Below are 455,224 nucleotides of genomic sequence, written 5' to 3'. Positions count from 1 at the left end.
ATGGACTCCTCTCCTGTAGCAACGACGCTACAGATCAGGTGTCCGGAGAACCGGGGCAAGCTCCGATCACTACGTCACAGTGACGTATATCGGTAGATTTCCTGGACCAATGAGCCGACGGATCACTACTGCGACAGCGCGTTCGGCGCGATCAGCTCATCGACATCGAACTCCGCACTGCCGGCCGCGACAGCCTCGGGCAGGGTGCGGCGGTCCCAGTCGAACACCGACCACGGTCGCTGCAACTGCTCCAGTGATTCGATCACCGCGGGGCGCAGCTCGTGCGCCGGAGGGAACTTCCGATGCTGCGAGTAGACCGCCTCCACGTACCGGTGTCCGGTGTCCGGGCCCAGGATCAGGGTGGTTCGCGCCTGCTGCTCGTACTCCCACTGCGCTGCGAGATACGCAGCGCCGGACGATAGCCCGGCGAAGATTCCGTGCTCACGCATCAGCGAAACGGTTCCCGACGCGGCCACCGAGAACTCGGTCCAGTGCATCCGGTCGTAATACTGGTGCCGCACGTTCTCGAAGTGGATCGCACTACCGATCCCGGCGATGATCGCCTCGGGATCGTCGATCTTCTCCGCACCGAAACTCACGCTCCCGAACGGTTGCACGCCCACCAGGTGCACGTCACGGCCGCGCTCACGCAACGTCCCCGCCAGTCCGCCGGTGGACGCGCCGGTGCCGACGCCGCCCACCACTCGCAGTCGCTGATCCGGAATCTGCCCCAGTACCGAGTCGGCCAGCTCGGTGTATCCGAGGTAGTGAATCGAGTTGTGGTACTGCTGGATCCAGTACAGGTCGGGATCCTCGGCGAGCAGCCGTCGAACCAGATCCACCCGTCGATTCTGATCGAGTTTGAGGTCGTCGGTCTGCGGCATTCGGTCCACCTGAACGCCCAGCAGCTCGAGCTGTGCGCGCAGGCCCTCGGTCACCGTCGTCGAGGCGACGATGCGGCAGCCCAGTCCGTACCGGTGGCACGCCGACGCCAGCGCCAGCGCGTAGATGCCGCTGGAACTGTCGATCAGCGTGTGCTTTCCCGGCACCACCTCGCCGGTGGCGATCAACCTGCGCACCGCCGCCAATGCGGCGTACAACTTGAGCGTCTCGAAGCGCAGAAAGTAGACGTCCTCCCGCAGCGCGATGATCGACGGGGCCTTCTGGGCGTCCGAGATGTGGTCGTAGATCACTGGACTCCCCCGTCCTGCTCCGTGCTCATCTCCAGGAAACCCGCTCCCGCCCAGCAGTACTGCAGTGCGAGCTCGGCCGTCTCGGCATGGGCCACCAGGATGCCGACGCAACCGCGACCGTCCACCAGGTGATCGCCCTCGATGGGCGTGCCCGGCGATTTGGTCGGGTAGTACCGCAACCGTCCCGGGAAGCCGCCGAGCCGATCGACGCCGGCGGTGCCGGTGAACCGGCCGGGCGCCGCCGGATAGCAGAGGATGAAGGCGCTCGCCGGCCCCTCTCGTCGCTTCAGGAAGCTCAGGTCGGGCTCGGTGCCCAGGGCCAGATCGATCATCGGGTCGTACACCTGGTCGCCGAACGCGACCGCCAGGGACTCGCCGACCAGCGCGCCGCCGATCCGGTTGTTGACTTCGATCAGATCAGGTCCGGCTGCGGTGAGCACGAACTCGATGTGCGCGTACTGATCGGTGATCCCGAGCGTGTCAACCACCTGCGTGATCCATTTCTCGACGGTGCTCTCCAGGTCCGCGGGCAGCTCGGTGGGGAACGCGGTGGCGGTCTCCCGCATCTGCGGCAGCGGTGACATCAGCCGGCTGGACACGCCGAGCAGGTGCGTCGTGCCGCGCACGGTCAGTGTCTCCGCGCTGTAGACCGGCCCGGCCAGATAACGCTCCACGATCACCGGCACCGACCGGTTGGCCGCAGTGATCGCCAGGAGATGATGGTCGAGGTCTGCGGCGGAGCGCAGCACCCAGACGTGCTTACTGGCCGTTCCCGAGCGATCCTTGACCACCACCGGGAAGTCCAGCCCCTCCCCCTGGCCGAGCTCCGACGGTGCCTGCCCGACCTCGATCACCCGGGCCCCCTCGGAACTCAGGCCGGCGCGGTGCAGCAGATTCCGTACGTGCGCCTTGTCGTTGAGCTCCCGGAAGCGCTGCGGTGTGGGACTGGCCAGCCCGAGACGCTGCGCCACCTCGCACGCGACGGCACCGAAGGTGTCGGTCATATTGATCACGCCGCGCAGATCCGCCACGTCTCGCAGCGCGCGCTCGACCGCATCGGGATCCGCGGTGTCGGCGCCGATCACCGAGAACGCCTCGGGGTTCGCGCTGATCTCGTGAACGTAGAGATCCGGGTGGGCGGTGACCAGGACCAGATCCTCCCCGCGCGTTCGGGCGGCCCGAGCGATCCGCCCGAGCCCGAAGGAGAGCATCTCGATGCATGCGACGGTCATGCGATCACCGTCCCGATCGACCGCTGCGCGATCGCGGACGGTTGATGGACGTGCGTCTTCTGGACCGTGCTCTGCACCGACTCCCCGTTCCTCGAATGATTATTGGTTCTATCTAATCAGTCGGGCCCGCGCTGACTTCGGTTCCCGACCAGTGGTACGAATCGTCTGGAACCGTCAGAAACCGGGCGTCCCGGCCCGGTGCGGAGTGAGTCTGAACAGGCGGGAGGCGACACGGTGCAAACCAGGCGTTGCAGGCGCAACATCCCCTCTTCTACCCTGCTAGGCAGGGCTGAGCCCGGCGGTGCCGGGATGCGGCGGACCAGGGGAAGACCTGGGGAAGACGAGGGGAACAATGGCTAAGCATCGTCGAGAATCGGTCGCACCGTCCGCGCGCCCCGATGATGATCCGGGCGAGTACGCCGCCCTCGGGCTGCCGGTGTTCGATGGAGTGCGACCGGATTCACCGCTCGCTCGATCGGATGCCAGGAGCCTGGCCATTCGATCGATATCGCGGATGATCGACCTGATCGATGAGATCGACCGCGCATCCGCGGGTGACCGACTCGAAGCACCGAGCCGCACTGCGGTTCACGGCGGCACGCAGGTGGAGTTCAGTCGGATCCCACCGGATGTGCCACGGGGTGGGCGGCATCGCCGTGACGACGATCCGCCGCCCGCCCCTGTGGCCGAGGCAACCAACGGTAACCACGGATGGGCCGATGACGCTATTGTGAAACCCATGACCAATGAAGACCTCACCGTCCTTCGTCGCGCACAAGAACTCGTCCGCAAGCACGACGAGGAACAGCGCGCTCAACGGCTCCAGCGAGAGGGCCGCGTCCGCCAGACCTCGTCACTCGTCGCCACCTACAGCGCCGACTGCTCACTGCGGTTGGCGGAGGTGCTCGAGTTCTCCGAGAAGGACGGTCCCGTCGACAAGCTCACCTGGAGGCTCTCGGCCGCCGGCGAGAAACTGATCTCGTTCAACCCCGAGGACAACGAGCTGATGGTCGACATGCACCGCATGCCGATGCTGGTCACCGACATCGAGGGCTACACCGTAGGGGCTCAGCATCTGCTCGGCACCGATGTGTACATGTTCGGACTGACCTGCGGTGAGGAGAACTGGAGCGGCTTCGACGATCTCGAAGGGTTCGGCCGCGCGACGATGACTCCGGGCAATCGCTACAAGTGGGCCGAAGTCTCGTTGTCCCAGTACAACGACAAGTAGAGGCCAGTTGAACAAGTAGGCCGGTCGATCGTCTGCACTACTCCTGGGGCCGTGAGCGGCGTAGCCTGGTCCGGTTGCCGCCGCCTCGCCTCCAGGAGTAGTGCACATGTCGCAGCCCGTTCCGCACCTCGCCGACACCCACGAGAAGATCCGCGTCCACGGCGCCCGGGAGAACAACCTCCGGAACGTCAGCATCGAACTGCCCAAGCGTCGGCTCACCGTGTTCACCGGCGTCTCCGGATCAGGCAAGAGCTCACTGGTCTTCGGCACCATCGCCGCTGAGTCGCAGCGGCTGATCAACGAGACCTACAGCGCCTTCGTGCAGGGGTTCATGCCGACGCTCGCCCGTCCCGACGTCGACGTTCTGGACGGACTCACCACCGCGATCATCGTCGGCCAGGAACGGATGGGGTCGGACCCCCGCTCGACGGTCGGAACCGCCACCGACGCGAACGCCATGTTGCGGATCCTGTTCTCCCGGCTGGGTACACCGCACATCGGATCGCCGCAGGCGTTCTCCTTCAACGTCGCCTCGCTCAGCGGGGCGGGCGCGGTCACCGTCGAGAAGGGCGGCCGCCAGGTCAAGGAGAAACGCACCTTCAACCTGGTCGGCGGGATGTGCCCGCGCTGCGAGGGCCGCGGATCGGTCAGCGACATCGACCTCACCGCTCTCTACGATTCCTCGAAATCTCTCGACGAGAACCCGTTCACCATCCCCGGGTACAGCATGGAGGGCTGGCAGGGCCGGATCTACCGGGGCAGCGGCTTCTTCGATCCGGCCAAGCCGATCGCGGAGTACACCCGGCGAGAACTCGACGACCTGCTCTACCGGGAGCCGACGAAGATCAAGGTCGAGGGGATCAACCTCACCTACGAGGGCATCATCCCCAAGATCCAGAAGTCGTTCCTGTCCAAGGACGTCGAAGCCATGCAGCCGCACGTCCGCGCGTTCGTCGAGCGGGCCGTCACGTTCGCCGTGTGCCCCGACTGCGCCGGCACCCGCCTGTCCGAACTGGCCCGCTCATCGGTGATCGACGGCGTCTCCATCGCCGACTGCTGCGCCTGGCAGATCGACGAGCTCGCGCAGTGGACCCGCAAGCTCGACGATCCCTCGGTGGCGCCGCTGGTCGAGAGTCTGCAGCAGACCCTGGACTCGTTCGTCGAGATCGGCCTGGGCTACCTGTCGCTGGACCGCCCCGCAGGGACCCTCTCCGGTGGCGAGGCGCAGCGGACCAAGATGATCCGCCACCTCAACAGCTCGCTCACCGACATCACCTACGTCTTCGACGAGCCGACGATCGGCCTGCACCCGCACGACATCCAGCGGATGAACGCATTGCTGCTGCGCCTGCGGGACAAGGGCAACACCGTGCTGGTGGTCGAACACAAGCCGGAGGCGATCGCCATCGCCGATCACATCGTCGACCTCGGCCCGCGCGCCGGAACCGCAGGCGGCGAGGTGGTCTACGAGGGAGACGTCGACGGCCTCCGCGGCGCCGATACCCTCACCGGGCGTCACCTCGGAGATCGCGCCCATCTCAAGGAAGCCGTGCGGGCACCGTCCGGTGTGCTCGAAGTGCGCGGCGCCGGCGACCACAACCTCCGCGACGTCGACGTCGACATCCCGCTCGGTGCACTGGTGGTGGTGACGGGCGTGGCCGGCTCCGGCAAGAGCTCACTCATCCACGGTTCGATCAGCCCCCGCGAGGGAGTGGTCACCGTCGACCAGACTCCGATCAAGGGCAGTAGGCGGAGCAACCCCGCCACGTACACCGGCCTGCTCGAACCCGTCCGTAAGGCGTTCGCCAAGCAGAACGGCGTCAAACCGGCGCTGTTCAGCGCCAACTCCGAGGGCGCCTGCCCCGCGTGCAACGGTGCCGGCGTGATCTACACCGATCTCGGGATCATGGCCGGTGTCTCGACGACCTGTGAGGAGTGCGAGGGGAAGCGATTCCAGGCCGCGGTCCTCGACTACCACCTCGGTGGCAAGAACATCAGTGAGGTCCTGGCGATGCCGGTGGACGAGGCCCTGGCCTTCTTCGGGGAGGGTGAATCCCGGATTCCCGCAGCGCACCGCATCCTCGGGCACCTCAGCGACGTCGGTCTCGGCTACATCAGCCTCGGTCAGCCGCTGACCACGCTCTCCGGCGGCGAACGGCAGCGACTCAAACTCGCCACCCACATGGGCGACAAGGGTGGCGTGCTGGTGCTCGACGAGCCCACCACGGGCCTGCACCTCGCCGACGTCGAGCAGTTGCTGGGCCTGCTCGACCGATTGGTGGACGCGGGGAAGTCGGTGATCGTGATCGAGCACCACCAGGCGGTCATGGCGCACGGCGACTGGATCATCGACCTCGGGCCCGGCGCCGGCAACAACGGCGGACGGGTCGTCTTCGAGGGCACTCCGGCGCAGCTCGTCGCTGCTCGCAGCACGCTCACCGGCGAGCATCTGGCGGACTACATCGAACCGTGACGTGCGGCGGAAGGGCCCGTGGCGGGTCTTCGAACCGGCATCGCCGCGAGTTCGCATACTATCGCTGTCGTGGATACCACAGAGACTCGACGGACGACCGGAATCCTGCTGATCATCACCGGCGCGTTGGGCCTGCTGGCCTCGTCGATGCTCACGATGGACAAGATCAAGCTGCTCGCCGATCCGAACTTCGTGCCCGGGTGCAGCCTCGATCCGACGATCTCCTGCGGCTCGGTGATCGAATCCTGGCAGGCCGGCGTGTTCGGATTCCCGAACCCGCTGATCGGGATCGCCTCGTTCTCCGTGGTGATCGTGGCCGGTGTGCTCGCGGCGGGCGGCGTCGCACTCCCCCGCTGGTTCTGGATCGGCCTGTCCATCGGTGCCACCCTGGGCATCGCGCTGATCGTCTTCCTGATCTACTCCAGCCTGTACAAGATCCACGCGCTGTGCCTGTGGTGCATGCTGGTCTGGTCGATCATGCCGATCGTGCTCGCCACCTCCGTCGCCGCCGCCCTCGGGCGTTCCGCCACGGTGAAGACCCGTCAGCTGCTCGCCGCGCTGGTGCTGCTCTGGTACATAGTGGTGATCACGCTGATCGCGGTCCAGTTCTGGTACTACTGGAGCAGCAAGTTCTAGCCCAGCGTGTCCTCCAGCATCCGCGGCTTGCAGGCCTGGTGGGCGCCGACGGCGAGCACGATCAGGCAGCAGAACAACATCGCGAAGGGTGCCCCCCAGCCGTTGGTGGCCTCGTGCAGCAACCCGAAGCCGAGCGGACCCGCGCACGCGGCGAGATAGCCCACACCCTGCATGAATCCGGAGAGCGAGGCCGATCCCGCACCCGTGCGGGTGCGTAGGTTCACCAGCGTCAGGGCCATCGGGAACGTGGTCGGTCCGAGGCCGGCGGCGATGATCCACACCCAGGTCAAGGTGGTCGGAGCCAGCAGCAATCCACCGAACCCCACGACGAAGCACGCCAGGAACACCACCACCAGCGGGAACGGATTCGTCATCCGGGCGCAGAGACCGGGGATCACCAGCGTCGCCACGAATCCGACACCGGAGAACAACGCCACCATGCTCCCGCCGAGGGCGGCACTGCCTCCGGAATCGGCCAGGATGGTCGGAATCCAGGTGAACATCGAGTACGTGGTCAGCGAGGTCATCCCGAACATGGCGGCCGCGCCCCAGGCCAGCGGGGAACGCCACACCGGAGCGGCGAGTGCGGTAGCCGGCTGCGAGGTCGCATCGTGGACGTCGTTGCCCCGGCGGGCCAAGACGATGCCCAACCAGGGAAGCAGCGCTGCGATCGGGATGATCGCCCAGATGCCGAGCGAGATCCGCCAGCCGTAGGCGTCCGAGAGCGGGACCGCGGTCAGTGCCGGAACCATGGTGCCGAGCTGCACACAGGTCAGGTACGCGGTGGAGAGCACCGCCACGTTGTCGGAGAAGTACCGCTTGACCAGTGGCGGAAGCACGACGTTACCGATGCCCATGCCGAGCAGTGCCAAGCAGGAGAAGGCCAGCAGGCCCGTGGTGCCGCCCATCAGCGACCGCACAGTGATGCCGAGCGCGGTGGCCGCGACGGCCAGCAGGGTCGTGCGTTCGAGCCCGATGCGGCGGGTCAGCACCGGCGAGACCACACCGGCCGCGGCGAACATGGCCGTGGGCAGCATGCCGAAGACGCCGATCACCGTGGCGCCGAAGTGCAACTGGTGACCGATCTCGGTCAGCAGCGGCGTCAGGGAGGTGACGGCGGTCCGCAGGGACAGGGCGAACAGGATGATCGCCGTCAGGACCAGCAATCGGCCCCGGCGCACGGAAAGGCCCGCGCTGTGTGCGCTCTCGGGCTGTGTCATCGTGGTCATTCCCCCTCCTCACGGTAGGCGGAAATCATAGGATGAATGGACCTAAGCGGGCAACCGTGATTCGGCCGGATAGGATCGCACCGATGCAACCCGTACGACGACAGACCCTGATTGCGCAGGTCACAGAACAGCTCCGCGATGAGATCGCCAGCGGTCGCTGGGCCGTCGGTACTCGAATCCCCACCGAGACCGAGCTGCGTGAGCTGACCGGGACCGCCCGTAACACGGTGCGCGAGGCGGTGCAGGCGCTGGTGCACGCCGGAATGCTGGAGCGGCGTCAGGGTTCGGGCACCTATGTGCTGTCGGCGTGTGCCACCTCGGCCCTGGGTGAGTACTTCGCCGCCGCCCGCGATACCGACCTCCTGGAGCTGCGCGAAGCGCTGGAGGTCACCGCGGCCTCCCTCGCCGCTCAGCGCCGTGACGACGACGACGTCGCCGAGCTGCGGCGCCTGCTGGAACGGCGTAACCGCCTGTGGTCGCCCGAGCGGGTCGCCGCGGACGATCAGCAGGAGGCGGTCGCCGCCGACCTCGCGATGCACCGCGGCGTGGTCGCCGCCAGTCACAACGCGATTTACCTGGAGTTCTACGACTCCCTGGTGCCCGTGCTCCAGGAGCAACTGGAGGAGTTCCCGGTCGGTGCGGCCACCTCGTACGAGTGTGCCCACGTCGCCCTCATCGAGGCCGTGATCGACGGTGACGCCCCCGGGGCCCGGGCGGCGTCGCGCGAACTGCTCGCAGAAGTCCGACTCCGCCGCCGCTGATACCCCTAAGGGGTATACTGGCCACCGTCATCGTGATCGACCTCGGGGCCACAGACGGGTGGAAAACCATGTCCAGCATCATCAGAATCCGAACTGCGACCGGCATGGCGGCGATCGCCGCCGGTCTGATCGCTCTGGCCGGTTGTTCTGCCGGCGACCAGTCCTCAGCCCCGGGTGACGGCCACGCCGCCCACGGCACGGCCGAGGCGTCGTCGAACGGATCGGCACCGAGTGCGAGCCCGACGAGCGCGGTACCGGGAGCCCGGTTCAACGATGCCGACGTCGAGTTCGCGACCATGATGTACCCGCATCACGCGCAGGCGATCGAGATGGCCGATGCCATCGCCGGACGGAATGCCGGTCCGGAGGTGGTACGACTCGGTGAGGAGATCAAGCGCGCCCAGCAGCCCGAGATGGACGCCTTCACCAGGCTGCTCGCGCAATGGGGACGGCCTGCGCCCAGCGCGAAACTCGCGCACACGATGGAGGGCATGGCCGACACCGCACAGATGGAGCAGCTCCGCTCCCTGCGCGGACCGGACTTCGACCGCCGATGGCTGACCATGATGATCGCGCACCACCGCGGCGCCATCACGATGGCGCAGACCGAACTCGCGCGCGGTATCGACGTGGAGAGCCGCCGCATCGCCGAGGCGGTCCGCACCGGCCAACAGGCCGAGATCGAGCGGATGCAGGCGCTTCTCCCACCGTCCTGATCGCAGCCCGGGCGACCGGGTCAGCTGTATGAGGCCAGGACGTTGTTGCCGCGTGATGGCGTCCCGGCAGCGGGCGGCTTGCCACCGTGTGCGCCGTGGGGCCGGTGGTCGTTGTAGTGCAGGTCCAAGTCTCCAGCGCTTCTTCTCGCTGGTGTTCTGAGGTTCAGGTTCTGACGTAGAGAAAATCACCGGTGAGGATGCGGTTGTAGCGTTCGACTCTCCCGTTGTACTTGGGCGTCTAGGGCCTGGTCCGCCGCTTAGCGCAAGGATGTGATGGTCTCGTCATGGATCGACATCCCTAGAACAGGCCCAGCACCAGGGTGATCGCGAGGAACAGCGCGAGCTGATAGCCGGTGTTGATGATCGTCAGCTTCAGTGGCTTCTGCTCGAAAGAGTTGTGCTGGAGAAGAGTCGATGCGGACAGCGTCAACCAGGCGACGAACCCGACCACCACGGCCAGCCACACGGAGTCGTTGCCTGTGGCCGCAAACGTGAGTCCGACGGCGAACGCCAGTCCTACAGTGGTCGCCGCGTTGGACACGGCAAGCAGGACCAGGTTCCGTGTTCGGACGGGCCTGTTCTTCTCCGGCGTGATGCCCGTCAGCCCTTCCCAGGCGTCCGCGATAACTCCCTTCGAGTACCAGGCCATCGCGACGGCCATCCCCGCAACGAACGCGACCAATACGCCAATCCAGCTGATCTCCATGCCTATACCTCCCTTACGGCCGGAGCGCTGACGGCCCCTGGCAACGATGACGGTAACTTGATACAATCAAGCATGGTTGAAAGAGTCAAGCGTGTATCACGTCGTTCCTACGGCCAGTTCTGCGGGCTGGCGCGCGCACTCGACGTCGTCGGTGACCGCTGGAACCTTCTGATCGTGCGCGAGCTGCTGCCTGGCCCCCTGCGATACGGCGAGCTGAAAGCATCCCTGCCGGGCGTGGCGAGCAACCTCCTCGCCGAGCGATTGCGGACGATGGAGGAGGCCGGCATCGTGGAGCGAACACTGGGAGACGCAGGCGTCGTCTACGGACTGACGCGATGGGGTGCGGAGCTCAAGGAGGCAATGGAGGCCCTGGGTCGGTGGGGCGTCCCTCTGCTGGCAGCCGGGCGCGGCGATGACGATTTCCGGCCGCGGTGGCTGACGCTCGCACTGCCCGCCATTCTCCACGGGAGGACGGCAGTGCCGCCCGTGGAGATCGGCTTCGAGGTTGAGGGTCTGCTCATCGTTCTCCGCATCGACGGGGATTGTCCGAGCGCGCGCATCGGTGACGAAAACCGACCGGACACGGTCCTGGCGGCCGAGGCCGACACCGTTGTCGGCCTAGTCGCCGGCGCTCTTACTGTCGACCAAGCGCTCGATGCAGGAGAACTCCGTGGAGACGCGACTCTCCTTCGACGAGCGTTCGTCTTTGACTCCACCTCAAACGCAGTGGATCGGCGGGATCCCTAGGTCGGTGCGATACCGTCAACAACCTCTTAGCCAGCAACATCTAGCCGTACACCTCGGCGTACAGGGTGACGATCTCCGCGGCCTCGGGGATCCTCGGGTTGTTCGCGGGTGAGCCCGAGGCCAGCGCCTGCTGTGCCATCAGCGGCCCCAACTCGTCCCACCGCTCCCGGTCGATGCCGTAGTCGCCGGGCGTGGGCACCGCCAGATCGGTGCAGAGCGTTTCGATCTCGGCGACGAAATCCTGCGCCAGGCGATCGTCGTCATCGCCGACCAGTCCGTAGGCCCGGGCGCAGTCCGCATAGCGCGCCGGTGCCGCACCGACCGAGTACCGCATCACGGCCGGCAACAGCATCGCATTCGACAGTCCGTGCGCCACATGGAAATGCGCACCGATCGGCCGGCTCATGCCGTGGACCAGCGCGACCGAGCTGTTGGAGAACGCGATACCGGCCTGGGTGGCCGCCAGCATCATGGCCTCACGGGCGGGCCGGTCGCCGCCGTCGGCGTAGACCCGCCGCAGGTTCGCCGAGATCGTGGATATCGCTGTGAGCGCGAAACCGTCCGCGAACGGATTGGCCTTCCGGCTGACGTACGCCTCGATGGCGTGGGTGAGGGCATCGACCCCGGTATCGGCGGTCAACCGAGCCGGCATGGACAACGTCAACTCGAAATCGATCACCGCCGCGACCGGCAGGAAGGCCGGTCCGGGGCACAACATCTTCTCGTCGGTCTCGCTGTCGGTGATGATGCTGAACTGCGTCGCCTCGCTCCCGCTACCGGCGGTCGTCGGGATCGCGATCACCGGCAGTGCCGGGCCCGCCGTCACCGTCGGCGCCTTGTAGTCGAGCATCTCACCGCCGCCCGCGGCCAGCACGGCCAGAGCCTTCGCGGTGTCCAGGGGGCTACCGCCACCGAGGCCGACCATGCAGTCCGCACGGTGCGCGGTCACCACGTCCAACCCCGGACGCAGTGAATGCGTCGTGGGATCGGGCACCGTCCGGTCGAAGACCGCGACCTCACACCCCGCCGCGGCCAGGGCCGATACCAGCCGGTCGACGGTGCCCTGCTCGCGGAGGAAGGCGTCGGTGACCACCACCGGCCGGGAGAATCCGAGCTCACGGACCAGAGCGCCGGCACCTTCGAGGGCGCCGCCCCCGGTGACCAGCCGACGGGGAAGTCCGATCTGTGCAGGCGTCATGCGATGAAGGTACCTAGACTCCGGATCATGACTGACCGGATCGGCGAAGGCACTCACGAATTCGAGCCGCACCACGATGCGGTCGGCGATCGGCTCAATTGGCTGCGCGCAGGTGTGCTCGGTGCCAACGACGGGCTGATCTCCACCGCCGGGATCGTGATCGGCGTGGCGGCGGCTACCGGAGAACCGTCGGCGATCCTCACCGCCGGTATCGCCGGCCTGACCGCCGGTGCCGTCTCCATGGCTCTCGGCGAGTACGTCTCGGTGAGCACTCAGCGCGATACCGAGATCGCGCTGATCGCCAAGGAGAAGGCCGAGCTCAAGGACATGCCCGATGACGAGTTCGCCGAGCTCGTGGGGATCTACCGGAACAAGGGCCTGTCCGAGGAGACGGCGCAGCAGGTCGCCGTGGAGCTGACCGCGCACGATCCGCTGCAGGCGCATCTGGATGCCGAACTCGGGATCGACGAACAGAACCTCACCAGTCCGATGGCGGCGGCGTTGTCCTCCGCGGTCTCGTTCGCTCTCGGTGCCGCGATCCCGATCCTCGCCTCGCTGGTGTCCGTGCAGCGGATCGCGACGATCGTGATCGCCGTGCTGATCGGACTCGCCCTCACCGGGTACGTCTCCGCCCGCCTGGGCGATGCCGATGCCCGCCGCGCCACCGCACGCGTGGTGGTCGGTGGCCTGATCGCGATGGCCGTCACCTACGCCGTCGGTAAGCTCCTCGGAACCGCTGGAATAGCTTGAACCGCTTCGAGGAGACGCCCGTGATCGCACGTTTCGGACAACTCACCCCCACGATCGCCGAGTCGGCCTGGGTGGCCGGCTCGGCGACCGTGATCGGCGATGTGCACCTCGCCGAGGGGGTCGGAGTCTTCTACAGCGCCGTCGTCCGCGGCGATATGGCGTCCATCCGTGTCGGCCGCGACTCCAACGTCCAGGACGGCGTGGTGATGCACGCGGATCCGGGCGTGCCGCTCACCGTCGGTGAACGGGTCTCGATCGGGCACAACGCCGTCCTGCACGGCTGCACCGTCGGGAACGACGTACTGGTCGGCATGGGCGCGACGGTGCTCAACGGAGCAGTGATCGGGGAGGGCAGTCTGATCGCGGCGAACGCCCTCGTTCCGCAGGGCATGCAGGTTCCACCCGGGTCAATGGTGGCCGGCGTCCCGGCGAAGGCGCGGCGGGACCTGTCCGACGCCGAACGTACCGCGATCAGCACGAACGCTGCGGCGTACTGCGAACTCACCACGGCGCACGCGACGCAGACCGGCGTGCTCTGACGATCAGATCCCGGACCAGACCATCGCCGCGCCGGAGTGACCGGCCGCGATCGCGCCCCAGACGCAGGCCACTGTCGTGAGCGTCGCCAGCACCGCGAGCACGATCGAACCGGCCCGGCCGGACAGTGCCGCCACCGGGGAGAATCTGCGGCGCACGGCCGGGGACGATCCCGCCCACACCAGCACGGAGAGCGCCAGCAGCGCCAGTGACCACCGGAAGGTCGCATCGCCCTGGGTTGCGTGATCCTCGATCTGCCGGCTCATCCCGGCCATCGACGGCCGCACAGCCAGCTGCTCCCCCGACTCCTTGGCCAGGTAGCAGGCGATCACAGCGACGATCGCGGCGACCGGTAGGCCGATCCCGAGCCGGGCACGTGCCGCCGGCCACCAGGCGGCCACGACCAGCGCCGCGGCGGCGAGCGGGAGCAGCACGACGGCGCCGTGGACGAGCAGTGGATGAGCCGGAATTCCCGCGATGTCGCTGAGCACGGGACAATGCTGGCAGAGTAGGTCCGGTGACGCAGAATACTCAGCCAACCTTCTGTCCCACACGACGTGCGGTGATCGCCGCCATCCCCGGAATCGCGGTCCTGCCCGCCGCGGTCGCCTGCGGGTCCACGCCCTCGAAGCAGGAGGGTTCGACCTCCGGTGGCGAGGCGGGGAAACGCAGCCGGGCCAGCGGAAAGGTACCGGTCAGTGACGTTCCGGTGGGCAGCGCCGTCGTCATCGCCGGTGCCACCCCACTGGTGGTGGCGCAGCCGACCGAGGGGAAGTTCGTCGCGTTCGACGCCGCGTGCACCCATAAGGGCACCGTGGTCGGCGCGGTGGACGGCCTGACCCTGGAATGCCCGGCGCACGGCAGCAAGTTCAACGGTGGTACCGGAGCTGTGGAGCAGGGGCCGGCCCAGTCGCCGCTCAAGTCGGTACCGGTGCGTGTCGAAGGGGGGACCCTGCTCGTAGGGTGATAGGTGTGTACGCCGCGACTATCACGGGGTAGCATGTTCGAGAAACAGTTATTGAGTCGGTCTCAGTAGTGGGTTCGTGGGACCGCAACTCACCAGCGAGGAGGGATCTCGTGTCCGAGACCACCATTTACCAGGACGTACTCATCGTCGGAGCCGGTCTGGCGGGTATCGATACCGCTTACCGGGTCTCCACCGAGGTGCCGGACCTGAGCTACACCATTCTTGAGCAGCGGGCCGAGATGGGCGGTACCTGGGATCTGTTCAAGTACCCGGGTATCCGCTCCGACTCGGACATCTTCAGCCTGAGCTACCCGTTCCTGCCCTGGAAGGGCACCAACCGGCTGGCCGGCGGACCCGAGATCAAGGCGTACATCGAGGAGGCCGCTGCCAAGTTCGGCATCGACCGCAACATCCGGTTCAACACCAAGGTGGGCACCGTCGACTTCGACACCCGCACCGACCTGTGGACCGTCACCGCCGACCACGAGGGCGAGAAGCTGGTCTACCAGGCGCGTTTCCTGATCGCCTGCACCGGCTACTACGACTACGACGCCGGATACGAGCCGCCGTTCCCGGGCATCGACGGCTACCAGGGCCAGGTGGTGCACCCGCAGCACTGGCCCGAGGATCTGGACTACCAGGGCAAGAAGGTCGTGGTGATCGGCTCCGGCGCCACCGCCATCACCCTGATCCCCGCGATGGCCGACGACGTCGAGCACATCACCATGCTGCAGCGCTCCCCCACCTACGTGCTGCCGGTCCCCAACGTCGATCCGCTCACCCGATACGGGTCCAAGGTGCTGCCCGCCTCGGTGGCGCACAACCTCACCCGCAACCTCAACGCGGTGATCAACGTCGGGCAGTTCGTCCTCGCCCGGTCCTTCCCGAAGACCTCGCGCAAGGCCCTGCGCGCGATCAACAAGAAGCTGCTGCCGCAGGACTACGACGTCGACACGCACTTCAAGCCGAAGTACGAGCCGTGGGATCAGCGTCTGTGCGTGGTCCCCAACGGTGATCTGTTCAAGACCATCAAGGACGGTCGCGCCGAGGTCGTCACCGACACCATCGAGACCTTCACCGACAAGGGCATCCGGCTGTCCTCGGGCCGCGAGCTCGAGGCCGACATCGTGGTCACCGCCACCGGCTTGCAGCTGCTGGCCTTCGGCGGCATCGCGCTGAGCGTCGACGGTGAGCAGGTCAAGCCGAGCGATCGATTCGCCTACAGCGGCTTCATGCTGGAGGGCATCCCCAACTTCGCCTTCCTGATCGGCTACACCAACAACTCGTGGACGCTGCGTGCCGACCTCTCCGCCCGTGCCATCGCGCGGCTGCTCGAGCACATGTCGGCCAAGGGCTACACGCACGTCACCCCCGAGGTCGGGGATCAGGCACTCACCGAGCACGCCGCGTTCGACCTCACCGCCGGGTACGTGCTGCGCTCACCCGACGCGATGCCCAAGGCCGCCGAGGAACGGCCGTGGATGATCCGGCACAACTTCGTGCTCGACTCCCTGGACTACCGGCGCTCCCGGGTGGACGCCCCGGAGCTCGCCTTCGGCACCGTCGACTCGACCAGCCCCGCTACCGTCTAGCGGTACAGACGCAGAAAGGCCGACCGGACGTTCTCCGGTCGGCCTTTCCCATGCGTTCACGAACCCGGCGTGTAATTCCCGCCGACGGTGCCGCGCACCACGATCGGAGTGCCGATCGGGAAGTTGTCGTAGATGTACTTGCCGTTGGCGGTGCTCACGTTCAGGCAGCCGTGGCTGACGTTCGACACACCCTGCTGGTTCACCGACCACGGGGCGGCGTGCACGAAGATTCCGCTCCACGACATCCGGGTCGCGTATTCGACGTAGGTGCGGTATCCGTCGGGCGAGTTCACCGGAACGCCGTACGTGGACGAGTCCATGTACATGTCGCGCTTCTTCTCCATGGTGTAGTACACACCGTTCGGAGTGGGGTGCTTGTTGCTGCCCATCGAGGTGGGCATGGTCCTGACGACCTCACCGTTGTGCCAGACGGTGATCTGCTTGGTGGCATCGTCGGCGAGCGCGACCCAACCGGTCTTGGTGGCGACCGGGGGCGCAGCGGCGACCGGCTTCTTCTCCGTGGTCGTGCTCTCGTCCGTGTCCGGCGCGGCGGTCGCGATCCCGGCGGTGGCGGTAGCGGCGACGAGAGCGACGGCGGTGCTCGCGCCCAGGCGCGCGAAGCCCCGGCGGCTGAGGGCGGCGCCGGTGTGGCGGTCAGTCATCGATTTCCTCCTGGGGTATCAGGCCTTGTGCATGAGTGTACGTGTCCGTACGCGAAGTGAAGAAAACACTGAACCGGAGCTGAGGATCGCCCCGCAGCCGTTGATCGCCCAATGCGCCACGAACGACGGCCACCACCTGCCGGTATACCGGCCGATCAGGTCGAAGACCCAGCCCGTCACAAAAGTGACCGTCATTGTCGGAATCACAGGGTGGCCGGACGCGCGCGCTGCGCCGACGTGCCACAGCGCGAACACCGCCGGACCCACGAGAGCTCCGGCAGGTGCCCCGAAGGACCGCTGCAGAGCGGGGGTCAACGCACCCCGGAACAGCAGTTCCTCACCGAGCGCGGTACCCAGCGGAATGTCCACCAGTACCCACCGGGCGAGCGGCGGCGGTGCGTCCCGGCGTACCGGCAGGGTCGCCGAGACTCCGCCCACCGCCAGCGCTGCACCGACCACGGCCGCGGGCACCGTCGGTACATCGGTCCGTGCGAGAGCGGCACCGGCGAGGCAGAACGTGGTGGTCGCCGCCGCGCGTGCGCCCGGCCCCCACCGGTATCCACGGACCAGCCGCGGCAGGACCGCGTTCGACCAGGCGATCGCAGCGCCGGCGGCCAACACCGGTCCGCCGCGCCCGGCCGCCCGATCCGCCGCGGTCACTGCATCGAGACCCAGGAACCCAGCGACCGGAACAGCGTCGCCGAGAAGGGCAGGTCGGTACCGTACCGAGCCGGATCGCGCGAATCGTCCTCCTGCAGTGCATGGCTCACGCCACGGAGCCGGATGAAGTTGACGTGGGTGCCGGTCATCACGTCCGCCAGGTTCTGCACGGAGCGGCAGTCCACCGCCACATCCGAATCGGAGCAGCTGAGCAGGTTGTGCTTGAGCCGCGGCAGCTTCATCGCCGTCTCCAGAACGTTCGGTGTCCCTGCGGGCAGGTCTGCGATCACCGGCTCGATCAGCGCCACCGGAACCGGTTGGCGACCGGTACCGCCGGTCCCGAGGGCCAGTGCCAGCGGCGCCGCGGAACCGTGCCCGATCGCCAGCAGGCGGGTGTCGTCGAGTCCGGAGCGCGCGGCGAGGGCGGCCATGCCGCGTCCGGCCCGATCCAACAGCCGCTGATGGTCGGGAGCGCCGGCGGGTGGGCCGTCGAAACGCAGGGAGGCCACCCCGAACTGGGCCAGCATCACCGACAGTTCACGTGCGGCGACCTCCCCCGACTTGTCCGGTGACCCCAGGATCAGGGCGGCCCGTAGACGCTGCGGGTCGCGCGGCGAGACGTACGTGGCGGCACCGTCACCGCCGGGCACCTGCTCGGACGACTCGTTCCAGCCCGCCGGCAGCGCGGCCGGGGCGGGCGGAGCGGGGGTATTGGAGATGACCGGGGTGGGCTGGTCCGACGAGCACGCGCCGATCGTGAGGAACACTGCGGCGAGTACCGCCACCAACCGGATCCGGGCCTGAGTCATCGACATCCTTCTCTCGAACCTGTGCGGGGTCAGCGCAGTCGTTCCGCAGCCCGGGCCAGTTGAACCAGGCGATCGGCGAGGCCGGTCAGTTCGGCGGGGTCGGCGCCCTCCGCGATCGCGGTGCGGACGTCCTCGGCTGCGCACCTCACCTCGAACATACGCTCTCCGACCGCGTCCGCCTCGACCGCGGTGAGCACCACCGAATCCGGCGCCAGAGAGGTACCGGCGAGCACGGATCGAGCCTCGTAGGCGCGTTGGCGGCAGGACCTGCGACAGTACTTGCGGGTCCGCCCGGGCCCCTCGGAGACCACCTCGCGGCCGCACCAGGCGCAGGAGGCGTACCTGCGGCGGCGAGCGGTGGGCATGCCGGACAGTCTAGTGAACGGGTAGACTGGGAATGTTCGGCGTACGGCGATCGTTGGGAGAAGCATGGCAGATCGAGTTCTACGGGGCAGCCGCCTTGGCGCGGTGAGCTATGAGACGGATCGGGACCACGACCTCGCTCCGCGCCGCGTCGCGCGGTACCGCACCGACAACGGCGAGGAGTTCGACGTCCCGTTCGCGGACGACGCCGAGCTTCCTGGTACCTGGCTGTGCAAGAACGGTCTCGAGGGCACTCTGATCGACGGCGTCGTCGCCGAGGAGAAGAAGGTCAAGCCCCCGCGCACCCACTGGGACATGCTGCTCGAGCGGCGCTCCGAGGGTGAGCTCGAGGAACTGCTCAAGGAACGGCTGGACCTGCTCAAGGCACGCCGCGGCAAGTAGCCGCCGCAGCCGGTAGCGAGACATCGAGGAAGGGCCCCGGATGAATCCGGGGCCCTTCCTCGTGTTCGCGCACGTGAGCGGGCGTTACTTCCCGAGCAGCTTCGCCAGCTTGCGCTTGCGGGCCCGCAGGCCCCACTTCGGGACCAGAGTCGCGGCCTCCTTGAAGATCGAGCCGCTCATCTTGGACTCGCCGATCACCCGCTCGGTGAAGGTGATCGGAACCTCGACCACGGAGAACCCGGCCTGCACCGCGCGCCAGGTCAGATCGATCTGGAAGCTGTAGCCGAGCGATTCCACCTCGTCGAGCCCCAGCCCCTGCAGGGTCTCGCGGCGGAAGGCCTTGTAGCCACCGGTGATGTCGCGGATGCGGGTGCCCAGCATCACCTGGCTGTAGATGTTGCCGCCCCGGGAGATCAGCTGGCGTGAGAGCGGCCAGTTCACCGTCTTGCCGCCGGCGACGTACCGGGAGCCGATCACCAGATCGGCGCCCGCGTCGATCGCGGCCAGGTGCCGTTCGAGCTGTTCCGGTGCGTGCGAGCCGTCCGCGTCCATCTCCACGATCACCCGGTAGTCGTGGTCGAAGGCCCATCGGAAGCCGGCGATGTAGGCACCGCCCAGACCGTTCTTCTCGGCGCGGTGCAGCACGTGGATCCGCGGATCCTCTGCGGCCATCGAATCGGCGAGGTCACCGGTGCCGTCGGGGCTGTTGTCGTCGACCACGAGGACGTCCACGCCCGGCTGGGCGCGGTGCAGCCGGCCCACGATGAGCGGGAGGTTCTCCAGCTCGTTGTAGGTGGGAATGATCACCAGCGTCTTCGACGAGGGAGACGACGGCAGCTCGGTCATGAAGGTTCCTCGGTCCGTTCTCGGGGCTGAATCAGACCTCCATCGTGCCTTATCGCCACCGCGATTCCGCACAGGGTGGCCAGCAGCAGCACCAGGTTGCCCCATTCCCCCAACCGGGCGGCGGGTGTCACCGCGTCCCGCAGGGAGATCGTCTCCACCAGGTGCCCGTTGGTCCACATGGACGTCTGCCTGGTGACCTCACCGTCCGGGCGCACCAGCGCACTGACGCCGGTGGTGGCCGCCACCACCACGTCCCGGTCCAGTTCCACAGCGCGCACCCGGGACATGCCGAGCTGCTGATAGGTCATCCCGGTGCGGCCGAAGGTGGCATTGTTGGTCGGCACCGTCAGCACCTGAGCACCGTTGCGCACCGACGCGCGGGCGGCCCGGTCGAAGGCCACCTCGTAACAGGTGGCCACACCCAGCGGGACCCCGCCGCCCTGGACCACGCCGTTCCCGGTTCCGGGGGTGAAGTTGTTCGCCAGGTCCACGTAATCGCTGAAGATCCGGAAGAACTCCCGCATCGGCATGGTCTCGCCGAAGGGCTGCAGGATCGCCTTGTCGTGCCGGCCGGCGGCACCCTCGGGACCGATCAGGATCATGCTGTTGTAGTAGCGGCCGGACTCGTCGTAATGCACGGTTCCCACCAGGATCGGGGCCCCCACGTCGGCGGACGCCGCTCGTAGCCGCGCGGCCACCTCCGGATCACGCTCGGGTGAGACGTCCGAGGAGTTCTCCGGCCAGATCACCACATCGGGCCGGCGCACCCTGCCCTCGCGGATCTCGGCCGCGAGGCGGTGTGTCTGCGACAGGTGGTTGCTCAGTACCGCCTCCCGCTGCGCGGCCTGGTCCCACCGCTGTTCGGGGACGTTGCCCTGGATCGCGGCGATGGTCACCGTGCGACCGTCCGACGGTGCGCCGACGAACGGCCACGCCGCGGCGGCACCGATCCCCACCAACGCGATCGACGCAGCGGGCACCAGGAGCGCCCGTACGCCCGTGCGCCGCCACAGCGCCACCGCCACCGCAGCCAGACTCGCCCCGGCCAGTGCCACCGCGAACGACAGCCCCGGAGCCCCGACGTACCGGGCCAGCGAGAGCAGCGGACCGTCGCCCTGGCTGAACGCGAGCCGTGCCCACGGGAAGCCGCCGAACGGGAAGCTGGACCGGGCCCACTCGGTCGCCGTGAACGCGGCGGCGATCCACACCGGTGCGCCCGGAGCGCGGGCCAGTCGTGCGGATATCAGTCCGAACGCGCCGACGTACAACGCGCAGGTGATCGCCAGCCCGATCCAGGGCAGTGCCCCGACCATGGAGTCGATCCATTTGAGGAGCGGGACGAAGACCCCGATGCCGGTGAGCAGCCCGTACAGGAACCCACCGCGCAGCGTCACCCGCTCACCGGCGGTGAGGACGGTGACCAGCACCGCGATCCCGAGCGGCGCCAGCCACCACAGGCCGGAGGGAGGAAAGGCGAAGAAGAGCGCGATACCGGCGATCAGGCTGGCGCCGGCGCGGAGCAGGACCGTCATGCCGCGAACACCGTCCGCCCGTCGACGACGGTGCGCAGGCACTGCGGCAGCGGGGCCGCCGGCGCCAGGTCCGGGAGCGGGGCGACGCCGGCGCGGGGATCGGTGGACCACCGCTGTACCGCGTCCGACGGTGCCCGCACCACGAGTTCGCCGGCGTCCCACACGGCGAACGTGGCGGGCGCACCGGGAACCAGGGTCCCCGCGACACCGTCGCGCCTGCCGCCGGCCCGCCAGGCGCCGCGGGTCGATGCCGCGAAGGCGGCCCGCGGTGAGACGGCGCTACCGGGGCTGCGGTGCGCCGCCGCGGCACGGACCGTGGCCCACGGGTCGAGCGGAGTCACCGGGGAGTCGGAGGAGAAGGCCAGCGGGACCGCGTTGCGGGCCAGCAGCGCGAAGTCGTTGAGCCGCGCCGCGCGGTCGGCGCCGAGACGCCGCGCGTACATGCCGTCCGGTCCGCCCCACCGGGCATCGAACTGCGGTTGCATGGACAGGTTCACCCCCCATGCCCCGAGCTGCTGCGCCTGCTCGGCGGTCACCATCTCGGCGTGCTCGATCCGGTGCCCGGCCGAGGCGATCCGCGGTGCCCCGAAGTGCTCGACCGCCGCGGCGAAGGCGGTCACCACGCGGGTCATCGCGGCGTCACCGATCGCGTGGAAACCAGCCTGGACGCCGGCCTCGGTGCAGGCCAGGATGTGCGCGGTGATGGAGTCCTGATCCAGGAACGCCGTGCCCCGCTCCTCAGCGGAGGGTGCATCGCAGTAGGGCGCGTGCAGCAGCGCGGTACGGCTACCCAGTGAGCCGTCCACGAACAGGTCACCGGCGAGGGCGTGCGCGCCGGTGCGGTCCAGGATGTCCCGGACCGCGGCGGCGTCGCGGGCGGCCTCACCCCAGTACCTGGTCACCTGCACTCCGTGCTCGACGGCGCCGAGGAGCGCGAAGTCCCGCTCCCCCGCGATCTGCGGGCCGCCGCACTCGTGCACCGCGGCGATCCCGGTGGCCGCTGCGGCGTCCAGGGCCGCGCGGTGCGCGGCGGTGATCTGTGCGTCGGTCAGCGCTGCGTGCGCGACTTCCCGGGCGGCGTGATGCGCGGCGCCGGTGAGCGGACCGTCGGGCGAGTACCCCGGCAGCTGTGCGAGGCCGGGGATCCGTTCGCGCAGCGCGGTGCTGGCCTGCGCGGAGTGTTCGTCGACCCGTGCCGCGTAGACGATGCGGCCCGCGTCGAGATCGGTGCGCTGCAGCGGCGCGTCCCAGGTGGTGTCGTCCCAGCCGCGAGCGACGACGGCCTGGCCGTCGGTGTCGCGCAGCGCCTCGATCACCTGCGATCGGGTTCCTGACAACTCCGGTGAGGTGAGTCCGAGACCGGTCGCACTCAGGTGCACGTGGGTGTCGACGAAAGCGGGTGCGAGAAAGGCGCCGGCCAGGTCCGTGACCGGCAGAGCAGGGTGCAGCGCGCGTGCCGCGTGGTCCTCCCCGATCCAGGTCACCACGCCGTTCTCGTGTGCGATCGCGGTCGCTGAAGTGGATGTGGGCGTGTAGATACGCCCGCCGACGAGGAGTTCTGCGGTCACCGTCTCAGTCTGCCAACTACTGCGCCGGCGGCAACTCGCGGTATCCGGGACGCGGGCCGGTCGGCTCCCCGGTGCCGCCGGTACCCGTGCCAGCCTGACCACCCCGTCCTCCCCCGGGCTGCTGGGCGCTCCGATCGTCGGCCACGACGCCGTCGACGACGGTGCCGTAGCCGCGCGGACGCCCGGACAGCACCGTCACCAGGCCGGACTCCTCCACGAAACCGGCGATCCGCTTCGCACCGACGTACGCGGCGACCGGCCGCACCACCGCCCGAACCGGTTTGACCAGCAGGACCATCCCCAGTGCCGTACTGACCACGCCGGGTACCGCGAGCAGGAGGACCGCGGCGGCGAGCAGGGCCGTGTCCATGAGTGCCGGACCGGCCGAGCGACGCCCGTCGAGCGCATCCGCCAGCCGGCCCAGCACGCCCGCGGCCGTGCGCCGCAGCATGAGCACACCGATGGCGGTGGCGGCGATCACGGCCAGCAGCGCCCATCCGAAACCCAGCCAGGCGACCAGGCCGGCGAACGCCGCGATCTCCACCACGAGGTAGATCAGGAACGCGAGGATCTTCATACCCCTCCAACGGACGATCCGGGCGGATCGTTCCCGGCTGCACCCGATCAGCGGTCCTCGAGATCGCCCTCGGTCTCCAGGTACACCTGCTGCAACTGCGCCAGCAGATCCGGATCCGGCTGCTTCCACAGTTCTCGCTGTGCCGCTTCCAGCAGGCGTTCGGCGATGCCGTGCAGCGCCCAGGGATTCGACTCCTCCATGAACGCGCGGTTCTCCGGATCGAGGACGTAGTTCTCGGTGAGTCGGTCGTACATCCAGTCCGCCATCACGCCGGCGGTCGCATCGAAACCGAACAGGTAGTCCACGGTGGCGGCCATCTCGAAGGCGCCCTTGTACCCGTGCCGGCGCATGGCCGCCATCCACCGCGGGTTCACCACCCGGGCGCGGAACACACGGGTGGTCTCCTCGTTGAGCGTGCGGGTGCGCACGCTGTCCGGGCGGGTCGAATCGCCGACGTAGGCCTGCGGGTCCGAACCGGTCAGGTGACGCACCGTGGCGACCATGCCGCCGTGGTACTGGAAGTAGTCGTCGGAATCGGCGATGTCGTGCTCGCGGGTGTCGATGTTCTTCGCCGCGACGGCGATCCGGCGGTACGCGTCGCGCATGTCGTCGGCGGCGGGCGCACCGTCGAGTCCGCGGCCGTAGGCGTAACCGCCCCACGCGGTGTACACCTCGGCGAGGTCGGCGTCACTGCGCCAGTTCTTCGAGTCGATCAGTTGCAGCAGGCCGGCCCCGTAGGTGCCGGGTTTGGATCCGAAGACGCGGGTGGTCGCGCGGCGGGCGTCGCCGTGCTCGGCGAGGGCGGCGCGGGTGTGCGCTGCCACGAAGTTCGTCTCATCGCTCTCGTCGAGATCGGCGACCAGTCGTACGGCGTCGTCCAGCATGGCCACCACGTGCGGGAAGGCGTCGCGGAAGAACCCGGAGATCCGGACCGTGACGTCGATCCGGGGACGGCCGAGCTCGGCGATGTCGATCACCTCCAGCCCGCTCACCCGCCGCGATTGCTCGTCCCACACCGGGGTCACACCGAGCAGTGCCAGCACCTCGGCGATGTCGTCGCCGGCGGTGCGCATCGCCGAGGTGCCCCACACCGACAGGCCCACCGACTCCGGGTAGCCGCCGTGCTCGGACAGGTACCGGGCGACCAGCGACTCGGCCAGTTCCTGCCCGGTGGACCAGGCCAGGCGGGACGGGACCGCCTTCGGGTCGACCGAGTAGAAGTTGCGGCCGGTGGGCAGCACGTTCACCAGTCCGCGCAGCGGCGAGCCGGACGGCCCGGCCGGGACGAATCCGCCCGCGAGGGCCCGCAGAACGTTGTCGATCTCGTCGCCGGTGCGGCGCAGCCGGGGCACGATCTCGGTGGCCGCGAAATCCAGGACCTTCGCCACCACGGGATCGTCGGTGAGCGCGGCGGTCCGTTCCGGCGACCAGTCGGTCGCGGCGCCCGCGAGCACCAGTTCACGGGCCCGGGCCTCGAACTCGTCGGTCCTGCCCCGGGAGTCCCCGGCGCCGACGGTGTCCTCGTCGAAGCCCAGCGCCTCCCGCAGACCGGGGGTGTGCACGGCACCGGCCCACATCTGCTTGGCCCGCAGCATCGCCAGCACCAGATCGGATTCGGCGTCGCCCGACGGGGCCGCTCCGAGCACGTGCAGGCCGTCGCGGATCTGCACGTCCTTGATCTCGCAGAGCCATCCGTCGACGTGCAGCAGCATGTCGTCGAAGGTGTCCTCATCGGGTTGATCGGTCAGCCCGAGGTCGTGGTCGAGTTTCGCGGCCTGCAGCAGTGTCCAGATCTGCTGGCGGATCATCGGCAGCTTCGCCGGATCCAGGCTGGCGACGTTGGCGTACTCGTCGAGGTGCTGCTCCAGCCGGGCGATGTCGCCGTAGCTCTCGGCGCGCGCCATCGGCGGGATGAGGTGATCGACCAGGACCGCGTGCGCGCGCCGCTTGGCCTGGGTCCCCTCGCCCGGATCGTTGACCAGGAACGGGTAGATCAGCGGGAGATCGCCGAGGGCGGCGTCGGTGCCGCACTCGGCGGACATGCCGAGGGTCTTCCCGGGCAGCCACTCCAGGTTGCCGTGCTTACCCAGATGGATCACCGCGTCGGCGCCGAAGCCGTTCTCCCGGTCCGCGAGCCAGCGGTAGCTGGCCAGGTAGTGATGGCTCGGCGGCAGGTCCGGATCGTGGTAGATCGCCACCGGGTTCTCCCCGAAGCCGCGAGGCGGTTGCACCATCACGGTCAGGTTCCCGAAGCGCAGCGCCGCGATCGCGATCTCGCCGGCCGCCGTGGTGAACAGCGATCCGGGTGCCTGTCCCCAGTGCTCGGTGACCGAATCCTGCAGCGCCTGCGGCAGTGTCGCGAACCAGGCGCGGTAGGTCTGCGGTGCCACGGTGACCTCGGTCGCGTCGAGCCGCTCGTCGGTGAGCCAGTCCGGGTCCTGTCCGCCGCGGGCGATCACCGCATGGATGAAGGCGTCGGAGTCGTCGGCGTCGAGGCCGGGGATGTTCGCGGTCTCGCCCAGGTCGTAGCCGGCGTCGATCATCCGGCGGATCAGTTCCAGGGCCGACTGCGGGGTGTCCAGGCCGACGGCGTTGCCGATCCGGGCGTGCTTGGTGGGGTACGCCGAGAGCATCAGGGCGATCCGCTTCTCGGCGTTCGGGATCGACCGCAGCCGGGCGTGCCGTACCGCCAGGCCCGCCACCCGGGTGGCCCGTTCGGCGTCCGGGACGTAGGCGGGCAGGCCGTCGTCGCCGATCTCCTTGAACGAGAACGGCACGGTGATGATCCGGCCGTCGAACTCGGGGATCGCCACCTGCGTCGCGACGTCCAGCGGGCTCAGCCCGTCGTCACTACCGACCCACTGCTCACGGGAGGTGGTCAGGGCCAGCGCCTGCAGGATCGGGATGTCGAGCGCGGCGAGGCGGCCCACGTCCCAGGATTCGTCGTCGCCACCGGCCGCGGCACCCGCGGCGTTCACGCCGCCGGCCGCCAGCACCGTCACCACCAGGGCGTCGAAGGTGGCGAGCAGGTCGAACAGCGCGTCGTCCGCGGCGCGCAGGGAGGCGCAGAAGACCGGTACCGCTGTGGCGCCGCGGTCGGCGATCGCCGCGGCGAGCGCATCGATGTAGGCGGTGTTCCCGGCGAGGTGCTGCGCCCGGTAGTACAGGACGCCGATCCGGGGGCCGGCGGTTCCGTGGGGCTCGGTGCTGCCCCACTGCGGCGCGGTCACCGGCGCTTCGAACCCTTCGCCGGTGAGCAGCACGGTATCGGAGAGGAACCGGTACAGCTGTTCCAGATTCTCCGGGCCGCCCTCGGCGAGGTACGCGTGCGCCTGCGTCGCGACGCCGGCGGTCACCGTCGAGGCCTCCATCAGATCGGCATCCGGGGCCTGCTCCCCGGAGACCACGACGACGGGTTTCCCGCATCCGGCGAGCGCATCCAGGCCGCTCTCCCAGTAGCGGCGTCCGCCCAGGATGCGGACCACCACGATGTCGGCGCCCTCGAGCAGCCCCGGCAGGTCCAGCTCCACGCTGATCCGCGAGGGATTGGCCCAGCGGTACGCGGCGCCACTGGCCTTCGCGCTCAACAGATCGGTGTCGGAGGTCGAGAGCAGCAGGATCATGTAGGCGACCCTATGTCACCGCTCGGCGGGGCTCCGGGACGGCCGGGTGACGGTGCCCGAGTGCAGTGCGGGCAGACGCTGGTACGCGCCGCGGATGTGCGCCTCGGCCAGCTCCGAGGCCCGTTCGGCCTCACCGGATTCGATCGCCGCCAGGATCTGCCGGTGCTCGCTCTGCAGCACGCAGGTCAGCTCCGTCCAGTCGTCGATGTCCTCGAAGGCGGCGAGGATCCCCGATCGCAGCGCATTGCGGATGGCGACGGTCACCGTGGTCACCAGTCGGTTGCCACAGGCCTCGGCGATCGCGGTGTGGAAGGCGGTGTCCGCGTCGTTGAACGCGGCACGGTCCTCCCCCGCGGCGTCCATCGCGGCGATCGCGGCCCGCACCGGAACCAGCTTCGCATCGTCGGCTCCCGAGGCGGCGAGTGCCACCGAGGACCGTTCGAGCAGGATGCGGGCCTCCACGATCTCCGGGAACTCGAAGTTGGTCAGCGCGATGTGCAGCCGCAGGAAGTGGGTCAGTGAGTCCGCAGGCATCGCACTGACGAAGGTCCCGGCCCGGGGTCCGCTCCCGGTACCGGCGGAGACCACCCCTTGCGCCTCCAGTACCCGCAGCGCCTCCCGCACCGCCGGCCGGCTCACCTGCAAGCGGGCCGCGAGATCGCGTTCGGCGGGCAGCGCATCGCCCACGTGCAGCGCGCCCGAGAGGATCTGCTCCTCGATGGCGCTGATGACCAGCTGGTACGTGCGGGTGCGGGACACCGGCTGCCAGTCGGGCGAGGTGCCCGCGGCGGGGCCGTCCGGGTCGTCATGCGGGTCGAGCGTCATAGGCACAGCTTCGCATGCGCGCCGATCGGGTGTTGACATGTGGCGCCCGTCACTTTACCGTCTCTTTCTGTGGTCGGACCACATGCCGGTCTGCCGAACTTCAGCCCTCCTCACCCCTCGGGAGAGACGTGTACGTACCTCAACTCGCGCCGGTCGCGGACAGCCTCATGTGGTCCGCACTGATCGGTACCCTGCCGCTGCTCACCGTCTTCATCACGCTCGGTGCGCTGAAATGGAAGGCCCACTACGCCGGGCTCGCCGGCCTGGTGGTGGCGCTGGCCGTGGCGGTCCTCGGCTACGGAATGCCGGTGGACCTGGCGGCACTGTCGGCCACTCAGGGACTGGCGTTCGGCCTGTTCCCGATCATGTGGATCGTGATCAGCGCGATCTGGCTCTACGAGCTCACCGTGACCAGCGGACGATTCGAGGATCTGCGCCGGGTGATCGACCGGATCTCCGACGATCCGCGGATCCAGGCGATCATCATCGCGTTCTGCTTCGGCGGACTGCTCGAGGCACTGGCCGGATTCGGCGCCCCGGTCGCGATCACCGGCGTCATGCTGATGGCGATCGGGTTCACACCGCTGCGCGCCGCCACCGTCGTCCTGCTGGCCAACACGGCGCCCGTCGCGTTCGGTGCGATCGCCACCCCGATCATCACCGCCGGCCGCCTGACCGGCATCGACTACCGCGAGATCGGCGCCCAGGTGGGACACCAGACCCCACTGCTGGCCCTCGTGGTGCCCGCCTTCCTGGTCCTGCTGGCCGACGGCAAGCGCGGCCTGCGTGAGGTGTGGCCGGTGGCCGCGGCCGTCGGCGTGGTCTTCGCCGTCACTCAGTGGCTCGCATCCACCTTCGTCTCGGTCGAGCTGACCGACATCGTCGCCTCGCTCGCCGGTCTCGCGATCACCGTCGTCATGCTGCGCTTCTGGCAGCCGTCCGGTACCGCCGAGGCCCGGGAACGACTCACCGCCGAACGCCGCCGCCAGCACGAACAGGACGCCGACGGTGCCGCGGCAGCATCGGTTCCGGACGGCGGCACCGGGAACACCGCGACCACCGGAGGCTCCGGCGTGTCGGGAGGCACACTCGGCACGGCCGTCCGAGACGACACCGATGCACGCACCCCGCTCGGCAGCACCCGGATCCTGCTGGCCCTGTTCCCGTACCTCCTGGTGGTGGCCGCGTTCTCGGTGACCAAGCTCGTCGCGCCGATCAACAAGGCGCTGCAGAGCACCGATCTCACCTTCGGCTGGCCGGGCCTGCACGGCCACATCGCCACCGCCTCCGGCAAGGTCGCCACCTCCACGAACTTCACCCTCGCGTGGCTGTCCTCACCGGGAACCGTCCTGCTGATCTGCGGCGCCGTCGTCGCTGCGGTCTACCGGATCTCGCCGCGTGTCGCGGTGGGCGTGTGGTGGTCGAACATCGTCCGGATGCGGTGGGCCATCGTCACCGTGATGCTGGTGCTCGGTCTGGCGTACGTGATGAACCAATCCGGCCAGACCCTCACCATCGGCACCTGGATCGCCGGGGTCGGCGCCGCGTTCGCCTTCTTCTCCCCGATCCTGGGGTGGCTCGGCACCGCTGTCACCGGTTCCGACACCAGCGCCAACGCCCTCTTCGCCACGCTGCAACAGGCCGCGGGCACCGAGGCCGGAATCTCGCCGACCCTACTGGTGGCCGCGAACACCTCCGGCGGCGTGGTGGGCAAGATGATCAGCCCGCAGAACCTGGCGATCGCCGCCGCAGCGGTGGGCATGCTCGGGCGCGAGGCCGAGATCTTCCGCAAGGTGATCTGGTGGAGCATCGGCCTCCTACTCGCCCTGTGCCTGCTCGTCGGCCTGCAGTCCCAGGTGCTCACCTGGATGGTGATCTGATGCGCGTCGCCCTGTTCGCCACCTGCTTCAACGACACCATGTGGCCGGAGACCCCGAAGGCGGTGGTGCGGCTGCTCGATCGCCTCGGCGTGGATGTCGAGTTCCCGCAGGCGCAGACGTGCTGCGGGCAGATGTTCACCAACACCGGCTACGCCGACGAGGCGATCGGCGGAGTCCGCCGGTTCGTGGACGTGTTCTCCGAGTACGACGCCGTGGTCGCTCCGTCCGGATCGTGCGTCGGTTCGGTCCGCCACCAGCACCCGGGGCTGGCCGACCGGGCCGGTGACCGCGGCCTGCGCACTGCGGTCGACGAAATGGTCCCCCGCGTACACGAACTCAGCGAGTTCCTGGTGGACGTCCTCGGCGTGACCGATGTGGGCGCCTACTTCCCGCACCGCGTCACCTACCACCCCACCTGCCACTCGCTGCGCATGCTGCGCGTGGGAGACCGGCCGCTGCAACTGCTGCGCGCCGTCCGCGGCATCGACCTCGTCGACCTGCCGGACGCCGACCAGTGCTGCGGTTTCGGCGGCACGTTCGCGCTGAAGAACTCCGACGTCTCGGTCGCGATGGGTACCGACAAGACCGCCCGCGTCGCCGGGACCGGTGCGGATGTGCTGGTGGCCGGAGACAATTCGTGCCTGGCGCACATCGGCGGGATGATGTCCCGGCAACGATCCGGAGTACGCACCATGCACCTGGCGGAGATCCTCGCGAGCACCGAGGGGGCGTCATGACCGCTCCTGCCGGACGGGCGGACCGTCGACCCGGCACCGCCGCGGCGACGGCCTCCGGACACCCGCACGTCGGGGTCACGGGCACCTTCGTCGGCATGCCGAAGTTCCCCACCGCTGCCCGGGCGGCGCTCGCCGACGCCACACTGCGGCGCAACCTCGGCCACGCCACCACCGTGATCCGCGGCAAACGTGCCGCGGTGGTCGGCGAACTCGACGACTGGGAGGACCTGCGGGACGCCGCCGCGGCGATCAAGACCCGCACCCTGCGTCACCTCGACCACTACCTGGAACAGTTCGAGGCGAACGCCGTGGCCGCCGGGGCGGTGGTGCACTGGGCCCGTGATGCCGAGGAGGCCAACCGGATCGTCGTCGACCTGGTCCGGCGGACCGGGGCCGACGAGGTGGTCAAGGTCAAATCCATGGCCACCCAGGAGATCGAACTCAACGAGGCGCTCGCCGACGCCGGCATCGACGCCTGGGAGACCGATCTCGCCGAGCTGATCGTGCAACTCGGTGAGGACTGGCCCAGTCACATCCTGGTCCCGGCCATCCACCGCAATCGCAGCGAGGTCCGCGAGATCTTCCTGCGCCGGATGAAGCAGGTCGGCCGCCCTGCACCGGAGGATCTGACCGACGAACCCGCCCGGCTCGCCGAAGCGGCGCGACTGCACCTGCGGGAGAAGTTCCTGCGAGCCGAGGTCGCCGTCAGCGGGGCCAATTTCGCCGTCGCTGACACCGGCAGCCTGGTCGTGGTCGAATCCGAGGGCAACGGCCGCATGTGCCTGTCGCTGCCGAAGACCCTCATCTCCGTGGTGGGCATCGAGAAGATCCTTCCCAGTTTCCGGGACCTGGAGGTGTTCCTGCAGGTGCTGCCCCGCTCCAGTACCGGTGAACGGGAGAACCCGTACACCTCGATCTGGACCGGGCCCGCCGGCCGTGGGGACGGGCCCGAGCAGATGCACATCGTGCTGCTGGACAACCATCGCACCGAGGTGCTCGGCGATGAGGTCGGGCGGTCCGCGCTGCGCTGCATCCGCTGTTCGGCCTGCCTGAACGTGTGCCCGGTGTACGAACGGGTGGGCGGACACAGCTACGGCTCGGTGTACCCCGGGCCGATCGGTGCCGTACTGACCCCGCAGCTGCGCGGAACCTCGTCCGAGGTCGACAAGTCGTTGCCGTACGCATCGAGCCTGTGCGGGGCGTGCTACGACGTGTGCCCGGTGAAGATCCCGATCCCCGACCTGCTGGTGCATCTGCGAACCCGGGTGGTGGACGAGCAGCGCGGCGGCTTGCCCAGCCCTGAGGCCGCCGCCATGAAGGCGGCCGCGTGGATGTTCGACTCGCCACGGCGATTGACCACGGCCCAACGAGCAGCGACCCTGAGCGGCAGGGTTTTCCGCAAGCGAGAGACTTTCGGACGGTTGCCCGGGCCGATGCGCGGATGGAGCGGTGAACGCGATACGCCGGTGCCGCCCACCGAGACCTTCCGGCAGTGGTGGAACCGCCGACATCAGGAGGAGGGCGAGCGATGAGCGCGCGTGAGGAGATCCTGCAACGGGTCCGTACCGCTCTGGCGGATGTGCCCGCAGGCGAGGATCAGCACCCGATCGACTGGGACTACGGCCGCACCGTCGGCACCGGCGATCTCGGACCGGTCGACCGGTTCGCCGAACGGGTGGCCGACTACCGGGCCCAGGTGTGGCGCTGCGCTCCCGCCGGCCTCGCAGAGGCCGTGCACGCTGCGCTCGGGCCGCACGCCGCCATGCCGGCCGGGTCCGGGCTCGACGCCGACGGGACGGCCGAACCGTCGGGAGTGCTCGGGGACGCCGTGGTCCGCGACCTGGTGGTCGGCCCGATCCCGTGGCTCGGTGACGACGCGCTCACCCCGTACGAGTTGGACGCCGCGGCGGCCGTGGTGACCACGGCGACGGTGGCGATCGCCAATACCGGCACCATCGTGCTCGACCACGGTCCCGGCCAGGGACGACGCGCAGTGACCCTGGTTCCGGACGTGCACGTGTGCATCGTCCGTGCGGATCAGATCGTCGACGACGTCCCCGCCGCGGTGGCGCGGCTGCGCGAGACCGGTGCGCACCTCCGCCCGCTGACCTGGATCAGTGGCCCCAGCGCCACCAGTGACATCGAACTGGACCGGGTGGAGGGCGTGCACGGACCGCGCACGCTGGAGGTGATCATCGTCGACTGACGGCGGCTCCGACCGAGTCCGGACGGGCCATGGTGACCTCGAGCAGCGCCATCATCGAGTGGTAGACGTCGGTGAGCGGGTAGATGTCGCGCGCGGCGCGCGCCCGGGCCACCGCGCCCTCGATCGAACTCATGAACACCGAGGCGAAGACCAGCGCTCCCTCCTCCTGCACGCCGTAATCCACCAGCGCGGCGGCGAAACGCCGCTCGCACTCGGTGTACGCGGCGGTGGCGGCGTCCTGGACCCGGGGCTCACCGTCGGCCAGGGCAGCGGCCAGCAGTGGGCATCCGACCTGGAACTCCGAACGCACCAACACCCGCTTCCACAACTCGATGAACCTGCCGATCCACTCGTTCGGCTGCCCCTTGGAGGTGGCGGCGTCGATGTACCGCAGGAGCCGGCGCCCGGCCAGCGAGGTGGACGCCTCCACCAGCTCGGCCTTCCCTCCCGGGAAGTACTGGTAGAGCGAGTTCTTCGAGGCGTGCGACTGTGCGGTGAGTTCGGCCAGGCCGGCATCCGCGAAGCCGTGTCGCCCGACCAGGTTCAACGCGGTGTTGACCAGGCGAACCCGCGGGCGCGGGCGCGGTTTCGGTGCGGCGGGCATCGGGGCGCATCCTCCTCGGGCGGGCAGTCAACGACGAATCTCTGCTGGCGAATGCTAGTAGATCACGGTGTGGCGGTTGTTTGAACCGCTCGGTTCATGTTACCAATAGAGGTCTGTGAACCGAACGGTTCACCTGTCCGCATCCTCGAAACGGAGTTACTCACGTATGACCGCCCCCGCCCGGATCGCTGCACCCGCCCCCGCTGAGCAGCCCAATGCCAGCTACCTCGGGGTCGGTGTCTACCGTCCGCGCCGCGTGGTCCCCAACTCCGAGATCGTGGACATGATCGATTCCAGCGACGAGTGGATCAAGACCCGCTCCGGCATCGAGTCGCGCCACTTCGCGGCCGAGGACGAGACGGTCCTGGGGATGTCGGTCAAGGCCGCCGAGCGGGCCATCAAGGCCTCCGGCATCGCCCCTGAGCAGATCGACTGCGTCATCTCCGCGACGAACACCCGTCTGGAGCTCGGTCCCTCCCTGGCGCCGCAGATCGCCAAGGCCCTCGGCCGGGTCGGCATCGCCTCGTTCGACATCACCGCAGGATGCTCCGGCTTCACCACCGCCGCCGCCGTCGGCACCGACCTGATCCGCGCCGGCACCGTCAAGTACGTCGTGGTCGTCGGGGTCGAGCGGCTGTCCGACCTGATCTCCCCCGAGGACCGCACCTGCGCGTTCATCTTCGCCGACGGTGCCGGCGCCGCGGTGCTCGGACCGACCGACGAGGTGGGCATCTCACAGGTGTCCTGGGGCGCCGACGGCGACTATTCCAGCGCCATCTACCAGGACAAGGACTTCGGCACCTACTTCAACGAGGTGCACGCCGACAACGGAGTCCCCCAGCGTCCCTACCTGCGGATGGAGGGCCGCAAGGTCTTCCGCTGGGCGGCGACGTCGCTGCTGCCCGCCTGTCAGGAGGCGCTCAAGCTGGCCGGCCTGACCTCGAAGGACATCGACGTCTTCGTCCCGCACCAGGCCAACCTGCGGATCACCCAGGTGCTGATCAAGGCTCTGGAGTTGCGCGATGACTGCGTGGTCGCCGAGGACATCGTGACCACCGGCAACACGTCCGCCGCGTCGATCCCCCTGGCCATCGAGGAACTGCTCCGCACCGGCAAGGCCAAGCCCGGACAGACCGCACTGGTCATGGCCTTCGGCTCGGGTCTGGCGTACGCCGGGCACGTGATCACCCTGCCGCCGGTCGCGGTCGAGGAGTCCTGATCACCGATCCGGCCGAGACGCCCGGGCGGGCCGCGGACGCCTGCCCGGGCGTTCTACGCCCGCACCGGGCCGCCGACGGTGACCTGATCCGGGTTCGGCTGCCCGGCGGGACCATCACCCCCGGGCAACTGAACACCCTCGCCGATCTCACCGGCGGGCAGCCACTGGAGCTGACCTCCCGCGGCAACCTCCAATTGCGTGGTACCGAGGATCTCGGCGCCGCCCGCGAACGGCTCGGTGCGGCCGGCCTGCTGCCGTCCGCCACCCACGAACGGGTCCGCAACATCGTGGCCTCACCGCGGGCCGATGAGCTGGTGACCGCAGCAGCCGACCTGGACCGCGCCCTGCAACAGCGGGCCGCACTGGCGGACCTGTCCGGACGGTTCCTGTTCGCCCTCGACGACGGCACCGCCGACGTCGCCTCCCTGGCGGCCGACGTGGAATCCCGGTGCGGACGCCTGCACCTGGACGGACATCCCACCGACCTGCCCGCCACCACCACGACCCTGCTCGACGCCGCCCAGGCCTTCCTGGACCTGCGCGTGGACCAGTGGCGCATCCGCGACCTCCGCCGGGGAGCGCCGCGGATCGCCGAGGCCCTCGGAGCGGTGATCACCGGCGCACGGGACGTCCCCGAGCCGCCCCCGGTTCCACCGGTCGGCTGGTTCGACCAGCCGGACGGCACCGTCGTCCTCGGCGCGGGAGTGCCGTTGGGGCGCCTCGACCCGCAGGTGGCGCGATTCGTGGCCGCGGTCGATCACCGGGTGAGCATCACCCCGTGGCGCAGCCTGCTGCTACACGGGCTCGACGAGGGAGCCGCCGAGACGGTGGTGCGGGTGCTGGCACCGATGGGACTGATCTTCGACGCCGCGTCACCGCTGCTGCGGGTCAGCTCCTGCGTGGGCGATCACGGCTGCGCCCGCGCCGAAGGCGATGCCCTGGCACTGGCCGCCGATCTCGTCGGCTCGATCGCCGACGGCGAACGGGTGCACGTGGTGGCCTGCGATCGCGGCTGCGGCGCGCCCGCCGGTGCGCACCGACTGGTGCTCGCCCGCGACGAGCCCGCCGAATAGACTTCCCCGGTGCACGACTACCTCACCGACGGCGCCGAGATCTACCGACGCTCGTTCGCCATGATCCGCGCGGAATCCGATCTCCGAGCCTTCACCGGTGACCAGCAGACGGTGGCGGTGCGCATGATCCACGCCGCCGGGCAGACCGACCTCGCGCGCGACATCCGGTTCTCCAGCGGCGCCGTCGCCGCCGCGCGCGCCGCTCTGCGCACCGGTGCGCCGATCCTGACCGATGTGAACATGGTCGCCCACGGCGTGACCCGCAAACGCCTTCCCGCAGGCAACGAGGTGCTGTGCCTGCTCAGCGACCCGCGGGTTCCCGGGCTCGCCGCCGATCTCGGCACCACCCGCAGCGCGGCTGCCGTCGACCTGTGGGGGGAGCGGCTCAGTGGGGCCGTGGTGGCCATCGGCAATGCGCCTACCGCGCTGTTCCACCTTCTGGACCGGGTTCGCTCCGGCGGTCCGAGGCCCGCTGTGATCGCAGGCATCCCGGTCGGATTCATCGGCGCTGCGGAATCGAAGGACGCGCTGATCGCCGACGCCGCGGAACTGGGAATCGAGTACATCACCGTGACCGGCCGGCGCGGCGGCAGCGCGATCACCGCCGCCGCGATCAATGCGCTGGCCCAGGAGGAGGAACTGTGACCGGCGTTCTGTACGGGCTGGGCGTGGGCCCCGGCGACCCGGACCTGGTCACCGTGAAAGCCGCGCGGATCATCGCCGATGCCGACGTGGTGGCGTACCACTGCGCCCGTCACGGTCGCTCGAACGCGCGCGCCTGCGCCGAGCCGTACCTGCGGGACGGGCAGATCGAGGTCCGCCTGATGTACCCGGTCACCACCGAGACCACCGATCATCCCGGCGGGTACCGCGGTGCGCTCGACGACTTCTACACCGAGGCCGCCGAAGAACTCGCCGAGCACCTGGCCGCCGGCCGCAGCGTCGCCCTGCTCGCCGAGGGCGATCCGATGTTCTACAGCTCCTACATGCACATGCACAAGCGCCTGTGCGGGCGCTTCGAGACCGTCGTGGTCCCGGGCGTGACCTCGGTCAGTGCCGCCGCGGCCGCGACCGGGGTCCCGCTGGTCGAGGCCGACGAGGTGCTCACCGTGCTGCCCGGCACCCTGCCCGAGGCGGAACTGCGTCGCCGGCTCGCGGACACCGACGCCGCCGCGATCATGAAGCTGGGCCGCACCTTCCCCGCCGTCGACGCGGCCCTGCGCTGCGCCGACCGCGCCGGGACCGCCCGGTACGTCGAACGCGCCAGCCGCGACGACCAACGGGTGCTGGCGCTCGACGAGGTGAACGCCGATGAGGTTCCGTACTTCTCGACGGTGCTCGTCCCCGGCCGGATCAACGCCCCCGATCACACCGCCGGCGCCGACCACCGAACCCGAGGTGAAGTGGTCGTCGTCGGACTCGGTCCGGGCGACGAGGCCTGGACCACCCCACAGGTGCAGCACGAACTCGCCGTGGCCACCGACATCGTGGGCTATGTGACCTACACCGACCGGGTGCGCCTTCGGCCCGGACAGCGGGTGCACGCCTCCGACAACCGCGTCGAAGCCCAACGCGCCGAACACGCACTTGCACTGGCCGCGGGCGGCGCCCGGGTCGCGGTGGTCAGTTCCGGCGACCCCGGGGTGTTCGCCATGGCCTCGGCAGTGGCGGAGGTCGCCGCCGACCGGCGGTTCCACGATGTGCCGGTGCGCGTGGTGCCGGGTATGACCGCGGCCAACGCGGTGGCCAGCCGGGTGGGTGCGCCACTGGGGCACGATTACGCGGTGATCTCCCTGTCGGACTACCTCAAACCGTGGGAGGTCATCGAGCAGCGCCTGCGGGCCGTCGCGGGCGCCGATCTGGCACTGGCGGTGTACAACCCGGCGTCGAGGACGCGGCGCGAGCAATTGGTCCGGATGCGCTCGGTGCTCCTCGACGTGCGCTCCGCGGAGACCGTGGTGATCATCGGACGCGCCGTCGGTTCGGATCAGGAGACCGTCACCGTGACCACCCTCGGTGAATTCGATCCGGAGCAGGTGGACATGCGCTCCCTGGTGATCGTCGGTTCCTCCCGGACCGAGGTCACCGAACGCACCGCCGGCCGTATCGTGCACACTCCCCGTAAGTACTGACGAGAAGGAGACCGACACATGGCGAAGGCCTACTGGATCGCGTTCTACCAGGAGATCAAGGACCCCGAGAAGATGGCCGCGTACGCCGCCCTCGGAGGGCCGGCGATCACCGAGGCCGGGGGCAGGTTCATCGTGCGCGGTCTACCCGCCATCACCTACGAGGCGGGTCTGGCCGAACGGACCACCGTCATCGAGTTCGACAGCCTCGAACAGGCCGTCGCCGCCCACGACTCCCCCGCCTATCAGGAGGCTCTCGCGGCCCTCGGCGACGGTGCGGTCCGCGAGATCCGCATCTGCGAGGGCTCCTGACCGGTTCCGCGGCTCAGCTCTGAGAAACCAGAGCGCGGTAGGCCTGCTCGGCAGTGGTTGCGGTGTCCACACCGCCCGGAGGGAGCGGGCGGTCGACCATGATCACCTGCACACCGAGTTCGCGGGCCGCGGCCAGTTTGGCGGCCACCAGGGCACTGCCGCTGTTCTTGGTCACCAGGACGTCGATCCGGTTGGCGAGCATCAGTTCCCGCTCGGATTCGATGGTGTACGGGCCGCGGTCGCGGAGCAGCTCGTGGTTTCGCGGCAGCGGTCCCGAGGGGGCGTCGACCACCCGGATCAGGAACCACCAGTCGTCGAGCTCGGTGAACCGGTGCGCGTCCTGCCTACCGGTGGTCAGCAGTGCACGCCCCCCTGCCGGTTCCCCTGCCCGCCGCCCCAGCTCCGCGGCGGCGGCGGGCACCGTCGGTACCCGGGTCCAGGTGTCTCCGGGCACCGGCGACCATTCCGGACGCACCACCGCGATCAGGGGAACCGAGGCCTGCGCGGCGGCGATCGCGGCATTGCGCGAGATGGTCGCGGCGAACGGGTGCGTCGCGTCCACCAGCACGTCGAAGCCGTCGCCGGACAGGAACGCCGCCAGTCCGGACGGACCTCCGAAACCGCCGATCCTGGTCTCGCCCACGGGCAGCCGTGGATCCGCCACCCGGCCGGCGAGCGAACTGACCACGTGGAAGCGTTCATCCCGCTCGAGCAACCGCGCCAGCTCCCGGGCCTCCGCGGTGCCGCCGAGGATCAGCACCCGCTGCATCAGTGACTCGCCCCGGGCCGGCGCAGGCGCCGCGCCGAGTACAGGTAGCTCTCCTCGAAGGTCTGTGCGTCCAGGACCTGCCCGACGAAGATCACCGCGGTCCTGGTGATCCCGGCCTCGGTGAGCTGCTGGGGCAGGTCCGCGAGACGGCAGCGGACGATCTGCTCCTGCGGCCGGCTGGCGTAAGCGACCACCGCCACGGGGCAGTCGGCTCCGTACCGCGGGATCAGGACCTCGGTCAGGGCCTGCGCCCGGTGCGCGGCCAGGTGCAGGGCCAGGGTGACCCCGGTGCGTGCGAGAGCTTCCAGATCCTCCCCCTCCGGCATGTCCGTCGACAGCGTGGAGACCCGGGTGATGAGCAGCGACTGCCCCACTCCGGGCACGGTCAGCTCCCGGCCGAGCGTGCCGGCAGCGGCTGCGAACGCCGGTACGCCCGGAACGATCTCGTACGGGACACCGGCCGCGTCGAGCCGGCGCGCCTGTTCGGTCAGCGCGGAGTACAGGGAGATGTCGCCCGAGTGCAGCCGTGCCACGTCCAGGCCCGACTCGTGTGCCGCGATCAGCTCGTCCACGATCTCCGGCAGTGGCATCCGGGCGGTGTCCACCAGCCGCGCCCCGTCCGGACACCGCTCGAGCATCTCCGGCGGCACCAGCGATCCCGCGTACAGGCACACCGGACAGCGGGCGAGCACGTCCGCGCCACGCAGGGTCAGCAGGTCGGGGGCGCCGGGCCCCGCGCCGATGAAGTAGACGGTCACGGCTGCTCCTTCCGGTACACCCACTGCACAATCGGCCGGCGCGGTTGCCAGGCCGTGCCCGCACCGAGCGGACGCAGATCGGCGACGGTGTAACTGCGCAGCTCTCCCCCGAATCCCCGGTGCAGCTCGGCGGCCAGCGACTGTCCTTCGACGGTGACCGTGTTCGCGACCAGCGCACCGCCGGCCGGGAGCCGATCGACGCAGGCGCGGGCGAGCGGTGCGGTGAGACCACCGCCGATGAACACCGCGTCCGGCGGCGGGAATCCAGCGCCGATGGCGTCCGGTTCGGCGCCGGAATCGCCGACCACCAGTTCCACGTGAACGCCGGCCCGGGCCGCGTTGCGGGCCACCCGCTCGGCTCGATCCGGTCGCCGCTCGACCGCGAGCACCCTGCCGCCTCCGGCCAGCGCCCAGGTGATTCCCACCGAACCGGAGCCGGCACCGAGGTCCCAGATCCATCCACGCGACGGTGCCAGTGCCGCCACGGTCAGCGCACGGATGTCGTCCTTGGTGATCTGCCCGTCGTGGTCGAACTCGACCTCCGCCGGGCGGGTGCCGCTGTCGCCGCCGCCGGCCGTGGCTGTGCTGAGGGGGGCCACGGCGACCACGTTCAGGTCGTCGACGTCCATGCCGGACTCGTAACGCCGCACCCGTTCCCGGGGACCGCCGAGCGTTTCGAGCACCGTGAGCTCGGCCGCCAGGCCGGCGTCGGTGATCAGGTTCCGGACCGCCGCGGGAGTGGCGCCGGATTCGCTGAGCACCAGCGCGCGGCCCCCGGCGCGGACCACACGTACCAGTGGGGCGGGGTCGCGCGCCACCGCGGAGACCACGGTGACCTCGTGTGCGGGCCACGTCATCCGGGCACAGGCCAGCGCGTAGCAGGACAGATGCGGGATCACCCGCAGCGGGAGGTCGGGCCGGCGCGCGGCGAGCGTGGCACCGATGCCGTAGAACATCGGATCGCCGCTGGCGAGGAGGTGCACACCGGAGCCGAGCCCGTCGAGCGCCGGGAGCAGCGGAGACGGCCACTGCCGCCGCTGCGCGGTCACCTCCGGCGGCAGCAGCGCCAATTGCCGTGCTGAGCCGTGGATCACGGTCGCTGCGATCAGTTCCGCACGGGCATCGTCGGACAGCCCGGACCAGCCGTCGGCGCCGATACCGACCACCGTCACCGTCATCGCGGCATCCGGCGCCAGAGCGCCTGGGGCAACAGTCTCAGGCCCGCGTACAACGGACGCAGCGCACCGGGGATCCAGACCACCGAGCGTCCGCGACGCAGTGCGTGCACCGTCGCCTCCGCGACCTGCGGTGCGGTCCGGCTGAACGGGGCGGGTTCCACCCCGCTCGCCATCAGCTCACGGGTCATCGCACCGACGATGAACCCCGGCCGGGCCAGCAGTACCCGGACACCACTGCCGTGCAGCGAGTCGATCAACCCGAGCACGAAGCCGTCGAGCCCGGCCTTGGTGCTGCCGTACACGAAGTTCGCCTTCCGTACCCGCATCCCCGCCACCGAGGAGAACGCCACCACCGCGCCCCGGGAACCGCCGCGCGGCTCCTGCGCCCGCAGCCGCTTGGCCAGGCCCAGCAGGATCGACACCTGCGCCACGTAATCGGTCTGCGCGATCTGCACCGCGTGCGCCGGATCGGCCTCGGCGCGGGCCTGATCGCCGAGGATCCCGAAGGCCACCACGGTCACACCGATCCGGCCGAACCGGTCGAAGACCTCGTCGAGGAAGCGCTCGTGCACGTCGGTGCGGTCGGCGTCGAACTCGACCGGGTAGACGCCGGTGGCTCCCACCGAACGCAGCATCTCGATCTGCGGCTGAAGATCGTCGGCGCGCCGGGCGGCCAGGATCACCTCGCGACCGGGTGCGAGACGGCGCGCCACCTCGGTACCGACCTCGCTCCGCCCGCCCAGCAGCAGGAGGGCACCGTCGTCGATGCTGCGTGCACTCACCGGAACAGACTAGTGCCCCGCTACCCTGGGCGGGTGCCCCACCTGAACCCCGCAGCGCTCGACTTCCTCACCGAGCGACACCTGGCGACCCTGAGCACACTGCGCGCGAACGGAACACCGCACACCGTGGCGATCGCGTTCACCTACGACCCGGAAACCGCCATCGCGCGGGTCATCACGTCCGGGGACAGCCAGAAGGCGCGGAACGCCGGGCGGCGCGGATACGCCGCGCTGACCCAGGTCGACGGTGCCCGCTGGATCACGCTGGAGGGCCCGGCGCGGGTGATCACCGATGCCGGGGCCGTCCGGGATGCGGAAGCGCGGTACGCGGTGCGGTACCGCCAGCCCCGGGAGAACCCGAAACGCGTGGTGATCGAGATCGCCGTGGACCGGGTGATGGGGTCGACCGGCCTGCGCGGTTAACGCGCCGGGATGTTGCCGTCCATGTCCTCGAGGCTGCGGCCCTTCGTCTCGGGGACCAGCCGGAACACGAACAGCAGCGACAGCAGAGCGAAGGTCGCGTACATGCCGTAGGCCACTGTCAGGTTGCCCTCCATCTTCGGGAAGGTCACAGTGATCGCCCAATTCGCGGCCCACTGCGCCGCTGCCGCGAGCGAGAGCGCCGCTCCGCGCATCCGGTTCGGGAACATCTCGCCGAGCAGCACCCACACCACCGGACCCCAGCTGACGCCGAAGAAGATCACGAACAGGTTCGCCGCGATCAACGCGATCACGCCGATCGAACCGTCCAGCGAGGGCTTGCCGTCCACGATCTCAGCGGTGCTGAAGCACGCCGCCATCGTCGCCAGGGTCACCGCCATGCCCAGTGAACCGGTCAGCAACAGCGGCCGCCGCCCGATCCGGTCGACCAGCATGATCGCGACGATGGTCACCAGCACGTTCACGATCGAGGTGAACACGCTGATCTGATTCGACTGCGACTCCTCGAAACCCACTGCCTGCCACAGCATGTTCGAGTAGTAGAAGATCACGTTGATGCCCACGGCCTGCTGGAACACCGACAGCAGCAGACCCACCCACACGATCGGGTACACGCCGCCGGGACCGCGCAGATCCCGCCACGACGGCTTCTCCTCACCGGCCAGGCTGTCCTGGATGCGGGTGACGGTGAAGTCCAGGTTCTTCTCCCCGAGCAGTTTCGCGAGCACCGTGCGGGCCTCGGAGATCCGATGCCGGGAGACCAGGTAACGCGGCGACTCCGGAATGGTGGTGGAAGCGATGCCGTAGACGACCGAGGGCACGGCCATCACCAGGAACATCCAGCGCCAGGCCTCCATACCGAGCCACAGCTCATTGGCGGCCCCGCCCGCCAGGGCGGCGAGCAGCCAGTCCACCAGCAGCGAGAGGAAGATCCCGAGCACGATCGCCATCTGCTGCAGGGAGCCGAGCCGGCCCCGGATCCGGGCCGGGGAGACCTCGGCGATGTACGCCGGGGCGATCACCGACGCGACGCCCAGACCGATCCCGCCGACCACGCGGAACAGGATCAGGATCCAGGCCTGCGTGGCGAAGGCGCAGCCGACCGCGCTGAGGAAGAACAGCACCGCCGCGATCTGCATGACCCGCAGGCGGCCGATGCGGTCCGCGATCCGGCCCGCGGTCATGGCACCCGCCGCCGCACCGAGCAGTGCCGACGCGACCGCAAAACCGAGCGCGTAGCCGTTGATGTCGAAGCGCGCCTCGATGGCCTTCGTGGCACCGTTGATGACGGCGCTGTCGTAGCCGAAGAGCAGTCCGCCCATCGCGGCCACCGTCGCGATCTGGACGACGCGACGGCTGTTGCCAGGCCCCTCGTCGTAGATCGAGGGGCCGTCTGTCGAAGTTACGCCGCCGTGCGCCATGGTGCCTTTCGAGTGAGAGTGACGAAGCTCGAAGACTAAACGATCACACTATGGTCAGACCATGGGGTCGGTTGTTCACCGATTCGCAGCCGTTCTCGGTGACGATCACGATGTCCTCGATCCGTGCGCCCCACCGGCCCTTCTCGTACACCCCGGGTTCGATCGAGAACGCCATTCCCACTTCGACCGGAATGTCGTTTCCGGCCACGATGTACGGCTCCTCGTGCACCGACAGGCCGATCCCGTGGCCGGTACGGTGCACGAAGTACTCACCGAGACCGGCGGATTCGAGCACCTCCCGGCCGGCGGCGTCGATCGACTGCGCGCTCACCCCGGGGCGGACCGCATCCACCGACGCCTGCTGCGCCCGTTCGAGTTCGGCGTACTTCGCGGCGACGTCCGGTGCCGGTTCCCCGATCGAGTAGGTACGGGTGCAGTCGGAGTTGTATCCGGACGGAAGCGGGCCGCCGATGTCCACCACCACCACGTCACCGCTCTCGATCATCCGGTCGGACACTTCGTGGTGCGGATCGGCGCCGTGCGGGCCGGAGCCGACGATCACGAAAGCCGCCTCGGTGTGCCCCTCCTCGACGATGGCGGCGGAGATCTCCTCTGCGACCTCCCGCTCGGTGCGCCCGGCACGCAGGATCTGCGGGACCCGCGCGTGCACCCGGTCGATCGCGGCGCCGGCCGCCCGCAACTGTGCGATCTCGGCCTCGTCCTTGATCATCCGGAGCCGGCGCAGCACGCCGGTCGCCAGCGCGACCCGAAGGCCACGGTCGAGCAGCGGCACCAGGTGCAGGGCGGGCATCGCATCGTCGATCGCCACCGTCGACGGTGCGGGCGTGCCGAGCAGATCCATCACCGAGGCGTAGGGATCGTCACCGTCGACCCAGTCGGCGATCGTCACCTCGACGCCGCCGGTGCCGAGATCGGGTACCGCGGAGTGGTTCAGGATCGCCAGTTCCAGTCGCGGTAGGACCAGTCCGAAGCCGTTCTCGCTCACCACCAGCGCGGTGAGCCGCTCGAACGACTGGCTGACGATCCCGGTGAGGTAGGCCAGATCGGGGCCGGGCGTGATGATCAACGGGGTACCCGCCGTTCGGGCGAGCGCACGGGCTTCGGTGAGACGGTTCGCGTACACCTGGGATGGGAACTGGGTCATCGCTCGATTGTGACACCATTCGGGGGTGACCAACGACGATCGCCCCCTGATGCTGCTCGACTCCGCAGGCCTGTGGTTCCGTGCCTTCTACGCGATCCCGGACAAGGTCCGGTCGGCCGACGGTCGCTCGGTGAACGCGCTGCGCGGCTTCCTGGACATGACCTCGCAGCTGATCACCGCGCACCGTCCGGACCGGCTGGTGGCATGTCTCGATCTGGACTGGCGGCCGGCGTTCCGGGTGGAGTTGCTGCCCACGTACAAGACGCACCGGGTGGCCGAGGACGGCGACGGCAGCGCCGAGGAAGTGCCCGACACCCTGTCGCCGCAGGTGGACATGATCCTGGAGGTACTCGACGCGGTGGGCATCGCCACTGCCGGCGCGGAGGGCCTCGAAGCCGACGACGTGCTCGGCACCCTCGCGGCCCGTGAGCGCCGGGACCGGGTGATCGTGGTGTCCGGTGATCGTGATCTGCTGCAGGTGGCCGACGACACCGCACCGGGAGTGCGCTGCCTGTACATCGGCCGGGGCCTGGCGAAGGCGGAGATGTTCGGACCGGTCGAGGTCGCGCAGAAGTACGGGCTGCCGCCGGGGCGGGCCGGGGCCGCGTACGCCGAACTCGCGCTGCTGCGCGGCGACCCGTCGGATGGGCTGCCGGGTGTTCCGGGGATCGGCGAGAAGACCGCGTCGAAGCTGCTCCTGCAGTACGGCGGGCTCGCCGCGATCCGCGAGGCGGCGGCGCAGCAGCCGTCACCGCTGCCGGCCCGCGCAGCCGCATCGATCAACGCCTCGTCGGACTACCTGGACGCCGCGTGGGATGTGGTGTGGGTGCGGCGTGACGCCGACGTGCAGCTCTCCGGCGACGACCGGATGCCGCGCGCTCCGCGGAACCCGCAGCGACTGGCCGAACTGGCCGAGGAGCTGCGGATCACCGCGCAGGTGGAGCGACTGCTCACCGCGCTGGCGGCCTGACCCGGATCAGGACGGGGCGCCGACGCGGTACTTGCCCTCGTCGTCGACAACCGTGACCTGCACCTTCTTCTGCTTGCCGCCGACGGTGGCATCACAGGTGAAGCTCTCCCCGGCCTTGACCTTCACGCCGTCGGTCTTGCACGAGACGTTGGTGGTGTCACCCTCGTTGTAGGTCTCCTTGAGCACCTTGGTGACGCCCTCGTTGACCTTGCCGTTGTCGAACTTCTTGCCGCCGATGAGGCCGGTGGCGAAGGCGATGATCAGCGCGATCACCACGATCGCGATGATCGCGGCCGCGGCGATACCGACGATCAGGCCGGTCTTGGACTTCTTCGGCGCACCCCCGGGAGCGGGCTGCTGGCCGAACTGCGGGCCGTAGGGCTGCGCGCCGAACTGCTGCTGACCACCGAACTGGTCCTGACCGTACTGTTGCTGCCCCGGCCACTGCCCCTGCTGGGCTCCGGGCCAAGGAGCCTGCGGGGATTGCCCCTGCGGCTGCTGCCCGGGCCACTGGCCCTGCTGCTGGCCGGGCCACTGCTGTGCTGCGCCCTGATTGGGGTCACCGCCGGGGGTGTAGGGCGGCTGTCCGCCGTACTGAGGTGCGATCTGCGTCTTATCGTGGGGTTGCTGCCAGCCCTGCTGGCTCCACTGGTTCGGATCCTGCGGGTTGCTCACGTGTGAAATCCTCCCCTGCCGACGCGCCCAGGCGGCCGTCTCCGTGCACCTGGCAGTCAAGATACCCGATTCTCAGCCGGATTCCGCGACGACGCCGCGCCGCACGGCCGCGATCGCCGCGGTGGCCACGGTCGCCAGGGCCGGTGCGGTCTCGAACGAGGTCTGTTTGATCTGATCCAGCAGGTCGATCACCTGACGGCACCATCGCACGAAGTCACCGGCGGGCAGGGGGCGGCCGCGCTCACCGGCGGCCAGCAGCACCGCGGCCAGAGTCCCGCCACCGGCCCACTGGTGCAGCGGAGCCACGAAACCGATATCGGGTTCCCGGCTCGGTTCGAGCCGGTGCGCGGCCTCGGCGGCGACGATGTCGGTCCACCGGTCGGCGACATCGCGGATCGCGGACCGCACCGCACCCGGCACCTTCTCTCCGGTGAGGATCGCGCCGCCCCGTTCACCACGGGATTCGAAGACCATGGTCGAGACGACCGCGGCCAGTCCCGCCGGGTCCAGGCCGTCGAAGACACCGTCTTCGATGCACTCGCACACCAGCAGGTCGGATTCGCTGTACACCCGCGCCAGACGATGCCCGGCCTCGGTGAGCACGAGTTCGGCGCTCGACGCCGAACCGGGGGCCGAAGCCAGGTACCCGCGGTCGCGTAGCAACGCCACGATCCGTTCGAAGGTCACCGCGAGTGACGAGGTAGTGGCGCGCACCGTCGCCGCCGAGGCCTGCACCTCGCGCTCGAGCCGGGCGTACCGCTCGGCCAGACGGTCGAGCTCGGGTGCGCGGCGGCCCGTGTGTGCCGGGTGCGCCCGCAGCTCGGCCCGCAGATCCGCCAGTCTGGTATCGGTGGCGGCCGGCCGAGGCGCCTTCACCTGCTGGCGAGGTGCGCAGATCTGACTGTTGCGCAGCGTCGACGCCAGATCACGCTTCCCTCGGCCGGATCGGTAGTCGGCGTTCTTGGGCACCCGGAGCGTTCCGAGAACGCTGACCTCACCGACGAAGTCGGAGGCGCCCACCCGGCCGGACCAGCCGCTCTCGGTGACCACCATCGGTTTCGGGTCCCGGCGGTCGCCGGACGGTTCCACCACCAGCGCCAACCCGCGGCGACGGCCGCCCGTGACCGCGATGACCTCGCCCCGGCGCAGCTCACCGAGCGCGGCCTGGACACCGTCGCGCCGATCCGCCAGGTGCTCTCGGCGCAGCGACCGTTCCCGGGATCGGATCTCCTCACGGACCCGCACGTATTCGAGGTAGTCGGTTCCGCCGGCGGCTTCGTCGATCTGGGTGCGCAGCGCCGCGAGATCCTTCTCACCGCGTTCGACCCGCTTCGCCAGTCCGACCACGGACTTGTCGGCCTGGAACTGCGCGAAGCTCGCCTCCAACAGCCGTTCGGCACCCTCCCGGCCGAGCCGGTCGAGGAGATTGATCGACATGTTGTATCCGGGCGAGAACGAACTGACCAGGGGGAAGGTGCGGGCACCTGCGAGCCCGGCCACCTCCTGCGGGCGCACGCCGCTCTGCCACAGCACCACCGCATGACCCTCGACATCGATACCGCGGCGGCCGGCACGGCCGGTGAGTTGGGTGTACTCCCCCGGTGTGAGTTCGACGTGCGACTCACCGTTGTACTTCACCAGCCGTTCCAGCACGACGGTGCGGGCGGGCATGTTGATCCCCAGCGCCAGCGTCTCGGTCGCGAACACCGCGCGGACGAGCCCCTTGACGAACAGTTCCTCCACCGCGTGCCGGAAGGCCGGGAGCATCCCGGCGTGGTGCGCCGCGAAACCCCGCTGCAACGCGGCACGCCACTCCTGATACCCCAGCAGGTCCAGATCCGCCGGTGAGAACTCGGCGACGTGCTTGTCGATGATCCGGTCGATCTCACCCGACTGCTCGTCGGTGGTGAGCACGACCGGAGAGCGCAGGCACTGCGACAGGGCCTGCTCACAGCCCGAGCGGGAGAAGACGAAGGTGATCGCGGGCAACAGGCCCTCGGCGTCGAGCAGGGCGATCACGTCCGGGCGCGGAATCGGGCGGCGGGTCACCTGAGGCCGGTTACCGCGGGCCCGGCGGCCGGTGCGGCTGACGATTCCGGGGTCGCGGCTGCGGTCGAGCGACTCGCGTTGTTTGACGTACCGCACCAGGTCGGCGTCGAGCACCAGGTTCTTCGCACCGTCGCCGGCGGTGCCGAGGGCCCTGGTGTCGAACAGGTCGAACAACCGCCGGCCCACCAGCATGTGCTGCCACAGCGGTACCGGGCGGTGCTCGTCGAGGACGACGGTGGTGTCACCGCGCACCTCCTCGATCCAGGCGCCGAACTCCTCGGCGTTGGAGACCGTCGCCGAGAGGCTGACCAGGCGTACCTCCTGTGGGAGGTGCAGAATCACCTCCTCCCACACCGCGCCGCGGAACCGATCGGCGAGGTAGTGCACCTCGTCCATCACCACGTGACTGAGACCGTCGAGGGCCGTCGAGTTCGCGTACAGCATGTTCCGCAGCACCTCGGTGGTCATCACCACTACCGGCGCGGACGAGTTGATCGAGGTGTCGCCGGTCAGCAGGCCCACGTTGTGCGCGCCGTACCGGGCCGTGAGCTCGGAGAACTTCTGGTTCGACAGCGCCTTGATCGGCGTGGTGTAGAAGCACTTGGTGCCGCCGGCCAGAGCCAGATGCACCGCGAACTCCCCGACCACGGTCTTACCGGCGCCGGTCGGGGCGCAGACCAGAACGCCTTTGCCCGCTTCGAGAGCGCGGCACCCGTCGACCTGGAACGGATCGAGGGTGAAGGAGAGGTCTGCGGTGAACCTCTCCAGTTCAGAGGACGTCATCGAACCCCGAACGCGGAATCGAGGTGCGCATCAGCTTGTCCGGCGCCCCGATCGGTGCGGGCACGCCTACACCGCCGTTCGACGATGCCGACGACGCTCCGACGGGCTGCGGCGCGGCCGGAGTCGGTGAGGCGGTCTGGTCGTCGAGGTCACCGTCGAAGACGTCGCCCTCGACCAGGCCCTTGCGTTTGGCCTTGATCCGGTCGTGGATGCGCGCGAACTGGATGGAGATCTCCAGCAGCACCGCCAGCGCTGCGCCCAGCGCGAGCATCGTGAACGGATCGCCCGACGGGGTGATCACCGCGGAGAAGATGAACATCGACAGCAACATGCCCCGGCGCCACTTGGTGAGCTTGGTGTACGGCAGGACCCCGACCAGGTTCAGCGCGACGATGAACAGGGGGAGCTCGAAACTTACGCCGAAGATCGCCATGACGGTGAGCACGAAACTGAAGTACTCGGGGCCCTGAAGGGCGGTGACCTGCGTTTCGTTACCCACGGTGAGGAAGAAGCTGAACGCGCTGGTGATCATGAAGTAGCCGAGCACCGCACCGCTGACGAACAGCAGGCCCGCCAGGGTCACGAAGGTCGCGGTGTAGCGCTTCTCGTTGCGGTGCAGGGCCGGGACGATGAACGCCCAGATGTGATAGAGCCACGCCGGACAGGCGAGCAGTACTCCGGTGGCGACGGCGACCTTCAGGCGCAGGTTGAACTGGTCGAAGACGCCCGTCGCGAGCAGGCGGCATTCGCCGTCGCGGGTGATCTCGGCGCGCGAGGTGGCCGGCAGATCACAGTACGGCCCGGTCAGCAGGTGGCCCGTCGACGGCAGGCCGAACGGACCGTGGCTGTACCACCAGAAGCCCACGACCGAGGTGATCGCGATCGCCAACAACGACCACAGGAGCCGCGAGCGGAGCTCGTACAGGTGCTCCACGATCGACATGGTGCCGTCGGGATTGACGACGGCCCGCCGGCGACGCGGATCGAACGGTATCTTCACTGAGGAGACGGGCTGCGATCAGGCCGTCTTGTGATCGGCGTCGGACGGCTGCACCGTCTGGACGTCGATCGGCTGGTCGGTGACCTGTGCCTGCGGCTTCTCGGCGGGCTTCTTCTCGCCCTCTGTCTTCATCTCGTCCATCTCACTCTTGAAGATCCGCATCGAGCGGCCGAGGCCACGAGCAGCGTCGGGCAGCTTCTTACCGCCGAACAGGATCAGCAGGACGACGGCGATGATGATCCACGCCCAGATGTTGTGGGTGAGCCCCATGGTGATGCCTCACTTACTCTGCGATTGCCTCTATCGAGCCTACCGGACTCGGGCTCCTGAACCACCCCGGTGACCAGTCCCCGGACATGACCGATTCATGAATAGTTCGCGAGGCCACCGGCGGCGCGCTGTGCGACCGCGTCGGCGAGCGCGGCCGGACCGAGCACCGTCAGGTCTCCGCCGAAGCTGAGCACGAACCGCACCATCCACGCCTCGCTGGCGTACTGCATCGTCGCGACCACCGCCCCGGGAGCCGGAACCGGCTCGTCGACCACCACGAACGGGTGGTATTCCAGCGCCCATGCCGCTCCCGGACCCACTTCCACGGTGGCCGTGGTCAGGTCTCCGGTCTCGGCACCGTCGAACAGGCCGGACGCCGGAGCCACGTTCTGCGGCACGGATGCGGGCTGGTCCAGTACCCGTGCCTCGTCGATCCGGTCCAGCCGGAACATCCGCAGCCCCTCACTGCGCCGGCACCACGCCTGCAGGTAGGTGTGCCCGTCGAAGGCGTCCACGGAGATCGGATCGACGTCCCGATCGGAGGCGGCGTCCCGGCTGGCCGAGTAGTAGCGCAGGTGCAACGCCCTGCCGTCGCGCACCGCCGCCCGGACGGTACCCGCGACCTCCGCGAGCTGCCCCTGGACCGGGGCGCCGTCGATGGACGCGACGGTATCGCGGCCGGCGCCGGCGACGGCGGCCTCGAGCTTCGCGATCGCGCGCAGCACCGCGGCCGGGTCGGCGACGCCCGGCGAGTCGGCCAGAGCCCGCAGCGCCAACAACAAGGAGGCGGCTTCCGGGCCGGTGAGTTTGAGTGGGCGGTCGATCTTGGCGCTGAAGCCGATGTCCACCCCGGCTTCGTCGTAATCGATCTCGATGAGGTCACCCGGGAACATGCCCGGCAGACCACACATGGTCAGTCCGGTGATGTCCTTACGCAGCTGCGCGACCGTGACGCCGAGGTCGGCGGCGGCGCGGTCGAGATCGGCGTCCGGGTGCGAGCGGAAGTACGGGATCACGTTGAGCCATCGGGCCAGGCGCTGCATCTGCCGGGTGGGCTGCTTGGACTGCGTGCTCATCCGGCCAGCGCCTTCAGCCGATCGATCACGGCCTCGCGCAATTGCGGCGGCTCGTACACCACGGCGTCCGGTCCGAGGCCGGTGATCTCCCGGGCCAGCCCGTCCACGGAGCGCACCTCCACCGTCAGTTCGGCGCCGTCCCGGTCCCGGAACCGGGCCTCGGTCTGCGCGGAGGCGAGCCGGCGCAGACCGTCTCCCCTGCCCCGGGCCACCCACAGCCGGGCGGTCCCCACCGGGTCGCGTTCGGCGACGGTGGCCACCACGTGCGCATGCAGGTCGAAGCCGTCGGGCGGCCGGACGGTGGCGGGCCGGGAGGTGACCGCGCCGCCGCGGACTCGACTGAGTTTGAACGTGCGAACCGCGTCACGGGCGACGTCGTGCCCCACGGCGTAGGTGCTGCCGCGGAAGGTGACCACACCCCACGGGTGCAGAGTGCGGGCCAGGTAGGGCTGCGCCGGGTTGGCGCGGTGCTCGAAACTGACCTGCCGCCGCCGGTCGATGCCCTCCAGTATCGCCAGCAGTGCCCCTTCGGCGCCGCGATCGGGCGCCATACCCGGCCCGGCACCGGCGCCGGGACCGTCGACGTCGAGGCCGCCGGCACGGAGTTTCTGCACCGCGGCCTGGGCCGCTGCGGACAGCTCCGGCGATTGCCACATCGCACCCGCGACGGCGACCGCGGTGGCCTCCTCCGGGTCGAGATCGATATCGCCGAGGGCGTACTCGTCGAAGGCGATCCGGTAGCCGGTGGCGGAGTTGATCCGGGAGATCGGCGCCACCTCGATCGGCACGCCGAGGTCCCGCAGGTCCGCCTTATCGCGCTCGAACATCCGCTCGAAGGCGTCGTCGTCGGAGTCCTTGTCGTAGCCCGCCACGTTCGCCCGGATGTAGTCCCGGTCCACCGGGAATCGGGTGGACAGCAGGCAGATCACCAGGTTGGTGAGCCGTTCGATTCGGGAAGTCGCCACGCGTCGATCTTACGTTCTATCCGCACGAATCGCTCACATCGACGCGATCAGACGCTCCACTCGTTCGTCGACATTGCGGAACGGGTCCTTGCACAGCACCGTCCGCTGCGCCTGATCGTTGAGCTTGAGGTGCACCCAGTCGACGGTGAAGTCCCGCCCGGCGGCCTGTGCGGCGGTGATGAAGTCGCCCCGGAGTTTGGCGCGGGTGGTCTGCGGGGGCGTCTTGACCGCCTCGTCGATCTCCTCGTCCGTGGTGATCCGGGCGGCGAGACCGCGGCGCTGCAGCAGGTCGAACACCCCGCGTCCGCGTTTGATGTCGTGGTACGCGAGATCGAGCTGAGCGATCTTCGGATCCGACAGTTCCATCGAGTACTTGTCCAGGTACCGCTGGAACAGTTTGCGCTTGATCACCCAGTCGATCTCGGTGTCCACGCCGCTGAAGTCCTGCGATTCGACCGCGTCCAGCGTGCGACCCCACAGGTCGACGACCCGCGTGAGCTGATCGTCGGGTTCCCGCGTGGCCAGATACTCGACGGCCTTCGCGTAGTACTCGCGCTGGATGTCCAGCGCCCCCGCCTGCCTCCCGCCGGCCAGGCGCACCTCGTGCCGGCCGGTGGTGTCGTGGCTGACCTCCCGGATCGCACGGATCGGGTTGTCCAGCGAGAAGTCCCGGAACTGCACTCCGGCCTCGATCATCTCCAGGACCAGGGTCGCGGTGCCGGTCTTGAGCATCGTGGTGGTCTCGGACATGTTGGAATCGCCCACGATCACGTGCAACCGGCGGTACTTCTCGGCGTCGGCGTGCGGCTCGTCGCGGGTGTTGATGATCGGCCGGCTGCGGGTGGTGGCGCTGGAGACGCCCTCCCAGATGTGTTCGGCGCGCTGGCTCAGGCAGTAGGTGGCGTGCTTGGGCGTGAGCAGCACCTTGCCCGCGCCGCAGATCAACTGCCGGGTCACCAGGAAGGGCAGGAGGACGTCCGAGATCCGGGAGAACTCCCCCACCCGGCCGACCAGGTAGTTCTCGTGGCAGCCGTAGGAGTTCCCGGCTGAGTCGGTGTTGTTCTTGAACAGGTAGATGTCGCCACCGATGCCCTCGTCCTGCAGGCGCTGCTCGGCGTCGAGCAGGAGGTCTTCGAGGACCCGTTCCCCGGCCTTGTCGTGTGCCAGCAGCTGGAGTACGGAATCGCATTCGGCAGTGGCGTACTCGGGGTGGCTGCCGACGTCGAGGTACAGGCGCGCGCCGTTCTGCAGGAAGACGTTCGAGCTGCGCCCCCACGACACCACACGACGGAACAGGTACCGGGCGATCTCATCGGGGCTCAGGCGACGGTGTCCGTGGAAGGTACACGTGACCCCGAACTCGGTCTCGATGCCCATGATTCGGCGCTGCACGTTTCGAACATACCCTCAGAGCGCGCCGGTCAGTCGTCGCCGTCGAGTTCCGGGTGTCGGCGGAAGTTGATCACCGCGGCCGCCAGGCCGCCCCAGACGACCACGATCGTGACGATCATCATCGTGATGGCTGCACCGCTCATGCTGTTACCTCCTGAGAGTTCGGTTCTGCGTCGGGGCCGGGCGAGTCCGGGCCGGCCTCATCACGGCCGCGGCGACCCGGGATCAAGGACATCCCCACACCGAACAGCAGCGCCGCACCCGCGACGCCCCAGCCGGCGGCCAGGAGGAAGTCCGTGGAGTAGCCGCTGTAGTTCTCCTTGAACTCGGAGAGCAGGCTGTCGACGCTCATCCAGATGAGCATGGCCGGCGTGACGACGCCGAGCAGCACCAGCCAGAGCTTGCCGATCCGGAAGCTGGACACCGCGTCAACGTGCCCCTGCAGCAGCGGCAGGATGCGCAGCACGTAGGTGGCGATCACGAGCGCGGCGAGCGCGGCCAGCACGATGCCGTAGGCGTTGATGAAGTGATCGACCGCGTCGAGGATGTACAGACCGTTCTCGGTCGGGAAGAAGGCGATCGAGACCGCCGCGGTCGCTCCGCCGACGGCCAGCACCGCAGGGACCCGGCCGAGGCCGGTGCGGTCCTGCACCGCGGCGACGATCACCTCGACGATGCTGATCAGCGAGGTGACACCGGCCAACAGGAGGGAGCCGAAGAACAGGACGCCGAACAGCGAGGATCCGCCGCTGAGCTCGGAGATGATCTGCGGGAAGGCGATGAACGCCAGCCCGGTACCGCCCTTGACGACTTCATCGATCGGCACCTGGGCCTGCAGCGCCATGAACCCGAGGGTGGCGAACACGCCGATACCGGCGAGGATCTCGAAGGCACTGTTGGCGAAGCCGGCGACCAGGGCGGATCCGGTGAGGTCGGCCTTGCGCTTGAGGTACGACGAATAGGTCACCATGATGCCGAAGCCCACGGACAAGGAGAAGAAGATCTGGCCGTAGGCCGAGCGCCACACCTTGCCGTCGGTGATGGCGGACCAGTCCGGCGTGAACAGGGCGTTGAGGCCCTCAGCGGCGCCGGGCAACAGCAGTGCGCGCACCACCAGGATCCCGAACAGGATGAGCAGCAGCGGGATGAAGACCTTGTTCGCCAATTCGATTCCGCGTTTGACGCCCAGCGCCAGCACCACTAGGGCCACTACCCAGATGCCGACCAGTGGCCACAGCACACCGGGCACGAAGGCGCCCAGGATGGCCGGGGCGTCGGCGACCTGGAGGAAGTCCTTCTGGAAGAACGAGGCTGGGTCGCTGCCCCACGACTTGTCCAGGGAGAAGCCGACGTACCGCACCGCCCAGGCCAGGATCACCGCGTAGTAGGTGGCGATGAAGAAACAGATGCCGACCTGCCACCAGCCGACGAAGGCGGCCGGACGCCCCAGGCGGCGCATCGCTCGCGGCGCCGAGGCGCGGGCCCGGTGTCCCACCGCGTACTCGAAGATCAGCAGGGGAATGCCCGCGGACAGCAGGGCGATCAGGTAGGGCACCATGAAGGCGCCGCCGCCGTTGTCGTAGGCCTCCTTGGGGAACCGCCAGATGTTGCCGAGTCCCACCGCCGAGCCGATCGCGGCGAGCAGGAAACCCGCTCGCGTTCCCCATTGCTCTCGCGGGCGATCGATCGTCGCCTCGGTCACTTGAACCTCCCTGTGTCACTCGGTCAACTGCTGCTGGTGTCGACCGTAGCGTTCGCCGGGCTCGAATCGGACGGAACGGCGGCAATCGGGCTTCTCGCCGGCGTGCTATGGAACCGTGTGCAGACTCAGCCGAGGAGTTCGGTGACCCTCGCGTCGGACAGTCGCTGGAAGGCGCGACGGGGACGGGTGTGGTCCAGGATCGCGACCTCGAGTTCGCCGGCCGTGAACGACTTCCGCTCCGGGGCCGTCGACGAGGCCGCCGCCGACGTGGTCTTCGACGAGGCCGACGAGCCCGTCGAGGAGCCGTTCGACGGTGCCTCCGCCCCGAGTGCCCGCACCGCGAGTCCCAGTGCCGCAACGAGATCCAGGCCCTCCCGGTAGCCGTCGGTGAGTTCCGGGGTGATCGACTCGGTCTGCCCGCCCATGACCACGAACTGCTTCTCATCACCCACCGAGCCGTCGTAACCGACCCGGTACAGCCGCGACGCGGTGACCTCGGGAGTACCGACCTCGGCGACGCACAGCTCGACCTCGTAGGGCTTGGCCTGCTCGGTGAACACGGTTCCCAGAGTGGACGCGTAGGCATTGGTCAGCGACCAGCCGGTCACATCACGCCGGGAGTACTGGTAGCCGCGGGTATCGGCGAACTGGATCCCGGCCCGGCGCAACGACTCGAACTCGTTGTACTTGCCGACCGCGGCGAAACCGATCCGGTCGTAGATCTCACTGATCTTGTTCAGCGAGCTCGGGTTGTCCGCGACGAACAGCACGCCGTCGGCGTACTTGAGCACCACGACACTGCGTCCCCGCGCGATCCCCTTGCGCGCCAATTCGGAACGGTCGCGCATGACCTGCTCGGCCGACGCGTAGTACGGAAAGGTCACGGCAGTTCCTCTCCCGCGGTGCGACGGGCGACCACCCGCTCGGTGGCGGCCGCCACCTCGGTCTCGGCGAGTTCGACGGCGCCGTCGGCGGTGATCGCGATCGCCGTCGGGTAGAGCCCGCGAAGCACGTCCGGTCCGCCGGTCGCGGTGTCGTCGTCGGCGGCGTCGAACAGGGCCTCGGCGGCGACGTCGAGCGCACCGTCGGCATCGAGACCGGCCCGGAACCGCTTCTTGATCGACGACTTGGCCCAGGCCGAGCCGGAACCGATGGCGTGGAAGCCGGTCTCGTCGTGCCAGTCACCGGTCACGTCGTAGGAGACGATGCGTCCGTGGGAGGTGAGCTCGTCGAAACCGACCAGCAGCGGTACCGCTACCAGACCCTGCAGGGCCGCACCGAAATTGCTGCGGACCATGCCGCCCAGTCGGTTCGCCTTGCCCTCGAAGGTGAGTGGGATCCCTTCGATCTTCTCGTAGTGTTCGAGCTCCACCGTGAACAGTTTGACGATCTGCTTCGCGATCCCGGCGGTACCGGCGATACCGACCGCGGTCAGGTCGTCGGCGACGAAGGTCTTGACGATGTCGCGTTGGGCGATCAGGTTGCCCATGGTGGCGCGCCGGTCACCGGCGATCAGCACACCGCCGGCGAACGCCACTGCGACGATGGTGGTGCCGTGCGGGATCTCCCCCGCACCGTCGGACCCGGCGGCGCGACCGGGCAGCGCATCGGGCGCCACCGCAGCGAGGTGTTCGACGAACGACGAACCGCCGGGCAGGCGCGTCACTGGCCGCCCTTCTGCACGTACGCGCGGACGAAGTCCTCGGCGTTCTCCTCGAGCACGTCGTCGATCTCGTCGAGCAGATCGTCCGTCTCGTCGGTCAGCTTGTCGATGCGTTCCTGGCCCGCTCCCGAGGGCGCGCCCGCAAGATCGTCGTCGTCCGAACCGCCACCGCGCTTGACCTGATCCTGAGCCATCTCGCTGCCTCCTTAGCGACCGTGCCCGGGGTATTCGCCCGGTGATTCAACACTACCGGCCTAGACTGCTGACGTGGATCCGTACACGCCGCCTGGAATGCCCGAACCCGTCCTCGTGAGCATCGGCGACATTCACTGCACGCGCACCGAGGTGATCACTCCGGCCGGACGCTTCCCGATCACGGGAGCGCAGTGGACGGTGGCCGATCACACCACGAGCACCCGGGCCATTCCGACCTGGGCGATCGTGCTGGCGATCGTCGGCGCGTTCGTGGTCTGCCTGTTCTCCCTGTTCTTCCTCCTGGTGAAGGAGGACCGGACCCAGGGATTCCTGCAGGTGACCGTGTTCGGGCCGGAGGGACGCTCGTTCACCACCAGCATCCCGGTCACCACCCCGCACGCGGCGGGGGACGTCTTCGGACGAGTCGCCTACGCCCGCAACCTCAGCATCGGGATGTAGTCGAGTTCCGCGGGCGCAGGCGCACCACCGGGATGGGCCGACGGGTCTTGCGCTGATAGGCGCTGTACCGACCGCCGTTGTTGGCGTCCGCGAGGTCCCAGAGCCGCTGGTAGTCGCCGTCGCCCGGACGGAGCGCTTCGACGGTGGCGGTGAACCGGTCCGTTCCGACCTGCACGTCCACGGTTCCCGCAGCCACCATGTTGTGCAACCACGCCGGATTGCGCGGTGCGCCGCCCTTCGACGCCACCAGGATGTAGTCGGCACCGTCCCGGGCGTAGGTGAGCACCGTGGTACGCGGCTGCCCGGACCTGGCACCGACGGTACGCACGATCAGGCTCGGGACGCCGAACAGCAGCTTGTGACCGATCCGCCCGCCGGAACGCACGTACAGCTCTCCGTGCGCCTTCAGTACCTCCGGGAACGCCTTCGTGTACATCCTGCCGAGAGCACCTGCGATGTCCATGGTTCTAGCCTCGCAGGGAGTCGACGAGTTCGCGGGCGGATGCGGCACCGTCGAGCAGTGCACCGACGTGCTCCTTGGTGCCGCGCAGGGGTTCGAGGGTGGGGATCCGCACCAGGGAATCGGCTCCGATGTCGAAGATCACCGAGTCCCAGCTGGCAGCCGCGACGTCGCCGCCGAAGCGGCGCATGCACTCGCCGCGGAAGTACGCCCGGGTCGATTCCGGCGGGGACGTGACCGCGTCAAGCACCTGCTGTTCGGTGATCAGACGCTTCATCGAACCGCGGGCGACCAGTCGGTTGTACAGGCCCTTGTCCAGGCGGACGTCCGAGTACTGCAGGTCGACCAGCTGCAGTTTCGACGCACCCCAGCCCAGGCCCTCCCGCTGTCGGATGCCTTCGAGCAGCCGGAGTTTGGCGGGCCAGTCCAGTTCATCGGCGAGCCGCATCGGATCGTCGGCGAGGGTGTCGAGCACCCGCACCCAGGTGGCGTGCACATCCAGCGCCCGGGCGTCACCGGAGCCGTCGAGGAACCTGCCGACCCGGTCCGCGTACTCGCGCTGGATCTGTAACGCGGTCAGGGAGCGGCCGTCCGCCAATTCCAACCGCTGCTGCAGGCTCAGGTCCCGGGAGACCTGGTGCACGGCCGAGACCGGCGCCGCGAGTTGCAGATCGGACAGGTCGACGCCGGCTTCGATCAGATCCAGGACCAGTGCAGACGCACCGACCTTGAGGTAGGTCGCGGTTTCGGCGAGGTTCGCATCCCCGATGATGACGTGCAGCCGCCGGTACTTGTCGGGATCGGCGTGCGGCTCGTCCCGGGTGTTGATGATCCCCCGCTTGAGGGTGGTCTCGAGTCCCACTTCGACCTCGATGTAGTCGGCGCGCTGTGAGAGCTGGAAGCCAGGCTCGTCGCCGCTGACGCCGATCCCGACCCGGCCACTGCCGCAGAACACCTGCCGGGTCACGAAGAACGGGGTCAGGCCGGTCACGATCGCCGCGAACGGGGTGTCCCGGCGGCACAGGTAGTTCTCGTGCGTGCCGTAGGAGGCGCCCTTACCGTCGATGTTGTTCTTGTACAACTGCAGGGCCGGAGCACCGGGCACCGTCGAGGCCGACCTGGCCGCCGCGTCCATCACCCGCTCTCCGGCCTTGTCCCAGATCACCGCATCGAGCGGGTCGGTGACCTCGGGTGCCGAGTACTCCGGGTGGGCGTGGTCGACGTACAGCCGTGCTCCGTTGGTGAGGATCATGTTCGCCGCGCCGATCTCGTCGGCGTCGATGATCGGCGCCGGACCACCGCGACCCAGGTCGAATCCCCGGGCGTCCCGCAACGGCGATTCGAGGTCGTAGTCCCAGCGGGTGCGCTTGGTGCGGGCCACCGCCGCCGCGGCGGCGTAGGCGAGCACCGCCTGCGTCGAGGTCAGGATCGGATTCGCGGAGGGGTCCTTCGGCGCGGAGATCCCGTACTCCACCTCGGTGCCGATGATGCGCTGCATGTCGACCACCCTATCGGCATCCGGTCGGCCCGCTCAGCGGGCAGTACGGGAGATCCTGGCGCGAGTCACCAGCCACAGCACGACCGCCATCGCGGCGAGCACGCCCATCGAAACACCCCATTGCAGCGGGGTCGCATCCCACAGCGGATCGACGGTCGACGGTTCCAGGTCCCCGGTCTTCGGGTTCGGTACCGAGGTGACGCGCTGCAGGTCGACGGTCGACGATGCGGCGGCGAACCCCCACCGGGACGGGAACAGCCACGCCACCTGCTCCAGGCCGGGACGGTTGTTCAGTTCGAACAGGCCGCCACTCATCACCAGCTGCACCATGACCACCACCACCAGCAGCGGCATCACCTGCTCGCTGGAGCGTGCCAGTGCCGAGATGAGCAGTCCCACCAGCGTCGAGACGCAGGCCAGAAGGATGATGTCGATCACCAGCTCCGGCGACGGATTCGCCAGCACAGCGCCCTGCGCGGCGTCTCCGGTCTGCCCCGCCCCGGGACGCTTGATCCCCAGCAGCACGATCGTCATCATGATCGAGACCTGCACCGTCGCCGCGAAGAAGAAGACGACGGTCTTGGCCAGCAGGTACGCCCCCGGGCCGAGCCCCACGGCGTGCTCCCGCTGGAAGATCGCCCGCTCACCGACCAGGTCCCGGGCCGTCAGCGCGGCGCCCATGAAACAGGCTCCCACCACGAGCAGCACCAGGATCATCGTCGGCCCGGTCGGGGCCTCCCCCTTGGCGAGGCCCGACAGCCCCTCCTTGGCCGGCACCAGCAGAGTGATCCCGCCCAGCACTATCGGCATGAGCAGCAGGAACACCAAGTAGCCCCGGTCGGCCAGGATCAGACGCAGCTGTCGCCGCGCCACCACCGACAACTGCCTGCCCACCGACGTCTCCGGGGCCTTCGTCGGTGTCGGCCACGACCCGCCAGGACCACTCGGACCGGGCGGAGGCGGTGCGGGGTTGCCGGCCCGGTACCGCTGCCAGGCGACGTCCGGCTGGCGAGCGACGAAATCGAAGATCTCGGCCCAGTCGCCGGTCCCCATCGCCGCGTGGACCCGCTTCGGCGGGCCGCAGTAGGCGGTCTTCCCGCCGGGCGCGAGCAACAGGACCTGATCGCACATGTCGATGTGGGTCAGCGAGTGGGTCACCACGATCACCACTCGGCCGGCGTCGGCGAGCCGCCTCAGCGTCTGCATCACCTGCCGGTCCAACGCCGGGTCCAGGCCGGAGGTGGGCTCGTCGAGGATCAGCAGAGACGGCCCGGTGAGCAGTTCCATCGCCACCGAGGCCCGCTTGCGCTGGCCACCGGAGAGCTTGTCCACCCGGGTCTTCTTGTGCTCGGTCAGCTGAAGCTCGGCGAGCACACCGTCGATCACCTGGTCTCGATCGGATTTCGACATGTCCGGCGGCAGGCGAAGTTCGGCGGCGAACCGCAGCGCCTGCTGGACGGTGAGCTGCCGGTGCAGGACGTCGTCCTGCGGGACCATCCCGATGCGCGAGCGCAGCGCGTCGAAGTCGCGGTGCACCTCTCGGCCCTCGAACTCGACCCGCCCCACCGTCGGGGTCACCGCCCCGGAGACCACCCGCGAGACCGTCGACTTACCGGCACCCGACGGCCCGATCACCGCGGTCAGGGTTCCCGGTGCGGCGCGGAAGTCCACCCCGTGCAGCAGGGTCTTGTTCCCGTCCACGGTGAGGGTGATGCCCTGCGCCACCAGTCCGGCGCCGGCGAACTGCTGCGCCTTCGGGCGTTGCAGGCGACCGTTCTCCACGATCAGATCGGAATTGCCGACCGTGACCAGATCACCGTCCGCGAGGCTGGTCGGAGACTGGATCCGCCGGCCGTTGACCTGAGTGCCGTTGGCCGAGCCGAGGTCCTCGATCACCAGGCCGCGGCCACCGGTGAGCAGCCGGGCGTGCCGGCGCGAGACCAGCATGTCGCCGAGCGCGATGTCGTTGTCCGGCGTGCGGCCGATCGTCACCTCACCGGTACCGGTGGGCGGCGGCGGCAACTTCTGCACCTGGTAGAGGCCGGTGTTGCCGGCCATCGCCCGCAGATGGGGCGGGAGTTCCGGGCCGCGCCCGGTGGGCGGCGGGCCGATCCGCCCGGTCAGACCGGTGAGCGGCGGGATCTGCGGGCCGGACCCGGTCGGGACCGGGGGCACCCCGGCCGGGGCGGACGCCGGCTGCGGCATCCGGACCGACGGTGGCGCACTGTGCGCGCCGGGAGCGGCTGCGAGGGTGACCGGCGCACCGGTCCGCGGATCGCCGAACATCAACAGCTGGGTACCGCCGACGGGTGTCGCGGGCCGGGCGACTCCCCCTGCGAACACACCGTTGGTACTGCGATCGGTGAGCACCCACCCGGACGGGCCGCTGGTCGCGACCGCATGGATCCGCGAGACCAGCGGGTGGCTGATCGTCACATCCGCCTCGAGGGCGCGCCCGAAGGTGACCGTCGCACCCGCGGGGAATGTCAGTGTCTGTCCGTTCACCGTGACGGTGAGGCCGGAATGCTGCGTGCTCATCACGTACGACTATATTCAGGCGCCGCTTGCGCTGCGCTGATGCCGCGGTTGCACGGCACCGTCACGATGATGAAGCCGCTGCTACAGGTACTGGCCGGTGTTGTTCTCGGTGTCGATCGCCCGCGACGCACTGGAGTTCTTGCCGGTCACCAGGGTGCGGATGTACACGATCCGCTCGCCCTTCTTGCCGGAGATGCGTGCCCAGTCGTCGGGGTTCGTCGTGTTCGGCAGGTCCTCGTTCTCGGCGAACTCCTCGACGATCGAATCGAGCAGGTGGGTGATCCGCAGCCCCGGGGCCCCGGTTTCCAAGAACCCCTTGATGGCGTGCTTCTTCGCCCGGTCCACGACGTTCTGGATCATCGCACCCGAGTTGAAGTCCTTGAAGTACATGACCTCCTTGTCGCCGTTGGCGTAGGTCACCTCCAGGAACCGGTTGTCGTCGGTCTCCGCGTACATCCGCTCGACGACCCGCTCGATCATCGCCTTCACGCAGGCCTCGCGGTCACCGCTGAACTCCGCCAGATCCTCCTCGTGGATCGGCAGTTCCGCGGTGAGGTACTTGGAGAAGATGTCGATCGCACCCTCGGCGTCGGGTCGCTCGATCTTGATCTTCACGTCCAGGCGGCCGGGGCGCAGGATCGCCGGGTCGATCATGTCCTCGCGGTTCGAGGCGCCGATCACGATGACGTTCTCCAGACCCTCGACACCATCGATCTCGCTGAGCAACTGCGGGACCACGGTGGTCTCGACGTCGGAGCTGACTCCGGAGCCGCGGGTGCGGAAGATCGAGTCCATCTCGTCGAAGAAGACGATCACCGGGGTGCCCTCGGAGGCCTTCTCCCGGGCGCGCTGGAAGATCAGCCGGATGTGCCGCTCGGTCTCGCCGACGAACTTGTTCAGCAGCTCCGGACCCTTGATGTTGAGGAAGTACGACTTGACCTCGCGCGAGTCGTCACCGCGGACCTCGGCGATCTTCTTCGCCAGCGAGTTCGCGACGGCCTTCGCGATGAGCGTCTTGCCGTTACCGGGCGGGCCGTACAGCAACACCCCCTTCGGCGGCCGTAGCGAGTAGTCCTTGAACAGGTCCTTGTGCAGGAACGGTAGTTCCACCGCATCCCGGATCAGCTCGATCTGCCGGCCCAGGCCACCGATGTCGGAGTAGTCGACGTCCGGCACCTCCTCCAGCACCAGGTCCTCGACCTCCGCCTTGGGGATCCGCTCGAAGGCGTAGCCGGCCTTGGTGTCCACCAGCAGCGAATCCCCGACCCGCAGCTTGCGGACGGGCGTTCCGAACTCGTCGAGCCCCGGATCGTCGGTGGCCTGCACCGACAACGGAGCGGCCAGCCGCACCACGCGCTCCTCGTCGGCGTGGCCGACGACCAGAGCACGGACACCGTCGTCGAGGATCTCCCGGAGTGTGCAGATCTCGCCGACGGACTCGAACTCACCGGCCTCGACCACGGTCAGCGCCTCGTTCAAGCGCACCGTCTGGCCGGTGGCGAAGGTGCTGACGTCGACGTTCGGTGAGCAGGTCAACCGCATCTTGCGTCCGGAGGTGAAGACGTCCACGGTGTCGTCCTCGTAGGTGCCAAGCAGCACCCCGTAGCCCGACGGTGGCTGCCCCAGCCGTTCGACCTCCTCACGGAGGGTGAGCAACTGGCTGCGGGCGTCACGCAGGGTCTCGAGCAGCTTCGCGTTGCGGGCGTTGAGCGCGTCGACCCGCTCGCGCAGCGCGGCGGCGGACGTGGCCTGCGAGTTCCCCGGCGACGGGGTCGCCGGCCGGTTCTGATCCGGTTCAGTCACGAGAACTCCCTTCCAGTGGGACTCCTAACGCTACCCCTTGTTGGACCGGCGCTGCGGGCGCGGCGCGACCGTGCCGTCCGCCAGGCGCCGGCAGGTGACCAGGAAGGCGGTGTGTCCCTGCATCCGGTGCGAGGGCCGAACCGCCAAGCCGACGACGTGCCATTCGCGGACCAGCGCCTCCCAGGAGCGAGGTTCGGTCCACAGCGCCTGTTCGCGGATCGCCTCGACCACCTTCGACAGCTGCGTGGTGGTCGCCACGTACACCGTCAGCACACCACCGGGCACCAGCGCCCTGCCGACCGCGTCGAGGACGTCCCACGGTGCCAGCATGTCCAGGACCACCCGGTCGACCTGCGGGCCGTCGTAATCCTTGAGATCTCCGAGCTGCAGGTTCCAATTGTCGGGACGGCCGCCGAAGAACTCCTCGACGTTCTGCGCGGCGTAATCGGCGTGGTCCTCGCGGACCTCCCACGACGTGACCGACCCTTGCGGACCCACGGCGCGCAGCAGCGAACAGGTGAGCGCACCGGACCCGGCTCCGGCCTCCAGCACCCGCGCACCCGGGAAGACGTCGCCCTCGGCCACGATCTGGGCAGCGTCCTTGGGGTAGATCACCTGGGCTCCGCGCGGCATGGACAGCACGTAGTCGGTCAGCAGCGGCCGCAGCGCCAGATACGGGGTGCCGTTGACGGCCTTGACCACCGAACCCTCGGGAGCGCCGATCAGTTCGTCGTGCCGGATGCCGCCCTTGTGGGTGTGGAACTCCTTGCCGGCCTCGAGATGGACGGTGAACTTCCGGCCCTTCGCGTCCGTCAGTTGTACTCGGTCGCCCACTACGAAGGGGCCGCTGTTCGCCATAGCGGAACATCCTCCCAGCCACCCCGGCCGGCTGGCGAATCCGGCCTGCGGTAGGACTGGAGACCATGGACAGCGAAGCGTTCTTCCGTCCCGCCGGTGTGCTCGTCGACAGTGGGAACGGCGACGGTCAGGCGTACGAGGTCTTCGATCCGACTCCCGCCACCGCGAGCGTCTGGGCCACGACCATGCAGCACGGTGCTCCGCCGGCCGCCCTCCTGGTGCGCGCGATGGAGGCACTGGTGAGTGAGGGCTCGCGGATCTCCCGGGTCACCGTCGACCTGCTGGGCGTGGTGCCGATCACCCGGACCCGGGTGCGGGCGCGGGTGGTGCGTCCGGGACGGACGATCTGCCTGGTCGCCGCCGAGATGGACTGCCAGGGCGAAGACGGTTCCTATCGCACCGTGGCGAAGGCGCAGGCGTGGGCGTTGGCGACGTCGGACACCACGGAGTTCGCCCGCGATCTGTCCCATGCGCTGCCGCCGGCAGCCGATGCCCAGGGATCCGTGCCGGACTTCTTCGCCCACCTCAAGGATCAGGGCTTCCTCGGCGCCTGCGAGTGGCGCTTCGTCGATCGCCCGGACCTGCCCGACGGTGCGGACGGGCCCCGGCAGTGCTGGATCCGGGCGCGGATTCCGCTGGTCGACGGGGAGCGGCCGTCGCCGCTGGTACAGGTCTTCTCAGTGATCGACGCCGCCAACGGGGTCGCGGCGTACCTCGACCCCACCCGGGTCACCTGGATGAACCTGGACATGACGGTGCATCTGCACCGCTCACCGCAGCCGGTGGACGGGTGGGTCGGTGTGATCGCCGATCAGCTGGTGGGTGGTGAGGGCATCGGCACCACCGCCTCGCGCATCCACGACGCATCCGGCGCCTTCGCGGTGGGTGCGCAGACACTCCTGGTGGCCGCGCGGTAGGCGGACGTTACTCGAACGCGATCAGGGCGGCCTGACCACTCTCGGCCGCGGCGGTGTAGAACTCCGCCAGTTCGGAGTAGGCCGATCGCAGGTAGTCGATCGTGTCCGGTGTACTCCAGTCCTGCACCGGGCCGATTCCCGCCGCCGACCGAACAGACTCGGCGGTGATGACGGCCTGCACGGGGTGAGCCGCGACTGCGGCTGCTGCGGCGCGCACATCAGCCGCCGGAACGCCGCGCATGGGTCCGTATCCGTTGTCCGAGTCCGCGATCGGCGTGCCCGCGAACACCAGCGGCGCGGGAAATCCCTGCGCAGTCAGGACGGCGTCAAGGGCGTCATGGGCCTTGTCGATATCGGTGACACGCCCCTTGTCGTCCCACTCCTCACGTGTCTCGTAGAACGCGTCCAGATCGAAGGACGATCCGCTCAGCAAGGAGAGTTCGGATTCGGTGACCCGGATGTAGGTGGCGACGGCCGACATGGCCACCACAGTAGATCCTGCACCGGGCCGACGCCCGGCCTCAGAAGCGGCAGCTGCGGATATCGGTCATCAGGATCGCCTTGGCGCCGAGCTCGGCGAGATCGTCCATGACGTCGTTGGCGTCCTTGCGTGGCACCATCGCGCGGACCGCGACCCAGGCGTCGTCGGTCATCGGTGCCACGGTCGGTGATTCCAGCCCGGGGGTGACCGCGACGGCGCGGTCGAGCAGCGGACGCGGGCAGTCGTAGTCGAGCATCACGTACCGCCGGCCGTAGACGACACCCTTGAGCCGAGCGGTGAGCTGGTCACGCGAACGGTCGGTTCCGCCGCCGACCCGCTCGATCAGCACTCCCTCGGAGTCGCACAGCGATTCGCCGAAAGCGACCAGGTTGTTCTGACGCAGCGAGCGGCCCGACTCGACGACGTCGGCGATCAGGTCGGCGACGCCGAGCTGGATCGAGATCTCCACGGCACCGTCGAGCCGGATGACCTCGGCGGAGATGCCCCGCGCCGCGAGGTCCCGGCGCACCAGCGTCGGGTACGAGGTGGCGACCCGCTTGCCCCGCAGGTCCTCGACGGTCCAGTCGGTACCGGCCGGTCCTGCGTACCGGAAGCTCGACCGGCCGAAACCCAGGGCGAGTCGCTCGGTGAACTCGGCGCCGGAGTCCAGTGCGAGGTCGCGGCCGGTGATACCCATGTCGAGGTCACCGGACCCGACGTACAGAGCGATGTCCTTGGGGCGGAGGAAGAAGAACTCGACGTCGTTGGCGTTGTCGAGAACGGTGAGGTCCTTGGCATCCGAGCGGCGGCGGTATCCGGCCTCGCTGAGGATGGCGGCGGCGGCCTCGGAGAGCGCGCCCTTGTTCGGTACGGCGACCCGCAACATGGGTATGTGTGTCCTTCTCAGGTCAGAGGTAGGAGTAGACGTCGTCGAGCGTCAGCCCGCGCTTGACCAGCAGCACCTGCAGCCAGTACAGCAGCTGCGAGGCCTCCTCGGCGAGCTCGGCGTCGCCCTGGTGCTCGGCGGCGATCCACACCTCACCGGCTTCTTCGAGCACCTTCTTGCCCAGGAAATGGATACCGCGGTCCAATGCCTCGACGGTCCCGCTCCCTGCGGGCCGTGCCTCGGCCTTCTCGGACAACTCCGCGAACAGCGTCTCCATGGTCTTCACGGCGGCCATTGTCCCACGCGTTACATCGTGGCCCGGCGAGCAGGGTTGCGCCGGGGCACCGGCGCTGCGGTGGCCCGGTGGTGGCCCCCGCCACATTCACCGCTGCTGGGCCTGCGTTCCGACCCGTTGACGATTAGCGTGTGTAACCATGAACCTTCGTTGGTTTGCGCTCGGCGCACTCGTGGTCGTACCGCTCGCCGGGTGTTCCTCGGCCTCCGATGAGACCGCGAGCGGTCCGGTCAGCTTCTCCCCGGTCGCCGTCGGCGCGGTCCCGCCGTCGGCCCCGGCGACCGGCGCGGAGGTTCCCCGGGCCGCCGCGGGCACCGTCTGCGGTTCGGTCTCGGCGGCTTCGGGCGGCGCCGCGGTGGTGATCCGGGAGGGCCGGGCCAATTGCGCCGAAGCGCTACGGGTGGCCCGCGCCTACTCCGCCGCTGCGGTCAACGCCGACGGACAGGCCGTGACGGTGGAGACCTCCGGCTGGCGCTGTTCGGCGCGCCTGACGGATTCGGCGGCACTGTGCCGCAGCGAGGCCGCGGCGTTCAGCGTCGGCTGACTCCCAGCACCGCCGCGCTGGACAGCGTGCCGACGTGCACCGCGCCGTCGGCGACGGGGGCCGGGCCCACCGTCAGTACCGCACAGCCCGCGTCCAGCGCCGCCCGTGCGCCGGTCGGTGAATCCTCGACCGCCACGCAGTCGACCGCTGGAGCTCCCGCCAGCGATGCGCCGAGCAGATACGGATCGGGCGCCGGTTTCGGGTTGTTCACCTCGTCCCCGCAGACCGTCGCCACGAATCGCTCCCGGCCCAGGGTGTGCAGCGCGTGTTCGGTGATCTCACGGATCGTGTTGGTCACCAGGACCAGCGGGATGCCGGACTCGGCGAGCCGGTCGAGCGTCTGCCGCGCGCCGGGTTGCCACGGGATGCCACCGTCGAACAACTCCACCACCCGGTTCGACACCCACCGCTGCGCACCGGCGTAGTCGCGGTCGGCCTCCGGGACCTGCGCGAAATCGTAGAGTTTGCGCAGCGCATCACCGGTCGCGTTGCCGAGGGTGGCCGCGCGCGCCTCGGCGGTGATGTCCAGGCCCAGGCCGCGGGTGAACTCGGCGACGGCGATGTCCCACAGCTTCTCCGAATCGAGCAGGGTGCCGTCCATGTCGAACAGGACCGCCGCGGGGGAACTGGGGACACTCATGCCGCACACCCTAGGTGGCTACCGGTACGGGGTGTTAATTCGCTCGTCACCACGGCTTCGGTTATCTGTGCTTGGCTTCGCCCCATGCGCAATCGCAGGCTGCTGACCGCCCTCGCCGTCACCACGTCCGTCTCGCTGCTCGCCGCGTGCGGCACCAGCTCCGACGGTGCCTCCGCACCGTCCTCGTCGCTCTCGGCATCGGCGGGCGCATCCGGTTCGTCGGCACCCAAGCCCACGTTCACCGTGCCCGGCCTCGATGACCTGCCCGCCGCGAACCCGAACCAGGTGCACCTGCTGGCGTTCAACGACTTCCACGGCAACCTGCAGCCGCCCACCGGCTCCACCGGCAAGATCGGTGGCAGGGAAGCAGGCGGCGCCGCGTACTTCGCCACCGCTCTGGCGCGACTCAAGCAGCAGTACCCGAACAACATCACCGTCGGCGCGGGCGATCTGGTCAGCGCCAGCCCGCTGGTGTCGGCGCTGTTCCGGGACGAGCCGACGGTGAAGTTCCTGAGCAGCGTCGGTCTGCAGGCTTCGGCGGTGGGCAACCACGAGTTCGATCACGGCACCATCGAACTCGAGCGGCTGCAGAAGGGCGGGTGCTCACCGCAGGGCTGTGAGCCCGGGGAGCCGTTCACCGGCGCCGGGTATCAGTACCTGGCCGCGAACGTGACCAACGCACAGGGACAGCTCCCGCCCGGCACCGTGCCGTGGAAGATGTTCGAGGCCGGGGGGCGCAAGATCGCCGTGGTGGGCACCGTCACCCCGGAGACCGCCACGATCGTCGCGCCCGAGGGGGTGCGCGGCTACACCTTCGGCGACGAGGCCGCCGCGATCAACAAGTACATCCCGGAGATGCAGGCCGCCGGTGCCCAGGCGATCGTCGCCACCATGCACGACGGCGGCTCGCAGAAGGGTGCCGGTGAGGCGGACCCGAACGCCTGCAAGGACGTCTCGGCACCGACCACCGATCTGGCCGCGAAGATCGACCCGGCGGTGACCGCCATCGTGACCGGCCACTCGCACCAGGCCTACAACTGCACCATCGGGGGCCGCACCGTCACCCAGGCCGCGTCCTACGGGCGGCTGATCACCGACGTCACCCTGGACTTCAGCGGCCCTACGGCGAAGTCGACGTCCGCGGTGAACCGTGTGGTCAGCCGGGACCTCCCCGCCGATGCCGCCACGCAGAAGCTGATCGACTTCTATCAGAAGGAGTCGAAGCCGCGCGCGGACCGGGTGATCGGCAAGATCCCCACCGACCTCAAGCGTGAGGCCTTCCCGGGTGGTGATTCGCCGCTCGGCGACGTGATCGCCGACGCGATGCTGTTCAGCACTCGACCGCCGAACCAGGCGGGCGGCCAGATCGCCCTGATGAACCCGGGCGGTGTCCGCTCCGACCTCAAGGGTGGCGATGTCAGCTACGGTGCCGCGTACACCGTGCAACCCTTCGGCAACCAGGTGGTCACCGTCTCGCTGACCGGGCAGGAGATCATCGATCTGCTGGAGCAGCAGTGGAAGAACCCGGACAAGACCACGATCCTGGCACCGTCGGGCATGACCTACAGCTACGACCCGAACGGTGCCCCGAACCGTAAGGTGATCCGCGACAGCGTCAAGGTCGGCGATCAGCCGATCAACACCGTCGCCAAGTATCGGGTGACCACGAACAACTTCCTCGCGGCCGGCGGTGACGGATTCAGCGTGTTCACCCGCTCGACGGACCTGACCGTCGGTGGCGTGGATCTGGATGCCTTGGAGAAGTACCTGCAGGCGAACCCGGCCCTGCAGGTGCCCACCAGCCGGATCACGAAGCAGTAGGGACCGCATCTTGAGTGTTCACTCAACGAATCACTTTCCAGGACGAGCGCTTGATTTCGCTGTGACAACCACCAAACGCATCTGTGCTGGAGGAGTCGCTACATGCCTACTCCTGATTGCTGGATGCTCCGAGAACGGGGCCACGTCCGCAGATGGACCGACAACAGCCACGGCTTCAGCTCCGCATACCAGCTCAGCGGCATCGTCCTCCGATTCGCGTACGTCACAGGCTTCCACCAGCCCGAACAGCATTTCAGAGTCCCCACACAGCAAGGCACCTAAGCCTTCCGGTGTCGATCTGGACAGCCTGGTAGAGGTGCCCATGGGCTCGTCATATTTCACAGGGCAGGGTTCCGGTTACAGGGGTACCCACTTCCAGACTCCTGACGGATCAGTGAAGTGCAATATCAAGGGGCTCACCACTGGTTCTGCAGCGATCTGCTATTCGCCCACCGCAGACTTCACGAGAATCAAGATCTCCTCTCGCAGTAGCGATCCCAGGAGTGCGAATTCCGTCGGCTGGTCCAGCGGCGAGCAGGAAACCTACGCCCGTTACAGCGATGCCCCACTCGCCGCACTCTTCCAGGGTGATCTGTTCAACGGGAGCAGCGCCGCTCTGGATCCTGGCCAGAAGGTCACCGTCCCGGTGAACCTATTGTCCGAAACCGTGATCTGCGGGAATCGTGGCAACAACATCACCTGCGTCGTCAAGCGGACTTCGCACGGTTTCACCATCTCCAAGACCTCCGTAACCGTCTGGTAGGCCTCGCCGCGTCTCCGCCGACGCTGCTTCAGATCTGCAGTCAGACGGTTGAGCAGTTCAGGTGTTGAAGTACTTGGCCTCGGGGTGCGTGAGTACGAAGGCATCGGTCGACTGCTCCGGATGCAGCTGCAGTTCCTCGGACAACTCCACGCCGATCCGGCCGGGTTGCAGCAGGTCGACCATCTTCGCGCGGTCCTCCAGGTCCGGGCAGGCACCGTAACCGAAGCTGTACCGCGCACCCAGGTACTTGAGGTCGAAGAAGTCGGTCACCGCCGACGGATCGGTGTCGGCCACCTTCCGGCCACCGGGCAGGATCAGCTCCTGCCGCACCCGCTGATGCCAGCGCTCGGCGAGCGCCTCGGTGAGTTGCACACCGATGCCGTGCAATTCCAGGTACTCGCGGTAACTGTTCGCGGCGAACAGCTCATTGGCCGCGTCGGCGATCGGTTGGCCCATGGTGACCAATTGGAAGGGCAGCACATCGACCTCACCGCGGGCACGCGCGGTCGGCCGATCGCGGACGAAATCGGCGATGCACAGGAATCGTCCACGCTGCTGCCGCGGGAACTCGAAGCTGTACCGCACCGGGGCGTCCGGGTCGGGTGATTCGAGCACGTCGATCCGCGAACCCTCGCTGACCGCCGGGAAGTAGCCGTAGACCACGGCGGCGTGGTCGAGGATCTTGTCGGCCTTGAGCTTGTCGAGCCAGTACCGCAGCCGGGGCCGGCCCTCGGTCTCCACCAGTTCCTCGTACGACGGTCCCTCACCCTTACGAGCGCCGCGCAGGCCCCACTGCCCGAAGAACAGGGCACGTTCGTCGAGCAACGACGCGTACTCACCGATCGCGATGCCCTTCACCACACGGGTGCCCCAGAACGGCGGGGTCGCGACCTCGAAATCGGAAGCCACATCGGACCGGTCCGGAACCACCACGGGGGCGGCCTCGGCTTTGCGCTTCTCCGCGATCCGCTTACTGCGGGCGTGACGCTCCTTGCGTTCGCGTGCCTTCTCCGCGGCGGCGATCGCTTCGGGACTGTCCGGGTCGGGGCCCTCCCCGCGTCGCTGCGCCATGATGTCGTCCATCAGGCGCAATCCCTCGAAGGCGTCTCGGGCGTAGCAGACCTCACCGGAGTACACCTCGGCCAGATCGGTCTCGACGTAGGCGCGGGTCAGCGCGGCTCCGCCGAGCAGCACGGGGTACTTCTCCCCCAACCCGCGGGAGTTCAGCTCCTCCAGGTTCTCCTTCATCACCACGGTCGACTTCACCAACAGCCCGGACATGCCGATCACATCGGCGTGCTTGTCCTCCGCGGCCTCCACGATCGCGGCGATCGACTGCTTGATACCGATGTTCACCACCTCGTAGCCGTTGTTGCTCAAGATGATGTCGACGAGGTTCTTACCGATGTCGTGCACATCGCCCTTGACCGTGGCCAGCACGATCCTTCCCTTGCCCGCGCGGTCACCGCCGTCGGCATCGGCCTTCTCCATGTGCGGCTCCAGGTAGGCCACGGCCGCCTTCATCACCTCGGCGGACTGCAACACGAAGGGCAGCTGCATCTGGCCGGAGCCGAACAGCTCACCGACCGTCTTCATCCCCGACAGCAATGTGTCGTTGATGATCGCCAGCGCCGGCTTCTCCAGCAGAGCGGCGTCCAGGTCGGCGTCGAGTCCTTCGCGTTCGCCGTCGACGATCCGCCGCTCCAGTCGCTCGAACAACGGCAGCCGGGCGAGCTCCTCGGCGCGGGACTCGCGTGCCGAGGCCGCGGAGACGCCCTCGAACAGTTCCATCAACTTCGACAGCGGGTTGTAGTCGCCGTCGCCGCCGGACTGCAGTCCATCCGCGCCGCGCCGGTCGTACACCAGGTCCAGTGCGGTCTCGCGCTGCTCGGTCTCGATCTTGCTCATCGGCAGGATCTTCGAGGCGTGCAGGATGGCCGAGTCGAGTCCCGCCTCGCGCAGTTCGTTGAGGAAGACCGAGTTCAGCACCTGACGCGCGGCCGGGTTCAGGCCGAACGAGACGTTCGACAGGCCGACGGTGAAGTGCAGGCTCGGGTACTTCTCGTGCAGGATCCGCACGGCCTCGATGGTCTCCAGTGCGTCTCGCCGGACCTCCTCCTGACCGGTGGAGATGGGGAAGACCAGCGGGTCGATGATGATGTCGTCGAGTGCCAGTCCCCAGGTGCCGGTGAGGTCCGCGATGAGCCGCTCGGCGATGCGCACCTTCCACTCGGCGGTGCGGGCCTGGCCCTCCTCGTCGATGGTCAGCGCCACGACGGCGGCGCCGTGCGCAACCACCTGCTCCATGATCCTGGTGAATCGCGATTCGGGGCCGTCGCCGTCCTCGTAGTTCACCGAGTTGACCGCGCACCGGCCGCCGAGGTGTTCGAGACCCGCCTGGATCACCGCCGGTTCGGTGGAGTCGATCATCACCGGCAGCGTCGACGCCGTCGCCAGGCGCGCGGCCAGCGCGGCCATGTCCGCGGCACCGTCGCGTCCGACGTAGTCGACGTTGAGGTCGAGCATGTGCGCACCGTCGCGGATCTGGTCCTTGGCGATGTCGACGCACTTGTCGTGATCGCCGGCCAGCATCGCCTCCCGGAAGGCCTTGGAACCGTTGGAGTTGGTGCGCTCGGCGATCATCAGGATCGAGCTGTCCTGCGCGAACGGGACCGACGTGTACAGCGAACTGATGGAACTCTCGGTCTCCGGCGCGCGTCGCGCCCGCTCGGTCTCCCGCACGGCCTCGGCGACCTGTCGGATGTGTTCCGGGGTGGTCCCGCAGCAGCCGCCGACGAAGCTGAGCCCGAACTCGCGGACGAACCCGGACAGTGCCTCGGCGAGTTCCTCGGGGGTCAGCGGGTACTCGGCGCCGTTCTTCCCGAGCACCGGCAGGCCGGCGTTCGGCATCACCGACACCGGGACCGTCGAGTGCCGCGACAGGTGCCGCAGGTGTTCGCTCATCTCCGCCGGGCCGGTCGCGCAGTTCAGGCCGATCATGTCGATGCCCAGCGGCTCCAGCGCGGTCAGGGCGGCACCGATCTCCGACCCCAGCAGCATGGTCCCGGTGGTCTCCACGGTCACGTGCACGATGATCGGAATCCGCTGCTGCAACTCCTCCATCGCGAGCCGGCAACCCAGCACCGCCGCCTTGGCCTGCAGGATGTCCTGGCAGGTCTCGATCAGGAAGGCGTCCGCGCCACCGTCGAGCATGCCGCGTGCGGCCTCGGCGTAGGCGTCGCGGATCATGGCGAAGGACGTGTGCCCCAGGGTGGGCAGCTTGGTGCCCGGTCCGATCGACCCGAGCACGAAGCGGGGGGTTCCGTCGGCGGCGAACTCGTCGGCCACACCACGCGCGATCGCCACGCCCTTCTCCGAGAGCTCCCGGATCCGGTCCGCGATGTCGTAATCGCCCAGGTTGGAGAGGTTGCAGCCGAAGGTGTTGGTCTCCACCGCGTCGGCACCCGCCGCGAAGTACGCCCGGTGGATCTGCTCCAGCACGTCCGGCCGGGTGTGGTTGAGGATCTCGTTGCACCCTTCGAGGCCGAGGAAATCATCGAGCGTGAGATCCGCGGCCTGCAGCATGGTGCCCATCGCCCCGTCTCCGATCAGAACGCGGCTCGTGGCCGCCTCCAGGAAACTCGACTGCAGCGGCTGCTGATGGGTACGGGGCATGGTCCAAGGGTAGTGGGTGTTGACAAATCGGCCGGGTGCACCCGGCGTACGCTGTTGCGGTGACGTCCTTGCCCGAACTCGAGCGGCCGGTACTCATCGCAGCCTTCGAAGGCTGGAACGATGCCGGAGACGCCGCCTCGGGTGCCGTCGAGCACCTGGAACTGTCCTGGGACGCCCAGTTGATCACCGAGGTCGATTCCGACGACTTCTACGACTTCCAGGTCAATCGTCCCACCATCAAGCAGGTCGACGGAGTGACCCGCGCGGTGCAGTGGCCTTCGACCACGCTGTCGGTGTGTCGCCCGCCGAAGGCGGACCGGGACGTGGTCCTGTTGCGCGGTATCGAGCCGAACTTCCGGTGGCGCGTCTTCTGCGAGCAGCTCATCTCGGTGTTCACCGAACTGCGGATCGACACCGTGGTGATCCTGGGTTCGCTGTTGGTCGACACGCCGCACACGCGTCCGGTTCCGGTGACCGGCGCCGGCTACGACGCCGATTCCGCGAAGCGGTACGGACTGGAGCAGAACCGCTACGAGGGACCGACCGGGATCACCGGGGTGCTCCAGGACGCCTGCGTCCGGGCCGGAGTGCCGGCGATCTCGTTCTGGGCGGCGGTACCGCACTACGTCTCGCAGCCACCGAACCCGAAGGCCACCGTCGCTCTGCTGCAGCGCGTCGAGCAGGTGCTTGATCTGGCGGTACCGCTCGGCGACCTCCCGGTCCGCGCGGAGGAGTGGGAGTCCGCGGTCAGTGAGATGACCGAGGACGACGAGGACGTCGCGGCGTACGTACGCGGCCTGGAGGAACGCGGCGACGAAGAGGCCGAGCGCGAGAACGCGGAACAGAACATCGACGCCGAAGCGCTCGCAGCGGAGTTCGAGAAGTACCTGCGACGGCGGGATCCCGGTACCGGTCCTTGAGTGGCGCCGGCCGTCTCATCGAGGCCCGGTAGGCGCAAGCTCGGGACCGCGCAGGCGGCTCAGCCGATCCGCTCGATCGAGACCACCGGCGTGGTGATGCGCCAGGTGCGCACATCCGGGTCGTCGGCGGCGCGGACCCAGAACTGCGCGGATTCACCGACCCGGCAGCTCTTGATGCCGAGCAGGGGGATGTCCTCGGAGTCACGGCGGAGCGCACTGATGCTCCACTGCTCATCTGCTGCGTCTCCCCCGATACCCGGGGCCCGCATCAGGGTCATCTCTGCCAGGTCCACGACGTACGTGGACGTGCGGGTCTGTACGGTCCAGACGCCCTCGGTCAGATCCGGGGCCAGCTCGCTGACGGTCCTCACAGGCGCAATATAGCGTGTCCGGGTGTCAAGCGGCGGCAGGTACACCCAGCAGCGCGTCGACAGCGCAGGCCACGGTGGCGGGGGCACCGGCGTCCGGCCCCCCTCCAACGACCGCCTTCTCGGCCCAGGCGTCGATCGCCGCGAGCGCGTGCGGGGTGTCCAGATCGTCGGCGAGGTAGCGACGCACTCTGGCGATCAACTCGGCGCCGTCCGGTCCCGACGGTGCCGCGAACGCACGGCGCCACAGGTCCAGGCGCAACTCGGCACGGGCGAGCACGGCATCGGACCACGGACGGTCCTGGCGGTAGTGCCCTTCGAACAGGCCCAGCCGGATCGCCGCCGGATCCACGCCGGAGCGGCGCAACGTCGAGACGAAGACCAGATTGCCGCGGCTCTTGGACATCTTCTCCCCGTCCAGGGAGATCATCGCGGCGTGCACGTAGTGCCGGGCGAAGCGCCGCTCACCGGTGGCGGCCTCGACGTGCGCGGCCGAGTACTCGTGGTGCGGGAAGATGAGGTCACTGCCGCCGCCCTGGATGTCGAAGCCGGCACCGAGCCGGTTCGCGGCGATCGCCGCGCACTCGATGTGCCAGCCCGGGCGTCCGGGGCCGTGCGGTGAGGGCCAGGACGGTTCGCCCTCGCGTGCCGCCCGCCAGATGATCGGGTCGATCGGGTCGCGCTTGCCGGCCCGCTCCGGGTCACCGCCGCGTTCGGCGAAGAACCGCTCCATCGTGGCCCGGTCGTAGCCGGATTCGTAGCCGAACTGCTCGGTCGCGTCGGCGCGGTGGTAGACGTCGGGGAACTCGGCGTCGTCGACCACGTACGCCGAGCCGTTGTCCAGCAGCCTGCCCACGTACTCCACGACCTCGGGGATGGACTCGACGGCGCCGATGTAGTCCTGCGGCGCGATCACCCGCAGCGCCTGCATGTCCTCACGGAACAGGTCGGTCTCGCGGGCACCGAGGTCCCGCCAATCCACCCCGTCGCGGTCCGCCCGCTCGAACAGCGGATCGTCGACGTCGGTCACGTTCTGCACGTAGTGCACCTGATGTCCGTTGTCCCGCAGCATCCGGTTGACCAGGTCGAAGGCCAGGTAGGTGGCAGCGTGACCGAGGTGAGTGGCGTCGTACGGAGTGATCCCGCAGACGTACACGCCCGCGACCTCACCGGGATTGACCGGGCGGACCACACCGTCGGAGGTGTCGTGAAGGCGCAGCGGGACCGACGGTCCGGGCACGCTGGGGACGGTGGGGGTCGGCCAGGCACGCATGCCTCCACCCTATGCGCCCGCGGCCGCGGGGTCAGAACGGTGGCCAGGGAATCGGGCGGTCCGGGGTCGGTAGCGGCATGGTGCCCAGTTCGATCAGCGTGCGGGCACGCTCGGAGAGCGCCTCCCTCTCCCCCGCCGTGATGAGGCCAGTCAGGTCCGGCGGAGCGGCGAGGAGGCCGTCGACGTCGGCGAGCAGATCGTCGGGCACCGCCCGTCCGGACCATCCCCACAGCACGGTGCGCAACTTCGGTGCGGCGTGCAGGCAGATGCCGTGGTCGACGCCGAGGATCCGCCGGCCGGGGCCGGTGAGTACGTGCCCGCCCTTGCGGTCGGCGTTGTTGATGATCACGTCCAGCACCGCGAGCCGCCGCAACTGCGGGTCGTCGGCGTGCGCGAGCGCCACCTCGGCGAATCCGTCCGGTGCGCCGGCGTCCTCGACGTACCCGCTGAACACCTTCAGGTAGTCGTCGGGAACCTCGCCCAGCGGGAACAGGTCCACCGGGTCGGGACCACCGTCCTCGGAGCCACCGTCCTCGGAGTCCGGTTCGGAGATCCAGCGTTGCACCATGCCGTTGCCCAGCGGACCGTCGCGGAGCACGGTCTCGGGGATCAGGTCCCAGCCCAGTGCCTCGGAGATCCGATAGGCCGCCACCTCACGTCCGGCCAGCGTCCCGTCCGGGAAATCCCACAGAGGCACCTCACCGCGAACCGGCTTGTAGACGGCGCGCTGGTCGGTACCGGTGAGCTCGCACAGCAGGGTGGCGTTGGAGGCGGCGGGGATCCGGCCGAGAATCGTCAGGTCGGCGGTCGTGAGATCCGCCGCGCTGTCCAATGCTCAGTCCTCGGAGCCGAACGCCGCACCGCGCTGGTACCCGTTCAGGCGTACGCACATGTGACCGTCGGCGTCCAGGGGTTCGGAGCACAGCGGGCACGCGGGACGACCGGCGCCGAGCACCTTCTCCGACCGGTTGGCGAACTCCCGCGCGGCGTCCGGAGTGAGGAACACCCGGACCGCGTCGGGGCCGTCCTCGGCGTCGTCGGCGAGCACCACGGACTCGTCGAGTTCCTGTTCGGTGATGGCCAGGAGCTCGATCACCACCGAGTTGGCCTCACTGTCCCAGCCCAGGCCCATGGTGCCGACCCGGAACTCCGCGTCCACCGGCATCACCAGCGGCTGCAGATCGCTGACCGGCGTCTTCGACGACGGTACGGCGGCGCCGAAACGGCGCGCGACCTCGTCGAGCAGCGCGGCGATGCGTTCGGCCAGCACCTGCACCTGCTGCTTCTCCAGCAACACCGAGATGATCCGCGTTTCGTGCACCGCCTGCAGGTAGAAGGCACGGTCGCCGGGTTGTCCGACGGTGCCCACGACGAACCGGTCGGGGGTCCGGAATACGTGCACCGAACGGGTCATGCCTCGCCTCCCACCGTTGCCTCCTTCGCTGGACGTTTCGGCAGCGCGACGCTACCGGACGAGTTCACGCACTGCACCAGTGGGCGCGCGGCGCCGTAGGTGATCACCGAGACCGAGGCCGGTGCGACGAACAGGCGCTGGAACTGATCGAGGTGGGTACCGAGCGCATCCGCGAGGACCGCCTTGATCACGTCGCCGTGGCTGCACGCGACCCAGGTGGCGCCCGGGCCGTGCTGGTCGGTGACGCGCCTGTCGTGATCCCTGATCGCAGCGACCGCGCGCGCCTGGACCTCGGCCAGGGCCTCACCGTCGGGGAACCGGGCAGCGGAGGGCTGTTCCTGCACCACCCGCCACAACGGTTCCTCCAGCAGGTCCTTGATCGCCCGCCCGGTCCAGGAGCCGTAATCGACCTCGATCAGCCGCTCGTCGACCTCGGCGGTCACGTCGTGGGCGGCGATCAGCGGAGCGAGGGTCTGCTCGCACCGCAGCAACGGCGACCGGACCGCGGCGACGAGGTCGACGTCGGCGAGACGACCCACGAGGTCGGCCGCCTGAGCTCGCCCCGCCGCGTCGAGAGCGACGCCCTCGGAGCGGCCGGCGAGCACACCGGAGGTGTTGGCGCTCGAGCGGCCGTGGCGGAGCAGGATCACGGTCATGTCCCCGAGTGTATGCGCGGCGATCCCCGCCGCACCGGCATCAGCGCCGCCTCGGCTGGCCGGCCAGGGGCTTCACAGCTCGGCGGACCCGGCCAGATCCACCGCGGCGGCAACGGCGGCGCGCGAGGCGGGGAGCTGCGGCAGCCGGACCGTGGGACTCGCGATGCGTCCCTGCGCGGCGAGAACACCCTTCACCACGGTCGGGTTTGGTTCGGCGAACAGGGCCGTGGACAGGGCGGTCAGGGAGCGGCCCACCGTCCGGGCCTCGTCCACGCGGCCCTCGCGCCATGCGGCGATCAGATGCGCGAATCGTTCGGTCGCCACGTTCGCACACGCCGATATCGCACCGTGGCCGCCCAGCGCCAGCACGGCGCCGACCAGCGGGTCGTCGCCGGCGAGGACGCAGACGTCGGCCGGAGCGGCGGCGAGCAGTCCGGCCGTCGTCTCGGTCACGGCGCCGATCGAGTGTTTGAACCCGACGACAGCGTCGAGGCGGGAGAGCTCCAGCAGTGTGCCGAGCGACAGCGGCCGTCCGGTGCGGTGCGGGACGTCGTAGACGATCACCGGCAGCGTGCCTTCCTCCGATACTCGACGGAAGTGCTCAACGACCCCGGCCTCGGGCGGAGTCGTGAACAAGGGGACCGGCACGAGCGCGAAATCGGCGGTCCCCCTGAGCTCGCGGACGCACCGCACGCTGTCGTCGGTGCCGCTGCCGCCCGCGCCGACGGTGAACATCGCACCGCGGTCGCGGCAGACTCCGCCTGCGACCTCCACAACCGTTCGCTTCTCGTCGGTGGTGAGCGTCGCCGGTTCTCCGGTGGTACCGAGCGCGACCAGACCGTCGGCGCCGCGGTCGAGGAGATCACGGGCCAGGCGCTCGAGCGATACCAGATCGACGGCGCCGGCCGCGGTGAACGGGGTGACGATCGGGACGTGGAGACCAGTGGGCTGCATGAATACAGGTTGAGTCACTTCGACCGGAAGATCCAGCGCGCATTATCGACGCTCAGAATAAGCTGTTCTTATGCTCGACGTCCATCGTCTCCGACTGCTACGGGAACTGGCGCTCCGCGGAACCATCGTCGGCGTCGCCCGTGCCCTGGACTACACCCCCTCCGCCGTATCGCAACAGCTCGCGACCCTGGAGCGCGAAGCCGGGCGTCCACTGTTGAAGCGGACCGGACGCAGCGTCGAGCTCACGGAGGCCGGTCACCGGCTCGCCGGTCACGCCGAGGAGGTGCTCGCCCGGCTGGAGCAGGCCCGGGCCGAAATGCGGGCACTCGACGGCCAAGTCATCGGCGAACTGCGGATCGGTGCGTTCAGTTCGGCCATGGCCTCGGTCGTCGCCCCGGCATTGGTGCACCTGACGCGCAGTCACCCACTGCTACGGGTCGGAGTCACCGAGATCGACCCGGCCAGCGCCCCTCTGCGACTGCGGTCAGGCCAATTGGACGTGGCCCTGATCCAGCGCTACGACGTGCTTCCGATCGGGTACGACCGCGCACTGGACACCGAGGAACTCTTCGAGGAGACCGTCTACCTGGCAGGCGACGCCCACGCGCCGACCGCCCTGATCGAGTGCGCGAGTCAACGCTGGATCTCCGGCACCCCGGGCACCCTGTGCGACGATGCCACCGTCCGCGCCTGCGAGAACGCCGGCTTCACGCCGGACGTTCGACACCGCACCGACGACTTCGCCTCGGTGCTCGCCCTGGTCCGAGCCGGACAGGGCGTGGCGCTCATCCCGGAGCTGGCGGCAGCGGGCGTCCCGACCGGCGTGCGTCTGACCCCGGTCGGATCGACGCGGCGCACCGCGCTCGCCTACCGGCGTGGGGCCGGCACCGATCCGATGATCGCCGCCGCCCGCGACGCGCTAGGTCGCGCTGATCACTCCGCCCCACAGCAGGCCGAGGACCAGTAGACCGACGACGATCCGGTAGCCGACGAACCAGTTCAGCGAGTGCTTGGAGACGAAGGTCAGCAGCCAGGCGATCGCCGCGTACCCGACGACGAAGGCGACGACGGTCGCCACCAACAGTTGTGGCCCGGAGGCGTGCAGTCCCGGCCCTCCGGTCTGGAAGGCATCGGGCAGGCTGAACAGGCCCGACGCGGTCACCGCGGGGATCGCGAGCAGGAAGGACAGGCGCACCGCGGCCTCGCGGGACAGGCCCAGGAACAGACCGGCGCTGGATGTGGCTCCGGAGCGGGAGACGCCGGGAATCAGCGCCAGGCACTGCGCCAGCCCCATCAGGATGCCGTCGCGGGCTGTCACCTGCTCCAACGGGCGCTGCCGGTTCGCGAACACCTTGGAACTGACGTACTCCGCCGCGAAGATCACCACCGAGAACACGATGAGCATCGTCGCAACCAGGTACAGGTTGCGAGCCGCGGTCCGGATCTCGTCCTTGAACAGGTAGCCAAGCACACCGATCGGGATGGTCCCGATGATGACGTACCAGCCGATCCGGTAGTCCAGGCCCCGCTGCGCCCGGTCGAACAGGCCGCGGAACCAGGCGATCACGATCCGGTAGATGTCTTTGGCGAAGTAGATCAGCACCGCCAGTTCGGTGCCCAACTGGGTCACCGCGGTGAACGACGCACCGGCGTCGTCACCGAACCAGATCTCGGAGACGATCCGCAGGTGTCCGGACGACGAGACGGGTAGGAACTCCGTCAATCCCTGCACCAGACCGAGCACGATCGCCTGCAACCACGTCATCTCCACGCGAGCAGGCTACCGGCCGCACCGCCCACCGGGGCCGGGCGGTAGTTTCGTAAGAATCATGACCCGCACATTCGCCGCACTGGCCCTCGCCGTCTGCCTGGTGCTCGCCGGGTGCTCCTCGACCCCGGCTCGCGAGGACCGTCCGACCATCACACCGGCGCAGCCCGCGCTCGCCCCGGAGCCGGCCGCGCCGCCGGCCGGTTCGGTGACCGCCGCCGGGGCCGGGGAGGGACTGGCCTTCGACCCGGCCGGCCGACGGCTCGCCGCGATCACCGATGGTGCGGTGGTGCTGTACTCGGTCGACGGTGGCCTCCGGGAGGTTGCGAAGGTCTCCACCCCGGGCCGCGCCAACCAGGTGGTTCCGCAGGGCGCGGGGCCCGGGTTCCTGGTTGCGACCGGCGACGGCGTGCTCCGGATCGACGACGACCGGGCCGGTACGGTCCAGAAGATCGACGGTGGCGCGCTGACCGTGGCCCCGTACGACGCCGGCACGAAGGAGGCCGGGAAGGACGGTGCGGTCTGGGCGCTCGCCGGGACGGCCACCGGGCGGATCGTGCTCCTGCGCTCGGGTGCGGACAACACCTCGATCGACGGTCCGGTGGAGGCCAGCCGGATCCTGGTGCGCGGGCAGAACGCCGCCGTGGTGGACCGCCTGCAGGCCTCGATCACCGAGGTCGGTGTGGGCGGACCCGAGATCGGGCGGAGCCTGCGCGTGGGCCGCGGCATCACCAACGCGGCCATCGACTCCTTCGGCCGGATCTTCGCGGTGGACACCGGCAAGAACCAGGTGATCGGCTACACCGTCGAGCCGTTCATGGAGCGCTTCCTCTACCCGGTGCCGGATGCGCCGTGGGCCGTAGACTACGACGAATCGGCTGGTCTGATGTGGGTCACGAAGACCGCGACGAACCAGGTGGTGGGCTACTCGCTCGGCTCCGGGATGCCCGAACAGCGCATGCAGTTCCCGACGGTGCGTCAACCGAACGCGATCGCCGTCGACGCGAAGACCGCGACGCTGTACGTGCAGTCGGCGACCGGGGGCGGAATCCAGGCGATCCCGACCAAGTAGGAGGACCGATGACGGCTCGCGCCACCCACGGCCACACGTGGCATGCCGCGGCCGCCTACACCACCGAGGAGTACGATTTCCTGCCGCTGCGGTTGCCGCGGGAGGTTTCCCGGGTCACCGCGGCGATGCGCCTCGCCATCGAGGCGGAGTTCGGCGGTTGGGAACTGAGCCGCGTGCGGCTCTACACCGACGGATCGCGCCGGATCCTGCTCCGGCGCAAACGCACGAAAACGTCCGGCATGTTGCCGCCGGACGCCACGAGGGGGTTGTGACGACCATGCCGGCGATCGAGGCGATCTACCGTTCCGTTCTACGAGTGATGTTCCTGATCTCCCCGGAGCGCATCCATCACGTGGTCTTCGGGCTCATCCGGGCCACCACCGCGGTGCCGCCGGTCCGCGCTCTGATCCGCCGCACGCTCGCCTTCCGCGACCCGATCCTGGAACAGACCGTGTTCGGTGTCCGGTTCCCGGCGCCGGTGGGGCTCGCGGCGGGTTTCGACAAGAACGCCCGGGCGGTCAACGGCTGGGGCGCACTGGGCTTCGGTTTCGCCGAGATCGGCACCGTCACCGCGCATCCGCAGCCGGGCAATCCCACGCCGCGGCTGTTCCGGTTGCCCGCCGACCGGGCCCTGATCAACCGCATGGGTTTCAACAATTACGGCTCGGGTGCTGCGGCGAACGAGCTCCGCAAGCGGGAACCCGGCATCACCGCGGTCCCGATCGGCGCGAACATCGGCAAGACCAAGGTCACGCCGCTCGATCGCGCCGCTGACGACTACCGCACCAGCGCCATGCTGCTCGGCCCGCTCGCCGACTTCATCGTGGTCAACGTCTCCTCACCGAACACGCCGGGCCTACGTGACCTGCAGGCGACCGAATCTCTGCGGCCGGTGCTGCAGGCGGTGCTCGATACCGTCAGCGTGCCGGTGCTGGTGAAGATCGCCCCCGATCTCGCCGACGCGGACGTCGACGCAGTGGCCGATCTCGCGGTCGAGTTGGGCCTGGCCGGGATCGTCGCCACCAACACCACGATCGGCCGGGACGGCCTGGTGACCCCCGCCGCCGAGGTCACCGCGATCGGGGCGGGCGGGCTCTCCGGCGCTCCGGTCAAGGAGCGTTCGCTGCAGGTGCTCCGCCGGCTCTCCGCGCGGGTGGGTGATGACCTGGTACTGATCTCCGTCGGCGGGATCGAGACCGCCGACGACGTGTACCAGCGGATCCGCGCGGGAGCCTCGCTGGTGCAGGTGTACACCCAGTTCATCTACGGCGGACCGCTGTGGCCGCGGACGGTCCAGCGGGAACTGGCGGCCCGGCTGCGCGCCGACGGCTTCGCATCGATCTCCGAGGCCGTCGGCGCCGACCGCTGACCTACCTCTGCTCGTAGATCCCGGTGATCGAGCCGCGCGCGATCGCGTGACCGAACAGCAGGAACCCGAGGTACGACGGCGTCGCCGTGGCCGGGAGGTCGAGGTGCGCGACGCCGAGCGCGTGCACCACGAAGATGTAGCGGTGCGGACCGTGCCCTGCGGGCGGCGCGGCACCCACGTACTTCGGCATGCTCGCGTCGTTGTTGAGGGTGATGGCACCGTCGGGTAGGTTCGCCCCGTCCCCGGCCCCCTCGGGCAACGAGGTGACCGTCGCCGGGATGTTGGCGACCGCCCAGTGCCAGAACCCGGCCGCCGTGGGAGCGTCCGGGTCGTAGCAGGTCACCGCGTACGACAACGTGCCCTCGGGGGCACCGCTCCAGGACAGTTCCGGCGAGCGGTCCTCGCCGCCGGCACCCATCACACCGCTGCGCTGCGCGGTGGGCAGTTCCTGTCCGTCGGTGAACGTGGTGGAGGTGACGGTCAGGGCCGGCAGCGCCGGAAGGCCGGCGTAGGGATCGATCGGTGCGCTCATATCTGTTCCTCTCGCTCTGCGGTGTCGGTCATGAGTTCATCAGGAAGTGCTCGAAGACGCGCGTGCCGAACTCCAGTGCCGCCACGGGCACGCGTTCGTCGACGCCGTGGAACAGCGCCGCGAAGTCGAGGTCCTCGGGCAGTTGCAGCGGCGCGAAGCCGAAGCAGCGGATACCGAGTCTCGCGAAGGCCTTCGCGTCGGTACCGCCGGAGAGCATGTACGGCACCGTCCGCCCGGCCGGGTCGTACGCGAGGATCGCCTCGTTCATGGCGTCCACCAGCGCACCGTCGAACGGGGTCTCGTACGAGTCCAGCTTGGTGATCCACTCCCGCTCGATGTCCGGGCCCAGGATCTCGTCGAGTTCGCGTTCGAACGCCGCTTGACGGCCGGGGAGCACCCGGCAGTCCACCACGGCGTGCGCTGTCTGCGGGATCACGTTGGCCTTGTACCCGGCCTGCAGCATCGTCGGGTTGGCGGTGTCGCGGAGGGTGGCACCGACGATGCGGGCCAGTCCCCCGATCTTGGCGAGTTGTCCTTCCACGTCCGGACCGTCGACGTCGATGTCGATGGTCGATTCGCTGTTGAGGGCACGCAGGAACTCGACGACGGTGTCGGTCAGCACCAGGGGGAACCGGTGCCGGCCCAGCCGGGCGACGGCCTCCGCGAGCAGTGTGACCGCGTTGTCCTCGTGCACGAAGGAGCCGTGTCCGGCGCGGGCCTTGGCCGTCAGGCGCATCCAGCCGAGGCCCTTCTCCGCCGATTCGACGAGATACAGCCGCCGCTTGTCGCCCGACGGGGTATCCACCGTCAGCGAGAATCCACCGACCTCTCCGACGGCCTCGGTGACCGAGTCGAAGAGGTCCGGGCGGTTCGCCACCAGCCACTGCGAGCCCCAGGTGCCGCCCGCTTCCTCATCGGCGAGGAAGGCGAATCGGATGTCGCGGGGAGGAACGGTGCCGGTGGACTTGAGCTGACGGGCCAGCGCCAGCATGATCCCGCACATGTCCTTCATGTCGACGGCGCCGCGACCCCAGACGTAGCCGTCCTCCACCGCTCCGGAGAACGGGTGAACGCTCCAGTCCGCGGGTTCTGCGGGCACCACGTCGAGGTGTCCGTGCACGAGCAGGGTGCCGCGCCGCGGGTCCGCGCCTTCCAGGGTGGCGAAGACGTTGCCCCGCCCCGGCTGCCCGGATTCGACGTACTCGGTGGTGTAGCCGACCTCCTCGAGTTTGGCCTGCACCCACCGCGCGCAATCGGCCTCGCCCCGGGTGGTCTCGAGTTCCCCGGTGTTGGAGGTGTCGAACCGGATCAGGGCGCTCACGGTCTCGACCACCTCGTCGAGCGCGTTCACTGCAGTTGCGGCCACCTCATATACCTACCACGCCCGCCGGTGCCCGGGAGCGGCGCCGAGCGCGGACCACGGACGTGCCGATTTGGTCCGCGCGGGGGTGGTGGATTACTGTGACAGAGCTTCCCAGCGCGGGTGGCGGAATGGCAGACGCGCTAGCTTGAGGTGCTAGTGTCCTACTAATGGACGTGGGGGTTCAAGTCCCCCTCCGCGCACACTGAACGAGAACCCCGGCCCAGCCGGGGTTCTCGTGTTTCCGGGTCGGTTCCGCCGGCTCACGGTTCACTGCACCGGCTGCGGCGCCAGTTCGATCCGATGGGTGGGATCCCAGGCCACATCGTCGTGGAGCGAGAGGAAGCTGTACTCCACCGTCCGGCCCTCCGGCCCGACCAGGTGCAGCCCGGCCAGCCGGCCCACCGCCACCAGTCTTCCCTCGGCGTCGTAGATCCGAGCGTCGCGGTCGGTGATCGCGTCGTGATCCGCGTGGAAGGCCTCGTACAACTCGCGCCCGGAGAAGGTGTCCATGCCTCCATGGTGCGCTCGCCGGGTGCGGCGGGGCGGTTCCGGTGATCCGTCTCTCCGGTCCATCCGGACGGCGGACCGGGCCGGTCTCTGGCAGGGTGAGTGGCGTGCCAGGATCGATCGAGCAGCCGCGTCTGAGCAAGCTCCGGGACATCTCCCCCGTCACCCGGTTCGGGGTGGGCGGCACCGACCTCGGTGTGCCCTGCCGCGTCGGCGACGAGGTGCTCTACGTCTTCGGCGACACCTTCAAAGGACTGACCATCGGGGCCGGGGACTGGCGTTCGCCGGTCGGGCTGTTCGGTGATCGGAACGGGGTGATCAGCCGGCCGGCGGGCCCGGACCGCAAGCGCGCACGGCAGTTGCTCGACTACTCCCACAACACCGGCAGGTTCACCACCATCCTGCCCACGTCCTGCATCAATGTCGACGGGGCGCTCTACCTGCACACGATGACGATGAAGAGCCTGGACAAGGTGGTGCAGACCGGCCTGTGGCGCAGCGATGACGGCGCCCGGTCCTGGCGCGAGGTGGCGCAGTACCACGCCGGTCACGCCGACGGTTGTTGGTGCATGTGGGCGATGTGCCCGGCACCGGACGGCTACACCTACACCGTCTCCACCGGCGGCCTGAGCCGGAACAAGGGATTGCGGCTGCACCGCATGCGCACCGAGACACTGGGCACACTGCGGGACGGGATCAACGTCGAATGGGAGCCTTGGGGTTGGCGTGAGGACACCGGCTGGGCCTGGGGGAACCCGCCCACCGATCTGGCGCTGGGCGCGGGCTACGGCGAACTCTCGTTGTCTCTGGTCGAGGGCACCTGGGTGCTCACCTACTTCGATGCCGCCGGATACCGCATCGCGGCGCGCTTCGCGGACCGGATCGACGGTGCCTGGTCGGAGCCGGTGACGCTCCTTAAGGGCAGTTCCTGGGAGGACGAGGATCACGCCGACGGCCGGGTGGCGCAACTCTACGGCGGGTACCTGGTCCCCGGGTCGACGATGACCTCGGCCCGCCTGGTGGTCTCGCAGTGGAACACCGCGGTCAATCACCCGTACAAGTCGATGATGTTCACCGGGGCGCTGCGCCGGGACTAGCGTCCGCTCCGATCGACCACGCCCGGGAACCGGAACGTGTTCTACTGCATGGATGAAGGACGCCTTCGCCGCAGCCCGGCTCGGCTCGGTCGACCTGCGCAACCGGATCCTCAAGGCGGCCACCTTCGAGGGCCGCACCCCGGATGCGCTGGTCACCGATGACTTGATCGAGTTCCACACCGAGTTCGCCCGTGGCGGAGTCGCCATGACCACAGTCGCCTACTGCGCGGTGGCACCGGAGGGGCGCACCGAACGCCGCCAGCTGTGGATGCGTCCGGAGGCGCTTCCCGGCCTGATCCGCCTCACCGACGCGGTCCACGCCGAGGGCGCCAAGGTCTCGGCCCAACTGGGTCATGCGGGTCCGGTCGCAGACGGTGCCCAGCACCGCCGCCCGGTCACCCCCAGCCGGATGATCAGCCCGATCGCGCTTCGCCCGACACTGCGGCCGGACACCGCCCGGATCGCGGAGCTGGTCGCCGCGCACGAGCGGGCGGCGCTCCTCGCCGAACAAGCCGGGTTCGATGCGGTCGAACTGCACTTCGGCCACAACTACCTGATCAGCTCGTTCCTCAGTCCTCTCCTCAACCGTCGCCGGGACGGCTACGGCGGTGATCTGGCCGCTCGCGCCCGCCTCGCCCGGGAGGTCGCGGAGGCCGTGTACCGCTCCGTCGGCGGGCGACTCGCGGTGACGGCGAAGCTGAACATGACCGACGGGGTGCTCGGCGGATTGCAGCCCGACGACGCCCTGCGCGTCGCCCGGTGGCTGGAGGCCGACGGCACGCTCGACGCGCTGGAACTGACCGCCGGCAGCTCGTTGCTCAACCCGATGCGACTGTTCCACGGCACGCCACCGCGACGAGAGTTCGCCGAAGCCTTCCCGAGTCCGCCGCTGCGGGCGGGTCTGAGGATCGCCGGGCCGGCCTTCCTGCGGAACTATCCGTACCGCCCGATGTACCTCCTCGATCTGGCGCGCCGCTTCCGCGCCGGCCTGACGATGCCGCTGATCCTGCTCGGCGGCATCGCCGACCGTCCCGCGGTCGACTCGGCGATGGCGGAGGGTTTCGATCTCGTGGCCATCGGCCGCGGCCTGTTGCGCACCCCCGACCTGGTACATCGCATGGCGGACAACCCCGACCTACCGGACCTGTGCACACACTGCAACCTGTGCATGCCCACGATCTACACCCGCACGCGCTGCCCGGTTCGCGACGGTGATTGACCTCAGCCGGCCCCGGGGACCCGCGCCGCGGCGAAGGCACTGAGCGCAGCACCGACGACCGAGTGCAGCGGCCCGTCGACGGCGATCCGTGCCCCGAACTCGTCCTCGCCGAGTGGCTCGAGAGTGCGCAATTGTGAGGCGAGCAGTGTCGCCGGCATGAAGTGGCCGGTCCGGGCCTCGATCCGCCGGCGCAGCAGGTCCTCGTCACCGTCGAGCAGCACGAAGAAGACGCTCGCGCCGCCGGCCCGGATCCGGTCGCGGTAACAGCGTCGCAGCGCGGAGCAGGCCATCACGGTGGACCGGCCCGCGACCGTCTCCGCGCGCAGGTGGGCGCCGATCGCGGTGAGCCACGGCCGGCGGTCGTCGTCGGTCAGTGCCGTACCGGCGGCCATCTTCGCCCGCGCGGCCGCAGTGTGGAAATCGTCTCCGTCGGACATCGACCGGCCCAGGCGGGACGCCAGTCCGGCGCCCACCGTCGACTTCCCCGATCCGGAGACGCCCATCACGCAGATCTGGATCGGCACCCGAGGAGTACATCACGCGGCGGCGGTGACCGGCGAGGCCGTGCGGCGGGCGGGTCGGACTCATGGGGGACACTGGTCCCATGTCCGAGACCATCAGTCCGATCCCGCCGGAGGATCTCGCCGCGTTCCATCGCGTGCTGGAGACCGCCGCGCTGCTCGACGAGGGAGATCCCCAGTCGATCGAGGTTCAGCGCGCCGTGGGACACATGTTCAAGCTGCTCAAGCGAGAGCGCCGCAAGACCGCACGGGCGAAGGTCAAGGCCGCTGACCGGGATGTCCTGGAACGGACCGCCACCGGCAACGCGGAGCGGATCGACGACGAGACCGCCGGGATCCTGCTCACCACTCCCACCCTCGGCGACAGCGCCGGTGAGCTGCTGCGGCCGCAGAGCTGCTACATCTGCAAACAGCCGTACACCCGGATCGACGCCTTCTACCACCAGCTGTGCCCGGAGTGCGCGGCGTTCAGTCACTCCAAACGAGACGCCAGCACCGACCTCACCGGCCGTCGGGCACTCCTGACCGGGGGCCGCGCGAAGATCGGCATGTACATCGCGCTGCGCCTGCTGCGCGATGGTGCCGACCTGACCATCACCACCCGCTTCCCCACCGACGCCGCGCGGCGCTTCGCCGCGCTCGCCGACAGTGCCGAGTGGCTCGATCGACTGCACATCGTGGGCATCGACCTGCGCGATCCCTCGCAGGTCAGCGCGATGGCCGATGCGGTCGCAGCGCGCGGACCACTGGACATCATCATCAACAACGCGGCGCAGACGGTGCGCCGCTCCCCCGGCGCCTACTCCGCCCTGGTCGACGCCGAATCCGGTGACGTTCCGCCCGAGCTGGCGAGCCGGATCATCCGGTTCGGCCGGGCCAGCTCCGCGCATCCGGCGGCACTCACCGAAGCGCTCGACGGCCATACCGGTGGCGTCTCGGGCGATCTCGCGGCCCTCGACCCCGCGGCGCTCACCGCGCTGGCGTTGCGCGGCGGGTCGTCGTCCGCGGCCCGGATCGAGGACGGCACGGCCATCGACGCCGGCGGACTGCTGCCCGATCTCGTGCACACCAATTCCTGGGTGCAGACGGTCGACGAGGTGCAGCCGCTGGAGCTGCTCGAGGTGCAGCTGTGCAATTCGGTGGCGCCGTTCATCCTGATCTCGAAGCTGCGCCCCGCGCTGGCGGCCTCGCCCGCCCGGCGCAAGTACGTGGTGAACGTCTCGGCCATGGAGGGCCAGTTCGGCCGTGGCTACAAGGGGGCCGGACATCCGCACACGAACATGGCCAAGGCCGCGCTGAACATGCTCACCCGAACCTCCAGTGCGGAGATGCTCGAGCAGGACGGCATCCTGATGACCGCTGTCGACACCGGATGGATCACCGACGAGCGCCCGCACCACACCAAGATGAGGCTCGCCGAGGAGGGCTTCCGGGCGCCACTGGATCTGGTGGACGGGGCCGCTCGGGTCTATGACCCGATCGTGCAGGGCGAAGCCGGTGTGGATCTGTACGGTTGCTTCCTCAAGGACTACAAGCCCTCTCCCTGGTGAGCCGGGAAGGTCCGGACCGGGCGGTCCTTCGCCGGATAGGGTTGCACCGTGCAGGAGACGCAGCTTCTGATCGATTGTGACACCGGAGTCGACGATTCCCTGGCCCTGTTGTATCTGCTGAGCAAGCCGGCGGTGAATCTGCTCGGCATCGTCTCCACCGCCGGCAACGTCCCCACGGCACAGGTGGTCGAGAACAATCTCGGCTGGCTGGAATTGCTGGGACGCACCGATATCGACGTCTTCGCCGGTTCCGACTCCCCGTTGTCCACTCCGCTGCGGACCACTGAGGAGACGCACGGACCGCTCGGGGTCGGCTACGCCGAGCTCCCCACGCCCAGCCGCGGACCGTCGACCGTCTCCGGGGCGCAGGCCTGGTCCGATCTGACCCGCGCGCATCCGGGCGAGGTGGTGGGTCTGGTCACCGGACCGTGCACCAATCTGGCGCTGGCGCTGCGCGACGACCCCGGCATTCCGGCCCGCCTGCGCCGGTTGGTGATCATGGGTGGCACGTTCTGGCATCCCGGCAACACCACGCCCTCCTCGGAGTGGAACGTCGCGGTCGATCCGGAGTCGCTGTGGGAGGTGCTGCGCGCCTACGGCGAACTCGACGGTACCGGTACCCCGCTGCCGATCATCTGTCCACTCGATCTCACCGAGACGCTCGAACTGACCCCTGATCACCTGTTGCGGCTCGCCGAAGCCGCAGGGAGCCGTCCTGCGGAGTGCCTCGATCCACAGGACGACGACGGCCGCCGCTCGCAAGCCGGGAATCCGGTGATCCGGGCCGTCTCCGACGCTGTGCGCTTCTACTTCGAGTTCCACCGCGATTTCGACCTCGGCTACATCGCGCACATGCACGACCCGTTCGCCGCGGCGCTGGCGCTGAACCCGTCGATCGCGCAGATCCGCAGTTTTCCGGTGGATGTGGAACTGACCGGCGCACTCACCCGGGGCGCCACGATCGCGGACGTGCACGGCAGTTGGAACCGGCCGGACACCGCCCAGATCGCCGTCGGAACCGACCCGAGCGCCTTCTTCGACGAGCTCGTCGAATCGATCGCAGGACTCGCCCGTGGCCGCCAGTGACGCGCAGATCACCGCATTCCTCGCGGTGGCGATGGAGACCCTGGACACCGTCGAGGGGGTTCTCGACGACCTGGACGACCGGACGGTCAATGCGGCGCCGGGAGCGACGGGGACCAATTCAGTCTTCGTCCTGGTCACGCACGTCGCCGGAGCGTTGGGGTACTGGGGCGGGTCATTGATGGCCGGGGAGGACATCCCCCGCGACCGGGACTCCGAGTTCCGCGCCACCGGCACCGTCGGACAGGCGCGGCGGATCGTCGACGGTCTGCGTGCGAACCTACCGCGATGGGCTGCGGTCGCAGCCGTCGGAATCCGCGCGCCGGGCGCGCGCGGAACCACTCGGCGCGACAGCGCCATCGCCACGCCGGAGTGGGTACTGACCCATATGCTGCGCGAATTGACCCAGCACACCGGCCATATGGAGATGTGCCGCGACGTCCTGCTGCGGCGCGCACACTGATCTCATGATGATTCCGAAGGCGATCGCGGAAGGGGTACGTGCGGGCACCGTCACCACGCAGTACCGCCGGTGGGACGTCCCGCGGGTGAAGGCCGGCGGGACCCAGCTCACCGCCGCCGGCCTGCTCCGATTCACCCGCGTCACCAAGGTGTCGGACGTGGAGCGGATCACCGACCGTGCGGCCCGCGCCGCGGGCATGAAGGACGCCGCAGCGCTGCGGCGCGCACTGCGCCCGCGCGATCCGGACGCCCCGCGCCGGGAGCGATCGGGCCGCGGTGGCCGGTACGTCTACCGGGTCCACCTCGAATGGGCGGGAGAGGATCCGCGGCTGGCTTTGCGGGAGGAGATTCCCGACGACGGGGAACTGGCCGGTATCGCGGCGCGCCTCGCCCGCCTGGACGCCCGGCCCACCGGCGCTTGGACGGCGGAGATCCTGACCTGGATCGGCGAGAACCCTCGCACCGTCTCCACCGAACTGGCCGCACTCCGCGGGGTGGCGTTGCTGCCGATGAAGGCCGACATCCGCAAGCTCAAGGGCTTGGGCCTGACGATCAGTCACGATGTGGGGTACGAACTCTCACCGCGTGGGCGCGCCTACCTGGATTGGGTGAGTCGGCGGTAGGCGCGCCCGGGGTTGGGTGAGGGTGAGGTGGATCGGATCAGGCTGGCTGTTCGGTCTCGGCGGCGTCCTCGGCGGTCGACTTGGCCCAGCGGTAGTCGGCCTTCCCGGCCGGCGTGCGCTTGACCTGGTCGACGAAGACGATGGTGCGCGGCACCTTGTAGCCGGCGAGTTCGGTGCGGGCGAAGGCCTGGATGTCGTCGATCGACGGGCGCGGCTGGCCCTGCGTGACGGACACCACGGCGGCCACCCTCTGGCCGTACCGGGAATCCGGCACCGGCACCACCAGCGCATCGGAGATCGCCGGATGCCCGTGCAGAGTGGCCTCGACCTCCTCGGCGTACACCTTCTCCCCGCCCGAGTTGATGCACTGGCTGCCGCGACCGAGGAAGACGATGCCGCCGTCCTCAGCGAGGTGGCCCATGTCTCCGAGGACCGAGATCCGCCGGCCGTCGGCCAGCGTGGGAAAGGTGCGCGCCGTCTTCTCCGGGTCGTTGTAGTAACCGAGCGGCACGTTCCCGACGCGCGCGATGTAGCCGACCTCACCGGGAGTGGTGATCTGGGTGAAGGTCTCGTCGACCACGATCATCTTGTCCGTCGGCGGGGCCTTGAGGTTGCCGTTCTCGTCGAGCGCCATGACACCGTCGTTGCCGGATTCGGAGGCACCGAAGTTGTCGCGCAGAAGCAGTTCCGGTTTGATCGCCGACATCCGGTCCCGCACGTGCTTGGACCAGATCGCACCGCCGGATGCGATCGAGAACAGCGAGGAGAAGTCGGCGGTGTCCTTCTGCTTCTCCATCTCCTCGACCAGCGGGATGCCCATCGCGTCGCCCACGATGAGGATCGTCTGGGTCTGGTCCCGGGCGATGTTGCGGACGATCTGTTCGGGGTCGAAGTCGCGTTCGAGGATGATCCGCGAGCCCAGGACGAAGAACGTGAACAGCGAGTACGAGGCGGCCCCGTGCATGAGCGGAGCGGCGATCAGGAAGGCCAGCGGCGGGAACTGCTTGGCACCTTCCTTCACCTCCTCGAGGTTCTGGCGGGGTTCGCCGCCGTAGGGCACGCCGGCCGAGAGCGGTTTGCGGAAGAAGTCGTCGTGCTGCCAGACGACGCCCTTCGGGTAGCCGGTGGTGCCACCGGTGTAGATGATGTAGTGCTCCTCCCCGGTGCGGGCTTCGAAGTCGCGGTCGGTGGACATCGTGGAGGCGTCGGAGAACGAGACGAGCGCGACGCCCGGGGTGCTCTCGACGGCCGCGGCGAGATCCGGGTCGGTCTCCCCGACCACCACCACCACGCGCAGCTGTGGGAGCTTGGGCACGATCGCAGCGAGGGTGCGCTGGTGCTCGGGCAGTTCCACCAGGATTCCGCGGGAATCGGAGTTGGAGAAGATGTACTCGAGCTCGGGGCCGGTGTACCGGTAGTTCACGTTCACCGGAACGGCGCGGATCTTGATCAGGGCGAGCAACGCCTGCACGTGCTCGACGCTGTTCTTCAGGAACAGGGCGACGTGATCGAAGGCACCGATCCCGTTCGCGGCGAGCAGATGCGCCACCTGGTTGGCCTGCTGATCCATCTCTGCGTACGAGGTCTGCTGCCCCTCGTAGCTCAATACGACACGTTCCGGCACCGCGTCGACGACCGCCTCGAAGACATCGGCGAGGTTGAACTTCATGCGAACTCCTGTCCCTGACCTGCGGCGCGGGGCACACCAACAGAACGTGTTCTAGTTCTATCAGGTGTCGCCACCGACTGTCTGCGGAATCACCCGAAGTCGGACGGACCCGGCGGCTCGGCTCACGGCGCTACCCTGGGGAAGCATGAACGGCTCCGAGAACACCGCCCCCGGCTTCGAGCAGGTCACCGGGTACACCGAATCCGGCGTACCCACCTTCGAGCACGTACGGGAGAAGATCGATCGCCGCGCGGGCACCGCGATCGGTGCCGAGGAACTCGCCCACGGATCCACAGCCGGACAAGAGGCCGAGCGGGCGTTCACCGAACGGGAGAGGGCGGCGAAGGCCAAACTCGAGGAGATCCGCCGGTCCCTGGGGTCCTCAGCGCAGCCGGAGACCACGGACTGACTCGCCCCTCGGCCCCGCCGGACCGGCGCCACTCCGAGGTCAGCCCGGCATCAGTCCATCGTGCCGGAGAGATACTCCGCGTAGGCGGGCAGATCGAGCTGACCGTGACCGGACAGCCCGATCACCAGCACCTCGCCGGAGTGTTCCCGGGCGTAATCGGCGGCGGCTGCGATGGCGTGGGTCGATTCCGGGGCCGGCACGATGCCCTGGCTGCGGGCGAACAGCACTCCTGCGGCGAAGGCGTCGCGCTGCGCGATCGCGGCGCCCTCCACGAGACCGAGTTCGACGGTGTGGCTCAGCGCCGGCGACATGCCGTGATACCGCAGCCCACCCGCGTGGATCGGATCCGGCACGAAGTCCATCCCCAGGGTGTGCATCTTCAGCAGCGGCGTCAGGCCTGCGACGTCGCCGTGGTCGTAGCGGTACTCGCCCTGCGTGATCGACGGGCAGGCGGCCGGTTCGGCGGCGATGATCCGCGGGTCCTGCCGGCCGTGGATCTTCTCCCGCAGGAACGGGAACGCCAGGCCCGCCAGATTCGATCCGCCGCCGGCGCAGCCGAAGACCACATCTGCGCCCTTCTCGTGGTGGGACAGTTGCTCGACCGCTTCGAGTCCGATCACCGACTGGTGCAGTACCACGTGGTTGAGCACGCTTCCCAGGGCGTACCTGGCGTCCGGATCCTGCGCGGCGATCTCGACCGCCTCGGATACGGCCATACCGAGACTGCCGGTGGTGTTCGGATCCTTGGCGAGCATGGCGCGGCCGGCCTCGGTGAGATCGGACGGGCTCGGGTGCACGGTGCCGCCGTAGGTGCGCATCAGGTGACCGCGGTAGGGCTTGGAGTCGAAGGAGGCGCGCACCTGCCAGACTTCGACGTCGATGTCGAACTGGGCGCCCGCGAACGACAGCGCGCTGCCCCACTGGCCGGCACCGGTCTCGGTGGTCAGTCTCCGCACCCCGTCGAGATGGTTGTAGTACGCCTGCGCCACCGCCGAGTTGGTCTTGTGCGAGCCCACGGGGCTCACACCCTCGTACTTGACGTAGATCCGGCAATCCGTGCCGAGGACCTGTTCGAAACGCCGGGCTCGGATCAGGGGCGACGGCCGCCACATCGCGAGGATCTCCCGGACCGGTTCGGGGATCCGGTGGTACGCCTCGGTGGACGCCTCCTGTGCGATCAGGCCCGATGCGAACAGCGGCTCGAGGTCCTGCGGCTGCACCGGCTCGCCGGTGCCCGGGTGTAGGTGCGGCGGGATCGGCGTGTCGAGTTCAGCGGCCAGGTTGTACCAGTGCGTCGGTACGTCGACGGTATCGATGTCCTGGTGCGCGGCAGCGTCCGAGTGCGTCATGGGTCACAGACTAGATTCGGCGGGCCCCGGACCGCACGCCGACCCGGTGTCGATTCCGGTGGTCAGGTTCTCAGCAGCGCGGCCGCGGCGAAGTCCCCGGCGTGCGCGAACGCGGCGAGCACCACGTCCTCCCCGGCGCCGATCCGGCCGTCGGCGCGGGCGGTGGCGAGGGTGTGCGGGACCCCGACGGCGAACAGGTTGCCGCACTCGTCGAAGGTGTCCGGGTGCCGCTCGGGCGGCAGTTCCAGCGCCTCGCGCCAGTTCCGGAGGAACGTGCGGTTGGGCTGATTGGTCACCAGATGCGAGACCTGCGGCCCGGTCAGGCCACCGGCGGCGGCCGCGGCGAGCGCGACCTCGGGTACCAGCCGGTTCCCCCGGGCGAGCACCTTCGCGATCTTCGATTCGGTGAAGCCCACGTGCAACTGGCCCTCGCCGGGCTCCCAGTACTTGCGGGGCGGGTCGACCGCGGCGGTCATATCGCCCGCGTACTCACTGTGCTGCGCGAGCTGAACGTGCCGGACCTCGATACCGCCCGCGCCGGGATCGGCGACGACCAGCGCGGCGGCGGCACCGTCGCCGGGGATCGATGCCTGCGGGAGGGTCCGCACGTGCTCCTGGGTGAAGACGTTGCCCGCCGCGTTCGTCGCCGTCAGGAGCAGGGCACTGCGGGCCGTCCCGGCGCTGAACATGGTGTGCGCCAGGTGCAGCATCAGCAGGAACGCCGCACAGCCTCCGTTGTGCAGGTCCAGTACCAGCGACGGTGCGGTGCCCAACCGGCGGGCGACGTCACCGCCGCAGCCGACCACCGGCAGGTCGGGCAGCTGGGAGTGGGTGAGCACGACGTCGGCCCGCTCGATCTCGGATCCGCCGACCTGTTCGCGCAATCGGTCGACGGCGGTGCACATGAGGTCCACGTTGGACTCCCCGGCCCCGGCGTGATGGCGGAACGCCGGCGGGGCGAACATCGGGTCGAAGGTGAGAGTTCGGCTGTCGGCGTCGGCGAATGCACGGAAGTAGTCGGCCGGGACCCGGTTCTCGGGCAGGTGGGAGGCGAGCCCGACGATCTGCGCGGTCGGCGCCGCGGTCACGAGCTCATCCATTCGGGGCGGATCGACTCACCGTGGGCGTGGCGGTACTCGGCGATGGCCTTGAGGTTCTCCAGTTCCATCTGGTGACCGGCGGAGAAGGTGTCCCACAGGTCACCGACCCACACCGGCCGCTGCGGTGGGGCGGTCTCGGGATACGGATTGCTGTCGTAGAACGGATGGTGGCAGTTCGTCCACAGCACCACCGATCCGGACCGATTGAGCACCGTCTGCGCGTCGACGACCCGCAGCAGGTAGATCATCCAGAGATGTTCGCCCTGGTCCCACGCGCAGTGGTAGTCGACGGTGCGGGCCTGGGGCTGGGCGATCGTGCGGGTGTAGATCTCGGTGTCGGCGCCGAGCATGTCGCGGGCGACCCACAGCCCGGGTTCAGCGGTCTCGCGGAAGCCGCGCAGGCTGTACGTCCACTCCTCCAGGGAGCGCGTGTCGGAGAGCCAGTCGTACAGCTCGTCCGGCGGCGCGTCGACGTGCGCGTGCACGGTGCAGAAGTCGCCGTAGATCTGGTGGTGCGGGTACACCGACCGGAGGCGGTCGACGAGGATCGGCTGGGCCACCGGACGGGGATGACTCTCGATCCGGATCGTGCCCTCGATGTCGATCGTGGGGATCATGACAGCTCCTTCGCGGGGTCGGGTAGCAGGGCTGCGAACGGGGGGATCTCGGCGGCGTCGGTCAGGATCTCCAGGCACGACGGCCCGGGACCGGAGAGCAGGTCCGTGGCAGCGGAGCGGGCGACGTCGGGCGCGGCGGCCGAGCGGACGGTCATCGTCGGGAACATGGCGGCCAGACCCTCGGCGATCCGGCTGGGCCTGAACCGGTTGATGCTGGTCAGCTCGGGGAAGAACTTGTCCTCTCGGGCTACGCACATGCCGTGGGCGTCGTTGTTGAGCACCACGAGCAGAACGGGCGCGCCGGCCTCTATCGCGGTGTGGATCTCCATGCCGTGCATGAAGAAGGCGCCGTCGCCGGCCAGGATCACGGTGCGCCGCCGGGTGGCGATGGCGGCGCCGATCCCGGCGGCGATGCCGTGACCCATGCCGCCCATCCCCAGCGCGACGGCGAACCGGTCCCCGGTGCCGAACGGGAGTCGATGGACCGCGGCCGCGCCCGCATTGCCCGCGTCGGCGAAGACGAGGGCATCTCCGGGGATCACCGGTGCCAGCGCGTCGATCGCATCGGCGCAGGTCATCGTGTCGGAACCGGGGTGCGGGACGACGATGGGTTCGGGCGCGGCGGTGCTCCACGGTGCACGCGCCGCAGTGCCGACGGCGCCGGTGAGCGAGCGGGTGTACCCGGCGAGGTCCCGGCAGCTCTGGTGCACGTCGACCTCCCGTAGCGGCGGCTGCGCACCGACGTGAACTGTGCAGGTCACGTCCATCACCGGGTCGAGGCCGCCACGGTCCATGAGGTCGAGGTCGCTGCCGAGCACCAGGATCAGGTCGGCGTCGGCCGCCACGCGGACCACCGACGGATGTCCCATGACACCCGCGACCCCGACCACCCCCGTGGCCGGTGCCGCGTCCCGCCCGTTCGGTCCGGTGGCGACGACGGCGCCGGTCACCGCGGCGAGTTCGGACGCCGCGTCTGCGAGTCCGGCTCGCGACGCCGCCTCCCCCAGCAGGATCAACGGTCTGCGCGCCGCGCGGACGAGGTCGACCACCCGGTCCGACGGTGTCGTGGCGGACACCCGGGAGGGTGGGCGTCGGAGCAGGACCGGGCACGGCGCGGTCTGAACGTCCTTGGGCAGGACCAGCGCGGCGGGCAGTCCGCGTTCGAGAGCGTCGAGTGCGCCGATCAGTGCCGGTCCGACGCCGGTGGGGTGATCGATCTTCGCCGCGAAACCGGTGACGCCTTGCAGGGTGGCGAGCAGGTCGACGGTGCGCGGGGCGGCGCACATGTCCTGGAACGCACCGCGCCGCTCGCCGGTGGTGGCCGGACTGCCGATCAGCGCGAGGAGCGGAACCCGGGACTGGTAGGCCTCGGCGAGCGCCGGGATGCAGTTCATCGCGCCACCGCCGGAGGTCGCGACCAGGCAGGCGGGCCGTCCGGTCATCCGGGCCGAGCCGTCGGCCATGGCACCGGCCCCGAACTCGTGCTTGGTGATGGTGACCGTCAGCCGCTCGTGCTCCGGTGCCCGCAGCAGCGCCGCGAACAGGTCCTCGGAGTTCGCACCATGGATACCGTACGCGTTACGAATTTCGTACGCGTACAACAGATTTGCCAGCCTGTCGGCGACCGAGGAGGCCACGGACGCAACAGTAGGCCGCTGGTCACGGCAGTGACAAGCGAACTCGGATATATCAGGCGGAACCGTCGAAAGCGTCCAACAGCCGCCTCGCCGCCAGGGCCGGAGTGAGAGTGCCCGCCTCGACGGACGCCTCCACCTCCGCACGAACGGTGCGGACACCGTCGGACTGCTCGACCCGGCGCAGCACCGCCCCCCGCACCATGGTCCAGGTCCAGTCCACCTGCTGCTGCCTGCGACGGCGGTCGAACTCCCCCGCCTCCTGCAGTGTCGTCCGGTGCCGCAGGATCGCCGCCCAGAACTCCTCGATACCGGTGCCGTCGAGGGCGCTCTGAGTCAGTACCGGCGGTCGCCAGAGCGAACCCGCCGGGTGGATCAGGCGCAGGGCGCTGGTCAGCTCCCGGGCGGCGACCTTCGCCTCCACGATGTGGTCGCCGTCGGCCTTGTTGACCGCCACCACGTCCGCGAGTTCGAGCACCCCCTTCTTGATGCCCTGCAGCTGGTCACCGGTGCGGGCCAGGGTGAGGAAGGCGAAGGTGTCGACCATGTTGGCCACGGTGACCTCGGACTGGCCGACGCCGACCGTCTCGACCAGGACCACGTCGAAGCCGGCGGCCTCGAGCAGCACGATGGTCTCCCGGGTCGCTTTCGCGACTCCCCCGAGCGTGCCCGACGTGGGCGATGGGCGGATGTAGGCGCGCGGATTCACCGCGAGGGTGCCCATCCGGGTCTTATCGCCCAGGATCGAACCCCCGCCGCGGGTCGAGGAGGGGTCCACCGCGAGCACCGCGACCTTGTGTCCCAGCGAGATCAGGTGATTCCCCAGAGCCTCGATGGTGGTCGACTTCCCCACCCCGGGCACGCCGGTGATCCCCACGCGGATGGCGATCGGCGCGTCCGGGGCCGGCGTGAGTTCGAGTAACAACTCCTGCGCGAGCGCCTGGTGATCGGTACGGCGGGACTCCACCAGCGTGATGGCCCGCGCCAGGATGGCGCGCCGGTCCGCGCGGACGCCCTCGGCGAGTTCGGCGACGGTGTTCACGCCAGCTGGTACCCCAGCTTGCCGCCCAGTTCGTGCAGCAGGTTCACCGCGGCGTCCGCGATGACCGTGCCCGGTGGGTAGATCGCCGATGCGCCGGCGGCGTACAGCTCGTCGAAATCGCCGGGCGGGATGACCCCGCCCACCACGATCGTGATGTCCGGGCGACCGACCTCCGCGAGCGCCTCCCGCAGCGCCGGCACCAGGGTCAGGTGTCCGGCGGCGAGGCTGGACACCCCCACCACGTGCACGTCGTTGTCGGCGGCCTGCTGGGCGACCTCCTCCGGGGTGGAGAACAGCGGCCCCACGTCGACGTCGAATCCGAGATCGGCGAAGGCCGTCGCGATCACCTTCTGGCCGCGGTCGTGGCCGTCCTGGCCCATCTTGGCGATCAGCACACGCGGACGGCGCCCGTCGGCCTCCTCGAATCTGGCCACCAGCTCGGTGGCGGTGGCGATGTTCTCCGACGCCCCTGCTTCGTCGCGGTACACCCCACTGAGGGTACGGATCTCCGCCTGGTGGCGACCGTAGACCTGTTCCAGCGCGTCGGAGATCTCACCGACGGTGGCCTTCGCCCGCGCCGCGTCGATCGCCAGTGCCAACAGGTTGTTCTCCATGCCGCCGTCGGTCGAGCGAGCGGCCCGGGTGAGGTTCGCCAGTGCCGCCTCGACCGCCTGCGGGTCCCGCTCGGCCCGCAACTGTTCGAGTTTGGCGAGCTGCTCGGTCCGGACCTTGGAGTTGTCCACCTTGAGCAGTTCGATCACCGCGTCCTCGGCAACCTGGTACTTGTTCACGCCGATCACGGGCTGACGACCGGAATCGATGCGGGCCTGGGTGCGAGCGGCGGCCTCCTCGATGCGCAGCTTGGGGATGCCCTCGTTGATCGCCTTGGCCATGCCACCGGCCTCGGTCACCTCGCGGATGTGCGCCCTGGCCCGCTGCGCCAACTCGTGCGTGAGCGTCTCGACGTAGTACGAGCCGCCCCACGGATCGATCGGGCGCGTGGTGCCGGACTCCTGTTGCAGCAGCAACTGAGTGTTCCGCGCGATCCGGGCGGAGAAGTCGGTCGGGAGTGCGATCGCCTCGTCGAGGGCGTTGGTGTGCAGTGATTGGGTGTGCCCCTGGGTGGCGGCCATCGCCTCCACACAGGTGCGGCCGACGTTGTTGAACACGTCCTGCGCGGTCAGCGACCAGCCCGAGGTCTGCGAGTGGGTGCGCAGTGAGAGCGATTTGGGGTTCTTCGCGTCGAACTCGGCGACGAGTTCACTCCACAGCAGCCGGGCCGCCCGCAGCTTCGCCACCTCCATGAAGAAGTTCATTCCGATGCCCCAGAAGAACGACAGGCGCGGGGCGAAGGTGTCCACATCCAATCCGGCCTCGATACCGGCCTTGATGTACTCGACACCGTCGGCGAGCGTGTACGCGAGCTCCAGATCGGCCGTGGCTCCGGCCTCCTGGATGTGGTAGCCGGAGATCGAGATGGAGTTGAACTTCGGCATCATGGTGCTGGTGTAGCCGAAGATGTCGGAGATGATCCGCATCGACGGTGCCGGCGGGTAGATGTAGGTGTTGCGCACCATGAACTCTTTGAGGATGTCGTTCTGGATGGTGCCGGCCAGCTTCTCCGGACCCACGCCCTGCTCCTCGGCGGCCACCACGTACAGCGCGAGGATCGGCAGGACGGCGCCGTTCATCGTCATCGAGACCGAGACGCCGCCCAGGTCGATGCCGTCGAACAGCTGACGCATGTCCAGGATCGAGTCGATCGCCACCCCGGCCATGCCGACGTCACCGGTGACGCGTGGGTGGTCGGAGTCGTAGCCGCGGTGCGTGGCCAGGTCGAATGCCACCGACAGGCCCTTCTGGCCGGCGGCGAGGTTGCGCCGGTAGAAGGCGTTCGACTCGGCGGCGGTCGAGAAGCCGGCGTACTGGCGGATCGTCCACGGCTGGTTGACGTACATCGTGGGGTACGGACCGCGGATGAACGGGACCGCGCCGGGGTAGCTGTCCACCGGATATCCCGCCTCGGCGGCGGCGTCGCGATCGGCGCGGGTGTACACCGGCTTGACGTCGATGCCCTCCGGCGTCGACCAGGTCAGTTGATCTGGGGTGTAGGCGTGGGCCCGTGCGGCCGCCTCGACGAAGGCGTCGACCTCGTCGCCCGTCGGCGCCTGGGCTGCCGCGACCGCATCGTCGTCGAACGGGACGTCGGCGAAGCTGCCGATCGTGGTGTCGGTCATCTCAGGCCCCCAGCCGGGTCAACAGATCGTCGAGCGCGGCGGCCGCGTCGATCTTCGCGTGCAGGTAGATGTCGATCAGTCCGTCGTCGACGGTGCCGGGTGCGCCGGCCAGCAGCACCAGGTCGCCCTGCTCCCGCAGAGTGCGCGCAAGGGCCTCCCCCTGATCGCCGTATCCGGCGTCGGAGCCGGCCAGCGCGGTGATCCTGGTGCCGGGTGAGCCGTCGATCGAGGCCGACCCGGACGCCTGCTCGGTCGCGTCCTGCACGGTCTCGATTCCGCCGGAGGCGAGCAGGTTGGTCAGGAACGTGGACCGGCCGTTGTGCTGGGCGACGGTGCCGATGGTCACCATCCGGATCCGCGGTCGCACCCCGTGTTCACGCAGGAAGGCGTCCGATCGGGTGCGCAACGCCTCGAACGGGGCGGCGTACGAGCGCACCACCGGACCGTTGACCGCGGCGGTCGGCGCCACCGCGGGTTCGGCGAGGTTGGGGAACTCGTTGACCCCGGTGATCTTCCTGGCCCGCCGGGCGACGGCGCCGTCGCGGCGGTCCGCGGATTCACCGAGGCTCGCGGCGATCGACTCATCGGCGATGCCGCGGGTGAAACCCCCGGCCCGTTCGGTGACCTGCAGCACGCTCCACGCGGCCCGGGCCAGATCGTCGGTGAGAGCTTCCACGTGCCAGGATCCGGCACCCGGGTCCGCGACCCGGCCCAGGTTCGACTCCTCGAGCAGCAGCAGCTGGATGTTGCGGGCGATGCGCCGGGCGAACGCCGGTGAGTACCCTTCGACACCGCCCGGGAGCGCGGCGTCGAAGTCCAGAGTGCTCACGTAGTCGGCCCCACCGACCCCCGCCCCGAACGCGGCGACGGTGGTGCGCAGCATGTTCACCCACGGATCCCGCTGCGTGGTCGCGGCGCGTGAGGTCACCGCGTGTACCGGTGCGTTGCCGGCGTCGGGGGCGCCGAGGTGCCGCGCGACGCGGGCCCAGACGGTGCGCCAGGCCCGGATCTTGGCCAGGGTGAGGAACTGATCGTCGGTGGCCGCGAGCCGAATGGTCAGTTGCCGCAGCGCGGATCCGGTGGGGAGTCCCGCCGAGGTGAGTGCGCGAACCTGGTCCAGGGCCGCAGCGGCGGTGAGGCCGAGCTCCTGCGCGCAGGTGGCTCCGGCGTTGTGCAGGTCGGCGCCGTCCACGACGATCGCCCGAACGTCCTCGGCACGGGCGTCGGCCAACCGGGCCAGGTCGACGGCTTCGGTGAGCGGGACGTCGGCACGTCCGACCACCTGCGAGGTGAGCGGCGCCGCACCCAGACTCACCCGCACCAGGTCGGCGCGGTAGGCCTCGGATTCGGCGGCCACGTCGAGCGCGGCCAGCACCTGGGCGGCCGCGTGCGCCGCCTCGCCTCCCGCGGAGAGCAGGATGGGCGCCATATCCGGGTAGACGCCCCCGAGCAGCGGCGCCGGATCGGGGCGGACGATCCACAGCGCGCTGGCCCCCGATTCGAGCGCGCCCAGCACGTCGGAGGCGTCGCAGTGCTCGTCGAAGCGTTCGGCGACCCGCCATCCCAGGCGGACGTCCGGCGTGGGGTCACCGCCGCGGAGGAACGGGAAGACGCCGGGCAGCGGCGCCTCGGGGAGTTCATCGCGCTGGGAGTACAGCGGCGCGATCTCGACGCCGTCGTCCTCGGTGGCCGTGGTGAGCGCCGCGATCGGGTCCTCCGGCGGGGTGCCCCCACGCGACTTCGCGAGCACGGCACCGACGGATTCGCGCCATGACTCGTAGTGACTGTCCACCACGTGGGCCTCCTCACTGTGGCCCGGCACACGCGCGAGCCTTCGCTGCCGCGGGCGTCACAGCGGCGTTCGAGAATCCACGTTAACCGATGCCGGTGACGACTCCCCAGTAGGGTCGGACCACCCTCGTGAGCACCGCGTATGTTGGCTCTACGTGAGCGACAACGAATCCCGTCTGCGGCCCGGAGACAGGTCGCTGGTGCTGCGCGCGGCCCTCGGCTGCCTGCTGGTTCTGGGGGTGGTCGCGGGCGGGATGCTGCTTCCTCGTCCTGGGGTGGCCACGGTGCGCGGGTGGGCGGAATCGACCGGCCCGTGGTTCGTGGTGCTGTTCCTCGTGGCGCACATCGTGGTGACGGTCTTCCCGGTGCCGCGGACCATGTTCACCGTCTCGGCGGGACTGCTGTTCGGTCCGGCCGGGATCGTGCTGTGCATGGCGGCCTCGATCGCGGCCGCCGCTCTGGCCTTCCTCACGGTGCGGTGGGTCGATGCGCGGCACCCCTCGCAGGTGATCAACCGGGTGCGCGAGCACCCTGCGTACACACCGATCGCGGCCCGGCTGCGGGTGCGGGGCTGGTTGGCGGTCGGCTCGCTGCGACTGGTGGCCGCGGTGCCGTTCTCGATCCTCAATTACGCATCGGCGTTGTCGCCGGTGCGGTTCTGGCCGTACCTGGTCGCGACGGCTATCGGGCTGGCGCCGGGAACGACCGCTGTGGTGCTGCTCGGTGACGCGCTGGCCGGGGAGTCGTCACCGTGGCTGGTAGTGGTCAGCGGAGTACTGATGGCGGTCGGGATCACCGGCTTGGTTCTCGACGCTCGGATGCCCGCAAGGGTCAAACCTTGACTGATCCTCTAGCAAGGCTAATGCCTTGCCCTCGATCAGCGTGATGATCGCCGGTGGTCGGGCGACGCACCTGCGGCGCGCCCGCTGGCCACAGCCAGCAAGGTATCGACCACCTCGCGGGGTGCGGCGTCGTCGCGCCGTACCGCGCGCAGCCGGCGACGCAGGTCGATGCCCTCAGTGGGAACTTCGACGAGGCGGCCCTCGCGCAGTTCCGCGGCGACCGCGAGTTCGCTGAGCACCGCCGCCCGCCCGCCCGCGGCGACCATGATCTTGACCGCCGCGTTCGTGCCGAGCGCCACCGACTGCGGGTTCGGCTCGAACCCGGCCCGTCGTAGCGCGGCCTCCAGGGCCTCGCGGGTTCCCGCCCCCGGCTCTCGGGTCACCAGTGGCAGTTCCGCGAGCTCAGCGGGGGTGACGGGGCGGTCCGCGCGCCGCCGGGTGAGGCGGTCACCGGGCGCCGCCACGAGCACCATCCGGTCGGTGCGCACCGTCCGGGAGGCCAGATCGCCGGGCACCGTCGGCCCCTCGATGAAGCCCAGGTCGGCGACGTGCCCACGCACGTCGGCGATCACCGCCGCGGAATTGCCGACGGTCAGGTGCACGGGCTCGTCGGCGTGCTCACGCAGCCGGGCGAGCCACGCCGGCATGAGGTACTCGGCGATCGTCTGGCTACACGCGATCCGCACCGTGTGGTCGAAGCGGAGAGCCTCGGCGCCGGTCTGCAGGGCCGACATCGCGCTGACGACAGCCCGAGCCCATTCGGTGACCGCGGCGCCCTCGGTGGTGAGTTCCGCTCCCCGGGTGCGCCGGTCGAGCAGTTCCAGCCGGAGTTGGCGCTCCAGGTGACGCAGGCGCGCGCTCGCGCTGGGCTGGGAGATCGAGCACGCGCGGGCGGCCGCTGAGATGGATCCCAGATCGGCGACGGCCACCAGCAGTCGGAGGGATTCCGCGGACGGCATTTCCATAGAGTCATCGTATGGGTAGATAGCCACCCTGTGGGTTCCCGAACGATTCCGCCCGAGACACCGTGTTCACCATGCACACCAGGTCGACCGGCTCTGTTTCCCCCGGGCCCGCACGGAATCGGCTGCTGCGCGATCTGCGGACCCCACAGGAGGCCGTCTCCAACCTCACGCCGAACTGGTTCGCCTGCGTCATGGGAACGGGCATCGTCGCGAATGCGGCTGTGAGCCTGCCGATGCAGATCCCCGGCCTGCGTACGACGGCCGCAGCCGTGTGGATCCTGGCCGCGATCCTGCTGGCGTTGCTGACGGTCGGCACTGCGGCACACTGGATCCGCTACCCCGAGTTCGCCCGGCGCCATCACCGCGACCCGGTGATCGGCAATTTCTACGGCGCGATGGCCATGGCCTTCCTCACCGTGGGGATCGGCGCGGTCCTGGTGGGCCGGGACGTGCTCGGACTGCCGGCCGCCCTGACTCTGGGCGCCGCCCTGTGGGTGACCGGCACGGCACTCGGCCTGTTCTTCGCCCTGTTCATTCCGGTCATGATGATCCGCGGTGGCCACTACCGGGCGGACGCGGCGTTCGCCGGATGGCTGATGCCGGTGGTCTCCCCGATGGTCACCGCGGCCGGCGGCGCGGTGCTGATGCCCTACACACCGGAAGGAGCGACACGCAGCGCCCTGCTGTGGTTCAGCTACGGGTGCTTCGCCTTCACCCTGTTCGCCGCACTGCGGGTGCTGCCCGCGGTGATCCTGCGCCTGCTCCGCGGCCCGGCCTGGGCGCCGGCGATGATGCCGACGGCCTGGATCGTGCTCGGCCCGCTCGGGCAGTCGATCACCGCCGCGAACGGACTCGGCTCGGCCGCACACCTGGCGGTGAGTCCCGATCTCGCCGCCGTCCTGCAGCGGGCCGCCGCAGGCTTCGGCACGATCGTCACGGTGGCCGTGCTGCTGTGGACGGCGATCGCACTGACCCTCACCGCACGGACCGCCCTCGGCTCCACGGACGGGCTGCCGTACGCGCTGACCTGGTGGTCGTTCACCTTTCCGATCGGCACCTGCGCCACCGGGTTCAGTGCGATGGACGCGACCGGCGCCACAGGCTACGCCGCACTCGCCCTCGCCTACTTCCTCGGGCTGTCGGCCGGCTGGATCGTGGCCACCCGCGGGACTCTCCCGCGAGCCCTGGCGAGCGGAGGGCTGCTGCGGCATCCGGACCTGGCTTAGTCGATCCTCGCAAGTCCAACTCCTTGCGGTAGGCGAATGCAAGGCTGTACGCTTGCTTCATGATGGTCCTCACCGCTGATCAACGAGGCAGTCGCACCGACACCGACCGGGTCGAAGCCGCACGCGCATTCCTCGCCCCCCTCGGCTGGCTTCGCGCTCCTGAACGCACGGCGGGCGACGAACTCCAGGCCGTCACCGACGACGCCGCGGTCGCGGTGAACGCCGCCCTCGCACTGCTCACGGACGGGCGCTGGAGCATCGGGATCGGAGTGGGAACCGTCGAATCACCACTTCCGGAACAGACCCGTGCGGGACGGGGCCGAGCGTTCGAAGCGGCCCGCGATGCGGTCGAGGCGGCCAAGAACGTGCCCGTCCGCGTCCAGGTGCGGGCGGCCGACGGTGACGCCGCTCGCCGCGCAGAGGCGATTCTGTCGGTGCTCGGGCATATCGTGGGCCGCAGATCACGAGAGGGTCAGGAGGTGACCGCCTTGCTCAACGACGGTATGACCATCACCGCCGCCGCAGCACAGCTGGGGGTTTCGCGGCAGGCGGCCTCGCAGCGAGCGGCCGCAGCGGGCTGGTCGGTGGAGCCGGCGGGCCGCGCACTGGCGATCGAACTGCTCGATGCGGCCAACCCACCGCACGGCACCGGGACCGCCCGATGATCGGCATCGTCGTCGCGCTCCTACTCCTGACCGCTATCGCGGGTGCGGGCGCTGGCGCTCTCGCGCGGCGGCGCGGCCCCGATTGCGTCGCGATCGCCGCAGCGGAGGTTCCGGTGCTGCTGGTGGTCGCCGCGGCGCTGGTCGCACTGGCTGCGCCCGCCGCACAGGGCGCCGGCCTCGCCGCCGTGCGGGTCGCTGCTGTGATCGCCGCGATGGCCGGCGGTAGCGCTCTGGTGAAGGCGGTGTTCGTGCTGGCCGGGGCGTCCGGGCGTGACGATCCATCCTCCGGGACCGCTCAGTCCACCGATCCGGACGCCTCCGACGCAGACCAGGGAGCCCACAGCGGTAGTGAGGACGCTGCCGTCGGGGAAGCCGGAGACCTCCCCGACGACGCGACGCCGGCGTCGCCGCTACGCGGCGGCCTGGCGATCGGAGTCCTCGAACGCGCGGCCATCGTGGTCTGCGTCCTCGCGAACTTCGGTGCGGGCCTGGCGGTGATCGTGGCCGCCAAGGGGCTCGCCCGGTATCCCGAACTGCGTCATCCCGGTGCGGCGGAGCAGTTCATCATCGGCACCTTCGTCTCGGTGCTGTGGGCCTGCGGCTGCGCCGGAGTGGCGGTGGCAGTGGGACGCTGATCCCGCACCACCGCCCCCGGTCCAGCCGATGCCGGGCGGCGTCGGGCCTGTATCAGGCCTCGGTGCGCGGCGGGTAGCCGGGCTGCTGCACCTGATACGGTCCGGGCGCCGCGTGCCGGGAGCTCACCGGCAGCTGCGTCGTCTCACTCATCTCCGGCATCCCGGCCGTGATCTCCGGTGCGGCGTCCGCGGGCACCGCGGGGGGCAACCGGCACCGCCGGATCGGGCTCGGCGTGCAACCCCGTGCTCGGCGCCGGATCGGCGGGCGCGGTGCGGACAACCGGGGCGTCCGGAACCTGGTCGGGTGTCACCAGGACCGGTGAGACCGGTTCCGGGGTGTCGAACCAGCCCTCGGTATCGATCTCCGGCGCACTGGCCTGGCCGTCGTCGGACGGCTCGAACCGGAACACTCCGTCGCTGCCCGGACTGCCGAGATTGCGCATGAAGCCCTGCAGCGCACCGTTGAAATCGCTGGGCACCACCCACACCTTGTTGGCGTCTCCCTGTGCCATCTCGGGCAGGGTCTGCAAGTACTGGTAGGCCAGCAGCTCCGGAGTGGGACGGCCGGACTTGATCGCCGAGAACGTGGTCTCGATGGCCTTGGCCTCACCCTGGGCCTCCAGGTACGAGGCGGCGCGCCGGCCCTCGGCGCGCAGGATCTCGGCCTGCCGGTCCGCCTCGGCGGCGAGGATCGCCGCCTGCCGCTCCCCCTCGGCCAGCAGGATGCGGCTGGCCTTGTCGCCCTCGGCGGATTTGATCGCCGCCTCCCGATGTCCCTCGGCGGAGAGGATGGTGGCCCGCTTCTCGCGGTCGGCCTTCATCTGCTTCTCCATCGATTCCTGGATCGACGGGGGCGGGAAGATCGACTTGAGCTCGACCCGCGCCACGCGCAGCCCCCAGCGGGACGTGGCCTCGTCGAGCACACCCCGCAATTGGCCGTTGATCGCCTCACGCGAGGTGAGCGTCTCCTCCAGCGTCATGCCGCCGACCACGTTGCGCAGGGTGGTGGTGGTGATCTGCTCGACGCCGACCACGTAGTTGCTGATCTCGTAGACCGCGGCCTCCGGGCGCGTGACCTGGAAGTAGACAACGGTGTCGATGTTCACGGTCAGGTTGTCCTGCGTGATCACCGGTTGCGGCGGGAACGAGACGACCTGTTCGCGCAGGTCAACCCGGGCCCGGACGGTGTCGATGAACGGGATGAGCAGTGCCAGCTGGCCGGACACCGTCCGGGTGTAGCGCCCCAGTCTCTCGATCACCGCGGCCTGCGCCTGCGGCACCAGGACCAACGCCTTGACCAGTACCACCACCACTGCCACGATCAGCAGCACCAGCACGACCAGTCCGATTCCGATTCCCTCCATGCGGATCTCCCTTTCTCGATCAGTCAGTCATCGACGACCACGGCCACGGCACCGTCGATCTCGACGATGGTGACCTGCGCGCCGATCGGTATCGGAGCACCGTCGTACGGGGTGCGGGCGGTCCACTCCTCACCGCCGAGACGGATACGGCCACCGTCGGCGGTGACCTCTCCGGTCACCTCGGCGATGCTGCCCGGCAGCGATTCCAGGTACGACGGTGCCTGCCCGCGCTTGCTCTCGACGTACCGTCGCAGCGGAGGTCGCACCAGCGCGAGCAACAGGATCGACGACACGGCGAAGACCACCCCCTGGCCCCAGGTGGGTAGGTCGAACAGGCCGGTCGCACCGGCGGTGATCAGCGCGCCGCCACCGAGCATGAGCAGCGTGAACTCACCGACCGCGACCTCCGCCACGGTCAGCACGATCGCTCCGATCAACCACAGCGCAGCCGCCATACCTCGATCCTGCCAGAATTCGGACACCGAGGAGCGCTCACGCGTGGTTGCGTCCTACGGTTCGGTGACGAAGTCGACGAGGCGCTCCACCGCGCCGATCAGCGAGGCGTCCAGGTCGCGGAACGAATCGACCGCGGCCTGCACCCGGCGCCAGCCGTCCTGTGGGCTGCCCCAGCCCAGCCGCCGGCAGGTCCCGGTCTTCCAGTCCTCGCTCCGCGGCACATCCGGCCAGGCGTCGATCCCGACCGAGGCGGGCTTGACCGCCGCCCAGATGTCGATGAACGGGTGGCCGGTGACCATCACGTACTCCCCCAGTGACTGGGTCATCCGCGATTCCTTCGACCCCTGCACCAGGTGATCGGCGAGCACTCCCACCTTGCGTCCCGGTCCGGGTCCGAACTCGGCGAGCCGGGCACCGAGGTGATCGAGTCCTTCCAACTGTTCGACCACCACACCCTCGACCCGCAGGTCGTAACCCCACACCCGTTCCACCAGCGCCGCGTCGTGCACACCCTCGACCCAGATCCGGCTGGGCAGGGCCACCCGCGCCTTGACGCCCTCGACCCGGGTCGAACCGGATGCGCTGCGCTGAGGACCCGACGGGGTCTTCGCCACCGGCCGCACCAGGGTCACGGGGACACCGTCGATGAGGAACGCCGCCGGGCGCATCGCGAACAGCCGGACCCTGCCGCGCGCGTCCTCGAGTTTGACGAACTCGCCGTCGTAGCTGCGGTCGAAGCCGACCACCGCTCCGCAGAAGCCGGTCGCCGCGTCCTCGGCGACCAGACCGCGATCGGCGGGCACCTCGGCGACGGTCCGTGCCCGTTTGCTCGCGTGCCCGGCGTAGATGTCCCCGTACCTGTTCGCCACGGCGATCAACCGTAGCCGAGTGCGGGGGCGACTACCATCGGGGCTCATGACGACGGTCGCCACACTCGCCCGGCGCGCCACCGCGGGGCCCGCGCAGGGTTTCGCGGTGTGGTCCGCGGCGTGGCTGTCCGGCTCTGCCGGAACGGACGAACTACTGACCTCACTGGCGGAGTGGGCGCCGGTGCAGTCCGTCGTCGACGGTGACCTCCCCGGCCTGTTGGCCGAGATCCGGGCACTGGCCCCGCACACCGTCCGGCTGTTGTTGCCCGCGCCGGGTGATGCCCGTGGACTCCCGGCGGATACCGACCTCGAGGACGCGGCGATGGCACGCGGGGAGTCGGTGGTCTTCGACGCAGCTCACACCTCGATCGCGCTGGTTCCGACGCCGGAGGCGGGAGACGTGATGCGATGGCAGGCGTTCGCGCACGAGCCGGCGCTCACCGATCCCGATCAACTGCCGCTCGGCGCTGCCGAGCAGCAGTTGCGGGGCGCGGTGCGGGAGGCGCCGTCGGCGTTGGCGGGTCTGCCGCCGGCACCGGACGCCGGTGACGATCCGCGCCGGCTGGTGATGGAGTTGACGCGGTTCCTGGGAGCGCACCGGTTGCCGCGCAGCGCCTCCGAGCGGGCGCACCGGGTGCTCGACAGCGCCGGCATGGTCGAGGCGATTCTGCTGGTCGCGGGCGCACAGGCCCCGTATTCGGGGTTGACGCTGGCATCTGCGCAGGGCGGCGACGAGACGTACCGGGATCTGTGGCGCACGGTCCGGGCGGCGCGGGTGGCCGCGGTCAACGCGGTGTGCCGCGAGGAACTGCGCTAGTCGGTGCGGTGTGGGCGACGCACCGCCGGACAGCATCCTTCGACGCAGGCCGCTCCGTTGGTGCTCACGCCGAGCCCGGACGATCTTCCGGCGAAGGCGTCGTCGATCAGGTCCACCACCATTCGGGCGAACCGCGGGTCGGATCCGCAGGTGGACGCGCGGGCGAAGGGCATACCGAGCTCGGCTGCCACGTCCTTGGCCTCGGTGTCGAGGTCCCAGATCACTTCCAGGTGATCGGAGACGAAGCCGATGGGGACCACGGCCACGCCGGGCGCCCGCTGCTGGTGCAGGGCGCGGATGTGGTCGCAGATGTCGGGGTCGAGCCACGGGACCTGTGGGGGACCCGACCGGGACTGCCAGACCACGTCGTGTTCGGCCACGTCCAACCGGGCTGCGACGTTCGCCGCGGCCTCCCGGACCTGCCGGGAGTACAACCGCTCAACGTCGGGCGGGCCCGCCGCCAGGTCCGCTGCTTCGGGGATCGAATGCGCGGTGAACACCAGCCGGGAACCGGCCGGCAGCTGTGCCAGCGCCGCGGCCGCGGAGTCGGCGAAACTCTGCAGGAACCGCTCGTGCTCGCAGAACTGGGGCAGTTTGGTCAGCTCCGGTGCGTCCGGGACGGCCTCGCGGACCCGGGCGATGTCCTCGTCGTACTGCCGGCAGCCGGAGTAACCGCCCCACGCGGAGGTCGCGAAGACCAGGGCACGACGCACTCCGTCGGCCGCCATCCGCGCCGCGGTGTCCTCGGCCATCGGGTGCCAGTTGCGATTGCCGAAGTACACCGGCAGGTCGCGGCCCCGGGCCGACAGTTCGGTCTCGACGGCGTCGATGATCTCGCGGTTCTGGGCGTTGAGCGGCGAGACGCCGCCGAAGCGCAGGTAGTGCTCTTCGACGGCGTCCAAGCGCTCGGGCGGGATGCCCCGGCCACGGGTGACGTTCTCCAGGAACGGCCGCACGTGGTCAGGGTGTTCCGGGCCTCCGAAACTCAGGACGAGCAGCGCGTCCCAGGTGTGCTCGGTCACGACTACTGCGCGTTGATCATTTCGTCGGGGAACCAGGTGTTGTGGCTGGCGCCACCGTCGACGTAGACGATCGAGCCGGTGGTACCGGGCAGCCAGTCCGAGAGCAGCGCGCACACGCTCTTGCCCACGACCTCGGGGTCGTCGACGTTCCAGCCGATCGGCGAGGCGCCGTTCCAGTAGGTGTTGAGCATGTTGAGCTTCTTGGCGTCGTCGGTCGCCGTGCCCGAGATCGCCTTGGCGGCGAGCGTCTTGATCGGGCCCGCGGCCACCAGGTTCGAGCGGATCTTCTTGGCGTAGCCGACCTCGCGGGCGACGTACCGGTTCACCGACTCCAGGGCCGCCTTCTGCACGCCCATCCAGTTGTAGTCGGGCAGCGCGGTCCGCGGATCGAAGTCCATACCCACGATGGATCCGCCCTCGTTCATCGCGGGCAGCACGGCGCGCGCCAGGGAGGCGTAGCTCCACGCGGAGATCTCGAAGGACTTCGCGGCGTCCGGGCCCGGTCCCTCGAGGAAGGGCAGTGCCTCCGGTCCCATCAGGGTGCGCGGGGCGAAGGCGATCGAGTGCAGTACACCGTCGATGCCCTCGGGGGCGAGTTCACGGATCTTCTCGGCCAGGGTGCCGAGGTACTCCTCGTCGGTGACGTCGAGCGGGATCGCCGGCGGCACCTCCCTCGGCAGTCGCTTGGCGATCCGGTCGATCAGCCGGAGCCGGTCCGGGATGCCGGTGATGATCACCTTGGCGCCCTGCTCCTGGGCCACCTTGGCGGCCGAGAAGGCGATCGAGGCGTCGGTGATGATGCCGGTGATCAGGATGGTCTTACCTTCGAGCAGTCCGGTCACGGACGTGCCTCCTTCGGGTTCTGCGGTTGCACTGAGCTGGTTCGACGGTGCGCGGGCCTAGTGGCCCATACCGAGGCCACCGTCGACGTTGATGACGTTGCCGGAGACGTACGCGGAGTCGTCCGAGGCGAGGAAGGAGACCACCGCAGCAACCTCCTCGGGCTGACCCATCCGCTTCGCCGGGATGGCCTGCTTGACGGCGGTCTCGGTGTACTCCTTGGGCAGATCGCGCGTCATATCGGTGTCGATCAGACCGGGTGCGATGACGTTCGCGGTGACGTTGCGGGCGCCGAGCTCACGGGTGACCGAGCGGGCGAGGCCGATGACGCCGGCCTTGGACGAGGCGTAGTTGGCCTGGCCGGGGGTGCCCATCAGGCCCACGACCGAGCCGAGGTAGATGAACCGGCCCCAGCGGTTCTTGAGCATGTCACGGGTCGCGGCCTTGGTGACCCGGAAGGCCCCGGTCAGGTTGGCGTTGATGACCTTCTCGAAGCTCTCCACACTCATCCGCATGAGCAGGGTGTCCTCGGTGATACCGGCGTTGGCGACGACCACCTCGACCGGGCCCTGGTGCTCGGCAACGGTCTTGAACGCAGCATCCACGGATTCGGTGTCGGTGACATCGCACTGCACGCCGAACAGTCCCTCGGGTGCGCCGGAGCCGCGATGGGTGACCGCGACCTTGTGTCCGTCGGCGGCCAGGCGCTGCGCGATGGCCAGGCCGATGCCGCGGTTGCCGCCGGTGACGAGGACGGACCGGGGCGTGAATTCAGAAGTCGACATGCCAGCAAACCTATCAGGGCAGCCGACGGTTGAAGGCGACTGCGCCCGCCGCACCGGCCAGGAGCAGCAGGGTCCCCCACAGCAGCCAGATCCGTGAGTTGTCGCCCTTCTGCATCTCCCAGCCGATCTCGTCGCGAAGGGTGCCGTAGGCCTGGTTCAGGTCGGTCAGCGAGGAGGCCGAGAAGAACTGTCCGCCGGAGAGCTCTGCGATCTTCTTCAGCGAGGCGTCGTCGACCGGCACGCCGATGCTCTGCCCCTGGATGTCGACGGTGCCGTTCTGGGTCCCGAAGGAGATGGTGGAGATCGGGATGCCCTCCTCCTTGGCCTTGCGCGCGGCGGTGAACCCGCCCCGGGGATCGTCGAGATCGGTCGGCACGGTCTGCTTGCCGTCGGATTCGAGGATGATCCGGGCCGGCGGCGCGTTGTCCTTACCGCCGAGCACGTCGCGGATGTTCTTGATCGACTGGATCGCGGAGTAGATGCCCTCGCCGGTGGCGGTGCGCTGCGCGAGTTCGAGGTGGTCGATCGCGTTCGTCGCGAGTGACCGGTCCGGGGTGGGTGAGACCAACAGCTGCGCGGTACCGGCGAACGAGACGATGCCCAGGTTCATCCCCTGGGGCAGTTCGTTGACGAACTTCTTGGCCGCCTCCTTCGCGGCGTCGAGCCGGTTCGGACTCACGTCGGTGGCCTTCATCGACAACGAGACGTCGACCACCAGGACGACGGTGGCGCGGCTGCGCGGTACTTTGCGCATGGCCTGCGGTCCGGACAGGGCGACCATGAGCAGGATCAGCCCGATACTCAGGAGTGCGATCGGCACGTGTCGCCAACGGTTGCGGCCGGGCGGCGCGACCGAGTCGAGGACCGACATGTTCGCGAACTTCAGCGCGCGTTTGCTACGCCGCTTCTCGTTGTAGACGTACCCGGCCACGATGGCCAGCACCACCACGATGCCGAGCAGCCAGATCGGGGTGGCCAGTGAGGTCAGTCCGCCCATCTAGGAAGCACCCGCCAATCCGCGCCGGCGGGCGGCGACGAAGCGCACGATGTCTGCCAGCCAGTCCCGGTCGGTGCGCAGTTCGAGGACCGGTGCTCCGATGCCGCGCAGGGTGCGCGCGACCTCCCGGCGGTGCGCCTGCGCCGCGTCGGCGAACCGGTCCCGCAGATCCGCGGTGACCGTGAGCTCACGGACGGCGCCGGATTCGGCGTCGCGCAAGGCGATCTCCCCGACTTCGGGCAACTCCACGTCCCGCGGGTCGAGTACCTCGACGGCGAGCACCTCGTGCCGGGCGGCGAGTCCGCGCAGTTCCCGGACGTAGTCGACGTCGCCGAGGAAGTCGCTGATCACCACGACCAGGCCGCGCGGCTGCTCCGGGCGGCGGAGTGCGTCGAGTGCACCGCGCAGGTCGCCGCGGGTGCCCTCGTCCGCTCGCGGCGCGGTGGCTATCGCCTTGAGCACCTTCTGCCGCTGCGCCCGGCCGGATTTCGGTTGCACGCGGACCACGGTGGAGCCGTTGGTGACGAGGCATCCGACCCGGTTCGCGGCACCGCTCACCAGGTGCACGACCGCGGCCGATGCGGCGACTGCGAGATCGCGTTTGGTGCCGCCGGTGGAGCCGAAGTCCATCGAGACGGACAGGTCCACCACGATCCAGGTCTGGAGTTCCCGGTCGGCGATCATCTGCCGCACGTGCGGGTGGGTGGTGCGCGCGGTCACGGACCAGTCCATCAGGCGGACGTCGTCGCCCGGGGTGTAGGGCCGCGACTCCCCCGGTTCGGAACCGGGTCCGGGAAGCAGCCCCTGGTGGTCGCCTTTGAGGACACCGTCGAGCCGGCGGCGGACCAGCAGTTCGAGGGTCTTGAGCGAGGCCTGCATCCGGGCCTCGTCGACCTCGCCGCCGGCGAAGCTCGGGAGCGGGGTGCGGCGCATCGTCGTCAGCCCTGCGGCGAGGGTGCGGGCACGAACTGCTGGTGCGGTTGCTGCTGGGGCTGGGCCTGTCCGACGACCTGCGGCAGGGCGACGGTCTGCAGGACGCGGGTGATCGCCTGATCGGCGGTGATCTCGTCGGCCAGGGCGTCGTAGCTCATCACCAGGCGGTGGCGCAGTACGTCCGGGATGATCTCGACGACGTCCTGCGGGACCACGTAGTCGCGCCCGCGCAGCAGTGCCAGCGCCCGCGCCGCGGCGACGATGCCGAGGGTGGCGCGGGGAGAGGCGCCGTAGGTGATCCAGGAGGCGACGTCCTCGAGTCCGAACTCGCGGGGTGTGCGGGTCGCGGCGATCACCCGCACCACGTAGTCGACCAGGGCGTGATGGACGAAGACCTCACTGGCGGCGCGCTGCAGACGCTGGATCGACTCCGGGTCGAGCACCTGCGACGCGGTCGGCGGGATGGTGCCCATCCGGTAGACGATCTCGCGCTCCTCCTCGATGGAGGGGTAGCCGACGACCACCTTGAACAGGAAGCGATCCCGCTGCGCCTCGGGAAGCGGGTAGACACCCTCGTTCTCGATCGGGTTCTGGGTGGCGAGCACCAGGAAGGGATCGGGCATCGGATAGGTCTGGCCGCCGATGGACACCTTGCGCTCGGCCATCACCTCGAGCAGCGCCGATTGCACCTTGGCGGGTGCACGGTTGATCTCGTCGGCGAGGAGGAAGTTCGCCGAGACCGGGCCGATCTCGGTGTCGAACTGCTCCTTGCCCTGCCGGTAGATGCGAGTACCGATCAGGTCGGACGGGACCAGGTCGGGGGTGAACTGGATCCGGGAGAACGATCCGCCGACGACCGTCGCGAAGGTCTCGACGGCGAGCGTCTTGGCGACACCGGGCACACCTTCGAGCAGGACGTGCCCCTTGGCCAGCATGCCGACCAGGATCCGCTCGACCAGCTGGTCCTGGCCGACGATCACTCGCTTGACCTCGTAGACGGCCCGCTCCAGCAGTTTGACCTCGTCGCTGGTGGCGATCTCCGGCCCCTGAGAGTGCGTCACACAAGTCCCTTCGTCGTCTCGTCCCCCGGCCGATACCGGCCGTCGCGATGCGGCTCGCACCGATCGCTCACCCGAGGGTACGCAATCGCGGCGATCAGCTGTTGATGACTCGGACGGCCTGCGAGAGGAAGGTCGAAGCGTCGAAGGGCGCGATCCGCACCGCACCACCGGACTGCGGCGATTCGAGGATCTGATTGTTGCCCAGGTAGATCGCCACGTGCTGAGTTCCGCCGGGACCGCGGAAGACCATGTCGCCCCGCTTGAGCTGGCTCACCGGCACCTTGTTGCCGGTGGTGAACTGGTAGCCGGAGTACTTGGGTAGCGCGATGCCGACGGCCGCGTAGGCGTAGGCCATCAGGCCCGAGCAGTCGAATCCGATGCGGTTGAAGTCGCCGAAGCTGTCGGCCACGCCGCCGTCGCGCACACCCTTGGTGGCACCGAAGGCGTTGCCGCCGCCCCAGGCGTACTGGACGCCCAGGACCGACATGCCGCGCTGGATGACCGCCTCGATCATCTGTGCGCCGGACATGCCCGCGGTGCTGATCGCGGCCTGGGGCGCGGGTGCGGCGGGGCTCGCCGCTGCGGCCGCCGGTGCCGCCGGCGCGCCGATCCCGAACGGGTTGGTGAACAGCGACGAGGCCTGGCCGACCAGGCCCTGGGCGAAGGTGCGGGCAGCGGCCAGCGGGTCCGCCGACGATCCCTGTGCGGGTACGGCCGGTGCGGCCGCTGCGGGAGCGGCCGGCGCTGCGGCGGGAGCGCCCCCCGCCGCAGCCGGTGCGGCGGCGGGAGCGGCCGGCGTCAGCTGCTGGGTCTGTCGTTCGTCGACCACGTACTGGGCGTAGATGCGCTGCTGGGCGGCACGATTCTCGGCCCGCTTGGCATCGTCGAGAGCCCGCTGCGCGAGTTCGCGTTGGGCGCTGAGCTTGGTCTGCTCCTGCTCCTGCGTGTTCAGCGCGGCGACGGTGGTGGTGATCGAGTCCTCGGCCTGCTTCTTGCGGTCCTCGGCGGTCGCGGCTGCGGCGTCGGCCTGGACCTTCGCCGCGCGGGCGGCGGTCCGGGAGGCCTCGGCACGCTTCTTCGCGGCCTGCAGATCGGTGAGCGCTGCGCGCTGCTTCTCGGCGACGATGCGCAGAGTGGTCGCGCGGTCGACCGCGACGCCGGGGTCACCGCCGAGGGTGTCCACCAGTCCCCCGGCGCTGCTGCCCTGCTGGTACGCGGCACGGGCGACCGCGTCGAAGGCGTTCTGAGCGGTGTCGATCTTCGCTGCGGAGTCGGCGACGGCGTTGTCGGAGACCTTCACCGCACCGGAGGCGGCGGAGGCGGCGTTCTGCGCTGATTGCAGGTCGACGACGGCACGGTTCACGGACTGACGCTTCGCGGCGACTTCACCGCGCAGGTCCGCGATCCGCTGATCGGATTGTGCGAGTCGGTCCACGAGGGCGGCGACCACGTTGGCGGGGGTGGCGGAATCCCCGGGCTCGGCGAGCACGGGTCCGGCGGTCACGACGGTGCCCACCACCAGGGTTCCGGTGGCGGCCAGTGCCAGCAGCGACCGCGCTGCTCGATGGGTGGCGAGGTCTGCCGTACGCCTCAAGGTGTCTCCCTCACTCATGATCGCGTTCACGCCCTATGAGTACGCGGCTGCCCCACGTACAACATTGGCTCCAGAAGTACCGTACGGCACTTTCGCAACAATGGAAAACAGAGGTCACAAATTACACGTTTGTCACTTGCGTATCCACACTTCTGACCTGGTGCTTCCAGCCGTGATCGGATCAAACGAATTCGGACAGCGGAATCCGGATCACACAGCTGGAATTTCGAATGAATGTGCGTTATTGCGTGCGATGTGCAGCGATCACGCCATTCCCATCGGCGGTCGCCGAGCCATCGGGGCGCAGGCCGGCTGCGCGGCGCGCGGCGTCCACCGCACGGCTGCGCCGACGGGTGATCACTCGGACCGCCGCAGCGAGCGCGACGACGAGCAGCACCAGAGCGAGGGTGAACGCCGCCCACGGGAACGTGGCGCCGTGCGCGGTGTCGACGAAGTCCCCGGCCGCCTTGGGCGGGTTGCCGAGCGCCAGCTTGCCGGTAGGACCTTCCTGGCCCGACTCGATCTGGTACCGGCTCAGCTGCGTCGAGTAGCCGGCCACCTGGTTCGGGGACATCACCAGAACGGTGGCGGTTTCCTGCCCCTTCGCCTTGAGGTCTTTGCCGACCTGCGTGCCGAGGTCACGCAGCGAGGTGTCGGGCAGGTAGTCGTGCGCCAGGACGATCACCTTGAAGTTCTCGATCCCCTTCCCCTGCGCGTCTCGGACCACCTGCGCGAGTTGCGGAACCGCACCGGCGTGAGCGGGGTTGAGAACGGCCACACCGTCGTCGGCGAGGTCCACTTCGAGCGCGGCGAGATCCACGTCGGTGGGGACTTCGGTGACAAACGGCAGGCCCATGCCGCTCACAGTACGACACCGCCACGCCGAGCCCGGGAAGGAGGCACAATGAGCAGCGTCCGCGGGTGTCGACCCGGCGGACGTTCACAGGACAAGCGTACTGTATTATGGATTTCAGGCACCGGCACAGCCCGTCGGTGCACACCACAAACGTTGAGTGGAGCTGACGTGAGCAAGAGCATCGATTCCTTCTCGTCGCGCGGCACGCTCGAGGTGGGCGATCAGTCATACGAGATCTTCCGCCTCAGCGCCGTGCCCGGCACCGAGAAGCTGCCCTACGCGTTGAAGGTCCTCGCAGAGAACCTGCTGCGGACCGAGGACGGCGCGAACATCACCACCGATCACATCAACGCCCTGGCGAACTGGGACCCGTCGGCCGAGCCGAGCGTCGAGATCCAGTTCACCCCGGCGCGCGTGATCATGCAGGACTTCACGGGCGTGCCCTGCATCGTGGACCTCGCCACCATGCGTGAGGCCGTCACCACCCTCGGCGGTGACCCGAACAAGGTCAACCCGCTCTCCCCCGCGGACATGGTCATCGACCACTCGGTGATCCTCGACGTCTTCGGCACGGCGGATGCCCTCGAGCGCAACGTCGACCTGGAGTACCAGCGCAACGGCGAGCGCTACCAGTTCCTGCGCTGGGGCCAGGGTGCGTTCGACGACTTCAAGGTCGTCCCCCCGGGCATGGGCATCGTGCACCAGGTGAACATCGAGTACCTGGCACCGGTCGTGATGACGCGCGGCGGCCAGGCCTACCCCGACACCTGTGTCGGCACCGACTCGCACACCACGATGGAGAACGGCCTGGGCGTCCTGGGCTGGGGCGTGGGCGGCATCGAGGCCGAGGCCGCCATGCTGGGCCAGCCGGTCTCCATGCTCATCCCCCGCGTCGTCGGCTTCAAGCTCACCGGTGAGATCCAGCCCGGCGTCACCGCCACCGACGTGGTGCTCACCGTGACCGACATGCTGCGGCAGCACGGGGTCGTCGGGAAGTTCGTCGAGTTCTACGGCAAGGGCGTCGCCGAGGTGCCGCTCGCCAACCGCGCGACCCTGGGCAACATGAGCCCCGAGTTCGGCTCCACCGCGGCGATCTTCCCGATCGACGGCGAGACCATCAACTACCTGCGTCTGACCGGCCGCACCGACGAGCAGCTCGCGCTCGTCGAGGCGTACGCCAAGGAGCAGGGCATGTGGCACGATCCGGACCGCGAGCCCGCCTACTCGGAGTACCTGGAACTGGACCTGGGCACCGTCGTCCCGTCGATCGCCGGCCCGAAGCGCCCGCAGGACCGCATCCTGCTGTCGGAGTCGAAGGTCGCCTTCCGCAAGGACATCCACAACTACGTGGAGGAGCAGCACCCCGCCGCGCACACGCAGCTCGACGAGGCCGTCGAGGAGTCGTTCCCGGCCTCCGATCCGGCCGCGCTGTCGTTCGCGGACGACGGTGCCGTCGATGTGCAGTCGGCCGCCAACGGTGCGGAGGGCCGCCCGAGCAAGCCGGTGCGCGTCAAGGGCGAGCGCGGCGAGTTCATTCTCGACCACGGCGCCGTCGCGGTCGCGGGTATCACCTCGTGCACCAACACCTCGAACCCGTCGGTGATGCTCGGCGCGGCTCTGCTCGCCCGCAACGCCGTGGAGAAGGGCCTGACCACGAAGCCGTGGGTCAAGACCAACATGGCTCCCGGTTCGCAGGTCGTCAACGACTACTACGAGAAGGCCGGGCTGTGGCCCTACCTCGAGAAGCTCGGGTACTACCTGGGCGGTTACGGCTGCACCACCTGCATCGGCAACACCGGCCCGCTGCCCGACGAGATCAGCAAGGCCGTCAACGACGAGGACCTCACCGTGGTCGCGGTGCTCTCGGGTAACCGTAACTTCGAGGGTCGCATCTCCCCCGACGTGAAGATGAACTACCTGGCCTCGCCGCCGCTGGTCATCGCCTACGGCCTGGCGGGCACCATGGACTTCGACTTCGAGACCGACTCGCTGGGCAAGGACCACGACGGCAACGACGTCTTCCTCAAGGACATCTGGCCGTCCGCGCAGGAGATCGACGACACCATCAAGAACGCGATCAACCAGGACATGTTCCGCAAGTCCTACTCGACCGTGTTCGAGGGCGATCACCGCTGGCAGAACCTCGCCACCCCGGAGGGCGACACCTTCGCCTGGGACGAGAACTCGACGTACGTCCGCAAGGCGCCGTACTTCGACGGTATGACGATGGAGCCCGCTCCCGTCTCCGACATCTCGGGCGCTCGTGTCATGGCGCTGCTGGGCGACTCGGTCACCACCGACCACATCAGCCCGGCGGGCCCGATCAAGCCCGGCACCCCGGCCGCGCAGTACCTCGACTCGCACGGTGTGGCCCGCAAGGACTACAACTCGCTGGGCTCGCGGCGCGGTAACCACGAGGTGATGATCCGCGGCACGTTCGCGAACATCCGCCTGCAGAACCGGGTTCTGGACACCATCGGCCTGGAGGGGACGCAGGGCGGGTACACCCGTGACTTCACGCAGGAGGGCGGCCCGCAGTCGTTCATCTACGACGCGTGCATGAACTACCAGGCCGCCGGCACCCCGCTGGTGGTCCTGGGCGGCAAGGAGTACGGTTCGGGCAGCTCGCGCGACTGGGCGGCCAAGGGCACCAGCCTGCTGGGTGTCAAGGCCGTCATCGTCGAGTCCTTCGAGCGCATCCACCGGTCGAACCTGATCGGCATGGGCGTGGTCCCGCTGCAGTTCCCGAAGGGCGAGTCGTGGAAGTCCCTGGGGCTCGACGGCACCGAGACCTTCGACATCGCGGGCATCACGGAGCTGAACAACGGCGTCACCCCGAAGACGGTGCACGTGACCGCCAAGAAGATCGCGGACGACGGCACCGTGACTTCCACGGTCGAGTTCGACGCGGACGTCCGCATCGACACGCCCGGTGAGGCGGACTACTACCGCAACGGCGGCATTCTGCAGTACGTGCTGCGGAACATGGTCAAGAGCTGATCGCCCGAGTTCCGACCAGTGACGGCGGGTCCGGCCCCTGCGGCCGGGCCCGCCGTTCGCGTAGCGCACAACGAGACCTGTTCCCCATTCGGTCAGGAGCGTCCACATGCCCAAGGTGAGCGACGACCATCTCGCCGCACGACGGCGGCAGATCCTCGACGGTGCTCGGACCTGTTTCGCCGAGTACGGCTACGACGGGGCCACGGTCCGCCGCCTGGAAGCGGCGACCGGGCTCTCGCGTGGCGCGATCTTCCACCACTTCCGGGACAAGGACGCGCTGTTCCTGGCGCTGGCACGCGAGGACGCCGAGCGGATGGCCGATATCGCGGCAGATCAGGGCCTGGTGCAGGTCATGCGGGACATGCTCGCCCATCCCGAGCGGTTCGACTGGCTGGGCACCCGGCTGGAGATCGCCCGGCGCCTGAAGAACGACGCCGATTTCCGTGCGGAGTGGACTGAGCGCAGCGCCGAGCTGACCGATGCCACATTGCGCCGGTTGGAGCGGCAGAAGCAGCGTGGCCGTCTGCGCGACGACCTCCCGACCGACGTGATCCTGGCCTATCTGGATCTGGTTCTCGACGGTCTGGTCACGCACCTGGCCTCCGGCCGGCGAACATCGGGTCTGGAGGCGGTGCTGGACCTGGTCGAGGAGAGTGTGCGCCGCCGCGATTGACGGCGCACACCTCTCACATGTCGGCCGGAGGCGTCGCGTAGCAGAAGTACGCGCCGTTGACGTCCTGCGCCGCGGCGAGGGTGCCCCACGGGGTGACCTCGCCCGGTTGGACGACGGTGCCGCCCGCCGCGGTGATCCGCTCCCCGGCAGCGGCCACATCGTCGACGGTGAGATAGACCTGCCAGAACGACGGCGCCTCCGCGGGGAGGGCGCCGGAGGTGAACAACGGCGCAGCGTCCATGATCCCGGCGACACCGTCCTTACCGCCGTCCGGGCCGGCGAGCACCACGCTGTACTTGTACGGGCCGATCGCGGCAGGTTCACCGCCGGTACCGGCCTCCTCGTACTCCCAGCCGAAGGCGGTGCGGTAGAACTCGAGCGAACGCTCGTAGTCCCGGCTCATGCAGTCGAACCAGTACGGGGTTCCCGGAGTGCCCTGCTCGACGAAGCCCGGGTGGGTGCCGGGCTGCCAGACACCGATCGCCGCTCCCGCGGGGTCCATGAAGAAGCCGAAACTGCCGATCTCGCCCACGGCCATCGCGGGCACCACCACCGTGGCACCCGCCTCCGTTGCCGCGGCCAGCGCCGCTTCGGCATCGTCGGTGCGCAGGTACACCGACCAGACATCGGCCGGCCCGTCATCGGCGTCCGAGGCCGCCATCACTCCGGCGACCATGTGTCCGTTGATCCGGAAGTTCCGGTAGCCGCCGTGTTCCGGGCTACCCGGGTCCGCGGTCCAGCCGAACACCGCTGCGTAGAACTCCACCGCCGCGTCAACGTCGGAGGACATCAGATCGATCCAGACGGGTGCGCCCTGCGGCGCCGTGTACTCGGTCATGGTGGTAACGCTTCCACACCCGACCGACAAGTTCTAGAGCTTGGCGACCCCTCGTGCGTCCCGGTACACCGCTGCGACTCCACTCGCGGACATCGGTGCCGACTGGATCTTGGCATCGGAGGCGACCACGGCCTGCAGGGTGATTCCGGCGACCAGGAAATCGGCGACCGAGCGACGCGTGTGGTCGGCGGAGGTCACCAGCACGGCGCCGTTCCCGAAGCCGTTCTGCCGCATGAGTGATGCGGTGTTGATCGCGTTGCCCTGGGTGGAGCCCGCCCGGTCCTCGGTGTAGATCCGGGTGGCGGATACGCCCTGAGCGAGCAACCACTCCTTCATCGCGGCGGCCTCGGTCTTGCCCGCCTTCGGCGCTCCGCCGGTCACGACGATCGGGAACGCGGGGTAGGCCTGCGCCACAGCGAGCCCCTTGGTGAGTCGTTCGACGAGCACCGGGCGCAGGCCGCCGTTGTCCTCCAGTCCGTAGCCGAGGATCACGATCGCCGTCCCTGGCGCGACGCCGCCGGGCACCTGATCGGTGAGCGGGAAGGTCAGTGCCTTGTTCACGTTCGTCATCAGGGCGACCACCTTCTGCGCCTGATCGATCGGCATCTGGTTGATGGCGGCCTGGGCGGCCGCGGTGTCGCCCGCCGCCTGCGCGTCGATCGCCCGGTTCGTCAGAGACGTGGTCGACGCCGTCGACGCCGGGGTCGACGGTGCCGCTCCCGCGGTCCCGGGGGTCGCGGTCACGATCGCGGCGACCGCCACCGTCGCCGACAGAACCGAGCGGATGAAACCAGAGACACGCATGTTGACCTCCGTGACAAGTGTGACTTCAGGTGGAAAACTACACCACCGAGGTCTGTGTTGCACACGTGAAGGTTGATTCGTTGCCGGGGCACGGCGCTCGGACGCTCGATCAGTCCGACTTCACATACGTCACGGTCGTCGATCGCGTCCGCCGGTACTCCTGGAATCGGTACCTCAGGTCGTACCTACCGGACCCACTGAACGGTTGGAAGATATCGAGCCCACGCCCGAGCAGAATCCGCCAACCCGTATCGGTAGTGATCTGCCGGTCGTGGATGTCCGTCCGGAATTCGACGTCCAGGATCACTCCGCCGTCCGCGACGGCGTTCTTGAGTTCCAGAAGCCCGATCAGTTGCGCCTTGGTCCAGTCCTCGCGTGACGTCTCCTCGCCGGTGACGAGCTTCACTGCCACTGTCTCCTCGGCGGCCTTCGCTCCGATGAGCTCGAGCAGCAAGTCATGCAAGTTGCGCAGCTGATGCGGTTTCCGGATGTATGGATCGATTATCTCGATCTCCCTCGCACCGGCCAGATGGGGCAGAAGCAGATTCGCGTACGAGTACCCGATCGAATCGTCCGGGATATCGATCACCCCGGCGAAGAGTTCCTCGACGTACGGCGAGTCGTCAGCGACCACGGTGGTCCCATCGAGCGGCACTCCACCTCCCGCAACGCCCGTCGGTGCCGCAGAGTCGGCCGGCTCGTGGTCCGCTGGCTCCACAGGGTCGCGGTGGTACAGGCGCGGATAGTCCAGCTCCTCGCGGGTGGCCACGTCGTGCCAATCGCCCGCGGCGTCCGAGTACCCGAATGTCACGGCGTCCATCGTCGAGTCGATCCGCAGGATCTGATCCTTGACGCGCTTGCGCCCCTCGATGGCGAACCGCAGCAGAACTTCAACCTCATCCGCCGTGGCCGAACCGCCCGGGTGCAGCAGCTTCATCAGCCCGGAGAAGGTCTTACGCACTCCGTCTCGGTCGCGCTGCGAGATCTGCTCGCTCAGTGTGAATTCCGCCGCATAGCGGTCGGAGAAATCAAGCCCGCGAAGATGCCGCAGCGCCTCAGCGAGGTAGTCCACCACGAACCCGTAGCCGTTGGTGAACAGCTCACGCCGGATGATCTCCACCTCCCAGCCGGGCAGGTAGTAATGTATCCGGTCGAGGTACGCGGCGTCGTGGTACGACTCGGGTAGCGCCTCGAACAGGTCGGAATGTGCGAGCATCGTCGGGACGGGACGAGAGGTGTTGCCGATGAACACCATCGACGCTTCGGCGGTCTGCGTCTGCGTTCCGCGCGAGAACGACTTGTTCGCCATGTAGTTCTTCATGATGTCGACCAGCGTCTTGTCGACGCGCTTCTGGCCGGCGAACTCGTCGAACGCCACCACGTCCCAGTAGCCGACGAGGCCGATCCCGCCACTCGCGTTGTTGACGAACAGCTTGGCCGCAGTCACTTCACCACCCGAGATCAACGTCCCGTGCGGTGAGAATTCGGAGTAGACGTGCGACTTGCCCGTCCCCTTCGGTCCCAGTTCGACGAGGTTGTAGTTGCGCTCGACGAACGGGACGAGCCGCACCAATTGCAGCAGCTTCGCCCGCGGAGACAACTTGTTCGGATCGAAGCCGATCGTGCTGACGAGCAGGTCGATCCACTCCTCAGTGGAGAACTCCTGACGTGCGGCGGTGTAGTGCGCGGAGTCGAACTGCCCCAGTTGAATCGGCCGGAGCGCGGAGATGATCCACGGGTCCTCGCTGACATCACCCGCCGAGTACTCGACGTCGACCATGCACCAGACCCCGCCGGTGAGCAGCTTCTCGTTCGCCTTCACCGTGCGGTCGTCGATCGGGACGTGCTTGAGCCCGAGATTGGAGAACGACGCAGTGTGCATATCCCGTTTCACGTCCAGCACGACCGAGATCTTGTCGATCACGCGGTGCTTGCCGCGGTCACGAATGGTCGACTTGATCAGCTCCGCCTCACCGCGATGCACGTAGTGCTTGGCGAGGATGTCGCGGACGGACTCTATGCCCGCTTCGATCGTCGCGGGATCGTCAGTGGCGCAGTACTGAGCGAGAAGGAATTCGAGAACGTAGCCCGGTACAACGGCGTTTCCCTTGATCCGCCCGACGAGATCCTTCCGCACCACAAAGCCGGGGAACTGCGCGTTTGCTTTCGCATCCAACGCACTCGAATCAGTCTTATCGACAACAGGTTCCGCCATCGAACCGTCCTCGATCAGGTCGTCGCTCACGGATCCGAGTTCACCCTCAGAATGCGTCATTGAATCCTCCGAATCCGCGCTGCAGTGTTGCCGTCGTGCTTTGATACGGGGTCAACTGACCGTTGACCCGTTCCGCCGCCCGAATCGTGATCACCTGGCCGTTATAGCGCTCGGCCTCCTCGTTCAGTACGAGTTCGACGGTGCGCCCCCGGTCACGGATGTCCTCCGCCTCGCTCGCCACCTCCACGGTGCGCTCCCCCGACAGCAGAACTCCGTCGGGGGCATACGCGCCGATCACGAGTTCGCGTCCCCGCTTCTTTCCCAGCACCGGATCCCGCTGCAGCAGCGTCACCATGACGGTGCTCGTCGTGATCGTGGGTGTGCTGACGTTGACGTCGACCGAGACCTTGCTCACTGCGGTACTGCGCCCGCGCGTGAGCGTCACCAGTGGCACCACGACCTCTTGCAACGAAGCTCCGCCGTGCACGTACTGATATCCCCCGCCCTGCTTGCGGAGCCGGTGCAGCCCGCGCGGGATCTGGACCTCGTCACCGCTGTCGTACCCGAGCGCCTGCGGAGTCCACGTCGTGAATGCGGACTGGTCCTTCAGTCCGTCACCGATCACGTGCCGGCGGCCGAACGCGACTGCGTCGCCCTGGGGTGCCTCGCTGAGGTAGTCCGCTGGCTCGAGGTCGGACCGCTGATAGAGAAACCCGTGGTCTGCCGTGACAAGCACCCTGCTCGCGCGCATCTTCCCGCTGCCGAAGGTCTTGATGATCCGAAGCAGATCTCGCACCGCGCGGTAGGCGGCCTCGGGCACTTGGTGCGGCGCCTCGTGACCGGCCGTGTCGATGGTGTCGTGGTACACGACGAGCACTTCGTTGCCCTGCCACAACGCATACCTGTCGGCCGGACCCATTGACATGACCTCGTCGAATTTGATGGCAGTGGCGTGTGCCTTGGCCCACAGCGCGTTCCTGGCTGTGAGCCCGGAGGTCGAGGCACCGTCGGCCCGGACCGACTCGCCGTGCAGGCTCAGTCGGGTGTGCGGGAGCATCGCCGCCATGCCGGCAAAGGTCAAGGAGGGCAGCGGTGACAGGCGCGGTTCGACGGTCGCATCGAACCAGTAGTCCTCCCGGTTGACGCGCTGTGCGAGTTCGAGGCCGACTTCGTAGCGGAAGGCGTCCGAGATGATGACGAGGGTCTTGGCTTTGGCAGGTAGATCGTGCGCGGCGAATCCGCGCAACAGCTCGATTCCGGGCACTCGCCATTCGTCAAGGCTGTCCACTTGGGCCTGCCACGCAGCGGCGAGCGGACGCTGGTACACCTGGAGGTACTGCTTCTCGACCTTGTCGGCGAGTTCGGTGGGCAGCTCGGTCTCCGCCGTGGCGAAGCAGCGCCGGAACCGGCGGTAGGCGCCGTCGATGGGCGCCCACGAGGACGCGTAGCTGCGGATGCCGTCGGTGGCATCCGCCATCACCGGGAGGAATGCCTCGATCCGAGTGAGGCACTCGGCTGCAGCCTCAAGGGCGGTGTAGGCATTCTCCTGGTCTAAGAACCAGGTGGTGCTGCGCCGCAGGGCGAGAATCTCGCGGGCCGCGTCGGGAGCCAGCTCACGCCGGTACACGGCTGCGGCCAGCTTGCTGATGATGGCGTGATCGACGACGGGGAACACATCGGTGACGGCCAGCTCCGCGACCGGTTGGTCGCCTGCGCGCAGCTGGTCCGCGATGTTGAGGTCCCGCTCCGCGGTCTCCGCAAGACGCTTGAACAGGGGCCCGTAACGCCGGCCGTCACGCAGCCGTTCGAAGTCGATCCGGGCAGGATTTCGGGCGTCGGGCCACTGCTTCCACGCCTGGTCGAACATCCAGGTCACGAGCCCGGCGACGCTCGGATCCGGGGACTGAAAGCCGTAGATCCGCGCGCATCCCTGCCACAGGAAGTCCGCAAGGCCAGCGTCCACGAGGGACTGGTACCGCGCGTCATCCCCGTCGGCGTAGTCCTCGAAGAGCGCGGTGACGATCTCCTGCAACCGGTGACTGCCTTGACCGTCGAGTCCCAGGATCTCAGCCGACAGGTAGGCCAGGGCGGTCTCCGCGAGCTTGGCAGCCGGGAGCTGGGGATCGAGTGCGGCCAGTCGGAAGCGGATCTTTTCGGCGCGGCCGGGAGCGGCGAACGCAGGGGCGTGCGCCGCCACGACGTGATCGACGCCCCGGTCTGTGAGCCCGAGTTCGTGCACCAGGATCGCCGCGGTGTCTGCTGTGAAAAGGCCGTATCCGACCTCGAGATCGAGCAGCCAGTTCTCCCGCTTCGCCGGCCGCTCGCCGATGCGATACACCAGGTGGCAATGCTTCTGGTCGCGCGACGGGTCGTCGAGGTCCGCGTACACCCGGGTCTTGATGCCGAGTTCATTGTTCCCGACACGATGCACGGACACCTCATAGCCGTCGCATCCGAGTGCGCCGACGATCACGTCGAGACTCTCCGCGTACTCCCCCGGTACGTCGTTCCAGTTGACGACGGGGCTGCTGGCGTACCGTTCCGCCAGTAGCTCGGCGATCCGGTTCGACGGTGCCGCCGTCACGACAGTCCCTTCACGTTCTTCAGCACCGCGCCGAGCTTCGGATAGTTCTGCTTGACGCCGTCGTCGAGGTCGAGCGCAATCTCCGCGGTGGACAGCGGGAACAGTGTGGTCGTGAGCCAGTCCTGGATCTCGCGCTGCATCCGGGTCAGCTCGTCCTGTTCCTTGCGGAGCCTGGTCGCCTCAGCCTTGTCCGCAGTGTCGAGGGCGTGCGCGATCGTGGTGAGCCGGGCTTCCTGCTTGTCCAACATGTCGTTCGCGTAGTTCTCACGGACAATGCCGAGCGTTGCCGGGGTGTATCGGTGCAGGTAGATCAGCGCATTGAAGCCCTTGCTGGGCTGTTTCGAGTTCGACGACACCTGCCAGTAGATCGGCCGGTTCGAGTACATCTTGAGGTGATCGTTGTAGAAGTCCTTCAGGAAGTACTGCCGCAGGTCCTTCCGCTTGCCCGACCCGAGTGCATACTCGATCCAACTCACGTTCGCGGTGAGGTTCTCCTCGCCGAACGCGACGGCGAGGAATTCCCGTACCCGGGAGACGATGTCGTCTGGGAAGTACTCGTTCTCCGTGATCGGTACGATCCCGTCCTCATCCGGCCGGAACCGCGCATTCGGCACCTTCGCCTCGAAGTCCGCCAGCGTCGATCCGGCGTCCGCGAGGATCAGTCCGGGTTCATCGAGGCTGTATCGACCCATAATGCACCCGACCGCATACGACAACAGTTCCCGCGCCAGGTCAAGATTGAAGAAAGTGCGGTACTCCTCCTCCGTCCGCACTTCACCCTTCGTGGGCGCAAACCGGAAGTAAGGATTCTGCGACAAAGACACCTCACTAATCGCAACGGACCAGTCAACTTCGTCCAGAATCCCATACAATCTGAGAAAGAGTCGATTGTTCCGCTCCTCCAACGCCAATACGCGTGAGCTGTTTATCATCGCAGAGTCCCACTCGATCGCGCACAGGGCCTCCAGCAGCACCTCGGAACCTCGACACACCAGAGCATTACGGGAGAAATCCCAGGACGTCTCGGCAGCGTTCCAGTCGGATTGCGAGATCTCAACCAGTGAGTCCACATTCGCCAAGATCTCAGTCAGTTCGTCGTCCCCCATCTCCGGCATACGCAGAGGAATCTTCTTAATTTCACCCGCATTAAAATGCAGCCCCGAAGAAAGGGCTGCGAGAATTTCACGAGACACTGCAGAGTTCAGCAACCCCAGGACGAAGTGCATGTCAGAATCGGTAGCGAATATTCCCTGACCGACGCTACTCGAGATGTATCCAGGTGGATACATCCGAAACCCGGGAGCGCCGGACGTAATGTCCGACCACGAGATTACCGGCTCGAAGAAAAGCGTCCGACTGCGGACGCTCGCCCGCCCCCAATCATTAATCAACTCGCGGCCGGAGTCCTCAAAGTTCAGGCAGAACTGGGAGTTCCCAGACCATTTTCGATACCCTCCACCTTTAAGGAATGGAAACCACTTCTTTGCCGAATCCTCAGACTCCTTCTTCGACGCCGAGTGAGACTGAAATCGTCCGTACGAGATCTCGGTCCACAGACGGACGAACCGAGCATCATTAGAGGTATTTGTCCCCTTCTTTATCGGAACGCTATCGCCGAGCAATGGAACAGATCCAAACAACGACAAAAGTGTCCGCCCCAGCCATTGGTATACGATCGGGCTGTCGGGCACGATATCGAACACGGACAACGGCGCAGCGGCCACGGTTCCGCTGCCCGCCAAAGTGTCATCATCGATCAATTGCCGGAATTCTTGCTCCTGCTCCTCGTCCCCTTGGACAGCCGAGAGTCCGAAGAAGCGAGTCAACGACGTGCGCGATGGTGCGACATCCAGGACGAACGCCGTGGTGGACACCACCTCTCCGCTGATTCTGTCGAACGCTCCGGTACCGAGGTGCACATTGGATGAGAGGAGATACGACTCTCGCATCCGAGCCCGCTGACTCTTGTAGGTGCTCAGGAACATCCATCCGTCTCGCGTCACCATCGCCACCGAAGCACCGGTAACGCACAATTCACCGTTGCGCTCAATGAACATGGCATACAGGTCAAGTTTCGACACCGGGTACTCGTTGATCGAGAACTCGGCTAGGAGCGTCCCCAGCTTTGTGCTGCCGAGGTAAGGCGGATTGGCGACGACGACGTGGTACTGATCGTCCACCAGTGCACTCGCCTGCCGATACAGGCGTCGCGCTCGCGTGAGCACTTCCCGACGTGCCTCCACGGTGGTATCGGCGCCGTCGGACGCCTCGGCATCGGTGAGCATCCGGCCGAGAACCGCCATACCCGCAGCTTCCACGCGGATGAGCGAGCCGAAAGTATCGGCGTGGACGAACGAGTGCAGCAGGGCTTCCAGCGCCGCACGGTCGTCGCGGTCCAGGCCCCGCGCCAGTAGCTCGACGTCGTCTCCATCGAAGTCCAGCGGTTCGATCCGCACGATGTCCGGGCGGACCGGCGCACCGTTCTTGGGCTTGAAGAACCGTCGGTCGTTCTCCCGGGCCTTCATTGCCAACGCGAAGGAGGCGAGCTGTGCGGCGCGCAAGTCGATCTCGAGACCGCGCAGGTTGTGCGTGAGGATCTTCTGCGGGATCTCGCTTCGAGCGTGGCCGGCTTCCTCGTAGATGTGGAACAGCAGGTCGAAGGCGTAGGTGAGCATGTGGCCGGACCCGCAAGCGGGGTCGACCACGCGGATTTCCTCGGGTGAGTCGACGGTGACGCCCGTGTCCGGCTGCCCCTCGATCGGCTCCACGAAATACGGCATGTGCTCGCGCAAGCCGCTGGTCGGCCGGGATCGCAGCCAGAGTCGCCCCAGCGAGTTCTCCACCAGGTATCGCACGATCCAATGCGGGGTGAACAGCTGGGTGACGGCCGGGAGCTCCGCGGCGTCGATCGGCACCTTCGCCTTGTTGATCTCATCCTTGAGATCGGAGTTGTAGAACTGATACAGCCAGCCGACCACCTCGACGGTCTCGCAGGCGTCGTCGTCCATCACGGCGACGGCACGCTCCCGGACGGACGTGGGCGCGAGCAGATCGGCCGGCACCAGCAGGCGGATCCAGTCAGCAGGCCCGGTGAAGACCTCCGGCATCGACGGATACCAGGCCACGAACATCGCGCGCAGCAGCAACGCATATGCCTCGAGCTGCGGGTTCGCGGAGGTACGCCGACCGCCGAGAAGCGCGGACACCTCGGCCTGCGTGCGATCGGGAATCTCATCGCCGAACTCCCCGGACTGCGCGCGGAGCAGAATCTCCGGCAGGTTCGACGCGGCCCCCTCCGCCGGGGACACCACGCGGTACAGCCCGGAGAAGCCGCGCACATCCATGAAGCGTGCCGCCGTCAGGCGGTTGAACCAGGTGTGAGCGGCGGTGTCGGCGACCCAGGTCTCGCCGTGCTCTGCGACTGCCGCACGCAGCCCCGCGACATCGTTCGGGTACTCGGCTGCGATCTTCGGATCGTTCAGGGCCTGAGTCACCAGGCCCGCCATCTGATCGAGGAGGGTGACTCGCGCCGCCGTGGCGAACTTCTCGAGCTTCGAGGAATCCATTACAGGACCACCGTCTTCCCGGCGTCGATCGCCGCCACCAGGCTGGCGCGCAACTCCCCCAGGTACTCGTCCACATCAGTGATGGTCTGCAGCGTCGCCGGTACGTTCGGCACTCTGATCTTCGAGACATGCACAGTGACCGGCTGAGGCGGTGGCGTAGTGCCGGCCCGCTCGGTGCCGCCCTTCTTCGCATCCCCGTCACCGCCCGAGGTATCGACCGCCGCTCGAGCCGCCAGGAGCGAGTTCAGTGTTGCCTGGTAGGTGGCCTGGAAGGACTGTGAGGCCAACGCGATGGAGCCACGAGTCGCATACTTCGCTACGGCGTCGCGTGATTTCTGCAGCGCCGTCACGGCGCTCTCCCGGGCAGCCGGGTCCGCTTCGATGTACTCGCGCTTCGACCGAAGAGCGATGACCGTCGCGTCGATCTCCGCATCGAGCGCGTCGCGGTCTCGTGCCACGGCATCGTCGACATGCGTGAGCAAGCGCTCGTGCACGCGCTTGATCCGTGGCACGACGTCCCCACGAAGGAATCCCGGATCAGCGAGGTCTGCACGGAGCTGCGCGAGATCATCGGCATCGGCGTCGTGCAGGTCGGCATCCCTGTCCCGCAGGAAACTCCGTGCTGCAGCGATCACGGCGGGCTGCTGCCCCTTGAGGAACCCGCGGATCGGATCGAGCTCGTTTTCCTTGAGGTCGAGCAGGTCGTCAGAATCGTCGAGGAACTCACCCAGGTACCACTCCGGCGCCCGGCCGTCCACGACCGCGCGCAACCGCTTCGCCAGCGCCCCCACCTGATCCGTGAACGGGTACGGCTCCCCCACCCACCGAGCAACCTCGTCGGCGGTGCCGGCCAGCTCGGACCGGACCTTCTCGATGAGGTCGTCAGTGTTCGGGTAAGCGTCACTGATGTTGGCGAACTCCGCGAGGAACCGCTGCAGCTTCCGAACCTTGGCCGGGTCGTGCGCGCGCACCTCGTCCACGTGGATCTGGCGATGCTTGTGACGATTCGTCAGCTCTCCTGCGATCTCGGTACGCACGAGAATGCGCGAGTCGAGGCGGAGGCGCACCTGTCCGGCGACAACGGCGTGCGCGACGATGGCCAGCACCGTCGGGGTGGACCAGCCGAACGGCGGCTTCGCGAAGTGCTCCACGAGGTGGCCCACGGTGGCGTCCACCTGGCGCGACCTCGCGTATTGCACCTCGTTGACGACGGTGCGCGCCAGTTCATCCAGCGAGGAAGTCACGTCGAGGTCGAGCGTGTTTTCCTCGCGCAGAATGCGGCCGACGTCGCCGTCCGAGAGACTCGACGCCGCGCGGGCCTCGTTGATGCGCAGGTACAGCGATTCGATCGCCACCTGCAGGCCGGCGTTCACTCGATCCTTCGCGGTTCCACCGCCTACCTGCACGATCGTCCCGTTATGCACGAGGTCGGCGTTCGCGACCGCGCGCGCCACCTCCGCGCGCACGGCGCGACCTCGTTCGACATTGGCGCGCCCGTGTGAGGCCAGGATCCGCTGCTTCGACTCGGGCAGCGTCGACTTCATCTGCAGTTGCACGTAGCTCGCGGTACGGACGTGAAGCTCGATGTCGTCCCTGGTGCGGTCGGTGAGGTCCAACACGACGTACAACGCCCCGGCCGCACCGATCGACTGCTGCTTCACATCGTCGACGGTGCGATACCCGTACGGAGTGATGAACCGAACGCTCAGTGGTTCCGCGCGGCCCTGCCGCTCGTCATCGAGCCAACGCTCGAGCCCGAGGTCAACACTCGTGGCATCGTGGCGGATCTTGCCACCCACGCCGGTGGTCGCCACAATCTCATCGTTGAGCAGCTTCTTCACGTCGGCGTCGTTGCGGGCGTGGTTCTTGATCGCCTTCTCGACGTCCTGTTCCTCGTTCGTCAGATACGAGTACGTGTTACCCGAGCGCTGCACGTACGTCGCACGCTCGAGTTCCTTGAGCGCCCGCTCGACGTCGGTGTGCAGCGCCGACACATTCGCGCCGATCTCGTGGGTGAGAAGCACCGACAATGCCTGCGGAGTGGCCTCAAACCAGTCGACGTACTTCGTCATCAGCAGCGCCTTGAGCAACCGCAACTGCAGATCGCGATCGGTCCCGGTGATGTTGCGCCCCGCGCTGATCACGTTCGCCTTGATATCGGAGTTCAGCGACTTCTCGATGCCGTCGTAGAACATGTCGAACGTCGCGAGCGCGCCGATACCAGACGCCTTCATCGACGAGCCGATGTCCTTCGTGACCCCGAGCAACGAGCGCTCGCCGACCGAGGAGTGCTTACCGGTGAACGCGTTGAAGTCCGAGAGGCCGCGCATCGCGTCGTGGAACAGCTCGAACTGGTAGTCCACGAACGGGTAGGTGGCTACGAAGTCGCTCTCACTGGCGTAACTGCTGAGGGGGCGCTGATTCTGCAGCGCGAACAGTGACCGGAACCTCTCGTGCTTGGTCTCGTAGATACCCGACAGGAGCCCGACGCCGTCCGGCGTCTTCTCCAGCAAGCGCCGCGAGACCACGTCCTTGACGTTGCGTGAATCCAGCTTGAGCGCAACGGCGAAGCGCGCCTGGATCTTCGAGAAGTCCTGCTGCTGCTCCTTGGAGCGGTCGCCCAAGATCGACTCGAGCACCTCCTGCGAGGTCACGAAAACCCACGCGCGGCCGCGGCACCGGGTGTGCAGCGATTCGGTGATGGTCTGCAGGCTCAGCATGAGCTGGGTGTTCTGACCGATGAACTGGCCGATCTCGTCCACGAAAAATGCAAGACGGTGCCCGGCCGGTTGCGCGTCGAGCCACTGCGCTACTTCCTCCGTGAATGCCTCGATCGATGTGGCGCTGTGCGTCTGCCGGTACGTGGCGAGCGGCGCGGTGACGGACTGCCCGGTCACCTCTGCGTAGGCCTTCTCGGCAGCGGCGTCGGCGAAGATCGCGAGCTCCCGCCCCTGCTCCCAGGGCTTGCCGTAGTGCCTCTTAAACGCTACCTTGAACTGCTCGAGGACGCCCTGCGCAGCCAAATCACGCTCGAACCGGGCGATGTACGGGCTCTTACCAAACAACCCGGCCGCCTCGTAGAACACCTGGACGAACACGTCGAGCAGCGCACTCGGCTGATCCTTGTTGTTCTTGTCGACCTTCTCGTCGATGTTGAACAGCAGGGACGTGGCCGGTGTGGCGGCCGCGCGACCGAGAGCACCGCGGAGGATCGCGTCGTCGGCGGGCAGCTTCGCCGTGAACTCGGCCACGACGTCCGCGCGAGGGACTTCCGACCCAGGAACGTCGCCGAGTAGGTACGCCAGCATCTTGAGCAGGTGCGACTTGCCGGACCCGAAGAACCCGGCGATCCACACCCCGTTCGACGGCGGTTCGCCCGGGAACGTGTACGCGTCCAGAAGGTCCCGCAGGTGGTCGGCGACCTCTGCGGTGATCACGTACTCCTGCACCTCGGTGCGCAGCCGTCCCGAGCTGGACGCCTTGACCACACCGTCGAGCGGACGATCGATGTCCTTGGCGAGGATCTGTTCCAGGTTCGTCACGGGTTCCCCAGTTTCAGCAGGTCGAATGCGCGGTAGTAGTCGTCGTCGTGGAGTTGGCCGAACAGCACGAGAGAGGCCCCCTGCGTGGGCGATTGCCGGTACTCCCCGGGGAAGACCAGCACCACGGGCAGATCGGACAGCAGTGGCTGCAGGGTGTTCAGAACGGTGTGGGCACGAACCAGCGGGTACAGCCGGCCGACATGGGTCAGAATGACCAAGTGGGGCGAGGGTTCCTGAGCGCGGACGACGGACGCGATCCGCGGTGACAAGTACCGCTCCGGTGAGACCACATTGCCCACGTCCGCGAATGCGTCCTTGGGTAATGCGGACTCCTGTTCAAGGATCTGATTCCATTGGCCGGTCTCGTCCCACATCGCACGGGCGAGGGCCCAGAGGTCCACCTCGCAGACCTCGATGCCGTCTGCGCGCAGTCGACTCACGAGGCGCCGGATCTGGGTGCCGATCTCCGGCTCGTCCGCCGCGGGGTGGCCCAGGATGAAATAGGGCACCTCGCCGAGTTGCCCCCGCATGTGGAGAAAGTCGTCCGAACGCATCACCGAGTACGCCAGGTCGAACCGCTCGGCCGGCGACATGTTCTCCCGGTTCGGTTCCGTCATAGCCGCTGCCCCCCAGCATTCGCTCCGATGTCGGCGAACTGGGATTCGTACAGCGGCAGACTCAGCGCCACGGCGGCATCCATGTGGCTCAGCACGTCCGCGACTTCTGGGGACGGGGCCGCCGCGACCACGCGGCCACCGTCGGCCACGAATCCCGCCTCGCGGGCCATTCGGAACGTGCTCTGACGCAATTTCACCCGCGTCGACGGTGCCGCATCTCGTAGCTCGTCGATCCACGCGGCCTGCACATCCCAGAACGTCTCGAAATCGTCCGGTTGCACCAGCGGACGCTCGGTGACCAAGCGATCCCGGAGCACCTCGCTGCCGAAATCGCGCAGTAACCGGTAGCGCGCACATGCCGCCACCCAGAGCAGGATCCGCGACTGCGCGCCCGGGCCCGCCGCGAGCACGCGGAGGCCACGGGACGGTAGTAGCGCAAGGCGCTGAACAGCCTCGCTCGTGAGGCGCACTGTCGAACGGCGTGAGCGCTGCTGCACGACGTTACGTTCGACACCGAGCTTCCATGCGCGCGACGCATCGCCTTCGTCGAGCAACAACCTCGCGACCGCAGCGGACTCCTCCACCAGCAGCCCCCCGGCGGTGAACGACAGGCGATAGGGCTCGATCGTCACCACGGCCTCCCCGCTGATCTCGATCGGACATTTCCCCATGTATACATGGTGGCTCCGACTGGTCCGGGCCCAGACCCTTGTCAAATGCCCGAGTCCGATTTCGAAGCCGCGTTCGCCCAGCGGCTCGGCGTCGAGATCGGCCGCCTACGCGTCGATCGAGGGTTCAGTCAGGAAGCCCTCGCCGCGGAGGTCGGGATCAGCACCAATCACCTCCAGCTCCTGGAGAGCGGCCTGTCCGATCGCCGTAAGGGCACGCCGGCGAATCCACGTTTCACCACGCTCGTCGCGCTGAGCAGGGCACTCGAAGTCGATCTGTCCGATCTCGTCCGCCGCATCGCCGAGTAGCCGGTCCCCCAGGACGCGGCCCAACCCGAGCAGCGCGACGTCCTCGATACACTGGACCGTCGCATACGCAAGGGGAGGTACACGATGGCGCAGTCACGCCGCCCGCTCGCTTCGCTCCCGACGCGGATGTCGGCGGCGCAGTTGTACGCCGCGTTCACCGACAACACGGACAACGACGTCGCACTCCGCCTGCTCCGCTCCCCCAACGCCGTCGCCTACCTGGCCCTCATGGCGGCGCGGCTCGGCACGGGCCCCGTCGACGCCGAGGAACTGGGCGACGCGCTCACCGTCGACCTGCAATCCCTCGCGCACCACTTCACGGAGCGGGCGCGGCCCGTCCCCGCCGGTACTGACGTCCTCGACCAATGGGTCAAGCACGGTTTCGTCTCACGCACACTGGACGAGACCGACCGCGAGATCATCCAACTCACCCGCGGCGCGACCACGGCGCTCGGACAGGTGCAGGCCGTCTCACTGGACCGCAACGTCGCGACCGAGACCGCGCTGGAGCTGGTCACCGCTCGGCTCTCCGCGGTGGCGGTCACCGTGAGCGCCGACCCGGACGATCACCTACGCGCCCTGGACGAACAGATCGCCGAGCTCACCCGCCGCCGCGAGGCGCTGCGGGCCGGCCTGATCCCCGAGTACGACCACGACAAGGTGGTCGACGATCTCAAGATCGTCAGTTCGCTCGCCGAACGCATGCCCGCCGACATCCTCGGCTACGGCGAGAAACTGCGCGAGCACACCCGCGCGCTGCTCACCCACGGTCTCGACACCTCCGACACCGCCGCCGGCGAAACCGACACGGGGGCGAGCGCCTACGCGAAGACCCTGCAGCGTCTGTTCGACGGCCACGACGAACTCGCCAACACACCGGAGGGCAAGGCCTTCGACGCCTTCTACACCCTGCTCTCCGACCACCGCCTGCGCCGGCAGCTCGAGACCTCGGTGGCGTCGGTGGTGCAGGAGGTGGAGCTCCCCGACGATCTGCGCGACTCGCTCACCGGCTTCCTCGACCGCATGTGGATGCAGGTCCAGCGGGTCGACGAGATCCGCGGCCAGGTCTATCGCCGCATCAACACCTTCGTCAAGGACGGCGACTTCCTGCAGTACCAGTCGCTGCGCGCCCGCATCACCGAGGCGCAGCGCGCGGCCGTCGACGCCTTCGATGCGGTGTCAGCCGGACGTGACACCGGGCTCGCGGTACCGATGAGTGCCATCGACACCAACTCCGTCGGCGCGTTGCGCTTCCACGACGGCGTCGTCACCCTGCCGCCCGAGGTTCGTGAGACCTCCGGCGAGTTCACCATCGACCCCGCCCGCCTGGTCGGCCGGGAGGCGATCGACTGGGATGCGCTCGCCAGCGCGATCAACACAGCCGTCAACGAGGCCGTCAGCACATCCGACGGTGCGACCCTCACCGACGTTCTCGATGCCATCGACACGCCCCGCGCCGGCGACGTGGTCGGCGTCTGGTCGCTCGGCGCACGGTACGGCACCGTCGACGCGGAACGGCCCGTCACCGTCGTCGCGCACACCACACGCGGGCCCCGCGAGATGACGGTGCCGCACGTCGCCTTCGCCGCCGCGCTCCCGCCCCTGACCCCCGCCTCGGCCGCGCCCGAGCCCACCACGCTCTTCGAGCAGGAGGCCTGACATGACCGACGAGACGCAGCTCGACGACACGCTCGACGTCGCCGCCGACGAGGGCCTGCCCGAGATCGACCTCGACGACTTCAGCATCGCCGACGACGAGGCCGTGAAGTCGCTCCGCGGCGCCGACACCGCGCCCCGCTTCGACGGTGACACCTCCGCCCTGCCGAATACGGTCTGCTACGCCCTGCAGGAGCTGATCGCCGCTCCGCACGTCTCGTCCCGGTCGAAGAACTGGGCGGTGATCGAGGCCGAGGAGACGCTCCTGCGCAGCCGGCTCTCGGAGTTGAACCTGCAGTTGGAGATCAACCGGGAGACCAAGCACGCCTTCACCCGGCAGGTCACCGAGAACGACCCGCGGCAGCGGAATCTGCTACGCGCCCAAAGCCTGTCGCTGGCGGCGTCGGTGCTGGCACTGTTCCTGCGGCTCAAGCATCTATCCAGCCCGGACGAGACCGCCGTGGTGGACCGGCAGGAGATGATCGACCACCTGCTGACCTTCCGCCCCGCGCGCGACACCGACGAGGCCGGTTTCGTGAAGAAGGCCGATGCGGCGATCAATCAGCTCGAGACCCGTCGGCTGATCCGTCGGCTGGGCACCGCCGACCGGTACGCCGTGCACTCGGTGATCGCCTCGCTCCTCACCCCCGAACAGGTGGATCTGTACACCGCCGCGTACCGCGACCTGTCCACCGCCGACCATGATCTCGGCGAGGCGGCGGCCCCCGTCGACGGTGCTGACGAGCCGGACGATTCCGACAACGAGGAGCAGAAGTGATCGCGCGCAGCGCCCGCCGGCATCTGGGCCAGTTCCGCCTGACCCGTCTGCAGGTGGTCAATTGGGGCACCTTCGACGGCTACAAGGACTTCCCCATCGACGATCGAGGCGTGATCCTCACCGGCCCTTCGGGTTCCGGTAAGAGCTCGCTGATGGACGCGCATTCGGTGGTACTGCTGCCCACCTACGACCAGTCCTTCAACGCGTCGGCGGACATGAGCGCCAAGGGCGCCAAACGCGCGGCCCGCTCCATGGCCGACTACGTTCGCGGTGCCTGGGCGGTCAACGACGACGAGCACCAGCAGTCCAAAGTGCAGTACCTGCGCGGTGATTCGGCCACGTGGTCCGCCGTCGCCGCAACCTACGACAACGGTGCCGGCAGCAGCACCACCGCGGTCGCCGTGAAGTGGTTCCCCGGATCGGGCACCGACGGTGCCTCGCTCAAGTCCTGGTACCAGCTCCATTCCGGATCGTTCGATCTGCTTGAACTGCAGGATTGGGCGGGCGCCGGTTTCGACACCCGTGGCTGGCGCGCACGGCACAGCGGTGTGGAGTCCTTCGACACCCAGGCCGCCTACCAGGAGGCACTGCGCAGGCGGGTCGGGATCGGCACCTCCAGTGCGGCTCTGGCGCTCCTGGGCAAGGCCAAGGCGATGAAGAACGTCGGCGATCTCGACGCCTTCATCCGCACGTACATGCTGGACCGGCCGCAGACCTACGCCCGCGCAGAACGCCTGGTGGAGAACTTCACCCAACTCGATGAGGCCTACCGGGCCGCCGCCCGTGCCCAGGCGCAGGAGAAGGTGCTGCGCCCCATGCCGGAGGCCTACCAGAGTTACCGGTCGGCCACCGTCGGGACCACCCGCGCCGCCGATCTGCTCGGTGCTCCGGTCCGCTCCTACCTGCGCGGTCACCGGCTGCGCCTTCTGCAGGAGCAGATGGACCGGATCGAGGGCGAACGCGCGGGAATGGATGCGCAGATCGCCCGTTGGGAGGATCGCGCGGAGGAGCGCAAGCAGCGCTACAACGACCTGCTGCACCGGCTCCGGCAGGAGCAGGGTGAGGTCGGTGTGCTGGAGGCCGAGTTGCAGTCGCGCGAGCTGCAGACCCAGGCCCGTCAGCGTGCCTACGAGCGGTTCGCCGCGGCCGTCGAGCGACTCGGGGAACGCGCTCCGGAATCGGCGGAGGAGTTCGCGGCTCTGCGCGAGCAGGTTCCCGGGATCCGGGATCGCGCGACGGAGGCGGCGGAGGCCCTGGCCGGCCGGGTGCACAGCGCGTACACCGACGAATCCGATGCGCGCCGCGCCGTCGAGTCGGTCGACGATGAACTCTCGGTGCTGGATCGCCGCGCCTCGTTGCTCCCGCCGGCTCTGTTGGACAGCCGTGATGCGATCGCCCGTGCCACCGGGGTCCCCACGGAGGATCTGCCGTACGCCGCGGAGCTGATCGACGTCCGGCCACAGGAGCAGGAGCGGTGGGCCGGCGCCGCGGAACGCGTGCTGCGCCCACTGGCCACCACGCTGCTGGTTCCCGCTGAGCATCAACGGGCCGTCGCCGATCACGTGAACGCGACCCGGGTACAGGGCGTACTCACCTACCAGGTGGTCGACGGTGCCGACACCACTCGTCCGGATCCGGGTTCGCTCGCGACGAAGTTGACCGTCGACACCTCCTCGGTCGCCGGACGGTGGCTGTCCGGGGCGGTCGCGCGGGCGGCGCGACACATCTGCGTGGACTCCCCCGCCGAGCTGGAACGCTACGAGCAGGCGGTCACCCCGGAGGGGCTGGTCAAGAGCGCCGGAGGCCGCTTCCGCAAAGACGACCGCCGCTCCGTGGCGGACCGCTCGCAGTGGGTGCTGGGAACCAACACCGGCTCCAAGCGGGAGGCACTGCAGCGGCGTCGTGACGAGCTCGCGGCGGTGCACGCCAAGGCCGCGGAGGCGTCGGCGACGTTGCGGGACGATCTAGCAGAACACAAGTCGGTCGCCGACGGTGCGACCGGTGTGCTCGGCTACGGCTCCTGGGCCGAACTCGACCACTGGGCGGCGAAGGCGGAGGCGCAGGACCTGGCGGACCGGATCTCCGAAGCCCGGTCCGGCAACGCCGACCTGGGTGAGTTGGAGCTGCAGGCCGACAACGCCTACGGCGATCTGGCGGAAGCGCAGACCCGCATCGGTGCGCTCACGGAAACGATGAGCCGGGCGGGCAGTGAGTTCGATGAACTGCTCGCGGAGCTGGAGAAGATCGAGGGCGAGAGCGCCCCGAAGCTGACCGACGACGATCGCGAGTTCCTCGACACCGCACTGTGGTGCCTGCTCACCGCCGACGAAGCCCGTCCGCGCCGGTTGACCCTGGACACCTACGGTGAGGTCCGTGCGGATCTGCGGGCCGAGCTGGAGCGACAACAGGCTGCGGCGACCGCCGACCGCGACGCGGCGCAGGCGCGGATCGTGCGCACTGCGGAGCAGTTCCTGCGGGAGTGGCCGGACGCGTCCACCGAACTGTCAGCGGATGTGGCATCGGCCGCCGACTTCGTGAAGGTGCACGAGAACCTGGTGGCGCACGGTCTTGCGGCTGCCACCGAGAAGTTCCGGCGACTGATCACCACCGATGTCAGTCACTCGGTGTCGAACCTGTTCAAGGAGGTCGACGACACCCACCGGACGATCACCCGGGGAATCGCCGACGTCAACGAGGGACTGCGCCGGGTGGAGTTCAACGAGGGCACCTATCTGCAGATCGCGTACGCTGCGCGGCCCACTCCGGAGGCCACCGAGTTCGCGAAGCTGGTGGACGAGATGGTGCGTGACGCCCCTGCCGCCAAACGGGCCGATCCGGTCGCCATGGCCGCACAGTTCAAACGGATCCGCGGGCTGGTTCTGAGGCTGACCGGTGACGATCCGGAGTCGCGCCGATGGACCGAGAACGTTCTCGACGTGCGCACCGGCTACTCGTTCTACGGTCGTGAGAACGCCGTCGGCGCCGATCCGGATGCACCGGCGGTGGTGACCTACCGCAACACGGCGACCAATTCCGGAGGCGAACAGGAGAAGCTCGTCGCGTTCTGTCTCGCCGCCGCGCTCAGTTTCGCGCTCGGTAGCCATTCCGGCGGCGATGACACCGGCAATGCTCCGGCCTTCGCTCCGCTGATGCTCGACGAGGCGTTCAGCAAGTCCGACGAGCGGTTCTCGGCACAGTCGTTGCGCGCCTTCGAGCAGTTCGGCTTCCAGCTGATCATCGCCGCACCGATCCGGATGGTCGGCATCGTGGAGCCGTTCATCGGTCAGGTGATCCTGGTCGACAAGCAGTCCAGTCCCGACGGTGCCCGCTCCGACGCCCGGTACGCCACCTTCGGCGAGCTCACCTCCGCCCGCTGACTCGACCCGGGCCCCGGAGGATCGGGTGGAGAGGCGGACCCGGGTCGCGCGGTCAGTGTCCCGTCGCCGGCAGGATCGTTCCAGCACACTCGCCGAAGCTGATGCTCTCCCCGCCGGCGCCGGGAGCCAGCGCCCGCAAGGTCACCGTCTGGCCGTCCTGGAGGAAGGTCATCTCGGCGCCGTTGCGCAGGGTCAACGGCTCACGCCCTCCCCACGACAACTCCATGAAGGATCCGCGCGTGCTCGGCTGCGGGCCGGAGATGGTGCCCGATCCGAACATGTCACCGGGACGCAGCGAGGCGCCGTTGATGGTCATGTGGGAGAGCATCTGCGGCGGCGTCCAGTACATCGAGCGATACTCGGGCCGCGAGACGATCTCACCGTCCAGATCGACTTCGAGGGTGATGTCCAGACCCCACGGCCCTCCGGCTTGCGCACCGTCTGCGAGGTAGTCGGCGATCGGGAACTCCCTGCGCGGGGGATCCACCCGGGCCGAGTGGAGTGCTGCGAAGGGCACCACCCAGGCACCGACCGTGGAGGCGAAGGACTTCCCCAGGTTGGGTCCCAACGGCACGTATTCGAAGTTCTGGATGTCCCGGGCGGACCAGTCGTTGAACAGGAATGCGCCGAAGATGTACTGCGGTGCCTCGCTCACCGTCACTTCATGACGACGCGGAGCCCCACCGCAGACGAAGCCCATCTCGGCCTCGATGTCGAGCCGTTCGGAAGCACCGAACTCGGGGATCCCGCCGGGGCGGGGCAACAGTCCTTTGGGACGCACGATATCCGTGCCCGAGGCGACGACGGTACCTGATCGGCCGTGGTAGCCGACCGGCAGATGCTTCCAGTTCGGCTTCAGCGGTGCCTCATCCGGCCGGAACATCCTGCCGATGTTCGAGGCGTGGTCCTCGCTGGCGTAGTAGTCGACGTAGTCGGCCGGGGTGAAGGGCATGTTGTAGGCGACCGCCGCGACGGGCACACTCGCCGCCTCCACCGGGATCGCGCTCCACTGACCGGAGACCGACTCGATGAGCCAGCGGCGCAGCCGGTCCCAGTGCTCGACTCCGGCCGCGAGGAGTTCGTCCAGATTCGGTGATGACACGGCGCACGTGGTGACCTCGTCGAGCCCGGGGATCCGCTCCGCCAGTGCGGCGATGTCGATCACTCGATCACCGAGGCGCGTCGCGAGGTAGGTGCGGTCGTCGGCGGTCACCGAGGCGTACGGGAGGTTGGCGACTCCGAATCCGTGGGCGCTGTACTTGTCAGCGGCTGAGCTCATCGATTCGATTCCTTTCGGTCGGTGGTGTCGTCCGGCCGGGTGACGACCCCGGCGAGTACCTCGTCGGCGACGGCGCCGACATCGGCGAGGGTGGACAGCGGTTCGACGATGCTGCAGCATCCGAAGCTGATGAAATTGTTGCGCCAGTTGGGATCCTGACCGATTGCAGCGACGAGTTCGGCACCGTCGTCGGAGTGCAACACACCGATGGCGCCGGCGGCGTCTCCGGCACGCAGCGCAGCCACGGCGGCCGCGATGTTGAGGAAGCCGAAATGGTCGATCCGCCCGTGCTCGCCGGCCTCGGTGTACCTCAGCGCGCGGTGCAGCCCGGCGGTCAGTTTGAAGCGGATTCCGACACGCACTGCCGCCGACAGCACGGTCAACAGTTCCCCTGCTGTGGGATACACCTCCGGGGTGACGCCGCCCGTCCGGAATTTGAGGGCGACCCCGTTCTCACGCATCCGGATCAAGCGACCGTCGTTGACCATGTCTGCGTGCAATTCGGCCCAGACCACGATCCGGTGACGAGCCGCGAAGCGCGCAGCGTCCTCGATCTGGAGATCCGCATCAGCCGCGTCGATCTTCAACTCGACGGCGACGATGATGGTCGTCGGGGGCAGGTGCGGAAGCAGGCCGGCGACAGTGGGCAAGCATGCGGCCGGCACCACGACCGAGATCATGATCGGCCGGTCGGCGGCGATCTGCGACGCTGTCATCACCTGGTCCAGCGGAAGCACCAATGGACCGACGTAGGGCGCGGCCGACCCGGCGGAGTTCGCCAGGTGGTCGGTCACCGCATCTGTGAGCTCGGCCAGTCCGGGCGGGAACACGGCGGCGTCGTCGATGAACTTCTCGAACATCGCGACGTCACTCCCCTGCCCTGGGTCCGCCGGTCCACGACGAGCGGTAGGCGGGATCGTCGATCTCCCGGGCGGCTTCGCCCAGGCCGAGCGGTGCAAAGGTATCGACCATGACTGCGAGCTCATCGAAGTAGTCCTTGCCGATCGATGCCTCGGCTGCGCCGGGCTGCGGTCCGTGCGGATGACCGCCCGGGTGCAGGGTGACCGACCCGGGACCGATGCCGGAACCCTTGCGCGCCTCGTAGTCGCCTGCCACGTAGAACATGACCTCGTCGGAGTCGACGTTCGAGTGATAGTAGGGAACGGGGACCGCACCCTCGGCGTAGTCGACCTTACGGGGCACGAAGTTGCAGACCACGAAATTGTGACCCTCGAAGACCTGATGCGCAGGTGGGGGTTGGTGCACCTTGCCGGTGAGCGGCATGTAGTCGTCGATGTTGAGCGCCCAGGGGTACAGGCACCCGTCCCAGCCCAGAACGTCGAACGGATGCTGCGGGAGCACGTGGATCGATCCGGAGATCCCGGATGCTCCGCCGCCGCGATGTTTGATGTACACCTCGACGTCGGAACCGCGCTCGTGCTGCAGTTCCTGTGGGCCGCGCAGGTCACGCTCGCAATACGGAGCGTGTTCGAGGAGTTGCCCGCGGCTGGAGAGGAACCTGCGCGGTGGACCGATGTGACTGTTGGCCTCGATGAAGTACAGACGGGCCCGCTCGCCGTCCCGGAGGACCCAGCGGTGGATGGTGGCACGAGGAATGTTGATGTAATCGCCGGCGGCGACCTCGATCGGCCCGAACTGCGTCTCCACCAGAGCGGATCCGCTCTCCACGTAGACGAGTTCGTCGCCCAGGGCGCTCTTGTACAACGGAGACGTCGTATCGACGTGTGCGTACGCGAGCCGGACGTCCGCGTTGCCAAGGATCATCCTCCGCCCTCGAACCGCGTCCACCGCGCCGCCGCCGGCTTTCCCGAGTTCGTGCAGCTTGAGGTGGATCGGCAGCAGCGGGTCGTTCGGGGTCAGCCGCTGGTCGGGCAACTCCCAGCGGCGGACGTCGACGAGTGCCGACGGAATGCCGATGTGGTAGAGCAGGGACGAGTCCGATGAGAAGCCCTCCTCTCCCATCAACTCCTCATAGATCAGTCGGCCGGATTCATCGCGCAGCGCTGTGTGGCGGTGTCTGGGCAGGGTCCCGAGGCGTCGGTAGTGGGGCATGTCGCCTTCCCGGTCGGAGTGTTCGTCGAGCAGAAACCTAACAGATTCTAGTTCATATCTGAATTACTTTCGGAATTCTGCTCGGCTCCCGCGCACCACGACACCCGCACTACCGCGGTACGCCGGGGTCCTGCGCCTCCACGGAACACCCGCACCTGCGGGCTACTGTGATTCCATGGCTGACGATCGTGATGCGACCGAGGGCGCAGGTCATGCGCCGACCCGATGCGGTGCCGCAGAACGCCCGCGTTACGCGGGCGGCCTCGACTACTGGGAGTTCGTCGACCACGTGCGGGGGCGGTTGGCACACGAGTCGCCGACCGCCGACCACGACGCCACCTCGGTGCTCTTGGCGCTGGTGCGCGGCGCGACCGCTTTCACCCACTCCATGGAGTCGACCATTCACCGCCCTGCGGGCCGCAACTGGGCCACCTACCAGCTGCTTTACACGATATGGCTGGCGGGTGACATGTACCCGTCCGAAGCCGCCGCACTGACCGGAATGAGCCGTGCAGCAGTGTCCGGCCTCACCGCGAAGCTGACCGAAGAAGGGCTTCTGGAGAAGATTCCCGCACCGGAGGACGGGCGCAGTCACATTCTGCACCTGACCGAGAGCGGAGTCGCAGAGGCGCGCTCACTCTACGAACGACAGAACGACCAGGAAGCACGCTGGGCGGAAGCACTGACCGAGTCCGAGCGGTCGATCCTGTTGATCCTCCTGGACAAGCTACTCGCCGGACACGCGGCGACAGAGGGACGCCGGCTTCGCTGACGATGGCTCGACCTCCTCGGCCAACCTGAGCTCCCTACTCACTCGACGCCGCTAATCTAGTTCAGTTGTTGACTAGATAATGTGATCTGGGTAATACTTGCGCTCGCCGCCGGGCGTGCGCCCGTGACGAGCATTCACCCGATCTCCATTCAGGAGGAACCATCATGGTTCTCGCAGCCGCCGGCGTCGTCCTGGCCCTGCTCACGTTGATCGTGCTGGCCTACCGTGGCCACTCGGTCATCGTCGCCGCCCCGGTCGCCGCGCTGGTCGGTGCCTTGTTCTCCGGCGCGCCGCTGATGGCCTCGTACACCCAGATCTTCATGCCGGCCGCGGGCCGGTTCATCGCGAACTTCTTCCCGCTGTTCCTGTTCGGAGCGGTTTTCGGGGCGCTGATGTCGATCTCCGGATACGCCGACCACCTCGCGCGATGGATCTCGGGGATGGTCGGGGCCGAGCGGGCGATCTTCGCTACCGCGGTTGCGACTGCCCTGCTCACCTACGGCGGGATCTCCGCCTGGGTCATCGCTTTCACCATGGTCCCGATCGCTGATTCCCTGTTCCGCGAGGCGAACATCCCCCGCCGGCTGTTGCCGGCTGCGATCGCGCTCGGCATCTTCACCTTCGCCACCGCAGCGCTCCCGGGCAGCCCGCAGATCCACAACGCCATCCCGACCAAGTACTTCGGCACCACGACATACGCCGCTCCTGGATTGGGAATCATCGGCGCCGCAGTTACTTTCGGCCTCGGTATGGTCTGGTTGCAACGGCGCAACCGCACCCTGGCCGCACAAGGAGAAGGGTACGGCGCGCTCCCCGTCCCGAATGCCGACGAGGCTGTGTCCGCAACTGCGTCGCCCGGTCATGGATCCGCGGATCCATCGGGGGCCGCACCTGCTGATCCACCCCGCGCGGCTGGCCTGCCCGACCGCTCGACCACCATCCGCGGCCTGCAGGCACTGCTGCCCGTCATCGTGGTGGTCACGGTGAATCTGCTCTTCGTGTACGTCTTGTCCAGGAGGCTCGATTTCGGTTACCTGGATGAGAAGAAGTACGGCACCACCTCGATCAACGCCGTGCTGGGAGTGTGGTCGGTCACCATTGCAATGATCGCGGCGATCGTGGTCATCTTCGCCATGAAACCCTCGATGTTCTCGCGGTATGTCCGCGCGCTGTCGGAGGGTGCGCGGAACGCGGCGATCCCGGTACTGACCACCGCCTCCGAGGTCGGTTTCGGCGCCGTGGTGGCTTCACTCGCCGTCTTCACCGCCCTACAGAACTCGATCTTCGGGCTCAGCGACGAACCGCTCGTCGTGGGGGCGGCGACCACCGCGATCATCTCCGGCCTGACCGGATCATCGTCGGGTGGCTTGACGATCACCTTGGAGACCTTCGGCGCACAGCTCGCCCAACTCGCGGACGAGCACGGAATCAGCCCGGATCTCCTGCACCGGGTGATCGCGATGGCCTCGGTCAGCTTCGATTCACTACCGCATAACGGAGCGATAGTCACGCTCCTGATTGTGTGCGGCCTTACGCACCGGCAGTCGTACCGGGACATCGGTATGGTCACCATCATTCCGCCGCTGATCGGTGTTCTGGTGGTCCTGACTCTCGGCTCGTTCCTGCCCACCTTCTGACCGGGAGCCCGCTCGCGGCCCGCACGACGGCGACGCCAGTGATAGACAGGTGGCATGGCCACCGTCGTCGCGCTGCACGCACACCCCGACGACGAGTGCATCTTCACCGGTGGCACGCTGGCGAAACTCGCAGCTCAAGGGCACCGTGTCGTGTTGGTGGTGGCTACCGACGGCATGATGCACGGCGACGACGAGCCGCACCCCTCGGTCCGGCTGGACGAGCTCGCCGAGGCCGCCACGGCGCTCGGAGTCAGTGAGGTGCACTGGCTCGGATACGCCGACAGCGGTCACGGCCGGGATCTGCACCCGGACCCGTGCGGGCGCGTCCGGCTGGCTCAGGCGGGGGTGGACGAGCCTGCCGGCAAACTCGCGAAGATCCTCGACGAACAGGCCGCGGAACTGTTGATCGGCTACGACGCGGCAGGCGGCTACGGCCACCGCGATCACCTCGCAGTGCACGCCATCGCCCGCCGCGCCGCCGGAACCAGCGGTGTCCGGCTGGTCGAGGCCACCGCACCGCGGGAACGCGTGGTCCGGGCACTGGCTGCCGCGGCCCGGTTGCGCCTGATCGGCGACGGTGACGCAGCGGCGGCGCGAACCTGGTTCACCCCCGCCGATCAGGTCACCCACCGGATCGACGTGCGCCGGTTCGTCACCCTCAAGCAGCGGGCGCTGGCCGCGCATCGCACCGAGATCGCCAAGACGGGGCGCATGGCCCAGATGATGCGGTTGCTACTGCGTCTGCCGGCATGGGCCATCGCCCCCGTCGCCGGCACCGAGTACTTCCACGAGCCCGCCGCGCAGGTGCGTTCGGACCGGTTGCTGTAGTGGGACGACGGTCCGGGTTTCCACACTCGGCGAGCCGATACCTCCCGTTCTGGCGCCGCCGGGCATGCGGGCGCTCCGAACCGCACTGACCTGGCCGTTCACCGTCGCCGTCGATGCCCGCGGAGCCGCGGGACCGGCTGTGCCGCAATAACGATCGAGTAACACCGCTAACGAAGCCCGCGTGACGTCCCGATCTCCTCCACGTAGACACCGGTCACCAGCGAGGAGAACGCCATGCACACCGGGACCCGCAGTACCCGTATCCGTCGCGCGCTGGTGATTCCGGCCGCGATCGTGCCGATGCTCGGGCTGCTGCCCGCGGTGGCATCGGCGGAACCGACCACACCGGCGCCGACGCCGTCCACCCCGGCGACCACCACCACGACCACGCCCACACCACCACCGCCGCCGCCGTCCACTTCCGCGACGCAACCGCCCACGACCACCGTTCCCCGGCCTGTGACACCCAGTCCGTCTCCGACGATCACGATTCCCACCTCACCCGCCACGAGTACACCCCCGCAGGGGCACCCCGCGCGGCCGACCGTGGCGGAGGTCGCGATCATCGACGCGAAGACCCAGGGCATCGGCGTGCCCGGCGCGACCGTGCGGGTACAGGGCTGCTCCGGAGGCCCGGCCGCGACGCTCTCGCACGGCGGCGCCGCGGCGGTGACCGGGCCCTGCGTTCGCGCCACCGTGGAGAACGTGCCGACGAATTGGCACCTCGTCTCCCCCTCGGTGCAGACCAGAACGTCGGACTCGGGACGCGTGTTCTTCATCTTCAGCCTCGAACGCGGCGGCATCGTGCCGCCGACGTCGACCACGCCGCCGCCGAACCGCAACGTCCGCTTCACTCTGGCCGCCCGCGATCAGGACGGACGGGGTGTGCCCTCGGAGTACGCGGTCGCCGAATGCGGCAGCTGGCGGCCGGTGGGCGGTGCGCGCACCGACAGCGCCGGCGACGGCGGTGGAGCCTTCCCCCGCGACTGCGTGAGCGTGGTGCCCATCGCATGGCCCGAATCGTGCGTTCTGCTCGGACCCAATGCCTACTCCCGCGTGGAGGGTAACGGCGTCAACCGGCTCGCGTTCCGGTTCCGCTGCGGTGTCACGACTCCTCCCGACCAGGTGGAGACCGACGGCACCCTGGTCAAGACCGACCGCATCACCGGGGCACCGCTGGCGGGCGCATCCTTCGTCATCGCACGGTGCGGCTCCGACGAGGCGGTCAAGGCGGTCACCACCGGTGCGAACGGCATCGCGGCGTTCGCTCTGCCGTCTGGTTGCTACCGGGCGATCGAGACCGCCGCACCGGCCGGGTACATCCGAGACTCGGCAGCAGTGCCCTTCGAGGTGCAGCTGACCCCGCAGTTCCAGGTCCGGGTCACCAACTCGGCGATCACCGCCGGACCGGTGGTGCGCAACCTCAGCGTCCGCGTCCCGATCGCCTCCGTCCCGTCCGGGCGGACCCGGTGATGGGCACCGTCAACGGGCGGTGGCGGTCCACGGTCGCGGCATCGGCTCCGCTGGCCCTGGTCGGCCTGCTCGCCCTCGGGGGGTGCGCAGACACGGTCGCCGGGACGGCGTCGGCACCGTCGTCCAATCCCAGCGCCCAGAGTGATCTGCGGCCCCCCGTCACCGCGACCGCCTCGGACCCGACCACTCCGGTGACCGTCACCGCCGACGGTGCCGACGCCCCGGTGGACGCGGTGGCCACGGACTCCCAGGGGGCGCTGTATCCGCCCACCGATGTCGCCCGGGTCGGCTGGTGGGTCGACTCCGCACTACCGGGATCCGGGAAGGGCTCGGTGGTGATCACCGGGCACGTCGACGACGCCCGGCAGGGAACCGGCTTCGCCAAGAGGTTCTCCGCTCTCAAGCGCGGCGATCACGTGGCGCTCACCGGCAAGGACGGTGCCCGGATCGGCTACCGAGTCACCCGCACAGCATCGGTGAACAAGGGCGTGCTGCCCACCGACGACCTCAATCGCCTGGACGGCCCCGAGACGCTGATCCTGGTGACCTGCGGCGGGAGGTTCATCGGACCGCCGATGGGGTACGAGAACAACGACCTCATCTACGCCGAACGCGCCTGAATCGTCAGGCCAGTTCGATGAGCTCCTGGTATTCGGCGTTCCAGTGGTCCTCGGTGCCGTCCGGCAGCAGGATCACGCGCTCCGGGTTCAGGGCCTCGGCGGCGCCCGGGTCGTGGGTCACCAGGACCACCGCACCCTCGTAGGAGCGCAGCGCCTCCAGCACCTGTTCACGGCTGACCGGGTCCAGGTTGTTGGTCGGCTCGTCGAGCAACAGCACGTTCGCCGCCGAGGACACCAACCCCGCGAGCGCGAGGCGGGTCTTCTCACCACCGGAGAGCGTGCCGGCGGGCTGCTCCAGTTGGGGACCGGTGAACATGAACGCGCCGAGCAGACCGCGCAGGTCCTGCTCCCCCGCATCGGGTGAGGCGTGCCGGATGTTGTCCCACACCGAGGCCTCGTCGTCGAGGGTGTCGTGCTCCTGCGCGAAGTAGCCGATCTTGAGTCCGCGACCGGGTTCGAGACCGCCGGTGTCCGGGGTCTCGACGCCCGCGAGCAGTTTGAGCAGCGTGGTCTTACCCGCGCCGTTGAGTCCGAGCACCACCACCCGCGAGCCCTTGTCGATCGCGAAATCGACACCGGTGAAGATCTCCAGCGAACCGTAGGTCTTGGTGAGGTTCTTGACCATGAGCGGAGTCTTGCTGCACGCGGCCGGCGCGGGGAACTTGATCCGCGCGGTCCTGTCCTCCACCCGCACCTCGTCGAGTTCGTTCATCATCCGCTCGGCACGGCGCAGCATGTTCTGCGCGGCGACGGCCTTGGTGGCCTTGGCGCCCATCTTCGCGGCCTGTGCCCGAAGCGCCCCGGCCTTCTTCTCGGCGTTGGCGCGCTCACGGCGACGGCGCTGCTCATCGGTGGCGCGGGCATCGACGTACTTCTTCCAACCCATGTTGTAGACGTCCGCCTCACCGCGGACGGCGTCGAGGAACCACACCCGGTTCACCACATCGGCCAGCAGGTCGACATCGTGGCTGATCACGATCAACCCGCCGTCGTGGTTCTGCAGGAAGCCGCGCAGCCAGCCGATGGAATCGGCATCGAGGTGGTTGGTCGGCTCGTCCAGCAGCAGCGTCGTATCGGACTTGCCGCCGGAGCCGTCCGAAGCGGCGAACAGGATCCGGGCCAGCTCGACGCGACGGCGCTGACCGCCCGAGAGGGTGCGCAGCGGCTGCTCCAGCACCCGTTCCGGCAGCGCCAGGCTGTTGCAGATCCGTGCGGCTTCCGATTCCGCGGCGTAGCCGCCGAGTGCGGAGAAGCGTTCCTCCAGATTGCCGTACTTGCGCACCGCGGTGTCCAGTTCGTCGCCGACCAGCTCCGCCATCCGGACCTGCTGCTTGTGCATCTGCGCGACGATCTGATCCAGGCCGCGGGCGGAGAGCACTCGGTCTTTGGCGAGCACGTCGAGATCGCCCTCGCGCGGATCCTGCGGCAGGTACCCGACGTCACCGGTGGAGATGATGCGCCCGGCGTACGGTTCACCCTCACCGGCGAGGATGCGCATGGTCGTGGTCTTACCGGCACCGTTCCGCCCGACCAGGCCGATCCGATCGCCCGACTGCACGCGCAGCTGATCGCCGGGGGCGGTCAGCAGGGTGCGGACGCCGGCGCGTACTTCGAGGTCGGTCGCGGTAATCACAACGGGCCAGCCTACCGTAGGGCAGGTGCACTACCACAATCCGTTTCAGCGCCGAATGCGCTGATCGGACCGCCGATCAGGCCCGGGTCCGCACGCCTTCGGCGAGTTCGGAGGTGAGCCGGCGCACCGCGTCGAGGGATTCCCCCGCCGCGCTCACCAAGGCCGATCCGACGATCGCGGCGTCCGCATAGGCGGCGATCTCGGCGGCCTGCTCCCGCGATTTCACTCCCAGCCCGACCCCGACCGGGATGTCCGAGACCTCACGCACCCGCGCCACCAGCTCGGGTGCAACGTTGTCGACCGCGTCCCGGGCACCGGTGACCCCCATCGTGGAGGCGGCGTACAGGAAGCCCGACGAAGCCGCCGCCGTCATCGCCAACCGCTCCGGGGTGGACGACGGCGCCACCAGGAAGATCTTGTCCAGGCCGTACCGGTCCGCTGCCGCGATCCACTCGCCGGCCTCCTCCGGGATCAGGTTCGGGGTGATCAGTCCCTTGCCCCCGGCCGCGGCGAGGTCACGGGCGAAGGCATCCACGCCGTACTGGAGCACCGGGTTCCAATAGGTCATCACCACCGGGGCCCCGCCGGCACCGGCGACCGCTTCCGCGTAACCGAAGACGTCGCGCACGCGGATCCCGGCGCGCAGGGCGTCGTCGGCGGCACGCTGGATGACAGGACCGTCCATCACCGGGTCGCTGTAGGCGACGCCGAGTTCGACGATGTCCGCGCCCGATTCGACGATCGCGACCACGGTGTCGCGTCCGGCCTGCACGGACGGGTAGCCGCACGGCAGGTAGGTGACCAGCGCGGCGCGGTTCTGCGCCCGGCACTGCTCGAAGACCGGTGCCAACGCGCTCACTTGTTCTCCCCCTCAGCATTGCGGAACTCGGTGTTCAGGTCGGCGCCGATCACCTTCTGATCGACCACCGCTGCGTGCTCGTCGAGCAGACCGAACCACTTCCCGGCGGTGTCGACGTCCTTGTCGCCGCGTCCGGACAGGTTCACCACGACCACCGATCCCGGCCCGAGTTCGCGGCCCACCGCGAGCGCACCGGCCACCGCGTGTGCGGATTCGATCGCCGGGATGATCCCCTCGGTGCGGCACAGCAGCGCGAAGGCGTCCATCGCCTCGGCATCGGTGACCGGAACGTACTGGGCGCGGCCCGATTCCTTCAGCGACGCGTGCTCAGGTCCGACACCCGGGTAGTCCAGGCCGGCGGAGATCGAGTGCGATTCGATGGTCTGCCCGTCCTCGTCCTGCAGCAGGTAGGAGTAGGCGCCCTGGAAGGCGCCGGGGGTGCCGCCGGTGAAGGTCGCGGCGTGCCGCCCGGTCTCCACACCGTCGCCGGCGGCCTCGCAGCCCACCAGCCGCACACCGGGGTCGCCGATGAACGGGTGGAAGATACCGATCGCGTTCGAGCCGCCTCCCACACAGGCGACCACGGCGTCGGGCAGTCGCCCCTCGGCTTCGAGGATCTGCTCGCGAGCCTCCATACCGACGATGCGCTGCAGGTCGCGCACCATGAGCGGGAACGGGTGCGGGCCGGCGGCGGTACCGAAGCAGTAGTACGTGGTGTCGGCGTGGCTGACCCAGTCCCGCAGCGCCTCGTTGATCGCGTCCTTGAGCGAGGCGGAACCGGAGGCCACTGCGATCACTTCGGCTCCGAGCAGGCGCATCCGGGCGACGTTGAGTGCCTGCCGGTCGGTATCGACCTTGCCCATGTAGATCACGCACTCGATGCCGAGCAGGGCGCACGCGGTCGCCGTGGCAACGCCGTGCTGGCCGGCACCGGTCTCCGCGATCACCCGGGGCTTACCCATCCGCTTCGCCAGCAGCACCTGACCGAGCACGTTGTTGATCTTGTGGCTGCCGGTGTGGTTGAGGTCCTCGCGCTTGAGGTAGAGCTTCGCACCGCCGGCGTGCTCGCCCAGCCGCACACACGGGTACAGCGGCGAGGGGCGACCGGTGTACTGGCGCTGCAGGCGGTCCAGCTCCTCCAGGAAGGTGCGGTCGCTGCGGACCTTCTCGAACTCGGCGGCGACGTCCTCGATCACCGCCATCAGCGCCTCGGGCACGTGCCTGCCGCCCCAGACGCCCCAATGACCGGTCCCGTCCGGCTCGAAGGCCGATCGATCGGACAGTCCTGTGCTGGCTTCTGGGAGACTCACACGACGATTATCCCCATCGGGTCAAAGCTGTTTCACTCCGGAGCCGGGTTCCGTGCCGGAGCCGTGGCACGGGCGACGAACTTGAACCGGTCGCCCCGGTACACGCTGCGGGTCCATTCCACGGCCACACCGTCGGCGTCCCGGCCCAGGCGGTGCACCATCAGCAGTGGATGACCGGTGGCGATCCCCAGGAGATCCGCCTCGTCCGGGGAGGCGACCGCGGTCTCGACGGTGTCCTCCACCGAGGCGTTCTCACGCCCGTAGTGCACCCGCAGAGCGCGGTACAGCGAGGCCTCCTGGGAGAGCCGGGAGACCAGCCCGCGCAACGGTCCACGCAGATGAGCAACCTCGATGGCGAGCGGCTCGTCGTCGACGATGCGCAACCGCGCCACCCGGTACACGCTCGCACCCCGCCCCAGTTCCAGGACGGTCTGTATCGCACCGTCGGCAGGCACCCGCTCGCAGGAGAGCACCCGGGAATCGACCTTCTTCCCGTCCACCCCGAAGTCCTCGCTCAATGAGGTGAGCTGGCGGACCTTCACCACCTTGGGCGGCGCGATGTAGGTGCCGCTGCCGTGCTCGCGGCGCAGCACGCCCTCGGCGGACAGTTCCGCGAGTGCCTTGCGCAGGGTGGTGCGGGAGACGCCCAGCTCTTCGGCGAGGCGACGCTCCGCGGGGAGGGTGTCGCCGAGGCCGAGTTGCTCGATCCGGCGTTGCACCTCCACCTTGGCGCGGAAGTAGCGCGGCGGTTCGGCACCACGGGTGTCCGGAAGCGTCCCGTCCTTCATACCCACCACACTACCCTCGGCGAACCATGTGGTCTAAACCATTTGAAACACAAGAATCACCGTCCGTGCAGCGCACAGGGCTGCACCGGGTCAGCGAGCGGGGCGCGGGCAGCTCGGGTGTGAGCCCGCGGTCACCAGGTCCGCGACCGCCGAACGGGGATCGCGTGCGGTGACCAGGCCCTCGCCCACCAGCACCGCGTCCGCCCCCTGTCCGGCGTAGGTGAGCAGATCGTGACTGTCGCGCACACCCGACTCCGCGATCTTGACCACCGAGGACGGAAGTCCCGGAGCGATCCGCGCGAACGAGTCCCGGTCGACCTCGAGGGTCTTGAGATTGCGGGCGTTCACACCGATCACGCTGGCACCGGCTTCCAGTGCCCGATCGGCCTCGTCCTCGGTGTGCACCTCCACCAGGGCGGTCATACCGAGCGACTCGATCCGGTCGAGCAGCGAGACCAGCACCGCCTGTTCCAGCGCAGCGACGATCAGCAGCACCAGATCGGCACCGTGCGCCCGTGCCTCGTGGATCTGATACGGCGAGACGATGAAGTCCTTGCGCAGGATCGGTACCCGCACCCGAGCGCGGACGTCGTCCAGATCGGCCAGCGAGCCCTTGAACCGGCGCTGCTCGGTGAGCACGCTGATCGCCCGCGCTCCCCCGGCCTCGTACTCGGCGGCCAGTGCGGCGGGGTCGACGATGCCTGCGAGATCACCCTTGGACGGGCTGGCTCGCTTGACCTCGGCGATCACACCGATTCCGGGTTCACGCAGAGCAGCGGCCGCGTCGATCGCGGGTGGCGCGGCCTTGGCCGCGGCCTTGACGGCGGCGAGGTCCACAGCCGCCTCGCGGGCTGCCAGGTCCGTGCGCACACCCTCGATGATCGAGTCGAGAGCAGTGGTTGAAGTCACGGCGGCGCGCCTTTCGTGGAACGTGTGGCTCGGGGTAAACACTAGCCCTCCCGCTCGGGCCGCCTCGTCGTGGCCCCCTCACCGGGTCCGGCGGTCGGATCGTCGCCGACGTCGAGCGCGTCCCACAGGTCCCGCTCGGACGACTTCTCCACCTCCGCGTCGTCGAAGACCTTGCGTTCGAGGTCGGCCCGGCGAGCGGCCGGAGACTGGTACTTGTCCCCCATCCCGCCCTTGCGCAGGCCACGCATGAGCAGGGCCGCAGCAGCCACCGCGAGCAGCGCACCGAGGATCGCGACCAGTGGTCCGGTGACCACCTTGTCGGTCTCGGCGATGTAGTCCTTGTTCGCGAGGTCGAGGATCGTCTCGGTGTAGCGCACGTCGGGCTCCTGGGTGAGCACCTGCAGCGCCGGATAGCCGGTGCCGATCGCGGCGGCGGCCACCACCACAGCCACCGCTCCGCGGGCCCAGCCCTTGAGCGCCGGCCCGGCGAGGATCGCCCCGAGGAAGACCAGTGGAAGCGCGCTCAGCGCCGGTGCCCAGGTATGACCGGCGAGCGCCATCGCACGCTGGGGAGACAGACCATCGGCCACCTGCACGTTCATCCAGGTCATGCGGCTCGCACCCCACACCGCACCCGCTGCCAGTGCGAGCAGGGCCGCCACGATCGTCAGGTTCCGCTTGGCGTTCATCACTTCACCTCCGACGCGGCGCGCATGGTGTTCGCCGCGGCCACTGCCTTGAGCGCGGCGAGCGCCTTGTTCCGCGACTCGTTGTACTCGTACTCCCCCACGGAATCGGCCACCACACCGCCGCCGGCCTGCACGTACGCGGTGCCGTCCTTGAGCACCGCGGTGCGGATCGCGATGGCGGTGTCGGCGTCGCCGGCGAAATCCAGGTAGCCGACGATGCCGCCGTAGAGTCCGCGGCGGCTGATCTCCGCCTCGTCGATCAGTTCCATGGCACGGACCTTCGGGGCACCGGTCAAGGTGCCCGCGGGGAAGCAGGCGGTGACGGCGTCGAGCGCCTGCTTGCCTGCGGCGAGATCACCGGAGACGGTGGAGACCAGGTGCATCACATGGCTGTACCGCTCGATCCGACGGTAATCGGTGACCCGCACGGTTCCCGGGCTGCACACCCGTCCGAGGTCGTTGCGGCCCAGGTCCACGAGCATCAGGTGCTCGCTGTTCTCCTTCTCGTCGGCCTGCAGGTCCTTCTCCAGCAGCAGGTCCTCCTCCGCCGACGTCCCGCGCCAGCGGGTACCTGCGATCGGGTGCGTGGTGGCCGTGCCGTCGGAGACGGTGACCAGTGCCTCCGGGCTGGAACCGACGATGGAGAAGGCCAGGGATCCGTCCGGCGCGGGCACCTGCACCAAGTACATGTACGGGCTGGGGTTCGACGCTCGCAGTACCCGGTAGACATCGATCGGGTCGGCATCGGAGGGCATGGAGAACCGCTGGCTCGGCACCACCTGGAAGGCCTCACCGGCTTCGATGTCACCGACCAGCTTGTCGACGATCGCGCTGTACTCGTCGACGGTGCGCTGCGCGGTGTACTGCGGCTCGGGACGGGTGAACGAGGCCACCGAGGAGGCGAGCGGCGCGGCGAGCGCGGCCTCCATCGCGTCGAGCCGCTCGACGGCGTCCGCGTAGGCCTGCGGCGCGCGGTCGACGGTGCCGTCCCAGTTCACCGCGTTCGCGATGAGGGTGATGGTGCCCTCGTGGTGGTCGATCGCGGCGATGTCGGTGGCCAGCAGCCACACCATCTCCGGCAGACCGAGATCGTCGACGGTGGTCTCGGGCAGCCGTTCCAGGCGGCGCACCGCGTCGTAGGCCAGGTAGCCGACCATTCCGCCGTTCAGTGGGGGCAGGCCCTCGATCCGTTCCGAGCCGAGCAGCCGCAGCACCTCGCCGAGGACTTCGATCGGGTCCCCGTCGGCGGGCGCGCCCACCGGCCGTTCGCCGATCCAGGTGACGGCGCCGTCCACGACGGTCAGCGCCGAGGGCGCCGGTGCCCCGACGAACGACCACCGGCTCCAGGACTGCCCGGCGGCGGCCGATTCCAGGAGGAAGGTGCCCGGGCGCCCGCCGGCGAGCTTGCGGTAGGCCGACAGGGGCGTCTCCGCGTCCGCGAGCACGGTGCGGATCACCGGGACCACACGGTGCCGGTCCGCCAGGGACAGGAACTCGTCGAGGGTGGTGGTCGCACCGTCCGGCTGCAGGTTCGTCTGGTGTGCGGTAGTCATCGCGCTCCATTATCGCCATGCCGGTAGGTTCACCGGTATGCGCATCGGCCAGCGGGCCCCCGAGTTCGAACTCCCGGACCGCACGGGGACCGTCCGCACCCTCTCCGAGCTCCGCGGCGGCGGCCGTGCCGCGGTCTTCTTCTACCTCACCGCCGGCCTACCGGTGTGCGTGGCCGAGGTCGCCCGGTTCCGGGATTCGGCGGCGGACTTCGAGGGCCGTGACACCGCGCGGATCGGGATCAGCATGGACCCGCTGGGCCGCACGCAGGCCTTCGCCGATGTCATGAATCCGGGGTTCCCCCTGCTCACCGACGCCGACGGCGCGGTGGCCGCGGAATACCAGGTGCGTCGCGGCCGCTACGCGGTCGCCCCGGTCAAGCGCCAGACCTTCCTGATCGACACCGACGGGACGGTGCTGCACATCGTGGTCGGTGAGCTCCGGGCGGTGGCGCACGTGGAGGAGACGCTCTCGTTCCTGCGCACGCTCAGCGGGTAGCGCTCACGTCCGGTCGAGCAGCAGGTCACCGTCGAAGCAGGTGTGGGTACCGGTGTGGCACGCCGGTCCGGTCTGGCGGACCGTGAGCAGAACGGTGTCTCCGTCGCAGTCCAGCCGCACCGAGACCACCTCCTGCACGTGCCCGGAGGTCTCGCCCTTGACCCACAGCTGCTGCCGCGAGCGCGAGAAGTAGGTCCCCCTGCCGGTGGCGAGGGTCCGAGCGAGGGCGTCGTCGTCCATCCACGCCAACATCAGCACATCGCCGCTGCCCTCCTCCTGGGCGATCGCGGCGACCAGTCCGTCGGCATTGCGTTTGAGGCGGGCCGCGATCGCCGGATCCAGCTCCGGGGCCTGCGCGCAGCGGTCGCCGGTCATCGACGGACCACCACGGAGTGAGCGGCCATCTCGTCCTTGACCTGTCCGATGGTCATCTCCCCGAAGTGGAAGACACTGGCGGCCAGCACCGCATCGGCGCCCGCTTCGACGGCGGGCGCGAAGTGCTCGACCGCCCCCGCTCCGCCGGAGGCGATCACCGGGATGTGCACCGCCGCCCGCGCTGCGCTGATCATCGGCAGATCGAACCCGGCCTTGGTGCCGTCCGCGTCCATCGAGTTGAGCAGGATCTCGCCCACACCCAGTTCCTCACCGCGGCGGGCCCATTCGATGGCGTCGATCCCGGTGCCGCGACGGCCGCCGTGCGTGGTGACCTCCCAGCCCGACGGGGTCGGCGCGCCGGCGTCCGGCCCCTGGAGCGGCACGGTGCGCGCGTCCACCGACAGCACGATGCACTGACTGCCGAACCGGTTGGACAGCTCCCGCAACAGCTCGGGGCGGGTGATCGCCGCGGTGTTGACCGAGACCTTGTCGGCGCCGGCGCGCAGCAGGGTGTCGACGTCGTCGATCGAGCGCACGCCGCCGCCGACGGTCAACGGGATGAAGACCTGCTCAGCGGTGCGGCGGACCACATCGAGCATGGTGCCGCGACCCGAGCTCGACGCGGTCACGTCGAGGAAGGTCAGCTCGTCGGCGCCCTGTGCGTCATAGGCGGCGGCGAGCTCGACCGGATCGCCGGCGTCGCGCAGGTTCTGGAAGTTGACGCCCTTGACGACCCGGCCGTCGTCGACGTCCAGGCACGGGATCACACGTACGGCCACGGCCATGAGGATCCGCCTCCTTCATAGGTTGTTCCCAGCCCGTTCGGGCTGACACCGGTTCAGTAGCTGAGGATTCCGGGATGTCCCGGATCGCCGCGGTAGTCCGACGGTGCTCCCACCGAACGGACGATGCCGAGCAGTTCGTCGTAGACCGCGGGCGCCGCGGCCAGGACCGAGTCCGAACCGACGTGCCAGTCGTCGCCGGCCAGGTCGGTGACCCGCCCACCGCCGGCCAGCACCAGAGCCGCACCGGCGGCGTTGTCCCAGGGGTGGTGACCGAAGACCACGGCGCCACCGAGCACCCCGGCCGCGGTGTAGGCGAGGTCGACGCCGGTGGAGCCGAACTGCCGGACCCGGGCCACCCGCCGGGAGACCTCGCCGAGGATCGCGTACCGGTAGTCACCGGGCAGGTGCCCGTTGCTGCCGCGGCTGAAGCTTCCGACGGCGATCATGGCGTCGGCCATCCCGGTCCCGTGCAGCGGCGCGAGGACCTGGCCGCGGTTGCGGACCGGCCCCTGGACGTGGCCGGAGAAGGTGTCCCCGACCAGTGGGAACCAGGCGAGACCGGCGACCGGGGCGCCGTCGTGCAGCAGTCCGAGCAGGGTGCCGGAGGCGGGGTATCCGGCCGAGTAGTTGAAGGTGCCGTCGATCGGATCGAGCACCCAGACGGTGCCCTGGTCGACGGCGGGACCACCGAACTCCTCGCCGTGCACCGCGATCCCGGTCGCCTCTGCGACGGCACCCGCGATCCGGCGCTCGAGTTCCAGGTCGAGGTCGGTGGCGAAGTCCGCCGGTCCCTTCGCCACCGAGGCTGCGGCTCCGACACCCTCGACGAACCTCGGTGCTACGGCGTCGAGGACGGCTGCGGCTCGGGCGAGCAGCTGATCGGGGTCACCGGTGAAGCCGGCGGGCAGCGCCGTCACTCGGTCGACACCGCCGCCAGAGCCTCGCGCAGGGTGAACCGCCCGGCGTAGAGGGCCTTGCCGATGATCGCGGAGTCGACGCCCTGATCGACCAGGGTGGAGATCGCGGTGAGGTCCTCGAGGGCGGAGATCCCTCCGGAGGCGACGACCGGGGCCTCGGTGGCGGCCGCGACCGCGGCGAGCAGGTCGAGGTTCGGTCCGGTCAGGGTGCCGTCCTTGGAGACGTCGGTGACCACGTACCGGCTGCAACCGTCCTTGTCGAGGCGTTCGAGCACCTCCCAGAGGTCGCCGCCGTCGGTCACCCATCCCCGGCCGCGCAGGCGCCACTGGCCGTCGAGCTGCTTGACGTCGAGACCGACCGCGATCCGGTCGCCGTACTGGGCGATCGCGCGGCTGCACCACTGCGGGTTCTCGATCGCGGCGGTACCCAGGTTGACCCGGGCACAACCGGTGGCGAGGGCGGCTTCGAGCGAGGCGTCGTCGCGGATGCCACCGGAGAGCTCGACCTTGACGTCGAGTTCGCCGATCACCCCGGCGAGCAGTTCGCGGTTCGAACCCGTGCCGAAGGCGGCGTCCAGATCGACCAGGTGCACCCAGTCGGCACCGTCGTTCTGCCAGGCCAGGGCGGCGTCGCGGGGCGATCCGTAGGCGGTCTCACTGCCGGCCTCCCCTTGTACCAGGCGCACGGCCCGGCCCTCGGCGACGTCGACTGCGGGAAGAAGTACCAGACTCACGCGGACAGCCTAGTGCGTGCCCGAATCGGGGTTCTCGCGCTCCCGTCGCTCGGCCCCGGCGTCGTGATCGTCCATCGCGCGTCCGACCATCCGGTTGGAGACGATCCCGATCGCCGCGACTGCTCCCACCAGGGCGACTGCGACGATCACCAGGCTGATGACGGGGCTCGGACGCAGCACCGCGAGCAGCAGTACCCCGGCGCCGAGAACGGCGGCCGCGGCACCCAGCGAGTACAGCGCCAGTTTGCCGAGTGAGAGCCGGGGGCCGCGGGGGCTCACAGCGATGCCACCCAGTTGCGCAGCAGGTCCGCTCCGGCGTCACCGCTCTTCTCCGGGTGGAACTGGGTGGCCCACAGCGGGCCGTTCTCCACCGCGGCGACGAACCTGCCGCCGTGGTCCGCCCACGTCACCTTCGGGGCGCGGATGTGGTCGGCGATGTCGAGCTCCCACTTCTGCACCGCATAGGAGTGCACGAAGTAGAACCGGGCGTCTGGATCGACGCCGGCGAACAACTGCGAATTCTCCGCGGCTTCGACGGTGTTCCAGCCCATGTGCGGGACCACGTCGGCTTGGAGACGTTCGACGGTTCCGGGCCACTGCCCGCACCCCTCGGTCTCCACACCGAATTCGATGCCCTTGTCGAACAGGATCTGCATCCCCACGCAGATCCCCAGCACCGGCCGGCCCCCTGCGAGCCGCTCTCCGATGATCCGGTCGCCCTGCACCGCGGTGAGCCCGGCCATGCACGCCTCGAAGGCGCCGACACCGGGAACCAGCAGACCGTCGGCGGCGAGAGCGGTCTTGGGATCGGCGGTGACGGTGACCTCGGCACCGGCCCGTTCGATCGCGCGATGAGCGGACCGGATGTTGCCGGAGCCGTAGTCCAGCAGCGCGACCTTCTTCATGGAGGTCAGCCTAATCGGCGGGCGTCCGGGCTGTGGCAGTGCCGCCCGCGGACGCGGCGCGTGCGGCCGGTCAGAGCTCCCGGGCGCCGATCAGGGCGTCGGCGATCAGGCCGGTGGCACGTTCGAGTGCAGGGATCGCGCGATCGAGGAAGTCCTCACCGATCCGGGAGACCGGTCCCGAGATGCCGACCGCCATCGGGGTGGGAGCGCCCGGCACCGCCATCGCGTAGCAGCGCACGCCCACCTCCTGCTCCTCGTCGTCCACCGAATAGCCCCGAGCCCGGACCTTCTCCACCTCGGCGAACACGCCGGAGAGACTGTTCACGCTGTTGGAGGTCGGCGCGGGGATCCCGGCCTGTCCGACGAGCCGGACGATCCGGGCGTCGTCGAGTTCGGCCAGGACGGCCTTGCCCACGCCACTGTTGTGCAGGTGGACCCGCCGTCCGGCCTCGTTGTTGGTGCGCATGGAGTGGGTGGAGGGCACCTGCCCGGTGTAGATCACCATGTCGCCGTCGAGGACGGCGAGGCTCGCGGTCTCCTCCAATTCGTCGACCAGGGCCTGCAGCACCGGTACTGCGACGGCGCCGAGTTGCCGGTTCGCCACCTCCCCGAGGCGGATGAGTCGCGGTCCGAGGGCGTAACGCCGGTTGGGCAGCTGACGGACGTAGCCGATGCCGACCAGCGTGCGCAGGAGCCGGTGGATGGTCGGGGGCGGCAACGGGGTTCCCGCGGAGAGCTCGCTCAGCGAGCATTCGCCGCCGGCGCGGCCCATGAGTTCGAGCAATTCGAAGGCACGTTCCACCGACTGCACACCGGTCGTCGACTTCCCCGCCATAACTGCCTCCCCTGCGGTCGGGTGTTTGCCGTTCCACACAGACCGTACGCGTGAAGTTCCACCTGGCGTTCCATATTGCGGTACACGGGCGATTCCGGGCTTCCCGCGCGAATCGGGCCGCCACGCAATCCCTCAACAGCGAGTCCGCGATGCGGAACGTCCGCATCGCCTCGGCGGCTGAACCGATTCGCCGCTATGACGTGCCCGACCCGGCGCAGATCCGGTAAGTGTTGCGGCACCGCATAAGTCACCGAACTCCACTCGCCGGAGATGCTTGACCCCCTCCGGGGCGCATGCTTCACTCGACGTGACCGGAATCACATTTCCGGAGCGTGGAACGTTTGAGGCGAGGTCTCCGCCTCGGATCGTCATCGATCAGCCGTCATCGCAACGCCCCACCGAAGCGCGCCACGCTGTGCGCGATCCACTCCGGCGCTTCGGGACCGAGAGGACCACCATGACCGACCTCCATCAGCAGGACGGCGCCGACAAGCGTGTCGCACGCCGTTCGGAACCGCCGCTCCTGGACAGGTTCTTCGAGATCAGCGGCCGCGGTTCGACGATCCCCGGGAGATCAGAGGAGGGTTGGTCACCTTCGTCGCGATGGCGTACATCGTCGTTCTCAACCCCCTGATTCTCAGCAGCTCAGCGGACTCCGCTCAAGGGAAACTGGCATTCGTCCAGGTCACAGCGGTGACAGGGTTGACGGCGGGGCTGATAACCATCCTCTTCGGCGTCGTCGCGCGGCTGCCCTTCGCACTCGCGGCCGGGCTCGGGATGAACTCCTTCCTCGCGGTCGCCGTGGTCAAGGAGGTCACCTGGCCCGAGGCGATGGGACTGGTGATCATCAACGGCGTGATCATCGTGGTGCTCGGTGCCACCGGAATCCGGACAGCGATCTTCCGGGCGGTGCCGGCGGAGTTGAAGACGGCGATCACCGTGGGGATCGGGCTGTTCATCGCCTTCATCGGCTTCGTGAACTCCGGATTCGTCACGCGCACGCCCGCGGGCCCGCCCGTTCAGCTGGGCCACGACGGTTCCATCGACGCACTCCCGACTGCCGTCTTCGTCTTCGCTCTGCTGCTGATCGCGGTCCTGATCGCCCGGCGTGTCCCCGGCGCCATCCTGATCGGCATGATCGCCTCGACGCTGGTGGCCATCGTGGTCCAGCGCTTCGCGCGACTCGGCACCGTCGGTGATCCGACCCACCCGGACCCCAAGGGCTGGAACCTGAGTTCTCCGGAACTGCCGAGCCAGATCATGGCTCTGCCGGACTTCGGACTGATCGGCCAGTTCGACCTGTTCGGAGCGTTTCAACGGGTCGGGGCCCTGGCGGCGACGATGCTCGTTTTCACCTTGGTCTTCACCAACTTCTTCGACGCCATGGGCTCGATGACGGGGCTGGCACGGTCGGCCGGCCTCGCTCAGCCCGACGGGACCTTCCCCCGCATCCGTTCCGCCTTCATCGTCGAAGGCGCCGGGGCCGTTGCGGGCGGCGCGTCGTCGGGATCGTCGAACACGGTCTTCGTCGATTCCGCCGCGGGGATCGCCGAAGGTGCTCGTACCGGGCTCGCCGCCTGCGTCACCGGCCTGTTGTTTCTGGGTTCGATGTTCTTCGCCCCTGTGATCGGGGTGATCCCGATGGAAGTGGGCGCAGCCGCACTCGTCGTCGTCGGCTCGATGATGGTCGCTCAGATCCGGGACATCGATTTCACGCACTTCTCCGTGGCGCTGCCGTCCTTTCTGACCATTGTGACGATGCCACTGACCTATTCGATCGCGAACGGAATCGGCGTCGGCTTCATCACCTGGGCGTTGCTGAGCGTTCTCAGCGGTCGCGGAGACAAGACGCACTGGTTATTGTGGGCGGTGTCAGCCGGGTTCATCCTGTACTTCGTCCGCGGCCCGATCACAGCCCTGATCAGCGGATGACCCGCAGGAGCGGCACCGAGCATTGGACTCGGCGCAAAAACACATACTCCGCCATATGGAAGGGAGATTCCGGAAATCCATCCTGATGCAGGCCCCGTCGCCTAGAATGTCATGCACTGGATCGTGTTCGCATGGAAAACCAGCGGTCCAGCTCAGCCTCGCCAACCATGCCAGTCGAACCGCGTGCTGCGGTTCAGTAGGGATGCAGCGGTGACCGAAACGCTGACCGGATGTTCCGTGACCGTGAACGGTCGTTCCCGACCGTTCACCGGCCCGCCCCACACCAGTGCCCTGGACTGGCTCCGGGACCAGGGCCTCACCGGCGCCAAAGAGGGCTGTGCGGAGGGCGAATGCGGCGCCTGCTCGATCCTCGTCGCCCGCCCCGACACACCTGGCTCACCCGGCACCCGCTGGACGGCGATCAACGCCTGCCTGACTCCCGCGGCCGCTCTCGCCGGACAGGAGGTGGTCACGTCCGAGGGGCTCGGTGGCCCCGAGGACCTGCATCCCGTGCAGACCGCCATGGCCCTGCGGGGCGGTTCACAGTGCGGCTATTGCACTCCCGGGTTCGTCTGCAGCATGGCCGCCGAGTTCTACCGGCCCGACCGCAGCGCAGATGCAGCAGAAGGCGATTCCGCAGCCGGCGGCTCCGACGAACACCACGACCACGGCCCCAACGGTTTCGACCTGCACGCCCTCTCCGGGAACCTGTGCCGGTGCACCGGATACCGGCCGATTCGTGAAGCGGCTTTCGGCCTGCCCGTCGAGCCCGCCGAGGACGATCCGATCGCCCTGCGCCGCGAGACGCCCCCTCCCGCCGCGGTTCCCACCGAGGTGACCGGTACGCACAGCCGATTCATCCGGCCCGCCGAGTTCTCCGAGGTGCTCGACCTGCTCGCCGGCGAGGAGCCACCGGTTCTGGTCGCCGGCTCCACCGACTTCGGTGTGGACGTCAACCTCAAGGGGCGGCGCGAATCACTGGTGGTCGCCATCGACGGACTCCCCGAATTGCGCGAATCACAGTGGCGAGAAGACGAACTGGAGATCGGTGCGGCCCTGACGCTGTCCGAGGTCGAGCGCATCCTCAGCGGCCGGGTGCCGCTCCTGGCGCAGGTCTTCCCGCAGTTCGCGTCCCGGCTGATCCGCAATTCCGCCACCCTCGGCGGTAACCTCGGCACCGGATCGCCCATCGGCGACACCCCACCCGCCTTACTGGCCCTCGACGCTCGCCTGGTGCTCACCTCGCGCGCGGGCGAACGGGTCGTACCGCTGACCGAGTACTTCACCGGGTACCGCGCGACAGTGCGCCGGCCGGACGAGTTGATCCGGTCCGTCCGCATTCCGCTGCCGCTGAGTCCGCTCACCGCGTTCCACAAGATCGCCAAACGCCGATTCGACGACATCTCCAGCGTCGCCGTCGCATTCGCACTGGGCATCGACGACGGAGTGGTCACTCGCGCCGCCATCGGCCTCGGCGGCGTGGCGGCCACCCCGCTGCGGGCCGTCGCCACGGAGCAGGTGCTGCTCGGACGCCCGTGGTCGCAGCAGACCGTGCGGCAGGCGGCCGCCGTGCTGCGTTCCGAGGGCACCCCGATGGACGATCACCGCGCTTCGGGACGCTACCGCGTCGCCATGCTGGGCAGATCGTTGGAGAAGCTGTTCGCTGAGAGCGGGGAGGCCCTGTCGTGAGCCACCTGTCCGAGCGCCCGGCGTATGCACTGGTCGGGCAGGAGATCCCGCACGAGAGCGCCGCACTGCACGTCACCGGATCCGCCCTTTACACCGACGACCTGCTCGGGCGCACCCCGGGCGTCCTCCACGCGCACCCGGTGCAATCCGACTGCGCCCATGCACGGATCGTCTCCATCGATACCGAAGCCGCCACCCGCGTCCCGGGTGTGGTGCGTGTGCTCACGGCGGCGGACGTACCCGGCGTGAACGATGCCGGTGTCAAACACGACGAACCGCTCTTCCCCGAGGACGAAGTGATGTTCTTCGGGCACGCGGTGTGCTGGGTGCTGGGCGATACGCCCGAAGCGGCGCGGCGCGGTGCCGCTGCCGTCACGCTGGAACTCGAGCCGCTGCCGTCGCTGATCTCGCTGACCGACGCGATCGATGCTCAGAGCTTCCACGGCGCCCGGCCCACGGTACGCCGCGGTGATCCGGATCAGGGGTTCGCCGAAGCGGCGCACGTCTTCTCGGGTGAGTTCGAGTTCGCGGGGCAGGAGCACTTCTACCTCGAGACGCATGCCTCGATCGCGCAGGTCGACGAGAGCGGGCAGGTCTTCGTCCAATCGAGCACGCAGCATCCGTCGGAGACGCAGGACATCGTGGCGCACGTGCTCGGGCTACCGAGCAACGCCGTCACCGTGCAGTGCCTGCGGATGGGTGGCGCCTTCGGCGGCAAGGAAATGCAGCCGCACGGCTTCGCCGCCGTGGCAGCGCTGGGCGCGACCCTCACCGGGAGGCCGGTGCGGTTGCGCCTCAACCGAACCCAGGACATGACGATGTCGGGTAAACGGCACGGATTCCACGCGTCCTGGCGAGTGGGCTTCGACGCTTCCGGTCTGATCACCGCCCTCGAGGCCACCCTCACGGCCGATGGTGGCTGGAGTCTCGATCTGTCCGAACCGGTGCTCGCCCGGGCACTGTGCCACGTGGACAACGCGTACTGGATCCCGAACATCGCCCTACACGGTCGGATCACCAAGTGCCACAAGACTTCACAAACCGCCTTCCGCGGCTTCGGCGGACCGCAGGGAATGCTGGTGATCGAGGACATCCTCGGCAGGTGTGCCCCCACCCTCGGGGTCTCGGCCCGAGAACTCCGGCACCGCAACTTCTACCGCAACGGGCAGAGCACTCCCTACGGCCAGCCGGTGCGCCACGCCGACCGGATCCGCAGCGCATGGGAGCAGGTCATCGCATCCGGTGACGTCGAAACCCGGGAAGCCGAGATCGACGTATTCAACGCCGAGCATCCGCACGTCAAACGAGCGATCGCGGTGACACCCGTGAAGTTCGGCATCTCGTTCAACCTCACCGCCTTCAACCAGGCCGGTGCCCTGGTACTGGTCTACAAGGACGGATCGGTGCTGATCAACCACGGCGGCACCGAGATGGGCCAGGGTCTGCACACCAAGATGCTCCAGGTCGCGGCCACCACGCTGGGGGTACCGCTGTCCCGAGTCCGGCTCGCGCCGACCCGCACCGACAAGGTGCCCAACACCTCCGCCACTGCGGCGAGTTCCGGGGCCGACCTCAACGGCGGCGCGGTCAAGAACGCCTGCGAGCAGATCCGTGACCGGTTGGCCGGCGTCGCCGCATCGATGTTGGGTACCAATCCCGCCGATGTGCGCTTCAGCGACGGTGCGATCACGGGACTCGGAGGCTCGGCGCAGCAGCTGAGCTGGGACGAGGTCGTGCACGCGGCCTACTTCCAGCGGGTGCAGCTCTCCGCATCCGGCTACTACCGGACGGAGGGCCTGCACTGGGACGCGAAGGCGATGCAGGGCCGACCGTTCAAGTACTTCGCCTACGGGGTCGCCGCCGCCGAGGTCGAGGTGGACGGTTTCACCGGCGCGTATCGCCTCCGGCGCGTCGACATCGTGCACGACGTGGGCGATTCGCTCTCCCCCATGATCGACATCGGGCAGATCGAGGGCGGCTTCATCCAGGGCGCCGGTTGGCTCACGCTCGAGGACCTCCGCTGGGACCAGAGCGAGCGCCCTACTCGGGGCCGGCTGCTCACCCAGTCCGCGAGCACCTACAAGCTGCCCAGCTTCTCCGAGATGCCGCCGGACTTCCGGGTCACCCTGTTGGACAGGGCCCATGAGGACGGCGCCGTGTACGGCTCGAAGGCCGTCGGAGAACCACCGCTGATGCTGGCCTTCTCAGTCCGCGAGGCACTGCGCCAGGCGGCATCGGCGTTCGGTCCGCCCGGCACCGCAGTGGAACTGGCCTCCCCGGCCACACCCGAGGCGGTCTACTGGGCCGTGGAAGCGGCACGGTCGGCCGGGCCGCTGGACGACGGCGACCCGCGCCCGGGAGCACCGCAGACATCCGCGCCCGCCGCGGCGCCCGCCGCGCTGAGCTGACCGGCGATGAGCTGGCTGGACGCGGCTGCGAGCCTGCGACGCCGGCGCGTACCCGCGGTCCTGATCACCCAGATCAGCGTCCGTGGGCACGCGCCTCGGGAGGCGGGCGCGAAGATGATCGCCACCGAGGACGGTGCGTACGGCACCGTCGGCGGCGGCAACCTGGAGATCACCGCGATCGACCGAGCGCGGAAGCTCCTCCAGGAAGACGTGAGAGAGCCGGAGACGATGACTTTCCGGCTCAGCGACAAGGTCCGGACCGATCACGGCCGGCAGTGCTGTGGAGGCGAGGTGACGGTCCTGTTCGAACCACTACCGGTGGTACCGGCGGTAGCGATCTTCGGGATCGGGCATGTGGGCCTGGAACTCACCCGGATCCTCTCCCGGCACGACGTCGAACTCCACCTCACCGATTCCCGTCCCGAGCAACTCGACGCGGCGCGCGCCCTCGAACCCGGAGAGGCGAGTGTGCATCTGCGTCACTCGATGCTGCCCGAGGAGGTGCTCGCCGAGCTCCCGGCGGGCACCCACGTGCTGATCATGACGCACGATCACGCCGAAGACTTCGGCCTCTGCGACCAGGCGTTGCGCACACCGGGCCTGGGCAGCGTCGGGTTGATCGGATCCGCGGCGAAGTGGACTCGCTTCCGGTCCATGCTGGCCGACTCCGGGCACAGCGCCGACGCGATCGACGCCATCGAATCCCCCATCGGGCTGAGCACACTGAGCGGCAAGCATCCGGCGACGATCGCCGTGAGTGTGGCCGCCGTACTGCTCGCCCGCTTCGTCGAACCAGGAGATCCCGCATGATCGTCTACCGGTGCCGTGTGATCGACACTCCCGAAGACCCGTTCACGGGCGGAGAACTCCGCGCGGACGACGATGCCGGGATCGTCGTCGAGGACGGGGTGATCGCCGCCCGCGGGGACTTCACGGAGGTGGCGGCCCGCCACCCGGACGCCGAGGTCGTGGACATCCGCGAGGGCGTGCTCCTGCCCGGACTGGTCGATACGCATGTGCACTACCCGCAGATCCGGGCCATCGGCGGTCTGGGCCTCCCTCTCCTGGACTGGCTCGAGCGCTACGCATTGCCCGAGGAATGCCGGCTCGCTGAGACGGAGTACGCCCGGGCCGTGGCGCGCGAGTTCCTCACCGGTCTCACCACGGCCGGCACCACCAGCGCGCTGGTCTTCGGCTCGCACTTCTCCGGTGCAGTCGACACCCTCTTCAGCGAGGCGGACCGGGTGGGTGTGCGGATCACCACTGGACTGGTCACCAGTGACCGCAACCTTCCCGAACCGCTGTTGAGCACGCCGCAGCGCAGTTTCGACGAGGGGCGCGGACTCGCCGAGCGCTGGCACGGGCACCGCCGGCTCCGCTACGCGGTGACGCCGCGTTTCTCCTTCTCGACCTCGCCGGAGATGCTGGCCAGTGGGGCCGAGCTCGCTGCGGACGTGCCCGGACTCTGGTTCACCTCGCACGTCAACGAGAACCCCGCGGAGATCGCGGCGGTGACCGAGCTGTTCCCCGGCTCGGCGCACTACGTGGACACGTACCACCGGCACGGGCTCGTCCACGAGCGGTCGGTGCTGGCACACAACGTGCACCCGACCGACGCCGAACTCGCGATGCTCGCGACGGCCGGTGCATCGGTGGCGCACTGCCCCACCTCGAACTCGGCGCTGGCCAGTGGCGCCTTCCCACTGCGGCGGCACCTCGATCACGGAGTCACGGTGGCCCTCGGCACGGATGTCGGAGCGGGCAGCGGATTCTCCTTGTTCAAGGAGGGGTTGCAGGCCTACTACATGCAACAGTTGCTCCCCGACGACGGTGTGCGGCTCACCGCTGCGCACCTGCTGCACCTCGCGACCCGCGCCGGAGCGGTCGCCCTGGGCCTGGATGAGGTGGGAGATCTCTCGGTCAGCCGGTGCTTCGACGCGATCCTGGTACGCCCGAAGGCCGGACATCCCTTGGACGTGGGCCTGCGTCACGCCGGCGGCGCCGACGACGCTGTGGCCAAGATCTTCTCCCTGGCCACCCCGGCCGATGTGACCACGGTGTGGATCGGTGGCGATCAGGTGATCGCGTAGCCTGGAAGCGCCCAGCCTTGTGTGGAACCAGCCTGACCCGTATCCTCCACATTGTGGAATTACTATTCCACGCAACAGACTCAGCACGGAGGTTGCATGTCCGGTCGTTCGCTTTCCGACGATGCCCTGGGCGCCATCGAACGACGCCTGGCCACCACCGACGAGCTCCTGGCACGGAACTACCCGGGCGATGACGGACGCCGTCAGCCGGTACACACCGTCTACCTCCCGGCCGACCGGTTCACCGCGAACACCGCTCGCCAGTGGGGCGAGCAGGCGCTGGCCGCCGCCGACGCCGCGGGCGGTCTGGAGGCAGTGGCGAGCACCGTCGGGCTGACCGATCCACAGCTTCCCGGCCTGGTGGCGCACAAACTCTCCGCCGAGCCGATCGAGGACATCCGCCTCGACTTCGAGGACGGATACGGCAACCGCGGGGACGAGACCGAGGACGCCGATGTGGCCGCCGCGGTCTCCGCCGTGTCACAGGCGGTTTCCGACGCAGCCGCGCCGCCGTTCATCGGTATCCGGTTCAAGTGCTTCGAGGCCCCGGTGAGAGCGCGCGGCCTGCGCACCCTGGACCTGTTCGTCAGCGGGCTCGCGGCGCACGGCGGGCTTCCGGACGGACTGACCATCACCCTGCCCAAGGTGACCACCACCGGACAGGTCGAGGCCATGGTCGAGACCACCCGCGCCCTGGAATCGGCTCTCGGCCTCGCCGAACGCCGCCTGACGTTCGAGGTGCAGGTGGAGACCCCTCAGGTGATCCTCGGCGCCGATGGCCGCGCGCCGGTCGCCGAGCTGATCCACGCCGCGGACCGGCGGGTGACCTCGCTGCACTACGGCACCTACGACTACTCGGCATCGCTGGGAGTCGCCGCGCAGTACCAGTCGATGGAGCACCCCGTCGCCGACCATGCCAAGAACGTCATGCAGCTGGCGGTGGCGGGCACCGGCGTGCACCTGTCCGACGGTTCGACCAACATCCTGCCGATCGGGGACCCCGAACACGTGCGGTCGGCCTGGCAACTGCACGCACGACTGGTACGCCGCCACCTCGAACGCGGCATCTACCAGGGCTGGGACCTGCACCCGGCGCAGTTGGTGACCCGCTACCTCGCCACCTACGCCTTCTACCGCGACGGCTTCCCCGCCGCCGCTGTTCGCCTGCGCAACTACGTGCACCGCATCGAGTCCGCCGTGCTCGACGAGCCCGCCACGGCCCGCGCGCTCGCCTCGTTCATCCACCGCGGCCTCACCTGCGGTGCCATCACCCCCGCCGAGGTCGAGACAGCAGCCGAGGTCACCGTCGGCACTGTCGGCGCCCTCGCACTCAACCGTCCGATCCAGCCCTAGGAGGAACGTCCATGGCCAACGCCACGTACTACGCGCCGCAGGGCGGTCTGCCCCCGCAGACCGACCTGCTGACCGACCGCGCCATCGTCACCGAGGCGTACACGGTGATCCCGCGCGGAGTGATGAGCGACATCGTCACCTCGGTGCTGCCGGAATGGACCGACACCCGCGCGTGGATCATCAATCGCCCGGTGGCCGGCGGCGCCACCACCTTCGCGCAGCTCATCGTCGAGGTGGCTCCCGGCGGCGGGGCGCAGCGGCCCGAACCGCAGGACGAGGTCGAGGGCTTCGTCTTCGTCACCCAGGGCGCACTGACCGTGATCCTCGACGGCGCCGAGCACGTACTCGGTGAGGGCGGGTACGCCTACGCCCCGGCCGGAACCCCCTGGAGTGCGCGCAACGACGGTGACACCAACGCCGTCTTCGTATGGATCCGCAAGCGTTATGAGCCGATCGCCGGCCACGTACCCGCACCGCAGGTGGGCAACGAGCAGGACATCGAGCCGAGCGCCATGCCCGGTACCGACGGTGCGTGGCGCACCACCCGGATCCTCGATCCGCAGAACCTGGCCTTCGACATGCACGTCAACATCGTGACCTTCGAGCCGGGCGCATCGATCCCGTTCGCCGAGACCCACGTGATGGAACACGGCCTCTACATCCTCGAGGGCAAGGGTGTCTATCACCTCAACGGCGATTGGGTGGAAGTGGAAGCGGGAGACTACCTCTCGCTGCGCGCCTTCTGCCCGCAGGCTTGTTACGCCGGCGGACCGTCGAACTTCCGCTACCTGCTCTACAAGGACGTCAACCGGCAGGTCGCGCTGTAACCCGGGCCCGTTCGCCCCTGCCGACGAAACGGTGCCGCTCCCGGATCCGGGAGCGGCACCGTTTCTCGTCCGGCGTCTTCAGCGCGTCAGCGGCCAGCCCGTGACGACCTTCGGTCGCGGCGGTGCATAGGTGCGCACCTTCGAGGTGCTCAGCCCCAGTCGCACCAGGCCCTCGGCGATGGTGACGGCCGAGCGGACACCGTCGACGATCGGGACACCCGTTGCGGCGGAGACCTTCTGCTCCAGTTCGGCCATTCCTCCGCAGCCGAGGCAGATCACCTCCGCACCGTCGCGTTCGACGGCCTCACGCGACTGCGCGACGATGGCCTCGACGGCCCGCTCCGGGTCGGACTCGAGTTCGAGTACACCCAGGCCGGACGCGCGCACCGAGGCGCACCGGGCATCGAGGCCGGCCAGTTTGAGCCGGTCCTCGATCAGCGGCACCGTCCGGTCGAGCGTGGTGACCACGGAGTACTTGTGGCCCAGGTACATCGCCGTGGAGGCGGCGGCCTCGGTGATGTCCACGACGGGGACATCCAGCAGCTCCTGCAGGCCCTCTCGACCGTGCTCGCCGTACCCCGCCTGGATCACCGCGTCGAAGGGCTCCGGGTAGCGGGTCACGGCGTCCATCACGGCGATGGCGGCGAGGTACGACTCGAAATTGCCCTCACACGAATCGGCGCCGAAGGCCGGGGTGATACCCACGATCTCGGTACCGGGCGCGGCGACACTGCGCGCCGATTCCGCGATCGCGGCGGTCATCGACTCGGTGGTGTTGACGTTGGCGACGAGAATGCGCATGCGCGACTCCTAGTGCTTGCTGGGAACGGCGATCGGCTCACCGGAGACATCGACGAACGGGCCCTTGCGGTCGGCGACCAACAGGTAGACCAGGGCACCGAGAGCCGCACCAATGAACCACGAGTAGTTCGAGACCACTTTGAAGGCCGGAACGAAGGCCATCAGCAGGGCCGCGCCGGCGGTCGGCACCAGGGCGATCACCGCGCGCGGGTTCACACCCGTGCGGTAGTAGTACGGCCCGTCCTCGAGGTCGCAGTACAGGTCCGGCACGTTGATCCGGGTCTTGCGGATCAACCAGTAGTCGGCCATGACTATGCCGAACAGCGGGCCGAGCAGCGCGCCCAGGCCGCCGAGGAAGTAGGTGATGACCACCGGCGAGTCGTACATGTTCCAGGGCAGGATGACCAGGCCGATCACACCGGAGATGATCCCCGCGCTGCGGAAGTCCAGGTGCTTGGGGAACAGGTTGTTCAGGGCGTAGATCGGCGCGACGAAGTTGGCCATCAGGTTCACCGCCACGGTGAGCACCAGCAGCGCCAGGCATGCGAGCACCAGCAGCAGCGTGTTCGGCACCGTCTTGACGATGTCCGCCGGCGATTCGATGACCTGTCCGTTGATCTTGAACTGGGCACCGGCCAGCGAGACCACGATGGCACCGAACAGAAGCATGTTCAGCGGGATGCCGAAGAAGTTGCCGCGCACGATGGAGCGCTTCGAGGTGGCGTTGCGGGTGAAGTCGCAGAAGTTGAGCACGAAGGTGCCGTAGATCGCCACCCACAGGCTCGCGGCGCCGACGATCTGCAACCACATGTCCAGGCCCGTCTTGGCCTGCGGCGGAGTCCAGGAGATGGACCAGCCGGCCTTGGCGACCATCCAGATCGCGAGCGCCGCCATGGTGACCAGGATGACCGGGCCGGCGAAGGCCTCGTACTTGCGGATCATCTCCATGCCGTAACTGACGATCACCAGCTGCACCGCCCACAGCACGACGAACGCGATCCAGCCCAGCGTGGACAGTCCGAGGAACTCGTTCTGGTCGAGCGTCGCGGCACCGGGGGCGATGGCAACGATCATGATCCGCAGCACCACCGAGGCCAGGTAGGTCTGGATCCCGAACCAGGCGATCGCGACGACGCCGCGGATCAGAGCCGGAATCTGGGCGCCGCGGATGCCGAACGCGATCCGGCTCATCACCGGGAACGGGACGCCGGTCTTGGCGCCCATGAAACCGGAGAGGTTCAGCAGCAGGAACAGGAACACCCCACCGAGACCGAGGGCCAGCAGGATCTGCCAGCCCCCCAGACCCAGTGCGAACAGTCCGATCGCGAAGGCGTAATTGCCCAGGCTGTGGACGTCGTTGGCCCACAGCGTGAAGATGTTGTACGAGCCCCAGGTGCGGCCGTCACGCTTGGTGGGTGCGAGATCCTGGTTGTACAGGCCCGCGCTGAGCCGGTTGAGGGCTTCCACATCGGGCACGTGCCCCAGGGAATCGGCACCGCCGAGCCGGATGGGATGCGCCGCTGACACCGGCGCCTCGCGGTTGAGTTCGTCAGTCATATTGGCCTTCGTTCGTGGCAGCCCCCAGCATCCTGGACTGTTCCGGTTCGCGGAAAGGCTGCTCCACTCGTAGCGATAAGTAGGATCTACTCGGCCGCCCAGTGTCAAGGATGGTATCGCATCACGGAATAATGAGCCGCACGATGGAATCCTACCTTGAACGGTGATGTGGATCACACCTACCCTGCTCGCAGCGCCCGCCGCGACGCCACCGCAGGATCCGAACGAAGGAGTCAGCCCATGAGCAAGGACAGCGCCGAATACGACCTGGTCGTCCGCGGTCGCCGCATCGTCACCACCGCCGGAACGGTGGCCCGCGAGATCGGTATCCGCGACGGACGGGTCGTCGCGATGGAACCGCTCGGCAACGGCCTCACCGGCCGCGACGTCATCGAGCTCACCGACGATCAGGTGATGATCCCCGGCCTGGTGGACACCCACGTACACGTCAACGAGCCCGGCCGCACCGAGTGGGAGGGCTTCGAATCCGCGACCCGCGCGGCCGCCGCCGGCGGCGTGACCACCCTGGTGGACATGCCGCTGAACTCGATCCCGCCGACCGTGGACCGCGAGGCACTGCGGGTCAAGCGTGAAGCGGCCGGCCCCAAGGCCTACATCGACATCGGCTTCTGGGGAGGCGCGGTCCCCGGGAACAAGGATCAGCTGCGAGGCCTGCACGACGACGGCGTCTTCGGCTTCAAGTGCTTCCTGCTGCACTCCGGTGTCGACGAGTTCCCCGCACTGAGCGTCGACGAGATGCAGGAGGACATGGCCGAACTCGCCACGTTCGACTCGCTGATGATCGTGCACGCCGAGGACGCCTGCTCGATCGATCACGCTCCTGAGCCGACAGGCGCGGCGTACGCCGGTTTCCTCGCCTCCCGCCCGCGCGGCGCGGAGAACAAGGCCATCGCCGATGTGATCGAGCGGGCCCGGTGGACCGGTGCCCGTGCGCACGTCCTGCACCTGTCTTCCTCGGACGCGCTGCCGATGATCGCCAGCGCCCGGCGGGACGGGGTCAAGCTCACCGTGGAGACCTGCCCGCACTACCTGACACTGCTCGCGGAGGAGATCCCGAACGGCGCGACGGCGTTCAAGTGCTGCCCGCCGATCCGGGAGGCGTCGAACCGGGAACTGCTGTGGCAGGGCCTGATCGACGGGACCATCGACTGCATCGTCTCCGACCACTCCCCCTCGACGATCGACCTCAAGGACGTCGAGAACGGTGATTTCGGGGTCGCCTGGGGCGGCGTCGCATCGCTGCAGCTGGGCCTGTCGCTGATCTGGACCGAGGCCAAGCGCAGGGGCATCGGCCTCGAGCAGGTGCTGGAGTGGATGTCGGCGAACCCGGCGAAGCTGGCCGGCATGACCCGCAAGGGCCGGATCGCATTGGGCTTCGACGCGGACTTCGCGATCTTCGAGCCCGAGGCCGCGCAGGTGGTGGACGTGCACCGTCTGCACCACAAGAACGCCATCTCCCCTTACGACGGCCGCGCCCTCGCCGGTGTGGTCACCGGGACCTGGCTGCGCGGCAACCGGATCGACTTCGAGAACCCGCACGGCCGGCTGATCCGGCGCGGCGAGGCCTGATCCGGCGGAACCGGTTGCGGCGCCCGAGCGCCGCAACCGGGACTCGCGGAGCGGGTTACAGGCTTCCCTTGGTCGACGGCACGCCGGTGACCCGGGGGTCGGGTTCGACCGCAGCACGCAGCGCCCGCGCAGCGGCCTTGAACTCGGCCTCGGTGATGTGGTGCTGGTCTCGCCCCGAGATCACCCGTACGTGCAGTGCGATCCGGGCGTTCATCGCCAGCGACTCGAACACGTGCCGGTTGATCACCGTCGCATAGGGCACGCCGGGGTGACCACCGATCACGGCGTGCAGCAAGTGCTCGGGCTCACCCGAGTGCACACAGTAGGGACGTCCCGAGACGTCCACCGCGGCGTGCACCAATGCCTCATCCATCGGGATGTAGGCGTCGCCGAAACGGCGGATGCCCTTCTTGTCACCGAGGGCCTGCGCCAGGGCCTGGCCGAGCACGATCGAAGTGTCCTCCACCGTGTGGTGTGCCTCGATCTCCACATCGCCCTTGGCGTGCACCGTCAGATCGAAACTGCCGTGCTGGCCGAAGGCGGTGAGCATGTGGTCGAAGAACGGGACGCCGGTGTCGATGTCCGTGCGGCCGGTGCCGTCGAGGTCGATCTCGACCACGATCGACGATTCCTTGGTGGTGCGCTCCACCCGGGCGATGCGTTCGGTCATGCGCTCTCTCCGTCCTTCTTCGCAGCAGGGGCCAGCTTCTCGCTGATCGCGAGGAAGGCGTCGTTCTCGTGATCCAGGCCCACCGTGACACGGAGGTACCCGGGGATGTGCATGTCACGCACCAGAACGCCACCGTCGAGGTAGGTGTTCCAGGCTGCGGCCTCGTCGTCGAAGCCGCCGTAGAGGATGAAATTGGCGTGCGAATCGATCACGGTGTACCCGAGTTCACGCAGCCGGGTGGCGATCCGGTCCCGCTCAGCGGAGAGGTGCGCGACCGACGCGAGCGTCTCGGCACGGTGGTCGATCGCGGCGATCGCGGCGGCCTGGGTGAACACCGACAGGTGGTACGGCAGACGCACCAGGGCGACCGCGTCGACCACCGCGGGTGCGGCGACGAGGTAGCCGACCCGTCCACCGGCAAAGGCGAAGGCCTTGCTCATGGTGCGGCTGACGATCAGCTTCGCGCCGAACCGGTCGAGCAGGCGCACCGCGGACGGACCGGCACTGAACTCGCCATAGGCCTCGTCGACGATCACGATGCCCGGAGCCGCCTCGATCATCCGAATCAGCTCGTCCTCGGCGATCAGATGCCCGGTCGGGTTGTTCGGATTGGTCAGGAACAGCACGTCCGGACGGAGCTCCTCGATCGCCGCCACCGCGTAGTCCACATCCAGGGCGAACTCGGCGGTCCGCTGACCGGCGATCCAGTGGGTATCGGTGCCGTCGGCGATGATCGGGTGCATCGAGTAACTGGGCACGAAACCCATCGCGGTGCGTCCGGGGCCACCGAAGACCTGCAGCACCTGCTGCAGGATCTCGTTGGACCCGTTGGCCGCCCACAGGTTCTGCGGACCGACGACGGTGCCGGTGCGCTCGCTGACGTACTCGGCCAGCCGGCTGCGCAGCGCGGCGAGATCACGGTCCGGGTAGCGGTTCATCTCGGCCGCGGCCTGCGCCACGGCCTTCGCGATGTCGTCGATCAGCGCCGGGCTCGGCGGGTGTGGATTCTCATTGGTGTTCATCGCAGCCGCTACCGGCAACTGTGGAGCACCGTAGGGCTGTTTGCCGCGCAGGGTGTCCCGAATGGGCAATTGGGCCAGAGTCACCGACTCACCGGGCAGCGGGTTCACGCGGTGCCGCCCTGGAGTGCTTCGAACCGCAGCCGCACGGCCTCACCGTGCGCGGGCAGGTCCTCCGAGTTCGCCAGCGTGATCACCGTACCGGCGATGTCCTTGAGCGCGGCCTCGTCGTACTCCACCACGTGCACGCCGCGCAGGAAGGTCTGCACCGACAGGCCGGAACTGTGCCGCGCGCAGCCTGCGGTGGGCAGCACGTGGTTACTGCCGGCGGCGTAGTCCCCCAGGCTGACCGGCGAATACGGACCCACGAAGATCGCGCCCGCGGCACGGACCCGTCCGGCCACCTCGCGTGCGTTGGCCGTCTGGATCTCCAGGTGCTCGGCGGCGTAGGCATTGACCACCGCGAGGCCCTCGTCGATGCCGTCGACGAGGACGGTGCCGGACTGGGGGCCGCGCAGCGCGGTCTCGACCCGCTCCCGGTGACGGGTGATCTCCACCTGCGCGGTGAGCGCGTCGTCGACCCGGTCCGCCAGCTCGGGCGAGGTGGTGACCAGCACCGAAGCCGCCATCACGTCGTGCTCGGCCTGGCTGATGAGATCAGCGGCCACGTGCACCGGGTCGGCGGTGTGATCGGCGAGGATCGCGATCTCGGTGGGGCCGGCTTCGGCGTCGATACCGACCAGGCCGCGGCACAGCCGCTTCGCCGCGGTGACGTAGATGTTGCCGGGACCGGTGATCAAGTCCACCGGGGCGAGCTCACCGCCGTCCAGATCGGTGCCGCCGTGCGCGGCCAGTGCGATGCCCTGCGCACCGCCGGTGGCCCAGACCTCGTCGACACCGAGCAGTGCGCACGCCGCGAGAATCGTGGGATGCGGCAGCCCTCCGAAGTCCTTCTGCGCCGGCGAGAGCACCACCAGTGAGCCCACGCCCGCGATCTGCGCGGGAACCACGTTCATCACGACGGACGACGGATAGACGGCGTTGCCGCCGGGCACGTACAGACCGACCCGGTCCACCGGGATCCACCGCTCGGTGACGGTGCCGCCCGGGACCACCTCGGTGACGGTGTCGACCCGCCGCTGGTCCGCGTGGACGGTACGGACCCGGCCGATCGCGGTCTCCAACGCCTCGCGGATCGCGGGGTCGAGCTCGGCGAGCGAACGCTCCAACGCCGCAGCGGGAACCCGCACCGTGGCCGGGCGGACGCCGTCGAACTTCGCGCCGAAGTCGAGGGCGGCCTCCGCACCGCTCTCGGCGACCGCGTCGACGATGGGCCGCACCTGCGGCACCACCGCATCCACGTCGACGCCACCGCGCGGAAGCGCCGCACGCAGCTCGGCGAGCGACGGGCGACGACCGCGCAGGTCGAGACGGCTCAGCTGCAGATCAGACATGGCCCCATTCTATGGGTCCGGCGCCACCGGGTTTCCGGCCAGGGCACCGTCGAGCCGGTACCGGTCACAGCCCGTACCGAGGTTCGGCGGCGCAACTGACGGTCCGGTAAGTTATCCGCCATGGCGCAGACCAACCACGGCGATCAGGGACTTCTGTACTGGCTGATCAAGCATGTCTCGGTAGGACCGACGATCACGGTGGTCAACCGTCCCACCGTCGAGGGGCTCGAGAACGTCCCCGCTGACGGTCCGGCCCTGCTCGCGGGCAATCACCTGTCGATCGCGGACTGGCTGTTCGTGCCGCTCGCGGTTCCCCGCCGCATCTCCTACCTCGCCAAGAGCGAGTACTTCACCGCGCCCGGCATCTCCGGCAAGCTGCAGAAGTTCTTCTACACCCAGACCGGCCAGGTGCCGATCGACCGCACCGGCGGCGACGCCGCGACCGCGGCCCTCGCCACCGCGCAGAAGCTGCTCGCCGAGGGCCGCCTGGTGGGGATGTACCCCGAGGGCACACGCTCACCGGACGGGCGGCTCTACCGCGGGCGCACGGGCCTGGTCCGGATCGCGTTCGAGTCCGGTGTGCCGATCATCCCGGTCGGTGTGATCGGCACCGACAAGGTGTGCCCGCCCGGGCCGTTCCGCTGGCGCGCCGAGCGGGTGCAGGTGAAGTTCGGCAAGCCGATCGAGCCGTCCGAGTACGACGTCCCGTCCGATCCAGATGCCCGGCGCGCGCTGGAACGCACCGTGACCGACCGGCTCATGCAGGAGATCCAGGCGCTCACCGGCCAGGAGTATGTGGACGAGTACGCCAAGAAGTGGCGGCCCTAGAGTCCGGCACGACCGCCGGCTCGATGCACCACCGCAGGTGTCCCGGCCGTTCCGCGGTATCCGACCGTCACAGGGTGGCGGTATCGATCACGAAGCGGTACCGCACGTCCGAGGCGATCACCCGCTCGTAGGCCTCGTTGATCCGATCGGCGGAGATCAGCTCGATCTCCGAGCCGATCCCGTGCTCGGCGCAGAAGTCCAACATCTCCTGGGTCTGCGCGATACCACCGATCATCGAACCGGCGAAGCTGCGCCGGTTGCGGGTGAGATCGAAGACGTTGACCGGCACCGGGTGCTCGGGCAGGCCCACCTCGACCAGGGTGCCATCGACCGCCAGCATCCCGAAGTACGGGTGCATGTCCAGGTTCGCCGAGACCGTGTTGATGATGAGGTCGAAACGATTGCGCAGCGCCTTGAACGTGTCCCGGTCCGACGTGGCGTAGTAGTGGGCGGCGCCGAGGCGCAGCCCGTCCTCCATCTTCTTCAGCGACTGACTGAGCACCGTGACCTCGGCGCGCATCGCGGCGGCGAGTTTGACCCCCATGTGGCCGAGTCCGCCCAGGCCGACGATCGCGACCTTGCTGCCGGGGCCCACGTTCCAGTGCCGTAGCGGGCTGAACAGGGTGATACCCGCGCAGAGCAGCGGCGCGGCGGCGGCGTAGTCGATGCTCTCCGGCACCCGCAGGACGTAGTTCTCGTCGACCACGATCCCGGTCGAGTAGCCGCCCTGCGTGGGCTGCCCGTCGCGGCCGGTGGCGTTGTAGGTGCCGACCATCCCACGCTCGCAGTACTGCTCCTCGCCGCTCAGGCAGGCGGCGCACTCACGGCAGGAATCGACGAAGCAGCCCACTCCGACCCGGTCTCCGACCTCGAACTTCGTCACCTCGGAGCCGATGGCGGTGACTTCACCGGCGATCTCGTGGCCCGGCACCACGGGGTACGCGGCGGGCCCCCACTCCCCGCGGACGGTGTGGATGTCGCTGTGGCAGATGCCCGCGTAGCGCACCGCGATCTGCACGTCGTGCGGACCCGGATCGCGGCGTTCGACGGTCATCGCCTGCAGCGGCTCGGTCGCGGACACGGCTCCATATGCGTTGACGATCATGTGTCCATTGTGCGCCCGGGCGCCGGAATCGTCGCGGGCGGTGTCGCTACATGTCGAGGCCCAGATCGAGCACCCGCACGGAGTGGGTGAGCGCCCCCACCGCGAGGAAATCGACGCCGGTGCGCGCATAGTCCCGCGCGACCTCCAGCGACAGCCCACCGGACGATTCGAGCCGGGTCTGCGGCGCCGACTTCCTCCGCCGCTGCACCGCGGTCTGCGTCATCCACAGCGGCATGTTGTCCAACAGGACGAGTTCGACCCCCAGGCCGAGCGCCTCGTCGAGCTGTTCCAGCGAGTCGACCTCCACCTCGAGCGGAACCTGTGGAGCTTCGCGGCGCACCGCCTCCACAGCGGCGGTCACCGAACCGGCGGCCACCACGTGATTGTCCTTGATCAGTGCCGCATCGCCCAGTCCCATGCGGTGGTTGACGCCGCCGCCGGCCCGCACTGCGTACTTCTGCAACACCCGCAGGCCCGGCAGGGTTTTGCGGCTGTCCCGGATCCGCGCGCCGGTGCCCTCGACCTCACGCACCCAGGCTGCGGTCGCGGTCGCTATCCCGGAGAGGTGCGTGAGGATGTTGAGCACGGTCCGCTCAGCGGTGAGCAGCGCCCGGGTCGGTGCCTCGATCAGCATCACCACATCGCCCGGTGCGACGACGGTGCCGTCCGCGACCTTCGCAGTGACGCGGTACTCGCCCACACCGATCACCTCGTCGAGCACCCACTCGGCGACCGGAACTCCGGCGAGTACGCCGGCCTCCCTGCTGACCACCCGGGCTACGGCGGCGGCACCGTCGGGCACGGTGGCCGCACTCGTCACGTCCGGTCCGTAGCGCAGGTCCTCAGCGAGGGCGGTGCGGATCAGCCGCACCACCTCGTCCCGGTCGGGTTCGAGGGTCAGCCCGCTCATCGCAGTACCTCCGTCGGTTCGGTCACGGACTCCGCTGAGACCGCGTGCCGCTGCAGCGCCTGCGCCACCATCCGGCGGGCGACGTCGGTGAGCAGCGCATCCTCGTGCTCACGTGCGGTCACCGCAGCGGCACCGGGCGCACCGGCCAGCAACGACGGGGCTTGCAGCGCCGCGGTCAGTTCCGCCAGACCGGCGGCGGTACGCCGGACACCGCACAGCTCGGTCATCCGGTCCTGGAGGGATGTCCGGTCCACACGCGCCTGCGGAGTCGCGAGCGCGCGGACCTCACCGGGATGCAGCGGCGGGGCCAGGTGCGCGTCCTCGGCCACCCGCAGCCCCATCACGAGGGCTTCCAGCAGACTGTTCGACGCCAGCCGGTTGGAGCCGTGCAGGCCCGTGCGGGCCACCTCGCCCGCGGCGTACAGGCCCGGCACACCGGTGGCTCCCCGCAGGTCGGTGACCACACCACCGCACAGGTAGTGCGCACCGGGTACCACCGGGATCGGGTCGGTCTGCGGATCGAGGCCGACAGCGCGAACCGCCTCGGTCACCGTCGGGAAACGTTCGGCGACACCGTCGATGGTGGTGGCGTCGAGGTGGACGCACGGCGCTCCGGTGCGCTCCATCGCCTCGGTCACCGCGCGGGCCACCACGTCCCGCGGGGCCAGGTCACCCATCGGGTGCACACCGTCCATCACCGGGCGCCCCAGTACGTCCAGCAGCCGGGCGCCCTCACCGCGGACGGCTTCGGAGATCAGTGGCCGCCGGCCGCGAGCGCCCGGTGTGTAGAGCATCGTCGGGTGGAACTGGACGAAGTCGAGTTCCCGCACCCGTGCTCCGGCGCTGGCCGCCAGTGCGATCCCGTCGCCGGTGGCACCGAGCGGGTTGGTGGTGCTGGAGAACAGGTGACCGGCGCCGCCGGTGGCGAGCAGCACCGTCCGCCCGAAGGTGTCGCCGTCGGCGGTCCGGACGCCGACGATCCGGTCACCGTCGGTGAGCAGCGCATAGGCCTGGCCCGCGCGTGCGGTCAGGGTGGGGCGGGACTTCGCGGCGTCGGTGAGGGCGCGCTGCACCTCGGCGCCGGTGGCGTCACCTCCGGCGTGGATGATCCGGGAGACGGTGTGTCCACCCTCGCGGGTGCGCTTGAGCCGACCGTCGGCACGGCGGTCGAAGACGGCACCCCACCCGATCAGGCGCTCGACCGCGGCGGGTCCGCCCGCCAGGATCGACCGGGCGGCCGCGGCGTCCACCAGCGGACCGCCGGCGGCGAGGGTGTCACCCACGTGCCGCTCGATCGAATCGTCCGGATCCGAGGGGTCGACCACGGCGATCCCACCCTGGGCGTAGGCCGTCGAGGTCGACGGTGCGCCACCGGGCGAGGGTTTGAACAGCACCGTCACCGTCAGGCCGGCGTCCGCGGCTGCGACGGCGGCCGTGAGCCCGGCGACACCGGCACCGACGACCAGGAGGTCGGGTGCGGTCATTCCCCGCCGCCGGGCTGCCCGATCGCGATCATCCGGGTGACCGCCCTGCGCCCGGCGTCGGCGGTGGCCGGGTCCACGACGACCTCGTCGCGGCCCTCGACCAGGCAGCGCAGCAGGGCGGCCGGGGTGATCATCTTCATGTACTTGCAGGAGGCGCGGTCGTTGACGGCACGGAACTGCACATCCGGCGCGGCGCGGCGCAACTGGTGGAGCATGCCGACCTCCGTGGCGACCAGCACCTCACGGGCACCGGTTTCGCGGGCCGCGTCGAGCATCCCACCGGTGGAGAGGATCTTGACCCGCTCATCCGGGACCGCACCTTCACCGGCGAGATACAGCGCCGAGGTGGCGCAGCCGCACTCGGGGTGGACGTAGAGATCGGCGTCCGGGTGTGCCGCGGCCTGGGCCGCGAGTTCGTCTCCGTTGATACCGGCATGGACGTGGCATTCGCCGGCCCAGACGTGCATGTTCCGCCGACCGGTGACGCGACGGACGTGCGCTCCCAGGAACTGGTCCGGCAGGAACAGGATCTCGGTGTCCGCGGGGATCGACTGGACCACCTCGACGGCGTTCGACGAGGTGCAGCAGATGTCGGTGAGGGCCTTCACGTCCGCTGTGGTGTTGACGTAGGAGACGACGACGGCGCCGGGGTGCTCGCGGCGCCACTGCTGCAACTCGGTGGCGGTGATGGAATCGGCGAGCGAGCAACCGGCCCGCTGATCCGGGATGAGCACCGTCTTCTCCGGGCTGAGGATCTTCGCGGTCTCGGCCATGAAGTGCACGCCGCAGAAGACGATGGTGGAGGTGGAGACGTCGGCGGCGATCCGGGACAGGGCGAGCGAATCACCGACGAAGTCGGCGACGTCCTGGATCGCGGGCAGTTCGTAGTTGTGCGCGAGGATCGTGGCGTCACGGAGCCTCGCCAGGCGCTCGACCTCCGCTGCCCATTGCTGATCGCCGTCGAGACCGGTGTAGACGCCTCCCTCCTCGACGATGAGCGGGTACAGCGGTGAGGTCAGTGCGGTGGCGGCGGATGTGGCTGTGTTCATCGCGGCGCCTCCCTTCGATGCTCGGGATTATTTATCGATCTATGATCGATATATGTCCGATGCTAGCACCGCTCCCCTGCAGCGGGTCGCGCACGAAGTACTCTCCGCGGTCTTCCGGGTGGGGACCGCCGGTGCGGCGACCGGCGGCGCTGCGGGGTTGGAGATCCTGCTGTGGCAGCGGGCGATGGCTCCCGACCAGGGCGCGTGGTCGTTGCCCGGTGGTCTGCTGGGCGCCCGCGAGGATCTGCCCACGAGCGCCCGGCGACTGCTCGCGGAGAAGGTGGACCTGACCGAGGTGGCCCACCTCGAACAGTTCGCGGAGTTCTCCGACCCGCATCGCGTACCGGCCGGCGACCACGCCGACCGCACCCTGGCCTCGGTGTTCCTGGGCCTGGTGCGCTCCGGGACCGACCCACGGCTGCCGGAGGACACCACCTGGCATCGGGTCGAGGCCCTGCCGACGATGGCCTTCGATCACGCGACGATGGTGCATCGTGCGCGCGCCCGACTGGCGAAGCGCCTGTCGTACTCGAACATCGGATTCGCACTCGCCCCGCGCGAGTTCCCGGTCTCGCTGTTGCGCGATGTGTACGTCGCGGTGCTCGGTTACCCCGTGGATTCGACGAACCTGCTGCGCATCCTCTCCCGGAGGTCGGTGATCACCGCGACCGGGCGCACCGGGCACGCCACCCGGGGACGGCCGCCCGCGTTGTACCGGTTCACCGATTCCTATCTGCGGATCACCGACGAGTTCGCCACCTTGCGGCCGCCCGGCTGATCGGCGCGCCGGTCAGTCGTCGTCGGGCAGCCGGCCGAGGGTAGCGACGGCGGTACACCACAACGCCGCCGCACCCGGCCAGATGAACACCAGTACCCAGGAAGCGAGATCGCCGAGCGCACCGCCGGACGAGTCGGCCGGGCCGAGCACGTTCGCGCCGCGCTGCCGGATCGACGGTGCCGCCGTGAAGTCCAGACCTCGGGCTCCCGGTCCGGCGAACCTGGCCTCCACCACCGCCTGGCCGAGCAGTACCGCGACGGCGGTGCCGACCACGGCGGCGCCGAGGGTCACCGCAACTCCGCGCGGGGTCCGCAACGGGCCGCGGAAGATCAGGATCGCCGTCAGCAGGCCACCGACCAGGGCCAAGCCGCTGAATGCGGCCGTCGCCAGGAACAGGTTGTCGAGTTGCCCGTCACGCAGCAGGACATCACCGGAGCCGGTGACCAGACCGCGGACGCCGTGAACCGTCAGTCCCCAGATCAACGCGACGGCGGCGCCCAGAACGGCGCCGATGACCACGGGTACGACGACCTTCGAGGTGGGTCCGGGGCGGGTGAGCGTGGTCATCTCCGCCAGCCTATCGAGCGGGCCCGTTGGTGATCGCCCGCGGTCCGGTGTTCAGCGTTCGCGGCCGGTGGAGTCGATCTCACCGTGCCGGGAGCATCGTGCCGTCCACCCGTGCGGGCTGACCTGCACGATCATCCGCCGGGCGCAGAAGGCGCAGTACCGGGGCGGTTCCAGGCCCAGCCGGGCGGCCTGGAACACAGGAGCGCCCTCGGCGAGCGGCTTGCCGGTGAACTCGTCGTACACCGGCTCGATGTCGGTCACCGCGGTCACAGGGTGTCGTTGAGCGCTTTAATCGGCATCTTGAGCTCGTTGAGCAGATCCAGATCGGTCTCGGCGGGGCGCCCCAGTGTGGTGAGGTAGTTGCCCACGATGACGGCGTTGATACCGCCCAGGATCCCCTTCTCGGCGCCGAGGTCACCTAGCGTGATCTCCCGGCCGCCGGCGAAACGCAGGATGGTGCGCGGCAGGGCCAGCCGGAACGCGGCCACGGCCTTGAGCGCCTCACCGGGTTCGAGCACGTCCAGGTCACCGAACGGAGTGCCCGGGCGCGGGTTGAGGAAGTTCAGCGGCACCTCGTCGGGCTCGAGTTCGGCGAGGTTCGCAGCGAACTCCGCCCGCTGCTCGAGGGTCTCGCCCATCCCGAGAATGCCACCGCAACAGACCTCCATCCCGGCCTCGCGGACCATGCGCAGGGTGTCCCAGCGCTCCTCCCAGGAATGGGTGGTGACCACGTTCGGGAAGTGCGACTTCGAGGTCTCCAGGTTGTGGTTGTAGCGATGCACACCCATCGCCTTGAGCTCGTCGACCTGCTCCTGCGTGAGCATGCCGAGGCTGCACGCGATCTGGATGTCGACCTCATTGCGGATCGCCTCGATACCCGCGGCGACCTGGCTCATCAAGCGCTTGTCGGGGCCGCGGACGGCGGCCACGATGCAGAACTCGGTGGCACCGGTCTTCGCGGTCTGCTTGGCCGCCTCGACCAGCGAGGGGATGTCGATCCAGGCCGAGCGCACGGGCGACTCGAACAGGCCGGACTGCGAGCAGAAGTGGCAGTCCTCGGGGCAGCCGCCGGTCTTCAGGCTGATGATGCCCTCGACCTCGACCTCGGGCCCGCACCAGCGCATGCGGACCTCGTGCGCCAGCTGCAGGACCTCGTCGAGCCGATCGTCGGGCAGCTGCAGAACGGCCAGGACCTGATCCTGCGCCAGTCCCTCACCGCGTTCGAGCACCTGCTCGCGCGCGACCTCGATGATGTCCGCCAGGACCCCGGTCATGTGATCTCCCTCATCGGCTGTGTCGTCGGCTGGCATGGCGACGCGGGCGTCGCTCGTATCGAGAACTGTACAGCGTTCAATTGGCGGCACGGTCGCAGCCGAGCCCGGCGAGCCAGACACCGTCGAACCAGGAAGACGCCTCGGCATCGAAGCGCGCTGCACTGAGTGCGGGGGCACCGTCCGGGATCCGTCCGACGACGGGCACTCCGACGAGGTCCGGAAGATCCCGCAGATTGCACTGTTCGGCCAGGCCAGGGGCTTCCGGCCAGCGGCAAAGCACGATTCCGGCGCACGCGACGCCCTGCGCCGCGAGGGCGCGGACGGTGAGCTCGGTGTGATTGAGCGTGCCCAGCGCCGGATCGGCGACCACGACGACGGCGGCGCCGAGATCGGCTGCCAGATCAATGAGAGTGAACGGTGTTCGATCCGAAGCCAGCCCTAGGCGGACCAGCACTCCCCCGGCACCTTCCACCAGGACGGTGCCCCGGTGACCGCGCACCAGGGCCGCGGCCTCGTCCCGGCGCAGCGGTGGCCGCCCGGCGCGCCGGGCGGCGGTCAGCGGGGCCAACGGATCGGGGTAGCGGCGGTGCTCGACGGTGACCGCCCGTGGCGCCAGACGCGCCACCTCGGCCACGTCCGCGAGGTTGCCCTCATCGTCGCGATCGGCACCGTCGGCGAATCCGGTCTGGGTGGGCTTGACGACGGTGACCTGCCCACCCGCACCGAGTGCGGCCGCGAGGGCGGCGGTGACGACGGTCTTCCCGACACCGGTCGAGGTGCCGGTGACGCAGACGATCACGCGATCGATCTCCGGATCACCGCGACGGCCTCGTCGACCTGCGCATCGGTGAGATCGGCGCGAGCGGTGATCCGCAACCGGGAGGTGCCCTCGGGGACCGACGGCGGCCGGAAGCAGCCCACGCGCACTCCGGCCGCGGCGCACGCGTCACGGGCGGCGACGGCGCGTTCCGGCTCGCCCAGGATCAGCGAGACCACTGCGGAGGTGGGCTCGGGAGCCCCGACGCCCGCGGCGAGAGCGCCCGCCCGTTCGAGCACCCGCTCCGCGAGCCGGGGCTGTTCCCGCAGGACCCGCAGTGCGGCTGCGGCGGCGGCGACCGCTGCCGGCGCGAGCCCGGTGTCGAAGATGAACGGCCGGGCCGTGTCGATCAGGTGGGCACGGACCTTCTCCGCACCCAGGACCGCTCCGCCCTGGGCGCCGAGCGCCTTCGACAGGGTCGCGGTGAGCACCAGATCGGGCGCGCCCGCCAGACCCAGTTCGTGCACCAGGCCGCGGCCGCCGTGGCCGCGGACACCGAGACCGTGGGCCTCGTCGACGATCAGCACGGCTCCGTTGTCGACGGTGGCCCGGTACAGATCACCCACCGGCGCGAGGACGCCGTCGGCGCTGTAGACCGAATCGGTGAGCACCAGGGCCCGGGACTCGGTGCGATCGGCGAGTGCGGCACGCACCGCGTCGACGTCGCCGCGCGGGGTGACCACGATCCGGGCCCGGGAGAGCCGGCAGGCATCGACCAGGGAGGCGTGCGAGCCACCGTCGGAGACGACCAGCGCGCCCCGTCCGGCGAGCGCGGTGACCACTCCCAGGTTGGCCAGGTAACCGGAGGAGAAGCACAGCGCGGCCTGCGTCCCGGTGAAGTCGGCGAGATCGTTCTCGAACTGCTCGTGCAGCTCGGTGGTACCGGTCACCAGGCGTGATCCGGTGGCACCGGCGCCCCATAGACGAACCGCACCGGCCGCGGCTTCGACCACCCGGGGATGGCGACTGAGCCCCAGGTAGTCGTTGGAGGCGAGGTCGAGCCCGGTGTCGCCGGGTCCGCGAGCGACCAGGGTGCGTCGCAGTCCCGCCCGGGCACGGTCCGCCGCGTAACCGTCGAGCCAGTCGAGAGCACCGAATTGAACACCGTTCATGTACTCACTGTAGCGCTGCGCGCACCGCCGCCGAGACACCCCCGCAGATCAGCTCGATCTCCGCATCGGTGCAGATGAAGGGCGGCATCGTGTACACCAGGTCACGGAACGGACGCAGCCACACCCCGGCCGCCACTGTCGCGTCCGTCGCCGCTGCGGTGTCGACCGGACGGTCGAGTTGCACCACGCCGATGGCGCCGAGGACCCGGACGTCGACGACACCGGGCAGCTCTCGCAACGGCTCCAGTCCGGCGCGCAACAGTCCCTCGATCCGGGAGACCCGGGCCCGCCAGTCCTGTGCGAGCAGCAGTTCCGTGCTGGCCACCGCGACGGCGCAGGCCAGCGGGTTTCCCATGAAGGTGGGGCCGTGCATGAGTGCGCCCTGGTCCGATTCGGAGATGGTCAGCGCGATCTCGTCGGTGCACAGCATCGCCGCGAGCGTGAGGTATCCCCCGGTGAGAGCCTTTCCCAGGCACAGGATGTCCGGTGTGATCCCGGCACTGTCGCAGGCGAACAGCGCGCCGGTTCGCCCGAATCCGGTGGCGATCTCGTCAGCGATCAACAGCACCCCGTGGCGGCGGGTGATCTCCCGCAGGGCGGCGACGTAGGCCGGCGGGTGCATGCGCATACCACCGGCACCCTGCACCACCGGTTCGACGATCACCGCGGCGAGTTCGTGGGCGTGTTCCCCGACGAGGCGGTCGAGTTCGGCGACGTAGGCCGGGTCGTCTTCGGCGGGTGGCGGCGGGGCGAACACCTGCGTGCGGAGCACATCGGTCCAGAGCGCGTGCATGCCGCCGTCCGGGTCGCACACGCTCATCGGGGTGAAGGTGTCGCCGTGGTAGCCGCCGCGCCAGGTGAGCAGGCGGTTGCGGCCGTGGACCCCCTTGGCGCGCCAGTACTGCAGGGCGGTCTTGACCGCCACCTCGATCGATACCGAGCCACTGTCGGCGAGGAAGACACGGTCGAGTCCGTCCGGGGTGATCCGCACCAACAGCTCCCCCAGCCGGGCGGCGCTCTCGTGGGTGAGGCCACCGAACATGACGTGCGACATCTTCTCCAGCTGGGCCCGCGCCGCGGCGTCGAGCACCGGGTGGCGGTAGCCGTGGATCGCCGCCCACCACGAGCTCATCCCATCGATGACCTGCGATCCGTCACCGAGGGTCAGGCGGACGCCCTCGGCGGAGGTCACGACGCGGGCTCCGGAACCCCCCACCGCGCTGTAGGGATGCCAGAGGGTGCGGGCGTCGAGGGCGAGGATCTCGTCTTCGGTCATATCCGGTCACGTTAGCGGGAGCGGAAAACCTGTCAGTGGGCGCGCGCACACTGACGGACATGAACAGCGAAACCCCGCGGCCGCTCACCACGGCACTCGCCCAGTCCGCCACCGCGCGCGCCGGCGTCAGCGGTAGCCGCATTCGCGCCTCGTCGCCGGCACGGGTCGCCGAATCGCTCCGCGCCCACGGCCTGCACGCCGATCTGTTGCCCAACGGCAGGCTGGTGATGGTGGTCTCCACATCCCGGTTCACCGCTTCCGTGCTGCCCGGCGGCGCGATCGAGGTGCGCGCACTCCGCGAAGGGGTCAACTCCGTCCTGGGCCTGCTGAGCGATCCCGACGAGGTGGCCCACCTGCTGATCCGGTGCGCGGGCCTGGCCACCGCGTGGGAGCTGTGCGCGCAGATCCACGACCGCCTGGTGCTCGCCGGGGAGGAGTCCGTACTGTGCGAGATCCCCATGGGCGACACCCTGTTCGTCCGGCTCGGTGATCGGACGTACGCGGAGCTCGCGGCACAGCCGGCGGACCCGTGCCTGGGTGAACCCGCGAGTGTTCAGCTGACCACGCACATCTGCGTCGAGTCGCTGTCCGGCCGGTGGCGGTTCCGCACCCTCGACCTGCAGGATCCGAGCACCGTCGGGCGGATCAGCGGCGGTCGGCACACCGACGTCGACTCCGCGCTGCGCGCGCTCGCGACGCATCGGGCGCGTACCGCGGAATGGGAGCGGCTGCACTGACCACCGCGGGCGGCGGTTTCGGGCCGGGATAGGGTTCGGTGACCATCACCGGCGAGGAGAGGCGGCGCAGATGCGCATCGGGCTCGGCATCAACTACACCGACGGATTCAAGGCCACCGCCGATGAAGTTCAGGATCTCGAGAAGGCCGGTATCGACATCATCTTCGTCCCGGAGGCCTACTCCTTCGATGCGGTGAGCGCGCTCGGTTACCTCGCGGCGAAGACGGAGCGGGTGCAGCTCGCGTCGGGCATCCTGCAGATCTACACCCGTACGCCCACCCTGACCGCGATGACGGCCGCGGGCCTGGACAACGTCTCTGACGGTCGGTTCATCCTCGGTCTCGGCGCCTCGGGACCGCAGGTCATCGAGGGTTTCCACGGGGTGCGGTACGACGCACCGATCAGCCGGACCCGCGAGATCATCGAGATCTGCCGCGCGGTATGGCGCCGCGAGCGACTTGAGTACCAGGGCCGGTACTACCAGATGCCGCTTCCCGCAGACCGTGGCACGGGTCTCGGCAAGCCGCTCAAACTGATCAATCACCCGGTGCGTGAGCGGATTCCGATCCTGCTCGCCGCGCTGGGCCCGAAGAACGTCGCGCTCGCGGCGGAGTCCGCCGAGGGCTGGCAGCCGATCTTCTTCCTGCCGGAGAAGGCGCATCAGGTGTGGGGCGATGCCCTCACCGCCGGCACCGCGAAGCGGGATCCGGCACTCGGGCCGCTCGACGTGTACGCCAGCCCTGCGCTCGCGATCGGCGACGACGTGGAGAACCTGCTGAGCTTCGTCAAACCCCATCTGGCGCTGTACATCGGCGGAATGGGCGCCAAGGGCAAGAACTTCTATCACACGCTTGCCACCAATTACGGCTACGGCGCCGAGGCGGACCGGATCCAGGAGTTGTACCTGGCCGGCGATAAGGCCGCCGCCGCGGCGGCGGTGCCCGATGAGCTGGCGCGCAACATCTCACTGATCGGCCCGGAGGGCTTCGTCCGGGAACGGATCGCGGCATACCGGGAGGCGGGCGTGACCGTCCTCAACGTCACCCCGATCGCTGCGGACGCGGCAGGTCGGGTCCGGCAGGTCGAGCAACTGCGCGAGCTGGTCTGACACCGTCGCAGCGTCCTGGGCACACCGCCACCGGCCGGGCCCGGGAGGATTCCCCGTACGGCCATCGTTCCACCTGCGATGACCTCGGGTGACCGCTCGCACCGTCAGTGCTGGCCGAACGTGAGGACCAGGTCCCACGGATCGAGGTGCCAGCCGCGGATCGCCTCGGTGAGCAGGGTCGGCACCATCTCGACGGTGGACGCGGACATCGGTGCACTGATCGTGTGACCCTCGCCGGCCGGATCGACGAACGGCGACCACAGCTCGGAGGCCGGCGCCGGCGCGGTCTCCACGACCACCACGCGATCCGCACCGTGCGGCATGACTGCGAACAGGGCGAACCGCTGATCGTCGTCGGCGGCACCGGGCTCGATCACCAGGAACTCCCCCGCGTCGACGCACCGGTTCACCGCCCGGACCAGTAGTTCGCGGAAGTCCTCGAAGGTCGCGCGTGATGCCCGGCGAGGCGCGTCGAGACGCACCCGTTGCGGCGCCATCGTCGTCGCCCTCCCGGCCGGATCGGGCACGGGCAGCCGCGGGCGGACCAGGATTGCGCCGTCACCGGTCAGGGTGCCGGCCTCGGCGAACCGCCCGGGAGCGGTTTCGGTACGGCTGAGCGCTCCGGTGGCCTGCACCGTGCGCAGCCAATGGTCGTGCGGGACCGACCACAGCTCCCCGGCACCGTCGGCCGTCCAGGTCCGCAGACGTCCGCCGACACAGGGGCCCAGCCGCACGTCGATCTCCGCCATCAGATTCTCGCGTCCGCCGGTCTCAGGTGAGGTAGCGGTAGGCGGGGGAACCGGGTTCGAGGCGTTCGGAGTGCAGCCGCGAGGAGTCCATTCGCTCCAGCAGCGCTCCGAGGTCGTCGGCGCGCCCCAGTTCGACACCGACCAGCGCCTCACCGGTGTCGCGGTTGTTGCGCTTGACGTACTCGAACAGGGTGATGTCGTCGTCCGGCCCGAGGACCTCGTCGAGGAACCGTCGCAGCGCACCGGGCTCCTGCGGGAACGCGACCAGGAAGTAGTGCTTGAGGCCCTGGTGCACCAGGGAACGCTCGATCACCTCGTGGTAGCGGGAGACGTCGTTGTTGCCGCCGGAAAGCAGGCACACCACGGTGGCGCCCGGTTCGAAGCGGAGCTGCGGCAGCGCCGCCACCGACAGCGCACCCGCGGGCTCGGCGATCACTCCCTCGTTCTGGTACAGGTCCAGCATCGCGGTGCAGATCGCACCCTCGTCGACCTCGATGATGCCCAGTTCACCGGCCGCGACGTCCCTGACCGTATGAGCGGGCCACACCTGTGCCCCTTCGGCGGCGGCGACGTCGAAACCGATCCGGCCGATCCGGCGCACGGCGGCACCGTCGACGAACGGGTCGATGGTGGCGAGCTCGACCGGTTCGCCCGCCTCGATCGCGCGTGCCAGCGACGGAGCACCGGCCGGCTCGGCACCGACGACGGTGGCCGACGGTGACTGCGAGCGCAGGTACCGGGTGACGCCGGCGAAACACCCGGCGCCGCCGACCGGCATCACCGTCACGTCCGGGACCCCGCCGAGTTGTTCGACCAGTTCGACACCGATCGTGCCCTGCCCTGCGGTGGTACGCGCATCGTCGAAGGCGTGCACCCAGGTGGCTCCGGTCGAGCGGACGTCGTCCTGTGCGGCGGCGGCCGCGGCGTCGTAGGTCTCGCCGATGGCGATGAGTTCGACGAACCGGCCACCGTGCGCGCGGATGCGATCGCGTTTCTGCTTCGGGGTGGTGGTGGGCACGTAGATCCGGCCGTGCACCTCCATCGCGCGGCAGGCGAAGGCCACGCCCTGCGCGTGGTTCCCGGCCGAGGCGGCGACCACACCCGCGGCCTTCTCGGCGTCGGTGAGCTGTGCCATCAGGTTGTAGGCGCCACGGATCTTGTACGAGCGCACCACCTGCAGGTCCTCCCGCTTGAGGTAGACCTTCGCGCCGGTCAGCGCCGAGAGCCGCTCGCAGTGCTGCAGAGGACTCACCGAGACCACCCCCGCGAGGCGCTCGCGGGCATCGATGATCGAGTGCACCGTCAGGTCGGCGGCAGCACTGGACATCGATGAGGTAGACATGCGCGCCATCTTCCCACTCCGGCGGAACCGTGCTCAACCGGCCCGCACATCGGCCCGGTTCATCGGTCCGGCCACCCGACCGGGAGAATCAGCCGGTGCGCAGGGCGCGCACCAGATGCTTCTGGATCTTGCCGGTCGCGGTCTTCGGCAGCGCATCGACGAAGACGACCTCCTTGGGCGCCTTGAACGCCGCGAGGTGCTCGCGCGCGTAGGCGAGCAGGCCGTCACCGTCGGCTTCGGCCGACGGCGCGGTGACCACGAAGGCCGTCACCTGCTCACCCCACCGTTCATGAGCGGTCCCCACGACCGCCGCCTCCGCGACGCCCGGATGCCCGAGCAGCACCCGCTCGACCTCGACCGAGGAGACGTTCTCGCCGCCGGACTTGATGATGTCCTTGGCGCGGTCGGTGAAGTACACCACTCCGTCTCCGTCGAGGTAGCCGATGTCGCCGCCGTGGAACCAGCCGTGCTCGAAGGCGCGGGCGTTGGCCTCGGGATTGTTCCAATAGCCCTGCATCAGCTGCGGCGATCGGTACACGATCTCCCCGATCTCACCGGCCGGGAGCAGCGTGCCGTCCGAACCCATGATGGCGACATCGGTCGAGACCGTCGCCGGCCCCCAGGAGTCGTCCTTGACCCCCTGGTGACCGGTCCACTGCAGTTCGGAGACCGGTGTGGTCTCGGTCTGGCCGGAGCCGAGGATGAACGCCGCGGCGGGGAACCTCGCCCGCAGAGCGCCGAGCAGTTCGGCGGGCATCGGAGCCATCGCGTACAGACCGGTCACCAGCGATGCGGTGCCGTCCGCGGGCAGATCGGGCTGTGCGAGCAGCGCCGCCCACATCATCGGCAGCAGCGTCAGGTGGGTGACGCGGTGCTCGGCGAAGGTCGCCGCCAGCGCGGCCGGATCGAATCCGCGCAGCAGGACCGCGGTTCCGCCGGTGAGCAGCATCGGCATGAGCAGTGCATCGAGGGCGGTGACGTGGAACAACGGGAGCACGATGGGCTGCACCGCGGGTTCCACATCCGGGCGGACTCCGAGCGCGACCGCGGAGGACAGTGCCGAGATGTGCACCGCGAGGTGACTCGTCAGAACGCCCTTGGGCCGGGCGGTGGTCCCCGACGTGTACAGGCAGTGCAGGACGTCTCGATCCTCGACGATCGTCTCCACCGGAGCATCGTCGCCGGCCGGTAGGTCCGTGAACGGGGTCGCGGGCACTCCACCCACCTCCCCGGGCACCGTCGCACCGGCGTCCCCGACCACGTACACCGCCTCCACGAGGTGCTTCTCGGAGCCGAACGCGGCGGTGAGCACCGGGACGAAGGCGTTCTCGGTGATCACCGCGCGGACACCGCTGTCCCCGAGCTGGTAGCCGATGTCACCGGGAGCCAGGAGCAGGTTCAGCGGTACCACCACCACCCCGAGCTTGGCGCACGCGAAGACCGTGACGACGAACTCGGCTCGGTTCTGCAACTGCAGTGCGATCGCATCGCCGCGCCGGAAGCCGCGCTGCTGCAGCCCCCGCGCCAGCGCATTGGATCTGCTCTCGAGTTCGCGGTAGCTCAGCCGGTGGTCACCGTCGACCAGCGCGATCCGGTCGCCGTAGCTGCGAGCGGCGCGGGTCGGGATATCACCGATGCAGACGCGATGGGTGAGGTTCGCGGTGAGCGGATCGATTCCGGACAGGTCGGGAAGCATCGCTGGGCCCATGTCCGCACGGTAGTCCGGACACCGGTCGGCGCGGAGCGGAACGGCGTTCGCCGTCAAACCCGTCGGCGATCCCGCCACAGCGGGCTGTCCACGAAGTGGTTGTCGTACATGTCCTGCGCGTCGAGCAGATCGGCGGGTGCGGCAGCGCCGGAGGCGATATCGCGCAACAACCGGAAATAGCCGAACCGCTCGACGCCCGGTGTGAGGACGATCAGTGCAGTGGCCGGCTCGCCGGTGGTCGCGGCGAAGGCGTGCACCACGTTCGGTTCGATGACCGCGAGGCCACCGACGGCGACGGTGGCGATGTAGTCGCCGATCAGCATCTCCAGTTCGCCGCCGAGGACGTAGAAGATCTCCGTCGAGCGGCGATGCAGGTGCGGGGCGGCACCGTCGGATCCGGGTGGTAGGTGGACACGCTGCACGCTCGCCGCGCCTCCGGTCGAGGTGGCGTCGGCGAAGAGCGCCACAGCGGGTCCGCGTTCGGTGCCGGGGTCGGCGCCGACGACCTCGGGCTGGTGGACGATCATGAACCCTCCTAATAGTTAGACGACTAATTACTTGAATGATCAGGCGTCTGATCGGATCCGTCAAGGGGGTAGCCTCATCCCGTGCACGACGTCGATGCGGCGATGACCCAATGGCGCTCCGAGTACCCGGAACTCAACACCCTGCCGATGAGCATCCTCGGCAGGCTCGCCCGGCTGGAGGCCACGGCCCGGGACGCCGTCGAACGCCCACTGGAGGCCGCGGGCCTGCACCGCGGCGAATTCGACGTTCTCGCGACCCTGCGGCGCTCCGGATCACCGTTCACTCTCACTCCCGCCGCGCTGGCCGACCAACTGCTCATCACCCGCGCGGGCCTCACCTCCCGCCTGGACCGCCTCGAAGCCGTGGACCTGCTGGTGCGCACCCCCAGCACCGCGGACGGCCGCAGCAAGGACGTCACCCTCACCGCCGCGGGCAGAGACCTGATCGAGCGACTGCTACCCGAACACGTCCGCCGCGAGGAGACCCTGCTCGCCGCACTGACCCCTGACGAGCAGCGGACCCTCGACTCCCTGCTGCGACGGCTCACCCGGAGCTGACCACGGCCAGCACCACCGCGAGCGCACCCAGGCACATCGCCGGACCGTGCGGAACCGTCCGGTCCCGGGCCGCGATCGCCCACACCACGGTGATCGCCTGCGCCGCGACCACCGCACCCACCACCGCCGCGACACCGGCGACCGCCGCCACCACCGCACCCAGAGTGGGAGCGAGTTTCACGTCGCCGGCGCCCATGCCGCGCGCGAGGAAGGCCACCGCGTTCACCGTGGTCCACAGGGCCGCACCCAGCAGCGACGCCGGCGCACCGTCGAGCGCGCACCACAGCCCCACCGACAGCGCGAGACCGGCACCGGGCAGGGTCAGCGCATTCGGCAGACGCCGCTCACGCACGTCGAACCAGCACAGCGCCGTGCACCACAGCGCGACTCCCCCCAAGAGCCCCCACTCCACAACCGGAGTGTGTCAGGGCGGACTCCCCGGCCGCAGCCGAACCGGCCGAGCCGCCGTGACCGCGCCCGCGCAGCGGCGCCTCAGCGCGCGGCGGCCAGGGCCTCGGCCATGGCTGCACGCGGGGCGGGACGCCCGGTGAACCATTCGGACTGCCGGAAGGCCTGGTGCAACAGCATCGTCAGGCCTCCCGCAGTACGAGCGCCCTTGGCCTCCGCCGCCGCTATCAGCAGCGTCGGCCACGGATCGTAGGCCACGTCCGCCACCGCCGGGGCCGCGGACGAGACCGCGTCCATCAACGGGAAGTCGTCCGCCTGGGTATCGCCCGGCAGGGTCGAGACCACGACGTCGGCAGCGGGAACCGCGTCGGCGCGCAGCGGCGCCCACGACGCGGCGAGTCCGAAGGAGCGTGCGCACTCCAGAGCGCCCTGAGCGCGCTCCTCGGAGCGGGAGAGCACCGTCGTCGTGCCGAATCCGCGGTCGGCGAGAGCCGCGAACACCGGGCGGGCGGTTCCTCCGGCGCCGAGCACCAATGACGAGACCCCGCGCGCGCCGCACTCATCGAGCAGGCCCGCGGCACCATCGACGTCGGTGCAGTCCGCGAGCCAGCCGTCCGCGGTCCGTACCAGGGTGTTCGCCGAACCGACCTTGACCGCGCGGTCGGTGCGTTCACCGGCGAACGCGAGGGCCGCGAACTTGCCGGGCATGGTGACCGACAGACCCACCCAGTGCTCGTCGAGTCCGCCGACCAGCGCGGGAAGCTCGTCCGCACCGCACTCGATCCGCTCGTAGGTCCACGGCAGCCCGAGCGCATGGAAAGCCGCGTTGTGCAGGACCGGCGAGAGCGAGTGCGCGATCGGCTTACCGAGGACCGCCGCCCGCTTCGCCGAACTCACTTGCCGCAGCCCACCGTCAGGAACTTGGTATCGCAGGCCTTCTGCCGATTGCGCTCGTGCTGGGCGAAATCGTCGGTGAACAGCGTGGTGCCCTTGCTGTCGACGGTGACGAAGTACAGCCACGGACCCGCCGTCGGGTTCTCCGTCGCGAGCAACGCCGAGTCCCCGACCGCACCGATCGGCGTCGCCGGCAGACCGGTCTTGGCGTAGGTGTTCCACTCGGTCTTCTTCAGCAACTGCTCACCGACGACGTCGATACCGGTCACCGCTTCGGTGTAGTTGACGGTGGAGTCCATCTCCAGCTTCTGGTTCTTCGCCAGCCGGTTCAGGATCACCCGGGCGACCTTGGGGTAGTCGTCGGACTGATTGACCTCGCGCTCGACGATCGACGCCGACACCAGCACCTGGTACGGCGCCAGACGTGCCGCCGACGTGCGACTGGCGCTGAGCAATCCCTGCGCCTCGTACTTCTGCGCGGACTGGGAGATCAAACCGCGCAGGATGGTCAGCGGCGTCCCGGACGGGTCGATCTGATCCCACACACCCGGGGCGATCAGCCCCTCCAAGCGGCGGTGATCGCCCTTGAGCCGGGTGACGGTGGCCGTCGCCCACGCCGGGACCCCCAGATCCGCGGCGGACGCGTTGGCCGCGACCTTGACGAAATCGGCCTTCGGCACCCGCTTCTTGGCACCGTCGACGGTGTGCGCGGTGGCCGCGGAGAGTTGGCTCAGGATGCCCGGGGCGACCTTCGCGTCCTTGCTGCGCTTGTCGTCGAGGACGGCACCGGCGGACACGTTGAGCATGCCCACCCGGTGACTACGACCCGGATCGACCAGCATCTGCACCACCTCCTGCGCCGGAAGGGTCTTGCGCAGCTCGTAGTAGCCGGCCGAGATCGGCTTGTCACCGGCGGCGCGGTTGAACGCCCCCACCGACTTGACCACCCCCGCGTCCACCAGATCCTGGGCGAAGTCGGAGTTGTTCTGGCCGCTGATCCGCACCACCGTCTCGGCGCCGGACTCGCCGGAGGCGTAATCCTCGGGCAGGGCGGGGCTGCCGAACAGCGAGTGCCGCATCGGCCACAGAATCACCGCCACCGCCACCAGGAAGATCACCACCAGCGAGAGCAGGGCGATCCGGCGCCGTCGCCGGACCCGAGCGGGCGCGGGCGAACCCTTCGGCCGCCGAGGCGGACGCTTCGCGGGCCGACCGCTGCGCTGTGACGAACGTTCGGTACCGCCACGACGGGATTCGCCCTGGGGCGTCAGACGCTGCGGCTTGCGAGGCGGCTGCGGGCCGGCTCGGTGCCGGCCGACCGACACCGGCTCCGCCCGCTGGTTGTCCCACCCGTCAGTCACTGGTCCTCCTCGAGACCGGGCACCGGCCTCCGCTCGTCGAGCCATCCCTGCAGGATGGCCACCGCGGCGGCCTGGTCGATCACCGCTCGCTGCTCCTTGGCGCGCACCCCGTTATCCCGCAGCGCACGCTGCGCGGTGACCGTGGTGAAACGCTCATCTGAAAAAGATACCCGTGGCGGGGTTCCGTTTCCCGCACCCAGTACCGCGGCGAGCCGCTGCGCGAAGACCTCCGCCATCCGCGCGGACGAGCCGCGCTCACCGCGCAGGGTGCGCGGCATACCGACCACGATCTCGATCGGCTCGTAGTCCTCCACCAATCGGGCGATCCGCCGCAGGTCGGATCCGTCCTTCGCGGCACGCACCGTCTCCACCGGAGTCGCGAGGATCCCGTCCGGATCGGAGACGGCCACACCGATCCGGGCCTTGCCCACGTCCAGGGCAAGGCGTCGGCCACGCTGCCAAGCGGGCGCCGCGGCATTCACGGTCAGGCGCCGACCGTCCGCGTGAGCTCGGCCCGGATCGCCGTCAGCGCGGCATCGATCCCGTCGGCGTCGGAACCGGCGCCCTGCGCCATATCCGCCTTACCGCCACCGCGGCCACCGACCGACGGCGCCGCAGCCTTGACCAGATCCCCGGCCTTGACGCCGAGATCCTGCGCGGCGTCGTTCGCGGCGACCACGAACGGAACCTTCGCACCGTCCTCGGCGAACAGGGCGATCGCCGCGGCCTCTGCGCCCAGGCGCCCCTTGAGCCCGGTGACCAGGCCGCGCAGTTCGCCGGCGGTGACGCCCTGCGGTGCGCGGGCGGCGACCAGCCGGACCGCGCCGATCCGCTCCGGGCTCGAGGCCAACTCGGACAGCGCCGACAGCGCGGCCTGAGCGCGCAGCTTCTCCAGCTCCTTCTCGGCGTCCTTGAGCCGGGTGACCAATGATTCGACCCTGGCCGGGACCTCCTCGGAGGGCACCTTCAGCGAGGACGACAGCGCCGAGACCAGTGCGTGCTCCTTGGCGAGGTACTTCTGCGAGTCCAGGCCCACGTAGGCCTCCACGCGCCGCACGCCCGACCCGACGGAGCTCTCCCCCAGCAACGTGACCGGGCCGATCAGACCGGAGCTGGCGACGTGAGTGCCACCGCACAGTTCCAGCGAGAACGGCCCGCCGATCTCGACCACCCGCACCTGCTCGCCGTAGTTCTCGCCGAACAGTGCCATCGCACCGCGCTTGCGCGCCGTCTCCAGATCGGTGACCTCGGTGTTGACCGCGAAATCCGACTGCACGGCCGCGTTGGTGACCTGCTCGATCTCGGTGCGCTGCTGCTCATCGAGCCCGCCGGACCAGCGGAAGTCGAAACGCAGATAGCCGGGCTTGTTGAGCGAGCCCGCCTGGACCGCGTTCGGGCCGAGCACCTGCCGCAGCGCCGCGTGCACCAGGTGGGTGCCGGAGTGGCCCTGGGTGCTGCCGTGCCGGTGACCGGCGTCGACGGCGACCGTGACCGGATCCCCCTCGGTGACCTCACCGGAGACGACGGTGCCCTGGTGCCGCCACACGGTCTTCGCGACCCGCTGCACGTCGGTGACCACGATCTGCGCTCCGGCGCCGGTGGTGATGGTGCCGATGTCGGCGAGCTGACCACCCGCCTCAGCGTAGAGCGGGCTGCGATCGAGGACCACCTCGATGTCCTCGCCCTGGGCGACGTGCGGTACCCGCGCACCGTCCTTGATCAGACCGAGCACCTGCGCCTGGGAGCTGAGCTCGTCGAAGCCGGTGAACTCGGTCGGACCGCGATCGACGAACTCCCGGAACACCGACAGGTCGACCAGGGCGGACTTACGGGAGTTGGCGTCGTCCTTGGCGCGCTGGCGCTGCTCGGCCATCAGCGCCCGGAAACCGTCCTCGTCGACGGTCAGGCCCGCCTCGGCGGCCATTTCCAGGGTGAGATCGATCGGGAAACCGTAGGTGTCGTGCAGGGTGAAGGCGTCGTCGCCGGAGAGCACCGACCGGCCGGACGACTTGGTGGCGTCCACCGCGCCGCCGAACAGCGTGGTGCCCTGCTCCAGGGTCTTCAGGAAGGCCTGCTCCTCACCGACGGCGACGGTGCGGATGCGCTGAGCGTCGTCGGCCAGCGACGGGTACGACGGCGACATCGTCTCGATCACGGTGTCGACGAAGACACCCATCGTCTCGCCCGTGGCGCCGAGTAGGCGGGCCGAGCGCACCACCCGGCGCAGCAGGCGGCGCAGCACGTAGCCACGGCCGTCGTTGCCCGGGTTCACGCCGTCCTCGATGAGCATGACCGCGGTGCGGGTGTGGTCGGCGATCACCCGGAACAGCCGGTCGTGTTCGGGGTCGGGTACGGGCCGCCGGCCGTACACCTGGCCGGTGAGTTCCTGCGCACGGTCGATCACCGGGCGCAGCAGATCGGTGTCGTAGACGTTGTCGACGCCCTGCAGCAGGAAGGCGACGCGCTCGATGCCCATGCCGGTGTCGATGTTCTTCTTGGGCAGTTCACCGAGGATCTCGAAGGACTCCTTACCGGTGCCCTGCCCCCGTTCGTTCTGCATGAAGACGAGGTTCCAGATCTCGATGTAGCGGTCCTCGTCGGCTTCCGGACCGCCCTCGGCGCCGTACTCGGGGCCGCGGTCGTAGAAGATCTCCGAGCACGGGCCGCACGGTCCGGGGATGCCCATCGACCAGTAGTTGTCCTTCATGCCGCGACGCTGGATCCGCTCGGGCACCTGGCCGACCTCGAGCCACAGCTCGGCGGCCTCGTCGTCGTCGAGGTAGACCGTGGACCACAGCCGCTCGGGATCCATCCCGAAGCCACCGTCGGACACCGGGTCGGTCAGCAGGCTCCAGGCGAACTTGATCGCATCACGCTTGAAGTAGTCACCGAAGCTGAAGTTGCCGGCCATCTGGAAGAAGGTGTTGTGCCGGGTGGTGATACCCACCTCCTCGATGTCGAGGGTGCGCACACACTTCTGGATCGAGGTGGCCCGGTCGTACGGCGGGGTCTGCTGGCCCAGGAAGAAGGGCACGAAGGGCACCATGCCGGCGATCACGAACAGCTGATTCGGGTCGCTCAGCACCAAGGAGGCGCTGGGCACCTGGGTGTGTCCGGCCTTGACGAAGTGGTCCGTGAACCGCTTCCGAATCTCATGGGTCTGCACAGCGATCCTTCGCGTCCTGGTGGTGTTACAGCGTGTAGCGACCCGTCAACCTTACCGGCGACGGAGGATGGACCGCAGCCGCGCTAGCCGGGGGCCGATCTCCCGCTCGAAACCGTGGTCGGTGGGTGCGTAGTAGTCGGTACCGACCAGTTCGTCGGGCGGGTACTGCTGCGCCGCGACACCGCCCGGGACGTGGTGCGGATAGACGTAGCCCTGCGCGTTGCCGAGCTTCTCGGCGCCCGCGTAGTGACCGTCGCGCAGGTGCGGCGGCACTGCGCCCGCCTTCCCGGCGGAGACGTCCGACAATGCGGCGCCGATCGCCGAGACCACCCCGTCGGACTTCGGCGCGGTGGCCAGGTGGATGGTGGCCTGCGTCAACGCCAGCCGCGCCTCCGGCATGCCGATCAGTTGCACCGCCTGCGCGGCGGCGGTGGCCACCAGCAGCGCCTGCGGATCGGCCATGCCGATGTCCTCGGAGGCGTGCACCACCAGCCGGCGCGCGATGAACCGCGGATCCTCACCGGCGGCGATCATCCGCGCCAGGTAGTGCAGGGCCGCATCCACATCCGACCCTCGGATCGACTTGATGAAGGCGCTGATCACGTCGTAGTGCTGGTCGCCGTCCCGGTCGTAGCGGACCGCGGCCACGTCGATGCTCGACTCCACCGTCTCCAGGGTGATCTCACCGCCGCCCTGCCCGACGGTGACATCGGCCGCCGCTTCGAGCGCGGTCAACGAGCGCCGTGCATCTCCTCCGGCCAGACGCACCAGGTGCTCGCGCGCCGGATCGGAGATGCTCAGCGCCCCGTCGTAACCACGCGGGTCGGTCAGGGCGCGATCGATCAGCTCACTGATGTGCTCGGCCTCGAGCGGACGCAGTTGCAGGATCAGTGAGCGCGAGAGCAGCGGGGAGACCACCGAGAAGCTGGGGTTCTCGGTGGTGGCCGCGACCAGCAGCACCACGCGGTTCTCGACCGCCGCGAGCAGTGCGTCCTGCTGCGCCTTGGAGAACCGGTGCACCTCGTCGATGAACAGCACCGTCTGTTCGTCGACCAGCAGCCGGCGGCGGGCCATCTCGATCACCGCCCGCACGTCCTTCACCCCCGCCGAGAGCGCGGAGAGCGCCTCGAAGCGTCGTCCGGTGGCGCCGGAGATCAGCGACGCGACGGTGGTCTTCCCGGTGCCGGGCGGTCCGTACAGGATGACGCTGGCGGCGCCCGCACCGTCGATCAGGCGGCGCAGCGGAGTCCCCGGGCCGAGCAGGTGCTCCTGTCCGAGTACCTCGTCCAGGCCGCGGGGCCGCATCCGGACCGCCAGTGGGGTGCCGGTGTGCGTGGGAACGAACTCCACCGGCCCGTTCGCCGACGGTGCGGTGGGCGGCGCGGCCAGGTCCCCGTCGTCACCGAACAGGGAATCGGTCACCGGGCGTGGACCTCCGCCACCGCGCGGGCGAGGCCGCTGACCCGGGGATCGGCGTCGGCGAGCCGCTGCCAGCGGGCGAGCAGATCGTCGTCGGACCAGGCGGGGAGGCTGTCGAGGTGACCGGCGTCGATGCGGCTCGCCGCCGCCGACGAATCCAGGCCCAGGGCCCAGAAGCTGGCCAGCACCAGCCAGGCCAGGGCGGCGGTGGCCAGATGCCGGTGCAGCGCGACGTCGTCGGCGAGCCGCGGCCACAGCCGCACCACCTCCGACCGCCACGCCTCGACGATCGCCTCGTCGAGTTCCGGCGAGTGCCCATCAGCGGTGCAGTCCGGGTAGGTCAGCAGCACGTACGCCACATCCAGCGCGCCGTCCCGGAATCCGGCCCACTCGTAGTCGAGGAAGAGCACCGAACCGCCCACCACGAGCGTGTTCTCCGGGCCCACATCGGAGGGGCTGAACGCCCGGAACGGTCCCTCGGTGAACAGCGCGACGGCTGCGTCGAGCACGGCGCGCGCGGAATCGTCGATCCCGCCGACGGCCGACGGAAGCGCCTGCGCGGCGCGCGCGGCCTCCCCCGCCACGGGGTCGCGCCGCGGATCGGTGTGCTCACGACGCGCCAGCGCCGAGAGATCACGCTCACGGCCGTAGGTACCGGCGTGCATCCGGCCCAGGGCCTGCGCCCAGGCGGAGAGCACCATCGCCGTCTCCGACGACGGGGTGCGGCGCAACCGCTCGGTCATCGTCTCGCCCTCGCCGAGATCCTGCAGCACCAGGATGCGGGCCTGCGCGTCGGAGGCCAGCAACTGCGGGCCCGGCCGGGACTCGACGGGCAGCGCGGTGGCGAACTTGTAGGCGGCGCCCTCACGGGCGAAGGCCTCACTGTGGCCGAGGTCGGCGTGGTCGGCCGCGCGCAACTGCTTGATCACCACCGTGCGGGGCAGCAGGTGATTGTTGTGCAGTACCCGGGCGCGCATCACCAGGGTGCGTCCCGAACCGCCCAGATCCTCCGGTTCGCCCAGCTCAACGGGTGCGCCGACCCTACGACTGAGCAGGCCCTCAACTGCGCTGAGAGCGGCTTGAGTCGTCTCGGACCCCAACGCGGCAACCATCCCCACCAACCTACCTCAGCGGCGCGGAGCGGGTGTCAGTCCAGCGGTGCGACATCGACCGAGACACCGATCCGGGAACTCGACGATTCGGTGTAGATCACCCCGCGCAGCGGCGGCACGTCCTCGTAGTCGCGCCCCCAGGCCACGGTCACGTGCCGCTCGTCGACGAACTTGTTGTTCGTGGGGTCGAAGGGCAGCCACACGTCACCCGGTAGCCACACCGCCGCCCAGGCGTGGGTGGCGCCCGCGCCGACCACCCGGTCCTGGCCCGGCGGTGGTTCGGTGGCCAGGTACCCGGAGACGTACCGGGCGGCCAGCCCCTTGGCCCGCAGGCAGGCGATCGAGACCCGCGCGAAGTCCTGGCAGACACCCTCGCGGCGCTCCATCACGGTCCCGACCCGGGTGGAGACGTTCGTCGCTCCCGACTTGTACGCGAAATCGGTGTAGATCGCGGAGGTGAGCTCCTCGATCGCCTCCACCAGCGGTTTCCCGGGGGTGAAGACGGTGTCGGCGTACTCCCGGACGGCGTCGTCGATCTCCGGCGGGCGCTGGTCGAGCCGGAACTGGGTGGCCAGCGCACCGGCCTCGCCGACCGGCCGGGCCAGCTCCCACGGCGCGAGCGCCGGCCCCTCGTCGGTGATGGTGCGCGACAGCGGATCGACCTCGACCACAGATTCACCGCGGACCGTCAACTGGGTGTGCGGCGTGGTCACGTGGAAGTAGGTGTCGGTGTTGCCGAAGGCGTCGACGCCCTCCGAGCGGTCGGTCGGCTCGGGGCCGACCGTGATGGCGTGCTCGGCGACCCGCTGATCGGCGATCTCCCGCGGGGTCAGGTAGCACCGTCCGTAGCTGGAGGTGACCTCGGCGTCGTAGGAGTAGGTGGTCTCGTGCACGACGCGGTAGCGGCGGGTCGAGGAGTCCTCGGTACGCCGGGAGAAGCTCAGGCCCACGACTGCACCCCCACCCAGATCGGGCGGGCCGCGGCCGGTAGCGCGAACCGGGTCCGTTCCAGTACGTCGGACACCTCACGCAGGCCCTCGTCCACGGCGTCGATCAGCCCTTCCAGTGCGGTGCGCCGTCCGTCGACGACGGTATCGGCCTCGGCCGGGTCGAACCGGCCCACCCGCGCCGACAGTTCCGCGGCGGTGCGTTCGGCCGCGGCGCTGCGCAGTTCGTCCGGCAGGCTCTGCAGGTCCGTGGCGAGCGCGGCGAGCGCGGAGACCAGCGACCGCGGATTCGTGGGGTCGAAGAACATCAGGTCGATCGCCGCTCCGACCCGCAGCACCGCCCGGTGCCGGCGCCGGTAGGTGACCGCGGATTCGCAGCTCACCAGGTACGCCTCCAGCAGCGCGGCTTCGATGTCGGGCTCCTGCGACGGTGCCACCATGGCCCGGGTGAGTGCCCCGAGCTGCAGTGACCGTTCGATCCGCCGCCCGGCGTCCATCATCAGCCACGCCGGGTCCTGCACCAGCGATTCCCGCGCGAGGCCGGCGAACGCGAGCAACGACACCAGTACCTCGCCGAGGGTCTGATCGAGTTGCTCGCCCTCGTCGGACCGGTCGGCGGCGAGCCGTTCGAGGGAGTGCTCCGCGCCGCTGAGTACCAGCCAGGTGTCGGTGGACATCTGATCGCGCACCGCCCGCAGGCAGGCCCGCAGGTGCACACCGGAGTGCGCGACGGTACCGGGCAGCTCGGTGTCGAGGGTCAATCGCCGCAACCGGGAGAGCACATCGGACTGTTCGGCGCCCTCGGCGACGATCGGCCCCAGCGATTCGGTCGACGAGATCTCCACCACCGCGTCCAGGAGCGGTTGCAGCGCCGCGGCACCGGGCTGCCAGGGCCGGTGCCGGAACTCCCGGCTCCGGTCGTGCGCCACCGACAGCAGCCGCACCATGGCCTCGGTCCGTTCGGCGTACCTGCCGATCCAGAACTGGTCGGAGAGCACACGGGGCGTGGCGATCGGGCCGCTCGGCGCCGCGACCCGGCCCGAACGCGGGGACGTCGACACCCGGGCGGAGGCCCGCAGATCCTCCGAGGTGGGTACCCATACGTCGCGGGCGGCGGAGGCGCGCAGCAGTGCGCCGTCGGCACCGTCGAACAGGACCTGGCCCAAGCCGCCGGGCAGCACCGAGTATCCGGCCTCCTGACCGAGCGAGAAGGCCCGCATCGCGAAACCCTGCTCGGTGACGGCGCCGTCGACGACGGCGGGGCGGCCGGCGAAATCCGCCAGCTGCTTCAGGCACCACACGGACGGATCGTGCGCGATCCGGGCGCGCAGCTCGTCCGCCTGCGCGGAGGTCAGGGCGCCGCCGCGGATCCGCTCCCCGGTGCCGAAGTCGATCAGCAGCATCTGCTCCAGGGAACCGTCGAGTGCGGCCCGGCCGGACGCGGTGGCGGCGTGCTCTGTGGGCGAGGACGGCAGCAGGAGGTCCTCGTCGAGCAGGGCGCGCGACAGTTGCGGCAGGTAGGCGTGCAGCGCCGGGTTCTCCAGCACCCCGGAGCCGAGGGTATTGACCACGGTGACCGCACCGCGGGTCATCATCTCCACCAGCCCGACCACCCCGAGTCTGGAATCGGTGCGCAGGTCCAGCGGATCGGAGAATTCGGAGTCGACGCGCCGGGCGATCACGTCGATGCGCTTCATCCGGCCCAGCGAGCGCATGTACACACCGCCGTCGCGCACCGTCAGATCAGCGGCCTCGACCAGCGGGAAACCCAGGACCGAGGCGAGATAGGCCTGGTCGAACGCGGTCTCCGAGAGCGCACCGGGGCTGAGCACCACCACGGTGGGGTCGTCGACCCCCGGCGGTGCGGCCTCGATCAACTGCACCCGCAGTGCGGAGGCGAAGGAGGCCACCGGCCGCGGGGTCTGCGACCGGAACTCGCGCGGCAGCGCGCGGGAGATCACCCGGCGGTCCGCGAGGACGTACCCCACCCCGGACGGGGCCTGGGTGCGGTCGGCGACGGCGAGGTATCCCTCCCCGGTCTCGCCGACGTCCACACCGTGCAGGAACAGCGACCGGGGGCCGGGCGAGGGCACGCCGACGGCGCGGCGGATGTAGCCGGGGTGCGCGAACAGCAGCTCGGGCGGCACCAGGCCGGACCGGACGGTGCGCTGCTCACCGTAGAAGTCGCTGAGCAGCGCGTCCAGCAGCAGGGATCGTTGGGCCACGCCGCGGGACAGGTTCTCCCATTCCTCGGTGCCGAAGATCACCGGCAGCGGATCCAGACGCCAGGGACCGGGCGGCGCCGGCTCGGCGGTGGCCAGCGGCACGTCGAGCGCGTTGTAGGTGATGCCCTCGTCGTCGATCAGGCCGCGCACCCGCGCCGAGAGCCGCCGCACCCCGTCGTGGTCGAGTTCGCGCAGTTCGTCGGTGGTCACAGTCGTACCTGCTCTCGCATGTCCCGCCATGCGGCCGGGCGCAACACCAGCACCAGGAATCCGGCCGCCACGATCCCCACCAGGTTCACTCCCAACTGCACGGTCGATTCCAGGGCGCGCGACCACTCACCGACGGTGGCCGCGACCACCGCGTAGCCGGTCGCGGGCACGGTGGTCACCGAGATGAACACCCCGACCAGCGCGGTCGACTTCGCAGTGACCATCGAGATCATCCCGGCGGCTCCGGCCAGCAGGGCGACGATCAGTGAGAACGGCCCCACCCGGTAGATGAAGTCGACCTGATCGGCGGCCACGAGCACATCGCGATCGTAGAGCCCGGCGGCCAGCGCCGACTCAGCACCGAGCCAGGTGCACACCATCGCCGCCGGGAATCCGACGAGCAACGCGATCGACGGTCGCAGCGCGAACCGCGGCCGACGGGTGGCCAGTGCCACCGCGATCGCCGCCAGCGGACCGAACTCCGGGCCGACCACCATCGCGCCGACCACGGTGACCGCCGAGTCGGTGATGACGCCCGCCGCGGCCAGCATGACCGCGAGCACGAGGAACGCCAGGAAGGTGAGGTTGAGCGTCGATTCCTCCTTGGTGCGGGCGGTCAGTTCCTCCCACACCACGGCATCGGACGGGTCGCCCGGCACCGCACGTTCGGCCCGGTCCGCGGCGTCGGAGAGCACCGTGTCGACGGAGCTGATGACGACGGCACCGTCGTCGGGGATGCGCAGCTCCTGCAGAGCCTGCAACAGCCGGTGCACGGCCTCGCGGGTGACGTCGACGTCGATCACGTCGCCGGCCGGTTCCAGCCCCCCGCCCGGTTCCAGCGTGAGGTGGGTGGCGCCGGGGTTCGCGCGCAGCAGATCCAGTACTGCCGTCGTGCGGTCCGGCGGGCTGATCACCCGAATGTGTCGCATGACCTCGTTAGGCTTGCGCCTGCTCGGTGGCGGCCCGGCTCTCGTGGTTGTCCGCGTTCGGGGCGGGCTCGGCCTTCTTCGGCTTGGCGTCCATACCGGATTCGCGGCGCTGCGCGGCGGTGATCGGAGCGGGTGCCTCGGTGAGCGGGTCGACGCCGCCGCCGGACTTCGGGAACGCGATCACCTCGCGGATGGAGGCGGCTCCGGCCAGCAGTGAGACGATGCGGTCCCAGCCGAAAGCGATCCCGCCGTGCGGCGGCGCGCCGTAGGAGAACGCGTCGAGCAGGAAGCCGAACTTCTCGCGGGCCTGCTCCTCGTCGATGCCCATGATCGCGAAGACGCGTTCCTGCACCGCACGACTGTGGATACGAATCGAACCGCCACCGATCTCGTTTCCGTTGCACACGATGTCGTAGGCGTACGCCAGCGCGTTGCCCGGATCGGTGTCGAAGGTGTCGATCGACTCCGGCTTTGGGCTGGTGAAGGCGTGGTGCACCGCGGTCCAGGCTCCGTCGCCCACCGCGACGTCACCGGAGGCGGTGGCATCGTCGGCGGGCTCGAACAGCGGCGCGTCGACGACCCAGGTGAACGCCCAGTCGCCCTCCTTGATCAGGCCGAGCTTGTCGGCGATCTCGCCGCGGGCCGCGCCGAGCAGCGCGCGCATCGGCTTGGTGGCGCCGGCGGCGAAGAAGACGCAGTCACCCGGCTGGGCGCCCACGTGCGCCGCGAGGCCGGCCCGCTCGTCCTCGGAGAGGTTCTTGGCGACCGGGCCGGTGAGCTCGCCGTCCTCGCCGATCAGCACGTACGCCAGGCCGCGGGCGCCGCGCTGCTTGGCCCACTCCTGCCAGGCGTCGAGCTGGCGGCGGGGCTGGCTCGCACCGCCCGGCATCACCACTGCTCCCACGTACTGCGACTGGAAGACCCGGAACGGGGTGTTCGCGAAGTACTCGGTGCACTCGACCAGCTCCAGGCCGAAGCGCAGGTCCGGCTTGTCGGAACCGAAGCGGCGCATGGACTCCGCGTAGGTCAGGCGCGGGATCGGGGTGGCGATCTCGTGGCCGATCAGCGACCACAGCGCCGTGACGATCTGCTCGCCGAGGGCGATCACGTCCTCCTGGTCCACGAAGCTCATCTCGATGTCGAGCTGGGTGAATTCGGGCTGCCGATCGGCGCGGAAGTCCTCGTCGCGGTAGCAGCGGGCGATCTGGTAGTAACGCTCCAGTCCGGCGACCATGAGCAACTGCTTGAACAGCTGCGGGCTCTGCGGGAGTGCGTAGAAGGTGCCCGGACGCAGGCGCGCGGGCACCAGGAAGTCGCGGGCGCCCTCCGGGGTGGAGCGGGTGAGCGTGGGCGTCTCGATCTCGGTGAAGTCGTTGAGGGCGAGAATGTTGCGCGCCACCGCGTTCGCCTGGCTGCGCAGCTTGATCGCAGCTGCCGGTCCCTCGCGGCGCAGGTCCAGGTAGCGGTACTTCAGGCGCGCCTCCTCACCGGGCTCCTCGTCGAGCTGGAAGGGCAGCGGAGCCGACTCGTTGAGCACCTCGAGCTCGGTGACGTTGACCTCGATCGCGCCGGACGGCAGGTTCGGGTTCTCACTGCCCTCGGGCCGTTTCTCGACGGTGCCGGTCACCAGCACGCAGTACTCCGAGCGCAGGCGGTGCGCCTGCTCGGCGACCTCGGACTCCCGGAAGACCACCTGCGACACGCCGGAGCTGTCGCGCAGGTCGATGAAGATGACACCGCCGTGATCACGCCGGCGCGCGACCCAGCCCGCGAGGGTGACGACGGTGCCGGCATCCTCCGCCCGCAACGATCCGGCCAGGTGGGTGCGCAGCACTTCGGGTGTCCTTTCGACGGTGAGCTTTCGAGCGTCTTCATGCTACGGGGCGCAGAGCCGCACCATCTCACCGCTGTCATGGAATGCTGTCTGCATGACCTTTCAGGGCAACGGCCGGATCGAAGGTGGGAACGTCGGCGCCGGTGGCGGCGGCGGAGGCATGGGTCGCGGTATGGCGATCGGCGGCGGCGGCATCGGCGCCGTGGTGATCGTGGTGATCGGCCTGTTCTTCGGTGTGGATCTGACCGGCGGCGGTTCGCAGCAGGCACCCCAGCAGGGCGGTGCCGGCTCGCAGGCCGAGCAGCAGCTCGCCCAGAAGCTGCAGAACTGCACCTATGAGCAGGCCAACTCCGATACCGCGTGCCGGATCAAGGCCACCACCATCTCGTTGGACAAGGTGTGGCCGACGGTGCTGCGCGGCTACCAGCCGCCGCGCGGGGGGACCAAGATCATGCCGCAGGGCGCGCGGTCGATCAACACCGCGTGCGGTGTGGCGGGTGCCGATACCGGCCCGTTCTACTGCCCGGCCGACCAAGTGGCGGTCTTCCAGATCGACTTCATGGATCGGGTGATCGCGAAGATGGGTGGTTCGAACGAGGCCTTCGCGCAGGAGTACATCGTGGCGCACGAGTTCGGCCACCACGTGCAGAACCTGATCGGGACGATCGGTAAGTCCCGCGAGGGAACGGGGCCGCAGAGCGGTTCGGTTCGGGTGGAGCTGCAGGCCGATTGCTTCGCCGGGGTGTGGGCCGCGCACGCGGACAAGGGCCCGGAGGCGATGCTCAAGCCGCTCTCGCAGGATCAGATCGCCACCGCGATCCAGACCGCGAAGGCGATCGGCGACGACACCATCCAGCGCAATGCGGGCCGCAACCCCAACCCGGAGTCGTTCTCGCACGGCACCTCGGCGCAGCGGGTCAAGTGGTTCTCGCAGGGTTACCAGAGCGGTGACCCGAAGCGCTGCGACACCTTCACCGGCACGGTCTGACCCGGCCCGGGCTCGCGGCCCTGCCGTCCGGCCTAGGATCGCTGCCATGACCTCCCCGATCGACGCACTCGCCGACCGTTACGCGCAGGCCCTGGCGGCCGCGGATCCGGTGGAGGCCACGGCCGTCGGGATCACCGATTTCGACGATCGGCTCACCGACTTCTCCCCCGGTGGGGTGGCCGCTCGCACCGATCTGGACCGCGCGACCCTGGCCGAGGTGGACTCCGTCGCGGCGTCCGCGCAGTCGGCGGCCGACCGGGTGACGGCGGCCGCGCTGCGGGAGCGGCTGGGCGTGCGGCTCGACCTCGCCGACGCCGGCCGGCTGGTCGGCGAGCTGAACGTGATCGTCTCTCCGCTGCAGGCGATCCGTGACGTCTTCGACCTGATGGACGCGGGCGGCCCCGCGTCCGACCAGCTGCTCATCGACCGGTTGCGGGCGGTTCCGGGTGCGGTGGACTCGGCGATCTCGGGGCTGCGCTCCCGGCTCGCCGACGGGTCCTGGCCCCTGCCCGAGCTGCAGGTGCAGCAGTGCCTGGCACAGGCGGGGCCGGCCGGTGAGCAGGTGGCGGCGAACGCCGGCCGTCTCGCTTCCGCCGCTCCCGACGGTGTGATCGACGACGTCCGGGCGGCGTTCGCCCGATACGCCCAGGTGCTGCAGACCGAGATCGCACCGTCCGCGGTGCCCGTCGACCAGCCGGGCGGCTTCGGAGTGGGCCGGGAGGTGTACCCGCTGTATTCGAGGTTGTTCCTCGGGGCCACCATCGACCTGGAGGAGACCTACGCGTGGGGGCAGGACCTGCTCGCGTCGATCGTCGCCGAACAGCAGCGGGTGGCGCAGCGGCTGTATCCGGGCGCGACGGTGGCGCAGGCCCTGGCGCAGCTCGATACCGAAGCCCGGTACACCCTGCACGGTACCGATGCGCTGCGTGAGTGGATGCAGCACACCTCCGACGAGTCGGTCGCGGCGCTGGCCGGTACCCATTTCGAGATCCCCGAGCAGTTGCACCGGTTGGACTGCCGGATCGCGCCCAGCGGATCCGGCGGGATCTACTACACCGGTCCGTCGGCGGACCTGAGCCGTCCCGGCGCGATGTGGTGGTCGGTCCCCGACACGGTCACCGAGTTCCACACCTGGCAGGAGCGCACCACGGTCTACCACGAGGGGGTCCCGGGGCATCACCTGCAGATCGGGCAGTCGGTGATCGCGCCGCTGAACCGGTGGCGCAAGCTGTACTCGTTCACCTCCGGGCACGGTGAGGGGTGGGCCCTGTACGCGGAGCGGCTGATGCAGGAGCTCGGCTTCCTCGACGACGACGGTGACCTGATGGGGATGCTCGATTCACAGCGGCTCCGGGCCGCGCGGGTGGTGCTCGACATCGGCGTGCACTGTGGTTTCACCGCACCCGAGGAGATGGGCGGCGGCCACTGGACCTACGACAAGGGCTGGGCGTTCCTGCGCTCGCACGTCGCGATGTCCGATGAGCAGCTGCGTTTCGAGTACCACCGCTACCTGGGCTGGCCCGGGCAGGCGCCGTCGTACTCGGTGGGCCAGCGGGTGTGGGAGCAGACCCGCGAGGCCTATCTGGCCGCGCACCCGGGGTCGTCACTCAAGGACTTCCACCGTGATGCACTGGCACTGGGCGGGATGGGCCTGGACACCCTGCGCACCGCGCTCATCGAGGTGTGACGTCCAGGGACACGCGGGCGGGTATCAGCGGGGAACCAGGACCGGCAGTGCGGCCGGGCGGATTCCGACGGTGACCGGGAACTCCTGCAGGTAGTCACCGTCGGCGTGCACCGGGAGCGGACGGTCCGCGGTGATCGTGACCTGTGTGCCGGTGTAGGTGCGGACCTCCGGGCGGGCGACGTGCGCACCGGTCTTGGCCTCGGTCATCGCGCCGATCAGTCTGTGTTTGGCGCCGCCGCCGTCCACCACCAGCACGTCGATCCGCCCGTTGTCGGCGCTCGCCGAGGGAACCATGTGCAGGCCGCTGCCGTACCAGCCGGAGTTGGCGACGACCACCAGGTGCGCGGGCGTTTCGACCACCTGATCGTCGACCTCGATGCGGAACTGCGCGGCCTTCCAGCGCAGGGCGGCCAGGACCGGCGCCACCCGGTAGGCCGGCGGGCCCATCCACCGCAGCCGGTTGATCAGCTCGGTGGCCACCGAGTCCAGGCCCATGTACACGTTGCCGACGGAGATCTCCTCACCGATGGTGAGCACGTCCAGGTCGCGGCGCATCCCGTCGGTGAGGGTGTCGGCGATGGCCGTCACGTCCGCACCGATACCCAGGTGCCGGGCCAGGTCGTTTCCGCGTCCGGCGGTGACGATGCCCATCGGAGCACCGGGCTCGCGGAGCACACCGGAGGCGACGTCGCGGATCTGGCCGTCGCCGCCGACCGCGACGGTCAACGCACCGGAGGCGGCGGCCTGCGCGGCGAGCCGGCGGGCGTCCGCCCCGGATGCGGATTCGGCGACCTCCCACTGCACGCCGCGCCGGTCCAGTTCGGCGGCGACGGCGGCCCAGCGGGTGCGGCCCGCGCCTCCCCCGGAGATCGGATTGACGACGGCGACGATGTCGGCGGTCACGGCAGCAGGATCCCCGGGTTGAGCACGCCCTTCGGATCGAGCGCGCGCTTGACCGCGCGCAGTGCGCTCAGCTGCACCTCGCCGATCTCCTGCAGATAGGTCGAGCGGTGGTCGGTGCCGACGGCGTGATGGTGGGTGATGGAGGCGCCGGCGGCACGGATCGCGGCATTGGCGGCATTCTTCGCCGCAGCCCATTGGGTGAGCGGGTCCGGTAGCGCCTTCGAGATCACGGTGAAGTACAAGGACGCACCGGTCGGGTACACGTGCGAGATGTGGCACATGACCACCGCCGGGGTGCCCTGCTCGGCCAGTGCGGCGGTGAGCGCGTCGGTCACGTCGGTCTTCAGTCGTTCCAGGCCGGACCAGAAGGTGACGGTCTCCAGGGTCTCCACCAGGGCGCCGGCGTCGAGCAGCGGATCACGCAGGTAGGGCCCGCGGAAACGGCCCACGCGCCACGCCTGACCGGGTGCCTCACCGAGGTCGTTGCCACCGAGCTCGGTGAGCCGTGCGCGGACGTACCCCTCTCGGCAGTCGACATCGGCCTGATCGCCTTCGAAGCCGACGATCATCAGGCATCCGCCCACGGCGGCCTTTCCGGCTGCGCCCGGGTCGGCCAGGTTCAACGCGGTCTCGACCTCGTCGGACAGGCGGAGCACCGTGGGCCGGACGTTGCCCTGCACCAGCGCGCGCATGGCCGCGGCACCGGCGGCGAAGTCGGGGAAGTGCCATCCGGAGAACCGCCGGACCGTGGGGACCGGGTGCACCCGCACCCGCACCGCGGTGACCACACCGAAGGCACCTTCGGAGCCGAGGATGAGTTGCCGCAGATCGGGTCCGGCGGCGGACTTGGGGGCGGTGCCGATCTCGGCCTCACCGGTGGGGGTGGCCACCGTCAGGCCGACCACCATCTCGTCGAACCGTCCGTAACCGATGGACGACTGCCCGGCGGAGCGGGTGACCGCGCAACCGCCGATGGTGGCGCCCTCGTAGGACTGCGGGAAGTGGCCGAGTTCGTAGCCGTGTTCGGTGAGCAGGCGCTCGGCTTCGGGAAGGCGGGTACCTGCGGCCAAGGTGGCCACCTGGGATTGTTCGTCCAGCGCGATCAGGCCGGTGAGGGCGCCTGTGTCCAGGGCGACGACGGGCCGCTGGCGCTCCGGGGTCAGGCCGCCGGTGACGGAGGTTCCTCCGGCGAACGGGGTGAGCGTGAGGTCGAATTCGGCGCACACCGCCAGCACCGCCGCGACCTGCTCGGCAGCGCCGGGCGTGACCACGACGTCCGGGGCGTCGGTGGCGTCACCGGCGCGGAACTTGAGCAGGTCGGGGGTGGAGTAGCCGCGCAGGTGCCGCAGCCGGGCGTCGTCGTCGACGGTGACCACGGCACCGGTCGCGCGCAGGGCGGCGAGGTCGATCTCCCCCACTCGGGTCGGGGCGATCCGGGGCGCGATCGGCGCGGGGCCGGGCCGGTCGATTCCGAGCATGGTCAGGGCGCCGAGCACCGATTCCGACAGGTGCATCGAAGTGGCGGGATCACCCCACCGACCGGGCTCGAAGTCGACGACGGGCAGCTCCACCTCGGACGAAGTCATGATACATTTGTACACATGATGTCGCAGGATCTCAATCAGCGGTCGGAGTCGGCGCGTCCGGCCAACGCCGTCGACGACGAGGTGATCCTCGACGCCGCGTGCGAGCTGATGTCCACCATCGGCATCCGCCGCACCACGATGGCCGACGTGGCCCGCACCGCGAGGGTCTCGCGCGCCACGCTCTACCGCCGCTACCCGAACGTGCAGGCCCTGGCCGCCGCCGTGACCACCCGCGAGTTCGTGGCGGCGATGTCGAGCGTGGGCCTGTTCGAGGGCGCCACCAGCCGGGAGACGCTGGTGCGCACCGTCGTCCACGTGACTTCCTCCGCCCGGGAACACCCCCTGCTGCGGCGCATCGTCGAACTCGATCCCGAGTTCCTGCTCCCCTACCTGTTGCACCGCACCGGCCGCACCTCCCGGGCGCAACTCGAGGCGATCACCGAGGGCATCGCCCAGGGACAGGCCGACGGCAGCATCCGGCCGGGTGATCCCGCCGAGCTCGCGGCGGTGGTGTTGCAGGCCGCGTGGTCGGCCACCTTCACCGGCCCGGTGTTCACCGATTCCGCAGACCTCCTGGACCACCAACTCTTCGACCTACTCGACAGGTACCTCCGCCCATGAACGCACTGGCATCGGCCATCGCCCGCATCGACCCTTCGGCGCGACTGTCCGCATCGCGCCGCGCCGCCGATCTGACCGCCCTCGCCGCCGACCCGTCGGTGGACCTGCTGGTGATCGGCGGCGGCGTGACCGGAACCGGCGTGGCACTGGATGCCGCCAGCCGCGGGCTACGGGTCGCCCTGGTCGAGAAGCACGACCTCGCCTTCGGCACCAGCCGCTGGTCCTCGAAGCTGGTACACGGCGGTCTGCGCTACCTGGCCTCCGGCTCGGTGGGCATCGCCTACGAGAGCGCCGTCGAACGCGACGCCCTGATCCGGGTGATCGCGCCGCATCTGACCCGCCCGCTGGCGCAGGTGGTGCCACTGCTCGGCGATGTCTCCCGGCGCGACGCCGCACTGACCCGGATCGGCTTCCTCGCCGGTGATGCGCTGCGGATCGCCGCCCGCACCCCGTCGGCGGACCTGCACCGCTCGCGGCGCATCTCGGCGGCCGAGGTGATCGAGATGGCTCCCACGGTCAAGCGGGAAGGGCTGCGCGGCGGCCTGCTGAACTGGGACGGGCAGCTCACCGACGATGCCCGGCTCACGGTGGGCATCGCCCGCACCGCGGCGGCGTACGGCGCGATCGTGCTCACCCACTGCGCGGCCACCGAGGTCACCGGCAGCGCGGCCACCGTCACCGATGAACTGACCGGCCACTCCTTCGTGCTGCGCGCCAAGGCCGTGGTCAACGCCACGGGCGTGTGGGCCGGCACCGTCGATCCGGCGATCGGCCTGCGCCCGAGCCGCGGTACCCACCTGGTGTTCCGTCAGGAGACCTTCGAGGGTCTCACCGCCGGGCTCACGGTGCCCGTGCCCGACTCGTTCGGCAGGTACGTCTTCGCCCTGCCGCAACCGGACGGGCGGGTCTACGTGGGCCTGACCGACGAGGAGGCCGACGGCCCCGTACCGGATGTGCCCACCGCCTCGGACCTCGAGATCGACTTCCTGCTCGAGACCGTGAGCCTGGCGTTGGACAAACCGCTCACCCGCGACGACGTGGTGGGCACCTTCTCCGGACTGCGGCCGTTGCTCGACTCCGGAGAGGGCCGCACTGCGGACGTCTCCCGCCGACATGCGGTACTGACCCGCGAAGACGGACTGGTCACGGTGGTCGGCGGCAAGCTGACCACCTACCGGAGGATGGCCGAGGACGCGGTCGACGCCGCGGTCGACGCCTCCGGGCTGCTCGCGGGGCCGTCGATCACCACCGGGGTGCCTCTGGTCGGCGCCGCGTCACGCGAGTTGCTGAGCCGGATCGACGCCCCGGAGCGTCTGGTGCGCGCCTACGGCACGGAGGCTCCGGCCGTGCGGGCGCTCGCCGCCGCCGACCCGGCGCTGGCCGCGCCGGTCGCCGAGGGCACCGAGGTCACCGGAGCGGAGCTGGTCTTCGGCGCACTGGTCGAGGGCGCGGTGACGGCTGCGGACCTGCTCGAACGACGCACCCGGCTGGCACTGATCCCGGAGCTCGCTGAGGCGGCGAGCGGGGCGGCTGAGCGCGCCCTCTCCGGTCAGTGATGGTGCGCCGGCACGTTCCACATCGGTAGCCGGTCCGGGTAGTCCCGCCACTGCGCGGGACCCTGAGCGACTTCGTCGTCGGTGAGCAGCGCCGCGTCCAGCAGGGCGCGCAGCCGGTCCTCGTCCAGGCGCACCCCGATGAACACCAACTCCTGCTGCGGTTCACCGTCGAACTGCGTCCAGTACGCGGCGGGTTCGATGCTGAGATTGGGCCCGGCCTGCGCCCAGACGCCCACCAGATCGGGCCGGCTGGCGATCCAGCAGAAGCCCTTGCTGCGCAGTACCGCGCGGACTTCGGAGAGGGCTTGCAGCAGGCGCTCGGGGTGGAACGGCCGGTTCGAGCGGTAGGTGATCGAGGAGATGCCGTACTCCTGCGTCTCCGGTGTGTGGCCGCCCAGCACCTCGTCGTCCCACCCGGCCACCGCAGAGGCCGCGTTGTGGTCGAACAGTCCGGTGCCGATCACCTCGGAGAGCGCGATCTCGCCGTGCGGCAAGGACCGCACCCGGGCCCGCGGGTTGAGCCTGCGGACGGTGGCACCGACTGCGCCGCCGGACGTCTCGGACACCAGATCGAGCTTGCTCAGCAGCACGACGTCGGCGAACTCGACCTGGTCGATCAGCAGATCGGCGATGCACCGCTCGTCCTGTTCGGCAGCACCCAGGCCCCGTCCGGCCAGGCTCTGCCCGTGGGCGATCTCGCCGAGGAAGGTGCTCGCGTCGACCACGGTGACCATGGTGTCCAGGCGTGCGATGTCGCCGAGCCGGGTGCCGTCGTCGAAGGTCCAGTCGAACGCGGCGGCGACCGGCATCGGTTCGGAGATGCCGGTCGACTCGATCACCAGGTGGTCGAACCGCGGAGCGCCGTCCGCGGTGCGCTGGCGCGCGATGGCGCCCACCGCATCGACCAGGTCCTCGCGCAGCGTGCAGCAGATGCAGCCGTTACTGAGCTCGACGAGCTTCTCCTCGGTGCGGTCGAAGCCGCCGAGGTCGACCAGGGCGGCGTCGACGTTCACCTCACTCATGTCGTTGACGATGACCGCGATGCGCAGTCCCTCACGGTTGTCGAGCAGGTGATTGAGCAGTGTGGTCTTGCCGGATCCGAGGAAACCGGAGAGCACGGTGACCGGGAGCGGGGCGGCGACGTCCATGGGCCTAATAGTAACGGTTTTCATTACTGTCGGCCAATCGAGGTCAGAACAGGGCCGACTGCAACTCGACGGCGGTGCCGGTGGCGGTCCGACGGGGCCGCGGCGCTGGCGCTGCGTACGGATCGTCCCGGCGGATCAGTCCGTACTCCTGCAGCAGCGGATCGACCCGGCCGCGCAGGTGCGCACGGTAGTCCGCGCCGACCCGCCCGGTGCTGCCGTAGAGCTGGCGGTAGCGCCGCACCAGCATCGGATGGTTCTCGGCGAGCCAGCTCAGGAACCAGTCGCGGTAGCGGCCGGTGAGGTTGAGTGCCATCACCGAGGCGGTGGCGGCGCCGGCCTGCGCCAGCGCCTCGAACAGTGCCCGCAGCGAGGCGGCGTCGTCGGTGAGGTAGGGCACCACCGGTGCGACCATCACGTGCGGGGCGAAGCCGGCATCCGCGATCGCCCGGATCAGCTCCAGCCGCGCTGCGGGTTTCGGCGCACCGGGTTCCAGGGATTGCTGCAATTGCGGATCGAGCAGGGCGAGTGAGACCGACAGGTGCACCGGAACCGTGGTCGCGGCGGTGGCCAGCAGCGGTAGGTCGCGCCGCAACAGAGTGCCCTTGGTGAGGATCGAGATCGGCGAACCGGCACCGGCCAGTGCGCCGATCACCCCCGGCATCAGCCGATACCGGCCCTCGGCGCGCTGGTACGGATCGGTATTCGTCCCGAGCGCCACCGGCTCGCCGCGCCAGGAGGCACGCCGCAGCTCCTTGCGGAGCACCGGGACCAGGTTGGTCTTGACCACGATCTGGGTGTCGAAGTCTCCCCCGGCGTCGAACTCCAGATATTCGTGACTGGACCGGGCGAAACAGTAGGTGCAGGCGTGCGTGCAGCCCCGGTACGGGTTCACCGTCCAGGTGAAGGGCATCGCCGAGGATTCCGGGAGTTTGTTCAGCGCACTCTTGCACAGCACCTCGTGGAAGGTGATGCCGTCGAACTCCGGTGCGGTGACCGTGCGCCCGGCACCCTCGAGCCCCGGTAGGCCACGCACGCCGGAGCGCGACTCACCCAGCAACTGCCCGTCCCATCTCACGGGTCAAGTCGAACACTTTGTTCGATTCCAGTCAAGTGTTCGAACGCAGCGTGTCTACCAGGGCGGCCGGGCGATCTCGTCCACCTCGTCGGCGGTGAACACCAGTTCGTCGGCGCCGCCGACCTCCCGCGCGATGCCGGCGGCACGGCACAGCGGGCGGTCCCGCATCGGAGTGGACGTCGCCTGGCTACGGGCCTGTTCGGTGAGCACCCGGGCGATGTCCTGTGCCTGCGGGAGTTGGTTGCGTTCGAGCGCCTCGGCCAGACGCCGCATCCCCAGCATCGGCAGTTCCCGGCCGCGGATCCGGCCCGGCCGCGGCGTGCCGTACAGGGCGACCGGCAGGCGCACCGTCGTCCGCCCCTGCCGGACCCGCAGCGATACCTGCGACAGTCTCGCCAGTGCGGCCACGAGATCGACCTCGTCGGCGTCCATCAGGTTCACCCGCTGAGTGCGCAGCGTGCGCCGGGTGAGCACCCGGTGATCGAGATACACCCGGCGCCGCGCCACTGCGAGGTAACCGATCAGTCCAGGGGCCGCGCCCGCCACCAGGACCCCGATCGCCCAGCCCGGTCCGGCGAGGATCGCCGTCATCACCGCGGCGAACAGGGAGACGACCAGGCCGACCGCGAGGGCACGGCGCACCGTCGGGAGCATCACCCGCGGCGGGATCAGGTCGACGTCGACGGCGTCCTCCGCGCTCAGCTCCCGCGGGTCGCGGGCGCCGGGCTCGGCAGGACTGGACGACACGGTCTACCCGGCCCGGTTCTCGGCGAGAATCATGTCCACGACCGTATCGAGCGATACCGCGCGCTGCTCGCCGTTCGCGAGATCCTTGACCATCACCACGCCCTCGTCGAGCTCGGAATCACCCAGGATCAGGGCGAACCGGGCACCGGAGCGGTCCGCGGCCTTCATCGCTCCCTTCATCGCCCGGTTCCCGTAGGCCATGTCGGAGGGGACGCCGGCGGCCCGGAAGCGGCCCAGGAGCGGCACCATCGCGTCACGGGCCCGGTCCCCCAGCGGCACGCCGAAGACGGTGACCCGCGGATCCGACGGTGCCCGCTTCCCCTCGGCGGTCAGCGCCAGCAGGGTGCGGTCCACGCCCAGTCCGAAGCCCACGCCGGTGACGCCCTCGCGCCCGCCGAGTTGTTCGACCAGCCCGTCGTAGCGGCCACCGCCGCCGATGCCGGACTGCGCTCCGAGACCGTCGTGGACGAACTCGAAACAGGTCTTCGTGTAGTAGTCCAGGCCGCGGACCAGACGCGGGTTCACCACGTACGGCACCCCGAGCGCGTCGAGGTAGCCCAGCACCTTCTCGAAGTGCTCCTTCGGCTCGGCGGTGAGGTTGTCGATCATCAGCGGTGCGTCCGCGGTCATCTCCCGCACCTCGGGCCGCTTGTCGTCGAGCACCCGCAGCGGGTTGATCTCGGCCCGCCGGCGGGTCTCCTCGTCGAGGTCGAGGCCGAACAGGAACTGCTGCAGCTTCTCCCGGTACTGCGGGCGGCAGGTGCCGTCGCCCAGCGAGGAGATCTCCAATCTGAACCCGTCCAGACCGACGCTGCGGTAGGCGCGATCGGCGACGGCGATCACCTCGGCGTCGAGCGCCGGATCGTCGACTCCGATGGCTTCGAGTCCCACCTGCTGGAGTTGCCGGTAGCGACCCTCCTGCGGGCGCTCGTACCGGAAGAACGGTCCCGCGTAGGCCGCCTTGACCGGCAGTTGGCCGCGGTCGAGACCGTGCTGCAGGACCGCGCGGACCACGCCGGCGGTCCCCTCGGGGCGCAGTGTCACCGAGCGGTCGCCGCGGTCGGCGAAGGTGTACATCTCCTTGGCCACCACGTCGGTGGATTCACCGACGCCGCGGGCGAACAGCGTCGTGTCCTCGAAGACCGGCAGTTCGATGTACCCGTAACCGGCCTCGGCGGTGGCGCGCAGCAGGGCCGTCCGCACCGCCAGGAAGTCCGCTGAGCTGTTCTTCTCCCCGGACGGGACCGGGATGTAGTCGGGAATACCCTTCGGTGCCTGGAAGCTACCGGCGCTCACAGTCCGTATCGCCCTTTCCGTTCTCCCGGAGTCTCGCTTCCGGTCAGTGTCTGCAGGAACGGGTTCGACGTCCGCTCCGCTCCGATGGTGGTCGCCGGGCCGTGCCCGGGCAGCACGAGGGTGTCGTCCGGCAGCGGCAGCAGTTTCTGCGCGATCGAGTCGAGCAGCTGCTGGTGGCTACCGCCCGGCAGGTCGGTCCGGCCGATCGAGCCCTGGAACAGCACGTCGCCGGCGAGGGCGACGGTGACCTCCTCGCCGCCGGGGCCGTCGGCGGTCGTGGTGAAGACGATCGAGCCCGCGGAATGTCCGGGGGCGTGATCGACGCCGAAGGTGATCCCGGCGAGGGTGACCGGTTCGCCGTCGACGAGTTCGATCACCTTCTGCGGTTCGGTGAAGACCTGATCGCCGATCATCGCTCCCAGGGCGGGACCGATCCCGATCGCCGGATCGGCGAGCATCGGCCGGTCCCCGGCGTGGATGTGCACCGGGATGGAGTGCTGGTCGGCGAACTGCTGCGCGGTCCAGGTGTGGTCGAGGTGACCGTGGGTGAGCAGTACCGCGACCGGGTTCAGACGGTGCTCGGTCAGGAGGGCGTCGAGCGGCCCCAGAGCATCCTGACCGGGGTCGATGACGACGGCGTCGGAGCCGGGACCGGCTGCGACGACGTAGCAGTTGGTCTGGAACACCCCCGCCGGGAATCCGGTGATCAGCATTCGACCATTGTGGCACCAGACCCCGTGGCGGCGTCTATCAGGTTTAACTGGCAGACTTGACGATCAGTTGAGCCCGCCGGATGTCGGTAACTAGGAGGTCGTCACACCGTGCCGAGCAATGAAGAGCGCCGCCAGGCAGCCCGCGACAAGCTCGCGAAGCAGAACGAGCGGCGTGAGGCCGACGCGCGCAAACGCAAGATCAGGGCGGGAGCCATCGCCGGCGTCGTCGTGGTCGCGCTGGTCGCCGCGGGTTGCTACATCTGGCTGCCGCAGGGGCCGCAGGGCCCGCTGCGGGTCGGCGCGGAGAACCGGTTCAAGTCTCAGCACACCACCTGCACCTTCCCCGACCGTCCGGATCAGGTGGCCGCGGCGCGCAAGAGCGTCGACGAGATGAAGAAGCAGATCGAACAGGCCAAGACGCAGCTCGGCACGCTGAACCCGGAGCAGAAGACCGCGCTGCAGGAGCAGATCACCTCGGCCGAGACGCGCAACGCCGAGACCGAGAAGCAGCTCCCCCAGCTGCAGAAGATCGCCGAGCGCAACAAGGGCGTGACCAAGCCCGAGGGCAAGGACATCCCCAACTCCGGCACCCTCAGCGGGAAGATCGACACCAATCAGGGCACGATCGGTTTCGAACTGGACCGGGCCAAGGCGGCGTGCAACGTCCAGACCTTCGTGACGCTGATGAAGGCGAACTACTTCGACAACACGATCTGCCACCGGGAGACCGCGAGCGAATCGGCCGATAAGAAGAATGGCCTGTACGTGCTGCAGTGCGGCGACCCGTCGGGTACCGGGCTGGGCGGCCCGAACTGGACCTCGCCGGACGAGACGCCGACCTTCCTCAAGGCGGCCGATACCGGTCCCACACAGCCCGGCTCGTCCCCGACGGTGATCTATCCGGCGGGCACGATCGCGGTCGCCAACGCGAACAGCCCCCAGTCGGGTCAGTCCAACACCGGGTCGAGCCAGTTCTTCCTGGTGTACAAGGACACCACCCTGCCCGCCGACTACTCGGTGATCGGCAAGGTCGACGACGCCGGCCTGAAGACGCTGCAGGACATCGCGAAGAAGGGCATCAAGACCAAGCCCGGCGGCCCGGCACCCAAGCCCGGCCAGCCGGTCACCGACGGTGAGCCGACGCAGCCGGTGAACATCACCTCGATGTCGCTGGCCTGACGTCACCGTCGAACGGAGGGGCCCCGCTACCGAGCGGGGCCCCTTCCGCGTTCGGTAGCTGGCACGCCGGCGCGATCCGGGTGTCCGGACCGGCGTGGTCGGGTCTGGAGTCCGGGGCGCGCTACTGCGCGGAGGTGACGCGGTAGACGTCGTACACGCCCTCCACGTTGCGGACCACGTTCAGCACGTGCCCGAGGTGCTTCGGGTCGCCCATCTCGAAGGTGAAGCGGGAGATCGCGACCCGGTCCCGTGAGGTGGTCACCGACGCCGAGAGGATGTTGACCTTCTCGTCGGCGAGCACCTTGGTGACGTCGGAGAGCAGACGGTGCCGGTCGAGCGCCTCCACCTGGATCGCGACCAGGAACACCGACGACGGCGACGGCGCCCACTTCACGTCCAGGAACCGCTCGGGTTCCTTGCGCAGCTCCACCACGTTGGTGCAGTCGGTGCGGTGCACGCTGACCCCGCCGCCGCGGGTGACGAATCCGACGATCTCGTCCCCCGGTACCGGGGTGCAGCACTTGGCGAGCTTGGCCAGCACCCCCGGCTGATCGGTGACCAGCACGCCGACGTCGGTGGAGGCGCTGCTCGGGGTGGAGATGGTCGACGGAGTACTGCGCTCGGCCAGCTCCTCGGTCGCCTCCTCGATGCCACCGAGCTGCTCGACCATCCGCTGCACCACCGTGTGCGCCGACACCTGGTGCTCGCCGACCGCGGTGTACAGCGCGCTGACGTCGGTGTACCGCAGCTCCTTGGCGATCCCGGCCATGGACTCGGCGTTGGTGAGCCGCTGCAGCGGCAGCCCGGACCGCCGGACCTCCTTGGCGATCGCGTCGCGGCCGTTCTCCAGCGCCTCCTCACGACGCTCCTTGGCGAACCACTGACGGATCTTGGCCTTGGCGCGCGGCGAGACCACGAACGACTGCCAATCCCGCGACGGGCCGGCGTTCTCGGCCTTGCTGGTGAAGACCTCCACCACCTCGCCGTTCTCCAGTTTGCGTTCGAGCGCCACCAGTCGTCCGTTGACCCGGGCGCCGATGCACCGGTGCCCGACCTCGGTGTGCACGGCGTACGCGAAATCGACCGGGGTCGATCCGGCGGGCAGTGTGATCACATCGCCCTTGGGGGTGAAGACGAAGATCTCCTTGACCGCGAGGTCGTAGCGCAGGGACTCCAGGAACTCCCCCGGGTCGGCGGCCTCCCGCTGCCAGTCCAGCAGTTGCCGCATCCACGCCATGTCGTCGACCTCGGCGAGGTCCGACCCCTTGGCGCCGCCACGGCCCTTGGTCTCCTTGTAGCGCCAGTGCGCGGCGATCCCGAACTCGGCGGTGCGGTGCATCTCGCGGGTGCGGATCTGCACCTCCAGCGGCTTGCCCTCCGGTCCGATCACGGTGGTGTGCAGCGACTGGTACACCCCGTACCTGGGTTGCGCGATGTAGTCCTTGAACCGGCCCGCCATCGGCTGCCACAGGGCGTGCACCACACCCACCGCCGCGTAGCAGTCGCGGATCTCGTCGCACAGGATCCGCACGCCCACGAGATCGTGGATGTCGTCGAAATCGCGGCCCTTGACGATCATCTTCTGGTAGATCGACCAGTAGTGTTTCGGGCGTCCCTGGACGTCGGCGACGATCCGCTGAGCGGACAGCGCGCCGTTGATCTCGGCCCGCACCGCGGCCAGGTAGGTGTCGCGCGAGGGTGCCCGGTCGGCCACCAGCCGCACGATCTCGTCGTACTTCTTCGGATGCAGGATCGCGAAGGCGAGGTCCTCGAGTTCCCACTTCACACTGGACATACCGAGGCGATGCGCCAGCGGGGCGATCACCTCCAGGGTCTCGCGGGCCTTACGGGCCTGCTTCTCCGGCGGCAGGAAACGCATGGTGCGCATGTTGTGCAGCCGGTCCGCGACCTTGATCACCAGCACGCGCGGGTCGCGCGCCATGGCGATGATCATCTTGCGGATCGTCTCCGCCTCGGCGGCATTGCCCAGGGCGACCTTGTCGAGCTTGGTGACGCCGTCCACCAGGTGCGCGACCTCGGTGCCGAAGTCGGCGGTGAGCTGCTCGATGCTGTAGCCGGTGTCCTCGACGGTGTCGTGCAGCAGCGCCGCCACCAGGGTGGTGGTGTCCATCCCGAGCTCCGCGAGGATCGTGGCGACCGCGAGCGGGTGGGTGATGTACGGGTCACCCGATTTGCGCATCTGGGTGGAGTGACGCTGCTCGGCGACGTCGTAGGCGCGTTCGATCAGCGCGACGTCGGCCTTCGGGTACACCTCCCGGTGGAGCGCGACGAGCGGTTCGAGCACCGGCCGGACGTGATTGCGGGTCCCGGTCATCCGGCGGGCCAGGCGGGCACGCACCCGCCGGGTGGTCGATCCGGTCTGTTCCGTGCCCGGGGCACCGTTCTCCGACGGTGCGGTGGGCCCGGCTGTGCGCGCGGCGTCGGGGCCCTGAGACTGCAGCGACATGATGCCTCCCCGAGCTGTCCGGCTGTACTAGGTGATCTACCCTACCGAGATCGCTTCGACGGCGACGGGTCCGCCCGGCAATTCCCCGAGCCTGGCCCGCCCACCGAGCGCACCGAGTTCCAGCACCACGGCGACCCGTTCCACGTGCGCCCCGGCACTGCGCAGCAACGCCCCGGCACCGGCGACGGTACCGCCGGTCGCGAGCACGTCGTCGACCACGAGCACCCGCTTACCACGGAGGTCGATGCCCTCGGCGGGGATCTCCAGCGCCGCACTGCCGTATTCGAGGGTGTACTCCTCGCGCAGCACCGGCGGCGGGAGTTTGCCCGCCTTGCGGACGGCGAGCATGCCCACCCCCAGTTGCAGCGCGACCCCTGATCCGAGCAGGAAGCCGCGGGCGTCCAGCCCGGCGACCAGATCGACGCAGGCACCGCCGTCGGCGCCGCGACCGGCACCGGCGAGGCAGTCGATCACGGTCGCCAGCGCCGCACCGTCCGCGAACACCGGTGTGAGATCGGCGAACAGGACCCCCGGCTCCGGAAAATCCGGGACGTGCCGGGTGTGTGCCGACAGCGCGGCGCGGGCCGCTGCCACGCGGCCCGCGGCGAACAGCTCACTCACTGTGGCGGGCCCGCTTCGTCCGGGGCCGCGCGGGCGCCCGGTCGAGTACGACGGCGGCCGCCGCGGTATCGCCCGTGGCGGCGTTCTCGCGCCGGGCCAGCACCTTGGCGGTGTGCTCACGGTACTGCGAGCGGCGCTCCTTGAGGGTCACCAGCAGCGGGGCGGCGAAGAACACCGACGAGTAGGTGCCGATCACCACGCCGACCAGCTGGATCAGACCGAGGTCCATCAGCGTGCCCACTCCGAGCAACCAGGCGGCGACGACCATCAGCGAGATGATCGGCAGCGCCGAGATCACGGTCGTGTTGATCGAGCGCATCAGGGTCTGGTTGATCGCCAGGTTCGCCTGCTCGGCGTACGTGCGGCGGGTGGTGTGCAGAACCCCCCGCACGTTCTCGTCGACCTTGTCGAAGACGACGACGGTGTCGTAGAGCGAGAAGCCGAGGATGGTCAACAGGCCGATGACGGTGGCGGGACTGACCTCGAACCCCGACCAGGCGTAGAAGCCGGCGGTGACGATCACGTCGAAGAACAGTGACGCGAGCGCCGCGAGCGCCATGTCCCACTCCCGGAACCGCGCGGCGATGTACGCGGTCACCAGCACCAGGAAGACCACCAGCGCCAGCAGCCCGCGCTGGGTGATCTGATCACCCCAGGTCGAACTGACGCCGGAGAAGCTGATGCTGTTCTTGGCCGGTTGGCCGTCCCGCCCGGGCGGCTGGAAGGTCTGGTACAGGGCGTCGCGCGCCTTGGTGATCTGGTCGTTGTCCAGTTCCGAGAGGGAGACCTGGTAGGTCTGCGCGGCGCCGGTACCCGCGGTCTGCACCGCTGCCGGTTCGATGCCGGTGGAGCTGCGCACCGTCTCACGGACCTTCGCGGTATCCACTGCGGAGGATCCCACCGGGAACGAGACCTGGGTGCCGCCCTTGAAGTCGATGCTGAACGTGAAGCCCGGGATGAGGATTCCCAGGATCGCGATCACCACGATGACGCCGGTGGCGAGGTAGTACATCCGCCGCTTGCCGACGATGTCGAAGGCACCGGTACCGGTGTAGAGCTTGGTGAAGAAGCTCGCCTTCTTCTCGGATTCGATTGCGGTACTCATGCTCACGCCTCCCCAGTGGTAGCGGCGGCCCGGCGGCGCTCGCGGCCGATCGCGGCCACGGCGCCGAGGCCGTTCATCGACGGCTTGGCGAAGAAGTCGGTCTTGGAGGCGAGGTACACCAGCGGGTGGGTGACCAGGAAGACGATCACCACGTCGAGGATCGTCGACAGACCGAGGGTGAAGGCGAATCCCTTCACGTCGCCGACGGCCAGGAAGTACAGGACTCCGGCGGAGAGCAGCGAGACGGCGTTACCGGTCCAGATGGTGCGACGCGCGCTGACCCAGCCACGAGGTACCGCGGATCGAAAACTGCGGCCCTCGCGGATCTCGTCCTTGATCCGCTCGAAGTACACCACGAACGAGTCGGCGGTCATCCCGATGCCGATGATGATGCCCGCGATGCCGGACAGGTCCAGCGAGTAGCCGACCCACCGACCGAGCAGCACCAGCAGCCCGTACAGCAGCGCCACGGACAGGGCCAGCGACAACGCCACCAGCACGCCCAGTGCGCGGTAGTACACCAGCGCGTAGATCAGCACCAGGATCAGGCCGATCAGACCCGCGTAGAGGCCGGCCCGCAGCGACTCGAATCCGAGGGTGGCGCTCACGGTCTGGGCGGTGCCGGACTTGAACGACAGTGGCAGCGAACCGTACTTGAGCACACCGGCGAGGTCGGCCGCGCTGGCCTGGGTGAAGTTGCCGGTGATCTGGGTCTGACCGCCCTGGATCGCCTGGTTGATGTTCGGCGCGGTGATCACCTGCGAGTCGAGCACGAACGCGGCCTGCTTGCCCACGTTCTTGGCGGTGAAGTCGGCCCACACGCCGGAGGCGTCGCCCGTGAACTCCAGGGTGACCACGTACTGGGCCTGGTTCTGCGGGATGCCGGACGAGGCGTTCTTGATCGATTGACCGTCGATGATCGCCGGTCCCAGGGTGTAGACGGTGCGTCCCTGACCGGGCTGCCCGGCCTCCGGGCGATCACAGGTGACCAGCGGCTTGTCCGGCTGGTCGTTGCCGGCGAGGGGGTCTGCGGGCAGCGCGCAGTTGAGCGCGTCGGCCGCCTTCTTCTGCACCGCGGGATCGGTGGACTGCCGAGTCGCGCGGGCGTCGGCGATCGCCTTCTTGGAGGCCTCCGGATCTGTGAGGTCCGGCGCGGGGGTGTTCACCGCATTGGCCGGTTGCGAGCCGAGCACCGGCCGCACCTTCAACTGCGCGGTCTGGCCGAGGGTGCGGGCCTGGTCACCGTTGGTGCCGGGGACGGTGATGATCAGGTTGGAGCCGTTGATCTTCACCTCGGATCCGGTCACGCCGAGTCCGTTGACGCGCTTGTTGAGGATGTCGCGGGCCTGCTCCATCTGGTCCGCCTGGGGCGGTGAACCGTCGGGCGTGACGGCCTGCAGGGTCACGGAGGTGCCGCCCTGCAGGTCGATGCCCAGGTTGGGCTCGGGCTTGCGGTCACCGGTGAAGAACACCAGACCGAACACCACCAGCAAGATCAATCCGAAGGCGATGAGCAGCCGCGACTCGTTGCTGTCGCTGCTCGTTGTTTTCCTGGCCACGGGTGGTTACGACTCCTCGGCGTTCGAACACCGTCCGGCGGCGGGCCGGACGGTGCTGTGGTGGATGCGGCGCGGGTCAGCGGTCCTCGGGACGCTTGTCGCCGTCGATCGCGGTCTCGTCCTCGATGGACGGGGCGCCGAGCTCCTCCGGGGTGAGCACCTTGGCGATGGCGCGGCGGACCCAGGTGGTGGCGACGCCCGGCGCGATCTCCAGATCGACGGTGTCCTCACCGAGTCCGACGACGGTGCCGTACAGACCGGTGCTGGTCATCACCTTGGTGCCGACGGTCAGGCTCTCCTGCATCGCCATGGTCTCGTTCATCTGCTTCTTCTGCTTCCGGAACTGGAAGAACATGAAGACGAGCATCAGGACGAGCAGGAGGGGCAGCAGAAGTTCCATGGACGGGTCTCCTCGTATCGGGGGGCCGCGGACGCTCCGCGGCGTGGTCGCCCGGGTCGCGGGCAGCACTCAGTCCTCCAGTGTTCCACATGTCGTCCCGGTCAGGCCGGACGGTGCACCACCAAGGGTAGGACCACCTCAGCTCCGGCCTCACGCAGCGCGGCCGCGGCGACGGTGACGGCCCAACCGGTCGCGGATTCGTCCACCACGAGCAGCACGGACCGTCCCGGGACCGCTGCGGCCGCGTCACCGAGCCGGATCCGCTCGATCCAGTGCGCCGCCTCCTGGGCGCCGGAGGCGTCCCGGCCGGGCGGCGGCCCGGCCGGCGCCGGAAGACCGACCCGCCCGAGGCGGCCGACCTCGGCGATCCGGTCCGAGACCGGCTCCACCGGCATCGGGGAGTCGGTCAGCTGCAGGGACGCCACGATCTCCGGGCGCGCCCGCCATTGGTGGCGCCAGCGGCTCAGTGCCGCGACGGCGGCATCGGCGAGATCGTCGATGGCCCGGCGGTCACCGGTGCGGGCCGCGGCAACGGTCCCGGTCCACTCGGGGGCGTCCGCGAAGACCAGCACGCGCCCGAATTCGGCGGCCGAGCCCGGGGCGATCCGGCCCTTTCGGCCGCTGTCGCCCCCGGGCCACATCTTGCGCGGTTCCAGGACCTGACTCTGGGCGCGGAGCGATCCCGCGACAGCACGGGTGGTATCCGGGCCGACCTCGTCGCCGAGACCGTCCGGAACGTGACCGAGGCATACCGAACAGCGCCCGCACGGGGCGGCCTCGGGATCGTCGAGCGATTCGGTGAGCAACTGCATCAGGCAGCGTTCACCGCGGGTGTAGGCGCGCATGATGTCCGCCTCCCGGCGGCGGGTGGCCACGATCCCCTCGTAGCGGGCGGCGTCGAAGTGCCATGCGGTCCCGGTGGCGCGGTAGCCACCGTCGACCCGCTCCACCGCGCCGTCGACGGCGAGTTGCTTGAGCATGAGATCGATTCGAGTGCGGCGGATCCCGGTGCTCGCCTCCAGCGCGATCGCCGAGATCCCCTCCCCCGATTCGGCGTCGGCGAGGGCACCGAGAACCCGGTCCATCTGCTGCGGGTCCGGGATCGTGGCGGTGGCGAAGTAGTCCCACACTCCCGCATCGGAGTCCGACGGCAGCAGTGCGACCACCGCGTGGTCGATGGCGCGGCCGGCACGGCCGACCTGCTGGTAGTACGAGACGGGAGACGGTGGTGAACCCACGTGCACCACGAATCCCAGATCGGGCTTGTCGAATCCCATCCCCAGCGCCGAGGTCGCGATGAGCGCCTTGACCCGGTTGGCGCGCAGGTCGTCCTCCAGCCGGGCGCGGGTGTCCGGGTCGAGTTTGCCGGTGTAGGCGGCCACCGGGTGGTCGGAGCCGTGCACTGCGCGGACCCCGTCCACCAGGCGTTCGGCGTCGGCCACCGTCAGCGCGTAGACGATGCCGGATCCGGGGAGCTCCGGCAGGTTCTTCGCCACCCAGGCGTACCGGGTGATCGGAGCCAGCGGGGGCAGCACGTTCAGCTGCAGGGATCGGCGGGCGAGCGGCCCGCGGAGCACCAGGGTGGCACTACCGAGCTGAGCCGCGACGTCCTCGGTGACACGTGCGTTCGCGGTGGCGGTGGTGGCGAGCACCGGGGCAGACGGGTGCATCCGGGTGAGCACGTCGGAGACCCGGCGGTAGTCCGGGCGGAAGTCGTGACCCCAGTCGGAGACGGCATGCGCCTCGTCGATCACCAGTAGCCCGAGGGAGCCCTCCATCGCGGAGAGCACCCGGCGCCCGAACGACGGATTGGCCAGGCGTTCCGGGGAGACCAGCAGGACATCGACCTCGCCCGCCGCCAGCGCGCCCTCGATGGTGTTCCACTCGTCGAAGTTCGACGAGTTCAAGGTGGCCGCACGCAGTCCGGCGCGCTGGGCCGCACCCACCTGATCGCGCATCAGCGACAGCAACGGAGAGACGATCAGCGCAGGTCCCGCGCCCTCGGCCCGGCGCAGTGCGGTGGCGACCCAGTAGACCGCGGACTTGCCCCAGCCGGTGGCTTGGACCACCAGCACCCGCGCCGACGGCTCCAGCAGCGCCGCCACTGCCCGTTCCTGATCCGGTCGCAGTTGCGCTCCGGGACCGGCGAGAGCCTCGATCACCTCGCGGGCGCGGACCGCGCGGGCCCCGGTGAGCATCGTCTCCGTCATCGCACTTCCTCTGGTCCGGTACCTGCGACGAGGGTAGACGCCGGCACCGACAGGTTCGTCCGGACGATCCGGGCGGGACAGATGTCCCGGCGAAACGTCCTGGTCATCGTGGTGTGATTCCACGTTCCTACGATCGACGCGTGAACGCCGTCGTCTCCGCAGTGGCCTTCGTCTGGCTCGGAATGATCCTGGCCATCTCCTTCGTGGAGGCGCCGCTGAAGTTCCGTGCGCCCGGCATCACGGTCCCATTGGGTGTCGGCATCGGGCGGCTGGTCTTCCGCGCGCTCAACGAGTGCGAGGAGGTGCTGGCGGTGGTCATCGCCATCGCGCTGGTCGTGGGTCCGCGCAATCCGCTCACCATGACGCTGTTCGGGTTCGCAGTCGCCGACCTGCTCGCCTGCGTGGTGCTGCGCCGGCTGATGGACCGGCGGGTGTCGTCCGGTCAGGTGTCCGAACGGATGCCGCGCAGTCGCCTCCACTTCGGGTACATCGCCCTGGAGGTGGTCAAGGCCGGGCTGCTGGTGGCACTGGGCGCTGCCGCGCTCGCCTGAGCGCCATCCCCGTCCGTCGGGACCGACGACGCACCCGGTCGGTTGCACTCGGTCCCACTCGCCGGGGCGCTATCGCTTCAGAACAGCCGCTCGTCGCCGGCGTCGAAGTCCCCGCGGACCTCGATCCCGGAGGCGAGCGCACCCGCGGGAGGCTCGAGCCCGAGGTGGCGCCAGGCCGCCATGGTCGCCACCCGGCCGCGGGGGGTCCGCGCCAGCATCCCGGCCCGCACCAGGAACGGTTCGCACACCTCCTCGACGGTGCCCGGTTCCTCACCGACCGCCACGGCCAGTGTGGACACGCCCACCGGTCCCCCGCCGAAACTGCGGATCAGTGCACCGAGAACGGCGCGGTCGAGCCGGTCGAGACCGAGTTCGTCGACGTCGTACACCTTGAGCGCGCCGCGCGCCACCTCCACGGTGACCAGACCGTCGGCGCGGACGTCGGCGAAATCCCGGACCCGTCGCAACAGGCGGTTGGCGATCCGTGGCGTGCCGCGGCTACGACTGCCGATCTCGGCCGCGGCCTCCCGTTCGATGGTGATGCCGAGGATCCTCGCGCTGCGCTCGATCACCCGCACCAGATCGGCGGTCTCGTAGAAGTCCATGTGCGCGGTGAACCCGAAACGGTCCCGCAGCGGCCCGGTGAGCGCACCGGAGCGAGTAGTGGCGCCCACCAGAGTGAACGGCGCCACGTCCAGCGGGATCGAGGTCGCACCGGGTCCCTTGCCGACCACCACGTCCACCCGGAAGTCCTCCATGGCCAGGTAGAGCATCTCCTCGGCGGGGCGCGCCATCCGGTGGATCTCGTCGATGAACAGCACGTCGCCCTCGACCAGGTTCGAGAGCATCGCCACGAGGTCACCGGCGCGTTCGAGAGCGGGGCCCGAAGTCACCCGCAGGGCCGTGCCGAGTTCGGCGGCGATGATCATCGCCAGGCTGGTCTTGCCGAGTCCGGGTGGACCGGAGAGCAGGATGTGATCGGGGGTGCCGCCGCGTTGCCGCGCTCCGCGCAACACCAGTTGCAGTTGCTCACGGACCTTCGGCTGGCCGATGAACTCGTCCAGCGACGTCGGCCGCAGCGATTCGGTGTCGTCACCGGTGAGCGGCGACGGCCCCATGATGCCGGAGACGTCCTGCCCGAACTCGCCTCCCGGTTCCTCGTCGCCGTGCATCTAGCCGCGCCCCAACGATTTCAGGGCGTCGCGCAGCAGTTCCGAAACGGACCGCTCCGGCCCGGCCTCGATGGCGGCGGTGACCGCGGGCTCGGCCTGCTTGGGCGTGAAACCCAGTCCCTCCAGGGCGTCGAGCAGTTGCTGTGCCACCCCACCGGCGGGCAGCGCGCCGCCCGCAGCGGCAGCACCGTCGGAGGCGGTGGCGGAGACCTTGTCCTTGAGCTCGACGTGGATCCGCTCGGCGACCCGCTTGCCGATTCCAGGGATCAGGCACAGCGTCTTGACGTCGCCGGAGGCGATCGCGGTCTGCATCTGCGCGGGCGCCAGGACGGCGATCGCCGCCATCGCCAGCCGTGGCCCCACCCCCTGCACGGTCTGCAGCAGGTGGAACAACTCCTGCTGCGGGGCGTCGGTGAAGCCGTAGAGGGTGTGCGAATCCTCCCGGATCACCATCGAGGTGAGCAGGTACCCCTCGGCGCCGCGGGTCAGGGAACCGGCCGTCGCGGGCGCCACCAGCACCTTGTAACCGACCCCGGCGCATTCGACCACCACGTGGTCGAGCCCGATGTGCCGAACCTCGCCGCGCAGCGACGCGATCATCGCACTCCTCCTGTCGCGCGGACGGTGCCCGCATCGGTGGTCCGGCCGGCCCGGCGCTGGGCCGCGAGCCGCTGCTCGAAGACCTTCTTCTGTTCCGCGGCGCGGCGCTCGGCCTCCGCCATCCGCGCGATCATCGGAGCGCGCCAGCTGTGGCACACCGCGAGCGCCAGGGCGTCGGCGGCATCCGCGGGTTCCGGAGCCTTCTGCAGCCCGAGGATCCGGGTGATCATCGCCGTCACCTGCGCCTTACCGGCGTTGCCGTTGCCGGTCACGGCGGCCTTCACCTCCGACGGGGTGTGGAAGTGCACGTCGATCCCGCGGCGGGCCGCGGCCAGCGCCACCACACCGCCGGCCTGGGCGGTCCCCATCGCGGTGGAGACGTTGTGCTGGGCGAAGACCCGCTCGACGGCGATCACGTCCGGCCGGTGGGTGTCCATCCAGAACTCGGCGGCCGTCCACACCGCGAGAAGGCGTTCGGCGAGCGGCATCGCGGCGGGGGTGCGCACCACATCGACGTCGAGAGCGGTTACCTTCCGGCCCTGACCGGTCTCGACCACGGAGAGGCCGCACCGGGTCAGGCCCGGGTCCACGCCCATCACCCGCATCGCCACCTCCCGGCACCTCGAACAGTCAAACCTTTGTTCGAGAGCATACCGGAGTGCTGAACGCATCCATCCGCCCAACACGCGGCTCGTCCGCCGCCCGGCGTCATTCGCAGATGACGGTGGGCACCGGGTCGTACTTGACGGTGCGGGTGTTGCGGGAGACCACCGCGCCGCTCTTGATATCGGTCACCACCCGGGTGTTGCTGGTGGTGAAGCCGGGCTGGCCGGTGCTGGCCACGCAGTGCGGCCCCTTCGGCAGGCGGATGGTCGACGGTGAGGTCGGCAGGCTGCGTGCTCCGGTGCTGGACTGCACATCCCGGTTCTTGGTGCTCCACATGCGCACGGTCACCGACGATGCTCCGGCACTGGACTCGATGACGATTCCGTAGGGCGTGTCGTTGGTGAACTTCAGATCGATCGCGCCCTCGAAGACGGTGGCCTCGCGCGCCTCGGGGTAGCGGGAGATGTAGTAGCTGTGTTCGGTGTGACCGGCGTCCGCCAGGCCGGCGAAGTACGACGCGTTGTACAGAGTGGTGGCGAACTGCGAGATGCCGCCGCCGACAGCCTTGTCCGGGCGGCCGTTGTTGATGATCCCGGACTCCACGTAGCCCTGCGCCGTGCCGCGAGAGCCGGTGTAGCCGTTGAGCGAGAAGGTCTCGCCGGGCAGCACCACGGCGCCGTTGACCACCTGGGCCACCCTCCGGATGTTCTGGCCGGATGCGTCGGTGAAGCCACCGGTGGAGAACTCGCTGACCACCTCGCGCACCCCGAGTTCCTTGGCGCGTGCGGTGGTGAGCTTCGGCTCGACGGTCTTGAACCGTGCCGTCGCGGTACGCCCCTGGGTGGAGCGCTCGGTGACCGCCTTGCTCACCGCGTCCAGTGTCGGATCCCAGACCACTTCGCGGCCGGGCACCGCTTCGGTGACGCTCGGCGCGCCACCGGCCAGGGTGAATCCGGCGTCCTTGGGCTCGGCGACCGCGGACTCGAGCCGGGTGTCGAGCACCTTCTTCAGCGCCTCCCGGTCGATCCTCGGGGTGAGTTCACCGGATCCGTCGGGCCGGAACGAGAGGAACGTGCCGATGTCGTTGCCGGAGACCCGCCCGACCACTCCGGCTGCCGCGGTGCCGACGGCGTCGCGGCGCAGCACCACATCGGAGGCGATGGCCTGCGCCGCGGCGCCGCCCGCCACCTCGCGGACCTTCTCCGGCGTGACGGTGGTGGTGACGGCCTCGGTGGGGAGGGTGATGTCGGTCGAGTCCGGCCAGGCCGCGAGGACCGCTGCGGCGGCCTTCTGCGGGTCGATCCGGTCACCGGGCTTCGGGTCGACGGGCACCGGGTGGCCGTCGCGGTAGATGACCGCGCCGTCGCCCGCCGCGGAGGTGAGCGCGGCCGCCGTCTTCGCCAGCGCGGCGTCGAAGACGGGACGATCCACCGAGGAGGCCGGGTGCACGTGCCGGTCCTTGAACAGGCCCACCAGGTCCCGCCAGGGCGAACGCTGTTCGACCGCGCGATCGATGGTGCCCGCCACGTCCACCTTCAGGCCCAGCTCGGCCGGAGTCATCCGAACCGTGCCCTTGGCGGTGCGCAGGGTGATCTGCTCGGTCTGCACGCGGTGCGCCGCGGGCTGCAGTCGCTGTGCGGCGTCGGTCTCACCGAGCGCGCCGAATTCGACGCCCAGGGCCTTGGCGCCGTGGACGGTCTCCGCGCGTCCGGCCTCCCACACCGCGGCGCCGCCGGCACCGAGCAGCAGTGCGACCACCAGAGCGAGAGCCGGGGCACGGCGCAGGGCCGTTCGGGTGCGTGTCACAACCTGAGAATATCCTGACGCTCGATTACCGAACAGTAGACCCGATCCAATACGCCAATTCTACGACGTCAGTCCTCGTCGAGCTGGGCGAGAACCTCATCGGAGATGTCGACGTTGGTGTAGACGTTCTGCACGTCGTCGCTGTCCTCGAGCGCGTCGACGAGCTTGAACACCTTCCGGGCACCGTCGGCGTCCACCGGAACCTCCACCGACGCGCGGAATCCGGACTCGGCGGACTCGTAATCGATGCCGGCCTCCTGCAGCGCCGAACGCACGGCCACCAGGTCGGTGGGCTCCGAGACGATCTCGAACTGCTCACCGAGATCGCTGATCTCCTCGGCACCGGCGTCCAGGACCGCCATCAGGACGTCGTCCTCGGCCTGGTCGTTCTTGTCCAGGGTGACGATGCCCTTGCGCGCGAACAGGTACGACACCGAACCCGGATCGGCCATGTTGCCGCCGTTGCGGGTCATCGCGACCCGGACCTCGCCGGCGGCGCGGTTGCGGTTGTCGGTCAGGCACTCGATCAGCACCGCCACGCCGTTCGGGCCGTAGCCCTCGTACATGATGGTCTGCCAGTCGGCGCCGCCGCCCTCCTCGCCACCGCCGCGCTTGCGTGCCCGCTCGATGTTGTCATTGGGGACGGAGTTCTTCTTCGCCTTCTGGATGGCGTCGTAGAGCGTGGGGTTACCGTCGGGATCGCCGCCGCCGGTACGCGCCGCGACCTCGATGTTCTTGATCAGCTTGGCGAACAGCTTGCCGCGCTTGGCGTCGATGGCCGCCTTCTTGTGCTTGGTGGTAGCCCATTTGGAATGGCCGCTCAAAGGAACCTCCGGGTCGATGTGGTCACGCCGTCAACCCCTTGAGTTTACGCGTAGTGCCCTACGCATCCACCGGCGCCGGTACTACCGGGCCCGCACCAGATCCACGAACCGGCGGTGGATGCGCAGATCGCCGGTGACCTCCGGGTGGAAGGAGGTGGCGATCACGCGGCCCTGCTGAACGGCGACCACCGCCCCCGCACCGCCGCCCGCATCGGCCGGGACGGCGGCGAGTACGTCGACGCCGTCACCGACCCGCTCGACCCACGGCGCCCGGATGAACACCGCCCGCACCGGACCGCCGTCGACACCTGCGACATCGAGGTCGGTCTCGAACGAATCCACCTGCCGGCCGAAGGCGTTGCGCCGGACGGTCATGTCGATGGCACCGAGACAGCGGGCATCGGGACGGGTGTCGAGTACCTCGGAGGCCAGCAGGATCATCCCGGCGCACGAACCGTAGGCGGGCAGGCCGGCGGCGAGGGCGGCGCGCAGCGGATGGTGGAGCTCGAAGACTCCCAGTAGCCGGCTCATCGTGGTGGACTCCCCACCGGGAAGCACGATGCCGTCGACGGCGGCGAGGTCGGCAGCGGTCCGCACCGCCGCAGTGGTCGCTCCCACCGCTTCGAGCGCCCGACGGTGCTCGCGCACGTCGCCCTGCAGAGCCAGTACCCCGATCCGTGCCGTCACGAGCAGCCAGCTTAGGTGCCGCCCCGGTCAGGCGCGGAAGCGGTGCAAGCCCTCCTGGATCACGACGGCCACGAGCGAGCCGTCGAGCGCGAAGATCCGGCCGGCGGTCAGGGCGCGCCCCTCCCCCGCCGACGGCGAGGTCTGGTCGTAGAGCAGCCACTCGTCGGCGCGGAACGGGCGCAGGAACCACATGGCGTGATCGAGCGAGGCGACCTGGGTGTCGACGCCCGGGTGCCTGACCCGCGCCGAGGACAGCAACGTCATGTCGGACATGTAGGCCAGGGCGCTGACGTGGATGTGCTGATCGTCCGGGAGCCGGCCGATGTGCTTGAACCACACCTGCTGATGCACGGCGCGGCGCACGTACGGCTCGGTATCGGCCTGCGGCACGATCCGGATGTCCCAGTTGCTCCACTCCTGGATCAGTCCGCGCGACTCGGCGGTGGCGTTCGGATCCTCCTTCGGACTCGGCACGGTCTCCGGGTCCGGGGCGGGTGGCATCTCGTCGGCGTGCTCGATCCCCTGCTGGCCGATCGCTTGGAACGACGCCGACATGGAGAAGATCGCCTGGCCGTCCTGGACCCCGTTGACCCGCCGGGTGCAGAACGATCGACCGTCGCGGATCCGGTCGACCAGGTACACGGTGTCGGCGTCGGGGTTGCCCGGGCGCAGGAAGTAGCCGTGCAGCGAATGCACCTGCATGCCCTCGGGCACCGTCGAGACCGCGGACCGCAGTGCCTGCCCGGCCACCTGTCCCCCGAAGGTGCGGGCCAGCACCGACGGTGCGTGGATGCCGCGGAAGATGTCGCGGTCGATCTGCTCCAGACTGAGCAGTGCTTCGATGTCAGCCACGTCGATCGGCCTCCTCAGCTCACCAGTCGGCGCCGACGGGCTCCGTGGTCGCGTCCACGACGATCACCGTCACGTTGTCACGGCCACCGGCGTTGAGCGCCGCCGACACCAACTGGTCGGCGCATTCGTCGATCGGGGCGTCACTGGCGAGGATCTGCCGGATCTCGTCGTCGGTGAGCTCGCCGTTGAGCCCGTCCGAGCACACCAGCAGCTTCTCCCGCTGCTGGGCGGGAACGATCCAGAAGTCGGCGTCCGGTTCCATTCCGGCGCCCAGAGCCCGGGTGATCACGTTCCGGCGGGGATCCACCCGCGCCTGCTCGGGACTCAGGAAGCCCCCGTTGATCAGTTCCTGGACCTGCGAGTGATCGACCGTGAGCTGCTCGAAGTACCCCTCGGCCAGCCGGTAGGTGCGTGAATCGCCGATGTTGACCACCAGCCAATGCGGCACCCCCTCGTAGGTGGTCAGCAGCACCCCGGTGACCGTGGTGCCGGCCCGCTTGCCGGTCTCGGAGTCGATGGCCTCGATCGCGGCGTGCGCATCGCGCAGCCGGTCGACCACCTGCTCCATCACCTCCTGGGCCTCGGCGGGTTCGGGGCCGAAGACCTCGGCGAGAGCTTCCAGGGCAGCGGCGGACGCCACCTCACCGGCATCGTGGCCGCCCATGCCGTCGGCGAGCAGGAACATGCCGGGGCCGGTGAGGGCACCGTCCTCGTTGGTCATCCGCACCCGGCCGGGGTTGCTGATGGCCACCCACTTCATGGACACGCCGCCCTGGATGCCGTAGACGATCTCCGAGCGTGCTTCGCCCGCTTCGGTCGTCATCCGCCGAACACCCGGAAACTGCGCTGACCCATGTGCACGACGCTGCCCTTCTCCACGGCGTACCTGACCCCCTTGGTGAGCTCGGTCCACGAGTCCCCGAAGGCGATCGCGGAGCCGTTGGTCGAGCCCACGTCCTCCACCCACAGCTCACCCCGGGTGATGCCGAACAGCAGGTGCGTCTTGGACACCGATGCGGTGTCGTCGACCAGCACGTGCTTGGTGATCTTCGACGAATCCCCGCCCTGCGGGATCACCGGTTCGCGGCCGATGATGCCGTCGCCGCGCACGTCCACCGAGTGGCCGTCGTCGAAGCGGAGCACGATGGGAGCGCCGCCGGACTGCAGCGGGGTCGGAGCGGCCGGACGCGGCGGCTGACCGCCGGCGCGGGGCGGCTGCGGGCCGGGCCCCGGTACCGCACCGGGAACCGGTGCGCCGACTCCCGGTCCGGGCACACCTGCGCCGGGCACCGGGCCGGAGGGTCGCGGTGGCACGAACTGCTGGGGGCCGCCGTGCTGCGGGCCGGGCGCGGGCTGCGGCGGCCGGGGCGGCTGCCCTGCGGGCGGGGGCGCCTGTCCGGGGGCCGGGAGCGGCGCAGCGGGCGCGTCGCCCTCGGTGGGTGGCGGGCCGAAGCGGGGCGGGATCGGACGCAGGCCGGGGACGTCGTCGGGTAGCGGCGGCAGCTCCGGCGGGGCCAGACGTTCGCGTACGCCTGAAGTCTTGGCGTCGACGTCGGTGCCGCGACCGTCATGACCGCCGGCCGGCGAAGCCGCCGCGGCCGGAGACTCGAAGCCGGGGGGCAGCGGCGTGGGGATGCGCTGCAGGCCCTGCTCACGCTCGCCGGTCTGCTCGTCGAACGGGTCCGAGACCTGCGAGCCGCCGAAGGCCGCGGCGTCGGAATCGGTGTGAGCGTCGGCGTCGGAGGCGACCAGATCGGCGTCGACCACAGTGGAACGGGAGGCCTTCTCGTGGATGCCACGGCGGTCCCGGTCCGCCAGGATCGACCATCCGGGCAGGTAGACCAGTGGTGCGAGCAGGTTGAAGACCACGGAGCGGATCGCCGCGCCGGGGAAGCCGATGCGCCGCTCGGACTGCGCGTCGACCACCTTGAGACCGGCCAGCATCTTGCCGGGGCTGGCACCGAAGACACCGTGCAGCACGATCGACGCGATGATCGCGACGGCCGCTCCGGCGCCGACCAGGATCCAGCCCTTGTCCAGACCGGCTGTCACGTTGATGATCGACGCGATGGCGATCGCGGTCACCGCGACGCACAGGTCAGCGATGTACGCCAGCACGCGCAACGCGATCGGCGCGGCCGGCACCTGTGCTCCGCTCCGGGTCGCGGCGGTGGGCGTGTACGCCTCGCCCTCCTCGGTGGCCTCGTCCATTGCTCGGTCTGACATCCTCCGCCTCACTGCTTTCAGGAACTTCCCGGGCTTCCCGGGATGCGCAGCCTCGACGCTAGCGCGATTCGCCGGGCCCCGGAGGGCGACATGCCGTTACCAGCCGCGTTCTGCCAGGCGGTGCGGCTGCGGGATGTCGTCGACGTTGATGCCCACCATCGCCTCTCCGAGGCCCCTGGAGACCTCGGCCAGCTTGCCCGGATCGTCGTAGAAGGTGGTCGCGGCCACGATCGCCTTCGCGCGCTGCTCGGGGTTGCCCGATTTGAAGATGCCGGAGCCGACGAACACGCCCTCGGCACCGAGCTGCATCATCATCGCCGCGTCGGCGGGGGTGGCGATACCGCCCGCGGTGAACAGCGTGACAGGCAGCTTGCCCGCCTTGGCGACCTCCACGACCAGGTCGTACGGCGCCTGCAGTTCCTTGGCAGCCACGTACAGCTCGTCCTCGGGCAGTGAGGTGAGGCGGCGGATCTCACCCAGGATCTTGCGCATGTGGGTGGTGGCGTTGGAGACGTCACCGGTGCCGGCCTCACCCTTGCTGCGGATCATCGCCGCGCCCTCGGTGATCCGGCGCAGCGCCTCTCCGAGGTTGGTGGCGCCGCATACGAAGGGCACGGTGAAGGCGAACTTGTCGATGTGGTTGCTGTAGTCGGCCGGGGTGAGCACCTCGGACTCGTCGATGTAGTCCACACCGAGGGCCTGCAGGATCTGCGCCTCCACGAAGTGACCGATCCGGGCCTTGGCCATCACCGGGATGCTGACGGCGTTGATGATGCCGTCGATCATGTCCGGATCGGACATGCGGCTGACACCGCCCTGGGCACGGATGTCGGCGGGTACCCGCTCCAGCGCCATGACGGCGACGGCGCCGGCGTCCTCGGCGATCTTGGCCTGCTCGGGGGTGACCACGTCCATGATCACGCCGCCCTTCAACATCTCGGCCATGCCGCGCTTGACGCGGGCGGTGCCGGTGACGGGTGCGGTCTGCGGATCAGTGGACACTGACGGAACTCCTCGTAGCCGTGGCGTGCTGGGCGTCCAGTATCCCCGATGCGGCTGCGGAGCCGTTGGGGTGGGTACAGCCGCGCCCGTCCCCGGCCCCCGCGTCGTCGCGTCCGGAGCCGGACGATCAGCGGACCCAGCGCGATTCGGCGGGTTCCGAAGCGACCGGCTTGCCGTCGCCGCGGGTGATCACCAGTCCGCCGGAGCTGACGGTGTACACGGTGGAAGCGCCGTCCCTGCTGTTCACGGCGCGGTAGGTGTCCGCGCCGGACCTGGTGGCCGGGAGCGTCAATCCGCTGTTGTCCCTGGAGGCTCGCGCGCCCCGGTAGGTGTACGAGCCTCCGGAACTGCAGATCACCACCTTGGAACCGGCTCCCGTTCCGGAGGTGAGTATCGCGAGTTCAAGAGTCTCACCGCCGGCGCAGCGCGCCGGGCTCCCGACGAATCCGTAGCCGTCCGTGCCGGGCACCGACGGTGCCGGCGGACTGCTGGTCGTCGTGGTCGGGGCCGCCGAGGTGGTCGCCGGGTCCGTGGTCGACCGACCGTCCGCCGGAGAGGCCGGGGAGGCCTGGGCGGTAGCGGTCACCGTCGCCGTCGTCGCGGCCTCGGTGGTGCCACGACTCTGCGCGAAGACGATGTAGCCGACCACCGCGAGCGCCACCGCCAGGACAGCGACCAGGGCCGTCAGTGCGATCACCCGGCCGTTGCCCTTCCCGCTGCCACGAGGGCCGCTGCCCGGCGGTGGACCGACCGGTCCGGAGTGCGCTGGGCGCGCACTGGCCATCCCCGGCCCGGAATCGCCGTATCCGGGCCCCGCGATCATCGTGGGCATCGTGCCGGGCGGGGGCGTCCGCCGGACCGCGGTCGCGTCCGCCGGGCCCGACGATGCCGGCGTCGCGAGCGCAGCACGGAAGGCGTGCGCGAATTCGGCGTTATCGGCGAACCGGTGCTGCGGCTTCTTCGCCATCGCACGCGCGAAGACCGCGCCCAGCCCGATCGGTAGGCCGCTGAGGCGGGTGGCCGGATCGGGCACCGGCGCCCCCAGGTGCGCCATCATCACCGAGCTGGGTGTGCCCGGTCCGAACGGCGGCGTTCCGGTGAGCAGTTCGAACGCGGTGCAGGCCAATGAGTACTGATCCGCCCGGTGGTCGATCGACTGTCCCTCGATCACCTCGGGCGCGAGGTACGCCATGGTGCCCACGGCGACTCCGGTCGCCGTCAGCGAGCCGGCGTCGTCACTGGCCTTGGCGATGCCGAAGTCCACCAGCTTCACCACCGGCGGGCGGCCCGACCGTGGCGGTTCGAGCAGGATGTTGCCCGGCTTGACATCGCGGTGGGTCAAGCGCCGTTCGGTCCACGCCCAGTCCAGAGCACTTCCCACCTGCTCCACCACCTGCGCGACCGTCTCGGCCGCGAACGGCCCGCGTGTCCGCAGGTGCTGCGCGGCGTCCTCACCGGCCACGTACTCCATCGCCAGCCACAACCGGCCGTCGAACTCGCCTCGGTCGTAGAGGGTCACGATGTTCGGGTGCCGCAGCCCGGCGAGGATGTCCGCTTCGCGCCGGAACCGGGCGACGAACTGCGGATCGCCTCCGAACTGGGGTCCGAGGAGTTTGACCGCGTCCTGGCGCGGCAGCCGCGGGTGCTCCACCAGGAACACCTCGCCCATACCGCCGGCGCCGAGGCGGCGAATCACCCGGTATCCGGAGATCTCCGACGGTTCCATCACGTCTCCCCTGCTCGACTCGCCCCTATTCGACGGAGGTCGGTTCCTCCGGCGCCGTGCCCGCAGCCAGTGCCCGCCGCACCTCGGGCACCAGATCGGCCAGTGCCGCGGGGTACACCGGGTCCGTGAATTCACGGATCTGCTGCTCGGTGCACCAGCGCATCCCGTCCAGGGTGCGACGCTCGAGTTCGGTCCACCCCGACGGTGCCGGATCGAACCTATCGCAGGTCACGGCGAAGAAGTACTCGACGGAGTCGAAGACGACGCCGTCGAAGGTGTACACCGCCTCCCGCCGGTACAGCGGCCCGAGCAACTCCCCCGGTTCGACCGTGCGCCCGGTCTCCTCGTGCAGTTCGCGGGCGGCGGCCGCGGCGAGGTCCTCGCCGGGTTCGACCCCGCCGCCGACGGTGAACCACCAGCCGGCCTCGGGCCGGTCCGGTTGGTGCCCGTGGACCAGCAGCAGAGCGCCGTCGGAGTCGACCACAATGACCCGGGCCGAGATGCGCCGGTCGTCTCCGCGGGCCAGCAGCGCCGGGGGCAGGATCCCGCCGCGGTCGACGATGTCGACGTACCGCGGCATGGGGGCGGTGCCGCCCAGGTGCAGCCATCGGACGAATCGGCGCCCGCGCAGCGCGCGGGTGTCCCGGACGGCGTCGTTGTGGAAGCGGCGTGCCATCGTGACGCGGGTATCGGCGTCGGCGATCTCGGCGACCAGCGTCCGGGGCAGCGTCTCGATGTCGAGGGCGCCGAGCGCGGCCGAGAGCCGGTTCTCCAGGGGTTCGCGATCGGTGGCGGCGGCGTTCGCCGCACGGTCGGCAGCCGCGCGCAGGCTCTTTCCCTGCGCGGCGGGAAGGGTCGCGGCGACGGCGCGCGCCACGGCCGCACGTCGTTCCAGCGCGGCGTCGAGGGCCTGCGCGGACAGATCGACCCGCACGTGCAGCCGATCCAGACGATGCGCGGTCTGGTACGCGATCGCGGCGGCGATCAGCACCACGGCCATGATCAGCCCGATGACCAGCACCGTGGTCGCGGTCAGGTTCAGCACGCCCGGTCCTTTCAGTCGTCGATGCTCACGGCCACGCCCGGAACGGCGACGGTCTCGTACACGCGGATCACCTGCTCGGCCACCACCGACCAGTCGAATCGCCACACCACCTCGGAGGCGCGGGACACCAGTTCGGCGCGGCGCAGATCATCGGCGAGCAACTCGGCCACGGCGTGACCGAGCGCGGCACCGTCGCCCACCGGGAACAGCCTGCCCGCCTCTCCCCTGTCCAACACCCGCTCGAAGGCGTTGAGGTTGCTCGCGACCACGGCTGTTCCGGCGGCCATCGCCTCCACCAGCACGATCCCGAAGCTCTCGCCGCCGAGGTTCGGTGCCACGTACACGTCGGCCGAGCGCAGCGCCGCCGCCTTCTCCTGATCGGTGACCGCACCGAGCAGTTTCAGGTGCCGGGCGTACGGACCGGCGTCGCGGCGCAGCTTCTCCTCGTCGCCGCGGCCGATCACCAACACCTCGACGTCGGGCTGTGCCGCGACGATCGCCGGCAACGCCTCCAGGAACACCGCCATCCCCTTGCGCGGCTCGTCGTACCGGCCCAGGAACAGCACCGTCTTGCCCGGGCGGGGATACCCGGGGAGCGGATCGCCGTCCGCGAAGTGCGCGACGTCCACCCCATTGGGGATCTCGATGGCATCGGAACCGAGCGATTCCATCTGCCAGCGGCGGGCCAGTTCGGAGACGGCGATCTTGCCGCGGATCTTCTCGTGGGAAGGGCGCAGCACGCTCTGGAACATCGAGAGCATCAGCGAGCGCTCGGTGGAGGTGTGGAAGGTGGCCACGATCGGCCCGTCGGCGATGGCCAGGGCCAGCATTCCCAGGCTCGGCGCGTTCGGTTCGTGCACGTGCAGCACGTCGAACTGACCCTCGCGGATCCACCGCCGGAGCCGGGCGAAGGCCACCGGACCGAAGGACAGCCGCGAGACCGAACCGTTGTACGGGATCGCGACGGCCCGGCCGGACGAGGTGACGAAATCGGGGAGCTCCGTCTGCTTCGACGACGGTGTCAGTACCGATACCTGGTGTCCCCTCCCGATCAGCACCCGAGAGAGGTCCACCACGTGCGCCTGCACGCCACCCGCGACGTCGAACGAGTACGGGCAGATCATTCCGATCCGCATCAGCGCACCCCTGAGTCCTCACCCGAAGTGCCCTCCACCCCTGCGCCCGGGCCGTTCGCGGAGGCGGTGTCTCCCAGGATCCGTTCCCGGCGGGCGCTCGACCAGTCGGCCTCCCACAGCGGTTGCAGCATGTGCCAGTCCGCGGGGTGCTCGGCGATGTTCCGCTCGAAGGCCTGCGCCAGCTTCTGGGTGGCGTCGGCGACGCCGCCGGAGACGTCGATCGGTTCCTCGGTCTTGAAGCCCCACTCGTCGCCGACGAACCAGCAGTGCACCGGCAGCAGCGGTGCGCCGGTGTCGATGGCGAGCTTCGCGGGGCCGGCGGGCATCCTGGTGCGTTCGCCGAAGAAGGTCACCGGTACCCCGTGCCGAGCGAGATCGCGTTCCCCGAGCAGGCAGATCGGACGGCCCTGGCGCAGACGGTGCGCGAGCGCCGGCATCGGTGGTTCCTCACCGCCGGAGAGCGGGAAGATCTCGAACCCCAGGGACTCGCGGTACTCGACGAACCTCCGGAACAGCGACTCGGGTTTGAGCCGCTCGGCGACGGTGGCGAAGCTGCCGTACTTCTGCACCAGCCACACCCCGGCCATGTCCCAGTTGCCGCTGTGCGGCAGGGCGAGGACCGCTCCCTTGCCGTCTGCCATGGCCCGGTGGAGGCTGTCGACCTGCACGTACTGATCGAGCTGGGCGCCGAGTTGCGCATGGTCCATCGACGGCAGCCGGAACGATTCGCGCCAGTACCGCGCGTAGGAGCGCGCGGACTGCTCGATCAGGCTCTGCGGAACCGCCTCGGGGGTGGTGCCCAACACCCGGGCGAGGTTCTTGCGCAATTGCACGTTCTCACCGCGGGCACCGAGTCGTCCACCCAGATCGTCGATGAGGAGCTTCGCCGCCGATTCGGGCAGGCGCTTGGTCATCGCCCAGCCGGCCCGGTAGGCGAGGTCGGAGACCTGCTCCTTCGGGGAGATCACTACCGGTCCTCCTCGGTCGTCGCGGTCCGCTGCGGCATCGGCAGCAGTTCGGTGGCGCCGGGCGAGCGCCGCACGGTGAGGGCGCGCTGGACGACGGTGACGATCGACATCGCGGCCAGGAGCCACAGCGCCACGTGCACCGCCCACCACAGCCCGAGGCCGGTGAATCCGGCGCCGACGAGAACGATGATCAGCCGCTCGGGGCGTTCGATCCAGCCCCCGTCGCCGCTGAGTCCGGATGCCTCGGCGCGGGCCTTGGCGTAGCTGATCACCTGCGAGGTGACCAGGCAGATCAAGGCGGCGACCAGTACGTTGTACCGGTTGCCCTCGGTGCTCACCGACCACCAGGCCAGCCCCGCGAAGATCGCACCGTCGGCGACCCGGTCGCAGGTGGCGTCGAGCCAGGCCCCGAACCGGGTGCCGCCGCCGCGAACCCGTGCCATGGCACCGTCGAGCATGTCGAACATGACGAAGAACCAGATCACCATGGCGCCCCAGAACAGCTGGTCCGTGGGGAAGAGCCACAGCGCCGCACCCACCGAGCAGGCGGTTCCGAAGATCGTCACCGCGTCCGGCGTGAGACCGGCCTTGAGCAGGACTTCCGCGATCGGACGAGTGACCTTGGAGACCGCCTCACGACTGAAGATCGCGGACACCTAATCCTCCTCCCACGCCTTCGCCATCAACGCCCGGGTCTGTCCCAGCAGTTGCGGCATCACCTTAGTGCCCGAGAGCACGGTGATGTAGTTCGCGTCGCCGGGCCAGCGGGGAACGATGTGCTGGTGCAGGTGCTCGGCGATCGAGCCGCCGCCGGAACGGCCGAGGTTGAATCCCACGTTGAACGCCGCCGGCCGGGAGATCCGCTTGATCACCCGGATCGTCTTCTGGGTGAGCTTGATCAGTTCGAAGGCCTCGTCGTCGGTGAGGTCCTCCAGTTCGGCCACCTGCCGATAGGGCACCACCATGCAGTGTCCCGGGTTGTAGGGGAACAGGTTGAGCACCACGTAGCAGTACTCGCCGCGGGCCACGATCAGACCGTCCTCGTCGGCCAGCTTGGGAATCTCCAGGAAGGCGGTACTCCCCTCGGGCACGGGTGGTGAATCGACGAGGTACCGCATGCGGTACGGCGTCCACAGCCGCTCGATGGTCTCGTCCCCGTCACCCACACCGAAGTCGGTGTGGGCGCCGCCGTCGGTGGCGTCGGTCATCGATTCCCTCTCTGCGTTCGGTCCGTTCGCCCGGTCAGGACGTGGCGGCGGTGTCCTGTGCCGGCGCCAGCAGCTCCGCGGTCGGCGACTCGTTGCGGCGCGAGTCGACCCATTCGGCGATCCGCTGCACCGCGTCGTCGACGGGTACCTGATTGACCTGGGTTCCGTCGCGGAAGCGGAAGCTGACGGCACCGGCGTCGCGGTCGTGCTCACCGGCGAGCAGCATGAACGGGACCTTCTGCGTGGTGTGGTTGCGGATCTTCTTCTGCATGCGGTCGTCGCTGTGATCGACCTCAGCGCGGATGCCGCGCTTGCGCAGCTCGCGGATCACCGACTCCAGGTGGTCGCCGAACTGGTCGGCGACGGGGATCCCCACGACCTGCTGCGGGGCCAGCCACGCCGGGAAGGCGCCCGCGTAGTGCTCGGTCAGCACGCCGAAGAAGCGCTCGATCGAGCCGAACTTGGCCGAGTGGATCATCACCGGCTGCTTCTTGGTGCCGTCCGCCGCGGTGTACTCGAGGTCGAATCCGGCGGGCTGATTGAAGTCGTACTGGATGGTCGACATCTGCCAGGTACGGCCGATCGCGTCCTTGGCCTGGACGGACACCTTCGGGCCGTAGAAGGCGGCACCGCCCGGATCGGGCACCAATTGCAGCCCCGAGTCCACACACACCTCTTCGAGGATCTGCGTCGCCTCGGCCCACTGCTCGTCCGAGCCGATGAACTTGTCGGAGTCGCCTCGAGTGGAGAGCTCGAGGTAGAAGTCGTTGAGCCCGAAATCACGCAGCAGCCCCAGGATGAAGTCGAGCAGGTGCTTGATCTCGTCCTTGGCCTGCTCGGGGGTGACGTAGCTGTGCGAATCGTCCTGCGCGAACCCCCGCACCCGGGTGAGTCCCTGAATCACGCCGGACTTCTCGTAACGGTAGACGTGCCCGAACTCGAACAGTCGCAGCGGCAACTCGCGGTACGAGCGTCCGCGTGAGCGGAAGATCAGGTTGTGCATGGGGCAGTTCATGGCCTTGAGGTAGTAGTCCTGGCCCTGCTTGGTGATCTCGCCGTCGGCGTTGCGCTCCTCGTCCACGTGCAGTGGCGGGAACATCGTGTCCGAGTAGTACGGCAGGTGCCCCGACAGGTGGAAGAGGTTCTCCTTGGAGATGTGCGGCGTACCGACGTACTCGAAACCGTGCTCGATGTGCTTCGCGCGGACGTAGTCCTCCATCTCGCGCTTGATGATGCCGCCCTTGGGATGGAAGACGGGCAGGCCCGAGCCGAGTTCGTCCGGGAAACTGAACAGGTCCAGTTCGGCACCGAGCTTGCGGTGGTCGCGTTTCTCGGCTTCGGCGAGGAGCTCCAGGTATTCGTCCATCGCCTCGGGCGATTCCCACGCCGTACCGTAGACACGCTGCAGCCCGGCGTTGTTCTGGTCGCCGCGCCAGTAGGCCGCGGAGCTGCGGGTGAGCTTGACCGCGGGGATGTACTTGGTGGTGGGAACGTGCGGCCCCCGGCACAGATCGCCCCATACCCGTTCGCCGGTGCGCGGATTGAGGTTGTCGTAGGCGGTCAGCTCGGCTCCGCCGACCTCCATGATCTCGCTGTCGTCCGCGGAGCCCTTGTCGTCGATGAGTTCGAGCTTGTAGGGCTCACCGGCCAGCTCCGCGCGGGCCTCGTCCTTGGATCCGTAGACCCGGCGGCTGAACCTCTGCCCCGCCTTGATGATCTGCTTCATCTTCTTCTCGAGGCCCTTGAGGTCCTCGGGGGTGAAGGGTTCGGCCACATCGAAGTCGTAGTAGAAGCCGTCCTTGATGGGCGGACCGATACCGAGCTTGGTGCCGGGGAACCCGTCCTGCACGGCCTGCGCGAGCACGTGCGCCGCCGAATGCCGGATCACACTGCGCCCGTCCTCCGTGTTCGCGGCGACGGTCTCGACCTCGGTATCGGTCTCGGGCGCCCAACTGAGGTCCTTCAGGGTGCCGTCGGCGGTCTTCACCACGACGACGGCTTCCGGGCCCTTGTTGGGAAGGTCGAGTTCGCGCATGGCTGCCCCGGCGGCGATTCCGGCCGGGACGACGAAGGTGGTGCTCACAGTGCTCCTAGTCATGTAGCGGGCGGCATACCTGGCCGCACGCGGTTATCAGTGATACCGATCCTATCGGTCGGTGCACCGGAACCGGAGCGGAGGCGCCGGTGCGCTCCTCGCTGTGCTGCACCGGCCGCCGGAAGCGCGTTTCACCATTGCAGCAGAACCATTTATCCCATTCTTGCAATCGCTATTGCAGCGCCAAGAAGTTGATATGAATACACCTGTTGTCCATCCGTACTCGATCGCAAAGTGATTGGCCGATTCCCTCACGGCCCCATACTGTTTCGCTACCGCCGGGTAACTCTCGCGGGTTCGAAAAATTTCTTGAAAAAGGTCTCGGAAAAGATCGGCAGCCATGCTAACTTTAGGACACCCAGGAGATGCACAGCTGCCACTACGAACCCTCACAGAGAGCAGAGGAGTCGCAGCTTCTCCGGGAACCCCCTTCCAATCGGCGCACTCGCGTGAGTCTCGCCGTACCTTCATGAATCGGAGGTCATTCATGTCCACCATCTCGTCCCGCCATGCCCGAAAGACGTTGCGCCGCACCGCTGCCACCGCTACAGCAGTCGCCGCAGTCACTGCGCTGACGGTCTCCGCGCCGGGCACTGCGAACGCCGCACCGACCGGCAACCCGCAGATCGACGCGGTCCTCGCTGCCGCCCCGCTGCTCCCCGGCGGAGTCCCGATCGCGGTCCTCCCTCAGGCGGCACCGCAGATCAACAAGGGTGTCGCGGCCTGGAACGGGATTCCCGTCGTCGGCGGCCTCATTCCGTTGTCCAACACCGCCGGCGCCGTCGTGGCACTGCCGCCGCTGTTCCCGTACGCACCCGCCCCCGGTTGGGCCGGAGCCGGATACCAGAACGTGTTCACCGCGGGCGCTCCGCTCGGCCTCGGCGGCCTGAGCAACACCACCTTCGGTCTGATCGGCGCCGGCCCCGGCGGCGTGGGGAGCATCGGTGGCAATAACACCACCCTGAGCGGCCCGCTCGGAACGGCCCTCGGGCTGCAGACCTCGCTGAGCGCGGTCACAGGTCTCGACGGAAACACCACGTGGACACCGTCGCTCGGTCTGGGCGGAACCGCCCCGCTGGGCCTCGGCGGCCTCACCACGAAGATCGTGCCGGTCAGTGTGAAGTACGGCCCGAACACGTTCATCGTGGGCCTGCCGGTGATCGACCTCGGCATCGCGAGCCCGCTCGGCGGGGGGAACCTGGCACTGAACCTCGGCCAGGTCGGGTTCCAGAACGGTCAGCTGGTCGTGGTGACGCCGAGCCTCACCGGCACGCTCACCACGCCGCTGGTCAACGGTGCACTCGGCGTCACGCCGGGCACGGTGAAGGTCGGCACCGGCGGGGTCACCGTCGACGCGCCGGACGTCGTCGGCACGGTGAACGTCGCGAACGTCGTGACCGCCGGGGGCAAGGTCGACGGTGGCGGTGCCAGCGTCACCCCGGCAGGCGTCTCGGTCACCGGCCCGACGGTGGACACCAAGGTCACCACACCGGTTGCGAGCGCCTCGGTCTCGGCCACCACCGGAAGCGGTAAGGCCGCCGCGACGGGTGTTTCGGCGACCGGCCCGACGGCCGACGTCAAGGCCGTCACCCCGGTCGCCAGCGCCAGCGCGAACGTCGACGGCGGGAAGGCGAGCGTCGGAACCAACGGCACCGTCTCCGCGACCGGTCCGAGCGCCAAGGCTGAGGCCACGACTCCGGTCGGCGGCGGAAGCGGCCATGCGGAGACGGGCAGCGCGACCGTCAGCCCGAGCACCGGTACGGCTTCGGTGACCGGCCCGTCGGCGGGCGCCGAGGTGAACACCCCGGTCACCGGCAGCCACGGCGTCGAGGCCGACACCGGTTCGGCGACCGCCGGCTCGGGCGGTGTGACCGTCACCGATACCCCGTCGGTCGACGTGCACTGATCGACACACTCCGATCCGAGAACCGCCGATGGCGGCCAGGACCACCGGGTCCTGGCCGTCATCGGTCTTTCACTGAGGTACCTGTTGCTGCACAATCGATCTCAACTGAGCCGCTCGAGCCGCCGTTGCGGGGTCTGCCTCGGACAGCTCAGGCACTTCTCGCAGTCCGCACAGAGGTAGAGCAGGCAGCACGAGCCCCGACGAACCACGGTGCCCCGCCCTGGAACCTGCTCGAACCGCGCCGACGGTGCCGCCGGACCGCATGCTCGCAGGAGCTCGTCCGCGGCGTCCTGCGGATCATCACGCAGCAAGGCGGCGGAGGCGATCGAGTCGGTGCCGATCGCCCACAGTGCCCGCTCCGAGGCGTCCGCGGCCTGCGCGACGGCGGGGATCAGGGTGTGGAAGGCGCTCGCCAGCGCTCGCTCGGGCCGGCTCGACGGGCCGCTCTCCCCCAACTGAGGCCAGCCGCCGGGCCCGGAACGGATCGGTACTGCGGCGGCGTCCCCGCCGTTGACGGCGAGCCGGGCGAGCCCTCCGGAGAGCGCATACCAGTACAGGATCGCAGCGGTACGCCGGTCCGGTGCGGCCATCGCCCGGCGCAACGCATCGATCTGCTCGCGCATCAACCCAGCAGTGGACTCGCCAGCCACGACCAGTGGATGCCCACCCAGCCGCCGAACATCTTCGCCGCCCCGAGCAACCAGACGGTGAGCAGGACGATCGCGCAGGTTCCCGCGGCGAAGGCGAGCTTGACCGCGACGTGCTGCCCCGCGAGCCACTGCGCGAACCGGTCGTAGCGCTCCCGCGCGTACCGCAGCAGACGGTGCGCCCACTCGAACTCGGTGGCGAGGATGCCCAGGCCGGCGAACACGATCAACCATCCCGGACCGGGGTACGGAATGGCGATGATGCCGGCGATGAGTACGAGGCCGCCGACCACGCCGACCGCGATCCGCCAGGCCAGGTGGCCGTGCCGGGTGGACTTGATCTTCTCGCGCCACCCCCGCAGGCCCGTCTGACGTTCGGGCTCGGTGGTGTCGGTGCGCTGGTCGGACATGGGTTCCAGGGTACCGACCTCCGGACCGTCGTTCCGCTCCGCGATCATCGCCTCGGCGATCCGACACACCTCAAGAACGAAGAAGACGGGCCGGGTATGAGATCACCCCGCCGATCAGTGTCGTGGTTGCCGGTCTCCCAGGGGAAGCGCACCGCGCACGTAATCGAGCTGATCCTTGCGGGTCGCGGGCGTGCTCTGCGTGCCCTCCAGCGCGGTGTTGCAGCGGATCGAACGGATCTTCCTGGTCCGCCGCTGAGCCTTCTCCAACTCCGTGACGGGGTCACCTCCTGGTTCCTCCAGGATAGTCCTTGGCCCTGTCACGCAGCTGAGGAACACGGCCCTGTCGAACAGACGGTCCCCACCAGCGACTCAAGCCCTGACCAATCTGGCCAGGCTTCATCGTTAGCCTCGGCCAACACTTGTCGGCCTGCGGGCTCGCTACTCGCGTTGGACACGGGGGGCGCACCTCGTTGGCACCTCGAACCGACCCGCAGACGAAAGGAAACCGCCTGTCACCAGGCGGTTTCTCGGTGGTCCTAGCTGGGATCGAACCAGCGACCTTCCCCGTGTGAAGGGGACGCTCTCCCACTGAGCCATAGGACCGAACGCGCGCCCGACCTCCTGTTACCAGCGGGTCGAACGAGAGAGAACACTAACACGACCGCTGAGCGAAAGGGTAATCGGGTACCCCACCAGCGACTACGGTGGATACCGGTTCGTCAACGAGACGCGGAGCGCCCCACAGGCATCGACGCTGCCCCGTCGAACACAGGGTGACCTGCCGATTTGGCAGAGCGCGCGGTGTTCACGTAGTGTTCTCTCTCGCACCGGAAAGGCGCCCACAGCGCCGGTCCGGAGTGATTGCGGATGTAGCGCAGCTGGTAGCGCATCACCTTGCCAAGGTGAGGGTCGCGGGTTCGAATCCCGTCATCCGCTCGAAGTGGACTTACCGTGGCGGTGTGGCCGAGTGGTGAGGCAACGGCCTGCAAAGCCGTGCACACGGGTTCGATTCCCGTCGCCGCCTCCAACACGCTCAGCCACTCCCGCAACGGAGCGGCTGAGCATCCACTTCACAAGTGAGCGCGATTAGCTCAGTGGGAGAGCGCTTCCCTGACACGGAAGAGGTCACTGGTTCAATCCCAGTATCGCGCACCATGAAACCCCCTGTCCGCAGGGGGTTTCGTGCATCGCGAGCCCGACTCGTGATGCACGCGGATGTAGCGCAGCTGGTAGCGCATCACCTTGCCAAGGTGAGGGTCGCGGGTTCGAATCCCGTCATCCGCTCCAGGAGCCCCGGTCGCGAACGCGGCCGGGGCTTCAGCCATTTCGAGAGCTGTTCCGCCCGGTCGGGCCGAACCCACCGGTACCGACGGGGCCGGCATCGACCCGCGTCAGCGCGTTCGTGCACCGAGAGGGGATACTGGACCCATGACCACCGGAACCGGACACGAGCACCATCACGGGTACATGTCCGACAAGGATGAATACCTCAAGCGGCTGCGGCGCATCGAGGGCCAGGCTCGCGGACTCCAGCGGATGGTCGAGGAGGAGAAGTACTGCATCGACATCCTCACCCAGGTCTCAGCCATGACCAAGGCCCTGCAGGCCGTGGCCCTCGGCCTGTTGGAGGACCACCTCGGACACTGTGTGGTCGACGCCGCGCGCTCCGGTGACGACGAGGCCACCACCGCGAAGATCAAGGAAGCCTCCGACGCGATCGCCCGCTTCACCCGCTGAGCTCGCGACGGCGACACCCTCCGCAGTACCGCCGCAGTACCCACCGAATTCCCGGAGACCGTAATAGTTGAAAACGCTACATCGATCTCCATGCACCGGAGTACACTGATACTTGCCAGTGGCGTGAGACCTGTCTCACACGCCGGTACCCTCACCCTGCACACCCGCCCGGCCCACACGCCACCGGGCGGGTGTCGGTGTCTAGGGACTCACTGACGGACTAGTCGACCTCGGCGGACGCGAAGCGCGAGAGCGCCAACAGCCGAGACGTGGCCCGCAGGTACTTCTTGCGGTACCCACCCGCCACCATCTCCGGGGTGAAGATCTCATCCAGCTTCGCCCCGGACACCAGCACCGGGATACCGGCGTCGTACAGCCGGTCGGCGAGCACCACGATGCGCAGCGCCACCGTCTGGTTGTCGGCCGGGTGAACACCACTGATGCACACCTTGGAGATCCCGTCCACCAGTTGCTTGTACCGCGACGGGTGCAGCTTCGACAGGTGCTCGGACAGTGCATCGAAGGTGTCGAGAGTCGCCGCCGGATCGGCCTCGGCGATCGCCGTCAACTCCGCGTCGGTGAGCGGGTCCGGTGCCGGCGGCAGATCCCGGTGCCGGTAGTCCGGACCGTCGACCCGGATCGTCTGGAACACCGAGCTGAGCTTGTTGATCTCGCGCAGGAAGTCCTGTGCCGCGAACCGGCCCTCCCCCAGCTGCCCGGGCAGAGTGTTCGAAGTCGCCACGATCGACACACCCCGCGCCGACAGCTCCGTCAGCAACCGCGACATCACCATCGTGTCGCCGGGATCGTCGAGCTCGAACTCGTCGATGCACAGCACCGAGTGGTCGGCGAGGTACTCGATGCACCGGTTGAAGCCCAGGGCGCCCACCAGGTGCGTGTACTCGACGAACGTTCCGAACGACTTGGGCGCCGGCACGCTGTGGAAGATCGATGCCAGGAGGTGGGTCTTACCCACACCGAAACCGCCGTCGAGGTACAGGCCCACGCCGTGCGGCGGCGTGTTCTTGCGCCCGAACAGGCCCTTCTTGTTCCGCTGTTTGGACAGCTTGTTCACATCCGCCACGAACTGCCGGCCCGCACCGACCGCCGCGGCCTGGCTGGGCTCGTTCGGGTCCGGGATGTACGACTCGAAGCTCACCTCGCTGAACATCTCCGGCGGAACGAGCTGCTCCACCATCTGCTCCGGCGTCACCGTCGGATTGCGATCCACGAGATGCAAGGTCATGAGTAGTGATCGTATCCGCTGGTCCATGATGTTCCGAATGACGCGCTACCGTCGTGACGTGATCGAACCCCTGCCGCCCGACGATGCCGACCTGGCGCGCCTGTACCGGCACCCGGTTCCGGACCGCGGCGGATACGTGCGGGCCAACATGATCTCCTCGCTCGACGGCAGTGCCACCTCCGCGGGGCGATCGGGCGGTCTCGGCGGCGACGGTGACCGGCGCCTGTTCCGCGCCCTGCGCGCGGACGCCGACGTGGTCCTGGTCGGAGCGCAGACGGTGCGCGAGGAGGACTACTGCACTCCTGACCACCCGGCACTGGCGATCGTCACCCGCGGACGGATCGAACGAACCGGCCGCCTGTACCCCGACGGTGGCCCCGCGCCGATCGTGTACTCCGGCGGCGGTCAATCGGTGGATCTGTGCGAGGTGGTCGCCGACCTGCAGCGCCGCGGACTGCGCCGCATCCTCACCGAGGGCGGCCCCGGTCTGCTCGGGGCCCTCCTCGCGGCCGACCTGGTCGACGAGCTGTGCCTCACCATTGCACCGATGATCGTCGGCGGCACCGGCCGGCGCATCGTCACCGGCACCGACCTGTCCGGGCGGCACTGTACCCGTGGTCCGGTGCTGGGCGACGAGGACGGCTACCTCTACACGCGGTGGCGGCGCTGACCGGCCACGCCGGTCCCGATCGTTACTGTGAACACCATGCCGCGCACCCGACTGTTCACCGCGGGCGTCGTCACCGTCGCCCTCGGTCTGGCCGTGTCCGCCTGCGTCCCGGCGCCCGCCCCCACTCCCGATTACGTGACGGACTTCGGGAAGGGCGGTGGGGCCGCACGGTCGTCGGCCGCGCCGGAGGCCACCGGCCCGCAGTGGAGGGCGGCCGCGAAGGATCCGCTGTCCTGGCAGGACTGCACCGACCGGGTCACCGCTCGGTACGGTGCCGCCCCGGCGGCCAATGCGACGCTGCAGTGCGCCTCCCTGCCCGTGCGGGTCGGTTCCTCCGACTCCCCCATCCAGATCTCGGTCACCCGCGCCCGGGTGCCCGGTACCCCGGACGACGCCGCACCCCTGATCCTGGTGGGCGGCACCGAGTTCACCGGGCAGCGCGCACTCGCCACCCTCGCTTCCGGTGACTCCCCGCTGCTCGCCGGTCGCCCGGTCGTGGCCGTGGACCGCCGCGGTATCGGCGCTTCGGCGCCGTTGAGCTGCCGCACCGACGCCCAGCGTGCGGTTCTGCGCAGCGGCGGACCGGCGAACGCCGATCTCGCAGCCCGGCTCACCAGGATCGATGAGGCGGCGTTGCAGGCCGCGCAGCAGTGCGGTGACACCTACCCCACCCTCGCCTCGGACTACACCGCCGCAGCAGCAGCTGCCGATCTGGAGGTCCTGCGGACCGCGTGGGACGTACCGGCGCTGGGACTGCTCGCCGTCGGTGACGGCTCGATCACCGCGCTCGCCTATGCCGCTGCGCATCCGCAGCAGGTGGCGCGGCTGATCCTGGACTCCCCCGTGCGCTACAACGCCACCGAGGTGCAGCGCACCGAGGACGCCGCGAAGGGCACCTCGGCGACGGTCGACGCGTTCACCACGCAGTGCGGCCCCGGTTGCGCCCTCGGCGCCGACCCGGCCGGCGCCGTCCGCGATCTGATCGACCGTGCTGCGAGCGGCCGGCTGTCACCGTTCACCGATACCGACCTGCGCCGGGCGGTGGTGCTGACCCTCGGGATCGGTCCCGGCGACCGGGAAGCACGGATCACCCGGCTGGCCACGGCTCTGCAGGCGGCGCGCAGCTCCGACCCCGAGCCGCTGCGCGCGTTGCTGCGGTCCGCGGACGACGCCCTGAGCAGCGACGGCCAGTACATCGGACGATGCTCGGACTCGGTGACCCGGGCAGCGGGCGACCAGATCAAGAGCTCCGCGCAGAAGTGGGGTCAGCAGTACCGCCTCGGCGCCGCGAGTGCCCTGGTACCGGCCGCGTGCGGCTCGTTCCCGGCCGTCACCGCACCTCCGGCGCTGACCCCGCTGGAGGTTCCTGCGGTGATCGCCACCTCCGCCGCCGATCCACTGACCTCCCGGGACGCCCTCGAAACACTCGCCGGGCAGCTGACCGTCGCCGGTGCCCGGCCTTCGAACATCACCTGGGCGGGCATGGGCGACGGTGCCGTGGTCCGCTCGTCGTGTGTCCAGAAGGCCCTGATCGGCCATCTCGGTGATCTGCGGCCGCCGTCCAGCCGGGCCTGCCCGGCCTGAGCGCCGGCGTTGGGTACGGTCTATCCGTGTCAGTCGCACTTGCTCGGATGAAATCCGACCCGGTTCTCGTGGTGAAGGCCATCCTCTGGCCGCTCGCCATACTCACCCTGCTGCAGCGCTTGATCGTGCTGGTGCCGAACCGGGCGAAGACCGACGACTTCACCACCGTGTACACGGCGGCCGTGCGGTTCCTGCGCAACGAGCCGGTGTACGTGGAGAACTACGACACCGTCGACCCGCACTACCTGTACCCGCCGTCGGGAACGCTGCTGATGGCGCCGTTCGGGTACTTCGATCCGGAGACCTCCCGGTACATCTTCGTGGCGCTGAGCACGATCGCCCTGCTGGTGGCGCTGTACGTGCTGATCCGGATGTTCGGCTACGGCCTGAACTCCGTGGTGGCGCCGGCGGTGCTGTTCTTCGCGGTCACCACCGAGGCGGTCACCAGCACCCTGGTGTACACGAACTTCAACTGCTTCGTGCTGCTCGCCGAGGTGGTCGGAATGGCCCTGCTGCTCAAGCGCAAGGACCTGTGGGCGGGCATCCCGCTGGGACTGTCGTTCGCGGTGAAACCCCTGCTCGCGGTGATGCTGGTGCTGATCGTGGTGAACCGGCAGTGGAAGGCGCTGATCACGGCGCTCGGAGTGCCGCTGCTGCTGATGATCGCCGGTACCGCGCTCTCGGCCGATCCGCGGAACTTCATCGACCGCACCTATCCGTACCTGGGTGCCGCTCGTGACTACTACAACAGCTCGATCAAGGGCAATGCCACCTACTTCGGTCTGCCCGACTGGCTGGAGCTGGCGCTGCGGGCGGCGATCGTGGTGATGAGCGCGGTCACCCTGTGGCTGCTGTGGCGCTACTACCGCACCAGCAACGAACTGCTGTGGCTGACCACCTCGACCGGTGTGCTGCTGACCATGTCCTGGCTGGTGGGCTCGCTGGGCCAGGGCTACTACTCGATGCTGCTGTTCCCGATGCTGATGACGGTCGTCTACCGCAGTTCGGTGATGGGCAACTGGGTCTCCTGGGTGGCCGTCTACGGCTTCCTCAGTTACGACTTCTGGCTCTCCGGGAAATGGCCGGCCCTCGGCCGCGCGATGGCCTACCTCAAGAGCACACTCGGCTGGTCGCTGCTGATCATCGTTCCGTTCTGCGTGCTGCTGTTCCGCTACCTCGACGCCCGCGCCGAGAACCGCCTGGATCAGGGCATCGACCGGCCGCTGCCGCCGGAGCAGGACGCCGGCTCCGGCCCCGGCCGGGAACCCCGCGGGAAGGACCTGGCACCCTCGGACACCCGCGGTTAGCGTGGAGGGCATGAGTGATGCCCGGCCCACACTGCGACTGACCGAATCCGAGTGGCGCCGGCGGCTCACCGACGCCGAGTACCGCGTGCTGCGGCAGGCCGGTACCGAGGCGCCGTACACCGGTGAGTACACCGACACCACCACGGCCGGCGTCTACCGGTGCCGCGCCTGCGGCGAGGAGTTGTTCCGCTCCGACGCGAAGTTCGAATCACACTGCGGCTGGCCGTCGTTCTTCTCCCCGCTCGCCGGCGAGAAGGTGATCGAGCGGGTCGATACCTCACTCGGCATGAAGCGGGTCGAGGTGCTGTGCGCGACGTGCGGCAGCCACCTCGGACACGTCTTCGAGGGCGAGGGCTACGACACCCCCACCGACCTTCGGTACTGCATCAACTCGATCAGTATGCGGCTCGAACCCGACCAGGACGCCGGGCGCTAGCGGCGCACGCCACCGGCGATCACGGTAGCGCGGTGATCAGTTCACGCACCGGCATCCGCGGTCCGGAGAAGAACGGCGTCTCCTCCCGGGTGTGCATCCGGGCCTCGGTGGCGCGCAGTTCCCGCATCAGGTCGACGATGCGGTGCATCTCGGGCGCCTCGAAGGCCAGCAGCCACTCGTAATCGCCGAGCGCAAACGCCGGCACGGTGTTCGCGCGGACATCCGGGAATCCGCGGGCCTTGCGGCCGTGGTCGGCGAGCATCTGACGCCGCTCGTCGTCGGGAAGCAGGTACCACTGGAGGCTGCGCACGAACGGGTAGACGCAGATGTACGCGCCCGGCTCCTCCCCCGCGAGGAAGGCCGGGATGTGGCTCTTGTTGAACTCGGCCGGACGGTGCAGCGCCGCGTTCGACCACACCGGATCGGCTGCGCGGCCCAGATCGGTGCTGCGCCGGAACTCGTTGTACGCCGCCTGCAGGTCCTCCAGCCGCTCGGCGTGCCACCAGATCATGAAGTCGGCATCGGCGCGCATCCCGGCCACGTTGTACACGCCGCGGACCACCAGATCCCCCTCTTGGATCCGGGCGAAGAAGTCCTCGGCCTGCTGCGCGGCGGCGGCCCGCTGCTCCTCGTCGCCGAGCTCACCCGGCGAGATCGCGAACACCGAGAACATGACGTAGCGAACGGTGGAGTTGAGCTCTGCGTAATCGAGTCTGGCCATGGTTCCATCCTGCCAGGCGGCCGGTCCGCCGAATCGGGCGGCTCGGCTAGCCGGACAGGTCCGCCAGCACCTGCGCCACCGCCGATTCGGCGCGAGCGATGCACGCCGGAACACCGACACCGTCGAAGTAGGCGCCGGCCAGCGCGAGACCGCGCGGGGTGGCCTGTTCGATCGCGGTGAGAGTGTCCCGATGCCCGGGCAGGTACACCGGAATGCCCTCGTACCAGCGCTGCACATGGCTCGCCACGGGCTCGGCGTCGATGCCGAGCATGAACGCGAGGTCTTCCCGGGCCGCGGCGATCAACCCGGCGTCCAGATCGTCGACGATGCGGCTGACGCCGAGCCGCCCGAAGGACAGTCGCACGGTGCCGTCCGGCAGGTGGTCCCACTTGCGTCCGGAGAGGGTGAGGGCCTTCGCGCTGACCTGCTCCCGACTGGCCACCAGGATCCCGGACAGGTCAGGTAGTTCCACGTTCTCGGGCAGCCGGAAGGTCACCAGCGCGGAGCTCGCCGCCGGGATCTTCGACACCGCCGCCCCCAGGTCGGGCAGGTGCTGTCCGACGAGGCGGGCGACCTGCGGCGCGGGTACCGCCAGTACCACGGCGTCGAAGCCGGACCCGCGCACGTTCCACCCGGGCCGGACCTCCGGCACCGGAGCGCCGAGCTGGATCCGGTCACCGAGGCGCTCCACCAGGGCGTCGAGAAGCTGCTGGTAGCCACCGCGGAAGGTGCCGAACACCGGGGTGTCGTCCGGCTCGCCCAGGGTCTCGACGACCGCCTCGCTCAGCGACACCGCTCCGGCGTCCAGCCGCTCGGCCAGCGCGGGCAGTGCGGCACGGACCGAGACGTCGTCGGCGTGGGCGGCGTACACCCCGGAGACCATCGGATCGACGCTGCGCTCGACCACCTCGTCGCCGAATCGCGAGCGCACCAGGGCGCCGAGCGAGGCGTCCGAACCGGCGGCCCAGCGCAGTGGGATCTGCACCTCCTCCGCGTCGACGGGGATGCCGAGCAGGGTCCGGCCGAAGGTCGAGCGCACCGCACCGTCGGCGAACAGCGCCGGGCGGCGTCCGGCCGGAACCACCAGCGAATCGGCGAGCCCCAGCTCGGCGGCGAGATCGAGCACTTCGGGCCGGCGGCGCACGAAGGCCTCCGCACCGACGTCGACCCGTTCGCCACCGATCATCTCCGAGCGGAGTTTGCCGCCCACTCGGCTCCCGGATTCGAACACCGTCACCCGGGCGCCGGCCTGCTGCAGGCGCAGCGCGGCGATCAGTCCCGAGATTCCCGCCCCGACGACGGCCACGTTGCTCATAGCGAATGCACCAATCCGACGACCCTGGTGAGCACGTCCGGGTCGGTGTTGGGAAGGACCCCGTGCCCGAGGTTGAAGACATGCCCGGTCGCTCCGGCGGCGCGCGCCGCGTCGGCCTCCGCGACGACCCGCTTGACCTGCGTTTCGACGGTGCCCCGATCGGCCATCAGGGTGGCCGGGTCCAGGTTGCCCTGGAGCGCCTTGCCGGGGCCGACGCGACGTGCGGCCTCGTCGAGCGGCACTCGCCAGTCGACACCCACCACGTCGGCGCCGACCCGGCCCATCGCACCGAGCAGTTCCCCGGTTCCGACCCCGAAATGGAAGCTCGGCAGTGTCGGCGCGCTCTCGCGCAGCGCGTCGAAGACCCGCTGCGAGTGGGGCGCCACGTACTCCTGGTAGTCGGCCAGGGAGAGGGCTCCGGCCCACGAATCGAACAGTTGGAAGGCCTGAGCGCCCGCCCGGGCCTGGACCGTGAGGAAGGTGATCGCCAGATCGGCCAGCTTGCCCAGCAGCGCGTGCCAGGTCGCGGGGTCGGAGTACATCAGCGCCTTGGTGCGCTCGTGGTTGCGACTCGGTCCACCTTCCACCAGGTACGACGCCAGGGTGAAGGGAGCACCTGCGAATCCGATGAGTGCCACACCCGCGGGGAGTTCACCGCGCAGCAGGCGCACCGCCTCGGCCACCGGCTCGACCTGCTCGGGGTCGAGGACGGGCATCGCGTCGACCGCGGCCGCGTCCCGGACCGGGTGTTCGATCACCGGGCCGATGCCGCTGACGATGTCCAGGTCGATCCCCGCGGCCTTGAGCGGCACCACGATGTCGGAGAACAGGATCGCCGCGTCCGTGTCGTGCCGCCGCACCGGCTGCAGGGTGATCTCACACACCAGATCGGGGCGGAAGCAGGACTGCAGCATGCCGATGCCCTCGCGCACCTTGCGGTACTCGGGCAGCGATCGCCCCGCCTGTCGCATGAACCACACCGGGCGCCGGGACGGGGTCCGCCCGTTCGCGGCGTCGAGCAGCGGATACGCGGTGGCGTCATCACTGGACGGCTCGAACTTCTCAATCATCGCTCACGATCATGTCATGGCCGTCCGGGACCGCGGCCGCTGCCTGCGGCGCGCCTCCCCCGTACTCGCTCCCGAAGCGGCTACGGTCACGATTTGTGAGTCAACCTGGAACGAGTGACGACGAGGCGGGCCGCGGTGCGCGACAGCGCGGCGCCGACCCGGAGCCGTTCCGTGTCGCCGTCGAGTCCCTGCACACGGCGTCGGTGCGACCCGAGATCGAGATCGGTTCGATCCGTCCGCCGCAGCGTCTGGCGCCCTACAGCTACGCCCTGGGCGCCGAGGTGCGCGCCCCCGAGACCGATGTGGTCCCCGAGTACTCCGACGGTGAGACCTTCGGCCGGCTGATCCTGCTCTACGATCCGCACGGTCACGAGGCGTGGAACGGCATGATGCGCCTGGTGGCGTACGTCCAGTCCGAGGTGGACGAGTCGCTGGCATCGGATCCGCTGCTGCCCGAGGTGGCGTGGAGCTGGTTGACCGATTCGCTCGCCGACCGCGGCCAGGACGTGACGGCCCTCGGCGGCACGGTCACCGCCACCGCCTCGGTCCGGTACGGCGACATCGCCGGCCCGCCGCGAGCGCACCAGCTCGAACTGCGTGCCTCGTGGACCCCGCTGGGTGAGGATCTCGGAGGGCACGTCGAGGCCTTCTGCTCGGTACTGGAGACCGCTGCCGGACTGCCTCCGGCCGGTGTCACCCGCCTCGGCTCGGACTAGGCCCGTCGGCGTGTCCAAAGCCGCACCGGAGCCGGTGCCCGGAATCCCCCTCACCGAGCCCTATGACGGGGTCCCCGAGCCGCTGACCACTGTCGCCGAGTTCGCCGCGTGCGCCGAGAGCCTCCGCCGCGGCCGGGGCCCGGTGGCACTCGACACCGAGCGAGCCTCCGGCTTCACGTACTCGTCGCGGGCGTACCTGATCCAGATCAAACGCACCGGTTCGGGCCTGTTCCTGCTGGACCCGATCCACGAACCGGAGGGCCTGGCTCCGGTGATCGAGGCGCTGCGCGGCACCGAATGGGTGCTGCACGCCGCCGATCAGGACCTGCCCTGCCTGCGTGACGACGGTTTCGTCTGCGACGAGCTGTTCGACACCGAACTCGCGGGACGCCTCCTCGGAGAGCCGCGGGTGAATCTGGCCGCGATGACCTCGGAGTTCACCGGCTACTCGTTGGCGAAGGGGCACGGCGCCGCGGACTGGAGCACCCGCCCGCTCCCGCACGACTGGCTGAATTACGCGGCACTCGATGTCGAGGTGCTGGTGGACCTGCGGGACGAGGCCCGTCAGCGGCTCGACGAAGCGGGCAAGCTCGACTGGGCCGTCGAGGAGTTCGAGTACGCCCGCACACGTCCTGATCCGGCGCCCCGGTCCGACCCCTGGCGCCGGCTGTCCGGGATCAGCACCCTGCGCACCCGCCGGCAGCTCGCGTGCGCGCGGGAACTGTGGCACGCGCGCGACGAGATGGCCGAACGGCGCAACGTGGCGCCCGGCCGAACCCTTCCGGATGCGGCCATCGTCAACGCGGCGGCGAAGAACCCGTCGTCGGAGGCAGAGCTGATCGCACTACCGGTCTTCGGCGGGCCGCGGATGCGGCACTCGGCGAAGAAGTGGATGGCGGCGATCCGTCGCGCCAACGAACTACCGGATGCCGAACTGCCTCCGCTGCACGGCCCCCGCAACGGGGTGCCCGCGGGAAACCGGTGGGCCCGGTCGAATCCGGAAGCCGCCGAGCGCTTGGCCGCGGTGCGCGGCGCCCTCGCCGTGATCTCCGAGGAAGTCTCGGTCCCGGTGGAGAACCTACTGCCACCCGACGCGGTCCGGCAGCTGTGCTGGGACGGCACGGCACGCGGCACCGGGCAGGTCGACGATGCACTGGCCGGGTCGGGTGCCCGTGCCTGGCAGCGCCGGCTGACGGTACCGGCCGTCGCCGACGCGATCGCGCGATAGCGGCGCCCGGCTCAGCGGCTCGGTGCGCGGCTGACGATCTGCTGCGGCTGCTTCGGCCCGTTGACCGCGCCGTTGGTGACCGCCGCCGGTGCGCAGGCGGTGATCCATCCGGTGATCCGGAAGGCGATCTCCGACGGGGTGAGGCCCAGTTCGGTGAGGATCTGTCCACGCGAGGCGTGGTCGAGGAATCGCTGTTCGATTCCGAGCACCCGGGTGGGGACATCCACGTCGGCGCGCTGCAGTTCCGCGGTGACCGCAGCGCCGATACCGCCGGCGACCCCGCAGTCCTCGACGGTGACGACGAGGTGGTGGGTGCGGGCGAGTTCGACCACGGACCCGGGCACCGGGAGCACCCACCGCGGATCGACGACGGTGGCGGTGATCCCCTGGTCCCGCAGCCGCGCGGCCACGTCGACGGCGGTGTGCGCGAACGGGCCGACCGCCACCAGCAGCACGTCCGCACCGGCATCGGGGCCGGCGTTCTCGACCAGCACATCGACACCGTCGGGGAGACGGCGCACGGCGTCCAGATCCGCCGGGACCGCCCCCTTGGGATACCGGACCAGGGTCGGAGCGTCGTCGACGGCCAGGGCCTCGGCGAACTCCTCCCGCAACCGGGAGGCGTCACGCGGCACCGCGGCCCGCAGGCCGGGAACGATCGCGGCCAGCGAGAGGTCCCACATACCGTGATGGCTGGCACCGTCCGGACCGGTGACACCGGAACGGTCCAGGACCACGGTGACGCCCTGCCGGAGCAGCGCCACGTCCATCAGCAGCTGGTCGAAGGCGCGGTTGAGGAAGGTCGAGTACAGCGCGACCACCGGGTGCATACCGCCCAGTGCCAGGCCCGCCGCGGAGGTGAGCGCGTGCTGCTCGGCGATGCCCACGTCGAAGATCCGGTCGGGGAACTTCCGGCCGAACTCCGCCACTCCGGTGGGCTCGGCCATCGCGCCGGTGATCGCCACCACGTCGGGACGCTGCTCACCGTGCGCGATCAGCTCCTCGGAGAAGACCGAGGTCCAGTCGGCGACGCCGCCACCGCCGACGGGGACGCCGGTGGCCGGGTCGATCACGCCGATACCGTGCATCTGGTCGGCCTCGTGGTTCTCCGCGTGCTGGTAGCCGTTGCCCTTACGGGTGATGGCGTGCACCACCACCGGACCGCCGAAGTCCTTGGCCCGGCACAGTGCCGCTTCCAGGGCCGCTTCGTCGTGACCGTCGATCGGGCCGACGTACTTCAGCCCCAGGTCGGCGAACAGTGCCTGGGGACTGACCATGTCCTTGATGCCGGCCTTCATACCGTGCAGCACCGAGTAGGCGGGTTCACCGAACACCGGCACCCGGCGCAGCCGGGCCCGGGCCTCGCCGAGCAACCACTCGTACTCGGGCTGGGTGCGCAGGCCGGACAGGTGGGTGGCCAGGCCGCCGATGGTGGGCGCGTAGGAGCGACCGTTGTCGTTGACCACCACCACGACGGGGCGGTCGGAGGCGGCGATGTTGTTCAGTGCCTCCCAGCACATTCCGCCGGTGAGCGCACCGTCACCGACGACGGCCACCACGGTGCGATGCTCGCCGTTGAGCGCGAAGGCCTTCGCCAGGCCGTCGGCGTAACTCAGTGCCGCCGAGGCGTGCGACGACTCGACCCAGTCGTGCGAGGATTCAGCCCGGCAGGGGTACCCGGACAGGCCGCCGGCCTGGCGCAACGTGTCGAAGCCGTCGCGGCGGCCGGTGAGGATCTTGTGCACGTAGGCCTGATGCCCGGTGTCGAACAGGATCGGGTCGACCGGGGAGTCGAAGACGCGGTGGATCGCCATGGTCAGTTCGACCACGCCGAGGTTCGGGCCGAGGTGCCCGCCGGTGGCCGAGACCTTCTCCACCAGGAAGTCACGGATCTGCGCGGCGAGCTCGGTGAGCTGCGCCTGGTCCAGCCGGCGCAGGTCCCGCGGGGATTCGATGCTGCTGAGCAGATTCATACCGCCGTGCCGCTCCTTCCGAATTCGTTCTTCGACTCACTTTACCGATCTCGGCCGGTATCGGTGCCCGGCACCAGGACGGCGAAGGCCTCCAGGTGGTGCGTTCCGGGAAAGGCGTCGCAAGCGGCCAGCTCAGCGACGCGGTAGCCGTTGTCCCGGGCGGCTGCGAGGTCGCGGGCGAAGGACGCCGGATCGCACCCGACGTGCACGATCACCGGTGGCCGGGCCGCGGTGATCGCGGTCATCACCGGGGTTCCCGCGCCGGTGCGCGGCGGATCGAGCACCACCACGTCCGGTGCGCGCAGGCCCTTGAGCCGCGCGGCGACGTCGCCGCGGTGGAAGGCGACGGGGTCCTGCGCGAGGGTCTGCTTACCGGCCGCGATCGCCCCACCGGAGGTCTCCACCACGTCGACGCTGCGCCCCTGGTCAGCCAGGGCCGCGGCGAACACGCCGACGCCGCCGTACAGGTCCCAGGCGTGACCAGCGGAGGGCCCGTACTGTGCGGCGTACGCGGCTATCCGGCGGGCGTAGCCGGCGGCGGCGTCCCGGTGCGCCTGCCAGAACCCGCCGACAGGGATCCGCCAGGAGCGCTCCCCCACCCGGTACTCGGCGAGCGCCTCGCCGGCCAGGGACTGCGCGGGGCGGCCCCGCCGGGCGGGTACGGCGGCGTGTGTCGCGCCGGCGTCGTCGAGCACCAGTGCCACGTCGGTTCCGGGCTCGGCCCGCAGTCGGTCGGCGAGGCCGGTCAGGGCGGTGGGCAGTTGCGCGCAGGGGGCGACGATCACGGCATCGCTGCGGTGGGCGTGCTGCCCGAGGCGGCCGTCCGCCGCGGCGACCAGTCGGGCGCGGTGCCGCCATCCGGAGGGGGTTGCATCCGGGCCCGCGTCCCGACCACCCTCCTGCAGCGGTGCGACGGTGCCGTCCCAGATCGCCTCGATCGTCTCGGGCGCGAATCCGCCGATCCGCTGGAGTTGCTCGCCGAGCACGGCGGCCTTGAGTTCGCGCTGATATGCGGCGTCGGCGAAGGTGAGGTCGCAGCAGCCGGCACCGGCCGTCGCGGCGGGACAGGTGTCCGGAACCCGGTGCGGCGAGGCCTCCATCACTTCGACGGTGCTCGCCCGCAGGTACGACTTCTTGACCTCGGTGACCCGGGCGCGCACCGTCTCTGCGGGGAGAGCGCCGCGCACGAAGACCGCACGGCCCTCGTGCCGGGCGATCACGAATCCACCGTGTCCGGGCGCGCCGCAGGTGAGCGTCAGTTCTTCAGGCGGCGCGGTCATCGGTGTACCTGCGCGCGACGAAGAAGGTGACGAGCAGACCGGCGGCGAACATCGGCCAGCCCATGAGGATCCGGGCGATCCCGAGACCGCCGACATCGTCGCCGACGTACAGCGCGAACTGCACGGCGAAGCGGATCGAGAACATGACGATCCACAGCACCGTCAACCATGCGAAGACCCGGAACTGCCGGCGGTCCGCACGCCAGTCCGGCGCCGCAGTCCCCTGTTTCGAGGTGGCCTGCGCGGCGTCACCGGGGGGTTCGGACGAGGCGGGAGCGGGTGCTCCGCGGTCCGCGAACAGGTGCCAGAGCACACCCACCAAGGGCATGCGGATCAGCAGTGAGGCCGCGAAGACCACCGCGAACACCGCCTGCATCACGATGCCGTAGAGGAAGTAGCCCTTGCCGTTGCCGCCGACGAACATGGCGATCGCCACGCACACTGCCACTCCGAAGAACCCGGAGATGGCCGGCTGCAGGGAACTGCGGGTGGCCACGCGGATCACCGCGACCAGGGCGGCCACGGCGAGCGCCGCGATCGCTCCGCCCCGAAGCCCCCATAGGGAGTTCGCGGGCACGAACGCCGCCACGGGCAGGGCGGAGTAGACCATTCCCTGCCAGCCGCCGATCTGCTCGAGCACCTGATCCTTGATCGAGGGCTCGGCATCGCCCTGAGCCGTCGCCGGCTCCTTCTGCGCACCATCCGTCACGTGAACACCCTACTGGCATGCTCGGGGCATGGACTTCCTCGAGCGCACCACCGCGGTCCTACTCCCCGGATCCGGCTCGGACGCCGACTTCGTCGGTCGTGCCTTCGCTCCGATCGCGCAGCACTGCCGCCGGGTGGTCGCGCTCGACCCCGCGGCGCCCTCCGTGGTGGACGGATACCGCTCCGCGCTGACCGCCGCCGGGGCCGACGGCCCGGTGCTGGCGTGTGGTTTCTCACTGGGCTCGGCGGTGGCTGCACGGTGGGCACTCGATCATCCGGACGCAGAGATCCGGCTGGTCCTGGCGCTGCCGGCGTGGTCGGGGCCGGCCGGTCCCGATGCTGCGGCGGCGGTCTCGGCGCGGTTCACCGCACAGACGGTCGACCGGCTGGGACCGGCCGCGGCGATCACCCGGATGCAGGAGGGGTCACCGCCGTGGCTGGCGCGTGAGCTGACCCGCTCCTGGGCCGCGCACGGTGATTTCCTCGCCCCGGCGATGCGGGAGGCGGCGTCGTTCGTCGCGCCCACCGAGGCGGAACTGACGCGCCTGCGGGCACCCGTCGTGGTGATCGGCGCACTCGACGATCCGATCCACCCGCTCGCGGTGGCCCGGGCGTGGAGCGAGGCGATCCCTCAGGCGCCGCTTCAGGTGGTGCAGTTGGCGGAGCTCGGCCCGGACCCGGCGGTGTTGGGCCGGGCCGCGCTCGCCGGGTTCACTGCTGCGGGTTGTTGAGCCTCGACAGCGCCGATCCCTGCGTGAGCCGGTCCTGATTGCTCTGCCGCAGGGTCTGCGGGCCGTCCGCCGCGGCGCGCTGCGCGACCTGCGCGGCGATCGAGGCGGCGGCCTCCTGCTGCTGGGCCTGCTGGGCGGCCATCGCCTGCTGCAGCTGCTGCACCAGCTCCGCCGGGAGCTCGATCTCCAGGTGGTCACGGGCCGGACGCGGATCGGTGCCACGGCGCACCACGGTCTCGGCGAGCATCGCCCGGGCCAGCTGCGCGGCCTGCTCGGCGGTCTCGGCCGGTGAGGCCACCACGAACCGGACCATCCACCGTGGGCCGTCGACGCCGATGAACCGGAGCACCCCGTCGGGCTGCACTCCGACCACCTCGCGGCCCCAGTGGCCGTCCTCGATGCTCACCCGGGCGCCGTTCTCACGCAGCGAGTCGGCGAGCTCGGTGACCACTTCACGCCACTGTCCACCGGACTTCGGTGCGGCGAAGACACCGGGAGTGACCCGCCCCATCGGGGTGTCCAGGTGCACGCCCACAGGCGCGCCCTCGGGGCTCATCTCCACCTGCAGCTGCGCCTCAGGAGGCATCGCCAGGATGATCGATCCGAGGTCCAGACGACCGTCGTCGAGGCCGGTGGCATCGGCCAGGGACGACAGGTCGTAGGGGCCGGAGCCGGAGCCGAGCTGCTGATCGGCCTCGTCGTCCTCCGGGGGCACCGGCACCGACTGGTGCTCGGGCTGACCGATCGAGGCGTACGGATCGACGCTGGAACTGCTGCGCTGCTTGCCGGACTTGCGGCGGCCGAGGGCCATGGGACGTTTCTCCTTGAATCGGAAGGTGGTGGATTACTGGGTGGTCTCGAGACTGGCGTGACCGCCGGACGAGCCGTAGCCGCCGGAGCCTCGCACGGTCTCGTCCAGGAAGGAGACCTCGATGAACTCGGGCAGCTCCACCCGCTGTACCAGCAGCTGCGCGATCCGGTCGCCGCGTTCGATCTCGACGGCCTTGTCACGGTCGGTGTTGAGTAGGCACACCTTGATCTCGCCGCGGTATCCGGCGTCGATGGTTCCGGGGGTGTTCACCACGGTGAGGCCGTGCTTCGCGGCCAGGCCGGACCGGGGGTGCACCAGGCCGACGGTGCCGTGCGGTAGTGCGATGGCCACGCCGGTGGGAATCAGGGTGCGGGCACCGGGTTCGAGTCGCACGGCGATCGTCGAGTACAGGTCCACTCCGGCGTCGCCGGGGTGTGCGCGCTTGGGAAGGGGCAGGCCCTCGTCGAGGCGCAGGAGGGGTATCTGGCTGACCATGCGTTGCAGACTACGCTGGTGGGGTGGCCCAGGATCGAGCAGTGAACACCCCGCAGCTGGACGCCCGGTACTTCGAGCGCCTGACGGTGCCCTGGTACTGGTGGCTCGCGGGCGCCCTCGTCGCCGGATTGATCTGCTTCGAGATCACTCTCGCCGCGCGGTGGGGTGATTGGATGATCGGCGCCTTCGTGCTGGTGATCGCGGTGATAGCGGTACTGCTGTGGTCGATGGGGCGCGGCTCGGTCGCGGTGCGCGACGGTGAGCTGTGGGCCGGCAATGCGCATCTGCCGTTGGAACTGGTCTCGCGGGCGGCGGCGGTTCCCGGGGAGGCGAAGAGCGCCGCGCTGGGGCGCCAACTCGACCCGGCTGCGTTCCTGTATCACAAGGGGTGGATCCGGACCATGATCGTGGTGGTCCTCGACGATCCGGAGGATCCGACTCCGTACTGGATGGTGTCCACCCGTCATCCGGAGCGGATCCTCGCTCTCATCCCCGCCGCGACCACGCTCGATTAGAGCGGGCCGCCGGCCGGGTTCCGCGTGCTCAGGCGCAGTCGATGCAGATCAGTTCGCTACCGTTGGGGTCGGCGAGTCGGCTGCGGTGGTAGACGAGGAAGCAACTCGTACAGGTGAACTCGTCGGCCTGCTTGGGGACCACGCGGACGCTGAGTTCCTCGCCGGACAGATCGGCACCGGGGAGTTCAAACGACTCGGCGGTCTCGCCCTCGTCGACGTCCACCGTGCCGGACTGGCCCTCGTTGCGGCGGGCCTTGAGCTCCTCGAGCGAGTCCTCCGAGATCTCGTCCGCCTCGGAGCGCCGAGGCGCGTCGTAATCAGTTGCCATACCGTGTAATCCCCATCCTTTGCTCGGCCCCTGATCTCGGGGTTTCCGAGATCGCCGGGCGCACTTTCCGGCGCGAGCGGCCCAGAGTGTAGCTCACATGAGTACCGATGTCACGGTAATCGCCGAGCGACCGGATTCCGCCGCGTGTAGCCCCTCTAACGCACAACCCCCCGCAATGATTCCCGAGGCGATTCCCCGGGCGTCCCGGCTCCGCCTACCGATATCGACGGCGGCGCTCCCGTAAGGTCGGGGCCGTGGTTTCCCAGCTCACCGGCGCTGGCCGCCGATTCGACCGGAACGGACAGCCGTTCCGGCGCCGCAACGTGTTGCCGGTACTCATCGTGATCGCGGTACTGGCCGTCGTGGCCATCGCCACCTGGGCGAAGGCCCTCTCGTCACAGGAGGAGGTTGCGGCACCGGTCTCCTGCCCGGCTCCGTCGCCGCCGAGCGCGTCCGCGGCACCCGCCTCCGGGGCCAAGCCGGGCCCGGCCGCCGCCCCCGCCAAGTTCGAGGTGGTGGCACCGAGTGACCTGGTCTCGGTGCGACCGGCGCCGCTGGCCGCTACGACGGTCCGGGTGCTCAACGCGTCCGGCCACGCCGGCCGTGCGGAGACCACGTTGAACAAGCTGGCCGATTACGGTTTCGTCGCCCCGCAGACCGGCGGTTACGGCAACGACTCGCAGTACACCCGGATGGAGTGTCAGTCCCAACTCCGTTTCGGTGACGCCGGAAAGGCGGCGGCCGCCGCCGCGTGGATCATCGCGCCGTGCGCCGAGTTGATCAACGACGGCCGGCGCGACGCCAGCGTCGACCTGGCCCTGGGCACGTTCTTCACCGATCTGGAGCCGTCCACCGACGCCCAGGAGATTCTGCGCATCCTGCGTGCGGCTCCCGCCGGGGCGTCCGACGGTGGCGCGAACCCGGCCCTGGTCGCCGCCGTGCACGATCAACCCTGTAGCTGACCGTTACAGATTCTCCAGGCCCCCTGCTCCGCGCAGGATCTCGATGAACCGGTCCGCGATGGCGGGGGCGACCGCCAGGGTGAGGGCACCGTCGTCGCTGTTCGAATCGGGTCCGGGCACGATCACAGTCGCCCCGGCCTCCTGTGCGATCAGTGCACCGGCGGCCCAGTCCCACGGACTCAGGCCGTGCTCGAAATGCGCATCCGCGCGACCGGACGCGACCATGCACAGGTCCAGTGCGGCCGAGCCGATCCGCCGGACGTCCCGCACCTGAGGCAGCACCTGTGCGAGCACCGCACCCTGGCGTTCGCGTCGCTGCCGGGAATAGCCGAAACCGGTCGCGACCAGCGCGAGCGCGGGATCGGTGATCGGGTTCGCCCGGAGTCGGCGCACCGTGCCGTCGGCGCTGATCGCCCGCGCTCCGCCGCCCAGCGACGCGGCGTAGACGGTGCCGCCCACGACGTCGGCGACGGCTCCCGCCACCGAGACCCCGTCCACCTGGGCGCCGATCGAGACCGCGTAGGCGGGGACCCCGTAGAGGAAGTTGACGGTGCCGTCGATGGGGTCGACCACCCATCGGACCGCGCCGGGTGCGCCGGCGCCGCCGCCGTACTCCTCACCGAGCACGGTGTCGCCGGGGCGTAACCGGGCGAGCCGGTCCCGGACGAACCGTTCGGTCTCGGTGTCGACCACCGTCACCGGGTCCGTCGGTGTCGACTTGGTACTCACCGCCTCCGGCGAGTCATCGCCGCGTTCGTCGAATGCGTTGTCGCCGAATACCTCCGCCCGGCGTGTGGCGACGTGTTGCGCCGCCTCCCGAGCGATGGTCACGGCGATCTCGGACAACTCCCACCGGTCCTGGTGCACGATCTCCACAGAACCACAATTCGCGGTAGTTTGACACCACGAGCGGCATCGGTGACCGATGCCCGGGGCTCCGGACGGCCGATCAGTCGGTCCGGCACTTCGAGGAACACGCACGGAGAAGGGATGCGGAGCGGTACATGACGGAGAAACTCGGCTTCGGTGTCGACATCGGCGGCAGCGGGATCAAGGGCGGCGTCGTCGACCTGGAGACCGGCGAACTGGTCGGTGAGCGGTTCAAGGTGGACACCCCGCAGCCGTCGACGCCCCAGGCCTGCGCGCAGGTGGCACGGGAGGTCATCGACCACTTCTCCTGGGAGGGCCCGGTCGGGATCACGGTGCCCGCAGTGGTCACCAACGGCATCGTCCGCAGTGCCGCCAACATCGCCCCGGAGTGGATCGGTACGGATGCGAACGCACTGTTCGGCTCCACCCTGGACCGGCCGGTGACGGTCCTCAACGACGCCGACGCGGCCGGGCTCGCCGAGGACCGGTACGGCGCGGGACGCGATTTCGACGGGGTCATCCTGCTCCTGACACTGGGCACCGGCATCGGTTCGGCGCTGATCTATCGCGGCACCCTGGTGCCCAACACCGAGTTCGGACACATCGAGGTGGACGGCAAAGAGGCCGAGCATCGTGCCGCCAGTTCGGTCAAGGAGCGTCGCGGCTGGAGCTATGAGAAGTGGGCCGGACAGGTCAGCCGGGTGATCCGGGAGTACGAGCGGCTGATCTGGCCGGACCTGATCATCGTCGGCGGCGGCATCAGCCGTAAGGCCGACAAGTGGGTCCCCCTGTTGGACGTGCGCACCCAGGTGATCGCAGCGAAGCTGCTGAACACGGCGGGGATCGTGGGAGCGGCGCAGGCCGCGCGCTCTCGCTGATCACGGCGACTTCGACCGGTTTGACCGCAGGTGAGTACAGGCGGGGCGACCGGATCGTTACAATGGGGGTCCGGCGTCGACACGCCGGACCGGACGCCGGACCACTTCGCCACCGGACGCCTCAACAGCCACCCCCTCGGGACGGTCGATGTTGTCGCGCCCGAGCAGCGATCCCGGTGCACGCAAGCACAGTAGGAAAGGGCGTACGTGGCAGCGACGAAGACCAGCTCCAGCGCACCGTCGGCAGACGGCGTGGACGGTTCGGCCACCTCGGCGGAGACCCCCGCCAAGAAGACCACCGCCAAGAAGGCAGCCGCCAAGAAGGCTCCGGCCAAGAAGGCGCCCGCCAAGAAGGCAGCCGCCAAGAAGGCGCCCGCGAAGGCAGCCGCCAAGAAGGCTCCGGCCAAGAAGGCGCCCGCGAAGCGCACGGCGAAGAAGGCCGCGGGCAAGAAGGACGCTTCGGCCGCAGGCACCGAGGACGCGGCAGTCGATGAGGACGCCGAGGTCGAACTCGACGGCGACCCCAATCCCGACGAGCTCGCCGACGAGGACATCACCCTCGACACCGACGACGCGGATGATTCCCCGGACACCCCGCAGGGCAAGAGCGCGGTCACCAAGCCGGCGCCGGCCGACGCCGAGGACGACGAGCCCTCCGAGGCCGATAAGGCCTCCGGTGACTTCGTCTGGGACGAGGAGGAGTCCGAGGCGCTGCGGCAGGCACGTAAGGACGCCGAGCTCACCGCCTCCGCGGACTCGGTGCGCGCCTACCTCAAGCAGATCGGCAAGGTGGCGCTGCTCAACGCCGAGGAGGAGGTCGAACTCGCCAAGCGGATCGAGGCCGGCCTGTTCGCCGAGCAGATGATCAACCGCTGGCTCGAGCGCGGCGAGAAGCCGGCGATCGGCATCCGGCGCGACATGAACTGGATCGCCCGTGACGGCAACCGGGCCAAGAACCACCTGCTCGAGGCCAACCTCCGACTGGTGGTCTCGCTGGCCAAGCGCTACACCGGTCGCGGTATGGCCTTCCTTGACCTGATCCAGGAGGGCAACCTGGGTCTCATCCGCGCGGTCGAGAAGTTCGACTACACCAAGGGCTACAAGTTCTCCACGTACGCCACCTGGTGGATCCGTCAGGCGATCACCCGCGCCATGGCCGACCAGGCCCGCACCATCCGCATCCCGGTGCACATGGTCGAGGTCATCAACAAGCTCGGCCGTATTCAGCGTGAGTTGCTCCAGGACCTCGGCCGCGAGCCGACTCCGGAGGAGCTCGCCAAGGAGATGGACATCACGCCGGAGAAGGTACTGGAGATCCAGCAGTACGCGCGTGAGCCGATCTCCCTGGATCAGACCATCGGCGACGAGGGCGACAGCCAGCTCGGCGACTTCATCGAGGACTCCGAGGCCGTGGTGGCGGTGGACGCCGTGTCGTTCACCCTCCTCCAGGATCAGCTGCAGTCCGTCCTGGACACCCTCTCCGAGCGTGAGGCGGGCGTGGTCCGGTTGCGGTTCGGCCTCACCGACGGTCAGCCGCGGACTTTAGACGAGATCGGTCAGGTCTACGGCGTCACGCGTGAGCGGATCCGCCAGATCGAGTCGAAGACGATGAGCAAGCTGCGGCATCCGTCGCGCTCTCAGGTCCTGCGCGACTACCTGGATTAGCCGCAGGTCAGACGACGAACGCCGCACCGGCTGAGCCGGTGCGGCGTTCGTCGTTCTCGGTGTCGGACGGCGTCCGGGCCGACGGACACCGGTCCGGTTACTTCTTGACGGTCTTGCGCGGGCCGCTGCCGGTGCTGATCGTGTCTCCGACGGCCCGCGGGCCGCTACCGGAATCGATCTTGGCGGCACCCGAGATCGGGGAACCACCGGATTCGACCTTGGCGCCCACGTCACGGGGTGAACTACCGGAATCGATCGACGCTGCTGCGCCGGCTCCGTCGTCGGCGAACGCCGGGGCGGTGCCGAGTAGAACCAGACCACCGATCGCCGCTGCAGCGATCCAGGCACGCTTGAAGCTAGACATCATGACCTTTCTGGGCTGAGACTCGAGATTGTTTGTACGGCAAACAACTTGCGGCACAAGCGATTCGGGATCAGTGAACCACGCTGGCCCCCGATTCACCCGTCGGCGACGACGAATTGCCGGGTTCGGGATCGATACGGGACGAACGCCCCTCCCCTGGGGGCCACACGGCGGCGCTCAGCGGCGAGCGGACTCGGAGCGGCCCGACACCCACAGCGGACCGGTGACCAACCACAGCACTGTGATCACACCGAGCGTGCCGAACACGCCCATCAGCGCCTCCCGCTGAACCTCATCGGCCACTGTGTAACCGAGCCCGAGCGAGACCACCGAGGCGATCACCACGGCGCCGAGCCACCGCAGGAAGTCGGCCCATTCCTTGCGGCTGCGTTCCGGACCGGTCCTGGGGATCTTCCGCGGCGCCGGACCGCCGGCGAACCGGTGGGCGAAGCGCTCGTCCGCCCAGGCGATCAGCCGGTGACCGAACATCACGGTGCAGCCCAGATAGATCCCGGCCAGACGGTGCGCGAAGCCCACTTCCCCGCCGCGATGGAGGTCGATCGCGACAGCGACGATCAACACCACGTCCAGGACCGGCACCAGGGCCAACGTCACCATTCCCGCCCGCCGTTGCCGCAACGGGTAGCGCAGGGTCAGTCCCCCCAGTACCAGTACCCAGAAGCCGATCTCGCAGGCGACGATCGTCCACAACACGGGGTTGTTCAGCTCTGCCATGCTCACCACGCTTCCGCGAATCGGGCCGCGCGTCGTCCCTCTCCCGACTCGCTCCCGGTAATCCCTTCGGCGGACCCCACACCACCTCCGATGTGCTGCAATGGGCGCATGAAGCCACCCAACCGGTCGTGGACCTCGGAGTACGCCGCGGTCCCCGCGATCGGAACCACTCTGGTGGGACTGTTGCTCTGGGCGGCGGACGGGTGGAGCGCACGCAGCAGCGCCGAGGACTTCTACCCGTGGCAGGTCAAGTTCGGTCTCCTGTGCGGAGCTCTGACGCTGCAACTGCTGGCGCGGCGCCGCCCCGCGATCGCCTTCGTGCTGGTGCTGGCCCTGGTCGCATGGGACCTTCCGTTCGGGCCGTCGGTGGTGCTGTGGATCGCCCTCTCCGACGTCATCTACCTCTCCGTGGCCACCGGCAGCGACCGGCTGCGCGACGCCGTCTCGTGGACGGTGCTCGCACTGACGGTGATCCTCGGGACCACCGGCGCGGTGATCGCCGGGGTCAAGGGCGGGATCTACACCGTCCTGGTGCTGGTCGCGATCGTATGGTCACCCATCGGATACGCCCGGGCGGTGCGCGCCTATCGGCGCCTGGCCGAGCTCGAACGCGACGAGGCCGGGGCCCGGCGGGCGGCGGCGCTCGCGGAGGAACGCCGGCGACTGGCGCGGGAACTGCACGACACCGTCGCCGGGCACCTGTCGGCGGTGGCGATCCTCGCGGACGCCGCCCGGCGCGGGCCGCAGGATCCCGCGGTACTGCAGTCCATCCGCTCGGGAAGCCTGGCCGCGCTCGAGGAGATGCGGGCCACCATCAATCTGCTCACCTCCCCCGACGACGCCGCAGTACGGACCACGTTCGCCTCCCTGGACGCGCTGATCGAGACCGCGGGTGCCGCCGGGGTCGACGTCCGGATGCAGTTGCCCGCAGATCCCCTGCCCACTGCGGTCGAGGCGTCGCTGACCCGCATCCTGGGTGAGGTGATCACCAACGCCACCAAGCACGCCCCGGGTACCGTTCTGCAGGTGCGCACGGACGTCGACGCGAAGGAGGTCACGGTGACCGCCGTCAACGATCTGCCGGGGCCGGATTGGACCGAAGGTTCGGGGAACGGTCTGCACAACATCGCTTTCCGCGCCCAGTCGATAGGCGGTGCCGCCACCGCCGGCGTTCGCGGCCGGACCTGGGTGGTCCGAGCGACCGTGCCGCTGGAGGTGGCACGGTGACGGTCACCGTCGTCCTGGCGGATGACCACGCCGCGATCCGGGCCGGACTGCGCCTGCTGCTCGAGTCCACCGGTGAGGTCCAGGTGGTGGGTGAGGCGGGTGACGGTGCCGCCGCGCTGCGGCAGGCACGCGCGCTCCGGCCCGATGTGGTGGTGATGGACGTGCGGATGCCACGCGTGGACGGGCTGGCCGCGACCGCCTCGGTGGTCGCCGAGACCGACAGCGCGGTCCTGGTGCTGACCACCTTCGACCTCGACGAGTACGTGCTCGGTGCCCTGAGCGCCGGGGCCAGCGGTTTCCTCCTCAAATCGGCCGGGGGTGACGAACTGATCCGAGCGGTGCGGGCGGTCGCCGACGGTGATGCCGTGCTCGATCCGAAGGTCACCCGGGCGGTGATCGCCGCGCTCCCCCACGCCACCGCCGAACCGCCTCCGGCCGACCTGTCCTCCCTCACCGAGCGCGAGCTCGAGGTGCTCGCCGGGTTGGGCTCGGGACTGTCCAACCATCAGATCGCACGGCATCTGCACATCGGCGAGGCCACGGTGAAGACACACATCTCCCGCGTTCTGATGAAACTGGGGGTGCAGTCCAGGGTGCAGGCCGCGGTGATCGCGGTCCAGGCCGGTCTCGGGTGAGCGCCGACGGTGCTACCGCTCGGTCAGCACCCGCCGGGGTACGTCGATCAGCATGGTGTCGATCTGGTCCTGCGTGACCCCGCGATCGAACAGGTACGGGAAGACGTCGTCGAAGATGTGCGTGTAGTGCCACTGCACCATCCCGGCCTTGACCTGCGGATCGACCCAGTCGATGTAGCAGGCGGCGTCCTGCGAGAGCACGATCCGATCGGCGTGACCGCGCCGGAGCATCTCGATCAGCGTGTCGTTGCGGGCCTCGAAGGTGGTGTCCAGGTTGATCCCGAACCTGTCGAACCCGAGGATGAAGCCGGCTTCGGCGAGGGTGCACAGGTGCTCCACATCGCTGGAATCCCCACTGTGCCCCAGCACGATCCGGCTGGGATCGACGCCCTCCTCATCGCACATCACTCGCTTGACCAGGAGACCGCTCTGCGAGCCGGGGTGGGTGTGCACGGTGATCGGCACCCCGGTCATGCGGTGCGCCTGGGCGACCGCGCGCATCACCCGTTCCACCCCTTCGGTGAGTCCGTGGTGGTCGATCGCGCACTTGAGCATTCCCGCTTTGACTCCGGTACCGGCGATTCCGTCGACGATATCGCCGACGAACATGTCCACCATCGGGTCGGGGAAGTCGATGCCGGTCACGGCGGTGAGCGCCGGCCCGCGATAGGTGAAGTACCGCGGGGCGTCCCGGTGGGTGTAGATGCCGGTGGCGACGACGATCCGCACCGGTGTCTGCTCGGCGAGCCGGCGGATCCGCGGAACGTACCGGCCCAGGCCGACCACCGTGGGGTCGACGATGGTCCGCACCCCGGCGTCGTAGGCGATCTGCAGCTTCTCGACGGCGTCGGCGATCCGGGCGTCCTCGTCACCGAACTCGCCGGGGTAGTTCTGCTGGACGTCCGGGGTGAGGACGAAGAGGTGCTCGTGCATGAGGGTCGCGCCGAGCTCGTCCGGGTCCACGGGCCCGGTCGCGGTCGGAACGGTCGGGACGATGCCGGTTGTCATGTGGCGGCTCGCTTCTTGAGTTCGGCGCGGGCGAGGGAGTTCTTGTGCACCTCGTCGGGGCCGTCGGCGAAGCGCAGCGTGCGGATTCCAGCGTAGGCCTCGGCGAGGGAGAAGTCCTGGGACAGCCCTCCCGCACCATGGGCCTGGATCGCCTTGTCCAGGATCCACTGCACGGTCTGCGGAGTGGCGATCTTGATCGCCTGGATCTCGGTATGGGCGCCCCGGTTCCCGACGGTGTCCATCAGCCATGCGGTCTTGAGCACCAGCAGCCGCAGTTGTTCGATCCGTACCCGAGATTCGGCGATCCAATCGCGGATCACGCCCTGGTCCGAGAGTGGTTTGCCGAACGCACTGCGCCCGGAGACCCGGTCGCACATCATCTCCACCGCGCGCTCCGCGACTCCGATCGAGCGCATGCAGTGGTGGATCCTGCCCGGTCCGAGGCGGGCCTGGGCGATGGCGAAACCGTCGCCCTCGCCGGCGATCAGGTTCGACGCCGGTACCCGCACGTCCGTGAACCGCAGTTCCGCATGGCCTCCGTGATTGTTGTCCTCGTAGCCGAAGACCCGCATACCGCGCAGCACTTCGAGGCCGGGGGTGTCGCGCGGAACCAGGATCTGCGACTGCTGACGGTGCCGCTCGGCGTCCGGCGCGGTCTTCCCCATGACGATGAAGATCGCGCAGTTCGGGTTCATCGCGCCGGTGATCCACCACTTGCGACCGTTGATCACGTAGTCGTCACCGTCGCGGACGATCGACAGCGAGATGTTCGTGGCGTCGGAGCTCGCGACGTCCGGCTCGGTCATCGCGAAGGCTGAGCGAATGCTGCCGTCGAGGAGCGGCTGAAGCCACTGCTGCTTCTGCTCGTCGGTCCCGAACTGGTTGAGCACCTCCATGTTCCCGGTGTCCGGGGCGGCGCAGTTGAACACGGCGGGCGCCAGGTGCAGGCTGCGGCCGGAGAGCTCGGCGAGCGGCGCGTACTGCAGGTTGGTCAGTCCTGCGCCTCGCTCATCGGGGAGGAAGAGGTTCCAGAGGCCGCGGCTGCGGGCCTGCGCGCGCAGCTGCGCCAGCACGGGGACGCTGTCCCACTGCCATCGGTTCTCCAACTGGTCCAGCTGCCGGTGGAAGGTCTCCTCCGCCGGGTGGACGTAGCTGTCCATGAAGGCGCTGACCTCCGCGATCAGTTCGCGGGTGCGGTCGTCGTACGCGAAGTCCATGTCAGTCCTCCTTGAGTGCCTGCAGGCCGGTCTCCAGGAGGGGTTCGACGGCGGCGCCGGCTTCGGCGAAGCCCACTCCCACGGTCTGGCCCCCGATGGAGCGGTAGTGGATTCCCTCGACGATGCCGGCCAGCTTGAACGAGGCGAGCGCGATGTAGAAGCCGAAGTCTCTGAGGTCCAGGGCCGATCCGCAGGCGTAGCGGTCGATGATCTGCTGCTCGGTGAGGAATCCGGGTGCCGTCGTCACGTCACTGACGGTGGCCGGTGACAGTTCCGCCAGACGCCCGTACACCAGCATCAACGCCAGGTCGGTGAGTGAGTCGCCGATGGTGGCCAGCTCCCAGTCCAGCACCGCACCCGGCTGGTCCTGCGGTGTGATCAGGACGTTGTCGAGGCGGTAGTCGCCGTGCACGATCCCCGGAACGCGGTCTGCGGGAACCCGCTGTTGCAGTGCGGTGTACAGCCGATCGACCGACGGTAGGTCGCGGGTGTGCGCGGCGGCGAACTGCTTGCGCCAGCGCTGCACCTGCCGGCCGAGGAAGCCCTCCGGCCGGCCGTAGTCGGCCAGTCCGACGTCTGCGGGATCGACCCGGTGCAGCTCCACCAGGGTGTCGATGAGTCGTTCGGAGATCGTTCGGGTCCGCTCGGCCCCGAGCGCGGCGAGCTCCGTGGCTCGGCGGTAGGGCACCCCGTCGACCTCGCTCATGATGTAGAAGGGTGCCCCCAGAACACCCGGATCCTCACAGAAGGTGTACACCTGCGGCACGGGCACGGCGGTTCCGCGCAGCGCAGACATCATCCGGTACTCCCGCCCCATGTCGTGGGCGGTCGCCAGGAGCTCCCCCACGGGTGGGCGGCGCAGTATCCAGGTGGAGTCACCGTCGGAGATCCGATAGGTGAGGTTGGACTTCCCGCCCGCGATCAGCGACGCCTCGAGCTGGGTGCCGGCTCCCTCGACGTGCTGCGGAAGCCACTGTCCGAGGGCACTGAGGTCGAGTCCGGGGTAGTGCCCGGTCATCGGAACACCACCGAGACCGTCTCGGCGACGCAGGCCGGTCGGTCGGCCCCCTCGCATTCGACGGTGACCCGGGCGATCACCTGCTGCCCACCGCTTCTCGGAGTGACGGAGATCAGTTCGGCACCGGCCCGGATACGCGATCCGACGGGTACCGGCGACGGGAACCGCACCTTGTCGGTGCCGTAGTTGATGCCCATCGTCACCCCGTCGACGCGGTAGATCTGCCCGGCCAGCAGCGGGATCAGCGACAGGGTGAGGTAACCGTGCGCGATGGTCGCTCCGAAGGGGCCGTCCGCCGCGCGTTCGGGATCGGTGTGGATCCACTGATGATCGCCGGTGGCTTCGGCGAACAGGTCGATGCGGCGCTGATCGATCCGCAGCCAATCGCTGTAGCCCAGGTGCTGGCCGACGGCGGCCTGCAATTCGTCCGGTCCGCTCAGTACCCGCATCGTTTCAGGCCCTCGGTCCGCCGGCCACGTAGAGCACCTGCCCGGAGACGAAACCCGCTGCCTCTCCGGCGAAGAAGCTCACCGCGTTCGCGATGTCGGCGGGCCGGCCGACCCGGCCCACCGGGGTCTCCTCGGCCACTGCCGCGGTGAATTCCTCGAAGCTCACGCCCATCCGTTCGGCGGTGGCGCGGGTCATGTCGGTGGCGATGAAACCCGGGGCGACGGCGTTCGCGGTGACCCCGAACCTGCCCAGCTCCAAGGCGAGAGTCTTGGTCAGGCCCTGCATTCCGGCCTTCGCGGCGGAGTAGTTGGCCTGGCCGCGGTTACCGAGCGCCGATGTCGAGGACAGGTTGATGATGCGGCCCCAGCCGGCCTTCGTCTGGTGAGCCTGCACCGCGCGGGACATGAGGAAGGCGCCGCGCAGGTGCACGTTCATCACCGCGTCCCAGTCGCCCGCGGTCATCTTGAACAGCAGGTCGTCGCGGATGATGCCTGCGTTGTTCACCAGAACGGTGGGCGGTGCGAGTTCTGCGGCCACCCGTGCGACGGCGTCGGTCACCTGCTGCTCGTCGGTGACGTCGGCGCCGACGCCGATCGCCGTGCCCCCATCGGCGGTGATCCGGTCGGCGACCGCGCGGCAGGCCGCTTCGTCGAGGTCGAGCACGGCCACGGCGGCGCCGTCGGCTGCGAGGCGGGCGGCGACGGCGGCGCCGATACCGCGAGCGGCTCCGGTCACGATGGCGGTGCGCTGGGTCATCGGGTTCTCCTTGCGTGGATGCGGGATCGAACGGCGTTGTGGCAGTGGGGCTCAGCTCAGGTAGTGGTAGTGGTAGCGCCGGCCTGGTACACTAGGCGGCCGACGGTGGCTCCATCGGCGAGGCGTTGCAGGCCGTCGGGAACCTGCTCGAAGGGCAGGCGTTCACTGACCAACGGATCGATCAGCCCCTGCTCTGCGAGGCCCGTCAGTTCCTGGTGGCAGCCTCGGACCGCGGCCGGGTCGTAGCGGTTGTAGAGCCCCCAGTGCAGACCGGTGATCGAGTAGTTCTTGATCAACGCGTGGTTGAGGGCGACCTCCTGGATCGCGCCGCCGGCGAAGCCGACGACCAGGATGCGTCCCTCGAAGGCGATGCACTTGGTCGATCGCCGATAGGTCTCACCACCCACCGGGTCGTAGATCACGTCGGCGCCGCGTCCACCGGTCTCCGCCGTGACCACCTCCACGAAATCCTCTGTGTGCCGGTCGATCACGATGTCCGCCCCGAGCGCCCGGGCGACCTCGGCCTTCGCCGGTCCGCCCACGACGCCGATCACGCGGGCACCGGCGGCTTTACCGAGCTGGATCGCGGCACTGCCCACCCCGCCTGCCGCAGCGTGCACCAGCAGTGTCTCCCCCGAGCGCAGGCGGGCGCGACGATGCAGTCCGAACCACCCGGTCTGGTAGCCGATGAACAGGGCGGCGGCCTGCGCGTCGTCGAGCGCCGGTGGCGCGGCAAAGGCCTCGGTGGCGTTGAGCACTGCGTACTCGGCGAAGCCGCCGAAGGGAAGCGCCGCGCCGCCGAGGATCCGCTCGCCGCGGGCGTGGTCGGCGCCCTCGCCGACGGTGACGACCTCTCCGCACAGTTCCACGCCGGGGGTGAACGGCAGATCCGGTTTGACCTGGTACCGGCCACGGCACATCAGCACGTCGGGGAAGTTCGCCGCGGCCGCGAGGGTTCGCACCACGATCTGGCCGGGTCCGGGCACCGGGATCGGCGTATCGGCCGCCCGAAGGACCTCACCCGGCTCCCCCAGCCGATGTACCTGCCAGGCTCTCATCGGACGCCCTCCTGCTCCTCGAGACGCTGCTGCAGTCTGTTCATCCCGCGCAGCCAGTCGTCGGTCGCCGCGGCACGGGTCCGGTAGTAGTCGCGGACCTGCGGGTGCGGCAGGATCAGGAAATCGTCTCCGGCGAGGGCATCGGCGGCGGCCCGCGCGACCTGCTCGGCGGTGATCACACTGTCGCGTCCGAGGAGGTCCTGCAGGGGGCCGGCCTCGTCGAACATGCGGGTGCGCACGCCCTGCGGGCAGATCGCCTGGACGACGACGCCGCGGTGTCGGTAGGTGATCGAGAGCCATTCGGCGAAGGCGACGGCGGCGTGTTTGCTGACCGAGTACGCCGGGGCGTCAAGCATCGTGAGCAGGCCCGCGGCCGAGGCCGTGACCACGAACCGACCGGTTCCCCGATCGGTCCACAGTGGTACGAGCAGGCGTGCGGCGCGCACCTGCGCCAGCAGGTTGACCTGCAGGGAAGTCTCCCAATCGGCCTCGGTCGTCGGCAGCCCGCGGCCTCGATCGACGCCGGCGTTGGCATACCAGGCGTCGATCGATCCGAGTTCGGTGCGGGCGGCGTCGACGACCGCGGTGACCCCGTCCTCGGAGGCGGCGTCGCCGGCCACCGCGACCGCACAGCCACCCGCGGCGGCGATCTCCGCGGCCACGTCCCGGGCTCCCTCGGCGTCGATGTCGGAGACCACGACACGGGCTCCCCGGGCGGCGAGTTCACGGGCCAGCGCGGCGCCGATTCCGTTGCCGGCGCCGGTGACGACGATGCCACTACCGCGCGGCTCGAACCGGGACACGCCCTCAGACCCCACCGGTCAGCAGCACACCACCGTCGACGGTGATCGTCTGTCCGGTCATCCAGGAGGCGTCGTCGGAGAGTAGGAAGGCGACCACCGAGCCGATGTCGTCGGGGATTCCGAGCCGCTTGAGCGGATAGTTCGCCGCGACCTGCTCCTCCTTGCCCTCGTAGAGGGCGCTGGCGAACCGGGTCTTGACCACGGCGGGGGCGACCGCGTTGACCCGGGTTCCGGGTCCGAGTTCGACGGCGAGTTCCTCGGTGAGGTGCACCACCGCGGCTTTGGTGACGCCGTAGAAGGCGATGCCGGGGGCCGGACGCAGGCCCGCGACGGAGGCGACGTTGACGATCGCGCCGCCGTGCTCGCGCTGCCACGCGGCGTTGACCTTCTGCACCCAGGACAGCGTGGAGAGTACGTTGACCTCGACGATCTTGCGTGCGGCGGTGAGGTCGAGCTCCATCAGCGGTCCGTAGACCGGGTTGATACCGGTGTTGTTGACGAAGTAGTCGATGCTGCCGAAGGTCTCGAGGGCGGTTGCGATCACCTGGTCCTGGTGGGCCTGATCGTCCCCGGTACCGGCCACCGCGACGGCGACCTGCGCGCCACCGAGCTCGGCGACGGCGGCGTCGAGGGCTTCCTGCTTGCGGGCGGTGATCACCACTTTCGCGCCGTCCGCCACCAGACGACGGGCGATGGCAAGCCCGATCCCCCGACTGGCTCCGGTGACGATCGCGGTCCTCCCGGCGAATCGAGTCATTCGCAGTACCCTTCCTCGGTTCCGACACCTGACTAAGCGCTCGCTTATTCTGTAGCGTAGAGCACAATCCGTATGACCGAACGCGTTCCCGTCATCTCGGGCGTGACCCTCATCACACCCTACGGACCACTGGGCGAGCACACCAGCAGGCCTGGATCGGACCCGGCCGAACGACCAGCGTCCTAGGACATGACGAGGGCGGCTCCCGCAGATCGCACGAGCCGCCCTCGAAGCACCCTCGATCTCCTGCAGTCAGCTCAGCCGCTCGATCACCATCGCCATCCCCTGCCCCCCGCCGACACACATGGTCTCGAGGCCGAACTGCTTGTCGTGCCACTGCAACGAGTTGATCAGGGTGCTCGTGATCCGCGCCCCGGTCATACCGAAGGGATGGCCGATCGCGATCGCTCCGCCGTTGACGTTCACCTTGTCGGCGTCGATACCCAGATCTCGGATCGACGGAACGACCTGCGCCGCGAAGGCCTCGTTGACCTCCATGAGGTCGACGTCCGCGATCGACAGGCCGGCACGTTCGAGCGCCTGCTTCGAGGCCTCCACCGGGCCCAGGCCCATGATCTCCGGAGACAGACCGGAGACCCCGGTCGAGACGATCCGCGCCAGCGGGGTCAGCCCGAGCTGCGCGGCCTTCGTGTCCGACATGATCACCACGGCGGCGGCGCCGTCGTTGAGCGGACAGCAGTTGCCCGCGGTGACGGTGCCGTCCGGGCGGAAGACGGGCTTCAGGCCACTGATCGCCTCGTAGGTCACACCGGCGCGCGGACCGTCGTCCTTGGCGACGACGGTGCCGTCGGCGAGCGTGACCGGAGTGATGTCCTTCTCCCAGAAGCCGGAGGCGATCGCCGCCTCGGCGCGGTTCTGACTCCGTACGCCCCACTCGTCCTGATCGCGCCGGGAGACGTTCTTGAACTGCGCGACGTTCTCCGCGGTCTGCCCCATCGCGATGTAGACGTCGGGCAGCTCCCCGTCGTCGCGCGGATCGGCCCAGGTGCGTCCGCCCGCCGCGAAGCTCGCGGTCCGCTCCTCCGCGGCCCCGAACAGCGGGTTCTTGGTATCGGGCAGGCCGTCCGCGTTGCCCTTGATGTAGCGGCTGACGGTCTCCACTCCACCGGAGATGAACACGTCCCCCTCGCCCGCCTTGATCGCGTGCAGCGCCATCCGGGAGGTCTGCAGGCTGGAACTGCAGTACCGGTTGACGGTAACCCCCGGCAGGTGATCGAAACCGGCCTCGACGGCGATCGCACGGGCGATGTTGAAGCCCGATTCACCGGCGGGCTGGCCGCAGCCGAACATGAGGTCGTCGATCTCACGCGGATCCAGCTCGGGAACCTTCGCCAGTGCCGCGCGCACCATCTGAACCGACAGGTCGTCCGGGCGGACGTCCTTGAGTGAACCCTTCGCGGCGCGCCCGATCGGCGAGCGGGCGGTGGCGACAATGACGGCTTCGGGCATGGAATTGACCTCCGAGTCGAACTTGTGAACTAAGCGCTTGCTTAGTGCGGTACCATTCAGGCCGACTGCGACGCGATCGTCATCCGACCCGCCGTTGTGGCCCCGTTCACAATAAGCAGACGTCGATCAGCACGGCGCATCCGGAAGGGACGACGGTGACCGGACCCGACAACCCGACCCGGTCCGAGGCCACCCGGGCGAGGCTGCTGACCGCCGCCGCGGAGGCCTTCGCCGAACGCGGCTTCCACGGCACCACCACCCGGGATATCGCCGCCGCCGCCGGCATGAGCCCGGCCGCGGTGTACGTGCACTACAAGTCGAAAGAGCAACTGCTACACCAGCTCACACGAGTCGGTCATCGCCGGATCATCGAAGCCGTCGATGCGGTCGACGATCCCGCGCTCAGCCCCGCCGACCGGCTGGCAAGAGCGGTCCGCGCCTTCGCCGGTCACCACGCGACCTCGCACACCAGCGTCCGGGTGGTGAACTACGAACTCGACGCGCTCACCGAGGAACACCGCGCCGAGATCCGAACGCTGCGCCGTGAGATCACACGGCGGATGCGCTCGATCGTCGACGCCGGCGTCGCCGACGGCTCCTTCGACACCCCCGATCCGCGGATGGCCACGATCGCCGTGCTCTCCAGCGGCATCGACATCGGGCGGTGGTACCACGACGGCGGCGAGATCACACCGGAACGGATCGGGGACTTCTACGCGGACCTGGCGCTGCGCACCGTCGGCGCGAGACTCACCAAACGGTGACCCGATCGCGCGGATCGAGCCACAACCCGTCACCGGGGCGCACGCCGAAGGTGTCGGCGAAGGCCCCGATGTTCTTGACCACCTGATTGGCCCGGAACTCGTTCGGCGCGTGCGGATCGGTCGCCAGGGCCTGGATCGCGGCAGCCCGGCGCGCCTTGTTGCGCCAGATCCGGCCCCAACTCAGGAACAGCGGGGCCAGATCGTCACCCGCCCCCTCGGTTCCGGCATCCCGGTTGGCCACAGCGATCCGGTAGGCGGCGATCGCGATCGACAAGCCGCCCAGATCGGCGAGGTTCTCCCCCACCGTCAGGCCACCGTTGACCGTGTTCTCCGGCGCGAGCCCGGCCGGGACCAAACGGTCGTACTGGGCGATCAGGGCCTTGGTCCGCTTGTCGAACTCAGCGCGGTCGGCCGGCGCCCACCAGTCGGCGAGGTTGCCGTCGCCGTCGTACTTGGCACCCTGGTCGTCGAAGGCGTGACCGATCTCATGCCCGATCACCGCGCCGATGCCGCCGTAGTTCACCGCGGCCCGGGCGTCCGGCGAGAAGAACGGCGCCTGCAGGATCGCGGCCGGGAAGACGATCTCGTTCATACCGGGGTTGTAGTAGGCGTTCACCGTCTGCGGGGGCATCAGCCATTCGCTCTTGTCCACCGGCTCACCGAGTTTGGCCAACTGGAATTCGTTGTCGAACTCGGCGGAGGCACGGACGGTGGCCACGATCGACTTCCGATCGGTCTTCAGGCCCGAGTAGTCCCGCCAGCTCTCCGGGTAACCGATCTTGGTGCGGATCTTCTCCAACTTGGCGGTGGCCGCGCGGCGCGTGGCCGGGGTCATCCACGCGAGGTCCGCGAAGGACGCCCGGTACGCGCTGCGAAGGTTGTCGACGAGACGCTCGGCCTGCTCCTTCGCCTGCGCCGGGAAGTGCTTCTCGACGTACAGCCGGCCCAGCCCCTCGCCGATCACCGCTTCCACCACGGCGACGGCACGCTTCCACCGGTCGGGCTGTTTCTCCGTGCCGCGCAGCGTCTTCGAGTAGAAGTCGAAGTTCGCGGTGGCGAAGGGCTCGGCCAGGTAGGCGGCGTAGGCCCGCAGCACCTGGATCCGAGCGTGCTCCTTCAGGACGGCCAGATCGGTCTCCGCCCACAGCTTCGCCATCGCGGTCAGGAAACTCGGCTGAGCGACCACCACCGATTTCGCGTCCTCCGCCTTGACACCGGCTGCCGCGGCCCAGGCGTGCCAGTCGTAGCCGGGGGCGAGCGTGGACAACTCGGAGAACGGGTACGGATTGTAGGTGGCGGAGGCGTCCCGCGAGCGGACCCGGTTCCAGTGCCCCTTCGCCACAGCGGTTTCGAAGCCGAGTACCCGCGAAGCCAGTCCGGCGGGATCGGGCAGCCCGGCCAGCGCGGCCACCTTCTCCAGGTAGCCGCGGTAGCCGTCGCGCGCAGCGGCGTACTTGGGGTCGCTGTAGTACGCCTCATCGGGAAGCCCGATACCTGACTGCAACAGGTTGAGCGCGTACCGAGAGGAGTTCTTCGGGTCGGTGTCGACCTGGTAACCCACCAGCCCGGAGATGCCGCGTCGTTGGTGCGCACCGATCACCTTGAGCAGACCCGCTTTGTCGGCCGCGGCGTCGATCGCACTGAGCTCGGGGCGGATCGGGTCCGCACCGTCGGCGTCGATCCGTTCGGTATCCATGAAAGCGTCGTAGACGTCGCGGATCCTCGCCTCGTCGCTCCGCGCCCGAGGGTCCCGGATCGACTCGATGATCGCCCTGAGCTGTCCGAGCGCACGATCGGACAGGTCGGCGAACGTCGTATAGGAGGCCTTGTCCGCGGGGATCTCGAAACCGTCGTACCACCCGCCGTTGACGTGCCGGAACAGATCGTCGCGCACCCGGACACCGGTCGCCGCACCGGACAGGTCCGGGCCGGTGAGCGCCCGTGGCGGCGCGGACGAGGTGGACGGTCCTCCGCCGGGCGCCGGCACGCCGCACGCCGCGAGCACCCCGGTCCCGGCCAACAGACCGAATCCGGCGAGGAACCGGCGACGATCGACGCCACCGGTCACGTTGCCGAAGGGATCGCGATCGAAGCGCGGCGGGTGGACGGAGGATTGCTCGGATCGAGAGTCCATGGGTGAATCTAACCCGATCGCTCCCGGGGCGACGGTCCGTCCCGCTCGGATTCACACCCGGCCGCGTCGCGCCGCGAGGTGACCGCGATCGCGAAGACCACCAGCGCGATGCCGACCGCCTCGACCGGTCCCGGTCGCTGACCGAGCATCACCGCGCCGACGGCTGTCGCCGTCACCGGGAGCAGGGCCAGCAGGAGGGCGAACCGGGCACGTCCCACCCGGCGCAGCACCACCTGGTCGAGGACGTACGGGATCACCGAGCTGAGCAGGCCGAGACCCAGGCCGAGCACCCACACCCGCCAGCCGAGGAAAACCTCCGGACGGGTCAGCAGATCGGATCCGAGGCCCGGAGCGGCCAGGAGCAGCGCTCCTGCCGCCATCCCCACGCCGAGGCCCTCGATCCCCCCGCCCGCGTCGGCGACCCGCTTGCCGAGGATCACGTATCCCGCCCACAGCGCCGCGGCGAGGAGTGCGCAGGCCACACCGATCGCACCGTCCGCCCCGGAGACACCTCCGACGTTGACCCCGGCGACGCACACCACCCCGACCAGAGCGGCCGCAGCGGCCAGCAGGTGGATCGGGCGCCGCGACCCGGCCACGGCCACGGCGATCGGCCCGAGGAACTCGATCGCCACCGCGGTACCGAGGTCGATGCGTGCGATGGACTCGTAGAAGGCCATGTTCATCAGGAGCGTCACGGCTCCGAACAGGGCCGCGACCCGCAACCGGGACACCGACCACGCGCTTCGGCGCGGCCGCAGCACGACCACCAGGATCAGCCCCGCCCCGGCGCCGCGTAGCCACGCGACCGCCATCGGAGAGAGTTCCGCGAACAGGCCCACCCCCAGGGAGGCGCCCACGTACTGACTGATGGCGCCGATCACGAACATCGCAGGTATCAACAGACCGGCCACCGCTCGACGGTAGATGAACCGGTGCGACGGGGGCCACCGACTTCCCGCCGATCCCGGTCCGGATTTCACCGGGAGCGAAACGGCCTCCGGGTTCGGAGATTCCGCTGGAACAAATCGGTAGGCTCGGACGTATAAACAGATACCCGAGCGGTTACACGAGGAACGGAGGAGTCATGACCAACACAGTCACTTCGCAGGGTCCGGCAGGCGAGACCTTCGCTCCGCTGACCGCATCCGATCGGTGCGACCGCTGCTCGGCGGCCGCGCAGGTGCGCGCCGTCCTCCCGTCCGGATTCGAGCTGCTGTTCTGCAGCCACCACTTCGGCGAGTACGGCTCCGAGTTGCAGACGCAGGGCGCGACGATCGTCCAGGCTCCGGTCGCCGTCTGACGAGTCACTTCCAGGTGCGCAGCGCGCTGATCCGCTCGCGCAACTGATCCGCCGTGGCCATCGCGGTCACCGGTCCGCCGAGCTTGCTCCGCAGCTCGTTGTGCACCACGCCGTGCGGCTTCCCGGTGCGATGGTGGTGCATCGCCACCAGCGAGTTGAGTTCGCGGCGCAGCGCGGCGAGTTGCGCGCCCGCGGTGGCGCGTTCGGTCACCTGCGCCGGTGCCGGCCGCTCCACCGCCGCGGGCGTGGCGACCTGCTCCTTCTGGCGCTGCTGCAGCAGTGCCCGCATCTGTTCCGCGTCCAGTAGTCCGGGTAGGCCCAGGTAGTCGGCCTCGTCCTCGCTGCCGGAGAAGGTGGCGGTGCCGTACGAGGAGCCGTCGTAGATGAGTTGGTCGAGTTCGGCGTCGGCGTGCAGCGAGACGAAGGCCTTCTCCTCCTCACCCGGCTCGTCCTTCTGCTTGTTCGCGTCGGCCAGCAGCGCGTCCTCGAGTCCGTCGGACTCGCGGTGCGGCTTGCCCAGGACGTGATCGCGCTGCTCCTCGAGCTTCGCGGCCAGGTCCAGCAGGACCGGCACCGACGGCAGGAAGACGCTGGCCGTCTCCCCCGGCACCCGCAGGCGCACGAACCGGCCGATGGCCTGCGCGAAGAACAACGGCGTCGAGGCGCTGGTGGCGTACACGCCCACCGCCAGGCGCGGAACGTCCACGCCCTCGGACACCATGCGCACCGCCACCATCCACTTGTCGGTGCTGTCGGAGAACTCACTGATCCGCTTCGAGGCGGTCGGATCGTCGGACAGGACCACGGTGACCTTCTCGCCACTGATCTCAGTCAGCAGTTCCGCGTAGTCCCGCGCTGTGGTCTGGTCGGTGGCGATCACCAGGCCACCGGCGTCGGGGATGGCACGGCGCAGTTGGTCGAGCCGGGTGTTCGCCGCGTGCAACACCGCCGGGATCCAGTCGCCGTGGGGGTCCAGCGCGGTGCGCCAGGCCCGGGCGGTCTGCTCCTTGCTCAGCGGTTCACCCAGACGTGCGGTGAACTCCTCCCCCGCACTGGTCCGCCAGCTCGCCTGCCCCGAATAGGCGAGGAAGACGACCGGCCGCACCACGCCGTCGGCCAGCGCATCGGAATAGCCGTAGACGTGGTCGGCCTTCGACCGCTGTCCACCGCCGAACTCGGGTTCGTAGGTCACGAACGGGATCGGATTGTCGTCACTGCGGAACGGGGTACCGGTCAGCGCCAGTCGGCGGGTGGCGTCGGCGAAGGCCTCCCGCACACCCTCACCCCAGCTCCTGGCGTCGCCGGCGTGGTGGATCTCGTCGAGGATCACCAGGGTCTTGTAGGCGGCGGTGCGCGCGTGATGCTTGTACGGGTGCATGCCCACCTGCGCGTAGGTGATCACCACACCGTCGAAGTCCGACGAGGTGGCGCCGGAGGAATTGCTGAAGTTCGGGTCCAGGTTGATCCCGTTCCGCGCCGCGGCCTGAGCCCACTGGTACTTCAGATGCTCGGTGGGTGCGACCACAGTGATCCGCTCGACGGTGCGATCGGCCAGCAGTTCAGCGGCCACGCGCAGCGCGAAGGTGGTCTTACCGGCCCCCGGCGTCGCGACCGCGAGGAAGTCCCGCGGCTTCGCTGCCAGGTACTTCGTGAGTGCGCGTCGCTGCCAGACACGAAGTGAAGCCGCCATCGAGAAAAAGCACCCCTAAACCGCATGAAAGGGCCCGCCGCGAGTGGTTTGCCAGGACGAGCGGGCCGTTGTCGAACTCTCAAGCAGTCTAGCCGCAACACGCGGCCGCACCGGTGCCGACGTGATCGACCCCGGTGCGGAAGACTGGAGGGTGATGGAACACGCACACCGCGCGCCGAACGACCGGCAGCCCGGTCCCTCGTCGGGCCCCGGGCCGGATTCGGACGGCCCGCGCACCCGCGACCTGGACCGCCGCCGGCGCGCACCGCTGCACCTGCGGACCTGGGCCGCGGTCCGCGGTCTGCCGCACGTGCTGTGGCGCACCGTGGTGAAGTCCTGGGACGATTCCATCGTCGGTCACAGTGCACAGGCCGCGTTCTGGCAGACGCTCTCGCTGCCTCCACTACTACTGGGTCTGCTCGGCCTCACCGGTTACGTGGCCGGTTGGTTCGGGCCGGACACGATCAACGTGATCCACGACAAGATCATCGCCGGAAGTGCTTCGGCGTTCACTCCGAACGTGGTCGAGGAGATCATCAAACCCACTGTCGAGGGCGTGCTGCAGCAGGGCCGCGGCGACGTGGTCTCGGTCGGCTTCATCATCGCACTGTGGGCCGGTTCCTCGGCGTTGTCGTCGTTCGTGGACTCGATCTCGATGGCGCACGATCAGCACACCGTCCGCAATCCGGTGCACCAGCGGCTGTTCGCCCTGCTGCTGTACATCGAGTTCCTGATCCTGGCGGTGTTCACCCTGCCGCTGGTGGCGCTCGGTCCTACGTTGATCATCAAGTACATTCCCGCTTCGTGGCACCCGGCGGTCGCACGCCTGATCGACCTCGGTTACCTGCCGTTCGTGGTGCTCATGCTGGTGGGCGGGCTCGCACTGCTCTACCGGCAGGCGCTGCCACGACCACTGCCGTGGTACCGGCACGTGCCCGGCGCCGCGCTCGCGGCGCTGATCTTCCTGGTGACCTCGACCGGGCTGCGGGTGTACCTGTCGTGGATCTCGGTCGGGCGCGGCTACTCCTACGGCGCGCTGGCCACGCCGATCGCGTTCCTGCTGTTCACGTTCTTCCTCGGCTTCGCGGTGATGGTCGGCGCGGAGTTCAACGCCGCCCTGCAGGACCGGTGGCCGGCCCGCGAGATCCGCACCGATCAGCTCCGCGGCTGGGTCGTCGAGCAGATGAAGGAGGCCGGGATCGACAATCCCGGCCGGGTGGCCGCGCAGGGTCTACGACGCGCGACCGACCCGATCCGGCGACGGGGCCGGCCACCGGCCGAGGCCGCCACCGCTCAGGCCGCACCGTCGCCGCCGGGCGACCCCGCTCCGCAGGGGTCCGGCCGCTCGCGCTGACGCCTACTTCTTGAGGCGGTCGTAGATCTTCTTGCAGTCCGGGCAGACCGGCGAGCCGGGCTTGGCCGACTTGGTGACCGGGAAGGTCTCCCCGCACAGCGCGACCACGTAGTTGCCCATCACCGCGGACTCGGCGATCTTGTTCTTGCGCACGTAGTGGAAGAACTTGGGAGTGTCGTCGTCGTTGCCGGAGTCGGCATCGACGTCGACGTCCGGCTTCTCAAGAGTCTTCGTGCTCATGACTTTCATTCTGCCAGGTGCAGTGGGACGATCGTAGGCGTGGGAAACAATCGGGACGCCCCGTACGTCATCACCAACGCGGAGGAGTCGTACGAGGAGCAGTACCGGCGGCGAGTCCGCCGGTACCTCATGATCATGGCGATCCGCATTCCCGCCCTCGTCATCTCGGTGTGGATCTACTCGGCGACGGGGAACTGGGTGATCGCCCTGGCGGTTCTCGCCGGCTCGATCCCGATCCCGTGGATCGCGGTGATCCGCGCCAACGACCGCCCCAAGAAGCGCCGTGGTGAACCCGACCGGTTCACCGCCCGCAAGCTCGACCGGCTGGCCCTGCAGGGACACCAGATCAAGACCGTCTCCGAGCACGGCGACTAGTGGAGCTCGATCCCGGCCTGACCCCGCTGTGCCGTCGCCTGGGTCCGGTCCTGCGTGCCGCCGGTCTCTCCGAGGCCGCCGTCGCCGAGCGCCTGGGCGACCAGTACGGGTGTCTCTCGCGCGGTGAACCGGGCCCGGTCGAGGCCGCGGCCTGCGGTGACGATCCGCTGGACGTGCTGATCCGCCTCTTCCTGGCCGCAGCCCCGGTCCCGGCCGCGCTGGTCGACAGCGCCCTGGGCCCGGTCACCGCCGATGAGGCCGTCGGGGCGGGTCTACTCGAGCGCGATCCGGATGATCCGACGCGGGTACGGGCCGCGCTGAGCCTGCGGCCGCTGGATCTGCCCGACGGTCCGCAGTGGTTCGTCTCGGATCTCGACGGACTGATGCGTCCGCATCCGCAGCACCGGGAGCACGTACTGGGCGTCGGACACGCCTCGCAGTCGCTACTCCGCGCCACGCCGCGCGATCACGCGGGCACCGTCCTCGATCTGGGCACCGGGTGCGGAGTGCACGCCTGCTCGGCCACCCGGTTCGCGAACGCGGTGACCGCCACCGATGTCAGCGAGCGCGCCGCCGGTTTCGCCGCGGCCTCGGCCGCGCTCAACGGTGTCGACATCGAGGTACTGACCGGCGACTGGTTCGAGCCGGTGGCCGGGCGGCGGTTCGATCTGCTCCTGGCGAACCCGCCGTTCGTGGTGGGCGAGGGCCGGGTCGAACACACCTACCGCGATTCCGGTCTCGACCTCGACGGGGCCTCCGAACTGGTGGTGCGAGGCGCACCGGAGCACCTGTCCCCCGGCGGCACCGCGGTACTGCTGGCCTCGTGGGTGCACCGCGAGGAGCAACCCTGGCAGACGCGGGTCGCGTCCTGGTTGCCTGCCGACGGGGTCGCGGCATGGGTACTGCAGCGCGACGTCGCCGATCCGGCGCTCTACGTCGGGACCTGGCTACGGGATGAGGGCCTGGACCCGCGCACCGGCGAGGGCAGGATCAAGTCGGACCGCTGGCTGGCCCACTTGGCCCGGGCCGGGGTGACCGGGATCGGTTTCGGATTCGTCTTCCTCCGCGCGGCCGAGGGCCCGTCGGAGGTGGTGTGCGAGGAGCTTGCGCACCCCTTCGAGGATCCGCTCGGCTCCGAGGCTCCCCAGCACTTCAGCCGGATGCAGGTGCTGCGGGACATCGATCTCGATGCTGCGCGACCGGTGCTCGGCGATGACGTCGCGTTGGAGCGGGTCAGCGTCGCCGGAGACGAGGGCTGGGACGAGGTGGCGGTGCGGGTGACCCGGATGTCCGGACCGAGGTGGACTCACGAGATCGATGACGACGGTGCCCGCCTGCTCGCCGGCGCGAGCGGTTCGCTCACCGTCGAGGATCTGGTGGCGCTCCTGGAGGTCGCGACCGGGCAACCGGACCTGACACAGCCGGCCCACCGCCTGCTCGCCGACCTCTACCGCCACGGGTTCATCACCCTTCTTTAAGCAACTTCTCAGTACGGCTTCCTGTTTGCGCTGGTCAAGCGGTTGAACCTCGGGAACTCAGCCCGAGCGTCGTCCGTTGAACTGATGTACCGGCGAACAGGAGGCAGCCACATGGCACACCGCGTCAACACCGCTAGCACCGCAGCCCGCCCCGCTGATCGGGTGCGGCCCCCGCTGACCGAGGCGGATCTCGATGCACAGAGTCCCGCCGCTGATCTGGTGCGCGTGTACCTCAACGGAATCGGCCGCACGGCCCTGCTCACCGCTGAGGACGAGGTCGAGCTGGCGAAGCGGATCGAGGCCGGGCTCTACGCCCAGCACCTGCTGGCCACCAAGAAGCGGATGGCGGCGTCGAAGAAGCGTGACCTGGCGTTCATCGTCCGCGACGGTCAGGCCGCCCGGCAGCACCTGCTGGAGGCCAACCTGCGACTGGTCGTCTCCCTGGCCAAGCGGTACACCGGGCGCGGGATGCCGCTGCTGGACCTGATCCAGGAGGGCAACCTCGGACTGATCCGCGCGATGGAGAAGTTCGACTACGCCAAGGGCTTCAAGTTCTCGACCTACGCCACCTGGTGGATCCGCCAGGCGATCACGCGCGGCATGGCTGATCAGTCCCGCACGATCCGGCTGCCGGTCCACCTGGTGGAGCAGGTGAACAAGCTGGCGCGGATCCGCCGTGAACTGCACCAGCAGCTCGGCCGGGAGGCCACCGACGCCGAGCTCGCCGCCGAGTCGGGCATCCCGGCGGAGAAGATCGCGGACCTCATGGACCACTCGCGGGACCCGGTGAGCCTGGACATGCCGGTCGGCTCCGACGAGGAGGCACCGCTCGGCGACTTCATCGAGGACGCCGAGGCGGCTTCGGCGGAGTCCGCGGTGATCTCCAGCCTGATGCACAGGGACGTCCGCTCAGTGCTCGGCACCCTGGATGAGCGCGAGCAGCAGGTGATCCGCCTGCGGTACGGCCTCGAAGACGGCCAGCCGCGCACCCTCGACCAGATCGGCAAGCTGTTCGGGCTCTCCCGCGAACGCGTCCGGCAGATCGAGCGCGAGGTCATGAGCAAGCTGCGCAACGGTGATCGCGCCGATCGCCTGCGCGCGTACGCGAGCTGACAGTCACTCCCGAAGGAACCGCGCCGGCGCTCAGAGCCGGCGCGGTTCCGCTTGTTGGGTGAGCAGATCGTTGGCGTGGCCGATGGTGACCACCGAGGACAGCACCGAGGCGCCGTCGGTGGTGGCCAGGATCGGCTGGCAGTCGATCGTGCGGATCTCGGGTACCTCGTACGCCAGTGCCGCCACGCGTACCACCACGTCGATCAGCGCGGCACGATCGACGCCGGCTTCCCCGGCGAAGCCGGCGAGCAACGGCGCCGACCTGGTCGCGGTCACCAGGTCCTGCGCGGAGGCCTCGGTCAACGGGAGCAACCGGTAGGCGCGGTCGCCGAGCAGTTCGGGCACCGCGCCGCTGAGCCCGAACGAGAGCAGCGGCCCGATCTTCGGATCGTTCTCGTAGCCCACCGCGCAGCCGACGCCCTTGTCCGCCATCTTCTGCACGTGCAGAGTCCGCTCACCGGTGGCACCGGAGAGTTCCGCGAAGGCGTCCGCGACGGCCTGCGGACCGGTGAGGTCCAGCCGCACTGCGGCGAGGTCGGCGCGTAGTCGCCAACGCTCCCCCATGGCCTTGATCGCCACCGGGTAACCCAGTCGATCCGCGGCGGCGACCGCTCCGGCCGGGTCCGCGGCCACTTCGAACGGGACCACATCGACTCCGTACAGGCCCAGCAGTCGCGCGCTCTGCTCGAACGTCAGGGTGATCGCACCACCGTCGGAATCGGCGGGCGGCAGCCACTCCCGCACCGACGTGCGGGCCTCCTCGGCGTGGGTACGGTCCGGGCGGGCGGTGTCGGAGATCGGCCGGGCGCGCCACTGCGCGTACCGCCAGCCCTGCGCGAGGACGTGGGCCGCCCGCTCGGGTTCGGGGTACGACGGGACCGAGCCGCGGAGCCGGACACCGTCGTCGTCGGTGACGGCGAGCAGTTCGGTGACTCCCTCGAAAGCGAGGAAGGTGGAGACGATCGGCTTGATCAGCTTCCGGGACGCCTCCAGCAGCACGGCGGCATGAGCCTCCGGCGGTGCCTCCACCGGCGGTACGAAGACGGCGATGATCGCGTCCACGCGATCGTCCGCGAGTGCCGCGTCGATGGCGGCACGGAACTCCTCCGGGGACGCCGCTGCACCGAGATCCACCGGTTGGGCGACGTCGAGCCCTTCCCGGATACCGGTGTGGGTGGCCAGCACTCCGAGCGCGGTGGAATTGCCGATCACCGCGACCCGGCGGCCCTTGGGGAGCGGCTGGTAGCTGAAGAACGTGGCGCAGTCGAACAGCTCGGGTATCGAATCGACTTGCACCACACCGGAGTTCTCGAACAGCGCCTCGTTGGCGCGTTGCCGCCGATCGACGTCGACACCACCGCGGTGTACTGCCACGATGGGCTTCTGCCGCGCCAGCCGGCGAGCGATGCGACCGAACTTGCGCGGGTTGCCGAAACTCTCCAGGTACAGCAGTACCACTTCGGTGGCCGGATCTGTGTCCCAGTACTGCAGCACGTCGTTGCCGGAGACGTCGGCACGGTTCCCGGCGGAGACGAACGTCGACAGGCCCACCCCGCGCGAGGCCGCGGTGTCGAGGATCGCGATGCCCAGCGCGCCGGACTGGCAGAAGAACCCGACGTTGCCCCGTCCCGGCACCACCGGGGCGAGGGTCGCGTTGAGCCGCACCTGCGGATCGTTGTTGATCACCCCGAGGGCGTTGGGGCCGATCAGCCGCATCCCGTGTGAACGGACCGCGGCGACCAGCCGCTGTTCGGATTCGGTACCGCGGCCACCGGCGTCGGAGAAGCCGGACGAGACCACCAGCAGGGTCCGCACGTCCTTGGCGAGGCAGTCGTCGAGCACCTGGCGCATGTTGTCGGCCGGCACCGCCACCACGGCCAGGTCGACCTGGTCCGGGATGTCGCGGACGGACTCGTAGGCCCGGATCCCGACGACCGACCGCCGGTCCGGGTGCACCGGGTACACCGGTCCGGTGAAGTCCCCGGCGATCAGGTTGCGCAGCACCGCGTGCCCGACCTTGCCCGCAGTGGTCGACGCCCCGATCACCGCGACCGACGTGGGCCGCAGGGCGTTGCTGACGCTGCGCGCCTCCGATGCCAGTTCGCGGGCGTTCCGGACGGCCACCAGGGCGTCGGTCGGGTCGATTCCGAACTCCACGTGCACGACGCTGCCGTCGAAGCTGCGACGCAGCTCGTACCCGGCGGCCTTGAACACGTTGACCATGTACCGGTTCTCGGCGAGTACCTCGGCCTCGAACCGGTGGAAGCCGTTCTCGGCCGCAGCGCCGGCCAGGTGTTCGAGCAGGATCGGTCCGAGTCCGCGGCCCTGGTGCTCGTCAGCGACCACGAAGGCGACCTCCGCGGAGGACGGTTTCCCCGATTCGGCGAGCCCCTCGTACAACCCGACCGCGATGATCCGCCCGCCGAGCACGGCCAGGAAGCACACCCTCTGGTCGTGGTCGACGGTGGTCATCCGGGCCACGTCCCGTGGCGGCATCACCGGGTACGGGCCGAAGTAGCGCAGGTAGCGGGTCCGCTCGGACAGGCCGCCGTGGAACTCGACCATGGCGTCGGCGTCGTCGGGCACCACCGGCCGCAGGTGCACCACGCCTCCGTCGGAGGCGAGCACGTCGGCCACCCAGTGCGAGGGGAACTCGTAGGGTCCGGGCGCGGGGCCGCCGACCTTGGGGGCGGGGAACGGGTCCGTGGCGGGTCCGGAGGGGTGCAGCGGTGGCTCGTCAGTCACGAGGGTCCTCCGGGTCGAGTCCGTGCAGAGGGAACACCGCGGTGCGCGCCCGGGTGATGAACCTGTCGACGGCCGCTTCTGCGGACGGTTCGCCCGCATGGTCGAAGGACGAGGGTTCCCAGGGCGTGAAGTCGGTGTCGCCGCCTTCCCCCATAGCCTCCGGGATCGCGCTCGTACCCGCAAGCACCTTCGGGTGCAGTTCGCCGACCAGGTCCTTCCACACGTCGGGGATCGGGGTCGCCGGATCCACATCGACTCCCACGACCGCTCCGATCAGGTGGGTCCAGGCTCGGGGCACCACGCTGATCAACTGGTAGCCGCCTCCTCCGACGGCGAGCCACCGCCCGTCGCAGAGTTCGTCGGCGAGCCCGCGCATGGCCAGAATCGCGGCGCGTTGCCCGTCCACGGTCAGCGACAGGTCGGTCAGCGGATCGGCGGCGTGCGAGTCGCAGCCGCACTGGCTGATGATGATCTGCGGGCGGAACTCCCGGACGATCGACGGGACCACCGCGTGGAAGGCGCGCAGCCACAGCGCATCGGAGCAGAACGCCGGAACCGGGACGTTGATCGCGGTGCCGCGGGCCTCGGGCCCACCGAGTTCGCTGGGGTACCCGGTGTGCGGCCAGAGGTGTCGCGGGTCCTCGTGCAGGGAGACGGTGAGCACCCGCGGGTCGTTCCAGAACTGAGCCTGGACACCGTCACCGTGATGGGCGTCGATGTCGATGTAGGCGACCCGGTCGTAGCCGTTGTCGAGCAGCCAGGAGATCGCGATGCCGACGTCGTTGTAGACGCAGAAGCCGGAGGCGTGGGTGCGCATGGCGTGGTGCATGCCACCGGCGATGTTGACCGCGCGAGTGGCCGCGCCCTCGGCGATCGCCTGGGCTCCGGTGAGGGTGGAGCCGACGATGCCGGCGGCGGCCTCGTGCATGTTGAGGAAGGTGGGGTTGTCGTCGTTGCCGAGCCCGTAGCCGGTGAGGTCGATGCTGGAGCGGCCGGAGCCGGCGACCCGCACCGCGGCCTGGTAGTCATCGGTGTGCGCGCGGCGCAGGTGGTTCTCGTCGAATCTGCGCGGCGCGGTCAGTTCGACACCGTCGAGCACTCCGAGCATCCGCGACAGTTCCAGGGTCAGATGCAATCGCACCGGGTCCATGGGGTGGGAGTGGGAGAATCGGTATTCGAGTACCGAGGGATCCCAGACCACCTGGGAGTCGGGGAACCGGGCCATGCACCGGGACACTATCGGTTGCCATCCTGCGACGCGCCGAAGTTAGGTAATCTTTACTACGGAATGGGGACGGTTGTCTCGGTTAAGCTGACGGCGACGATAAGGAGCTGGATACGTGAACGATCTGGTGGACACCACCGAGATGTACCTGCGCACGATCTACGAGCTCGAGGAAGAGGGCGTCGTCCCCTTACGGGCGCGGATCGCCGAACGGCTCGAGCAGAGTGGCCCCACGGTGTCGCAGACCGTGCAGCGGATGGAGCGCGACGGCCTCGTCCGGGTGGCCGGTGACCGTCATCTGGAGCTCAGCGACAAGGGCCGTCAGTTGGCGATCGCCGTCATGCGCAAGCACCGTCTCGCGGAGCGACTGCTGGTGGATGTGATCGGCCTGCAGTGGGAGAACGTGCACGCCGAGGCCTGCCGCTGGGAGCACGTGATGAGCGAGGACGTCGAGCGGCGTCTGCTCGACGTCCTGGGCAACCCCACTACCTCGCCGTACGGCAACCCGATCCCCGGCCTCGCCGAGTTGGGTGTGGTGGTCGGCGGTGAGCAGCCCCGGCCGGCTCGTCTCACCGATCTCGCCCAGGGCGGACCGACCGCCGTGGTGATCAAGCGCTTGGCCGAGCACGTGCAGGCCGACACCGACCTGATCAGCCGGTTCCGCGCTGCGGGCGTCGTCCCGGACGCCCGCGTGAGCGTCACCGTCCAGCGCGGCGCAGTGGTCATCTCCGTCGCAGGCCACGAGGACTTCGAGCTCCCCGACGAGATGGCGCACGCGGTCTTCGTCGAGGCGGTGTAGCGGTGCAGCTCTTGGTGACCGGCGGTGCCGGCTACGTGGGCAGCGTGTGCACGCAGGTCCTGCTCGAACGCGGCCATCAGGTGACCGTGCTCGACGACCTGAGCACCGGCAACCGGGACGCGGTTCCCAGCGGCGCGCGTTTCGTCGAAGGGGACGTGGCCACCGCCGCCCGGCCGCTGCTCAGCGACGGCGAGTTCGACGGCGTTCTCCACTTCGCGGCGAAGTCCCTGGTCGGCGAGTCGGTGAATCATCCGCACAAGTACTGGCAGGGCAACGTGGTCTCCACGCTCGCGCTGCTGGACGCGATGCTGGCGGCCGGGGTGGAGCGCCTGGTGTTCTCGTCGACGGCCGCCACGTACGGCGAGCCCGATACGGTGCCGATCACCGAGGGGGCCCGAACGGAACCGACGAACACCTACGGCGCCACCAAGCTCGCGATCGACGCCGCGATCACCTCCTACGCCACCGCGTACGGACTGGCCGCGGTCTCCCTGCGGTACTTCAACGTGGCCGGCGGGTACCGGGGATTCGGCGAGAACCGTGAGGTGGAGACCCACCTCATCCCACTGGTACTGCAGACCGCCCTGGGGCAGCGTGGGGAGATCTCCGTCTTCGGCTCCGACTACCCCACTCCCGATGGCACCGCGGTGCGTGACTACGTGCACGTCAAAGACCTGGCCGATGCCCATCTCCTGGCGCTCGATCACGCGAAGCCCGGAACGCACGAGGTGTTCAACCTCGGCTCCGGCGCGGGATTCTCGGTGCGCCAGGTGATCGACACCTGCCGCGAGGTCACCGGGTGCGAGATCCCCGAGGTCGCGGCGGACCGGCGTGCGGGCGATCCCGCCGTCCTGGTGGCGTCCTCGCAGCGCGCGGTCGACGAGCTGGGCTGGCGACCGCAGCACACCGATCTGCGGGGCATCGTCGCCGATGCCTGGGAGTTCACCCGTGCGCTCGGTGATCGGGCGCACGCAGCGCGTTCGAACTGACAGCACCGGAGTATCCCCGGTCTCATCCGGCCAGCTCCACCTCCCCCGTCCGCGGCGGTAGCCGCACCCCGAGCCGGCTCGCCACCGCGAAGCCGGTCTCTGCCACCGCGGTCATGTCGCTCGGCGGCAGCCCCGCGGTGAGCGCCCGCGCCAGCAGGTGCGCCGCGCGGTACCGGGAGTCCGCCAGCAGAGCGGCGTCGAGCGCGATCCCGGTGATCGGTCCCTCGCCGTGCAGATAGGCTGAGGCCGCCACCAGCGTCGCCGCCGCTGCGCGCGGGGTACCGCGTAAGCGTCGCGCCAATTCGGCGAACAGGGTGCGGGCCTCGTCGGCGACCACCGTCAGCGCCAGTGCCATCGCCGCATCGCGGACCATGAGATCGAGTATCGCGCCGCCGAGTAGCGCCACATCGGCGTCACTGAGCGGGTCGGTTCCCGGCCCGGTGATCGCACCGAGTAGCGCCGTGAGCAGCTCGCCCGGATCTCCTCCGGCCTCGGTGGACGCCGCTCGGCGGCACTGCGCCGCGGGTACTCCGGGCCCCTCCGGCATCAGTTGCCCGGTCAGTGCGTCCCGAGAGGCGTGGATGGTGCGGCCCTCGACCACGGCGGTGAGCATCGCCACCGACTCGGCGGGGTCACTCATCTCACCGCTCTCGGCGTGCCGGCAGACCCACCGCTGCCCGGCGGCCAGTCGCGGGACCAGAAACAGGTCGGCGATCTCGATATCGGGCTCGGCGACCGACCGTGACCGGGCGCAGTTCTGCAGTGCCCGGAGCACTGCGCCGGTGACGGAAGCGGAGATCCGGTCGTCGACGACCACACACAGCACGCGGTCGGCGCCCTGCGTACGGATCATGCGCATCGCCTCGACGATGTAATCGCGGCTGGTCCTGCGCAGAGTGCCGGTGCGGGTGAGTTCGAGGTCGGTGCGAGCGGTGGCGCCGACGGTCCTGGTGATGTCGTCGTAGGCGAGCAGTATCACCGATCGACTGGGATAGAAGCCGATGAGGGCCGGGATCGAGGCGAGCAGGTCGGCCACGGAGCCGACGGATGCGAGTGCTGGAGCGTGGTGTGCGGTCATACCTGCGAATGCTCACCGACCACTACGACGCCGAGCCGACGCTGGCGCCCCGTCATTCCCATTTTCGTTATGAAACCTTCTTCGGCCGGGCCCGGTATCCACAGCGATCCCCGACGTTCCGGACATCGGCCGCGCGGGTCCGGCGCTCGGGATCACCGGGGGCTACTGTGAAGCCCGTGATCGGCCTTCCGCGGTTCTCCGACCGCACGCGCAACTGGTTCCTCAGCGGCATGTCCGAGCGAGCGGGCACCCACGTGGGGCCGCACGCCAGTGATGTTGAGCATCCGCAGCCGTGGTGGAAGGTCATGTGCCTGACCGGTGTGGACTACTTCTCCACCCTCGGCTACCAACCGGCCATCGCGTTCATCGCCGCCGGCGCGGTCTCGCCGATCGCCACCCTGGTGCTGATCGCGCTGACCCTGTTCGGCGCGCTCCCGGTGTACAAGCGGGTCTCCCGGGAGAGCTTCAACGGATCGGGATCGCTGGCCATGTTCGAGCGGCTGCTCCCGTGGTGGGGCGGCAAGCTGTTCGTGCTCGGCCTACTCGGTTTCGCGGCCACCGACTTCATCATCACCATCACGCTCTCGTCGTCCGACGCGGCCGAGCACATCGTCGAGAACCCCCTGGTCCCGTCGTACCTGCACGGCATGAACATCCCGATCACCCTCGGCCTGGTACTGGCCCTGGGACTGGTCTTCCTGAAGGGCTTCCGGGAGGCGATCGGGGTCGCGGTCGTGCTGGTGGTGGTCTACCTGTCGCTGAACGTGGTGATCATCGCGGTCTCGCTGTGGCACGTCGCCGAGCGGCCGCAGAAGATCATCGAGTGGCAGGACCTGCTGTGGACGGAGTACTCGAATCCGCTGATGGTGGCCGCGGTGGCGCTGGTGGTCTTCCCGAAGCTGGCGCTGGGCCTGTCCGGATTCGAGACCGGTGTCGCGGTGATGCCGCAGATCAAGGGTGACCCGAACGACCCGCCGGAGTATCCGGCCAAGCGGATCCGGGACACCGGCCGGCTGTTGACCACCGCCGCGGTGATCATGAGCGTCCTGCTCGCGACGTCGAGCTTCGCGACCACCCTGCTCATCCCGGCGAAGGAGTTCGAGCCCGAGGGCGGGGCGAACGGCCGCGCACTGGCGTGGCTGGCGCACGAGTACCTGGGCAACACCTTCGGCACCGTCTACGACGTGTCGACGGTGGCGATCCTCTGGTTCGCCGGTGCATCCGCGATGGCGGGAATGCTCAACCTGGTGCCGCGGTACCTGCCGCGCTACGGCATGGCACCACGGTGGGCCTCCGCGGTACGACCGCTGGTGGTGGTGCTGACCGTGATCGCGCTGGTGATCGTGCTGATCTTCGAGGCCGACGTGAACGCGCAGGGCGGCGCCTACGCGACCGGCGTGCTGGTGCTGATGACCTCGGCGGCGATCGCTGTGACGATCTCCGCCCGGCGCAAGCGTCAGACCGGCGCCACCTGGGCCTTCGGCCTGATCTCGGCGGTGTTCGTCTACACCACCATCGACAACATCATCGAGCGGCCCGACGGTGTGCGGATCGCGGCGCTGTTCATCCTCGCGATCGCGCTGGTCTCCATCGGCTCGCGGGTACGGCGGTCCTTCGAGTTGCGAGCATCGTCGACGGTCTTCGACGACAAGGCCCTGGAGTTCATCCGTGACGATGCGAAAGCCCAGCACGCGATCCGGATCGTCGCCCACGAGCCCGACGTGGACACCAAGAAGGAGTACCGCGACAAGGTGCGCGCCGAGCGCAAGTTCGGCCACATTCCGGGGCGCTCACGGGTGATCCTGCTGGAGGTGTGGCCGCGCGACTCCTCGGACTTCGAGGAGGACCTGGAGGTACGGGGAATCGAGAAGTTCGGCTACCGGCTGCTGAAGGTCCGGTCCGGCAGTGTGGCGAACACTATCGCCGCGGTGCTGTTGTACATCCGCGACGAGACCGGAGTGGTACCCGAGGTGTACTTCCAGTGGTCGGAGATGAACCCCGTGCTCAACATGGGTAAGTACCTGGTCGAGGGAACCGGTGAGGTGGCCGCGGTGTGCCACGAGGTGCTGCGCCAGGCCGAGCACGACGCCAAGCGCCGGCCCACCGTGCACGTCTCCTGACGTCCGGCCGAATCGCCTCCGTCGTTACGCCGTGAGCGGAAACACGACCCGTCAGGGAATCGGGACAAGTTTCGTGAAGTTGTCCCGGGTGTGTAAGGGTGGTGGTTCCTCCACCTGACGGAGGCGCGTTGTCTGGAGGTTGACGCATGGACGAGCAGTCCCACATGTACGAGCTGGAGTTCCCCGGTCCCGCGGTGTCCGACACCGACGGCGATGGACCGGTGCTGGTGCACGCGCTGGACGGCTACGCCGACGCCGGACACGCACTGCGGGTGCTGCGCAAGCACCTCAAGGCGAACCTCTCCGCCGAATTGGTGGCCTCGTTCGACGTGGACGAGCTGATCGACTACCGCTCCCGGCGACCGTCGATGACCTTCGAGGACGGTTTCACCGGCGTCGACGACCCGGAACTGAACCTCTACGCCGTGCGTGACACCACCGGCAAGCCGTTCCTGCTGCTCGCGGGCGCCGAACCCGACCTACGGTGGGAGGGTTTCGTCAGCGCCGTCGCAGGTCTCGCCGAGCGTTTCGGCGTGCGCACCGTCGTCGGCCTGCACGCGATCCCGATGGCGGTGCCGCACACCCGCCCGGTGCCGGTGACCGCCCACGGCAACAAGCCCGAGCTGCGCAGCGACCTTCGCTCGTGGGACGGCACCATGCGCATTCCGGGTAGCGCCGCAGCCCTGCTGGAGCTGCGGATGGCCGACAAGGGCTACGACACCCTCGGCCTGTCGGTGCAGGTGCCGCACTACCTGGCGCAGAACGATTACCCCGAGGCCGTGCTGGGCATGATGGGTGCCCTGCGCTCGACGGTGGGGCTGTCCCTACCCGACGGTGACCTGCCCGCCGAGGCCGCCGAACTGCGCGAGCAGATCGACGCCCAGGTCTCCGCTAACCAGGAGATCGCGCAGGTCGTCGAAGCACTGGAGCAGCAGTACGACCAGGCCGCACAGCCTCCGCAACCGCGTGAGCTGCTGATCGCCGAGGGCGAGGCGATCCCCAGCGGCGACGACCTGGCCAGCGAATTCGAGGCATTCCTGGCCGAACAGGCCGGGGACGACGATGCGGGCGAGGCCTCGCGGGGAGGTACCGACGCATGAGTCGAACACGCCGGCGTTTCGCGACCATTCACGGTCACCGCCGGGCCTACCGGATCGGCGGCAACGGCCCGGCCCTGCTGCTGATCCACGGTATGGCCGACAACTCCTCGACCTTCGAGCCGGTGCTCGACGAGCTCGCGCAGAGGTACACGGTGATCGCCCCGGACCTGCTCGGGCACGGCGACTCGGACCGACCGCGCGGTGATTACTCACTCGCTGCTTTCGCCAACGCGATGCGCGACCTGCTGCTGTACCTGGGAATCGAGCGGGCGACGGTGGTCGGTCACTCCCTCGGCGGCGGCATCGCCGGTCAGCTCACCTACCAGTACCCCGAGATGGTCGAGCGTCTGGTGTTCGTCGACTGCGGCGGGGTCACCCGTTCGGTCTCGCCCGTGCTGCGCGCGGCCTCCCTGCCGCTGTCGGAACTCGCCTTCCGGGCCCTCGGCGTCCCCGGCGCTCTCCCGGCCGCCACCACCGCACTGAACCTGCTGGGGCGGCTGCCGATGAAGATGTTCGTCGACAACGCGGAATGTGCGCGGATACTGGCCGGACTCCCCCGCTCGGGCACCCCGAGTGCTTTCGCACGGACCCTGCGCGCGGTGGTCGACCCGATGGGCCAGGTGATCACCATGCTCGACCGCAGCTACCTCGGCGCTGAGATCCCCGCGCTCGTGATCTGGGGTTCGGACGACCCGATCATCGGGGTCGACCACGCTCACCTGCTGCACGCGGAACTACCGGCTTCCCGCCTGGAGATCTTCGACGGTGCCGGGCACTTCCCCTACCGCAACGATCCGCAGCGATTCCTGACGGTGCTCACCGAGTTCATCGAGTCCACCGACGCCGCGCAGCTGACCCGCGACGATCTGCAGCACGCACTGCGCCGTGATCTGCACCTCGATGCCGATCCCACGGGCATCGGTGCACCAGCCGAAACCGTGGCGTAACGCGGTACACGAACGCCGGTAACGCCGCGCGCGGACACTCCTGAGAACCGGAGGTTTCAGCGCGAGGAGGTACCGCGATGAGTTCGGATGTACTGCCCTTCCGGGCGCGCCCCTACGCGCCGGAACTGTGCTTCACGACGATCCACGGGCACCGTCGGGCCTATCGGACCGGAGGCAGCGGCCCCGCGATCCTCCTGCTGCACGGCATCGGCGACAACTCCCTGGTGTGGGAGCCGGTGATGGAGCGGCTGACCGACCGCTACACGGTGATCGCCCCGGACCTGCTCGGTCACGGCCTCTCGGACCGTCCGCGGGCCGACTACTCGGTCGCGGCGTTCGCCAACGGGATGCGTGACCTACTGTGCTTCCTCGGCATCGAACGGGTCACCGTGGTGGGGCATTCGCTGGGCGGCGGTGTCGCCGGCCAGTTCGCGTACCAGTTCCCCGAGATGGTCGAGCGGGTGGCCTTCGTCGCGCCCGGCGGGGTCGATCATCACGTGGCCCCGTTGCTGCGGCTGTTGTCGCTCCCCTTCGCCGAGCAGGCCGTGGCACTGACCGCCCTGCCCGGAGCGAAGCACGTGCTGTCCGGCGCGTTGATGGTCGCGGCAGCGCTCCCGGGACCGTTACGCGCGGACGCGGTGCAGCTTCGCCGCGCTCTGGACCGGATGCCGAACACGGCCTCGCCGCACGCCTTCACCCGGACGCTGCGGTCGGTGGTGGACCTGCGCGGGCAGGTGGTCACCATGCGTGATCGATGCTATCTGACTTCCCAATTGCCCACCTTGGTGACCTGGGGCGCCGACGATTCGATCATTCCGGCGACCCACGCGGAGATCCTGCGCGAGGCGATGCCGACGGCGCGGGTGGAGGTCTTCGACGGTGTCGGGCACTTCCCGATGACCGAGATTCCGGACCGGTTCCTGGAAGTGCTCACCGAGTTCCTCGTCGGGACCGAGCCGGCCCGACTGGCGCGTACCCACCTGCGGGACGGTCTGCGCGCCGCTGCCGGGGTCACCGTCACCGAGCCGGTCCAAGAACTGGGCTGAGCCGGCCCGTAGAGTCACACGGGTGAATCTCACCGACCTGCTGCCCGAGAACCCGACGGCGGACGCGGTCTTCGAGGCGTTCACCGAGTGGACCACCGACCGCGGGATCGAGCTGTACCCGGCTCAGGAGAAGGCACTGATCGCCGCCTGCTCCGGGGCGAACGTGATCGTGGCGACCCCCACCGGTTCAGGGAAGTCCCTGGTGGCGATGGGTGCGCAGTTCGGTGCACTGGCGCAGCACCGGCGCACCTACTACACCGCACCGATCAAGGCGCTGGTCAGCGAGAAGTTCTTCGCCCTGTGCGAGGTCTTCGGCACGGAGAACGTGGGCATGGTGACCGGCGACGCCGCGGTCAATGCCGATGCCCCGATCGTCTGCGCCACCGCGGAGATCGTGGCGAACCTGGCGCTGCGGGAGGGCGCGGATTCCGACATCGCGCAGGTCGTGATGGACGAGTTCCACTACTACTCAGAACCGGACCGCGGGTGGGCCTGGCAGGTCCCGTTGATCGAGTTGCCGAAGGCGCAGTTCGTGCTGATGTCCGCCACTCTGGGCGACACCGCGTTCTTCGAGAAGGACCTGAGCCGCCGCACCGGCCGGGAGACAGTACTGGTAGCCGGTGCGGAACGTCCGGTGCCCCTGCAGTTCTCGTACTCGACGATGCCGATCCAGGATCAGATCACCGAGCTGGTGACCACGCACCAGGCGCCGGTGTACGTGGTGCACTTCACCCAGCAGTCCGCCGCCGAGCGCGCACAGGCACTGATGTCACTGCCTCTGACCAGCAAGGACGACAAAGCGGCGATCGCCGCAGCGATCGGGGATTTCCAGTTCACCACCGGTTTCGGCAAGACCCTGTCGCGGCTGATCCGTGCGGGCGTCGGCGTGCACCACGCCGGGATGCTCCCCCGCTACCGTCGCCTGGTCGAGAAGCTGGCTCAGGAGGGCCTGCTGAAGGTGATCTGCGGTACCGACACCCTCGGCGTCGGCATCAACGTGCCCATCCGCACCGTCTACCTGACCGGGCTGACCAAGTTCGACGGTAACCGCACCCGCCATCTCCGGGCCCGGGAGTTCCACCAGATCGCCGGTCGCGCGGGTCGCGCCGGTTTCGACACGATCGGCACTGTTGTCGTGGCCGCACCGGAGCACGAGATCGAGAATGCTCGGCTGGAGGCGAAGGCAGCGGGAGATCCGAAGAAGCTCAAACGGATCCAGCGCAAGAAGCCGCCCGAGGGTTTCGTCTCCTGGGGCCGGGCCACGTTCGAGAAGCTGGTGGGCGCCGATCCGGAGCCGTTGGCATCGCGGATGGCGGTGACGAACTCGATGCTGCTCAACGTGATCGCCCGCCCGCAGAACTGTTTCGATGCGATGCGGCATCTGTTGGAGGACAACCACGAGTCCCGGCGTCAGCAACTCCGGCACATTCGCACCGCGATCACCCTGTTCCGCGGTCTGGAGTCCGGTGGGGTGGTCGAGAGGCTGGACGCGCCGGACGGGTTCGGCCGGCACGTACGACTCACCGTCGACCTGCAGCCCGACTTCGCACTGAACCAGCCCCTGGCGCCGTTCGCGCTCGCCGCCCTGGAACTACTCGATCCCGAGTCTCCCGAATACGCCGTCGATGTGATCTCGGTGATCGAGTCGGTGCTCGACGATCCGCGTCCGGTGCTGCGCGCGCAGCAGAACGCGGCCCGGGGTGCTGCGGTGGCCGAGATGAAGGCCGATGGAATCGACTACGAGGAGCGGATGACGCTCCTCGAGGACATCACGTACCCGAAGCCGATGGAGGACGTGCTGGCCCCGGCGTTCACGACGTACGCTGCGGGCCACCCGTGGGTCACGCAGTTCGAACTGTCACCCAAATCGGTGGTCCGCGAGATGATCGAGCGGGCGATGACCTTCAACGATCTGGTGTCGAAGTATCAGCTGGGCAGGTCCGAGGGTGCGGTGCTCCGATACCTCTCGGACGCCTTCCGGACCCTGCGGCACACCGTTCCGGAGGCCTCCCGCACCGATGAGCTCGACGATTACATCGCCTGGCTGGGCGCTCTGGTGCGGTACGTGGACAGTTCCCTGGTGGACGAGTGGGAGGAGATGACCGCACCGGATCCGGTGCGGGCGCACGCCAGCGCGCCGGAGATCGGGCGGTCGGCCTCACTCACCTCGGACGAGCGGGCGTTCGCGGTCATGGTGCGCAATGCCCTGTTCCGCCGGGTGCAGCTGGTCGCACAGGAGGAGTACGACCTGCTCGACGAGATGGACCCCGGTGTCGACTGGTACGCGGCCTTCGACGACTACTACGAGGAGTACGACGACATCTCCACCGGTGCCGATGCCCGTGGGCCGCAGTTGTTCTCACTGGACACCTCGATGCCGCGGGCTTGGCGGGTGCGTCAGACCATCGCCGATCCGGACGGCGATCACGGGTGGGCGATCACCGCCGTGGTCGATCTGCCCGGCTCGGACGAGCGCGGTGACGTGGTGCTGGTGGACGTCGAAGTGGTCTCCGGCTAGGGCCGATCACTTCTCCCGGGCGCGTTCGGCATGCAGCGACTTCACACGCCGCTCCTCGCGCAGCACCACCTGATAACTCTCGCGCTCCGTGACCAGCCACGGCGGGTTCTCCTCGATGATCGCGGCGATCTGCTCGGTGGTGAGCGCGTCCTCGACACCGCCGCGCGCGAGACCGGAGATGGAGACGCCGAGCTTCGCCGCGACCAGGTTCTTCGGGTGCGGGCCGTTCTTGCGCAGGTCCTGCAGCCACTGCGGCGGATCCGCCTGCAGCGCGGCGAGTTCCTCACGGGTGATGGAGGTCTCCTGGAACTGCGCCGGAGTGGCCGGCAGGTACACGTCCAGCTTCTTCGCCGCGGTCGCGGGTTTCATGGACTGCGCGTTCTGCCTGCTCATGGGTACCAGCCTATCCTGAACAGGTGACCACTCCACCTCTGCGGCTCGCCTACGTGCCCGGTGCCACGCCGGCCAAGTGGGCGCGGATCTGGTCCGAACGTCATCCCGACCACCGTCTCGAGCTGGTGCCGGTGTCCGCCGCCGGGGCCGCCGAGGCGGTCCGGTCGGGCTCCGTCGACATGGCGCTGCTACGCCTTCCGGCGCAGACCTCGGGTCTGGCGGTGATCCCGTTGTACCAGGAGACGACGGTGGCGGTGGTCCCGAAGGACCACGTGGTCACCGCCGCCGACGAGCTCTGTGCCGCCGATCTCGTCGGTGAGCCGGTCCTGCTGCCCGGCGATGACGCCCTGCACTGGGACCAGTCCCCCGGCACGGTGGTCGAGCACCGTCCGGAGACCACCGCGGACGCGATCGAATTGGTGGCCGCCGGTGTGGGCGCACTGATCGTTCCGCAGTCCCTGGCACGGTTGCACCATCGCAGGGATCTGACCTTCCGGCCGATCGCCGACGCTCCGGAATCCACCGTGGCCCTGGCTTTCACCGAAGGGCAGCCGCAGCCTCCGGTGGAGGAGTTCGTCGGGATCGTGCGCGGACGGCGAGCCGGCTCCTCACGCGGCCAGACCGAGCCCGCCCCCAAACGCACCGCACGGGAGAAGACGCTGGCCAAGCAGGCGGCTCGTGCGGCGGCGGGCAAGAAGGCGACCCCGAAACGCGGGGCGAGCGCAGCCAAGCGGCCACGCCGCCGGTGAGCCGCGCATCCCTCGCTCCTTCACCGCTCGCCCACTGATACTCCGGCCCGGGCCACAGCGCGCCGTCGTCCTGTTCGGCGATCTCACCGCGACGACTGCGCCGCGGCGCGGGCGATCTCGGCGAGCCGCGCGAAGCCCTCTGTCTTCGCGCTCGACGCCCGGTAGGCCAGTCCCACTCTCCTGCCCGGGGCGGGTTCGGCGAACCGGGCGGTCGCGAGGTCGGTACCGCGCAGTTCGACGGCGACCGCGGGTTCGGGCAGCAGGGTCACACCCAGCCCGCCGGAGACGCACTGCACGATCGTGGCCAATGAGGCGGCGCGGGTATCACCCATCACGCCCACGCCGGATTCGACCTGCCGGCACAGGTCGAGCGCCTGATCACGCAGGCAGTGCCCTTCGTCGAGGAGCAGCAGCGGCAGGCCCGCGAGGTCTTCCGCGGTGAGATCGTCCCGCCCGGCCAGCAGGTGCTCCGGCGGAACCACGAGAACGAATTCCTCGTCGTACAGCGGGATCTCGGCAATGGATGAGCTCATCACGGGTAGAGCCAGGACGGCGACGTCGATCCGGCCGGAGCGCAGTGCGTCCAACAGTCGGGCGGTCTGGTCCTCCACGACGTTGACGGTGAGGTCTTCGACCTCGTCGCGCAACGCGGGCAGGAGCGCCGGTAGCCGGTACGGGGCCACCGTCGGGATCATGCCCAGGCGCAGGGTGCCGCGCAGTTCTCCGGTGAGTCCCGCCGCCGAACTGACCAGCTCGGCCGCCGAGGCCACGATCCCGGATGCCTGCTCCAACAAGGCCGTTCCGGCCTCGGTGATGAGCACCTTGCGGGTGCTGCGCTCGACCAGTTGCACCCCGAGACCGGCTTCCAGTGAGGCGAGCGCCTGGGAGAGCGAGGGCTGGCTGACCCCGAGCGAGGTGGCGGCGGTGCCGAAGTGTCGGGAGCGGGCCACGGCGACGAAAGCACGCAGCTGAGCCAGGGTCGGCTGATAAGGCTGATCGGACATGCCTATCAGTGTAGTGCCATTGATCACCTTTGCTTTACAAGCGCGTGACTCGCCGACCATGATCTAAGGCGCAACGAATCAGTGCCCACACCCTTCGGGCGACGAAACGGATGAAGGAGTCACCTTGCCTCTCTTGACTATCGGCGATCAGTTCCCCGCATTCAATCTCACCGCGGTGATCGGCGGCGACCTCTCGAAGGTCGACGCGCAGCAGCCCGATGACTACTTCACCACCGTCTCCAGCGATGACTTCGCCGGCAAGTGGAAGATCGTCTTCTTCTGGCCGAAGGACTTCACCTTCGTCTGCCCCACTGAGATCGCCACCTTCGGCAAGCTCAACGAGGAGTTCGCCGACCGCGACGCCCAGGTGCTCGGCGCCTCGGTGGACAACGAGTTCGTGCACTTCCAGTGGCGCGCTCAGCACGAGGACCTCAAGACCCTCCCGTTCCCGATGCTCTCGGACCTCAAGCGTGAGCTGGCCGAGGCCACCGGCGTGCTCAATGCCGACGGTGTCGCCGACCGCGCCACCTTCATCGTGGACCCGAACAACGAGATCCAGTTCGTCTCCGTGACCGCCGGTTCCGTGGGCCGCAACGTCGATGAGGTGCTCCGCGTTCTGGATGCGCTGCAGTCGGACGAGCTGTGCGCCTGCAACTGGAAGAAGGGCGATCCGACCATCGACGCCGGCGAGCTGCTCAAGGAGAGCGTCTAAGCCATGTCGATCGAGAACCTGAAGAACGCGGTCCCGGAGTACGCCAAGGACCTCAAGCTCAACCTCAGCTCGCTCGCGCGCTCCACCGAGCTCAACGAGCAGCAGCTGTGGGGCACCTTCCTCGCCTCGGCCGCCGCCACCAAGAACGCGACCGTGCTGCGTGAGATCTCCGAGGAGGCCGCCGACACGCTGTCGGCGGAGGCCTACAACGCCGCCCTCGGTGCAGCCGCCGTCATGGGGATGAACAACGTCGCCTACCGGGCGAAGGGCTTCCTCGGCGACGATTACGCACAGGTGCGGATGGGCCTGCGGATGAACATCATCGGCAACCCCGGCGTCGACAAGACCGACTTCGAGCTGTGGAGCCTGGCCGTCTCGGCCATCAACGGCTGCGAGCACTGCGTCGCCGCGCACGACGACGTGGTTCGCAAGGCTGGCCTCACCAAGGAGCAGGCCTTCGAGGCCGTCAAGATCGCCGCCACCGTCCAGGGCGTCGCGCAGGCCGTCTTCGCGGCCGAGACGCTCGGCTGAGTCGGTACCTCACCTTCACCCACGACGGTGCCCGTCCCCGATCCCGGGGACGGGCACCGTCGTCTGCGCACCCCGACTCGTATGCCGGACGACGCGGACCCGCCACTACTGGGCGAGCTCGATGGCACGCTAGTGGTCGATGGCCTTCTCGACTCCGACACCGGTGAGGGAGCGGACCTCCATCTCCACCGCCTTGGGCGCGAGATCGGTATCCGGCTTACCGAGCAGGGTCCCGATGATCGCCAGGCCGAAACCTATCGGGATGGACACCAGTCCCGGGTTCTCCAGCGGGAACCAGGCGAAGTCCAGCGATTTGAACATCGAGGTCGGCTTCCCCGATACGGCCGGAGAGAAGACGATCAACACGATCGCGGAGATCAGGCCGCCGTACATCGAAGCCACGGCACCGGTGGTGTTGAACTTGCGCCAGAACAGTGAGAACAGGATCGTCGGCAGGTTCGCCGACGCCGCGACCGCGAAGGCGAGCGCCACCAGGAACGCGATGTTCTGCCCCATCGCGCCGATGCCGAGGACGATCGACGCGACGCCGATCACCACGACGGTGATCCGCGAAACCCGCACCTGGGACTCCTCGGACGCCTTCCCGTGCTTGATTACACCGTTGTAGATGTCGTGCGCGAGACTCGCCGACGCGGTGATCGCCAGTCCCGCCACCACGGCCAGGATCGTGGCGAAGGCGACCGCGGAGATCACCGCCATCAGAATCGTTCCGCCGAGGGAGAACGCGAGCAGCGGCGCGGCCGAGTTCACCCCGCCCGGCGCCTTGGTGATCACATCGGCCCCGACGTATGCCGCCGCCCCGAAGCCGAGCACCAGCGTGAACAGGTAGAACGCACCGATCAGGCCGATCGCCCAGGTCACCGAGCGGCGGGCCTCCTTGGCGGTGGGCACCGTGTAGAAGCGCATGAGCACATGCGGCAGGCCGGCGGTGCCCAGCACCAGGGCCAGCGCCAGCGAGATGAAGTCAAGCTTGGAGGTCTCGGTCTTGCCGTATTTGAGACCGGGTTCGATCACCTTCTCCCCCGACTTGCTGCCGTCGATCGCCTTCTGCAGCAGGTCCGAGAAATTGCCCTTGACCGCGGCGAGCACCATCAGCGTCATCAACAGTGCACCGCCGACCAGCAGCACCGCCTTGACCATCTGTACGTAGGTGGTGCCCTTCATTCCGCCGACCAGCACGTACACGATCATCAGCACGCCGACGACGGAGACCACGACGGCCTGCCCGGTAGTGCCCTTGATGTTGAGCAGCAGCGACACCAGACCGCCGGCGCCCGCCATCTGTGCGATCAGGTAGAACAGCGAGACCGTCAAGGTGGCCAGCGCCGCGGCCATCCGGACCGGGCGCTGCTTGAGCCGGAAACTGAGCACATCGGCCATGGTGAACTTGCCGACGTTGCGCAGCCGCTCGGCGACCAGCAGAAGCGCCACCAGCCACGCGACCAGGAAGCCGATCGAGTACAGGAAGCCGTCGTAGCCCTGGATCGCGATCGCGCCGCAGATGCCCAGGAAGCTTGCCGCCGAGAGGTAGTCACCGGCGATGGCGAAACCGTTCTGCGGGCCGGTGAAGGTGGCACCGCCGGTGTAGAAATCGGTGGCCTTCTTGGTGGTCCGGCTGGCCTTGATCACCAGGCCCATCGTGACTCCGATGAACAGCAGGAAGATCAGGATGTTCAGCGCCGTCGAGCCGACCTGCTGGCCGACCTCGATCCGGCCCGGTTCGAATGCGAGCAGTGCGGTCACTTCGCCTCCCCCGGCTTGAGTTCGTCCTCGATCCGCTCGCGCAGATCCGTGGCCATCGGGTCGACGGTGCGGTCCGCGAAATGCACGTACGCCCAGGTGATCGCGAAGGTGGTCACGAACTGACCGAGTCCCATCAGCAGGGCGACGTTGATGTTGCCGAACACCTTCTGGCTCATGAAGTCATGGGCGTAGGTGGCCAGGACCACGTACAGCCCGTACCAGAGCAGGAAGGCCACCGAGATCGGGATCACGAAGCCTGCGAGCCTGCGACGCAGGTCGTGGAATTCCTTGCTGTCGTAGGCGCGCTGATAGACCGCCGCCGTATCGTCCTCGTTCACAACCAGAAGTGTGGCACGCACCACACCCCCGCGGGTTCGATTAGCTGCGATTCACCGAATGCGAGCGCGGGTCAGGCGTCGAGCGCTCGGCGGGTCGCTGCCGCGATCTCGGCGACCTGATCGTCGGTGGTCACGAACGACGGTGAGTACTGCAGCGTTCCCAGCCCCGCGGCGCGGCCCGAGACGCCCTGGGCCCGCAGCTTGCGCACCATCGCCATCGCCTCGGCCGGCTCGTGCAGCTGGACGCCGGCGACCGCGCCGACGCCGCCGCGGACGTCCTTGACCTTCGGGTGCTCGGCCAGCGGCGACAGCTCACGCAGCAGAGTGTCCTGCAGGCGCAGCGCCTCGGCGACGAGGTTCTCCCGCTCCATGATGTCGAGCACCGCCATCGACGCCGCCGCCGCGGCGGCGTGACCGCCGTAGGTGTAACCGTGCCGCCACCACACCCCACCGGAGAAGAAGGGTTCGGCCACGTGCGGTGCCACGAACAGCGCACCCATCGGAACGTAGCCGCTGGTCAGTCCCTTCGCGGTGGTCATCAGATCGGGTTGGAGATCGAACCGGCTGGAGGCGAACCAGGCCCCGCCGATCCGGCCGAAACCGGTGATCACCTCGTCGGCGATGAACAGCACGTCGTGCTCCCGGCAGATCTCCCGCACCTCACGCAGGTATCCGTCGGGCGCGGGCAGCAGACCGCCTGCACCGATCACGGGCTCGGCGACGAAGGCTGCGATGCTGTCGGCGCCGACCCGTTCGATCAGGCCGAGCAGTTCCTTCGCGTCGTCCCAGGCGACCGTGGCGGTGTCGTCGAACAGGACGCCGCCGTACCCCTCCGCGTTCACCGGGATCCCACCGAGGCTGGTTCCGCCCACGTGCATCCCGTGGTAGGCGTTCGAGCGGCCGACGATGAGCTTCTTGTCCGGGCGGCCCTTCTCCTGCCAATAGCGACGGGCCAGCTTGATCGCCGAGTCGACCGAGTCCGACCCGCCGGAGGTGAAGAAGATCTTGCTCCCGGGCACGGGTGCGATCGTCTGCAGCCGCTCCGCCAGCGCCACCGTGGTGTCGGTGGCCGCGTCGCCGAAACCGGTCACGTGCGCAACCTTGAGCAGCTGTTCGCGGACCGCATCGGCGACCTCGACACGCCCGTGACCGACGTTGGCGAACCACAGCCCGGCAGTCGCGTCGAGATAGCGATTGCCGTCGACGTCGAAGACGTAAGCGCCCTCGCCGCGGGCGAAGACGAAAGCGCCGTCGCGCTCCACCGCGCCCATGTCCGCGAAGCCGTGCCAGAGTGCCGATGAGGTGGTGGGGTGCTGTGCGCTCATAGGCATAAAATAGAGCAAATGACGAAGCAGGAGACGGCCGCCGTCCGCGTGGAGGCCGACGGGGCCGCCACGGCACCGTCGAAGCGCGACCTGTACGCAGCGCTCGGCACCGAGTCCGAGCCGACGGTCTCGCTGCGCGACGAGACCAGGTTGCGAGGCCGGCTCAAACGCGCGAAGGCCGCCGACCTGCCCAGGCTCGCGCGCGAGGTGGACAAGGCCCGCGAGCGGTTCAGCGAACGCCGCGACGCGGTCCCGGCCATCGTCTACCCGCAGGAACTACCGGTCAGTGCCCGACGCGAGGAGATCGCCGCAGCCATCTCCGAGAACCAGGTGATCATCCTCGCCGGCGAGACCGGATCCGGGAAGACGACTCAGCTGCCGAAGATCTGCCTCGAACTCGGCCGTGGTGTCCGCGGCATGATCGGGCACACTCAGCCCCGGCGGCTCGCCGCTCGCAGCGTCGCGGAGCGGATCGCGGAGGAGACGGGCACCGAACTCGGCGAGACGGTCGGATACGCGGTGCGCTTCACCGACAAGGTCTCGGCGAAGACCTCGGTCAAGCTGATGACCGACGGCATCCTGCTGCGCGAGCTGACCCGTGACCGCCTGCTCCGCGATTACGACACGATCATCATCGACGAGGCGCACGAGCGGAGCCTCAACATCGACTTCCTACTGGGCTACCTGCGGCAGATCCTGCCTCGGCGACCTGACCTGAAGGTCATCATCACCTCGGCGACGATCGAGCCCGAGCGCTTCGCGGCGCATTTCGCCGATCCGAGCGGTCGTCCAGCGCCGGTGTTCGAGGTCAGTGGCCGCACCTACCCGGTGGAGATCCGGTACCGGCCGCTCGATGAGATGACCGACGACGCCGAGCCGCTCGATCAGGTCACCGGGATCGTGCACGCCGTCGACGAACTCTCCCGAGAGGCTCCCGGCGATGTGCTGGTGTTCCTGTCCGGTGAACGCGAGATCCGTGACGCTGCGGAGGCACTGGCCGGTCGTGTTCGCCCGGGGGTGGAGATCCTGCCGCTGTACGCGCGGCTGTCCGCCGCGGAGCAGCACCGCGTCTTCGCACCGCACTCCGGGCGCCGGATCGTACTCGCGACCAATGTCGCGGAGACCTCGTTGACGGTGCCCGGGATCAAGTACGTGATCGACACCGGCACCGCCCGCATATCGCGCTACTCCGCGCGCACCAAGGTGCAGCGGCTGCCGATCGAACCGGTCTCGCAGGCGTCGGCGCAGCAGCGTTCGGGCCGGTGCGGGCGCACCTCCGACGGCATCGCGATCCGCTTGTACTCGCAGGAGGACTTCGACGCTCGGCCGGTGTACACCGATCCGGAGATCCTTCGCACGAACCTGGCTTCGGTGATCCTGTCGATGACGGCGCTCGAGCTCGGCGAGGTCTCGGCGTTCCCCTTCGTGCAGCCACCGGATGAGCGCGCGGTCCGCGACGGTGTGGCACTGCTCGAAGAACTCGGTGCGCTGGAGCCCGCCCGCAGTGCTGGCGAGCGGGACGGAGCCGGTCCGCACCGCCGGCTCAGCGCCATCGGGCGGCAGCTCGCGGACCTGCCCGTGGATCCGCGTATGGCGCGGATGCTGGTGGCGGCCCGGGAATTCGGTGTACTGCCCGAGGTGCTGGTGATCGTGGCGGGTATGTCGATCCAGGACGTTCGGGAGCGCCCGGCCGAGCACCGCGCCGCGGCGGACGCCCAGCACGCCAGATTCTCCGATCCCACCTCCGACTTCCTCTCGTATCTGACGCTGTGGCGGCACCTCGGGGAGCGCCGGGCGGATCTCGGTTCGAGTGCCTTCCGCCGAGAGTGCCAGCGGCAGTTCCTGCATTACGTACGGATCCGCGAATGGCAGGATCTGCACGGGCAACTCCGCCAGATCTGCCGCGAGCTGGGGTGGACACTCGAATCGCCGGACCGCGAGCCCGCGGCCTCACCCGATCTCATCCATCAGGCCCTGCTCGCCGGACTTCTCTCACAGATCGGGCTCCGCGAGCCGGACGGCCGTGAGTTCCTGGGGGCACGTCATGCGAAGTTCCTGATCTTCCCCGGATCGGCCCTGTCGAAGAAGCCGCCGCGGCTGGTGATGGCCGGTGAACTGGTGGAGACGTCGCGATTGTTCGCACGGACGGCGGCGCGGATCGAACCGGAGTGGGCGGAGAAGGCTGCGGGCCCGCTCGCCAAGCACCACTACTCGGAACCGCACTGGTCCACCAAACGCGAAGCCGTCCAGGCCAAGGAACGGGTCACGTTGTTCGGTGTCCCGCTGGTCTCGGACCGCACGGTGAACTACGGCCGCATCGACCCGGTGGTCTCCCGGGAGCTGTTCATCCGGCACGCGCTGGTGCAGGGCGAGTGGCGTACACGGCACCGGTTCTTCGCGCGCAATCGAGCTCTGCTCAGTGACCTGGAGTACCTGGAGGACAAGGCCCGACGTCGCGACCTGGTCGTGGACGAGGACGCCCTGTTCGACTTCTACGACCGGCGGGTACCCGAGGGGATCGTCTCGGCGCGGCACTTCGATGCCTGGTGGAAGAAGACCTCCCCCGACCGCCCCGACCTGCTCGATTTCACCGAGACCGACCTGCTGGCCGATTCCGCTGCCGAGGTCACCGGCGACGCCTACCCCACCACCTGGTTGCAGGGGCGGATCGAAGTTCCGCTGAAGTACCGGTTCGAGCCGGGGGCGGCCGATGACGGTGTGACCGCACGGATTCCGGTGCAGGATCTGGCGACGGTGCGGGCGGACGGCTTCGAGTGGCTGGTACCGGCGATGCGGCAGGAACTGGCGACAGCACTGATCAAATCGTTGCCGAAGCACCTTCGCCGGGAGGTCGTCCCGGCGCCGGACTACGCCGCCGCAGCGCTGGCCCGGCTGACTCCACGCGCGGAGCCGCTCACCGCCGGACTGGCGCGGGAGCTGACCCAGTTGTCCGGAACGGTGATCGGACCGACGGACTTCACCCGAGAATCGCTACCCGATCATCTGCGCGTGACCTTCGTGGTGGTCGGCGACGACGGCCGCGAGCTCGGAAGCGGTAAGGATCTCGAAGCGCTCAAACGCCGGCTCGGCAGCGCTGTCCAGGAGGATCTGTCCAGCCGGGCGGACGCGTACGAACGCGCACCGTCGGCCACCTGGACCGCGGACACCCTCGGGGACGTGCCGCGGAGCATCGACACCCAGGTCCGAGGCAGCCGCGTGACCGGTTACGGCACGCTCTATCCCGACGGTGACCGCGCCGGGGTGCGCGTGGTGGCCTCGCAGGCCGACCAGAGCGCACTGATGGGACCCGGACTCGACGTACTGCTGGCGAATGCGCTGCCGGCGGCGCACAAGTCGATGTTGCAGTCCGTGGGGCAGCGCGAACGCCTCGCGCTCTCGCAGAGCCCGTACGCGTCTCCGATGGATCTGCTGACCGATTGCCGGCGACGTGCGATCACGGACCTGCGTGCGGCTGCGGCACCGGCATGGACACCGGAGGAATTCACGGCGTTGACGGCGACGGTCCGAGCCGGACTGGGTGAGCGGACGCAGCGGTACTTCGCCGACGTGGCCGCAGCGGTGGCGACGGCGACCGAACTCCGCGGCGCGATCGGCTCGGCCCCGCCGGCGCTGCGGGACGCGGCCGACGACATCGCCGAACAGGTGGACTCCCTGCTGTTCCCCGGCTTCATCGCGGTGACCTCCGGTGATCACATCCAGCATCTGCCGCGGTATCTGGCGGGAGCAGCGGCACGGTGGGCGGGGCTACCCGCGTCCGCCGACCGTGACGATCGGGGGATGGCCGCACTGGACCGGGTGTACGCCGCGCTCACGGCGAAGTTGGACGCGCTGCCGGAGCATCGGCGTGATGCGGCCTTGGATCACGTGCACTGGTCCATCGAGGAGCTGCGGGTGAGCTTGTTCGCGCAGTCGCTGGGAACCGTGGGCTCGGTTTCGGAGAAGAAGGTGCTCGCAGCGATCGCGGCGCTGAACTGAGCCGCCTTCGACGCGGAAGCCACTGATCGTGCCGCTGAGCACGATCGGCGGTCAGGCGACGTCGGTCGGGTCCGAGGCCGCGCGGGTGCGCAGGTCGGCGATCGCGGCTTCGAAATCCTCGATCGAGGTGAAACCCTGGTAGACCGAGGCGAACCGCAGGTAGGCGACCTCGTCGAGGTCGCGGAGCGGCCCCAGGATGGCCAAGCCGACCTCGTTCGCCGGGACCTCCGCGACGCCGGAGGCGCGGACGGCGTCCTCGACCTGCTGCGCGAGCTTGTGCAGGTCGTCGTCGGCGACATCACGGCCCTGACAGGCGCGACGCACACCCTTCATCACCTTCTCGCGGCTGAACGGCTCGGTGACCCCATTGCGCTTGACCACGGCCAGTACCGCGCTCTCGACGGTGGTGAACCGACGGCCGCATTCGTTGCACGAACGTCGGCGACGAATGCCCTGGCCGTCGTCGTAGACACGTGAATCGACCACACGAGTGTCGTCGTTCTTACAGAACGGGCAATGCATCGGTTCACCTCCCGCGCGGGTGCGCTCGGCCGTACGTCGGGGAAAGGGCAGGATCGCGGCATCCGTCGCGGCCCCTTCCCGAGCTCTCGGCATCGAGGATACTCGGCGGGTGAACCGCACCACGTTGTCGAGGTGCGTCACACCGCCGTGGCCGCGGGAATCAGTGCTCGCGATGTGCATCGTCATCATCGTTGTGCCCTTCAATCAGTGGTGTCGCGGGGAATCACCGGGTATCGCCGTCAGTACCGCGGGGTGACGAGGGTCTGTCCGGAGTGCACCTGGCCGTTGTTCAGTCCGTTGATCCGGGAGATCTCGTCGATGACGCTCGCACGGGAACGCTCGGGTGCGATCTCTGCGGCGATCTGCTCCAGATTCTGGCCGGCGCGGACGGTGACCACGGAGGTCAGTGCCGGCCGAGCGCCTTCAGCTGCGCCGCTCTGCTGCTGCTCGCCGCCGCCGAACAGGACGAGTACGGCGACGAACGTGCCCACCGCCAGCGCCAGGCACAGCGCCCACGACGGGCCGGGAGTACGCCGAGCGCAACCGGCCACACGGGAGACGCCGCGTGCCCGCCGGCGGACGGGCGGACGCACGTGCGAACGTTCGACGGACCGCCGGGAGGACCCGCGCGCACCGGTGACCCGAACCGGTCCGGCGTCCGTTCGAACTGCACCCCCCAGGGCATCGTTCGATGGAATGAGCGAAACGTCCGCGGTGAGCGGATCGCGCTCCTGGGCCAGCCGGGGCGAGACGCCTCGAGCACGCGCGCCGGCCCTCCGGGCGGGGCGGGAGACGCCGCGCCGGACGGTGCCGTTCGACTGAACGCACGCACCGTTTCCTGCGGTTTCGATATCCCGATCGATGATCGCGGTCATGCTCTCTCCTAGCGTCAGTGGCGGGATGTTCCCGTTCATCCGCAGGTCTATCGGAGCAGACTGACAAGTTTTCACTGCCGCCTCACCAGTCACACCAAAGACCGTGCACATGTTCGAAAGAACTTCTGTTCGATTTCTACCACAGGGCTGATCCGAACGGAAGACACGCGGCGAAATTTCTCGAACAGATGTTTGTCAGGGCGTCCGGCCTGGACTACAGTGGGTTGCAGAACCGAACGGGCGTGAGGAGCGGCACATGACAGACGAACGACAGGTCCAGCACCGGGACAAGCGCTTCCGCGACGCACAGGGCAACGTGTCCGAGGATCACCTCACGCGTCGCCAGAAGCAGGTCCTCGAAGTCATCCGGAGATCCGTCCGGGACCGCGGGTACCCGCCGAGCATCCGTGAGATCGGCGACGAGGTCGGCCTGACCTCCACATCGTCGGTGGCGCACCAGTTGCGCACCCTCGAGCGCCTCGGATTCCTGCACCGTGACCCGAACCGTCCGCGTGCGGTGAACGTCCAGGGGGCGGAGGAGCGCACGGCGCAGGTCATCCAGAAGGTGATGGAGGACGAGGACCGCATGCCCGAGCCGGCCTTCATCCCGGTTCTCGGCCGGATCGCCGCCGGAGGGCCGATCCTCGCCGAAGAAGCGGTCGAGGAGATCTTCCCACTCCCCCGTGAGCTCGTCGGCGAGGGTTCGTTGTTCCTCCTCAAGGTGGTCGGCGAGTCGATGACCGATGCCGCCATCTGTGACGGTGACTGGGTGGTCGTTCGGCAGCAGGCCGTGGCCGAGAACGGCGACATCGTCGCCGCGATGCTCGACGGCGAGGCCACGGTGAAGACGTTCCGCCGCACCGGCCGCGACATCTGGCTGATGCCGCACAACCCCGCGTTCGACCCGATCCACGGCAACGACGCCGTGATCCTCGGCAAGGTGGTCACTGTGATGCGCCGGATCTGATTCCGGCGTACCGGCGCAGATGATCGGTGGCCGAACCGAACTCGGTCTCGATCACGGTCAGACGCTTGAAGCAGTGCCCGATAGCGAGTTCCTCGGTCAGTCCCATACCGCCGTGCAGTTGGACGGCGTTCTGGCCGATGAACCGGGCTGCACGCGCAACGGTCACCTTCGCCGCCGAAACCGCTCGCCGTCGTTGCCGCGGCTCCGCATCGAGGTTGAGGACCGCCAGGTACACGGCCGCGACGGCCTGTTCCAGTTCCAGATACATGTCAACCATGCGGTGCTGCAAGACCTGGAACGTGCCGATCGGAACCCCGAACTGATTGCGTTGCTTGGTGTATTCGACCGTCTCCGCCACCACGCGACGCATGATTCCCACCGCCTCACTGCACACCGCCGCGGCTCCGTCGTCGAGGGCCCGTTCGATCGCCTCCCAGGCGGTGCCCTCGGTTCCGATCAATGCCGACACCGGCACACGCAGATCGGAGAACTCGAGATCACCGGTGTGGTGGTCGTCGATGGTGCGGAAGTACCTCGCCGCCACCCCGTTCGGCGGCGCCTGTGGGTCGAACTCGAACAGCAGCAACGACAACCCGTCGCGATCGAGCCGCTCCCCCGATGTCCGCGCCGCGACCACCAGATGCGTCGCGAGGGGAAGATCCGCGACCACCGTCTTCGTACCGGAGAGCACGTACTCGTCGCCGTCACGGCTCGCGCGCACCTGCACGTCCCACGGCTCACGACCGGATGCGGGTTCGGTGAGCGCAAAGCCGATACGGACGTCCCCGTCGGCGATCCGTTCCAGCACGGCCGCAGCGGAATCGCCGCCTGCCTCTCGCAGCAGCGCCGCGCCGACGACGGCGGTACCGATGTACGGCTCGACCACCAGCGCGCCGCCGAGTTCCTCGGCGATCACCATCGTCTCCTCGGCTCCGCCGCCGAGCCCGCCGGCCGACTCGGGCAGGGCTGCACCAAGAATCCCCAGTTCGGAGGCGAACGCCCGCCAGACCGCGGGTTGCCACCGCTCTTCAGATCGCGCCGCGGCCCGGGACTGCGCCAACGGGTACCGGCCGGCGAGATAGCCCCGCACGGCGTCTCGGAGCACGGCCTGTTCGCCGGTGAGTGTGAAGTCCATCTACAGCCCCAATACCGTCTTCGCCAGGATGTTGCGTTGAATCTCGTTCGAACCCGCATAGATCGAGCCCGCACGATCGTTGAAATAGCGCAGCGGCGCGACCGCCTGCCACAGCTCTCCGCTGTGCGCTCCGTCGGGAGGCACCAGATGATCGACCACCGGGCCGCCCGGGCGGGTGACGTGCGGCTGATAGATCCGCCCCCGCGGTCCGGCACTGAGGTAGATGAACTCGGTGATCGCTTGACTGAGTTCGGTACCGAGGATCTTGAGCATCGACGCCGCCGGTCCGGGATTGCCCCCCTCCGCGAGCACCGCGAGCGAACGGTGTTCGAGAATCTCCAGCACGTCCACGCGAGCGCGTAGTTCCGCCAAGCCGAGCCGGAAGTCGTCGTCCTCCGCCAGCGGTCGCGCGTCCCGGCCGGGCACGTGTTCGGCCTGCTCGGCGAGCCGGTCGAGCGAGACCTGCAGCCAGGGAGCCGCCGCCCCGCCACCCCGCTCGAACTCCAGCAGGTACTTCGCCACGGTCCAGCCGTCATCGATCTCACCCAGCACGTTGGCGATCGGTACTCGCACCGCGTCGAAGAAGACCACGTTCTGAACCTCCTCACCGGAGGCCATCACCAGTGGCCGGATCTCGATGCCCGGCGCGGTCATCTCCAGCAGCACGAACGTGATCCCCTGCTGCTTGCGCTCCGAAGTGGACGTGCGCACCAGTGCGAACATCCAGTTCGCCTCCCGGGCGTGCGTGGTCCAGATCTTCGACCCGGTGAGCACGAGATCGTCACCGTCGGTCTCAGCGCGCATGCTCAGCGAGGCGAGGTCCGATCCGGACTCCGGTTCCGAATACCCCTGGCAGAAGAACACCGAACCGTCCAGGATGCCGGGCAGGAAGAAGTTCTTCTGCTCCTCGGTGCCGAACCGGATGATCGCGTGTGCGACCATCCGGAGCCCCATCGGCGATAGGAACGGCGCCCCGGCGACGACCGACTCCCGCGCGAAGATGTAGTGCTGAGCGACGGTCCAGTCGCATCCTCCCCACTGCACCGGCCACGCCGGGGCGGCCCAACCCCGCTCATGCAGGATCGCCTGCCACCGCAGGCTCGCATCGTGGTCGGCATAGACGCTGGTGGCCAGGTCACCGGCAGCACGCAGGTCGTCGGTCAGGTGCGTGCGGAGGAACTGCCGCACGTCGTCGCGGAACTGCTCCTCGGCTGCTGTGAACGCCAGATCCATCGTCGGGCCACCCCTCGTTGACACCGCTCGCAACTACGAGACAGAATTCGAGTATGTCTCACATTGAGCGGTCTGCCAACCGGTTCGCGGTGATCGAGCTGGCCGCACAGTGGTTCCGGGAGGGCCGCCGCATCGACATCGGGCGGCTCGCCACCGCGTCCGGAATCGGCCGCGCCACGGTGTACCGCTGGTTCGACGGGCGCGAGCACGTGGTCGGCGAGGCCATCTGGCTCGGCATCGCTCAGGCGATCGAACGCGTGGAATCGGCCGAGCCCACCCGCGATCGCACAGCGTTCCTGAGCTGCTTCTCCCAGCTCGCGCACGAGGTACGCCAATACGCACCGCTCACCGGATTCGTCGCAGAGGAGCCCGAGTTCGCGATGCGGGTACTGCAATCGGGCGACGGGGTGGTGCAGGGGCGGCTCATCGAATGGGTGCGGAACTGGCTCGACGACATCGATGTCCCCCCGGCGAACACACAGGTCCGCGGGATCTCCCGGGCCGATCTCGCGTACGCGATCGTGCGGCTCGCGGAATCGTTCCTGTGGTCCGACATGCTGATCGGCACCGCACCGCAACCGGATAAGGCGACCGCACTGGTCGAGTTGCTACTGACGGGAGCGGACGCCTAACCGGCGAAGATCCCGACCACCAGATTGATCGACGTCGCCAGGATGACCGTGCCGAAGACGTACGACAACAAACAGTGCCGCAGCACCACACTGCGAATCTCGGTGCGCGAGACCGCGTTGTCGGACACCTGGTAGGTCATACCCAGGTTGTAGCTGAAGTAGAAGAAGTCGCGGTACGCCGGTGGATCGTCATTACCGAAATCGATCCCACCCGTCCGCTCCCCACGTTCGTCCCCCGGGTCACCGTAGAACAACGCCGCGTACTGGGTGGAGTACGTCAGATGCAGCGCGGCCCACACCGAGAACGCCGCCAACAGAGCTGCCGCTGCCGAGAAGTGCTTGGTGCCGGAGTGCCCGGTGAGCAGCAGGATCACGATCGCCACCAGACCACTCACCGCGATCACCCCGACCACGAGCTCGGCGACCCGCGGCCGGAAGTTCTCCCGGCGGACCGTCGCCCTGGTCGCGTCCGGCCCGAGCGGCCACAGCACCAGCCACCCCACGACCACGAAGACCAGTGCAGCGGCGCCGATCCCACTGAGCGCCCCCAGCCCGACATCGAACACCGATCCGACGGCCGCAGTCACCACCGCGCCGACCACCAGTGCCAGACCGGTGCGGGCGGAGACGGACAGCAGCGGACCGGCCGGAGCCGGGTTCACGACGCGAAGGGCGCCAGCGCACCGGCCAGCGAGCCCGGCACCCGGGCGACGATGCGGGTGCCGTCGGCGTCGTGATCGGCGGTCACCACGGTGCCCTCGGCGTGGACCCGGGCCAGTAGATCCCCACGGTCGTAGGGGACCAGCGCGGAGACCTCGACGTCGGCCGCAGCGATCAGTTCGGTCATCCGGGCCAGCAGTTCGTCGATGCCCTCTCGGCTGTGCGCCGAGACGAACACCGCCTCGGGCAGCGCGACCCGCAGCTGCGCCAGGACCAGCGGATCTGCAGCGTCGATCTTGTTGACCACCAGCAACTCCCGGGGCAACGACGACTCCCGCTCCCCCGCGACCTCACGCAGTACGTGCCGCACCGCGTCGATCTGGCGTTGCGGCATGGGGTCGCTGCCGTCGACCACGTGCAGCAGCAGATCGGCGTCCACGACCTCCTCCAGCGTGGACCGGAAGGCCTCGACCAACTGGGTGGGCAGGTGCCGTACGAAGCCGACGGTATCGGTGAGGACCACATCGCGGCCATCGGTCAGCCGGCCCTGCCGGGTGGTCGGGTCGAGGGTCGCGAACAGCGCGTTCTGCACCAGGACACCGGCGTCGGTGATCGCATTGAGCAGGCTGGACTTGCCCGCATTGGTGTAGCCGGCGATCGCGACCGCGGGCACCCCGGAGCGCCGGCGCTGCCCGCGCTTGGTGTCGCGAGCCTGCTTCATGCCCTTGATCTCCCGGCGCAGCTTGGCCATCCGCTCACGGATCCGCCGCCGATCGGTCTCGATCTTCGTCTCACCCGGACCACGCAGACCCACACCGCCGTTGCTGCCCGCACGGCCGCCCGCCTGCCGGGACAACGCCTCACCCCAGCCGCGCAGCCGCGGCAGCATGTACTCCATCTGTGCCAGGCTGACCTGCGCCTTGCCCTCACGGGAGGTCGCGTGCTGGGCGAAGATGTCGAGGATCAGGGCGGTGCGGTCGATGACCTTGACCTTCACCACCTTCTCCAGCGCGTTCAGCTGCGCCGGGGTGAGCTCACCATCGCAGATCACCGTGTCGGCGCCGGTGGCGAGCACCACTTCGCGCAGTTCATGGGCTTTGCCGGAGCCGATGTACGTGGCCGGGTCCGGCCGGTCCCGACGCTGGATGACGCCTTCGAGGACCACCGAACCGGCGGTTTCGGCGAGCGCTTTGAGTTCGGCGAGCGAGGAATCGGCCTGCGCCGCCGATCCCTCGGTCCACACGCCCACCAACACCACCTGCTCCAGGCGCAACTGCCGGTATTCGACCTCGGTGACGTCGTCGAGCTCTGTGGAGAGCCCCACGACGCGGCGGAGCGAAGAACGCTCGTGCAACTGGAGTTCGCCGACGGTCGGGGCCGGCTCCCAGGTATCGATGTCTGTCATATGCCTCCAGTGTCGCACGTCCGACACAGGAGGTCACGCGGGTTTCCGGCGTCCCCTCGGCCGGCGGAGGTCAGCGCAGCAGGCCGGGGCGGGTGACTCCGGAGGCGACGATCCGGCTCGGACCGCGGAGCACGGCACCGTCGCCCTCGACGGTCACGACGACCGCCCCGCCGGGGACGTGCACCGTCACCTCGCCGGTGTCGGCCCCGGCGGCGCGCAGCGCGGCGACCGCAGCGGCCACGGTGCCGGTACCGCAGGAACGCGTCTCCCCGGATCCCCGCTCGTGCACCCGCATGTGTACACCGCCGGCGATGAGTGGAGTGAGCACCTCGACGTTGGTGCCGTGCGGGAACAACCCGTGATCGAAGGTCGGCGCAGAGGCGATGTCGAGTCGGTCGAGCATGTCGGCGGTGAGGCCGGGAACCACGCACGCCAGGTGCGGATTGCCCACGTCGACGGCGATCCCGGGCAGGTCGCGGCCGTCGACACCGGCGGTGGACTCCCCGAACACCGTGGGCCGGCCCATGTCCACCGAGACCTCGGCGACGTCCGGATCGGCGTGATGCACGCGCACCGGCTTCCCGCCGGCCCGCGAGCCCACCACGAACTCGGCACCGGTGACCAGCCCGGAGGCGGCGAGGTAGTGCGCGAAGACCCGGACACCGTTGCCGCACATCTCGGCGATCGAGCCGTCCGCGTTGCGGTAGTCCATGAACCAGTCGTCGCGGCCGACCCCGTCGGGCAGGGTGTCCAGGACACCCGCGTCGACCAGGTTTCCGGCGCGGGCCACGCGGAGCACGCCGTCGGCGCCGATCCCCGCGCGGCGGTCGCACAGCGCGGCGACCAGGCCGGCGGTCAGATCGATCGCGACATCCGCATCCGGCAGGATCACGAAATCGTTCTCGGTGCCGTGGCCCTTGAGGAAGTCGATCGGCTCACTCGTGGTCATGGTGCCAGTCTACGACCGGTGGACGGCGGCACGGTGCGCGGTGAGCGCCCGCGCCAGCAGGTCCGGTGCGGCGGCGTCGAGCCAGGTCACACGGGGGTCCCGGCGGAACCAGGAGCGTTGGCGGCGCACGTACCGGCGGGTGCCGATGAACGTCGCCTCCTGCGCCTGGGCGAGGTCGTATTCATCGTCGAAGGCGGCGAGGACCTGCGCGTACCCGATCGCCCGGGAAGCCGTGACCCCCTCCCGCAGGCCCCTTCGCTCCAGCGCGCGGACCTCATCGACCAGACCGCCGTCGAACATCAGGCGGGTCCGCAGCTCGATCCGCGCGTCCAACTCGGCGGTGTCACGATCGAGCGCGACGATCGCGGTGTCCCAGCGGGCTGGCCCGATCACCGGCGCCGACGCCGCGAAGGGTTCACCGGTGATGGTGACCACTTCCAGCGCCCGCACGATCCGGCGCCCGTCGGTGGTGAGGATCTTCGCCCCGGCCGCCGGGTCGAGCCGGGTCAGCTCGCGGTGCAGCGCCACGGCACCGATCTCGGTGAGCCTGTCCTCGAACCGCCGCCGGACCACGGGGTCGGTGGCCGGGAAACTCCACTCGTCGAGCAGGGCCTGGAAGTACATCATCGAACCGCCCACGATCACCGGGGTGCGCCCGGCGGCGATCAGCCGCTCGGCGTCGGCGCGGGCCCGCTCCTGGTACGCGGCGACGGTGGCGGTCTCGGTCACCTCCAGCACATCGAGCTGGTGATGCGGAATGCCCCGGCGCTCGGTGACGGGCAGTTTCGCGGTGCCGATGTCCATACCGCGGTACATCTGCATCGCGTCGATGTTGATGATCTCGCCACCGAGACGTTCCGCCAGGTCCAGGGCCAGATCCGATTTCCCGGTCGCGGTGGGACCGACCACGGCGACCGGGCGCACCGTCACCGCGGCACTCCGGTCGCGACCAGGTAGCCGACGCCGAACGGAGCGCCGCGATAGAGCATTTCGCCCCGCCCGCCCATCGCCTCGGCGGCTGCGCGCCACGCGCTGTCCAGGCCGTCCAGGCCATCCGGGGAGCCCTCACACACCGCGGCGACCTGCCCGGCGAAGACCTGCTCGTCCTGCGGGCGGTGACCTCCCGGTGCACGGGGGGTGAGGGTGTTCGGGCCATCGAGGACGAACAGCAGGCCCGCGGCATCGTCGAAGCCGGTGAGCCGGGCCGACGGCGCGGTCATGCCCCGCAGCCAGGCCGCGACCAGCAACGGAAGCGGCCAATGCGGATCGGGACCGGGCTCCCCCGACGGTCCTCCGGGAGCCGCCGTGACCAGGACGTCAGCCCCGAATCCGGCGAACGTTCCAGCGCCCGTGGGCACCGGTAGTGGCCCGCCGGCGATCACGTGCCAGGTGTCCGCACGGTCGGCGAGCCAGCGGCCGGCCTCCAGCACCGCCGCACGCACCCGGTCAGCTTCCCGGTCCCCGGGGGTACCCACCAGCTCGGGAACGAGCAGCGGTGCGCCGGGGATCACGACGGCGGGCCTGGATGTGCGCATAAGAAGAACGCTAATCGATCGCGCCGGTGCACCGGCGGAGTGCTTGAATGGACCGAAGACCCCCGGCGACGCGGGTCACTGACTGACGGCAGCCGTGACGCGCGGCGCAGACGAAGGGGAATACCGTGGCCGAGAACGACCCGATCGCCGAGACCGCTCCGAGCGCATCGGACGCTCCCAAGCCCGCACCGGCTCCCGCGGCCCGGCCCGGCCCGAAACCGCACCCCGGCCCCCGCCCGGGCGGACCTCGCCCCGGTGGACCCCGCGCGCAGGCCGCGGCACCGCCGGCGCCCCGAACCCGCCCGGCATCCGACCCGAGCAAGCACGGCCGGGTCGACGACGACGGCACGGTCTACGTGATCACCTCCGCCGGCGAGCGCGCCGTCGGATCCTGGCAGGCCGGCGAGGCCACCGAAGGGCTCGCACACTTCGGCCGCAAGTACGACGAGCTCGCCACCGAGGTCGAGGTGCTCGAGGAGCGTCTCGCCAGCGGCACCGGGGATCCGAAGAAGGTCCGTGTCGCCGCACAGCAGGTGGCCGATTCGCTGCCGACCGCCGCGGTGGTGGGCGATCTCGACGCCCTGGCCTCGCGGGTGGGCGCGCTGCTCACCGGTGCCGATACCGCGATCGTGACCTCGCAGGCCGATCGGGACAAGCACCGCGCCGAGAGCATCGCCCGCAAGGAGGCCCTCGCCGAGGAGGCCGAGAAGATCGCAGCCGAGGCGACGCAGTGGAAGTCCGCGGGTGACCGGATGCGGGCGCTGCTCGACGAGTGGAAGACGATCAAGGGCGTCGACCGCAAGACCGACGACACGCTGTGGAAGCGCTACTCCAAGGCCCGGGACGCGTTCAACAAGCGCCGCGGTGCCCACTTCGCCGAGCTCGACCGGGAACGGGCGGGGGCACGTGCCCGCAAGGAGGAGCTGATCGCCGAGGCCGAGAAGCTCAAGGACGATACGAACTGGGGTGAGACCTCGGCGAAGTTCCGGGATCTGCTCGCCAAGTGGAAGGCCGCCGGCCGTGCACCGCGCGATGCCGACGATGCCCTCTGGGCCCGGTTCAAGGGCATTCAGGACGAGTTCTTCTCCGCCCGGAACGCGGCGGCGCACGAACGGGACGCCGAGTTCGCCGAGAACGGCAGGGCCAAGCAGGCCCTGCTCGACGAGTACGCGCCGCGTATCGAGTCGGCGTCGAATCTCGCCGCCTCGAAGTCGGCCCTGCGGGAGTTGCAGGACAAGTGGGAGGCGATCGGCAAGGTCCCGCGGGAACAGATGGGTTCGCTCGAGGCCGGTATCCGCAACCTGGAGAAGCAGGTCAAGTCCGCCGACGACACCCAGTGGCGGCGCACCGATCCGGAGGCCACCGCCCGCGCCGCGCAGTTCCGCGACCGAGTCGCGCAGTTCGAGGAACAAGCCGGTAAAGCGGAGAAGGCCGGTAAGACGAAGGAGGCCGTGCGGCTGCGTGAGCAGGCTCAGCAGTGGCGCGAATGGGCGGACGCCGCGGAGAGCGCCGTCGAGAACCGCTGACCCGAGCCGTCCCCCCGGCGAGGGCCTAATCCTCGCCGGCGGGGCGCTGCGCCCGCGGCGGCTGGGAGCCGATGCCGTTGCTGCGCGCGAAATCGTCCCACTGCGCTGCGGCGTCACGGCGCTGCTGCTCGGCGGCGAGCTGGAACGCGGTGCGGGCCCAGATGGTCTTGATCCAGACCACCGCCAGCACGAGGATGCCGAGCCAGCCCAGGAGCAGGCCGATCCCGGCGCCGCTGGGCGGCTCGCCGTGCAATCCGGTGGTCTGCCGCGACCACACCGAGAGCAGGCCGAAGACGATCCCGACGCCGCAGCCGGCACCGGCGATCACCGACAGCACCCAGCGGCGGGTGAGCAGGGCCGCGCCGGAGGCGAAGACACCGAAGACCACCTCCAGCCAGACGAAGACCTTGGAGACGATCACCAGCGAGCTCGACTCGATGTGCGGATCGCCCATGATGATCTCGATGCCGGTGACCGAGCCGGTGTGCGGAAGCGCGAGCGAGGCGATCACCAGGACCACCGCGATCGCGGCGATCAGGATCCGCGGACCCACTTGGAACTCGCCGGCGAGCTTCTTCTCGACGGACTCGATCTCGGTCCGCAGGTTCTCCAGCTCTTCGGCGCTGCGCGGGCTCTGGCTGTCGCGGTTCATGGGGTCCATTGTCCACCCTCGGGGAAGGGGCATCTCCTACAGGTCGTCGTAGAGCGATGCCCGGTGATCGGAAGCTGCGTTCAGCAGGAGGAACAGCCGGTGGCCGCGGGCTGCGCCGGAGTCTGAGGCCGGCCCACCGCGGGCAACCCCAGACCGACACCGACGGGCGCGGTGACCGGGGTGATCGCGGCCTCGACGTTGTCACCGGCACGCGTCCGGCGGTGCGCGAGTACACCGGCGTCGGCCACCAGGTGGTGCGGCGCGGCGCCGGTGATCTCCACCTCGACCACGTCGCCGGCCCGGATGCCCTCGCCGGCGGCGAAGTGCACCAGCCGACCGTCGCGGGCCCGGCCGGACATGCGCTTGGTCTCGGCGTCCTTGCGGCCCTCACCGAGCGCCACCAGCAGTTCGACGGTGCTCCCCACCTGCTTGGTGTTCTCCTCGAGGGTGATCCGCTCCTGCAGGGCGATCAGCCGGTCGTAACGCTCCTGGACGACCTGCTTGGGAAGCTGATCGGGCAGGTCGGCGGCGGGGGTGCCGGGCCGGATGGAGTACTGGAAGGTGAACGCCGAGCTGAACCGGGCCTTCTCGACCACGTCCAGAGTGGCCTGGAAATCGGCCTCGGTCTCCCCCGGGAAGCCGACGATGATGTCGGTGGTGATCGCGGCGTGCGGGATCCGCTCGCGGACCCGGTCGAGGATGCCGAGGAACTTGGTGCTGCGGTAGCTGCGGCGCATGTCCTTGAGCACCTTGTCCGAGCCGGACTGCAGCGGCATGTGCAATTGCGGGCAGATGTTCGGGGTCTCCGCCATGGCGTCGATCACGTCGTCGGTGAACTCGGCCGGATGCGGGCTGGTGAACCGGACTCGTTCGAGTCCCTCGATCCGCCCGCAGGCGCGCAACAGATCGGCGAAGGCACCGCGGTCCCGGGGCAGGTCCGGATCGGCGAAGTTGACCCCGTAGGCGTTGACGTTCTGGCCGAGCAGCGTCACCTCGGAGACACCCTGGTCGACGAGGGCCTGCACCTCGGCGAGAATGTCGCCGGGGCGCCGGTCGACCTCTTTACCGCGCAGACTCGGGACGATGCAGAAGGTGCACGTGTTGTTGCAGCCCACCGAGATGGACACCCATCCCGAGTAGGCGCTCTCCCGGCGGGCGGGCAGCGTCGACGGGAAGGCGTCGAGCGCCTCGACGATCTCCACCTCCGCTGTGGCGTTGTGCCGGGCACGTTCGAGCAGGGTCGGCAGCGAACCGATGTTGTGGGTGCCGAAGACGACGTCCACCCACGGGGCCTTCTTGACGACGGTGCCACGGTCCTTCTGGGCGAGACATCCACCGACCGCGATCTGCATACCGGGGCGTTCGCGCTTGATCGGCGCGAGGTGGCTCAGGTTGCCGTAGAGCTTGTTGTCGGCGTTCTCGCGCACCGCGCAGGTGTTGAAGACCACCAGATCAGCCTGCTGGTCACCGTCGGCCCGCACATAGCCCGCATCCTCGAGCAGACCGGACAGGCGCTCGGAGTCGTGCACGTTCATCTGGCAGCCGTAGGTACGCACCTCGTAGGTGCGGGCGGCGACCTCGTGGTCGTGGCTGGGGGCGGTGTCGATCACCGATCCAGGATATCGAGACCTGCAAATCGCCCGCGATCCCAGATTTTCGTGACCAATCCGGTGGACTTAACGCGGACGAAACAGGACTGCTCCTAGGCTCTAGCAATGACCCAACCCGCGAACGAGCCGACCGGCTCGGCTCCGATGATCGAGATGAAATCCGTCGACAAGCACTTCGGAGATCTCCACGTCCTCAAGGACATCAATCTGACCGTCCCGAAGGGGCAGGTCATCGTCGTGCTCGGACCGTCCGGTTCGGGCAAATCCACCCTGTGCCGCACGATCAACCGGCTCGAGCCGATCGACTCCGGCACCATCCGGATCGACCGCAACCTGCTGCCCGAGGAGGGGCGGGGCCTGGCGGATCTGCGCGCCGAGGTCGGCATGGTCTTCCAGTCGTTCAACCTGTTCGCGCACAAGACGATCCTCGACAACGTGACTCTCGGGCCGATCAAGGTCCGTAAGCAGTCCAAGGCCGAGGCGGAGAAGCGTGCGCTCGAACTGCTCGAACGAGTGGGTATCGCCAGCCAGAAGGACAAGTACCCGGCTCAACTGTCCGGTGGCCAGCAGCAGCGCGTCGCGATCGCCCGCGCGCTGGCGATGGGCCCGAAGGTGATGCTCTTCGACGAGCCCACGTCCGCCCTCGACCCGGAGATGGTCAATGAGGTGCTCGACGTGATGGTCGGCCTCGCCAAGGAGGGCATGACGATGGTGTGCGTGACCCACGAGATGGGATTCGCGCGCAAGGCCGCAGACCGGATCATCTTCATGGCCGACGGTGAGATTGTCGAGGACACCGATCCCGAGTCGTTCTTCACCGCACCGGAATCGGACCGTGCCAAGGACTTCCTCGGCAAGATCCTGGGGCACTGATGCGGACACGACACCCCCTTGATTCCCGGCGGTGGCCGCGTGCCGCCGCAGCCGCGATCGCGGCGCTGGTGGCCGTCCCGCTGGTGGCGGCCTGCGGCACCGACTCCCCGCGCAGCCTGCTGGACTCGATCCGCAGCGGGCAGGTGGTCCTCGGCACCAAGTACGACCAGCCCGGTCTGGCGAACCGGGACCCGGACAAGTCGCACTCGGGCTCGGACGTGGCGGTCTCCGAGTACGTGGTCAAGCAGATCGCGAAGAACAACGGCTGGTCCGCACCGAAGATCACCTGGAAGGAGACGCCTTCCCCGCTGCGTGAGCGGATGATCGAGAACGGCGAGGTCGACATGATCGCGGCCACCTACTCGATCAGCGTGGCCCGCGTGAAGAAGGTCGATTTCGCCGGACCGTACCTGGTGACGTACCAGGCGCTGCTGGTCAGCAAGAAGACCTCGAACCCGATCCGCAACCTGGAGGATCTCAACTCCGGTCGCCGGCTGTGTTCGGTCTCCGGATCCACCTCCGCGATCAACGTGAAGGCGGCACTGCCCAACGTGCAGTTGCAGCAGTACGACGGTTACGCCTCGTGCGTGGAAGGGGTGCGCCGCGGCGTGCTGGACGCTCTGACCACCGATGCCACCATCCTCGCCGGATTCCAGGCGAAGTATCCGGGCGAGTTCGAGATCGTCCCGATGAAGTACCCGGCCGACACCACTCTGCCCAACGGCACGAAGAAGAAGGCCGGGGATCAGTTCTCCACCGAGCGGTACGGCATCGGCCTGCGCAAGGGGGATGAGCCCTCGCTGCGCGAGGTGAACCGCGCCCTGCAGCAGATGACCCTCGGCGAACAGGCCGCGAGCGAGTTCCAAGCGGGACACTCGGCGATCCGGCCCGGCTGTGTGGTGCCCACCGACGCGGTGCGCCGGTACACCGAGATGACCTACGCCGACCCCGTGAACGCGCTGTTCGCCGCACTCCGCAAGAACCTCGGGGAGTACGCGACCACGATGATCGACCAGGGCCGTCCGGCCGGTGAGAGCGGTAAGCCCACATCGACGCTGGTGGCGGTCCCCGGTGATCAGAGCTGGCTGCTGACCGACTCGGTGACCGTCACCGTCGACGGACAGAAGGTGACCGTGCCCAAGACCGATCCGCGGGCACAGTGCACGAAGGCAGGTGCGTGAGCATGTGGGAAGACCTCGGGCCACAACTGTGGCCGGCGTTCTGGGTGACGATCAAGCTCACCTTCTGGTCCGCGATCGGCGCCACTGTCTGGGGCACGATCCTGGCGGGCATGCGCGTCTCGCCGGTACCGGCCATGCGGGTGTTCGGAACCTGGTACGTCAACATCGTCCGGAACACGCCGCTGACGCTGATCATCTTGTTCCTGTCTCTGGGCCTGTACCAGAACATGGGACTCGCGCTCGCCCCGAACGACGCCGCGTTCACCACCAACAACAACTTCTGGCTGGCGGTGGTCGGCTTCATCGCCTACACCGCGACCTTCGTCTGCGAGACCCTGCGATCGGGTTTCAACACCGTTCCGCTCGGTCAGGCCGAGGCGGCGCGTTCTCTGGGCCTGACCTTCCTGCAGGTGTTCCGGCTGATCGTGCTACCCCAGGCGGGTCGCGCGGTGATCGCGCCGATGGGCAGCGTGCTCATCGCACTGACCAAGAACACCACGATCGCCTCGATCATCGGTGTCGGCGAAGCCGCGCTGCTGATGAAGGAGCAGTTGGAGTTGCACAGCGATCAGCTGATCGTGATCTTCGTGATCTTCGCGGCCTGCTTCATGGTGATCACTCTGTTCGAGGGAGCCGTCTTCGGCTACTTCGCTAAGCGACTGGCGGTGAAGCGATGAGTGCCAAATCCACCTCGACCGTCCTCTACGACGCTCCCGGACCGAAGGCCCGGATCCGCAACAACATCATCGCGGTGGCCTTCATCGTGGTGCTGGTGGCCCTGTTCGCCTGGGTGATCACCACGTTCGCCGCGAACGGCCAGTTCGATCAGGAGAAGATCGAGCCCTTCACCGACACGAACTACTGGGCGACGTACATCCTCCCCGGCCTGTGGGGCACCTTCAAGGCCGCCGTCGCGTCGATCGTGCTGGCGATGGTCATGGGTGCACTGCTCGGGATCGGCCGGCTCTCCGATCACCGTTCGGTGCGGTGGGCCACCGGGGCGATCGTGGAGTTCTTCCGCGCGATCCCGGTCCTGATCCTCATCTACTTCCTGTACATCATGTTCGGCGTCTACAAGGTGTTCACGTCCGACTACATCGCGTTCTTCGCGGTGGTCTTCGGGCTGACGCTGTACAACGGCGCGGTGATCGCTGAGATCCTGCGTTCGGGCATCAACTCGTTGCCGCAGGGCCAGTTCGAGGCGGCGAAGGCGCTGGGCCTGCGCAAGACGCAGACCATGCGCCTGATCCTGCTTCCGCAGGCGGTGGCCGCGATGCTCCCGGCCCTGATCTCCCAGATGGTGATCGCGCTCAAGGACAGCGCACTCGGCTACCAGATCGGCTACGTCGAAGTGGTGAAGTCCGGCATCCAAGCCGGCAACGAGTGGGGCAACGTGATCCCGTCGCTGATCGTGGTCGCGATCATCATGATCCTGATCAACTTCGGCTTGTCGGCACTGGCGTCCAACATCGAACGGAACCTCCGCGAGGGCCGGAAGAAGAAGATGATCGTCGCGGCCCCGCACGCACTACCGGAGCCGGGACTGATGTCGAAGGAAGTCCTGGAGACCACCCATCCCGACCCGAAGCATCAGGATCTACGCCGGGACTTCGGCGACTGATCACGGTGATCGGGGGAGGCATCGCGCGCCGGAGCGCGACCACGGCACTGGTAACGGTGCTCGTGGCCGCGCTCTGCGCGTGTTCGGGGCCTTCGCCCCGGAGCCTGCTGCAGTCCATCGACGACGGTGCGGTGCTGATCGGGGTCAAGGCCGACCAGCCGGGCCTGGGGTTACGCGGACCGGGCGGTGGATTCTCCGGTTTCGACATCGACGTGGCGCGCTACGTGGTCTCCACCATCGCGGCCGGCCGGGGGCGCGCCGAACCGAGGATCACCTGGCGGGAGACCCCGACATCGCAGCGTGAGCGATTGATCGACAACGGTGAGGTGGACGCCGTGGTCGCCTCCTATTCGATCGACCCGGAACGTGCCGCCCGGGTCGGATTCGCCGGCCCGTATCTGGTGACGCGGCAGGCGCTGCTCGTGCGGCGTGATGACCAGTCGATCCGGGCCGCCGGCGATCTGCGCCGGGGGAAGGCACTGTGCTCGGTGTCCGGGTCCACCTCGGCGCGAACGGCCCGGGGCGTCCTGCCGGGCGTGCGCCTGACCGAGTTCGACACCTACTCGGCCTGCGCCGATGCGGTGGCGCGGCTCAGCGCAGATGCGGTGACCACAGACGAGGTGATCCTGGCCGGGTTCGCGGCGCAGCGACCCGAGGAGTTCCGACTGGTCGACGTGACCCTGCCCGAGGACAGCTGTGTCGACGGCCGGTTGCGCACCGCGGGCGCGCCGCTCGCCGTCGAGCGGTACGGCATCGGTCTCGGGTACGGCGATGACCAGGCGCGTGACGCGGTGAACGCGGCACTACGGCAGATGATCGAATCGGGCGAGTGGGAGCGATCGCTGCGCCGCGCCGTCGGCGACGAGCAGGCCACCCGCACTCTGGCCCGCGACGGTGGAACCGCTGAGTCCCTGGCTCGAGTCGGCGACCTCGGCTTCCTGGCCGCCGCGGGCACCGCCTGCGGCGACCGCTGAGCCGACTCCATGGACAGCGAAGCCCCCGGAGTGCTCTCCGGGGGCTCCACTTCGCCGGGGAGATCCACTCCCCTGATCTATCCGTCCGCCGCTTCGCTCCGCTCACCGATGGCGTCCAGCACCACCGAAAGAGCCAAGGACGGGTGATATCCGCGTCGGCCGAGCATGCCGACGAGTCGCTGGGTGAGCTTGTCGCGGTCGGCGCGCTCCTGCGGGACGTGCACCCGGGCGAGCTTTCGGTCGACCAGTTCGGCTGCGCGTGCCCGCTCGTCCTCACGACTGACGGTGTCCAGCGCCGCCGACGCGGCCTCGTCCCCGACCCCCTTGTTCCGCAGTTCCTGCGCCAGTGCTCGCCGACCGCGGCCGGAGAACCGGTGCCGGGATTGCACCCAGCGCTCGGCGAAGGCTGCGTCGTCGATCAGGCCGGCGGCGACGAACTTGTCGAGCATCCGCTCGGCGAGTTCCTCGTCGAACCCGCGCCTGGCGAGTTTGGTCCGCAGTTCCGCCCGGGAATGGTCACGCAGGCCCAGAGCGCGGTAGATCAGGTCGCGGGCCTGCGCTTCACGTTTGGCCGGGTCCTGTTCCACCACGCGGTGCGGCTCACCGTCGCCGTCACGGGGGCGACGCCCCCGCCGGCGGGCGCGGGAGACGACCTCGTCGTCCGAGTAATCGGACATCGCGGCTAGAAGTCGACGGGAGCCGGAGCGATCTCGTCGCCGGCATCGACGGTCACATCGGCACCGATACCGAGCTTCTCCTTGATCCGCTTCTCGATCTCGTCGCGGACGTCGGGATTCTCCAGCAGGAACTTGCGGGCGTTCTCCTTGCCCTGGCCGAGCTGGTCACCGTCGTAGGTGTACCAGGAGCCGGACTTGCGGATGAAGCCCTCGTTGACGCCCATGTCGATGATGGAGCCCTCACGGCTGATGCCCTGGCCGTAGATGATGTCGAACTCGGCCTGCTTGAACGGCGGCGAGACCTTGTTCTTGACCACCTTGACGCGCGTGCGGTTGCCCACGGCTTCGGTGCCGTCCTTGAGGGTCTCGATGCGGCGCACGTCCATACGGACCGAGGCGTAGAACTTGAGCGCCTTACCTCCGGTGGTGGTCTCCGGCGAGCCGAACATGACGCCGATCTTCTCGCGCAGCTGGTTGATGAAGATGGCGGTGGTGCCGGAGTTGTTCATGGCGCCGGTCATCTTGCGCAGCGCCTGGCTCATCAGGCGGGCCTGCAGACCGACGTGGCTGTCACCCATCTCGCCCTCGATCTCGGCCTTGGGCACCAGCGCGGCCACCGAGTCGATGACGATGATGTCCAGTGCGCCGGAGCGGATCAGCATGTCTGCGATCTCGAGTGCCTGCTCACCGGTATCCGGCTGGGAGACCAGCAGCGCATCGGTATCGACACCGAGCTTGGCCGCGTAGTCGGGATCGAGTGCGTGCTCGGCGTCGATGAAGGCGGCGATTCCACCGTTGGCCTGCGCCTCGGCGACGGCGTGCAGCGCGACGGTGGTCTTACCCGAGGACTCCGGGCCGTACACCTCGATCACTCGGCCGCGTGGCAGGCCGCCGATGCCCAGCGCCACGTCCAGCGCGATGGACCCGGTGGGGATCACCGAGATGGGCTGACGGACCTCGTCACCGAGGCGCATGACCGAGCCCTTGCCGTAGTTCTTGTCGATCTGGGCGAGAGCCAGCTCGAGGGCCTTCTCGCGGTCCGGTGCTGCAGGTGCCATGGGACTCTCCGTCCTTCGGGCCGGAAGCGGAGTAGGTGCCGCCGGCGCTGGTTCCAACTGTTGCCATGGACGTTAGAGGGACCCACCGACAAGTTCTCGCATCCACATCGGGCGCGTTCTCACCGGCTCTCTCCACGTCGAACACCATCGACTATAAGCGAACGATCGTTCGAAGCAAGCACGCGCCGGGGCGACACGCCGCACGATGAGAAATCCCGATCACTCACCGACGGATACCGCGGGTGAGTGACCGGGATCCAGCGAGCTACCAGCCCAGAGCGGACAGTTGCGCCTGCACCGCGGCTCGGTACTTCTCCACATTGCCGGTCTTGATCGACTCGTAGCCACGCACCATGTCCGGAAGCTCCGCCAGAGCCACCACCTGCGCCCGCTGCTGGTCCGGCACCCGGCCGTCCTCGACCGCGGCGATCATCAGGCCCACCAGCGCCCGGTACTCGGCGATGAGCGAGCGTTCCATCCGCCGCATCTCCGTCATGCCGAACGGATCGAGACGGGTGCCGCGCAGTCGCTTCAGCTTGGCCAGCGTCTTCATCCCGGGGGTCACCCACTCCCCCAGCGCGAGCTTGTTCTTCAGCCCGAGCTCGCGCAGCGTCGGCGGATGCAGCCGGATGGCCTTGCGTGCATCGGCACCGAACTCGTCGGCGACCTGCGCCGCGAACCCGGCGTCCTGCGACAGTCGCGCCACCTCGTACTCGTCCTTGTAGGCCATCAGCTTGTGCAGGTTCTGCGCCACGGCCGCGGTCAGCTCCTCCGAGCCCCACGCCCGCTCGGCACGCAGTACCCGGGCCACATCGTCGACGTACCGGAGGGCGTACGCCCGGTCCTGATAGGCCACCAGTTCGTCCACCCGCAGCGCGACCCGGCGCCGCAGCTGCTCCGAGCCGCCGTCGAGGCGGGCCACCTGCTCGGCGGCGAACGCCGACGGCTCCACCGGGGCCGGCATCGGGTGCAGGGCGTCGATGGCCGCGGTCACCGCGGCGGGATCGGCCACCGACTGGCGGCCACGGCGGAACGCCTGCAGGTTCCTGTCCACCGCGACCCCGTTCAGGGCGATGGCCCGCTCGATGGACGCGGAGCTGATCGGCAGGGCACCGGTCTGGAAGGCCGCGCCCACCATGAACATGTTGGCGTACTGCTCATCCCCGAACAGCGACAACGTGAGCTCGCCGGGATCGAGGTACACCGACCGCAGCGAGGCCTGATCGATCGCGGCGTGGATGCTGCCCTGATCCGGGTAGCCGACCGCGGTGTCGATCACCATCTGCCCGGTGGGGATCTTGGTGGTGGAGACGATGGACGTGGTCCGCTCCGGCGAAGCGACCTTGAGGTTCGCCGGATCCACTCCGACCAGGCCGTCGCAGGAGAGGTACACGTCGCAATCCCCCGAGGCGACCTTCGCGGCCTGCTCCACGTAGCCCTTGGAGACCTTCAGGTCGGAGATCACCGCGCCGCCCTTCTGCGCCATACCGGTCATGTCGACGGTGCGCGCGACGTGCCCGTCGAGCACCGTCGCCGTGGCCAGGATCTGCGAGACCGTGACCACACCCGTACCGCCGATGCCGGTGACCCGGATCGCGAAACCGTCGGACTCGCGGCGCGCCTTCACCGGCTGCGCGACGTCATCGGCGGCGATGTCCGGTACCGACTTGCGGACCTTGCCGGTGGCACCGGGAGTGACCGTGACGAACGACGGGCAATCACCCTTGAGGCAGGAGAAGTCCAGGTTGCACGAGCTCTGGTCGATGCGGGTCTTGCGGCCGAACTCGGTGTCGACCGGATGTACCGACAGGCAGTTGCTCTGCACACCGCAGTCGCCGCAACCCTCACAGATCCGCTCGTTGATCACCACGCGCTGATTCGGCGTCGGGTACTTGTCGCGCTTGCGCTTACGACGCTTCTCGGCCGCACAGTACTGATCGTGCACCAGCACCGTGACCCCCGGCAGTTCCGCGAGCTCACGCTGCACGTCGAGCATGTCGGCGCGGCTGCGCACCTGAACGCCCTTGGGCAGCCCGGATGCGGCGGTGCGCTTGGGGTCGTCGGAGGTGACCACGATCCTGGTGACCCGCTCGGACTGCAGCAGCGCGCAGATCTGCGGCAGCGACATCTGCCCCACCGGGTCCTGGCCGCCGGTCATCGCGACGGTGCCGTTGAACAGCAGTTTGTAGGTGATCCGCTCCCCCGACGCCACCGACTGCCGCAGCGCGAGCGAGCCGGAATGCATGAAGGTCCCGTCACCGATGTTCTGCACGAAGTGCTTCTGCTCGACGAACGGCGCCATGCCGACCCACTGCGCGCCCTCGCCACCCATCTGGGTGACGCCGGTGATGTCGCCGACCTGCTGCGGGTCCATCAGCAGCACCATCGCGTGACAGCCGATACCAGCGCCGACCAGCGTGTCGTCGGTGACCTTGGTGGAGCTGTTGTGCGGGCAGCCGGAGCAGAAGTAGGGGCTGCGCACCGCGAGCGGCAGTTCGATCCTGGTCCGCTGCCGGGCCTTGCGATCGAGCCAGTCCTTCGCCGCGGGCACCCCGTGCACTCGCGCCAGGCGCGAGGCCAGGCCGCGGGTGACCGAGTCCTGGTCGAGTTCACCGAACCGGGAGAACAGCGTGGAACCGTCCTCGTTGGACTTGCCCACGATGTTCGGCGCCCCCGGGCGCCGGTACAGGATGTCGCGCATCATGGTCTCGAGGAAGTCGCGCTTCTCCTCGACCACGATCACCTCGTCGAGACCGTCGATGAACTCGTGCATGATCTGCCGCTCGAACGGGTAGACCATGCCCATCTTGAGGATGCGGATGCCGAGTCCGTTGAGTTCGGTGTCGTCGATGCCGATCAGCCGCAGCGACTCACGCACATCCATGTACGTCTTACCGGCGGCGACGATGCCGATCCGGTCATCGGAGGAGCGCACGGTGATCCGGTTGAGCCGGTTGATCCGGGCGTACTCGGTGGCGCGCGGCATCCGCACGGTGAGCTGGTTCTGTTCGAGCTCCATCAGGTTCGCGCCGAGGAGTTTCCCGGACGGGATGTGCGGACTGATCCCGAGGTCGCCGTACACCGGCAGCACCCGGTCCGGGTGCACATCGGCGCAGGAGGCGCCGTCGGCGACGTGCGCGGAGATCTTCAAGGAGGTCCACAGTCCGGACACCCGCGACATCATCGCGGCGTGCACTCCGAGATCGAGGATGTCCTGGGAATCGGCCGGATACAGGATCGGCATGTACAGATCGGCCAGGGACATCTCGGAGGCGCACGGCACCGTCGAACTCTTGGCGCCCGGGTCGTCGCCGACGAGGGCGACCGCGCCGCCGGTCGGGTGCGTGCCGATCAGGTTCGCGTGGCGCAGTGCGTCGGTCGCGCGGTCCAGGCCCGGGGCCTTGCCGTACCAGTAGCCGACCACACCGTCGAGACCCCGGCCCAGGTCACCGACCTGCGCCGCGACCTGCGAGCCCATCACCGAGGTGGCGGCGAGCTCCTCGTTCAGGCCCGGACGGTGCACGATGTCGAAATCGCGCAGGTACTTCGCGCGCTTGGCGATCTCGAGGTCGTACCCGGCGAGCGGGGAGCCCTCGTAGCCGGAGATGAACGACGCCGTGGTGAGGTTCTGCCGACGGTCGAGTCGCGCCCGGTCACGGACCATGCGGACCAGCGCCTGGATCCCGGTGAGGTAGATCGTGCCCTGCTCGCGGGTGTAGCGGTCATCGAGCGAGAACGATTCCACCGAGGCCGACTGCCCGCCCCGTGGATCTGCGTCGTGTCCACCTGCCAGGCCCCGGTCGGTGCTGGCACCGTGGAGATCGGTCGGTGAATTGGCGTCAAGGGTCACTGGAACCACCGGGCTTTCTCTCGTGCGTCGCGTTCCAGGGGTGGCGGATCACGACGCTGGCTGTGTCGGTGGTCACAGCATAGCGGTCGGTGCGGCACGTTTCACAGACGACCGGGCCGGACCGGCGCGCGTGGGACGCGCATCAGCTGCGGGCCGATACCCTGACTGATCGTGAACCTCCGAACCGCGCGGATCGTGGCCGTCGTGACCGGCCTGCTCGGCCTCGTCCTCGCCGTCGCGACGCCGTTGCTGCCGATCCGGCAGACCGCCGTGACCATCGAGTGGCCCCAGTCGGGTTCACCGGCCCCGGTCTCGTCACCGCTGACGATGTACAAGCCGCTCTCGGTGGAGGTGGGCGTGCCCTGTGCCGTCGCGGCGGCGGCACCACCGGACCGGGAGACGGTGCTGGTGGCCACGGCCCCGCCCCCGGCCGGGGACCGGGCCCGCACGGTCGGGCTGTTCGTGACGGTCGACGGGCAATCGCTGACGGTGCGCTCCCGGGGCGCCCTGGTGCATTCGATCCCCCGCGCGGACCTGCAGCGCTGCGGCGAACTACGCACCCGCATCGACGCCGACGGTGCGGCCAGCACCGTCGGCGGAGCTCCCGCGGGCGGCGTGCAGGGAGATCTGCGCCCGCAGGTGGTGGGCGTGTTCACCGACCTGCCGCAGGACCTGGCGGGTCCGACGCCGACGGTGACCATCGACGTCGACTCCCGGTACACCTCCAGCCCGTCCACTCTCAAGGGCGCGGTGATCCTGTTCGGAGTGCTGTGCGTACTGCTCTCGCTGATCGCGCTGGCGGTGCTGGACCGGGCGGACGGGCGGCGCAGCCGGCACCTGATCCCCCGGCGCTGGCGCACTCTCTCGCTGGCCGATGCGGCGGTGGTCGGCAGCCTGCTCGCCTGGCACATCGTCGGCGCACCCACCTCCGATGACGGCTACATCCTCGGGATGATCAAGGCCGCACCGTCGTCGGGCTACATGCCGGAGGTCTTCCGCTACTACGACGCTCCGTACGCGCCGTTCGGGATGCCCTTCTACTTCGTCTCCTGGATGGCGGAGCTGAGTGTGTCGAGCCCGTGGCTGCGGCTGCCGGCACTGCTCTCCGGGATCGCGGCGTGGCTGTTGCTCTCCCGCGAGGTTCTGCCCCGGCTCGGGCTCAGTAGGCGCCGCGCGCCGAAGGACCATGCGCGGGCGTTGTGGGCGGCCGCTGCGGTGTTCACCCTGTTCTGGCTCACCTACAACCCGGGGCTGCGTCCGGAACCGATCGTCGCGCTGGGCACCGTGGTCACCTGGTGCCTGGTCGAGCACACCGTCGCGACCCGGCGGCTGGCACCGGCGGGTGTCGCGCTGATCGTCGCCGGACTGACCCTCTCGGCTGCCCCCACCGGCAGTTTCGCCTTCGTGGTCTTCCTGGTGGCCGCGGCGCCGCTGTGGCGGGCGGTGCGCTCGCACGTACGCGCGAACGGATACACCGCCTCACTGCTGCCGATGGCCGCCGCGGGCGCCTCGGTGCTGTACCTGGTGTTCGCCGACCACGGCCTGGTCGAGATGCTGCAGTCGACCAAGCTGCTCGGCGACGTCGGGCCCAGTGAGTCCTGGCACCGGGAGATCATCCGCTACGAGGCGCTGTTCCAACTGAATCCGAACGGTTCGGTGGCACGCCGGTTCGCCATGCTGGCGATGCTCCTGGCGGCCCTGATCACCACCGCGATGCTGCTGTGGCGGCGCCGCATTCCGGCGATCGCCACCGGCCCGGCCCGCCGAGTAGTGGCCGCGATCGGTGTCTCCCTGCTGGTGATGGCGTTCAACCCGACCAAGTGGACCCATCACTTCGGCGCCTTCGCCACACTCGGCGCCATGGTCGCCGCGATAGCCGTGGTGGCCGTCGCACCGGGCCGCATCCGGCGGCCTCAGTTCGCGTTGCTGGCGCTGGCCGCGACGGCGGCGTGCGCGACCCTGGCCTTCACCTCGACCAACGGTTGGTTCTACCCGGGCAACTTCGGTATCCCGTGGGGCGGTGTGGCTCCCAAGGTGGCCGGGATCGAACTGGCCACGGTGTTCGGCGCCGCCACCGTGCTGCTGCTGCTCGCAGCGCTGGTGGTGCACGTGACCGGTGTGACACCGACGGTGCCCGCGGTGGACCGGCTGCCCGGATTCGCCGCCCCGATCACACTGGTCGCCATCCTGATCATCGCGATGATCGGCGCCACCAATGCCGCGTCGATCGCGATCCAATGGCCCGCGTACTCCTACGGACAGCAGAACCTTCGGTCGCTGGCAGGGAAGCCGTGCGGGATGGCCGACGCGGTGCTGGCGGAGCGGGATGCGAACGCCGGACTGCTCGCGCCGATCGGCGACGCCGCCGATCCACTGGTCGGCGGGGGCGCCGAGAACTTCACCCCGAACGGCATCGCGAGCAGCTTCAACTCGTCCTCGCGCGGGGCCGCGGACCTGGTCCGCACCGGCGATGCGGATACCACCCCGTCGAACACCGGCGGTACCGGTGGTGGGGTGCTGAGCACGCCCGGTGTGAACGGTTCCACTGCGGCGCTGCCCTTCGGGCTGGACCCGGCGCGGGTCCCCGTGGTCGGAAGCCGGCAGACCGGCCCGCAGCGCTCGGCGAAGGCGGTGTCGAGCTGGTACACGCTGCCCGCCGGTGGTGTCGGCCGGTTGCTGACGATCAGCGCCGCCGGCCGGTTCCACCCCGGTGACCTGCGACTGGAGTTCGGCACCGGGACCGGGGAGATCAAGGGCGCCGGTGAGGTCACGCCGATCGACATCGGGCCGGCCCCGGCCTGGCGGAACCTGCGGGTTCCGGGCGATCAGGTGCCGGCGGGTGCCACCGCGGTGCGGGTGCTCGCGACGGTGACCGCACCGTCGGAGACGACGTGGCTGGCGTTCACTCCGCCACGGGTACCGAAGCTGCAGACGCTGCAGAGCCTGCTCGGCGCGGATCCGGCGCTGGTGGACTGGGGCGCCGGAATCGGCTTCCCGTGCCAGCGGCAGTGGCGCGAGAACGGCGGTGTGGCCGAGCAGCCGAAGTGGCGCATCCTGCCGGAGCGGGATCTGGCCGCGGCCGCGACCACCACCTGGCAGGGCGGCGACGCAGGTGGCCCGCTGGGATGGGCACTGCTGCTGGCGAAGGCCCAGACCGTCCCGACCTACCTCCAGGACGACTGGGGCCGGGAGTGGGGGGCGCTGGAGCGGTACGTGCCGTACGTCGAGGCTCCTGCCGCGCAGGCGATCCGCACCGACCGGAACCGTTCGGGGCTGTGGTCGCCGGGGCCGACGCCGGCCTAGCTGTTCCGCCCTAGCCGAATCCGAACGGGGCCGGTGCCGGGTGCCGCGCGGCGGCGGATCTCACCATCGCGACCGGGGGACGTCGAACTCGGCGCACAGGGCGCGCCAGACCTTCTGCGGATCGACCCCGGATTCGACGGCCTGGTCACCGGTCATGCCGAACTCACCGAGCCGGTGATCGCGCATCAGGGTGTCGCCGCGCAGAGTGCCGAACTCGGCGTAGAGCAGTTCGCGGAAATCAGTCAGGCGCACCCGCCCAGGTTACCGATAGGCCTGGCACACCAGGACCGGGTCGGCCACCCGGTGCGCCGAGGCGGCGGCCTCCCGGGCGGCGCCGGCGTACGACGGTTCGGTGAGTACCCGGCGCACCGCGTCGGCGATCGCGGCCGCGGTCACCGGCCGTACCAACACGCCGCTCCCCTGCCGGACGACACGGTTCGCCAGCTCCCACTGGTCGCCACCGCCCGGTACCACGACCACCGGTTTCCCCGCGGTCAGCGCCTTGGTCAACATGCCGTGGCCGCCACCGCAGACCACGGCGTCGGCCTGCGCGACCAGCAGATCCTGCCGGCCGAAACCGCTGGTGATCCACGGTTCGTCGAACCGCGGCGGGTTCAGCCCGCTCACCGCGACCCGCACCCCCGCACCACGCAGCCCCTCGGCCGCCGCCTGCGCGAGGTTCTGTTCCCCGGTCGCCGCGGTCGACGGTGCCACCATCACCAGCGGGCCGGTGCCCGGGGGTACCGGGCACAACTCGTCGGTGGGTTCGAGGGTGAGCGGTCCGACCAGGTGTGTGCGGGCGGGCCAGTCCGGACGGGGAACCTCAAGGCTGGGGATGGTGGCGAGCAGGTGGCCCTCAGGGCCGCGATCGTGCGGGTCGAGGCCGATCGAGGCGCGTGCCGCTTCCCGCTGCCTACGGCCGGCACGCAGATCGCGGGCGGTCAACGCGCGCAGTACGGTATCGCGCACCAGTTCGGCCGGGGTCTCGGCGGCCGCCATGCCGGAGCCGATCGGCGGTAGCCCCTTCGAGGGGCGGTACAACGGGTGCGGGCTCAGTTCCAGCCACGGCACGCCCATCAGTTCGGCGGCCATTCCGCCGCCGGGGGTGAGGATGTCGGCGACGATCAGGTCCGGGGTGGCGGACTCGAGATCGGGACGGACGCAGGTGGCGATGTGGGCGGCGCGGCGGTGGATCTTCGCGCCGTGGTCCTGATCGTCGTCGCCGGGGCGCGCGGCCAGTCCCGGGAGCTCGCGGGTGTCGATACCGTAGCGGGTGCCGGTGTCGATCCACTGCCGGCCGGTGAAGACCCGTGGATCGTGGCCCGCCGCGGCGAGGCGGAGCGCGAGCGCGAGCGCGGGTAGTGCGTGCCCGGCCTCGGATCCGGCGACGATCGCGATGCGCACCCGCGCTCCTCTCCTGCGGGCGTGCCCGCTACAGGGAGCTGGATCTCTTGTTCCCCGAGCCCAGCCACTTGACGACGGTGACGATACCGATGACCACGAGTGCGATCAGGACCAGCGGGATCAGGGACTTGATGATCGCCGAGAGCAGCAGCAGGGCGATCCAGATGACGACGACGGCGCCGATGATCTTCCAGAACATGTGCAGTGACCTTTCCAGGGACGGTTCGTGAGTGGTTCCGCCAACCATCCTGCTCGCGCCAGACCCCTGAAGTCACGCTCTGAGCTGCACTTTCAGGGAGAATTGGGGGTTAACCCCGACCACACGGAGCGGCGCGCTCACCAGGTGTTTCGGTCCGGTACCGGGGGCAGCGCAGCGATGCCGTAGGCCCAGGAGCGGAGCCGCTCGGCGGCGTCCTGCAACCGTGGGGTTGCCATGCTCAGTTCGTCGAAGCGCGACGGCGACCCGAGGGACTGGCGGGCCGCGGCCACCGTCGTCGCGGCGGAGGCGACCATCTCGCGGTAGGTGGCCAGCCCCTCGTCCAGGCTGCGCAGGCCCTCGTCGAAGGTGCCTTGCAGGTACCCCGCGGACCCGCTGCCCGAGCTGACCACCCGCTCGAGATCGGCGAGTTGCTCGGCGTACTCGACGATCGCATCGGCCGAGGATTCGGCGTCGGCGTCGAGCTCGCTCAACGAGTCCGGCGGCAGTGCACCGGACCGGTGCAGCACCGATACCAGTGCCAGGAACTCCTGTTCGGCCTCCGCCAGTGCCCGGACCGGGGCGTGCAACGCAGACGACGGCGCCGGCAGCGTCCGGCGGGCGTAGCTGCGGGGCGGGACCGGGGCGCGGCGCAACCTGCGGAACCTGCGCACCGCGTACGCGGCGGGGACGGCGAAGACGGCGGTCACTGCGGTGGCCGCGCCGCCCATCACGGGCGCGGCTGCCGCGAATCCACCGACGGCCACGACGGCCGAGGTGGAGGTGGTCGCGGCCCAGCCGTTGACCGCGCCGCGGGCCCGGCGGACCGTCCGCAGGTGCACCGCCTTCGGGTCCTTCCGGCGAGCCTGTTTGTCGCGGGCCTCGTCGGCGGCGCGGGCCGCGGCCTCCATCGCGGTGGAGGCGGCGTTGATCGCCGAGGTGGCCATCCGACCGGCGGAGGCCGCCACCGCGGTGAAGTCGGTGCGGGGGCGGCCTCGCTGGTCGGTCACGGTTTCCTCGTCGGTGGTGGAACTACTGGCCCGGGTTCGGAGCCTGCTGCGGCGCCTGCGGGGCGGGGGCTGCCTGCGGGGTCGCGGGCGCGCCCTGGATCTGCCCGTCTGCCTTCATCGAGGCACGGATCTGCTCGAGCCGCGAGTGGCCGGCCATCTGGACGGTGGCCTGCTGCACCTCGGCCATTCGGCCCTGCACCGAGTTCTGAGCGAGCTCGGTGGAGCCGAGCGCGTTCGCGTAACGGCGCTCGATCTTCTCGCGCACCTCGTCGAGGTTGGGCGTGTTGCCCGGCGCCGAGAGCTGCCCCATCTGGTTCAGCGAAGCGGAGACCTGCTCCTGCATCTTCGCCTGCTCGAGCTGGCTGAGCAGCTTGGTGCGCTCGGCGAGCTTCTGCTGCAGCTGCATGGCGTTCTGCTCGACCGCGCGCTTGGCCTGGCCGGCCGCCTGCAGCGATTGATCGTGCAGACCCTTGAGGTCCTCGACACTCTGCTCGGCGGTCACCAGCTGTGCGGCGAAGGCCTCTGCGGCGTTGGTGTAGTCGGTGGCCTTGGCAGCGTCACCCGCGGCAGCCGCCTGATCGGCGAGCTGCACCGCCTGGCGGGTGTTCGCCGACAGCTTCTCGACCTCGGCGAGCTGGCGGTTGAGCTTCATCTCCAACTGACGCTGATTGCCGATGACGGCGGCGGCCTGCTGCGAGAGCGCCTGGTGCTGGCGCTGCGCATCCTCGATCGCCTGCTGGATCTGCACCTTGGGATCGGCGTTCTCGTCGATCTTCGAGTTGAACAGCGCCATCAGGTAGTTCCACCCCTTGACGAACGGGTTAGCCATCGTCTCTCCTACGCCTTGAAAGAAGTCCATCCGGAGTGTCGGTCCGGAGATCCGGCGAAAGCCGGACACGTGGTTACCAATCTATCGGGAATCGTCCCCTTCGCGCCGCCCTGATCCGCGGGTTCAGGGAAATCCCCGAACCCGCGGCGGCGCGGGAAGCGGTCAGGCCGCGGTGAGGGCGGGCGCCTTGATCACCATCGTCGGGATCGGACGCATCGACACGCTGGCCTGGGCCACGACTTCGGCCACGTCGACCGACAACGCGCCGCAGATGGCGGCCAACAGCTCACTGGACGCCTCCTTCTGGCCGCGTTCGACCTCCGACAGGTAGCCGAGGCTCACTTGCGCGGCCGAGGACACGTCCCGCAGCGTGCGACTCTGCCGCACCCGCGTCTTGCGCAGGTTCTCGCCGATCGCCTCGCGAAGTAGTAGGGCCATGCTCACCTCCTCTTGGTCTCTCGTTCACTCAACGCGGTGGTGCTCGATTTGGTTCCCGCCGCCGCGGAGCCGCAGCCCCAACTCCCGGATCGCGGTCCCGACGGTGGCGCGGCGCACACCGGCCCGGTCACCGTCGAACCGGTGGGTGGTGACGCTGGTCCCGTCCGGTCCACTGACCCCGATGTGCACGGTGCCGACCGGCACACCGTCCTGATCGGCGGGTCCGGCGACTCCGGTCAGGCCCACGCCCCAGTCCGCGGCGCAGCGGCGACGAGCGCCGTCGGCGAGCGCACGCGCGGTGTTCGGATGCACCGGCCCGTCGCGGGACAGTTCGGCCTCGGGAACGCCGGCGAGGGACGCCTTGAGGTCGGTGGCGTACACGATCAGACCGCCGCGCAGCACCGCGCTCGCCCCGGGGACCTCGGCGACGGTGGCGGCGAACAGGCCCGCGGTCAGCGATTCGGCGGACGCCAGCGTCTGCCGGCGCTCGGTGAGCTCCCGGACCAGATCTGCTGCGTCACCGGCGGGCACGCCACCAGCCGTAGAGGTAGTCGATACCGGTCCACACCGTCACGATCACCGCGGCACCCATGACGATCGCGCTGGGCAGGTCCATCCAGCCCGGCAGCGGCATCAGGTACAGGCCGATGGCGAGGGTCTGCAGCAGGGTCTTGATCTTGCCGCCGCGGCTGGCCGGGATGACACCGTCGCGGATCACCACGAACCGGAACGCGGTGATCCCCAGTTCACGGAACAGGACCACCGCGGTGACCCACCAGGACAACTCCCCCAGCACCGACAGCCCGATGAGCGCGGCACCGGTGAGAGCCTTGTCGGCGATCGGGTCCATGAGTTTGCCGAACTCGGTGACCAGACCGTAGCGGCGGGCGATCTGGCCGTCGATCCGGTCGGTGATCATGGCGATCGCGAAGACCGCGAACGCGATCCAGCGCCAACCGGTGTCGTGCCCGCCCGCGGCGAACAGGGCGAACAGGAAGACCGGGACCAGCACGATCCGGACCACCGTCAGCGCATTGGCGACGTTGAAGTTGGAGACACGTGTGCCCGTGGGTACCGCGCCGTCCGTTGCGTTCACGACGCTCAGCCTATCGGTAGCCTGATCGGGAGGCCGTGCGCGCTACTGTTTGGCGGTGAACACCGATCACGACGACGTGCTGCGTCCCGCCCGGACCTCTGACGTCCCGGCGATCAAGCGCCTGATCGACGTGTACGCCGGCAAGATCCTGCTGGAGAAGAACCTGGTCACCCTGTACGAGTCGGTGCAGGAGTTCTGGGTGTACGAGATGGCCGGCGAGATCGTCGGCTGCGGCGCCCTGCACGTCCTGTGGGCCGATCTCGGGGAGATCCGCACCCTGGCGGTGGACCCGGTGGCCAAGGGACGAGGCATCGGGCACAAGGTGGTGGCCCGGCTGCTCGACGAGGCCCGTGCCCTGGAACTGCAGCGGGTGTTCGTACTGACCTTCGAGACCGAGTTCTTCAGCCGGCACGGATTCACCGAGATCGACGGAACACCGGTCAGCGCCGAGGTGTACCACGAGCTGTGCCGCAGTTACGACGAGGGCGTGGCGGAGTTCCTCGACCTGAGTTACGTCAAGCCGAACACCCTTGGAAACACCCGGATGCTGGTGACGCTTCGATAGGCGAGCAGCCGGCCACGTGTTTCACTGCTCCTGTGGACCTGGCGGACGAGCTGCGAGCGGCGGGGTGCGTCTTCGCCGAGCAGGAGGCGCGGCTGCTCACCGAGGCCGCCTCCGGGGCGCGGCTGCGCGCGCTGGTGCGGCGGCGGTGCGCCGGTGAGCCGCTCGAGCACCTGCTCGGCTGGGTGGAGTTCCGCAGTCGACGGTTGCAGGTGGGTCCGGGTGTGTTCGTGCCCCGGCGCCGCACCGAACTGCTGTCCGAACTCGCCGACGGTGCGGACCTGTTGGTGGAACTGTGCTGCGGCGTCGCTCCGGTGGCCGCGACCGCCGTCGCAGCGCGCAGTGTCGCCACTGATGTCGATCCGCTGGCCGCCCGATACGCCGCGCTGAACGCCCCCCACTCGACGGTGCTGATCGGCGACCTGTACCTGCCGCTGTCGGACGCGATGCGCGGCACCGTCGACGTGATCGCGGTGAACGCACCGTACGTTCCCAGCAGCGCCGTCTCCGCGATGCCGCCGGAGGCCCGTGAGCACGAACCCCGCCGGGCGCTCGACGGCGGCCCGGACGGCCTGGACCTGCACCGCAGGATCGCCGCCGGGGCCCCGACCTGGCTCCGGCCCGGCGGACGGGTGTTGATCGAGACCAGCACCGGGCAGGCGGCGGCGACGGTCGCCGTTCTCCGGTCCGCGGGCCTGATGACCGACGTCGAAGTCGATGCGGCGCGGTGCGCCACGGTCGCAGCCGGGATCATGATGCCGCGCCCCGTCGATCGCTGAGCACGTCCACCACGGCGCCGACCGTTCCCATCGGGTCGTGCACCACGTCGTGCCAGGAGAAGGTGAGCACGGTCAGACCGGCCCTCGCGAAGGCGTTGCGCTTGTCGTGATCTCGCTGGAAACGGACGGCGTCCCGATGGAAGGCCCACCCGTCCACCTCCACCACCAGGCGTTCCTCCGGCCACGCGAAGTCTGCGCGGTACCGTCCGATCACCAGCTGGGCCACCCAGCCGGTGATGCCCTCTGCCCGCATCAGCGCCGCGAACTCGCGTTCGGCCTCGGACTCGGTATCCGACTCGACCACGTCCACGATCCGCCGGGCCCGCGCCATCCCGCTACGGCCCGCGTTCCGGTCCAGTGCGGCACGCAGCGCCGAGGGCACCACCTCACCGGTCTGCAGGGCCCGGTCGAGCAGGGCCGTGACGTCCGGGAAGGCGCCGGCGGCGTCGAGCAGGGTCAGGGGCCGCTTGGTCACGCGGACCCCGTGCACCGTCTCGACGTCGGCGGCGAGGAGGTCGCGCCGGTGCACGCCCAGCGGTGCGATGAACCTCGGGCCGGTGCGCCGGTTGCGGGGAACCGTCACCGTCCAGCGAGCGGGTGGACCATCGATTAGACCGTGCCACCACAGGGCGGAGGCACCATCGGCGATACCGCCGGTGACCAGTACCGACGCCCGGAGTCGGGCCGCGTCGGAGAATTCGTGCTCGGCGGAGAGGTACACGCCGCGACCCACCGTGCGCCACTGCCCGCGGGCGATCCGATGGTCGATCGCCTTGGCCGACAAGCCGCTCTCGCGTGCCTGGCCGCGACTGATCACGCCGTCCTGCGCCGCGAGGATGCCGCGGATCTGCGATTCCCCCATATCCATTGGACGCATCGGATCGCGGTGCGGTTCCACGCCGGCGATCGTGTGCCGCCGACCCCACTACAGGGCGGTCAACAGCACACGATCACGCTGGTCACGACGTGCTGATCGGCTTCTTCGGGTCGTCGGTGTTGGACTTGACCAGGGAGGCGATGGTCGTGATCGCCAGCACGCCGAGAATCACCGACAGCGACAGGCCGGTGGAGATCTCCGGAACCGGCAGGCCCTCACCACCGTTGATGAACGGCAGCGTGTTCTCGTGCAGGGCGTGCAGGACCAGCTTCACGCCGATGAACCCGAGCACGATGGACAGGCCGTAAGACAGGTACACCAGCCGGTCGAGCAGGCCGCCGATCAGGAAGTACAGCTGTCGCAGACCCATCAGGGCGAAGGCGTTGGCCATGAACACCAGGTACGGCTCCTGCGTGAGGCCGTAGATCGCCGGGATCGAGTCGAGCGCGAACAGTACGTCGGTGAAGCCGATGACCACCAGTGCCAGCAGGAGCGGAGTGGCGAAACGCTTGCCGTCGATCCGGGTGACCAGCTTGTCGCCGTCGTACTCCTCGGTGGTGGGAACGATTCGCTTGAACACCGAGGCGATGCGGCTCTCGCGCTTCTCCTCGTCCTCGACCGGACCCTCGACCGCCTCCTTGACCAGCTTGATCGCGGTGTACAGCAGGAAGGCACCGAAGATGTAGAACACCCAGGAGTAGGTGTTGATCGCGGCGGCACCGACGGCGATGAAGGCACCGCGCATCACCAGGGCCATGACGATGCCGATCAGCAGGACCTTCTGCTGGTAGTTCCTGGGTACGGCGAACTTCGCCATGATGATGATGAACACGAACAGGTTGTCCACCGAGAGCGCCTTCTCGGTGACGAAGCCGGCGAAGAACTCACCGCCGTACTTGGAACCGGACACCGCCCATACGCCGACGCCGAACACGGCGGCGAGACTGATGTAGACGGCACTCCAGAAGCCGGACTCCTTGAGTGAGGGTTCATGTGGTGTGCGGACGTGACTGAAGAAGTCGAAGACGAACAGTCCGAGGACCACCAGGATCGAGATGATCCACACGAGCGCGGTCACCTGCATTTGCATACACCTCCGGTACAGATCCGGAGGTCTCTCCCAACCTGCCGAGCAGGTTCAGCGCGCCCGGGTGAATATCGATCCACCGTGTTGACGTTCGCGCTGCGAGCGGGATACTCCCCTCACCGATGCGTCGACGACCCTATCAGAACTCGGGCTCGGCGTCTTCCGGTTCCGCCGGTGCATCGCCGCCGCGCAGCACCAGCAGCAGCCCCGGAAGCTCGTCCGGGGTGACCAGCACCTCGCGGGCCTTGGACCCCTCGGAGGGCCCGACGATGTCGCGGGTCTCCATCAGGTCCATCAGGCGGCCAGCCTTGGCGAATCCCACGCGCAGCTTGCGCTGCAGCATGGAGGTCGAACCGAACTGCGACGACACCACCAGTTCCACGGCCTGCAGGAAGACGTCGAGATCGTCGCCGATGTCCGGGTCGACGTCCTTCTTCTCCACCTTCTGCACGGTGACGCCGTCGGTGTAGTCGGGTTCGGCCTGGGTGCGGACGAAGTCCACCACCGAGGCGATCTCCTCATCGGTGATGAAGGCACCCTGCATACGGGTGGTCTTACCGCCCATCGGCAGGAACAGGGCATCGCCCATACCGATCAGCTTCTCGGCGCCGGGCTGGTCCAGGATCACCCGCGAGTCGGTCAGGGACGAGGTGGCGAAGGCCAGTCGTGAGGGCACGTTGGTCTTGATCAGGCCGGTGACCACGTCCACCGACGGGCGCTGAGTGGCGAGCACGAGGTGGATGCCGGCGGCGCGGGCCTTCTGCGTGATCCGCACGATGGCCTCCTCGACGTCGCGCGGGGCCGTCATCATCAGGTCGGCGAGCTCGTCGACGATGGCGACGATGTACGGGTACGGCCGGTAGACGCGCTCGCTGCCGAGCGGCGTGGCGATCTCCCCGGAGCGCACCTTGCGGTTGAAGTCGTCGATGTGCCGGACCCGGGAGGCCTGCATGTCCTTGTACCGCTGCTCCATCTCCTCCACCAGCCAGGCCAGCGCGGCGGCGGCCTTCTTGGGGTCGGTGATGATCGGTGTGATCAGGTGCGGGATGCCCTCGTAGGGGGTCAGTTCGACCATCTTCGGGTCGATCAGGATCATCCGCACCTCGTCGGGCGTGGCCCGGGCGAGCAGCGAGACCAGCATCGAGTTCACGAAGCTGGACTTACCGGAGCCGGTGGATCCGGCCACCAGCAGGTGCGGCATCTTGGCGAGGTTGGCGTTGACCATCTCACCCTCGATGTCCTTGCCGAGCCCGATCACCAGCGGGTGAGTGTCCTTGCGGGTGTTGTCCGAGGCCAGCACGTCGGCCAGGCGGACCATCTCGCGGTCAGTGTTCGGGACCTCGATACCCACCGCGGACTTGCCGGGGATCGGGGCCAACAGGCGCACGTTGTCGGTGGCCACCGCGTACGAGATGTTGCGGTGTAGGGCCGTGACCTTCTCCACCTTCACACCCGGTCCGAGCTCGAGCTCGTAGCGGGTCACCGTCGGGCCGCGGGTGTAGCCGGTGACCGCAGCGTCGATCTTGAACTGCTCCATCACACCGGTGATCGCATCGATCATGGCATCGTTGGCGCTGGTCCCGGCCTTGGCGGGCTCGCCCTCGATGAGCAGGTCGGCGGGCGGCAGGACGTAGTCGTCGCTGTCGATGGTCCGCGCGACGGTGAACTCCTCGGACTTCGGCGCGGGCGGCGGGGTGTGATCGGTGACCGGCGCGGAGCGACGACGCGGCGGGGTGGACGCCGGGGTGGGCGCCACCTCGACGGTGGGCTCCTCGTCGGGCTCGGGCGCCGCCGCGATCGGCTCGGTCACCTGGTCCGACGGTGACTCGCCGGGCTCATCGAGCTCGGCGGCCGGGCGGCGGCGCGAGCGCTTGGGCGGCTCCGGATCGGCCGGGTAGTTGTCGTAGGGATCACCGTAGGGCGAGGCCGCAGCGGACGATTCGGGCCGGCCGGCGTCGAACGCGGCGAACGGCGAGTCGAGATCGTCGTCGTCCTCGGGTTCGGCGGTGCCGTACTGCTCGCGCATGTCGACGCCGAAGTAGAACTTGAGACGGTCCACGATCTCGCGCACCGTCATCCCGCTGACCAGCAGGACACCGAACAATGCGACCAGCACCAGCAGCGGCACCGAGATCCAGGGGGTGAAGCCGTCGGTGAGCGGGCCGCCGACCACGTAGCCCAGGTAGCCGCCGGACGCGGACCGACCGTCGAAGTCCCGGGGGCCGCCGGCACCGATGTGCAGCAGTCCCAGGAAGGGCAGCACGATGAGCGCGGTGCCCACGCGGTGGCGTACGCGAGCGGCGGGGTTGTCGGGGCGGCGCATCATGACCACGCCCAGAGCGATCGCCAGCGGCGGCACCAGGACGGAGAACCAGCCGAGGACGGCACGCACCGCGCTGGAGAAGAACGAGCCGACGGGGCCGCCGGCGTCGAAGTAGAGCGCGGCGCCGAGCACGATCGCGACGGCGAACAGCGTCAGGGCCAGTCCGTCACGGGAGTGGGTGGGACCGGCGGGTGCGGTATCGGCGCCGAGAGCCTCGGTCTGCTCGGGGCGGTCGCCGCTGCGCACCGCTCCCCCGACACCCCGGGCCAGCAGTCGCCAGCCGGCACCCAGACCGAATCCACCGGATCTGCTGGTCGCGGCGGTCTTGAGGCTGTTCTTCGCGGACGCCTTAGCCGGATTCTTGGCAGTGGACCGCTTGGCCGTCGACGTGGTCGCCGGAGCGTGCTTGCCGCGATTGCGCGGCGCGGCGCGGCCGCTGCTCGTGGGGCTGGCCGCGCGACTGCGACCGCCGCCGGAACGCGGGTTCGCGGCGCCGCGCGCGCGGCTGGTGGTCTTCGATGCCATAGGGGCAGTCTATCCGCACAAGCCCCATCTGTATCAAGTGCCACACGAGTAACAGAAGTGTCGGGCGATGGCCGGTTACAGCGAGCGGACCAGCGAGCCGAGCAGGTCGATGTCGGCGTCGGCGCCTTCGAAGGTGACCAGCGCCTCATCCCGGCCGTGGGCCCACATCGCGACCTCGCCGATCGCGCCGATCACGGACACCGACGGTCCGCGCCCGACGGACACCAGCGTCCCCTTCTCGGTGGTGAGACTGATCCGCAGCGGTGCGTGACGCATCGTCAGGTGCGCGATCCGGGACACCACCGGCCTCAGCCCGCGCGCCACAGCCGGGTCCAGCGTCCGGGGCATCCACCCGGCCCGGGCCCGCCGGATGTCCTCGGTGTGCACGAAGTACTCGCCCAGATTCACTGTGGCGTCGATCAACCGGAAGGGCGAGAGGCGGGGCGGCCCTGCGGCGACGGCGTCGATGAGCTCATCGACCGGGCGGGCGGCGATCCGGGTCTGCACCCGCTCGGTGTATCCGGACAGTGCGCCCACGACGATGCCGGGGAGGGCATCGGGGCGACCCTCACGGAGCACCAGGTGGGCGAGCAGTTCGCGGACGGTCCAGTCCCCGCAGAGGGTGGGTGCATCCGGTCCGGCGGCGCGCGCCGCTTCGACCAGAGCGGCGCGTTCGATCCGAGCAGGCTTCACGCCCGCCACCCTAGTCATCGTGGCGAGTGAGTGCTGTCCCACAACCGTGGTCATCTTCATTGAAGTCAACTCGGTCTGTCGTATACTCCGCACATGACCGCGATCACTGCTTCGAGTCCCCGCCGGGCGCGTATCGCCTCGGCCGCCGCCCTCTTCACCGCCATCGCAGCGGGTACGACTCTGGCCGCTCCGGTCGCCTCGGCCGCACCGGTCCGCAACGATCTGGTGTTGACCGCCCAGCAGTTCCCCGCTGGTTCGACCGATTACCGCCTGCTTCCGGACGCGAAGGCGGGGAAGGTCGGCGTCACCGATGACGCGAGCCCGCAGTGCCGCGGCGCCAGCGACCGTCTCAACGCAGCGCTCGCGGGCAGCAAGGGCGCGACCGCGGTGGCCCGCAACGGCTACTCCGCGATGGCCTCGGCGGTGCTCTCCCCGCCGATCACCGGCGCCTGGCGCGACACCGTCGCCCAGTGCGGCCAGACCGAGGGCCGCCCCCCGGTGCCGGGTGACCTCGCCCGCTACAACCCCGTCGTGATCACCAATCACAAGGACGGGCGCCTCGAATCGGTCGAGGGTTTCGCCGATGTCAACGGCTTCACGGTGGACGTGTACGTCGCCGGCCTGAGCGCCACCCCCGCCAACACCGATCGGTTCTGGCAGGTGTTCCGCGCACAGGTGCAGAAGGTCCAGGCAGGTCGCTGATGCGCGCCCGGGTCGCCCTCTCGGCCACGACGGTGGCGGTCGCCGCCACCGTCGGGCTGCCGGCGGTCGCGCAGGCCGCCCCGGTCGACCCGGTCCGCGCGGTGCTCGCCGCACACGAACTGCCGATGGGCAGCAAGGACTACATGGTCGCCGCGCCGGTCACGTTGCCGCCCGCCGCACCCGCACCCGCCGGTGACTCCCCCTGCGATCGGGCGACCCACGCGGTGGACCGGGCCGCTGCCGGAGCGCGCGCCGTGGAGGCCGAAGCATGGCGCGGCGACACCCACTTCTATTCGTCGGTGGTGACCAGGCCGATCACCACGAGTTACAAGGCCCGTGAGAACGTGTGCGGCGAGCGGTCGGTCGTACTCACGCCGCCGGCGGATCTCGCTCGATTCCCGGTCTCGATCCGCCGGGTCGGTACGCAGCGGTACGAAGGTCTCGCCGACGTCCGCGGTGCCACCGTCTCGGTGATCGCCTCGTCCCCGGAGGCCAAACCGCTGAGCACCGAGACCTTCTGGGAAGTGTTCCGCGCGCAGATCAGCAAGGTCGAACGCCAGCCCTGATCCCGCCGGACCCACAGCTTCGGCGTTCTGCGGCGAACGGGTTCGATCCGCCGCAGAACGCTTCTGGAGCCGGTGCTACTCCCCCACCACGATCACCGTCGGGACGATCATCGGGCGGCGGCGGTAGGCCTTGTCCACCCAGCGTCCGACGGCCCGCCGCACACCCTGCGCGATGCGGTGCGCATCCTTGACTCCCTCGGCGGTGAGCTGGGCGAGCGTCTCCTCGACCAGTTGCTCGGCCTCCTTGAGTGCGGTCGGGTCGTCGGAGAATCCGCGGCCACTGACCTCGGGCGTGCTGACCGCGTTTCCCTCCTTGTCGATGGCGACACTGATCGCGATGAAACCGCCCTCGCCGAGCACCAGGCGGTCCGACAGCGTCGACTCGCCGACATCGCCCACCGAGGTGCCGTCGACGTACACGTGTCCGACGGGGACCTGCCCCACGATCTTGGCGACGCCGTCGAGCAGGTCCACGACCACGCCGTCCTCGGCGAGCATGATCCGGTCCTTGGGCACACCGGTCGCCTCGGCCAGCGCCGCGTTCGCCCGCAGGTGCCGCCACTCACCGTGCACCGGCATGGCATTGCGCGGCCGCACGGCGTTGTACAGGTACAGCAGCTCACCGGCGCTGGCGTGCCCGGAGACGTGCACCTTCGCACTCTGCTGGGTGATGACCTTCGCACCGAGCTTGGACAGGCCGTTGACCACCGCGAACACCGAGTTCTCGTTTCCCGGGATCAGCGAGCTGGCCAGCACCACCAGATCGTCCGGGGAAATGGTGATGTTGCGGTGCTCGCCGCGCGCCATCCGTGACAGCGCCGCCAGCGGCTCACCCTGCGAGCCGGTGGAGATGAGCACCACCCGGTTGTCCGGCAGCGACGCGGCGGTGTCGAGATCGATCTCGACCCCCTCGGGCAGGTGCATGTAGCCCAGGTCCTGGGCGAGCGCCATGTTGCGGACCATCGACCGGCCGACGAACGCGATCCGGCGGTTGTGGGCGACGGCGACCTCGGCGATCTGCTGGATCCGGTGCACGTGCGAGGCGAAGGAGGCCACGATCACGCGGCCCTTGGCCTGGCCGATCACGTTGTCGAGGACCGGGCCGATCTCCCGCTCGGGAGTCACGAAGCCGGGGACCTCGGCGTTGGTGGAATCGACCAGGAACAGGTCGACCCCGGCGTCGCCGAGCCGGGAGAAACCGGCGAGATCGGTGAGCCGGCCGTCGAGCGGGAGCTGGTCGAGTTTGATGTCACCGGTGTGCAGAACCACCTGTCCACCGGCGTGGATCGCGACCGCGATCGCATCGGGGATCGAGTGGTTGACCGCGAAGTACTCACACTCGAACGGACCGTGCTGGGTGGATTCGCCCTCCCGGACCTCCACCAGTTTGGGACGCAGCCGATGCTCGTCGCACTTGGCCTTGATCAGGGCGAGTGTGAACTTCGCTCCGATCACCGGGATGTCGGGCCGCAGGCGCAGGAGGAACGGCACCGCGCCGATGTGGTCCTCGTGACCGTGGGTCAGCACGATCGCCACGACGTCCTTGATCCGGTCCTCGATGTAGCGGAAGTCGGGGAGGATCAGGTCGACGCCGGGCTGCTGATCCTCCGGGAAGAGGACGCCGCAGTCCACGATGAGCAGCTTGCCCTGGTACTCGAAGACGGTCATGTTGCGACCGATCTCCTTGATGCCGCCGAGCGCGACGATCCGCATGGCGCCCTTGGGCAGCTTCGGCGGGGCGCCGAGCCGTTCGACGGCCGCTGCGGCGGCGGGCTTGCCGTTCCCGCGCCGGCCACCCCCGCGACGTCCGCCGCCACCCTTGGAAGCGCCCTTCTGCTGGGGTTGCCCCTTCGCCTCACCGGCCTTGGGATCACCGGTCTTCACCTCGGCGGGCCTGGACGCGGCGGGCCTGGATTCGGCGCCGCCGGCCGGAGCGCTCGACGACGGCGGTGCCGCGGGGCGATCCTCCACCACGATCCGCGCGGCCGAGGTGGAGATCACCGGCTTCGGCGGTGCCGGGGGCCCGGCCTGCCGGGTGGCCTTACGACTGCGTCTGGTTCCGCCGCTCGAGCCGTCCGTCATGAAAGCACCCCCGCTTGGGTCAGTAGCGCTGCGAGCCGGTCGCGCTGTTCACCGGTGGGCGGCACCTGCGGCAACCGCGGTACGCCCATATCAAGCCCCTGCAGGGCCAGTGCCGCCTTCGAGAACGTGACTCCGCCGAGGCCGGCCATGGCCTCGTACACGGGCGCGAGCGCGGCGTTGATGTCTGTGGCGCGGGCGACGTCACCCGCGAAATGGGCGTCGCGCAGAGCACGCAGTTGCGGCGCGACGACGTGTCCGATCACCGAGACGAAGCCCACCGCACCGACCGAGAGCCACGGCAGGTTCAACGGGTCGTCGCCGGAGAGGTACTGCAGACCGGTCTCGGCGATCATCCGGGCACCGGCGCACAGGTCACCCTTGGCGTCCTTGACGCCCACGATGTTCTTGTGCTCGGCGAGCACGCGCAGCGTCTCGCTGGCGATCGGCACCACCGAACGCGGCGGGATGTCGTAGAGCAGCACGGGCAGGTCGGTGGCGTCGGCCACTGTCGTGAAGTGGGCCAGGAGCCCCGCCTGCGGCGGCCGCGAGTAGTACGGGGTCACCACGAGCAGCCCGTGGGCGCCGGCCTCGGCGGCGTCACGTGCGAAGACGGCGGATTCGTCGGTGTCGTAGGTACCGACGCCCGCGGTGATCTTCACGCGGTCGCCCACGGCCTCCAGGATGGCCTTGAGGAACTGCACTTTCTCCCAGGGCTGCGTGGTCGGCGACTCACCGGTGGTACCGGCGACCACGAGCCCGTCGACACCCTGATCGGCGAGGTGCGTTGCGAGCTTCTGACCGGCTTCGAGGTCGAGTGTTCCGTCGGCCTTGAACGGAGTGACCATCGCGACGGATATGGACCCGAACGGCGTGGTGGGAGGAGTCGCACTCATAAGTGCTAAGGCTACCCACCCGGTCGGCGTTCATTCCTATTGGCCAACACTTCCGCGGCGCGTGCCGCCTGCTACGAGTCCCGTCGGTAGGTCAGGTGCCGGTACCGCAGGCCCGACGATGACTGCAGCCAGTCCGATTCCCCGGTCTCCGGGGTGAGGGTGAACGCGGCCGGGATCTCGGGCGCACGGGTGTCGCCGTCGATCTCGGCGTCCACCTCGGTCACGGCTATCACGTCGGCCGAGGCCAGCGCGGCGGCGTAGACCTGTCCGCCGCCGATCACCCAGACATCGCCGTCGGGGATCCGAAGATCGTGCTGGACGACGACGCCCTCGGCCGGCTGCGGCCGCCAGCCCCGGTCCCGGGTGACGACGATGTTGGTGCGCCCGGGCAACGGACGGAACCGCGGGGGCAGCGAGTCCCAGGTACGCCGGCCCATCAGTACCGTGGCGCCGACGGTGGTGTCGCGGAAGAACCTCAGGTCCTCGGGGATGTGCCAGGGAATGGTGCCGTCCGCGCCGATCACGCCGTTGCGGGCCTGCGCCCAGATCAGCCCGATCATCTAGACCGCCACCGGCGCCTTGATCGCGGGATGGTGCTGGTAGTCGTGCACGGTGATGTCGGCGTACTCGTAGTCGAAGATCGACGGTCGCGCGGCGAGTTCGAGCCGCGGGTACGGGTACGGCTCCCGGCGCAGTTGTTCGGTGACCTGCTCGACGTGGTTGTCGTAGATGTGGCAGTCGCCGCCGGTCCACACGAACTCCCCCGGCTGCAGCCCCACCTGCGCGGCGACCATATGGGTGAGCAGTGCGTAACTGGCGATGTTGAACGGCACTCCGAGGAACAGGTCGGCACTGCGCTGGTAGAGCTGGCAGCTGAGCCTGCCGTCGGCGGCGTAGAACTGGAAGAAGGCGTGGCACGGCGGTAGCGCCATGTTCTCGATCTCCCCGACGTTCCACGCCGAGACGATGTTGCGGCGGCTCGACGGATCGGTCTTGAGCAGGTCCACCGCGCGGCTGATCTGATCGATGTGTTCGCCGTTCGGGGTGGGCCAGCTGCGCCACTGCACGCCGTAGACGGGGCCGAGCTCACCATCGCCGTCGGCCCACTCGTCCCAGATGGTGACTCCGTTGTCCTGCAGCCACCGGACGTTGGAATCGCCGCGCAGGAACCACAGCAGCTCGTAGGCGATGGACTTCAGGTGCACCCGCTTGGTGGTGATCAACGGGAAGCCCTGCGCCAGGTCGTAGCGCAACTGGCGCCCGAACACGCTGCGCGTGCCCGTTCCGGTGCGGTCCGGGCGGTGGGCGCCGTTGTCCATCACGTCACGGAGCAGGTCTTCGTAGGGCGTCGGGATCACCCCTCGATCCTACGACGGGGCGAATCGCAGCGGATCGAACATTCCGATCGGGTGTCGGGTGGCCCCCTCCAGGGCGAGATCGCTGAGGATCTCACCCACCACGGGGGTGAACTTGAAACCGTGCCCGGAGAAGCCGCAGGCCACGAACACGTTCGGGGCCTGCGGATGTGCTCCGATCACGAAGTGCTGATCGGGTGTGGTGGTGTACATGCAGGTCTTCGCGGCGAGCCGGGGTCCGGGCACGGGCGGTTACCGCGAGCATGACTTCGTGGTGATCACCGAGGACGGTGCGCGCAACATCACCGGATTCCCGTACGGGCCGGAGCACTGACGCCGGAGACACCGGCGGCCCGAGTGCCGAGTCCCCAGTGCCGAGTGCCTCACCGAGCCCGGCGCGGCTACTCCGGCATCAACCGGGCCGCCACCGTCGCTCCGAGGTTCCAGCACGCCTCCAGATCGGCCTTCGTGGGCTTGCCGGAGACGACCACATCGGCTGTGGCCCGGTCCCAGCCGAGCCCGGAGGTGATCGACCCGGCCGCGCGCCGGGCTCCCTCGGTTCCCTCGTTCCCGTGGACGTAGAAGCCCCACGGCCGCCCCTGTGTGGAGTCGAGGCACGGGTAGTAGATGGTGTCCAGCGCGTGTTTGAGCGCCCCGCTGAGATATCCGAGGTTCGCCGGGGTGCCGAGGATGTAGCCGTCGGCCGCCAGCGCATCGGCGGGCGAGAGGGTCAGGGCGGCGCGGCGCACCAGCGTCACCCCCTCGATCTGCGGGTCACTCGCCCCTGCCACCACGGCCTCGAACATCTCCTGGCAGTGCGGAGATGGCGTGTGGTGGATCAGCAGCAGCGTTCTCACCGCGCGGCCTTCTCCATCGACACCGCGCGGGTCATCCAGTCCCGGGCACGGGAGCGATCGCCGGCGTAGTCGTAGGCACGGGCCAGCCGGTAGGCGCTGACCCACGAACCGGGGTCCGCCTCGTACTCGGCCTTGACCTGCGCGAAGAGCTCGTCAGCGGCGTCGCGCCGCACCCGGCCGGAGGGCATCGTCGGCAGATCGGAGACGTCCAGGTCGCGTCCGAGCGCCTTCGCCGCCGCGGCGAGCCGCTGGTGCGCGTACCCGTTGCGCAGCACCGACCACAGCACCCACAGGCCCACCACACCGACCAGGACCATGCCGAAGGCCAGCCCCAGATTCGTTCCGCCGCCGCGCCGCGCGATCATCGAGGCCCACACCGCGATCAGGCCGATGTACACCAGCATCGCCACCGCGAGGAACCCGATCACCAGCAACTGGCCCAGGTTCGACTTCGACGATGCCTCCCGTCGCGACACGGGTGCGCTCACAGATCCATCAGCGGTTCGATACCCACCGTCAGGCCCGGACGTGCGGAGATCCCGCGCACGCCCAGCAGGACGCCGGGTACGAAGGAGCTGCGGTCGAGCGAGTCGTGCCGGATGGTCAGGGTCTCGCCCTGAGTGCCCATGATGACCTCCTGGTGGGCGACCAGACCGGCCACGCGCACCGAGTGCACGCGGACACCGTCGACCCGGGCACCGCGGGCCCGATCGAACTCGGCGGAGGTGGCGTCGGGCATCGGGCCCCGCCCGGCCTCCTCACGCGCCTCGGCGATCAGCTCCGCAGTGCGGCTCGCCGTTCCCGACGGGGCGTCCGCCTTGTGCGGATGGTGCAGTTCGATGACCTCGACCGAGTCGAAGAAGCGGGCGGCCTGGGCGGCGAACCTCATGCACAGCACCGCTCCGATCGCGAAGTTCGGCGCCACCAGGACGCCCACTTCGGGCTTGGCGGCGAGCCAGCCACGGAGCGTGTCCAGCCGGTCCTCGGTGAAGCCCGTGGTACCGACCACGGCGTGAATCCCGTTGTCGATCAAGAACTCGAGGTTGTCCATGACTGCGTCCGGATGGGTGAAGTCGATCACCACCTGCGTGCCGGAGTCGAGGAACGCGGTGAGCGTGTCCCCCGCGTCCACGGTGGCGCTCAGCGCCAGATCGTCGGCGGCGTCCACCGCATCCACCATCGCGCGGCCCACCTTGCCGCCGGATCCCAACACACCCACGTTCAGCATGGGCCCGACGATACCCTTCACGGGTGACCAGTCGACCGGACGTTCCCGACGAGTGGATCGATCGCATCACTGCCGTCCTCGACGCCTTCCCGGAGTGCGTCCGGGACCGCGCCTGGGTCGGTACCCGGTGGCGGGTGCGCGGTTCGACGGTGGCGCACGTCTTCGGTGGTGAGGACCAGCTGTTCCGGCTGATCCTCCGTGCCGAGCCGGGCGAGGTTCCGGCGTTCGAGAATCTCGGGCATCCGTACTTCCGTACCGATTGGGGCGCGAACACCGTGGGCATCGTCATCGACGCGGACACCGATTGGGACGAGGTGACCGAACTGCTCACCGACTCCTACTGCGTCCAAGCCCCTGAATCGCTCGCTGCGCTGGTCGAGCGTCCCGACCCCGACGGTTCCTAGCGTCGCCGACAGCCTGAGCGAAAACGTTCAGAGCGGAGCGGAGCCGCGCACGTGCTCGAACACCAGAGAGGTGTTGGTACCGGCCACCTCCTCGCGGCCACTGAGGTATTCGACCAGATGCCGTAGATCGTCGGTGTCGATCGCTGCCACGTGCAGCAGGTAGTCGTCGCCGCCGGCCAGGAAGTAGGCGTCGATCACCGGCGGCAGGTCGATCACCGATTCCACGAACTGCCGGATGCGGTGCCGCGCGGTCGAGCGCAGCGTCACGGCGATCATCGCCCGCAGTGGCCGACCGACCGCGGCCGGGTCGACGTCGGCGAAGAAGCCGCGGACCACCCCGGAGTCCACCAGTCGTTTGACTCTGGTGTGCACGGTCGACGGGGCCAGGCCCACCACGTGGGCGAGCGCGGCGTTCGAGACCCGGCCGTCCCGCTGGAGCACCAGCAACAGGCGCCGGTCCACGTCGTCGAGCAGCGGGCGACGATCCTTCGGAACAGGTAGCCGATAACCGGAAAGAACCGAATTTCCATCAGTCATCGATCGAGTATGCAGAATGTTCGTCCGTCCGATTGCTCGATCTCCGACTGTTCTCCACACTATGTGACATAGGCCATACCCAGCCAAGCACGCCCAAGGAGCACACGATGCGCGTCGGAGTCCCCACCGAGATCAAGAACAACGAGTACCGGGTGGCGATCACACCCGGCGGCACGGCCGAGCTGACCCGCCGCGGTCACCAGGTGCTGGTGCAGCGGGGCGCCGGACTCGGCTCGGCGATCCCCGACGACGACTTCGCCGCCGCCGGAGCGCGGATCGTCGACTCCGCCGACGACGTCTGGGCCGAGGCGGAGCTGCTGCTCAAGGTCAAGGAACCGATCGAACCGGAGTACGTGCGTATGCGCGCCGGGCAGACGATCTTCACCTATCTGCACCTGGCCGCCTCGCGGCCGTGCACCGATGCACTGCTCGCATCGAGGACCACGTCCATCGCCTACGAGACGGTGCAACTCCCCGACGGTTCGCTACCGCTGCTCGCGCCCATGTCCGAGGTCGCGGGACGGCTCGCGCCTCAGGTCGGCGGCTACCACTTGATGCGCTCGAAGGGTGGACGCGGTGTGCTGATGGGCGGGGTTCCCGGTACCGCGCCGGCGAAGGTCACCGTTATCGGCGGTGGAGTGTCCGGGATGAACGCCGCGCAGGTCGCCGCCGGTATGGGCGCCGAGGTCACCGTCTTCGACCTGGACGTGCGGAAGATGCGCGCCGTCGACGCGCAGTTCGGCGGCCGGGTGCACACCCGGTACTCCACCTCGCTGGCGCTGGAGGAGGCGGTCGCCGAATCCGATCTGGTGATCGGCGCGGTGCTCATCCCCGGCGCTGCGGCCCCGAAGCTGGTCTCCACCGAACTGGTGCACCGGATGCGCCGTGGAGCGGTCCTGGTGGACATCGCGATCGATCAGGGCGGCTGCTTCGCGGACTCGCGCCCGACCACCCACGACGATCCCACGTTCACCGTCGGCGAGACCGTCTTCTACTGCGTGGCGAACATGCCCGGCGCAGTGCCGCGCACCTCCACCTTCGCCCTGACCGGAGCCACCCTGCCGTTCGTACTGCGCTTGGCGGACAAGGGCTGGCGGACGGCGTGCTCCGACGATCCGGCTCTCGCGGCGGGCCTGTCCACCCACGACGGGCTCCTGCTCAACGCCGGCGTCGGCGCCGCGCTGGACCTCGCGGCGAAAGCACCCCAGGACGTCCTGGCCTGAGCGTCACCACTCCCCCTCGTCGAGGTACTGCGCGAGGTTGGCCATCCGCCGCTGCACCGCTGCCACCTCCCGCACGCACTGTTCGAGCAGTCCGCGGTCGAGCGTCGGAAGCCTGCGGATGGCCAGCACATCGCCGGGGATGCGTCCGTGCGCCATCTGCTCGACCTGATGCTCCATCCGGATCCGCTCCAGGATGGAGAAGACCTCGCGCAACACCTCCGCCAAATCATCGGGCAGCAGTGCGGAATCGGCTCCGGCGGCGAGCCGGTTACGGGTCTGCAGTTTGGTCGAACCGCGGCTGAGAGCCGCCCACCGCGCGATGTTGACCACCGGCACCAGGGCGTGCGCCTTGATGTCGAAAGTGCCGCCGCGCAGCGAGATCACGTCACGCATGGAGCGGATCCGCGCCTTCGCGGTGAGCGCTTCACGCAACATCAGAATGAACGACCGAGGATGCTCCGTCAGATGCTGGTACACCCCGGCCACCGGCTGCAGGGTCAGATCGCCCCAGACCGGGCGGCCGTCCACCAGCAGCGAGGCCATCATCATCGCGTTGTTCGACAGCGGTGCGTCAATCCACTCCCCGGCCGCGTACAGCCACTCGGATTCGGTGCGGCAGAACCTCGGCTGGGCGGCGATCGCACCGTTGGTGTCCGACGGGATCCCGCACTCCTCGAGCCGGGCGTGCACGGCGGCGGCCAGCGCGAGCGCCGCGCTGCGCCTGCTCTCGATCTCCGCGGCGCCGGCGCCTGGCATGTCGGTGAGGATGATCGCGCTGTCGACGTCCGAACTGGGAGCCACCTCGCGGCGCGAGACGCTACCGAGCGAGAGCCAGGTGAAATTCCCCTCGTGCAGTGCCGGGTGCACCGGCAGTTCGAGCTCGATGCAGCGCCGCACCATGGCCTCGATCGCCACGGCGGCGACACCGGAGACGTGCCGGACCGGTGCCGCCTGGCGCATCAGGACCGGGAAGATCTCGCGGATGGTCGCACCGATCTCCGGCAGTTCCTCCGCGTCGGCGCGTTCGATGCGCCGCTGCAGCGCGAAGGTCGACGTGGTGGGCACGGTCAGGAAATCGACGTCCTGCACCACCCCGGTGAGCGAGGCCCTGGCATCGAGCACCGCCATGTAGTGCAGCTTGCGGTCAAGCATCTCGATCAGCACATCACTGGACAACGCGGTCTCCGGGACCGCGTGCAGCGGCGCCGTCATCACTTCGCGTACCGGGTCCGAGACCGAGCGGCCCACCGAGATCACCCGGGCCCGCAGGTCGTGGTCGGTGACGATGCCCAGCGGCTCGCCCAGCTCGCTCTCCACCACCACGTACCCGGATTTCGCGGCGGTCATGGTGGTCGCGGCCTGCTGGATGGTGACGTCCGGCGCACAGGTCACCGGGGCCCGGCGCACGATCTCCCCGGCGGTGCGTTCACGCACCTCGTCACCCGGGACCCGCAGCGACGGTTTGGCCAGCTCGGTGGCCAGGAAGGCCGCGCCCGCCGGGGTGGAGAACATGTCCGCGACCGCCCATGCCGGCAACTGCAGCAATACCACCTCGGTCAGCGCGACCACGCGCGGACCACCACGTGCACCGACCAGGATCACCACGTATCCGAAGACACCGCCGGGCCCGAGGACCTCGTCGACATCGCCCGCCTCCTCCGTGGCCGTCGTTGGGAAGTTCCACACCCCGACCCGGCCCTCGAGCACCACGTAGGCGTGCTCCGGCGAGGCGGACAATCCGTCGAGGATCATCTCCGACTCGGGGTACTCCCGCACCACCGAATCGGCGACGAGTCGCGCCCGCACATCATCGGGCAGACCGTCAAACGGTGCGTGCCCGGACAAGAAGGCGAACACCTCCCCGAGATCAGCGAAATCGGTCATGCCCCATGTTCGCATAACGCGCTCGACCGATACACCGAAGTCTTCTCCTGGTAACGCGTCCACGGAAGCGTTGCGAGGTCTACATTCCCATCCAGCGCATGACCCCACGCGCCCTATCCCGTCGAGGAGAAACACGTCCATGACGCAACCCACCACTTCATTCGCCGCAGAGCAAGAGGGCTATAAGCAGACCCTCGGCCGCCGGCACGTACAGATGATCGCCATCGGAGGCGCCATCGGCACGGGCCTGTTCCTGGGCTCCGCCAGCCGATTGCACAGCACCGGCCCAGCCCTGCTGTTCAGTTACGCCTTCGTCGGGCTGATCGCCTTCTTCCTGATGCGCGCCCTGGGTGAGCTGGTGCTGTACCGGCAGAGTTCGGGCGCCTTCGTCTCGTACTCGCGGGAGTTCTTCGGTGAGCGCGCCGCCTATCTGGCGGGCTGGATGTACTGGATCTTCTGGGCGCTCACCGGCATCGCGGAACTCTCCGCCGTGGCGGTGTACATGAAGAAGTGGTGGCCGGACCTGCCACAGGCGGTCACGGTGATCATCGCGCTCGGTGTAGTGCTGGTGATCAACCTGCTCTCGGCCCGCGCTTTCGGTGAGTTCGAGTTCTGGGCGTCCATTCTCAAGGTCGCCGCGATCGTGATCTTCCTGATCGTCGGTGTGGTGATGGTGGTCGGGCAGGTCACCGTCGGATCGGGCGAGGGCGCCCACCGCGCGGGGATCTCGAACCTGTGGCGCAATGAGGGTGGATTCTGGCCGGAGAGTGCCGATTTCGGCTGGTTCGCTCCGATCCTGGTGATGTCGGGCGTGGTCTTCGCATACGCCGCGATCGAGATGGTCGGTATCGCCGCCGGTGAGATGCAGAACCCGCAGCGGGAGGTGCCCAAGGCGGTAAACTCGGTGATCCTGCGTATCGCCGTGTTCTACTGCGGGTCGATCTTCCTGCTGGTGTGCATCCTGCCGACCGGCCAGTACGGGAACACCGGCGCCGACGGCAGCCTGGAATCGCCCTTCGTGACCGTCTTCGAGCGGATGGGTGTGGGCTGGATGGCCAACGCCATCAACGCCGTTCTGATCGTCGCGGCGATGAGCTCACTCAACGCCGGCCTCTACACCACCGGCCGGATGCTGCGCAGCCTCGCGATGTCCAGTGAGGCCCCGAAGATGTTCCTGAACATGAGCAAGTCGGGCGTCCCGGCCACCGGCATCGTCATCACCTCGCTGTTCTACGTGCTCGGTGCCGTGCTGAACGCGCTCATGCCGGGCAAGGCCTTCGATACGGCGCTGGAGGCGAGCTCGATCGCCGTCGTCGCGGTCTGGGTGACGATCTTCGCCTGTCACATCCGCTACCGGCAGCTCTCCGACAAGGGTGTGGTCGGGCGGAGCCCGTTCCGCGCGCCGCTGGCCCCGTGGATGAGCTACGTGGGCATCGCCTTCTTGATCCTGGTGCTGGTGGGTCTGGCGTACACCGGCTGGGCCAGCTCGGACGTCTTCTGGGAGAAGACGAACTTCATCGTGGTCGTCTTCGGGATTCCGCTGTTCGCGGTCCTCATGGCGATCGGCTGGATGATCGCCAAGCCGCGGGTGATCGCCCGGACCGGCGATCGGCTCGGCTCCACCTGGACCGACGACGGCCCCCGTTACCGGAGCTGATGCGCCGGTAACACCGAGTACGGCCGCCGGTGGCGCTCTCCGGACCTCCGGGTGCACCACCGGCGTTCGGCCGTGTCATCCGAGCCAGTTGCGGACCGGGGCGGGGACTGCGCGTTTGCCCCGGTGCGGCCCGAGCACCGCACCGCCGAAGGGCTGGGAGAGCAGTTCGTGAGCCACCCGGTCGACGTCCCGGGATGAGACCCGGTCGATCGCGGCCAGCGTCCGGGCCACGGTGCGCTGGTTCTGGTAGTTGATCTCACTGCGGCCGATCCGGTGCATGCGGGACTGCGCATCCTCGAGCCCCAGCACCAGGCCGCCCCGCAGGGAGCCCTTCGCCCGCGCCAGTTCCTCGGCGGTGAGCCCGTGCTCGCGGACGTCCTCGAGCACCGAACGGACCACGCGCACGACCTCGCCCAGCCGGTCCGGGGAACACCCCGCGTACACCGAGAACAGTCCGGTGTCGGCGAAGGTGTCCACCGCCGAGTACACGGTGTACGCCAGTCCACGCTGTTCACGGACCTCTTGGAAGAGCCGCGAACTCAGCCCGCCACCGATCGCGGTGTTGAGCACCGACAGCGCCCAGCGGTCCGGGTGGAACCGCCCGTACGCCCGGGTGCCGGCCACCAGGTGGGACTGCTCACCGTCGCGGTTGACCACCCGCAGCACCGGCGGGCCGGGGGCGCGCCGGATACCGGTGCGCACCGGTGCGGATTCGGCGGCACCGTCGAGCCGGCCCGCGAACGCCCTGCGCGCCAGTCGCACCACGTGCGCGTGCGAGACGTTCCCGGCCACCGCCAGCACCATCCGCTCGGGGGTGTACCGGCGGCGGTGGAAACCGCGCAGCCGGGTCGCGGTCATCGCGGAGACCGTCTCCTCGGTGCCCAGGACCGGCCGCGACAGCGGATGCTCACCGAGCAGTGCGGCGGCCGCGGCCTCGTTGACCAGGTCCTCGGGGTCGTCGTCGCGCATGGCGAGTTCCTCGAGAACCACCTCCCGTTCGAGGTCGACGTCCACCGGTCGGCACAGGCCGCCGAGCACCACGTCGGTCACCACGTCCACCGCGAGTTCGAGATCGGTGTCCAGCACGTGCGCGTAGTAGCAGGTGTGCTCCTTGCCGGTGAAGGCGTTGATCTCGCCACCGACGGCGTCCATCTCCGCGGCCAGGGAGGCCGCGTCACGGTGCGGGGTCGCCTTGAACAGCAGGTGTTCGAGGAAGTGCGCCGAACCCGCCGACGCCGGCTGTTCGTCGCGGGAACCGACCGCGACCCACAGGCCGACCGCCGCCGACCTCGATCCCGGAACCGTCTCGGTGACCACTCGCAGGCCACCGGGTAGCACGCTACGACGAACGGGGGCACCCGAGCCGGATGCCCCCGTCCGTGCAGCCTTCGCTTTCAGGCCGCTCAGTTGCTACTCCTCGTTCGCAGCGGCGTCGGCGGCCGGGGCGGCCTCGGCGTCGTCGGCGACGGGGATCAGGCTGATCTTGCCGCGCTCGTCGATATCGGCGATCTCGACCTGGATCTTCCCGCCGACGTTCACCACGTCCTCGACCTTGTTGACCCGCTTGCCGTTGCCCAGCTTGCTGATGTGCACCAGGCCGTCACGGCCGGGCACCAGCGAGACGAAGGCGCCGAAGGCGGTGGTCTTGACCACGGTGCCCAGGAAGCGCTCGCCCACCTTCGGCAGCTGCGGGTTCGCGATCGCGTTGATCCGGTCGATCGCGGCCTGCGCCGAGGGGCCGTCGGCCGCACCCACGAAGACGGTGCCGTCGTCCTCGATGGAGATGTTGGCGCCGGTCTCCTCGGTGATCGAGTTGATCGTCTTGCCCTTGGGGCCGATGACCTCGCCGATCTTGTCCACGGGCACCTTGATGGTGGTGATCCGCGGCGCGTACGGGCTCATCTCGTCCGGGGCGTCGATCGCCTCGGCCATGACCTCGAGGATCGTGGTCCGGGCGTCCTTGGCCTGGCTCAGGGCGCCGGCCAGGACCTGCGACGGGATGCCGTCGAGCTTGGTGTCCAGCTGCAGGGCGGTGACGAACTCGGAGGTACCGGCGACCTTGAAGTCCATGTCACCGAAGGCGTCCTCGGCACCGAGGATGTCGGTCAGGGCCACGTAGCGGGCCTGACCGTCGACCTCGTCGGAGACCAGACCCATGGCGATACCGGCGACCGGGGCCTTGAGCGGGACACCGGCGTTGAGCATCGACATCGTCGAGGCGCAGACCGAGCCCATCGAGGTGGAGCCGTTCGAGCTCAGCGCCTCGGAGACCTGGCGGATCGCGTACGGGAACTCCTCCACCGAAGGCAGCACCGGCACCAGGGCACGCTCGGCGAGCGCGCCGTGGCCGATCTCGCGGCGCTTCGGGCTGCCGACGCGGCCGGTCTCACCGGTCGAGTACGGCGGGAAGTTGTAGTGGTGCATGTAGCGCTTGGAGGTCTCCGGGCCCAGCGAGTCGATCTGCTGCGCCATCTTGACCATGTCCAGGGTGGTGACACCGAGGATCTGGGTCTCGCCGCGCTCGAACAGGGCACTGCCGTGCGCACGCGGGATCACGCCGACCTCGGCACCGAGCGACCGGATGTCGGTGATGCCGCGGCCGTCGATGCGGAAGTGGTCGGTCAGGATGCGCTTGCGCACCAGCTTCTTGGTCAGCGACCGGAACGCGGCGCCGATCTCACCCTCGCGGCCCTCGAACTGCGGACCGACCTGCTCGAGCACCTCGGCCTTGAGCTCGTCGGTGGCGCTGTCGCGCTCCTGCTTTCCGGCGATCGAGAGGGCGTCGTTGAGCTTGGTCGCGGCGGCCGACTCGACGGCGGCGAAGACGTCGTCCTTGTAGGCCGGGAACAGCGGGAACTCACCGGTGGGCTTCGCGGCGCCGGCGGCGAGCTGCTTCTGCGCCTCGCACAGCACGGCGATGAACGGCTTGGCGGCCTCCAGGCCCTCGGCCACCACGGACTCGGTCGGTGCGGTGGCGCCGCCCTCGACCAGCTCGATGACGTTCTCGGTGGCCTCGGCCTCGACCATCATGATCGCGACGTCGGCGCCGGAACCGGAGCCCGAGACGATGCGACCGGCGACGACCATGTCGAAGACGGCGTGCTCGAGCTGCTCGACGGTCGGGAAGGCGACCCACTGGGCGTCCGCGGCGACCGCGGTGTCGCGGATCAGGGCCACGCGCACACCGCCGACCGGGCCCGAGAAGGGCAGGCCGGCGATCTGGGTGGAGGCCGAGGCGGCGTTGATCGCCACCACGTCGTAGAGGTCCTTCGGATCGAGCGAGAGGACCGTCACCACGACCTGGATCTCGTTGCGCAGGCCGTCGACGAAGGACGGTCGCAGGGGCCGGTCGATCAGGCGGCAGGTGAGGATCGCGTCGGTGCCCGGGCGGCCCTCGCGGCGGAAGAACGAGCCGGGGATGCGGCCCGCGGCGTACATGCGCTCCTCGACGTCCACCGTGAGCGGGAAGAAGTCGAAGTGCTCCTTCGGCTGCTTGCTGTGCGTGGTGGTGGAGAGCAGCATGGTCTCGTCGTCGAGGTACGCGGCGACGGCGCCCGCGGCCTGCTGCGCGAAGCGTCCGGTCTCGAACCGGATGGTGCGCTTGCCGTAGGCACCGTTGTCGATGACGGCCTCAGCCTCGGTGATGTCGTCTTCGATGTCGATGATGTTGTCGGTCATGAAGTGTGGGATACCCCTTCTTCGTTCGTCCCACCTCGCCGGACCGCGCGCACGCTGCGCACAGCCCCGTCGTTCGACGCGGCGGCGGGCGCTCTGGTGCGGTCATCGATCGAAGCCGTCGGACACTGGGAAGTTCCGGCGGCCACTACCGAGGACCACCCCGCAGGGAATGACACCGTGAAGGCGCACCGCTCGGTGGACCCGGGCTCGTATCCCGGTCCACATAGGTGGGACCTGTTCTCCAGGCTATCACCGGTATCGTCAGCTGGGTCCCGCACGCGCCGGGCCGGGGCTGCCGAGCGCGAGTACCGGACGAGTGGAGAGGGGTTGCCTGTGTCGCGGACCGCCCGGGAACGGATGTCCGAAATCACCGGTATGTGGCTGGCGCGGATGCTGCTGGTAGCCGCAGTGATATCACTGCTGAACGCGTTGATCCGTGGTGAACGGGTGCTGCCGATCGCGGCGGACCTGCTCGGTGTGTTCGCCATCCCGTCCTCCCCCAGCCTGCTGATCGTGGCGCTGCTGACGGTGCTGGCCGGCGCCCTGCGCCGCCGGTTGCGGGCGGCGCACACCGTGGCCGTGGCGCTGATGGCGTTGCAGACGCTGACGAACATCGCGACGCTGGCGTACGTCGTCCTGGAGGACACGCAGAGGTTCGACGAGGCCGCGCACGTCCCGGATCTGCTGCGCACCTACTTCGACGCCCGGATGTCGCTGCCCGGCGCCGCGCTGGCCTCGGCGGTCAGCATCACCTGCCTGGTGCTGGTGATCGCCGCCCGCCCCGCTTTCCCCGCCCGCCTCGCGCGCGGTTCACGTCGCGCCGCGTTCGGTGTGCTGACGGTGGGCCTTCTGATCTCCTACCTGATCACCGCCACCCTGACGTACACCTTCCCGGGTCGCCTGCGCGGGCCGGTGGAGATCCTGATCTGGTCGCTGCGCTCGACGCTGGGTTTCGTCCCGAAGCGGGTGGACGTACTGCTCAACGGGCACTCCGGCCCGCCGTGGGTGTACTCCTTCGCGGGTGTGATGTCGGCGATGGTGCTGATCCTCGCGCTGATGGCGTTCTGGCGCGCGGGCCGCGGCGACGAGCTGATGACCGAGCCCGAGGAACTGGAAGTACGCCGTCTGCTGCTGGAGTACGGCGAGGAGGACTCCCTCGGTTATTTCGCCACCCGGCGCGACAAGGCCGTGATCGCCGCACCCGATCGCCGCGCGGTGGTGACCTGCCGCGCGGTCGGACCGGTCTCGATGGCCAGCGCCGACCCGATCGGGCACCGCGATTCGTGGCCGGCCGCCGTCGGCGCGTGGATCGAGGACTGCCGTTCGCACAGCCTCTACCCCGCGGTGCTGGCCGCCAGCGCCGACGGCGCCCAGGTCTACGCACAGGCCGGCCTACGCACGCTGACCATCGGCGACGAGGCGATCATCGAGGTCGACGGTTTCTCCCTCAAGGGCCGGGAGATGCGGGCGGTGCGCCAGGCGGTCACCCGCGTCGGGACCGCCGGTTACACGCTCAAGGTGCGCCGTCACGCCGACCTCACCCCGGCCGAGCTCGGTGAGATCGCCACGCTCGCCGAGAAGTGGCGCGGTGAGGAGACCGAACGCGGATTCTCGATGGCGCTCAACCGGATCGGCGACCGGGTCGACGGGCGGTGCATGCTGGTCTCGGCGCATGACGCGCAGGGCACCGTGCGGGGACTGCTCAGCTTCGTGCCCTGGGGCACCCGCGGGCTCTCGCTCGACCTGATGCGGCGCGACCGCAATGCGGAGAACGGTCTCAACGAATTCATGGTCGCATCGTTGATCGAGCGCTGCCCGGAGCTGGGGATCCGGCGGATCTCGCTGAACTTCGCGGTCTTCCGGTCGGTGTTCTCCGAGGCCGATCGGGTCGGGGCGGGCCCGGTCACCCGGCTGGTCGACTCGGTGCTCAGCTTCGCGTCGAAGTTCTACCAGCTGGAGACGCTGTATCGCTCGAACGACAAGTACCGGCCGCAGTGGGTGCCCCGGATCCTCTGCTACGACCCGGCGCTGACCGCGGTGCGGGCCGGGATCGCGGTCGGCACCGCTGAGGGGTTCCTGCCGCAGATCGGCCCGAAGTTCCTCGCCGGACCATCGGTACCGGATCAGGCGCCGCGGGATCCGCAGTTCGTCGATCGCCTGCTCGCCGAGGAGGAGCGGCTGCTGCGTCACGAGGCGCCGCCGGTGCGCTTGTCCGAGCAGCAACGGGTCCGGCGCCGCAAACTTCAGGCACTCGAAGCGACCGGTATGCCCGGCTACCCGGCGTCGGTCCCGCGGACCACGTCGCTGGCGCAGGCCCGCCGGGACTGCTGCGGGCCGGGCGGTGACGACGGCAGCGTCGTCGTCTCGGTCACCGGGCGGGTGCGCGCCCGACGCGACTACGGTGGCGTGACCTTCGTCGACCTGCATGAGGACGGCGCCACCCTGCAGGTGATCGCGGAGCGATCGCGGACCCCGGAAGACGAGCGGGACCTGTGGCGACGGTCGATCGACATGGGCGATCTGGTCTCGGTGACCGGTGTGCTGATGCGCTCGCGCACGGGCGAACCGTCGGTGCTGCTCGACTCCTGGGCGATGGCCGGCAAGTGCCTCTCACCGGTGCCGAAGACGTGGGTGCGGCTCGGCGAGGAGACCCGCGCGCGGAACCGGTCGCTGGAGCTGCTCACCGATGACGGCGCCCTCGACCTGTTGTACCGGCGGTCGAAAGCGGTGGCCGCGATGCGCGCGGCGTTCGTCGATCGCGGATTCACCGAGGTCGAGACCCCGATGCTGCAGTCGGTGCACGGCGGCGCAGCTGCGCGGCCGTTCACCACTCATATCAACGCCTACGACATGCAGCTGTACCTGCGGATCGCGCCGGAGTTGTATCTCAAGCGGCTCGCCGTGGGCGGTATGGGCAGGATCTTCGAGATCAACCGGAACTTCCGGAACGAGGGCGCTGACGCCACTCACAATCCGGAGTTCACCTCGCTGGAGGCGTACCAGGCGTACGGCGACTACTCGACGATGCGCACGCTCACCCGGGAGGTGATCCTCGCAGCCGCGGTCGCGGTCAACGGCCGGCCGGTGGCGCTGCGGCCGGACGGTGACGGCGGCACCCGCGAGGTGGACCTGACGGCGCCGTGGCCGCAGATCACCGTGCACGAGGCCGTCTCCCGCGCGACCGGGGTGGAGCTGACCTCCGCGTCGACCCTGGCGGAGGTGGAGCGGGTGTGCCGCAGCAGGCACGTGGCCGTTCCGCGGGGTGCGACTGCGGGCAAGCTGGTGATGGAGCTCTACGAGGCCCTGGTGGAGAAGCAGACCGAGTTCCCCACGTTCTACTCCGACTTCCCGATCGAGGTCTCGCCGCTGGCCCGGAAGCACCGCGAGGATCCGCGGCTGACCGAGCAGTGGGACCTGGTAGGTTTCGGAGCCGAGCTGGGCACCGCGTACACCGAGCTGACAGACCCCATCGATCAGCGTGAACGCCTCACCGCGCAGTCGATGGCGGCCGCTGCGGGCGATCCGGAGGCGATGGAACTCGACGAGTCGTTCCTGGACGCGCTGTCCTACGCCATGCCGCCCACGGGTGGTCTCGGGATCGGTGTGGACCGGATCATCATGTTGCTGGCCGGGGTGAACATCCGTGCAACCCTGGCGTTCCCGTTCATCAAACCGCAGGACCGGTGAATCACCGGCCGCGCGATCCGCGGCGGTGCGCGGCCACCATCAGCGCCCCGAGGACCGCGGCTTCGACGGTGACGACCACCCGGATCAGCGCCAGGTCGGGCGCCCACCGGGCGATCACGGCGGGTGGGATGCCCGCCGCAGTGGGGCCGAACCACGCCGCTGCGCCGACCACGATGCACCCGCCGAGCGCCACCGCGGTCCATCCCGGTGAGCGGCGTCGTGCACCGCTGCGTCGCGCCGGGAGCAGCGTCCGGTAGCCCGCCCACCCGATCGCCGCGCCCAGGGCCGAGACCAGGGTGCCCGCCGCCCACACCGTCACCGGGGCACCGCCCGCGGGTGGATCGCCCGGTTCCCCCGCCGCCGTGCGCATGAGATGGCGAGCCAGCTGGGCGAAACGTGCCGCCTCGAGTTCGCCGTATCGGTTGGCCACCAGGACCAGCGAACGCCCGCTCTCCGGGAAGACCGCCAGGTGCGTGAAGTACCCCGGCACGGCTCCGGAGTGCCACCACACGGTGCGCCCTGCGATCGTCTCGCGGTACAGCCCCGGCCCGTAATCGGCACCGCCTCCGGTGGGCACCGTCTGGAACCGCTGCCAGGACGGGTCCTGGACCATCGATCGCGCGTAGTGCGCGAGGGCGTCGACCGACCCGGCGAGGTAGCCGTAGCCGAGCCCGGCACCGTCGAGAACCGGGGACACCGCCCGGGAGCGGCCGAAGAAGGGCAGGTGTCCGGGCGGGACCACACCGGCGAAGTCCCGGGCCCCGGTGACGATTCCGTCCCCGGCCGGCCCGAGAACCGCCCGCACCGCCGCACCGTAGGATCCGCCGCTCACGGTCTCGATCACCGCCTGAACCAGCAAGTAGTTCAGGCTCGAGTAGCGGAACTCCCCGCGCGGGCCGGGGACGGGAGCCGGGAGCTCCGCCAACGCAGAGGTCGCCGACCCTTCTCGGGCGGTGTCGGTGATCGATACCTCGTGCGGCAGTCCGCTGGTGTGCCGCAGCAGGTCCCGCACCGTCACCTCGGGTGCCACCCAGGTGCGGGCCCCGGGCACGGTGGCCGCGACCGGCCGGTCCAGGTCGAGCGTGCCCTGCGCGGCGAGGGTAAGCGCGACCCTGGCGGCCACCGACTTCGAGACCGAGCCCCACACGAACGGCGTCCGCGCTGTCACCGGGCGGCGAGCTCCGTCGACACCCCCGATCTGTTCCTGCTCCGTCCCGCCGGGCCCGGTCATGCGCATCGCGAAGCCGGGGATTCCCATCTCGGCGGCGATTCCCGGTAGGTCGGGTGCACGGCCACCCGCACTGGGCGGGACGGCTGTCAGGAGCGCCAGCGCCGCGACCACACCGATGACCACACACCGAATCCGCATCGAAGTCCCTTCGTCGATGCACGAAGCTATCCGCCGGAGCCACCGGCGGCCCTCCCCCGGGAGAGTGAGATCGCCGGCACCGGGCGCCGCCGGACCGGAGACGACGAACGGCCCGCTCCGGGAGAACCGGGAGCGGGCCGTTCGGTGAAGGTCTTAGCGGCGCAGGCCGAGACGCTCGATGAGCGTGCGGTAGCGGTTGATGTCGACCGAGGCGACGTACTTGAGCAGGCGACGACGACGGCCGACCAGCAGCAGCAGGCCGCGGCGGCTGTGGTGATCGTGCTTGTGCTGCTTGAGGTGCTCGGTGAGGTCGGTGATGCGCTTGGTCAGCATCGCGACCTGCGCCTCAGGCGAACCCGTATCGGTCTCGTGCAGGCCGTACTCGGCCAGGATGCTCTTCTTCTGCTCGGTGGTCAGCGCCATGCGAGGCTCCTTGTTCCAGTATCGCGTCGTCAGTATCGCGTGCCGCCACCGCGAACTGCAGCAGGCACGATCGACCACGTTACCAGAGGCCGGAGTCGGTCAGCTAATCCCCAGGACCGACCGGGTCCGGTCGACATCGCCGCTCATCGCCGCGAGCAACTGGTCGACGCTGTCGAAACGCTGCATACTCCGTACCCGCTCGACGAAGTCGACCGCCACATGCTGTCCGTACAGATCGGCGGAGGTGTCCAGGACGAAGGCCTCGACGGTGCGGGTGCGCCCCGAGAACGTGGGATTGCTGCCCACCGAGACCGCCGCGGGGTACCGCTCACCCGGTGTCACCTGTCCCACCACGGGCCCGGCGCCGAGCACGGTGAACCACGCGGCGTACACGCCGTCCGCGGGGATCGCGGCGAACATCGGCGGTGCCACGTTGGCCGTCGGATAGCCCAGCTCGCGGCCGCGCCCGTCGCCGCGCACCACGACACCCTCCACCCGGTGCGGGCGGCCCAGGGCCTCGGCGGCGGCCTTCACATCACCGGCGTCCACGCAGGAGCGGATGTACGTCGACGAATAGGTCACCGCGTGCTCGGTGAGCAGCGGCACCGAATCGACGGAGAATCCGAACTTGTGGCCGAGCGCGGCGAGCATCTCCACGTTGCCCAGCGCCCGATTGCCGAAGGTGAAGTTGTCCCCGACCACCACGGCGGCCGCGTGCAGCCGCTCGACCAGCACCGAGTGCACGAAGTCCTCGGCGGGCTGCGATTTGACCGCGGGGGTGAACGGCATCACGCAGAAGACGTCGATGCCCAACTCCTCGGCGAGTTCGGCACGCCGGGTCAAGGTGGTCAATTGCGGCGGATGCGAGCCGGGCCGCACCACCTCGGCAGGATGGGGGTCGAACGTCATCAGGACCGCGGGCAGGCCGCGGTCGCGGGCCTCCGACGTCGCCCGTTCGATCAGTTGAGCGTGTCCGCGGTGTACACCGTCGAACACGCCGATCGTCACAACACAGCGTCCCCAGTCCGCGGGAACGTCATCGAGTCCTCGCCAGCGAAGCACGCACTCAGCCTATCCGACGACATATGGTGGACGCGTGAGTAAGCCTCCCCTACCCGATTCGCCGCGCCCCGTGAGCGAGCTCTCCGCGGTGACCCAGGACTACCTCAAGCAGATCTGGACCGCTCAGGAGTGGTCCGATGTGAAGGTCAGCACCAAGTCGCTCGCCGATGCACTCGGGGTTTCCGCGTCCACCGCGTCCGAGGCGATCCGCAAGCTCGCCGACCAGGGACTGGTCAACCACGCCAAGTACGGGGCGGTCACGCTCACCGGTGCGGGGCGGGCCGCCGCGACGGCGATGGTGCGCCGGCATCGTCTGCTCGAGACCTTCCTGGTCTCCGAACTCGGCTACGGCTGGGACGAGGTGCACGACGAGGCGGAGGTACTCGAGCACGCCGTCTCCGAACGGTTCCTCGCGCGCCTGGACGAGCGGCTCGGATTCCCGGACCGGGACCCGCACGGCGACCCGATCCCCCAGCCCGACGGCAGCGTGCCCACCCCGGATGCACGATTGTTGTCCGAGCTGGAGGCCGGGCACAGCGGCACCGTCGCCCGGATCTCCGATTCCGATCCGGAGATGCTGCGCTACTTCCAAGAGGTGGGCATCGCCCCGGACGCGCGGATCGAGGTCGTGGAGCTGCGCAAGTTCCTCGGGACGGTGGCGGTCACCGTCGACGACGGTGCGCAGATCGACCTGGGCGACGTCGCCGCCCAGGCGATCTGGGTGCGCAGCTGAGCCGGCCCTACTTGGGGATCGCGCGGGCGAGGTTGTCGGCCAGCGCGTCCACCACCGTGGGGATGCTGAGCACCGTGCCCCAGGTCCACGCCCCGGAGACCAGCGGATCGTCGATGAACACCGAACGCCCCTCGCGCACGGCCGGGATGGTGCGGTAGATCGGGAGCGCTTCGATCTCCGCCCGCACCGACGGCTTCGAGCCGACGTTCCACACGACCAGATCCTGGTCGAGCCGCGCCATCTGCTCATCGGCGAGGGTGATGCCGTCGTTGGTCTTCCCCTCGCCGAGGTCCGGCACCGTGAAGCCCAGCGCGGACAGCACCCGCGAGCGCGGGTCGCCCGGTGCGCGGACGAAACTCGAGCCCTGCTTGAACCGCTCGACGACCACCGCGGTGCGTCCGGCGAACTGCGGGTTCGCGGCGCGGACCCGGTCCATCTTCTCGTTCACCGAGGCGATGGCGCGGTCGGCCTCGTCCCGCTTGCCGAGGACGTCGCCGGCGAGCCGGGTGACGACGTCCCACGGTGCGGTGAATTCCTTGTGCCCCTTGGGCGGTGCCACGGTAGGGGCGATCGCCGTGAGGCGGTCGTATTGCTCCTGGCTCATCTCGGTGTAGAAGCCCAGGATCAGATCCGGCCGCAGCGCGGCGATCTCCTCGTAGCGGTAGTCGGGGGTGCCGGTGAACTTGCCCTTGTTGAGCACGGTGGGCCGCTGGTCGCCGAGCGCCTGCTGCGCCCACGGCCAGGTGGCGAACTCGTAGTCGCCGTACCAGTCGGTGACGCCGGCCAGCCGACCACCGAGTGCGAGGACCGGGTCCTGATCGCTGTATCCGACGGTGACGATCCGCTGCGGAGCATCGGGGACCACGGTGACGCCACGGATGTGCTCGACGGTGCGCTTCCCCCCGGAGTCCGATCGGCCACCTCCGGCGCCGCAGGCGGCTGCGAGGGATGCGGCGCCGATCAGGGTCGCGCCGCGGAACAGGCTACGGCGGGTGATCGACGGGGTGGACTGGGCGGTGGACATGCGACTCCTTTAGGTTTGGCTACCCTATTGAAGCATGGTCGATCAGCGGGCCGTACGCGACCGTCCACCCCGGTACCCCGGTCGGTTCAGCGCTGCGCGCTCACGCCGACGGACGGACCACGAAGACCGACCCGGCGCGCCGTCCGCTCTCCTTCAGCAGGGCGAAGGCACGACCGTCGACGGTGACCGCGGCGTACACACCGTCGATGCCCACCGGGTCCAACCACCTCCCGAGCGAGAGATCGACGGCCTGTTCCTCGGTGATCTCGCGGGTGGGGAAGCCCGCGGCGATCGCCTCATCGATGCCGTACGACAGCCGGGGAGTCTCGAAGAGATCGTCGAGCGTGATCGCGTGATCGAGCCCGTACGGGCCGACCCGGGTACGCCGCAACCGCGTCAGGTGCCCGCCCACACCCAGCGACTCCCCCAGGTCCCGGGCCAGGGCCCGCACATAGGTCCCGGACGAGCATTCGACGCTCACCTGCACGTCCAGGTACTCGCAGCCGTCGCCGGCATGCCGCAGATCGTGCGCCTCGAACCGCGCGACGGTGACCGGGCGCGCCTTGAGCTGCACGTGCGCACCCTCGCGCACCAGCTGGTGAGCGCGCTTACCGTCGACCTTGATCGCGCTGACCGTCGACGGGACCTGTTCGATCTCACCGGTGAGCGGCCCCATCGCGGCACGCACCTCGTCGTCGTCGAGGCCCACCGCGGAAGCACCACCGGTGCGCTCCCCCTCGGCGTCGTCGGTGGAGGTGGATGCACCGAGCCGGATCGTGGCGGTGTACGCCTTGGTGGTCAGCGCCAGGTGGCCGAGCAGTTTCGTGGCGCGCTCGATGCCCACCACCAACACGCCGGTGGCCATCGGATCGAGGGTGCCGGCGTGGCCGACCTTGCGGGTGCCCATCGCGCGGCGGCACCGCGCGACCACGTCGTGGCTGGTCAAGCCGGACGGCTTGTCCACGATCACCAGACCGGCGCCGTCGGGTTCGAGGAAGTTTCGGGTTGTCATCTCACACCATCGCAATCGAAGTGACGATCAGGCCGGAGGTGATCCGCCACCGGCCGTCGAAGCCCGCGACGGGAGCGCCGCCGTCGGTGGCCCGGCCGTCGATCAGAATTCGGGAGCGGAAGGTTCCCCCGGCGGTCACCGATGCGCCGTCTCCGGTGCGATCGGTGAGTTCGAAGGTGATCTCCGCGTCCTCGAAACCCAGCCACCGCCCGGTGATCGGATTCCACGCCTTGTACGTGGCCTCCTTCGCGCAGAACAGCAATCGATCCCAGTGCAGGCCGTCGTCGCCGCGGTCGGCGAGCACCGAACGTTCGGACTCGACCGAGACCGTCGGGAGGACCTTGTCCGGCAGCGGGAGATGCGGCTCGGCGTCGATCCCGACGGTGCGCACCCCCATCCGGTACCCGACCACCGCACCGCGGTACCCGTCGCAGTGCGTCAGCGCACCCACCACGTTGCGCGGCCAGTGAACACCGCCGGCCTCCCCCTTGATCAGCACGGCATCGTCGATACCCAACTCGCCCAGCGCTTCCCGGGCGAGATGGCGCACCGTCGCATACTCCGCCCGGCGCTTCGGGACGGCCCGCTCGATCTGCGCCGCCTCCCGCGGGTGCAGTGGCGCGTCGAGGTCACCGCGGGTCTCGCGGGCGATCACCCCGCGGGGCAACATGGACTGCAGGATCACTGCTCGCCCTCCTTCCGGCGCGCCGCCCGGCGCTCGGCGATCCGCTCCCTGGCGGCAGCCCGGCGATCACCCGCCCGGGCCTGCGCCGCGACCCGCGCCGCGGCCATCTTCACCGGGTCCCGGTACTCGGGATCGACCTCGAAGTGCACCCCGTACGGTCCGAGCGACTGCTCGGTGTAGCCGGGCGTGGGCAGGATCTGCCGCAGCAACGGGTCCGGCAGGCCGCGCTTGTTCCACTCCCGCGGGTAACCCACCGAGACCTCCTCGAAGCGGACACCGTCGTACCAGGTGGACCGCGGGATGTGCAGGTGGCCGTAGACCACGGCCTCGGCGTTGTAGCGGGTGTGCCAGTCACGGGTCGAGGCGGTTCCGCACCACAGTGCGAAGTCCGGATAGAACAGCACCTCGGTGGGCTCGCGACGCAGCGGCCAGTGGTTCACCAGCACCGTCTTCGCGTCCGCGCCGAGCGCAGCCAGACGCCCCCGGGTGTACTCCACCCGCGCTCGGCACCAGGCGTCGCGGGTGGCGTACGGCTCGGGCGAGAGCAGGAACTCGTCGGTCGCGACGACGCTGTTCTCCTTCGCCCGCGCCAGAGCCTGCAGTGCGGAGAGCCCCTCGTCCCGGAAGCTGTAGTCGTAGAGCAGGAACATCGGTACCACCGTCACCGGGCCGGCCTCGGGATCGTCGAACACCGGGTAGGGATCCTCCGGGGTGAGCACGCCGTGGTGGCGGCAGATCTGCACCAGGTGGTCGTAGCGCGCCTCGCCGAAGACCTGCATCGGGTCTTTGGAGGTGGTGTACAGCTCGTGGTTGCCCGGCACCCAGATCACCTTCGCGAACCGGGGAGCGACGGCGGAGAGCACCTCATCGAGTTGATCGGTGCGCTCACACAGGTCCCCGGCCAGGATCAACCAGTCATCGGGGGAATCGGGCCGGATCCGCTCGACGATGCCCTCGTTACCCCGGTGCCCCACGTGCAGGTCACTGATCGCCAAGAGCTTCGCCACCCCTCCACGCTACCGGGCGGAACCTTGGGGGCGCGCGCCCGCCGGGACCCCGGCACGACGGAATCGGACACCGATGCACAGGTTAGCCTAACCACATCTGTAGGGTCCCGGTCATGAATAACTCCTCATCGCCGAGCCGGCGCCGTTTCCTGGCCGCAGCCCTCGCCGTCGCCACCGCGAGCACGCTCGCGGCCTGCGGCAGCCGCCAGGACGACAGCGCCGCCCCGCAGACCCGCACCGTGGCCCACGCCATGGGACAGACCGCAGTCCCGGCGAACCCGCAGCGCATCGTTGTGATCGACTCGCCGCAGCTGGACGCGCTCGTCTCACTGGGCCTGACGCCGGTCGGCGCCACCGAGTCGGCGGCCAACGACGGCTTCCCCGGGTACCTGCGCGACCGGTTGGCCGGCACCACCTCCGTCGGGTCGACCACGGCACCGAAGATCGAGGCGATCGCCGCCCTGCGACCGGACCTGATCATCGGCTCGAAGGTCCGGCACGAGAAGCTCTACCAGCAGCTCAACGCCATCGCTCCGACCGTCTTCTCGGTGGACTCGGGCACGAACTGGAGGGAGCAGGCCACCATCACCGCGGCTGCGGTCGATCGCACCGACGCGATGACCGAACAGCTCTCCGAGCTCGATGCCCGTGCCGCCGCGGTCGGCGGGCGGGTGGGCGCGCCGGGCACCAGCCTGTCGATCGTCCGGTTCCGCGCCAACGGCTTCCGTCTGTACGGACCGGACACCTTCTCGGGCAGCATGATCACCGCGATGGGCTTCACCATCCCGGAGCAACGGTGGAACGCCTACTCCATGGTGGAACTCTCACCCGAGCAGTTCGGCGCGATCACGGGGCAGACGGTGTTCCACACCGTCGGTGCCGGCGCCGCGTCGACCACCACCAGCATCACCTCCCGCTGGGGCGCGCTGCCCGCGGTGAGCGCCGGACGCGCCTTCGCGGTCGAGGACGAGACCTGGATGGTGGGCATCGGAGTGCTGGGGGCAGGCCGGATCATCGACGATGTGGAACGTCTCGCCCGCCCTGCGGTGTGAGAACCGGCGCGTACTGCGCGACACCGTCACGGGAGTCGAGCGGGACCGCCCGCAGGATAGGTACCGCTGCGTAAGGTCGGAGACGATGACTCCGCAGACCACGACCGAACTCGGGCCGTACCCCCGCAAACCCCCCGCCCTGTGGACCGACTGGGCGATGGTCGCCCTGGCCGTCGTCTCGGTCGCCCTGATCGTGTGGATCAGCTTCTTCGAGGTCTCACCCGCCACCTTGAAGTCCGTCCTCATCGCCGACGCCGCGATCTGCGCGATCTTCGCCGCAGAGTTCCTCTGGCGCTGGCGACGCGACGGCTGGACCCGCAGGTTCCTGCTGCTGAACTGGTACGAGATCCTCGGGATGATCCCCGCGTTCGTGGTCACCAGTCCCATCCCCCGCGCCTTCCGAGTGATCCGGATCGTGGTGGCACTGGCCCGGCTGGCCCGCGCGATCGACCGGATCTACGGTGACCGGATCACCGCCGCCGTGGTCAGCCGGGCCACCGAGACGGTGGTCGATGCGGTGAAGCGACCGATCACCGTCGCCGTGCTGGACGAGGTCGCCGACGTGCTCAAGACCGGCCACTACACCCAGAACATCGCGGCCGCGCTGCAGGAGAACAAGCCGGAGATGGACGAGATGATCCTGGATCTGGTCAAGAACGATCCGCAGACCAAACGGGTGCGGTTCATCCCGTTCCACGACGACATCATCCGACTGATCGCCGACACCGTCTTCCGGATGGTCTTCCAGGTGCTCTCCGATCCGCGCACCGACGAACTGGTCTCCGACGTGCTCCGGGAGAACATCGACCAGATGCGGGACTCGGTCAAGACCAAGGACGAGCGGGCACGCGGCGAGGGCAACGCCGCCGTCACAGCCCCGCCGCCCCGTAACCGTTCCGTTACATAAAGGTCATTCGGCTCGAACGCGACGGCAGCACGATTCCTTCAACCCCGGACCGCGCGGTCCGGGACCGGAAGGAACACACCCGTGACCGCACTGCAACCCCCGGAGGCCGCCGGCGCACCGTCGACGAAGCTCCGTGACGCCGCCGCCCGCGAGACCCTCGAGGACTACACGCTGCGCTTCGCACCGCGGAGCTACCGCAAATGGGGGCCCGCCGTGGTCGCCACCTCGGCCCTCGGCGGCATCGCCTACCTGGCCGATTTCGCGATCGGCGCGAACATCGGCATCGCCGGTGGCACCGGCAACGCCCTGCTGGGCATCGGCTTCTTCGCGATCGTCATCATGGCCACGGGACTGCCGTTGGCGTACTACGCGGCGCGGTACAACATCGACCTGGACCTGATCACCCGCGGCAGCGGATTCGGGTACTACGGCTCGGTGGTCACCAACGTGATCTTCGCGTCGTTCACGTTCATCTTCTTCGCGCTCGAGGGCGCGATTATGGCACAGGGCCTCAAACTCGGCCTCGGCATCCCACTACCGGTGGGCTACTTCGTCAGCTCGGTGATGGTGATTCCGCTGGTCATCTACGGCATGAACACCCTCGCCAAACTTCAGGTCTGGACCACCCCGGTCTGGCTGGTGATGATGGTGCTGCCGTTCGCCTACCTGCTGATCAGCCATCCCGACACGATCAGCGACTTCTTCGCCTACTCCGGTACCGATATCGTGCGCGACGGTGCCGGCAACGTCATCTCCGCCACCTCCGCCGGACACGGGGTGAGCCTGGCCGGAACCATGCTGGCCGCGGGCGTGTGCCTGTCGCTCATCGCGCAGATCGCCGAGCAGATCGACTACCTGCGGTTCATGCCGCCCAAGACCGCCGAGAACCGTCGGGCCTGGTGGATCGCGATGCTCACCGCCGGCCCGGGCTGGGTCGTCTTCGGCGCCATCAAGCAGGTCGTGGGCCTGTTCCTGGCGGTGTACCTGATCGCACAGACGATGGACAACGCCGGCGTCGCCAACGAACCGGTGCACCAGTTCGTGCAGATCTACGAGGACTTCCTGCCCGGCTGGCTGGCGCTGACCCTGGCCGTGATCCTGGTGGTCATCAGCCAGATCAAGATCAACGTGACCAACGCCTACTCCGGCTCGCTGGCCTGGACCAACAGCTTCACCCGCGTCACCAAGACCTACCCCGGTCGGCTGGTCTTCCTGGTCCTGAACGTGGCGATCGCGCTGGTGCTCATGGAGGCCGACATGTTCAGCTTCCTCAACTCGATCCTCGGCTTCTACGCCAACTGCGGCATCGCCTGGATCGTCGCGGTGGCCAGTGACATCGCGATCAACAAGTACCTGCTGAAGATCTCCCCCAAGGAGCCCGAGTTCCGCCGCGGGATGCTCTACAACGTCAACCCCGTGGGCTTCGTCTCGGTGCTCGTCGCCGCCGGACTGTCGATCGCCGCGTTCTTCGGTGTCCTCGGCTCGGGCCTGCAGCCGTACTCGCCGCTGGTGGCTCTGGTCCTGGCGCTGGTGCTGCCGCCGGTCCTCGCGGTCGCGACCCGCGGCCGGTACTACCTGCGTCGATCCGACGACGGCATCGACCTGCCGATGTTCGACGCCGACGGCAACCCCTCGGACGCCAAGCTGCTGTGCTGCGAGACCGGCATCGAGTTCGAGCGGCCCGATATGGTGGCCTCCGCCGTCCCCGGCCCGAACGGGGAGAAGCAGTACATCAGCTCGCTGGCACTCTCTACCGATAAGTCCGGCCGGCACGTCCTGCCGGCGGATCCGCCGGTGGTGTGATCGCGTGAACGGACGGTGCGTCGGCCTCCCCGGCCGGCGCACAGTCGTCACATCGCAGGTGCATCAGGATCTCGGCGTGCCCGGCCAGGAACGCCCGTTCGTCGAGCTTCTTGCGCCGCATCCAACCGGTGACCTCGGAATTGCATTTGCTCGCATTGCACGAACGGCACGCGGGCACCACGTTCTGCTCGGTGTACTGCCCGCCCCGGGAGATCGGCAGCACGCAGTCCTTCTGGTACGGCCCCTCTCCCCCGCAGTACGCACACGCGCCCCACAACCGCACCAGTCGCTCCCACTGGGCCACCGTCAGGTCGTTATCGGCGGCGGCCACCCGCCGAGCACGACGGCGCGCGATCCGCGCCCGGCGGGTGCCGCTACGGCGCGGCCCCGGAGACGGTAACGCCAGGAGCGGCAGTAGCAGCGGAGGCACCGCCACACGATAGACCACCATCCGGGGCCCGGAGCCGGGTGATCGCCGACCACACCCGCGCCGCACTCCGCCGACCGGGCCCGTCCAATCGGGACAAATGGCGCACAGAAAGGAATATCGTCCACTCATGCCCACCTATGAATTCCGCTGCGCCCGTTGCGGAACCTTCGACGCCGTGTACCGCATGAGCGATCTCCCCGACGCCGCGACGTGCAGCTGCGGGCGGTCCGCAGCGCGCGTGATGACCGCTCCACGACTCGGTCACGGCCGGTCCGGCGCGATGCGCCTGCTCGATGCGACCTCGGCCACCGCGAACCGACCGGACGTGGTCGGCGCGGTACCGGGCCGCACCGCGAGCGGTGATCACCGCCGCTTCTCGGGTCCCACCCCGGGACGGTCACCGGCACCGCCCGACCCCCGGCACGCCCGCCTCCCCCGTCCCTGAACTCCCTGGCAGCAATCCACAGAAAGGTCACGCCCATGCCCGAGGTCGTCTTTCCGCTCGATTCCAGCAAGAAGTTCACCGACCAGGAGAAGGTCGGCCACAACCGGTGGCACTACGCCATCCCACCGGCGGTCACCGTCAAACCCGGCGACACCTTCCGGGTGCACTGCCGCGAGTGGTTCGACGGCGCCATCCACAACGACGACTCCGCCGAAGACATTCTCAACGCCCCTTTGAGCACGGTGCACACCCTGTCGGGACCGATCGCGGTCGAGGGCGCCCAGCCGGGTGACCTGCTGATCGTGGACATCGTCGACGTGGGTCCGATCCCGCAGGAGGACAGCGGCCCGCTGGCCGGGCAGGGCTGGGGTTACACCGGCATCTTCGCCACCGAGAACGGGGGCGGTTTCCTCACCGAACAGTTCCCCGACGCCTACAAGGCGATCTGGGACTTCACCGGGCACACCGCTACCTCGCGGCACGTGCCGCATGTGAGCTTCACCGGCATCGTCCACCCCGGCCTGATGGGAACGGCACCGTCGAAGGACCTGCTGGCGAAGTGGAACGCGCGGGAGGCGGCCCTGATCGCCACCGATCCGGACCGGGTGCCCCCGCTGGCACTGCCACCCGAACCGAACGACGCGGTCCTGGGCTCCCTGACCGGAGAGGCGTTCACCGCCGCGGCCGCCGAGGCCGCCCGCACCGCGCCGCCGCGGGAGAACGGCGGCAACCAGGACATCAAGAACCTCACCCGCGGCACCCGGGTGTTCTACCCGGTGTTCGTCGACGGGGCCAACCTGTCGGTGGGTGACCTGCACTTCAGCCAGGGCGACGGTGAGATCACCTTCTGCGGCGCCATCGAGATGGGCGGTTTCATCGACCTGCACGTGGACATCATCCGCGGCGGCATGCAGACCTACGGTGTCAGCGAGAACGCGATCTTCCTCCCGGGCGGCGATGTGGGTCCGCGGTACGAGCAGTTCCTCGCCTTCTCGGGTACCTCGGTCACCCTGGACGGCGAGCAGCGCTACCTCGACAGCCATCTCGCGTACCAGCGCGCCTGCCTGCACGCCATCGACTACCTGACGAAGTTCGGTTACAGCCCGGAACAGGCCTACCTGCTACTCGGCGCGGCGCCGATCGAGGGCCGACTCTCCGGTGTGGTGGACATCCCGAACTCCTGTGCCACCGTGTACATCCCGACGTCGATCTTCGACTTCGACGTGACCCCCGGCAAGGACGGTCCGGTGCGGATCGACCCCGGCCAGGGGGCGCCGCACGCCTCCCGCTGATCAGCCGCCGTACCGCCGGGTCGTCACGGAATGGGCAGGCCCGGCGGGATGGTGATGGTCCGCGGTGCGCCCGGCGGCAGGTCGATCCCCGGTGGGATCACCACGGTGGTCGGATAGGGCTGCTGCGTCTTGGGCGTCGTCGTGGTGGTCTGCAGCACGGTCGTGGTGGTCGTGGTGACCGGGTACGCCGTGGTCGGCGGGGTGTACGGCGGCACATACGTGGGCTCGGGCGCACCGGTCTGCACCGGTACCGCGGTGGTGGGCGCGGCCGGTGCCGTGGACGGCTTGACCGAGGAGGCCGACGGCGACGACGGTGTGGAAGAAGCGGACGGGCTCGATCCACCGGTCGGATTCACCGTGAACGACGGCACCGAACCGGTGTCCGACGGTGCGCAGCCCGCGGCGGCGCCGAGACCCGCCAACAGGGCCGTACCGGCGAGAACACGGGTCAACGCGGGCGTGCGTGCGATCACAGTGAATGCCATATGCAATATAGGACCGCATCCGAGCGAACATTGCAACCCGCACGGGATGTCACGGTGCATCAGCCGGCCGGCGACTGCGGTGCCGCTCAGACGGTGGCGCTACCCACTCGTTCCCAGCGATTGCCACGGAAACGCAGCACCACCGAGGCGCAGCGCAACACCATGAACGCCGCCAGTCCGGACCAGATCCCGGCCAGACCCCAACCGAATGCGTACGAGAGCCAGATCAACGGCAGGAAGCCCACCAGCGCGGAGACCATCGTCGCGGTGCGCAGGAACTTCGCGTCCGACGCGCCCAGCAGCACACCGTCGAGCGCGAAGACCACCCCGGCGACCGGCACCATCGCCACCAGGAACCACCACGGCACCCGCACCGCGTCGAGCACCTGCTGATCGGTGGTGAAGACCCGCGGCAGCAAGCCGGCGAGAACCGCGAGCACCACTGCGACACCGACCGCGAAGACGGCGGACCACCGGGTGATCCGGCGTCCCAGGGAACGGGCCGACGCGGCATCACCCGCCCCGAGTGCCGCCCCGACCAGTGTCTGCGCGGCGATCGCCAGCGAATCGAGAATCAGCGCCACGAAGTTCCACAGCTGCATCCCGATCTGGTGCGCACCGACGAACTGGGCACCCGCCCGGGCGGCGACCGCCCCGGCCGAGACGAAGCACACCTGGAAGGAGAGGCTGCGCACGATCAGATCGCGGCCGAGCACCAATTGCGCCCGCACCACCTGCGGGCGCAGCCGCAACGACGACGCCGCGTGGGCCACCGCGACCAGGAACAGGACGCCGCTCACCAGCTGCCCGAGCAGGTTCGCCCAGGCCGAGCCGACCAGGCCCATCGCGGGAGCGCCGAACCAGCCGAAGACCAGGATCGGACACAGGATCGTCGACAGGCCCAGTCCGGCGAGCACGAAGATCAGGGGCGCGCGGGGCCGCTGCACACCGCGCAGCCATCCGTTCCCGGCCATCGTCAGCAGGATCAAGGGGATGCCGAACGACGCCACCCGCAGCCAGGACTCGGCCTCGGCGGCGATCTCGTCCCGCCCGGCGATCGCCCGGCACAGCGGCCCGGCGAAGACCTGCACCAGGGCCAGGATCAGCCCTCCCACGGCGAGCGCGAGCCAGCTGGCCTGCACCCCCTCGGTGACGGCACCTTCCCGATCACCGGCGCCGAAGCGCCGCGCCGACCGCGAGGTGGTGCCGTACGAGAGGAACGTGAGCTGGGTGGAGACCGTGGCCAGGATCAGCGCGCCGATCGCCAGCCCCGCCAAGGCGAGTGCACCGAGCCGGCCGATGACGGCGGTGTCCCACAACAGGTACAGCGGTTCCGCGGCCAGCACGCCCAGCGCGGGCAATGCCTGTCCGACGATCCTCCGGCCCAATCCGGGCTCGGCGGTACCGGACGCCCGGCTCATGCCCGGGCGAGGAAGGCGCCGACCACCTCGTCGGCGGTGCCGGTGGCGGAGTAACCGGCGGCGAGCCGGTGCCCACCACCGTCGAAACCGCGGGCGACCTCGGAGACGTCCACGGCGGCGCGGGCCCGCAGGGACGCCGACCACTGACCGTCGTCGCCCTCCTTGAACAGAGCGGCGACCTCGCAATCGTCCGCGGTGCGGAGCAGGTCGATCAGCGATTCCGCGGCGTCCCAGCCGAGCGGTCCCCGGTCGGCGGCACGGCACACCGCGTACACCACACCGCGCCCGTCGAACGCCTCCGGGACCGCGGTCGCGGTGCCGAGCACCGCGGCGACCATCGCGAACCAGGCCCGCGGGTGACTGTCGAGCAGGTCCCGTGCCAGGTCGCGGCCGCGAGCACCGGCTTCCAGCAGGCGCGATGCCATCACGTGCCCGGCCGGCGAGGACCAGCGGAACGAGCCGGTGTCGGTGATCAGGCCGGCGTAGAGACAGTCGGCGGTCTGCGCGTCGACCTCTGCGCCGAGCGCGTCGATCACCGCGAGCACGAGTTCGGTGGTGCTGTTGGCGGTCGGATCGATCAGGTCGACGGTGCCGAATCCGCCGTTGGTGGCATGGTGGTCGATCACCACCCGCACCGGATGGTCGTTGAAGGAATCCTCCAGTCCGGCAAGACGTTCCGAGCTGGCGCAGTCGACGGCGACGGCCACCGGCGCGTCGATCGGATCGGAGAAGCCGTCGACCCCGGCCAGTGACCCGACCCCGGAGGGCAGGTCCGGACCGGGGTGCGAGACCGAGACCTCGGCGCCGCGGGCGCGCAGCACCCGGGCCAGCCCGAGGCCCGAACCGAGGGTGTCCGCATCCGGCCGAACGTGGCAGTACACGGCGACGCGGGTGGCCCCGTCCAGTGCCGCGGCTACCGCCGCGAGCGCCGGCGCGGGGGCGTCCGTCACCGCTGGACCTCGTCGGCCTTGTCGTCGGCCAATCCCCCGCGGACCTGATCGCCGACCGCATCGGCGTCGGTATCACCGGCTTCAGCACGATCGTCGTGCTTGTACGGATCCTCGTCGCCGGCGGGCTTGGCGGTGGCGGCGACCGCCGCGACCCGCTCGTCCTGCTCCCGGGCCTTGGCCAGCAGGGCTTCCATGTTGGCGACGGCGGCGGGCACCCCGTCGAGCTCGAAGCGCAGGGTGGGGGTGAACCGCACCCCGGTGCCCGCTCCGACCTTGCTCCGGAGCTGACCACGGGCCTTCTCCAGGCCCGCCGCGGCGCCCTCGTAATCGGGCTCGGCGTCGAGCGTGGGTCCCATGACGGTGTAGAAGACGGTCGCGTCGTGCAGGTCGTTGGTCACCCGAGTGTCGGTGACGGTGACGTGATCGAGCCGCGGATCCTTGATGTCGTGCTCGATCGCGGTCGCGACGATGGTCCCGATCCGCTTCGCGAGCCGAGCGGCCCGTGCCGGGTCAGCCATGTCAGCTCCCTCCCTTGAACCTCGGACGATCGACCGGCGGACTGTGGTGCCGATCGATCGATGGACAACGAGCATATCCCGGCTACCGACCGTGAGGTCGGGACCCGGTGGGCGATCGGCGATTCAGTCCTCGGGACCGAACAGCCTCCTGCGCACCGACAACAGTTCGACCTCGGGATGGCCGGCCGCGGTCCGCTCGCACCGGTCCAGGATCTCGACGACGTGCGCGTGATCGGGGCCGACCACGCCGACCCCGATCACCGCACGACGGTGCAGGTCGTGGCCGCCCACCTCGGCCGCGCTGACGGAGAATCTCCGCAGCTCGGCGAGGATGGGCTTGACCACCGACCGCTTCTGCTTGAGCGAGTGCACGTCCCCGAGGAGCAGATCCACCTCGAGAGTACCGATGAACACGTCGAACCCGGTCAGTCGCGCGGCTTCTCGACCAGCTCGTAGGTCTCGATCACGTCGCCGACCTTGATGTCGGAGTACGAGAGCGTCAGACCGCATTCGTAGCCCTCGCGGACCTCGGTCGCGTCGTCCTTCTCACGCTTGAGCGAGGTGACGCTGAGGTTCTCGGCCACCACCGTCGAATCACGCAGCAGGCGCGCCTTGGCGTTGCGCCGCATGATGCCCGACTGGACCATGCAACCGGCGATGTTGCCCACCTTGGAGGACTTGAAGATCGCGCGGATCTCGGCCTGACCGAGCTCCTTCTCCTCGTAGACCGGCTTGAGCATGCCCTTGAGCGCAGCCTCGACCTCGTCGATCGCCTGGTAGATGATCGAGTAGTAGCGGATCTCGACGCCCTCGCGGTTGGCGAGCTCGGTGGCCTTGCCCTCGGCGCGCACGTTGAAGGCGATGATGATCGCGTTCGACGCCGATGCCAGGTTGATGTTGGTCTCGGTGACACCACCGACACCGCGATCGATGACCCGCAGCTGCACCTCGTCGTCGACCTCGATCCCGAGCAGGGCCTCCTCCAGCGCCTCCACGGTGCCGGAGTTGTCGCCCTTGAGGATGAGGTTGAGCTGGCTGGTCTCCTTGAGCGCCGCATCCAGATCCTCGAGCGAGACGCGCTTGCGCGAGCGGGCCGCCAGAGCGTTGCGCTTGCGCGCCGCGCGCCGGTCGGCGATCTGCCGGGCGATACGGTCCTCGTCGACCACGAGCAGGTTGTCACCCGCACCCGGCACCGACGTGAAGCCGATGACCTGAGCCGGTCGCGACGGGTACGCCTCGGTGATGTCGTCGCCGTTCTCGTCCACCATGCGGCGAACACGGCCGTAGGCATCGCCCGCGACGATCGAATCGCCGACCCGCAGGGTGCCGCGCTGGATGAGCACGGTGGCCACCGGGCCACGGCCGCGGTCGAGGTGCGCCTCGATGGCGACGCCCTGCGCGTCCATGTCCGGGTTCGCCCGCAGATCCAGCGAGGCGTCCGCGGTGAGCAGCACCGCCTCGAGCAGTGCCTCGACGTTGGTGCCCTGCTTGGCGGAGATGTCGACGAACATGGTGTCGCCGCCGTACTCCTCGGGAACCAGGCCGTACTCGGTGAGCTGGCCGCGGATCTTCTCCGGCTGCGCGCCCTCCTTGTCGATCTTGTTCACCGCGACCACGATCGGCACCTCGGCCGCCTGCGCGTGGTTGATCGCCTCGACCGTCTGCGGCATGACGCCGTCGTCGGCCGCGACCACCAGGATCGCGATGTCGGTGGCCTTCGCACCGCGGGCACGCATGGCGGTGAACGCCTCGTGACCGGGGGTGTCGATGAAGGTGATCAGGCGCTCGTCGCCGTTGAGCTCGGTGAGCACCTGGTAGGCACCGATGTGCTGGGTGATTCCGCCGGCCTCGCCCTCGCGGACGTTGGCCTTGCGGATCGTGTCCAGCAGTCGGGTCTTACCGTGATCGACGTGGCCCATGACGGTGACCACGGGCGGGCGCTGCTCGAGATCGTCCTCGTCGCCCTCGTCCTCGCCGTAGGTGAGGTCGAAGCTGTCCAGCAGCTCGCGGTCCTCGTCCTCGGGGCTGACGACCTGGACGACGTAGTTCATCTCCTCGCCCAGCAGCACGAGGGTCTCCTCGTTCACCGACTGGGTCGCGGTGACCATCTCACCCAGGTTGAACAGCGCCTGGACCAGCGATGCCGGGTTCGCGTCGATCTTCTCGGCGAAGTCGCTCAGCGATGCGCCGCGGGCGAGACGGATCGTCTCCCCCTGACCGCGCGGCAACCGGACGCCACCGGCGATCGGCGCCTGCATGTTCTCGTACTCGGCGCGTTTCGCCCGCTTCGACTTGCGGCCACGACGCGGAGCGCCACCGGGCCGGCCGAAGGCACCGGCGGTACCACCGGGACGGCCACGACCACCGCCGCCACCGGGACGACCGCGGAAACCACCCGCGGGTGCACCGGTGCCGCCACCACCGCCGGGACCGCCGCGGTAACCGCCGCCGCCACCGCCGGGACGGCCACCGGGCCCGCCACGGCCACCGGGGCCGGGACGCCCCGGGGTGGCCGGACGTGCCGCGCGTGCGGGCATGGCACCCGGCGTCGGGCGCGGAGGCATGCTGCCGGGAGTCGGGCGGGGGCCACCGGGACCGGCCGCGGGGCGACCGCCCTGCGGACGCGGACCGCCCTGGCCGGGCGCCGGACGGGCACCGCCCTGCGGACGCGGGCCACCCTGGCCGGGCGCGGGGCGCCCGCCCTGCGGACGGGGGCCACCGGGACCGGGCTGCGGGCGCGGAGCGCGCTCGACCGGAGCCTGCGAGGAGAACGGGTTGTTGCCGACCTTCGGAGTGCGCGGGCCGGGCTTGGGGCCGGCCGGACGCGGACCGGGCCGGGCCGACGGGCGCGCCTCAGGGGTCGCTGCGCGCGCCTCGGGAGTCGCCGTACGTGCCTCGGGGGTCGCCGGGCGAGCCTCGGGAGCCGACGAGGTGGCTGCGGCCGCAGGTGCCTCCGGCGCCGCAGCGGCGGGAGCTGCTGCGGCCGGCTCGGGAGCCGACGGGGTGGCCGGGCGCGGGCCCGGGCGGGCCGAACTCGGCTTGGGTGCGCGTGACGCCGCCGCAGCTCCGCTCGCCGCCGCGGGGCCGGGCTTCTTCGCCGGACCGGGCTTGGCGCCGCTGGGCTTCGCCGGGGCGTCGGACTTCGAGCCGTACGACTCGCGCAAGCGCCGCGCGACGGGGGCTTCCACCGTCGACGACGCGGACTTCACGAACTCGCCCTGCTCACTGAGCCGTGCGAGAACTTCCTTGCTGGTGACACCGAGTTCCTTAGCCAACTCGTGCACGCGGGCCTTGCCTGCCACTACTCTCCTCATCTGCGAGGTCGAGGGCGCTGCAGGTCCCGCCGACCTCGGTTAGTTACTCCGATTGCCGTTCATCGCTGGTGCTTCACGGTGTGCTCATGTCTTCAGCTCAGTTCCTTCATTTCCGAGTGGACCGGTCACGATCGACCGACCGCCTTCAGACCGCAGACAATAGTACCGCGCCGGGGCAAATCGATTCACGCCAGGGAGTCGTCCAGCCTGCCGGAAACCCGCAGCGCCCGGCGGAAGGCGTTCCGCTTGCGCGCACTGTCGATGCAGCGCGGGTCGTCGTGCAGCCACGCTCCCCGTCCGGGCAGACGGTGACCGGTGTCGATCACCACCCGCAGTCCCCCGCCGGGATCCTCCGCTGCGGGGTGCTCCGCCGCGGGCTGAGCGACCACCCGGATCAGCTCCCGCGCCGGGGCCCGGCCTCGACACCCGATGCAGGTGCGGACCGGTTCGGTCACGAAGGGGTGCTTCCCTCGGCGTCGGAACGGATGTCGATGCGCCAGCCGGTGAGCCGGGCCGCCAGGCGCGCGTTCTGCCCCTCCTTGCCGATGGCGAGCGACAGCTTGAAGTCCGGGACCACGACGCGGGCGGCCTTCTCCTTGGCGTCGACGACGGTGACCGAGACCACCGACGACGGCGACAGCGCGTTGCCGACGAAGACCGCGGGATCGTCGTCGTGGGCGATGATGTCGATCTTCTCGCCCTCCAGATCGCTCATCACGTTGCGCACGCGCTGCCCCATCGGGCCGATGCACGCGCCCTTGGCGTTGAGCCCCGCCACCGAGGTGCGGACCGCGATCTTGGACCGGTGTCCGGCCTCGCGGGCCACCGAGGTGATCTCGACGCTGCCGTCGGCGATCTCCGGGACCTCCAGCGCGAACAGCTTCTTGACCAGGTTCGGATGAGTGCGCGAGAGGGTGATCTGGGTGCCGCGCTGGCCGCGGCTGACGCCCACGACGTAGAACTTCATCCGGTCGCCGTGGTTGTAGGTCTCCCCCGGCACCTGCTCGGCGGGCGGCAGTAGGCCCTCATGGCCCTCGCGCTCGCTGCCGATCCGGACCACCACGAAACCACGCGCCGCGGCGCGGGCGTCCGCCTGCACCACACCGGAGACGACTTCGCCCTCGTAGACGGCGAACTCCCCGAACGTGCGGTCGTTCTCGGCGTCACGCAGCCGCTGGGTGATCAGCTGGCGGGCCGAGTCGGCGGCGATCCGGCCGAATCCCTCAGGGGTGTCGTCCCACTCGGTGATGACACCACCGTCGGCGTCGAGTTCCTGAGCCAGCACGCGGACCTGCCCCGAGCGCCGGTCGATGTCGATCCGGGCGTGCGGCTGATGACCGTCGGTGTGCTTGTACGCGGTGAGCAGCGCGACCTCGATCGCATCGATCACGGTGTCGACGGAGATGTCCTTCTCCGCCTCGATCGCCCGCAGGGTCGCCATGTCGATGTTCATCTAGTCCTCTTCTCCGACGCCCGCACCGGCGTTCTCATCCTTGGTCAAGTCGCTGTTCAGGTCATTGCTGGGGTCCTTCGTCAGGTCCTCGGGGTCGGCTCCCGACTGCACCCTCCCGGGGGTGATCCCGGACAGTTCCATCTCCCGGGGGTTCGGCGGGCGGAACTCCACCTGCATCGCAGCCGCGGCCACCTCGGCGAGCGCGAGCTCACGGGTGGTCGGGGCGGTGCCCTTCACACCGGGGATGACGACGGTGACCGTCTGCTCATCCGGTGCCAGCGGTCCGACCCGGACCAGGAGGTTCTCACCGCCGGCCAGTTCGACGGCGGCGCGACGGCCCCGCGCGCGGCGCCAGTGGCGGGGCTCGGTGAGCGGACGCTCAGCGCCGGGGGTGGTCACTTCGAGGGTGAAGGCCTGCGCGCCGAAGACCTCGTCGGCGGCGTCGACGGCGGCGGAGAGGGTGCGCGCGAGGTCGGCCAGAGAATCGAGGGTGGGACCGGCGTCGTCGTCGACCACGACCGTGATCGAGGATTTCGGGCCCGCGTTGTTGATCCGCAACTGTTCCAGATCGAGGCCCGCGGCATCGAGGTGAGGCACGATGACGGCCCTCACCGCCGTTTCGTCGTAAGCCATACGCGCCTCCTGTGAAGTTGTCACCGGGCATCCCCCGGTATCGAACGCTCGTATCAGTGTACCCGTGTCGCGTGATTAGACTCGCCCCGTGATCGTCCAACCGCCGCGCCGCGGCATCGACCGCCGTACCGCGCTGACATCCGCTCTGCTGACCGGTGGCGCCCTGGTGGGAGGTGCTGCGCTCACCGGCTGCACCACCGCCGAGGAACGCGCCGGCCAGCCGGAGGCGATCCGCCTGCAGGCCGCCGTCGCCCGTGCCCACGCCGATGCGGACGCAGCCCGCGGGCTCGCGGTGCTCGACGGTGGCATCGGCCGGCAACTGCAGGTGATCGCCGAACAACGCGGCCAGCACGCCGCGGCCCTGACCGACGAGCTCTCCCGGTACGTGCAGCGGCCCACATCGGTGACCGCGGCACCGTCGTCCGGTTCCGCCGCTCCGGCTCCCGTGACCCGGGAGTCGCTGGTGGCTCAGTTGACCCGCTCGGCGAAGGACGCCGCGGATTCCGCCGTGGCGTCCTCGGGCTATCAGGCCGCGCTGCTGGGTTCGGTGGCCGCCGCAGTCCGCGTGCACCTGGAGGTGATGCTCGGATGAGTCCCTCACGCGAGGCGCTCAGCGCCGCTATCGCCGCCGAACATTCGGCGGTCTACCTGTACGGACTGGTCGAGGCGTACGCCGCCCCGGCCCGCCGCGCTGAGATCTCGAAGTACAGCGCCGAGCACCGGGCCCAACGGGAGGCGCTGTCGGCGGCGCTCACCGCCGCCGGCGGGCAGATCCCGCCCGCGGCACCCGCGTACACGCCGCCGGAGCCGGTTCTCGATCCGGTGACCGCGGCGCGGGTCGCGACGGCGATCGAGGACGACACGGCCGCGGCGCACCGGGCTCTCCTCGTCCGCGGCGACGCCGATCCGGTCCGCAACCTCGGGGTGACCGGCCTGAGCGGCGCCGCCGTCCGCGGCGCCCGCTGGCGGCTGGCACTGGGGCAACCGGCGACGGCGACGGCCTTCCCCGGCATCCGCGGCTGACCCCGCCGCCGCAGCGCACTACCTCGCGGCGGCGGCCACCTCGGTTGCGGCATCGGCCACCGGGACCTCACGGGCCGCACCGGTGAACCGGTCGCGGATCTCCACCACGCCGTCGGCCCAGCCCCGGCCGACCACGACCACCGTCGGAACGCCCAGCAGCTCGGAGTCCTTGAACTTCACACCCGGCGAGGCCTTGCGGTCGTCGAGCAGAACCTGCAGTCCGGCGGCGTCGAGCTCCGCGGCGAGTGCCTCCGCACCGGTCCAGGCCCCCTCGTCCTTGTTGGCTATCACCAGGTGCACGTCGAACGGGGCGACCTCCTTCGGCCACCGCAGCCCCTTCTCGTCGTGCTGCTGCTCGGCGATCACCGCGACCAGGCGCGAGACTCCGATGCCGTAGCTGCCCTGGGTCAGGCGCACCGGCTTGCCGTTCTCCCCCAGTACGTCGACCTCGAAGGCGTCGGTGTACTTGCGGCCGAGCTGGAAGATGTGACCGATCTCGATGCCCCGGGCGGACACCAGGGTGCCGCGGCCGTCCGGCGAGGGATCGCCGTCGCGGACCTCGGCCGCCTCGATGGTGCCGTCCGGAGTGAAGTCCCGGCCCACGGTGAGGTTGACCACGTGCCGGCCGGCGGCGTCGGCTCCGGTGATCCACGCGGTCCCGGTCACGATGCGCGGGTCCACCAGGAAGCGCACCTCGTTGTCCTGCAGGGCACGCGGACCGATGTAGCCCTTCACCAGGAACGGGTACTTCGCGAAGTCCCCCTCCTCGAGCAGCGCCACCTCGGCCGGCTCCAGCGAGGCCTCCAGTCGCTTGAAGTCCACCTCTCGATCACCGGGCACGCCGACGCCGAGGAGTTCCCAGTCGCCGCCCGGGGCCCGGGTCTTGACCATGACGTTCTTGAGGGTGTCGGCGGCGGTGACCTCCCGGCCGAGCACGGAGGCACCGTCGGCGCCCTGGTTGGCCCAGGCCACCAGAGTCTCGATGGTGGGCGCGTCCGGGGTGTCGTAGACCTGCGCGTCGGGCAGTCCGTCGAGCGCGATCGCCGGCGGCGCGGCCGTGATCACGGCCTCGACGTTCGCCGCGTAATCGGATTCGGTGGAGTGCACGTAGGTGTCCTCACCGACCTCGCTCACCGCGAGGAACTCCTCCGACGCGCTGCCGCCCATCGCGCCCGAGGTGGCCGAGACGATCACGTGCTCGACCGCGAGCCGCTCGAAGATCCGCTGGTAAGCGGCCCGATGCTGGGCGTACGCCGCGGAGAGACCGTCGTCGGAGAGGTCGAAGCTGTAGCTGTCCTTCATCACGAACTCGCGGCCGCGCAGGATGCCCGCGCGGGGACGCTCCTCGTCGCGGTACTTGGTCTGGATCTGGTACAGGATCACCGGGAGGTCCTTGTACGAGTTGTACTCGCCCTTGACGGTGAGCGCGAAGATCTCCTCGTGCGTGGGTCCGAGCATCATGTCGGCGCCCTTGCGGTCCTGCAACCGGAACAGGCTGCTCCCGTACTCGGTCCACCGGTTGGTCACCTCGTACGGTTCGCGCGGCAGCAGTGCGGGCAGCAGGATCTCCTGGCCACCGATCGCGTCCATCTCCTCACGGACCACCTGCTCGACCTTGCGCAGCACCCGCAGGCCCAGCGGTAGCCAGGAGTACACGCCCGGCGCGATCCGCCGGACGTAGCCGGCCCGCACCAGCAGCTTGTGGCTGGGAACCTCGGCGTCGGCCGGGTCGTCGCGGAGGGTGCGCAGGAACAGCTGGGAGAATCGGGTGATCACGGGGCTATACCTTAATGTGCCCTCTGTGCTGATCCTGCTTCCCCCGTCCGAAACGAAGGCCGGCGCCCCGGACAGTGGCGCCCCGCTCGACCTCGGCCTGCTGACCTTCCCCGCGCTCACCCCGATCCGACGGCGGCTCCTCGACGCCGTGATCGCCGTCTCCGGCGACGACGACGCCGCTCGCACCGCGCTGGGCCTGTCGGCGGGGCAGACCGGCGAGATCGAACGCAACCGGGTGCTGCGCACCGCACCCACCCGGCCGGCGATCGAGCAGTACACCGGGGTGCTCTACGAGGCCCTGGACGTGGCCGCGATGACGAAGGCGCAGCGGGCGAAGGCCGATGCGCGGCTGGCGGTGGGCTCGGCACTGTTCGGTGTGGTCGGCGCCGCCGATCCGATTCCGGCCTACCGGCTCTCAGCCGGTTCCAGATTGCCCGGGATGGGCACGCTCGCCGCGCAGTGGAAACCCGATCTGGCCGATGCACTGGCCGGTGCCGACCGCGGCCTGGTCGTGGATCTGCGCTCCGGCGGCTACGCCGCACTCGGGAGGGTGCCCGGCGCGGTGACGGCCACCGTCGTGACCGAGAAGCCGGACGGTTCCCGCTCGGTGGTCTCCCACTTCAACAAGCACCACAAGGGTCTGCTGGCCCGGGCACTGGTGACCGGTCGGGCCGAGCCGACCGACGCGAGCGGTGTGGTGCGCGTCGCGCAGAAGGCCGGGTTGCGCGCCGAGCTGACCTCGCCGACCGAGGTCACGATCGTCACCGCGGGCTGATCCGCACGGGTACTTCCGAGCCCGGGTCGCGCGGTGGTCAGTCCTCGTCGAGGCGGTGCCGGCGGGCCCGGCTGACCCGGTCCGCCTGGGCGGACGGGACCGGACGGTGCATGCCCGGCTCGGGGGCCGCGTGCCGTCCGCCGCCGCGCGACGGTTGGTCCTGGGCCTGCACGTGCTGCGCCTGCGAATGCCGGGGCGCGTCGTGACGGGGCTGCGACGGGCTCTGCTGGCCCGGCTGGGGCATCGGCCGGCTCATCGGACCACTGGGCCGGTTCACCGGAGCGCTGGGCCGGTTCACCGGACCGCTCGGACGATTCACCGGACCGCTGGGACGGTTCATCGGGCCGCTGGGGCGCGGCATCGGCGCGCCGGCGCGGTACCGGGCAGAGGGCTCCTGCTGCTGACGCGGCGGCGCCGGGCGCCGGTACTGCTGCGACGGGGGCTGCGGGGGCACCGGCGGCCGGGGAAGGTCGGCACTCTCGCGCTGGATCGGCCCAGACGGGCGTGCCACCCCGGCCAGGTCGTCGCCGGGTTGCGGCGCGCGGCGCGGCAACGGATCACTGGGATGGGTGAACGGACCGGTCGAACCCGGCCCCTGTGGGCGGGACACCGGGACCCCGCCGGTCTGCTGTCGGGACGGCTGCTGCGGATGCCGAGTCCCGGGCTGGGACGTGCCTTGGACGTCGGAACGCTTGATCGCGCGGAACCGGTCGGTGAAGTACACCGGCTCCGGGTCGCCCGGCTTCTCGTTGTACACGCGGTCGAAGTCCTGGCGGTTCACAGCCGGGAAGGACCCGGAGGTGACGTCGCCCTCGATCGGCTCCCAATCGTCGTCGACGTCGTCGTCGAAGGCCTGCGCCGGGAACGAGGTCGACGGGATCGAGCCACCGGACTTGTTGGACTCCTGCGCCGCCTGCCCCTCGGCCACTTCCTCCGGGGTGAACCGCATGAACGGCACCACCACCAGGCCCGCGATGATCAGGATCACCGCGCAGGCGATGAACGCCAGGCCGTAGCCGGAGGCCAGAGCGCTGCGCTGGGACTCATTGAGCATCTCGTGGGTGATGTCACCCTTGGTCGGACCGCCCTCCTTCATGATCCGGGAGGTCACCACCACCTGCACCGAGGCCAGTCCGATGATGCCGCCGATGTTCTGGCACACCTCGACCAGCGCCGACATCGGGCCGGTCTCCGAGGGGCGGACGCCGGCCAGCGCGCAGATCGGGAGCGGGATCATCGCGAAACCGACGCCGAGACCGATGAAGAACACCGGTAGCCCGATGTACGGGAAGTAGGTGACCTCCTCCGGGCTCCTGGACATCAGCATCGGCACGTAGATGCAGGGTAGGAAGACGATCACTCCGCCGATCGCCACCAGCCATCGCGCCTGCATCTTCAACGCGAGCTTGGACGAGACGGGCGCGGCGATGCCCATACCCACGGCGAACGGGATCAGGGCGACACCGGACTGCAGCGGGGTGTAGCCGAGCACCTGCTGGAAGGTGAGGGCGACGTAGAAGCCGAGGGTGGGGATCAGGGCACCGCACACCAGGATGGCGATCATCGCGGCCACCCGGTTGTGGTTGCGGAACAGCGAGAACGGCAGGATCGGGTTCTTCGCGGTGCGCTCGACCAGCAGGAAGGCCACCAGACAGGCGATGCTGAGGGCGGCGGAGACGTAGATGCTCGCGCCCTTCCACCCGACCTCGGGGCCCATGGTGAGGGTGTAGACACCACCGACACAGCCGGCCACGGCCAGGAAGGCGCCGCGGATGTCGAGTGCGTGCCGCCGCTCGGAGGTGGACTCCTCCAGTGCGTAGACGGCGCCGATCACGCAGATGATGCCCACCGGCACGTTGATCCAGAAGACGAAGCGCCAGTCCATGGTGGCGAGCAGGCCACCTGCGACCAGTCCCGATACCGATCCCAGGCCGGCCATCGCGCCGAAGATGGCGAAGGCCTGGTTGCGCGCCTTACCGGGGGCGAAGGTGGTGGCGATCAGCGCCAGCGCGGTGGGACAGGCGATCGCGGCGAACAACCCCTGGCCGGCGCGCGCGGCCAGCAACCAGGCCTCGTTGGTGGCGAAGCCGGTGAGCAGTGAGGCCGCGGTGAAGCCTGCGACGCCGAAGACGAACATCCGTTTTCGGCCGAAGGTGTCGCCCAGGCGGCCTCCGAGCAGCATGAATCCACCGAAGGTGACGGCGTAGGCACCGAACACCCAGATCTTCGCGGCATCGGACAGATGCATGGCGTCCTGGATCCGCGGCAGGGCCACGAAGACGACGGTGCCGTCCAGCACTGCCAGGAACATCATTCCGGACAGGACGACGATGGCCACGCCCAGTGCGCTGCCCTTGACGCGGTAGGTCTGCGCCGGGCTACCGGGGGCCATCGTTGCGGTCATGGAGTCCGAGGCTACCGGGCGAGGGAAGGCGCCCGGAAATCGTTGACCGCTACTCGTGGGGCGAATGAGACGGAAGTGTCCCAAACTGCATGCGGGATGCACCGGTCGATTCGCCCTGTTTGCGCACGCCACGGTGCAGATTCGGGGATGTCCGAGATGCACCGATCAGTGCGGGTCACATTTCACCCTCGATGCGCGCGTCGGCGTGGCACCGTCGGCCTGCGCTCACTCCGGGGAGTTCCGCCTACGGGCCCGCCGCACCCGCTCGGCCTGCGGCGATACCTCCGGTGAGTGCATCGGAGACCTCGAAGACGCCGGTTTCTGCGGCGGGGCGTCCGGCCGGGCCGGATCACGGACCGGGCCGCCCGGTCGACCGCGCTGGTGCGATCGCGGCTGCGGCTGCGCACCCGGATCCCGGCGCACCGGACCGGACGGATCCCGGCGGACCGGTCCGGAGGGACGTTGCACGGTGATCGCCCGGGTCTGCTCGGCTGAGGGGTCCGGCGGCCGCTGCGCCCGCTGTTGCGGGGCAGGCTGCTGCGGCGCCGGTCGAGGAGCGCGTGGCCGTGGCGCGTGCTCGTCGATCTCGGAGCGCTTGATCGCCCGGAAGCGGTCGGTGAAGTACACCGGCTCCGGATCGCCGGGCTCCTCGTTGTAGGCCCGGTCGAAGTCCTCCCGCCGGACCACGGGGAAGGCACCGGAGGTGACATCGCCCTCGATCGGCTCCCAATCGTCGTCGACGTCGTCGTCGAAGGCCTGCGCCGGGAAGGAGGTGGACGGGATCGCGCCTCCGGACTCGCTGGACTCCTTGGCCGCCTGTCCCTCGGCGATCTCCGCGGGCGTGAATCGCATGAACGGCACCACCACCAGCCCGGCGATGATCAGGATCACCGCGCAGGCGATGAACGCCAGACCGTAGCCGGATGCGAGGGCGGTGATCTGCTCACCGGTGAGTTCCTCGTGCCGCAGGTGACCGGTGGTCGGCCCCTGCTCCTTCATGATCCGGGAGGTGACCACCACCTGCACCGAGGCCAGGCCGATGATGCCGCCGATGTTCTGGCACACCTCGATCAGCGCGGTGAGCGGCCCGATCTCGGACGGCCGGACTCCGGCGACGGCGCCCAGCGGCAGCGGGACCACGGCCATCCCCACCCCGATTCCGATGAGGAGGACCGGGACGGCGATCTGCGGGAAGTAGTCGATGCTGGCCGGGGCGTCGTCCATCAGGGTCGGCACGTACAGGCACGGCACGAAGACGATCAGGCCCCCGATCGCGACCAGCCAGCGGGCCTGCATCCGCCGCACCAGCGAGGCGCTGACCGCCACCGAGATGCCGAAGCCGACCGCGAAGGGCAACAGCGCGAGTCCCGATTGGAACGGGGTGTAGCCGAGCACCAGTTGGAAGGTGAGGGCGACGTAGAAGCCGAGCGTGGGCAGCAGGGCGCCGCACACCAGGATGGCGATCATCGCGGCCACCCGGTTGCGGTTGTTGAACAGCGAGAACGGCAGGATCGGGTTCTTCGCGGTGCGCTCGACCACCAGGAAGGCCACCAGACAGACCACGCTGACCAGCGCGGCCAGGTACACCGAAGTGCTCTGCCAGTGCGCCTCCGGTCCCGCGGTGAGCGTGTACACCCCGCTCACGCAGCCGGTGACCGCGAGCACCGCCCCCTTGACGTCGAGTGCGTGCCGCCGCTCCGCCAGGGCCTCGTCGAGGGTGAAGTAGCCGCCGATGGCGCACGCCAGACCCACCGGGACGTTGATCCAGAAGATCAGCCGCCAGTCCATCGTGGCGAGCAGCCCGCCCGCCACCAGGCCGGCGATCGAACCGAGTCCGGCCATCGCGCCGAAAACCGCGAAGGCCTGGTTGCGCGCCTTACCGGGGGCGAAGGTGGTCGCGATCAGGGCCAGGGCGGTGGGGCCGGCGATCGCGGCGAAGAAGCCCTGTCCGACGCGAGCGGCCAGCAGCCACGCCTCGTTCGGCGCGAATCCGGCCAGCAACGACGCGATGGTGACGCCCAGAACGCCGAACAGGAACATCCGCTTGCGACCGAAGGTGTCGCCGAGCCGTCCGCCGAGCAGTAGGAACCCGCCGAAGGTGAGCGCGTACGCGCCGAAGACCCACACCTTGGAGGCGTCCGAGAGCCCCAGGGCGTTCTGGATCGCGGGCATCGCCACGAAGACGACGGTGCCGTCCAGCACGGACAGGAAGATCATGCCGCAGAGCACCAGGATGGGAATGCCGAATGCACTGCCCTTGACGCGGTAGGTCTGCGCCGGGCCGCTCGGCACCAAGGTTGCGGTCATGATCGACAACGCTACCGAGCGAGGGGGCCGGACGGAAGGAACCGCGTGAAACGAATGAGACACAAGTTTCTGATGTGACTGTTCGGTCCGCCCGGTTCACAGCGGCCGCGCCGGCCGCGGATGTCAGTCGCCGATCGCCGCGGTGAACCCGGCGACCGACCCCACCACCAGCACCGCGGGTGGCTTGATCTGCGCCGCTTCCGCATCCGCGGTGATTCCGGCGAGCGTGCCGCGGACGGTGCGCTGCCCACCGGTCGTGGCGTTCTCGATCACTGCGGCCGGTGTGTCGGACGGGCGCCCGCCGGCGATGAGCGCATCCGCGATCACCCCGAGTCGCTCGACGGCCATCAACACCACGACGGTGCCTCGCAGGCGTCCCAGCGCATCCCAGTCGACCAGGCTGTCGGGGTGACCGGGCGGAACGTGTCCGGAGACCACGACGAATTCGTGGGTCACCCCGCGGTGCGTGACCGGGATGCCCGCGGCCGACGGTGCGGCGATGGAACTGGTGATCCCCGGGACCACCGTCACCGGGACACCCGCCTCCGCGAGGGATTCGAGCTCCTCGAAGCCGCGGCCGAAGACGTACGGATCGCCGCCCTTGAGACGGACGACGAACTTGCCCTCCTTCGCCCGGTCGATCAGGACCCCGTTGATGGCCTGCTGCGCCATCGCACGCCCGTAGGGCACCTTCGCCGCGTCGATCACCTCGACGTGCGGTGCGAGCTCGGCGAGCAGTCGCGGCGGTGCCAACCGGTCGGCGACCACCACGTCGGCCAGGCCGAGCAGGGTGCGGCCGCGCACAGTGATCAGGTCCGGGTCCCCGGGCCCGCCTCCGACCAGGGCGACCGTCCCGGACAGCCCGGCCCTGCGGCCCGCACTCGCCGGGGCCTGCGACCCACCGCCTGCCGATTCCCCGGTCAGCACCGAGCGCAACTGGTCCCGGACGGCGGCCGAGCGGCGATGGTCGCCGGAGGCGAGGACGCCCACCTGGAGACCGTCCTGGGCGACGGTGGCCGGGGTGACGGCGGTGCCCTCGCGGGCGAGGTCGGCGCGCACGCAGAAGGTGCGCTGGGCCTGCGCCTCGGCGACCACCTCGGCGTTCACCGCCGGGTCGTCGGTGGCTGCCAGGGCGTACCAGGCCCCGTCCAGATCACCCGCACGGTAGGCGCGGCGGTGCCAGGTGATCCCGGGGGTCGATTCGACCGCCGGTGTCGCCTCGGGTGCCACCACGTGAACGTCCGCGCCGGCGGCGAGCAGGACGGGCAGCCGCCGCTGGACGACGGTGCCCGCCCCCACGACGACGACACGGCGCCCCCGCAGATCCAGACCGACGAGGTAGGGATCGCAAGGGGCGCCGTGGCTGTTCATGGCGCTCAGCCTAGTGAGCGGACCGTGCGACTACGCGCGCGGCTCGGCGTGCGTGGTCGCGGTGTGCACGATGTCGTAGTACACCGCCTTGTTGCCGGCCTCGGGGTACACGCGGTAGGTGAACTCCTTCTCGGTGAGGGTCACGATGTCGACGGTGCGGCGGTACTGCACGCTGCCGTCGGCGTTCTTGGCAACCAGGGTGCGGGTCTTGCCGTCGGCCGAGACCGTCCAGTCGCCCTTGCCCTTGGCGGAGTTGTCGAGGTTGTACAGGGCGAAGGTGCCGTCCTTCTTGAAGTAGGCCCAGCCCACGAAGTTCTTCACGGCGGGGTCGGTCAGTGCGACCGAGGCGCCCTTGGCGTCCTTGGCACCGGTGGTCTCCCACGCGGTCGAGGCGAGCACGGCGCTCGGGGTGCCGGGCTTGACCGCCGCGGAGGCGGAGGCGGACTTCGACGCCGACGCCGACTTCGACGCGGGTGCGGACGGCTTGGCCGAGGAGCTGTTGGAGGCGGACGGCGATCCGGGGGCGGCGTAGGAGCCGGCGGCGCACGCCGACGTGGCGACCACAGCGGCGGCGGCGAAGGTCATCGTGACGATCTTGAGCGACTTGTGCATAGGGCATTTGTACCGGACGCTCTCAGCCTCCGCGAGGCCGGTTCTCAGGATGAGACCTATTCCTCACCGCACCGCTGTGACCAGGCGTTCTACCAGTGCGGGATATCCGGCAGGGTGGAGGTGGAGATACGAGGAGTGCACAGTGGGCGAAACGAATCCATCGGTCACGGGGCGGCCGTCGGCGTCCCGCCAGCCCCACGCCGGATCGGTGCCCGTATCGAGTTCGGTGCGGTGGAATTCGTGGCCGGTGACCCGCTCCCCCGGCTCGAACAGCGGACTGGGCGCCAGCGCCACGGCGTCCCGGTAACCGAGTTTGAGCCGGGGGGTGAAACTCGCGGCACCCGGCACCACACCGCACATGGGCACGCCGTCGAGCGACTGCGCGAGGTACAGCAGTCCGGCGCACTCGGCGTGCACCACACCGCCGCGCTCGGCCAGGTCCCGGATCTGCCTGCGCAGGCCGCTGTTCGCGGACAGCCGTTCGGCGAAGACCTCGGGGAATCCGCCGGGGAGCACCACTGCGGCGGCGCCGTCCGGGAGCGCATCGGTGAGCGGGTCGAAGCGACGGACCACCGCACCGGCGGCGGTCAGCAGTTCCTCGTGCTCGGCGTAACCGAAGCTGAACGCGGGCCCACCGGCCAGGGCCACCGTCGGCCCCCGGCCGGCAGGGGCGCTGACCTCGTCCGACGGTGTCCACACCGGACCGTCGGCCACCGGCCCGGCCAGCGCACGCACCCGGTCGACGTCGACGTGTTCGGCGACCAGTTCGGTCATCGCGGCGACCGCGGCGACCGCGTCCGTGCCGCGTTCGACGGCGGGGACCAGCCCCAGGTGGCGGGCGGGGATCTCCAGTTCCGCGGCGCCGGGCACAGCCCCGACGGCTTCCAGCCCGGCCTGCGCGCAGGCGTCCCGCAGTACCCGTTCGTGCCGGGGGCTCGAGACCCGGTTGAGGATGACCCCGGCGAGGGCGATTCCCGGCCGGTGCGCGATGAAGCCGGCCAACAGCGCGGCCAGTGACTGTGAATGCCCGCGGGCGTCCACCACCAGCAGCACCGGTGCGCCGAGCATCGCCGCGACGTCGGCCGTCGATCCGATTCCCTCGGTGATCAGCGCAGATCCCCGGGCGGCAGCGCTACCTCCCCCGTGCTCGACGATCCGGCCGTCGAACAGGCCCATCACTCCCTCGACGACGGCGATGTCGGCGCCGGTGGCACCGTGCCGGTACATCGGAGCCACCCGGTGCTCCCCGCACAGCACCGGGTCGAGGTTGCGGCCGGGACGCCCGGTGGCGAGTGCGTGGTAGCCCGGGTCGATGTAGTCGGGCCCCACCTTGAACGGGGCGACGGTGGCGGTGCGCGACAGGGCGCCCATCAACCCGGTGGCGATCGTGGTCTTACCGCTGCCGGAGGCCGGCGCCGCGATCACGACGGCCGGTGCTACCACTCGATGCCCCGCTGGCCCTTGCGCCCGGCGTCCATCGGGTGCTTGACCTTCGTCATCTCGGTGACCAGATCGGCGGCCTCGATCAACGCGGCCGGGGCATTGCGGCCGGTGATCACCACGTGCTGGTTGCCCGGACGGGCTGCGAGTGCGGCGACCACCTCGTCGACGTCGATCCAGCCCCAGCTCAGCGGGTAGGTGAATTCGTCGAGCACGTAGAAGCGGTGCTGCTCGGCCGCGAGCCGCCGGGCGATCTCCCGCCAGCCGGCGCGGGCCGCTTCGGCGTGGTCCTGTTCGGCGTCGTCGGACCGGCGCAGCCAGGACCAGCCCTGCCCCATCTTGTGCCATTCCACCGGACCGCCGGCACCGGTGCGCTCGTGCACGTCGTTGAGGGCGAGCATCGCCGCCTCCTCGCCGACCTTCCACTTCGCGCTCTTGACGAACTGGAAGACGCCGATCGGCATGCCCTGGTTCCAGGCGCGCATGGCCATGCCGAAGGCGGCGGTGGACTTGCCCTTGCCCGGTCCGGTGTGGACGGCGAGGACCGGCTGGTTACGGCGCTGCCGGGTGGTGAGCCCGTCCTGGGGTACTGACTCGACCTTGCCCTGCGGCATCGGAGGCTCCTCACTGATTCGGCGGACGGTTTCGGTTCGGCTCTCTCCGGCCGGTCAGGCGACGCGGGCCAGGTCCTGCGGACCCAGGCCGCCGAGCGGGACGGTTCGGGCGCCGAGCGCATGGGAGACCTGCGCCGCCAGCCCGAGCCGCACCATCGAGGTCTCGCAGTCCACGACCACCGCGGCACGCCCGTCGGCGTGCAGTGCCGCGGCCGCGGCGAGCGCACGGGGCAGCGGATCGCGGCCGGAGGTGGCGCGGCCATCGGTGAGCACGACCACCAGCGGACGCCGCGCGTCCGGACGCAGATCCTCCCGGCGCAGCAACCGGCGGGCTTCGATCAGGCCCTCGGCGAGGGGGGTGCGTCCGCCGGTGCGGGCCTTCGACAGCCGTGCCACGGCGAGGTCGACCGACCGGGTCGGCGGCACCAGGACTGCGGCCTCCGCGGCGCGGAAGCCGATCACGGCGACCTTGTCGCGGCGCTGGTAGGCATCGCGCAGCAGCGAGACCGCGGCCTCCCCCACCAGTGCCAGCCGCTCCCGGGCGGCCATCGAACCGGACAGGTCGACCACGAACAGCACCAGGTTCCCCTCGGTGGCCTCGCGGATCGGCGACCGCAGGTCCGACGGTGCCAGGCGCAGCGGCCCCTCGGTCCGGCCGCGGGCGGCCTGCTCGGGTGCCGCCGCGCGCAACGTCGCGGCCAGGTGCAGGCCCGCGCCGGTACCGGCGGGTGCCGCGCGCACCGTCGAGCCGCGGTCCGCACGGGTCTTCGAACGCCGGCCGGCGGCGGCGCCGGTGCCGGTTCCGGGCACGGCGAGCCTGGCGACCGACCGGTGCCGGGCGGTGGGCAGGGCGGCCCCGTCGGGCGGGTTCTGTGCAGTGTCGCCATCCTGGGGCGCCCCGGATCGCGGCGTCCCCGAGTGCGGGGACGAATCCTGCCCGCCGGAGGGCTCGGCCCCGCCACCGGGACCGTCGGGATCCGGCTCGGGTTCGTCGTCCCGGGCGTCGTCGAAGGCGCGGTCGAGCTCCTGATCGTCGAGTCCGGGCTCGTCGAACGGGTCCCGCCGCTTGCGGTGCGGCAGCGCCAGTGCGGCGGCCACGCGGACGTCCTCCTCGGTGACCTCTGCGGCGCCGCGCCAGGCCGCGTGTGCGCGGGCGGCACGGGCGATCACCAGGTCCGCGCGCATCCCGTCGACGTCGAAGGCGGCGCACACCGCGGCGATCCGGCGCAGTTCCGCTTCCGGCAGCTCGACCCGCGGCAGGCCGTCGCGGGCGGCGGCCACGCGCTGCGCGAGTTCCGCGTCGGCGGCGGCGTACTCGGCGGCGAAGGCCGATGGATCGGCCTCGAACGCCAGGCGCCGCCGCATCACCTCCATGCGGGTGTCGACGTCCCGGCTGGCGCGAACGTCCACCGCGAGGCCGAACCGGTCCAGCAGTTGCGGACGCAGTTCCCCCTCCTCCGGGTTCATCGTTCCGACCAGCACGAACCGCGCCGGGTAGGCCCGGGAGACGCCATCGCGTTCGACGGTGACCCGGCCCATCGCAGCGGCGTCGAGCAGCACGTCCACCAGGTGGTCGGAGAGCAGATTCACCTCGTCGACGTAGAGGATCCCACCGTCGGCGTCGGCGAGCAGGCCGGGGGTGAAGTCGACGGCGCCCTCTCCGAGCGCCCGGTGCAGATCCAGTGAGCCGACCACCCGGTCTTCGGTGGCGCCGATCGGCAGTTCCACCAGGCGGGCGGGGGTGCCGTCGGGGCGCGTCGGCAACAGCGGCGCCAGGGCCCGGGCCGCGGTCGATTTGGCGGTGCCCTTCTCACCGCGCACCAGCACCCCGCCGATGGCGGGGGCTATGGCGCACAGCGCCAGCGCCAGACGCAGCTCGTCGTGCCCGACGACCGCGCTGAACGGGAAGCGATCGGGCTGCGCCGTCACCGTCGAGCCTCCACCGAACGCGCCCGGCCTACGCGCCGGCCTCGGAGCCGGGTACCAGCTGCAGGGTGCGGTCGGTCCAGTCCCAGACCTGGTTGAACAGCTGCTTGTTGTTGTTGAGGGTGGTGCCGTAGGAGGGGATCATCTCCTGCAGCAGGGGCTTCCACGCCTGCATGTGCTTGGGGAAGCACTTGCTGAGCACGTCCAGCATCGCCGGAACGGCGGTGGAGGCGCCGGGCGAGGCACCGAGCAGGCCGGCGATCTGTTCGTCGGCGGCGGCGATCACTGCGGTGCCGAACTCGAGGTTGCCCCCGCCCGGTCCCTTGCGGATGACCTGCACGCGCTGGCCGGCCGTGATCAGGTCCCAGTCACCGCCGTCGGCGCGGGGCACGAACTCGGAGAGGGTCTTGACCCGGTCGGCGGGCGACTGCATCAGCTCACCGATCAGGTACTTGGTCAGGCCCATCTCCTTCAGGCCCACGGCCATCATGGGCAGCAGGTTGTTCGGCTTCACCGACAGCGGCAGATCGGTGTACCGGCCGGCCTTGAGGAACTTCGGCGAGAAGCCGGCGTACGGGCCGAACAGCAGACCGCGGTTGCCCTCGATGACGCGGGTATCCAGGTGCGGGACGGACATCGGCGGGGCACCGACGGCCGCCTTGCCGTAGACCTTCGCCGCGTGATGGTCGATCAGCTCGGGATTGGTGCACCGGAAGAACTGCCCGGACACCGGGAAACCGCCGAAGCCCTTGGCCTGCTTGATACCGGACTTCTGCAGCAGCGGGAGCGCGCCGCCACCGGCGCCGACGAAGACGAACCGGGCGTCGACGTAGCTCACCTCGTGGGTGCGCCGGTTCTTGACGGTCAGTCGCCAGCCGTCCTTGGTGCGCTTGAGATCGGTGACACGGGTACCGAAGTGGACGGACCCGCCCTTGCCGACGAAGTTGATCAGCTTCTTGGTCAGCGAGCCGAAGTCCACATCGGTGCCGCCCTCGTACCAGTTCACGGCGATCGGGTCGGCGAAGTCACGGCCGGCCGCCATGATCGGCAGTCTCTCGGTGAAGGTGGCCGGGTCGGTGAAGAACTCCATACCCTCGAACAAGGGCTCCGCGGCCAGTGCGTCGTACCGCTTACGCAGGTAGTCGACGTTGTCGGCGCCGTGCACGAAGCTGGCGTGCGGGATGGTGTTGATGAAGTCCGACGGCTGGTCCACCACGCCGGCGTCCACCGCGTACGCCCAGAACTGCCGCGACACCTGGAACTGCTCGTTGATGGTGATGGCCTTGCTGATGTCCACCGAGCCGTCGGCCGCCTGCGGGGTGTAGTTCAGCTCGCAGAGCGCGGAGTGTCCGGTGCCGGCGTTGTTCCACGGATCGGAGGATTCCGCGGCGGCCGCGTCCAGCGACTCGAAGACGCTGATCGACCAGCTGGGCTCCAGCTTGCGGATCAGGGTTCCGAGCGTGGCGCTCATGATCCCCGCGCCGACGAGCGCGACGTCCGTGCTGATCACGTTACGGGCCATCTGGTTGTTCACTCCTCGACGTATGCGCGGGACTTTCGAGCCAGCCCCCTTCTGCGCGAGAACCTTACTCTGGCGTATCTCGACGGCGCGCGGCACACCGGCTGCGCCACGGAGCGGCCGGAGGTGGTTGCGCTCACTACAGTGGCCGGTGTGGCGACGACGCGGCTGACCTTCTCCCCCGACATCCTCGGCGAGGACTACCTCGCCCACACCTTCGACCTCGGTGCCGATCCGGACGGTGAGCCCGGCGGTGACGTGGTGGCGACCCTGGTCAAGTACACCGGTCCGCTTGGCGGCGAGCCCGCCCCGGCGGACGCCCCGCACCACGCGGTGCTGTGGGTGCACGGCTTCTCCGACTACTTCTTCCAGACCGCGATCGCCGAGTTCTTCGCCGCCCGCGGATACGCCTTCTACGCGCTCGACCTGCGCAAGTGCGGCCGTTCCCTGCGCGAGGGGCAATCGCCGCACTACGCCACCGACTTCTCCGTCTACGACGTGGAGCTGGACCTGGCGGTCTCGGCGATCGAGCAGGAGCATCCCGGCCTGGGCATCGTGGTGGCGGCGCATTCGACCGGCGGGCTGATCACCCCACTGTGGTTGGACCGGCGGCGGCGGGCCGGTACCGGTACCTCGGTGGTCGGCCTGGTGCTGGACAGTCCGTGGTTCGACCTGCAGGGTTCGGCGGCGCTGCGGGAGGTCGCGACGCCCGTGCTCAAGCTGATCGGCAAGTCGGCCGGCACCCGGATCGTGCCGGTGGAGGCGGTCGGTGTCTACGGCGAGACCATCCACAGCAGTGCCCACGGCGAGTTCGACTTCGACACCACGCTCAAGCCGATCGAGGGGTTCCCGGTGCGTTTCGGCTGGTTGCGCGCAGTACGGGTGGCACACAGCCTGCTGCACCGGGGGTTGGACGTCGGGGTGCCGTCGCTGATCCTGCGGTCCACCAAGAGCTTCGCCCCGAAGACCTGGAGTGCGGAAGCCGGCCGCGCCGACGTGGTGCTCGACACCAGGCAGATCGCGAAATGGGCGGGCGCGGTGGGTAACCGGCTCTCGGTGGTACCGGTCGCCGGTGCCAGGCACGACGTCTTCCTGTCCGAACGGCCCGCCCGCGAGCAGGCCTACGCCGAGCTCGCGCAGTGGCTGGGCCGCGAGATCGAGAGTGAGCGGGACCGTCATGCCTGAGCAGACCTTCGACGTGGTGATCATCGGTTCCGGGGCGGGCAACACCATCCCGGACGGGCGCTTCGACGACCGCACCATCGCGATCGTCGACAAGGGGCAGTTCAACGGCGCCTTCGGCGGCACCTGCCTGAACGTGGGGTGCATCCCCACGAAGATGTTCGTCTACCCGGCCGACGTCGCGGACGAGGCCCGTGCGGCCGGGCCGCTCGGGGTGGACGCCACGATCGATTCGGTCCGCTGGCGCGACATCCGTGACCGGGTCTTCGGCCGGATCGACCGGTACGCGGCCGGCGGCTTGCGGCACCGGGAGCAGCAGCCGAACGTCACCGTCTTCGCTCAGGAGGCCTGGTTCCTCCCCGGCTCCGGCGACGGACTGCACCGTCTGGAACTGGCCGACGGGACCGTCGTCGCCGGGCGGGAGGTCGTGGTGGCGGCGGGTTCGCGCCCGGTGATCCCGCCGGTGATCGCCGAGGGGACCGCGCCCTGGCACACCAACGACACGATCATGCGGCTCGACCAGGCCCCGGAGCGGGTGATCGTGGTCGGCGGCGGCTACATCGCCGCCGAGTTCGCGCACGTCTTCGCCGGACTCGGCGCCGAGGTGACCGTCGTCGCGCGGGGTGAGCGGTTGCTGCGCTCGCAGGACGAGACCATCTCCGAGGTGTTCACCGCCGATGCGGCCGAACGCTGGGACGTGCGCCTTCGCACCGAGGTGATCGCCACCCGCGCGGTGGACGGCGGGGTGGAGGTCGATCTCTCCGACGGCTCGACGGTGGCCGGCGATGTCCTGCTGGTGGCCACCGGCCGGGTTCCCAACGGCGACACCCTGGCGACCTCGGCGATCGGCATCGAGCTCGACGGCGGTGGACGCATTCCGGTCGATGAGCACCAGCGCACAGCGGTGCGCGGCGTGTGGGCGCTGGGCGATGTGAGCACGCCGTACCCGCTGCGGCACGTGGCCAATGCCGAGGCCAGGACCACCGCGGAGAACCTGCTCTCCGGCTGGGACGAGCCGGTGGCGAGCACCGACCACCGGTTCGTGCCGGGGGCGGTGTTCACCCGCCCGCAGGTGGCTTCGGTGGGGCTCACCGAGGCGCAGGCACGCTCCCGCGGGATCGATGTGGCCGTGGCCGAGCAGCGGTACGCGGATATCGCCTACGGCTGGGCCATGGCCGATGCCGAGGGGGTGTGCAAGCTGATCGCGGACCGGTCCACCGGACTCCTGGTGGGGGCGCACATCGTGGGTCATCAGGCATCGGCGCTGATCCAATCGGCGATCACCGCGATGTCGTTCTCGATCCCCGCGCACGAGTTCGCGCGGGGCCAGTACTGGATCCATCCCGCACTGCCCGAATTGGTGGAGAACGCCCTGCTAGGACTAGCGAAACATCAGTGACGCCACCGCGCTTGCGTGCTAAAGTCACATGCATGAATCACAATGATTTGATCCTGCCGGCAGCCTGCTCCAACCCCGACTGCACCTGTGAGAACTGCACCTGCGGCGAGACCTGCAGCTGCGGCACCGAGAACAAGTAATCCCCAACGGCTTCCGCTGCGCGATCAGTTTCTGAGCGTGCGCAGCGCGATCTCCGATGCCAGCGCCGCGGGGGCGCGTAGCGGGAGCCAATGGTCGCCGTCCGGCACTTGGCTGAGGCGGTAGTCGGCGCGGATGTAGTGCGCCGTCCCCTTCGCCTGCGCCGGTCCCGCGATCGCGTCCCGAGTGCCCCACACCAGCGTGGTGGGCACCTCGATCACCGGGCAGTCCAGCCCTTCTCCCCCCGGGACCAGATTCGCCCGGTACCAGTTCAGTGCCGCGGTCAGGGTCTGTCCGTCCGCGAGGTCCTCGATACCGCCACCCGGTGCCGTCGCCAGCAGCGTGCGGGCGTCGTTGTCGAGCAGGTGCCGCTCCGCGACGCCGGCGGCGAGGAACAACTCCAGGTAGCGGGAGCGCTGCCGCTGATCCTGGTCGCCGGCCATCGCCGCCCCGAACGCCGAGGGATGCCCGAAGGAGACGGCCGTCAGGCTCATGGCCCGCAGCGGGTACGCCGCCGCGAAGTGCCAGGCCACCGTGGCACCGAGTCCGTGTCCCACCACGTGCGCGTACGGAACCCCGAGTCCGTCCAGGATCCCGGCGGCGTCCTCGGCGAGCTGCTTCATGGTGTACTGATCGACACCCACCGGGCGTACGTCGGCACTGTAGCCGCGCTGGCGGGGCGCGATGGTGCGCAAGCCGGCCTCGTGCAGGCGCTCGCGCACCTCGTCGAAACATTCCTCGGTCTGCGGGAAGCCGTGCAGCAGGAGCACCGGCACGCCGTGCTCCGGCCCCCCGACCGACACCTCGAAAGTCCACGCGCCGGAGGGCACCCGAACCGTGTCAGCTGAATCGATGGGCATGGTTCCCCACGCTAGTCACTCGTGATGCGCAAGGTCGGGAGGATCGCCGAATAGGCACCCTGCGAACGCAAAGGATCTAGCATCGCGTCGAGGTCGCAGTGCTCCTCGAGCGCATCAGCGATCCTGTCGACGTGGGCGATCCGGGCTTCGTGGTAGCTGATCTCGGCGCCGAAGTCCCGTCCCGGGAAGGTCCGCTGCAGGTACGCGCGGCGGAAACCGTCGGCGCCGAAGAGTCCGTGCCAGTGGGTCCCGAGCACGCCCTCCCGCAGAGCCCCCTCCGGACCGTCCGGGCCCTGCAGCACAGGGCTTTCCGCGCTCCGGACGACGGTACCGTGATGGATCTCGTACCCGCTGGCCGGAACTGAGAGCCCGGAGCCGGTGACGTTGCGGACGCATTTGCGCGGGTTGAACTCGACGTCCATGTCCAGGATGCCCAGGCCCTCGATGCGGGTGCCCGCGGCGGCCTCGGCACCGGCCGGGTCGCAGATGGTGCGTCCGAGCATCTGGTAGCCGCCACAGATCCCGACGATCGGCCGGCCGGCCTCGGCCCGGCTGCGCAGCGCGTGGGCGATACCGGTCGCACGCAACCAGGCCAGATCGGCGACGGTGCTCTTGGTGCCGGGTAGGACCACCAGATCGGCGGCGGCCACGTCGGCCGGCCGGGTGGTGAAACGCACCGTCAGGCCCGGCTCGCAGGCGAGGGCTTCGAGATCGGTGGTGTTGGACACCCGGGGCAGCGCGACGGCGGCGACTCGGAGCGCGTCGGGACACTCGGAGCCGCGACCCACGAGGTCCGGGCCGAGTGCGGCGAGGGAGTCCTCGGCGTCGAGCCACAGGTCCGCCAGGTACGGCACCACCCCGAGCGTGGGGCGTGCGGTGATCTCGCGCAACTGTTCCAGGCCCGGTGCCAGGAGGGAGACGTCGCCGCGGAAACGGTTGATCAGGAAGCCGTACACCAGCTGCTGGTCCTGCGGCGGCATGACCGCGACGGTGCCCGCGAGGTGAGCGAGCACTCCCCCGCGGTCGATGTCGCCGACGATCAGGGTGGGCAGTCCGGCGGCGTGCGCCAGCCCCATGTTGGCGATGTCGGTGGCGCGCAGGTTGATCTCGGCGGGACTGCCCGCACCCTCGCAGAGCACCACGTCGAACTCCTCACGCAGCCCCGCCAGGGTGGTGGTGACCTCGTCGAGCAGCCACTGCCGCCTGGTCAGGTAGTCGCGGGCACCGACGTCGCCGACGGCCCTTCCGTGCAGCACCAATTGGGAGCGCCGGTCACCACCGGGTTTGAGCAGCACCGGGTTGAAGCGAGTGCTCGGAGCGAGCCCGCAGGCGAGAGCCTGCGTGGCCTGGGCCCTGCCGATCTCGCCGCTGGTGCCGTCCGGTTCGACGGTGGCGACGGAGTTGTTGGACATGTTCTGCGCCTTGAACGGCGCGACCGAGACACCGCGCCGGGCGAGCAGACGGCACAGTCCCGCGGTGACGGTGGATTTGCCGGCGTCGCTGGTGGCGCCGGCGATCAGCAGTGCGCCGTGCATGCGCGCTCGCTCACGCGGCCGGTTCGCTGGGCAGAGTGAGGATCTCGGCACCGTCGTCGGTGACGACCAGGGTGTGCTCGAACTGCGCGGTCCACTTCTTGTCGGTGGTGGCCACGGTCCAACCGTCGGGCCAGATCTCGTAGTCGAGAGCGCCGAGATTGATCATCGGCTCGATGGTGAACACCATGCCGGGTTCGAGCACGGTATCGACGTTGGGCTCGTCGTAGTGCAGGACCACCAGGCCGTTGTGGAAGGTCTCGCCGATCCCGTGGCCGGTGAAATCGCGCACCACGTTGTAGCCGAACCGGTTGGCGTAGGCCTCGATCACGCGACCGATCACGTTGAGTTCGCGGCCCGGCTTGACCGCCTTGATCGCACGTTCGGTGGCGATCCGGGTGCGTTCGACCAGCAGCCGGTGCTCCTCGGAGACCTCACCGGCGAGGAAGGTCGCATTGGTGTCGCCGTGCACGCCGTCGATGTAGGCGGTGACGTCGATGTTGACGATGTCACCGTCCTCGATCACGGTGGAGTCCGGAATGCCGTGACAGATGACCTCGTTGAGACTGGTGCAGCACGACTTCGGGAAGCCGCGGTAGCCCAGCGTGGACGGGTACGCACCGTGGTCGATCATGTACTGGTGCGCCACCCGGTCCAGGTGGTCGGTGCTCACGCCCGGGCGGACCTCGGCCCCGGCGGCCTGCAGCGCATCCGCCGCGATCCGCGAGGCCAGCCGCATCTTCTCGATCGTCTCCGGAGTCTGCACCCACGGCTCGTCGCCCTCGTTCGCCGACGCCTTGTCGACGTACTCGGGCCGCACGACGGTGCTGGGAACGGCCAGCCGAGGCGAGACGGTGCCGGAGGTCAGTGCAGCGCGGGTCATCGTTGCAGTTTATCGACCCTGTGCGCGGGGGCGGCATCGGTGTCTCCGCGCTTGTGCCGGAGTTCCCGCTCCCGCTATCGGGTCTCAGCCGGGAGTCGGGGCAGCGGGAACCGGAGCGTCGAACCGGTCGAAGAACTCCTTGGTCACGGCGACGGCGTTGTCGGAACTGCCGCCGAGCACCACCAGGGTCGCGAAGGCGAGGTCGCCGCGGTAACCGACGAACCAGGCGTGCGAGCCACCGTCGACCTCCGCCTCACCGGTCTTGCCGAGCACCTCGCCCGAGCCGCGGATCAGTTCGGCGGTACCGGAGGCGACCACCTCACGCATCATGGCCCGCACGCCGTCCACGGCCTTCGGGTCGATGGGTGGGCGGGCACCGTCGACCTTGGTGGGTTTACCGAGCAGCAGTTGCGGGGTGACCGCCCCGCCGTGCGCGACCGCGGCCGAGGCCAAAGCCATCGAGAACGGGCTCACCAGGACCTCACCCTGACCGAAGCTGTCCTCGACCTGATTGACCATCGCCTTCGGAACCGGGTACTGCCCGGACGAGACCGGCAGCCCCTCGATCGTGTAATCCGGCCCGATGCCGAGTTCGGCCGCTGCGGTGTTGAGCGCCTCGGGTTTCAGCTTCGCACCGAGGAAGGCGAAGCTGGTGTTGCAGGAACGGGCGAACGCCCGCTGCATACTGACGTCCCCGAGGGCGAAGCGGTTGTAATTCGGTACCTCGCGCTCACCGATCGTGAGCGTGCCCGGGCAGGGAACGATCGTCTCCGGGGTGGCGATCCCGCTACTGATCGCGGCGGTCGCGGTGACGATCTTGCCGGTCGATCCCGGCGGGTAGAGACCGGAGGTGGCCAGTGAGCCCAGCTTGTCGGCCTCCGGGTTCTGCGCCACGGCCAGCACATTGCCGGTGGACGGCTGCACCACGACCATCATCGATTGCCGGTCGCGCCGGGTGTTCACCGCTGCCTGGGCTGCGGCCTGCGCGATCGGCGAGATGCTGACGGTGGCCGCGGACGCGGTCTGCGGCGCGGTCGACGACAGGGTGCTCACCCGGGCACCGGTGTCGGCCTCGGCGATCACCTCCCAGCCGTCCTTACCGTCCAGGTCGCCGGTGACGTTCTTCTTGATCGAGCTCATCAGCGCCGGCGCGAAGGTGCGGTCGGTGGGCACCATATCGGCCTGCTCGACGAACGTGACCCCGGGCAGCGCGCGCACATCGCCGGCGAGTCTGCGCAGGTCGTCCTGGTTGACCGAGGCCACCACGTACGGGCCCTGGACGGACGTGGCCTGTTCGGTGATCTGCACCGGATCGAGCCCGGGGACGATCGGCTGCAGTGCGCGGGCGAGCTGCGCGGCCACGTCGAGCACCGTGGTCGGGGCGGTGACCGTCGACGCCTCCAGGCGGATCCGGGTGATCACGCCCGGCACCAAGATCGATCCGCCGGAGGCCGAGTTCACCGGGGCCTTGGCGGCGGGCAGTGCGCGCAGCACCATCCGCTGATTGGTGCCCAGGCGCGGGTGCAGTACCGACGGTGCCCAGCGAACCTTCCACTGGCCGTTCTCCAGCACGCTGGTCAGTGAGCCGCGGTAGTCCCAGCTGCGGCTCGACCGGCCCTGTTCGGCGGGCAGGTCCCAGACGTACTCGTACTCGACCTCGCTGGTGGCGCCGGAGGTGCGGACCTGCCCCACCTTGAATCTCACACCGCGCGCCTGGAGCCCGTCGAAGGCCGCCGTGAGGGCCTTCTTGGCGGCCTCCGGGGTGGTGGTGAGGTTCGCTGCGGCGTCGAGATCCTTCTCGGCGAGGGCGGTCCCGAAGCGTACGGAGACCGGTCCGGGACCGTTGGTGTTCCCCGGTGCGCACGCCGGCGCCGCGATCAGCGCCACGATCAGGGCGACGACCGCCACGGCCCGCGCGCGCAGCTTCTCCACGCGCCAAGGCTACGACGCTCCGTCTGCCGGAAACGGTTGCCGCGCGGTGCTGTGACCAGTGTGATTCAGGTGACCGACAACCCGCCGTCGACACAGAGCTGCTGGCCGGTCACGAAGCTCGATCCGGGGCCGGCCAGGAAGATCGCCGCGGCCGCGAAATCTGCGGGCACGCCGAGGGTGCCGGTATGTGCGCGCCGCCGGAAGTAGTCGGCGCGCTCGTCGTCGGCGAGGACCGGGGCGGTCATCGGGGTGTCGATCAATCCGGGGACCAGTGCGTTCGCGGTGACCCCGGACGAAGCCCAGGCCTCGGACTGGGAACGGGTGAGTGCCGCCAGCCCGGCCTTGGCGACGCCGTACGCCCCGCTGTTGCCGAATGCACGGTGCGCCTGGGTGGACGCGACGTTGATGATCCGTCCCCAGCCGCGGTCGGCCATCGCCGGACCGTATCGCCGGCCGAGCCGGAACGGAGCGTCGAGATTGACCGCCAGGATCTCGCGGTAGAGCGCGTCGTCGATCTCCGCGAGCGGTGGGCGCGGATTGCTGCCGGCGCAGTTGACCAGGATGTCGACGGTGCCGGACCCGTCGCGCAGGCGCGCGTCGACCTGCTCGATCAGCGTCCGAGCACCGTCGGCGAGGTCCGCGCTGATCCCGTCCGGGCCGAGCCGGGTGCGGTCGCGTCCGGCGCGCAGGACGTCAGCGCCGGCGGTCTCGAGCGCGGTGGCGATGGCCGCGCCGATCCCGGAACTCGCGCCGGTGACCAGTGCGGTGCGGCCGGTCAGGTCGAACAGGCCGGAGGCGTCGAAGCTCATCGCCTCACCCCAGCACCGCCACCAGCCAGATCCCGACGGCGCACAGTGCCCCGGCGAGTTCGATCAGGATCAGCAGGCCCGCGGCCCTGGTGGCCGCGACCGCGCCGGTCCAGCCCGCCCGGGCGTCCCGCAGCCGGACGGACTCGGCCGCGAAGGTGCCGCCGATGAAGCCGATCACCAGGCCTATCACCGGGATCACGAAGAACAGCACGATCCCGGCGACGCCACCGGCGATCAAGGACCACTTCCCCACACCGGCCCGGGACATGGTGCGGCCTCCGATGACGTACTTCACCACCCACGCCGCCACCATCGCCGCCAGTCCGGCGGCGAAGACCCACCAGGCGCTGCCGCCGGTGAAGGCCGCCCAGATCAGCAGACCCGACGCGACCAGCGAACTGCCCGGCAGCACCGGCACCACGATGCCCAGCAGGCCGATCACCATCAAGGCGACGACCGCGATGTACCCCCACGTGTTCACGGGATCTAGGAAAGCAGAACCGTGGCGAAGGTCGCCACTTGCCGAAAGCCCACCCGCTGGTAGGCCCTCCGCGCGGCGAGGTTGAAGCTGTTGACGTACAGGCTCGGGATGCGTCCGGTGCGCAGCACCGCCGCGGCGACGGCGGCCGTCCCCGCACCGCCGAGCCCGCGTCCACGCAGATCGGGCCGCACCCACACCCCCTGGATCTGTCCGACGGTGCGGGAGAGGGCCCCGACCTCCGCTTTGAAGGCGACCTCGGCACCGTCGAACAACACGTACGCGCGGCCTCCGACGATCGCGTTGGCCACCCGTTTGCGGTAGGCGCGGCCACCGTCGGCGCCGCACGGGTCGACGCCCACCTCGGCGGTGAACATGGCGATCGAGGCTTCCACGTACGGGTCGAGGTCGGACATGCGGGCCGGGCGCACTCCCGGATGCGGGTGCGCGGGCGGCTCGGTCATCGTCATCAAGGGTTGCTGCGGACGGACCTCGCGGGCCGGACCCCACCACTGCTGCAGTTCCTCCCACAGCGGTAGCACCAGTTCCGAGCGCCCCACCACCGAGGCTGCGATCCGGGCGCTGCGCGCGGCGCGGCCGGCGAAGTACCGCATGTCGTCGTCACCGCCGCACAGCGGCATGAGGTTGGCGCCGGAGAAGCACAGCGACGTCGACACGTCCCGGTGGGTCCACAGTTCGCCGCCCAGCGAACGTGGTTCGGTGCCGCACTCCTGCACACGTCCGGCCACCATGCACGCCGCCACCGGGTCGATGTCGAGGGCGGCCAGCACTTTCGGCAGGTCCCGGGCCGGGACAGGCCGGTCGTGCAGCATCTTGAGCACCGGCACCTCCTTGACGCGGTCCGCTCCGCGGACCTACCAGTGGCGAGTCATCTCCTAGGACACGGTGACAACCGGGGTCCCGGTCTCACTATCCCCCGACTCCTCCGCGATCCGCAGGGCTTCCTCGATCAACGTCTCCACGATCTTGGACTCGGGCACGGTCTTGATCACCTCGCCCTTGACGAAGATCTGGCCCTTGCCGTTGCCGGAGGCCACTCCGAGGTCGGCCTCGCGGGCCTCACCGGGTCCGTTCACGACGCAGCCCATGACCGCGACCCGCAGCGGGACCTCCATACCTTCGAGTCCCGCGGTCACCTCGTTGGCCAGCCGGTAGACGTCGACCTGGGCACGGCCGCAGGACGGGCACGAGACGATCTCCAGCTTGCGCGGGCGCAGGTTCAGCGATTGCAGGATCGCATCGCCGACCTTGATCTCCTCGGCCGGCGGCGCCGACAGCGAGACCCGGATAGTGTCGCCGATGCCCTCGGCCAGCAGTGCGCCGAAGGCGACGGAGCTCTTGATCGTGCCCTGGAACGCCGGGCCGGCCTCGGTGACGCCGAGGTGCAGCGGGTAATCGCACTGCGCCGCGAGTTGGCGGTAGGCCTCCACCATGACCACCGGGTCGTTGTGCTTGACCGAGATCTTGATGTCGCCGAAACCGTGCTCCTCGAACAGGGAGGCCTCCCACAGTGCGGACTCGACCAGCGCCTCGGGGGTGGCCTTGCCGTACTTCTGCATGATCCGCTTGTCCAGCGAGCCGGCGTTGACGCCGATCCGCAACGGGATGCCTGCGTCGCCGGCGGCCTTGGCGACCTCCTTGACCCGGCCGTCGAACTCCTTGATGTTGCCGGGGTTGACCCGCACCGCGGCACAGCCGGCGTCGATGGCCGCGAAGATGTACTTGGGCTGGAAGTGAATGTCGGCGATCACCGGGATGTTCGCCTTCTTGGCGATCATCGGCAGCGCGTCCGCGTCTTCCTGACGCGGGCAGGCCACGCGCACGATGTCGCAGCCCGAGGCGGTGAGCTCGGCGATCTGCTGCAGGGTGGCGTTGACGTCATGGGTCTTGGTGGTGCACATCGACTGCACCGAGATGGGGTGCTCGCTGCCCACGCCCACCCCGCCCACGTTCAGCTGGCGGGTCTTACGGCGCGGAGCCAATGTGGGGGCCGGGGCTGCCGGCATTCCCAAACCTACGGACATTCGCTGCTTCTCCAATTCAGTTGAACAGCTTGATGGGATTGACGATGTCTGCTGTGAGAACCAGCAACATGTACCCGCCGGCGAGCGCGAGCACGATGTAGGTGAGCGGGGCGAGTTTCATGTAGTCGACGGGGCCGCCCTTACGGCCGGTGACCAGATCGCGGATCTTCTCGAAGATCACCACCGCCATGTGGCCACCGTCGAACGGCGGGACCGGCAGGAGGTTGATCAGGCCGAGCATCAGGTTCAGGCCCGCGAGCAGCAGGAAGAACACGCTCCACATGTCGCGCTCGGCGACCTCGCCGCCGATCATCGACGCTCCGACCAGCGACTGCGGGGTGTCCAGGCCGCGCTTCTCGCCCTTGATCGCGTCGATCAGGTCGGGCACCTTCTGCGGCAGTCGTCCGATCGCGACGATGGTCTTCTGCCCGAGGTCGGCGGTGAACGCGACGGTCCCACCGATCGCGGTGATCGGGTTGTACTGGTCGACCACGCCGATGGTGCCCACGCCGATGCCGATGGTCGGGCCGGTGACCTCGGTGAGGTCCTTGCCGTCCGGGGTGGGGCGCCACTTGGTGGCGGTCACCGGATCGACGGTGACCTCTCGCTGCTGCCCGGCCCGGACGATGCCCAGGGTGATCGGCCCGGAGGTGCGCTGCAGAGCGTCGACGACGGTGTCGGCGTCCACGGCGGTCCCGTTGACCGAGGCGATGACGTCACCGCGCTGCAGCCCGGCCTTGGCAGCGGGACTGGGCAGGCACTCACCGATCGGCTTCGCCGGGGTCTGCTCGGTGGGTTTGGTGGTCGATTGCGCCACGCAGCCGGTGCTCGACACAGCCGCCTGGGCGGGGGTGTCGACGGCCGGCAGTCCGGCGGTCACGGCCACACCGTAGATCAGCAGCGCACCGAGGACGAAGTTCATGCCCGGCCCGGCGAACAGCACGAACAGTCGTTTCCAGGCGGCCTGCTTGTACATCGCCTGGTGCTGTTCGGCGGGCGTTCTCAGCTCGTCCAGCAGGGTCATCCCGGCGATATCGCAGAAGCCGCCGAGCGGCAGCGCCTTGACGCCGTACTCGATCCCGTCGGAACCGTCGGCGGCGCGCCGACCGCGCTTCGACCACAGGGTGGGACCGAAGCCGATGAAGTACCGGCGCACCTTCATCCCGGTGGCCTGGGCCGCCCACATGTGCCCGCACTCGTGCCAGGCGATCGAGAACAGGATGCACAGCGCGAACGCTGCGATACCGAGGGCGTACATCACGAGGTCCAGGGTACCGGGCGCGTCAGGCCATCCCCACCAGCTGCGATGCGCGTGATCGGGCCCACTGTTCGGCGGCCAGTACGTCGGCGATCTCCCGCGGCTGCGCCTGCCACTGCGTGCCGTCGGAGACCACCTGCGCGACGGTGTCGACGATGGACAGGAAGGATGTGCGCCCGTCCAGGAAGGCCTGCGCCGCCACCTCGTTGGCGGCGTTGAACACCGCGGTGAGACTGCCGCCGCGGGTGCCGGCGTCCCGGGCGACGGCGATCGCGGGGAAGGTCTCGTCGTCGACCGGGGCGAAGGTCCAGGTGTGCGCCTGGGTGAAGTCGCAGGCCGACGATGCTCCGGGCACCCGGGCCGGCCAGCCCAGGGCCAGTGCGATGGGCAGCTTCATCGACGGCGGTGAGGCCTTCGCAATGGTCGCGCCGTCGGTGAAGGTGACCATCGAATGCACCACCGACTGCCGGTGCACGGTGACGTCGATGCGGTCGTAGGGCACTCCGAACAGCAGGTGGGCCTCGATCACCTCGAGTGCCTTGTTCACCAGGGTGGCCGAGTTCAGGGTGATCATCCGCCCCATCGACCAGGTCGGGTGCTGCGCGGCCTGGGCGGGGGTGACCGCGGTGAGCTCGGCGCGGGAGCGGCCGAAGAAGGGGCCGCCGGAGGCGGTGAGCACCAGCCGCTCCACCTCGCGGGGGGCGCCGCCCCGCAGGCACTGCGCGATCGCCGAGTGCTCGGAGTCCACCGGCACGATCTGGCCCTGCGCGGCTCGGGCGAGTACCAGCGTCCCGCCGGCCACCAGAGACTCCTTGTTGGCCAGCGCCAGCCGGGCACCGCTGTCGAGGGCCGCGAGGGTGGGACTCAGGCCCAGACTGCCGACGACTCCGTTGAGCACCACGTCCGCGTCGATCGTCTCGACCAGACGGGTCATCGCCTCGGGGCCGGTGAGGGCACCGTCGGGAACGCCGGCACCGGCGCGGGCCGGATCCGCGACACCGATCGCGGTGCCACTGAGCCCGCACTGGTGGGCCTGCCGGGCGAGCAGGTCGATGTTGCCGCCGCCCGCGCCGAGACCGACCACCTCGAACCGGTCCGGGTTCTCGGAGATCACCTCCAGCGCCTGGGTGCCGATGGAGCCGGTGCTGCCGAGGATCAGGACACGGGTTCTCACCCCGTCACCTTATCGAGCCGGTCACTTCTCCAGCTCTGCGGCGACGTCCGGGACGTACCGGTTCGCCTCGCGCGGCGGCCGGGTGTAGCCCTCGGGTGCCGGTCGCTCCGGGATCGGCACCGTCGGTGGTGCCATTTTGACGTACGGCACGGAGTCGAGCAGGTGCGAGATCATGTTGATCCGCGAGCGCTTCTTGTCCTCGCTCTCGACGGTGTACCAGGGCGCGATCTCGGTGTCGGTGCGGGCGAACATCTCGTCCTTGGCGCGCGAGTAGTCCTCCCACCGGGTGATCGATTCCAGGTCCATCGGGGAGAGCTTCCAGTGCCGCATCGGATCGGCGGCGCGGGAGCGGAACCGCGCCTCCTGCTCGACGTCGGAGACGGAGAACCAGTACTTGAGCAGGATGATCCCGTCCTCGACGAGCATCTGCTCGAATCCCGGTACCTGCCGCAGGAAGCGTTCGTACTCCTCGTCGGTGCAGAATCCCATCACCCGCTCCACTCCGGCGCGGTTGTACCAGGAGCGGTCGAACAGCACGATCTCGCCGGCGGCGGGCAGGTGCTCGACGAAACGCTGGAAGTACCACTGGGTCTTCTGGCGCTCGGTGGGCGCGGGCAGCGCGACCACGCGGCAGATGCGGGGGTTGAGGTACTGGGTGACCCGCTTGATCGCCGAGCCCTTACCGGCGGCGTCGCGGCCCTCGAAGACGACCACCACCCGCGCACCGGTGGTCTTGACCCACTGCTGCATGTCCACCAGCTGGGTCTGTAGGCGCAGGAGTTGTTCCTCGTATGCCGCCTTGTCGAGCTTCTTGGGCTTGGTGCGCTTGGTCATCGCTGTACCGTACCCACCCTCGATCCCCCGGGGAACTCAGTCGGGCAACGAAGGCCGCACCTGGTCGAGCGGTTCTACTGTGACCACGGAATCGGTCGGGATCGGACCGTAGACGTGCGGAAACAGCTCCGACGCCGGCTGCTGCACCGGCGCGCCGGCGTCCCCGCCGAACCCGTTAGCGCCGGCGGCCCCGCCGAACCCGTTAGCGCCGGCGGCCCCGCCGAACCCGTTAGCGCCGGCGGCCCCGCCGAACCCGTTGGCGCCGTCGGTCCGGCGGGCGCTGCTCGGGACGGGCGGCTCGTACCGTACGTCCAGGCCCGTCGGGTCGATGGTCAGCAGGACCAGCGCGTCGGCCCCGACATCGGCGTAGAACCGTTCGCGGACGCCCCGCCACTGCGCCGCGGTGCTGCAGTGCACGAACCCGACGTCGGCGAGACTCGCGCCGCGGGTGGAGACGGTGTACTCGCCGGCCGCGCGTGCCGCCTCCCAGTCGGGGAGCAGCGCCAGGTGGAAGATCACCGGCGCAGATTACCGCCGTCACAGCTCGGTGCTCGCAGCGCGTGGTGGGCGGGGGCCGGCGGGTTGGTCCGCCCCTCGTACGACGAGCAGTCGTAGCGGGATAGGATTGTCCCGTTCGCCGGGCCGATGCCCGGCGCCGAGCTGTCGAAGCGATGAATGGAGAACGCAGTGGCAACCACCGACCTGGAGCGTCAGAGCACTTCGAGGGTCGATATCGCCGACGTGCCCTCACGGGACTGGGGCTGGAGCGGAACCGCCCCGAACGCCGCCCGGATCGCAGGCGTGCTGTTCTCGGCACTGCTTCTGCTGATGACCATCGGCAACCACCAGGGCAAGACCGAGGACCTGTTCCTCGTGGGCTTCGCGGCGGCGATCCTGGGCATCATCGTGACCCAGTGGCTGACCACCCGCCGCAAGAAGTGGAAGAACTGAGCTACTTCTCCTCGGCGGCCAGCTGACCGCAGGCCGCCGCGATCTCCTGCCCGCGGGTGTCGCGCACGGTGCACGAGACGCCCTGCGCTATCACCCGGCGCACGAACTCGTCCTGCCGGTCCTTGGGTGAGGCGTCCCATTCACTGCCCGGTGTCGGGTTCAGCGGGATCAGGTTGACGTGCGCGAACTGTCCGAGTTTGGTGCGGAGCTTGTCCCCCAACATGTCGGCGCGCCACGGCTGATCGTTCACATCGCGGATCAGCGCGTACTCGATCGAGACGCGCCGACCGGTCCGGTCGGCGTAGTAGCGGGCCGCGTCGAGCACTTCCGCAACGCTCCAGCGGTTGTTCACCGGCACCAGGGTGTCGCGCAGTTCGTCGTCCGGGGTGTGCAGGGAGACCGCGAGCGTCACCGACAGGCCCTCGTCGGCGAGCCTGCGGATCGCAGGCGCCAGCCCGACGGTGCTGACGGTCACGTGCCGCTGCGAGATTCCCAGGCCCTCGGGCGCGGGTGCGGTGATCCGCCGTACCGCCTGCACCACCCGCTTGTAGTTCGCCAGCGGCTCCCCCATGCCCATGAACACGACGTTCGACAGCCGTCCCGGTCCGCCGGCCACGTCACCGTCGCGCATGGCGGCCGCGGCGCTGCGCACCTGGTCGACGATCTCAGCGGTGGACAGGTTGCGGTCGAGTCCGCCCTGGCCAGTGGCGCAGAACGGGCACGCCATTCCGCATCCGGCCTGGCTGGAGATGCACAGCGTGGCCCGGTCGGTGTAGCGCATCAACACCGATTCGAGCAGGGTGCCGTCGTGCAGCCGCCACAGCGTCTTGCGGGTGGTGCCACTGTCGGTGGCGATGTGCCGCACCGGCGACATCAGTTCGGGCAGCAGTGCCTCTCCGACCGGGCCGCGGGCGCTGCTGGGGAGGTCGGTCATGGTGTCGGCGTCGGCCTCGAGCCGGCCGTAGTAGTGCCGGGCCAGCTGGTTCGCACGGAACGCGGGCAGGCCGAGGTCCTGCACCGCCGCCTTGAGCTCGGGGTCGGTGAGGTCGGCGAGGTGGCGCGGGGGCTTTCCGCGCTTGGGGGCATCGAAGACGAGGGGCAGAGAGGTGCTCATATCGTCTCCATCATCCCACGCCGGATCACCCCCGCTGAACAGTGCGATCACAATGGACGTGTCGGCGCGTGGCGGCCGCTCCGAGGTGGCAGGATGTGCGCCATGGCAAAGGATGAAGACAGCGTTCCTGCAGAGATCGCGGTTCCGGACGCGACCCGCAGTCGTGTCCCGGCCCCCGACAACGACCGCGAGGCCTACGAGCGCGACGCCTACGAGCAGGTCCGGCACACCCGCTCGGGATCGCTCTGGTTCAGCCTGGTGGCGGGTGCCGTGGTGCTACTGGTGCTGCTCGCGTTCATCGTGCAGAACCAGCAGAACACGCAGATCACCCTGTTGTTCTGGGAGGCGAACCTGCCGCTGGGCGTCTCGCTGCTGATCGCGGCGATCCTCGGTGCACTCACCGTGGGGCTGGCCGGCGCCATGCGGATCCTGCAACTGCGGCGCGCCGCGAAGAAGCTGCGCTCCTAGCCGATGCGGCCGCCGGGCACCGCCCGGATCCGGGATAGGTGCCCGTGCGGCCCTCAGGCGTGCATCAGCATGGTGAGCGCCGCCCACACCACCACGGCACTGGGCAGCAGTGAGTCCAGGCGATCCATCAGACCGCCGTGCCCGGGCAGCAGGGTGCCCATGTCCTTGATTCCCAGATCCCGCTTGACCTGCGATTCGAGCAGGTCGCCGAGCGTCGCGGTGATCACCACCACCGGGCCCAGCAGCAGTCCCCACACCGGATTGACCTCGAGCAGGAACTTCAGCACCAGCACCGCGGCGACGGCCCCCGCCACCATCGAACCGGCGAAACCCTCCCAGGACTTCTTCGGGCTGATCGCGGGGACCATCGGGTGCTTGCCGAACAGCACGCCCGCGGCGTAACCACCGGTGTCCGAGCACACCACCAGGATCATCAGTGCGGCCACCCGGGCCGGGCCACGGTCCTCGGCGACCACCAGCATGGTGCCGAACGAGGCGAACAGCGGCACCCAGGCCAGCACCAGGACCGTGGTGGAGATGTCGCGAGTGAACGAGTTCGGGGCGGCGGTGTGCTGGTGTCCCAGCAGCCGCCAGATCATGGCGACCAGTACCGTCGCGACGAAGGCCGCGAGCACCCCTTCCGGTCCCAGCGGCCAGCTCAGCCAGACGATCGCCTGGCCGCCGATCAGCATCGGCCACAGTTCCAGGTCGGTGCCGGCGGCGCGGAACCGCTTGACCACCTCCCAGGTGGCCACCGCCACCGCGGCCGCCACCAGCGGCACCCACAGCAGCGGCGCGAAGACCAGGATCGCGACGATCATCAGGCCCAGGCTCACGCCCACGGCGATCGCGGCGGGCAGGTTGCGCCCGGCGCTGATCTTGCGCTTCTCCGGGGCCGACGGTGCCTCGGGAAGGCCCCCGGAGCCCACCGATTCGGGGGAATCCGGCACGGCTAGACCTCCATCAGATCGGCTTCCTTGCGCGCCACCAGGTCCTCGATCTGGGCGACGTACTTCGACGTCGTCTTGTCGAGTTCCTTCTCGGCGCGGGTCACCTCGTCTTCGCCGGCGTCGCCGTCCTTGCCGATCTTGGCCAGCTGATCGTTGGCCTTGCGCCGGACGTTGCGGATGGAGACCTTGGCGTCCTCCCCCTTGCCCTTGACCTGCTTGACCAGGTCCTTACGCCGCTCCTCGGTGAGCTGCGGGATACCGACCCGGATCAGCTGGCCGTCGTTGGTGGGGTTGACCCCGAGGTCCGAATTGCGGATCGCGGTCTCGATGTTGCCGAGCTGATTCGCCTCGTAGGGCTTGATCACCACGAGCCGGGCCTCCGGCGTGGTGATCGAGCTGATCTGGGTGATCGGGGTGGGTGAGCCGTAGTAGTCGACGACCACCTTGGAGAACATCGCCGGGTTGGCGCGACCGGTGCGGATCGACTGGAAGTCCTCCCGGGCCACCGAGACGGCCTTCTCCATCTTCTCCTCGGCGTCGAAGAGCGTTTCGTCGATCAATTCCACACGTCCTTTGCTTACGAAGTTGCGGTCCGGTGCCGGTTCACGGCCGGACGAGGGTGCCGATCTTGTGCCCTGCGACTGCACGGGCGATGTTGCCCTCCTCCAGGAGATTGAACACCAGCATCGGCATCCGGTTGTCCATGCACAGGCTGAACGCGGTCGCGTCGGCCACCTTGAGATCGCGTTCGAGGGCCTCGCGGTGAGTGATCTCCTCGAAGAGCACCGCGTCGGGGTTACTGCGGGGGTCGCTGTCGTAGACACCGTCGACGGCCTTGGCCATGAGCACCACCTCGGCACCGATCTCCAGGGCCCGCTGCGCGGCGGTGGTGTCGGTGGAGAAGTAGGGCATGCCCATACCGGCGCCGAAGATCACGACGCGGCCCTTCTCCAGGTGCCGCCGGGCGCGCAGCGGCAGGTAGGGTTCGGCGACCTGGCCCATGGTGATGGCGGTCTGCACGCGGGTGTCGACGCCCTCCTTCTGCAGGAAGTCCTGCAGCGCCAGGCAGTTCATCACGGTTCCGAGCATGCCCATGTAATCCGAGCGGGAGCGGTCCATACCGCGGTTCTGCAGCTCGGCGCCGCGGAAGAAGTTGCCGCCGCCGATCACCACCGCCACCTCGTGACCGCTGCGTGCCACCTCGGCGATCTGCTGCGCCACGGTGCTCACGACGTCCGGGTCGAGCCCCACTTCGCCGCCGCCGAACATCTCGCCGCCCAACTTGAGCAGCACCCGCTTGTAGCCTTGCCGGGCCTGATCGGCCGCGGCGTCCTGATCCGTCTGTTGTCCCTGGGCGGTGTCCGTCACGACGACCATCTTAGGCGGGCCGCGCCGATCCTCGGAGTCGGTCCACGATCAGGTTGCCCAGCGCCCGCTGACCTGCCACCGTCGGGTGCAGTCCGTTGGCGTCGGGCTCCTGCTTGGTGAGCTTGATCCCGCCGAGCCGGACGTAGGGGTTCGGCTCGCACGCGGTGCGGTCCATCGGGGGCTGGACGTACATCACGTTGCGGTCGGCGGCGACCTCTCGGATCAGCCGGTCGACGCTGCGGTACCACGTGCGCCAGTGCAGCACGTTCTCCTGCGGGACGCCGGCCCGGTTCAGGCAGGCCGCGTCGAGCGGACCGTCGAGCGGGAACAGGGGTAGATAGCCGATCAGCACGATCCGCACGTCGGGGGCGGCGGCCCGTTTGATCGCGTCCACGGTGGCCGCGTACTGGGCGCGCACGAAGTTCCAGCCCTGCGAGCCGGGCAGGTCCTGGGTGGCCGACGATCGGCAGGAGGCGTCCGGGTCGCCGAAGCAGTTGACCACGATGTTGCCGAAGCCCAGTGAGTTCGCACCGATCACGATCGTCACCAGCCGGGTGTACGGGCCGACGCCGTACAACTGCGGTGAGGTGTTCGGCTTCGGGGACGGCTGGGTGAGGTCGTCGAGGGTCGCGCCCGAGCAGGCCCGGTCGGTGAACGAGTAGGGCTGTAGGCGTTGCGCGAGGACGTGGCCCAGATCGTCGCCGTTGCGGGCGCACAGGTCCATCGCCTGGACCTTGCTGCGCGATCCGGATGCCGCGTAACTGTCACCCATCGAGACGTACTGCGCTCCGCCGGGGAGGTCGGGGATGTAGTTGACGGCGTTGCTCTGGTGGTGCACGTAACGGCTGCCGCCGCCGATGGTCGTGGAGGCGCCGGCGGCGAGCACCAGGCACAGCACCACGACGATGGCGGTCGACCGCCGGATCCAGGACACCCCGGCGACACTACACAGGCTCAAACTCCCGGCTCCGACGCCTGAGGTAGGCCGACGGCGCCATTCCCAGGAAGCTCCGCACCTCGCGGCTCAGGTGCGCCTGGTCGGCGTAGCCGCGGCGGGCGGCGACCTCTGCTGCTCGGTGGCCTGCGTCGAGGTCGCGACGGGCGGCGTCGAAGCGCATCAGGCGAGCGGCCTGCTTGATCCCCATGCCGAATTCGGCGGTGAACTTCATCGCCAGGTACCTGGCCGACCAGCCGGATCGTTCGACCAGCTCGGCGACGGTGACCCGGCCCTTGCGGGCGGCGAGGTAGGACCACGCCGCAGCGGCGTCGGCCTGCACTTCGCCGCCCGTCGTCGAGTACCGAGCCAGGACCGAGAGGACAGCGGCGACGGTCTCGCGGTCGTCGACGGGTGCCGCGACGACGCGGCCGCACAGTTCGTCGGCGAGGTCCGGGTGCAGGTCGCCGAGTTCGACGGCTTCTCCCCCGAGCTCCGCCGCGGGCGCGCCGGTCAGGGCCCGGACCAGGCTCGGTCGCACGTCCACCTGGACGCCGCGCTGCAGCCCGTCGTGGTGGACCAGGTAGGGCGCGGAGTGCATTCCGGAGAGGCAGAGACCGAAGGTCGTTCGGTTCGGCAGTCCCGGCCCGGTCAGGTCCAGGCCGTGCCCGAGGTCGATGATCATCGTGAGCGTCGGAGACGGGACGGCGAGATGGGTCCCCGGGACGACGCCGGTGATCTCGTAGGAGGTAGCCCGGGCGATGCCCGGGGCCGTCACCCCGCGTAGGTACCGAAACTCCACGTGTTGCCCTCCGGATCGGCGATGGAGAATCCTCGTGATCCATAGTCCTCCTCGGCCATGTCCCGCACCAGGCGGGCGCCGAGGTCCGTGGCGCGGGCGTACACCGCATCCGGGTCGGTGACGACCACGTAGACGCTGCCGCTGCCGGCCGGAACGGAGAAGGTCTTGTCCCGCTTGCAGGCGGAGTGGACCATGACCCGGCCCCCGTCGGGCCACAGCATCTCGGAGTGGACGACTTCACCGTCACCGTCGCCCTCGACGAGGATCCCCTCCTCGAAACCGATCCGCCGCAGCCACTCTCGGGCAGCGAGCGCGTCGTCGTAGGTGATTCCGGGCCAGATGTTGATGTCTGTGCGTTTCATGCCCCCACCCTGACACCGCCGCCCCCACCCCGGCTTGAACGTTTCCGCACCCCCTGCAATTGAACACTGTTACTGCCGGCATAACCGCAGGTGGCGACGGACCGTAACAGTGTTCAATTGCAGGGCGAGAGACGACGAGGCCCGCACCGACGGATCGGTGCGGGCCTCGTGCAGAGACGGAGGATCTACTCCTGGCCGACCTCGAAGCGGGTGAAGGCGAGGACCTTCACACCGGACTCGTCCAGCACCTGCTGGACCGACTTCTTGTTGTCGGTCACCGAAGCCTGGTCGGGAAGAACGGTGTCCTTGTAGTAGGCCACGGTCTTGCCCTCGATGATCTTCGGCAGCGCCTGCTCCGGCTTGCCCTCGGCACGCGCGGTCTCCTCGGCGATGCGACGCTCGTTCTCGATCACGTCGGCCGGAACCTCGTCCCGGCTGGCGTACTTCGCCTTGAGGGCGGCCACCTGCATGCCGGCACCGCGGGCGGCCTCGGCAGCGTCGTCGCCGTCACCGCTGTACGAGACCAGCACACCCACGGCGGGGGGCAGGTCCGAGCTGCGCTTGTGCAGGTAGACGGCGACGGGGCCGTCGTACCGGGCGATGCGGCGCAGCACCAGCTTCTCACCGAGCTTGGCCGAAGCGGCCTCGATCCGGGCACCGACGGTCTCACCGTCGATGGTCAGCGCCTCGACGGCCTCGACGGTGGCGGCGTCGGACGCAGCAGCCGCGGCGACGATCGCATCGGCCAGCTCCTGGAACTCCGCGTTCTTGGCCACGAAGTCGGTCTCGGAGTTGAGCTCGACCAGCACGCCGTCCTTGGCGGCCACGAGGCCCTCGGCGGTGGAACGACCGGCACGCTTGCCGACGTCCTTCGCGCCCTTGATGCGCAGCACCTCAACGGCCTTGTCGAAATCGCCGTCGGTCTCGGTGAGCGCGTTCTTGCAGTCCATCATCCCCGACCCGGTGAGGTCGCGGAGACGCTTGACGTCAGCGGCGGTGTAGTTCGCCATGGTGCGGCTCCTTGTGTAGAAGGGAAGGTCGTGCGACCGGACGCTGTTATTCGGCGGCCGGGGTCTCGGTTGCCGGAGCCTCGGTCGCGGCGGCCTGGGCAGCAGCACCCTCGGTCGCGGTGGCGACGGTGGCGGACTCCAGCAGCTCCTGCTCCCACTCGGCGAGCGGCTCGCCGGCGCCGGCCTCGGGCTTGGCATCGCCGGTGGCGACGCCCGCACGGGCCTGCACGCCCTCGGCCACGGCCGAGGCCACGACCTTCGTGAGCAGAGCAGCGGAGCGAATGGCGTCGTCGTTACCCGGGATCGGGTAGTCGACGAGGTCGGGATCGCAGTTGGTGTCGAGGATCGCGATCACCGGGATACCCAGCTTGCGTGCCTCGCCGACGGCGATGTGCTCCTTGTTGGTGTCGACGACCCAGATGGCCGAGGGAACCTTGGCCATGTCCCGGATGCCGCCGAGGGTGCGCTCGAGCTTGTTCTTCTCACGCGTGAGCATGAGGATTTCCTTCTTGGTGCGCCCCTCGAAGCCACCGGTCTGCTCCATGGTCTCCAGCTCCTTCATGCGCTGAAGACGCTTGTGGACCGTCTGGAAGTTGGTGAGCATGCCGCCCAGCCAGCGCTGGTTCACGTAGGGCATGCCGACGCGGGTCGCCTCTTCGGCGATGGACTCCTGGGCCTGCTTCTTGGTACCGACGAAGAGGACGGTGCCACCGTGGGCGACGGTCTCCTTGACGAACTCGTAGGCCTTATCGATGTAGGTCAGCGTCTGCTGCAGATCGATGATGTAGATGCCGTTGCGGTCGGTGAAGATGAAACGCTTCATCTTCGGGTTCCACCGACGGGTCTGATGACCGAAGTGCGCGCCGCTGTCCAGCAGCTGCTTCATGGTGACGACAGCCATGATGCCTCTTTCTCAGTTGCAGTTTCTCACGCCGCGACAGCCCCGAATCCGCTGGTCAGCGGGTCGAAGCCGTGCGCGGTGTCCTGGTATTCCGTCGTGCTGCACTCCCTGCGAGAGGGAGACCGCGCTGCACGACACGCCGCGAACGGCGCCTGGGGAACACGCGAAGTCACTCCGCCATATGGACGGAGCGCAGATTCAGTGTACGCCGCACTCGCCGACCTGCGAAATCGCGCGGATCCCGCAGGTCGACGGTGCCGGGTCGGTTACGCGTCGACGGACGCGGACAGGCGATCGGCCGTGCGCTTCTCCCAGAAGGTGGCACCGGAGATCCCCAGCGGCAGCGGATCGAACTGCGGATCGATCCCCATCTTCTTCTGCTGCTCGTAGTCGCGCAGCGCCTTGAACGCGGCGTTCTGCAGGAACAGGATGCCGATGATGTTCAGCCAGGCCATCAGACCCACCCCGAGGTCACCCATCGCCCAAGCGTCCTTCGCCTGCGCCACCGAGCCGATCGTCACCGAGACCAGGATCAGGATCTGCAGGCCCATCGTCATGGTGCTGCCCACCGCCGACTTGAGCACCGGGATCGCCACCGTGGCGGTGCGGCCGAGCAGGAAGCGCAGGTTGGTCTCAGCCATGTAGTAGTAGGCCACGATCGTGGTGAAGCAGAAGAAGGCGAGCGAGATCGCGATGAAACTCGCTCCGGCGCCGCTGAACACGGTGTCGAAGCCCTGCTGCGCGTACGCCGGGCCGACCTCCGGGTTCCCGGTGAGTGCGCCACCGTCGGCCAGCACCCGGGTGGAGTTCGTAGCGCCCTCGAACACCTTGTACGCGCCGGTGCTCAGGATCAGGAAGGCAGTGGCCGAGCACACGAACAGGGTGTCCACGTAGACGGCGAAGGCCTGCGCGAGTCCCTGCTTCGCGGGGTGGCTGACCTCAGCGGCCGCGGCGGCGTGCGGCCCGGTGCCCTGCCCGGCCTCGTTGGAGTAGATGCCGCGCTTGACACCCCATTCGATCGCCAGGCCCACCGCAGCGCCCACCCCCGCCTCGAGGCCGAACGCCGAGGAGAAGATCAGCGAGAACACCTCGGGGACCGCGGAGGCGTTGACCACCATGATCACGATCGCGGCGAGGATGTACAGCGCGGCCATGAACGGCACCACGAAGGCTGCGAACAGCGCGATCCGCTTGACTCCACCGATGATCACGAAGGCCAGAACGATCACGACGGCGACCGCCGCGATCCACGGCTCGACCCCCCAGGCACTCTCCATCGCAGCGGCCATCGAGTTGGCCTGCACCATCGGCATCAGCAGTCCACATGCGACCACGGTGACCGCGGCGAAGACGAAGCCGTAGACCTTGCCGATCGTCGCGTACCGGGTGTGCGCGAAGGCCCGCCGGAAGTAGTAGGCGGGACCACCGCGGTACTCGCCGGTGAGCCGGTCGCGTTCCTTGTAGATCTGTCCCAGGGTGCACTCCACGAACGAGGTGGAGGCGCCGAAGAAGGCCACCAGCCACATCCACAGCACCGCACCGGGGCCGCCGAAGGCGATCGCCGTGGCGACGCCGGCGATGTTGCCGGTACCGACCCGCCCGGCCAGTGACATCGCCAGCGCCTGGAACGAACTCACCCCCGATGCGGACTTCTCACCGTGGACCAGTTGCCCCACCATCGCAGGGATCTGACGCACCTGCACCAATCGCGAGCGGAGGCTGAAGAACACCCCGACACCCAGGCACAGGAAGATCAGGCCCTTACTCCACACGTACTCGTTCAGCGTCTCCAGCAGCTCCGACATGGGAGCAACCATAAGGCCGCGATCCTGTATCGGGACGGTATCGGCGACCTTCTGTTACCTACAGGTAATCCGGATGCAAACAACCGGCGGGTATCAGCCCGTGAACAGGTCGTCGAGGTGTCGGTCGATCGCCGCGAGGGCGGCGTCGGGTGTGATCACCTCCAGTTCGATCAGGGGCGTCAGACCGGTCAGTGCCAGCACCCGGTCCGTCTCGGTCGACGGTGCACGGCCGGCTGCGAGGTGCCCGTCGGCGATCGCCCGGCGGATGAGTGCCTCGACCTGCGCGCGCCCGTGCCGCATTCCGTCCCGGGTGCGGGTGCGGACGGTGTCGTCGTGCAACGCCTCCAGGACGTAGGCGGCGTTCATCCGGCTCGTCGCCCGCGAGTCCGGGCGCAGCGGCAGCATCTCGATCAACGTCAGCCGAAGGACGTCGCGCGGATGCGGATCGGGGCCGAGGTCCGCCAGACCCCGCGCAATACGGTCCGCGGTCTGTTCGGCGGCGAAATCCATGGCGAAGCCGAGCATGTCCTGCCGAGAGGCGAAGTAGTGCTGCAGCTGGCCGTGCGACATTCCCGCCTCCTTCGCCACCTCGCGCACACTCAGGCGTTGCACCCCGGACGCATCGACCACCCGCCACAACGCGCGGGCGATCGCCTCCCGACGCTCGCGGTGGTCCACCTGCTTCGGCACACCGGCCCCTCTCAATCGTTCCAATACAGTTGAAATAATACACGTGACTGATAACGTCGTAGTGGTACCCGCAGGAGCGAAGGGGGCCGATATGCAGGAACGACCGACAGTCCGGACAGCGGAGGGCATCGTCGAGGGCACACGCGTGCGCGGCACGATGACCTTCTGCGGCATCCCCTACGCTCGGCCGCCGGTCGGCGAGTTGCGCTTCGCCGCGCCCGCGCCGGTCCCGCCGTGGGACGGGATCAGGTCCGCGACCGAGTTCGGTCCCCCGCCTCCCCAGTCCGGCCCGACGCGGGCGGAGGTGTCGGACGATCCGAATTGGCTCACTGTGAACGTGTGCACACCCGATACAGGTCGTTCCACACCGCCGGGCCCCGGCACATGCGCACCGCCGGGTCCCGGCACATGCGCACCGCCGGGCCCCGGCACATGCGCACCGCCGGGTCCCGGCGGATCCCTGCTCCCCGTGCTGGTGTGGATCTGCTGCGGCGGCTACATGGCGGGAACCGCG

421 protein-coding genes, 6 tRNA genes and 3 pseudogenes (1 of these 430 cut by a window edge) are annotated in these 455,224 nt (G+C 69.2%); 144 read left to right on the top strand and 286 right to left on the bottom strand.

Going from position 1 to position 455,224, the window contains the following annotated elements; translation table 11 throughout:
- Positions 1-125: 125 nt before the first annotated feature.
- Positions 126-1,193 carry a pyridoxal-phosphate dependent enzyme gene (locus tag ACYVHG_RS02425; protein WP_461165827.1) on the bottom strand — a complete coding sequence of 356 codons (1,068 nt, stop codon included), beginning with the start codon at positions 1,191-1,193 and terminating at the stop codon, positions 126-128.
- Positions 1,190-2,425, bottom strand: coding sequence for an ATP-grasp domain-containing protein (locus ACYVHG_RS02420; protein WP_461165826.1), 1,236 nt, complete (start codon positions 2,423-2,425; stop codon positions 1,190-1,192). The genes ACYVHG_RS02425 and ACYVHG_RS02420 overlap by 4 nt, the downstream gene beginning before the upstream one ends.
- Positions 2,426-3,164: 739 nt before the next feature.
- Between ACYVHG_RS02420 and ACYVHG_RS02415 the strand changes: the two genes are divergently transcribed.
- The 3 genes from ACYVHG_RS02415 to ACYVHG_RS02405 all read left to right on the top strand — a co-directional run bounded on the left by ACYVHG_RS02415 (position 3,165) and on the right by ACYVHG_RS02405 (position 6,765).
- Positions 3,165-3,656 (top strand): hypothetical protein, encoded by a 492-nt coding sequence (locus tag ACYVHG_RS02415; RefSeq protein ID WP_461165825.1) that lies wholly within the window; start codon positions 3,165-3,167, stop codon positions 3,654-3,656.
- A gap of 106 nt (positions 3,657-3,762) precedes the next feature.
- Entirely contained in the window at positions 3,763-6,129 is a 2,367-nt protein-coding gene (locus tag ACYVHG_RS02410; protein WP_461165824.1) for an ATP-binding cassette domain-containing protein, read from the top strand.
- 69 nt (positions 6,130-6,198) lie between these two features.
- Positions 6,199-6,765 (top strand): vitamin K epoxide reductase family protein, encoded by a 567-nt coding sequence (locus ACYVHG_RS02405; RefSeq protein ID WP_461165823.1) that lies wholly within the window; start codon positions 6,199-6,201, stop codon positions 6,763-6,765.
- Here ACYVHG_RS02405 and ACYVHG_RS02400 read toward each other — a convergent pair.
- On the bottom strand, positions 6,762-7,994 hold the full coding sequence (locus ACYVHG_RS02400) for a CynX/NimT family MFS transporter (protein ID WP_461165822.1): 1,233 nt from the start codon (positions 7,992-7,994) through the stop codon (positions 6,762-6,764). The two genes, ACYVHG_RS02405 and ACYVHG_RS02400, sit on opposite strands and share 4 nt — an antisense overlap.
- A gap of 83 nt (positions 7,995-8,077) precedes the next feature.
- On the opposite strand from ACYVHG_RS02400, the gene ACYVHG_RS02395 reads away from it, so the two are divergent.
- Both ACYVHG_RS02395 and ACYVHG_RS02390 read left to right on the top strand, forming a co-directional pair.
- Complete coding sequence (locus tag ACYVHG_RS02395) at positions 8,078-8,755, top strand: FadR/GntR family transcriptional regulator (RefSeq protein WP_461165821.1); 678 nt, start codon at positions 8,078-8,080, stop codon at positions 8,753-8,755.
- Positions 8,756-8,823: 68 nt separating this feature from the next.
- Positions 8,824-9,471 carry a DUF305 domain-containing protein gene (locus tag ACYVHG_RS02390; RefSeq protein WP_461165820.1) on the top strand — a complete coding sequence of 216 codons (648 nt, stop codon included), beginning with the start codon at positions 8,824-8,826 and terminating at the stop codon, positions 9,469-9,471.
- A 298-nt stretch (positions 9,472-9,769) separates the two neighbouring features.
- On the opposite strand, the gene ACYVHG_RS02385 is transcribed toward ACYVHG_RS02390, so the two are convergent.
- Complete coding sequence (locus tag ACYVHG_RS02385) at positions 9,770-10,177, bottom strand: DUF1761 domain-containing protein (protein ID WP_461165819.1); 408 nt, start codon at positions 10,175-10,177, stop codon at positions 9,770-9,772.
- A gap of 72 nt (positions 10,178-10,249) precedes the next feature.
- Between ACYVHG_RS02385 and ACYVHG_RS02380 the strand changes: the two genes are divergently transcribed.
- Complete coding sequence (locus ACYVHG_RS02380; protein ID WP_461165818.1) at positions 10,250-10,924, top strand: winged helix-turn-helix transcriptional regulator; 675 nt, start codon at positions 10,250-10,252, stop codon at positions 10,922-10,924.
- Between the two features lie 40 nt (positions 10,925-10,964).
- Here the strand turns inward: ACYVHG_RS02380 and ACYVHG_RS02375 are convergent, their stop codons facing one another.
- Positions 10,965-12,122, bottom strand: a complete 1,158-nt coding sequence (locus tag ACYVHG_RS02375; protein WP_461165817.1) for an iron-containing alcohol dehydrogenase — start codon at positions 12,120-12,122, stop codon at positions 10,965-10,967.
- A 27-nt stretch (positions 12,123-12,149) separates the two neighbouring features.
- Here ACYVHG_RS02375 and ACYVHG_RS02370 point away from each other — a divergent pair, with 27 nt between their 5' ends.
- Both ACYVHG_RS02370 and ACYVHG_RS02365 read left to right on the top strand, forming a co-directional pair.
- Positions 12,150-12,872, top strand: a complete 723-nt coding sequence (locus ACYVHG_RS02370) for a VIT1/CCC1 transporter family protein (protein ID WP_461165816.1) — start codon at positions 12,150-12,152, stop codon at positions 12,870-12,872.
- A gap of 20 nt (positions 12,873-12,892) precedes the next feature.
- Complete coding sequence (locus ACYVHG_RS02365) at positions 12,893-13,411, top strand: gamma carbonic anhydrase family protein (RefSeq protein WP_461165815.1); 519 nt, start codon at positions 12,893-12,895, stop codon at positions 13,409-13,411.
- Positions 13,412-13,414: 3 nt separating this feature from the next.
- On the opposite strand, the gene ACYVHG_RS02360 is transcribed toward ACYVHG_RS02365, so the two are convergent.
- A complete protein-coding gene (locus tag ACYVHG_RS02360) occupies positions 13,415-13,900 on the bottom strand; it encodes a hypothetical protein (protein WP_461165814.1) in 486 nt (161 codons plus the stop codon).
- Between the two features lie 71 nt (positions 13,901-13,971).
- On the opposite strand from ACYVHG_RS02360, the gene ACYVHG_RS02355 reads away from it, so the two are divergent.
- Positions 13,972-14,376: a Rieske (2Fe-2S) protein gene (locus ACYVHG_RS02355; RefSeq protein ID WP_461165813.1), complete on the top strand. Its 405-nt coding sequence runs from the start codon at positions 13,972-13,974 to the stop codon at positions 14,374-14,376.
- A gap of 110 nt (positions 14,377-14,486) precedes the next feature.
- Entirely contained in the window at positions 14,487-15,968 is a 1,482-nt protein-coding gene (locus ACYVHG_RS02350) for a flavin-containing monooxygenase (RefSeq protein WP_461165812.1), read from the top strand.
- A 56-nt stretch (positions 15,969-16,024) separates the two neighbouring features.
- On the opposite strand, the gene ACYVHG_RS02345 is transcribed toward ACYVHG_RS02350, so the two are convergent.
- The 4 genes from ACYVHG_RS02345 to ACYVHG_RS02330 are packed head-to-tail and all read right to left on the bottom strand — an operon-like array spanning position 16,025 to position 18,464.
- Positions 16,025-16,630, bottom strand: coding sequence for a L,D-transpeptidase (locus ACYVHG_RS02345; RefSeq protein ID WP_461165811.1), 606 nt, complete (start codon positions 16,628-16,630; stop codon positions 16,025-16,027).
- Positions 16,631-16,648: 18 nt separating this feature from the next.
- The gene (locus ACYVHG_RS02340) at positions 16,649-17,290 is read right to left on the bottom strand and encodes a lysostaphin resistance A-like protein (protein ID WP_461165810.1); all 642 of its coding nucleotides are present in this window, start codon (positions 17,288-17,290) and stop codon (positions 16,649-16,651) included.
- Complete coding sequence (locus ACYVHG_RS02335) at positions 17,287-18,099, bottom strand: hypothetical protein (protein ID WP_461165809.1); 813 nt, start codon at positions 18,097-18,099, stop codon at positions 17,287-17,289. Before ACYVHG_RS02335 ends, ACYVHG_RS02340 begins: the two co-directional genes overlap by 4 nt.
- A 29-nt stretch (positions 18,100-18,128) precedes the next feature.
- Entirely contained in the window at positions 18,129-18,464 is a 336-nt protein-coding gene (locus tag ACYVHG_RS02330; protein WP_461165808.1) for a hypothetical protein, read from the bottom strand.
- Positions 18,465-18,528: 64 nt separating this feature from the next.
- On the opposite strand from ACYVHG_RS02330, the gene ACYVHG_RS02325 reads away from it, so the two are divergent.
- Positions 18,529-18,864, top strand: coding sequence for an RNA polymerase-binding protein RbpA (locus ACYVHG_RS02325; RefSeq protein WP_461165807.1), 336 nt, complete (start codon positions 18,529-18,531; stop codon positions 18,862-18,864).
- A gap of 84 nt (positions 18,865-18,948) precedes the next feature.
- Here the strand turns inward: ACYVHG_RS02325 and ACYVHG_RS02320 are convergent, their stop codons facing one another.
- Genes ACYVHG_RS02320 through ACYVHG_RS02295 form a run of 6 tightly spaced genes read right to left on the bottom strand, consistent with a single transcriptional unit; the run spans position 18,949 to position 27,835 of the window.
- Positions 18,949-19,710 (bottom strand): polyprenol monophosphomannose synthase, encoded by a 762-nt coding sequence (locus ACYVHG_RS02320; protein WP_461165806.1) that lies wholly within the window; start codon positions 19,708-19,710, stop codon positions 18,949-18,951.
- A complete protein-coding gene (lnt, locus tag ACYVHG_RS02315) occupies positions 19,707-21,242 on the bottom strand; it encodes an apolipoprotein N-acyltransferase (RefSeq protein WP_461165805.1) in 1,536 nt (511 codons plus the stop codon). The genes ACYVHG_RS02320 and lnt overlap by 4 nt, the downstream gene beginning before the upstream one ends.
- Positions 21,239-22,810, bottom strand: a complete 1,572-nt coding sequence (locus tag ACYVHG_RS02310) for an amidohydrolase (protein WP_461165804.1) — start codon at positions 22,808-22,810, stop codon at positions 21,239-21,241. The genes lnt and ACYVHG_RS02310 overlap by 4 nt, the downstream gene beginning before the upstream one ends.
- 16 nt (positions 22,811-22,826) lie before the next feature.
- Positions 22,827-23,387: an FxsA family protein gene (locus tag ACYVHG_RS02305; protein ID WP_461165803.1), complete on the bottom strand. Its 561-nt coding sequence runs from the start codon at positions 23,385-23,387 to the stop codon at positions 22,827-22,829.
- Between the two features lie 47 nt (positions 23,388-23,434).
- Positions 23,435-27,010 (bottom strand): cobaltochelatase subunit CobN, encoded by a 3,576-nt coding sequence (gene cobN / locus ACYVHG_RS02300; protein WP_461165802.1) that lies wholly within the window; start codon positions 27,008-27,010, stop codon positions 23,435-23,437.
- A gap of 15 nt (positions 27,011-27,025) precedes the next feature.
- The gene (locus ACYVHG_RS02295; RefSeq protein WP_461165801.1) at positions 27,026-27,835 is read right to left on the bottom strand and encodes a FadR/GntR family transcriptional regulator; all 810 of its coding nucleotides are present in this window, start codon (positions 27,833-27,835) and stop codon (positions 27,026-27,028) included.
- A gap of 167 nt (positions 27,836-28,002) precedes the next feature.
- Here ACYVHG_RS02295 and ACYVHG_RS02290 point away from each other — a divergent pair, with 167 nt between their 5' ends.
- The 4 genes from ACYVHG_RS02290 to ACYVHG_RS02275 are packed head-to-tail and all read left to right on the top strand — an operon-like array spanning position 28,003 to position 32,658.
- Entirely contained in the window at positions 28,003-29,715 is a 1,713-nt protein-coding gene (locus tag ACYVHG_RS02290; RefSeq protein ID WP_461165800.1) for an L-lactate permease, read from the top strand.
- Positions 29,715-30,452, top strand: a complete 738-nt coding sequence (locus ACYVHG_RS02285) for a (Fe-S)-binding protein (protein WP_461165799.1) — start codon at positions 29,715-29,717, stop codon at positions 30,450-30,452. The genes ACYVHG_RS02290 and ACYVHG_RS02285 overlap by 1 nt, the downstream gene beginning before the upstream one ends.
- Entirely contained in the window at positions 30,449-31,984 is a 1,536-nt protein-coding gene (locus ACYVHG_RS02280) for a LutB/LldF family L-lactate oxidation iron-sulfur protein (protein ID WP_461165798.1), read from the top strand. Before ACYVHG_RS02285 ends, ACYVHG_RS02280 begins: the two co-directional genes overlap by 4 nt.
- Positions 31,981-32,658 (top strand): LutC/YkgG family protein, encoded by a 678-nt coding sequence (locus ACYVHG_RS02275; protein ID WP_461165797.1) that lies wholly within the window; start codon positions 31,981-31,983, stop codon positions 32,656-32,658. Before ACYVHG_RS02280 ends, ACYVHG_RS02275 begins: the two co-directional genes overlap by 4 nt.
- Here the strand turns inward: ACYVHG_RS02275 and ACYVHG_RS02270 are convergent.
- Positions 32,645-33,262: a TetR/AcrR family transcriptional regulator gene (locus tag ACYVHG_RS02270; protein ID WP_461165796.1), complete on the bottom strand. Its 618-nt coding sequence runs from the start codon at positions 33,260-33,262 to the stop codon at positions 32,645-32,647. The two genes, ACYVHG_RS02275 and ACYVHG_RS02270, sit on opposite strands and share 14 nt — an antisense overlap.
- A gap of 166 nt (positions 33,263-33,428) precedes the next feature.
- Between ACYVHG_RS02270 and fabH the strand changes: the two genes are divergently transcribed.
- From fabH to ACYVHG_RS02245, 5 genes are read left to right on the top strand one after another with little or no spacing between them, the layout of a single operon-like run.
- On the top strand, positions 33,429-34,481 hold the full coding sequence (fabH, locus tag ACYVHG_RS02265; protein WP_461165795.1) for a beta-ketoacyl-ACP synthase III: 1,053 nt from the start codon (positions 33,429-33,431) through the stop codon (positions 34,479-34,481).
- Complete coding sequence (locus tag ACYVHG_RS02260) at positions 34,478-35,554, top strand: precorrin-3B synthase (protein WP_461165855.1); 1,077 nt, start codon at positions 34,478-34,480, stop codon at positions 35,552-35,554. Before fabH ends, ACYVHG_RS02260 begins: the two co-directional genes overlap by 4 nt.
- 9 nt (positions 35,555-35,563) lie before the next feature.
- Positions 35,564-36,199 (top strand): precorrin-8X methylmutase, encoded by a 636-nt coding sequence (locus ACYVHG_RS02255; protein ID WP_461165794.1) that lies wholly within the window; start codon positions 35,564-35,566, stop codon positions 36,197-36,199.
- The gene (locus tag ACYVHG_RS02250; protein WP_461165793.1) at positions 36,196-37,686 is read left to right on the top strand and encodes a precorrin-2 C(20)-methyltransferase; all 1,491 of its coding nucleotides are present in this window, start codon (positions 36,196-36,198) and stop codon (positions 37,684-37,686) included. Before ACYVHG_RS02255 ends, ACYVHG_RS02250 begins: the two co-directional genes overlap by 4 nt.
- A gap of 18 nt (positions 37,687-37,704) precedes the next feature.
- Positions 37,705-37,995 (top strand): DUF1330 domain-containing protein, encoded by a 291-nt coding sequence (locus ACYVHG_RS02245; RefSeq protein ID WP_461165792.1) that lies wholly within the window; start codon positions 37,705-37,707, stop codon positions 37,993-37,995.
- 13 nt (positions 37,996-38,008) lie between these two features.
- On the opposite strand, the gene ACYVHG_RS02240 is transcribed toward ACYVHG_RS02245, so the two are convergent.
- From ACYVHG_RS02240 to ACYVHG_RS02225, 4 genes are read right to left on the bottom strand one after another with little or no spacing between them, the layout of a single operon-like run.
- A complete protein-coding gene (locus tag ACYVHG_RS02240) occupies positions 38,009-38,764 on the bottom strand; it encodes a cobalt-precorrin-6A reductase (RefSeq protein WP_461165791.1) in 756 nt (251 codons plus the stop codon).
- Positions 38,764-39,522, bottom strand: coding sequence for a precorrin-4 C(11)-methyltransferase (cobM, locus tag ACYVHG_RS02235; RefSeq protein WP_461165790.1), 759 nt, complete (start codon positions 39,520-39,522; stop codon positions 38,764-38,766). Before cobM ends, ACYVHG_RS02240 begins: the two co-directional genes overlap by 1 nt.
- Positions 39,519-40,700 (bottom strand): precorrin-6y C5,15-methyltransferase (decarboxylating) subunit CbiE, encoded by a 1,182-nt coding sequence (cbiE, locus tag ACYVHG_RS02230; RefSeq protein WP_461165789.1) that lies wholly within the window; start codon positions 40,698-40,700, stop codon positions 39,519-39,521. The genes cobM and cbiE overlap by 4 nt, the downstream gene beginning before the upstream one ends.
- Positions 40,697-41,482, bottom strand: a complete 786-nt coding sequence (locus ACYVHG_RS02225; RefSeq protein ID WP_461165788.1) for an SDR family NAD(P)-dependent oxidoreductase — start codon at positions 41,480-41,482, stop codon at positions 40,697-40,699. Before ACYVHG_RS02225 ends, cbiE begins: the two co-directional genes overlap by 4 nt.
- Positions 41,483-41,515: 33 nt before the next feature.
- On the opposite strand from ACYVHG_RS02225, the gene ACYVHG_RS02220 reads away from it, so the two are divergent.
- Entirely contained in the window at positions 41,516-41,905 is a 390-nt protein-coding gene (locus tag ACYVHG_RS02220) for a PPOX class F420-dependent oxidoreductase (RefSeq protein ID WP_461165787.1), read from the top strand.
- Here the strand turns inward: ACYVHG_RS02220 and ACYVHG_RS02215 are convergent.
- Positions 41,902-43,344, bottom strand: a complete 1,443-nt coding sequence (locus ACYVHG_RS02215; protein WP_461165786.1) for a sugar porter family MFS transporter — start codon at positions 43,342-43,344, stop codon at positions 41,902-41,904. The genes ACYVHG_RS02220 and ACYVHG_RS02215 overlap by 4 nt on opposite strands.
- A 43-nt stretch (positions 43,345-43,387) precedes the next feature.
- Complete coding sequence (locus ACYVHG_RS02210; protein ID WP_461165785.1) at positions 43,388-44,509, bottom strand: M24 family metallopeptidase; 1,122 nt, start codon at positions 44,507-44,509, stop codon at positions 43,388-43,390.
- Positions 44,510-44,558: 49 nt separating this feature from the next.
- On the opposite strand from ACYVHG_RS02210, the gene ACYVHG_RS02205 reads away from it, so the two are divergent.
- Positions 44,559-45,479, top strand: coding sequence for a 5'-3' exonuclease (locus ACYVHG_RS02205; RefSeq protein ID WP_461165854.1), 921 nt, complete (start codon positions 44,559-44,561; stop codon positions 45,477-45,479).
- Between the two features lie 6 nt (positions 45,480-45,485).
- On the opposite strand, the gene ACYVHG_RS02200 is transcribed toward ACYVHG_RS02205, so the two are convergent.
- The 12 genes from ACYVHG_RS02200 to ACYVHG_RS02145 all read right to left on the bottom strand — a co-directional run bounded on the left by ACYVHG_RS02200 (position 45,486) and on the right by ACYVHG_RS02145 (position 57,248).
- Complete coding sequence (locus ACYVHG_RS02200; protein WP_461165784.1) at positions 45,486-46,154, bottom strand: DUF4333 domain-containing protein; 669 nt, start codon at positions 46,152-46,154, stop codon at positions 45,486-45,488.
- Between the two features lie 72 nt (positions 46,155-46,226).
- On the bottom strand, positions 46,227-48,986 hold the full coding sequence (locus ACYVHG_RS02195) for a DEAD/DEAH box helicase (RefSeq protein ID WP_461165783.1): 2,760 nt from the start codon (positions 48,984-48,986) through the stop codon (positions 46,227-46,229).
- Positions 48,973-49,986, bottom strand: a complete 1,014-nt coding sequence (gene tatC, locus ACYVHG_RS02190) for a twin-arginine translocase subunit TatC (protein ID WP_461165782.1) — start codon at positions 49,984-49,986, stop codon at positions 48,973-48,975. Before tatC ends, ACYVHG_RS02195 begins: the two co-directional genes overlap by 14 nt.
- Before the next feature lie 18 nt (positions 49,987-50,004).
- Positions 50,005-50,256 (bottom strand): Sec-independent protein translocase subunit TatA, encoded by a 252-nt coding sequence (tatA, locus tag ACYVHG_RS02185; RefSeq protein ID WP_461165781.1) that lies wholly within the window; start codon positions 50,254-50,256, stop codon positions 50,005-50,007.
- A 95-nt stretch (positions 50,257-50,351) separates the two neighbouring features.
- Positions 50,352-51,332, bottom strand: a complete 981-nt coding sequence (locus tag ACYVHG_RS02180; RefSeq protein WP_461165780.1) for a helix-turn-helix transcriptional regulator — start codon at positions 51,330-51,332, stop codon at positions 50,352-50,354.
- Positions 51,329-52,297, bottom strand: coding sequence for a helix-turn-helix transcriptional regulator (locus ACYVHG_RS02175; RefSeq protein ID WP_461165779.1), 969 nt, complete (start codon positions 52,295-52,297; stop codon positions 51,329-51,331). The genes ACYVHG_RS02180 and ACYVHG_RS02175 overlap by 4 nt, the downstream gene beginning before the upstream one ends.
- Before the next feature lie 33 nt (positions 52,298-52,330).
- Positions 52,331-53,689, bottom strand: coding sequence for a Pup--protein ligase (gene pafA / locus ACYVHG_RS02170; RefSeq protein ID WP_461165778.1), 1,359 nt, complete (start codon positions 53,687-53,689; stop codon positions 52,331-52,333).
- A gap of 29 nt (positions 53,690-53,718) precedes the next feature.
- Complete coding sequence (locus ACYVHG_RS02165) at positions 53,719-53,832, bottom strand: methionine/alanine import family NSS transporter small subunit (protein ID WP_461165777.1); 114 nt, start codon at positions 53,830-53,832, stop codon at positions 53,719-53,721.
- Positions 53,829-55,391: a sodium-dependent transporter gene (locus tag ACYVHG_RS02160; RefSeq protein ID WP_461165776.1), complete on the bottom strand. Its 1,563-nt coding sequence runs from the start codon at positions 55,389-55,391 to the stop codon at positions 53,829-53,831. The genes ACYVHG_RS02165 and ACYVHG_RS02160 overlap by 4 nt, the downstream gene beginning before the upstream one ends.
- 125 nt (positions 55,392-55,516) lie before the next feature.
- Positions 55,517-56,275 (bottom strand): proteasome subunit alpha, encoded by a 759-nt coding sequence (gene prcA, locus ACYVHG_RS02155; RefSeq protein WP_461165775.1) that lies wholly within the window; start codon positions 56,273-56,275, stop codon positions 55,517-55,519.
- Positions 56,272-57,057: a proteasome subunit beta gene (gene prcB, locus ACYVHG_RS02150; RefSeq protein ID WP_461165774.1), complete on the bottom strand. Its 786-nt coding sequence runs from the start codon at positions 57,055-57,057 to the stop codon at positions 56,272-56,274. Before prcB ends, prcA begins: the two co-directional genes overlap by 4 nt.
- Entirely contained in the window at positions 57,054-57,248 is a 195-nt protein-coding gene (locus tag ACYVHG_RS02145) for a ubiquitin-like protein Pup (protein WP_461165773.1), read from the bottom strand. Before ACYVHG_RS02145 ends, prcB begins: the two co-directional genes overlap by 4 nt.
- A gap of 73 nt (positions 57,249-57,321) precedes the next feature.
- Here ACYVHG_RS02145 and ACYVHG_RS02140 point away from each other — a divergent pair, with 73 nt between their 5' ends.
- Entirely contained in the window at positions 57,322-57,708 is a 387-nt protein-coding gene (locus tag ACYVHG_RS02140; protein ID WP_461165772.1) for a hypothetical protein, read from the top strand.
- Here ACYVHG_RS02140 and ACYVHG_RS02135 read toward each other — a convergent pair.
- The 5 genes from ACYVHG_RS02135 to ACYVHG_RS02115 form a co-directional block, all read right to left on the bottom strand.
- On the bottom strand, positions 57,692-58,171 hold the full coding sequence (locus tag ACYVHG_RS02135; protein WP_461165771.1) for a nitroreductase/quinone reductase family protein: 480 nt from the start codon (positions 58,169-58,171) through the stop codon (positions 57,692-57,694). The two genes, ACYVHG_RS02140 and ACYVHG_RS02135, sit on opposite strands and share 17 nt — an antisense overlap.
- 4 nt (positions 58,172-58,175) lie before the next feature.
- Complete coding sequence (gene dop, locus ACYVHG_RS02130) at positions 58,176-59,666, bottom strand: depupylase/deamidase Dop (RefSeq protein WP_461165770.1); 1,491 nt, start codon at positions 59,664-59,666, stop codon at positions 58,176-58,178.
- Positions 59,667-59,699: 33 nt separating this feature from the next.
- A complete protein-coding gene (locus ACYVHG_RS02125; protein ID WP_461165769.1) occupies positions 59,700-62,204 on the bottom strand; it encodes an ATP-binding cassette domain-containing protein in 2,505 nt (834 codons plus the stop codon).
- Positions 62,205-62,285: 81 nt separating this feature from the next.
- Positions 62,286-64,007, bottom strand: a complete 1,722-nt coding sequence (gene arc, locus ACYVHG_RS02120; RefSeq protein WP_461165768.1) for a proteasome ATPase — start codon at positions 64,005-64,007, stop codon at positions 62,286-62,288.
- Between the two features lie 30 nt (positions 64,008-64,037).
- Positions 64,038-64,865 (bottom strand): tRNA (adenine-N1)-methyltransferase, encoded by an 828-nt coding sequence (locus ACYVHG_RS02115; RefSeq protein ID WP_461165767.1) that lies wholly within the window; start codon positions 64,863-64,865, stop codon positions 64,038-64,040.
- 65 nt (positions 64,866-64,930) lie between these two features.
- On the opposite strand from ACYVHG_RS02115, the gene ACYVHG_RS02110 reads away from it, so the two are divergent.
- On the top strand, positions 64,931-65,782 hold the full coding sequence (locus ACYVHG_RS02110) for a thioesterase family protein (protein ID WP_461165766.1): 852 nt from the start codon (positions 64,931-64,933) through the stop codon (positions 65,780-65,782).
- 7 nt (positions 65,783-65,789) lie between these two features.
- Here ACYVHG_RS02110 and ACYVHG_RS02105 read toward each other — a convergent pair whose 3' ends face one another.
- The 3 genes from ACYVHG_RS02105 to ACYVHG_RS02095 are packed head-to-tail and all read right to left on the bottom strand — an operon-like array spanning position 65,790 to position 67,444.
- Complete coding sequence (locus ACYVHG_RS02105) at positions 65,790-66,263, bottom strand: DUF1877 family protein (RefSeq protein WP_461165765.1); 474 nt, start codon at positions 66,261-66,263, stop codon at positions 65,790-65,792.
- A 40-nt stretch (positions 66,264-66,303) separates the two neighbouring features.
- Positions 66,304-67,149, bottom strand: coding sequence for an ATP phosphoribosyltransferase (gene hisG, locus ACYVHG_RS02100; protein ID WP_461165764.1), 846 nt, complete (start codon positions 67,147-67,149; stop codon positions 66,304-66,306).
- A gap of 22 nt (positions 67,150-67,171) precedes the next feature.
- Positions 67,172-67,444, bottom strand: a complete 273-nt coding sequence (locus ACYVHG_RS02095) for a phosphoribosyl-ATP diphosphatase (protein ID WP_461165763.1) — start codon at positions 67,442-67,444, stop codon at positions 67,172-67,174.
- Positions 67,445-67,583: 139 nt separating this feature from the next.
- Here ACYVHG_RS02095 and ACYVHG_RS02090 point away from each other — a divergent pair, with 139 nt between their 5' ends.
- Positions 67,584-67,988: a hypothetical protein gene (locus ACYVHG_RS02090; RefSeq protein WP_461165762.1), complete on the top strand. Its 405-nt coding sequence runs from the start codon at positions 67,584-67,586 to the stop codon at positions 67,986-67,988.
- On the opposite strand, the gene ACYVHG_RS02085 is transcribed toward ACYVHG_RS02090, so the two are convergent.
- Positions 67,975-68,628 (bottom strand): HAD family hydrolase, encoded by a 654-nt coding sequence (locus ACYVHG_RS02085; RefSeq protein WP_461165761.1) that lies wholly within the window; start codon positions 68,626-68,628, stop codon positions 67,975-67,977. The two genes, ACYVHG_RS02090 and ACYVHG_RS02085, sit on opposite strands and share 14 nt — an antisense overlap.
- A gap of 84 nt (positions 68,629-68,712) precedes the next feature.
- Here ACYVHG_RS02085 and ACYVHG_RS02080 point away from each other — a divergent pair, with 84 nt between their 5' ends.
- Both ACYVHG_RS02080 and ACYVHG_RS02075 read left to right on the top strand, forming a co-directional pair.
- Positions 68,713-70,449 (top strand): bifunctional metallophosphatase/5'-nucleotidase, encoded by a 1,737-nt coding sequence (locus ACYVHG_RS02080; RefSeq protein ID WP_461165760.1) that lies wholly within the window; start codon positions 68,713-68,715, stop codon positions 70,447-70,449.
- Between the two features lie 316 nt (positions 70,450-70,765).
- Positions 70,766-71,212 carry a hypothetical protein gene (locus ACYVHG_RS02075; RefSeq protein WP_461165759.1) on the top strand — a complete coding sequence of 149 codons (447 nt, stop codon included), beginning with the start codon at positions 70,766-70,768 and terminating at the stop codon, positions 71,210-71,212.
- A gap of 57 nt (positions 71,213-71,269) precedes the next feature.
- On the opposite strand, the gene metH is transcribed toward ACYVHG_RS02075, so the two are convergent.
- Positions 71,270-74,887 (bottom strand): methionine synthase, encoded by a 3,618-nt coding sequence (metH, locus tag ACYVHG_RS02070; protein WP_461165758.1) that lies wholly within the window; start codon positions 74,885-74,887, stop codon positions 71,270-71,272.
- Between the two features lie 59 nt (positions 74,888-74,946).
- Here metH and ACYVHG_RS02065 point away from each other — a divergent pair, with 59 nt between their 5' ends.
- On the top strand, positions 74,947-75,807 hold the full coding sequence (locus ACYVHG_RS02065) for a PAC2 family protein (protein ID WP_461165757.1): 861 nt from the start codon (positions 74,947-74,949) through the stop codon (positions 75,805-75,807).
- 59 nt (positions 75,808-75,866) lie between these two features.
- On the opposite strand, the gene ACYVHG_RS02060 is transcribed toward ACYVHG_RS02065, so the two are convergent.
- From ACYVHG_RS02060 to dapA (ACYVHG_RS02035), 6 genes are all read right to left on the bottom strand, one after another.
- Entirely contained in the window at positions 75,867-76,178 is a 312-nt protein-coding gene (locus ACYVHG_RS02060; RefSeq protein ID WP_461165756.1) for a hypothetical protein, read from the bottom strand.
- Positions 76,179-76,203: 25 nt separating this feature from the next.
- The gene (mshC, locus tag ACYVHG_RS02055; protein ID WP_461165755.1) at positions 76,204-77,448 is read right to left on the bottom strand and encodes a cysteine--1-D-myo-inosityl 2-amino-2-deoxy-alpha-D-glucopyranoside ligase; all 1,245 of its coding nucleotides are present in this window, start codon (positions 77,446-77,448) and stop codon (positions 76,204-76,206) included.
- A 31-nt stretch (positions 77,449-77,479) separates the two neighbouring features.
- Positions 77,480-78,280, bottom strand: a complete 801-nt coding sequence (locus ACYVHG_RS02050; protein ID WP_461165754.1) for an SCO1664 family protein — start codon at positions 78,278-78,280, stop codon at positions 77,480-77,482.
- Between the two features lie 3 nt (positions 78,281-78,283).
- Complete coding sequence (locus ACYVHG_RS02045; RefSeq protein ID WP_461165753.1) at positions 78,284-78,862, bottom strand: DUF3090 domain-containing protein; 579 nt, start codon at positions 78,860-78,862, stop codon at positions 78,284-78,286.
- Positions 78,859-79,518 (bottom strand): MSMEG_4193 family putative phosphomutase, encoded by a 660-nt coding sequence (locus tag ACYVHG_RS02040; RefSeq protein WP_461165752.1) that lies wholly within the window; start codon positions 79,516-79,518, stop codon positions 78,859-78,861. The genes ACYVHG_RS02045 and ACYVHG_RS02040 overlap by 4 nt, the downstream gene beginning before the upstream one ends.
- Before the next feature lie 72 nt (positions 79,519-79,590).
- Positions 79,591-80,472, bottom strand: coding sequence for a 4-hydroxy-tetrahydrodipicolinate synthase (dapA, locus tag ACYVHG_RS02035; protein WP_461165751.1), 882 nt, complete (start codon positions 80,470-80,472; stop codon positions 79,591-79,593).
- A 70-nt stretch (positions 80,473-80,542) separates the two neighbouring features.
- Here dapA (ACYVHG_RS02035) and ACYVHG_RS02030 point away from each other — a divergent pair, with 70 nt between their 5' ends.
- Positions 80,543-81,439, top strand: coding sequence for a LysR family transcriptional regulator (locus tag ACYVHG_RS02030; RefSeq protein ID WP_461165750.1), 897 nt, complete (start codon positions 80,543-80,545; stop codon positions 81,437-81,439).
- On the opposite strand, the gene ACYVHG_RS02025 is transcribed toward ACYVHG_RS02030, so the two are convergent.
- Complete coding sequence (locus ACYVHG_RS02025) at positions 81,392-82,237, bottom strand: undecaprenyl-diphosphate phosphatase (protein WP_461165853.1); 846 nt, start codon at positions 82,235-82,237, stop codon at positions 81,392-81,394. The two genes, ACYVHG_RS02030 and ACYVHG_RS02025, sit on opposite strands and share 48 nt — an antisense overlap.
- A 64-nt stretch (positions 82,238-82,301) precedes the next feature.
- Between ACYVHG_RS02025 and ACYVHG_RS02020 the strand changes: the two genes are divergently transcribed.
- The 3 genes from ACYVHG_RS02020 to ACYVHG_RS02010 are packed head-to-tail and all read left to right on the top strand — an operon-like array spanning position 82,302 to position 84,681.
- Positions 82,302-83,312 carry a YncE family protein gene (locus ACYVHG_RS02020; protein WP_461165749.1) on the top strand — a complete coding sequence of 337 codons (1,011 nt, stop codon included), beginning with the start codon at positions 82,302-82,304 and terminating at the stop codon, positions 83,310-83,312.
- Between the two features lie 8 nt (positions 83,313-83,320).
- Positions 83,321-83,584 (top strand): DUF5703 family protein, encoded by a 264-nt coding sequence (locus ACYVHG_RS02015; protein ID WP_461165748.1) that lies wholly within the window; start codon positions 83,321-83,323, stop codon positions 83,582-83,584.
- A 23-nt stretch (positions 83,585-83,607) separates the two neighbouring features.
- The gene (locus tag ACYVHG_RS02010) at positions 83,608-84,681 is read left to right on the top strand and encodes a quinone-dependent dihydroorotate dehydrogenase (RefSeq protein WP_461165852.1); all 1,074 of its coding nucleotides are present in this window, start codon (positions 83,608-83,610) and stop codon (positions 84,679-84,681) included.
- Position 84,682: 1 nt separating this feature from the next.
- Here the strand turns inward: ACYVHG_RS02010 and ACYVHG_RS02005 are convergent, their stop codons facing one another.
- Positions 84,683-85,213 (bottom strand): YbhB/YbcL family Raf kinase inhibitor-like protein, encoded by a 531-nt coding sequence (locus ACYVHG_RS02005; RefSeq protein WP_461165747.1) that lies wholly within the window; start codon positions 85,211-85,213, stop codon positions 84,683-84,685.
- Positions 85,214-85,241: 28 nt separating this feature from the next.
- On the bottom strand, positions 85,242-86,579 hold the full coding sequence (locus ACYVHG_RS02000; protein ID WP_461165746.1) for a M20/M25/M40 family metallo-hydrolase: 1,338 nt from the start codon (positions 86,577-86,579) through the stop codon (positions 85,242-85,244).
- 111 nt (positions 86,580-86,690) lie between these two features.
- On the opposite strand from ACYVHG_RS02000, the gene ACYVHG_RS01995 reads away from it, so the two are divergent.
- Positions 86,691-86,776: transfer RNA gene (locus ACYVHG_RS01995), tRNA-Leu, on the top strand.
- Between the two features lie 67 nt (positions 86,777-86,843).
- Here the strand turns inward: ACYVHG_RS01995 and ACYVHG_RS01990 are convergent.
- Complete coding sequence (locus ACYVHG_RS01990; RefSeq protein ID WP_461165745.1) at positions 86,844-87,086, bottom strand: hypothetical protein; 243 nt, start codon at positions 87,084-87,086, stop codon at positions 86,844-86,846.
- Positions 87,087-87,190: 104 nt separating this feature from the next.
- On the opposite strand from ACYVHG_RS01990, the gene ACYVHG_RS01985 reads away from it, so the two are divergent.
- Entirely contained in the window at positions 87,191-88,180 is a 990-nt protein-coding gene (locus ACYVHG_RS01985) for a DUF4185 domain-containing protein (RefSeq protein ID WP_461165744.1), read from the top strand.
- A gap of 52 nt (positions 88,181-88,232) precedes the next feature.
- Positions 88,233-89,399: an NADH:flavin oxidoreductase gene (locus ACYVHG_RS01980; protein WP_461165743.1), complete on the top strand. Its 1,167-nt coding sequence runs from the start codon at positions 88,233-88,235 to the stop codon at positions 89,397-89,399.
- 2 nt (positions 89,400-89,401) lie between these two features.
- On the opposite strand, the gene ACYVHG_RS01975 is transcribed toward ACYVHG_RS01980, so the two are convergent.
- A complete protein-coding gene (locus ACYVHG_RS01975; RefSeq protein ID WP_461165851.1) occupies positions 89,402-89,902 on the bottom strand; it encodes a gluconokinase in 501 nt (166 codons plus the stop codon).
- A 101-nt stretch (positions 89,903-90,003) separates the two neighbouring features.
- Between ACYVHG_RS01975 and ACYVHG_RS01970 the strand changes: the two genes are divergently transcribed.
- Genes ACYVHG_RS01970 through ACYVHG_RS01955 form a run of 4 tightly spaced genes read left to right on the top strand, consistent with a single transcriptional unit; the run spans position 90,004 to position 93,638 of the window.
- Complete coding sequence (locus tag ACYVHG_RS01970; RefSeq protein ID WP_461165742.1) at positions 90,004-91,470, top strand: SDR family NAD(P)-dependent oxidoreductase; 1,467 nt, start codon at positions 90,004-90,006, stop codon at positions 91,468-91,470.
- A gap of 48 nt (positions 91,471-91,518) precedes the next feature.
- Positions 91,519-92,556 carry a nucleoside hydrolase gene (locus ACYVHG_RS01965; RefSeq protein ID WP_461165741.1) on the top strand — a complete coding sequence of 346 codons (1,038 nt, stop codon included), beginning with the start codon at positions 91,519-91,521 and terminating at the stop codon, positions 92,554-92,556.
- On the top strand, positions 92,543-93,016 hold the full coding sequence (locus tag ACYVHG_RS01960; protein ID WP_461165740.1) for a mycothiol transferase: 474 nt from the start codon (positions 92,543-92,545) through the stop codon (positions 93,014-93,016). Before ACYVHG_RS01965 ends, ACYVHG_RS01960 begins: the two co-directional genes overlap by 14 nt.
- A 4-nt stretch (positions 93,017-93,020) precedes the next feature.
- On the top strand, positions 93,021-93,638 hold the full coding sequence (locus ACYVHG_RS01955; RefSeq protein ID WP_461165739.1) for an ASCH domain-containing protein: 618 nt from the start codon (positions 93,021-93,023) through the stop codon (positions 93,636-93,638).
- A gap of 37 nt (positions 93,639-93,675) precedes the next feature.
- Here the strand turns inward: ACYVHG_RS01955 and ACYVHG_RS01950 are convergent, their stop codons facing one another.
- Positions 93,676-95,307: an AMP-binding protein gene (locus ACYVHG_RS01950; protein ID WP_461165738.1), complete on the bottom strand. Its 1,632-nt coding sequence runs from the start codon at positions 95,305-95,307 to the stop codon at positions 93,676-93,678.
- Between the two features lie 145 nt (positions 95,308-95,452).
- On the opposite strand from ACYVHG_RS01950, the gene ACYVHG_RS01945 reads away from it, so the two are divergent.
- A complete protein-coding gene (locus tag ACYVHG_RS01945; RefSeq protein WP_461165737.1) occupies positions 95,453-95,716 on the top strand; it encodes a hypothetical protein in 264 nt (87 codons plus the stop codon).
- 50 nt (positions 95,717-95,766) lie between these two features.
- On the opposite strand, the gene ACYVHG_RS01940 is transcribed toward ACYVHG_RS01945, so the two are convergent.
- The 7 genes from ACYVHG_RS01940 to ACYVHG_RS01910 all read right to left on the bottom strand — a co-directional run bounded on the left by ACYVHG_RS01940 (position 95,767) and on the right by ACYVHG_RS01910 (position 105,517).
- On the bottom strand, positions 95,767-97,065 hold the full coding sequence (locus ACYVHG_RS01940; protein WP_461165736.1) for a TrpB-like pyridoxal phosphate-dependent enzyme: 1,299 nt from the start codon (positions 97,063-97,065) through the stop codon (positions 95,767-95,769).
- Between the two features lie 62 nt (positions 97,066-97,127).
- The gene (locus ACYVHG_RS01935; RefSeq protein WP_461165735.1) at positions 97,128-98,165 is read right to left on the bottom strand and encodes a 3-oxoacyl-[acyl-carrier-protein] synthase III C-terminal domain-containing protein; all 1,038 of its coding nucleotides are present in this window, start codon (positions 98,163-98,165) and stop codon (positions 97,128-97,130) included.
- Positions 98,150-98,782, bottom strand: a complete 633-nt coding sequence (locus ACYVHG_RS01930; RefSeq protein ID WP_461165734.1) for an SRPBCC family protein — start codon at positions 98,780-98,782, stop codon at positions 98,150-98,152. Before ACYVHG_RS01930 ends, ACYVHG_RS01935 begins: the two co-directional genes overlap by 16 nt.
- Positions 98,779-100,419, bottom strand: a complete 1,641-nt coding sequence (locus tag ACYVHG_RS01925; RefSeq protein WP_461165733.1) for a thiamine pyrophosphate-binding protein — start codon at positions 100,417-100,419, stop codon at positions 98,779-98,781. Before ACYVHG_RS01925 ends, ACYVHG_RS01930 begins: the two co-directional genes overlap by 4 nt.
- Before the next feature lie 52 nt (positions 100,420-100,471).
- Positions 100,472-101,458: a methylmalonyl Co-A mutase-associated GTPase MeaB gene (gene meaB, locus ACYVHG_RS01920; protein WP_461165732.1), complete on the bottom strand. Its 987-nt coding sequence runs from the start codon at positions 101,456-101,458 to the stop codon at positions 100,472-100,474.
- Positions 101,455-103,695, bottom strand: a complete 2,241-nt coding sequence (scpA, locus tag ACYVHG_RS01915; protein ID WP_461165731.1) for a methylmalonyl-CoA mutase — start codon at positions 103,693-103,695, stop codon at positions 101,455-101,457. The genes meaB and scpA overlap by 4 nt, the downstream gene beginning before the upstream one ends.
- A gap of 1 nt (position 103,696) precedes the next feature.
- Positions 103,697-105,517, bottom strand: coding sequence for a methylmalonyl-CoA mutase family protein (locus tag ACYVHG_RS01910; RefSeq protein ID WP_461165730.1), 1,821 nt, complete (start codon positions 105,515-105,517; stop codon positions 103,697-103,699).
- A 124-nt stretch (positions 105,518-105,641) separates the two neighbouring features.
- On the opposite strand from ACYVHG_RS01910, the gene ACYVHG_RS01905 reads away from it, so the two are divergent.
- Complete coding sequence (locus ACYVHG_RS01905; protein ID WP_461165729.1) at positions 105,642-106,328, top strand: TVP38/TMEM64 family protein; 687 nt, start codon at positions 105,642-105,644, stop codon at positions 106,326-106,328.
- A gap of 35 nt (positions 106,329-106,363) precedes the next feature.
- Here the strand turns inward: ACYVHG_RS01905 and ACYVHG_RS01900 are convergent, their stop codons facing one another.
- Positions 106,364-107,293: a LysR family transcriptional regulator gene (locus ACYVHG_RS01900; RefSeq protein WP_461165728.1), complete on the bottom strand. Its 930-nt coding sequence runs from the start codon at positions 107,291-107,293 to the stop codon at positions 106,364-106,366.
- Positions 107,294-107,364: 71 nt separating this feature from the next.
- Here ACYVHG_RS01900 and ACYVHG_RS01895 point away from each other — a divergent pair, with 71 nt between their 5' ends.
- The 3 genes from ACYVHG_RS01895 to ACYVHG_RS01885 are packed head-to-tail and all read left to right on the top strand — an operon-like array spanning position 107,365 to position 109,819.
- Positions 107,365-108,519, top strand: a complete 1,155-nt coding sequence (locus ACYVHG_RS01895; RefSeq protein ID WP_461165727.1) for a TDT family transporter — start codon at positions 107,365-107,367, stop codon at positions 108,517-108,519.
- 59 nt (positions 108,520-108,578) lie between these two features.
- On the top strand, positions 108,579-109,184 hold the full coding sequence (locus ACYVHG_RS01890; protein WP_461165726.1) for a hypothetical protein: 606 nt from the start codon (positions 108,579-108,581) through the stop codon (positions 109,182-109,184).
- The gene (locus tag ACYVHG_RS01885; protein ID WP_461165725.1) at positions 109,181-109,819 is read left to right on the top strand and encodes a hypothetical protein; all 639 of its coding nucleotides are present in this window, start codon (positions 109,181-109,183) and stop codon (positions 109,817-109,819) included. The genes ACYVHG_RS01890 and ACYVHG_RS01885 overlap by 4 nt, the downstream gene beginning before the upstream one ends.
- 143 nt (positions 109,820-109,962) lie before the next feature.
- Here the strand turns inward: ACYVHG_RS01885 and ACYVHG_RS01880 are convergent, their stop codons facing one another.
- Genes ACYVHG_RS01880 through ACYVHG_RS01870 form a run of 3 tightly spaced genes read right to left on the bottom strand, consistent with a single transcriptional unit; the run spans position 109,963 to position 112,508 of the window.
- The gene (locus ACYVHG_RS01880) at positions 109,963-111,183 is read right to left on the bottom strand and encodes an SPFH domain-containing protein (RefSeq protein ID WP_461165724.1); all 1,221 of its coding nucleotides are present in this window, start codon (positions 111,181-111,183) and stop codon (positions 109,963-109,965) included.
- Positions 111,184-111,206: 23 nt separating this feature from the next.
- Positions 111,207-111,638, bottom strand: coding sequence for an NfeD family protein (locus ACYVHG_RS01875; RefSeq protein WP_461165723.1), 432 nt, complete (start codon positions 111,636-111,638; stop codon positions 111,207-111,209).
- 54 nt (positions 111,639-111,692) lie between these two features.
- Entirely contained in the window at positions 111,693-112,508 is an 816-nt protein-coding gene (locus tag ACYVHG_RS01870; RefSeq protein WP_461165722.1) for a DUF3097 domain-containing protein, read from the bottom strand.
- Between the two features lie 46 nt (positions 112,509-112,554).
- Between ACYVHG_RS01870 and ACYVHG_RS01865 the strand changes: the two genes are divergently transcribed.
- A complete protein-coding gene (locus tag ACYVHG_RS01865; RefSeq protein WP_461165721.1) occupies positions 112,555-113,325 on the top strand; it encodes a hypothetical protein in 771 nt (256 codons plus the stop codon).
- Here the strand turns inward: ACYVHG_RS01865 and ACYVHG_RS01860 are convergent.
- The 8 genes from ACYVHG_RS01860 to ACYVHG_RS01825 form a co-directional block, all read right to left on the bottom strand.
- Positions 113,322-114,347: a ferrochelatase gene (locus ACYVHG_RS01860; RefSeq protein ID WP_461165720.1), complete on the bottom strand. Its 1,026-nt coding sequence runs from the start codon at positions 114,345-114,347 to the stop codon at positions 113,322-113,324. The genes ACYVHG_RS01865 and ACYVHG_RS01860 overlap by 4 nt on opposite strands.
- 2 nt (positions 114,348-114,349) lie before the next feature.
- The gene (gene inhA / locus ACYVHG_RS01855) at positions 114,350-115,189 is read right to left on the bottom strand and encodes an NADH-dependent enoyl-ACP reductase InhA (RefSeq protein ID WP_461165719.1); all 840 of its coding nucleotides are present in this window, start codon (positions 115,187-115,189) and stop codon (positions 114,350-114,352) included.
- Positions 115,190-115,246: 57 nt separating this feature from the next.
- Entirely contained in the window at positions 115,247-115,972 is a 726-nt protein-coding gene (gene fabG1 / locus ACYVHG_RS01850; RefSeq protein ID WP_461165718.1) for a 3-oxoacyl-ACP reductase FabG1, read from the bottom strand.
- Positions 115,973-115,985: 13 nt separating this feature from the next.
- Complete coding sequence (locus ACYVHG_RS01845) at positions 115,986-116,969, bottom strand: VWA domain-containing protein (protein ID WP_461165717.1); 984 nt, start codon at positions 116,967-116,969, stop codon at positions 115,986-115,988.
- On the bottom strand, positions 116,970-117,902 hold the full coding sequence (locus tag ACYVHG_RS01840) for a DUF58 domain-containing protein (protein WP_461165716.1): 933 nt from the start codon (positions 117,900-117,902) through the stop codon (positions 116,970-116,972).
- Between the two features lie 5 nt (positions 117,903-117,907).
- Positions 117,908-118,963 carry an AAA family ATPase gene (locus ACYVHG_RS01835; RefSeq protein ID WP_461165715.1) on the bottom strand — a complete coding sequence of 352 codons (1,056 nt, stop codon included), beginning with the start codon at positions 118,961-118,963 and terminating at the stop codon, positions 117,908-117,910.
- Positions 118,964-119,057: 94 nt separating this feature from the next.
- Entirely contained in the window at positions 119,058-120,557 is a 1,500-nt protein-coding gene (locus ACYVHG_RS01830) for a C40 family peptidase (protein ID WP_461165714.1), read from the bottom strand.
- A 241-nt stretch (positions 120,558-120,798) separates the two neighbouring features.
- On the bottom strand, positions 120,799-121,413 hold the full coding sequence (locus tag ACYVHG_RS01825) for an Rv1476 family membrane protein (protein ID WP_461165713.1): 615 nt from the start codon (positions 121,411-121,413) through the stop codon (positions 120,799-120,801).
- A gap of 168 nt (positions 121,414-121,581) precedes the next feature.
- On the opposite strand from ACYVHG_RS01825, the gene acnA reads away from it, so the two are divergent.
- Together acnA and ACYVHG_RS01815 are read left to right on the top strand one after the other, a co-directional pair.
- Positions 121,582-124,413, top strand: a complete 2,832-nt coding sequence (gene acnA / locus ACYVHG_RS01820) for an aconitate hydratase AcnA (protein WP_461165712.1) — start codon at positions 121,582-121,584, stop codon at positions 124,411-124,413.
- Positions 124,414-124,519: 106 nt separating this feature from the next.
- Positions 124,520-125,086, top strand: a complete 567-nt coding sequence (locus ACYVHG_RS01815; RefSeq protein ID WP_461165711.1) for a TetR/AcrR family transcriptional regulator — start codon at positions 124,520-124,522, stop codon at positions 125,084-125,086.
- A 13-nt stretch (positions 125,087-125,099) separates the two neighbouring features.
- Here the strand turns inward: ACYVHG_RS01815 and ACYVHG_RS01810 are convergent, their stop codons facing one another.
- The 8 genes from ACYVHG_RS01810 to ACYVHG_RS01775 form a co-directional block, all read right to left on the bottom strand.
- Positions 125,100-125,924: a VOC family protein gene (locus tag ACYVHG_RS01810; RefSeq protein WP_461165710.1), complete on the bottom strand. Its 825-nt coding sequence runs from the start codon at positions 125,922-125,924 to the stop codon at positions 125,100-125,102.
- Between the two features lie 33 nt (positions 125,925-125,957).
- Entirely contained in the window at positions 125,958-126,728 is a 771-nt protein-coding gene (locus ACYVHG_RS01805; RefSeq protein ID WP_461165709.1) for a YdcF family protein, read from the bottom strand.
- A gap of 109 nt (positions 126,729-126,837) precedes the next feature.
- Positions 126,838-128,973 (bottom strand): BREX system Lon protease-like protein BrxL, encoded by a 2,136-nt coding sequence (gene brxL / locus ACYVHG_RS01800; protein WP_461165708.1) that lies wholly within the window; start codon positions 128,971-128,973, stop codon positions 126,838-126,840.
- A 16-nt stretch (positions 128,974-128,989) separates the two neighbouring features.
- Entirely contained in the window at positions 128,990-131,527 is a 2,538-nt protein-coding gene (pglZ, locus tag ACYVHG_RS01795) for a BREX-1 system phosphatase PglZ type A (RefSeq protein ID WP_461165707.1), read from the bottom strand.
- Positions 131,524-135,093, bottom strand: a complete 3,570-nt coding sequence (pglX, locus tag ACYVHG_RS01790) for a BREX-1 system adenine-specific DNA-methyltransferase PglX (RefSeq protein ID WP_461165706.1) — start codon at positions 135,091-135,093, stop codon at positions 131,524-131,526. The genes pglZ and pglX overlap by 4 nt, the downstream gene beginning before the upstream one ends.
- Positions 135,093-138,635: a BREX system P-loop protein BrxC gene (gene brxC / locus ACYVHG_RS01785; RefSeq protein WP_461165705.1), complete on the bottom strand. Its 3,543-nt coding sequence runs from the start codon at positions 138,633-138,635 to the stop codon at positions 135,093-135,095. Before brxC ends, pglX begins: the two co-directional genes overlap by 1 nt.
- Positions 138,632-139,252 carry a DUF1788 domain-containing protein gene (locus tag ACYVHG_RS01780; protein WP_461165704.1) on the bottom strand — a complete coding sequence of 207 codons (621 nt, stop codon included), beginning with the start codon at positions 139,250-139,252 and terminating at the stop codon, positions 138,632-138,634. The genes brxC and ACYVHG_RS01780 overlap by 4 nt, the downstream gene beginning before the upstream one ends.
- Entirely contained in the window at positions 139,249-139,884 is a 636-nt protein-coding gene (locus ACYVHG_RS01775; RefSeq protein WP_461165703.1) for a DUF1819 family protein, read from the bottom strand. The genes ACYVHG_RS01780 and ACYVHG_RS01775 overlap by 4 nt, the downstream gene beginning before the upstream one ends.
- Before the next feature lie 84 nt (positions 139,885-139,968).
- Here ACYVHG_RS01775 and ACYVHG_RS01770 point away from each other — a divergent pair, with 84 nt between their 5' ends.
- The 4 genes from ACYVHG_RS01770 (at position 139,969) to ACYVHG_RS01755 (ending at position 146,040) form a co-directional block, all read left to right on the top strand.
- Positions 139,969-140,229 (top strand): helix-turn-helix domain-containing protein, encoded by a 261-nt coding sequence (locus ACYVHG_RS01770; protein ID WP_461165702.1) that lies wholly within the window; start codon positions 139,969-139,971, stop codon positions 140,227-140,229.
- 84 nt (positions 140,230-140,313) lie between these two features.
- Positions 140,314-141,888 carry a DUF3375 domain-containing protein gene (locus ACYVHG_RS01765; protein WP_461165701.1) on the top strand — a complete coding sequence of 525 codons (1,575 nt, stop codon included), beginning with the start codon at positions 140,314-140,316 and terminating at the stop codon, positions 141,886-141,888.
- Between the two features lies 1 nt (position 141,889).
- The gene (locus ACYVHG_RS01760; protein ID WP_461165700.1) at positions 141,890-142,663 is read left to right on the top strand and encodes a DUF4194 domain-containing protein; all 774 of its coding nucleotides are present in this window, start codon (positions 141,890-141,892) and stop codon (positions 142,661-142,663) included.
- The gene (locus ACYVHG_RS01755) at positions 142,660-146,040 is read left to right on the top strand and encodes an ATP-binding protein (RefSeq protein ID WP_461165699.1); all 3,381 of its coding nucleotides are present in this window, start codon (positions 142,660-142,662) and stop codon (positions 146,038-146,040) included. The genes ACYVHG_RS01760 and ACYVHG_RS01755 overlap by 4 nt, the downstream gene beginning before the upstream one ends.
- Positions 146,041-146,092: 52 nt before the next feature.
- Here the strand turns inward: ACYVHG_RS01755 and ACYVHG_RS01750 are convergent, their stop codons facing one another.
- From ACYVHG_RS01750 to ACYVHG_RS01740, 3 genes are read right to left on the bottom strand one after another with little or no spacing between them, the layout of a single operon-like run.
- On the bottom strand, positions 146,093-147,319 hold the full coding sequence (locus ACYVHG_RS01750; RefSeq protein ID WP_461165698.1) for a fumarylacetoacetate hydrolase family protein: 1,227 nt from the start codon (positions 147,317-147,319) through the stop codon (positions 146,093-146,095).
- A complete protein-coding gene (locus tag ACYVHG_RS01745) occupies positions 147,316-148,179 on the bottom strand; it encodes a hypothetical protein (RefSeq protein WP_461165697.1) in 864 nt (287 codons plus the stop codon). The genes ACYVHG_RS01750 and ACYVHG_RS01745 overlap by 4 nt, the downstream gene beginning before the upstream one ends.
- 7 nt (positions 148,180-148,186) lie before the next feature.
- Positions 148,187-149,392 (bottom strand): homogentisate 1,2-dioxygenase domain-containing protein, encoded by a 1,206-nt coding sequence (locus ACYVHG_RS01740; RefSeq protein WP_461165696.1) that lies wholly within the window; start codon positions 149,390-149,392, stop codon positions 148,187-148,189.
- 175 nt (positions 149,393-149,567) lie between these two features.
- Here ACYVHG_RS01740 and ACYVHG_RS01735 point away from each other — a divergent pair, with 175 nt between their 5' ends.
- The 3 genes from ACYVHG_RS01735 (at position 149,568) to ACYVHG_RS01725 (ending at position 152,629) form a co-directional block, all read left to right on the top strand.
- The gene (locus ACYVHG_RS01735; protein WP_461165695.1) at positions 149,568-150,164 is read left to right on the top strand and encodes a MarR family winged helix-turn-helix transcriptional regulator; all 597 of its coding nucleotides are present in this window, start codon (positions 149,568-149,570) and stop codon (positions 150,162-150,164) included.
- A gap of 164 nt (positions 150,165-150,328) precedes the next feature.
- On the top strand, positions 150,329-151,801 hold the full coding sequence (locus tag ACYVHG_RS01730; RefSeq protein WP_461165694.1) for a GntP family permease: 1,473 nt from the start codon (positions 150,329-150,331) through the stop codon (positions 151,799-151,801).
- A 54-nt stretch (positions 151,802-151,855) separates the two neighbouring features.
- A complete protein-coding gene (locus ACYVHG_RS01725) occupies positions 151,856-152,629 on the top strand; it encodes a PIG-L deacetylase family protein (protein WP_461165693.1) in 774 nt (257 codons plus the stop codon).
- Positions 152,630-152,796: 167 nt separating this feature from the next.
- Here ACYVHG_RS01725 and ACYVHG_RS01720 read toward each other — a convergent pair whose 3' ends face one another.
- A complete protein-coding gene (locus tag ACYVHG_RS01720) occupies positions 152,797-153,117 on the bottom strand; it encodes a hypothetical protein (protein ID WP_461165692.1) in 321 nt (106 codons plus the stop codon).
- A 58-nt stretch (positions 153,118-153,175) separates the two neighbouring features.
- Here ACYVHG_RS01720 and ACYVHG_RS01715 point away from each other — a divergent pair, with 58 nt between their 5' ends.
- Together ACYVHG_RS01715 and ACYVHG_RS01710 are read left to right on the top strand one after the other, a co-directional pair.
- Positions 153,176-154,102 (top strand): SpaA isopeptide-forming pilin-related protein, encoded by a 927-nt coding sequence (locus tag ACYVHG_RS01715; protein WP_461165691.1) that lies wholly within the window; start codon positions 153,176-153,178, stop codon positions 154,100-154,102.
- A complete protein-coding gene (locus ACYVHG_RS01710) occupies positions 154,102-154,722 on the top strand; it encodes a class F sortase (RefSeq protein WP_461165690.1) in 621 nt (206 codons plus the stop codon). Before ACYVHG_RS01715 ends, ACYVHG_RS01710 begins: the two co-directional genes overlap by 1 nt.
- 4 nt (positions 154,723-154,726) lie before the next feature.
- Here the strand turns inward: ACYVHG_RS01710 and ACYVHG_RS01705 are convergent, their stop codons facing one another.
- The 7 genes from ACYVHG_RS01705 to ACYVHG_RS01675 all read right to left on the bottom strand — a co-directional run bounded on the left by ACYVHG_RS01705 (position 154,727) and on the right by ACYVHG_RS01675 (position 162,463).
- Positions 154,727-156,355: an ABC-F family ATP-binding cassette domain-containing protein gene (locus ACYVHG_RS01705; RefSeq protein ID WP_461165689.1), complete on the bottom strand. Its 1,629-nt coding sequence runs from the start codon at positions 156,353-156,355 to the stop codon at positions 154,727-154,729.
- A 76-nt stretch (positions 156,356-156,431) separates the two neighbouring features.
- Complete coding sequence (gene trpA / locus ACYVHG_RS01700) at positions 156,432-157,214, bottom strand: tryptophan synthase subunit alpha (RefSeq protein WP_461165688.1); 783 nt, start codon at positions 157,212-157,214, stop codon at positions 156,432-156,434.
- Positions 157,211-158,524, bottom strand: coding sequence for a tryptophan synthase subunit beta (gene trpB, locus ACYVHG_RS01695; RefSeq protein ID WP_461165687.1), 1,314 nt, complete (start codon positions 158,522-158,524; stop codon positions 157,211-157,213). The genes trpA and trpB overlap by 4 nt, the downstream gene beginning before the upstream one ends.
- Before the next feature lie 32 nt (positions 158,525-158,556).
- Entirely contained in the window at positions 158,557-159,312 is a 756-nt protein-coding gene (locus ACYVHG_RS01690) for a GntR family transcriptional regulator (protein WP_461165686.1), read from the bottom strand.
- 90 nt (positions 159,313-159,402) lie between these two features.
- Positions 159,403-160,221, bottom strand: coding sequence for an indole-3-glycerol phosphate synthase TrpC (gene trpC / locus ACYVHG_RS01685; RefSeq protein WP_461165685.1), 819 nt, complete (start codon positions 160,219-160,221; stop codon positions 159,403-159,405).
- Between the two features lie 41 nt (positions 160,222-160,262).
- Positions 160,263-160,910, bottom strand: coding sequence for a TIGR02234 family membrane protein (locus ACYVHG_RS01680; RefSeq protein WP_461165684.1), 648 nt, complete (start codon positions 160,908-160,910; stop codon positions 160,263-160,265).
- Positions 160,910-162,463, bottom strand: coding sequence for an anthranilate synthase component I (locus tag ACYVHG_RS01675; RefSeq protein ID WP_461165683.1), 1,554 nt, complete (start codon positions 162,461-162,463; stop codon positions 160,910-160,912). The genes ACYVHG_RS01680 and ACYVHG_RS01675 overlap by 1 nt, the downstream gene beginning before the upstream one ends.
- A 37-nt stretch (positions 162,464-162,500) precedes the next feature.
- Here ACYVHG_RS01675 and ACYVHG_RS01670 point away from each other — a divergent pair, with 37 nt between their 5' ends.
- Positions 162,501-162,959 (top strand): peroxiredoxin, encoded by a 459-nt coding sequence (locus tag ACYVHG_RS01670; protein WP_461165682.1) that lies wholly within the window; start codon positions 162,501-162,503, stop codon positions 162,957-162,959.
- A gap of 3 nt (positions 162,960-162,962) precedes the next feature.
- Here ACYVHG_RS01670 and hisI read toward each other — a convergent pair whose 3' ends face one another.
- The 7 genes from hisI to ACYVHG_RS01635 all read right to left on the bottom strand — a co-directional run bounded on the left by hisI (position 162,963) and on the right by ACYVHG_RS01635 (position 167,510).
- Positions 162,963-163,334: a phosphoribosyl-AMP cyclohydrolase gene (hisI, locus tag ACYVHG_RS01665; protein ID WP_461165681.1), complete on the bottom strand. Its 372-nt coding sequence runs from the start codon at positions 163,332-163,334 to the stop codon at positions 162,963-162,965.
- Entirely contained in the window at positions 163,331-164,119 is a 789-nt protein-coding gene (gene hisF, locus ACYVHG_RS01660; RefSeq protein ID WP_461165680.1) for an imidazole glycerol phosphate synthase subunit HisF, read from the bottom strand. The genes hisI and hisF overlap by 4 nt, the downstream gene beginning before the upstream one ends.
- Positions 164,120-164,172: 53 nt before the next feature.
- Entirely contained in the window at positions 164,173-165,036 is an 864-nt protein-coding gene (locus tag ACYVHG_RS01655) for an inositol monophosphatase family protein (protein WP_461165679.1), read from the bottom strand.
- The gene (gene priA, locus ACYVHG_RS01650; protein WP_461165678.1) at positions 165,033-165,770 is read right to left on the bottom strand and encodes a bifunctional 1-(5-phosphoribosyl)-5-((5-phosphoribosylamino)methylideneamino)imidazole-4-carboxamide isomerase/phosphoribosylanthranilate isomerase PriA; all 738 of its coding nucleotides are present in this window, start codon (positions 165,768-165,770) and stop codon (positions 165,033-165,035) included. The genes ACYVHG_RS01655 and priA overlap by 4 nt, the downstream gene beginning before the upstream one ends.
- Positions 165,771-165,779: 9 nt before the next feature.
- Positions 165,780-166,049, bottom strand: a complete 270-nt coding sequence (locus tag ACYVHG_RS01645; RefSeq protein ID WP_461165677.1) for a hypothetical protein — start codon at positions 166,047-166,049, stop codon at positions 165,780-165,782.
- Positions 166,046-166,675 carry an imidazole glycerol phosphate synthase subunit HisH gene (gene hisH / locus ACYVHG_RS01640; protein ID WP_461165676.1) on the bottom strand — a complete coding sequence of 210 codons (630 nt, stop codon included), beginning with the start codon at positions 166,673-166,675 and terminating at the stop codon, positions 166,046-166,048. Before hisH ends, ACYVHG_RS01645 begins: the two co-directional genes overlap by 4 nt.
- A 70-nt stretch (positions 166,676-166,745) precedes the next feature.
- On the bottom strand, positions 166,746-167,510 hold the full coding sequence (locus ACYVHG_RS01635; RefSeq protein ID WP_461165675.1) for an IclR family transcriptional regulator: 765 nt from the start codon (positions 167,508-167,510) through the stop codon (positions 166,746-166,748).
- Positions 167,511-167,967: 457 nt separating this feature from the next.
- Between ACYVHG_RS01635 and ACYVHG_RS01630 the strand changes: the two are divergent.
- The 7 genes and pseudogenes from ACYVHG_RS01630 to ACYVHG_RS01600 all read left to right on the top strand — a co-directional run bounded on the left by ACYVHG_RS01630 (position 167,968) and on the right by ACYVHG_RS01600 (position 177,809).
- A pseudogene (locus ACYVHG_RS01630) lies at positions 167,968-169,442 on the top strand (NCS2 family permease).
- A gap of 237 nt (positions 169,443-169,679) precedes the next feature.
- The gene (locus tag ACYVHG_RS01625; protein ID WP_461165674.1) at positions 169,680-171,131 is read left to right on the top strand and encodes a xanthine dehydrogenase small subunit; all 1,452 of its coding nucleotides are present in this window, start codon (positions 169,680-169,682) and stop codon (positions 171,129-171,131) included.
- Positions 171,128-173,539 carry a xanthine dehydrogenase molybdopterin binding subunit gene (xdhB, locus tag ACYVHG_RS01620; protein ID WP_461165673.1) on the top strand — a complete coding sequence of 804 codons (2,412 nt, stop codon included), beginning with the start codon at positions 171,128-171,130 and terminating at the stop codon, positions 173,537-173,539. The genes ACYVHG_RS01625 and xdhB overlap by 4 nt, the downstream gene beginning before the upstream one ends.
- A 6-nt stretch (positions 173,540-173,545) precedes the next feature.
- Complete coding sequence (xdhC, locus tag ACYVHG_RS01615) at positions 173,546-174,349, top strand: xanthine dehydrogenase accessory protein XdhC (RefSeq protein WP_461165672.1); 804 nt, start codon at positions 173,546-173,548, stop codon at positions 174,347-174,349.
- The gene (gene guaD, locus ACYVHG_RS01610; protein ID WP_461165671.1) at positions 174,346-175,629 is read left to right on the top strand and encodes a guanine deaminase; all 1,284 of its coding nucleotides are present in this window, start codon (positions 174,346-174,348) and stop codon (positions 175,627-175,629) included. Before xdhC ends, guaD begins: the two co-directional genes overlap by 4 nt.
- Positions 175,630-175,725: 96 nt before the next feature.
- Entirely contained in the window at positions 175,726-176,982 is a 1,257-nt protein-coding gene (locus tag ACYVHG_RS01605; protein WP_461165670.1) for a DUF6986 family protein, read from the top strand.
- Positions 176,983-176,993: 11 nt separating this feature from the next.
- Positions 176,994-177,809 carry a bifunctional allantoicase/(S)-ureidoglycine aminohydrolase gene (locus ACYVHG_RS01600; RefSeq protein ID WP_461165669.1) on the top strand — a complete coding sequence of 272 codons (816 nt, stop codon included), beginning with the start codon at positions 176,994-176,996 and terminating at the stop codon, positions 177,807-177,809.
- Positions 177,810-177,887: 78 nt separating this feature from the next.
- On the opposite strand, the gene ACYVHG_RS01595 is transcribed toward ACYVHG_RS01600, so the two are convergent.
- Together ACYVHG_RS01595 and ACYVHG_RS01590 are read right to left on the bottom strand one after the other, a co-directional pair.
- Positions 177,888-178,610 (bottom strand): aspartate/glutamate racemase family protein, encoded by a 723-nt coding sequence (locus ACYVHG_RS01595; protein ID WP_461165668.1) that lies wholly within the window; start codon positions 178,608-178,610, stop codon positions 177,888-177,890.
- Between the two features lie 9 nt (positions 178,611-178,619).
- Positions 178,620-180,167 carry an NCS1 family nucleobase:cation symporter-1 gene (locus ACYVHG_RS01590; protein ID WP_461165667.1) on the bottom strand — a complete coding sequence of 516 codons (1,548 nt, stop codon included), beginning with the start codon at positions 180,165-180,167 and terminating at the stop codon, positions 178,620-178,622.
- Positions 180,168-180,407: 240 nt separating this feature from the next.
- On the opposite strand from ACYVHG_RS01590, the gene allB reads away from it, so the two are divergent.
- Positions 180,408-181,757, top strand: coding sequence for an allantoinase AllB (gene allB / locus ACYVHG_RS01585; RefSeq protein ID WP_461165666.1), 1,350 nt, complete (start codon positions 180,408-180,410; stop codon positions 181,755-181,757).
- 55 nt (positions 181,758-181,812) lie between these two features.
- On the opposite strand, the gene hisB is transcribed toward allB, so the two are convergent.
- The 3 genes from hisB to hisD are packed head-to-tail and all read right to left on the bottom strand — an operon-like array spanning position 181,813 to position 184,900.
- Positions 181,813-182,427 carry an imidazoleglycerol-phosphate dehydratase HisB gene (gene hisB / locus ACYVHG_RS01580; protein ID WP_461165665.1) on the bottom strand — a complete coding sequence of 205 codons (615 nt, stop codon included), beginning with the start codon at positions 182,425-182,427 and terminating at the stop codon, positions 181,813-181,815.
- Positions 182,424-183,557 carry a histidinol-phosphate transaminase gene (locus ACYVHG_RS01575; protein ID WP_461165664.1) on the bottom strand — a complete coding sequence of 378 codons (1,134 nt, stop codon included), beginning with the start codon at positions 183,555-183,557 and terminating at the stop codon, positions 182,424-182,426. Before ACYVHG_RS01575 ends, hisB begins: the two co-directional genes overlap by 4 nt.
- Positions 183,554-184,900 (bottom strand): histidinol dehydrogenase, encoded by a 1,347-nt coding sequence (gene hisD / locus ACYVHG_RS01570; protein WP_461165663.1) that lies wholly within the window; start codon positions 184,898-184,900, stop codon positions 183,554-183,556. The genes ACYVHG_RS01575 and hisD overlap by 4 nt, the downstream gene beginning before the upstream one ends.
- A 120-nt stretch (positions 184,901-185,020) precedes the next feature.
- Between hisD and ACYVHG_RS01565 the strand changes: the two genes are divergently transcribed.
- Positions 185,021-185,728, top strand: coding sequence for a lysophospholipid acyltransferase family protein (locus ACYVHG_RS01565; protein ID WP_461165662.1), 708 nt, complete (start codon positions 185,021-185,023; stop codon positions 185,726-185,728).
- A gap of 67 nt (positions 185,729-185,795) precedes the next feature.
- Here ACYVHG_RS01565 and ACYVHG_RS01560 read toward each other — a convergent pair whose 3' ends face one another.
- Genes ACYVHG_RS01560 through nadA form a run of 4 tightly spaced genes read right to left on the bottom strand, consistent with a single transcriptional unit; the run spans position 185,796 to position 190,276 of the window.
- Positions 185,796-186,833, bottom strand: a complete 1,038-nt coding sequence (locus ACYVHG_RS01560) for an NAD(P)-dependent alcohol dehydrogenase (RefSeq protein WP_461165661.1) — start codon at positions 186,831-186,833, stop codon at positions 185,796-185,798.
- Positions 186,834-186,879: 46 nt separating this feature from the next.
- Positions 186,880-187,743 carry a carboxylating nicotinate-nucleotide diphosphorylase gene (gene nadC / locus ACYVHG_RS01555; RefSeq protein WP_461165660.1) on the bottom strand — a complete coding sequence of 288 codons (864 nt, stop codon included), beginning with the start codon at positions 187,741-187,743 and terminating at the stop codon, positions 186,880-186,882.
- On the bottom strand, positions 187,740-189,227 hold the full coding sequence (gene nadB, locus ACYVHG_RS01550) for an L-aspartate oxidase (RefSeq protein ID WP_461165659.1): 1,488 nt from the start codon (positions 189,225-189,227) through the stop codon (positions 187,740-187,742). The genes nadC and nadB overlap by 4 nt, the downstream gene beginning before the upstream one ends.
- Positions 189,224-190,276, bottom strand: a complete 1,053-nt coding sequence (gene nadA / locus ACYVHG_RS01545; RefSeq protein ID WP_461165658.1) for a quinolinate synthase NadA — start codon at positions 190,274-190,276, stop codon at positions 189,224-189,226. Before nadA ends, nadB begins: the two co-directional genes overlap by 4 nt.
- Positions 190,277-190,328: 52 nt before the next feature.
- On the opposite strand from nadA, the gene ACYVHG_RS01540 reads away from it, so the two are divergent.
- The gene (locus tag ACYVHG_RS01540) at positions 190,329-191,054 is read left to right on the top strand and encodes an NUDIX hydrolase (protein WP_461165657.1); all 726 of its coding nucleotides are present in this window, start codon (positions 190,329-190,331) and stop codon (positions 191,052-191,054) included.
- Between the two features lie 12 nt (positions 191,055-191,066).
- Here ACYVHG_RS01540 and ACYVHG_RS01535 read toward each other — a convergent pair whose 3' ends face one another.
- The 6 genes from ACYVHG_RS01535 to ACYVHG_RS01510 form a co-directional block, all read right to left on the bottom strand.
- The gene (locus ACYVHG_RS01535; RefSeq protein ID WP_461165656.1) at positions 191,067-191,621 is read right to left on the bottom strand and encodes a hypothetical protein; all 555 of its coding nucleotides are present in this window, start codon (positions 191,619-191,621) and stop codon (positions 191,067-191,069) included.
- A gap of 51 nt (positions 191,622-191,672) precedes the next feature.
- The gene (gene bsaP / locus ACYVHG_RS01530; protein WP_461165850.1) at positions 191,673-191,864 is read right to left on the bottom strand and encodes a biotin synthase auxiliary protein BsaP; all 192 of its coding nucleotides are present in this window, start codon (positions 191,862-191,864) and stop codon (positions 191,673-191,675) included.
- A 23-nt stretch (positions 191,865-191,887) separates the two neighbouring features.
- Positions 191,888-192,895 carry a biotin synthase BioB gene (gene bioB / locus ACYVHG_RS01525; protein ID WP_461165655.1) on the bottom strand — a complete coding sequence of 336 codons (1,008 nt, stop codon included), beginning with the start codon at positions 192,893-192,895 and terminating at the stop codon, positions 191,888-191,890.
- Between the two features lie 76 nt (positions 192,896-192,971).
- The gene (bioD, locus tag ACYVHG_RS01520; protein ID WP_461165654.1) at positions 192,972-193,694 is read right to left on the bottom strand and encodes a dethiobiotin synthase; all 723 of its coding nucleotides are present in this window, start codon (positions 193,692-193,694) and stop codon (positions 192,972-192,974) included.
- Positions 193,691-194,824: an 8-amino-7-oxononanoate synthase gene (locus ACYVHG_RS01515; RefSeq protein ID WP_461165653.1), complete on the bottom strand. Its 1,134-nt coding sequence runs from the start codon at positions 194,822-194,824 to the stop codon at positions 193,691-193,693. Before ACYVHG_RS01515 ends, bioD begins: the two co-directional genes overlap by 4 nt.
- Before the next feature lie 4 nt (positions 194,825-194,828).
- Positions 194,829-196,100, bottom strand: coding sequence for an adenosylmethionine--8-amino-7-oxononanoate transaminase (locus ACYVHG_RS01510; RefSeq protein WP_461165652.1), 1,272 nt, complete (start codon positions 196,098-196,100; stop codon positions 194,829-194,831).
- Between the two features lie 59 nt (positions 196,101-196,159).
- Here ACYVHG_RS01510 and ACYVHG_RS01505 point away from each other — a divergent pair, with 59 nt between their 5' ends.
- Complete coding sequence (locus ACYVHG_RS01505; RefSeq protein ID WP_461165651.1) at positions 196,160-196,837, top strand: hypothetical protein; 678 nt, start codon at positions 196,160-196,162, stop codon at positions 196,835-196,837.
- Positions 196,838-196,907: 70 nt separating this feature from the next.
- Positions 196,908-197,945, top strand: a complete 1,038-nt coding sequence (locus ACYVHG_RS01500) for an LLM class F420-dependent oxidoreductase (protein WP_461165650.1) — start codon at positions 196,908-196,910, stop codon at positions 197,943-197,945.
- Positions 197,946-198,049: 104 nt separating this feature from the next.
- On the opposite strand, the gene ACYVHG_RS01495 is transcribed toward ACYVHG_RS01500, so the two are convergent.
- From ACYVHG_RS01495 to ACYVHG_RS01480, 4 genes are all read right to left on the bottom strand, one after another.
- Entirely contained in the window at positions 198,050-198,694 is a 645-nt protein-coding gene (locus tag ACYVHG_RS01495; RefSeq protein ID WP_461165649.1) for a hypothetical protein, read from the bottom strand.
- 22 nt (positions 198,695-198,716) lie between these two features.
- Positions 198,717-200,036, bottom strand: coding sequence for a threonine ammonia-lyase IlvA (ilvA, locus tag ACYVHG_RS01490; protein ID WP_461165648.1), 1,320 nt, complete (start codon positions 200,034-200,036; stop codon positions 198,717-198,719).
- A gap of 88 nt (positions 200,037-200,124) precedes the next feature.
- Positions 200,125-201,744, bottom strand: a complete 1,620-nt coding sequence (locus ACYVHG_RS01485) for a class I adenylate-forming enzyme family protein (protein ID WP_461165647.1) — start codon at positions 201,742-201,744, stop codon at positions 200,125-200,127.
- A 53-nt stretch (positions 201,745-201,797) separates the two neighbouring features.
- A complete protein-coding gene (locus tag ACYVHG_RS01480; RefSeq protein ID WP_461165646.1) occupies positions 201,798-202,271 on the bottom strand; it encodes a cupin domain-containing protein in 474 nt (157 codons plus the stop codon).
- 81 nt (positions 202,272-202,352) lie between these two features.
- On the opposite strand from ACYVHG_RS01480, the gene ACYVHG_RS01475 reads away from it, so the two are divergent.
- Positions 202,353-202,829, top strand: a complete 477-nt coding sequence (locus ACYVHG_RS01475) for a MarR family winged helix-turn-helix transcriptional regulator (RefSeq protein ID WP_461165645.1) — start codon at positions 202,353-202,355, stop codon at positions 202,827-202,829.
- On the opposite strand, the gene ACYVHG_RS01470 is transcribed toward ACYVHG_RS01475, so the two are convergent.
- The 11 genes from ACYVHG_RS01470 to aspS all read right to left on the bottom strand — a co-directional run bounded on the left by ACYVHG_RS01470 (position 202,816) and on the right by aspS (position 217,334).
- Positions 202,816-203,241: a prepilin peptidase gene (locus ACYVHG_RS01470; RefSeq protein WP_461165644.1), complete on the bottom strand. Its 426-nt coding sequence runs from the start codon at positions 203,239-203,241 to the stop codon at positions 202,816-202,818. The genes ACYVHG_RS01475 and ACYVHG_RS01470 overlap by 14 nt on opposite strands.
- Before the next feature lie 80 nt (positions 203,242-203,321).
- Positions 203,322-204,134, bottom strand: coding sequence for a shikimate dehydrogenase (locus ACYVHG_RS01465; RefSeq protein ID WP_461165643.1), 813 nt, complete (start codon positions 204,132-204,134; stop codon positions 203,322-203,324).
- Positions 204,131-205,492, bottom strand: a complete 1,362-nt coding sequence (locus tag ACYVHG_RS01460; RefSeq protein WP_461165642.1) for an endolytic transglycosylase MltG — start codon at positions 205,490-205,492, stop codon at positions 204,131-204,133. Before ACYVHG_RS01460 ends, ACYVHG_RS01465 begins: the two co-directional genes overlap by 4 nt.
- The gene (gene ruvX, locus ACYVHG_RS01455) at positions 205,489-205,980 is read right to left on the bottom strand and encodes a Holliday junction resolvase RuvX (RefSeq protein ID WP_461165849.1); all 492 of its coding nucleotides are present in this window, start codon (positions 205,978-205,980) and stop codon (positions 205,489-205,491) included. Before ruvX ends, ACYVHG_RS01460 begins: the two co-directional genes overlap by 4 nt.
- The gene (gene alaS, locus ACYVHG_RS01450) at positions 205,977-208,658 is read right to left on the bottom strand and encodes an alanine--tRNA ligase (protein WP_461165641.1); all 2,682 of its coding nucleotides are present in this window, start codon (positions 208,656-208,658) and stop codon (positions 205,977-205,979) included. The genes ruvX and alaS overlap by 4 nt, the downstream gene beginning before the upstream one ends.
- Before the next feature lie 51 nt (positions 208,659-208,709).
- Positions 208,710-210,080 (bottom strand): replication-associated recombination protein A, encoded by a 1,371-nt coding sequence (locus ACYVHG_RS01445; RefSeq protein WP_461165640.1) that lies wholly within the window; start codon positions 210,078-210,080, stop codon positions 208,710-208,712.
- Entirely contained in the window at positions 210,077-211,189 is a 1,113-nt protein-coding gene (locus ACYVHG_RS01440) for a hypothetical protein (RefSeq protein ID WP_461165639.1), read from the bottom strand. The genes ACYVHG_RS01445 and ACYVHG_RS01440 overlap by 4 nt, the downstream gene beginning before the upstream one ends.
- Before the next feature lie 35 nt (positions 211,190-211,224).
- On the bottom strand, positions 211,225-212,139 hold the full coding sequence (locus ACYVHG_RS01435) for a transglutaminase family protein (RefSeq protein ID WP_461165638.1): 915 nt from the start codon (positions 212,137-212,139) through the stop codon (positions 211,225-211,227).
- Positions 212,130-214,571 (bottom strand): circularly permuted type 2 ATP-grasp protein, encoded by a 2,442-nt coding sequence (locus ACYVHG_RS01430; protein ID WP_461165637.1) that lies wholly within the window; start codon positions 214,569-214,571, stop codon positions 212,130-212,132. Before ACYVHG_RS01430 ends, ACYVHG_RS01435 begins: the two co-directional genes overlap by 10 nt.
- Positions 214,568-215,500, bottom strand: a complete 933-nt coding sequence (locus ACYVHG_RS01425) for a DUF389 domain-containing protein (protein WP_461165636.1) — start codon at positions 215,498-215,500, stop codon at positions 214,568-214,570. The genes ACYVHG_RS01430 and ACYVHG_RS01425 overlap by 4 nt, the downstream gene beginning before the upstream one ends.
- A gap of 7 nt (positions 215,501-215,507) precedes the next feature.
- On the bottom strand, positions 215,508-217,334 hold the full coding sequence (gene aspS, locus ACYVHG_RS01420; protein ID WP_461165635.1) for an aspartate--tRNA ligase: 1,827 nt from the start codon (positions 217,332-217,334) through the stop codon (positions 215,508-215,510).
- A gap of 94 nt (positions 217,335-217,428) precedes the next feature.
- Between aspS and ypfJ the strand changes: the two genes are divergently transcribed.
- On the top strand, positions 217,429-218,322 hold the full coding sequence (ypfJ, locus tag ACYVHG_RS01415) for a KPN_02809 family neutral zinc metallopeptidase (RefSeq protein WP_461165634.1): 894 nt from the start codon (positions 217,429-217,431) through the stop codon (positions 218,320-218,322).
- 46 nt (positions 218,323-218,368) lie between these two features.
- The gene (locus tag ACYVHG_RS01410) at positions 218,369-220,009 is read left to right on the top strand and encodes a DUF885 domain-containing protein (RefSeq protein WP_461165633.1); all 1,641 of its coding nucleotides are present in this window, start codon (positions 218,369-218,371) and stop codon (positions 220,007-220,009) included.
- 24 nt (positions 220,010-220,033) lie between these two features.
- Here the strand turns inward: ACYVHG_RS01410 and ACYVHG_RS01405 are convergent, their stop codons facing one another.
- Positions 220,034-220,912 (bottom strand): diacylglycerol/lipid kinase family protein, encoded by an 879-nt coding sequence (locus tag ACYVHG_RS01405; RefSeq protein ID WP_461165632.1) that lies wholly within the window; start codon positions 220,910-220,912, stop codon positions 220,034-220,036.
- The gene (locus ACYVHG_RS01400) at positions 220,909-222,498 is read right to left on the bottom strand and encodes an FAD-binding oxidoreductase (RefSeq protein WP_461165631.1); all 1,590 of its coding nucleotides are present in this window, start codon (positions 222,496-222,498) and stop codon (positions 220,909-220,911) included. Before ACYVHG_RS01400 ends, ACYVHG_RS01405 begins: the two co-directional genes overlap by 4 nt.
- Positions 222,499-222,513: 15 nt before the next feature.
- On the opposite strand from ACYVHG_RS01400, the gene ACYVHG_RS01395 reads away from it, so the two are divergent.
- Together ACYVHG_RS01395 and ACYVHG_RS01390 are read left to right on the top strand one after the other, a co-directional pair.
- Positions 222,514-223,119, top strand: a complete 606-nt coding sequence (locus tag ACYVHG_RS01395; RefSeq protein ID WP_461165630.1) for a TetR/AcrR family transcriptional regulator — start codon at positions 222,514-222,516, stop codon at positions 223,117-223,119.
- Positions 223,116-224,675, top strand: coding sequence for a glycerol-3-phosphate dehydrogenase/oxidase (locus tag ACYVHG_RS01390; protein WP_461165629.1), 1,560 nt, complete (start codon positions 223,116-223,118; stop codon positions 224,673-224,675). The genes ACYVHG_RS01395 and ACYVHG_RS01390 overlap by 4 nt, the downstream gene beginning before the upstream one ends.
- On the opposite strand, the gene ACYVHG_RS01385 is transcribed toward ACYVHG_RS01390, so the two are convergent.
- Genes ACYVHG_RS01385 through ACYVHG_RS01365 form a run of 5 tightly spaced genes read right to left on the bottom strand, consistent with a single transcriptional unit; the run spans position 224,669 to position 229,654 of the window.
- Positions 224,669-225,823, bottom strand: coding sequence for a GTP-binding protein (locus tag ACYVHG_RS01385; RefSeq protein ID WP_461165628.1), 1,155 nt, complete (start codon positions 225,821-225,823; stop codon positions 224,669-224,671). The two genes, ACYVHG_RS01390 and ACYVHG_RS01385, sit on opposite strands and share 7 nt — an antisense overlap.
- Before the next feature lie 43 nt (positions 225,824-225,866).
- Positions 225,867-226,898, bottom strand: coding sequence for an Rv2578c family radical SAM protein (locus ACYVHG_RS01380; protein WP_461165627.1), 1,032 nt, complete (start codon positions 226,896-226,898; stop codon positions 225,867-225,869).
- Between the two features lie 54 nt (positions 226,899-226,952).
- Positions 226,953-227,645, bottom strand: coding sequence for a hypothetical protein (locus ACYVHG_RS01375; RefSeq protein WP_461165626.1), 693 nt, complete (start codon positions 227,643-227,645; stop codon positions 226,953-226,955).
- A 3-nt stretch (positions 227,646-227,648) separates the two neighbouring features.
- Positions 227,649-228,941, bottom strand: a complete 1,293-nt coding sequence (gene hisS / locus ACYVHG_RS01370; RefSeq protein WP_461165625.1) for a histidine--tRNA ligase — start codon at positions 228,939-228,941, stop codon at positions 227,649-227,651.
- Positions 228,938-229,654: an MBL fold metallo-hydrolase gene (locus ACYVHG_RS01365; protein ID WP_461165624.1), complete on the bottom strand. Its 717-nt coding sequence runs from the start codon at positions 229,652-229,654 to the stop codon at positions 228,938-228,940. Before ACYVHG_RS01365 ends, hisS begins: the two co-directional genes overlap by 4 nt.
- A 108-nt stretch (positions 229,655-229,762) precedes the next feature.
- On the opposite strand from ACYVHG_RS01365, the gene ACYVHG_RS01360 reads away from it, so the two are divergent.
- Positions 229,763-230,833 (top strand): peptidylprolyl isomerase, encoded by a 1,071-nt coding sequence (locus tag ACYVHG_RS01360; RefSeq protein WP_461165623.1) that lies wholly within the window; start codon positions 229,763-229,765, stop codon positions 230,831-230,833.
- Between the two features lie 121 nt (positions 230,834-230,954).
- Here ACYVHG_RS01360 and ACYVHG_RS01355 read toward each other — a convergent pair whose 3' ends face one another.
- From ACYVHG_RS01355 to ACYVHG_RS01330, 6 genes are all read right to left on the bottom strand, one after another.
- Positions 230,955-233,300 (bottom strand): RelA/SpoT family protein, encoded by a 2,346-nt coding sequence (locus ACYVHG_RS01355; protein ID WP_461165622.1) that lies wholly within the window; start codon positions 233,298-233,300, stop codon positions 230,955-230,957.
- Between the two features lie 36 nt (positions 233,301-233,336).
- A complete protein-coding gene (locus ACYVHG_RS01350) occupies positions 233,337-233,912 on the bottom strand; it encodes an adenine phosphoribosyltransferase (protein ID WP_461165848.1) in 576 nt (191 codons plus the stop codon).
- 1 nt (position 233,913) lies between these two features.
- Positions 233,914-235,026, bottom strand: a complete 1,113-nt coding sequence (gene secF / locus ACYVHG_RS01345; protein WP_461165621.1) for a protein translocase subunit SecF — start codon at positions 235,024-235,026, stop codon at positions 233,914-233,916.
- Positions 235,027-235,028: 2 nt separating this feature from the next.
- Entirely contained in the window at positions 235,029-236,585 is a 1,557-nt protein-coding gene (gene secD, locus ACYVHG_RS01340) for a protein translocase subunit SecD (protein ID WP_461165620.1), read from the bottom strand.
- A 76-nt stretch (positions 236,586-236,661) separates the two neighbouring features.
- Positions 236,662-236,985 carry a preprotein translocase subunit YajC gene (gene yajC, locus ACYVHG_RS01335; RefSeq protein WP_461165619.1) on the bottom strand — a complete coding sequence of 108 codons (324 nt, stop codon included), beginning with the start codon at positions 236,983-236,985 and terminating at the stop codon, positions 236,662-236,664.
- Between the two features lie 101 nt (positions 236,986-237,086).
- A complete protein-coding gene (locus ACYVHG_RS01330) occupies positions 237,087-239,195 on the bottom strand; it encodes a RecQ family ATP-dependent DNA helicase (protein WP_461165618.1) in 2,109 nt (702 codons plus the stop codon).
- A 140-nt stretch (positions 239,196-239,335) separates the two neighbouring features.
- On the opposite strand from ACYVHG_RS01330, the gene ACYVHG_RS01325 reads away from it, so the two are divergent.
- Positions 239,336-239,746, top strand: a complete 411-nt coding sequence (locus tag ACYVHG_RS01325) for a hypothetical protein (protein WP_461165617.1) — start codon at positions 239,336-239,338, stop codon at positions 239,744-239,746.
- Positions 239,747-239,823: 77 nt separating this feature from the next.
- On the opposite strand, the gene ruvB is transcribed toward ACYVHG_RS01325, so the two are convergent.
- The 17 genes from ruvB to thrS form a co-directional block, all read right to left on the bottom strand.
- Complete coding sequence (gene ruvB / locus ACYVHG_RS01320) at positions 239,824-240,918, bottom strand: Holliday junction branch migration DNA helicase RuvB (RefSeq protein WP_461165616.1); 1,095 nt, start codon at positions 240,916-240,918, stop codon at positions 239,824-239,826.
- Positions 240,919-241,518, bottom strand: coding sequence for a Holliday junction branch migration protein RuvA (gene ruvA, locus ACYVHG_RS01315; RefSeq protein WP_461165615.1), 600 nt, complete (start codon positions 241,516-241,518; stop codon positions 240,919-240,921). It abuts the gene before it with no gap.
- Positions 241,515-242,123, bottom strand: a complete 609-nt coding sequence (locus tag ACYVHG_RS01310) for a crossover junction endodeoxyribonuclease RuvC (protein WP_461165847.1) — start codon at positions 242,121-242,123, stop codon at positions 241,515-241,517. Before ACYVHG_RS01310 ends, ruvA begins: the two co-directional genes overlap by 4 nt.
- A 103-nt stretch (positions 242,124-242,226) precedes the next feature.
- A complete protein-coding gene (locus ACYVHG_RS01305; RefSeq protein ID WP_461165614.1) occupies positions 242,227-243,930 on the bottom strand; it encodes a VanW family protein in 1,704 nt (567 codons plus the stop codon).
- Positions 243,931-243,998: 68 nt separating this feature from the next.
- The gene (locus ACYVHG_RS01300) at positions 243,999-244,754 is read right to left on the bottom strand and encodes a YebC/PmpR family DNA-binding transcriptional regulator (protein ID WP_461165613.1); all 756 of its coding nucleotides are present in this window, start codon (positions 244,752-244,754) and stop codon (positions 243,999-244,001) included.
- 81 nt (positions 244,755-244,835) lie between these two features.
- Positions 244,836-245,447: a pyridoxal 5'-phosphate synthase glutaminase subunit PdxT gene (gene pdxT, locus ACYVHG_RS01295; RefSeq protein ID WP_461165846.1), complete on the bottom strand. Its 612-nt coding sequence runs from the start codon at positions 245,445-245,447 to the stop codon at positions 244,836-244,838.
- Between the two features lie 21 nt (positions 245,448-245,468).
- Positions 245,469-246,293, bottom strand: coding sequence for an acyl-CoA thioesterase (locus tag ACYVHG_RS01290; RefSeq protein WP_461165612.1), 825 nt, complete (start codon positions 246,291-246,293; stop codon positions 245,469-245,471).
- 19 nt (positions 246,294-246,312) lie between these two features.
- Positions 246,313-247,116 carry a PP2C family protein-serine/threonine phosphatase gene (locus ACYVHG_RS01285; protein WP_461165611.1) on the bottom strand — a complete coding sequence of 268 codons (804 nt, stop codon included), beginning with the start codon at positions 247,114-247,116 and terminating at the stop codon, positions 246,313-246,315.
- Positions 247,113-248,519: an RDD family protein gene (locus ACYVHG_RS01280; protein ID WP_461165610.1), complete on the bottom strand. Its 1,407-nt coding sequence runs from the start codon at positions 248,517-248,519 to the stop codon at positions 247,113-247,115. The genes ACYVHG_RS01285 and ACYVHG_RS01280 overlap by 4 nt, the downstream gene beginning before the upstream one ends.
- A gap of 96 nt (positions 248,520-248,615) precedes the next feature.
- On the bottom strand, positions 248,616-249,521 hold the full coding sequence (gene pdxS, locus ACYVHG_RS01275) for a pyridoxal 5'-phosphate synthase lyase subunit PdxS (protein ID WP_461165609.1): 906 nt from the start codon (positions 249,519-249,521) through the stop codon (positions 248,616-248,618).
- Between the two features lie 127 nt (positions 249,522-249,648).
- Entirely contained in the window at positions 249,649-251,247 is a 1,599-nt protein-coding gene (locus ACYVHG_RS01270) for a serine/threonine-protein kinase (protein ID WP_461165608.1), read from the bottom strand.
- A gap of 25 nt (positions 251,248-251,272) precedes the next feature.
- Positions 251,273-252,289, bottom strand: a complete 1,017-nt coding sequence (locus tag ACYVHG_RS01265; protein WP_461165845.1) for an NUDIX hydrolase — start codon at positions 252,287-252,289, stop codon at positions 251,273-251,275.
- Between the two features lie 14 nt (positions 252,290-252,303).
- Positions 252,304-253,428 carry a glycosyltransferase family 4 protein gene (locus ACYVHG_RS01260; RefSeq protein ID WP_461165607.1) on the bottom strand — a complete coding sequence of 375 codons (1,125 nt, stop codon included), beginning with the start codon at positions 253,426-253,428 and terminating at the stop codon, positions 252,304-252,306.
- The gene (locus tag ACYVHG_RS01255) at positions 253,428-254,393 is read right to left on the bottom strand and encodes a phosphatidylinositol mannoside acyltransferase (RefSeq protein ID WP_461165844.1); all 966 of its coding nucleotides are present in this window, start codon (positions 254,391-254,393) and stop codon (positions 253,428-253,430) included. Before ACYVHG_RS01255 ends, ACYVHG_RS01260 begins: the two co-directional genes overlap by 1 nt.
- A gap of 2 nt (positions 254,394-254,395) precedes the next feature.
- Positions 254,396-255,052, bottom strand: coding sequence for a phosphatidylinositol phosphate synthase (gene pgsA, locus ACYVHG_RS01250; protein WP_461165606.1), 657 nt, complete (start codon positions 255,050-255,052; stop codon positions 254,396-254,398).
- Positions 255,053-255,604, bottom strand: a complete 552-nt coding sequence (locus ACYVHG_RS01245) for an HIT family protein (protein WP_461165605.1) — start codon at positions 255,602-255,604, stop codon at positions 255,053-255,055.
- A 34-nt stretch (positions 255,605-255,638) separates the two neighbouring features.
- A complete protein-coding gene (gene thrS / locus ACYVHG_RS01240) occupies positions 255,639-257,639 on the bottom strand; it encodes a threonine--tRNA ligase (RefSeq protein WP_461165843.1) in 2,001 nt (666 codons plus the stop codon).
- A gap of 547 nt (positions 257,640-258,186) precedes the next feature.
- On the opposite strand from thrS, the gene ACYVHG_RS01235 reads away from it, so the two are divergent.
- Entirely contained in the window at positions 258,187-259,605 is a 1,419-nt protein-coding gene (locus tag ACYVHG_RS01235; protein ID WP_461165604.1) for a hypothetical protein, read from the top strand.
- Positions 259,606-259,706: 101 nt separating this feature from the next.
- On the opposite strand, the gene ACYVHG_RS01230 is transcribed toward ACYVHG_RS01235, so the two are convergent.
- The 3 genes from ACYVHG_RS01230 to ACYVHG_RS01220 form a co-directional block, all read right to left on the bottom strand.
- Positions 259,707-260,228: a (2Fe-2S)-binding protein gene (locus ACYVHG_RS01230; protein ID WP_461165603.1), complete on the bottom strand. Its 522-nt coding sequence runs from the start codon at positions 260,226-260,228 to the stop codon at positions 259,707-259,709.
- A complete protein-coding gene (locus tag ACYVHG_RS01225; RefSeq protein ID WP_461165602.1) occupies positions 260,228-260,662 on the bottom strand; it encodes a TIGR02611 family protein in 435 nt (144 codons plus the stop codon). The genes ACYVHG_RS01230 and ACYVHG_RS01225 overlap by 1 nt, the downstream gene beginning before the upstream one ends.
- 531 nt (positions 260,663-261,193) lie before the next feature.
- Positions 261,194-261,265 (bottom strand) — tRNA-Val (locus ACYVHG_RS01220).
- 260 nt (positions 261,266-261,525) lie between these two features.
- On the opposite strand from ACYVHG_RS01220, the gene ACYVHG_RS01215 reads away from it, so the two are divergent.
- The 5 genes from ACYVHG_RS01215 to ACYVHG_RS01195 all read left to right on the top strand — a co-directional run bounded on the left by ACYVHG_RS01215 (position 261,526) and on the right by ACYVHG_RS01195 (position 262,399).
- Positions 261,526-261,598: transfer RNA gene (locus ACYVHG_RS01215), tRNA-Gly, on the top strand.
- 17 nt (positions 261,599-261,615) lie between these two features.
- Positions 261,616-261,689, top strand: a tRNA-Cys gene (locus ACYVHG_RS01210).
- A 53-nt stretch (positions 261,690-261,742) separates the two neighbouring features.
- A tRNA-Val gene (locus ACYVHG_RS01205) sits at positions 261,743-261,817 on the top strand.
- A 56-nt stretch (positions 261,818-261,873) separates the two neighbouring features.
- Positions 261,874-261,949, top strand: a tRNA-Gly gene (locus ACYVHG_RS01200).
- Between the two features lie 141 nt (positions 261,950-262,090).
- Entirely contained in the window at positions 262,091-262,399 is a 309-nt protein-coding gene (locus tag ACYVHG_RS01195) for a metal-sensitive transcriptional regulator (RefSeq protein WP_461165601.1), read from the top strand.
- 220 nt (positions 262,400-262,619) lie between these two features.
- On the opposite strand, the gene zapE is transcribed toward ACYVHG_RS01195, so the two are convergent.
- Positions 262,620-263,645: a cell division protein ZapE gene (gene zapE, locus ACYVHG_RS01190; protein WP_461165600.1), complete on the bottom strand. Its 1,026-nt coding sequence runs from the start codon at positions 263,643-263,645 to the stop codon at positions 262,620-262,622.
- Between the two features lie 58 nt (positions 263,646-263,703).
- Between zapE and ACYVHG_RS01185 the strand changes: the two genes are divergently transcribed.
- Genes ACYVHG_RS01185 through msrB form a run of 4 tightly spaced genes read left to right on the top strand, consistent with a single transcriptional unit; the run spans position 263,704 to position 267,642 of the window.
- On the top strand, positions 263,704-264,315 hold the full coding sequence (locus ACYVHG_RS01185; protein ID WP_461165599.1) for a dihydrofolate reductase family protein: 612 nt from the start codon (positions 263,704-263,706) through the stop codon (positions 264,313-264,315).
- A 36-nt stretch (positions 264,316-264,351) separates the two neighbouring features.
- Positions 264,352-265,899, top strand: coding sequence for an alpha/beta fold hydrolase (locus tag ACYVHG_RS01180; RefSeq protein WP_461165598.1), 1,548 nt, complete (start codon positions 264,352-264,354; stop codon positions 265,897-265,899).
- A gap of 26 nt (positions 265,900-265,925) precedes the next feature.
- On the top strand, positions 265,926-267,206 hold the full coding sequence (locus tag ACYVHG_RS01175; RefSeq protein ID WP_461165597.1) for a glycosyltransferase family 87 protein: 1,281 nt from the start codon (positions 265,926-265,928) through the stop codon (positions 267,204-267,206).
- A 10-nt stretch (positions 267,207-267,216) separates the two neighbouring features.
- Positions 267,217-267,642 (top strand): peptide-methionine (R)-S-oxide reductase MsrB, encoded by a 426-nt coding sequence (gene msrB, locus ACYVHG_RS01170; protein WP_461165596.1) that lies wholly within the window; start codon positions 267,217-267,219, stop codon positions 267,640-267,642.
- 19 nt (positions 267,643-267,661) lie between these two features.
- Here the strand turns inward: msrB and hemQ are convergent, their stop codons facing one another.
- From hemQ to hemE, 3 genes are read right to left on the bottom strand one after another with little or no spacing between them, the layout of a single operon-like run.
- Positions 267,662-268,363 carry a hydrogen peroxide-dependent heme synthase gene (gene hemQ / locus ACYVHG_RS01165; protein ID WP_461165595.1) on the bottom strand — a complete coding sequence of 234 codons (702 nt, stop codon included), beginning with the start codon at positions 268,361-268,363 and terminating at the stop codon, positions 267,662-267,664.
- Positions 268,364-268,409: 46 nt separating this feature from the next.
- On the bottom strand, positions 268,410-269,678 hold the full coding sequence (hemG, locus tag ACYVHG_RS01160; RefSeq protein ID WP_461165594.1) for a protoporphyrinogen oxidase: 1,269 nt from the start codon (positions 269,676-269,678) through the stop codon (positions 268,410-268,412).
- Complete coding sequence (gene hemE / locus ACYVHG_RS01155) at positions 269,675-270,748, bottom strand: uroporphyrinogen decarboxylase (protein ID WP_461165593.1); 1,074 nt, start codon at positions 270,746-270,748, stop codon at positions 269,675-269,677. The genes hemG and hemE overlap by 4 nt, the downstream gene beginning before the upstream one ends.
- A gap of 95 nt (positions 270,749-270,843) precedes the next feature.
- Here hemE and ACYVHG_RS01150 point away from each other — a divergent pair, with 95 nt between their 5' ends.
- Positions 270,844-271,464, top strand: a complete 621-nt coding sequence (locus ACYVHG_RS01150; RefSeq protein ID WP_461165592.1) for a DUF3000 domain-containing protein — start codon at positions 270,844-270,846, stop codon at positions 271,462-271,464.
- Positions 271,465-271,474: 10 nt separating this feature from the next.
- Positions 271,475-272,692, top strand: coding sequence for an HRDC domain-containing protein (locus ACYVHG_RS01145; protein ID WP_461165591.1), 1,218 nt, complete (start codon positions 271,475-271,477; stop codon positions 272,690-272,692).
- 11 nt (positions 272,693-272,703) lie between these two features.
- On the opposite strand, the gene dxs is transcribed toward ACYVHG_RS01145, so the two are convergent.
- Genes dxs through ACYVHG_RS01130 form a run of 3 tightly spaced genes read right to left on the bottom strand, consistent with a single transcriptional unit; the run spans position 272,704 to position 276,654 of the window.
- Entirely contained in the window at positions 272,704-274,659 is a 1,956-nt protein-coding gene (dxs, locus tag ACYVHG_RS01140) for a 1-deoxy-D-xylulose-5-phosphate synthase (protein ID WP_461165842.1), read from the bottom strand.
- A 47-nt stretch (positions 274,660-274,706) separates the two neighbouring features.
- Positions 274,707-275,945 carry a class I SAM-dependent RNA methyltransferase gene (locus tag ACYVHG_RS01135; RefSeq protein ID WP_461165590.1) on the bottom strand — a complete coding sequence of 413 codons (1,239 nt, stop codon included), beginning with the start codon at positions 275,943-275,945 and terminating at the stop codon, positions 274,707-274,709.
- Positions 275,929-276,654, bottom strand: coding sequence for a DUF3159 domain-containing protein (locus tag ACYVHG_RS01130; RefSeq protein WP_461165589.1), 726 nt, complete (start codon positions 276,652-276,654; stop codon positions 275,929-275,931). The genes ACYVHG_RS01135 and ACYVHG_RS01130 overlap by 17 nt, the downstream gene beginning before the upstream one ends.
- A 28-nt stretch (positions 276,655-276,682) precedes the next feature.
- Between ACYVHG_RS01130 and ACYVHG_RS01125 the strand changes: the two genes are divergently transcribed.
- A complete protein-coding gene (locus ACYVHG_RS01125) occupies positions 276,683-277,384 on the top strand; it encodes an alpha/beta fold hydrolase (protein WP_461165588.1) in 702 nt (233 codons plus the stop codon).
- Here ACYVHG_RS01125 and ACYVHG_RS01120 read toward each other — a convergent pair.
- Positions 277,365-278,195 (bottom strand): DUF3710 domain-containing protein, encoded by an 831-nt coding sequence (locus tag ACYVHG_RS01120; protein WP_461165587.1) that lies wholly within the window; start codon positions 278,193-278,195, stop codon positions 277,365-277,367. The two genes, ACYVHG_RS01125 and ACYVHG_RS01120, sit on opposite strands and share 20 nt — an antisense overlap.
- A 33-nt stretch (positions 278,196-278,228) precedes the next feature.
- The gene (dut, locus tag ACYVHG_RS01115; RefSeq protein ID WP_461165586.1) at positions 278,229-278,690 is read right to left on the bottom strand and encodes a dUTP diphosphatase; all 462 of its coding nucleotides are present in this window, start codon (positions 278,688-278,690) and stop codon (positions 278,229-278,231) included.
- 41 nt (positions 278,691-278,731) lie between these two features.
- Here dut and ACYVHG_RS01110 point away from each other — a divergent pair, with 41 nt between their 5' ends.
- Positions 278,732-279,205: a DUF3093 domain-containing protein gene (locus tag ACYVHG_RS01110; protein ID WP_461165585.1), complete on the top strand. Its 474-nt coding sequence runs from the start codon at positions 278,732-278,734 to the stop codon at positions 279,203-279,205.
- A 28-nt stretch (positions 279,206-279,233) separates the two neighbouring features.
- Here ACYVHG_RS01110 and ACYVHG_RS01105 read toward each other — a convergent pair whose 3' ends face one another.
- Entirely contained in the window at positions 279,234-279,533 is a 300-nt protein-coding gene (locus ACYVHG_RS01105) for a DUF4193 domain-containing protein (RefSeq protein ID WP_461165584.1), read from the bottom strand.
- A 254-nt stretch (positions 279,534-279,787) separates the two neighbouring features.
- Here ACYVHG_RS01105 and cei point away from each other — a divergent pair, with 254 nt between their 5' ends.
- Entirely contained in the window at positions 279,788-280,495 is a 708-nt protein-coding gene (gene cei, locus ACYVHG_RS01100; protein WP_461165583.1) for an envelope integrity protein Cei, read from the top strand.
- 3 nt (positions 280,496-280,498) lie between these two features.
- Here cei and ACYVHG_RS01095 read toward each other — a convergent pair whose 3' ends face one another.
- Positions 280,499-281,371: an inositol monophosphatase family protein gene (locus ACYVHG_RS01095; protein WP_461165582.1), complete on the bottom strand. Its 873-nt coding sequence runs from the start codon at positions 281,369-281,371 to the stop codon at positions 280,499-280,501.
- Between the two features lie 128 nt (positions 281,372-281,499).
- On the opposite strand from ACYVHG_RS01095, the gene ppgK reads away from it, so the two are divergent.
- Together ppgK and ACYVHG_RS01085 are read left to right on the top strand one after the other, a co-directional pair.
- Positions 281,500-282,243, top strand: a complete 744-nt coding sequence (gene ppgK, locus ACYVHG_RS01090; protein ID WP_461165581.1) for a polyphosphate--glucose phosphotransferase — start codon at positions 281,500-281,502, stop codon at positions 282,241-282,243.
- 207 nt (positions 282,244-282,450) lie between these two features.
- Complete coding sequence (locus tag ACYVHG_RS01085) at positions 282,451-283,908, top strand: RNA polymerase sigma factor (protein WP_461165580.1); 1,458 nt, start codon at positions 282,451-282,453, stop codon at positions 283,906-283,908.
- A 97-nt stretch (positions 283,909-284,005) separates the two neighbouring features.
- On the opposite strand, the gene ACYVHG_RS01080 is transcribed toward ACYVHG_RS01085, so the two are convergent.
- Both ACYVHG_RS01080 and ACYVHG_RS01075 read right to left on the bottom strand, forming a co-directional pair.
- The gene (locus tag ACYVHG_RS01080; protein WP_461165579.1) at positions 284,006-284,272 is read right to left on the bottom strand and encodes a hypothetical protein; all 267 of its coding nucleotides are present in this window, start codon (positions 284,270-284,272) and stop codon (positions 284,006-284,008) included.
- A gap of 177 nt (positions 284,273-284,449) precedes the next feature.
- Positions 284,450-285,007 (bottom strand): hypothetical protein, encoded by a 558-nt coding sequence (locus ACYVHG_RS01075; protein WP_461165578.1) that lies wholly within the window; start codon positions 285,005-285,007, stop codon positions 284,450-284,452.
- Positions 285,008-285,115: 108 nt separating this feature from the next.
- Between ACYVHG_RS01075 and ACYVHG_RS01070 the strand changes: the two genes are divergently transcribed.
- Positions 285,116-286,234, top strand: a complete 1,119-nt coding sequence (locus tag ACYVHG_RS01070; RefSeq protein ID WP_461165577.1) for a sensor histidine kinase — start codon at positions 285,116-285,118, stop codon at positions 286,232-286,234.
- Positions 286,231-286,869 carry a response regulator gene (locus ACYVHG_RS01065; RefSeq protein WP_461165576.1) on the top strand — a complete coding sequence of 213 codons (639 nt, stop codon included), beginning with the start codon at positions 286,231-286,233 and terminating at the stop codon, positions 286,867-286,869. The genes ACYVHG_RS01070 and ACYVHG_RS01065 overlap by 4 nt, the downstream gene beginning before the upstream one ends.
- A 12-nt stretch (positions 286,870-286,881) precedes the next feature.
- Here ACYVHG_RS01065 and ACYVHG_RS01060 read toward each other — a convergent pair whose 3' ends face one another.
- The 9 genes from ACYVHG_RS01060 to ACYVHG_RS01020 form a co-directional block, all read right to left on the bottom strand.
- Positions 286,882-287,877: a phosphotriesterase family protein gene (locus tag ACYVHG_RS01060; RefSeq protein ID WP_461165575.1), complete on the bottom strand. Its 996-nt coding sequence runs from the start codon at positions 287,875-287,877 to the stop codon at positions 286,882-286,884.
- A complete protein-coding gene (locus ACYVHG_RS01055) occupies positions 287,874-289,094 on the bottom strand; it encodes an acyl-CoA dehydrogenase family protein (protein ID WP_461165574.1) in 1,221 nt (406 codons plus the stop codon). Before ACYVHG_RS01055 ends, ACYVHG_RS01060 begins: the two co-directional genes overlap by 4 nt.
- Before the next feature lies 1 nt (position 289,095).
- Positions 289,096-290,112 carry a phosphotransferase family protein gene (locus ACYVHG_RS01050; protein ID WP_461165573.1) on the bottom strand — a complete coding sequence of 339 codons (1,017 nt, stop codon included), beginning with the start codon at positions 290,110-290,112 and terminating at the stop codon, positions 289,096-289,098.
- The gene (locus ACYVHG_RS01045) at positions 290,109-290,561 is read right to left on the bottom strand and encodes a MaoC family dehydratase (protein WP_461165572.1); all 453 of its coding nucleotides are present in this window, start codon (positions 290,559-290,561) and stop codon (positions 290,109-290,111) included. Before ACYVHG_RS01045 ends, ACYVHG_RS01050 begins: the two co-directional genes overlap by 4 nt.
- A gap of 4 nt (positions 290,562-290,565) precedes the next feature.
- The gene (gene fabG / locus ACYVHG_RS01040) at positions 290,566-291,318 is read right to left on the bottom strand and encodes a 3-oxoacyl-ACP reductase FabG (protein WP_461165571.1); all 753 of its coding nucleotides are present in this window, start codon (positions 291,316-291,318) and stop codon (positions 290,566-290,568) included.
- 56 nt (positions 291,319-291,374) lie between these two features.
- Positions 291,375-292,376, bottom strand: coding sequence for an NADPH:quinone oxidoreductase family protein (locus tag ACYVHG_RS01035; RefSeq protein ID WP_461165570.1), 1,002 nt, complete (start codon positions 292,374-292,376; stop codon positions 291,375-291,377).
- The gene (locus tag ACYVHG_RS01030; RefSeq protein ID WP_461165569.1) at positions 292,373-293,179 is read right to left on the bottom strand and encodes an SDR family NAD(P)-dependent oxidoreductase; all 807 of its coding nucleotides are present in this window, start codon (positions 293,177-293,179) and stop codon (positions 292,373-292,375) included. Before ACYVHG_RS01030 ends, ACYVHG_RS01035 begins: the two co-directional genes overlap by 4 nt.
- A 4-nt stretch (positions 293,180-293,183) precedes the next feature.
- Positions 293,184-293,936, bottom strand: a complete 753-nt coding sequence (locus tag ACYVHG_RS01025; RefSeq protein ID WP_461165568.1) for an SDR family oxidoreductase — start codon at positions 293,934-293,936, stop codon at positions 293,184-293,186.
- Positions 293,937-294,188: 252 nt separating this feature from the next.
- Positions 294,189-295,406 (bottom strand): acetyl-CoA C-acetyltransferase, encoded by a 1,218-nt coding sequence (locus tag ACYVHG_RS01020; protein ID WP_461165567.1) that lies wholly within the window; start codon positions 295,404-295,406, stop codon positions 294,189-294,191.
- Between the two features lie 155 nt (positions 295,407-295,561).
- Here ACYVHG_RS01020 and ACYVHG_RS01015 point away from each other — a divergent pair, with 155 nt between their 5' ends.
- The gene (locus ACYVHG_RS01015) at positions 295,562-296,170 is read left to right on the top strand and encodes a TetR family transcriptional regulator (protein WP_461165566.1); all 609 of its coding nucleotides are present in this window, start codon (positions 295,562-295,564) and stop codon (positions 296,168-296,170) included.
- Here ACYVHG_RS01015 and ACYVHG_RS01010 read toward each other — a convergent pair.
- The gene (locus ACYVHG_RS01010) at positions 296,157-298,304 is read right to left on the bottom strand and encodes a M13 family metallopeptidase (RefSeq protein ID WP_461165565.1); all 2,148 of its coding nucleotides are present in this window, start codon (positions 298,302-298,304) and stop codon (positions 296,157-296,159) included. The genes ACYVHG_RS01015 and ACYVHG_RS01010 overlap by 14 nt on opposite strands.
- A gap of 8 nt (positions 298,305-298,312) precedes the next feature.
- Positions 298,313-299,218: an EamA family transporter gene (locus tag ACYVHG_RS01005; RefSeq protein WP_461165564.1), complete on the bottom strand. Its 906-nt coding sequence runs from the start codon at positions 299,216-299,218 to the stop codon at positions 298,313-298,315.
- A 173-nt stretch (positions 299,219-299,391) separates the two neighbouring features.
- On the opposite strand from ACYVHG_RS01005, the gene ACYVHG_RS01000 reads away from it, so the two are divergent.
- Positions 299,392-299,607: a DUF7455 domain-containing protein gene (locus tag ACYVHG_RS01000; protein ID WP_461165563.1), complete on the top strand. Its 216-nt coding sequence runs from the start codon at positions 299,392-299,394 to the stop codon at positions 299,605-299,607.
- 4 nt (positions 299,608-299,611) lie between these two features.
- Here ACYVHG_RS01000 and ACYVHG_RS00995 read toward each other — a convergent pair whose 3' ends face one another.
- A complete protein-coding gene (locus ACYVHG_RS00995) occupies positions 299,612-301,297 on the bottom strand; it encodes a DEAD/DEAH box helicase (RefSeq protein WP_461165562.1) in 1,686 nt (561 codons plus the stop codon).
- Between the two features lie 154 nt (positions 301,298-301,451).
- Here ACYVHG_RS00995 and ACYVHG_RS00990 point away from each other — a divergent pair, with 154 nt between their 5' ends.
- Positions 301,452-302,651 carry a YihY/virulence factor BrkB family protein gene (locus ACYVHG_RS00990; protein ID WP_461165561.1) on the top strand — a complete coding sequence of 400 codons (1,200 nt, stop codon included), beginning with the start codon at positions 301,452-301,454 and terminating at the stop codon, positions 302,649-302,651.
- A 3-nt stretch (positions 302,652-302,654) separates the two neighbouring features.
- Here ACYVHG_RS00990 and ACYVHG_RS00985 read toward each other — a convergent pair whose 3' ends face one another.
- The gene (locus ACYVHG_RS00985; protein WP_461165560.1) at positions 302,655-302,891 is read right to left on the bottom strand and encodes a DUF3039 domain-containing protein; all 237 of its coding nucleotides are present in this window, start codon (positions 302,889-302,891) and stop codon (positions 302,655-302,657) included.
- Positions 302,892-302,930: 39 nt separating this feature from the next.
- Between ACYVHG_RS00985 and ACYVHG_RS00980 the strand changes: the two genes are divergently transcribed.
- From ACYVHG_RS00980 to ACYVHG_RS00970, 3 genes are all read left to right on the top strand, one after another.
- Positions 302,931-303,266, top strand: coding sequence for a DUF3099 domain-containing protein (locus ACYVHG_RS00980; RefSeq protein WP_461165559.1), 336 nt, complete (start codon positions 302,931-302,933; stop codon positions 303,264-303,266).
- Entirely contained in the window at positions 303,266-304,744 is a 1,479-nt protein-coding gene (locus ACYVHG_RS00975; protein WP_461165558.1) for a DUF7782 domain-containing protein, read from the top strand. The genes ACYVHG_RS00980 and ACYVHG_RS00975 overlap by 1 nt, the downstream gene beginning before the upstream one ends.
- 111 nt (positions 304,745-304,855) lie before the next feature.
- Positions 304,856-305,857 (top strand): sigma-70 family RNA polymerase sigma factor, encoded by a 1,002-nt coding sequence (locus ACYVHG_RS00970; protein ID WP_461165557.1) that lies wholly within the window; start codon positions 304,856-304,858, stop codon positions 305,855-305,857.
- 30 nt (positions 305,858-305,887) lie between these two features.
- Here the strand turns inward: ACYVHG_RS00970 and ACYVHG_RS00965 are convergent, their stop codons facing one another.
- Both ACYVHG_RS00965 and ACYVHG_RS00960 read right to left on the bottom strand, forming a co-directional pair.
- Positions 305,888-308,602 (bottom strand): bifunctional acetate--CoA ligase family protein/GNAT family N-acetyltransferase, encoded by a 2,715-nt coding sequence (locus tag ACYVHG_RS00965; protein WP_461165556.1) that lies wholly within the window; start codon positions 308,600-308,602, stop codon positions 305,888-305,890.
- The gene (locus ACYVHG_RS00960) at positions 308,595-309,827 is read right to left on the bottom strand and encodes an acetoin utilization protein AcuC (RefSeq protein WP_461165555.1); all 1,233 of its coding nucleotides are present in this window, start codon (positions 309,825-309,827) and stop codon (positions 308,595-308,597) included. The genes ACYVHG_RS00965 and ACYVHG_RS00960 overlap by 8 nt, the downstream gene beginning before the upstream one ends.
- A 115-nt stretch (positions 309,828-309,942) precedes the next feature.
- On the opposite strand from ACYVHG_RS00960, the gene ACYVHG_RS00955 reads away from it, so the two are divergent.
- Both ACYVHG_RS00955 and galE read left to right on the top strand, forming a co-directional pair.
- Positions 309,943-310,626 carry a metal-dependent transcriptional regulator gene (locus ACYVHG_RS00955; RefSeq protein WP_461165554.1) on the top strand — a complete coding sequence of 228 codons (684 nt, stop codon included), beginning with the start codon at positions 309,943-309,945 and terminating at the stop codon, positions 310,624-310,626.
- 2 nt (positions 310,627-310,628) lie between these two features.
- On the top strand, positions 310,629-311,615 hold the full coding sequence (galE, locus tag ACYVHG_RS00950; RefSeq protein ID WP_461165553.1) for a UDP-glucose 4-epimerase GalE: 987 nt from the start codon (positions 310,629-310,631) through the stop codon (positions 311,613-311,615).
- 22 nt (positions 311,616-311,637) lie between these two features.
- Here galE and ACYVHG_RS00945 read toward each other — a convergent pair whose 3' ends face one another.
- On the bottom strand, positions 311,638-312,693 hold the full coding sequence (locus ACYVHG_RS00945; RefSeq protein WP_461165552.1) for a DUF4192 domain-containing protein: 1,056 nt from the start codon (positions 312,691-312,693) through the stop codon (positions 311,638-311,640).
- Between the two features lie 167 nt (positions 312,694-312,860).
- Here ACYVHG_RS00945 and ACYVHG_RS00940 point away from each other — a divergent pair, with 167 nt between their 5' ends.
- From ACYVHG_RS00940 to ACYVHG_RS00920, 5 genes are all read left to right on the top strand, one after another.
- Complete coding sequence (locus tag ACYVHG_RS00940) at positions 312,861-314,813, top strand: APC family permease (protein WP_461165551.1); 1,953 nt, start codon at positions 312,861-312,863, stop codon at positions 314,811-314,813.
- Positions 314,814-314,959: 146 nt separating this feature from the next.
- Complete coding sequence (locus ACYVHG_RS00935) at positions 314,960-315,913, top strand: proteasome assembly chaperone family protein (RefSeq protein ID WP_461165550.1); 954 nt, start codon at positions 314,960-314,962, stop codon at positions 315,911-315,913.
- Positions 315,910-316,860, top strand: coding sequence for an alpha/beta fold hydrolase (locus ACYVHG_RS00930; RefSeq protein WP_461165549.1), 951 nt, complete (start codon positions 315,910-315,912; stop codon positions 316,858-316,860). The genes ACYVHG_RS00935 and ACYVHG_RS00930 overlap by 4 nt, the downstream gene beginning before the upstream one ends.
- 77 nt (positions 316,861-316,937) lie before the next feature.
- Positions 316,938-317,906 carry an alpha/beta fold hydrolase gene (locus ACYVHG_RS00925; protein ID WP_461165548.1) on the top strand — a complete coding sequence of 323 codons (969 nt, stop codon included), beginning with the start codon at positions 316,938-316,940 and terminating at the stop codon, positions 317,904-317,906.
- A gap of 22 nt (positions 317,907-317,928) precedes the next feature.
- Positions 317,929-320,424 (top strand): DEAD/DEAH box helicase, encoded by a 2,496-nt coding sequence (locus ACYVHG_RS00920; protein ID WP_461165547.1) that lies wholly within the window; start codon positions 317,929-317,931, stop codon positions 320,422-320,424.
- A gap of 6 nt (positions 320,425-320,430) precedes the next feature.
- On the opposite strand, the gene ACYVHG_RS00915 is transcribed toward ACYVHG_RS00920, so the two are convergent.
- A complete protein-coding gene (locus ACYVHG_RS00915) occupies positions 320,431-320,817 on the bottom strand; it encodes a DUF5997 family protein (RefSeq protein WP_461165546.1) in 387 nt (128 codons plus the stop codon).
- A gap of 23 nt (positions 320,818-320,840) precedes the next feature.
- On the opposite strand from ACYVHG_RS00915, the gene ACYVHG_RS00910 reads away from it, so the two are divergent.
- Complete coding sequence (locus ACYVHG_RS00910; protein ID WP_461165545.1) at positions 320,841-321,566, top strand: LysR family substrate-binding domain-containing protein; 726 nt, start codon at positions 320,841-320,843, stop codon at positions 321,564-321,566.
- A gap of 83 nt (positions 321,567-321,649) precedes the next feature.
- Here the strand turns inward: ACYVHG_RS00910 and ACYVHG_RS00905 are convergent, their stop codons facing one another.
- Complete coding sequence (locus ACYVHG_RS00905) at positions 321,650-322,570, bottom strand: LysR substrate-binding domain-containing protein (RefSeq protein WP_461165544.1); 921 nt, start codon at positions 322,568-322,570, stop codon at positions 321,650-321,652.
- Between the two features lie 124 nt (positions 322,571-322,694).
- Here ACYVHG_RS00905 and ACYVHG_RS00900 point away from each other — a divergent pair, with 124 nt between their 5' ends.
- Together ACYVHG_RS00900 and ACYVHG_RS00895 are read left to right on the top strand one after the other, a co-directional pair.
- Positions 322,695-323,282, top strand: a complete 588-nt coding sequence (locus tag ACYVHG_RS00900; protein WP_461165543.1) for a peroxiredoxin — start codon at positions 322,695-322,697, stop codon at positions 323,280-323,282.
- A gap of 3 nt (positions 323,283-323,285) precedes the next feature.
- Positions 323,286-323,813 carry a carboxymuconolactone decarboxylase family protein gene (locus ACYVHG_RS00895; RefSeq protein WP_461165542.1) on the top strand — a complete coding sequence of 176 codons (528 nt, stop codon included), beginning with the start codon at positions 323,286-323,288 and terminating at the stop codon, positions 323,811-323,813.
- A 129-nt stretch (positions 323,814-323,942) separates the two neighbouring features.
- On the opposite strand, the gene ACYVHG_RS00890 is transcribed toward ACYVHG_RS00895, so the two are convergent.
- The 3 genes from ACYVHG_RS00890 to ACYVHG_RS00880 form a co-directional block, all read right to left on the bottom strand.
- Positions 323,943-325,577: a solute symporter family protein gene (locus tag ACYVHG_RS00890; protein WP_461165541.1), complete on the bottom strand. Its 1,635-nt coding sequence runs from the start codon at positions 325,575-325,577 to the stop codon at positions 323,943-323,945.
- A complete protein-coding gene (locus ACYVHG_RS00885; RefSeq protein WP_461165540.1) occupies positions 325,574-325,915 on the bottom strand; it encodes a DUF485 domain-containing protein in 342 nt (113 codons plus the stop codon). Before ACYVHG_RS00885 ends, ACYVHG_RS00890 begins: the two co-directional genes overlap by 4 nt.
- 71 nt (positions 325,916-325,986) lie before the next feature.
- Positions 325,987-327,240, bottom strand: a complete 1,254-nt coding sequence (locus tag ACYVHG_RS00880; RefSeq protein ID WP_461165539.1) for an aminotransferase family protein — start codon at positions 327,238-327,240, stop codon at positions 325,987-325,989.
- Positions 327,241-327,258: 18 nt separating this feature from the next.
- Here ACYVHG_RS00880 and hrpA point away from each other — a divergent pair, with 18 nt between their 5' ends.
- Complete coding sequence (hrpA, locus tag ACYVHG_RS00875) at positions 327,259-331,236, top strand: ATP-dependent RNA helicase HrpA (RefSeq protein WP_461165538.1); 3,978 nt, start codon at positions 327,259-327,261, stop codon at positions 331,234-331,236.
- Positions 331,237-331,287: 51 nt separating this feature from the next.
- On the opposite strand, the gene nrdR is transcribed toward hrpA, so the two are convergent.
- Both nrdR and ACYVHG_RS00865 read right to left on the bottom strand, forming a co-directional pair.
- A complete protein-coding gene (nrdR, locus tag ACYVHG_RS00870) occupies positions 331,288-331,758 on the bottom strand; it encodes a transcriptional regulator NrdR (RefSeq protein WP_461165537.1) in 471 nt (156 codons plus the stop codon).
- 239 nt (positions 331,759-331,997) lie between these two features.
- A complete protein-coding gene (locus ACYVHG_RS00865) occupies positions 331,998-332,351 on the bottom strand; it encodes a hypothetical protein (RefSeq protein ID WP_461165536.1) in 354 nt (117 codons plus the stop codon).
- Between the two features lie 538 nt (positions 332,352-332,889).
- Here ACYVHG_RS00865 and lexA point away from each other — a divergent pair.
- The gene (lexA, locus tag ACYVHG_RS00860; protein ID WP_461165535.1) at positions 332,890-333,600 is read left to right on the top strand and encodes a transcriptional repressor LexA; all 711 of its coding nucleotides are present in this window, start codon (positions 332,890-332,892) and stop codon (positions 333,598-333,600) included.
- Here the strand turns inward: lexA and ACYVHG_RS00855 are convergent.
- Positions 333,578-334,735, bottom strand: a complete 1,158-nt coding sequence (locus ACYVHG_RS00855; RefSeq protein ID WP_461165534.1) for an acyl-CoA dehydrogenase family protein — start codon at positions 334,733-334,735, stop codon at positions 333,578-333,580. The genes lexA and ACYVHG_RS00855 overlap by 23 nt on opposite strands.
- Entirely contained in the window at positions 334,736-335,968 is a 1,233-nt protein-coding gene (locus ACYVHG_RS00850; protein ID WP_461165533.1) for an acyl-CoA dehydrogenase family protein, read from the bottom strand. It lies immediately after the preceding gene.
- Positions 335,969-336,021: 53 nt separating this feature from the next.
- Between ACYVHG_RS00850 and ACYVHG_RS00845 the strand changes: the two genes are divergently transcribed.
- Positions 336,022-336,600 carry a QsdR family transcriptional regulator gene (locus tag ACYVHG_RS00845; RefSeq protein WP_461165532.1) on the top strand — a complete coding sequence of 193 codons (579 nt, stop codon included), beginning with the start codon at positions 336,022-336,024 and terminating at the stop codon, positions 336,598-336,600.
- Here the strand turns inward: ACYVHG_RS00845 and ACYVHG_RS00840 are convergent.
- From ACYVHG_RS00840 to ACYVHG_RS00820, 5 genes are all read right to left on the bottom strand, one after another.
- Positions 336,597-337,262 carry a DUF1345 domain-containing protein gene (locus ACYVHG_RS00840; protein WP_461165531.1) on the bottom strand — a complete coding sequence of 222 codons (666 nt, stop codon included), beginning with the start codon at positions 337,260-337,262 and terminating at the stop codon, positions 336,597-336,599. The two genes, ACYVHG_RS00845 and ACYVHG_RS00840, sit on opposite strands and share 4 nt — an antisense overlap.
- Entirely contained in the window at positions 337,259-338,665 is a 1,407-nt protein-coding gene (gene hflX, locus ACYVHG_RS00835; RefSeq protein WP_461165530.1) for a GTPase HflX, read from the bottom strand. The genes ACYVHG_RS00840 and hflX overlap by 4 nt, the downstream gene beginning before the upstream one ends.
- Positions 338,666-338,735: 70 nt before the next feature.
- A complete protein-coding gene (gene dapF / locus ACYVHG_RS00830) occupies positions 338,736-339,596 on the bottom strand; it encodes a diaminopimelate epimerase (RefSeq protein WP_461165841.1) in 861 nt (286 codons plus the stop codon).
- 27 nt (positions 339,597-339,623) lie between these two features.
- Positions 339,624-340,544 (bottom strand): tRNA (adenosine(37)-N6)-dimethylallyltransferase MiaA, encoded by a 921-nt coding sequence (gene miaA / locus ACYVHG_RS00825; protein ID WP_461165529.1) that lies wholly within the window; start codon positions 340,542-340,544, stop codon positions 339,624-339,626.
- Positions 340,541-341,149, bottom strand: coding sequence for a class III extradiol ring-cleavage dioxygenase family protein (locus ACYVHG_RS00820; protein ID WP_461165528.1), 609 nt, complete (start codon positions 341,147-341,149; stop codon positions 340,541-340,543). Before ACYVHG_RS00820 ends, miaA begins: the two co-directional genes overlap by 4 nt.
- Before the next feature lie 125 nt (positions 341,150-341,274).
- On the opposite strand from ACYVHG_RS00820, the gene ACYVHG_RS00815 reads away from it, so the two are divergent.
- Positions 341,275-342,675, top strand: coding sequence for a DUF349 domain-containing protein (locus ACYVHG_RS00815; protein ID WP_461165527.1), 1,401 nt, complete (start codon positions 341,275-341,277; stop codon positions 342,673-342,675).
- Between the two features lie 25 nt (positions 342,676-342,700).
- Here the strand turns inward: ACYVHG_RS00815 and ACYVHG_RS00810 are convergent, their stop codons facing one another.
- Positions 342,701-343,327 carry an Rv2732c family membrane protein gene (locus tag ACYVHG_RS00810; protein WP_461165526.1) on the bottom strand — a complete coding sequence of 209 codons (627 nt, stop codon included), beginning with the start codon at positions 343,325-343,327 and terminating at the stop codon, positions 342,701-342,703.
- An 80-nt stretch (positions 343,328-343,407) separates the two neighbouring features.
- The gene (miaB, locus tag ACYVHG_RS00805; RefSeq protein WP_461165525.1) at positions 343,408-344,937 is read right to left on the bottom strand and encodes a tRNA (N6-isopentenyl adenosine(37)-C2)-methylthiotransferase MiaB; all 1,530 of its coding nucleotides are present in this window, start codon (positions 344,935-344,937) and stop codon (positions 343,408-343,410) included.
- Between the two features lie 144 nt (positions 344,938-345,081).
- Here miaB and gluA point away from each other — a divergent pair, with 144 nt between their 5' ends.
- The 5 genes from gluA to ACYVHG_RS00780 all read left to right on the top strand — a co-directional run bounded on the left by gluA (position 345,082) and on the right by ACYVHG_RS00780 (position 349,586).
- Complete coding sequence (gluA, locus tag ACYVHG_RS00800; protein WP_461165840.1) at positions 345,082-345,810, top strand: glutamate ABC transporter ATP-binding protein GluA; 729 nt, start codon at positions 345,082-345,084, stop codon at positions 345,808-345,810.
- Complete coding sequence (locus ACYVHG_RS00795; protein WP_461165524.1) at positions 345,810-346,991, top strand: transporter substrate-binding domain-containing protein; 1,182 nt, start codon at positions 345,810-345,812, stop codon at positions 346,989-346,991. Before gluA ends, ACYVHG_RS00795 begins: the two co-directional genes overlap by 1 nt.
- A 2-nt stretch (positions 346,992-346,993) precedes the next feature.
- Entirely contained in the window at positions 346,994-347,668 is a 675-nt protein-coding gene (locus tag ACYVHG_RS00790; protein WP_461165839.1) for an amino acid ABC transporter permease, read from the top strand.
- On the top strand, positions 347,665-348,612 hold the full coding sequence (locus ACYVHG_RS00785) for an amino acid ABC transporter permease (protein WP_461165523.1): 948 nt from the start codon (positions 347,665-347,667) through the stop codon (positions 348,610-348,612). Before ACYVHG_RS00790 ends, ACYVHG_RS00785 begins: the two co-directional genes overlap by 4 nt.
- A 62-nt stretch (positions 348,613-348,674) precedes the next feature.
- Positions 348,675-349,586, top strand: a complete 912-nt coding sequence (locus ACYVHG_RS00780; RefSeq protein WP_461165522.1) for a transporter substrate-binding domain-containing protein — start codon at positions 348,675-348,677, stop codon at positions 349,584-349,586.
- A gap of 77 nt (positions 349,587-349,663) precedes the next feature.
- Here ACYVHG_RS00780 and ACYVHG_RS00775 read toward each other — a convergent pair whose 3' ends face one another.
- From ACYVHG_RS00775 to ACYVHG_RS00765, 3 genes are all read right to left on the bottom strand, one after another.
- Positions 349,664-350,263, bottom strand: coding sequence for a regulatory protein RecX (locus ACYVHG_RS00775; RefSeq protein WP_461165521.1), 600 nt, complete (start codon positions 350,261-350,263; stop codon positions 349,664-349,666).
- Positions 350,264-350,268: 5 nt separating this feature from the next.
- Entirely contained in the window at positions 350,269-351,321 is a 1,053-nt protein-coding gene (recA, locus tag ACYVHG_RS00770; RefSeq protein ID WP_461165520.1) for a recombinase RecA, read from the bottom strand.
- Positions 351,322-351,586: 265 nt separating this feature from the next.
- The gene (locus ACYVHG_RS00765; protein ID WP_461165838.1) at positions 351,587-355,114 is read right to left on the bottom strand and encodes an indolepyruvate ferredoxin oxidoreductase family protein; all 3,528 of its coding nucleotides are present in this window, start codon (positions 355,112-355,114) and stop codon (positions 351,587-351,589) included.
- 228 nt (positions 355,115-355,342) lie between these two features.
- Here ACYVHG_RS00765 and ACYVHG_RS00760 point away from each other — a divergent pair, with 228 nt between their 5' ends.
- Complete coding sequence (locus ACYVHG_RS00760; protein ID WP_461165519.1) at positions 355,343-358,474, top strand: arabinosyltransferase domain-containing protein; 3,132 nt, start codon at positions 355,343-355,345, stop codon at positions 358,472-358,474.
- 60 nt (positions 358,475-358,534) lie between these two features.
- Here the strand turns inward: ACYVHG_RS00760 and ACYVHG_RS00755 are convergent, their stop codons facing one another.
- From ACYVHG_RS00755 to pgsA (ACYVHG_RS00720), 8 genes are all read right to left on the bottom strand, one after another.
- Positions 358,535-358,726: a DUF3046 domain-containing protein gene (locus tag ACYVHG_RS00755; protein WP_461165518.1), complete on the bottom strand. Its 192-nt coding sequence runs from the start codon at positions 358,724-358,726 to the stop codon at positions 358,535-358,537.
- Positions 358,727-358,735: 9 nt separating this feature from the next.
- Positions 358,736-359,878 carry a glycosyltransferase gene (locus ACYVHG_RS00750; protein ID WP_461165517.1) on the bottom strand — a complete coding sequence of 381 codons (1,143 nt, stop codon included), beginning with the start codon at positions 359,876-359,878 and terminating at the stop codon, positions 358,736-358,738.
- A gap of 28 nt (positions 359,879-359,906) precedes the next feature.
- Positions 359,907-360,077 (bottom strand): hypothetical protein, encoded by a 171-nt coding sequence (locus ACYVHG_RS00745; RefSeq protein ID WP_461165516.1) that lies wholly within the window; start codon positions 360,075-360,077, stop codon positions 359,907-359,909.
- Positions 360,078-360,214: 137 nt separating this feature from the next.
- Complete coding sequence (gene pspM, locus ACYVHG_RS00740) at positions 360,215-361,084, bottom strand: phage shock envelope stress response protein PspM (protein WP_461165515.1); 870 nt, start codon at positions 361,082-361,084, stop codon at positions 360,215-360,217.
- 22 nt (positions 361,085-361,106) lie between these two features.
- Positions 361,107-361,913, bottom strand: a complete 807-nt coding sequence (locus ACYVHG_RS00735; protein ID WP_461165514.1) for a PspA/IM30 family protein — start codon at positions 361,911-361,913, stop codon at positions 361,107-361,109.
- A gap of 162 nt (positions 361,914-362,075) precedes the next feature.
- Entirely contained in the window at positions 362,076-362,351 is a 276-nt protein-coding gene (locus ACYVHG_RS00730) for a helix-turn-helix domain-containing protein (RefSeq protein ID WP_461165513.1), read from the bottom strand.
- A 24-nt stretch (positions 362,352-362,375) separates the two neighbouring features.
- Entirely contained in the window at positions 362,376-362,882 is a 507-nt protein-coding gene (locus tag ACYVHG_RS00725) for a CinA family protein (RefSeq protein WP_461165512.1), read from the bottom strand.
- A complete protein-coding gene (gene pgsA / locus ACYVHG_RS00720) occupies positions 362,869-363,447 on the bottom strand; it encodes a CDP-diacylglycerol--glycerol-3-phosphate 3-phosphatidyltransferase (RefSeq protein WP_461165511.1) in 579 nt (192 codons plus the stop codon). Before pgsA (ACYVHG_RS00720) ends, ACYVHG_RS00725 begins: the two co-directional genes overlap by 14 nt.
- Positions 363,448-363,502: 55 nt before the next feature.
- On the opposite strand from pgsA (ACYVHG_RS00720), the gene ACYVHG_RS00715 reads away from it, so the two are divergent.
- Together ACYVHG_RS00715 and ACYVHG_RS00710 are read left to right on the top strand one after the other, a co-directional pair.
- Complete coding sequence (locus ACYVHG_RS00715; protein ID WP_461165510.1) at positions 363,503-364,012, top strand: amino-acid N-acetyltransferase; 510 nt, start codon at positions 363,503-363,505, stop codon at positions 364,010-364,012.
- 32 nt (positions 364,013-364,044) lie between these two features.
- Positions 364,045-364,788 carry a putative protein N(5)-glutamine methyltransferase gene (locus tag ACYVHG_RS00710; RefSeq protein WP_461165509.1) on the top strand — a complete coding sequence of 248 codons (744 nt, stop codon included), beginning with the start codon at positions 364,045-364,047 and terminating at the stop codon, positions 364,786-364,788.
- Here ACYVHG_RS00710 and ACYVHG_RS00705 read toward each other — a convergent pair.
- From ACYVHG_RS00705 to ACYVHG_RS00690, 4 genes are all read right to left on the bottom strand, one after another.
- Positions 364,760-365,656: a DUF559 domain-containing protein gene (locus ACYVHG_RS00705; RefSeq protein WP_461165508.1), complete on the bottom strand. Its 897-nt coding sequence runs from the start codon at positions 365,654-365,656 to the stop codon at positions 364,760-364,762. The genes ACYVHG_RS00710 and ACYVHG_RS00705 overlap by 29 nt on opposite strands.
- 91 nt (positions 365,657-365,747) lie before the next feature.
- On the bottom strand, positions 365,748-366,749 hold the full coding sequence (locus ACYVHG_RS00700; protein WP_461165507.1) for a TerC family protein: 1,002 nt from the start codon (positions 366,747-366,749) through the stop codon (positions 365,748-365,750).
- Between the two features lie 142 nt (positions 366,750-366,891).
- On the bottom strand, positions 366,892-369,600 hold the full coding sequence (locus tag ACYVHG_RS00695) for an FtsK/SpoIIIE family DNA translocase (protein ID WP_461165506.1): 2,709 nt from the start codon (positions 369,598-369,600) through the stop codon (positions 366,892-366,894).
- Positions 369,601-369,675: 75 nt separating this feature from the next.
- Positions 369,676-370,311, bottom strand: a complete 636-nt coding sequence (locus tag ACYVHG_RS00690; protein WP_461165505.1) for a TIGR03085 family metal-binding protein — start codon at positions 370,309-370,311, stop codon at positions 369,676-369,678.
- 75 nt (positions 370,312-370,386) lie between these two features.
- Here ACYVHG_RS00690 and ACYVHG_RS00685 point away from each other — a divergent pair, with 75 nt between their 5' ends.
- Together ACYVHG_RS00685 and ACYVHG_RS00680 are read left to right on the top strand one after the other, a co-directional pair.
- Positions 370,387-370,995: a hypothetical protein gene (locus ACYVHG_RS00685; protein ID WP_461165504.1), complete on the top strand. Its 609-nt coding sequence runs from the start codon at positions 370,387-370,389 to the stop codon at positions 370,993-370,995.
- Entirely contained in the window at positions 370,995-371,561 is a 567-nt protein-coding gene (locus tag ACYVHG_RS00680; protein WP_461165503.1) for a hypothetical protein, read from the top strand. The genes ACYVHG_RS00685 and ACYVHG_RS00680 overlap by 1 nt, the downstream gene beginning before the upstream one ends.
- A gap of 75 nt (positions 371,562-371,636) precedes the next feature.
- On the opposite strand, the gene ACYVHG_RS00675 is transcribed toward ACYVHG_RS00680, so the two are convergent.
- The 5 genes and pseudogenes from ACYVHG_RS00675 to ACYVHG_RS00655 form a co-directional block, all read right to left on the bottom strand.
- Positions 371,637-373,643, bottom strand: coding sequence for a ribonuclease J (locus ACYVHG_RS00675; protein WP_461165502.1), 2,007 nt, complete (start codon positions 373,641-373,643; stop codon positions 371,637-371,639).
- Positions 373,640-374,536: a 4-hydroxy-tetrahydrodipicolinate synthase gene (dapA, locus tag ACYVHG_RS00670; protein WP_461165501.1), complete on the bottom strand. Its 897-nt coding sequence runs from the start codon at positions 374,534-374,536 to the stop codon at positions 373,640-373,642. Before dapA (ACYVHG_RS00670) ends, ACYVHG_RS00675 begins: the two co-directional genes overlap by 4 nt.
- Before the next feature lie 71 nt (positions 374,537-374,607).
- Positions 374,608-375,096, bottom strand: coding sequence for a dihydrofolate reductase (locus ACYVHG_RS00665; protein ID WP_461165500.1), 489 nt, complete (start codon positions 375,094-375,096; stop codon positions 374,608-374,610).
- Complete coding sequence (locus ACYVHG_RS00660; protein ID WP_461165499.1) at positions 375,097-375,894, bottom strand: thymidylate synthase; 798 nt, start codon at positions 375,892-375,894, stop codon at positions 375,097-375,099.
- Between the two features lie 9 nt (positions 375,895-375,903).
- A pseudogene (locus ACYVHG_RS00655) lies at positions 375,904-376,143 on the bottom strand (FAD-dependent oxidoreductase); the annotation flags it as partial.
- On the opposite strand from ACYVHG_RS00655, the gene ACYVHG_RS00650 reads away from it, so the two are divergent.
- Positions 376,103-376,225: a hypothetical protein gene (locus ACYVHG_RS00650; RefSeq protein ID WP_461165498.1), complete on the top strand. Its 123-nt coding sequence runs from the start codon at positions 376,103-376,105 to the stop codon at positions 376,223-376,225. The pseudogene ACYVHG_RS00655 and the gene ACYVHG_RS00650 sit on opposite strands and share 41 nt — an antisense overlap.
- A gap of 67 nt (positions 376,226-376,292) precedes the next feature.
- On the opposite strand, the gene ACYVHG_RS00645 is transcribed toward ACYVHG_RS00650, so the two are convergent.
- From ACYVHG_RS00645 to dapB, 3 genes are read right to left on the bottom strand one after another with little or no spacing between them, the layout of a single operon-like run.
- A complete protein-coding gene (locus ACYVHG_RS00645) occupies positions 376,293-376,748 on the bottom strand; it encodes a flavodoxin family protein (RefSeq protein ID WP_461165497.1) in 456 nt (151 codons plus the stop codon).
- Complete coding sequence (locus tag ACYVHG_RS00640) at positions 376,745-377,236, bottom strand: hypothetical protein (RefSeq protein ID WP_461165496.1); 492 nt, start codon at positions 377,234-377,236, stop codon at positions 376,745-376,747. The genes ACYVHG_RS00645 and ACYVHG_RS00640 overlap by 4 nt, the downstream gene beginning before the upstream one ends.
- Positions 377,233-377,976, bottom strand: a complete 744-nt coding sequence (gene dapB / locus ACYVHG_RS00635; protein ID WP_461165495.1) for a 4-hydroxy-tetrahydrodipicolinate reductase — start codon at positions 377,974-377,976, stop codon at positions 377,233-377,235. Before dapB ends, ACYVHG_RS00640 begins: the two co-directional genes overlap by 4 nt.
- Positions 377,977-377,999: 23 nt before the next feature.
- Here dapB and ACYVHG_RS00630 point away from each other — a divergent pair, with 23 nt between their 5' ends.
- The gene (locus ACYVHG_RS00630) at positions 378,000-378,380 is read left to right on the top strand and encodes an MmcQ/YjbR family DNA-binding protein (RefSeq protein ID WP_461165494.1); all 381 of its coding nucleotides are present in this window, start codon (positions 378,000-378,002) and stop codon (positions 378,378-378,380) included.
- A gap of 27 nt (positions 378,381-378,407) precedes the next feature.
- On the opposite strand, the gene ACYVHG_RS00625 is transcribed toward ACYVHG_RS00630, so the two are convergent.
- On the bottom strand, positions 378,408-378,917 hold the full coding sequence (locus ACYVHG_RS00625; protein ID WP_461165493.1) for an Lrp/AsnC family transcriptional regulator: 510 nt from the start codon (positions 378,915-378,917) through the stop codon (positions 378,408-378,410).
- A 107-nt stretch (positions 378,918-379,024) separates the two neighbouring features.
- Here ACYVHG_RS00625 and ald point away from each other — a divergent pair, with 107 nt between their 5' ends.
- Complete coding sequence (ald, locus tag ACYVHG_RS00620) at positions 379,025-380,140, top strand: alanine dehydrogenase (protein WP_461165492.1); 1,116 nt, start codon at positions 379,025-379,027, stop codon at positions 380,138-380,140.
- Positions 380,141-380,143: 3 nt separating this feature from the next.
- On the opposite strand, the gene ACYVHG_RS00615 is transcribed toward ald, so the two are convergent.
- Positions 380,144-382,024: a putative nucleotidyltransferase substrate binding domain-containing protein gene (locus ACYVHG_RS00615; protein ID WP_461165491.1), complete on the bottom strand. Its 1,881-nt coding sequence runs from the start codon at positions 382,022-382,024 to the stop codon at positions 380,144-380,146.
- A 139-nt stretch (positions 382,025-382,163) separates the two neighbouring features.
- Between ACYVHG_RS00615 and ACYVHG_RS00610 the strand changes: the two genes are divergently transcribed.
- Complete coding sequence (locus tag ACYVHG_RS00610) at positions 382,164-383,681, top strand: amino acid permease (protein ID WP_461165490.1); 1,518 nt, start codon at positions 382,164-382,166, stop codon at positions 383,679-383,681.
- 75 nt (positions 383,682-383,756) lie between these two features.
- On the opposite strand, the gene ACYVHG_RS00605 is transcribed toward ACYVHG_RS00610, so the two are convergent.
- Positions 383,757-385,088: a M16 family metallopeptidase gene (locus ACYVHG_RS00605; RefSeq protein WP_461165837.1), complete on the bottom strand. Its 1,332-nt coding sequence runs from the start codon at positions 385,086-385,088 to the stop codon at positions 383,757-383,759.
- 3 nt (positions 385,089-385,091) lie between these two features.
- Positions 385,092-387,359, bottom strand: a complete 2,268-nt coding sequence (locus ACYVHG_RS00600) for a polyribonucleotide nucleotidyltransferase (RefSeq protein WP_461165489.1) — start codon at positions 387,357-387,359, stop codon at positions 385,092-385,094.
- 333 nt (positions 387,360-387,692) lie between these two features.
- Between ACYVHG_RS00600 and lysX the strand changes: the two genes are divergently transcribed.
- Complete coding sequence (gene lysX / locus ACYVHG_RS00595) at positions 387,693-391,046, top strand: bifunctional lysylphosphatidylglycerol synthetase/lysine--tRNA ligase LysX (protein ID WP_461165488.1); 3,354 nt, start codon at positions 387,693-387,695, stop codon at positions 391,044-391,046.
- Between the two features lies 1 nt (position 391,047).
- Here the strand turns inward: lysX and ACYVHG_RS00590 are convergent, their stop codons facing one another.
- The 3 genes from ACYVHG_RS00590 to ACYVHG_RS00580 form a co-directional block, all read right to left on the bottom strand.
- Entirely contained in the window at positions 391,048-392,415 is a 1,368-nt protein-coding gene (locus ACYVHG_RS00590) for a serine hydrolase domain-containing protein (RefSeq protein ID WP_461165487.1), read from the bottom strand.
- Between the two features lie 153 nt (positions 392,416-392,568).
- Entirely contained in the window at positions 392,569-392,838 is a 270-nt protein-coding gene (gene rpsO / locus ACYVHG_RS00585) for a 30S ribosomal protein S15 (RefSeq protein WP_326482958.1), read from the bottom strand.
- Positions 392,839-392,937: 99 nt separating this feature from the next.
- Positions 392,938-393,900 carry a bifunctional riboflavin kinase/FAD synthetase gene (locus tag ACYVHG_RS00580; protein WP_461165486.1) on the bottom strand — a complete coding sequence of 321 codons (963 nt, stop codon included), beginning with the start codon at positions 393,898-393,900 and terminating at the stop codon, positions 392,938-392,940.
- A gap of 70 nt (positions 393,901-393,970) precedes the next feature.
- Here ACYVHG_RS00580 and ACYVHG_RS00575 point away from each other — a divergent pair, with 70 nt between their 5' ends.
- Positions 393,971-394,633 (top strand): metal-dependent transcriptional regulator, encoded by a 663-nt coding sequence (locus ACYVHG_RS00575; protein ID WP_461165836.1) that lies wholly within the window; start codon positions 393,971-393,973, stop codon positions 394,631-394,633.
- Positions 394,634-394,640: 7 nt separating this feature from the next.
- Here ACYVHG_RS00575 and ACYVHG_RS00570 read toward each other — a convergent pair whose 3' ends face one another.
- The 4 genes from ACYVHG_RS00570 to ACYVHG_RS00555 all read right to left on the bottom strand — a co-directional run bounded on the left by ACYVHG_RS00570 (position 394,641) and on the right by ACYVHG_RS00555 (position 398,361).
- Positions 394,641-395,657, bottom strand: coding sequence for an iron-siderophore ABC transporter substrate-binding protein (locus ACYVHG_RS00570; protein WP_461165485.1), 1,017 nt, complete (start codon positions 395,655-395,657; stop codon positions 394,641-394,643).
- Between the two features lie 100 nt (positions 395,658-395,757).
- Positions 395,758-396,669 (bottom strand): tRNA pseudouridine(55) synthase TruB, encoded by a 912-nt coding sequence (gene truB / locus ACYVHG_RS00565; RefSeq protein WP_461165484.1) that lies wholly within the window; start codon positions 396,667-396,669, stop codon positions 395,758-395,760.
- Between the two features lies 1 nt (position 396,670).
- On the bottom strand, positions 396,671-397,351 hold the full coding sequence (locus tag ACYVHG_RS00560) for a 4'-phosphopantetheinyl transferase family protein (protein WP_461165835.1): 681 nt from the start codon (positions 397,349-397,351) through the stop codon (positions 396,671-396,673).
- Entirely contained in the window at positions 397,351-398,361 is a 1,011-nt protein-coding gene (locus tag ACYVHG_RS00555; protein ID WP_461165483.1) for a metallophosphoesterase family protein, read from the bottom strand. The genes ACYVHG_RS00560 and ACYVHG_RS00555 overlap by 1 nt, the downstream gene beginning before the upstream one ends.
- Positions 398,362-398,474: 113 nt before the next feature.
- Between ACYVHG_RS00555 and ACYVHG_RS00550 the strand changes: the two genes are divergently transcribed.
- From ACYVHG_RS00550 to ACYVHG_RS00540, 3 genes are all read left to right on the top strand, one after another.
- The gene (locus ACYVHG_RS00550; protein ID WP_461165482.1) at positions 398,475-399,413 is read left to right on the top strand and encodes an ABC transporter substrate-binding protein; all 939 of its coding nucleotides are present in this window, start codon (positions 398,475-398,477) and stop codon (positions 399,411-399,413) included.
- An 85-nt stretch (positions 399,414-399,498) separates the two neighbouring features.
- Positions 399,499-400,320 (top strand): ion transporter, encoded by an 822-nt coding sequence (locus ACYVHG_RS00545; protein ID WP_461165481.1) that lies wholly within the window; start codon positions 399,499-399,501, stop codon positions 400,318-400,320.
- Between the two features lie 81 nt (positions 400,321-400,401).
- Positions 400,402-402,123 (top strand): purine-cytosine permease family protein, encoded by a 1,722-nt coding sequence (locus ACYVHG_RS00540; protein ID WP_461165480.1) that lies wholly within the window; start codon positions 400,402-400,404, stop codon positions 402,121-402,123.
- 55 nt (positions 402,124-402,178) lie between these two features.
- On the opposite strand, the pseudogene ACYVHG_RS00535 reads toward ACYVHG_RS00540, so the two are convergent.
- Positions 402,179-402,574, bottom strand: a pseudogene (locus ACYVHG_RS00535) (HNH endonuclease); the annotation flags it as partial.
- A gap of 106 nt (positions 402,575-402,680) precedes the next feature.
- Between ACYVHG_RS00535 and ACYVHG_RS00530 the strand changes: the two are divergent.
- Both ACYVHG_RS00530 and fmdA read left to right on the top strand, forming a co-directional pair.
- Entirely contained in the window at positions 402,681-402,998 is a 318-nt protein-coding gene (locus ACYVHG_RS00530; RefSeq protein WP_461165479.1) for an FmdB family zinc ribbon protein, read from the top strand.
- A gap of 35 nt (positions 402,999-403,033) precedes the next feature.
- Positions 403,034-404,290 (top strand): formamidase, encoded by a 1,257-nt coding sequence (gene fmdA, locus ACYVHG_RS00525; protein WP_461165478.1) that lies wholly within the window; start codon positions 403,034-403,036, stop codon positions 404,288-404,290.
- Positions 404,291-404,313: 23 nt separating this feature from the next.
- Here fmdA and ACYVHG_RS00520 read toward each other — a convergent pair whose 3' ends face one another.
- The 9 genes from ACYVHG_RS00520 to rimP all read right to left on the bottom strand — a co-directional run bounded on the left by ACYVHG_RS00520 (position 404,314) and on the right by rimP (position 413,064).
- On the bottom strand, positions 404,314-404,775 hold the full coding sequence (locus ACYVHG_RS00520; protein WP_461165477.1) for a hypothetical protein: 462 nt from the start codon (positions 404,773-404,775) through the stop codon (positions 404,314-404,316).
- An 86-nt stretch (positions 404,776-404,861) separates the two neighbouring features.
- Positions 404,862-406,196: an MATE family efflux transporter gene (locus tag ACYVHG_RS00515; protein WP_461165476.1), complete on the bottom strand. Its 1,335-nt coding sequence runs from the start codon at positions 406,194-406,196 to the stop codon at positions 404,862-404,864.
- Positions 406,193-407,146 (bottom strand): DHH family phosphoesterase, encoded by a 954-nt coding sequence (locus tag ACYVHG_RS00510; protein ID WP_461165475.1) that lies wholly within the window; start codon positions 407,144-407,146, stop codon positions 406,193-406,195. Before ACYVHG_RS00510 ends, ACYVHG_RS00515 begins: the two co-directional genes overlap by 4 nt.
- Positions 407,143-407,664 (bottom strand): 30S ribosome-binding factor RbfA, encoded by a 522-nt coding sequence (rbfA, locus tag ACYVHG_RS00505; protein WP_461165474.1) that lies wholly within the window; start codon positions 407,662-407,664, stop codon positions 407,143-407,145. The genes ACYVHG_RS00510 and rbfA overlap by 4 nt, the downstream gene beginning before the upstream one ends.
- 123 nt (positions 407,665-407,787) lie before the next feature.
- Entirely contained in the window at positions 407,788-408,078 is a 291-nt protein-coding gene (locus tag ACYVHG_RS00500; protein WP_461165473.1) for a DUF503 domain-containing protein, read from the bottom strand.
- An 11-nt stretch (positions 408,079-408,089) separates the two neighbouring features.
- Positions 408,090-410,966 (bottom strand): translation initiation factor IF-2, encoded by a 2,877-nt coding sequence (gene infB, locus ACYVHG_RS00495; RefSeq protein WP_461165472.1) that lies wholly within the window; start codon positions 410,964-410,966, stop codon positions 408,090-408,092.
- A 197-nt stretch (positions 410,967-411,163) separates the two neighbouring features.
- The gene (locus tag ACYVHG_RS00490; protein WP_461165471.1) at positions 411,164-411,433 is read right to left on the bottom strand and encodes a YlxR family protein; all 270 of its coding nucleotides are present in this window, start codon (positions 411,431-411,433) and stop codon (positions 411,164-411,166) included.
- The gene (nusA, locus tag ACYVHG_RS00485; RefSeq protein ID WP_461165470.1) at positions 411,430-412,431 is read right to left on the bottom strand and encodes a transcription termination factor NusA; all 1,002 of its coding nucleotides are present in this window, start codon (positions 412,429-412,431) and stop codon (positions 411,430-411,432) included. The genes ACYVHG_RS00490 and nusA overlap by 4 nt, the downstream gene beginning before the upstream one ends.
- The gene (gene rimP, locus ACYVHG_RS00480) at positions 412,432-413,064 is read right to left on the bottom strand and encodes a ribosome maturation factor RimP (protein WP_461165469.1); all 633 of its coding nucleotides are present in this window, start codon (positions 413,062-413,064) and stop codon (positions 412,432-412,434) included.
- Between the two features lie 88 nt (positions 413,065-413,152).
- Here rimP and ACYVHG_RS00475 point away from each other — a divergent pair, with 88 nt between their 5' ends.
- Positions 413,153-413,656 carry a hypothetical protein gene (locus ACYVHG_RS00475; RefSeq protein WP_461165468.1) on the top strand — a complete coding sequence of 168 codons (504 nt, stop codon included), beginning with the start codon at positions 413,153-413,155 and terminating at the stop codon, positions 413,654-413,656.
- Complete coding sequence (locus tag ACYVHG_RS00470; RefSeq protein WP_461165467.1) at positions 413,653-414,087, top strand: DUF4439 domain-containing protein; 435 nt, start codon at positions 413,653-413,655, stop codon at positions 414,085-414,087. Before ACYVHG_RS00475 ends, ACYVHG_RS00470 begins: the two co-directional genes overlap by 4 nt.
- Positions 414,088-414,105: 18 nt before the next feature.
- Here ACYVHG_RS00470 and ACYVHG_RS00465 read toward each other — a convergent pair whose 3' ends face one another.
- The gene (locus tag ACYVHG_RS00465; RefSeq protein WP_461165466.1) at positions 414,106-415,863 is read right to left on the bottom strand and encodes a proline--tRNA ligase; all 1,758 of its coding nucleotides are present in this window, start codon (positions 415,861-415,863) and stop codon (positions 414,106-414,108) included.
- Positions 415,864-415,888: 25 nt separating this feature from the next.
- Here ACYVHG_RS00465 and yaaA point away from each other — a divergent pair, with 25 nt between their 5' ends.
- On the top strand, positions 415,889-416,638 hold the full coding sequence (yaaA, locus tag ACYVHG_RS00460) for a peroxide stress protein YaaA (RefSeq protein WP_461165465.1): 750 nt from the start codon (positions 415,889-415,891) through the stop codon (positions 416,636-416,638).
- Positions 416,639-416,675: 37 nt separating this feature from the next.
- On the opposite strand, the gene ACYVHG_RS00455 is transcribed toward yaaA, so the two are convergent.
- The 8 genes from ACYVHG_RS00455 to mqo all read right to left on the bottom strand — a co-directional run bounded on the left by ACYVHG_RS00455 (position 416,676) and on the right by mqo (position 428,834).
- Positions 416,676-419,030: an MFS transporter gene (locus tag ACYVHG_RS00455; RefSeq protein WP_461165834.1), complete on the bottom strand. Its 2,355-nt coding sequence runs from the start codon at positions 419,028-419,030 to the stop codon at positions 416,676-416,678.
- Between the two features lie 237 nt (positions 419,031-419,267).
- Positions 419,268-421,349 (bottom strand): MFS transporter, encoded by a 2,082-nt coding sequence (locus ACYVHG_RS00450; RefSeq protein ID WP_461165464.1) that lies wholly within the window; start codon positions 421,347-421,349, stop codon positions 419,268-419,270.
- A 123-nt stretch (positions 421,350-421,472) separates the two neighbouring features.
- The gene (gene cobA / locus ACYVHG_RS00445) at positions 421,473-422,720 is read right to left on the bottom strand and encodes a uroporphyrinogen-III C-methyltransferase (protein WP_461165463.1); all 1,248 of its coding nucleotides are present in this window, start codon (positions 422,718-422,720) and stop codon (positions 421,473-421,475) included.
- 30 nt (positions 422,721-422,750) lie between these two features.
- Positions 422,751-423,332 carry a DUF4822 domain-containing protein gene (locus ACYVHG_RS00440; protein WP_461165462.1) on the bottom strand — a complete coding sequence of 194 codons (582 nt, stop codon included), beginning with the start codon at positions 423,330-423,332 and terminating at the stop codon, positions 422,751-422,753.
- A 63-nt stretch (positions 423,333-423,395) separates the two neighbouring features.
- Positions 423,396-424,775, bottom strand: a complete 1,380-nt coding sequence (locus tag ACYVHG_RS00435) for a cobyrinate a,c-diamide synthase (RefSeq protein WP_461165461.1) — start codon at positions 424,773-424,775, stop codon at positions 423,396-423,398.
- Positions 424,769-425,386, bottom strand: a complete 618-nt coding sequence (cobO, locus tag ACYVHG_RS00430) for a cob(I)yrinic acid a,c-diamide adenosyltransferase (RefSeq protein WP_461165460.1) — start codon at positions 425,384-425,386, stop codon at positions 424,769-424,771. The genes ACYVHG_RS00435 and cobO overlap by 7 nt, the downstream gene beginning before the upstream one ends.
- A gap of 54 nt (positions 425,387-425,440) precedes the next feature.
- On the bottom strand, positions 425,441-427,315 hold the full coding sequence (locus tag ACYVHG_RS00425) for a VWA domain-containing protein (protein WP_461165459.1): 1,875 nt from the start codon (positions 427,313-427,315) through the stop codon (positions 425,441-425,443).
- A 28-nt stretch (positions 427,316-427,343) separates the two neighbouring features.
- On the bottom strand, positions 427,344-428,834 hold the full coding sequence (gene mqo / locus ACYVHG_RS00420) for a malate dehydrogenase (quinone) (RefSeq protein WP_461165458.1): 1,491 nt from the start codon (positions 428,832-428,834) through the stop codon (positions 427,344-427,346).
- Between the two features lie 150 nt (positions 428,835-428,984).
- On the opposite strand from mqo, the gene ACYVHG_RS00415 reads away from it, so the two are divergent.
- Together ACYVHG_RS00415 and ACYVHG_RS00410 are read left to right on the top strand one after the other, a co-directional pair.
- Positions 428,985-430,016 (top strand): alpha/beta hydrolase, encoded by a 1,032-nt coding sequence (locus ACYVHG_RS00415; RefSeq protein ID WP_461165457.1) that lies wholly within the window; start codon positions 428,985-428,987, stop codon positions 430,014-430,016.
- A complete protein-coding gene (locus ACYVHG_RS00410) occupies positions 430,009-431,412 on the top strand; it encodes a mycothione reductase (RefSeq protein WP_461165456.1) in 1,404 nt (467 codons plus the stop codon). Before ACYVHG_RS00415 ends, ACYVHG_RS00410 begins: the two co-directional genes overlap by 8 nt.
- A 164-nt stretch (positions 431,413-431,576) precedes the next feature.
- On the opposite strand, the gene ACYVHG_RS00405 is transcribed toward ACYVHG_RS00410, so the two are convergent.
- The 12 genes from ACYVHG_RS00405 to ACYVHG_RS00350 form a co-directional block, all read right to left on the bottom strand.
- Positions 431,577-432,410: an alpha/beta fold hydrolase gene (locus ACYVHG_RS00405; protein ID WP_461165455.1), complete on the bottom strand. Its 834-nt coding sequence runs from the start codon at positions 432,408-432,410 to the stop codon at positions 431,577-431,579.
- 11 nt (positions 432,411-432,421) lie between these two features.
- Positions 432,422-433,945 (bottom strand): cobyric acid synthase, encoded by a 1,524-nt coding sequence (locus ACYVHG_RS00400; protein ID WP_461165454.1) that lies wholly within the window; start codon positions 433,943-433,945, stop codon positions 432,422-432,424.
- Between the two features lie 10 nt (positions 433,946-433,955).
- Positions 433,956-434,825, bottom strand: coding sequence for a type I methionyl aminopeptidase (gene map / locus ACYVHG_RS00395; RefSeq protein WP_461165453.1), 870 nt, complete (start codon positions 434,823-434,825; stop codon positions 433,956-433,958).
- Positions 434,826-434,909: 84 nt separating this feature from the next.
- A complete protein-coding gene (locus ACYVHG_RS00390) occupies positions 434,910-436,757 on the bottom strand; it encodes a penicillin-binding transpeptidase domain-containing protein (RefSeq protein WP_461165452.1) in 1,848 nt (615 codons plus the stop codon).
- 65 nt (positions 436,758-436,822) lie between these two features.
- Positions 436,823-437,566, bottom strand: coding sequence for an SDR family NAD(P)-dependent oxidoreductase (locus ACYVHG_RS00385; RefSeq protein WP_461165451.1), 744 nt, complete (start codon positions 437,564-437,566; stop codon positions 436,823-436,825).
- A gap of 4 nt (positions 437,567-437,570) precedes the next feature.
- A complete protein-coding gene (locus tag ACYVHG_RS00380) occupies positions 437,571-438,047 on the bottom strand; it encodes a DUF456 domain-containing protein (protein ID WP_461165450.1) in 477 nt (158 codons plus the stop codon).
- A gap of 5 nt (positions 438,048-438,052) precedes the next feature.
- Positions 438,053-438,886, bottom strand: coding sequence for a GNAT family N-acetyltransferase (locus ACYVHG_RS00375; RefSeq protein ID WP_461165449.1), 834 nt, complete (start codon positions 438,884-438,886; stop codon positions 438,053-438,055).
- Positions 438,887-438,940: 54 nt separating this feature from the next.
- Positions 438,941-440,089, bottom strand: coding sequence for a flavodoxin-dependent (E)-4-hydroxy-3-methylbut-2-enyl-diphosphate synthase (gene ispG, locus ACYVHG_RS00370; protein WP_461165448.1), 1,149 nt, complete (start codon positions 440,087-440,089; stop codon positions 438,941-438,943).
- 16 nt (positions 440,090-440,105) lie between these two features.
- Positions 440,106-441,350, bottom strand: a complete 1,245-nt coding sequence (locus tag ACYVHG_RS00365; protein ID WP_461165447.1) for a M50 family metallopeptidase — start codon at positions 441,348-441,350, stop codon at positions 440,106-440,108.
- 22 nt (positions 441,351-441,372) lie between these two features.
- Positions 441,373-442,521 (bottom strand): 1-deoxy-D-xylulose-5-phosphate reductoisomerase, encoded by a 1,149-nt coding sequence (gene dxr, locus ACYVHG_RS00360; RefSeq protein ID WP_461165446.1) that lies wholly within the window; start codon positions 442,519-442,521, stop codon positions 441,373-441,375.
- Positions 442,522-442,542: 21 nt separating this feature from the next.
- Positions 442,543-443,355: a polyphosphate kinase 2 gene (ppk2, locus tag ACYVHG_RS00355; RefSeq protein ID WP_461165445.1), complete on the bottom strand. Its 813-nt coding sequence runs from the start codon at positions 443,353-443,355 to the stop codon at positions 442,543-442,545.
- A 36-nt stretch (positions 443,356-443,391) separates the two neighbouring features.
- On the bottom strand, positions 443,392-443,874 hold the full coding sequence (locus tag ACYVHG_RS00350) for a DUF952 domain-containing protein (protein WP_461165444.1): 483 nt from the start codon (positions 443,872-443,874) through the stop codon (positions 443,392-443,394).
- Positions 443,875-444,042: 168 nt separating this feature from the next.
- Here ACYVHG_RS00350 and ACYVHG_RS00345 point away from each other — a divergent pair, with 168 nt between their 5' ends.
- The gene (locus ACYVHG_RS00345) at positions 444,043-444,306 is read left to right on the top strand and encodes a DUF2631 domain-containing protein (RefSeq protein ID WP_461165443.1); all 264 of its coding nucleotides are present in this window, start codon (positions 444,043-444,045) and stop codon (positions 444,304-444,306) included.
- Between the two features lies 1 nt (position 444,307).
- On the opposite strand, the gene rlmN is transcribed toward ACYVHG_RS00345, so the two are convergent.
- A complete protein-coding gene (gene rlmN, locus ACYVHG_RS00340) occupies positions 444,308-445,420 on the bottom strand; it encodes a dual-specificity RNA methyltransferase RlmN (protein WP_461165442.1) in 1,113 nt (370 codons plus the stop codon).
- A gap of 102 nt (positions 445,421-445,522) precedes the next feature.
- Here rlmN and ACYVHG_RS00335 point away from each other — a divergent pair, with 102 nt between their 5' ends.
- Positions 445,523-445,888, top strand: coding sequence for a LapA family protein (locus tag ACYVHG_RS00335; RefSeq protein ID WP_461165441.1), 366 nt, complete (start codon positions 445,523-445,525; stop codon positions 445,886-445,888).
- Between the two features lie 53 nt (positions 445,889-445,941).
- Here the strand turns inward: ACYVHG_RS00335 and ACYVHG_RS00330 are convergent, their stop codons facing one another.
- The 10 genes from ACYVHG_RS00330 to ACYVHG_RS00285 all read right to left on the bottom strand — a co-directional run bounded on the left by ACYVHG_RS00330 (position 445,942) and on the right by ACYVHG_RS00285 (position 454,710).
- Positions 445,942-446,838, bottom strand: a complete 897-nt coding sequence (locus ACYVHG_RS00330) for a phosphatidate cytidylyltransferase (protein WP_461165440.1) — start codon at positions 446,836-446,838, stop codon at positions 445,942-445,944.
- A gap of 2 nt (positions 446,839-446,840) precedes the next feature.
- Positions 446,841-447,398, bottom strand: a complete 558-nt coding sequence (gene frr, locus ACYVHG_RS00325) for a ribosome recycling factor (protein ID WP_461165833.1) — start codon at positions 447,396-447,398, stop codon at positions 446,841-446,843.
- A 43-nt stretch (positions 447,399-447,441) separates the two neighbouring features.
- Positions 447,442-448,215: a UMP kinase gene (gene pyrH, locus ACYVHG_RS00320; RefSeq protein WP_461165439.1), complete on the bottom strand. Its 774-nt coding sequence runs from the start codon at positions 448,213-448,215 to the stop codon at positions 447,442-447,444.
- A 1-nt stretch (position 448,216) separates the two neighbouring features.
- Entirely contained in the window at positions 448,217-449,164 is a 948-nt protein-coding gene (locus tag ACYVHG_RS00315) for an SGNH/GDSL hydrolase family protein (RefSeq protein WP_461165438.1), read from the bottom strand.
- Positions 449,151-449,918, bottom strand: coding sequence for a helix-turn-helix domain-containing protein (locus ACYVHG_RS00310; RefSeq protein ID WP_461165437.1), 768 nt, complete (start codon positions 449,916-449,918; stop codon positions 449,151-449,153). The genes ACYVHG_RS00315 and ACYVHG_RS00310 overlap by 14 nt, the downstream gene beginning before the upstream one ends.
- A complete protein-coding gene (locus ACYVHG_RS00305; protein WP_461165436.1) occupies positions 449,915-450,304 on the bottom strand; it encodes a VOC family protein in 390 nt (129 codons plus the stop codon). The genes ACYVHG_RS00310 and ACYVHG_RS00305 overlap by 4 nt, the downstream gene beginning before the upstream one ends.
- A gap of 185 nt (positions 450,305-450,489) precedes the next feature.
- Positions 450,490-451,314, bottom strand: coding sequence for a translation elongation factor Ts (tsf, locus tag ACYVHG_RS00300; RefSeq protein WP_461165435.1), 825 nt, complete (start codon positions 451,312-451,314; stop codon positions 450,490-450,492).
- Between the two features lie 46 nt (positions 451,315-451,360).
- Positions 451,361-452,215, bottom strand: coding sequence for a 30S ribosomal protein S2 (gene rpsB / locus ACYVHG_RS00295; protein ID WP_461165434.1), 855 nt, complete (start codon positions 452,213-452,215; stop codon positions 451,361-451,363).
- Positions 452,216-452,481: 266 nt separating this feature from the next.
- Positions 452,482-454,020, bottom strand: coding sequence for an alanine/glycine:cation symporter family protein (locus ACYVHG_RS00290; RefSeq protein WP_461165433.1), 1,539 nt, complete (start codon positions 454,018-454,020; stop codon positions 452,482-452,484).
- A 93-nt stretch (positions 454,021-454,113) separates the two neighbouring features.
- Positions 454,114-454,710, bottom strand: a complete 597-nt coding sequence (locus tag ACYVHG_RS00285) for a TetR/AcrR family transcriptional regulator (protein WP_461165432.1) — start codon at positions 454,708-454,710, stop codon at positions 454,114-454,116.
- A gap of 91 nt (positions 454,711-454,801) precedes the next feature.
- On the opposite strand from ACYVHG_RS00285, the gene ACYVHG_RS00280 reads away from it, so the two are divergent.
- Positions 454,802-455,224, top strand: partial view of a carboxylesterase/lipase family protein gene (locus ACYVHG_RS00280; protein ID WP_461165431.1) — the start only. It continues 1,194 nt past the right edge of the window; the window shows 423 of its 1,617 coding nt (coding positions 1-423); its start codon is at positions 454,802-454,804; its stop codon lies off the right edge, out of view.

The sequence above is a fragment of the Tsukamurella serpentis genome (assembly GCF_054780975.1).
The sequence above is the reverse complement of the archived record's forward strand: the minus strand, read 5'-3'. Positions and strand labels throughout refer to the sequence as shown.

What these genes read in the sequence shown, in the direction of transcription:
- ACYVHG_RS02420 (WP_461165826.1), bottom strand. Translation starts at nt 2,425, where the DNA reads ATGACCGTCGCATGCATCGAGATGCTCTCCTTCGGGCTCGGGCGGATC.
- ACYVHG_RS02415 (WP_461165825.1), top strand. Translation starts at nt 3,165, where the DNA reads ATGACCAATGAAGACCTCACCGTCCTTCGTCGCGCACAAGAACTCGTC.
- ACYVHG_RS02410 (WP_461165824.1), top strand. Translation starts at nt 3,763, where the DNA reads ATGTCGCAGCCCGTTCCGCACCTCGCCGACACCCACGAGAAGATCCGC.
- ACYVHG_RS02400 (WP_461165822.1), bottom strand. Translation starts at nt 7,994, where the DNA reads ATGACCACGATGACACAGCCCGAGAGCGCACACAGCGCGGGCCTTTCC.
- ACYVHG_RS02395 (WP_461165821.1), top strand. Translation starts at nt 8,078, where the DNA reads ATGCAACCCGTACGACGACAGACCCTGATTGCGCAGGTCACAGAACAG.
- ACYVHG_RS02390 (WP_461165820.1), top strand. Translation starts at nt 8,824, where the DNA reads ATGTCCAGCATCATCAGAATCCGAACTGCGACCGGCATGGCGGCGATC.
- ACYVHG_RS02385 (WP_461165819.1), bottom strand. Translation starts at nt 10,177, where the DNA reads ATGGAGATCAGCTGGATTGGCGTATTGGTCGCGTTCGTTGCGGGGATG.
- ACYVHG_RS02380 (WP_461165818.1), top strand. Translation starts at nt 10,250, where the DNA reads ATGGTTGAAAGAGTCAAGCGTGTATCACGTCGTTCCTACGGCCAGTTC.
- ACYVHG_RS02375 (WP_461165817.1), bottom strand. Translation starts at nt 12,122, where the DNA reads ATGACGCCTGCACAGATCGGACTTCCCCGTCGGCTGGTCACCGGGGGC.
- ACYVHG_RS02370 (WP_461165816.1), top strand. Translation starts at nt 12,150, where the DNA reads ATGACTGACCGGATCGGCGAAGGCACTCACGAATTCGAGCCGCACCAC.
- ACYVHG_RS02345 (WP_461165811.1), bottom strand. Translation starts at nt 16,630, where the DNA reads ATGACTGACCGCCACACCGGCGCCGCCCTCAGCCGCCGGGGCTTCGCG.
- ACYVHG_RS02335 (WP_461165809.1), bottom strand. Translation starts at nt 18,099, where the DNA reads ATGACTCAGGCCCGGATCCGGTTGGTGGCGGTACTCGCCGCAGTGTTC.
- ACYVHG_RS02330 (WP_461165808.1), bottom strand. Translation starts at nt 18,464, where the DNA reads ATGCCCACCGCTCGCCGCCGCAGGTACGCCTCCTGCGCCTGGTGCGGC.
- ACYVHG_RS02325 (WP_461165807.1), top strand. Translation starts at nt 18,529, where the DNA reads ATGGCAGATCGAGTTCTACGGGGCAGCCGCCTTGGCGCGGTGAGCTAT.
- ACYVHG_RS02320 (WP_461165806.1), bottom strand. Translation starts at nt 19,710, where the DNA reads ATGACCGAGCTGCCGTCGTCTCCCTCGTCGAAGACGCTGGTGATCATT.
- lnt (WP_461165805.1), bottom strand. Translation starts at nt 21,242, where the DNA reads ATGACGGTCCTGCTCCGCGCCGGCGCCAGCCTGATCGCCGGTATCGCG.
- ACYVHG_RS02305 (WP_461165803.1), bottom strand. Translation starts at nt 23,387, where the DNA reads ATGAAGATCCTCGCGTTCCTGATCTACCTCGTGGTGGAGATCGCGGCG.
- cobN (WP_461165802.1), bottom strand. Translation starts at nt 27,010, where the DNA reads ATGATCCTGCTGCTCTCGACCTCCGACACCGATCTGTTGAGCGCGAAG.
- ACYVHG_RS02295 (WP_461165801.1), bottom strand. Translation starts at nt 27,835, where the DNA reads ATGACGCTCGACCCGCATGACGACCCGGACGGCCCCGCCGCGGGCACC.
- ACYVHG_RS02290 (WP_461165800.1), top strand. Translation starts at nt 28,003, where the DNA reads ATGTGGTCCGCACTGATCGGTACCCTGCCGCTGCTCACCGTCTTCATC.
- ACYVHG_RS02285 (WP_461165799.1), top strand. Translation starts at nt 29,715, where the DNA reads ATGCGCGTCGCCCTGTTCGCCACCTGCTTCAACGACACCATGTGGCCG.
- ACYVHG_RS02280 (WP_461165798.1), top strand. Translation starts at nt 30,449, where the DNA reads ATGACCGCTCCTGCCGGACGGGCGGACCGTCGACCCGGCACCGCCGCG.
- ACYVHG_RS02275 (WP_461165797.1), top strand. Translation starts at nt 31,981, where the DNA reads ATGAGCGCGCGTGAGGAGATCCTGCAACGGGTCCGTACCGCTCTGGCG.
- ACYVHG_RS02270 (WP_461165796.1), bottom strand. Translation starts at nt 33,262, where the DNA reads ATGCCCGCCGCACCGAAACCGCGCCCGCGCCCGCGGGTTCGCCTGGTC.
- fabH (WP_461165795.1), top strand. Translation starts at nt 33,429, where the DNA reads ATGACCGCCCCCGCCCGGATCGCTGCACCCGCCCCCGCTGAGCAGCCC.
- ACYVHG_RS02245 (WP_461165792.1), top strand. Translation starts at nt 37,705, where the DNA reads ATGGCGAAGGCCTACTGGATCGCGTTCTACCAGGAGATCAAGGACCCC.
- ACYVHG_RS02240 (WP_461165791.1), bottom strand. Translation starts at nt 38,764, where the DNA reads ATGCAGCGGGTGCTGATCCTCGGCGGCACCGCGGAGGCCCGGGAGCTG.
- cbiE (WP_461165789.1), bottom strand. Translation starts at nt 40,700, where the DNA reads ATGACGGTGACGGTGGTCGGTATCGGCGCCGACGGCTGGTCCGGGCTG.
- ACYVHG_RS02215 (WP_461165786.1), bottom strand. Translation starts at nt 43,344, where the DNA reads ATGGCGCACGGCGGCGTAACTTCGACAGACGGCCCCTCGATCTACGAC.
- ACYVHG_RS02210 (WP_461165785.1), bottom strand. Translation starts at nt 44,509, where the DNA reads ATGACCCAGTTCCCATCCCAGGTGTACGCGAACCGTCTCACCGAAGCC.
- ACYVHG_RS02205 (WP_461165854.1), top strand. Translation starts at nt 44,559, where the DNA reads ATGCTGCTCGACTCCGCAGGCCTGTGGTTCCGTGCCTTCTACGCGATC.
- ACYVHG_RS02195 (WP_461165783.1), bottom strand. Translation starts at nt 48,986, where the DNA reads ATGACGTCCTCTGAACTGGAGAGGTTCACCGCAGACCTCTCCTTCACC.
- tatA (WP_461165781.1), bottom strand. Translation starts at nt 50,256, where the DNA reads ATGGGGCTCACCCACAACATCTGGGCGTGGATCATCATCGCCGTCGTC.
- ACYVHG_RS02180 (WP_461165780.1), bottom strand. Translation starts at nt 51,332, where the DNA reads ATGAGCACGCAGTCCAAGCAGCCCACCCGGCAGATGCAGCGCCTGGCC.
- ACYVHG_RS02165 (WP_461165777.1), bottom strand. Translation starts at nt 53,832, where the DNA reads ATGAGCGGTGCAGCCATCACGATGATGATCGTCACGATCGTGGTCGTC.
- ACYVHG_RS02145 (WP_461165773.1), bottom strand. Translation starts at nt 57,248, where the DNA reads ATGGCTCAGGATCAGGTCAAGCGCGGTGGCGGTTCGGACGACGACGAT.
- ACYVHG_RS02135 (WP_461165771.1), bottom strand. Translation starts at nt 58,171, where the DNA reads ATGGACATCGCAGGTGCTCTCGGCAGGATGTACACGAAGGCGTTCCCG.
- dop (WP_461165770.1), bottom strand. Translation starts at nt 59,666, where the DNA reads ATGCAGCGCATCATCGGCACCGAGGTGGAGTACGGGATCTCCGCGCCG.
- ACYVHG_RS02125 (WP_461165769.1), bottom strand. Translation starts at nt 62,204, where the DNA reads ATGAGCACGCAGCATTCCGGCCTCACCGTCACGGTGAACGGACAGACA.
- ACYVHG_RS02115 (WP_461165767.1), bottom strand. Translation starts at nt 64,865, where the DNA reads ATGGCGAACAGCGGCCCCTTCGTAGTGGGCGACCGAGTACAACTGACG.
- ACYVHG_RS02110 (WP_461165766.1), top strand. Translation starts at nt 64,931, where the DNA reads ATGGACAGCGAAGCGTTCTTCCGTCCCGCCGGTGTGCTCGTCGACAGT.
- ACYVHG_RS02105 (WP_461165765.1), bottom strand. Translation starts at nt 66,263, where the DNA reads ATGTCGGCCGTCGCCACCTACATCCGGGTCACCGAATCCGAACTCTCC.
- hisG (WP_461165764.1), bottom strand. Translation starts at nt 67,149, where the DNA reads ATGTTGCGGGTCGCCGTACCGAACAAGGGCGCGCTCTCCGAGGCCGCC.
- ACYVHG_RS02095 (WP_461165763.1), bottom strand. Translation starts at nt 67,444, where the DNA reads ATGGCCGCCGTGAAGACCATGGAGACGCTGTTCGCGGAGTTGTCCGAG.
- ACYVHG_RS02090 (WP_461165762.1), top strand. Translation starts at nt 67,584, where the DNA reads ATGAACCTTCGTTGGTTTGCGCTCGGCGCACTCGTGGTCGTACCGCTC.
- ACYVHG_RS02085 (WP_461165761.1), bottom strand. Translation starts at nt 68,628, where the DNA reads ATGAGTGTCCCCAGTTCCCCCGCGGCGGTCCTGTTCGACATGGACGGC.
- ACYVHG_RS02080 (WP_461165760.1), top strand. Translation starts at nt 68,713, where the DNA reads ATGCGCAATCGCAGGCTGCTGACCGCCCTCGCCGTCACCACGTCCGTC.
- metH (WP_461165758.1), bottom strand. Translation starts at nt 74,887, where the DNA reads ATGCCCCGTACCCATCAGCAGCCGCTGCAGTCGAGTTTCCTGGAGGCG.
- mshC (WP_461165755.1), bottom strand. Translation starts at nt 77,448, where the DNA reads ATGCGTGCCTGGCCGACCCCCACCGTCCCCAGCGTGCCCGGACCGTCG.
- ACYVHG_RS02045 (WP_461165753.1), bottom strand. Translation starts at nt 78,862, where the DNA reads ATGACCCGTTCGGTGCACGTATTCCGGACCCCCGACCGGTTCGTCGTG.
- ACYVHG_RS02040 (WP_461165752.1), bottom strand. Translation starts at nt 79,518, where the DNA reads ATGACCGTGATCCTGCTCCGCCACGGCCGCTCGAGCGCCAACACCTCC.
- dapA (WP_461165751.1), bottom strand. Translation starts at nt 80,472, where the DNA reads ATGCAGCCCACTGGTCTCCACGTCCCGATCGTCACCCCGTTCACCGCG.
- ACYVHG_RS02030 (WP_461165750.1), top strand. Translation starts at nt 80,543, where the DNA reads ATGCTCGACGTCCATCGTCTCCGACTGCTACGGGAACTGGCGCTCCGC.
- ACYVHG_RS02025 (WP_461165853.1), bottom strand. Translation starts at nt 82,237, where the DNA reads ATGACGTGGTTGCAGGCGATCGTGCTCGGTCTGGTGCAGGGATTGACG.
- ACYVHG_RS02020 (WP_461165749.1), top strand. Translation starts at nt 82,302, where the DNA reads ATGACCCGCACATTCGCCGCACTGGCCCTCGCCGTCTGCCTGGTGCTC.
- ACYVHG_RS02015 (WP_461165748.1), top strand. Translation starts at nt 83,321, where the DNA reads ATGACGGCTCGCGCCACCCACGGCCACACGTGGCATGCCGCGGCCGCC.
- ACYVHG_RS02005 (WP_461165747.1), bottom strand. Translation starts at nt 85,213, where the DNA reads ATGAGCGCACCGATCGATCCCTACGCCGGCCTTCCGGCGCTGCCGGCC.
- ACYVHG_RS01990 (WP_461165745.1), bottom strand. Translation starts at nt 87,086, where the DNA reads ATGGACACCTTCTCCGGGCGCGAGTTGTACGAGGCCTTCCACGCGGAT.
- ACYVHG_RS01980 (WP_461165743.1), top strand. Translation starts at nt 88,233, where the DNA reads ATGAAGGACGCCTTCGCCGCAGCCCGGCTCGGCTCGGTCGACCTGCGC.
- ACYVHG_RS01975 (WP_461165851.1), bottom strand. Translation starts at nt 89,902, where the DNA reads ATGGGCGTCTCCGGATCGGGGAAGTCGACGGTGGGCGCCGGACTGGCG.
- ACYVHG_RS01970 (WP_461165742.1), top strand. Translation starts at nt 90,004, where the DNA reads ATGTCCGAGACCATCAGTCCGATCCCGCCGGAGGATCTCGCCGCGTTC.
- ACYVHG_RS01955 (WP_461165739.1), top strand. Translation starts at nt 93,021, where the DNA reads ATGATGATTCCGAAGGCGATCGCGGAAGGGGTACGTGCGGGCACCGTC.
- ACYVHG_RS01950 (WP_461165738.1), bottom strand. Translation starts at nt 95,307, where the DNA reads ATGAAGTTCAACCTCGCCGATGTCTTCGAGGCGGTCGTCGACGCGGTG.
- ACYVHG_RS01945 (WP_461165737.1), top strand. Translation starts at nt 95,453, where the DNA reads ATGAACGGCTCCGAGAACACCGCCCCCGGCTTCGAGCAGGTCACCGGG.
- ACYVHG_RS01940 (WP_461165736.1), bottom strand. Translation starts at nt 97,065, where the DNA reads ATGACGCACTCGGACGCTGCCGCGCACCAGGACATCGATACCGTCGAC.
- ACYVHG_RS01935 (WP_461165735.1), bottom strand. Translation starts at nt 98,165, where the DNA reads ATGGATGAGCTCGTGACCGCGGCGCCGACCGCGCAGATCGTCGGGCTC.
- ACYVHG_RS01930 (WP_461165734.1), bottom strand. Translation starts at nt 98,782, where the DNA reads ATGATCCCCACGATCGACATCGAGGGCACGATCCGGATCGAGAGTCAT.
- scpA (WP_461165731.1), bottom strand. Translation starts at nt 103,695, where the DNA reads ATGACCGACACCACGATCGGCAGCTTCGCCGACGTCCCGTTCGACGAC.
- ACYVHG_RS01900 (WP_461165728.1), bottom strand. Translation starts at nt 107,293, where the DNA reads ATGGAAATGCCGTCCGCGGAATCCCTCCGACTGCTGGTGGCCGTCGCC.
- ACYVHG_RS01895 (WP_461165727.1), top strand. Translation starts at nt 107,365, where the DNA reads ATGCACACCAGGTCGACCGGCTCTGTTTCCCCCGGGCCCGCACGGAAT.
- ACYVHG_RS01890 (WP_461165726.1), top strand. Translation starts at nt 108,579, where the DNA reads ATGATGGTCCTCACCGCTGATCAACGAGGCAGTCGCACCGACACCGAC.
- ACYVHG_RS01885 (WP_461165725.1), top strand. Translation starts at nt 109,181, where the DNA reads ATGATCGGCATCGTCGTCGCGCTCCTACTCCTGACCGCTATCGCGGGT.
- ACYVHG_RS01880 (WP_461165724.1), bottom strand. Translation starts at nt 111,183, where the DNA reads ATGGAGGGAATCGGAATCGGACTGGTCGTGCTGGTGCTGCTGATCGTG.
- ACYVHG_RS01875 (WP_461165723.1), bottom strand. Translation starts at nt 111,638, where the DNA reads ATGGCGGCTGCGCTGTGGTTGATCGGAGCGATCGTGCTGACCGTGGCG.
- ACYVHG_RS01865 (WP_461165721.1), top strand. Translation starts at nt 112,555, where the DNA reads ATGACGACGGTCGCCACACTCGCCCGGCGCGCCACCGCGGGGCCCGCG.
- fabG1 (WP_461165718.1), bottom strand. Translation starts at nt 115,972, where the DNA reads ATGTCGACTTCTGAATTCACGCCCCGGTCCGTCCTCGTCACCGGCGGC.
- ACYVHG_RS01845 (WP_461165717.1), bottom strand. Translation starts at nt 116,969, where the DNA reads ATGGGCGGACTGACCTCACTGGCCACCCCGATCTGGCTGCTCGGCATC.
- ACYVHG_RS01840 (WP_461165716.1), bottom strand. Translation starts at nt 117,902, where the DNA reads ATGCGCCGCACCCCGCTCCCGAGCTTCGCCGGCGGCGAGGTCGACGAG.
- ACYVHG_RS01825 (WP_461165713.1), bottom strand. Translation starts at nt 121,413, where the DNA reads ATGGGCCTGCCGTTTGTCACCGAAGTCCCCACCGACGTGGATCTCGCC.
- ACYVHG_RS01815 (WP_461165711.1), top strand. Translation starts at nt 124,520, where the DNA reads ATGCCCAAGGTGAGCGACGACCATCTCGCCGCACGACGGCGGCAGATC.
- ACYVHG_RS01810 (WP_461165710.1), bottom strand. Translation starts at nt 125,924, where the DNA reads ATGACCGAGTACACGGCGCCGCAGGGCGCACCCGTCTGGATCGATCTG.
- ACYVHG_RS01805 (WP_461165709.1), bottom strand. Translation starts at nt 126,728, where the DNA reads ATGCGTGTCTCTGGTTTCATCCGCTCGGTTCTGTCGGCGACGGTGGCG.
- pglX (WP_461165706.1), bottom strand. Translation starts at nt 135,093, where the DNA reads ATGGATTCCTCGAAGCTCGAGAAGTTCGCCACGGCGGCGCGAGTCACC.
- ACYVHG_RS01780 (WP_461165704.1), bottom strand. Translation starts at nt 139,252, where the DNA reads ATGACGGAACCGAACCGGGAGAACATGTCGCCGGCCGAGCGGTTCGAC.
- ACYVHG_RS01770 (WP_461165702.1), top strand. Translation starts at nt 139,969, where the DNA reads ATGCCCGAGTCCGATTTCGAAGCCGCGTTCGCCCAGCGGCTCGGCGTC.
- ACYVHG_RS01765 (WP_461165701.1), top strand. Translation starts at nt 140,314, where the DNA reads ATGGCGCAGTCACGCCGCCCGCTCGCTTCGCTCCCGACGCGGATGTCG.
- ACYVHG_RS01760 (WP_461165700.1), top strand. Translation starts at nt 141,890, where the DNA reads ATGACCGACGAGACGCAGCTCGACGACACGCTCGACGTCGCCGCCGAC.
- ACYVHG_RS01750 (WP_461165698.1), bottom strand. Translation starts at nt 147,319, where the DNA reads ATGAGCTCAGCCGCTGACAAGTACAGCGCCCACGGATTCGGAGTCGCC.
- ACYVHG_RS01745 (WP_461165697.1), bottom strand. Translation starts at nt 148,179, where the DNA reads ATGTTCGAGAAGTTCATCGACGACGCCGCCGTGTTCCCGCCCGGACTG.
- ACYVHG_RS01740 (WP_461165696.1), bottom strand. Translation starts at nt 149,392, where the DNA reads ATGCCCCACTACCGACGCCTCGGGACCCTGCCCAGACACCGCCACACA.
- ACYVHG_RS01735 (WP_461165695.1), top strand. Translation starts at nt 149,568, where the DNA reads ATGGCTGACGATCGTGATGCGACCGAGGGCGCAGGTCATGCGCCGACC.
- ACYVHG_RS01730 (WP_461165694.1), top strand. Translation starts at nt 150,329, where the DNA reads ATGGTTCTCGCAGCCGCCGGCGTCGTCCTGGCCCTGCTCACGTTGATC.
- ACYVHG_RS01725 (WP_461165693.1), top strand. Translation starts at nt 151,856, where the DNA reads ATGGCCACCGTCGTCGCGCTGCACGCACACCCCGACGACGAGTGCATC.
- ACYVHG_RS01710 (WP_461165690.1), top strand. Translation starts at nt 154,102, where the DNA reads ATGGGCACCGTCAACGGGCGGTGGCGGTCCACGGTCGCGGCATCGGCT.
- ACYVHG_RS01690 (WP_461165686.1), bottom strand. Translation starts at nt 159,312, where the DNA reads ATGAAGGACGGGACGCTTCCGGACACCCGTGGTGCCGAACCGCCGCGC.
- ACYVHG_RS01680 (WP_461165684.1), bottom strand. Translation starts at nt 160,910, where the DNA reads ATGAACGCCAAGCGGAACCTGACGATCGTGGCGGCCCTGCTCGCACTG.
- ACYVHG_RS01675 (WP_461165683.1), bottom strand. Translation starts at nt 162,463, where the DNA reads ATGACTACCGCACACCAGACGAACCTGCAGCCGGACGGTGCGACCACC.
- ACYVHG_RS01670 (WP_461165682.1), top strand. Translation starts at nt 162,501, where the DNA reads ATGCGCATCGGCCAGCGGGCCCCCGAGTTCGAACTCCCGGACCGCACG.
- hisI (WP_461165681.1), bottom strand. Translation starts at nt 163,334, where the DNA reads ATGACCGGCGACCGCTGCGCGCAGGCCCCGGAGCTGGATCCGGCGATC.
- hisF (WP_461165680.1), bottom strand. Translation starts at nt 164,119, where the DNA reads ATGGCCGTGGCCGTACGTGTGATCCCGTGCCTGGACGTCGACGACGGC.
- hisH (WP_461165676.1), bottom strand. Translation starts at nt 166,675, where the DNA reads ATGAAGAAGGTCGCGCTGCTGGACTACGGCTCCGGCAACATCCGGTCC.
- ACYVHG_RS01635 (WP_461165675.1), bottom strand. Translation starts at nt 167,510, where the DNA reads ATGGCGGGGAAGTCGACGACCGGTGTGCAGTCGGTGGAACGTGCCTTC.
- xdhC (WP_461165672.1), top strand. Translation starts at nt 173,546, where the DNA reads ATGAGCTGGCTGGACGCGGCTGCGAGCCTGCGACGCCGGCGCGTACCC.
- guaD (WP_461165671.1), top strand. Translation starts at nt 174,346, where the DNA reads ATGATCGTCTACCGGTGCCGTGTGATCGACACTCCCGAAGACCCGTTC.
- ACYVHG_RS01605 (WP_461165670.1), top strand. Translation starts at nt 175,726, where the DNA reads ATGTCCGGTCGTTCGCTTTCCGACGATGCCCTGGGCGCCATCGAACGA.
- ACYVHG_RS01600 (WP_461165669.1), top strand. Translation starts at nt 176,994, where the DNA reads ATGGCCAACGCCACGTACTACGCGCCGCAGGGCGGTCTGCCCCCGCAG.
- ACYVHG_RS01595 (WP_461165668.1), bottom strand. Translation starts at nt 178,610, where the DNA reads ATGCGCATTCTCGTCGCCAACGTCAACACCACCGAGTCGATGACCGCC.
- ACYVHG_RS01590 (WP_461165667.1), bottom strand. Translation starts at nt 180,167, where the DNA reads ATGACTGACGAACTCAACCGCGAGGCGCCGGTGTCAGCGGCGCATCCC.
- allB (WP_461165666.1), top strand. Translation starts at nt 180,408, where the DNA reads ATGAGCAAGGACAGCGCCGAATACGACCTGGTCGTCCGCGGTCGCCGC.
- hisB (WP_461165665.1), bottom strand. Translation starts at nt 182,427, where the DNA reads ATGACCGAACGCATCGCCCGGGTGGAGCGCACCACCAAGGAATCGTCG.
- hisD (WP_461165663.1), bottom strand. Translation starts at nt 184,900, where the DNA reads ATGTCTGATCTGCAGCTGAGCCGTCTCGACCTGCGCGGTCGTCGCCCG.
- ACYVHG_RS01565 (WP_461165662.1), top strand. Translation starts at nt 185,021, where the DNA reads ATGGCGCAGACCAACCACGGCGATCAGGGACTTCTGTACTGGCTGATC.
- ACYVHG_RS01560 (WP_461165661.1), bottom strand. Translation starts at nt 186,833, where the DNA reads ATGATCGTCAACGCATATGGAGCCGTGTCCGCGACCGAGCCGCTGCAG.
- nadC (WP_461165660.1), bottom strand. Translation starts at nt 187,743, where the DNA reads ATGAGCGGGCTGACCCTCGAACCCGACCGGGACGAGGTGGTGCGGCTG.
- nadB (WP_461165659.1), bottom strand. Translation starts at nt 189,227, where the DNA reads ATGACCGCACCCGACCTCCTGGTCGTCGGTGCCGGTGTCGCCGGGCTC.
- nadA (WP_461165658.1), bottom strand. Translation starts at nt 190,276, where the DNA reads ATGAACACAGCCACATCCGCCGCCACCGCACTGACCTCACCGCTGTAC.
- ACYVHG_RS01540 (WP_461165657.1), top strand. Translation starts at nt 190,329, where the DNA reads ATGTCCGATGCTAGCACCGCTCCCCTGCAGCGGGTCGCGCACGAAGTA.
- ACYVHG_RS01535 (WP_461165656.1), bottom strand. Translation starts at nt 191,621, where the DNA reads ATGACCACGCTCACCCGCCCCGGACCCACCTCGAAGGTCGTCGTACCC.
- bioB (WP_461165655.1), bottom strand. Translation starts at nt 192,895, where the DNA reads ATGACCGGGGTCCTGGCGGACATCATCGAGGTCGCGCGCGAGCAGGTG.
- ACYVHG_RS01515 (WP_461165653.1), bottom strand. Translation starts at nt 194,824, where the DNA reads ATGAACGGTGTTCAATTCGGTGCTCTCGACTGGCTCGACGGTTACGCG.
- ACYVHG_RS01510 (WP_461165652.1), bottom strand. Translation starts at nt 196,100, where the DNA reads ATGACCGAAGACGAGATCCTCGCCCTCGACGCCCGCACCCTCTGGCAT.
- ACYVHG_RS01505 (WP_461165651.1), top strand. Translation starts at nt 196,160, where the DNA reads ATGAACAGCGAAACCCCGCGGCCGCTCACCACGGCACTCGCCCAGTCC.
- ACYVHG_RS01500 (WP_461165650.1), top strand. Translation starts at nt 196,908, where the DNA reads ATGCGCATCGGGCTCGGCATCAACTACACCGACGGATTCAAGGCCACC.
- ACYVHG_RS01495 (WP_461165649.1), bottom strand. Translation starts at nt 198,694, where the DNA reads ATGGCGGAGATCGACGTGCGGCTGGGCCCCTGTGTCGGCGGACGTCTG.
- ilvA (WP_461165648.1), bottom strand. Translation starts at nt 200,036, where the DNA reads ATGTCTACCTCATCGATGTCCAGTGCTGCCGCCGACCTGACGGTGCAC.
- ACYVHG_RS01485 (WP_461165647.1), bottom strand. Translation starts at nt 201,744, where the DNA reads ATGGGCCCAGCGATGCTTCCCGACCTGTCCGGAATCGATCCGCTCACC.
- ACYVHG_RS01480 (WP_461165646.1), bottom strand. Translation starts at nt 202,271, where the DNA reads ATGATCGTCCACCAGCCCGAGGTCGTCGGCGCCGACCCCGGCACCGAA.
- ACYVHG_RS01440 (WP_461165639.1), bottom strand. Translation starts at nt 211,189, where the DNA reads ATGGTTGCCGCGTTGGGGTCCGAGACGACTCAAGCCGCTCTCAGCGCA.
- ACYVHG_RS01425 (WP_461165636.1), bottom strand. Translation starts at nt 215,500, where the DNA reads ATGCGACACATTCGGGTGATCAGCCCGCCGGACCGCACGACGGCAGTA.
- ypfJ (WP_461165634.1), top strand. Translation starts at nt 217,429, where the DNA reads ATGACCTTTCAGGGCAACGGCCGGATCGAAGGTGGGAACGTCGGCGCC.
- ACYVHG_RS01410 (WP_461165633.1), top strand. Translation starts at nt 218,369, where the DNA reads ATGACCTCCCCGATCGACGCACTCGCCGACCGTTACGCGCAGGCCCTG.
- ACYVHG_RS01400 (WP_461165631.1), bottom strand. Translation starts at nt 222,498, where the DNA reads ATGACTTCGTCCGAGGTGGAGCTGCCCGTCGTCGACTTCGAGCCCGGT.
- ACYVHG_RS01395 (WP_461165630.1), top strand. Translation starts at nt 222,514, where the DNA reads ATGATGTCGCAGGATCTCAATCAGCGGTCGGAGTCGGCGCGTCCGGCC.
- ACYVHG_RS01390 (WP_461165629.1), top strand. Translation starts at nt 223,116, where the DNA reads ATGAACGCACTGGCATCGGCCATCGCCCGCATCGACCCTTCGGCGCGA.
- ACYVHG_RS01385 (WP_461165628.1), bottom strand. Translation starts at nt 225,823, where the DNA reads ATGGACGTCGCCGCCCCGCTCCCGGTCACCGTGCTCTCCGGTTTCCTC.
- ACYVHG_RS01365 (WP_461165624.1), bottom strand. Translation starts at nt 229,654, where the DNA reads ATGCTGATCACCGGATTCCCGGCGGGGGTGTTCCAGACCAACTGCTAC.
- ACYVHG_RS01355 (WP_461165622.1), bottom strand. Translation starts at nt 233,300, where the DNA reads ATGTCGCTGCAGTCTCAGGGCCCCGACGCCGCGCGCACAGCCGGGCCC.
- secF (WP_461165621.1), bottom strand. Translation starts at nt 235,026, where the DNA reads ATGAGTACCGCAATCGAATCCGAGAAGAAGGCGAGCTTCTTCACCAAG.
- yajC (WP_461165619.1), bottom strand. Translation starts at nt 236,985, where the DNA reads ATGGAACTTCTGCTGCCCCTCCTGCTCGTCCTGATGCTCGTCTTCATG.
- ACYVHG_RS01330 (WP_461165618.1), bottom strand. Translation starts at nt 239,195, where the DNA reads ATGACGGAGACGATGCTCACCGGGGCCCGCGCGGTCCGCGCCCGCGAG.
- ruvB (WP_461165616.1), bottom strand. Translation starts at nt 240,918, where the DNA reads ATGCACGGCGACGAGGAACCGGGAGGCGAGTTCGGGCAGGACGTCTCC.
- ruvA (WP_461165615.1), bottom strand. Translation starts at nt 241,518, where the DNA reads ATGATCGCGTCGCTGCGCGGCGAGGTTCGGCACATCGGGCTCGACCAC.
- ACYVHG_RS01310 (WP_461165847.1), bottom strand. Translation starts at nt 242,123, where the DNA reads ATGCGGGTGATGGGCGTGGACCCGGGCCTGACCCGGTGCGGCCTCTCC.
- ACYVHG_RS01285 (WP_461165611.1), bottom strand. Translation starts at nt 247,116, where the DNA reads ATGACGACCGAAGCGGGCGAAGCACGCTCGGAGATCGTCTACGGCATC.
- ACYVHG_RS01280 (WP_461165610.1), bottom strand. Translation starts at nt 248,519, where the DNA reads ATGTCAGACCGAGCAATGGACGAGGCCACCGAGGAGGGCGAGGCGTAC.
- ACYVHG_RS01270 (WP_461165608.1), bottom strand. Translation starts at nt 251,247, where the DNA reads ATGGAACCGTCGGAGATCTCCGGATACCGGGTGATTCGCCGCCTCGGC.
- ACYVHG_RS01260 (WP_461165607.1), bottom strand. Translation starts at nt 253,428, where the DNA reads ATGCGGATCGGAATGATCTGCCCGTACTCGTTCGACGTCGCGGGTGGC.
- ACYVHG_RS01245 (WP_461165605.1), bottom strand. Translation starts at nt 255,604, where the DNA reads ATGACCGACGCCACCGACGGCGGCGCCCACACCGACTTCGGTGTGGGT.
- thrS (WP_461165843.1), bottom strand. Translation starts at nt 257,639, where the DNA reads ATGCGCGAACTCGACCTTCCCAACAAGGGCCCGGAAGCCGTCGTCGTG.
- ACYVHG_RS01235 (WP_461165604.1), top strand. Translation starts at nt 258,187, where the DNA reads ATGTCCACCATCTCGTCCCGCCATGCCCGAAAGACGTTGCGCCGCACC.
- ACYVHG_RS01230 (WP_461165603.1), bottom strand. Translation starts at nt 260,228, where the DNA reads ATGCGCGAGCAGATCGATGCGTTGCGCCGGGCGATGGCCGCACCGGAC.
- ACYVHG_RS01225 (WP_461165602.1), bottom strand. Translation starts at nt 260,662, where the DNA reads ATGTCCGACCAGCGCACCGACACCACCGAGCCCGAACGTCAGACGGGC.
- ACYVHG_RS01195 (WP_461165601.1), top strand. Translation starts at nt 262,091, where the DNA reads ATGACCACCGGAACCGGACACGAGCACCATCACGGGTACATGTCCGAC.
- zapE (WP_461165600.1), bottom strand. Translation starts at nt 263,645, where the DNA reads ATGACCTTGCATCTCGTGGATCGCAATCCGACGGTGACGCCGGAGCAG.
- ACYVHG_RS01180 (WP_461165598.1), top strand. Translation starts at nt 264,352, where the DNA reads ATGCCGCGCACCCGACTGTTCACCGCGGGCGTCGTCACCGTCGCCCTC.
- msrB (WP_461165596.1), top strand. Translation starts at nt 267,217, where the DNA reads ATGAGTGATGCCCGGCCCACACTGCGACTGACCGAATCCGAGTGGCGC.
- hemQ (WP_461165595.1), bottom strand. Translation starts at nt 268,363, where the DNA reads ATGGCCAGACTCGATTACGCAGAGCTCAACTCCACCGTTCGCTACGTC.
- hemG (WP_461165594.1), bottom strand. Translation starts at nt 269,678, where the DNA reads ATGAGCAACGTGGCCGTCGTCGGGGCGGGAATCTCGGGACTGATCGCC.
- hemE (WP_461165593.1), bottom strand. Translation starts at nt 270,748, where the DNA reads ATGATTGAGAAGTTCGAGCCGTCCAGTGATGACGCCACCGCGTATCCG.
- ACYVHG_RS01135 (WP_461165590.1), bottom strand. Translation starts at nt 275,945, where the DNA reads ATGACCGCGCCGCCTGAAGAACTGACGCTCACCTGCGGCGCGCCCGGA.
- ACYVHG_RS01125 (WP_461165588.1), top strand. Translation starts at nt 276,683, where the DNA reads ATGGACTTCCTCGAGCGCACCACCGCGGTCCTACTCCCCGGATCCGGC.
- ACYVHG_RS01120 (WP_461165587.1), bottom strand. Translation starts at nt 278,195, where the DNA reads ATGGCCCTCGGCCGCCGCAAGTCCGGCAAGCAGCGCAGCAGTTCCAGC.
- dut (WP_461165586.1), bottom strand. Translation starts at nt 278,690, where the DNA reads ATGGTCAGCCAGATACCCCTCCTGCGCCTCGACGAGGGCCTGCCCCTT.
- ACYVHG_RS01105 (WP_461165584.1), bottom strand. Translation starts at nt 279,533, where the DNA reads ATGGCAACTGATTACGACGCGCCTCGGCGCTCCGAGGCGGACGAGATC.
- ppgK (WP_461165581.1), top strand. Translation starts at nt 281,500, where the DNA reads ATGACGGAGAAACTCGGCTTCGGTGTCGACATCGGCGGCAGCGGGATC.
- ACYVHG_RS01080 (WP_461165579.1), bottom strand. Translation starts at nt 284,272, where the DNA reads ATGTCTAGCTTCAAGCGTGCCTGGATCGCTGCAGCGGCGATCGGTGGT.
- ACYVHG_RS01075 (WP_461165578.1), bottom strand. Translation starts at nt 285,007, where the DNA reads ATGGCAGAGCTGAACAACCCCGTGTTGTGGACGATCGTCGCCTGCGAG.
- ACYVHG_RS01070 (WP_461165577.1), top strand. Translation starts at nt 285,116, where the DNA reads ATGAAGCCACCCAACCGGTCGTGGACCTCGGAGTACGCCGCGGTCCCC.
- ACYVHG_RS01060 (WP_461165575.1), bottom strand. Translation starts at nt 287,877, where the DNA reads ATGACAACCGGCATCGTCCCGACCGTTCCGACCGCGACCGGGCCCGTG.
- ACYVHG_RS01055 (WP_461165574.1), bottom strand. Translation starts at nt 289,094, where the DNA reads ATGGACTTCGCGTACGACGACCGCACCCGCGAACTGATCGCGGAGGTC.
- ACYVHG_RS01050 (WP_461165573.1), bottom strand. Translation starts at nt 290,112, where the DNA reads ATGACCGGGCACTACCCCGGACTCGACCTCAGTGCCCTCGGACAGTGG.
- ACYVHG_RS01045 (WP_461165572.1), bottom strand. Translation starts at nt 290,561, where the DNA reads ATGCGGGTACTGAGCGGACCGGACGAATTGCAGGCCGCCGTCGGCCAG.
- fabG (WP_461165571.1), bottom strand. Translation starts at nt 291,318, where the DNA reads ATGACCCAGCGCACCGCCATCGTGACCGGAGCCGCTCGCGGTATCGGC.
- ACYVHG_RS01035 (WP_461165570.1), bottom strand. Translation starts at nt 292,376, where the DNA reads ATGAGAGCCTGGCAGGTACATCGGCTGGGGGAGCCGGGTGAGGTCCTT.
- ACYVHG_RS01025 (WP_461165568.1), bottom strand. Translation starts at nt 293,936, where the DNA reads ATGACTCGATTCGCCGGGAGGACCGCGATCGTCACCGGAGCCAGTCGG.
- ACYVHG_RS01020 (WP_461165567.1), bottom strand. Translation starts at nt 295,406, where the DNA reads ATGCCCGAAGCCGTCATTGTCGCCACCGCCCGCTCGCCGATCGGGCGC.
- ACYVHG_RS01010 (WP_461165565.1), bottom strand. Translation starts at nt 298,304, where the DNA reads ATGGACTCTCGATCCGAGCAATCCTCCGTCCACCCGCCGCGCTTCGAT.
- ACYVHG_RS01000 (WP_461165563.1), top strand. Translation starts at nt 299,392, where the DNA reads ATGACCAACACAGTCACTTCGCAGGGTCCGGCAGGCGAGACCTTCGCT.
- ACYVHG_RS00995 (WP_461165562.1), bottom strand. Translation starts at nt 301,297, where the DNA reads ATGGCGGCTTCACTTCGTGTCTGGCAGCGACGCGCACTCACGAAGTAC.
- ACYVHG_RS00990 (WP_461165561.1), top strand. Translation starts at nt 301,452, where the DNA reads ATGGAACACGCACACCGCGCGCCGAACGACCGGCAGCCCGGTCCCTCG.
- ACYVHG_RS00985 (WP_461165560.1), bottom strand. Translation starts at nt 302,891, where the DNA reads ATGAGCACGAAGACTCTTGAGAAGCCGGACGTCGACGTCGATGCCGAC.
- ACYVHG_RS00970 (WP_461165557.1), top strand. Translation starts at nt 304,856, where the DNA reads ATGGCACACCGCGTCAACACCGCTAGCACCGCAGCCCGCCCCGCTGAT.
- ACYVHG_RS00960 (WP_461165555.1), bottom strand. Translation starts at nt 309,827, where the DNA reads ATGGCCCGGTTCCCCGACTCCCAGGTGGTCTGGGATCCCTCGGTACTC.
- ACYVHG_RS00945 (WP_461165552.1), bottom strand. Translation starts at nt 312,693, where the DNA reads ATGACCGCACACCACGCTCCAGCACTCGCATCCGTCGGCTCCGTGGCC.
- ACYVHG_RS00935 (WP_461165550.1), top strand. Translation starts at nt 314,960, where the DNA reads ATGGACGAGCAGTCCCACATGTACGAGCTGGAGTTCCCCGGTCCCGCG.
- ACYVHG_RS00930 (WP_461165549.1), top strand. Translation starts at nt 315,910, where the DNA reads ATGAGTCGAACACGCCGGCGTTTCGCGACCATTCACGGTCACCGCCGG.
- ACYVHG_RS00925 (WP_461165548.1), top strand. Translation starts at nt 316,938, where the DNA reads ATGAGTTCGGATGTACTGCCCTTCCGGGCGCGCCCCTACGCGCCGGAA.
- ACYVHG_RS00915 (WP_461165546.1), bottom strand. Translation starts at nt 320,817, where the DNA reads ATGAGCAGGCAGAACGCGCAGTCCATGAAACCCGCGACCGCGGCGAAG.
- ACYVHG_RS00905 (WP_461165544.1), bottom strand. Translation starts at nt 322,570, where the DNA reads ATGTCCGATCAGCCTTATCAGCCGACCCTGGCTCAGCTGCGTGCTTTC.
- ACYVHG_RS00895 (WP_461165542.1), top strand. Translation starts at nt 323,286, where the DNA reads ATGTCGATCGAGAACCTGAAGAACGCGGTCCCGGAGTACGCCAAGGAC.
- ACYVHG_RS00880 (WP_461165539.1), bottom strand. Translation starts at nt 327,240, where the DNA reads ATGAGCGCACAGCACCCCACCACCTCATCGGCACTCTGGCACGGCTTC.
- hrpA (WP_461165538.1), top strand. Translation starts at nt 327,259, where the DNA reads ATGACGAAGCAGGAGACGGCCGCCGTCCGCGTGGAGGCCGACGGGGCC.
- nrdR (WP_461165537.1), bottom strand. Translation starts at nt 331,758, where the DNA reads ATGCATTGCCCGTTCTGTAAGAACGACGACACTCGTGTGGTCGATTCA.
- lexA (WP_461165535.1), top strand. Translation starts at nt 332,890, where the DNA reads ATGACAGACGAACGACAGGTCCAGCACCGGGACAAGCGCTTCCGCGAC.
- ACYVHG_RS00855 (WP_461165534.1), bottom strand. Translation starts at nt 334,735, where the DNA reads ATGGACTTCACACTCACCGGCGAACAGGCCGTGCTCCGAGACGCCGTG.
- ACYVHG_RS00850 (WP_461165533.1), bottom strand. Translation starts at nt 335,968, where the DNA reads ATGGATCTGGCGTTCACAGCAGCCGAGGAGCAGTTCCGCGACGACGTG.
- ACYVHG_RS00845 (WP_461165532.1), top strand. Translation starts at nt 336,022, where the DNA reads ATGTCTCACATTGAGCGGTCTGCCAACCGGTTCGCGGTGATCGAGCTG.
- hflX (WP_461165530.1), bottom strand. Translation starts at nt 338,665, where the DNA reads ATGACAGACATCGATACCTGGGAGCCGGCCCCGACCGTCGGCGAACTC.
- ACYVHG_RS00820 (WP_461165528.1), bottom strand. Translation starts at nt 341,149, where the DNA reads ATGCGCACATCCAGGCCCGCCGTCGTGATCCCCGGCGCACCGCTGCTC.
- ACYVHG_RS00810 (WP_461165526.1), bottom strand. Translation starts at nt 343,327, where the DNA reads ATGAACCGCGACAGCCAGAGCCCGCGCAGCGCCGAAGAGCTGGAGAAC.
- gluA (WP_461165840.1), top strand. Translation starts at nt 345,082, where the DNA reads ATGATCGAGATGAAATCCGTCGACAAGCACTTCGGAGATCTCCACGTC.
- ACYVHG_RS00795 (WP_461165524.1), top strand. Translation starts at nt 345,810, where the DNA reads ATGCGGACACGACACCCCCTTGATTCCCGGCGGTGGCCGCGTGCCGCC.
- ACYVHG_RS00790 (WP_461165839.1), top strand. Translation starts at nt 346,994, where the DNA reads ATGTGGGAAGACCTCGGGCCACAACTGTGGCCGGCGTTCTGGGTGACG.
- ACYVHG_RS00785 (WP_461165523.1), top strand. Translation starts at nt 347,665, where the DNA reads ATGAGTGCCAAATCCACCTCGACCGTCCTCTACGACGCTCCCGGACCG.
- ACYVHG_RS00775 (WP_461165521.1), bottom strand. Translation starts at nt 350,263, where the DNA reads ATGTCCGATTACTCGGACGACGAGGTCGTCTCCCGCGCCCGCCGGCGG.
- recA (WP_461165520.1), bottom strand. Translation starts at nt 351,321, where the DNA reads ATGGCACCTGCAGCACCGGACCGCGAGAAGGCCCTCGAGCTGGCTCTC.
- ACYVHG_RS00745 (WP_461165516.1), bottom strand. Translation starts at nt 360,077, where the DNA reads ATGTTCTGGAAGATCATCGGCGCCGTCGTCGTCATCTGGATCGCCCTG.
- ACYVHG_RS00735 (WP_461165514.1), bottom strand. Translation starts at nt 361,913, where the DNA reads ATGGCTAACCCGTTCGTCAAGGGGTGGAACTACCTGATGGCGCTGTTC.
- ACYVHG_RS00730 (WP_461165513.1), bottom strand. Translation starts at nt 362,351, where the DNA reads ATGGCCCTACTACTTCGCGAGGCGATCGGCGAGAACCTGCGCAAGACG.
- ACYVHG_RS00705 (WP_461165508.1), bottom strand. Translation starts at nt 365,656, where the DNA reads ATGGATATGGGGGAATCGCAGATCCGCGGCATCCTCGCGGCGCAGGAC.
- ACYVHG_RS00700 (WP_461165507.1), bottom strand. Translation starts at nt 366,749, where the DNA reads ATGCAGGTGACCGCGCTCGTGTGGATCATCTCGATCCTGGTGGTCCTC.
- ACYVHG_RS00695 (WP_461165506.1), bottom strand. Translation starts at nt 369,600, where the DNA reads ATGGCATCGAAGACCACCAGCCGCGCGCGCGGCGCCGCGAACCCGCGT.
- ACYVHG_RS00690 (WP_461165505.1), bottom strand. Translation starts at nt 370,311, where the DNA reads ATGACTAGGGTGGCGGGCGTGAAGCCTGCTCGGATCGAACGCGCCGCT.
- ACYVHG_RS00685 (WP_461165504.1), top strand. Translation starts at nt 370,387, where the DNA reads ATGACCGCGATCACTGCTTCGAGTCCCCGCCGGGCGCGTATCGCCTCG.
- ACYVHG_RS00680 (WP_461165503.1), top strand. Translation starts at nt 370,995, where the DNA reads ATGCGCGCCCGGGTCGCCCTCTCGGCCACGACGGTGGCGGTCGCCGCC.
- ACYVHG_RS00675 (WP_461165502.1), bottom strand. Translation starts at nt 373,643, where the DNA reads ATGACGGACGGCTCGAGCGGCGGAACCAGACGCAGTCGTAAGGCCACC.
- dapA (WP_461165501.1), bottom strand. Translation starts at nt 374,536, where the DNA reads ATGAGTGCGACTCCTCCCACCACGCCGTTCGGGTCCATATCCGTCGCG.
- ACYVHG_RS00665 (WP_461165500.1), bottom strand. Translation starts at nt 375,096, where the DNA reads ATGATCGGGCTGATCTGGGCGCAGGCCCGCAACGGCGTGATCGGCGCG.
- ACYVHG_RS00650 (WP_461165498.1), top strand. Translation starts at nt 376,103, where the DNA reads ATGCAGGTCTTCGCGGCGAGCCGGGGTCCGGGCACGGGCGGTTACCGC.
- dapB (WP_461165495.1), bottom strand. Translation starts at nt 377,976, where the DNA reads ATGCTGAACGTGGGTGTGTTGGGATCCGGCGGCAAGGTGGGCCGCGCG.
- ACYVHG_RS00625 (WP_461165493.1), bottom strand. Translation starts at nt 378,917, where the DNA reads ATGACTGATGGAAATTCGGTTCTTTCCGGTTATCGGCTACCTGTTCCG.
- ald (WP_461165492.1), top strand. Translation starts at nt 379,025, where the DNA reads ATGCGCGTCGGAGTCCCCACCGAGATCAAGAACAACGAGTACCGGGTG.
- ACYVHG_RS00615 (WP_461165491.1), bottom strand. Translation starts at nt 382,024, where the DNA reads ATGACCGATTTCGCTGATCTCGGGGAGGTGTTCGCCTTCTTGTCCGGG.
- ACYVHG_RS00610 (WP_461165490.1), top strand. Translation starts at nt 382,164, where the DNA reads ATGACGCAACCCACCACTTCATTCGCCGCAGAGCAAGAGGGCTATAAG.
- ACYVHG_RS00600 (WP_461165489.1), bottom strand. Translation starts at nt 387,359, where the DNA reads ATGACCGACAACATCATCGACATCGAAGACGACATCACCGAGGCTGAG.
- ACYVHG_RS00590 (WP_461165487.1), bottom strand. Translation starts at nt 392,415, where the DNA reads ATGCGGATTCGGTGTGTGGTCATCGGTGTGGTCGCGGCGCTGGCGCTC.
- rpsO (WP_326482958.1), bottom strand. Translation starts at nt 392,838, where the DNA reads ATGGCGCTGACCACCGAGCAGAAGAAGAGCATCCTGGCCGAGTACGGC.
- ACYVHG_RS00570 (WP_461165485.1), bottom strand. Translation starts at nt 395,657, where the DNA reads ATGTCCACCGCCCAGTCCACCCCGTCGATCACCCGCCGTAGCCTGTTC.
- truB (WP_461165484.1), bottom strand. Translation starts at nt 396,669, where the DNA reads ATGACAACCCGAAACTTCCTCGAACCCGACGGCGCCGGTCTGGTGATC.
- ACYVHG_RS00550 (WP_461165482.1), top strand. Translation starts at nt 398,475, where the DNA reads ATGAATAACTCCTCATCGCCGAGCCGGCGCCGTTTCCTGGCCGCAGCC.
- ACYVHG_RS00545 (WP_461165481.1), top strand. Translation starts at nt 399,499, where the DNA reads ATGACTCCGCAGACCACGACCGAACTCGGGCCGTACCCCCGCAAACCC.
- ACYVHG_RS00530 (WP_461165479.1), top strand. Translation starts at nt 402,681, where the DNA reads ATGCCCACCTATGAATTCCGCTGCGCCCGTTGCGGAACCTTCGACGCC.
- fmdA (WP_461165478.1), top strand. Translation starts at nt 403,034, where the DNA reads ATGCCCGAGGTCGTCTTTCCGCTCGATTCCAGCAAGAAGTTCACCGAC.
- ACYVHG_RS00520 (WP_461165477.1), bottom strand. Translation starts at nt 404,775, where the DNA reads ATGGCATTCACTGTGATCGCACGCACGCCCGCGTTGACCCGTGTTCTC.
- ACYVHG_RS00515 (WP_461165476.1), bottom strand. Translation starts at nt 406,196, where the DNA reads ATGAGCCGGGCGTCCGGTACCGCCGAGCCCGGATTGGGCCGGAGGATC.
- rbfA (WP_461165474.1), bottom strand. Translation starts at nt 407,664, where the DNA reads ATGGCTGACCCGGCACGGGCCGCTCGGCTCGCGAAGCGGATCGGGACC.
- nusA (WP_461165470.1), bottom strand. Translation starts at nt 412,431, where the DNA reads ATGAACATCGACATGGCGACCCTGCGGGCGATCGAGGCGGAGAAGGAC.
- rimP (WP_461165469.1), bottom strand. Translation starts at nt 413,064, where the DNA reads ATGGCTTACGACGAAACGGCGGTGAGGGCCGTCATCGTGCCTCACCTC.
- ACYVHG_RS00470 (WP_461165467.1), top strand. Translation starts at nt 413,653, where the DNA reads ATGAGTCCCTCACGCGAGGCGCTCAGCGCCGCTATCGCCGCCGAACAT.
- ACYVHG_RS00455 (WP_461165834.1), bottom strand. Translation starts at nt 419,030, where the DNA reads ATGGCCCCCGGTAGCCCGGCGCAGACCTACCGCGTCAAGGGCAGCGCA.
- ACYVHG_RS00450 (WP_461165464.1), bottom strand. Translation starts at nt 421,349, where the DNA reads ATGACCGCAACCTTGGTGCCGAGCGGCCCGGCGCAGACCTACCGCGTC.
- cobA (WP_461165463.1), bottom strand. Translation starts at nt 422,720, where the DNA reads ATGAACAGCCACGGCGCCCCTTGCGATCCCTACCTCGTCGGTCTGGAT.
- ACYVHG_RS00440 (WP_461165462.1), bottom strand. Translation starts at nt 423,332, where the DNA reads ATGCACAAGTCGCTCAAGATCGTCACGATGACCTTCGCCGCCGCCGCT.
- cobO (WP_461165460.1), bottom strand. Translation starts at nt 425,386, where the DNA reads ATGCCGCAGGGCAAGGTCGAGTCAGTACCCCAGGACGGGCTCACCACC.
- mqo (WP_461165458.1), bottom strand. Translation starts at nt 428,834, where the DNA reads ATGGCCCGTAACGTGATCAGCACGGACGTCGCGCTCGTCGGCGCGGGG.
- ACYVHG_RS00410 (WP_461165456.1), top strand. Translation starts at nt 430,009, where the DNA reads ATGCCTGAGCAGACCTTCGACGTGGTGATCATCGGTTCCGGGGCGGGC.
- ACYVHG_RS00405 (WP_461165455.1), bottom strand. Translation starts at nt 432,410, where the DNA reads ATGCCCATCGATTCAGCTGACACGGTTCGGGTGCCCTCCGGCGCGTGG.
- ACYVHG_RS00400 (WP_461165454.1), bottom strand. Translation starts at nt 433,945, where the DNA reads ATGCACGGCGCACTGCTGATCGCCGGCGCCACCAGCGACGCCGGCAAA.
- map (WP_461165453.1), bottom strand. Translation starts at nt 434,825, where the DNA reads ATGACCCGCGCTGCACTGACCTCCGGCACCGTCTCGCCTCGGCTGGCC.
- ACYVHG_RS00385 (WP_461165451.1), bottom strand. Translation starts at nt 437,566, where the DNA reads ATGAGCTTCGACGCCTCCGGCCTGTTCGACCTGACCGGCCGCACCGCA.
- ispG (WP_461165448.1), bottom strand. Translation starts at nt 440,089, where the DNA reads ATGTCCGTAGGTTTGGGAATGCCGGCAGCCCCGGCCCCCACATTGGCT.
- ppk2 (WP_461165445.1), bottom strand. Translation starts at nt 443,355, where the DNA reads ATGACCAAGCGCACCAAGCCCAAGAAGCTCGACAAGGCGGCATACGAG.
- rlmN (WP_461165442.1), bottom strand. Translation starts at nt 445,420, where the DNA reads ATGAGCACCTCTCTGCCCCTCGTCTTCGATGCCCCCAAGCGCGGAAAG.
- ACYVHG_RS00335 (WP_461165441.1), top strand. Translation starts at nt 445,523, where the DNA reads ATGGCAAAGGATGAAGACAGCGTTCCTGCAGAGATCGCGGTTCCGGAC.
- pyrH (WP_461165439.1), bottom strand. Translation starts at nt 448,215, where the DNA reads ATGGTCGTCGTGACGGACACCGCCCAGGGACAACAGACGGATCAGGAC.
- ACYVHG_RS00305 (WP_461165436.1), bottom strand. Translation starts at nt 450,304, where the DNA reads ATGAAACGCACAGACATCAACATCTGGCCCGGAATCACCTACGACGAC.
- tsf (WP_461165435.1), bottom strand. Translation starts at nt 451,314, where the DNA reads ATGGCGAACTACACCGCCGCTGACGTCAAGCGTCTCCGCGACCTCACC.
- rpsB (WP_461165434.1), bottom strand. Translation starts at nt 452,215, where the DNA reads ATGGCTGTCGTCACCATGAAGCAGCTGCTGGACAGCGGCGCGCACTTC.
- ACYVHG_RS00290 (WP_461165433.1), bottom strand. Translation starts at nt 454,020, where the DNA reads ATGTCGGAGCTGCTGGAGACGCTGAACGAGTACGTGTGGAGTAAGGGC.